The sequence below is a fragment of the Pseudomonas sp. B1(2018) genome (genome assembly GCF_003097365.1).
Classification (GTDB): domain Bacteria; phylum Pseudomonadota; class Gammaproteobacteria; order Pseudomonadales; family Pseudomonadaceae; genus Aquipseudomonas; species Aquipseudomonas laurylsulfatiphila.
In genome coordinates this window covers 1-358,052 of sequence record NZ_PYUK01000006.1, presented here as the reverse complement: position 1 = coordinate 358,052, position 358,052 = coordinate 1, and the positions used below count along the sequence as shown (strand labels likewise).

Below are 358,052 nucleotides of genomic sequence, written 5' to 3'. Positions count from 1 at the left end.
GCGGCTACTCATCGAGGGCCGAGCGTTGTTACAGCAACGCTCACAACGAGCCCGAATACATTAGCGCAAGCCAGCTTTACCGAAAACAGCCAAAGAGGTTGCAGGAGATGGGCTGACCATACATTTTGTGGGTGCGATTCGGAGGATGTGAGGCGCAGCTAGCATTATTCCAGCTGAAAAGGCTTCAAACGGCCAGAATAATGGTACTTACGCGTTCAATCGATCCCTTCCAACTTTCGCGTATCCCAACGTTGCGCTTTTATCGCTTGGTAAAGCATTTCGATAGTCAGTGGAACCTTGTCGCCACGCCCCTTCGCCCGTCGCTTGAGAAACACATCAAAGCCTTCAGGCTGGAAGTAGCGATAGGCATCGTAGTCGACGAAGTCGATGGCGAACTGTTCTTCCAGTGCTTCCATCAGGTGCCGGGCATCAGCGCCTTCGCAGCCCAGATCAAAGTTGATCGAGGTGTTGAGGCTAATGGTTTTGCGTTCGGGCAGACCGATTTCTTCGTGCAGCAACTGCATGAGCAGTTGCATGGCGTGGTCGTCCGGGAAGTTGGGGGCGAGGTTCATTGCGGGGTGTCCGGTTGGGCTTGGGCGGATCTTATGGGTTGCCGATCGCGAGAGGAAGGAGCGACTGACTTGATCGTTCCTGGGCGCAATGTTTTCAGGTCGCGGGGAAGGCTGACGTTCATCCCGCAGGATCTCGTTCATCTGTTGCACGCTTTCCATTAGCTCATTAAAAAATTTGCTCATGGTTATTTCCTGCGCTCGATGACGGCTTTCCATCCGTTTTGTCCATTGGATCAGATTTTGTTGTTTTGATCGTTCCCATGCAGAACATGGGAACTGATCTTCACGCAACGTCAGACCGGGGCTTTCCAGTTGAGCATTCGTTGCTGGGCGACTTTGAGCAGGTCGCAGCCGTCCTGGGTCAGCAGGTAGAGCGCATGGGTGATGTGGGGGATGTCTTCGAGGTCGCCGTGTTTGAAGCATTGGCAGTGCAGGGTTTGCAGCAGCTCGCTGGAGGCCCGGATGCGTTGGAGGGCGGCTTCGAGGATGTCTTGGGGGTTGGCCTCTGTATCGATGATCAGGGGCTGGGAATCGGTGAGATTGGTGTGGAGTGGGAGATAGCGTTCGTTGGTGAACGGGTTCCATTTGTTCATTTTATGTATTCTCAAATGCTTTGGATGAAACCACCGCCATCGTGACCAAGCGATGGGAGGCGGACTGTGTTCGGGTTGGTCAACCGGGAGAACACACAAAACCGGCACGCTCGAAGGCGTCCCAAACACAGCCACCATAAAGCGTGCAGACACTTGAGTGCCGGCAGCATACAACGGACGCGTTTATGTGTTCCATTCGGGTGACCAAGCCCGAGTCGCTGATTTGGCAGCGACACTCTGGACTATAGGATTGAGTGACTGGTCATCGAAAGCCGACAAGGTGTCTTGTTTTGTAGGACCTTGCCGAAGCTTTTATAGGTTGTTGCTGACGGCGTTATCCACAGTGGACCGCGTTATCGTTTTTCGCGAGCAAGCCCGCTCCCACAGGGAGTTGTGGTGGGACTGGCAACGTGTTTCGGCAAGCGCTGGCGGGCGATGTCGAGCAGGTCGTTGCCGTCCTGGGTCAGCAGGTACAGGGCGCTGACGATATTGGGGATGTCGCTCGCTTCGGCCTGTTTGAAGCAGGTGCAATAAAGGGTTTCGAGCAGGTCGCTGGCGGCGCGGATGCGTTGTCGGGCGGCGTCGAGGATCTCGTAGGGGTCGGCCTCGGTATCGATGACCAGCACCGGGGTTTCGCTGTAGCGGGTCTTGAGCGGGTGGTAGCGGGCTGTCAGTGAGTCGGGGTTTTTCATTGAGTGCGTCCTGTGCGAAATCGGCAAGTGTTCCCGGCAGGCCGAGACACTGTTTTCAGCCGCGCTGGAAACTATAGGAGGGTATGGCGTTGGGGGACAAGACGGCTGAGATCGACAGGCTTTGTAAGGGTTTTGTCATATTTGGAGGACGGGGACTACAGGTTGTTGGTGGGTTTTCAACGTGAAATGGCGAGAGGTAAAAATGCCTACAGCATTCTCAGTCGTTTCGCCATAAATCTCGGTAGAGGGGGCCTCGGACGATGTCGGGTGTTTCGAGTTTTGCGGTGGCTGCGCTGGCTCTTCGTTGGAGCGCCGTCCGGAGCAAGCCCGCTCCCACAAGGGGCCTGAGCCGTGTGGGTGGTTCAGACTGGCGAGGTTGTCTCGCCGCTGCCGAGCGACCCATACAGACTTACTCGATCATGACCTCTGGCGCTTGGTGCGAGGCCGCTTCCAGATCCATCAAGCCTCTACCGTACGCTTCACTGTTGGCATAGAGGCCAGTCCGGTTCGCCGTCGCCAGCAGATGCTCGCGCACTTGCTGCACAGTGAGCTCGGGGTAACGACTTTGCAGTGCCGCCAATGCTCCGCTGACCAGCGCGGCAGCAGGCGAGGTGCCAGCCGTCTGGGTGTAGGTGCCATCCTTGTTGGTGGTCAGCAGGCCTTGCCCTGCACCGGAGTCGCCACCCGGTACAGCAATGCACCAGGCTGCCGCCACGCCACAATAGTTGGATTTGGCATTGATGGCGCTGCCGTCGTTTTTCAACGCAACCACCGCGATCCAGCCTTTTTCAAGTTCGGGCAGGGCGACAGGTAAGCCGGGTTCAGCCAAGGGTTCTCGTTTCAGTTCATTGCCGGTAGGGAAAACAAAGACGGCGCCGTCCTCCACCAGTTTGCGCGCGGTCACCAGTGATTGCGGCATGACTTGCTTGTAGCGCGCCTCGTTGATTTCGGTCGCAGGAATGGCGTTGGCCCACGAGTTGTTGAGAATGCGCGCGCCCTTGTCGAAACCTGCTTGCCAGGACTGAGCGATTTCATCGTCGAAGAAAAAGGGTTCGTTATCGTCGCCGAAGCGATAGGGGATCAGCTGTGCGTTGAACGCGACGCCGTGCATGCCCTGATCATCCTTGTTGGCTGCGAGGATGCCGGCCATCTGGGTGCCGTGGCCGACCCGATCAAAAGTGCCGACCTGATTCTCGACATGGTCAAAACCTGGATCACGGAGCCTTCCTCGAAACGCCGGCAGGCTGCTGTTCAGACCCGAATCGATCAGTGCGACAGCCACACCCTGGCCGGTGCCGCCGCGGGCATAAAGACTTGATGCGTTGACAATCGCCAGACCTTTTTGGGCCTGATACTCCGGCGTTTCAAATGCTGCCGTGTCCAGGGAAGGCTGTTGCGGGACAGTCAGGCATCCGTTCAAAAGAAGGGGGAGTGCGAGCGTGCAGGCAAGCGGAATAAAGTGTCTTTGGGACATGGTCGTTCCTTGATAAAGATCCGCGTATCTCAGGCTTCCTGCATGATGGACACCTGGCGGAAGTTGATGGCGGTAAACCATACCTGTTGACCGAAGGCCGAGATCAGTGGGCAAAGTGCCTCCTGTGTTTCAACCTATGGCCAGGGATCGGTGGGTTGGGACGCTGTATCATCCCGTATCGTTTTCGCCCCCGACCTTTTCTCGACTCGCTGCGATCGCCGGCTAGGCTTTTGATTCCGCAGCGGTCAATGGAGTGACAGCTTATGCACAACACCCTGGAACAGGTTTTCGGTTATCCACAGTTTCGACCCGGTCAGGAGGCGGCCGTCAGTGCCGTGTTGGCCGGGCGTTCGGCGGCGGCGATATTTCCCACCGGTTCCGGCAAGTCCCTTTGTTACCAATTGCCGGCGCTGTTGCTGCCGCACCTGACGCTGGTGGTCTCGCCGTTGCTGGCGTTGATGCAGGATCAACTGGCATTCCTGCAACGCCACGGCATCTCGGCGGGCAGTATCGATTCGGCCCAGAGCCGCGAAGACGCCAGCGACGTCATGGCTCGGGCAAAATCCGGCGAACTGAAAATTCTGATGATCTCGGTGGAACGCCTGAAGAACGAACGCTTCCGGCATTTTCTGCAACAAGTACCGATCTCGCTGCTGGTGGTGGACGAGGCGCATTGCATTTCCGAATGGGGGCATAACTTTCGCCCGGACTACCTCAAGCTTCCCGACTATCAACGGCAGTTCAATATCCCTCAGGTGCTGCTGCTGACCGCAACGGCGACGCCCAGGGTCATCGCCGACATGCAGGCGAAATTCGCCATCGCCGCCGACGATGTGGTGACCACCGGTTTCTATCGCCCGAACCTCAATTTGCTGGTGGAGCCGGTTCGTGGAGTGGACAAGCGCCGACGCCTCGTCGAGTGGATGAGCCAGCGTGCGGACCAGCCCAGCATCGTCTACGTCACCCTGCAGAAAACGGCGGAACACATCGCCGAACACCTGAACCGCAACGGCATTCAAGCCGAGGCCTATCACGCCGGCTTGCCCCATGAACAACGGGAAGCGATCCAGCGTCGCTTCATGGGCGGGCAGTCCAATTGCATCGTCGCCACCATCGCTTTCGGCATGGGCATCGACAAAAGCGACATCCGCAATGTGGTGCATTTCGACCTGCCCAAATCCATCGAAAACTACAGCCAGGAAATCGGTCGCGCCGGGCGTGACGGGCAGCCGTCGGACTGCCTGGTGTTGGCCAACCGCGACAGCCTCAACGTGCTGGAAAACTTCGTCTACGGCGACACCCCCGAGCTCGATGGCATCCGTTGCGTGCTGGACGAGATGCTGGCCGCAGCACTCGAAGGGCAGTGGGAGTTTCTGCTGGGGCCGTTGGCGGATCAGAGCAATATTCGACAATTGCCGCTCAAGACCTTGCTGGTGCAACTTGAATTGCGCGGGTTGATCGCCCCGCGTTACGCCTACTACGCCGAGTATCGCTTAAAGTATCTGGAGGAGCCCGAGGCGCTGTTGGCGCGTTTTGAAGGCGAGCGCAGGGATTTTGTCGCTGCGATCATCCAGACCTCCAGCCGCGCCCGGACCTGGGCCACGGTGAATTTCGAGACGTTGCACGAGCAGCATCAGGCCGAGCGCAGTCGGGTGGTCAAGGCGCTGGACTACTTCCAGGAGAAGGGTTGGGTGGAGCTCGAAAGCAAGCAGATGACCGAGGTCTACAGCGTGCTGCAAAGCGGCTTCGACAGCGCCGCGTTGAGCGAAGAGCTGCACCGTTATTTCACTCGGCATGAACACACCGAGATCGCGCGGATTCACGCGATGCTGGATCTGTTCGCCACCGACCGTTGCCTGGGCTATCGCCTGGCCGAGTATTTCGGCGACCACAATGCTCCGCAGCAATGTGGCCATTGTTCGGTGTGTCATGGGCAGATCGCGCGGCTACCGGCACCACCGGAATTGCCGGCGCTTGTGGATAAAAATTTCGAGGCGTTGTGTGGCGATTTTATCCACAGGCACGAGCAGCACAGGGGCAACGTGCCTTCGGCTGAACGCGTGACGCGGTTTCTGTGTGGGATCAGCGTGCCGCTGTTCACCAAACTCAAGGTGCGGACGATTCCCGGATTTGCGGTGCTGGAAGATTATCCGTATGCCGAGGTACGCAGTTGGGCCGAGCGGCATCTGGCAGGCTGAACCACAACCCTTGTGGGAGCGAGCTTGCTCGCGATGAGGCCGGCACATTCAACAGTGATGGTGACTGACAAATCGCCATCGTCGGAACGCCGCCCGGAGCAAGCTCGCTCCCACAGTGATTTGCGGTGTTATCAGGGGCTCATCCATCCGCTGAATGTTGCTCATCACAGGAATAAATTTCAAAAAAACGCGGTGGCTGACTATGGTGATGGCTGTCTTCGGATCGCCAACAAGAGAACAAAACATGAGCCAGACACCGTCGAATATTCAGCGCGCCGCCGTCATCGGCGCGGGCACCATGGGCCGTGGCATTGTCATGTGCCTGGCCAACGCCGGGGTGGCCGTGCAGTGGGTCGACAACAATCCGCAAATGCTGGAACAGGCCATGGCAACCGTAGCGGATACCTATGCCCACAGTGTGCGTCAGGGCCGCATTGTTCAGGCAGAAGCCGACGTCCGTATCGCGCGGGTAACGGCGGCCGATGGTTATGTGGCCATCCGCGATGTCGACCTGGTCATCGAAGCGGTGTACGAAAACCTTGAGCTCAAGCAGAAAATCTTCCGTGAACTCGATGGCCTGCTCAAGCCTGAGGCGATTCTGGCGAGCAATACTTCGGCGCTGGATATCGACGCTATCGCGGCAGCCACACGCCGGCCACAGCAAGTGCTGGGCCTGCATTTCTTCAGCCCGGCGCACATCATGAAGCTGCTGGAAATCGTCCGTGGCGCGCAGACTGCTCCGGCAGTCCTCGACGCGGCGCTGGCGCTGGGCCAGCGCATGGGCAAGGTCAGTGTAGTGGCAGGCAATTGTGACGGTTTCATCGGCAACCGCATGCTCAATACTTATGTGCTCGAGGCGCGAAAAATGCTGCTGGAAGGGGCTTATCCCTACCAGGTGGACGCAGCGCTGCAAGGGTTCGGTTTCGCCATGGGGCCGTTCCGCATGTTCGACGTGGTGGGCGTTGACCTGCAGTGGCGCGCGCGGCAACTGGCCGGTGTCGGGCAGGACGCGCCTGAAGTTCAGGTGGATAACCGACTGTGCGAGATGGAACGTTTCGGCCAAAAGAGTGGCAACGGTTTTTACCATTATGAACCGGGCAGCCGGCAGGCCGAGCACGATCCGCAGGTCGATGCACTGGTGCTTCAAGTCAGTGAAGAACTGGGGTTTCAGCGTCGCGAGATCGGCCCGGAGGAGATTCTCGAGCGCTGCTTGCTGGCACTGGTCAACGAAGGCGCGAAGATCCTGCAGGAAGGCATTGCCGGATCGGCTCGGGATATCGATCTGGTCTACCTCAATGGTTACGGTTTCCCGGCGGACAAGGGCGGGCCTATGGCCTGGGCTGATCAGCAAGGGCTGGCGGATATCCATCGGCGTCTGATTGACCTTGAGACGCGTCAGGGCGATCACTGGAACCCGGCGCGGTTGATTGGAGAGCTGACGGTGGTTGGTAAGGGTTTCGCTGACAAGTGACGGATGTGGCACCCGTCAGGGCGCCTTCGCGAGCAAGCCCGCTCCCACATTTGATCTTCAGCGAGCACAGATTGTGTGTACGACCGATATCCAGTGTGGGAGCGGGCTTGCTCGCGAAGAACGATAACGCGGTTTTCACCTTAGACTTGGTGAACCCATTCCAGGATGCAAAGCCAATGCCCCAACGCACCGACTACCCCCACTTCCAGCCCATCACCACCCGCTGGCACGACAACGACGCCTACGGTCACGTCAACAACGTCACCTATTACAGCTTCTTCGATACAGCGGTGAACACTTACCTGATCGAAGTCGGCGGCCTGGATATCCATGATGGCGAGGTGGTGGGGTTCGTGGTGAGCTCCTCCTGTGATTACTTTGCCTCCATCGCGTTCCCGGACCGTATCGAGATCGGTCTACGTGTGGGCAAGTTGGGCAACAGTTCGGTGCAGTATGAACTGGCCGTGTTCAAGCAAGGCGAGGATGAAGCCTGTGCGGCAGGGCGCTTCGTGCATGTGTTTGTCGATCGTGCGTCGAATCAACCCGTGGCGATTCCTGTCGGGTTACGCGGGGCGCTGGAGCGTCTGGTGGTTCAGTAAGGCAAAAAAATCGCAGCCCTTGGGCTGCGATTTTTATTGTACTGATCAGCGAGGCGCTCAAGGCCTTAGTCGCGGTAGTACTTGTGGTGGTGCTTGCGATGGCCATAGGCATGACCGCGACCTGGATGGCCATCACGGTAGTAGCGACGATCACCATGGCCGCGATACGAACGACGATCGTCGTCGTCATCATTATCGTACTCTTTGCCCATGTAGTTACCCAGCGCGCCACCGGCACCGCCGCCTGCTGCGGCGCCGATCAGGCTGCCAGTGGTGCCGCCCACGCTGCGGCCGACCACGTTACCGCCCGCTGCACCCAACGCACCGCCAATGGCCGCTTCGCCACGGCTGTGTTTGTTTGCGCCAACGGCACTACCACCCGCGCCACCCAGGGCCGCGCCGATGGTGGAACCTGTGCTGCCGCCTAACGACTGACCGACGACCGAGCCTAGAACCCCGCCCAATGCGCCGCCTACACCGGCTTCGGTGGTGCCGCCAGCAGACGCGAAACCGCTGACCAGGCCAAGGGACAACAAGAGAATCGAGGAGAACTTCATGGAGGAACCTCAAGGGGATGACGGCGCGATCCTGAGGCTCTGGAATGGGCGTGACAATCGAAATCCGACGAATAACACGACATGTATACAATATTGCAAGTTACTGTTTTTTGGGCGGAACTTAACGTTTTTTTGCCGGTCTTTTACTACTTCGCAAAGGCCGTTTTCATGAGAGAACGGCCTTTTTTGTGGGTGAAAGGAAAGTGCAGAATTCGGAAAGTTTGTTGTTTGATCTACCGTATTCGTCGGAACGCCGCCCGGAGCAAGCCCGCTCCCACATTGAATCTCTGCCGTTCACAAAATTTGTGTTCGCTGAAGATCCAATATGGGAGCGGGCTTGCTCGCGAAGAGGCCGGTTCAGGCGAAGCGTTAAGCAGACCTGGCCATGATCAACCCGGTCTCGCTCGCCGCTTCCAACCGGATTGCCACGAACTTCGATGTCGGGGTATGGCTGCCATCGCCGGTGCTTTCCAGCGGCACCAGCGGATTCACTTCCGGGTAGTACGCCGCCGCTTGCCCGGCCGGGATGTCGAATGCCAGCAGTGTGAAGCCTTTCACCCGACGTTCGACACCATCGTCCCAGAGCGAAACGATGTCAGCCTTCTGCCCCGGTTTGAAGCCCAGGCGAATGATGTCGGCCTCGTTGACGAACAACACGTCGCGTTGTCCCTTCACCCCGCGATAGCGGTCATTCAGGCCGTAGATCGTGGTGTTGTACTGATCGTGGGAGCGCATCGATTGCATGATCAGGTCCGGCAGCACACCGGTGGCGCGGGTGCGTTCGTGCACCAAGTCTTTGGGCAGTGCGTTCGGGCGGAAATTGGCCCGGCCCGAGGCGGTGTTCCACTTGCGTGCGCCAGCACTGTTGCCCAGGTAGAAACCGCCGGGATTCTTGACCTTCTCGTTGAAGTCTGTGAAACCGGGAATGGTCTCGGCAATGAGGTCGCGGATGCGGCTGTAGTCGGCCACCAGCCAGTTCCAGTCCACCGGGTGGCTGCCCAGGGTCGCGGCAGCGATGCCGGCCAGGATCGCCGGTTCCGAGCGCATCTGGTTTGACAGCGGCTGCAACTGGCCATTGGAGGCGTGGACCATACTGAACGAGTCTTCGACGGTGATCGCTTGTGGGCCTTCGTTCTGGATATCGATGTCGGTGCGGCCCAGGCACGGCAGGATCAACGCGTCCTTGCCATGGGTCAAATGGCTGCGGTTGAGCTTGGTGCTGATCTGCACGGTCAGATCACAGCTTTGCAACGCCTGGAACGTGCGCGGGCTGTCTGGCGTGGCCTGGGCGAAGTTGCCGCCCAGGCCGATGAAGACTTTCGCCCGGCCTTCGGCCATGGCATGAATCGCCTCGACCACGTTGTGGCCGTTGTGGCGTGGCACCTTGAACTGGAAGCGGCGCTCCAGGGCATCGAGAAAGGCTGCCGGCGGACGTTCGTTGATGCCCATGGTCCGGTCGCCCTGCACGTTGCTGTGACCCCGCACCGGGCACAGGCCGGCGCCCGGGCGGCCAACGTTGCCGCGCAGCAGCATCAGGTTGGCGATCTCCTGGATGGTCGCCACCGAATGGCGATGCTGGGTGATACCCATGGCCCAGCACATGATGACGTTCTTGCCCTTGGCGTACATGCGCGCCGCCTGCTCGATCTCGACCAGGGTCAGGCCGGACTGCTCGACGATCTGCTCCCACGGGGTGTCGTCGATGACCGCCAGGTACTCCAGCACATTGGCGCTGTGCTCATTGAGGAAGGCATGGTCGAACACCGCGGGTGCACCGGTTTTCTGTGCGTCGCGTTCCCACAGCAAGAGAAATTTCGCCATGCCGCGCATGATCGCCATGTCACCACCCAGGGCCGGGCGGAAGAACGCGGTGTTGGTCGGCTTGTCGCCGTTGGTGAGCATTTCGATCGGGTGCTGCGGGTGCTGGAAACGTTCCAGGCCGCGTTCCTTGAGCGGGTTGATGCACACCACTTGCGCACCGCGTTTCACCGCTTCACGCAGCGGTTCGAGCATGCGTGGGTGGTTGGTGCCGGGGTTTTGGCCCCAGACGAAAATCGCATCGGCGTGTTCGAAGTCGTCGAACGTCACGGTGCCTTTGCCGACGCCGACACTTTGCGACAGCGCCACACCGCTGGCCTCATGGCACATGTTCGAACAGTCAGGGAAGTTGTTGGTGCCGTAGGCGCGCACGAACAGCTGGTACAAATAGGCCGCTTCGTTGCTGGCACGGCCCGAGGTGTAGAACTCGGCCTGGTCCGGGCTCGACAAGCCGTTCAGGTGTTTGGCGATCAGCGCGAAGGCGTCGTCCCAACTGATCGGTTTATAGCGGTCCGTTTCGGCGTCGTAGCTCATCGGCTCGGTCAGGCGACCCTGGTATTCGAGCCAGTAGTCGCTCTGCTCCAGCAATGCAGTGACGCTGTGTCTGGCGAAGAATTTGGCGTCGACACGGCGCTTGGTCGCTTCCCAGTTCACTGCCTTGGCGCCGTTCTCGCAGAACATCACCATGCCCTTTTCCGGAGAATCGCCCCAGGCGCAACCCGGGCAGTCGAAGCCGCCGTTCTGGTTGGTCTTGAGCATGATGCGCAGGTTTTTCAGTGCGTTGTCGCTGGTCAGCCAGGCCTGGGCCACACTGATCAGAGCACCCCAGCCACCGGCAGGACCTTTGTAGGGCTTGTAGCGAGGGACGGGGGTCTGGTCGGCTTGACGGTGTTGACTCACGCTTGATTCTCCAACGTTGGGCTGTACACCCGCGGCGCATTCTTCTGTGGCAAATGGATGAGGTTGAGGTTGTGGCGCCGAGCCCATTGCACGGCAAGGCCCGTGGGCGACGACAGGCTGACCAGGGTCTGGATGCCGGCGCGCAGGACTTTCTGGATCAATTCGAGACTGCAGCGGCTGGTGACAATCGCCAGCCCGCCGGCGGTCGGGATGTTCTGGCGGACAAGGGCGCCGATCAGCTTGTCGAGGGCGTTGTGTCGGCCTATGTCTTCGCGGCCCATCAGCAACTCGCCCTGATCGTTCATGAACACCGCTGCGTGCACCGCACCGCAATGCTGGCCCAACGGCTGGAAGGCGCCGATGCGCTGGCGCAGGCCATCGAGCCATTCAACGGGTGGCAGCGGGGCGCCGGGCAATACCTGAAGGTCCGGCAAGGCCTGCTCGACCGCTTCCACGCCGCACAGCCCGCAACCGCTGGTGCCGGCCAGTTGCCGACGCTGCTGCTTGAGGTTCCAGAAGGCGCGATTGGCGATGGTCACTTGCGCGTATTGCGCCGAGCCCGAGCCGGTCAGTTGCAGGTCGTAGATGTCCGTGGCGTCCTGGATGATGCCGCTGCCCAGGCTGAAGCCGACAATGAAGTCTTCCAGATCCGTCGGCGTTACCAGCATGACCGCCTGGCTGATGCCGTTATAGGCAATTGCCAACGCGACTTCCTCGGCCAGCGCGGTGCTGTCCGATTCGACGCTTTCCGTTTCGGTGGGGCGGAAGTTGCTGTAGCTGTAGGTCTGGCTGGCGGCGGGCGCGGGCGTTTCGAGGGCAGGCGCCGCGCAGGCAGGGCGCTTGGTGTTCATGGCATCACCCACGGTTTGATCAGCTTTAAGACTAGGCGCGGCAAACTGTCGCGTCTAATCGCTAATACTGATCTACCGATAGATGCCGTCGATCAAGCGCTCGCCAGTGATTGCTGATAGATCGCGAAACAGGCTTCCGCCAGGGCTGAACGTGGCGCGCTGCGACGCATGATCAGCCCCAGGCGGCCAAGGGTCTGGGCGTTCTCGATCGGTTGCAGGCGCAAGTGCTCGGTCAGCCCTTCGAGGCCGCCGTCCAAGGGCATCACGGCGCAACACAGGCCGCCGTGCACGGCTTGAAGCAGTTGATGGACGGCGTCGGTCTGCAGCAAGGGTTGCGGGGTGAGGCCGCGGCTATGGAAGTTATGGTCGATGGACTGGCGAAAGTGCATGCCGCTGGTGAGCATGCCCAGTGGCAGCTCGATCAATGATTCCCAGCTCAGCGGCGCCTCGCCAAAGGTGAAGAAGCGTTGGTCGTAGAGCAGGCCCATGCGGGTTTCGCTGAAGGCCAGGGAGTCGAAATGTTCGGCGTCCAGGCGTTCCAGATAGGAAACACCGAGATCCAGGCGATTGTTCGCCAGTTGTTCGAGGATCTGTTCCGAACTCAACGCTGAAAGCTCGAAGCGCAGGTTCGGGTGTTCGGCGTGCAGGCGTTGCAGCAGCGGCAGCGGGTCGAAGCTCGACAACGGCACCATGCCCAGGCGCAACGTGCCGACCAGATTGCCGCGACAGGCGGCGGCCTCGGCATACAAGCCGTCATAGGCCGCCAACACCGTGCGCGCCCAGGCCAGCACCCGCTCGCCCGGCGCGGTGAAGCCTTCGAAGCGCTGGCCGCGATTGACCAGCGGCAGGTCGAGTTCTTCTTCGAGGCTGCGCAGGCGCATGGACAGGGTCGGCTGGGTGATGTGGCAGCGTGCGGCGGCCTGGCCGAAATGGCGGGTTTCGTCGAGCGCGATGAGGAATTTCAGCTGCTTGATGTCCATCTTCGCTCCTGGGCGCGGGAAGGTGCGGATTCTATCGCAAGCGGGGTCATTGGTCGGGTTGGATTCGCAAGTGGCGGCCGTGGTCTAGGCTTTTGCGTCTGGAACCCCAAACCCAAGGAGAGTGCACCATGAGTCTTTTGAGCTTTGTGAAGGAAGCAGGCGAAAAACTGCTGGATCTGCTGACGCCAGGCAACGCCAATGCCAGTGAGCAGTTGAAGGAGCACATCAGCAAGGTCGGCCTGGGCAACCCGAATGTGCAAGCGACGGTCGATGGGGACAAGGTGACCGTGACCGGTGAGGTGGCAAGCCAGGAAGAAAAGGAAAAAATTCTGTTGGCGGTGGGCAATATTGCCGGGGTTGGCAGTGTAGATGATCAGATTACCGTGACCGGGCCGGTGGTGAAGGCCGCGGTGTTTGTCACCGTCGTGAAGGGCGACACCCTCAGCGCGATTTCCAAGCGCGTGTACGGCGATGCCAACAAGTACAACAAGATTTTCGAAGCCAACAAACCGATGCTGTCGCACCCGGACAAGATCTACCCGGGTCAGTCGTTGCGGATTCCCGAGTAACACGAGGCCCGTAGGAGCTGCCGCAGGCTGCGATCTTTTGATCCTGGCGGTATTGAATCAAACGAAGATCAAGATCAAAAGATCGCAGCCTTCGGCAGCTCCTACAGGAAATCAGAGGCCGTTAATAAGCTCCCGATAATCCCCGACCGCCGCAAACTCCGCCGTGTCCTTCGGCCCCTTGCGACTATCCGGTTCACGCACTGCCAGCAAATGCGCCACACCAAAATCCCGCGCACTGCGCAGGATCGGCAAGGTGTCGTCGATGAACAGGCTGCGTGCCGGATCGAAATCGATATCGGCTTGCAGAGCATCCCAGAACTGCGGGTTTTCCTTGGGGAAACCGTAGTCATGGGAACTGATCAGGCGCTCGAAGTAGGGCGCCAGTTCGATTTTTTCCAGCTTCAACGACAGCGCATCCCGATGGGCATTGGTGATCAGCACCACGCGTTTTCCGGCCCGTTTGATGGCCGCCAGAAAGGTGTCGGCATCCGGGCGCAGGGCGATCAGGTGCGCGGTTTCCAGTTTCAGGTCGCGCACCGACAGCTTCAGTTCTGCACTCCAGAAGTCCAGGCAATACCACTGCAACTGGCCGGCATTGCGCTCGAACAACGGCTGCAATTCCATCTCGGCCATGGCCCGGCTGACCCCGTGCAATTCGGCGTAACGCTGGGGCAGGTGCTCCATCCAGAAGTGGTTGTCGAAATGCAGGTCCAGCAACGTGCCGTCCATGTCCAGCAGAACGGTATCGATGTCGGACCAGGGTAATGAAGGCATGGCAACGTCTCGGGCAGTAGAAAGATTTCTGGCGTAAACAAACGGGAAAGCCGCGTTATAGTAGCGCGTTCACGCCAAGGAGCTTTGCATGCGCCAGAAACCCACCATACTCGCCCGCGAAATTGTCGCCACCAGTCGATTGTTCTGCGTGGAGGAGCTGAAGCTGCGCTTTTCCAATGGCGTGGAGCGTACGTATGAGCGCCTGGTTGGCAAAGGGGCCGGGTACGGCGCGGTCATGATCGTGGCGATGCTCGATGCCGAGCATGCGGTGCTGGTCGAGGAGTATTGCGGCGGCACCGATGAATACGAAATGTCTTTGCCCAAGGGTTTGATCGAGCCCGGTGAAGACGTGTTGGCGGCGGCCGAGCGTGAACTCAAGGAAGAGGCCGGGTTCGGCGCGCGACAGCTGGAGCACCTGACCGAGCTGTCGCTGTCCCCCGGTTACATGAGCCAGAAGATTCAGGTGGTGCTGGCCACCGACCTGTACGAAGCGCGCCTGGAAGGCGACGAACCCGAGCCGATGCGGGTGGACAAGGTCAATCTGCGTGAACTCTCGGCGCTGGCGCAAAACCCGCAATTTACCGAAGGCCGTGCCTTGGCGGCGCTGTACCTGGCCCGAGACCTGTTGACTCAGCGCGGAGCGTTCCAGTCATGAATTTCCCGCATCCGTTGATGGCTCCGGTCATTGAGCTGGCTTTGCAGGCCGGCGAAGCGATCCTGCCGTTCTGGCGTACAGGCACGGCCGTCACGGCGAAGGCTGATGATTCGCCGGTGACCGCTGCCGACCTGGCCGCCCACCACTTGATTCTGGCCGGGCTGACGGCGCTGGATCCGGGCATCCCGGTGCTCTCCGAAGAGGACGCCAACATTGCGCAAAGCGTGCGGGCCGGATGGCAGCGCTGGTGGCTGGTCGATCCGCTGGACGGTACCAAGGAATTCATCAGCGGCAGCGAAGAGTTCACCGTCAACATCGCCCTGATCGAAAACGGTCGGGTGGTGTTCGGCGTCGTGTCGATGCCGACCAACGGGCGTTTTTACGTTGGTGGTGCGGGGCTCGGCGCGTGGCGTGGCGATAAAGGTGGCACGCCCGTAGCGATCAAGGTGCGTGATGCGCTAGCGCCCGGCGAGTCGTTCACCGTGGTGGCCAGCCGTCGCCATTCGAGCCCGGAGCAGGAGCGTTTGCTGGCCGGGTTGAGCGCCAGTCTTGGCGAGCTGCAACTGACCAACATCGGCAGTTCGCTAAAATTCTGTTTGCTGGCTGAAGGGGCCGCGGATTGCTATCCGCGCCTGGCACCGACTTCGCAGTGGGACACGGCGGCCGCTCAAGGCGTACTGGAAGGTGCGGGCGGTGAAGTGCTGGAGTTGAGTGGTGAGCCGTTCAGCTATCCGGCGCGGGAGTCGCTGTTGAATGCGTTCTTTCTGGCGCTGCCGGCGAAGGCGGCTTGGCGGGAGAAGCTGCTGGAACTGGCCCGCTCCTGAGATTCACACGGTTCTGTGGCGAGGGAGCTTGCTCCCGTCGGGTCGCGAAGCGGCCCCCATGCTTTGTTGAGGCTACTGCGTAGCCTAGCGGGAGCAAGCTCCCTCGCCACAGGGTTTCTACTGATCTGAAGTTCAGCGGTGCAGCACGTACTGCCCGACAAACCTCACCGCATCCTCATCACGGCCTTCATTGACGACCCGCGTATGCAGCGTCAACCGCGCTCGGCTGTACCGCTGGAACGTGGTCAGAAATTTCTTCCAGATCACCGGATCCGGCGCCTGGCAAATGGCGTTGGCATCGCCCGTAACCGGCAGCGGATAGCTGATCTGCCCTTCCTGAATCACGATGTGCCCGTCCGTGATGCCTTCTTCCTTGAGGCGCAGATGCAACCAGCCCCAACCGGCCAGGACTGCGCCGCAATACAGGCTGCCGCCGAACATGGTGCTCTTGTGGTTGACGTTGGCGTCCAGCGGCAAGTGCAGGCGCAGTTGCTGGTCATGCCAGTCGAGCACTTTGAGGCCCATGTCCCGGGTGAGGGGAATGTCGTGATGGAGGACTGATTCCAGTTGTCGACTGTCGCGGCTCATTCAGGGGCCTCTTGTTTGAATTGGATAATTGGACGGTAGCTCAGTCGAGGTCGTCGGGGTGGGCCGAAGCGCCACTGTCCGAGAAGCTCAAACCGTGCTTGCGCAGTTTGTCGTGCAGGGTCTTGCGCGGAATGCCGAGGGCTTCGGCGACGCTGCGCACGGAGCTGTGCGAGCGCGCCAGTTCGGCAGCGATGAGGGTTTTTTCGAAGTTCTCCACTTGCTCGCTCAAACCGCCGCTGACCACTTCAATGCTATTGCCAGCGCCGCCTTCCGGCGTGCTGTTGTCGAGGGCCAGTTCCAGCCCGAGGGCAAAACGCTCGGCCGCATTTTGCAGTTCGCGCACGTTGCCAGGCCAGGTGTGGCGCAACAGCAAAGCACGTTGTCCCGGTTGCAGTTCATGGGGCGGTAAACCGTGGCGGGCACTGGCTTCATCGGCGAAATGCTGGAACAGCATCAGCGCGTCTTCGCCCCGTTCGCGCAGGGGTGGAATCCGCAGCGGTGCGACGTTCAGGCGGTAATACAAGTCGGCACGGAAGCGCCCTTGGTCCGCTGCCTGGCGCAGGTCTTCCTTGGTCGCGGCGATGATGCGGATGTCCAGCGGGATCAGTTGATTGCCGCCCAGGCGTTCGACCACGCGCTCCTGCAGCAAGCGCAGCAATTTGACCTGCACATCCAGGCTCATGCTTTCGATTTCATCGAGGAACAAGGTGCCGCCATTGGCGAATTCGAACTTGCCGATGCGGCGTTTCTGCGCGCCGGTGAAGGCGCCGGGTTCGTGGCCGAACAGCTCGCTTTCGACCACTGATTCGGCCAGGGCACCGGCATTGATCGCCACGAACGGACCGTTGCGACGGCCCGATAGATCGTGCAGTGCCCGGGCCACGACTTCTTTGCCGGCGCCGGTTTCGCCGAGGATCAACACGTCGGCCCTGGTCGCGGCCAAGGCGCCAATCTGCTCGCGCAGGCGCAACATCGAAGGTGAGTGGCCCACCAGGCGGGCGCTCAGCTCATTGCGGTCGCTCAAGGCCAACCGCAGGCTGCGGTTGTCCAGCACCAAGCGGCGCAGGGCCAACGCGCGGCGCACGCTGTCGAGCAGGGCGTCGCTGGCGAACGGCTTCTCGAGAAAGTCATAGGCCCCGGCGCGCATGGCCTGCACCGCCAGCGGCACATCGCCGTGGCCGGTGATCAGCAGTACCGGCAATTCAGGGTCCTGGGCGTGCAGTTCGGTCAGCAGTTCCAGACCGTCCATGCCGGGCATGCGGATGTCGCTGACCACCACACCCGGCCAGTCGCGCTCCAGTTGCGCGGCCAGGCCCTTGGCTTCGGCCAACGGCAGGATCTTCAGGCCAGCCAGATCCAGCGTCTGACTCAAGGCCTGGCGCAAGTGGGGATCGTCGTCGATCAACACGACCTGAATGCGGTTGTCGATGGTCATGCACTTCGGTCCTCGGAAGGTTGCAGGCTCACGCCTGGTGCGCCTGCGCGCAGCTTCAGGGTAATCAGGGCGCCGCCTTCCTTGTGGTTGGCGAACGACAGTTCACCACCGAAGGCGCGCATCAGCGTTTCACAAATCGCCAGCCCCAAGCCCAGGCCCTGGGTTCGGGTCTTGGTGGTGTAGAACGGCTCGCTGGCGCGCCCGAGGGCCTCCATGCAAAAGCCCGGGCCGTTGTCGCGAATGTACAGGTTGACGCCATCGGCCGTGGATTGGGCACTCAGCCAGAGTTTACGTGGCGGGCCTTTTTCCGTCAGGGCATCCAGGGCGTTGGCCAGCAGGTTGCCGAGTACCTGGCGCAGGCGGGTTTCCCCGGCCTCGACCCACAGGGTGGCGGCAGGCAGATCACGGATCAGCTCGACGTCCATGCTGCGTCGGCGCTTGGCCAACAAGGCCAGGGCATCATCCAGCGCCGGTTGCAGGGCCACGCTTTCCGGGGCATGCCGGTCGCGCCGGGCAAAGGCGCGCAGGTGGGCGATGATCGAGGCCATGCGACCGGTCAGTTCGCTGATCAGCTTGAGATTGCCGCGGGCGTCGTCGGTGCGCTGGTGGTCGAGCAATATCTCGGCGTTTTCCGCATAACTGCGAATGGCTGCCAGCGGCTGATTGAGTTCATGGCTGATGCTCGCGGACATGGTGCCCAGTGCCGACAGTTTGCCGGCCTGCACCAGATCGTCCTGGGCGCGGACCAGCTCCTGCTGAGCCTGCTCGCGCTCCAGCACTTCCTGTTTGAGGCGTCGGTTCAGGCCTTCGAGATCGCTGGTGCGCTCGGCGACCCGGCCTTCCAGTTCGCGGCGGGCCTTGGCTTCGAAAGCAATGCGTTCCAGGTAATGGCGGCGGCGCTGCATCATCAGGCCAAGCAACAGCATCAACACCAGCAGCGTTGCACCGCCGATGGCCACCACCGTGCGCACCGGGCGGTCGATCAGGGTGCGCGGGGCGAGGATGCTGACATTCCAGCCGGTTTCGGCGATCTGCTGGGTCTGGGTCAGCCAGGCATTGGGGTTGAGCTCCAGCGGTTTGGGCTCGCGGGTTGGATAGGGCTGGATCGCGGTGATGGCCTTGCTTTCTTCCTCGCTCAACGGACGGGTCGAGCGGAATCGCCACTCTGGTCGCGAGGTGAGAATGACCACGCCATTGTGGTCGGTCAGCAGCAGTTGTTCCGGGGTTTTGCCCCACAGGCTTTCGGTGTGGTCAAGGTCGACCTTGACCACCAGCACACCGACGATTTTTTCGCCGTCGCGCACGCCGGCGGCGAAGAAGTAGCCGCGCTTGGCAGAGGTGGTGCCCAAACCAAAGAAGCGCCCGAGCCGCCCGGCCATGGCTTCGCTGAAATACGGCCGGAAGGAAAAATTGCGCCCGACGAAACTGTCGTGCTTGTCCCAGTTGGAGGCGGCCAGCGTCTTGCCCGTGGCGTCCATCAGGTACATGACTTCGGCACCGGTCTGGGTGGCGATGTTTTTCAGCAGGCGGTTGGCATTGCCCTGGGTGACGCCATCGTCCGGTGCACCGACAACGGCGCGCAGGGCCGGCAGGTCACCCAGTATTTGCGGCAACACTTCATAGCGGTGCAGGGTGCCCAGCAGGTTGGCGACATAGAGGTCGAGGGTCTGCCGATTCTGACTGGCCAGTTCGCTGCGGTAATAGCGCTCGGCCAGGTGCTCCAGCGGCCACAGCAACGGCGCCAGGCACAGTGCCAGCAGAGCCAGGCTGCGCCAACGGGGTCTGGGGGGAAGAGTCGGTTTCATGAGCAGCATGCGCCTGTGGGTACAGGCGCATTATGCCTAGGCTTGCCCACCTTGGGTCAGCGGCATCTTGTGAGTCGAGCTTGCGCCGGCCTTTCAGGCAAAGACGTCGGCGTCCTTGAAAAACACGCCGGCCTGATCTTTGGCCGACAGTTGCGGCGTGCCTTCGAGTTGCCAGTCGATGGCCAGGTCCGGGTCGTCCCAGCGAATGCTGCGTTCGGCCGATGGCGTGTAGTAGTCGGTGGTTTTGTACAGGAACTCGGCAAATTCGCTCAGTACGACGAACCCGTGGGCAAAACCTTCCGGGACCCAGAGCTGCCGATGATTGGCGGCGGACAGCCGCACGGCGACCCATTTGCCGAAGTACGGCGAGCTGCGACGGATGTCCACGGCGACGTCCAGCACTTCGCCGACCGTGACGCGAACCAGTTTTCCCTGGGTATTTTCCAGTTGGTAATGCAAACCGCGCAGCACACCCTTCTGCGAACGGGAGTGATTGTCTTGAACGAATTCGGTGTCCAGCCCGGTGGCCTCTTTGAAGGCCCTGGCGTTGAAACTCTCGTAGAAGAAACCACGCTCGTCACCAAAGACCTTGGGTTCGAGGATCAGAACACCGGGCAGGTCGGTGGTCACTACGTTCATGGAGGCTCTCCAGTTGCATGCGTTTAATGGCCGCCATTCTTGCGCAAAGTGCGATTCGAGGCGAGTGCCAGAACCAAAACCTGTGGGAGCGGGCTTGCTCGCGAAGAGGGCGTGTCAGTCACATTCAGGCTGCCTGTCACCCCGCCTTCGTCGGAACGCCGCCCGGAGCAAGCCCGCTCCCACAATTGCCCTCATACCGGCTTGCGGGGGGTTGCGTATCGCCCGAAGCAGTGGCGATATAGGCGCCTAATAAAATTTCAGGGGTTGTTGTATGCCGCTCGCCACGTTGATTCATCGCGCCAGTTTGCCCAGCCCGCAGGTGTCTGCGGAGCAAGCGCTAGAGCTGCTGGAAGAACATTACGGGTTCAGCGGCAGACTGCAGCCCCTCGGCAGCCAGCAAGACCTGAACTACCGCGTCGACAGCGAGCGGGGACGTTTCGTCCTGAAAATCTGCCGTGGCGACTACTCGGTCGTTGAGCTTCAGGCACAGCATGCCGGGCTCAAGCACCTGGGCGCGCACCCCGATGTCCATGTACCGCGTGTTATCGCGGCGAAAAACGGTGCAGACCTGCTGTCTCTGGACGTGGGCGGCCAGGCAGTGCACGTTCGCCTGCTCGACTACATCGAAGGCCAGCCGCTGACGAGCCTTGGCCATTTCAACCCGACGGTGGTGTCCGGCTTTGGTCGCCTGTGCGGTGAAATGGACCTGGCCCTGGCGGATTTCGACCATCCTGGCCTGGTGCGAACCCTGCAATGGGACGCCCGCCACGCTCACGCCCTGATCGCGCACTTGCTGCCGGTGATCAAGGATGAAGCCCAGCGCAAACTCATCGTCGACGCGTCGGCACAAGCCGAGCGGCATTTGCAGCCGCTGGAAGCCAAGCTGCCGGTGCAGGCCATTCATATGGACATCACCGACGACAACGTGGTGTGGCAGCGCGATGCGCAACGCCATTGGCAACTGCAAGGCGTGATCGATTTCGGTGACCTGGTGCGTACCTGGCGCATTACCGATCTGTCGGTCACCTGCGCCGCGCTGCTGCATCATGGCGAGGGCGATCCGTTCTGCATTTTGCCGGCAATCCAGGCTTACCACGCGGTCAACCCCTTGCAACACGAAGAGCTGCTGGCGCTGTGGCCGCTGATCGTCGCTCGTGCGGCGGTGCTGGTGCTCAGTGGCGAACAGCAGGTCAGCATCGATCCGGGCAATGCCTACAGTCGCGATAACCTGGTCCATGAATGGGAAATCTTCCGGGTGGCCACGTCGGTGCCGCTGGCATTGATGGAAGCGGCGATCCTCACTGCCGTCGGGCAGAACCTGCCCACCATCGGCAGTGAAGGCTTTGCACCGCTGTTGCCAAGCCTGGTGGGGCGTGAGTTCGCCTTGATCGACCTGGGGGTGCTCAGCCCGCATTTCGAGGCCGGGAACTGGGAGCAGGAGGGTGTCGATCAGCGCCTGCTGGATGAAGCGGCTGCGGCTCATGGCCTGGCGGCCAGTCGCTATGGACAATATCGCCTGTCCCACACCCGCCCGGACAGTGCCACTGAGCCGGACACTTGCCCCTTGCACGTTGAACTGCGTGTACCTCAGGGCACGACGGTCGAAGCACCGTTTGCCGGTGTGGTGCACCATCCGTCGGCGGGCGTGCTGCAACTGGACGGCCCGCAATTGAGTGTGCGGCTTTGGGGTGTCATGCCGTCGCTGCACAGTGGCGCGGCGCTGGTCAAAGGCCAGGTGCTGGGTTCGGTCAGCGGGCCGTTGATCGTGCAGTTGAGCCGTGGCGCGTCGATCGATGCGCCGTTGTTCTGCACGCCATCGCGCGCTGCTGCCTGGCAGGCACTGTGCCCATCTCCTGCGGCATTGCTGGGGCTGGCCTGTGATGCCGAAGCAGAGCTCGACGGTGCGACCTTGCTGGCCCGGCGTGACGCCAGTTTCGCCCGTACGCAAAAACATTATTACGTCGACCCGCCGCGCATCGAGCGTGGCTGGCGCAACCATTTGATCGACATGCAGGGGCGCTCCTACCTCGACATGCTCAACAACGTCGCGGTATTGGGCCACGGTCATCCGCGCATGGCGGCGGTCGCCAGTCGCCAGTGGTCGTTGCTCAACACCAACTCGCGTTTCAACTACGCGGCCGTGGCCGAGTTCTCCGAACGCTTGCTGAAACTGTCCCCTGATGGCATGGACCGCGTGTTCCTGGTCAACAGCGGCAGCGAGGCCAACGACCTGGCGATTCGCCTGGCGTGGGCCTACAGCGGCGGCCGCGACATGCTCAGCGTGCTGGAGGCCTATCACGGCTGGACGGTGGGTGCCGACTCGGTCTCGACCTCGATCGCCGACAACCCCAAGGCCTTGAGCAGCCGCCCGGACTGGGTACACCCGGTGACCGCGCCAAACACCTATCGCGGTGAGTTCCGCGGCCCCGACAGTGCGCCGGATTATGTGCGCAGCGTCGAGCACAACCTGGCGAAAATCGCCGAGCAGAAACGCCAACTGGCGGGCTTCATCTGCGAACCGGTGTATGGCAATGCCGGTGGTATCTCGCTGCCGCCCGGCTATTTGCAACAAGTCTATGGCATGGTCCGGGCCCAGGGCGGCGTGTGCATCGCCGACGAAGTGCAGGTCGGCTACGGACGCATGGGCGATTTCTTCTGGGGCTTCGAAGAGCAAGGCGTGGTGCCGGATATCATCACCATGGCCAAAGGCATGGGCAACGGCCAGCCACTGGGCGCGGTCATCACCCGCCGGGAAATCGCCGAGGCGCTGGAGGCCGAGGGTTACTTCTTCTCCTCCGCCGGTGGCAGCCCGGTCAGTTGCCAGGTCGGCATGGCCGTTCTGGATGTGATGGAAGAGGAAAAACTCTGGGAGAACGCCCAGGTCGTTGGTGGCCACTTCAAGCAACGCCTCGAAGCCTTGATCGATATTCATCCGTTAGTGGGCGCGGTGCACGGTTCCGGGTTCTACCTGGGCGTCGAGTTGATCCGCAACCGCGAAACCCTGGAGCCGGCCACCGAGGAAACCACCGCGCTGTGTGATCGCTTGCGTGAGCTGGGGATCTTCATGCAGCCGACCGGCGATTACCTGAACATCCTCAAGATCAAGCCGCCGATGGTCACTTCGCGCCAGAGCGTGGATTTCTTCGTGGACATGCTGTCGAAGGTGCTGGCGGAAGGCTTGTAAACACAATCCCCCTGTGGGAGCGAGCTTGCTCGCGATAGCGGTCTTTCAGTCGAAAAGTCTGTGACTGGAATGGCCTCATCGCGAGCAAGCTCGCTCCCACAGGGAGGCTTATGCTAGTTCGATTGATATCGGCTTTCTGTCGGTTATTTTTGTAACTTTGGATTGACGGTGCTTTAAAAGCCGATATTTATCGGATATAAAGTGACCAGTCCACGGCGTGTACCCATGCGCTTTCTTTTCTGTCAGGCATCAACGCCACTCCGGAGTCCTGAGTCATGACCACGTTGAACAGCACCCCTCGCGCCGACGGCTTCTACATGCCAGCCGAATGGGCACCCCAAACCCAGACCTGGATGATCTGGCCCGAGCGCCCGGACAACTGGCGCCTGGGTGGCAAGCCGGCACAAGCCGCCCACGTGGCCGTGGCCAAGGCCATCGCCCGTTTCGAGCCGGTCACCGTGGCGGTCTCCGCCGGCCAGTACGAAAACGCCCGTGCCCGTCTGGACGTGCCGAATATTCGCGTCGTGGAAATGTCCAGTGACGACGCCTGGGTTCGCGACTCGGGCCCGACTTTCGTCATCAATAACAGTGGCGAAGTCCGTGGCGTGAACTGGGACTTCAATGCCTGGGGCGGTTTTGACGGCGGCCTGTATTCGCCGTGGAACCGTGACTCGCAGGTCGGCGGCAAGATCCTCGAAATCGAACGCAGCCCGCGTTACCGCACCGAAGGCTTCGTACTTGAAGGCGGTTCGATTCACGTCGACGGCGAAGGCACGCTGATCACCACCGAAGAATGCCTGCTCAACCGCAATCGCAACCCGCACCTGAACCGCGAAGAAATCGAAGCGGTCCTGAGTGCGAACCTGGCTGTGGATAAAATCATCTGGCTGCCGGATGGCTTGTTCAACGACGAAACCGACGGCCATGTGGATAACTTCTGCTGCTACGTGCGTCCGGGTGAAGTGCTGCTGGCCTGGACCGATGATCCGCAGGACCCGAACTACCCGCGCTGCCAGGCGGCGATGAACGTGCTGCAAAGCAGCACCGACGCCAAGGGTCGCCCGTTCACGGTGCACAAAATGCCGATTCCGGGCCCGCTGTTTGCGACCGAGGAAGAATGTGCCGGCGTCGATCCGGTGGACGGTACTCAGGAACGTAACCCGACTGTGCGTCTGGCCGGTTCCTATGTGAACTTCCTGATCGTCAACGGCGGGATCATCGCGCCCTGCTTTGATGACCCGCAGGATGGCCCGGCAAAGGAAATCCTGCAGAACCTGTTCCCGCAGCATGAAGTGGTGATGGTGCCTGGTCGCGAACTGTTACTGGGGGGCGGCAATATTCACTGCCTTACCCAGCAGCAACCCGCGCCGCACAAGGAGTGAGTGAGGTTGTAACATCTTGAGTTGATTGCGAAATTTCTCAAGCTGTAAATCAGCTTCCCGCCATGCGCAGAGCCCGCAGCCCTTCAGGGTTGCGGGCTTTTTTGTATCTGCAGGGCCACACTTCAGACACCTTGGCACAGCTCTTGTATCTCTGCGGTTGTAACTCGGGGAGGGGGAGGACTTCGATGTTCTGTCATAAACCTTGGATAAGTTAGCCGCTCACAAACCGGGAGAGAGCGCTGAAATGAACGCCGAAGTGAACGTAGTGAGCGACAAGGCGTTGCATCCCCTGGCCGTAAACAGCGAATCGCTCCAGATTCTGGCGCACTGGTTCAAGTCCAATGGAATGCGTCAGATCAGCGAAACTGATCCGCGCCGGACGATGATCGAGCGTTACCCTGCTGGTTTATTCAGCGAGGCGGAACTGGATGCGTTGTGGGATGTAATGGAAGGATAAGAAGAACAACAACGGATTGATCAAGAAAAAGCGCTGCCGGGATGGCAGCGCTTTTTTTTTCAACACGCTGAACCCTGTGGGAGCGGGCTTGCTCGCGAAAGCGGTGTGTCAGCAACGTTGTCATCGGCTGAAACGACGCCTTCGCGAGCAAGCCCGCTCCCACAGTTTTTGTGGTGTCTAGAAGCTGTAGGTGCCCGTCACCACCAGGCTACGCGGTGCCCCCGGCTGAATCTGGAATGCACTGGTCGCCGACGAGTAATACGTCTTGTCGCTGATGTTGTTCAGCGCCGCGCGCAAATCCCAATCTTTCTGACGGAAGCCCGCCAAGGCGTCCCAGCGGCCATAACCCGGCAACACGACGGTGTTGAGGTTGTCGGCATAGCGGTCGCCAACCAGGGTCAGGCCGGTTTCGGCGTACCAGCCCATTTCCGGTTTCCAGGTCAGGAACAGGCTGCCGTTGTGCTTGGCCACGTTGTTGATGCGCTTGCCTTCCAGGCCGTTGTTGTCCTTTTCGATGGTTGCGTCCTGCATACCCACGCCACCGCGCACGTACCAGTTGCCGGTAATCCTGCCGGCAGCGGTCAGCTCGATCCCGCGTGAACGTTGCAGCCCGGAGAGCAGGGTAATGGTCGGGTTGTTCGGATCGCTGGTGCGGCGGTTGTAGAGCTCCAGCTCGTAGATGGCCAGCGTGGTGCTCAGGCGGTCATCGAGCCAGTCACTCTTGACCCCGATTTCCTTCTGTTTGGTCAGCTCCGGGCTCAGGTCATTGCTGTTGCCCGCAGCGCCCGGAGTGATGCCGATCAAGCCACCACCGACCGGCGAGAACGTCTTGCTCCAGGACGCGTAGAAGGAGTGATTTTGCAGCGGCGTCCAGACCACGCCAACGCGAGGGCTGGTGCTATGGCTGTCGCGGTCTTCGGAAATGTTGCGCACCTTGTTGGTCGACTCGATATCGAACGTGTCGTAACGCAGGCCGGCGAGCAACTGCCATTGATCGTTCAGGCGCAGTTGATCCTGCACATACACCGCCCGGCTTTCGACCTCGGTGTGGGTGTTGCTCGACACCACCATGCGCCCGGTATGACGCAAATTGCGGTCGGGGGCGTACAGGTCCAGCGCCGGCACCGGGGAGCTGCCCGGCCCGGAAGTGGCGGCGGTGTACAGCAGCGGGTCGCGGCGCTGGCTGCCGATCTCGATGCCGGTGAGCAAGCGGTGCTCCAGGCCGAAAGTATCGAAGCCACCTTCCAGCTCGACGTTGTTGTAGACATTGCGGGTATTCAGGTCCTGCTGCCAGTGCTGGCGCGTGACCTTGTTGGTGGCCGGGACATAGCCGCTCAAGTAAGTATTGTCGAAATCGCTGTCGAGCTTGAACACACCCAGGATCTGGCGCAGCTGCCAGTTGTCGCTCAGTTCATAGGTGAGTTTCGAGCGCAGGGATTGCGCCTTGTCGTCGATGAAATCGTTTTCACTGCCGTAGGTGGTATCTCGTCCTACGTCGGCCGGGCGGCCATTTACGCCGGGGACGCCACGATCCGGCGTGCGGTTGTAACGGCTGTATTCGTACTGCACCAACCAGTTCAGGTCGGGTGTCAGCTGCCAGCTCATCGAGGGTGCGAACAGCTGGCGATTGCCACTCACGCCATCGCGAAAGCTGTTCTCGTCCATGTTGCCCATGTTCAGGCGCAGGCTGATGTTTTCGGAAGGATCGGTACTGAGGTCTGCATACAGGCTGCGCAAGTCCTCGCTACCGCCCTGGGCTTCAAGGGTCGAGCGGCGACCGAACTCGGGCAGTTTGCTCACCCGGTTGACGATCCCGCCCTGGCTGCCACGGCCATACAACACGGCGGCAGGGCCTTTCAGGACGTCGATGCGTTCGATGTTGTGCAAGTCTCGCACGTACTGGCTGTCGTCGCGGATGCCATCGAGATAGAAATCGTTACTGGCGTCGAAACCGCGGATGCGCAGGCTGTCGAAGCGTGTGTCGGCGCCGCTGCTGACGTTGGGGATGCCACTGAGCGCCGTGCCCAGATCGTTGGTGCCGTAATCCATCACGTTCGAGGTTTTGATCGAGTCGATGGCTTGTGGCACGTAGCGTACCGGCGTGGCGGTCCGGGTCGCCGTGTTGGTTTCTGTCACGCGCGGGTCGTCGGCTTCAGCTTCGGCGCTGATCGATGTCGCAGGCAGGGTGGTCGGTGCAGCGTAGGAAAAACCGGCAGACAACAAGGCAGAGAGCCCAAGGCTGTAGGGCGCAAGGCGAAAAGGGGCAGGCATTGAAGAGCGCATCCGTAGGAGTTTCAGGTTGAAACAGGTGAGGGCGCGAATAGTAATGCTTGTCATTTACCGCTGTTAGTTGTTATTGAGAACTTGTCTCATTTGATTGTTTCGAATTATTTCTGAGTTGATACATACGCAGTCATTCGACCGATTCAAGCAACAGATTGAAAACAGATCCGGCGTTTTTCCGGGGCTGCGGCGGCACTAATCTGCTGACATCGAATTTTCCTGAATTTCTGTCGGAGCTTTCCCATGATCCTGCATTACATCTACGACCCGTTGTGCGGTTGGTGCTACGGCGCCAAACCGCTGGTGCAAGCCGCCCAGGCTGTGCTGCCCGTGCTTGCCCACGGTGGCGGTATGATGACGGGGGCCAATCGGCAAAGGGTTTCGCCACAACTGCGCAGTTACGTCATGCCCCATGACCGGCGCATTGCCGAATACAGCGGGCAGCCGTTCGGTGAAGCCTATTTCGAAGGTTTGCTGCGAGATCACAGCGCCGTGTTCGACTCGGCTCCACCCATCGCTGCGGTGCTGGCTGCCGAGCAAATGGCAGGTCGCGGGCTGGAGTTGTTGGGGCGTTTGCAAAGTGCTCACTACGTGGAAGGGCGCCGCATCGCCGACGAGTCGGTACTGTTTGAACTGGCCAATGATATGGGGTTGGAGCCTCAAGCCTTCGAAAGAGCCTTCGGGGCAGCCGACACCGAAGGCCATATCAAGGACAGCCGGGCTTTGCTGGCCAAGGTGGGCGGCCAGGGGTTTCCGACCCTGGCGCTTGAACACAATGGCCAATTCACCCTGATCGATATCGGGCCCTGGCTGGGCAAACCCCAGGCATTTGCGCAGTGGCTGGGACAGTCGCTGCCGGAGCAGCCCTCATCCCATTCCGTAGCAGCCTGTGGTCTCGAAGGTTGCGCCGATTGAATATTCCTGCCGCGTAAAGCAGTTTCTTAGACGTTTTTCGCCTATTTCTAGAAGATTCATGAAATTGACACCTCGTTAAGGGCGCCGCTACGATTCGGCCCAACGCCTGTGGCCGACCGCCACGACTCAAAAACAATAAAAGGCCCGCCGCGAGAAATCGTGGGCGGGCCTTTTTGTTTTCGCCTCGAAATAAGAGCGCAATAGCGCCGTTTCGGCCGTTCGACACAGCGCGTATCAACCGCATCAAGGAAAAAACAAAATGTTGAACAAGCGAATCAGCCTGATCGCTCTGGGGATGTTGAGCGCTACACAGGCCATGGCGAACGACCAGGCCGAATCCAAGGGTTTCGTTGAAGACAGCAGCCTCAAAGTGCTGCTGCGCAACGCCTACATCAACCGTGACTACAAAGACGGCAACCCGGATAAGTCCGAGTGGGGCCAGGCGGCCATCGGCACGTTCTCGTCCGGCTTCACCCAAGGCACCGTGGGTGTGGGTGTGGACGCTTTCGGCCTGTACGCATTGAACCTGGAGCGCAGCGAAGACCGAAGCGGCGCGCAAGGCATCGATTTCTTCAAAAAGGGCGACAGCGGCCAGCCGGCGGACGACCTGTCCAAGGGCGGCGCAGCGATCAAGTTCCGCCTGTCCAGCACCACCCTGACCTACGGCGACCAGATGCCGGCCCTGCCGGTGCTGAGCTACGACAACTCGCGCCTTCTGCCAGAAAGCTACACCGGCACCTTGATCACCTCCAGGGAGATCAAAGGCCTGCAACTGGACGCCGGTCGCTTCACCGCCGAATCGCGTAAAAGCGCTGAAGGCCGTGACAGTGGTGGCTTGAAGTCGATCAACGTATTGGGCGGTAGCTACCAGTTCACCGAACAATTCAAGGCCGCGCTGTACGCCTCCGACGTCGAGGACGTGCTGAAGAAGCAATACGTGAACGCCAACTACGTGTTCCCGATCGACCAGGATCAGTCCCTGACCCTGGACTTCAACGGCTACCGCACCAAGCTGGACGACTCCTACGTCCGCGAAAACGCTATCACCGGCGACGACAACAAAATCTGGAGCCTGGCGGCCACCTTCATCACCGGCCCGCACTCGTTCACCCTCGCGCACCAGCGCAGCACCGGTGACAGCAACCTGGGCTACGCCTATGGCGGCTACCAGAAAGACCAGGGTCGCATCGGCGACGGTGGCAACACCATCTACCTGGCGAACTCCTACTGGTCCGACTTCAACGCCGAAGATGAACGCAGCTGGCAGCTGGGCTACGGCCTGGACTTCAGCACCTTCGGTGTACCGGGCCTGAGCTACAACTTCGCCTACGTACGCGGTGACAACATCACCACCTCCACCAGCGAAGGCGGCACCGAGCGCGAGATCTTCAACCAGATCAAATACGTCGTCCAAAGCGGCCCTGCCAAAGACCTCAGCGTGAAACTGCGCAGCTCGGTCCTGCGTGTGTCGCAGAAGTCGAGCGAGTACAACGTGAGCGGCAACGAAGTGCGTGTGTTCGTGGATTACCCGATCAATGTCTTCTGATGATTGGTTGCGGTATCGAAGCCTGATCAGAGGCTGAGAAAGAAAAGGCCCCGACTGGTTCGGGGCTTTTTTGTGGGCATAAAAAAGCAACCGATAAGGCTGCTTTTTAAAAGAGGTCTCACCCGGGCGCTGATTTTCAGGTCATCAACGGGGTTCCTAACGCCGACTATCGCCACATGATGGCAGTCGGTTTCGCGCTCTTGGTTCGATTCTCTGACAGCAGTGGCGCTTACGTCAATCCGTATGGCAACCCACTTGTTATGTGTGGACTGCCAGCGTTTAGACTTTTTTCGCTTTGTGTTTGGAGTTCCCTAAGCTTGATCGAAAAACAAAAAGGCCCCGCTGATTCGTAACGCTGTTCACTTAAGCGCGGTGCTTCAGGCACACCTACTTTTGTGGCGAGGGAGCTTGCTCCCGCTGGGCTGCGTAGCGGCCCCAAAAATGTGACAACAATGCCATTTTTTGTGAGTGCTACGCACTCAAGCGGGAGCAAGCTCCCTCGCCACGGGGTCAGTGTCGGCCGTAAATGAACAGCATTAACGCTGAATCGGGGCTTTTTTAAGCTTGCAGCTCAGATCATGGCGCGACATTGCTGACTCGGTTGTTGCATGGCGCATCAAGCACCTTCACAACATCATCGATGATCGCCTTACTCATATCCTGCAAAAAATGCGACGCCCAAGCGTGCCGATCAGTATCGCGAACCATGGCCGCGTCTGTTGCGAGCAACTTGGCAACGTGGAGTAGATCGGAAGCATGGTAGAGAGCCTGGATAACCGGAACGCCTGCATTGACGCGAAACAGCGGTTCGTTGGCGTGGAAGGAGAAGTGGGTGAGGCCGATGGTTTTCAGATCTTGGGGGTTGGTCATTGAACACCTCCGCTGGTTGGGAGGAGTTGAGTATTTGCATGCCTTCGAAGAAGGGCCGGCGTGGTTACAAAGAACGTGAAAACACAGATTTTGGACGAATCAATTTTATACATGGTCTAGCTCCTATCGTTGAGGAACTGCCACGAACCGTCGCCAAACGATTATGGGTGGCAGCTGTGCGCAGGTTGGCGAACCGGGACAATAGGAACCCGGCAGACCCGAAGGTCTCCCGCGCACAGCCGCCATAACGGAAAAATACGAGCGAAAAAAAACGCCAGCAATCGTTATGGTGGCGCCTGTGCGCCTATTGTTTGGGTCGGGTCGCCAAACCCGGTCGCTGATTTTGCAGCGATGTGGGCAGCCTAGCGTGGGGCAGGGCGATTCGCAACCTACGATCCTGGCCAACGGGGCTTATTCATTAATTACACTGGGTAACGAATGAAGTTCCCGCCCCCACCTTTATCCCCTCCCGCCAACCCCATACATTCACCTCCAACGCCTCTCCCATCATCCCGACGGGAAGGTCACTGGAGTTACCCTCATGCCTTTCGTAACCGTACGCATCACTCGCGATGGCGTTACCACTGAGCAGAAAGCTCAGGTGATCGCCGAAATCACTGAAACACTGGAACGCGTCCTCAACAAGCGCCCTGACCTGACCCACATCGTGATCGAGGAAGTCGACACCGATAACTGGGGTTACGCCGGTATCACCACCACCCAGTACCGCAAGCAACTGGCTGAGGCGGAGGGCAAGTCATGACGTCCTCCGTCACCATCGATTTCATCTCCGATGTGGTGTGCCCCTGGTGCGCGCTGGGGGCGACGGCGCTGGAGCAGGCGATCGAGAACGTGGCCGGGGAAGTCTCGGTCGAGCTGACCTACAAGCCGTTCGAATTGAACCCGAACATGCCGGCCGAAGGTGAGCCAGCGGTCGAGCACTTGATGCGCAAATACGGGCGCACTGCTGAAGACGTCGCTGCCGGCAAGGCCATGCAGATCGCTCGCGGCGAGGCCATCGGCTTCAAATTCGATCTGGAGAAGCGCACGCACTTCTACAACACCTTCGATGCACACCGCTTGTTGCTGTGGGCGTTGCAGGAAGGGCGGCAAGTCGAGCTGAAGAAGGTGCTGCTGCGGGGCTATTTCAGTGAGGGCCAGAACCCGAGCGATCACCAGGCACTGGTGAGCCTGGCGACTGAAGCGGGGCTGGATGGGGCAGCTGCACAAGAGGTGCTGGCGTCCGGTGCGTTCGCCGCTGAGGTGCGGGAGCTTGAAGCGTACTACCAGCAGCGCGGCATCAACTCGGTGCCGGCCATGGTGCTGAACGGTCGCCACTTGGTATCCGGCTCGCAATCGGTCGAGTACTACGAACAGATGTTGAGAGAAATGGCCAAGGCACATGCCGACGCCTGATTACAGATTTTCTACCCACTTTTAATTAGAGGTCTTCATCATGAGCATTTCGAAAAAAGTCATCGTAATCACCGGCGCATCCCAAGGTCTCGGCGACGGTATGGTCAAAGCCTTTCGTGAACTCGGTTATAGGATCGTCGCCACTTCGCGTTCGATCAAACCGTCCACCGATCCGGACATTCTCACCGTGGCCGGCGACATCGGCGAGCCGGAAACCGCCCGGCGCGTCATCCGTGAAGCGATGTCCCGTTTCGGTCGCATCGATACCCTGGTCAACAACGCCGGGATCTTCATCGCCAAGCCGTTCACCGCGTACACCGCAGAAGACTATGCCAATGTGCTGTCGGTGAACGTCAATGGCTTCTTCTACATCACCCAACTCGCCATCGCCGAAATGGAAAAGCAGGGCAGCGGCCACGTCGTCAACATCACCACCAGCCTGGTGGACCACGCCATCGACGGCGTGCCATCGGTATTGGCTTCGCTGACCAAGGGCGGCCTCAACGCGGCCACCAAATCCCTGGCCATCGAGTACGCCAAGCGCGGGATTCGGGTGAACGCGGTCAGCCCGGGCATCATCAAGACCCCGATGCACGGCGCAGAAACTCATGAAGCACTGGGCAATCTGCACCCGGTCGGGCACATGGGCGAGATAGACGATATTGCGCAGGCGGTCGTATATCTGGACGGCGCCAAGTTTGTTACTGGAGAAATCCTGCATGTGGATGGCGGGCAGAGTGCAGGTCACTGAAACCTGATTTCCAGGAGTACAGAAACAACAAAGCCCTCGTATTTCTGCGAGGGCTTTGTTTTGTAGGGTGCCGGCACCAGGAATCGCCCTCTGGAACTAGTGAATACAAGCGGCTTGTCCCGGCGTTTTTCCATGATTCACAGCACGATGAATCAATTCGCCATTCTCCAGGAGGAGCGCTTCACCGGACCGTACATCTAGATTATGATCGCGCTGCCGCCTGACCGTAATCCTCTATAACTACGGGCCATTCCCCCGATCGCTACCCGATTCTACCTCGTTTGGCAGCAAATGCCGCGTTGGGCCTCCCGCACTGGCACCAATTATCCCAAGCGTATTGCGAATACTGGAAAAGATGATCTTTATAAAAAATAATAAGCTTTTCTCCTGTTTATACTTGCTGGCAGTCGTCATAACCATCGGCGTGGTGTACTCACTGGGCTTCCGGGAAGCGGCAAGCCAGATAGCGATGGCGCCCGAGCGCCTGAGAAACTTCACGTTCCCCATCTGGGAGCAACACGCTTTTTCGCAGCACGGTTTCCTCGTCTTCTATTCGATGGAGGACTACGCAAAAAAGATCGCGTATTCCAACCACTCCACGGCTTATCTGTTCTACATGTACGCACTCTATAAAGTGGAAATGTATGTGTCGGCATTACCGATGAGAGTGACAGGGGCTTTCCTGAACATTATTTCGCTGGCAGGCGTTACGTTCTTTTTTCTGTCCCGTCTGGTGGAAAAGCGCCTGGCATTCGGTCAGGGACTGCTGATTCTGTTATCGGTCGTATTCATGGTGTCGATGCCGGGATTCTGGATTACTTCGGCCAGATTCAACGTCGACAATACGTTCCCATTGATATTTGCGTTTCAGGCGCTGGCTGCGTTCTTGATCTGGAAAAATCCGGAACGGTCCGCAGCGGTCATGACAGTGATCGTGTTGTTTGCCGTGTTTTCTCCGATCTCGGCAGCGTTGCTGGGCCTCGCCTTGATGGTTTGGGCATGCCGCAGCGACGGTCTCGACAGGCGGATGTGTCGTCTGGCATTGGTGGCCATCGTGGCGGCCGTTGCCTTCTATCTGCCGTCCCCACTGATATCGAAGGCACTGGGTTTCACCTCGTCCAACAGCGGCTGGCTGTTTCGCGCGGGCCTGGATGGCGACACCACTTATTTCACCAACATCCTGAAGTCGGTACTTGTTCCGCAGTTCCCGCGGCCATTTGCGACCATTGCCGTGCCGATCCTGTTCCTGGTAGCCCAGTTGGCCTGTTTGCGCATGATCAAACGGCGTGAACCTGCCGGCGTTGCGGCACCGACGGGGACCTCCCCGTTGGCCGGCATCGGCATGTTCTACTTCCTGCTTTTTTCGCAATACGTGATGACCAGCCTGCTGTGGCCGCAGGCCGTTGCCATTCATCCGTACCTGTATGACTACCTGCTGATGGCACCGGTTTTCGTCGCGATTGTTCTGAATTTTGCGTTCAAACCTTCACCAGCTGCGTTGCATTTCTGGGCGCTGGCGCTGTTGTTCTGCATTTCCTTCCATTTCCAGCAGGTCGCGCAGGCAAAATGCCAGGGGTGTTACTTCCCGGGCGCCTGGGACGCGAGCGTCAAGCAGCCATGAAGACCGTCGCTATTCTTCAGTCGAACTACATACCCTGGAAGGGCTATTTCGACATGATCGCTGCGGTCGATGAGTTCATCCTCTACGACGACATGCAGTTCACCAAGAACGACTGGCGCAATCGCAACCAGATCAAGACGCCGCAAGGCGTCCAGTGGCTCAGCGTGCCTGTCGGGCAAGGCATCAGCCGCCGCATTCGCGATGTCGAGCTGGCCCCTGCCTGGCAGGTCAAGCACTGGAAAACGCTGCAGAGCAACTATCGGCGCGCGCCTTTCTTCGATGAAGTCGCCCAGTGGCTCGAGCCGCTCTATCTGGTGGAGACCCACACGGGGCTGTCGTCGATGAACCGCAAGTTCATGGAAGCGATTTGCCGATACATCGGTATTGAAACCCGCATTACGAATTGCTGGGACTATATGTCTGCCGGCGACAAAACCCGGACCGCCCGCCTGGTGGACCTTTGTCAGCAGGCCGGTGCGACGCAATACCTGTCGGGGCCGGCGGCAAAGGACTACATCGAGGCGCCACTGTTCGACGACGCCGGCATTGCGCTGCAATGGTTCGATTACGCCGGCTTCCCCGAGTATCCGCAACTCTGGGGGGAATTCACCCATGGCGTCACCGTCCTGGATCTGCTGTTCAATTGCGGCAAGGACGCGCGCCGTTACATGAGGCATGTCAAAGCATGAAGCTGTCCATCGTCGCCACGCTTTACCGCTCGGCCAAGTTCATCGAGGAGTTCCATCTCCGTGCAAGCCAGGCGGCACAACAATTGGTCGGAGACGATTACGAGATCGTACTGGTCAACGACGGCTCGCCCGATTCAAGCCTGGAACTGGCTGTCCAGTTGAGCGAAGCCGATCACCACGTGGTGGTCGTCGACCTCTCGCGCAACTTCGGCCATCACAAGGCCATGATGACGGGCCTGCGACATGCCCGCGGTGAACGCGTCTTCCTGCTCGATAGCGACCTGGAGGAAGATCCGGCATGGTTGCTCTCGTTCAGCGAACAGATGGAGCGCGAAAAGGCCGATGTGGTCTACGGTGTCCAGCAGCAGCGAAAAGGCAAGCACTTCGAGCGTTGGACCGGGCAGGTGTTCTACAAGCTCTTCCGTTTCCTCAGCGGGTTGGATATGCCCGACAATATCGTCGTCGCCAGGCTGATGTCGCGCCGCTATGTGGACGCGCTGATTCAGCACGACGAACGCGAGTTGTTCATGGCGGGCCTGTGGGTCATCACCGGCTTCGATCAGCGTGCGCAGACCATCGACAAGCGCAGTCGTGACGAGACGACCTACACGCTGGGAAAGAAAGTGGCGCAACTGGTCAATTCGATTACTGCCTTCAGCAGTGCACCGCTGGTGGGAATCTTCGTGGTGGGCTGCGCGATCTTCCTGCTGTCGGCCGCCTACACGAGCTATCTCGTCGTCAACTGGCTGCTCCTGGCAAACCCACCCAGCGGCTATACGTCGCTGATGGCTTCGATCTGGCTGCTCGGCGGCCTGATCATCGCATTCGTCGGCGTGGTCGGGATATATCTCGCCAAGATCTATTCCGAAGTCAAACAGAGACCCTACACTATCGTCCGGAACGTCTACCGTCAGGCTGAGACGCGGAGCATCGAATGAAAAAACTCATTATTTTTGGTCTCACCGACGCCGCCGAGCTCGCACTCTATTATTTTTCCAACGACTCCGACTATCAGGTCGAGGCGTTTGCCGTCGATCCCGACTACATGCCGGACGACAAGAGCTTCATGGGATTTCCGGTGGTGGCATTCGATGAAGTCACCCAGATCTACCCGCCAGACCGGTATGTCTTTTTCGTCGCGCTCGGCTATTCCAGGCTCAACCAGATCCGCAAGGAAAAATATCTGGCAGTGAAGGCGCTGGGCTACGAAATGGTCAGCTACATCAGTTCGCGAGCCTCGGTGCTGACACAGGACATCGGCGAGAACTGCTTCATCCTGGAAGACAATACCATTCAGCCCTTCGTGCGCATCGGCAACAACGTTACCCTGTGGAGCGGCAACCACGTCGGACATCATTCGCGTATCGAGGACCACTGTTTCCTGGCCTCGCACATCGTCGTATCCGGCCGTGTGACGATCGGGGAAAGCTGTTTTCTCGGCGTCAACGCGACCCTTCGCGATCATGTCACCATCGGCGAGAAATGCATCATCGGCGCCGGTGCCCTGATTCTTGGAGATGCCGCTGCCGAAGGCGTGTACGTCGGACAAGCCACCGAACGGTCGCGCGTGCCGAGTACCCGCGTCAGGAACATCTGAAGAACCTCATCATTGGCGTGAAGACATCTCATGTGGAAAAAACTAGGCAAGATATTCTGCGCAGAAGGGCAGAGCGATTGGTTGTATTCTCACGCGATGATTCCCATTGCTGAGCAGGTGAACGGCGACCTGTATCGCATCTATTTCTCATCGCGTGACAAGCATAATCGCGGACACGGCGGCTTCCTCGAGATCGACATGCAGGACCCGACCAAGGTCTTGCGCGTCCATCCGGATCCAGTCCTCGAACCGGGCGACCTCGGATGTTTCGACGACAGTGGCGCCTTGCCCAATTCGATCGTCAACGTCGGTGGCCGCAAGCTGCTGTACTACACCGGGATCAACCTGGGCGTAACGGTGAAGATCCGCAACTCCATCGGCCTGGCCGAATGGAACGAGGCCACCCAGCGCTTCGAGAGGCTGTTCCGCGGCCCCGTCATCGACCGCACCCGCGATCTTCCTCACTTCGTCGCCACCCCCGAGGTGCAGTTCGAGGCCGGACGATTCAGGGCCTGGTTCACCTCCTGTGTGCGATGGGAGCAAGGTCCTTCGGAAGCGAAGCACTTCTATCATCTCGAGTATGCCGAGTCCGCCGACGGGATCGAGTGGGAGCGCGACGGTACGGTTGCCATCGAGTTCCGTGACGAACACGAGTACGCCCTGGGTGTGCCGCGCGTGCTCAAGGATGCGGACATGTACCGGATGTGGTTCTGCTCCCGGGCCACGCAGGACTGCCCCACCTACCGGATCCGCTACGCGACCTCGTCCGATGGCGTGCAATGGACGCGACACGATGAGCAGGTGGGAATCGACGTATCGGAATCGGGTTGGGATTCGGAGATGATCTGTTACCCGTTCGTCTTCGATCATGCCGGTCGACGCTACATGCTTTATAACGGCAACGGCTATGGCAAGACGGGTTTCGGGATTGCCGTCTGGGGAGATGAGTGATTCTGATGCAGCGCTGGCGGCCCATGATCAGGCCCATTCTCCGTTACGCAGTCGTCGGCGTCGCCTGCAATGCCATCGGTTATGCGGCCTACCTGGCATTGACGTGGCTGGGCATCCCCTTCAAGCTGGCCATGAGCTTCCTGTACGTGCTTGGCATCTGCATCAGCTTCCTGGGCAACCGCAACTGGGCGTTCGAACATCGCGGCAACGTCGTAGGGACGGCCTGGCGCTTCGGCCTGGCGCACGCAGCCGGGTATGTGCTCAACCTGGCCTTGCTGACGGTGTTCGTCGACAAGCTGGGATATCCTCATCAGTGGGTCCAGGCCGCTGCCATTTTCGTTGTAGGAGGTTTCTTGTTCGTCGTCTTCAAGTTATTCGTCTTTCGTCATGACCAACCGGATGGGAATCAGGCGTGAAGATCTGTTCTGAATGCGAGACGCCGTACGCCTCGGAGCAATGGACTTGCGTCCAGTGTGGACATCAGGTGGCTCGAAAGAACGGTTTTGCCGCGTTTGCGCCAGAGCTCGAGGACAAGCAGGAAGGCTTCAAGGCCGACTTCTACGAGACCTACGCGCATCTTGAAAGCGACCATTTCTGGTTCCGCGCGCGTGGCAGGTTGATTACATGGGCGCTGACGAAATATGCGCCGCGCATGCGTTCATTTCTGGAAATCGGGTGCGGTACCGGCTTCATCCTGAGTCGGGTCGCCGTGGCGCTTCCGAAGGCCAGGTTGCTTGGCAGCGAGATGTTCTCGACCGGGCTGAAGTTTGCCTCCTCTCGCTTGCCCGGTGCCGAGTTCGTGCAGATGGATGCGCGCGATATCCCTTATATCGACGAGTTCGAAGCGATTGGCGCGTTCGATGTCATCGAGCACATCGAGGCGGATACCGTGGTGCTCCAGCAGATGCACCGGGCCCTGAAGCCCGGTGGAATCATGCTGTTGACCGTGCCCCAGCATCAGTGGCTGTGGAGCCAGGTGGATGAATATTCCTGCCACGTGCGGCGCTACGATGCCGCCGACCTGCATCGCAAGGTGGAAGAGGCGGGGTTTTCCGTCGTGCGCAGCACATCGTTCGTCTCGTTACTGCTGCCGGCGATGATGATTTCACGCGGCGCCAAGAAGCAACAGCGGGGCGATACGAGCGAGACCGCCGAATTGGCGGTACCCAAGGCGCTCAATGTGCTGTTTGGCTTCGTGATGTGGCTGGAGTGTTTGCTCATCAAGGTGGGAGTGAGTTTTCCGGTCGGTGCTTCCAGGCTGCTTGTCGCCCGGAAAAAGAGTGGATCTCCCCACTTGGCATAACGACGTGATGTCTAGTTCGACCCGACTAAAATTTGCGTGCGAAGGCTCAAATGGTGGAAGACAAAAAGATCCAGTTCAATCGCCCCTACATGACGGGGAAAGAACTTTATTACATCGCTGAAGCCAAGTTCGGCAATATCCTCGCCGGCGATGGCCCGTTTACCAAGCGGTGCCATGAGTGGTTGACCGAACGTACCGGTTCGAGCAAGGCCTTGCTGACCCACTCGTGCACGGCAGCGCTGGAAATGTCCGCGTTGTTGTTGGACATCGAGCCGGGCGACGAGGTCATCATGCCCTCGTTCACGTTCGTCTCCACGGCCAATGCCTTCGTGTTGCGCGGCGGCGTTCCCGTGTTCGTCGATATCCGTCCGGATACCTTGAACCTGGATGAGACGCTGATCGAGGCGGCCATCACGCCGCGAACCAAGGCAATCGTGCCGGTTCATTATGCGGGCGTAAGTTGCGAGATGGATACGATCATGGAGATCGCCCGGCGTCACAACCTGAAGGTGGTCGAGGATGCGGCGCAGGGGGTCATGGCTGCTTACAAGGGCCGGCCTCTGGGCAGTATCGGGGACTTCGGCGCCTTCAGCTTCCATGAGACCAAGAACGTCATTTCGGGCGAGGGCGGCGCATTGCTGGTCAATGATCCTGCCTATGTGTTGCGCGCAGAAATCATTCGCGAAAAAGGCACTGACCGTAGCCGTTTCTTCCGCGGCGAGGTCGACAAATACACTTGGCAGGAAGTCGGTTCGTCATTCCTTCCAGGGGACGTGACTGCCGCGTTTCTCTGGGCGCAGTTGGAAGAGGCCGAACACATCACACAGTCGCGGCTTGCCATCTGGCAGCGGTATCACGAATTGCTGGCGCCGCTGGAAACCAGCGGGGCACTGCGCCGTCCTATCGTGCCTGCCGACTGCCAGCACAACGCGCACATGTACTACGTGCTGCTGCCCGCAGACGTGCCGCGACAACCGGTGCTCGATGGCCTCAAGCGAGAGGGAATCAATTCGGTCTTCCATTACGTGCCCCTACACTCCTCGCCGGCTGGCCAGCGTTACGGCCGTGTCCATGGCGCCATGGACAACACGGTAAGCCTCTCGGAACGCTTGCTGCGACTGCCGCTATGGGTAGGCATGTCGGACGAGCAGCAGGAACGCGTGGTGGACGTCTTGCGGGACGAACTGTGTCGCTGAGTCGACAAGCACTCTTGCCGGAACTCGGCACGATCCCGAGCCCGAGTTTTATCGCAGCAGCTTTCGGCTCGGCGCGTTCTTTGTAGCTCAGGAAGGCCAAGTACTCCGCCAGTGTGCGTGGTCTGAAGCGAGTTTCGGCTTCGTGGCGCTATCTGGGGAGTCCTTTCGACGTAAAACCAGCGCGGGAGCCCTCCCGACAGTGCAGCGAGGTGCCAGTCAAAAAGGCTGCTGGCAGCTCCAATCAACTGAGAAGCTATGACCCAATCGGGTATGAAACCCCAGAAACGAAAAAGGCCCACCGTAAGGTGAGCCTAAGTCGTTGTTCTATATGGTGCGGCACCAGACGAACGGTATGTTTCGGGGAGGCTAGGTTTTTCGGGCGTCTGGAGTTCGGTGGAAATTTTTACGTACCCCAACTAGTAACTATAAATAAATCAGCTATTTATGGTCGTCAGTGGAATCGAATCCGGGATTCATAAGGCGTTAGCACGTTATCGGCCTGCACATAAATTATCCAGAGCAGCGTATGGCCCGGTAAACCTGCTGAGGTTGAACGTCGCCGACTATTACCGCCATGCTCAGAATCAGTCAGCGGCGAAGTCGTCGACTCAAACTGAGTCCGCTAGCTCGGACTGGAGGTACTTAAACGGTGCAAACTGCGTGCTGGAGGTCACTGTAGAGACCACTCTAGACGATCAAAACTGGACTCCGAAATTCCATTTAAGAGTGATATCCGGTGTGGTTACCTTGTTTCGCAGCAATTGCATCGCTGAATCAGCAGCTTTAAAGCAATCATCAGGCAGGCAGATGGCTGTGACGGGCTGGTGCATCAGCACATTTCGTACACGATCTCGGAGATCATCTATAGCTCCATATTGAGCAGAGGTAATGATACTGTCTTTTTCTAGGTCAATCAGTATTTCATACATTGTAGGTTTTTTGGTGTTCTTACCTTTTGCTTTTAGTAGCCATAGTTCTTTAGCTACAGACTCGATCACAAACCAAAGCATTGTAAACGAACCTCTAAAATCGTGATTCTGATATGCAGATTTAGCCCTGGCAATGAATGCAAGACGTTTAATCAATACAGGATCATCAACGGCTGTTTCAAATTGTTGTAGGGCAGTGCTTATGGTAGCTTTTTTAACCTTGGTAAAATTCGACCATGTTCCAATGTCGTGATGGGCCACGCGAGCCCCATCCATTACTAAAGATGTACATCTTGCTGCCATTAGAGATATGTTGTTTGAATGGCTTTTTCGCACAGGCATGCCTCCCCTAAAGCTAACTCGACAAGTGTTTGCAATTGAGACCGCGGAAAAAGAAATTTCACCGGAGTCCAGGCATTTTATAGACTCTGACTCTATAAATAACTGCATTACATTTGCATAATCCATATGCTCGTCCCACCACTGAACGGCCTGATTTATTTGGTCTGGATCACTCATTGGTGGTCTTGTTTTGGCAAGTTCCGTCATTCGAAGGAGCATCATTCCATCAATACATACAGCCGCAGCGAATTTTTCCGCGTGATGCCAGATGACAGGTTCCGGAATTATACCTCTAAGTTTTTTACGCTCGACTTGGTCATCAAAATCAATCCATTCCTCAACCCAAAAGCCTTTCTCGTCGTAGAATCCAATAAAATCTTCAATCCCATCGTTAATTGATTCTAAGTTCAAAATTAACATCCTTAAAAATTTACGGGTGAAAAATGGGGGTAGACCACGATTTTCGTTCTTGAATTGAAAGCGTGGTCTGACCCCTTATTCCGCATGGATTCTCCACGCAGATAACGCGTGTTCAGAGTCTTTGAGTGATCAGCGATTCAGAACCTTGCTGATGTCGACCAGCTTTTTTCCGTTACTTTTGGTGAGGTTGTACATTTCGGTAATCAACGTATCGATTTCGTCAATCAAGTCTGCTCGCTCTGCCTTGGTTGTACTATTGCGCAGGGTGTTAAGACGATTGGTAATGATCCGCTTCTTACCTAGCAAGCTGTAGTCCTTCACATTTCCGTAGATTTCCCAGTAGTCGTAACTTGGGTACTTCAGTGCGATTTCTGAGATGTTTACGCCACTTTCCAGCAGTTGATTCATTTCTTTCAGTTCGTGTTGCGCAATGCTCATCAGCGTTTACTCGTCCTTGTGACAGCGGGCGGGGCGCTCGCCAAAACGGATAGAGAATAACCAGCCAAGATAGAGAATTGCCACCTTTTTGATATCACTGATAAAGAAACTTTGTGAGTGCTCAGGAAGGTATTGTTACGAATTCATTTGCACCAGCAGATTTAGATAGCAGGAGAGGCCGATCATGCAGAGAGTGTCGGCAGTTTCGAGAGGGAGTGTCAGGCTTGGGGGGGCGCGTGGTCTGATGTCTAAGTCGTCAAATTTATAACGGGGTATTTGATCAGGGGGCGGTGTCGCGGACAGGAGCAGCCATTCAATGTGTCTATTAAGTCAGGGGCGATTCAATACTTTCTCTCAGGTTCTCGCTAGCGTAGGAGTTCGCTGACGGAAGGAGGCTGCAGACGGGAAGCCGTCTGCTTAGGCGAAGGGTTAGAACCTTCTGGCGTTAGGATAATAAGCCGAGCATCAATGCCGCGGACCGTAGTTTCGATTCGATCCATCTCACTAGGGACGTCAGGTAAGTACAACAAAATGCCGTTTTTAATCCCACTGATGAGTAGGTAATGCTCAATTTGCGCGATGACGTTCTGGTAATTATTTCGCATGAGGCGCCGCTTGAGTTCGATAATCACGCGCTCGTCACCGCGTTCAATCAGCAGATCTGCACGAAACGGCTTATCGGCGTCCAATCGCGCTTCGGTTTGCACCGATAACTCGGGAGCGGCGGAGGAAAGGAACCCGTGAAGAGCGCCAACAACTTGGGATTCACTTACCCTACTAAAGGATGTGGTAACAGAAGGCATGTACATGGCGCAGAACTGTGATATGAGTTCCGTCACCCGGACCAAAAGGTCGGCGTTAACCGTTGCCGCCAAATTAGCCGCTAATGCACCCTTTTGAGCTTCAGCTTCCGCCTGTGACCGCATGTAGGCAAGCCGCTCAGCGATTTGATCTAGAAGCAAACATGAAAAAGCTGAGACAGATACTATGGCAAGGAATGCCTCACTTTCATCAAAGTCTAATTTGTAGTCATGCGTTGAAGGATTGCGCCACTCGGTTCTATAGTTCGTCAGTTGACTAAGGACTCTAGTCCGGAATATGTTATTTTCTTCAAGATAGTTCTCTATGTCGTACGGACGCTTCTTTGCCGGATCCTGACCTGCGAGAACTCGGTAGGCCTCTTTTATACTTCCTTCGAACGCTTGATTAGTTCGATAAATAGAGTCGGTAAATGCAGTGTCGTCTTCACTGTCTTGGCCGCGAGATAAGTGTCTGAATGCTGTTTCTATGTGCAACAGCACAGCCTTTAGCCCTGGGACATAATCGCCCTCATCAAGGACGTCGATCTTCTTTCGCAATGTATCAACTAAGTCCATGTCTTCTTGATCTTATGGTCTAACGTTTAAGCCAACGAGCAGCCAAAAGTGTAGCCTTTGGCTGCTCAGCGGACAAAGTGATCGACAGTTGAACGCCAATTATTCGAAAAAAGAGCGGCACGATTCGAGGTCCATATATTTTTCTGCTCGTGTTGTAGGTAGCACCTTACGGAATCACGTGCCTAGTGTCCATGGTCCACTTCCGGTCGATTGTGTTGAAAAAGTTTAGCATAGTTTCGGCAGCAGAAAAGTATGCGCCTGAGATTGAAATTTTTACTTTCGGTATCGGTTACCGGACTCGATTTCACGTGGCAGCGTCCTAACAAGGCGCTTTCATCGTTCGATCTTCTGGTCGTTTCAGAAAATCGACTGTTTTCAACAGAGTCGGCCAGAAGCTGCCATTCGTGATGTTCAATCGTCAGCGAAGTCCGAAGAGCTGATACCGGCCACTTGATTAGGGGCTCAATAGAACCCCCCACAGGAGATGCTCACGGATAGCCATAATTTCACGCAGGACATTCCTAACGTACTTCAGAGCGCAGCGGGCTCGAAGCCATGCCACTTAGCTGAGTTTAGATAACGGGCATGACCCGCGATGGGAACTCCTAACCGTGTCCTAAGCTTGTCCAGTTCTTGTTTGTTGACTAACTGAGTTTTAGAGTCTGAAGATGTGCTTATTTCTGCGAGGTGTTTTAAAGCCTCTTCAACACCCTGAGACATAACTGGCTTATAGATTTCAAGATAACGGAAGGTTGCATGCTTATGCTCATCATGACCGTAAGGTCCTTCGTGGATAACTCTAACAAGAGAGTATTTTGCTTCAATTAATGGCTTTGCAATGTGCTGGGGGATTCCAGACTCTGCAAATTCCTCCCTCAACTCTCGGTGAAGTGCATCTACTTGTTCACGCCCTGTTCTAGACTTAAACCAAGTCATGAAGGTTCCAAAGTAGCGGGATTTTAAATACCCACGAAGGTCGTAAATTAAGTCTTTATCAGTTGAGGATTTTTGTTCAGACTGAAACTCAATATTATCAAGCACCGTCCTAGCGTCTTCATGGAATTTTATTACACCTCCGAAAGGTGCAATATATTCCTGCCGATGACGATTCCTTACTAGAATAATCTTCCCCTCAAATTCATATCGTACCAAACAAGCCATCGAGATGCGAATGTCCTTCCTGAACAAATACACATAGCTTTTGACTAGAGGGGCTAGATGGTCATTGTGTTTAAAACAGGCCTTGATCAAAGCCAGAATGGCTCCTGTAGGTGTTGGAACGTCCATATTTTTAAACTCATCTGTTGGATTGAGCAGCTAAAATAATGCTAAGGGCGCGTACGGCTCACTTCATACGCTTCCTTCAATCGCACAAGGGCTAAACTTGAAGAAAAAAAGGTTTCTGAAGAGATCATTTTCCGTGTTTGAGTCAAGCCTTGACCGGACTAGCGTCGCTGACTTTTCTCATGAACGAGACGGAATAGTTCGGCCTGATATTTGGCGTCGTTCAAAGCGTCATGATCCCCTTGAAGGGAAGGGAGTACGTTCTTATCGATGGAGCTCGATTTGGTGTCGTACCAACTGCATCCTGTGGCTCCCATAAACAGAGCTTTGATATCCAGTGCAGTGAATCCAAATGGGTTCTCTCCGTGGTATTTCAAGAAATAGTAATTCACGAAAGACCAATCGAAGGGAGCATTGAGACCCACGAAGACCGGCGAGCAATTTTCTGGGACGTTCTCCGCAATCCAGTCTGCAAATTTTGCCATGGCCTCCGCAGGTGGTAGCCCATCTTTTTCGGCCTGTTCCAGGGTCAAACCTGAAACATCCAAGGCCGCCTTAAGTGCTCGGTCGGTAATCGGCTTAAGCATTACAGTAAACTCAATCTCGGGCTGATATGCCAGACATGCCCCTACAGTAAGCATGCTGTGCTCACTGACGACGGGACCAGCGGTCTCGATGTCCACCGAAATAAAGACTTCTCGTTTTTGGCTCATTTTTTTACTCCGGTCAGCGGTAGTTGAGTCATCCTGCCATTACTGGCGAAGGCTGGATATCACGAGCGGCCTGATGAAAATGCTCCACCTTCAGCGGCGAGTCGGGAAACGCTAGCGACACTGCAGCTGGATAGAGGCGGGTGCGGATATCAGAATATGTCCACGCAGGCTTACCGTCTTTGGCGGCGGTAGCGTTTACAAGCTTGCTCACTTCGCCTGCGGAAATATCCATATCGGAAAGATCCTTGGTGAACAACTCATGGCGCTCAGCATCTGAGGGACGTAGAAATTCCTCAACTATCGACGCACGCCGTAGCACAGCCGCATCCAGTGCGCTTAGCCGGTTCGTGCAAAGGATGGCGAATATTCGCCCTCCATGGTCGCGAAGATTATCAATGGCCTGGATCAGCGTGTTGACGCCAACTTTGTCCTCATGATGGCTATGCTCCTGGCTGCGCGAAGCGCCAAGGGAGTCACCTTCGTCAATGATCAGAAACGCGCGGCCATTCCCCTTTCCGATTGACTTAGAAATTTCGTCGAACGCCTGCGATATCAAGGTACCCATCTCACCGACTTTGCCGGTGCCGCGGACCTTGTTGCTAAGCTTAAAGAGTATGGCATCTTCAATTTTTGCGTCACGTGCCAAGCGGTTTGCGATTGCTTCGGCGTTTGCGGTCTTTCCGGTACCAACATCGCCATGGAAGATTGCCAGCGGATATTGATCAGCAAGCAGACCGACGACCGTTAGTACCTGCTTGTGATGTTTTTTGCTCCATTTTTCGAGTTCATCTGCTTGCAGTAAAAGTTGCAACTTTTTCTGAACTCGCAAGTACCGAGCTTCGAAGCCAAGAAGCTTGCTAGCTAGCGTGTCTAATTGCTTGTCCGGAAGGTCTTTCCTTACCTCGAATACAGCTGAATTACTCATACAAAATCATTCCTGTTTACGCCAAACCCATTGCTGCTGTACCCGCGCTCACCTGAGATTGAAAGGTTGGTGTGGCTGGTGTCCGCAGATGTTGAACCCCACGATATCTTCAGAGGCATTTTGGCTACCTGCTCGATCTCTGCCCAATAACTATCGGTGGGGGAAAGCACTATGCGAATCTTGCCATCTGGGGTTGCAGGCCACAGGACCCCACCGGGTCTTCTGGTACCAGACGCTCCCTCGTTTTGAAACTGATATTTGACAGCCACGATTTCCTTTTCCGCAGCGGACATCAGAGTGACATCAACTTTATTCAGATAGTTTTTCTTAGCAAGCAACTCGATGTCATAGGCATAATTTTTCGCCACGTCTTCGGTCATCGCTTTTGTGCTACCGGCAATCATCATCAGGTCTGCCTTAATGCTACTAACGACCTTTTCTACATCAGCGACCGTGTAGGTAGTGGTCTCAGTACTCGAGTAAGACGCGGTCATCTTTAATCCCTTATCTTGAAGCGGTTGCCGAAAATCTCTTTCCAGGTTGCTTCGTCTTGTTGAGTAGATGCGTAATGCGCAGTTTCCCAAGCGTCATAGGCGGCCAGGGAAATCTTCACCTTCTCGTCTTCTGTGATTCGCGAAGCGACATTGTTTTCGTGGTTGGCCGGATCAACAATCACCACAGGATCTGAAAACGTCTTTTTCGTCTTACCGTTGTTTTCCGGAAAATCGATTCGCTCACCCAGCTTCGTCTGAGCGATGTAACCTAGAAATTCGCGAAAGCGCAGTTCGATGCTCTGAGCCGGCCCATCACGATCCAGCAAGTAAGCCAGGATTAGCTCAATGTGGAACGATTTCAGCCCAGGTGGATTCGCAAAATTTTTCCAGCGCTTAGCCATTCGAACCAAGGTGCGGTAGTGCTTATCCGTTTTCTTCCTATCGCTGACAAATTGAATGTGGCAAGGCGCACAGGTCAGGTTCTTTTCCTTCGTGTCCTTGTCGAACTGCCAACCATGGTCAAGGTTGGTCTCGTCCTGAATGACAGGTACCACGTCGACGCTTAGACCACTTTTCACAAATGTCACAGTTGCCGCGCGCCGTTGGATCTCGAAATCTTCAACGTCTTTGGTGGGATATATCTTCAACAGCAAAGAGTGGATCAGGTCGTTCAGGCTGTCGCTCGTCGCTTTATCGAGACTCTGGCCGCTGATGTAGAACACTACGTCGACGTCGATAGGGTCTTCTGTGGTCTTGGTCAAGATGGTGTATTTCGCAAACGAACCCGCCTTGACCACTCTCGTAATCTTTAAGTCGGACTGGGCTATGACGTGCTTGCGCAGTTCGCTAATGAGATTATCGACCTGTCCGTGGTATTCCGTCCGCTTTGCAGCCGAAAGCCGCAACACGTTGCTGTCGTAGTACTGGAGGTTTGAGTTTGTCAGCGACATTTGTTCTCCCAGTTTTTATTGGTCAATGACGCGGTTAGTTTTGGCATTAAGAATTCAGCGACAGACCACAGGCGATGTAGTCAACAGTGACTGCAGCGGCGGCCTGTGAAGCCCAGTGATGGAACCGACTGTCTTTCTTCGAGTCTCCGAAGTCGCTGATGCCGCGAATCATCAACACCGGCTTGTTATGTGCTTCGCAAGCCGCGAAGACCCCGGCGCCCTCCATTTCGGCCACTTCAATTTTTCCGTGCAATTCGCGCAACTGAAGAAATTTTTCAGGGTCACGAATTAGCCACTCCCCGCTTGCGACGGTTGCCGCCTTAGGGACGACGCCTTGCGCCACTTTAGTGCCCTTGGTACTCGCAGGAAGGACAATATCCATACGCTCGTATATGGGAGTAAGACGCGCCGTCAATCCGGCAGGATTGGATAGGTAACTCGCGAGATCTTGGCGAACCCGGAACGCCAACTTTGTCATTTCAGGTCGGGGCTCAATCACGCCATTAGCCAACACGGCCTGCCCGCCATAGGCGACGATGCGCTCTGCTATTACCACTTCCCCTAGAGCACACTTTTTGCGAATGCCGGCCGCAATCCCCATCATCACCACATTATCGGGCCTAAATTCAGTGAGCAGCGTCGCAGTCACCACGGCTGCATCGACGTTGCCAGCATTTGCAAAGCACGCAACCATGCAGCTAGCTACTCCACCATCTCGGCGAATAACCGGCGCCTTCCAGGTGTGAAGGCCTGAGGTTGTGGTAATAGCGACCGCATCTTCAGCAATGCCAAGGGCCTGCTTCGCAGCTGCAAGCTCGATCGGTAAAGCTGTCAACACAAGTACGTCTGGCGGCAGCGCCGAAATTCTCGCCTGCTCCTCCTCAAAAAAAATGTTAACAATCCGCTTGGCGATATCGGAAATTGGCAGCACCGGTTCTTGAAGAGAAAGTGAAGGAAGCCTTTTTACAACTGTGTTTCCAGAGAACGGCATGTAGTTCAGAGGTGTGGTTCGAAAAGACCTCAGTACGCTAAGAGCGCCTTCACCGTCCTCACTGTTTGCACCCAGTTCCAAGTCTAGTGGTAGAACGGGAGCTGACTTTTTTATCATCTTCCGAGCTCTATCCACTACCCCCTTACCTCCACCCAAGACGACCATCAGCGTGGCATGAGCCACCTGCTCATCGCCCACATTGCCGCCGGTCACGATTTCCTCGTCCATTGGAACTAGCTCTGCTACTCCTCGAGCAATCATCCCGTTCAAGAGGTCGCGTTGCTCTCGGCTGGCTTTCGTTTTCAGCCTTTCATGAGAGGCCACAACCTTTAGTCGCGGCTTTTCGTGCTCACCCGGGAAGACCTGATTGATGGCCTGAGCGACCGTCCAATCAAAGAGAAGAGGCTTGTTGTCGGCATTGACTGGTTCGGCGGCGAAATACGCTACGAAACCTCCTCCACCCGCGAGGGCTTCTTTGACGAAGGCATCGACAAATTCATGCGCCTTGTCGATCTGCGTGTTATCGGTGGCAGTTGAAATACTGCCTGCGAGAAGAATCCAGCTATTGGCAAGTGCAAGGGGGGCGTTCATCAGCGGTACCGTTTGAATTTTGACTGCTCTCCAGCGCGTTTTAGAGAAGCACGCAGCTGATCCTTTGTCTTTTTTTGCGCAGCCGAATGCTCAGGCCTTCCACAAATTTTATGACGCGTGAATGTGCTCAGTAAGCGAGATTTGGCGTTGGGTGAATAAAAGGAGTGGAAGGGTTTCAGATCAGAGCTGCGGCATTTATTTGATTGCAGCGCATCGCTATCGCGCATGTACCTGCCATCACGCAAATCGTGAATGGATACGGCTTGATGATGAATCTTAGGGATAGTTCGCAAATACGGGGCTAAACGCTCTGCTGTGAGAGCCCGTCTTCTTATGGCTCTGCATGTCGTGGCCATCATGTTTAATTCCTTCCCTGGTGTCATCTGAGCCCATGCTTAATAAATGGGGTGGCTAAAGGCCATTTTCAATGGCTGTGTGGAAATTTGATATGGCACCAGGCTTTAGCGGTTTAGCACGGTTCGTTCATTCAGTCTGGCACTCAAGATGCCGAGGTGAGGAGGAGTCCATTCCATTGCTTCTGGCCGTTTTCTGACCTTAATTTAGCGGTTGAACTGCCAGGATTTTCCTAGGCGATAAATGAGTAATTGCGTGGTCAGCAAATAGTAATAGCGCGTCGATTCAGCGTGCTGGTTTAGGTGGTGGTTCAAAAACCACGCAAGGTGTTTTCTCTGCCAAGTCCATGGATTCTCGCGTTGCCAGCGATCAGCAATGGCTGCTTGGATAGTGTTTGCCTGACGAAGGTGGCGTTGTCGTGTTGCAGGTGATCCTGCCAGCACGCCCGTTAGAAACAGCTCCATATCGAATGGTTTGCTCATGGTCGGCCGCCGATGTACGCCGAAACTACGTCGATACGACCGTGCCCCAGCTCATAGCTCATTTGTGCGCGTGCCTCCTGATCGAGGCGCCGGTCGAGCTGGCAGCACCTGCCAATGTTGATGGGGGCGAGATGCTGGGTGATTTGCTCGTAGCGTTCGCACGCATAGGCTGCCCGCAATTCGTGGAAGCCTTTGAGGTTGTGCGTATGGAGGACCTCCCGTGCGGGGCGGACGATTCCCTGTTGGAAATTAAGGTAGCTTTCGTTCGGTGCTAATAGGTTGCGGCTGCCAAGCGGTAAGACCTGCTCGGCATATCTGAGTGCTTCGCGAACATGGTTATCCACCATTATCCAGCGAGGTGCTGTTGCTCCGCCGCGGCCACCTTTGGTGCCGTCCTGGATGTTGATCCTCCCGAGTTGCTCGGCTTCCCGTTGCAGTCGAGGAAGGTCGGCCAAAATCGCCTCACGCAAACGCATACCGGTGGCTCGCGCTAACTGAGCGATGGCCGCGACGCGCGTCTGCTGGTTTTCGCAAAGTACCTCTACGATCCGCTTCACCTGTTCGCGGTCTTGGCCTTGCGGCACTGAACGACGAACAGTGGTGCGCCGCATTCCCAGCGCCTTACTCGGGCTCGGCACTTTCACATACTGATCACCGCGAAGCGCGGCCATGGTCCGATTCACACTGGACAACCGGTTTTGCGCAGTGGCGATGGCCAGCTCACCCTGTTCAACTTGTTGGCGCAGATGTCGGGCGTAGTCCAGCAAGGTCTGCCAATTAATCTGCCGCGCATCGTTAAACCCCGGCCCTTCCTCCGACCGACACCAGCGTACAAACGCCTGCCAGCGATCACTGTGCGCCTTGACCGTGCCGTAATGCCCGCCGCCAAACAGATCGCGCAACGCCTGTGGCCCGGCATAACTCAATTGCCGGCCATAGCCAAAATTCCGCCCATCCCGTCTGCCTACCAATGCCATAATCAAACGCCTCTTGAAGCCAAACTTTTAAAACCATCCCCACGTCATCCCGCCAAGAATGCTGAGTGTTATCAGGGATCAAGGCCCCTGCGACCTGTGAGGGTTGTCCACTAACGCGGGACTGGCGGCTCTTTACGACCGGGAGCTTGGGCATCTCATGATCTGGCCTCCTGAGCACTTCCGAGGAAGTGGGCGGGTGGAGGCTGCATTGGCTGACGAGACCAGCGCCGCGAGATCCTGAGTCAGGTGAAGGCATTAATGCGATGACAGGGGCATGCCTGACTGTCAGTCAGGTGCAGTCCATTCCGTAGGCTGCGGCACCATCATCTGCATCGCTGTTGCTGGTGATTTCGGTGTTTGTCACGCCGATTGTCACGAGGGGGAATGCCGCAAAGCCTTGTACGAGTTGGGCTGCAGCAGTGGTAGGAGCGCCCGTCTCTTTCCGGGAGAAAGAGACGGGCGCAGGTTGGCGCAGTGAAATGGCCAAGCGGATAGCTTGCTGCTGGGCTGCTGGGCTGCTGGGCTGCTGGGTAGCGGGGATGTATTTGCCGCAATGGCAATGATCTAAAGTAGGCATCCATCACTCGGCGAGTGACCGTGCGAGCCGCCGGACGCTTATCGCACTTTGGGTGAACCACCACGGTGTGGCGTAGCCTTAGAGGTTCTGGCTACCTGGGTTGCTGTCAGCGACAGCGCTTTGCCTGATCTTTTCTACGCCTGTGGATAATTCAGGTCAAGGCTCGAGTTTTTGGGAGCTCTGCGGCTGTGGATGAAATTATCCACCGGTGGAAATCTGTGGTTTTCCACAGACAGTTGCGCGGGCTTTAGATTTTTTAAGTGAGGTCCATCCAAGCAGGGCGGCTTTGCAGCCCTGCTTGGATGGACCCGCGTGGAAGGGCGGACTGCGGTGATCTCATTGGCTTACCCACGTTTGGATGCACCACGGCTATTTTGTAGGGCAGTGATGTTGTCGCCGACTGGGTGAGCGAACTCGTGGGGAGTCACATGCCCATGGCGGTTGGCGTCGATGTAGTTGCTCCACCACGCCATGATCAGCCGGCGCTGTTCGAGGAATTCGGCCTTGTGGATATACGCGGCGCGCACGCGGTTGCGTTCCTTATGGCTCATTTGTCTTTCGATGGCTGCGTCGGTCCATAACCCGGACTCCAGTAGGGCGCTACAGGCCATGGTCCTGAAGCCGTGGCCGCACACCTCCTTGCTGGTGTCATAGCCGACGTTGTGGAGCATGGTGTTCACCGTGTTCTCGGACATGGGCTTCCAGTACTTGTGGTCGCCCGGTAGCACCAACTCTGAAAAGCGACTGAGGCTGCGCAGGCGCTCCAGTATTTCGATGGCCTGCGGCGATAGCGGAACCATTTGAATGTCGCCGTTCATCTTCGTCCCACGTGTGGAGTTGCGTACCCCTTCAATCGGTGCGCGTGTATCGGGGATTTCCCACATGGCGCGTTGGAAGTCGAACTCACTCCATCGAGCGAAGCGCAGCTCGCTGGAGCGGACGAACACATGCAGAGTCAGCAGCACGGCAAGGCGCGTCAGCTCGCGGCCGTTGTAGTTGTCGATACGGTGTAGCAGTTCGGGTAGGCGGTTGAGGGATAGGGCCGGGCGATGGACTGTGCGCGGCGCGTGAATCGAGCCTGCCAGATCCAGTGCAGGATTCATGGTGATCTGCCGGGCTCTTTTGGCCCCGCGCATGATGGTGGATAAGTAGTTCTGTACCCTTAACGCCACATCCATGGTGCCGCGTTCCTTGATGCGCTGGGTGATTTCTAGCAGATCGTGGGTATCGAGTTCAGCGATGGGGCGTTGGCCGATCAGCGGGAAAACGTGGGTGCGCAATCGGCTCATTACGGTTTTTGCGTGGCCTTCGGTCCAGCGGCGGGACATATCAGCGTGCCACTCCAGAGCAACGGTTTCGAAAAGCAGTGCCGCCCGTTGGGCTACGATCTTGGCCTTTTTCTTTTCTTCCATTGGATCGAGGTTGTCGAGCAGCAACGCCTTGGCTTCGTCTCGCTTACGTCGTGCGACGGAAAGGGTAACGATGGGGTAATTGCCGATGATGAGCGTGCCTTCCTTGCCGCTGGCCTTGGTGTACTTCAAGCGCCAGGTCTTCACGCCATTGGGTTTGACGAAAAGGTACATGCCGCCGCCGTCGAACAGTTTGTAGGCGCGTTCGCGGGTTTTGGCCGTGCGGCATTGCAGGTCGCTGAGGGGGATCGCTAGACGTGGCATGGGGGTACGCGCTCCTGACCGGGAAATCGCAGTACCCCTAACATACCCTCGGGGAAGGGGGATTTTGTTGGATCCCGACAGAGGGTCCTGGAACGAAAAAACCCGCCAAAAGGCGGGTTTTCGGGGCTTCCAGAGCATTCGGTGGAATGCAATGGAGCCTAATGTGGTGCCGGCACCAGGAATCGAACCCGGGACCTACTGATTACAAGTCAGTTGCTCTACCATCTGAGCTATACCGGCGTGTCAGGGCGACGATTATAGCGATTGGATAGGTTCTGTAAACCCCTGAATTCTGACTATTTTTACGCGGGCTTCGGGTCAGGCGCGCAGCAGGGTTTTCTTGAGTTTCTGAATGGCTTTCCAGGTTCGACTGTTTTGCATTGAGCGCAGCTGTGCTTCGGCCTGTTCGGCGCGGTGCAGGGCGGCGGCGAGCTGGTTTTCGGTGTCGCTGACGGGGTGGCTGAAGTTGTGGCCTTTGCAGAACTGGAACTCGTCCAGGTTGCACGGCGGGATGTCGAAGGCGGGTTTGAGGTTTAGGTGTTCTTCGGCGAGGTAGTAGGTGTTGATGCCGTCGAACAGGATGGACTGATAGCCGGCGTCGGTGACGAGGGTTTCCCAGGTCTGGTCGCGCTCCCACGGGGTTTCGATGAGGATGACCCACGGCCGCCACTGGGTGAAGTCCATGCCGCGCAGGACGGTCTCTTCGTGGCCTTCGACATCGATTTTCAGGAAGTGGATAGCGCGGCCCTGGGCGTGTTCTTCGCAGATGGATGTCAGGGTGCGCGATTGGACGGTTTGGCTGCGCACGTCCATGCCGGCGTCTTTGTGCATCTGCGCCATGGCAGGGTCGACGGTCGAGAGGCCGGTGCCGGCGATGCCGTAGAAGGTCAGGGTGTCGGCGCTTTCGCCGGCCACGCATTGCAGGTTGGTGTCCTTGGGGCGTTGCTGGCACAAGGCTTCGTAGTAGTTGGGCATCGGCTCGACGTTGATACCGGTCCAGCCGTTGTCGTAGAACGCCTTGGTGACCGAGTCATGGGTGGGATCGTTTGCCCCGACGTCGATGTAGAAACCGTTCTCGACGGTCTTGAGGGCGCGCCACAGGCGTATGTCTTCGAAATTCTGTGCGTAAGAAATGAACGTCACGGGCGCATCCTGTCGAAAGAATTTTCTTGTTCGTGGCCGCGCTACGGGCTGCCTTGCGTGTGTGTATATCAAGAGAAGGGAAAGGGTGCAATTTCCCCTGTCTGCGGTCCGGGATTAGGCATTTATGTCGTTTTGGTTAAATGCTTATGCACAATGGCATTGGCAGCGCACCGGGTTTAGGCCGAATTTGTGGATCCGTTCTCATTTGTCCGCAAATACCTGTTTTTTCGATTTTTTATGCAGGTGTACAAAAAATGAACAGAAGGTTTCAGCCCTAAAACAGGCGTGGATATTGGATCCACGATTATTTCATCAACAGAGTTATCCACAGGCTGGCTGTGTTTAAGCGTGTTCGGCCAGGAGCAGGAAATTACGCGGCGTGAGCGGTGTTTCGCAGAACGTACCGACGCGGACGCTGTAGCCCTGTTCGGCGAGGAAAAGTGCCCGGTCGAGAACCAGCCAAAGCTCCAGCGGGCGTCGGAAAAGTCCGCGTAGCAGCTCAAGGTTGCGCACCTCGGCCAGACGCTGCCAACCGGCAACTTCAAGCGCTGGCCAATCTTGCGGGCCGACTGTGGATAACTCTTTGAGTGCGGCCAGGTGATGGCAGTAATCGGCGAAGGGTTTGTCCAGCCAGGCGCTGGGCAGGGAAGGGGTCGGCAGATACTCGTCAATGCCCCGCAGTTGCCGTTGCAGCAAGTCGAAACCCAGGCGCCGGGCCATGGAGGTGTCCCGTTGACGGCGCACGCGGGCGCCAGCGGTAACGGTTTCGCTCATGGGCAGCGCGAGGTCGTCGAGGGAAAGCTGCAGGCCGGAGCCTTGGGCGGCCGAGGAAATCGGCGAGTATTGGGCAAGACTGATCCGGTTGTAGCAGCACGGCGCGATGGCGAGCTGTTTGCAGGCTGTGGCGCTGGCGAGTCGAATCAACCGCACATGCAAATCACCGCAGGCGTGAAGCGCGACGGGCGTGTGGTGCGCACTTAGTAAAGTAGCGGCGTCTGCCGCGAGCACATCCTGTTCAATATGCAGCGCATGCAGGTGATGGCGCTGGCTGAGTGTCTGGCCGCTGGATACCAGTGCCGGGTCATATTCCAGGCAAGTCAGTTGTTGCCCCGGTTGCAGCAGGCGGCGCCCCAAGTGTCCCTTGCCCGAGCACCAGTCCAGCCAATGCTTCGGTGTTTCGGAAAACTGCAATCGACTGGCGAAGGCTTCGATCTGCTGCCATTTGCGTCCCGGTACATCGACGTTCAGTCGATGGCCGGCCGCATCGAGTGTGTGCGCAGGCAATTCATCCACAGCACTCAATGCAACGGACATCGATGCCAAGGAAGCAAAGGGTTCCGGCGCATTCAGGAGGGCAGGTTGATTGTGGGCGTTTTCCGCGTCTTCCAGTGACCGTTCGCGTAGCCATGCGGCCAACGCTGGGTAGGACGCTTCCCAGGGAAGCTGCAGATGAGTAAACGGCCGGGGTTTCCACAGTGCCTGGTGCTCTGTCAGAAACGCATCCAGTGCGGTGAAGCGGGCGAGCAAGGCATCGCCCGTCAACACGTCCGTATCAACGCCCTTGGCAGGCATCGACGCGCAACCAGCGCTCCAGCAGCTTGAAGCCGCGCACCAGCACGTAAGCCATCACCAGGTAGAACATGCCCGCGGCGAAGAAGATCTCCACCGGCAGGTAGGTCCGGGCAATGATGGTGCGGGCCATGCCGGTCAGTTCCAGCAAGGTCACGGTGCTGGCCAGGGCGCTGGCCTTGAGCATCAGGATCACTTCGTTGCTGTAGGCCGGCAGGCCGATGCGCGCGGCGCGCGGCAGCATGATGAAGAACAGCGCTTTTGGCCTGGACATGCCCAGTGCCCGTGCCGCTTCGATCTCGCCCGGTGGAATCGCCTGAATGGCGCCGCGCAGGATTTCCGCGATGTAGGCGGCCGTGTGCAGGGTCATGGTCGCCGTGGCGCACCAGAACGGATCGCGCAGATAGGGCCACATCGAACTGTTACGGATAACGTCGAACTGCGCCAGGCCGTAATAGACCAGGAACAGTTGAACCAGCAGCGGCGTGCCCCGGAAAAAGAAGATGTAGCCGTAGGGAAAGGCCCGCACCCACCACAGGCGCGACGAGCGGGCGATGCCCAGCGGAATGGCCAGCAGCAAACCGGCGATCACGGCGATAGCCACCAGTTCCAGGGTCAGGGTCGCGCCCTGGGCCAGTTTCGGCAGCCACTTGATGATGACTTCCCAGTTCATTGGGTGCTCCTCGCGAAGCCGCGGGCGGCGCGTTTTTCCAGGAAGTGCATGCCGGTCATCGCCAGCACCGTCAGGCCCAGGTACATGAACGCGGCGACCATATAGAAGGTGAACGGCTGTTTGGATACGGTCACGCCGATTTGCGCGTGACGCATGATTTCTTCCAGGCCGATCACCGACACCAGCGCAGTGTCTTTCATCAGGATCATGAACAGGTTGCCCAGGCCGGGCAGGGCGATGCGCCACATCTGCGGCATGATCAGTTTGGTGAAGATGCGCCACTTCGACAGGCCCAGGGCCACGCCGGCTTCACGATGGCCTTTGGGGATGGCGAGGATCGCGCCGCGAAACACTTCTGTGGCGTAGGCGCCGAAGCACAGGCCCAGCGCAATCACGCCAGCGGCGAAGGCGTTGAGCTCGAGGTCGGGGTTGCCGAAGAACTCGCCCAGGGCACGCATCAGGTTGACCGTGCCGAAGTAGATCAACAGTACCCAGAGCAATTCCGGGATGCCGCGAACCAGGGTCGAATAAGTACCGCCAAGCCATTGCAGCGGCTTGTACGGGGAAGTCTTGGCCAAGGCGCCGAGCAGACCGAGCACCAGCCCCAGGCACAGGGCCGAGAGTGCCAGTTTCACAGTCATCAGTGCGCCAGCGGCGAGCGCCGGGCCGAATCCGTAGAGGTCGATAATCATGGATTTCTTTTCAAATCGCGGCAGGCAAGGCCGAGAACCGGCGCCATCAGGCGCCGGTCAGGCAGGTCAGAATCAATAGATGCTGAACGGGAAGTACTTGTCGTTGATCTTCTTGTAGGTGCCGTCAGCGACGATTTCTTTCAGCGCGGTGTTCAGCTTCGCGCGGATCGGATCGTTTTTACGCACGGCAATACCGATCTTGTCGCTTTCTTCCACCGGGTCGCCCTTGAACTCGTAGGCACGGCCAGCGTCGCTTTTCAGCCACTCGTAGTTGACGTACTTGTCGGCCAGGATGCCGTCCAGGCGGCCGGAAGTCAGGTCGAGGTAAGCGTTTTCCTGGGTGTCGTAGAGCTTGATGGTGATGTCGTCACCATAGTTGTCTTCCAGGAAGGTACCGGCCAGGGTCGCGCGCTGGGCGCCGATGATCTTGCCTTTGACCGAGGCCTTGTCGGTCTTGAAGTCGACGTCTTTCTTGGCGATGAACTGCAGCTTGTTGGAGTAGTACGGGTCGGTGAAGTCCACCGCTTGCTTGCGCTCGTCGGTGATCGACATCGAGGAGATCAGGAAGTCGAACTTCTTGGCGTTCAGGGCCGGGATGATGCCGTCCCAGTCGGAGGTCACGACGGTGCACTCGACTTTCATCTTGGCGCACAGGGCATCGCCGATCTCTTTGTCGAAGCCGACGACATTGCCACTGGCATCTTTATTGTTGAACGGCGGGTAGGCCGCTTCGATGCCCATCTTCAGGGTCTCGGCCATGGCACCGGCGCTGAACGCCAGGGTGACGGCGGCAGCCAGGAAGACCTTTTTGTAGTTCTGCATGTGGGTAGCTCCGTTAGCGGTTGCTGGACATGAATTGTTTGCAGCGCGCCGAAAGCGGGTTTTCGAACACCTGCTGTGGCGATCCTTGCTCTTCTACCAGGCCCTGGTGGAGGAACACCACTTCACTGGAGACCTGACGGGCGAAGCCCATTTCATGGGTCACGAGCAGCATGGTGCGGCCTTCTTCGGCCAGTGCGCGGATGACATTAAGTACTTCCTGGACCATTTCCGGGTCAAGCGCGGAGGTGGGCTCGTCGAACAGGATGACCTTGGGCTGCATGGCCAGGGTGCGGGCGATGGCCGCGCGTTGTTGCTGTCCGCCGGACAATTGCGCCGGGTAGGCGTGGCGCTTGTCGGCGATGCCGACCTTTGCCAGCAGGGCTTCGGCGACTTCGATGGCTTCGGCCTTGCTCTGGCCGAGCACACGGCGCGGGGCTTCGATGATGTTGTCGAGCACGCTCATGTGCGGCCACAGGTTAAAGTTTTGAAACACAAAACCGATTTCGCTGCGCAGGCGATTGATCTGTTTGCCGTCGGCGGCCACCAGTTCGCCGTTCTTCGCAGCCTTGAGCTTGAGTTCCTCGCCGGCGACCAGGATCTGGCCCTGGTGCGGGTTTTCCAGCAGGTTGATGCAGCGCAGGAACGTGGACTTGCCGGAGCCGGAGGAACCCAGGATCGAGATCACATCGCCGTCGCGGGCGGTCAGCGAGATGCCTTTGAGCACCTCCAGCGAACCGTAGCGTTTGTGCAAGTTGCGGATTTCAAGCGCGGGCGTGGCCTCAGCCATGTGCGTTCCTCATATATGTTGCGCTCCTGCTGTTGGCGGCCTTCCTGGCGAGGCGGCCAACCTAGCATAGCGTTTCAATGGCAGCCAACAGCGCTACGGACAGTAAACGGCTGGCGTGTGGCAGGTTGTCGCATCGGCGCAGCAGACTGTCGCCCCATCAACAACCGAACAGCTGTTTGAACATTGCCTGTCGGTAAAAAGCGCGGTGGCTGTCGCAAAAAAAGGCGCGATGTTGCCAGCTTTGACGGGGTGTTGGAAGCGCTATCCGGCCAAATGCAGCGGTTGTGCACTTTTAATGTGCGCCGGGCCATTTTCAGGTGTGTTTCCGGTGCGCGAATTTGCCCCGCAAAGTGGGTCGCAGGGTAACGTTCTGGCAAAGTGCCATTAAATTCAATGGGTTGCGATGACCGTCCGGTCGAAGTGAGATCACCGGGCTAGAGGCATTTGAAACATTTTGGCGCAATTATTGCGTGCAGAATCCAGAACGCCCCGTTGGCTTCTTTTTACGAGAAGGATCGCCGAACGGGATGCACGCATTCGCTTTTCCTTACAAAGGTAGTTTCAATGAGCAGTACCCAAAGCTCTAACGGCCTCGAACAGGGGCTCAAACCGCGTCATGTGACCATGCTGTCGATTGCCGGGGTTATCGGCGCCGGCTTGTTCGTCGGCTCGGGTCACGCCATCGCCGCTGCAGGTCCGGCTGTTCTGTTGGCTTACGCCGCCGCCGGCATGTTGGTGGTGTTGGTGATGCGCATGCTCGGCGAAATGGCCGTTGCCTCGCCGGACACCGGTTCGTTCTCGACTTACGCCGACCGCGCGATCGGTCACTGGGCCGGCTTCACCATCGGCTGGTTGTACTGGTGGTTCTGGGTTCTGGTGATCCCGTTGGAAGCCAACGCTGCCGCGACCATCCTGCACGCATGGTTCCCAGGCGTGGACATCTGGGCCTTCGCCCTGGTCATCACGATGCTGTTGACCGTGACCAACCTGTTCAGCGTGAAGAACTACGGTGAATTCGAGTTCTGGTTCGCCCTGATCAAAGTGTTGGCCATCATCGGTTTCATCATTCTCGGCGTAGCGGCGATCTTCGGCTTCCTGCCGAACAGCCAGGTCAGCGGCGTTTCGCATCTGTTCGACACTCAGGGCTTCCTGCCAAACGGCATGGGCGCGGTACTGGGCGCGATCCTGACCACCATGTTCTCCTTCATGGGCACCGAGATCGTGACCATCGCGGCCGCGGAATCGAAGAACCCTGGCAAGCAAATCTCCAAGGCCACCAACTCGGTGATCTGGCGGATCGGTTTGTTCTACCTCGTGTCGATCTTCATCGTTGTGGCCCTGGTGCCTTGGAACGACCCGGTACTGGCAAGCCTGGGCTCCTACCAGACCGTGCTTGAGCGCATGGGCATCCCGAACGCCAAGATGATTGTCGACATCGTGGTACTGGTTGCTGTGACCAGCTGCCTGAACTCGGCGCTCTACACCTCGTCGCGGATGCTGTTCTCCCTGGGCAAGCGCGGTGATGCACCGGCCATGTCCACGCGCACCAACAAAAGTGGTACGCCTTACTGGGCGGTGATGTTGTCCACTGGTGCTGCCTTCCTGGCCACATTCGCCAACTACGTGGCCCCGGCTGCCGTGTTCGAATTCCTGCTGGCCAGCTCCGGCGCCATCGCGCTGCTGGTGTACCTGGTGATCGCGATTTCGCAACTGCGCATGCGCAAGCAGCGTATGGCCCGTGGTGAGAAAATCGTCTTCAGCATGTGGCTGTTCCCGGGCCTGACCTACGCGGTGATCGTCTTCATCGTTGCGGCCCTGACCATCATGCTGTTCCAGGATGCCCATCGCGTGGAAATCCTCGCGACCGGCTTGCTCAGCGCCCTGGTAGTAGCGGCCGGCTTGCTGGTGGCTCGCCGTCGCAAACTGGAAAAGCGTGGCGCGGTAGTGCTGAACTGATCCATATCGCGTAACGCAAAACGGCCGCTGTCAGTGATGACAAGCGGCCGTTTTTGTTTCTGGCGATTGCTCTGTGCTCATTCGACATGAACCCAGTCTTCCACGCGTAACCCCGGAACGCGCTCAAACTCCCGCAGATTGTTGGTGACCACGATAAATCCGCGTGAGCGTGCGTGCCCGGCAATCATTTGGTCGTACGGGCCTATGGGGGTGCCGGCCTTTGCCAGTTCGGATCGAATCATTCCGGTGTGCGCTGCTGCTTCGTTGTCGAAGGGCAGGACTTCAAGTCGGGCAGCGAAGCCCTCGATGACCGCCAGGTTTTTTTCGGGTGCTGCTGACTTTTCCGCTCCGTAGATCAGTTCCATCAGCGTTATCGCACTGATGCACAGTTGGCCGTGATGACGGTTGAACGCCTCCCGTACCGCCTGTGGTTTGTTCTTGATGGTGAAGATGCAGATGTTGGTATCGAGCATGTACTTGATCATCAGAACGACTCACGCTCCTGCTCGGCAGGTTGCTCGCGATCGGTCATGAAGTCTGCAGTGACGCTTTCGCCATCGAACCAACTGTCCCAGGTTTCACCCGCGGGCGTGATGATGCGGCTTCTGCCGACGGCGACGACGTCGACCCGTTTCACGTCGCTTGGCATGGCCACGGCTTTTGGCAGGCGAACGGCCTGGCTTCGATTGCTCATGAAAAGGGTTGTCTGTTCCATTTGGACCTCCTGCACCGTTGCTGGCGCTTTGAGTCAAAAGGATAGGTTTTGTGTTGGATATGTCAATGGGATATACGTGGTGCCTGACGGAAGGAAAGTGCCCAATTCGGAGCAAAAAAGGCCGCTGTCAGTGATGACAAGCGGCCGTTTGTGTTTGCGCCGTAACTCTTACTCTGCTGTTTCTTCCGGCGTTTCCTGCGACTCGCGGTAGGCGTCCAACGCGGTGCCGAAGTCAGTAATGAACTGCGGCTCGCTCAGCCATGCCTGGGCGGCGTCGCGGTCCATGCCGTCGGCCCACATGCGGTAGTCGATCAGCATGTCGGCGGCCAGGTGGGTGGCGGCCATGCCTTCGTCGTCGGCGTTTTCCATGTCCAGCAGTTCTGGGTGGTCGACGATGATAAAGGCGAGATTCGTCAGCAGGACCGAGAGCATTTCGCTGCGGCTGACGGCTTCGGCGTCGCGCATTTTGCTGAACATCGCCAGGGTGTATTCCGGGATCGGCTCGGGGAAATCGGGCAGGTCCTGATCCACGATGGATTTTCTGCCGACCATGCGGATCTGCTTGGCTTTGGCTTTTGCACGCTTGGCGCGTTTCTGTTGCTTGTTCAGGGAGGCCATGGGAACTCAGTTCGGTTTCTGTTGGGTTTGCGCGGCAATGGCGTCGGACGCCGCCACATAGTCGGCCTGGAAGGCCGGAGATTCGATCCACGCCAGGGCGCCGGCTTCGTCTGTTTCGGCCGACCATTGGCGATATTCGATCAGCGCGGCGAGGATGAAGTCCATCGCGCCTTCTTCGCCTTCCTGTTCGTACACCAGTTCCAGCAACGGGTCTTCGAGGAAGGCCGTGCACATGGCTTGCTGGCTGATCTTTTCGGCGTCGATCATCTTCTTGAACAGTTCGGTCAGGTCCACCGATTCGAAGTCGATGCGATCGTCGTTCGGGTCCAGTTCGACCGGCGCGGCGGCCCGCTGGGTGCGGTTCTGCTTGGCCTTGGCCTTGGCGCGGGAGGCGCGTTTTTGCTGCTTGTTGGCGGAGGCCATGGGCGTCGTTCCGTATTCGTTGAAAGGGCAACTGACTTAGCTGCGCGGCACTCGCCGCCCGGGGGTGTCGGGGGCCAGTTCGCCGTTTTGCAGCCAGGCCAATGCAATGGGCCATAGTGTGGCTTGGTATGGGCTGCGAAAAAAGGCGAAATGTCCGACTTCTTCTTCGCCGATGTCTTCGGGATGGATACGCAGGTGGAAGTTTATGCTGCCGGTGAAGTAGTCGAGCAGGCGTTCGATGGCCGGGACCGTGCCGTAGGGATCGTCGCTGATGCTGATGGCCAGGGTTTGTGCGGTGACATCGGCAAAGGGCAGTTGCCCGCTTGTTGTGCTGATCGCGCGGCCGCTGGAGCGTTTTTCGTAACGGGCAGTGGACAGGCTCCAGTCACGGACCACGCCGGCGGGTGTGTCCTCGAGCCATCCGAGGCGTTTGCCCGGAAAGTAGCCGTAGATCATCGTCACCAGTGGCATCAGCACATGCCACTTGGCAAACATCCGCCAGCGATGGGCGGGCGCATAGTCGCGCCAGTAGGCGAATTGCGCTCCGACCGTCACCAGACGCCGGATCAGGTGCCCGGAGGCCCCCAGGCCCGCTGCACAGCCGCCAAAGCTGTGGCCGACCACATCGACAGGCTGTCCGGGGAACTCACGCTGTGCGCGCTTGAGCATCGCCTCGAAATCCAGCGCTCCCCAATCGGTCCATGAAGCCTTCAGGCCTTTGAGCGATGCCGGCCGCGACTCGCCGATGCCACGGTAGTCATAGGTGATGACATCGAAGCCATGATCGGACAGATAGTCGGCGAAGCGCGAGTAATGACGACAACGAACCGAGGTGGCGGCGTTGATGATCACGATCGGACGAGCGGCATCCCGAGAGGGGTGTCGCCAGGTGAAGCCACCGAGGACAAAGCCGTCTGCAGCGGTTTCCTTGAATGGTTCGCCGGACGCGGCGCATTGCAATGGCAACTCGATTTGAGTTGGAGCGAGTGAAGGCGTGTCCTGCAAATTCATCGGCGTCGGACCTTTGCGGGTAGCTGCCAACGATAGTCTTGATGGCGTTGATGAACAATCCATTGGCCTCAACGCAGTGATTGATCGAGCAGTCGTTCTTCAAGAGCCACCCGTTCCCGATCCAGTTCGTTACGGAGTTCCTCTTCACTCGGCAGGACGAGCTTGTACTTGCTGGCGAACAGTTGTTCGTTTCCTTCAAGCACCGAGTAACGCACCACGGATTCATCCTTTTGCGCACAGAGAATGATGCCGACAGTGGGGCCGTCTTCCACGCCGCGTTTCAGGTCGTCGTACATGCGCACGTACATGTCCATCTGCCCCACATCCTGATGGGTCAGTTCACCGCGCTTGATATCGAAGATGACGAAGCACTTGAGCAAGTAGTTGTAGAACACCAGGTCGATGTAGAAGTCTTTGCTGTCGGTACTGATGCGTTGCTGGCGGGCAATGAACGCGAAGCCCTTGCCCAGCTCCAGCAAGAAGCCTTGCAGTTGTTCAATCAACGCTTGTTCGATCTCGCTTTCCTGAAGCTTGCCGGCATTGGGTAAACCCAGAAACTCCAGGACCACCGGATCACGGATGAAATCCCGAGGGCTGGCCTTCATGTTTTGAATGTTGGTGGCGGCCTCCTGCTTGACACTGCCGCGATCGCGGCTCGCCAGCAGGCGTTCGTAGTACAGCGTATTGATCTGGCGTTCCAGGGCACGGCTTGACCAGTTTTGGGTGGCCGATTCGTTCATGTACCAGAGACGGGCGCTGTCGTTGTCGACCCGAAGCAGGCGGCGGTAGTGGGTCCAGCTCAATTCGGAACGCACTGCGTTCCAAATTGGAAAAGTTTGATAAAAATCCCGCATATAACGCAGATTGCGTTCGTCAAAACCTTTGCCGAAGTCGGCACTGAGCACTTTTGCCAAAGTGGCCAGTAAGCGTTTGCCATACCTCGCCCGCCGAGCCCCTTCCTGCTCGAACTCGACAATATGTCGCCCGATCTGCCAACAGGTTTGCACTTGAACGGTGTCGACCGCCCGAAGCACCTTCTGACGTGCCTGATGGATCAATTTGCCAAGGTTACCCAGCAGTGAAGCCAGATAGGGGTCGTGAGTGTCGTTGGGTGTGAGGGCCGTCATGAGGTCTTCCGCAGCAGATGGGACAGCGAAAGAGAATGACAAGTGAGCACCCTTCGAAGCTGCCGGGAGTGACTGAAAAACAGGCAGGAAAAACCGGATTCACTGGCAGGACGTGTCGGAGGGCAGGCGAGGGCTGAGGAGCAAATGGCGTAGTACGTTTCGTACTCAGGCCAAATCAATCTAAAACACCTCCCTGCGACTGGAAATCCAAAGAGTGTAACGATTGGGTTCGGCAGAACCCGGGAGTCGTCATCATGAAGTACCTCCATTCACTCCTGTTACCACTCACCGCCGTCGGCGTGCTGATGTTTCCATCGATATCACCCGCCGCCAGCCTTGATCCAGTCGACAGCACTGGCGTGCAAGTGCAGCGCCAGGAGCAAAACGGCATCGCCTACCTGTCCGGCGGTATCGGCGAGGATGAGTCCAGGGCCATCCAGCAGACCACCGGCTATAACCTGCACATGACGTTCTCTGTCGGGGCGGGAAATGAATACATTCCTGACGTGAGCGTGGTCATCCAGAAAGCCCCGGGGCAAACCGTGCTGACGCTCAATGACGCCGGTCCGCTGGTTTACGTGAAGCTGCCTGCCGGTAAATACACGGTCATTGCGACGCGCAAGGGCGAAACCCGGCAGGACGTTGCCGATGTTGGCAGTGGTGCAGCCCGTAACCTGGTTTTTCACTGGAATGATGCGAGTTAGCGAGAGGCTCTAGGCCCTGAGTCCTGCGACTCAGGGTTTTTCGTTATTAACGCCCGCGTACGCTTGGAGGAGAGCAACGCGCAAAGGGTTGGTTTCTACGCTCAGCAGCTTGATGGCCAAGGCGCAGCAGACCACGATCAACATGGGTTTGATCAGCCGTGGTCCGACCCGAACAGCGGCCCGTGCACCCAATTGAGCGCCGATGAAGGCCGCCAAAGCCATGGCTATGGCTACCGGCCAGATAATCACACCTTTGGTGATAAAGACCGACAGAGAGCCGAGATTGCAAGAGGCGTTGGCAAGCTTGGTAAAACTCATGGCCCGCATCATGCCCAGGCCGCAGAGCAGTACAAATCCGACAATGAAGAAAGAGCCCACGCCGGGGCCAAATACACCGTCGTAAAAGCCCAGGATCGGCGCCACGGTAAAGGAAAAGAGCAGAACACCAATTCTCTTGCGTCGATCTTCGTTGGCCAGCTTTGGAGAAAACGCAAAATAGATGGCTACCAGAATCAGCATGATAGGCACGCAAACTTCCAGGTAGTGTTTATCAATAGAGCTGACCAGCAAGGCACCACTGGCGCCACCAATAAATCCGCAAATAACCAGAAAACGGCCTTCGCGCCACTCGATCATTCCTTTGCGAGCGAAGGTCACCGTTGCCGAAACAGTGGCCGAAGCTGCCTGGAACTTGTTCGTTGCAATTGCACTGATCGGATCTACACCTGCCAGAAACAATGCAGGCAGGGTGATCAAACCGCCCCCACCGGCAATCGCATCAAAAAAGCCGGCGCAAAAAGCGACAAGCGCCAACATGCCAATTACATCCAAGGACATTGCATTCTCTCTTTATGGTTATTGGCCAGTCATCACATGACTGGTCGTTCAACAGCCTGATCACATAAGGAATCAGCCCTGCAGCACTAACGGGTCCTCTGAAACAACGATGGGGGTAGAAAATTTTGAAAGTCCGAAAATACGAACCAAGACCCGTCTGTTGTCTCTGTTGTCTCTGTTGTCTCTGATGACATCGCGACAGTGCAGTGCCCGGATGTTATTGATGATCATGGCCGATTCCTGGGTCAGCGTATGTCATCCGTTTCCGTTACAGCATACGGAGCGTTCCGACAGACCCAAGAGACTGCCAGGAATGGCCGATCACAAACACCTGACACATGTGGACCTCAACCCCGGCAAGCGTTACAGGCGCTTGCTGGCATGGCGATAGGGCGATAGGGCGGAGGGGGAATTGATGCTTCGCCCGGCGTTTCGATGGTATCTGGAGCGGTGCCTCATCAAATCCCGGGCATAAAAAACCCTGAATCCAGCGATTCAGGGTTTTCAGTATTGGGTGCCGGTGTTATGCCGGTACAACCACTCTCTATCAGGCAATCAGATCGGCAGTTTGCAGGTTGCTTACCCCCAGCAACTGGATTTCGAACTCCGCGGCGGTGTCGGCGTCGGTGCTGCCGTAGAGAATGCCGCCGGCGAACCGTACCTGCCCCGTGGCATTGCTGCTGAACGCGCTGGAGCCGATGAAGCTGAACGCATCGTTGGCCGCCGTCGCCAGGTTGGCGTCCAGGGTCGACAGGTCGATCTTGTCGCCTTCGCTGGTCTTGAAGTCGCCAATGACATCGCGCAGGGCGGCGCCCAGGCCCATTTCACTCAGGGCATTGAAGTCGAACGTGTCGGCCCCTGCACCGCCATAAAGCTTGTCCAGGCCCGTGCCGCCGATCAACAGATCGTTGCCGGCTCCACCGGTGAGCGTGTCGTTGCCGGCACCGCCGGTGAGGGTATTGGCAAGCGCATTGCCGGTCAGCGTGTCGTGATAGGCGCTGCCCGTGAGATTTTCGAAGTTCAGCAGTGTGTCTGTACCAGAACCGCCGGTAGCTTGTGCAGTGGTCAGCCCCAGGTTGGCCGTGACCGCCGCCGTGGCGTAGGCATAGGACAAGGTATCGATGCCGGCGCCACCATTGAGGACGTTGTTGCCGACCCCGGCGTCGATGATGTTGTTCAGGCTGTTGCCGGTGCCGCTGGCATTGCCGGTCGCCAGCAGGCGCAGGTTCTCGACATTGTCGGTCAGGGTGTAGGCGCCGAGGAAACTGTAGACGCTATCGGTGCCGCCGGTGCTGGCCGTGGCGTTGGTCTCGCTGACGATATCGCCGGCATTGTCGACGTAGTAGCGGTCCGAGCCATCGCCACCGACCATGCGGTCGGCACCGGCAACGCCATTGAGAATGTCGTTGCCGGCACCACCCGTGAGGGTGTTGGCAAGCGCATTACCGGTCAGGGTGTCGTGATAGGCGCTGCCCGTGAGGTTTTCGAAGTTCAACAGGGTGTCTGTGCCGGAGCCACCGGTGGCTTGCGCGGTGGTCAGGCTCAGGCTGGCCGTTACCGCCGCCGTGGCATAGGCATAGGACGCGGTATCGATACCGGCGCCGCCATTGAGGATGTTGTTGCCGGCCCCGGCGTCGATGACATTGTCGAGGCTGTTACCGGTGCCGTTGGCATTGCCGGTCGCCAGCAGGCGCAGGTTCTCGACGTTGTCGCCCAAGGTGTAGGCGCCGAGGAAGCTGTAGACGCTATCGGTGCCGCCGGTGCTTGCCGTGGCATTGGCTTCGCTGACGATGTCGCCGGCATTGTCGACGTAGTAGCGGTCCGAGCCATCGCCGCCGATCAGGCGGTCGGCGCCGGCGCCGCCATCGAGCGAGTCATTGCCTGCACCGCCGTTCAGATGGTCGTTGGCGCGGCCACCTGTAAGCGTGTCATTGCCCGCGCCGCTGTCGATGATCACGCTGCCGACCCCGGTCCAGGTCAGGGTGTTGGCCAAGGCATCGCCTGTCAGGCTGGAAACCTTGTTGCCGTTCGCGTCAAAGCGCTGGGTATAAACGTCAACTTGCCCGCTCGCCTTCGAGGACTCCCAGGCAACCACGTAGCCGCCATCGGCCAATGCGGTCACCTGGGAGAACAATTGATTGTCGGTGATCGTGGTGTTGATGCGGGTTTCTGTGCCCACCTTGACGCCGCTGGCATTGAAGCGCTGGCAGAAGATGCCATTGACATCACCGGTGCCCTGGCCTGCCCAGGTCACCAGATAACCGCCATCCGTCATGGCGGTGACATTAGGCTCTTCCTGATTGCCTGCGGTGGTGGTGTTCACCCGGGTTTCTGCGCCCACTTTTACCCCGGCGGCATTGAAAAGCTGCGCGTAGATATCGGCCGGTGCATCGGTTTCGTCGTTGCCATCGCCATCATCGGGGGCCGATTGCCAGGTGACGACGTAGTTACCGTTACTCAGGACCTTCACGACAGGGTCTGTCTGCTCGTCGGCAACCCTGGTACTGATGCGGACTTCTGCGCCCGACTTACTGCCGTCGGCCTTGAATCGCTGGCCGAAGATGCCGTATGCATCGTCTTTTCCGTTGCCTTCCCAAACCACCATGATGCCGCCATCGGCAAAGTCGGTGACAGTAGGGCCATCCTGGTCGGACAGAGTGGTGGTAGCGACGCGAGTCTCCACCCCGACCTTCGCCCCGCTGGCGTCATAGCGCTGCAAGTAACCGCCCCAACCGCTGCCGTCCTGGCCGAACGAAGCCCAGGTCACCACGAAACCGCCGTCCTTCAGCGAGGTGATCTCCGGGCTGTCCTGCGTGCCGATTCTGGTTGTGTTGACGATGAACTCGCTTCCAACCTTGACGCCATTGGCGTTGTAGACCTGGGCGGCAATGTCGGCCATGTCGTCGAAGGTATCCGACTTCCAGGCGACCACGTAGCCGCCGTTGGCCAATGCGGTGATGGTGGGATCTTCCTGTGCGCTGTTGGTGACTTTGTTGACCAGGGCTGGCCCGCCGACCTTCACGCCGCTGGCGTTATAGCGCTGGGTATAGATGTAATCGGTAAAGCTTGTTCCCTGATCGCTCCACGCCACGATGTAACCACCGTCCTTCAGAGCCGTGAGGGAGGGCTCGGAGTTTTTGCCAGTCGCAGTGTTGACGCGGATTTCGCCCAGGGTTGGCATTGCAAATTCCTTTTATGCAAAGAAAACGGAAGTGGCTGGCAGTTTACAGCGCAAAGCGATGGCGTCAAATTGCCATCATTCGTCGGGCGTATCGGGTTGGGGGAGTTAAGGCGGGGGTGGAGAGTGACTTGGTCTGAAGGTGGTCCGGCGACCATCAAATCGCAGGCAATAAAAAACCCCAAGGAATCACTTCGCTTGGGGTTTTTCGGTATTTTGGTGCCCAGAGACGGAATCGAACCGCCGACACGGGGATTTTCAATCCCCTGCTCTACCGACTGAGCTATCTGGGCAACGGGGCGCATTAAACGGGTTTTTCAGGGGGTCGTCAAGCAAGTTTTCAAAAAAATTTTAATTATTACCGTCGCTTACGTTCCGACCCCCGATAAATCGGGGTTATTCCGACGGCGGTACGTAGCCTTCGGCCTTGGCGTAATCCTCGCCGGAGAAGTACTTGTCCATCTCGCCCTGAAGATATTTGCGATCTTCGGCGTTCATCATGTTCAGGCGTTTTTCATTGATCAGCAGGGTCTGGTGTTTTTGCCAGTCGGCCCAGGCCTTGGCCGAGACGTGGTCAAAAATGTCCTGGCCTTTGGCGCCCGGGAAGGGAGCGCGCTCCAGGCCTGGCAATTCTTCTTTGTACTTGCGGCACATGATGGTGCGGGTCATGACGACTCTCCTGCGTTCAATACGGCGGCCGCGCGTTCGAGCAAGGTCTTGACCGGGGCGGCAAGGCCCAGGCGCGGCGGGGTGGCGAGGTTATACCAGAGCCAGTCGGCCTCGGCCACGTGATGGCCGGTCTCCTGGACCTGAACCAGCCAGGGTTCGATGGATAACTGAAAATGGCTGAAGGTGTGCACCAGGCTCGGCAATGCCTGTTGGGTGCCCAGTTCCAGCGAGTGCTGCGCGGCCAGGTGTGACAGGTCGTCGAGGTCGTCGAGTTCCGGCAAGCTCCACAAGCCGCCCCAGAGGCCCGTAGAGGGGCGACGGTAAAGCAGGATGGCACCTTCGGCGTTGGCCAGCATCGGCATCAGCGTACGCTTCTGTGGGATGGCCTTGCGCGGCTTGGGGATCGGGTAACGGGTTTCCAGGCCGAGCATGTGCGCCTCGCAGCCTTTTTCCAGCGGGCACAGCAGGCAGCTCGGTTTGCTGCGAGTGCAGAGCGTGGCTCCAAGGTCCATCATCGCCTGGGTGTAGGCGTTGACCCGGTCGTGGGGCGTAAAGCGCTCAGCGTTGGCCCAGAGCTGCTTGGCGACCTTCGGCTCGCCCGGGTAGCCCTCTTGCGCGGTAAAGCGCGCCAGGACGCGCTTGACGTTGCCGTCGAGGATCGGCGCGCGCAGGCCCATGCTGATGCTGGCAATGGCACCGGCGGTGGACAGGCCGATCCCCGGCAGGTCCGTGAGCTTTTCCACGTCCCGGGGAAATTCGCCGCCGTACTGCTCGACGACGATCTTCGCGGTCTTCTGCAAATTGCGCGCGCGGGTGTAGTAACCCAGGCCGGTCCACAGGTGCAACACTTCGTCTTCAGGTGCCGCGGCCAGGGCTTCGACTGTTGGCAACGAGGCCATGAAGCGGTCGAAGTAGTTCAGCACGGTGCTGACCTGGGTCTGCTGCAGCATGATTTCCGAGACCCATACCCGATACGGGTTGATGTCCTGCTGCCAGGGTAAATCGTGACGGCCGTGGCGGTCGAACCAGTCCAGCACCGCCGTTGAAAACTGCTCGGCTCTCATCGCTTGAACAGCCCCTTGAGCGCGTCTTTCAGTTTCGGGTCGACTTTGTCGCCCCATTTTTCATCGATTTTTTCGCTGATCCTGTCGCCAGCCAACTTGGTCGCGACCTGGCTCATGCGTTCGTTATCCACACGGCATGCCTTGGCACCCAGCTCCAGCGGGCCACGGCAGCGCAGTGGCCACTCGATGCCGACAAACTTGTCGCCGACCTGACAGGCCGGGTCCGGCATGGCGCTGGTATCGCCTTCGACGATGATGCCGACGCGGTAGTCCATGCTCAGCACGCGCAGATCGATGTCACCGTCACCTTTGACGGTCATGCCCGGGATGCGCACTTTCAGGTCCGGGTTGCTGGCTACGCCGTTACGCAAGGTCAGGTTGCCCTTGAGCTCCTGGAACGGAGTGTCCTTGCCGCGCGGCTCGCCGCTGAGGGTTTTGCGGTTGAGCGTAGCGATGCCTTTGCACAGCTGTTGCTCAAGGTTGGCGTTGAACAGCACGCCATTGTTGATGACGAAACTGGCGTTGCCGTTGAGGGTTTCGATCAGCGCCTTCTGGCTGTTGCCGTTGCCGGTCAGGTTACTGTTGAGCGTGACCAGGCCCTTGACCGGTGGGTTCTTGCCCTGGCTTTCGAGGATTTTTTCCGCCGGTACCCGGCTGATCTTCGTCTGCAGATTCAGCGCCGGCACTGGCTGGCGCACATCCAGCGTGCCAGTGGTTTCGAAGTTGCCCTCGTACAGGTCGCCGCGCAGGTTGGCCAGCGTCAGCAGGCCGCCCTGGCCGGTGGCCTTGAGCGCAGCGTTATGGATCGGCAGTTTTTGCAGGGTCAACTGGCCGAAGGTCAGGTCGGCGTCCACATCGAGCTTGCTCAAGCGTTCCACTGGCAACAGGCGCTCGCTGCTCCACGCGTCCTTGGTCGGCGCGGGTGGCAACGGCGTACTGCCGGCGCCGGCCATGGCATCGGCTTCGGTGCTGGCGACTTCGGCCTGACGCACTTGTGTCGCGCTATTGGCCTCGGCGGATTTCGGCGGCAGGTAACGGTCGACGTTGAAGGTGTCGGCCTTGAGCACGGCGCGCAGCGATTGCTTGGCGAAGTCTTCGACGGCGATGCGGCCGCTGAAGGTGCTGTCGTCGACTTTCAGGTTGAGGTCGTCGAGCGCCAGGCTGGTCGGTGTCGCGGCCAATCGGCTGACCAGCTCGACTTTGCTCAGGCTGCCTTCGGCCATGGCCGGGAGTTTCTGGCCGATGCTGTCGACAAACTTAGCCAGGTCGAACTGGGCAATCGAGATGCCGCCGCTGACCTGTGGGGTCTTGTCCAGATCGTTGACCTTCAGTTCACCCAGTGCCCGCAACTGGTTGGCAGAGACCTTGATGCCGGTCCACTCGGCAACGTTGGCGGCCTTGTCCAGCACCAACTGGCCCTGGGCGGAGAACGTCACGGCCTTGCCTTGCAAGGGGTCGCCGGTCACTTCACCCGACAGCCTCATGTCTTCGAACTGATAGCGCTGCAGTGCACGTGCGATGCGCAACTCACCGTTGAGCTCGGTACGCACCCGCAGTGCCGGCTGGTTGGCTGACAGGAAAGCCGTGAGCTTGAGCGGAATGTTGACGGAGTCGTGGACCGCGCCGGTGCTCAACTGAATGCTTTCGGCACTGAAGCTCTTGCCGGTTCGTTCGTCGGTGTATTCGACCCGTGCGTTGTTCACGGTCAGGCTGTCGATGTCCAGGCGGATCGGCTGAGGCGGTTTTTCCGCCGCGCCGCCGGTTTCGGGCGCAGGTTCGGTAGCGGCTGGCGGGGTGCCGGTCGCGTCGGTGCCGGCCGTTGCAGGCAGCTTGCCAATATCCTCCCAGTTGCCATGACCCTCCTTGTCGCGGGTCAGGCGCAGGTTCAGGCCTTCGACGCGTACGTCGCTCATCTGCACTTCACGGCGCAGTAGCGGCAGTACGCGCACCGACAGGCCGAGCATCTGCAAGTCGGCGTACGGTTCGGTCGGTTTGACCATGGTCGCGACACTGGCGTCGTGCAGCTCCAGGCCCAGCCACGGGAACAGGCTCCAGCCGATATCGCCATTGAGCGTCAGCTCGATGTGGGCTTTGTCGCGGGCAATCTGGCGAATCTCGTCTTTGTAGTCGTTGGGATCGAAGAGGTGGGTCAGGGCAAAGCCCAGCGCCACAATGATCAGCAACAGCCCGAGAAGTACCAGACCCAGGATTTTGCCGAACGCTTTCATGGGCGAGTCCTTGTAATTAGTCGAATTCAAAATTTAGCCGGGGAGTATAGCGCCCCGGAACGGACGACCGGTCAGCGATCACTCCGGCAGCACATCCAGCGGCAGTTTCAGCTTGGCGGCCAGCGCCTGCGCCTCCAGGTGCCCGGCGGGCGCCAGCAGGCGTAGCGTCATGCTCGATAGAGCGGCCATTTTTTGCGCTTCGGCCACCAGTCGCTCGGCAACACCACGGCGACGGGTAATTTTTCGCACACATATTTGTGACAAATGCCAGGCGTCTTGGTGCCTTTGCAAGCGGGCCGCGCCCAGCAGGCGATCGTTGAAGCGTCCGGCGATCAGTGTGCCGTCGCGCAAGCAGTCCTCGATCAGCTGCGCTTCGCCGGAAAACGGGGCGAACAACCAGTCTGGAGCGTCGCGGTAGATCTTCTGCAGATCCTGCCGATCCTGGGACGTGGCTTGGTTGAGCGGCTCGACAATGATCGGCATGGTGATTCCTGTGGGGTCATGAAGCTATGGAGATCAGACGACGTACAAAAGGTGATGTCAGTTTGGTTTTTCTGTCACTGTCAGATGGTAACCTTTGCCCGTTCGTCCGTCCTTCTGCGACCTGTTGTCGCACAACAAGGCACTCCAGCAAAAAACGGTCATGTCTGCGTGCATAAAGGCCGGGAGTGAACCGTGGCTGGCGAACCCTACTAATAATTGGGGGAAATACAATGACCACGAGCATCACGGCGGAGGGCCTCGGCGCCGACCAGCCCGCGTTCCTGTCCAAGGAGCGGATCATCGCCAAGCCCGGCTTCAACCGTTGGCTGGTGCCACCGGCGGCGCTGGCCATTCACTTGTGCATCGGCATGGCCTACGGCTTTTCGGTGTTCTGGTTGCCGCTGTCCAAGGCGCTGGGCATCACGGCGCCAGTGGTCTGCGCAGCGGATATGGGTTTTATCGCACAGGTCTTTTCGTCCCAGTGTGACTGGCCGATCTCGATGCTCGGCTGGATCTACACCCTGTTCTTCATCTTCCTGGGTTGCTCGGCCGCCATCTGGGGTGGCTGGCTGGAACATGCCGGGCCACGCAAGGCAGGGGTTGTATCGGCGCTGTGCTGGTGCGGTGGTCTGCTGATTTCGGCGCTGGGCGTGTATACCCACCAGATCTGGCTGATGTGGATCGGCTCCGGGGTCATTGGCGGTATCGGCCTGGGCCTGGGCTACATCTCGCCGGTGTCGACCCTGATCAAGTGGTTCCCGGACAAGCGCGGCATGGCCACCGGCATGGCGATCATGGGCTTCGGCGGTGGTGCGATGGTCGGTGCTCCGCTGGCGGCAGCGTTGATGGGGCATTTCGCTTCGCCCACCAGCGTCGGCGTGTGGCAGAGCTTCCTGGTCATGGCGGCGATCTACTTCGTGTTCATGATCGGTGGCGCATTGTCGTACCGCGTCCCGCCAACCGGCTGGAAGCCTGAAGGCTGGACCGCCCCGGCGAAAAAAGCCTCGAACGCGATGATTACTCATCGTCATGTCCACGTGAATGTGGCCTGGAAGACCCCGCAGTTCCGTCTGGTGTGGCTGGTGCTGTGCCTGAACGTATCGGCCGGTATCGGCATCCTCGGCATGGCGTCGCCGCTGCTGCAAGAGGTGTTCGGTGGCAAGTTGCTGGGCAATGACCTGGCGTTCGGCCAACTCGACGCTTCGCAACTGGCTTCGATCGCCGCCATCGCGGCCGGTTTCACCGGTTTGCTGAGCCTGTTCAACATCGGCGGACGTTTCTTCTGGGCTTCGTTCTCGGATTACCTGGGTCGCAAAAACACCTACTTCGTGTTTTTCGCCTTGGGCTTTGCCCTGTACGGGCTGATTCCGAACCTCGGTCATCTGGGCAGCATCGCGCTGTTCGTGGCGGCGTTCTGCGTCATCCTGTCGATGTACGGCGGTGGTTTCGCGACTGTTCCTGCGTATCTGGCGGACCTGTTCGGTACGCAAATGGTCGGTGCGATTCACGGTCGTCTGCTGACGGCGTGGGCGGCTGCCGGCGTGCTCGGTCCCGTGCTGGTGAACTACCTGCGTGAGTATCAGTTGAGCATCGGCGTCGAGCGTGCTGCAGCGTACGACATCACGCTGTACATCCTCGCCGGCCTGCTGGTGCTGGGTTTCCTGTGCAATCTGCTGGTGCGCCCGGTGGCGGACAAGTACTTCATGACCGACGCCGAACTGGCCGCCGAACAGGCGCTTGGCCATGACAAAGGCGCTGACAGCAGCACCGTGCTGGAGTGGAAAGCTGCGCCTGGCACCAAGCCGCTGGCAGTGGCGGCATGGCTGGTGGTGGGTATTCCGTTGGCGTGGGGTGTGTGGGTGACCTTGCAGAAAACGGCGGTGCTGTTCCACTAAGAGTATTGGCTCTTGCCATAAAAGATCGCAGCCTTCGGCAGCTCCTACAGGGATACGTGTACACCCGTAGGAGCTGTCGGAGGCTGCGATCTTTTGCTTGTCATGACAGGTACACCCCCGGCTGCATTGGATTCACTCCGTCAGCCATATCACCTCTGATGTTTCTGTTTGGCGCCCGCACGCCTATAATGGCTGCCTTTTTCGCCCAATGATTTTGCGGAGCTGGTGATGGCCGAACGTAAGGCGTCTGTCGAGCGCGACACTCTGGAAACCCAGATCAAAGCCTCGATCAACCTCGATGGCACCGGAAAGGCCCGATTCGATATCGGTGTACCTTTTCTTGAGCACATGCTGGACCAGATCGCCCGTCACGGGCTGATCGACCTGGATATTGTCAGCAAGGGCGACCTGCATATCGATGACCACCACACGGTGGAAGACGTCGGTATCACCCTCGGCCAGGCCTTCACCAAAGCCATCGGCGACAAGAAAGGCATCCGTCGCTACGGTCACGCCTACGTGCCGCTCGATGAAGCGCTGTCGCGCGTGGTGATCGATTTCTCCGGCCGTCCAGGCCTGCAGATGCATGTTCCCTACACCCGTGCCACCGTCGGTGGCTTCGACGTTGACCTGTTCCAGGAATTCTTCCAGGGCTTCGTCAACCACGCCAACGTCACCTTGCACATCGACAATCTGCGTGGGCACAACACCCACCACCAGATCGAAACCGTGTTCAAGGCTTTCGGTCGCGCCCTGCGCATGGCCGTCGAACTCGATGACCGCATGGCCGGGCAAATGCCTTCGACCAAGGGCGTCCTGTAATGCAGACAGTCGCGGTTATCGATTACGGCATGGGCAACCTGCACTCGGTGGCCAAGGCCCTCGAGCACGTCGGTGCCGGCAAGGTGCTGATCACCAGCGATGCCAGCGTGATTCGCGAAGCCGACCGGGTGGTTTTTCCCGGCGTTGGCGCGATTCGCGATTGCATGGCGGAGATCCGTCGCCTCGGCTTCGATTCGCTGGTGCGTGAAGTCAGCCAGGACCGTCCGTTCCTCGGCATCTGTGTCGGCATGCAAGCCTTGCTCGACACCAGCGAAGAGAACGACGGCGTCGACTGCATCGGCCTGTTCCCGGGCGCGGTGAAGTTCTTCGGCAAGGATCTGGTCGAAGACGGCGAACACCTGAAAGTCCCGCACATGGGCTGGAACGAAGTGAAGCAGAAGGTCAGTCACCCGCTGTGGCACGACATTCCGGACCTGGCGCGTTTCTACTTCGTGCACAGCTACTACATAGCCGCCGCCAACGCGCGGCAGGTGGTGGGTGGCGGTCACTACGGTGTCGATTTCGCCGCGGCGCTGGCCGAAGGCTCGCGTTTCGCCGTGCAGTTCCACCCGGAGAAAAGCCATACCCATGGCCTGCAGTTGCTGCAGAACTTCGCTGCGTGGGACGGTCGCTGGTAAATGGCCGTCAAGAAGAAACCGCCGATTCTGACCCTCACTCCCGAGCAGGAGAGCGAGGCCAATCGCAAGATCAAGCGTTTCATGGAAGACCGCTTCGAACTCGACCTCGGCTCGTTCGAGGCAGCGGAGATTCTTGAGCTGTTTACCCGTGAAATTGCTCCGCACTATTACAACAGGGCGATTTTCGATGTGCAGGCGCACCTCAAAGAGAGGTTCGAAAGCATCGAAAGCGACCTGTGGGCGCTCGAAAAGAGCAGCTGAAAGCTACAAGCTTCAAGCTGCAAGAATTAGTACGCGTGCCTGCTTGCAGCTTATAGCTTGCAGCTTGCAGCTCTTTTGACGAAGGAAAAAGCATGCTCATTATTCCCGCTATCGATCTTAAAGACGGTGCCTGTGTTCGTCTGCGCCAGGGCCGCATGGAAGATTCCACAGTGTTCTCCGATGACCCGGTGAGCATGGCTGCCAAGTGGGTGGAGGGCGGTTGCCGCCGTCTGCATCTGGTCGACCTGAACGGCGCCTTCGAAGGCCAGCCGGTCAACGGCGAAGTGGTCACCGCCATCGCCAAGCGTTATCCGAACCTGCCGATCCAGATCGGCGGCGGTATCCGCTCCCTGGAAACCATCGAGCACTACGTAAAAGCGGGCGTCAGCTACGTGATCATCGGCACCAAGGCCGTGAAAGATCCGGCCTTCGTTGCCGAAGCCTGCCGTGCGTTCCCGGGCAAGGTGATTGTCGGTCTGGACGCCAAGGACGGTTTCGTCGCCACCGACGGCTGGGCTGAAATCAGCACCATCCAGGTGATCGACCTGGCCAAGCAATTCGAAGCCGATGGCGTGTCCGCGATCGTTTATACCGACATCGCCAAAGACGGCATGATGCAGGGTTGCAACGTACCGTTCACCGCGGCACTGGCTGCTGCAACGAAGATCCCGGTGATCGCTTCCGGCGGTATCCACAACCTGGGCGACATCAAGACCCTGCTCGATGCCAAGGCGCCGGGCATCATCGGCGCAATCACCGGCCGTGCGATTTACGAAGGCACCCTCGATGTCGCCGAAGCGCAAGCTTTCTGCGATTCGTACAAAGGCTGAGGACTGATCATGGCGCTGGCCAAACGCATCATCCCTTGCCTGGACGTGGATAACGGCCGGGTGGTCAAGGGTGTGAAATTCGAAAACATCCGCGACGCCGGCGACCCGGTGGAAATCGCCCGTCGCTATGACGAGCAGGGCGCCGACGAGATTACCTTTCTCGACATCACTGCCAGCGTCGATGGCCGCGACACCACGCTGCACACCGTCGAGCGCATGGCCAGCCAGGTGTTCATCCCGCTGACCGTGGGCGGTGGCGTGCGCACCGTGCAGGACATCCGCAACCTGCTCAATGCCGGCGCGGACAAGGTTTCGATCAACACCGCTGCGGTGTTCAACCCTGAGTTCGTCGGCGAAGCCGCGCAGCATTTCGGTTCGCAATGCATCGTGGTTGCGATTGACGCGAAGAAGGTTTCCGGGCCGGGCGAAACCCCGCGCTGGGAAATCTTCACCCATGGCGGGCGCAAGCCAACCGGCCTCGACGCCGTTGAGTGGGCAAAGAAAATGGAAGGCCTGGGTGCCGGTGAGATCCTGCTGACCAGCATGGACCAGGACGGCATGAAAAACGGTTTCGACCTGGGCGTCACCCGCGCCATCAGCGATGCGCTGGGTATTCCGGTGATTGCTTCCGGTGGCGTCGGCAACCTGCAACACCTGGCCGACGGCATTATCGAAGGTCACGCCAGCGCGGTTCTGGCGGCGAGTATTTTCCACTTCGGCGAATACACCGTGCAGGAAGCCAAGGCTTATATGGCCCATCGCGGAATTGTGATGCGCTGAATAAACCAATGCAGGCCAGTGGACATCATGGCGTGCCCAAGGCACTCTTGGGTACGCCATGGATTTCGGTAGCCAGACATGCTTAAACGCTTTCTTCTCGTCCTTGCCAGCGCTTCTCTGTTGTTCATCAACGGAGCACACGCAAAAGACAGCCCCGATACCGACATGGTGTTGCTGACTGAAAACTTCCCGCCCTACAACATGGCGAAGAATGGCAAGAACTTCGCTCAGGACGAGAACATCGATGGCATCGCCACCGATATCGTCCGCGAGATATTCAAGCGCGCCAACATTACCTACAGCCTGACCCTGCGTTTCCCTTGGGAGCGAATCTACAAACTCACCCTGGAAAAACCCGGCTATGGCGTGTTCGTCATGGCGCGGTTGCCGGATCGCGAGAAGCTGTTCAAATGGGTCGGCCCAATCGGCCCGGACGACTGGATCATGCTGGCCAAGGCTGACAGCAAGATCACCCTCGAAACCTTGAATGATGCGCGCAAGTACAAGATCGGCGCCTACAAGGGCGACGCGATTGCCGAGACGCTGGCCAAGCAGGGGCTCAATCCGATTGTTGTACTGCGCGATCAGGACAACGCGAAAAAACTGGTCAACGGGCAGATCGATCTGTGGGCCACCGGTGACCCGGCCGGGCGCTATCTGGCGCGTCAGGAAGGGGTCAACGGGTTGAAAACCGTACTGCGTTTCAACAGTGCCGAACTGTACCTGGCACTGAACAAGGACGTGCCGGACGAGACGGTGGCCAAGCTCCAGGCGGCGCTTGACCAGATGCGCAAGGAAGGCAAGGTCGACGAGATCATGGCGCGGTATTTGTAGGGTAAATCAAAAGATCGCAGCCTGCGGCAGCTCCTACAGGGGGACGCATTCCATGTAGGAGCTGCCGCAGGCTGCGATCTTTTCAGCGGTACACCCCATCCTTCCCATGCGCCGCAGTCGCCCGATTCCCGCGCACACTGATCATCTGCCGGATATCAATCCACTCAATGCCCTGAGCCTTCAGCTTCGGCAACTCCCGCTCCAGCACCGCGAGCGTCTGTGGATACGGATGCCCGATCATCACCGCCGAACCTTGCTTGCGCGCGAGGCTGATCGCTGACTGCAACTGGCTGAAGATCGCTGCTTCGGTGCGTTCATCGTCGAGAAACACATCCCGCGAAACGCTGGCCAGGCCGATCTTCTGCGCTTCGGCCGCGGCTACGGTCTGGGCGCTGGTGCGGCTGTCGACGAAGAATTTGTGCCGTTGTTGCAAGTCTGCCATCAACCAGGCCATGGCCGCGGGTTGTGCGGTCATGCGGCTGCCCATGTGATTGTTGATACCGCTGGTGTACGGGACCCTTTTGAAGGCGGCGTTCAGGCGCTTTTCCAGCTCTTCGACAGGCAATTCGGGATGCCAGGCGAACGGTCCGGTGGCCGGGTCCATGGGCATGTGCAGAATGACGATCTTGCCGGCACGATGGGCTTCGCGGGCGAATTCGGTGGCGTGAGGCGTGTCGGGCATGATCGCCGTGGTCACCGGGCCGGGCAGGGCCAACACGCGGCGATCCCGGGGCAGGTTCTGCCCCAGGTCATCGATGATCAGGGTCAGGTAGGCTTTTTGCGGCGTGGTCGAGGCGGGCGTTGCGTGAACAACACCCGCCAGACAGCAAAGCAGACCGAGAATGTACCGCAGGCGCATCCTCAACGGCCGGACGTGATGCTCAGCCCTTTGAGCAGGCTCAGGGCCTGGGCCAGTTGGTAATCATCGTCCTGTGGCATCGGCTTGGCCTTGCTGGAGCCGGACGGTTTGTCCGCACCACCGTTGCCGTTGCCCAGGTGACCCTGCAAGTCGGCTTCCTTGAAGTAGTCGTTGTCCTGCTCGCTGGTGATCTTGGCCTTGCGCACTTCGATGTCCGGGACGATGCCCTGGGCCTGGATGGAGCGGCCGTTCGGCGTGTAATACAGCGCCGTGGTGATCTTCAATGCGCGGTCATTGTTCAGCGGCAGCACGGTTTGCACCGAGCCCTTGCCGAAACTGGTGGTGCCCATCACCACGGCGCGTTTCTGGTCCTGCAGGGCGCCGGCGACAATTTCCGATGCCGAGGCGCTGCCGCCGTTGATCAGCACGACCATTGGCACGGCTTCGCTTTCGTCCTTGCCGGTGGCAGAGAAACGCAGCTCGGAGTTGGCGATGCGGCCCTTGGTGTAGACGATCAGGCCCTTGGTGATGAAGTGGTCGACCACCTCCACCGCCGCCTGCAACACACCGCCCGGGTTGTTGCGCAGGTCGAGGATGATGCCCTTGAGCTTCTTGCCGTTCTCCTTGCGCAGCTTGGCCAGCGCCTTGGAAACCTCTTCACCGGTCTTGACCTGGAACTGGGTGATGCGGATGTAGCCGTAGCCCGATTCCAGCAGCTGGCTCTTCACGCTCTTGACCTGGATGACGGCGCGGGACAGGGTCACGTCGAATGGCGTGCCGCCGTCGCGCACCAGGGTCAGGGTAATTTTCTGGCCGATCTTGCCGCGCATCTTGTCGACGGCTTCGGTCATGCTCTGGCCGCGGGTGGGCTGGCCGTTGATCTTGACGATGAAGTCGCCGGCCTGAATACCAGCCTTGGAAGCCGGCGTGTCGTCAATCGGCGACACCACCTTGATGAAGCCGTCTTCGGCGCCGACTTCGATGCCCAGTCCGCCGAATTCGCCGCTGGTGCTTTCCTGCAACTCGGCGAAATCTTCAGGGCCGAGGTAAGCCGAATGCGGGTCGAGGTTGCTGAGCATGCCCTTGATGGCGTTTTCCAGCAGGGTCTTGTCGTCCACCGGTTCGACATAAGCGGCCTTGATCCGGTCCATCACCTCGGCAAAGGTGCGCAACTCATCCAGCGGCAGTGGCGCCTTGGTGGTCGCAGCAGTGCCCGCAGGCGCAACCGCCGGGGCCGGTTGAGCGGCAAACGCCAGAGGCGCGCCGATCACCAGGGCGATCGTCAGGGCCAGCGAGGTAAGGCGGGACAAATGCAGCATGTCTAACAAACTCCTGAATTAGGTAACGCGCTTATCCTTGCGCGCGGCACCATTGCGCCGGATCACTCGGGTGACCCTGCTGACGAATAGCAAAATACAGCGCTGGCGTGTCCTGCCCGCCACTGTTGCCGACAGTGGAGATGGACTCGCCGGCTTTAACCACATCACCCGCAGACTTGAGCAGCGTCTGGTTGTGACCATAAAGACTCAAAAAACCGTTGCCGTGGTCGAGGATCACCAGCAACCCGGCGCCTCGCAGCCAGTCGGCAAACACTACGCGACCACCATGCACCGCATGCACCGTGCTGCCGGCAGACGCGCCGATCATCACGCCATCCCACTTGGTCCGGGCATCGTCGCCACGGCTTTCACCGTAGCGCGCCAGCAGTCGACCATCGACAGGCCATGGAAGTTTGCCGCGGGTTGACGCAAATGGACCACCAAAGGTCTCGCCGGAACTGGAAACCAGTGCGCCAGGTGTCGATCTGACCGGTTTGCGTGGGGCGTCGTCGCTGGCATCTGCCTGCGCCTGGGCCTCACGTAAACGCTTTTTTTCGGCTTCCTGCTGGGCAATCAGCGCTTTCTGTCGCGCTTCTTCTGCCTCACGGGCCTGGCGGGCCAGGGTTTCTTCAATGGTTTTAAGGACTTTAGACAGGTCTGCCTGATCCTGCTCGCGCGCCGCCAGTTTCTGATCGCGAGCCTTTACGTCGTCATTGAGCTTGGCCAGGACTTGCTGGCGCTCCTTGCGGACTTTCTCGAGCTCGTCACGCTGGGTGTCGAGGCTGCTTTGCTGCACCAGCAGTTGCGCCTGCTGCATGGCGATGTCTTTCTCGACATTGGACAGTTGGCGCAAGGTTTCGTTGAAATTCTTCAACTGCTCCAGGCGAGCCTGGCTCAGGTAGTCGTAATAGGTGAGGGTGCGGGCGAATTTTTCCGGATTCTGCTGGTTGAGCAGCAGCTTGAGGTATTCCTGGCGACCGTTCTGGTAGGCCGCCCGGGCCTGAATGGCGATCAGTCGTTGCTGTTCAATGCGCGCGCTCTGGAGTTTTTTTTTCTCCGCATCGAGTCGCTGCAGCTCGGCTTCGCTTTTCTTCAGCTCTTTTTGCAGGGCTTCGACCTGCTTCTCGAGCTTGCCCATTTCGGTTTCGGTGCCCTTGAGCTCTTTCTGCACGCCGGATTTTTCTTCCTGCAGCTTGCCCAGCAGCTTCTTCAGCTCGGCAATGTCCTGACGCGTGGCGTCCAGCTGTTGTTGGGTGTCTGCGCGCTCGTCAGCAAAGGCCGGTTGGAGCAGGCAAGTCAGAGCTAGGGCTATCAGGACGCGAAGCATAGGGGCGGGCGGCACCAGGGAAAGGGACGGCCTAGTATGCCCGCCATGGGCAGCAAAAAAAATGCCCATTTCTGACTGTGTGATGACTGGAGCAAGCGACAGACTGAATTCCATTTCAAAAACTCCAAAAACCACTGTGGGAGCGAGCTTGCTCGCGATGGCGTCCGATCATTCAACATAGATGTTGGCTGTCAGATTGCTATCGCGAGCAAGCTCGCTCCCACAGATTTTGTTGCGTTTTTGAAATCCGATCAGACCAGAATCGAAGTCCCGGTCATTTCCGTCGGTTGCTCAAGGCCCAGCAGCTTCAGCATGGTCGGTGCCACGTCCGCCAGCACGCCGCCTTCACGGACCTTCAGGTCGCGCTTGCCGACATAGATGAACGGCACCGGCTCGGTGGTGTGTGCAGTGTGCGCCTGGCCAGTGGTTTCATCGGACATTTGTTCGACGTTGCCATGGTCGGCGGTGATCAAGGCTTCGCCGCCGACTTTTTCCAGGGCATCGACGATGCGACCCACGCATTGGTCAAGGCATTCGACGGCCTTGACCGCCGCTTCGAACACGCCGCTGTGGCCGACCATGTCGCCGTTGGCGTAGTTGACCACGATCACGTCGTAACGCTGGTTTTCGATGGCGTCGACGATGCGGTCGGTGACTTCCGGCGCACTCATTTCCGGCTGCAAGTCATAGGTGGCGACTTTCGGCGACGGAATCAGGATGCGTTCTTCGCCCGGGAACGGTTCTTCGCGACCGCCGGAGAAGAAGAAGGTCACGTGGGCGTATTTTTCGGTTTCGGCGATGCGCAGCTGGGTCTTGCCGTTTTTCGCCAGGTAGTCGCCCAGCACGTTTTCCAGGCTGCCGGCAGCGAAGGCCGATGGAGCAGGGATGCTCGCGGCGTATTGGGTCAGCATGACGAAACCGGCCAGTTTCGGCTGGCGGGCACGCTCGAACTCACTGAAGTTGTCTTCGACGAACACACGAGTCAGCTCGCGGGCGCGGTCGGCGCGGAAGTTCATGAACACCACGGCATCGCCGTCTTCGACTTTTACCGGCTCACCGATGGAGGTGGCTTTGACGAATTCGTCGCTCTCGCCGCGCTCGTAGGCTGCTTGCAGGCCTTCCTGGGCGGTGGCGGCGTTGAATTCGCCCTGGCCATCGACAATCAGGTTGTAGGCCTGGGAGACACGGTCCCAACGGTTGTCGCGGTCCATGGCGTAGTAACGGCCGATCAGGCTGGCGATCCGGCCTTTGCCCAGGGCCTGGAAGGTCGCGTCGAGCAGTTCGATGGAGGACTCAGCGCTTTTCGGCGGAGTGTCGCGGCCGTCGAGGAAGGCGTGCAGGTAGATGTTTTGAGCGCCGCGCTTGTAGGCCAGTTCGGCCATGGCGACCAGGTGATCCTGGTGGCTATGCACGCCGCCGTCGGATAGCAGGCCCATGAAATGCACGGCTTTGCCGGCGGCGACGGCTTTGTCCACGGCGGCGCAGATGGTTGGGTTCTCGAAGAACTCGCCGTCGCGGATCGATTTGGTGACGCGAGTGAAGTCCTGATACACCACGCGACCGGCGCCGAGGTTCATGTGACCGACTTCGGAGTTGCCCATCTGGCCATCCGGAAGGCCGACGTCCATGCCGCTGCCCGAGATCAGGCCGTTCGGCACGGTGGCCCACAGGCGGTCCAGTACAGGCTTCTTCGCCGCGAAGATGGCGTTGGATTCGGGGTTGTCGCTGTGACCGAAGCCGTCGAGAATCATCAGGACCAAAGGTTTAGGCGTGGTAGTCATGGAATTCGCTCTGGCTCAAGTAAAAAGGGGCGATGGAAAAGGGAGTCGCAGTTTAAAGCGAAGTTCCGGCCACGTCACCGCCGGACGGGGTTTGGCCCACCATAGTGGCTGTGTATACTGGCCGACATTTTAACGCCCTGGAACCTCCTTCGATGGTTGCTCACCTGATTGAATTCGCCACTAACCACTACATTCTCGTCGGTATCTTCGTCGTACTGCTGGCGTTGCTGATTGCCTATCAAATGCAGGGCGGCGGCCGTAGCCTGAGCACTGGCGAACTGACCGGCCTGGTCAACAAGGACGCAGGCGTGGTGATCGATATTCGTCCAACCAAGGATTTCGCCGCCGGTCACATTGTCGGCGCGCTGAACATTCCCCAGGACAAACTGATCGCCCGCGTTGGCGAGCTGGAAAAGCACAAGGCCAAGACCATCATCCTGGTCGATGCCATGGGCCAGACCGCAGGCACTCACGCCCGCGAATTGATGAAATCCGGCTTCACCGCCGCCAAGCTGTCCGGCGGTATCTCCAGCTGGAAAGCCGACAATCTGCCGCTGGTGAAGTGATATGAGCAACGTCGTCGTCTATTCCAGCGATTACTGCCCTTACTGCTCGCGAGCCAAATACCTGCTCGAGAACAAAGGCGTGGCCTTCGAAGAGATCAAGGTCGATGGCAAGCCGCAGGTGCGCGCCGCGATGGCCCAGAAGGCCGGACGTACGTCCGTGCCGCAAATCTGGATCGGCAGCACCCACGTGGGCGGTTGTGATGATTTGTTCGCCCTGGAGCGCGCCGGCAAGCTCGACGCGCTGCTCAGGGCCTGACGGCAATACCCCAAACAAGCAAACCTAAAAGAACCCTGGATCAAGAAGGATCTGCGATGACTGACCAACAGAACACTGCTGCGAACGAAGAAGAAACTGCACCGCAATTCTCCTTGCAGCGCATTTATGTGCGTGACCTGTCCTTCGAAGCTCCGAAAAGCCCGGCGATCTTCCGCCAGCAGTGGGAGCCGAGCGTCGCCCTGGATCTGAACACCCGTCAAAAGACACTGGAGTCGGACTTCCACGAAGTCGTGCTGACCCTGTCGGTTACCGTGAAAAACGGTGACGAAGTGGCGTTCATCGCTGAAGTGCAGCAGGCCGGTATCTTCCTGATCAAGAACCTGGACGATGCTTCGATGAGCCACACCCTGGGTGCGTTCTGCCCGAATATCCTGTTCCCGTACGCTCGCGAAACTCTGGACAGCCTGGTGACCCGCGGTTCGTTCCCGGCACTGATGCTGGCCCCGGTGAACTTCGATGCGCTGTACGCACAAGAGCTGCAACGCATGCAGGCTGCCGGCGAGACGCCGACCGTTCAGTAAAAGCTTCGTTTGCTCCATGAAAAAAGCGCCTTCAAAGGCGCTTTTTTCATGGAGCAAACGAAACCGCTGGATGCACTGCCCCCTGTAGGAGCTGCCGAAGGCTGCGATCTTTTGACTTTGATTTTTTAAGATCAAAAGATCGCAGCCTTCGGCAGCTCCTACATTGATTCGTGGTGTTATTTGAAGTCGTTCTGGCGCCAGGCTTCGTACACGGCCACCGCCACGGTGTTCGACAGGTTCAGGCTGCGGCAGCCTTCGCGCATCGGCAGGCGCAGGCGTTGCTCAGGGGGCAGGGCGTCCAGGACCTCGGCGGGCAAACCCCGGCTTTCCGGGCCGAACAGGAACGCATCGCCTGGGGCGAAGCTGGCATCGTGGAATGGCCGCGAGCCCTTGGTGGTGAAGGCGAACAGCCGTGGATGACCGAGGCTTTCCAGGCAGCTGGCGAGGTCGGCGTGACGTTGCAGGGTGGCATACTCGTGGTAGTCGAGGCCGGCGCGGCGCAGGCGCTTGTCGTCCATCTCGAAGCCCAGCGGCTCGATCAAATGCAGGTGGCAGCCACTGTTGGCGCACAGCCTGATAACGTTGCCGGTATTCGGCGGAATTTCTGGTTGGAAAAGGATGACGTGAAACATGCACGGCTCCGAAGGTAAAGATGACGCGCATTCTACGCCGCAAGCAGGCGTGCGTTCGAAACTATTCCTGCAGGTGATGGGCTCGCTGGCGATTGTCGGGATGATGATCGGCCTGATGATCGGTCGCCTGACCACGCCAGACCCGAGTCAGTTGCAGCAGGTTGAGGTGACGGGCGACGGGCTGGTGGTGTGGTTCAACAACGAACCCAAGGTCCATGGCGAAATCATCGACGGCAGTGTCGCGCTGCTGTTTGGCGCCGAGGGCCAAGCGCAGAAAGGCCAGCTCAAGCTTGGCGGCAAGGATGTGAACTGGCGGGTACGTTTGAGCGATGGAGGGTTGCTGCTGACGCTGGTGGCGGCCCGGCCACTGCAGGGCGAGTGGGCCGGTAGCGAGGTCGATGACCGCTGGCGGCTGGAGATCCATCTCCGGGAGCAATAAAAGAGGGAATCCCCGGCCTGCCTGTACCAAGGTTCCCGAAACGGGAGGCTCGTCGCGAGTGCGGTGTGAGCCTGGTGTAAAGAAGGAACCCCTGACCTGCCTGTATCAAGGGCCCCAAAACGGCTGGGCTCGTCGCGGCTGCGCTGTGAGCCCGGTGTAAAGAGGGGAATCCCCGGCCTGCCTGTACCAAGGTCCCCGAAACCGGGTCGGTGATCTGAATCACCTGAAAGGGTTATTGCAGGGGGCGTGCCAGGTTTTAACAAGCTGAAACAGAAACCCGCGTATAAGCGTCGAAAGCCCCGTAGAACGGGGCTTTCGTGTTTTTTCGATAGGGGTTCGATAGTGAACGTTGGCGGGATTCGGAATCGGTCGCCGTGCGCGATTGCGGTTCACGGTGCATCCAGTCGGTGCACGCCGGGCAAAAAAGATCGCAGCCTCCGGCAGCTCCTACAGGGTCTTGCGTACGCCTGTAGGAGCTGCCGAAGGCTGCGATCTTTTCGCCGACGACTAAATACCGAAGCCGAACTTAACCTTCATCCCCCTCATCATCATCCCCACCATCCACCTTCATCCCCAATTCCTTGATCTTGCGTGTCAGGGTATTACGCCCCCAACCCAGCAAGACGGCGGCATCGCGGCGGCGACCGGCGGTGTGTTTGAGGGCGGTCTCGATCATGATCCGCTCGAAGGCCGGCACAGCGCTGTCGAGCAGACTCGATTGACCACGGGCCAGCGCCTGGTCGGCCCATTGACGCAGGGCTTGCTCCCAGTTGGTGACCGGTGCCGAATCCTGCGGCAGGCTCAGCAGCTCCGGCGGCAGGTCGCCGATGTGCACTTCGCGACCCGAAGCCATCACCGTGATCCAGCGGCAGGTGTTCTCCAGTTGGCGCACGTTGCCGGGCCACGGCAGGTTCTTCAGGTATTCCTCGGTTTCGCTTTTCAGCAGCTTGGGCTCGACTGCCAGCTCCTGGGCTGCGCGGCTGAGGAAGTGCTTGGCCAGGGTCGGGATGTCTTCGCGACGATCCGACAGGCGCGGGATATGAATGCGGATCACGTTGAGGCGATGGAACAAATCCTCGCGGAATTTCCCGGCATGCACCAGGGTTTCCAGGTTCTGGTGAGTCGCGGCGATGATGCGCACATCGACCTTCACTGGCACATGGCCGCCGACGCGGTAGAACTCGCCATCGGCCAGCACCCGCAGCAAACGGGTCTGGGTATCGGCGGGCATGTCGCCGATTTCATCGAGGAACAGCGTGCCACCGTCCGCCTGTTCAAAGCGCCCGCGACGCAGGTTGGCCGCGCCGGTGAACGCGCCTTTTTCGTGGCCGAACAGTTCGGATTCCATCAGGTCCTTGGGGATCGCCGCCATGTTCAGCGCGATGAACGGCGAAGCGGCGCGCGGGCTGTGACGGTGCAGGGCGTGGGCCACCAGCTCTTTACCGGTACCGGACTCGCCGTTGATCAGCACGGTGATGTTGGAGTGGCTCAGGCGGCCGATGGCGCGAAACACCTCCTGCATCGCCGGCGCCTCGCCGATGATTTCCGGGGTGCGGGTCAGCGTCGGGGCGACTTCCAGGCCCTGCTGCTCCTGGGCGTGCTGGTTGGCGCGCTTGACCAGGGAAACCGCTTCGTCGACATCGAACGGCTTGGGCAGGTATTCGAAGGCGCCGCCCTGATAGGACGCGACAGCGCTGTCCAGATCGGAGTGAGCGGTCATGATGATGACCGGCAGCCGTGGATGCTGCTCGCGAATCCGCGCCAGAAGGTCCAGGCCGCTGGCGCCGGGCATGCGGATGTCGGAAATGATCACGTCCGGTTGCTGGCGCGCCAGGCGGCTCATCACGCCATCGGCGCTGTCGAAGCTTTGCGTGGTCATGCCTTCCTGTTGCAAGGCTTTTTCCAGGACCCAACGGATAGAACGGTCGTCATCGACGATCCACACGGTTTCACTACGGCTCATGTCGATGGGGCTCCTTGTTCCAGTGGCAGAAAGATCGAGAAGGTGGTGTGGCCGGGGTGGCTGTCACATTCGATCAGGCCCTGGTGCTGGCTGATGATGTTCTGGGTAATGGCCAGGCCGAGCCCGGTACCGTCCGGGCGACCGCTGACCATGGGAAAGAAGATGGTTTCCTGAAGTTCCGCAGGGATGCCCGGACCGTTGTCGATGATCTCGATCTTGGTCACCAGGCGATGGCGCACATGGCCGATGGTGAACTGGCGCATGGTACGGCTGCGCAGGCTGATTCGGCCAAGGCGCAGCTCGTTCTGGCTGCTGATGGCCTGCATCGCGTTGCGCACGATGTTCAGTACGGCCTGAATCATCTGTTCGCGGTCGATCAATACGTCGGGAATGCTTGGGTCGTAGTCGCGCACCAGCGTGATGCAACCCTGGCTTTCGGCTTCCACCAGTTGGCAGACGCGCTCCAGCACTTCGTGGACATTGCACAGGGCCAGTGACGGCAGCTTGTTGGAGCCTAGCATGCGATCGACCAGGTTACGCAGGCGGTCGGCTTCTTCGATGATGACGTTGGTGTAGTCGCGCAGGCTTTCTTCCGGCAGTTCCCGGGCCAGCAATTGCGCCGCGCCACGAATCCCGCCCAAGGGGTTCTTGATTTCATGGGCGAGCCCGCGCACCAGCATCTTGCTGGTCTCCTGCTTGGAAAGCTGTGCTTCTTCCTTGGTGATCCGTAGCAAGCGGTCGCGAGGGTGGACTTCAAGCAGCAGCATCGTGTCGCCATTGCTCAGAATCGGCGTTACCGCGTAGTCGACGGTCAGGGTCTGGCCGGTGAGGGCGGTGAGCATGGCTTCGCGCTTGGTGAACGGGTGGGCCTGTTCGACAGCCTGGCGCAAGGAGTTCAGCGCTTCGGTCGATTCGGTAAACAGTTCACTGATGAACTGCCCATGGCTGCGCTGGCCGCTGATGGCCAGCAGCATCTCCGCCGCCGGGTTCATGTACTCGAGGCGCAGTTCGGCATCGAGCAGAATGGTGGCGGTGGTGAGGTTGTCGAGTAGCAAACGGTGGAGTGCGTCGCTAATGGTCATCGGGACCTCTTTTGGGGCGGAGCATGCGCAAGAAACAAGCGTTGATACGGGGAAAATGCAAAAACCAAACCAAGGCTCCGAAAAGAAGCGCCAATGGCCTGAAACGGGCGTATGAAGCTCGCTTGCGTGGCGTTCTGCCGGCGTTCACGGGTAATTTCGAACCAAAATGGGTTGGAATGTGAGTACGGTGCAAGCTGTTGCACCAATATAGTGCGCAAACCTGAATGAGGTTAGAAAAGTCGCAGGAATGGGGTTTTTCGTGCCGACATGAGCAGTGCAATGAAGCCGGCAATCAACAGCCAGGCCTTCAGCGCGTGTGCACTCGTTGCAAGGTGAAGGTTGCGGTGTGGCTCTGCTGCACAACGTTTTCGCCATCGATCACTTGCACGGCGAGGCGATGCTCGCCGCGATCGATGTTCACCAGTTGCAGGATGGGCACGTTGACTGGCTGGCCGTAGGGTTGATCGTCCAGCAGCAGGCGCAGCAGGTGGGGGGCTTGCAGGCGCGGCTTGATCAGTACGTTTATCGTGAAGGTGCCATTGTTGGCGCGCAGAGCTTCGGTATTGGGCAGGCCGGCAAGCTCCAGCACTTCATAGGGCTTTTGGGGCTGCTCATTCGGGGCGGTTTCAGCAGCAGGCGCGGCTTCACCGGGAGGCTGGCGCTCAATGCTGTTGAGGGGCGGCAAGTGGACCGGTTGGGCGCTGGTGCCGTCAGGCGGTTGATTGCTGTACGCAGTGGCGCCGTTGGCGTCTGTGTATTTGTAGATCTGCGCCATGGCGGGCAGGGCGATCAGCAGCAGGATGAACAGAAAACCACGACCCATGGAATCGACCGGAAGCGAAAGCGTTGGGTTGCAGCATAGGTCAGGCGGTATGTTTGAACCAAGCCGCTAAACATCTGGGTATGGTTTGCGAGATATTCCAAGGCGCTACAAATCCCGGTGGGAGCGGGCTTGCTCGCGAAAGCGGTCTGTCTGATAAGCAGATGTTGAGTGCACTGACGCCTTCGCGGGCAAGCTCGCTCCCACAGGGATGTGCGTCAGCCGTTGAATCGCTGGCAATAAAAAAGGCCTCCCGAAGGAGGCCTCTTTTGTCACGCCGCGTGCAGCAGCGCTACCGGATCAGCAGCTGTAGTACAGCTCGTATTCCAGTGGGTGTACGAAGGTACGTACCTTGATTTCTTCTTCGCTTTTCAGGGCGATGTAAGCGTCGATGAAGTCATCGCTGAAAACGCCGCCTTTGGTCAGGAACGCACGACCTTTGTCCAGCTCTTCCAGGGCTTCCTTCAGGCTGCCGCAAACTTGTGGAATCTCTTTCGCCTCTTCAGGCGGCAGGTCGTACAGGTTTTTGTCAGCGGCGTCGCCAGGGTGGATCTTGTTCTGGATGCCGTCCAGGCCAGCCATCAACAGTGCGGCGAAGCACAGGTACGGGTTGGCAGCCGGATCCGGGAAGCGTGCTTCGATACGGCGGGCTTTCGGGCTCGACACGTAAGGAATGCGGATCGAAGCGGAGCGGTTGCGAGCCGAGTAGGCCAGCATTACTGGTGCTTCGAAGCCTGGAACCAGACGCTTGTAGGAGTTGGTCGCCGGGTTGGTGAAGCCGTTCAGGGCCTTACCGTGTTTGATGATGCCGCCGATGAAGTACAGGGCGGTGTCCGACAGGCCGGCATAGCCTTCGCCTGCGAAGGTGTTCTTGCCATCTTTCCAGATGGACATGTGCACGTGCATACCCGAGCCGTTGTCGCCGTACAGTGGCTTAGGCATGAAGGTCGCGGTGCGGCCGTAGGCATCGGCAACGTTGTGCACGACGTACTTCAGGGTTTGGGTTTCGTCGGCTTTCTTCACCAGGGTGTTGAACTTGACGCCGATTTCGTTCTGGCCAGCAGTCGCCACTTCGTGGTGGTGAACTTCGACGGTCAGGCCCATTTCTTCCAGTGCGTTGCACATGGAGGTACGGATTTCGTGGTCGTGGTCGAACGGTGGAACCGGGAAGTAGCCGCCTTTGACGCCTGGACGGTGGCCCTTGTTGCCGCCTTCGATGTCCTGGTCGGACATCCAGGAACCTTGTTCGGAGTAGATCTTGAACATGGAGCCGGAAATGTCGGACTTGAACTTCACCTGGTCAAAGATGAAGAACTCTGGCTCTGGACCTGCGAATACGGTGTCACCGATACCGGTGGCTTTCAGGTGCTCTTCGGCGCGCTTGGCGATCGCACGTGGGTCGCGGTCGTAGCCTTGCATGCTCGAAGGCTCGATGATGTCGCAGACCAGGATCAGGGTCGGTTCTTCGGTGAACGGATCGAGAACGGCGGTGGAGTCGTCTGGCATCAGGATCATGTCGGAGGCTTCGATGCCTTTCCAGCCAGCGATGGAGGAACCGTCGAACATTTTGCCGACTTCGAAGAAGTCGTCATCCAGCGCATCGCGAGCCGGCATGGTCACGTGGTGCTGAGTGCCTTTGGTGTCCGTGAAGCGCAGATCAATCCATTTGACGTCATGATCTTTGATGAGTTGAACCGACTTCGACATAGTGTCCTCCGGGTGGCTTCGGGCTAGTAGTGGATGCCCTTAAATGTGGGTGATGCCGGCGCGAATACTCTGCCAAGGCAACCTGCCTCACAAGGGAGCAAATTGCATGCCAGTGCCCCAGCATGGGTTTTTTGCCCCAATTTCACGCCTGTCAGGCGGAAAAGCACCATAAAGCTAAAAATACCGCCCTACAATGTGGCGTTCATTTCAATAAATGACCCGTTTTGGTGCGTGCAAAACCTTCTGCACATTAACTGGTTAAACCTTGAGCAATTTCCGCTATAATCCGCGCCCCCCTTTTTCGGCAGGCCCTGCGCGCGCTGTTTCCATGAAATTAATCGTAAAAGTCTTCCCTGAGATCACCATCAAGAGCCGCCCGGTACGGATGCGTTTCATCCGCCAATTGGCCAAGAACATCCGTGCCGTGCTCCGCGATCTGGACCCGGCTGTGGTGGTGAACGGCGTGTGGGACAACCTCGAGCTGGAAACCCGCGTCAGCGACCCCAAGGCCCTGAAGGAGATGGGCGAGCGCCTGAGCTGCATGCCGGGCATCGCGCACTTCCTGCAGATCGACGAGTACCCGCTGGGCGATTTCGACGACATCGTTGAGAAGTGCAAGCAGCACTACGGCGATGCACTGGCCGGCAAGATCTTCTCGGTGCGCTGCAAGCGTGCCGGCAAGCACCCGTTCAGCTCGATCGATATCGAGAAATATGTCGGCAGCCAGTTGCGCCGTCAGTGTGGTGCCGCCGGGATCGACCTGAAAAAGCCTGAAATCGAAGTCCGCATCGAAGTTCGCGACCAACGGTTGTTCGTGATCCACAGCCAGCACAACGGCATCGGCGGATATCCGCTGGGCGCGCTGGAGCAGACGCTGGTGCTGATGTCCGGTGGCTTCGATTCCACCGTGGCGGCCTACCAGATCATGCGCCGCGGCTTGATGGCGCATTTCTGCTTCTTCAACCTGGGCGGACGTGCCCACGAACTGGGCGTCATGGAAGTCGCGCATTTCATCTGGAAGAAGTACGGCAGCTCGCAACGCGTGCTATTTGTCAGTGTGCCGTTCGAGGAAGTGCTGGGCGAAATTCTCGGCAAAGTCGATAACAGTCATATGGGCGTAGTATTGAAGCGTATGATGTTGCGCGCTTCGTCCCAAATTGCCGATCGACTGCACATCGAGGCCCTCGTCACCGGTGAGGCGATCTCCCAGGTGTCGAGCCAGACGCTGCCAAACCTGTCGGTGATCGATTGCGTGACCGACAAGCTGGTCTTGCGTCCACTGATCGTCGCGCACAAGCAGGACATCATCGACACGGCCAACGAGATCGGCACCGCCGATTTCGCCCGGCACATGCCGGAGTATTGCGGGGTCATTTCGGTCAATCCGAAGACCGCCGCCAAGCGCTACCGTGTCGAGCACGAAGAGAAAGAATTCGATATGGCGGTGCTCGAGCGTGCGCTCGAAAACGCCAAGCTGGTGCCGATCGATCGCGTGATCGACGAATTGGGCCAGGACTTGCAGATTGAAGAAGTCAGCGAAGCGCTGGCCGGTCAGATCGTCATCGACATTCGTCACCCGGATGCCGCTGAAGACGACCCGCTGGAGCTTGCTGGCATCGAGGTACAAACGATGCCGTTTTATGCAGTGAACGCTCGTTTCAAGGAACTGGACCCTACTCGCCAGTACCTGCTGTATTGCGACAAAGGCGTGATGAGTCGCCTGCATGCCCACCATTTGCTCAGTGAGGGGCATGCCAATGTGCGCGTTTATCGACCGAGCTAAGTGCCCGGGGCTGTTTGCCTGTGGCCTGCGTCACCGGCCCCCCGACGCCACCGTCAAGCTGTAACGGCTTTCACGGACGCTACTGTTAATCGCTGCCAAGACTTGTCAGCACACCGAATCCTCTGATCGAGATACACAAGTGATCGAAAATCTACGCAACATCGCCATCATTGCCCACGTTGACCATGGTAAAACCACCCTGGTAGACAAACTCCTGCGTCAATCCGGCACCCTGGAGCGCAACGAGCTCAACGACGAGCGCGTGATGGACTCCAACGACCAGGAAAAAGAGCGCGGTATTACCATTCTGGCGAAAAACACCGCCATCAACTGGAACGGCTACCACATCAACATCGTGGACACCCCGGGCCACGCCGACTTCGGCGGCGAAGTTGAACGCGTAATGTCGATGGTCGACTCCGTTCTGCTGCTGGTTGACGCTCAAGACGGCCCTATGCCGCAAACCCGTTTCGTGACCAAGAAGGCTTTCGAAGCCGGCCTGCGTCCAATCGTGTGCATCAACAAGGTTGACCGTCCAGGCGCGCGTCCGGACTGGGTTCTGGACCAGATCTTCGACCTGTTCGACAACCTGGGTGCCACCGAAGAACAGCTGGACTTCAAAGTCGTCTACGCCTCGGCCCTGAACGGTATTGCCGGTCTGGACCACACCGAAATGGCTGAAGACATGACCCCGCTGTACCAGTCGATCGTCGACAACGTACCTGCGCCGAAAGTCGACCGTGACGGTCCGTTCCAGATGCAGATCTCCGCACTGGACTACAACAGCTTCCTGGGTGTTATCGGCGTTGGCCGTATCGCTCGCGGTCGCGTCAAGCCGAACACCCCGGTTGTGGCTATCGGCGCCGACGGCAAGAAGCGTAACGGTCGTATCCTGAAGCTGATGGGTCACCACGGTCTGCACCGTGTAGACGTTGAAGAAGCAGCTGCAGGCGACATCGTGTGCATCAGCGGTATGGACTCGCTGTTCATCTCCGACACCCTGTGCCACCCGGACACCGTTGAAGCGATGAAGCCGTTGACCGTCGACGAGCCAACCGTTTCCATGACCTTCCAGGTAAACGACTCGCCATTCTGCGGTAAAGAAGGCAAGTTCGTGACTTCCCGTAACATCAAGGAACGTCTGGACAAAGAGCTGCTGTACAACGTTGCACTGCGCGTTGAAGAAGGCGACTCGGCTGACAAGTTCAAGGTTTCCGGCCGTGGCGAACTGCACCTCTCGGTATTGATCGAAACCATGCGTCGCGAAGGCTTCGAAATGGCTGTAGGCCGTCCGGAAGTGATCATCCGTCTGGTTGACGGCGTGAAACACGAACCGTTCGAAAACGTCACCATCGACCTGCCGGAAGAATCCCAGGGCAAGGTGATGGAAGAGATGGGCCTGCGTAAGGGCGACCTGACCAACATGGTGCCGGATGGCAAGGGCCGTGTACGTCTGGAATACAACATCCCTGCTCGTGGTCTGATCGGTTTCCGTAACCAGTTCCTGACCCTGACCAACGGCGCTGGCATCCTGACCTCGATCTTCGACCGTTACGACGTGATGAAGTCCGGCGACATGTCCGGCCGTCAGAACGGCGTTCTGGTTTCGGTTGAAACCGGCAAGGCGCTGACCTACTCCCTGGAAACCCTGCAGGCGCGTGGCAAGCTGTTCGTAGAACACGGTCAGGAAATCTACAACGGTCAGATCGTTGGTCTGAACAGCCGTGACAACGACCTGGGCGTCAACCCTACCAAGGGCAAGAAGCTCGACAACATGCGTGCTTCGGGTAAAGACGAAACCATCGCTCTGGTTCCACCTGTTCGCTTCACCCTGGAACAGGCTCTGGAATTCATCCAGGACGACGAGCTGTGCGAAGTGACGCCTAAGTCCATCCGTCTTCGCAAGAAGATCCTGGACGAAAGCGAGCGTACCCGCGCTGCCAAGAAAGCCAAGGCATAAGATTTAGCCCTGGCTGAACGAAAACGCCCCCGGTCGAAAGGCCGGGGGCGTTTTTGTTTGTGTGCGGTTTGTGCGGTGTTTGTGCCGGCCTCATCGCGAGCAAGCTCGCTCCCACAGGGGTTCTGTGGTGTTCACACAATTTGTGGTTCACCTCGAACACTGTGGGAGCGAGCTTGCTCGCGATGGCGGCCGATCAGCCGCCACTGGTTTCAGGCAATATCAGAACCGCTCGATACTGCGCGAATTCCGCTCGCGCTCCACTTCCTTCGGCTTGTACGCGCAATACCCCGGCCGCGGGCCGATTTTCGGGTGATTGCGGCAAGTATCCGGGCGCTTATCATAAATAGTGCACAGACGGCTCTTACGATCCAGATACAGGCAATCGTTGTTGCTCATGCGCTGGAGGGTAAAGATTCCCGACTTCTGGTTGAAACGCTCGACCAGACCTTCCTTTTGCAGGCGCTTGGCGATGTTCTTCGGTGGATCGCCCAGCTCGAACTCGTCGACCACGCCGATGCGGATCAGGTCCTTGATCTTGACCTCGACGGGCAGGGTGCAGCAGCTGGACATGCACGAGCCGCACATCGGGGCAGAGTACTTGGCCCAGGTATCGAGGCGGTCGATCTCTGCGGCAGCGATCAGGTTCGGCTTCATCATCGTTTGTTACCAGCGTGTGCATCAGGGCGCGCGATCATACCGGGACTGGTGGATTTTTGAACAACGTTTCGCCAGATTTTTTCACTGCCGGCCAATAAACCGCTAATCCGGCACGGCCCCTGCATTGAATCAGGTACTCGACAATGTATTGCCGACCCGATTCGCACTTACAGGAAAAACTGCCGAACCAGAGCCTCTACCGCCTGTCAGACCGTCTAGGCTCAGACAACTCCAAGCTCGCTCGAGGTCCTATCGATGACTCAAGAACCACTTGTTCGCGAAGCAGAGGTGGCCGCATTCCGCGACGCCGTCTTGACCAAGCTCACTTATGCAGTGGGTAAAGACCCGGATCACGCCTTCGACCATGACTGGTTCGAAGCCATCGCCCTGGCCGCGCGGGATCACATGGTCGAGCACTGGATGGACCACACGCGGCAGATCTACCGCAAAGGCCAGAAGCGCGTTTATTACCTTTCCCTCGAATTCCTCATCGGCCGGCTGCTGTTCGACAGCCTGAGCAACCTCGGCCTGCTCGACGTGGCGCGCGAAGCCCTGACCGAACTCGGCGTCGACCTTGAGCGCATCCGACTTCTGGAGCCTGACGCGGCCCTGGGCAACGGCGGCCTCGGGCGTCTGGCGGCGTGTTTCCTGGAAAGCATGTCGACCCTCGGCATCGCCGGTCATGGTTACGGCATTCGCTATGAGCACGGGTTGTTCCGCCAGGCGATTGTCGACGGCTGGCAGCAGGAGCAGACCGAACACTGGCTGGATTTCGGTAACCCCTGGGAGTTCGAGCGGCCGGAAGTGGTCTACACCATCGGTTTCGGCGGCAGTGTCGAGACCCTGACCGACGACACCGGCAAATCCCGACAAGTCTGGTCCCCGGCGGAAACCGTGCGGGCGATTGCCTACGACACGCCGGTGGTCGGCTGGCGCGGGGCGAGCGTCAACACGCTGCGCCTGTGGCGCGCCCGGGCCATGGAAGATCTGCACCTGGAGCGTTTCAACGCCGGTGACCACCTGGGCGCCGTGGCCGAAGTGGCCCGGGCCGAGAGTATCTCCCGGGTGCTGTACCCGGCGGACAGCACCGAGGCCGGCCAGGAGTTGCGCCTGCGCCAGGAGTATTTCTTCGTCGCCGCCTCGTTGCAGGATCTGTTGCGCCGCCATCGCAACATGCACACCTCGGTGCTGACCCTGGGCGATCACGCCTCGATCCAGCTCAACGACACCCACCCCTCGATTGCCGTGGCTGAACTGATGCGGCAACTGGTCGACGTCTATGACGTGGCATGGGATGCGGCGTGGCAAGTCACCGTCGATACGCTGTCCTACACCAACCACACCTTGTTGCCCGAAGCGCTGGAAACCTGGCCGGTCGGCTTGATGGAGCGCATGTTGCCGCGGCACATGCAGATCATTTACCTGATCAACGCCCACCACATCGACTCCCTGCGGGCCAAAGGCATCCACGACTTCGATGTGCTGCGCGCGGTGTCGCTGATCGAGGAAGACAACGGTCGTCGGGTGCGCATGGGCAACCTGGCGTTTCTCGGCTCCCACAGCGTCAACGGCGTGTCCGGTTTGCACACGCAACTGATGCGCAAGACGGTGTTCTCCGAACTGCACAAGCTGTACCCGGAGCGAATCAACAACAAGACCAATGGCATTACCTTCCGCCGCTGGCTGTACCAGGCCAACCCCGAGCTGACCTCGATGCTGGTCGATGCCTTGGGCCCCGAGGTGCTGGACAACCCGGAAGAGCGTTTGCTCGCCCTCGAGCCGTTCGCCGAGAAAAGCGCGTTCCGCAAGGCGTTCGCCGAGCAACGCCTGCACAGCAAGAAAGCCCTGGCGTACCTGATTCATGAGCGCTTGGGTGTAGCGGTCAATCCGGCGGCGATGTTCGACGTGCAGGTCAAGCGTATCCACGAATACAAACGCCAGTTGCTTAACCTGATGCACACCGTGGCGTTGTACCAGGCGATCCGCGCCGAACCTGAAATCGACTGGGTGCCACGGGTGAAAATCTTCGCCGGCAAGGCAGCCGCGAGTTATCACCAGGCCAAACTGATCATCAAGCTGACCAACGACATCGCCCGGGTGGTGAACAACGACCCGACCGTGCGCGGCTTGCTCAAAGTGGTGTTCCTGCCCAACTACAACGTCAGCCTGGCGGAGAGCATCATTCCGGCGGCGGATTTGTCCGAGCAGATCTCCACCGCCGGTTTCGAAGCGTCAGGCACCAGCAACATGAAGTTCGGCCTGAACGGCGCGCTGACCATCGGCACCCTGGACGGGGCCAACGTGGAAATGTGCGACCGCATCGGTGCCGAGCACATGTTCATCTTCGGCCTCAGCGCGCAGCAGGTGGAGGCGCGCAAGCAGAACCATGAGTTCAGCGCCGTACCGGACATCGCCGCGTCCCATCGCCTGAGCGATGTGCTGCAAGCGATTCGTGGCGGGGTGTTCTCGCCGGATGACCCGTCCCGTTACACTGGGTTGATCGATTCGCTGGTGGATTACGACCGCTTCCTGGTCTGTGCCGACTTTGATTCCTACTGGCACGCGCAGATGCGCGTCGAAGCCCATTGGCACGATTCGAAGGAGTGGTGGCGTTCAGCGGTGTTGAACACGGCGCGGATGGGCTGGTTCTCGTCGGACCGGACCATTCGCGAGTACGCCACGGAAATCTGGAAGGCGCTGGAGTAAGTCTTCAGGCGGGTGGATATACTGGCGCGCCGGAAAAGATCGCAGCCTTCGGCAGCTCCTACATGGTCGCGGCATTACGTGATTCTGTAGGAGATGCCGAAGGCTGCGATCTTTATGGATACGGCTGAGCTAATCTTTCCGGATTGGCCAATGCGCTCAGGGATATCGACCATGCAATGGATGTTCATGCTGATAGGGCTGGTGCTCGGCTGGATACTCGACGAGTCATTCAGCGATGCGCTGCTGGGCGCGTTACTCGGACTGGGTATCGGCCAGGCCCTTCGCTTGGCCCGCATGGACTCTCAGGCTGTGGAGCAGCAGCGTTTGCTGGCTCAGGCGCAAGCAGCCCTGCAAGCGGTCGAGCAAAGGCTGGCGCTGCTCGAAGCATCGGGCGTCAAGGCGCCGGAAACCCGCGAGCCGCTTGTCTCACCTGAAACCGTCCTTGATGAAGCCCCTGCCGCAGCCACGGAATTGGTCTGGGAACTGCCGCCCGAACTCGAGCCAATCCAGGCCGCGGCCAGCGAAATCGGTCGTCCGGCCGCCGATGCCTGGAAGCCCAAGCCTACCGTTCGCGAAGCACAAACGCCGGCCTCCCCCCGTGGCCCGAATCTCATCGAGCGCGCCATCAGTCGTGCCCGCGCCTGGTTGTTCGGTGGCAATACCGTGTTGCGCGTCGGCGTGGTGTTGCTGTTCCTCGGTCTGGCCTTTCTGCTGCGTTACGCCACCGAAGGCGTGGTGGTGCCGGTTGAGTTGCGCTACGCGGGTGTTGCGGCGGCTGCACTGGGGTTGCTCGGGCTGGGTTGGTGGTTGAGGGCCCGCAACAGCAGTTACGCATTGATCCTGCAGGGTGCCGGGATCGCCGTGTTGTACCTGACGGTGTTTGCCGCGATGCGCCTGCATCCGCTGCTCGATCCCTCGGCGGGGTTTGGCCTGCTGGTGGCGGTGACAGTCTGTTCGGCGATTCTCGCCATTGCCCAGGATTCCCTGGGGCTGGCCGCCGCGGCCGCACTGGGCGGATTCGCCGCGCCCATCCTGGCCTCCACCGGCGCCGGCAGCCATGTCGCACTGTTCAGCTACTTTACCCTGCTCAACGCCGGCATCTTCGCCATCGCCTGGTTCAAGGCCTGGCGGTTGTTGAATGTCATCGGCTTCACCGGCACTTTCGGCATCGGGTTTGCCTGGGGCCTGCGCTCCTACTCGCCGGAGCTGTTGTGGAGCACCGAGCCGTTTCTGATTTTGTTTTTCCTGATGTACCTGGCCATTGGTCTGCTGTTCGCCCGGCGCCGATTGATGGAGATGGGCGATACACCCGCAGACGGCAGTCGCGAAGCACTGCTGCGCTGGTCGGCGCGCAAGGGGGACTACGTCGACGGCACGCTGTTGTTCGGTCCGCCACTGGCGGGTTTCGGCTTGCAGTTCGCGCTGGTGCAGCATCTGGAATTCGCTGCAGCATTCAGTGCCTTGGCAATGGGCATGATTTACATGGGGCTTGCCCGTTGGCTGATGGCCGGGCGCACGCTGTTGTTGGGAGAAACCTGCCTGGCCCTGGGCGTGATCTTCGCCAGCCTGGCGATACCGCTGGGGCTCGATGCACGCTGGACGACGGCGGCATGGGCGGTGGAAGGCGCGGGGATCTTCTGGCTCGGTCTGCGCCAACAAAGGCCCCTGGGCCGGGCCTTTGCCTTGCTGCTGCAATTGGGGGCGGCGCTGGCGTTTCTCAGCGAACTGCACGACAGCGAAAGCAGCCTGCTCGGCGGTGTACCGCTAGGTGCACTGTTACTGGGCGTCGCCTTGCTGTTCAGCTTCTACCAATTGCGTAAAGCCTTGCCGGAGCAGATCAGGCCATGGGAGCTCAAAGGCCTGCCGGTATTGGCTTGTCTCGGGCTGGCGTTTCTCTATTTGCTGGCACCCTTGTTTTTCTTCAGCCACGGCACGGTGATCAGTTGGGCCTTGGCCGGGGCGCTCACGCTGTTTGTTGGCTTGCACCTGCAATCGCGCACGTTCGTGTTCACCGCGCTCGCTGTGCAATTGTTGGGTGGCGCGCTGTTCCTGACGACTGGGCCGCAGTTCAGTGACGGTCTGCAGCCCCTGGCCCATGGCGGTTTCTGGGCGCCGCTGGTGCTGGGGCTGGCCGCGATGGTCGGGGCCTGGCGTTTGCAGATCGGTCATGCGTTCACCGCGTTCGTAGGGCTGAGTCTGTTGCGCTTGTCCCAGGCATTGCTGGTATGGGGCGCAGGCTGGTGGGCGCTGGCCTGGGTCATCGAAGTACTGCATTTTGCGCCGCAGTCGATGCAGGCGACTTTGTTGTTGGGCATCACTGCCGTGAGTGTTGCGCTGTGGACGGTATTGGCGCTGCGCCTGAAATGGCCGTCACTGGCGGGGCTCGGCACGGTGTTGATTCCCGCTGCGGCACTGGTGCTGCTCGCGGCCTGGCACTCGCGTTATCACCCAGCGGCCAACTTCGGCTGGCTGGCATGGGCCGCCGTGTTCGTCGTGCATTTCATGTCCCTGCGACGCCTGGCGCCCATGCTGCCAGCGCCCGTGCTGAGCGTCGCCCATGTGCTCGGTTGCTGGCTGTTGATGGGCGTGCTGGCGCTGGAACTGCGTTACGCCTTGCTGGTGTTGTCCGAGCAATACAACGCCTGGCGCTGGTTGGGCTGGGCGATTCTGCCAAGCCTGTATCTGGTATTGATGGCAGCACCTCGCGCATGGCCTTGGCCGGTGTCGGCCTATTCTCGGGAATACCGCGTGTACGCCGCTGCGCCGCTGGCCTTGCTGATGCTCGGCTGGTTCTGGCTGGCGAATATCGCCAGTGAGGGCAACGCCGAGCCACTGCCTTACGTGCCATTGATCAACCCGCTGGAGCTGGGCCTGTTGTTTGCGTTGTTCGGCGTCTATGTCTGGTCCCGCAGCGCCATGCCCCAACTGGCTGTCCGCAAGGATTACGCCGCCATCGCCACGCAAGGGCTCGCAGGTGCCTCGCTGTTCGCATTCTTTACGGCCTTGGTGATGCGCACGACGCACCATTGGAGCGGAGTGCCGTTCGAGCTGGATCCGTTGCTGGAGTCGATGCGGGTGCAAGCCGGCCTGTCCATTGTCTGGACCTTGATGGCCCTGAGCCTGATGATTGGCGGCCATTTGCGTCGCCGTCGCGAAGTCTGGCTGATCGGTGCGGCCTTGATTGGCGTGGTCGTGGCCAAGCTGTTTTTTGTCGAGTTGAGCAATCGCGGCGGGCTGGCGCGGATCGTTTCGTTTATCGGTGTCGGCCTGCTGTTGCTGGTAGTGGGGTATTTCGCTCCGCTACCGCCCAAGCGCGCCGAAGCTGTGCCGGATACCGGCAAACCAGTCCCGGAATCACAAGGAGTGTCGTCTTGAGTCAGAAGCTGAACCTGGGTTGGCTGGGTATTGTTGCCATGGGTGTGGTGTTGTCGGCGGTCGCCCAGGAAAAACCGGCGGACTTCACCACCCAAGTGCCTTTGTCGGTCGCGGGCGAAGGCCCTTGGTATCGCCTTGAACTGCCGTTGAGCGTGCAACTGAGTGCGCGCCAGGCCGACCTGAGCGACCTGCGGGTGTTCAATGCCGTCGGTGATGTTCAGGCGTACGCCCTGGCCCGGGAGTCTGCGCAGAGCAGTGAAACGCGCACCCTGACCGAGGTGAAGCGGTTTGCGCTGTACAACTCGGAGGACGCCACTGAAACCGCACCAAGCGTGCGGGTGCAATCGAGCGCCAATGGCACCTTGGTCGAGGTGCAGCCCTCCAGTCAGCTGGAGCCGGGTGAGGAGGAGCTGCGCGGCTGGTTGCTCGACGCTTCCTCGATCAAGGCGCCATTGCAGCAATTGATTCTCGACTGGACCAGCGAACGCGACGGCTTCCAGCGTTTCACCGTTGAAGCCAGCGATGATCTGCAGCATTGGCAGTCCTGGGGCGAAGGGCAGGTGGCGCGCCTGACCTTTTCCGACGAGCGGGTCGAACAGCATGAGGTCAACCTGCCGGGACAGTCGGCGCGCTATCTGCGGTTGCTGTGGATCACCCCGCATTCGGCGCCGACACTGACTTCGGCGCAACTGCAAAGCGCCAATACCCGCAACCTGCCGCTGCCGTTGGTCTGGTCCCAGGCGTTGACCGGCAGCACCGAGAAGGCGGGTGTATACACCTGGCAGTTGCCGATGGGGCTGAATGTCGAGCGGGTTCAGGTCGGGTTGAGCCAGCCCAACAGCCTGGCGCCGGTGAGTCTGGCCGGTCGGCGCGACAGCAGCCTGCCATGGCAGCCGTTGGGCAGTGGTTTGCTCTATCGCCTGACGCAGAATGGTCAGGAGGTGGTGCAAAACCAATTGCAGTTGTCCGGGCAAATCGTCCAGCAATTGAAACTGACCGTGGACGAACGCGGCGGCGGCCTGGGTGATCAGGCGCCGACGCTGAAGTTTGCCATGCGCGCCACGCAACTGGTGTTTCTGGCACGTGGGCCGGGGCCTTACACGCTGGCGGTGGGGAGCTCGACGGCGAAGGCGGCGAACTTGCCGCTGTCGACGCTGATTCCGGATTACAGCCCGCAAAAGCTGGCGACCTTGGGCCGGGCCATGGTGGATGTCGGGGCGGCGGCTAGGCAGCCGCCGACAGTCACCACGTCGGCGCCGATCGACACCGGCTGGAAGAAATTCGGGTTGTGGGCGGTGTTGCTGCTCTGCGTGGTGTTTCTGGCGGCGATGGCGTTCAGTTTGCTGCGCAAGCCTACTGCCAAACCTTGATTGTGGGTGCTGCGCACCCAATCGCGAGCAAGCTCGCTCCCACAGGTATTGCGCTGTCCCTGTGGGAGCGAGCTTGCTCGCGATAGCGGTATATCAGTCAATAAAAATGCTGAGATGAGCGCTACTTTCCAGCTCACACCCCGCCCATTTCCATCTACGCTCAACCCCGCGCATGAACTCTCTTCGGCGGATCACGTCTGATAGGAGGAAATGCGCCCCGACTCGCGTTAAACTGCGCGGGTTTTTAGCCCCCCCATTCCACCGGAGCCTTCCATGTCCCGCGTTACCTTGAGTCGCTATTTGATTGAGCAGACCCGCAGCAACAACACTCCTGCCGATCTGCGCTTCCTGATCGAAGTGGTGGCGCGTGCCTGCAAGGAGATCAACCACGCCGTGTCCAAAGGCGCCCTGGGTGGTGTACTGGGCAGCATGGGCACTGAAAACGTCCAGGGCGAAGTGCAAAAGAAGCTCGACGTGATCTCCAACGAGATCCTGCTCGAAGCCAACGAATGGGGCGGTCACCTGGCCGGCATGGCGTCCGAAGAAATGGACAACGCCTACCAGATCCCGGGCAAATACCCGAAAGGCGCGTACCTGCTGGTATTCGACCCGCTGGACGGTTCGTCGAACATCGACATCAACGCCCCGGTCGGCACCATCTTCTCGGTACTGCGTTGCCCGAACGAATACCTGAGCCAGAACGAACCTTTGAATGAAAAGGCCTTCCTGCAGCCAGGCACCCAGCAAGTGGCCGCCGGTTACGCGATCTACGGTCCACAGACCATGCTGATCCTGACCCTGGGCGACGGCGTGAAAGGCTTCACCCTGGACCGTGAAATGGGCAGCTTCGTGCTGACCCACGAGAACATCACCATTCCTGAAGCCACCCAGGAATTTGCCATCAACGCGTCCAACCAGCGTCACTGGGAAGCACCGGTACAGCGCTACGTCAGCGAATTGCTGGCCGGCGATGAAGGCCCGCTGAAAAAGAACTACAACATGCGCTGGGTCGCCGCGATGGTAGCCGACGTGCACCGCATCCTGACCCGCGGCGGTCTGTTCATGTACCCACGTGACAGCCGCGAGCCGTCCAAGCCGGGCAAGCTGCGCCTGATGTACGAAGCCAACCCGATGTCGTTCCTGGTGGAGCAGGCGGGCGGCGCGTCCACCGACGGCCACCAGCGCATCCTCGACATCCAGCCGGAAGGCCTGCACCAGCGCGTGGCGGTGTTCCTCGGTTCGAAAGAAGAAGTGGCCCGCGTCACGGCTTACCACAAGGAATAAACCATGACCGCGCCCTGGCAGCCGTTGCTTGATTGGTGGTTCGGAAGTTCCGGATCGGCAAGCGAAGTGGCGGCGCAGAAGGGCAGGTTATGGTTCGGCAAGCGCGACAGCCAGGACCTCGAAGCGCGTGAGCGTTTCGGGGACTGGGTCGAGCAGGCACTGGCCGGCGGATTGACCGAGTGGATGCAACGTCCCGAAGGTTGGCTGGTCCTGGTGCTGTTGCTCGATCAACTTCCGCGAATGATCTTTCGCGATTCTCCCAAGGCTTTTTCCGGTGACATCAGGGCTCAGGCACTGGTGGCGCAAGGCATTGCCGCGGATTTCGACCGGCAGTTGCAGCCGATTCAGCGGGTGTTCATCTACCTGGTGTTCGAGCACAGCGAGAACCTGGCGGTGCAGAACGAAGGCGTCTCGCGCTATATCGAATTGGTGGCGCAGCAGCCGGAGAGCGATCGGGCACTGTTCAGCGATTATCTGGACTATGCCGAGCGGCATCAGCAAGTGATTGCGCAGTTTGGGCGGTTTCCGCATCGCAATGCGGTGTTGGGAAGGGCGTCTACGGCTGAGGAGCTGGCGTTTCTGTCGAAGCCTGGGTCACGGTTCTAGTGCCGCTGAAAAGATCGCAGCCTTCGGCAGCTCCTACAGGAGAACTCATTTCCATGTAGGAGCTGCCGAAGGCTGCGATCTTTTGATTTTCAGATGCGGAAGCTTCCCACCAACTGCTTCAATCGCGCCGCCTGCTGCTCAAGATCGGCACACGCACGCAAGGTCGCCTGCAGGTTCTCCACGCCTTCCTGGTTCAACGTGTTGATTTCGGTGATGTCGACGTTGATCGACTCCACCACGGCGGTCTGCTCTTCGGTCGCTGTTGCCACGGACTGGTTCATGCCGTCGATCTCGCCAATACGCTGGGTCACGCTGCCCAGGCGTTCGCCGGCCTGGTTGGCGATGCCGACGCTGCTTTCGCTCTGGCGCTGGCTGTCGGTCATGATGCCCACCGCTGCGCGGGCGCCGACCTGCAGCTCTTCGATCATCGTCTGCACTTGCTGCGCTGAGTCCTGGGTGCGGTGAGCGAGGTTGCGTACCTCATCGGCCACCACGGCAAAACCGCGACCGGCCTCACCGGCGCGGGCCGCTTCGATGGCGGCGTTGAGCGCCAGCAGGTTGGTCTGCTGGGAGATGCTGGTGATCACTTCCAGGATCTGCCCGATGTTGACCGTGTTGCTGTTGAGGGTTTCGATGTTGCCGCACGAGTCGCTGATCTTCGCCGACAACTGCTGCATCGCCGCGATGGTTTTATCCACCACCTGCTGGCCGTCTTCGGCCAGGCTGCGGGCGTCGCTGGAGTGCTGCGAGGCGAGGGCGGCGTTCTGCGCGATTTCCTGGGCGGCGGCGCCGAGCTGGTTGATCGCCGCAGCCACGCTGCTGGTACGCGAGGCTTGCTGGTCGGAGTTGTACATCGACGAGTTCGACGCGGCCACTACCCGTAGCGCTACTTCGTTGACCTGCCCGGTGGCCGAGGCCACTTCGATGATCGAAGTGTGAATGCGTTCGACGAAGCGGTTGAACGACAGCCCCAGCGCGCCGAATTCGTCGTGACCGTGAATGGTCAGGCGTTTGGTCAGGTCACCTTCGCCTTCGGCGATGTCGTGCATGGCGCGCCCCATGGTCAACAGCGGTTGCATCAGCAGGCTGATCAGCATGCCGAGCAGGGCGATGATGATGACTACGGCGATCACCATGGCGATGATCGCCGAGGTGCGGAATTCGCTGAGCATCGAGAACGCCGTTTCCTGGTCGAGCACCAGTGCCACGTACCAGTCCGCCGATGGCACGCCGTTGACGTGGGTGAAGGAGATGAACTGGCGCTTGCCGTCGATCTCGACTTCTTTCAGGCCCGGGCTGACTTTCGGCGTGTCGCTCGGATAGGCCTCGGCCAGGCTCTTGAGAACCAGCTTGCTGTCCGGGTGAATCAGGATCTTGCCGTCGGCGCCGACGATGAACGCATGACCGTGGCCACCGAAGTTCAGCGAGTTGATGATCGCGCTGACACTGGACAGATCGATATCGGCGCCGGCGACGCCAATCATCTGGCCCTGGTGCTTTACCGGGGTGGCCACGGTGATCACCAGCTTGCCGGAGGACGCAGCGATATACGGTTCGGTGACGATGGTCTGTTGTGCGTTATTGGCCGCCTTGTACCAGCCACGGGCACGTGGGTCGTAGTCCGCCGCGCGGTTGCCGGCCGGGACCGAGAACATCACGCCGTCGGCGCCACCGAAGTAGCTCAGCTGGAAGTTGCCGGTGTAGGCGGGCAGGTCGATGATCCGTTTCAGGCCGGCGGGGGCATTGCCATCGGCGCTGACCTGTTGGGCCATCGATTGCAGCAACTGCATGCGGCTTTCCAGCCAGGTCTGGATGTTGCTGGTGGTCAGGCTGCCGAGTTCCTGCATCGAGGCTTCGGTACTGTTGCGCAGGGTTTCGCGCTGGCGATAGTCGTTGAACAGGATGAAACAAGCGAATGCGACGGCCACCACGAGGGCGGCAGCCAGCAAGATCTTGTGGCTGAACTTCATGTTTCTGGTCATGGGATGAGCTACCGCAGAGGGGCTGTTCTACAAAATGGGGGAGCAAATGCCACCGACGCGGCATTGCGTTGCATTTATGTCGACTGAGCGGCGCCAAAGATTAGGCGGATTTTGCTGAAAAACGATGAAATGTCCGGTGAACGAGGAAAGTGGTTGATTTTCCGCAAAAGGCAGACGAGTGGCCCGATAAATAGCCTGCCGGGCACGGAACCTCACAGGGGTTTTCTCTTCTAAGCTTCAGCTTGGCAGCCATGCCAATCCCCTACGCCCCCCGGAGTTTCACCATGTCGCTGCGTTCCATCGCCCTGCTTTCGTTCTGCGTATTGCTCGCTGCCTGCAGCAAGGTCAATCAGGAAAACTACTCGAAGCTCTCGGCCGGCATGGCCAAGGCCGATGTGGAAACCCTGTTGGGCAAACCCGCCGATTGTTCAGGCGCGCTCGGCATGTCCAGTTGCACCTGGGGCGACAAGAACAGCTTTATCAGCGTGCAGTTCGCCGGTGACAAAGTGCTGATGTTTTCCGGCCAAGGCCTGAAGTAAACCGGGGCGATCGCCCACGGGAGAAAAATAATGAAGCGGTTATTGATCATCCTTTTTGCCGGCCTGGTGTTGGCTGGCTGTGCCACGTCTGGCCAGGACCCTTTGGCGCCCAAGACGGCCAACAGCGTCAACCTCAAGCGCTACCAGGGCACCTGGTACGAGTTGGCCCGTCTGCCGATGTACTTCCAGCGCGACTGCGCGCAATCCGAAGCCCATTACACGCTAAAACCCGATGGCAACGTCGCGGTATTGAACCGCTGCCTGACAGCGCAGTGGCAATGGGAAGAGGTCAAGGGCACGGCTTATCCGGAGGTGCCCGGCAAGAACGACAAGCTGAAGGTCGAGTTCGATACCTGGTTTTCCAGGCTGATCCCGGGTACGGCGAAGGGCGAGTACTGGGTGCTGTATGTCAGCGATGACTACAAGACCGCCATCGTCGGTGATCCGAGCCGGAAATATTTGTGGCTGTTGTCGCGCACGCCGACCGTGAACGGAGTGGTGCGTGAGGAGTTGCTGAGCAAGGCGCGTCAGCAGGGTTATGACACCACCCGGTTGATCTGGCGGGCGTCGGAACAGCAGATGGCCAAGACCTCGAACTGAAAAAAAGATCGCAGCCTGCGGCAGCTCCTACAGGAGATTGATGTTCACCCTGTAGGAGCTGCCGAAGGCTGCGATCTTTGCTTTTAACCGAGCAATTCGCGCAGGACTTGGGTGAAGGCGCGGCTACTTTCCTCTTCGCCGGCATGGCGCCCGTCACGCACCACCCACTGGCCATTGACCAGCACATCCCGCACCTGACGATCGCCACCGGCAAACAGCCAACGGTTGAGAATCCCGTCGCCGCTGGCCGTGGCCAGGTACGGATCGTTGCCGTCGAGCACCAGCCAGTCGGCGCGCTTGCCGACTTCCAGCGCGCCAATCGGCTGGCCCAGTGCCTGAGCGCCGCCATCCAGCGCGGCATCAAACAGCGTGCGGCCGACCATCGGCTGCTCCGCGCCATACAAACGATTACGCCGTTGGTCACGCAGTCGCTGGCCGTATTCCAGCCAGCGTAATTCTTCCACCACGCTCAACGACACATGGCTGTCGGAACCGATGCCCATGCGGCCGCCCTGGGCAAGGAAGTCCACCGCCGGGAAGATCCCGTCGCCGAGGTTGGCTTCGGTGGTCAGGCACAGGCCGGCGATGGCGCGACTCTTGGCCATCGACGTGACTTCTTCCGGGTTGGCGTGGGTCGCGTGGACCAGGCACCAGCGTTGATCGACGTCGACGTTCTCGTACAGCCATTGCAGCGGACGACGACCACTCCAGGTCAGGCAGTCGTCGACTTCCTTCTGCTGCTCGGCGATGTGGATGTGCACCGGGCGCTGCTTGTCGCTGGCTGCCAGCACTTCGCTGATCTGCTGCGGTGTGACCGCGCGCAGCGAGTGGAAACACAGGCCCAGGGCTTGCGCCGGTTGCTGCGCAAGGACCGGTTGCAGGCGTGACTGCAACTTGAGGTAGTTTTCGGTGCTGTTGATGAAGCGGCGCTGGCCTTCGTTCGGGGTCTGGCCACCGAAACCGGAGTGGCTGTAGAGCACCGGCAGCAGGGTCAAACCGATACCCGCAGAACCTGCGGCCTGGCTGATGCGCAGGGCCAGTTCAGCCGGGTCGGCATAAGGTTGGCCGCTGATGTCATGGTGTACGTAATGAAATTCCGCCACCGATGTGTAACCGGCCTTGAGCATTTCGATGTACAGCTGACGGGCGATGACGCCGAGTTGCTCCGGGCTGATTTTTCCGACGAGGCGGTACATCAGATCGCGCCAGGTCCAGAAACTGTCGTTCGGATTGCCCGCTACTTCCGCCAGCCCGGCCATGGCACGCTGGAAGGCGTGGGAGTGCAGATTCGGCATGCCAGGCAGCAGCGGACCACTCAACCGCTCGGCGCCATCTGCATGAGAATCGGCCTGGATATGGGTCAATACGCCATCGGCGCTGACCTCAAGACGTACATTGTTGGCCCATCCACTAGGCAGCAGCGCGCGTTCGGCAAAGAAGGCGGACATGGTTCAGCACCCCATCGTGTGTTATTTGTATATACATATACAGACGTTTGCCTGCCCGGTAAACTCCGGCAAGCTAGCGACATCAACTAAACGACCAAGGATTAACCGTGCCGACTCCGCCTCCAGTCTCTCCGTTGGCCGCGAACATGGGCGACAGTCCGGCGCCCTTGTACGCCCGCGTCAAACAAATGATCACCCAGCAAATCGACAGTGGAAACTGGCCGCCGCACTACCGCGTTCCGTCGGAAAGCGAGCTGGTCAACCAGTTGGGCTTCAGCCGCATGACCATCAACCGCGCACTGCGCGAGATGACTGCCGACGGTCTGCTGGTGCGCATGCAAGGCGTCGGCACCTTCGTCGCCGAGCCGAAAAGCCAGTCCGCGCTGTTCGAAGTGCACAACATCGCCGACGAAATCGCTTCCCGCGGTCATCGCCACACCTGCAAGGTCATCACCCTTGAAGAAGAGGCCGCCGGCTCCGAGCGCGCCCTGGCCCTGGACATGCGCGAAGGGCAGAAGGTGTTCCATTCGCTGATCGTGCATTTCGAAAACGATATTCCGGTGCAGATCGAAGACCGTTTCGTCAACGCGCTGGTGGCGCCGGATTACCTCAAGCAGGACTTCACCCTGCAAACGCCCTACGCCTACCTGAACCAGGTCGCGCCGCTGACCGAAGGCGAGCACGTGGTCGAGGCGATCCTGGCCGAGCCGTCCGAATGCAAATTGCTACAGATTGAAAAAGGCGAGCCGTGCCTGCTGATCCGTCGCCGCACCTGGTCCGGCCGCCAGCCGGTGACCGCCGCTCGCTTGATCCATCCCGGTTCCCGTCATCGCCTGGAAGGTCGGTTTCATAAATAGAGAGCCATAAATGAGTAACGCAAAGGTTTTACGCGCCAAGGATTACCCGCGCATGCCGTGGAAAAACGGCGGCGGCAGCACCGAAGAAATCACCCGCGATGCGGGCACCGGCCTGGATGGCTTCGGCTGGCGCCTGTCGATTGCCGATATCGGTGAGTCGGGCGGGTTTTCCACTTTTGCTGGTTACGAGCGGATCATCACCGTGCTGCAGGGCGACGGCATGACCCTGACGGTGGAGGGTCAGAACACACGGCCACTGTTACCGCTGGACCCGTTTGCCTTCAGTGGTGAAAGCAAGGTGTCCTGCACATTGCTCGGTGGTCCGATCCGCGATTTCAACCTGATTTACGCGCCGCAGCGTTATAGCGCGCGGTTGCAGTGGTTGTCGGGCGAGCAGCGGTTTTTCAGTTCGGCGGGCACGGTGTTGGTGTTCAGCATCAGCGAAACACTGGAAGTGAAAGTCGGTAACAGCGCTTCCCGGCTTGGCCGGCATGATTGTCTGCAATTCGACGGTAACACTGGCCTGCTGGAAATCTCCGCCAACGGCCCATGCTGTGTGATTGAGCTGGCCGCACACTGATTCCGGGTTTTCAAAAGATCGCAGCCTGCGGCAGCTCCTACAGAGTGCACACCATCCCCTGTAGGAGCTGCCGCAGGCTGCGATCTTTTGCTTTTCAGCGTTCCCGAAAGCGCACCATGTTGTTACCGAACGCCCCAGCGTGGCGCAAAACCCCGCTCAAGTAACAAAGTCCCCTCGCCACAAAAACTCCCCGAAAAATATTTCATCTTCCCCAGAACCCTTGTTCCAAGGGCTCTCCAGCCGTTTCAGAATTTTTCTTGAATGCTCATCCAACAAGTTGGCCGCTTGATTGCATATGCTTGTATGTACAAGTAAAGACGTATGCGTATGAGTCACGAGGACTCAACCATCGTCCACTGATTCGCCGGTGTGCACTGATGCCCATTGGCTTGCTCGCCCACTGCCTGGGTTGGTTTTGGATTGATTGCTGAGGAGTTCTTTTCGTGACTAAATTTCGTGACGTTGAAATCCGCGCTGCCCGCGGTAACAAGCTGACCGCCAAGAGCTGGCTGACCGAAGCGCCGCTGCGCATGCTGATGAACAACCTCGACCCGGAAGTTGCCGAGAACCCTAAGGAACTGGTGGTTTACGGTGGTATCGGTCGCGCTGCCCGTAACTGGGAATGCTACGACAAGATCGTCGAAAGCCTGACCAACCTCAACGACGACGAGACCCTGCTGGTGCAATCCGGCAAGCCGGTTGGCGTGTTCAAGACCCACACCAACGCGCCGCGCGTGCTGATCGCCAACTCCAACCTGGTTCCGCACTGGGCGAGCTGGGAACACTTCAACGAACTCGACGCCAAAGGCCTGGCCATGTACGGCCAGATGACCGCCGGCAGCTGGATCTACATCGGCAGCCAGGGCATCGTCCAGGGCACCTACGAAACCTTCGTCGAAGCCGGTCGCCAGCACTACAACGACAACCTCAAGGGCAAGTGGGTCCTGACCGCTGGTCTGGGCGGCATGGGCGGTGCCCAGCCTCTGGCGGCAACCCTGGCCGGTGCCTGCTCGCTGAATATCGAATGCCAGCAGGTCAGCATCGATTTCCGTCTGAAAAGCCGCTATGTCGATGAGCAAGCCAAAGACCTCGACGACGCGCTGGCGCGTATCGACAAGTACACCAAAGAAGGCAAGGCGATCTCCATCGCGCTGCTGGGTAACGCTGCTGAAATCCTGCCGGAACTGGTCAAGCGCGGTGTGCGTCCGGACATGGTCACCGACCAGACCAGCGCCCACGACCCGCTCAACGGTTACCTGCCTGCCGGCTGGACCTGGGACCAGTACCGCGCTCGCGCCAAGACTGAACCTGCCGCTGTGATCAAGGCCGCCAAGCAATCGATGGCCGTGCACGTCAAAGCGATGCTGGACTTCCAGAAAATGGGCGTGCCGACCTTTGACTACGGCAACAACATCCGTCAGATGGCCCAGGAAGAAGGCGTGGAAAACGCATTCGACTTCCCAGGCTTCGTACCGGCCTACATCCGTCCGCTGTTCTGCCGCGGTATCGGCCCGTTCCGTTGGGCTGCGCTGTCGGGCAACGCTGAAGACATCTACAAGACCGACGCTAAAGTCAAAGAGCTGATCCCGGACGACGCCCACCTGCACAACTGGCTGGACATGGCGCGCGAGCGCATCAGCTTCCAGGGCCTGCCGGCACGTATCTGCTGGGTTGGCCTGGGCCTGCGCGCCAAGCTGGGCCTGGCGTTCAACGAAATGGTGCGCAGCGGTGAGCTGTCGGCGCCGATCGTGATCGGTCGTGACCACCTGGACTCCGGCTCGGTATCGAGCCCGAACCGCGAAACCGAATCGATGCAAGACGGTTCCGACGCCGTGTCCGACTGGCCGCTGCTCAACGCCCTGCTCAACACCGCGAGCGGCGCGACCTGGGTGTCTCTGCACCACGGCGGCGGCGTCGGCATGGGCTTCTCCCAGCACTCGGGCATGGTGATCGTCTGCGACGGTACTGACGAAGCGGCCGAGCGTATCGCTCGCGTGCTGCACAACGACCCGGCCACTGGCGTTATGCGTCACGCCGATGCCGGTTACCAGATCGCCATCGACTGCGCCAAGGAACAAGGGCTGAACCTGCCGATGATTACCGGCAAGTAATGCTTGCCCTGTAGGAGCTGCCGCAGGCTGCGATCTTTTGGCGTCATTGCTGACGCCGAAGATCAAAAGATCGCAGCCTGCGGCAGCTCCTACAGGGGGATGACCAACATCGAATAACAATCCATAGAGGTTGAACCATGGCTGTCAACAGCGAACGTGCAGGCAGTAAACCGTTGATCGAGAAACGCTCGATCGACTACATCCCGGAAGCGGAAAGACACGGTCGTCTGTTTAGCCAGTTCACCCTGTGGATGGGTGCCAACCTGCAAATCACCGCGATTGTCACCGGGGCGCTCGCCGTGGTGCTGGGCGGTGATGTGTTCTGGTCGCTGATCGGCCTGCTGATCGGGCAATTGCTCGGTGGCGGCGTGATGGCGTTGCATGCGGCGCAGGGTCCCAAGCTTGGCCTGCCGCAGATGATTTCCAGCCGGGTACAGTTCGGCGTGTACGGCGCGGCCATCCCGATCGTGCTGGTCTGCTTGATGTACCTGGGCTTCACCGCTACGGGAACCGTGTTATCCGGCCAGGCGCTGGGCCAGTTGTTTGGCGTCAGCGACACCGTCGGTATCCTTCTTTTCGCCAGTGTCATCGTGCTGGTCACGGTGCTCGGTTATCGGGTGATCCATTGGATCGGCCGTGTGGCCAGCGTCATTGGCGTGATTGCCTTTGTTTATCTGTTCAGCCGTCTGATGAGCCAGGTTGACGTTGGCGCTCTGTTGCAAATCCGCCACTTCAGCTGGAGCAGCTTCTTGCTCGCGGTGTCGCTCGCGGCGTCCTGGCAGATCGCCTTCGGCCCTTATGTGGCTGACTATTCTCGCTACCTGCCGAGCAAGATTTCCTCGGTGAAAACCTTTTTCGCCGCAGGTGCAGGTTCGGTCATTGGTGCACAGGTGGCGATGGTCCTCGGCGTGTTCGCTGCCGCTTCGGCCAACGGGCAATTCGCCGGCCACGAAGTGGCCTACATCGTGGGTCTGGGTGGTACCGGTGCCACTGCTGCGCTGCTGTACTTCAGCATCGCGTTCGGCAAGGTCACCATTTCCACACTGAACTCCTACGGCAGCTTCATGTGCATCGCGACCATCATCAGCGGTTTCCGTGGCGACCTGAAGGTCACGCGCTTGCAGCGTCTGGTCTTCGTGCTGGTCATCGTCGGTGCTGCGACCCTGATGGCATTGCTCGGCCAGCACTCGTTCCTCGGTGCGTTCAAGTCCTTCATCCTGTTCCTGCTGGCATTCTTCACGCCATGGAGTGCGATCAACCTGGTGGACTACTACTGCATCACTCGCGAGCGCTATGACGTGCCGGCGCTGGCCGATCCGAACGGTCGCTACGGTCGTTGGAACCTTCTCGGTATCAGCGTCTATGTGTTCGGTGTGCTGGTGCAGCTGCCGTTTATCTCCACCAAGTTCTATACCGGTCCGCTGGTGGCGGCCCTGGGTGATGTGGATATTTCCTGGATCATCGGTCTGGTGATTCCCGCAGCCCTGTATTACCTGTGTGCGAAAAAATGGCACGGCACAGTGCCTGATCGTTTGATCCTGCCGGTCGAGCAGGATGCGGTCACCGAACAAAAGCAGAATGTCGGTCGCGCTGCGGCGCAGGCCTGATTGGACGTGGACAGGGCTGGATGCCTCTTGACTGCCGTAAGCCAATTCATGATTAGGAGCGTCACAACAATGAAATCGAACAAGACCCTGCTGACCACATTGCTTTCCATGGGCCTGCTGGCCAGCGCTGGCGCCACTCAGGCGGCGGGTTGGTGCGAGTCGGGCAAGCCGGTGAAATTCGCCGGTTTGAACTGGGAAAGCGCCATGCTGCTGACCGACGTGATGCAAGTCGTGTTGGAGAAAGGCTACGACTGCAAGACCGACAGCCTGCCGGGCAACTCCATCACCATGGAAAACGCCCTGAGCAGTAACGATATTCAAGTGTTTGCCGAAGAATGGGTCGGCCGCAGCGAAGTCTGGAACAAGGCTGAGAAGGCCGGCAAGGTCGTCGGTGTCGGCGCGCCGGTGGTGGGTGCGATCGAAGGCTGGTACGTGCCGCGCTACGTGATCGAAGGCGACGCCAAGCGCAAGCTGGAAGCCAAGGCGCCGGACCTGAAGAACATTGCTGACCTGGGCAAATACTCGGCGATCTTCAAGGACGCCGAAGAGCCATCCAAGGGCCGTTTCTACAACTGCCCGGCCGGCTGGACCTGTGAACTCGACAACAGCGAAATGCTGAAGAGCTACGGCCTGGAAAGCACCTACACCAACTTCCGCCCAGGCACCGGCCCGGCGCTGGATGCCGCCGTGCTGTCGAGCTACAAGCGTGGCGAGCCGATCCTGTTCTACTACTGGTCGCCAACCCCGCTGATGGGCCAGGTCGACGTGGTGAAACTCGAAGAAAAACCAGGCGTGAACAAGACTGTGACCATCAAGGTCGGCCTGTCCAAGACTTTCCACGACGAAGCGCCGGAACTGGTGTCCGTACTGGAAAAGGTCAACGTGCCGATCGACCTGCTGAACCAGAACCTGGGACGCATGACCAAAGAGCGGATCGAGTCGCCAAAACTGGCCAAGATCTTCTTGAAGGAACATCCTGAAGTCTGGCACGCGTGGGTGAGCGAAGACGCAGCCAAGAAAATCGACGCGGCCTTGTAGGTTGAGCTTCTCCGGCTGCCGGCAACGGCAGTCGGACGCTTGATCGCAACCCCTTGATTGAGAGTCTCTTATGTTTCCCGAAAGCTTTACCTTTTCCATCGCCGACTGGGTCAACGGTTGGGTCGATTCGCTGGTCACCAACTACGGCGACGTGTTCCGGCACATCTCCGATACGCTGTTGTGGGCCATCGTCAATCTTGAAAGCCTGCTGCGTGCGGCGCCCTGGTGGCTGATGCTGGCGATCGTGGCGGGCGTGGCCTGGCACGCGACCCGTAAAGTCGTGACCACGTCAGTGATCGTCGGCCTGCTGTTCCTGGTGGGTGCGGTCGGCCTCTGGGACAAGCTGATGCAGACCCTGGCGCTGATGATGGTGGCGACGATCATTTCGGTGTTGATCGGCATTCCGCTGGGCATTCTCTCGGCACGCAGCAATCGCCTGCGTTCGGTGCTGATGCCGTTGCTGGACATCATGCAGACCATGCCGAGCTTCGTGTACCTGATCCCGGTGCTGATGCTGTTTGGCCTGGGTAAGGTCCCGGCGATTTTCGCCACCGTGATCTACGCCGCGCCACCGCTGATTCGTCTGACCGATCTGGGCATTCGCCAGGTCGACGGCGAAGTGATGGAAGCGATCAACGCTTTCGGTGCCAACCGCTGGCAGCAACTGTTCGGCGTGCAACTGCCGCTGGCCCTGCCGAGCATCATGGCGGGCATCAACCAGACCACCATGATGGCCCTGTCGATGGTCGTGATCGCCTCGATGATCGGTGCCCGTGGCCTGGGTGAAGACGTGCTGGTGGGGATTCAGACCCTGAACGTCGGACGTGGCCTCGAAGCCGGTCTGGCGATCGTGATTCTGGCTGTGGTGATCGACCGCATTACACAGGCGTACGGTCGTGCACGGCATGAGGTGAGCAAATGAACAACGCAACCGTGAGCAAGATCGAAGTCAAAAACGTCTTCAAGATTTTCGGCAACCGTGCCAAGGATGCGCTGGCCATGGTCGGCCAGGGCAAGACCAAGGATCAGGTGCTGGCCGAAACCGGCTGCGTGGTCGGCGTGAACGACCTGTCGCTGAGCATTGGCAGCGGCGAGATTTTCGTGATCATGGGCCTGTCGGGCTCCGGCAAGTCGACCCTGGTACGCCACTTCAACCGCCTGATCGATCCGACCAGCGGCGCGATCCTGGTGGACGGCGTGGACATCCTGCAATACGACATGGAAGCCCTGCGCGAATTTCGCCGGCGCAAGATCAGCATGGTGTTCCAGAGCTTCGGCCTGTTGCCGCACAAGAGCGTGCTGGACAACGTCGCCTACGGCCTGAAAATCCGTGGCGAAAGCAAAGCCATGTGTGCCGAGCGTGCGCTGCACTGGATCAACACCGTGGGCCTCAAGGGTTACGAAAACAAATACCCGCATCAGCTTTCCGGCGGCATGCGCCAGCGTGTGGGCTTGGCCCGCGCCCTGGCGGCGGACACCGACATCATCCTGATGGACGAAGCGTTCAGTGCCCTTGATCCGCTGATTCGTGCGGAGATGCAGGACCAGTTGCTGGAGCTGCAAAAGACCCTGCACAAGACCATCGTCTTCATCACCCACGACCTCGACGAGGCCGTGCGCATCGGCAACCGCATCGCGATCCTCAAGGACGGCCGCCTGATCCAGGTCGGCACGCCGAGGGAGATCCTGCACTCGCCGGCGGATGAGTATGTCGACCGCTTTGTGCAGCGTCGGGCGGCGGTGGTTTAAGAGGTTTGTGCCGGCTGTGCTGGCCTCATCGCGAGCAAGCTCGCTCCCACAGGGATTTTGTGAACACCGGAGATCCATTGTGGGAGCGAGCTTGCTCGCGATGAGGCCGGTGAAGCTGCATCAATATTCAGGTTGTAAGCACGAGGTTGAAGATGTCCCAGGCTGAAAAAATCGTTATCACCCAAGCGCAGGTCACCTGGCAGGATGTGGTCGCCGTCGCTCGTCATGGCGCGCAGCTTGAGCTGTCGGCGCCGATCTGGGCACGCATCGAAAACGCCCAGGCCATCGTCCAGCGCATCGTCACCAGCGGCGAACGTGCCTACGGCATCAACACCGGCCTGGGCGCGCTGTGCAACGTCTCGCTGCAGGACGAACAACTCAGCCAATTGTCGCGCAATACCTTGCTCAGCCACGCCTGCGGTGTTGGTGCACCCCTGGCCGACGAGCAGACCCGTTCGATCATGTGTGCCGCCATCGTCAACTACAGCCACGGCAAATCCGGCCTGCACCGTCAGGTCGTCGAAGCGCTGCTGGCGCTGCTCAACCGTGGCATCACCCCGCAGGTGCCGTCCCAGGGTTCCGTGGGCTACCTGACCCACATGGCCCACATTGGCATCGCGTTGCTGGGCGTGGGTAATGTCAGCTATCGCGGGCAGATCGTTTCCGCGCAGCAAGCGCTGGCCGAAGAAGGCCTGCAACCGGTCAAGCTAGGGGCGAAAGATGGTTTGTGCCTGGTCAACGGCACACCGTGCATGACCGGTCTGAGCTGCCTGGCCATTGCCGACGCTACGCGCCTGCTGGAATGGGCCGACGTGATCGGCGCCATGAGCTTCGAAGCCCAGCGCGGGCAGATCGACGCGTTCGATGCCGAGATCATCGCGCTCAAGCCGCACCCTGGCATGCAACAGGTCGGGATCAACCTGCGTGCCTTGCTCGACGGCAGCGAAGTGATTGCCCAGAGCAAAGGCATTCGCACGCAAGACGCCCTGAGCATTCGCTCGATCCCGCAAGTCCACGGCGCTGCGCGCGATCAACTGGTACACGCGACCAAACAGATCGAAACCGAACTCAACGGCGCCACCGACAACCCGCTGGTGCTGGGCACTGCGGACAACTATCGCGTGGTATCCCAGGCCAACCCCCACGGCCAGTCCGTGGCCATGGCCGCGGACCTGCTGGCGATTGCCATGGCGGAAATCGGCTCCATTGCCGAACGTCGCCTGGACCGCTTGATCAACCCGCACGTCAGCGGCTTGCCGGCGTTCCTGGTGGCCAACCCGGGGGTGAACTCCGGGATGATGATCGTGCAATACGTGGCCGCGTCCCTGTGTGCGGAAAACCGTCAGCTGGCACAACCGGCGGTGCTGGATAACTACGTGACGTCGGGCTTGCAGGAAGACCACCTGAGCCTGGGCACCAACGCTGCGCTGAAGCTGCATCGCGCCTTGGAAAACTGCACGCAGATCCTCGCCATCGAGTACCTGTTGGCGGCCCAAGCGTTCGAATTCTTGAAAGAGCAACGCTTCGGCGCGGGCACCGATGCCGCTTGGCGTCTGCTGCGTGAGCACGTTCCTGCCTATGACCAGGATCGCTGGCTGGCGCCGGACATCGCTGCTGCTGCCGGCGTTCTGAAAGACCCTGCTTTGCTGCAAAAAACCTTACCGAACTTGAACTGATTTCCAAACAAGACCAGCGTGCCAAGGCGCCAGCCCCCTCAAGAAGGGGGAAGCGACGGACAACGGATATTTCCGGAGCGTCTGGTAGTTAACAACAAACTCTCAAAAGGAGAATGAACATGACTGCGCTTAATTTGATTCCCGGCCAACTGAGCCTTGCCCAACTGCGTGATGTCTATCAGCAACCGGTCAAAATCACCCTCGATCACAGCGCTGCAGCGCAGATCGAAGCCAGCGTGGCCTGCGTGGAGCAGATCCTCGCCGAGAACCGCACCGCCTACGGCATCAACACCGGTTTCGGCCTGCTGGCCTCGACCCGTATCGCCAGCGAAGACCTGGAAAACCTGCAGCGCTCGCTGGTTCTGTCCCACGCCGCCGGTGTCGGCCAGCCGATCAGCGATGAGCTGGTGCGCCTGATCATGGTGCTCAAGGTCAACAGCCTGAGCCGTGGTTTCTCCGGCATCCGCCGCGTGGTGATCGACGCGCTGATCGCCCTGATCAACGCCGAGGTGTACCCGCACATTCCACTGAAAGGTTCGGTCGGTGCTTCCGGTGACCTCGCGCCTCTGGCCCACATGTCGCTGGTGCTGCTGGGCGAAGGCAAGGCGCGCTACAAGGGCGAGTGGATGGAAGCCACCGAAGCGCTGAAAGTCGCTGGCCTGACGCCACTGACCCTGGCCGCGAAAGAAGGCCTGGCGCTGCTCAATGGCACTCAGGTGTCCACCGCGTTTGCCCTGCGTGGCCTGTTCGAAGGTGAAGACCTGTTCGCCGGCGCCCTGGCACTGGGCGGCCTGACCGTGGAAGCGGTACTGGGCTCTCGCTCGCCGTTCGACGCCCGCATCCACGCGGCCCGTGGCCAGAAAGGCCAGATCGACGCGGCCGCCGCTTATCGCGATTTGCTGGGCGAGCGCAGCGAAGTCTCCGACTCCCACGAGAACTGCGAGAAGGTCCAGGACCCGTACTCCCTGCGTTGCCAGCCACAAGTCATGGGCGCCTGCCTGACCCAGTTCCGTCAGGCCGCCGAAGTGCTGGCGATCGAGGCCAACGCCGTCTCCGACAACCCGCTGGTGTTCGCTGCCGAAGGTGACGTGATCTCCGGTGGCAACTTCCACGCCGAGCCGGTGGCCATGGCCGCCGACAACATGGCCCTGGCCATCGCCGAAATCGGCTCCCTGAGCGAGCGCCGCATCTCGCTGATGATGGACAAGCACATGTCGCAACTGCCGCCGTTCCTGGTGGCCAACGGCGGCGTGAACTCCGGCTTCATGATCGCCCAGGTGACCGCCGCGGCACTGGCCAGCGAAAACAAGGCGCTGTCCCATCCGCATTCGGTAGACAGCCTGCCGACCTCCGCCAACCAGGAAGACCACGTGTCGATGGCGCCGGCGGCTGGCAAGCGTCTGTGGGAAATGGCCGAGAACACCCGCGGGATTCTCGCCGTGGAATGGCTGGCCGCGGCTCAGGGCCTTGACCTGCGCAACGGCCTGAAGACTTCGCCGAAGCTGGAAAAGGCCCGCGCCATCCTGCGCAACGAAGTACCGTTCTATGAAAAGGACCGCTTCTTCGCGCCGGACATCAACGCCGCGACCGAGCTGTTGGCTTCGCGTTGCCTGAACGAGCTGGCTTCGGCGAAGTTGCTGCCGAGCCTGTAAGGGCTCCAATGTAGGAGCTGCCTCAGGCTGCGATCTTTTGATCCTGCTTTTTAAAAGATCGCAGCCTCGTTGCACTCGACAGCTCCTACAGGGGGGCTGCGGTCTTCTCTGTAGGAGCTGCCGCAGGCTGCGATCTTTTGATCTTGCTTTTTAAAAGATCGCAGCCTCGTTGCACTCGACAGCTCCTACAGGGGGGCTGCGGTCTTCTCTGTAGGAGCTGCCGCAGGCTGCGATCTTTTGATCCTGCTTTTTAAAAGATCGCAGCCTCGTTTCACTCGACAGCTCCTACAGGAGGCGATTCGATTTTGCGTCGAATAACAACAATTAAGGACGAGCAATGCAACAGCCAGCAAAGGGTTTGAAACGCGGGCTCTCTGCCCGACATATTCGCTTCATGGCGCTGGGGTCGGCAATCGGCACCGGGCTGTTTTACGGTTCTGCCTCGGCCATTCAAATGGCCGGGCCTGCGGTGCTGCTCGCGTACCTGATTGGTGGCGCGGCGGTGTTCATGGTCATGCGCGCCCTCGGTGAGATGGCGGTGCACAATCCCGTGGCCGGCTCTTTCGGCCAGTACGCCAGCACCTATCTCGGGCCAATGGCGGGCTTCATCCTCGGTTGGACCTACGCATTCGAAATGGTCATCGTCGGCATGGCCGACGTCACTGCATTCGGTATCTACATGGGCTTCTGGTTCCCGGAGGTTTCCCGCTGGATCTGGGTGCTGGGCATCGTCTCGGTGGTAGGCGGCCTGAACCTGTGCAACGTCAAAGTCTTCGGTGAGATGGAGTTCTGGCTGTCGCTGCTCAAGGTCGGGGCCATTGTCGCGATGATCCTGGGTGGCTTCGGCATCATGTTGTTCGGCATCAGCACGGCGCCCGGCGCCCAGGCGACCGACATCAGCAATCTCTGGAACCATGGCGGCTTCATGCCCAATGGCGTGGGCGGTCTGATCGCTTCGTTCGCGGTGGTGATGTTCGCGTTCGGCGGGATTGAAATCATCGGTGTGACCGCCGGTGAAGCCAAAGACCCGCAGCATGTGCTGCCCCGGGCGATCAATGCCGTGCCGTTGCGCATCCTGTTGTTCTACGTCCTGACGATGCTGGTGCTGATGTCGATCTTTCCATGGCAGCAGATCGGCAGCCAGGGCAGCCCGTTCGTGCAGATTTTCGACAATCTGGGCATCGGCTCGGCGGCGACCATCCTCAATATCGTGGTGATCTCGGCGGCGATCTCGGCCATCAACAGTGACATCTTCGGTGCTGGCCGCATGATGTACGGCCTGGCTCAGCAGGGCCACGCACCCAAGGGCTTCGCGCGGTTGTCGCGCAACGGCGTGCCATGGATGACCGTTGTGGTGATGAGCGCCGCGCTGTTGCTGGGCGTGTTGCTGAACTATCTGATCCCGGAAAACGTGTTTCTGCTGATCGCCTCCATCGCGACCTTTGCCACGGTTTGGGTCTGGCTGATGATTCTGTTTACCCAGGTGGCCATGCGTCGTTCCATGAGCGCCGAGCAGGTCGCACAATTGAAATTCCCGGTACCGTTCTGGCCTTATGCACCGATAGCGGCAATTGTCTTCATGCTGTTCGTCTTCGGCGTGTTGGGCTACTTCCCGGACACCCAGGCAGCCTTGATAGTCGGCGTGGTGTGGATCGTGCTGCTGGTGCTGGCCTACCTGACCTGGGTGAAACCGGCGGCAGGCCAGGCTGCCCTGGTGACGCCGGACCCGACTTTTTCTCATCGATAACCTAACGGAGGCCAAGGATGAAAACGCTCTGGCAACACTGTCACGTCGCAACCATGGCGCAAGGCGTCTACTCGATCATCGAGGATGCGGCCATCGTGACGTCAGGCGCGCTCATTGAGTGGATCGGCCCGCGCGCTGAACTGCCGGCGGGGGATTACCCGGTCGTCAACGATCTTGAAGGCGCCTGGGTCACCCCGGGACTGATCGACTGCCACACCCACACGGTGTTCGGCGGTAACCGCAGCGGTGAATTCGAAAAGCGCCTGCAAGGCGTCAGCTACGCGGAAATCGCCGCCAGCGGTGGTGGCATCGCCAGCACCGTGCGCGCCACCCGCGCGGCCAGCGAAGACGAACTGTTCGTCAGTGCCGCCAAGCGCTTGAAAAGCCTGATGCGCGATGGCGTCACCAGCATCGAAATCAAGTCCGGCTACGGCCTGGACCTGGCCAACGAGCGCAAGATGCTGCGTGTGGCCCGTCGCCTCGGCGCCGAACTGCCCGTCAGCGTGCGCAGCACCTGTCTGGCCGCTCACGCCTTGCCGCCTGAATACACCGATCGCGCCGACGACTACATCGATCACATCTGCGCTGACATGCTCCCGGCCCTGGCGGCCGAAGGGCTGGTCGACGCGGTGGATGCATTCTGTGAATACCTGGCGTTCTCGCCGGCGCAGGTCGAGCGCGTATTCATCACCGCCCGGGAACTGGGTTTGCCGGTGAAGCTGCACGCCGAACAATTGTCGTCGCTGCACGGCTCGAGCCTGGCGGCGCGTTACCACGCGTTGTCCGCCGATCACCTGGAGTTCATGACCGAAGACGACGCCATCGCCATGGCCGAGTCCGGTACCGTCGCGGTGTTGTTGCCCGGGGCCTTTTACTTCCTGCGCGAAACCCAATTGCCGCCGATGGATGCCCTGCGCAAGCACGGCGTGAAAATCGCCATCGCCAGCGACCTCAACCCGGGCACCTCACCGGGACTGTCGTTGCGCCTGATGCTGAACATGGCCTGCACCTGCTTCCGCATGACCCCGGAAGAAGCCTTGGCGGGTGCCACGATTCACGCCGCTACCGCGCTGGGCATGGCCGATACCCACGGCTCGCTGGAGGCCGGCAAGGTCGCGGATTTCGTCGCCTGGCAAATCGATCGTCCGGCCGACCTGTCGTACTGGCTGGGCGGCGACCTGGAAAAACGCGTCGTGCGCCACGGCGTCGAGACAATTCTGTAGGAGAGCCGTTGTGGATAAGGTACTTAACTTCAAACAAGGCCGCGTACCGCTGCTGATCAGCATGCCCCACGCTGGTGTACGTCTGACGCCTGCGGTCGAGGCTGGATTGATCCCCGACGCGAAAAGCCTACCGGACACCGACTGGCACATCCCTCAACTCTATGACTTCGCCAGCGAACTGGGCGCCAGCACCCTGGCGGCCGAATACTCGCGGTTCGTCATCGACCTGAACCGTCCGTCCGACGACAAACCTTTGTACGTCGGCGCCACCACGGGCCTGTACCCGGCGACGCTGTTCGACGGTATCCCGTTATTCCGTGAAGGGCTGGAACCTTCGAAAGAGGAGCGTGCGACTTATCTGGAGCAGATCTGGACGCCGTACCACAGCACCCTGCAGCAGGAACTGGCGCGACTGAAGGCCGAGTTCGGCTACGCGCTGCTGTTCGACGCACACTCGATCCGCTCGATCATCCCGCACCTGTTCGACGGCAAGCTGCCGGACTTCAACCTCGGCACCTTCAATGGCGCCAGTTGCGATCCTCAGCTGGCGACCCGACTGGAAGCGATCTGCGCGCGCCACGACAACTACACCCATGTGTTGAACGGACGCTTCAAGGGCGGCCACATCACCCGTCATTACGGCAACCCGGGCGAGAACATCCACGCTGTGCAACTGGAACTCGGGCAGTGCACGTACATGGAAGAGTTCGAGCCGTTCCGTTATCGCGCCGATCTGGCGGAGCCGACGCGGGTGGTGCTCAAGGAGTTGTTGCAAGGTTTGCTCGCGTGGGGGCAGCAGCGCTACGGCGCTTGAGATCAAAAGATCGCAGCCTGCGGCAGCTCCTACATGGGATTCGCGTTTACCTGTAGGAGCTGCCGAAGGCTGCGATCTTTTTTGTCGCCACCGTGCAAAACACGGTCGCCACAGGTCGCTTTTACCGCTCGTCTGCTGCGTATTGTTCTGGCCACGGTGCACAAAGACACCGGCCCGACAATAATCCGCTGCCGCACGAGAATACTCTCTATGACAAGCCCCAAAGGTCTGTTCGCCCGCTGTCTCTCAATCCTCTGCGGTACCGCTTTCCTGAGCACCTGCGTCCTGGCCGCGGACGATCCCTCCTGCAAGACCGTGCGCATGGGCGTGGTCAACTGGACCGACGTGATTGCCACCAGCGGCATGGCCGATGTGCTGCTCAATGGTCTGGGCTACGAAAGCAAGCAAACCAGCGCCGTGCAGCAAATCATCTTTGCCGGCATCCGTGACAAGCGCCTCGACATCTTCCTCGGTTACTGGAAACCGGCGATGGATAAGAACATCGCGCCGTTCGTGGCGGCCAATCAGGTCAAGGTCATGGACAAACCGAGCCTGGCCGATGCCCAGGCCACCCTCGCGGTCCCTGACTATGTGGCAGCGGCGGGCCTGAAAACCTTCGCCGACATTGCCAGGTTCAAAGACCAGCTCGGCGGCAAGATCTACGGCATCGAGCCGGGCAGCGGTGCCAACACCACGATCAAGACGATGATCGAGACCAATCACTTCGGCCTCAAGGACTTCAAACTGATTGAGTCCGGTGAGGCCGGGATGCTGGCGGCCGTGCAGCGGGCGGTGAATCGCAAGGAGTTCGTGGTATTCGTCGGCTGGACCCCGCACCCGATGAACATCAACATGAAGATCGCCTACCTGACCGGCAGCGAAGACGTCTACGGGCCGAACGAAGGTGCGGCGACCGTATCCACCGTCACCGCCCCGGATTACGCCGAGCGCTGCCCGAACGTCAATCGGTTGCTGGAGAACCTGACGTTCACCGCTGCTCAGGAAAGTCAGCTGATGGTGCCGATCATGGAGCGCCAGACGGCTCAGGATGTGGCCAGAAAATGGCTGCGCGAGCATCCCGAAGACCTGCAGCGCTGGCTGGCGGGTGTCAGCAGTTTCGATGGCAAGGACGGCGTGGCCACGGTTCAGGCCAGCCTGAAGAACTGACGTGCGCCATATTTGGGCGGGATGCTTTCTGTGGCGAGGGAGCTTGCTCCCGCTCGGCGGCGCAGCCGTCGCAAACCCCGGCGGGTCAGAAATGTCTGATGAAACGCGGTTGAATAGTTTGGGGGCTGCTTCGCACCCCAGCGGGAGCAAGCTCCCTCGCCACGAAGTCGGGTTCTAATCTGAAATCGCTGAATGGACTGGCAGCAAAACTATGGCTTCTTACCCGCTTTCCAGACAGATGACGGCATTCGTCGAGAAAACCGTCAGTTTCAACAGCACCGACAGCAGCCTCGCCGGATTGCGCCTGGCCTACAGCGAGATGTGCCGGGCGTTTACTCCGGCACGTCCCGCCGGGTTGTATGTGGTCGACTTCGTGTTGTCCGGCGTTGCTGTCCGCTCCTATCAGCCACCGGCCAGCAGTACGTCATGCATCGTTTACCTGCATGGCGGTGGCTGGGTGGTGGGGGACCTGGATTCCCACGATTTCATCTGCGCCGAACTGGCCTCGACCCTCGGTGTGCTGGTGATCGCCGTCGATTATCGCCGGGCACCGGAGCATCCGTTTCCCGCTGCGTTCGATGATTGCCTGAAGGTCTGGCGAGCGTTGCGCACCGGACCGTTTCAACTCGATCCGGAGCGCATGCTGGTGGCCGGTGACAGTGCCGGTGGCAATCTCGCAGCAGCGTTGTGCCTGGCACTGCGTGATGCCGGCGAGCCGTTGCCGTGCGCGCAGGTTCTGATCTATCCGGGGTTGGGCGGCGATCACCGGCTGCCCTCGCGCAGTGAGTGCGTCGACGCCCCGTTACTCAGCAGCAGTGACGTCGATTGCTATCACGCCCTTTACCTGCGGGGCACCCGCCAGCCGAGCGCCTACGCCATGCCATTGCTCGCCACGGATTTCAGGGGATTGCCACCGGCCTGGATCGCCGTGGCGCAGTTCGACCCGTTGCGTGATGACGGCGTGCGGTATGCCGAGCGACTGAACGCTGCGGGCGGGGCTGCCACGCTGTATGTCGGCGAGGGCCTGGTGCATGGCTGTTTGCGGGGCCGCGGGCAGGTGGCCGAGGTCGACGGGCTGTACCAGACCCTGTTCGGATACCTGGCGGCAAAACTCTGACTCTGCAGGGGGCATGCTCATTGACGTAATTCGGGTTTATGATGCCGGACGGCAGAATAATAGAAGTCCCCCCAGGGATGACCTCGACCCCTTACGGAGTGCGCAATGCAGACTTTGTACCCGCAGATCAAACCCTACGCCCGGCACGATCTGGCCGTCGACGAGACCCACACGCTGTATGTCGACGAAAGCGGTTCACCGGAAGGTTTGCCGGTGGTGTTCATCCACGGCGGGCCCGGTGCCGGATGTGATGCCCAGAGTCGTTGCTTCTTCGATCCCAATCTGTATCGCATTGTTACCTTCGACCAGCGCGGCTGTGGTCGCTCCACTCCCCACGCCAGCCTGGAAAACAACACCACCTGGGATCTGGTCGCCGACCTGGAGCGGATTCGCCAGCACCTGGGCATCGACAAATGGGTGCTGTTTGGCGGCTCCTGGGGTTCGACCCTGGCGCTGGCCTATGCGCAAACCCATCCTGAGCGCGTACACGGTCTGATCCTGCGCGGGATTTTTCTGTGCCGCCCGCAGGAAATCGAATGGTTCTACCAGGCCGGCGCCAGCCGTCTGTTCCCCGATTACTGGCAGGACTACATCGCGCCGATCCCGCTGGACGAGCGCGGCGATTTGCTCACCGCGTTCCACAAGCGTCTGGTCGGCAACGACCAGATTGCCCAGATGCACGCGGCCAAGGCCTGGTCCACCTGGGAGGGCCGTACTGCGACCCTGCGTCCGAACCCGCTGGTGGTCGATCGCTTCTCCGAGCCACAGCGTGCATTGTCGATTGCCCGCATCGAATGCCACTACTTCAGCAACCATGCGTTCCTGGAACCGAACCAGTTGATCCGCGACATGGGCAAGATCGCCCATTTGCCTGGCGTGATCATCCATGGCCGCTATGACGTGATCTGCCCGCTGGATAACGCCTGGGAATTGCATCAAGCCTGGCCGAACAGCGAACTGCAGGTCATCCGCGATGCCGGTCATGCCGCTTCCGAACCGGGCATCACCGACGCGCTGGTCCGTGCCGCCGATCAGATGGCCCGGCGTCTGCTCGACCTGGCGCCTGACGAGGCATGAAGGGCCTGCTGCAACGGGTGCGTGGCGCACGAGTCGAGGTTGCCGGCGAAATCGTGGGTGCCGTTGATCAGGGACTGCTGGTCCTGGTGGCCGTTGAGCCAGACGATACGCGGGCCAACGCCGACAAACTTCTTAATAAGCTGCTTAACTATCGGGTGTTCAGTGACGCTGAGGGCAAGATGAACCTGTCCTTGGCGGATGTGGGCGGCGGGTTGCTGCTGGTCTCTCAGTTCACCCTGGCTGCCGATACCCGAAGCGGGCTGCGTCCGGGTTTCTCGACTGCGGCCCCTCCGGCGTTGGGAGAGGAATTGTTCGACTATCTATTAAGCAAGGCGAAACAGGTGCATGGCACTGTGGCATCAGGTAGATTCGGCGCGGATATGCAGGTGCATCTGGTCAATGATGGCCCGGTAACCTTCCTGTTACAGACCTGAAAGCGCTTGAAACAAGTTTTTAAGCTCATTTCGACTGAAAACAGGGCTTTATCGCGATAAATACTTTGTTACCCCTGATGCGTTGTAACGCGGCCTACTAGATAATCGCGCGCTACGGGGATCAGCGTTCGTTGGTCCATTTTGACTTAGGTAGAGACTTGTCTGGATCCGATTGGGGAATCATTTCGCCCCAGCGGAGTCGGAACAATGCTCGCCAACTTGGCAAGAGTGGTTTGCAAGGGCGGTTTTTTCATACCGTACACCGTGCAGACCCTTTAACTGGCCGTTGGTTTTTTGATCTGTTTTCGGCGAGGGTTGCTCGTGATTGTTAGTCCCTGTAACGCACCAAAATTGTCTGCCAAACGGTTACGCAGCGCCCTGGTAGCGGGCTCTGCACTGCTCTGCCTGCTCAGCGCCGGCCAGCTTTGGGCATTCAGTCTGGACGATGTATCGGCCAAGGCAAAAGAGCTGGCCGCGCAGAAATACGAAGCGCCGCGCAGTAACCTGCCGAACGAGTTCCGTGACATGAAGTTCGCGGACTATCAGAAAATTCGTTTTCTGACGGAAAAAGCCGAATGGGCTGATCAGAAGACGCCGTTCAAGCTGTCCTTCTATCACCAGGGCATGCATTTCGATACGCCGGTGAAAATCAACGAAATCACCGCGAACACCGTCGAAGAGATCAAATACGACCCGAGTCGTTTCGACTTCGGCGACATGCAGTTCGATCCGAAGGCCACCGAACAGCTGGGTTATGCCGGTTTCCGTGTGCTGTACCCGATCAACAAGGCCGACAAGCAAGACGAAATCATGACCATGCTCGGCGCGAGCTACTTCCGCGTCGTCGGCAAGGGGCACGTCTATGGCTTGTCCGCTCGCGGCATGGCCATTGATACCGCCTTGCCGTCCGGTGAAGAATTCCCGCGTTTTCGCGAGTTCTGGATTCAACAGCCCAAGCCTGGCGACAAGCACCTGGTGATCTTCGCCCTGCTGGACTCGCCGCGTGCCACGGGTGCCTATCGCCTGACCCTGCGTCCGGGCAGCGACACCATCGTCGACGTCAAGGCGCAGATGTTCCTGCGCGACAAGGTTGGCAAACTGGGTATCGCCCCGTTGACCAGCATGTACCTGTTCGGCGCCAACCAGCCGTCGAAAGTGCTGAACTATCGTCGCGAATTGCACGATTCCAGCGGCCTGGCGATCCATGCCGGCAACGGCGAGTGGATCTGGCGTCCGCTGAACAACCCGAAACACCTGGCGGTGAGCAACTTCAGCGTGGAAAACCCGCGCGGCTTCGGTCTGCTGCAACGCGGCCGCGACTTCAGCCACTACGAAGACCTCGACGACCGCTACGACAAGCGTCCAAGCGCCTGGATCGAGCCGAAGGGTGACTGGGGCAAGGGTACCGTCGACCTGGTCGAGATTCCGACCGCCGACGAAACAAACGACAACATCGTGGCCTTCTGGAACCCGGAAAAATTGCCGGAACCTGGCCAGCCGCTCGATGTCGCTTATCGTATGCACTGGACCATGGACGAAGCGGCGATTCACGCGCCGGACAGCGCCTGGGTCAAGCAGACCCTGCGTTCGACCGGTGACGTCAAGCAATCCAACCTGATTCGTCAGCCCGATGGCAGCGTTGCCTACCTGGTGGACTTCGAAGGCCCGTCCCTGGCGGCATTGCCGGTCGATGCCGAGGTTCGCAGCCAGGTCAGCGTCGGCGACAACGCCGAGCTGGTGGAAAACAGCGTTCGCTACAACCCCGAAACCAAGGGCTGGCGCCTGACCCTGCGGATGAAGATCAAGGATCCGGGCAAGGCTACCGAGATGCGTGCCGCGCTGGTGCAGAACATCGTGCCGGCGGACCTGGCCAAGACGTCGATCCCGTCGTCCAACTCGTCGGTTGCCAAGGCCGACAAGGTGGCCGCCAAGCAACAAGAGAAAGCGGACAAGGAAGCCAAGCAAGCGGAGGCCAAGCAGGCTGAAGCCAAGCCTGTTGCAGATGCCAAGGACAAGGCCAATAAAGACGCCAAGCAGCCTGTTGCTGCCGACGCGGCCCCAGCCACACCGGAATCGGCGCCGACTGAAGAAGTCCTGACCGAGACCTGGAGCTATCAGTTGCCTGCCGATGAGTAACTCTCAAGTACGGCCAGAAACTCTTTCCGAGTATCTGGCGCATCTGCCGATGACCGACGAGCAGCGCGCGGAACTCGCGGGCTGCCAGTCTTTCAGCGAATTGCACGAACGCCTGTCGTCTTCGACGTTCGACGCCCCGACCGAAGCCGCCCAGGCTTCGGTCGGCAAACGCCTGACCCTGAGTACTGCCGAAGAGCTGCAGGACGCGGAAATGCTGGTGCTCGACGCCAACGGCCGGGTCTGCCTCAAGGCGACCCCGCCGATCCGGCGGACCAAGGTCGTGCCGGAGCCGTGGCGCACCAACATTCTGGTGCGTGGCTGGCGGCGGATGACCGGTCGTACCAACCCGCCGAAGCCGCCGAAGGACGAGCGTGTGCTGCCGGCTGCGCGCTGGCGGACCGTCGGTTCGATCCGTCGCTACATTCTGTTGCTGCTGATGCTCGGTCAGACCATCGTCGCCGGCTGGTACATGAAAGGCATCATGCCGTACCAGGGCTGGTCGTTCGTCGACCTCAACGAAGTGCTGCACCAACCGCTGCTGCAAACCGCCACGCAAGTGCTGCCGTACGCCTTGCAGACCAGCATCCTGATCCTGTTCGGGATTCTGTTCTGCTGGGTATCGGCCGGTTTCTGGACCGCGCTGATGGGCTTCCTCGAATTGCTGACCGGCCACGATAAATACCGTATCTCCGGTAAAAGTGCCGGTAACGAGCCGATTCCAAAGGATGCGCGCACCGCACTGGTGATGCCGATCTGCAACGAAGACGTGCCTCGGGTATTCGCCGGTCTGCGGGCGACCTTCGAGTCGGTTGCGGCCACGGGTGACCTGGACCGCTTCGATTTCTTCGTCCTCAGCGACAGTAACGACGCCGATATCTGTGTGGCCGAGCAACAGGCCTGGCTGGACGTCTGCCGCGAAGCCGGTGGCTTCGGCAAGATCTTCTATCGCCGCCGTCGTCGTCGCGTAAAACGCAAGAGCGGCAACCTCGACGACTTCTGCCGTCGCTGGGGCGGTGACTACAAGTACATGGTCGTACTCGACGCCGACTCCGTGATGAGCGGTGAGTGCCTGACCAGTCTGGTACGCCTGATGGAAGCCACGCCGGATGCCGGGATCATCCAGACCGCGCCACGGGCGTCGGGCATGGACACCCTGTATGCGCGCATGCAGCAGTTCGCCACTCGCGTGTATGGCCCGCTGTTCACCGCCGGCCTGCACTTCTGGCAACTGGGCGAGTCGCACTACTGGGGCCACAACGCGATCATCCGCATGAAGCCGTTCATCGACCACTGCGCCCTGGCGCCGTTGCCCGGTAAAGGCGCGTTCTCCGGCTCGATCCTGTCCCACGACTTCGTTGAAGCCGCGCTGATGCGCCGTGCCGGTTGGGGCGTGTGGATTGCCTACGACTTGCCGGGCAGCTATGAAGAACTGCCGCCGAACCTGCTGGACGAACTCAAGCGTGACCGTCGCTGGTGTCACGGCAACCTGATGAACTTCCGCCTGTTCCTGGTAAAAGGCATGCACCCGGTGCATCGCGCGGTGTTCCTGACCGGCGTGATGTCCTACCTGTCGGCGCCGTTGTGGTTCTTCTTCCTGGTGCTGTCGACCGCGCTGCTGGCGGTCAACACGCTGATGGAGCCGCAGTACTTCCTCGAACCGCGCCAACTCTATCCGCTGTGGCCACAATGGCACCCGGACAAGGCGATTGCGCTGTTCTCGACCACCATCGTGCTGCTGTTCCTGCCGAAGTTGCTGAGCATCATCCTGATCTGGGCCAAGGGCGCGAAAGAGTTCGGTGGCAAGTTCAAGGTGACCCTGTCGATGCTGCTGGAGATGCTGTTCTCCATGCTGCTGGCACCGGTGCGGATGATCTTCCACACCCGTTTCGTCCTCGCCGCGTTCCTCGGCTGGGCCGCGACCTGGAACTCGCCGCAGCGTGACGACGACTCCACTCCGTGGAGCGAAGCGATCAAGCGCCATGGTCCGCAAACCCTGCTGGGCTTCTTCTGGGCCATGCTGGTGATCTGGCTGAACCCGAGCTTCCTGTGGTGGCTGGTGCCGATCGTCGGTTCGTTGATGCTGTCGATTCCGGTGTCGGTGATCTCCAGTCGCGTCGGCCTGGGCCTGAAGTCCCGCGACGAGAGCCTGTTCCTGATCCCTGAGGAATACAATCCGCCGCAGGCCTTGCTGGCCACTGACCAGTACACCCATGAAAACCGCTGGCACGCGCTGAACGACGGCTTCGTCCGTTCGGTGGTCGATCCACAGCAGAACGCCCTGGCGTGCTCGCTGGCGACCTCGCGGCACAATCAGGCTGAGCCGATCGAGTGGTTGCGGATCGAGCGGGTGCGGCACGCGATGAAAGTGGGTCCTGAAGGCCTGACCAACAACGAGCGAGTGCAGTTGTTGAGCGACCCGGTAGCCTTGGCCCGCTTGCACGAGCAGGTCTGGAGCGAAGGGCATGCCGAGTGGCTGGGCGCATGGCGCAAGTCGGTCCAGGCCGACCCCCATGCACCGTTGCTGCCGCTCAAGCCGATGAGCGAACAGCCTCAGTTGGCATGATAAAAAAAACCCGCGAAAGCGGGTTTTTTTATGGCTTGAAGTTGGTTCTTGAGCTTGCAGCAGATTCTGTAACAGCAGTGTCTGGTCAATCGCTTTCGCGGACAAGCCCGCTCCCACAGGGGTTCAAGGTGAGGCACACATTGTGTGAACACCGAAAATACCTGTGGGAGCGGGCTTGCCCGCGAAGGCATCACCTCGGTCCTGAGTGAGCCGAGGTATGCAGATCACCTCAAACCCTGAACTTGCCCACCAGCATCTGCAAATGCGTCCCCAGTCGTGCCAGCTCAACGCTGGAGGCTGCGGTCTCTTCACTGGCTGCCGAGGTCTGATCCGACACATCCCGCACGTTCAGCACGCTGCGGTTGATCTCTTCGGCCACGGCGCTTTGCTGTTCGGCGGCAGCGGCGATCTGCTGGTTCATCGCCTGAATTGCCGAGACGGTGCGGGTGATGCTTTCCAATGAGCCACCGGCGCGACGGGTCAGTTCGACACTGCTGTCGGTCAGGGTGCGGCTGTTGTCCATGATGGTCGCCACTTGCTGCGTGCCGCTTTGCAGGCCGACGATCAGCTCTTCGATTTCTTCGGTGGATTTCTGGGTGCGCTGGGCCAGGCTGCGAACTTCATCTGCGACCACGGCAAACCCACGACCGGCTTCACCGGCTCGGGCGGCTTCAATCGCGGCGTTGAGCGCCAGCAGGTTGGTTTGCTGGGCCACGGACTTGATCACATCGAGCACGCTGCCGATCTTGTCGCTTTCGCGCTTGAGCTCGCCCATGGCCTCGGTGGAGTGGCCGACTTCCGCGGCCAGGCGCTCGATCTGGGCGATGGCTTCAGCCACCACTTTGTCGCCCTCACGGGCCTGCTGGTCGGCGGCGACGGCCGCTTCGGAGGCCTCTTCGGCGTTGCGCGCCACTTCCTGCACGGTGGCGGCCATTTCATTCATGGCGGTGGCGACCTGATCGGTCTCGACTTTCTGGCTGTTGACCCCGGCGCTGGTCTGCTCGGTGACCGCGGACAGCTCTTCAGCGGCGCTGGCGATCTGTGTGACGCCATCGCTGATGCCGCCGATCAGTTCGCGCAGGCCTTGGGTCATGCTCTGCATGGCGCGTTGCAACTGGCCGAGTTCGTCGCGACGCTGGGACGTCAGGTTGTGGGTCAGGTCGCCGCTGGCAACGCGTTCAGCGACGGCCAGGGTCTGGTTCAACGGAATGATGATTTGTCGGGTGATGGCCCAGGCGGCCAGCAGGCCGAAGGCGATGGCCAGAACGGTGGCGAGGGTCAGCATGTTCTTGGCGTGGGCGGCATCGTTGTCACGCACGACGGTTTGCGAGACGGTGAGTTTCTGGCTCATGTCCAACAGGATTTCACCCTGGCTAGACATGCGCACCAGAGCCTTGGCGCTGGCCACCTGGGAGTCGCGGAACTGGCTGACGGCGGCGCGGTAGGCCTTCAGTGAGTCAGTCGCCTGTTGCAGGTTGGCGATGTGTTCTTCAGGCAGTTTGGCCGGCAGGCTCTCGAGATTCTTCAGGGCGTTGTCGATCGCGTCGAGGGCTGGCTGTTCGGCTTCGCTCTTGCCGCTGTAGGTGTAGCCGCGAACCTGGAAGCGCGCCTGCTGAATCAGTTTGCTCAGGTCGATCACGCTATTGAATGCTGCGACGCTGTCACCTTGCAGCATGGATTTTTCCACTTCGGCGACGCGGGCCACGGCGTTGTCGGCGGTGGCGCCGAGTTTGCTGCGGGCATCTTCACGCTGGGCACCCGCCTGGGTCATGTCGTTGAAGGCACGACGGTATTCGGCGACAGCGGCCAGTTGTTGATCGACCATGGCCGTGTCTGCCGGTTGTTCGATCAGGCCGCGGGCGGTCTGCAGGCCGCTTTCGAGTTTGCCCAGCAGATCGTTGACGGTGCCGGGGCCTTGTTCCCCGCGACGCATTTCGTAATCCAGGCGTGCAATGCGCAGGTCCTTGGTCAGGTCGTTGAGACTGGCGATGAACCCCAGCTTATCGCCACGGCTGGTAACGCCACTCAGGCCGCTCCAGCCGGTGAAGGTGATCAGCAGGGTCAGTAACAGCACCAGACCGAAACCGATCCCCAGTTTGCGTTTGACGCTGACGTTTCCCAGATTCTCGGCTAGCCATTGGTACATGCTGAATCTCCCCGGACCACAATTTGGTTTTATGGGGGCTGTATCGGCGGCGCGCAGAGATTCTGTAGGAGCTGCCGAAGGCTGCGATCTTTTGATCTTGCTTTTTAAAACAAAATCAAAAGATCGCAGCCTTCGGCAGCTCCTACAGGGGGGCAGTGTTAGAACAGGCGGGCCAGCAGCGCGGTCACGGCGGTTTCAACGCGCAGGATGCGCTCGCCCAGTTGCACCGGTTGCAGGCCGGATTTGCCCAGCAGGTCGATTTCGTAGGGAATCCAGCCACCCTCGGGGCCGATGGCCAGGGTCACCGGTTCGCTGAGTGCGCGAGGGCAGGGCGGGTAATTGCCGGGATGCCCCACCAGGCCGAGGGTGCCGTCGGTGATCGCCGGCAAACGGTCCTCGACGAACGGCTTGAAGCGCTTCTCGATGACCACTTCCGGCAGCACGCTGTCCCGGGCCTGTTCGAGGCCGAGGATCAATTGCTCGCGAATGGCCTCGGGCTCCAGAAACGGGGTCTGCCAGAAGCTCTTCTCGACGCGATAGCTGTTGACCAGCACGATACGTGGCACACCCATGGCCGCCACGGTCTGGAACACCCTGCGCAGCATCTTGGGGCGTGGCAGGGCCAATACCAGGGTCAAGGGCAGCTTGGCTGGTGGCGGCTGGTCGAGGGTGACGCGCAATTCCGCTTCGTCGGCGTCCAGGCGCAGCACTTCGGCCGAACCCATCAGTCCGCCGATCCGCCCGACGCGCATGCTGTCACCCACTTCACAGCGGTGGACTTCCTGCATGTGGGTCAGCCGGCGATCACGCAGGATCGCCCGGTCGGCCGCAATGAAGTCGGCCTCTTCCAGGAGCAGCAGGTTCACGCTTGGGTCGCTGGCGGCTGGTCGTTGTGATCGTCAGCCGGTTGGTCTTCCGGATGGTCGCCACGCTTGCTGATCAGGCTGCCGAACAGGATGCCGATTTCAAACAACAGCCACATCGGCACGGCTAGCAAGGTCTGCGAGAAGATGTCCGGCGGCGTCAGGATCATGCCGACCACGAAGCAGCCGATGATCACGTACGGGCGGATCTTCTTCAGGTATTTGACGTCGACCACGCCGATCCACACCAGCAGCACCACGGCCACCGGAATTTCGAACGCTACGCCAAAGGCGAAGAACAGCGTCATGACGAAATCGAGGTAGCTGGTGATGTCGGTCATCATTTCCACGCCGGCCGGGGTGGCGGCGGCGAAGAACTTGAAGATCAGCGGGAACACAAGGAAGTAGGCGAAGGCCATGCCGGCGTAGAACAGAAAGATGCTGGAGACCAGCAAGGGCACGGCAATACGCTTTTCATGCTTGTACAGGCCGGGGGCGATGAAGCCCCAGATCTGGTGCAGGATCACCGGAATCGCCAGGAACAGCGAGACCATCATCGTCAGCTTCAGCGGCGTCAGGAATGGCGACGACACGTCGGTGGCAATCATCGTCGCGCCGGCGGGCAGGTACGCGCGCAGCGGAGTCGAGACGAAGGTGTAGATCTGCTGGGTAAAGGCGAACAGGCCGGCGAAGATGATGAAAATCGCCGCTACGCAGCGCAGCAGTCGGGTACGCAACTCGGTGAGGTGCGAAACCAGCGGCATGTGCTGGTCGTTTTCTGGGAGATCGCTCATGGGGCTCGCGGCGGCAATGTTGGGTCATGAGGGGCTGGCGCAACAGGCGCAGCGGGTTCAACCGGAGCGGCTGCAACAACGGGCGCAGGTTCGACAGGTGCTACAACGGGAGCAGGTGTCGAGTCGACAGTAGCGGCAGGCGCTTGAATCGTCTGCGCACCCACATGCTCGACCGGCGTCGGCTCCTGCTGGGTCGGCGTGAAGATTTTCCGCGCCTCCTGCTCAAGCGACAGGATGTGCTCGTTGTGCAGTTGCCGACGAATCTCGTCGGCACCGATTTCACGTTCAACTTCCTGTTTGATCGCGTTGAAGCTGCGCTTCAGGCGCCCGACCCACAGGCCAGCGGTGCGCGCAGCGCCCGGCAAGCGCTCGGGACCCAGCACCAGCAGGGCAACGAGGCCGACGAGCAGCAGTTCAGAGAAGCTGATACCAAACATTAGTCTGCGCTCACACGTCTTTGCGGATCGGCTCTTCGACTTTCTGTGCCTGCACGTCGATGGTGTGCGGCTGGTTCACAGTGGTCTGTGGCTGGACCGGTGGAACCGGTTGGGCCGGGGTCGCATTCGGGTCGGCCGGTTTTTCGTCGTCGTTCATGGCTTTCTTGAAGCCCTTGATCGATTCGCCGACGTCAGTGCCGAGGTTTTTCAGTTTCTTGGTGCCGAATACCAGTACCACGACAACCAGGATGACGATCCAGTGTTTCCAGTCAAAAATGCCCATGCTGCTGCTCCTCTCTAATAGTTATTCAGGCGGACGGGCGCGAGGCTTTCTCGGCGTGTCCGGAGAGACCGAAACGACGGTCCAGTTCATCGAGTACAGCCTGTGGATGCTGCCCCAATTGGGCGAGCATGACCATGCTGTGGAACCACAAATCGGCGGTTTCGTAGATCACATCGCTGCAGTCGCCGCTGACGGCGGCGTCCTTGGCGGCAATGATGGTTTCGACCGACTCTTCGCCGACTTTTTCCAGAATCTTGTTCAAGCCCTTGTGGTACAGACTGGCGACATACGAGCTGTCGGCGGCGGCGCCTTTGCGCTCTTCCAGTACGGCGGCCAGACGGGTCAGAGTGTCACTCATGTTTGTGTCCTGCGGAATAGATGGCATGCGGATCTTTCAGGACCGGGTCGACCGTTGTCCAGTCGCCGTTCTCGTAGACGCGGTAGAAGCAGCTCTGGCGGCCGGTATGGCAAGCGATGTCGCCGATCTGCTCGACCATCAGGATGATGACGTCGGCGTCGCAGTCCAGGCGCATCTCGTGCAGGGTTTGCACGTGGCCGGACTCTTCGCCCTTGCGCCACAGCTTGCCACGCGAGCGCGACCAGTAAATGGCGCGGTTCTCGGCAGCGGTCAGTTCCAGTGCTTCACGGTTCATCCAGGCCATCATCAGGACGCGCCCGGTCTTGTGATCCTGGGCAATCGCCGGCACGAGGCCATCGGCGTCCCACTTGATCTCGTCCAGCCAGTTTTTCATCTTCAGTTCCTGAAGCAGCCCCAAGCCTTAAGCTTCAAGCCGCAAGTAAAAGCCAGTGCGCTTCGATCCTTCGTATTGTGCAACGCATATCTACAGGCGTGAATTAAACATGATTGCTACGAACATCGCTTGAAGCTTGAAGCTTATAACTTGCAGCTGATACATGCTATCGACGCACGACCAGATACAAACCGACCGCCATCATGATGCCAGCTGGCCAATAGTCCAACTGATTCAATGGCCCGCCAGCGGCAAGGATGGCGCCACCGGCCAGATGGGCCGTACCGAGCAGGCGCAGGAACCAGTCGTCCCGGCGTCGATGCCAGGGTGGCGGCGGATCGTAGGCGTGGGGCTGGGACATGCGTTCGAGCAGGTCGCGGGCCATGTTCGCCAGGTGCGGGATCTGTTCGAACTGGCTCTGCACGTTGCCGAGCAGGGCTTTGGGGCTGACCCGCTCGCGCATCCAGCGTTCGAGGAACGGCTGCGCGGTGTTCCACAGGTCGAGGTCCGGGTACAGCTGGCGGCCCAGGCCTTCGATGTTCAACAAGGTTTTTTGCAGCAAAACCAACTGCGGTTGAACCTCCATGTTGAAGCGCCGAGCGGTCTGGAACAGGCGCATCAGCACCTGACCGAAGGAAATATCTTTTAACGGTTTTTCGAAGATCGGCTCGCACACGGTACGGATCGCCGCTTCGAATTCGTTGAGCTTGGTTTCCGCCGGCACCCAGCCCGAATCGATGTGCAACTGCGCCACGCGACGGTAATCGCGCTTGAAGAAGGCGAACAGGTTACGCGCCAGGTAATCCTGGTCTTCCGGGGTCAGGCTGCCGACGATGCCGCAGTCGATCGCAATGTACTGCGGGCTCCACGGATTCACGGTGCTGACGAAGATGTTGCCGGGGTGCATGTCGGCATGGAAGAAGCTGTCGCGGAACACCTGGGTGAAGAAAATCTCCACGCCACGCTCGGCGAGCATTTTCATGTCGGTGCGCTGGTCGGCCAGGGTCGCCAGATCGGTGACCTGGATCCCGTAGATGCGCTCCATCACCAGTACCTTCGGCCGGCACCAGTCCCAATAGACTTGCGGCACGTACAGCAGCGGCGAGCCATCGAAGTTGCGCTTCAACTGGCTGGCATTGGCTGCCTCGCGCAGCAGGTCGAGTTCGTCGTAGATGGTTTTTTCGTAATCGCTGACCACGTCCACCGGGTGCAGCAGGCGCGCATCGGCAGAGAGTTTTTCGGCGGCGCGGGCGAGGATGAACAGCCATGCCAGGTCCTGGGCGATCACCGGTTTGAGGCCGGGGCGGATCACCTTGACCACTACTTCTTCGCCGGTTTTCAGTTGCGCGGCATGCACTTGCGCCACCGAAGCCGAGGCCAGCGGCTCGACATCGAAACGGCTGAACACGTCGCTGATTTTCTTGCCCAGCTGTTCTTCGATCAGCTTGACCGACACTTGCGAGTCGAACGGCGGCACGCGGTCCTGCAGTTTCATCAGCTCATCGGCGATGTCTTCTGGCAGCAGGTCGCGGCGTGTGGACAGGATCTGCCCGAACTTGATGAAAATCGGCCCCAGGTCCTGCAACGCCAGGCGCAGGCGCGCGCCACGGCTCAGATCGAGGGTCTTGCGCGGGAACCAGCGCCACGGCAACGCGTAGCGCAGCGCCCGCAGAAACCACGGCAACGGCAGGGCGAACAGCAGGTCATCGAGGCGGTAGCGGATCACGACGCGCTGGATGCGCAACAAACGGCGGACGGCAAGCAGCTTCATGCGTTATCGCTTGGGTCGAGGGATCGGGAAAGGCGCTCGAAACGCGCCTCGAGACGTTCCAGATCGAGCTTGATCTGGTCCAGTTCACTGAATCGGGCTTCGGCTTCGCGCTGACCGACAAGGGTGCGCGATTCTTCGGCCAGGTATTCGCCCAGGTTCTGGCCCAGGCTGGCAAAGCCTTGCTGGTACCAGCGGGCGCGACTGCGCAGGTGGCCGCCGACCAGTTGTGTGGCGACCGGGCCGAGCCAGCGCGAGAGCTCGTACTCCCAGTCCAGCTCCAGGTCCTGGAGGATCGCCGCCAGTTCCAGCAGCACGCCGCTGTCGCCGTCGAGTTCGACTTCAGGGGCGTGCAGGACGGAAGTCTTGTCCTTGCTCATGGCCAGTCTCAACAGGCTCGAAGCCGGTGCACGCAAGGTGCAGTCAGCGCCGGTTTCCCACTGGGAGGCGAGCATCAGGCCTTCGTCGCTGGGCAGGATGAACAGGTGCAGCGCCGGGCTGCGGCAATCGACGGCAATCACTTTGCCGGTCAGATGCGCCAGCCGCGGCAGCGCCGTGCTGTCGAGGCGCAGCACCCGGTTCAGGCCGAGTTCAACGCTGGCGAGCAGGCCGGCGAGCAGCATCAGGGCTTGATGCCGCGGTGCAGGGCCACGATGCCTGCGGTCATGTTGTGATAGGTCACGCGGTCGAAACCGGCCTCGACCATCATCGACTTCAGGGTTTCCTGGTTCGGGTGCATGCGGATCGATTCGGCCAGGTAGCGATAGCTTTCCGAGTCGTTGGTGATCAGCTTGCCCATCAGCGGCATGAAGGCGAACGAGTAGGCGTCGTAGGCCTTGGACATCAGCGCGTTGGTCGGCTTGGAGAACTCCAGCACCAGCAAACGGCCCCCCGGCTTGAGCACGCGCAGCATCGAGCGCAGGGCGTCTTCCTTGTGGGTCACGTTGCGCAGGCCGAAGGCGATGGTCACGCAGTCGAAATGGTTGTCCGGGAACGGCAGTTTTTCCGCATCGGCCTGGACGAATTCGACGTTGCCGGCCACACCCAGGTCCAGCAGGCGGTCACGGCCGACCTTGAGCATGGACTCGTTGATGTCGGCCAGTACGACCTGACCGGTCGGGCCTACCAGGTGCGAGAACTTCCTGGTCAGGTCGCCGGTGCCACCGGCGATGTCGAGCACGCGATTGCCGGTACGAACGCCCGACAGTTCGATCGCGAAACGCTTCCACAGACGGTGCATGCCGCCCGACAGAAGGTCGTTCATCAGGTCGTACTTGGCGGCTACCGAATGGAAAACCTCAGCGACTTTTTCCGCTTTCTGGCTTTCCGGAACGTTTTTGAAGCCGAAGTGAGTGGTGGGTTCGGCATCGCTGCCTTTGCGCTGATCAGTCATATCGCTGTCACCAAAAGAGAATGCGCGACATTCTAATCCCCAAGGCATGCTTTGTCTTGGCAAGGCTGAAGGTAAGATGGGCAACCATCGGGACGTTTTGACGCAGCAGAGGTCAAGATGCCCCGGGAAAGCATCCATAAAGCAGGAGTCATTCGATGGCCCGTATTAGTGTTGAACGTGCCCACGGCCTGGGTAAGGAAGCGGCTCGCGAGAAGGCCGACAAGCTGGCGCAGAAACTTTCCGATCAATATGGCCTGGAGCCGCAGTGGTCCGGCGACACCCTGAACCTCAAGCGTTCGGGCGTGAAGGGTGCGGTGCATGTCAGTGAAGATTCGATCCGCGTCGACGTGGAGCTCGGCCTGATGATGTCGGCCATGAGCGGCATGATCAAAGCGGAAATCGAGAAGGCGCTGGATAAAGCCCTCGTGTGATCCCCAAAAGATCGCAGCCTTCGGCAGCTCCTACACAGGCTCGCGTTTACCTGTAGGAGCTGCCGAAGGCTGCGATCTTTTCCAGAAGGCACCACCGATTTATGTCATTTGTTAGGGTGCCGTTTCTAATTTTTCTCCCTACTTTGTGCCAGAGCCCGACACTTATCCGGGCAGTTCCTCAAACCTTCTGCGCGTGAGGTGCACCATGGCCAAAGTTATTCTGAAGAAAAAAATCGACGCATCGACCAGCACGCTGGGCGACGTCAAATCCTATGCCCGCAAGATCTGGCTGGCTGGCCTGGGCGCCTACGCCAAGGTCGGCCAAGAGGGCAGCGAATACTTTCAAGAGCTGATCAAAGCTGGTCAGGTTGTTGAAAAGAAAGGCAAAAAGGTAGTCGCTGAGAAACTTGAAGCGGCCAATGCCGAGATCGATGAAGTCAAGAGTGAAGTCAGCACTTTCAAAGGCCGTGTCGAAGTTCAACTCGACAAGGTCGAGAAGGCGTTCGACACGCGTGTCGCAAGTGCCTTGAATCGTATCGGCATTCCGTCTAAACATGACGTTGAGACACTCTCTGCTAAGCTCGATGAGCTGACGGCATTGCTCGAACGTGTCGCGCGTAAATCTTAAGGAGAACGGGATGGCTGTTAAAAAGAAAACCGAAAAAGAAGGCAGCTCGTGGATCGGGAAGGTTGAAGATTACTCCCGAAAAATCTGGCTGGCTGGTTTAGGCGTGTACTCGAAGATCGACACTGACGGCAGCAAACTCTTCGATGCATTGGTTAAGGACGGCGAGAAAGCCGAGAAGCTCACCAAGAGCGCTGTTGGCAAGACAGTCGACGCCGCCAAGGACTCCGCTTCTTCGGCCAAATCGCGCATCAGCGGCGTGAAAGATCGTGCACTGGGCAAGTGGGATGAGCTGGAAGGTGCTTTCGACAAGCGTCTGAACAGTGCCATCTCGCGTCTGGGCGTACCGAGCCGCAACGAAGTCAAGGCACTGCACAGCAAGGTCGAGACCCTGACCAAGCAAATCGAAAAACTGACCGGTGCCAAGGTTGCGCCTGTTGCGGCGAAATCCGCGGCGGCCAAGCCTGCTGCCAAGACTGCCGCCGCCAAGCCAGCCGCGAAAACCGCCGCCAAGCCTCTGGCAAAAGCAGCGGCTAAACCTGCTGCCAAGCCTGCCGCAAAAACTGCAGCCGCCAAACCTGCAGCGGCCAAACCGGCTGCGGCGAAAGCTGTCGCCAAACCGGCTGCCAAGCCAACAGCGGCCAAGCCTGCGGCTAAAACGGCTGCAGCAAAACCCGCCGCCGCCAAGCCGGCAGCCAAACCTGCTGCTGCGAAAAAGCCTGCAGTGAAGAAGCCGGCAGCTCCAAAAGCCGCCGCGCCAAAACCAGCAGTAGCAGCTGCCAAGCCGGCAACCCCGGCAACCCCGGCAGCCACTCCGGTCAGCGCCTCGAACTCCGCGACCGCGCCAACCCCTGCTGTCACCCCGACTGCCGCGCCAGCTCCATCGACGCCAACCAGTCAGTCCTGATTTTCAGGACTCAAGAAAACGCCCGGCCTGCCAAGGTCGGGCGTTTTTGTTTGTGCGCGGATTTCTGAGCGACACAAGCCCACTGTGGGAGCGAGCTTGCTCGCGATAGCGGTGTATCAGTCGACATCCATGTTGGCTGAACAGACGCCATCGCGAGCAAGCTCGCTCCCACAGGGTTGGCGGGTGTCAGGCTTACTCGTGTGCATCCAGGTACTGCATCGCCATTTGCTCCGTCGCCGCTTTGATCGGTGGCAACAGATGCGGCGCCACCAGCATCATGATCTGGTAAACCACCAACCGCACCTCGCCTTCACGATCGAGAATCCGCTGGTAATCCAGTGAAAACAGCAGGGTCATGGTGATCTGTTCCACCAGTTGCCCTAACGCCTGGGTGTCGCTGACCAATTGCCCTTGAGCCTTCAATCGTGCGAGCAACGACGCCAGTGTGCGCTTGAGTGCATTGAGCAGGTTGCGAATGCCCTTGGCCAGTTTCGGCAGGCGTCCGGCGAGGTTCGACAGGTCCTGGAACAGAAACCGGTAGTGGGACAGGCGCTCGACGATCAGATGCAGGAACAACCAGTAATCTTCGGGGCCCAATTCGACGTCGGACGGTGGGTCGAGCAGCGGTTGCAGTTCACATTGAAAGCGCTCGAACAGCCCGAGTATCAGCGGTTCCTTGCCGTGAAAGTGGTAGTAGAGGTTACCCGGGCTGATGCCCATTTCATTGGCAACTTCCATGGTGGAGACATTCGGTTCGCCCTTCTGATTGAACAACTGCAGGGCACATTCGAGGATCCGGTCGCGGGTTTTCATCCAGTCTTCTTAATGATCGGGTCTTGCCACGGCCGGCAGCGGCCGTGGCGCGTTGAACGTCAGCGCACGCGCACGTAAGTACCGGGTGCTGCCTCCATCGGTGGGTAGTTCTGGTTGCCGAGCGCCATGTGGGTTTCCTTCTGCGCGCCGGAGCGTTCCTGAATCCAGCCCAGCCATTGGGTCCACCAGCTGCCGTCGACATGTTTGGCGTCGTAATACCAGGCGCGGGGGTCGCTGCTCAGTTTGCCGTTCTCGACGTAGTTGGCTTTCGGGTTGCTCGGCGGGTTGAGGATGCTCTGCACATGGCCGCTGTTGGACAGCACGAAGCGCCGTTCGCCACCGAGCAACAGTGTCGAGCGATACACCGCGTCCCACGGTGTGATGTGATCGTTGATGCCGGCGACGCTGAAGCTGTCGACGGTGACCTTCTGCAAATCGATCGGCGTGCCACACACTTCCAGTCCGCCCGGGTGGGTCAGCGGGTTGTGCTTGAAGAAGTCCAGCAGGTCGCCATGCAGGGCGGCCGGCAGGCGCGTGTTGTCGTTGTTCCAGTAGAGGATATCGAACGCCGGTGGCTCCTTGCCCAACAGGTAGTTGTTGACGAAGTAGCTCCAGATCAAATCGTTGGGGCGCATCCAGGCGAAGACCTTGGCCATGTCACGGCCGTCCAGCACACCTTTCTGATAGGAGCGGCGCTTGGCAGCCTCCAGCGTCTGCTCGTCGGCGAACAGCGTAGCGGGGCTGTCCAGCTGACTGTCGAGCAGGCTCACCAGATACGTCGCGCTGGACACTCTGCGCAGCTGCCGTTTGGCCTGCAGATGACCTTGCAGCGCGGCAATGGTCAGCCCGCCGGCGCAGGCGCCCATCAGATTGACTTCGCGCGCGCCGGTGATCGCCCGGCAGACATTCATCGCTTCTTCCACGGCTTCGACGTAGGTCGAGAGCCCCCATTCGCGGTGACGCACATCCGGGTTGCGCCAGCTGATCATGAAGGTTTGCAGGCCGTTTTTCAGGGCGTACTGGACGAAGCTGTTGTGCGGGCTCAGGTCGAAAATGTAGTACTTGTTGATTTGTGGCGGCACCACCAGCAGGGGCTTGGAATACTGCTTTTCGCTCATCGGCTTGTACTGGATCAACTCCAGCAGCTCGTTGCGAAACACCACGGCACCGGTGGTAGTGGCGACCGTCCTGCCGACCTCGAACGCTTGCTTGGTGACTTGCCGGGGCAGGCCGTCGTTATGCAGCAGATCGTCCACCAGATGGCTGATGCCCCGCACTAGGCTGTTACCGCCGGAATTGAACAGCTCCTTGATCGCCAGTGGGTTGAGCAGGGAGTTGGAGGGCGATACGGCGTCGTTGAGCAAGGTGAAGGCGAAGTGGGCGCGGGCGCGGTCGTCCGGGCTCATGTTGCTTTCGTCGATCCAGCTTTTGACCTGCTTCTGCCAGCTCAGGTAGGCCTGCAGGCTACGGCGATAAAACGGGTTGAGGCTCCATGCCGGGTCGGCGAAGCGAGCGTCCTGCGGGTTGGTCGGGTGCAGGGTCTCGCCCAGCAGCACACGGCCAAGCTGACCGCCGAGTTTGAGGGCATGCCGGGCGCTGTGCAGTGGGTTGCGCAAGCCATGGGCGGCCACACTGCGCAGGGTCGACAGCAGATCCCGGCCGCGCAGGCCGGTAATCGCACTCTGTGCATTGATGAACGCGGCGGGAGTCGCCAAGGACTCCCTCGCTGGTTTCTCGCGCATGATTCAACACTCCTTCGTCTTCAGGCCAAAAACAAACACACTGAACCAGAACACCATAGACGCTGTAACGGGTTGTTGCGCGGCGTGGCGTCCTGCCGACCGCTGAGGCAGCGCTTTAACTGCCCAGTGGCGCCGGACGCGGATGCATCACCGCACGCTGGCGCTCCTCCTCGAGAAATTTCATGATGATCGGGGCCACCGCTTCGGCCCGGGTAATCAGGAACAGATGTCCGTCATCGATGATGTGCAACTGGGCGTTGGGAATCCGCCAGGCCAGCAAGCGCATGTTGACCAACGGGATCAACGGGTCATCGTCGCCGGCCAGCACCAGGGTTGGCTGACGGATCTTGTGCAACCAGTGGATGCTGGTCCAGCCGAGGCCGGCGAACAGTTGCCAGTAGTAACCGAGCTTGCCCGCCGAGCGCACCTTGGCCGCATGGCTGGCGGCCAGCGTCGGGTCGCGACGGAACGCGCCACCGTAGATCATCGGCGCAATGCGGATCACGTGGGACGGCTGGATGTAACGTCGCGGGCTGGCCATCATCCACAACACTTTCGGCTTGCCCGGCACCATCACCGCACCCGCCGCCGTGGCGGCCAGCACGAGTTTCTTGCAGCGCTCCGGATAGTCGTAGGCGAACTGTTGGGCCAGGGCGCCACCCCAGGACACGCCGATGACATTGACCTGGCCGTAGTCGAGATAGTCGAGCATCCGCGCCGTGAGCTTGGCCAACCCCGGAAAACGATACGGCCGGTTTGGCGTCGACGAACCGCCGACACCAGGCACGTCGAAGGCGATGACTTCCAGGTCCGGGTCCAGCGCCGCAATGAACGGGAACACCAGCTCCAGGTTGGCGCCGATGCCATTGAAAATCAGCAGGGGCGTCAAGTGAGGCTTGCCGGGGCGTACCGCCGTGCGGAGCGTCTGGCCATCCAGGTCGACGGTACGGAATATGAAGGGTTGCGGCATGCTTCAGGCCCTGTGGGTCGCTTTTTCCAGTTCATCCCCGCCCCCTGTGGGAGCGAGCTTGCTCGCGATAGCGGAGTGTCAGTCAGCGCATATGCCAAACCTGCCACCGTCATCGCGAGCAAGCTCGCTCCCACAGGGAAGTCGAGGTGTGTCAGTTACCGCTCATGTACATAAGTGCCCGGTGCAGCTTCGCCCGCCGGGTATGCCTTGTTGCCCAGTTTCAGCGGAGCTTTTTTCAGGTTGCCCGAGCGCTGTGCCTGCCAGGCCTGCCAATGCAGCCACCACGAATCGGCGTGCTTGGTCGACTCTTCCTGCCAGTCATCGGCATTGGCGGGCATTTCAGTGCTGGTCATGTAGCGCGATTTCGGATTGCCCGGCGGGTTCAGGATGCTCTGGATATGCCCGCTGCTGGACAGTACGAATTCAACATTGCCGCCGAACAGTTGCGCCGACTTGTAGCAGGAGCGCCACGGGGTGATGTGGTCGCTGGTCCCGGCCAGGGAAAAGATATCGGCGGTGACCTGCTTCAGGTCGATCGGTGTGCCGCACACTTCCAGTGCATTCGGACGAATCAATGGATTGCTTTTGAACATTTCGATCAGGTCGCCGTGGAACGCAGCCGGTAACCGGGTGGTGTCGTTGTTCCAGAACAGGATGTCGAACACCGGTGGTTCGTTGCCCAGCAGGTAGTTGTTGACCCAGTAGTTCCAGATCAGGTCGTTGGGGCGCATCCAGGCAAAGACTTTCGCCATGTCGCGGCCTTCCAGCACGCCGGCCTGATAGGAGTGGCGCTTGGCGCTTTCGAGGGTTTGTTCATCGACGAACAGCGCCACATCGCTGTCCAGGGTGGTGTCGAGCACGCTGACCAGCAGGGTGAGGGCGTTGACCTTGTTCTCGCCAATCGCTGCGTAATGGCCCAGCAGCGCGGTGCAGGTGATGCCGCCGGAGCAGGCGCCGAGCATGTTCACGTCCTTGCTGCCGGTGATCGCGGTGACCACGTCGACCGCTTCCTTGAGCGCCTCGATGTAAGTCGACAGGCCCCACTCACGCTGCTCCTTGGTCGGATTGCGCCAGCTGACGATGAAGGTCTGCACGTTGCTGCGCAGGCAGAACCGCGCCAGGCTTTTCTCCGGGCTGAGGTCGAAAACGTAGAATTTGTTGATTTGCGGTGGCACCACCAGCAGAGGGCGCTCGTGCACCTGTTCGGTGGTGGGCTTGTACTGGATCAGCTCCAGTACGTCGTTGCGAAACACCACTGCACCTTCGGTCACGGCCAGTGTCTTGCCGACCTCGAATGCCCCCATGTTGACCTGGCTCGGCATGCCGCCGTTGTGTACCAGGTCCTTGGCCAGATGCGAGAGGCCGTCGAGCAGGCTTTTACCGCCGGTCTCGAAGAAACGCTTGACCGCCGCCGGGTTGGCCGCCGTGTTGGTCGGGGCCAAGGCCTCGGTCATGAGGTTGATCACGAAGTGCCCGCGGCTGACATCCTTGGCCGGCAGGTTGCTGTCATCGATCCAGTCGTGGAGTTCCTTGCGCCACGCCAGGTAGGTTTGCAAATAACGTTTGTAGAGCGGGTTCTGGCTCCAGGCCGGATCGGCGAAGCGACGGTCATCGCCATTCGGAAGAAGCTCGGATTTGCCTAGCAGTACGTTCTTGAGTTCAAGACCGAAATGAGCGACATGCTTGGCGCTGTGAATCGGTTGTTTGATGGCCTGCCTGAGCACCATGCGAGCAGAAGCCAGTAGATCTTTTCCACGCAATCCAACGACAGGATTCAGCCCCAAGGTGTTTTCGGAGGCTTGCTGCTTCAAGTCATCGTTATTCTTGTTACTCATCTACGACGCTCCAATGTCCTGAGACGAGTACCCGGGGCCTGCTGTGCAGTCACACAACCAATTCCAGGTACTGCTGCTCGGGTGACCGTTAATACTGCATCGCTGCTTTTGTTCGCAGTGAGCACTGCAGGGAACTTGCCAGTTCCATTGGTTACCCGAGTTTAATTTTTTTCGCAAGCAGGCCAATCGACGGCCCTGGAGCGGAGCATTCAAACAGATGAAATTAGAAAATGCCCTCTAAAGAGCAAGAGGCTCGAATTAGAGCATCAGCTTGACGACGGATTCGTTCGGGTCGCGGGTTTTTCCGGCCGCTTTGAGTTCGGCCAGATAATCTTCCCACAGTGCGTCATAACGTCGCGCCAGTTCGTAGAGGTATTCCCAGGTGAACAGGCCGCTGTCGTGACCGTCATCGAAGGTCAGTTTCAGTGCGTACTGACCGGCCGGTTCTACCTTGGTCAGGCCGACGTTGATCTTGCCAAATTGCAGGATGGGTTTGCCGTGGCCCTGGACCTCGGCGGAAGGAGAGTGCACGCGCAGGAACTCGGCGGGCAGGGTGTATTCCTCGCCGGACGCGTATTTCAGCGACAGGGTTTTCGAGGCTTTGTGCAGCTTGATGTCGGTGGGGAGTTGGGTCATGACAGTCATCCGTATGCGTGAAATGCCCTGTAGGAGCTGCCGAAGGCTGCGATCTTTTGATGTTGCTTTTCAGGATCAAAAGATCGCAGCCTTCGGCAGCTCCTACAGGTGTAGCGTTTCACAGGGGAACAGTTGACCTACAGGATATAACGGGACAGGTCTTCGTTCTGCGCCAATTCGCCCAGGTGGCTGTTGACGTAGTCGGCGTCGATCTGGATTACCTTGCCGTCATGGGTGCTGGCCAGGTCGCCGGCGCTGAACGACACCTCTTCGAGCAGGCGCTCGAGCAGGGTGTGCAGGCGACGGGCACCGATGTTTTCGGTTTTTTCGTTGACCTGCCAGGCGATCTCCGCGATGCGTTTGATGCCGCTCGGCTGGAACTCGATGCCCAGGCCTTCGGTTTTCAGCAGCGCGCAGTATTGCTCGGTGAGCGAAGCGTGCGGTTCGCTGAGGATGCGTTCGAAGTCTTCCGGGCTCAGAGCCTTGAGTTCGACACGGATCGGCAGACGGCCTTGCAGCTCGGGCACCAGATCGCTTGGCTTGCTCAGGTGGAACGCACCGGAAGCAATGAACAGGATGTGGTCGGTCTTGACCATGCCCAGCTTGGTGTTGACGGTGCAGCCTTCGATCAGCGGCAGCAAGTCGCGCTGCACGCCTTCGCGGGATACATCGACGCCACCGGAATTGCCACGCTTGGCGACCTTGTCGATTTCGTCGATGAACACGATGCCGTGCTGCTCGACGGCTTCCAGGGCCTTGGCCTTCAACTCTTCATCGTTGACCAGGCGGCTGGCTTCTTCATCGCGCACCATCTTCAGCGCTTCTTTGACCTTGAGCTTGCGGGCTTTTTTCTTGCCCTTGCCCATGTTGGCAAAGAGGCTTTGCAGCTGGTTGGTCATTTCTTCCATGCCCGGTGGCGCGGAGATGTCGACGCCGGCCATTTCGGCGACTTCGATTTCGATCTCCTTGTCGTCCAGCTGACCTTCGCGCAGGCGCTTGCGGAACAGCTGACGGGTGTTGGAATCGGCAGTCGGGGCATCATCGTTGCTGAAGCCCATGCGCGCCGGTGGCAGCAGGGCGTCGAGGATGCGCTCTTCGGCGGCGTCTTCGGCGCGGTGGCGAACCTTGACGATTTCCTGCTCGCGCAGCAGCTTGATCGCGGCATCGGCCAGGTCACGAATGATCGATTCGACGTCGCGGCCGACATAGCCGACTTCGGTGAACTTGGTCGCTTCGACCTTGATGAACGGTGCATTGGCCAGTTTCGCCAGGCGACGGGCGATCTCGGTTTTACCGACGCCGGTCGGGCCGATCATCAGGATGTTCTTTGGTGTGACTTCAACACGCAGCTCTTCAGGCAGCTGCATGCGGCGCCAGCGGTTGCGCAGGGCAATGGCGACGGCGCGCTTGGCATCGTCCTGGCCGATGATGTGGCGGTTGAGTTCGTGGACGATTTCACGGGGAGTCATGGACATAATATTCAGTGGACCTCAAGCAAGAATGAGCCGTGGTGCGATGGCTGCACGGGCTTACTCGGCGCAGTCCTGCTCCTCAATGGTCTGGGTGTGGTTGGTGAATACGCAGATGTCGCCGGCGATGCCGAGGGCGGTTTCGACGATTTCCCGGGCTGACAGGTCGGTCTTTTTCAGCAGCGCGCTGGCCGCGGCCTGGGCGTAGGCGCCACCGGAACCCATGGCGATCAGGCCGTCTTCGGGTTCGACCACGTCACCGTTGCCGGTAATGATCAGGGAAGCGTCTTTGTTGGCGACCGCGAGCATGGCTTCAAGGCGGCTCAGGGAGCGGTCGGTGCGCCATTCTTTGGCGAGTTCGACGGCGGCGCGTACCAGGTGGCCCTGGTGTTTTTCAAGCTGGCCTTCGAAACGTTCGAAGAGGGTAAAGGCGTCGGCGGTGGCACCGGCAAAACCGGCAATGACCTGGCCGTGGTACAGGCGGCGAACTTTTTTCGCGTTGCCTTTCATCACGGTATTACCAAGGGAAACCTGGCCGTCGCCGCCCATGACGACTTTGCCGTGGCGGCGAACTGAAACGATGGTGGTCAAGGGAAGAGTCTCCACGCAGCGGGGCGAAAATGCCTTATGCCCATTCATATGGGGGTGCTGGAGTGGATTTCAACTGTAGGACGGGAGAGGGGACGAGTGGTGCGAGGCGCGTAGGAGCTGCCGCAGGCTGCGATCTTTTGATTTTGTTTTTTCAAGATCAAAAGATCGCAGCCTGCGGCAGCTCCTACAGGGGCGGTGACTCCCGGGCAGACAGGTAATCAGCGGCTCTGGCGTTGTTGTAACAACAGATTGCTGAAGCCGGCGCCGGCCAGTTGTTTCTGGGCAGTCGTCAGTTGTTCGCGGTTGCTGAACGGTCCGACCAACACCCGATACCAGGTTTCGTCCTTCACCGTCCCGGACTCAACCGCCACGGCCTGGCCCAGCAGAATGATCTGCGCCCGAACCTTGTCCGCATCGGTCTCTTTGCGGAACGAACCCGCCTGCAGGAAAAACTTCGTCACAGGCGCCGCCTTGACCGGTGGCGCTGGCGGCGGCGTGATCCCGGCCAATGCAGCCTGGGCGCGAGCCGTGTCGATCTTCGCCGCTTCGGCCGGGGTGACCGGCGTAGTCGGTATGGCCGGCACTTGCGGCGTCGGCAGGGTTTTTTCCGGCACGGCATCCGGCGGCACGATGACTTCCGATTCCGGCAGCAAGGTGTAGAAGTCGTACTTCGGCTTCACCGGTTGCGTCGGGCTCGGCGGGGTCTTGTTGGCCTCGGCGATCTTGCTGGCTTTCTGCTGTTGCTGTTGCTCGACCTTTTCACGCTTGACCGTGTCGCTGCCCTTGCCCGGTTCCAGCTTCATCAGGAACACGATGAACGCGCCGACCGTCAGGCCGATGGCCATCCACAGCCAGCCCGGGATCGGTTGCTTTGCAGGAGCTTGGTAACGGCTGGCGCCACGCTTGGGTGCAGGTTTTTTCTTGGCAGCCAACTTACATACGCTCCAGAGTTTCCAGGCCCAGGAGTTCCAGGCCTTGCTTGAGGGTGCGTCCGGTCAGCGCGGCGAGGCGCAGGCGGCTCTGCATTTGTGCCGGGGTGTCGGCGGCGAGGATCGGGCAGTTCTCGTAGAAGCTGGAGAACAGGCCGGCGACGTCGTACAGGTAGGTGCAGAGGATGTGCGGGGTGCCTTTTTCGGACACGTTGTTCAGGATCTCGCCAAACTGCGCGAGCTTCGCTGCCAGTTCGTGTTCGTGCGTCGCCTCGAGGACGATTTGGCCGTCGACTTCGCTGAAGTCCTTGCCGAGTTTGCGGAACACGCCGGCCACGCGGGTGTAGGCGTACAGCAGGTAGGGCGCGGTGTTGCCTTCGAAGTTGAGCATCAGGTCGAAGTTGAAGCTGTAGTCGCTGGTGCGGTGCTTGGACAGGTCGGCATATTTCACTGCGCCGATGCCCACGACCTTGGCGATGTTGCGCAACTCGGCCTCGGCCAGCTCCGGGTTCTTGTCCTTGACCAGGGTGTAGGCGCGTTCCTGGGCTTCGGTCAGCAGGTCGATCAGCTTAACGGTGCCGCCGTCACGGGTCTTGAACGGACGGCCGTCAGCACCGTTCATGGTGCCGAAGCCCATGTGTTCCATTTCCATCGGATGGGTCACGAAACCGGCCTTGCGCGCCACGGCGAACACTTGCTGGAAGTGCAGGGCCTGACGCTGGTCGACGAAGTACAGCGCGCGATCGGCCTTGAGCTTGCCACTGCGGTAGCGCACGGCCGCCAGGTCGGTGGTGGCGTAGAGGTAACCGCCGTCCGCCTTGACGATGATCACCGGCAGCGGGTCGCCGTCGGCGTTCTTGAACTCGTCGAGGAACACGCACTGGGCGCCGTTGCTCTCGACCAGCATGCCAGCGGCCTTCAAATCGTTGACCACGTTGATCAGGTCGTCGTTGTAGGCGCTTTCGCCCATCACGTCGGCCATGGTCAGTTTGACGTTGAGCAGTTCGTAGATCTTCTGGCAGTGGGACAGGGAGATGTCCTTGAACTTGGTCCACAGGGCCAGACAGTCGGCATCGCCGGCCTGCAGCTTGACCACCAGGCCACGTGCGCGGTCGGCGAACTCTTCGGATTCGTCGAAGCGCTGCTTGGCGGCGCGGTAGAAGTTCTCCAGGTCCGACAGCTCGTCGCTGGTGATCGGGTTTTCCTGCAGGTACGCCATCAGCATGCCGAACTGGGTGCCCCAGTCGCCGACGTGGTTCTGACGGATCACGGTGTCGCCGAGGAATTCGAGAACGCGGGCCACGCCGTCGCCGATGATGGTCGAGCGCAGGTGGCCGACGTGCATCTCCTTGGCCAGGTTCGGTGCCGACAGGTCGACCACGGTGCGCTGTACCGGGCCGGCCTTGCGCACGCCGATGTGGTCATCGGCCAGGGCGGCGTCCAGGCGGGTCGCCAGGGCGTCGGTGTTCTGGAAGAAGTTCAGGAAGCCGGGACCTGCGATTTCGGTCTTGGAAACGTTTTCGTCAGCCGGCAGCGCGGCGATGATTTTTTCCGCCAGATCGCGGGGCTTCATGCCAGCCGGTTTGGCCAGCATCATGGCGATGTTGCTGGCGAAGTCGCCGTTCTTCTTGTCGCGGGAGTTTTCCACCTGGATCGCCGGCGACAGGCCTTCAGGCAACACACCTTCGTTGACGAGTTGGGTGATGGCTTGTTGGATCAGCTGGCGAATGGTGTCTTTCATGGTCTTCTCTTTCGACCGCAGGCGCGGCGGCGCATCATGCGCTGGTGGAAAAACTGGGCATTATCCGTTGCGAAGACGGGCTTGCCAACCTTAGCAGGCAGGTTGTGGATGTGTGGTGACAAAAGAAGCAAAGATCGCAGCCTTCGGCAGCTCCTACATGGTTGGTGGTGAACGCCGAGCCCTCTGTAGGAGCTGCCGAAGGCTGCGATCTTTTGATCTCAATACAAATCGACAGGATCGACATCCAAAGACCAGCGCACCGCCCGCCCACTCGGCATCTGCTCCAGCACCAACAACCAGCTTGCCAGCAACCGATGCAACGGCGCCCGCGCCGTAGCCTGCAACAACAACTGCGCACGATAACGCCCGGCCCGTCGCTCCATTGGCGCCGGCACCGGCCCCAGCAGCTCAATCCCGGTCAGACCCTGTTCCGCCAGCAAGCGCTCGGCCTCGCTGCACGCCTCATCGAGAAAACCTTCGGCCTGGCCCGGTTTATGCGCTTCGGCCCGCAACAACGCCAAATGCGCAAACGGCGGCAAGCCAGCCGCGCGGCGTTCGCTCAGGGCCTGTTCGGCGAAGGCGAAATAGCCCTGCTCGGTCAGTTGCACCAGCAGCGGGTGGTCGGCCAGGTGCGTCTGGATAATCACTTTGCCCGGCTCTTCGGCCCGGCCTGCACGGCCGGCGACCTGGACGATCAATTGCGCCATGCGTTCGCTGGCGCGGAAGTCGCCGGAGAACAGGCCGCCGTCGGCGTCGAGGATCGACACCAGTGTTACTCGTGGGAAGTGGTGGCCTTTGGCGAGCATTTGCGTACCGATCAGGATGCACGGCTGGCCTTTCTGAATAGTCGCGAACAGCTGGTTCATCGCATCCTTGCGCGATGTGCTGTCGCGGTCGACCCGCAGCACCGGAAAGTCCGGGAACAGAATCGCCAGGCGCTCCTCGGCCCGCTCGGTGCCGGCGCCGACGGGGCGCAGATCGACCTTGTTGCACTTCGGGCACTGGCGCGGCACGCGTTCGACGTAGCCGCAATGGTGACAGCGCAACTCGCCGTAACGCTGATGCACGGTCATTCGCGCATCGCAGCGCTGACACTCGGACATCCAGCCGCAATCGTGACACAGCAGGGTCGGGGCGAAGCCGCGGCGGTTGAGGAACACCAGTACCTGCTGCCCGGCAGCCAGGGTCTGACCAATGGCTTGCTGCATCGGCCCGGAAATGCCGCTGTCCAGCGGGCGGCTTTTCACGTCCAGGCGCAGGAAGCGCGGCTGCTTGGCCCCGCCGGCGCGCTCATTCAGGCGCAGCAGCCCGTAGCGGCCGGTGTAGGCGTTGTGCAGGCTTTCCAGCGAAGGGGTGGCGGAGCCGAGGACGATCGGGATGTTTTCCTGTCGCGCCCGCACCAGCGCCAGATCGCGGGCGTGGTAGCGCAAGCCTTCCTGCTGTTTATAGGAGCCGTCGTGCTCTTCGTCGATGATGATCAGGCCGGGGTTCTTCATCGGCGTGAACAGGGCCGAACGGGTGCCGATAATGATGTCGGCCTCACCGTCCCGGGCGGCCAGCCAGGCATCGAGGCGTTCGCGGTCATTGACCGCCGAATGGATCAGCGCGATGCGGGCATTGAAGCGCTGTTCGAAGCGCGCCAGGGTCTGCGGGCCGAGGTTGATTTCCGGGATCAGCACCAGTGCCTGCTTGCCGGCCTGCAGAGTTTCGCGGATCAACTGCAGATAGACTTCGGTCTTGCCGCTGCCGGTGACGCCGGCCAGCAGGAACGCGTGGTAACTGTCGAAGCCGGCGCGAATGGCCTCATAGGCGGCGCGCTGCTCCGGGTTCAGCGGCAGCTCCGGTTGCGCCAGCCAGTGTTCGTGGCGTGCGCCGGGGGCGTGGCGGCGGATCTCGACCTGCACCAGTTCCTTGGCCAGCAGCAAGTCCAGGCTGTCCTTGCTCAGCATCAGTTTGCTCAACAACTGATGGGCGACGCCGTGGGGATGCTGGGCCAGCGTGGCCAGGGCTTCGCGCTGGCGCGGAGCGCGGGCGATGCGTGGGTCATCGAGGCTGGCGCCTGGCGCGGCAGACCAGAAGCGTTCCTGGCGCGCTTCGGCCAGCTCACCCTGGCGCAGCAGCACCGGCAACGCCCAGCTCAAGGTGTCGCCGAGGCTGTGCTGATAGTACTGAGAGGTCCACAGGCACAGCTTGAACAGCGCGGGCGGCAGCGGTGGCGTCGCGTCGAGCAGGGCCAGGGCCGGCTTGAGTTTCTCGGCCGGTACTTCACTGGTGTCGGTGACTTCCACCAGAATCCCGATCATCTCGCGCCGGCCGAACGGTACCCGCAGGCGCATGCCGGGGTGCAGTTGGGCACGCAGGACACCGGCCGGAGCGCGGTAGTCGAACAGGCGGCGCAGCGGCGAAGGCAGGGCGAGGCGCAGAATGGCGTCGGGCACGCGGGGGATTCTCTTTGCGGGCAGTAAATGAAAGGCTGGACCCATAACCTGTGGGAGCGAGCTTGCTCGCGATGAGGCCCTGTCAGTCAGCATTTATGTTGCCTGACACGACGCTATCGCGAGCAAGCTCGCTCCCACAGGGGAATGTGCTTTGGGCCGGGAGCCTAGCAGACGACTGGTTTGAGCGACAGCTTGCGTGAACGGGATTGTCTGGTAGAATCCGCGGCCTAATTACGTGCGGTATTCAACAATAGTGTTGGGTGGCGGCACGCTAGCCCGAGGAAAACACCATGAAAGCTGATATCCATCCAGAATACCCGGCAGTTGCTGTTACCTGCAGCTGCGGCAACAAGTTCGAAACCCGTTCGACCTTCGGCAAAGCCCTGGCGATCGACGTTTGCAACGAATGCCACCCGTTCTACACCGGTAAGCAGAAGACTCTGGACACCGGTGGTCGCGTACAGAAGTTCGCCGACCGTTTCGGTGCTTTCGGCGCGAAAAAGGCCTAAGGCCGATCAACTTGGGAAGCCGCTACGGTTTTTCCATGCTGATGAAAAAGGCGTCCCTCGCGGGCGCCTTTTTTGTGTCCGCGATTTGGCTGTCTGGCGCGCAGGCCTTTTGTCCGACGCCAGGCGGCCTGACACCCGTCGCGGTGCAGCGGGTGGTGGATGGCGACACCCTGCGCCTGAGCGATGGCCGCAATGTACGCATGATCGGCTTGAACACGCCGGAGCTGGGCAAGCAGGGCCGTTCCGACGAACCCTTCGCCGTGGCTGCGCGCAAGCGCCTTGAAGCATTGGTGGCGGCCAGTGACGGACGGGTCGGGTTGGTGCCTGGCAAAGAAAGCAAGGACCATTACGGCCGCACGCTGGCCCATGTCTATGGTGCAGATGGCGCCAACCTCGAAGCGCAGATGCTCGCCGAAGGCCTGGGTTTCCAGGTGGCCGTGGCGCCGAACGTCGACCTGGTCGCCTGTCAGCAAGCCGCAGAGCGCAACGCTCGACAGGCCGGGCTTGGTGTGTGGCGCCAGTCGCCTGTACTGAAAGCGGAGCAGATCAGCACTTCCGGCTTTGCCGTGCTCAGCGGTCGTGTGAGCAAGGTGCAGCGCAATCGGGGTGGGGTTTGGGTCGAGTTGCAGGACTCGGTTGTATTGCGCGTTGCACCCAATCTCCTGGCGCGTTTCGATGTGGATTCGCTGGAAAGCCTCAAGGGCAAGCAGATCGAGGCGCGCGGCTGGGTGCTGGATCGTTCGCGACGTGGCGGACTGAAGGAAGGGCAGGCGCGCTGGATGTTGCCCTTGACCGACCCGGCGATGCTTCAAGCGGTACAGTGATAAAAAATTGTAGACATTTTTTCCGTCGATTGTGAACAGTCTAAGCCTTGTGTGCCGTGGCTCTTGGCCCAAAGTCGTAGGGGCGGGCGCTTGACAGGGGTGACCAGTCAGTCTTGTGGGGACTTTGCGAGGCGCGTATCCTCGCTGACCAGTCTGTCCAACAGTAAAAAGCGGAATGCCAAAATGTCTGATCTGAAAACTGCCGCTCTCGAATATCACGCCAATCCTCGTCCAGGGAAGCTGAGTGTCGAGCTCACCAAGGCCACTGCTACCGCTCGCGACCTGTCGCTGGCCTACAGCCCGGGCGTAGCCGAGCCAGTACGCGAGATCGCCCGCGATCCCGAGCTGGCCTACAAGTACACCGGCAAAGGCAACCTGGTTGCAGTCATTTCCGATGGCACCGCGATTCTCGGCCTGGGTAACCTCGGCCCATTGGCTTCCAAGCCAGTGATGGAAGGTAAAGGCGTACTGTTCAAGCGCTTCGCCGGCATCGACGTTTTCGACATCGAAGTCGACTCCGAAAGCCCGCAGGCCTTCATCGACACCGTCAAGCGCATCTCCATCACCTTCGGTGGCATCAACCTGGAAGACATCAAGGCACCCGAGTGCTTTGAAATCGAACGCGCTCTGATCGAGCAGTGCGATATTCCGGTATTCCACGATGACCAGCACGGCACCGCTATCGTGACCGCGGCCGGCATGATCAACGCCCTGGAAATCGCTGGCAAAACCCTGCCGGAAGCCAAGATCGTCTGCCTGGGTGCCGGTGCCGCCGCCATCTCCTGCATGAAGTTGCTGGTGAGCATGGGCGCCAACATCGAAAACATCTACATGGTCGACCGTACCGGCGTGATCCACTCCGGCCGTGACGACCTGAACCAGTACAAGGCTGTGTTCGCTCACGCGACCGACAAGCGCACCCTGGCTGACGCCCTGCAAGGCGCTGACGTGTTCGTAGGCCTGTCCGGCCCGAACCTGCTGAGCCCTGAAGGCCTGCTGTCCATGGCGGCCAACCCGATCGTGTTCGCGTGCTCCAACCCTGATCCGGAAATCTCCCCGGAGCTGGCACACGCCACCCGTAGCGACGTGATCATGGCCACCGGTCGTTCCGACTACCCGAACCAGGTCAACAACGTACTGGGCTTCCCGTTCATCTTCCGTGGTGCCCTGGACGTTCGCGCCAAGCGCATCAACGAAGAGATGAAAGTAGCCGCGGCCAACGCCCTGCGTGAACTGGCCAAGCTGCCAGTGCCTCAGGAAGTGTGCGACGCCTACGGCGGCATCAAGCTGGAATTCGGCCGTGAGTACATCATTCCGAAGCCAATGGATGCCCGTCTGATCACCCTGATCTCCGATGCCGTGGCCAAAGCCGCCATCGAGACCGGCGTGGCGACCCTGCCGTATCCGAAGAACTACCCGCTGAAAAGCGTGGATGATGTGTTCAACGGCTAAGCCGTTGTAGCGCTTCAGCCGATAGCCCTGGCTCATTTGAGTCGGGGCTTTTTATTGCCTGCTGCTTATGTGTTGTCTGTGCAGGCCTCTTCGCGGGCAAGCCCGCTCCCACAGGATTTTGTGTTGTTCGCAGACCTTGTGCACGCCAACGATCCACTGTGGGAGCGGGCTTGCCCGCGAAGGGGGCGGACCAGGCAACATCAAAACCGGCAGGCATAAAAAGCCCCGCTCTTCTTTCGAAGGCGGGGCTTTTCATCATTGCTGCAATCAGAACAAATCGATTGGCGCAGCTTCATCCGCTGGCAACGGACTGCCTGGCGCATTGCCATTACCGAGCTCGTTGCCCGACGGCGGCGTATCTTCGGCCTTGAACAGCTCGAAGTAGGCGCCTGGCGTGCCCGGGCTGGCCGCGCGGCCGCTGACCGGATCGACTCGCAGGCTGAGGAGGCCTTCCGGCTCCGGCTGCGTATGCGGCGGCTTGCCTTTGAGTGCGGCGCCCATGTAGTTCATCCAGATCGGCAGCGCGACGGTGCCGCCGAATTCCTTGCGGCCCAGGCTTTCCGGCTGGTCGAAGCCGGTCCATACGGTGGTCACGTAATCGGCGTTGTAGCCGGAGAACCAGGCGTCCTTGGATTCGTTGGTCGTACCGGTCTTGCCGGCAATGTCAGGGCGGCCAAGGGCCAGTGCGCGGCGACCAGTGCCGAGCTTGATCACGTCCTCAAGCATGCTGTTGAGGATGTACGTGGTGCGCCCGTCAACGATGCGTTCGGCCACGGCGGGTGCTTGTGGCGTCGGCGCAGCAGCGCCAGGGACTTCGCCCGGCGTTGCATTGACCGTGAAGGCTTGAGGGGCGGGTGCGGCAATGCCATCGCTGGCAGCGCCGCCCTGAGGCACGCTGGGCGGGTTGGCGACGAACAGCGTGTCGCCGTTGCGGCTTTCAATCCTGTCGATGATGTACGGGGTGATCTTGTAGCCGCCGTTGGCGAAGGTGCTCCAGCCGGTGGCGATCTCCATTGGCGTCAGGGTCGCGGTGCCCAGCGCCAGGGACAGGTTGGGTGGCAGGTCCTGTTTGTTGAAGCCGAAGCGAGCGATGTAGTCGATGGTCTTGCCAACGCCCATCGCTTGCAGCAAGCGGATCGACACCAGGTTGCGCGACTTGTACAGCGCTTCACGCAGGCGGATCGGGCCGAGGAACGTGTTGGTGTCGTTTTTCGGCCGCCAGACCTTGTCCAGGTACTCGTCGACGAACACGATCGGGGCATCGTTCACCAGGCTGGAGGCGGTGTAGCCGTTATCCAGTGCTGCGGCGTAGACGAACGGTTTGAAGCTCGAACCCGGCTGGCGTTTGGCCTGCAGTGCGCGGTTGTAGTTGCTCTGTTCAAAGGCGAAGCCACCAACCAGGGCGCGAATGGCACCGTTCTGTGGGTCCAGGGACACCAGCGCGCCCTGGGCCAGCGGGATCTGGCTGAACTTCAGCGAGTTGTCCGGCTGACGCTGCACGCGAATCAGGTCACCGACCTGGGCCACGTCCGAAGGCTGCTTCGGGTTGGCGCCCATGCTGTTGGTGTTCAGGAATGGACGGGCCCACTTCATGGTGTCCCAGTTGACGTGTTCCTGGCCGGTGCGGGTCAGCACCTGCAGGCCGCTCTTGTCGACCTGGGTCACGATCGCCGGTTCCAGGCCGCTGATGGTGCGTTGCTTGGTCAGCTCGGTTACCCAGGCTTCACGCGTCTTGCCCGGGAGCCGCGACTCGGGGCCGCGATAGCCGTGGCGCTGATCGTAGGTCATCAGGCCTTCGTGGACTGCGGTGTTGGCCAGTTCCTGGAGGTCGCTCGGCACCGTGGTGGTGACGCGGAAGCCTTCGGTATACGCGTCGCTGCCATAACGCCCGACCATTTCGGCGCGGGCCATTTCGGCGATGTACGGCGCGTTCACTTCCGGAGTCGGTACGTGATAGCTGGCGTTCAGCGGCTCGTTGATCGCGGCGGTGTAGTCGGCCTCGGTGATTTTGCCGAGTTTGTACATGCGCCCCAGGATCCAGTCGCGACGCTCCTTGCTGCGCGCCGGGTTGGCCAGCGGGTTGAAGCGCGACGGCGCCTTGGGCAGGCCGGCAATCATTGCCATCTGCGCCAGGCTGACATCGCGGATCGATTTGCCGTAATAGACCTGCGCCGCCGCTTCGATGCCGTAGGCACGGTTACCCAGATAGATCTTGTTGACGTACAGCTCGAGGATCTCGTCCTTGGTCAGCTGACGTTCGATCTGCAGGGCCAGCAGGATCTCGGTGGTCTTGCGCGAAAAGCTGCGTTCGCTGGTCAGGAAGAAGTTCTTCGCCACCTGCATGGTGATCGTGCTGCCACCGGACTGGATGTGTCCGCTTTTGACCAGTTGGGTCGCGGCACGCATCAGGCTGCTGGGATCGACGCCGTAGTGGTTGGCGAAATTGTCGTCTTCAGCACTTAGTAACGCATTAATGAAATTGGGGGGAATGTCGGCGAAACGGATCGGTGTACGGCGCATTTCGCCGAATTCTGCGATCAACTTGTTATCGCTGCTGTAGACCCGCAAAGGAATCTGCAACTGGATGCTTCTCAGCGCCTCCACGGACGGCAGCCCGGGACTAAGGTAGAGGTACGCCCCGCTCAGACCCAGAAGGAGTCCGCAGAAAACCGCGACGATGGACCAACCGAAAAATTTCAGCAGACGAATCAAGGCTTTTGGATATCCAGGGCAAAAATGAATTGGGCAACAGGGTTCAGGCTAAATGAGAACGACCCGCGCTTGAGCAAATGCGGAAAAAAAACGCTGGGCATTATAAGCATTTTTCTGATCGGGAGCGCGGTTGGCGCTGCTGTCAAGACGGGCGGATTGAACGCAATGGACATTGCAGAGTCCGTAACTCACGGAAAGTCATAGGGAATTGGTAGTGCCAGGACTCTTCAACAAAAAATCCAGTACGCTCCTCGGAATCGATATCAGCTCTACCTCGGTAAAGCTTCTGGAATTGAGCCGTCAGGGCGAACGCTACCGGGTCGAGGCTTATGCGGTCGAGCCGTTGCCGGTCGGCGCGGTGATCGAAAAGAACATCGCTGACCTCGAAGGCGTGGGGCTGGCCCTCGCGCGCGCGCTGACCAGGGCCAGAACCGGCCTCAAGGGTGTGGCCGTGGCTGTGGCAGGCTCGGCGGTGATCACCAAGATCATCGAGATGGATGCCGGCCTTTCTGAAGACGAAATGGAAAGCCAGCTGAAGATCGAGGCGGATCAATACATTCCTTATCCCCTGGATGAAGTCGCGATCGACTTTGAAGTCCAGGGCTCCTCCGCGCGCAACCCGGAGCGCGTCAACGTGCTGCTCGCGGCTTGCCGCAAGGAAAACCTCGAGGTCCGCGAGGCCGCCCTGGCCCTGGCGGGGCTGACCGCTCGCGTAGTCGATGTCGAGGCCTATGCACTGGAGCGCTCCTTCGCGTTGCTGGCCAGTCGGCTTGCGGCTTCCGATGAGTCGTTGACGGTCGCAGTGGTGGATATCGGCGCCACCATGACCACCCTGAGCGTGCTGCACGGCGGGCGGATTATCTACACCCGCGAGCAACTGTTCGGCGGTCGGCAGTTGACCGGGGAAATCCAGCGTCGCTATGGCCTGACGCTGGAGCAGGCGAGTCTGGCGCAAAGGAAGGGCGGCCTGCCGGATGACTATGCCGGTGAGGTCTTGCAGCCCTTTCAACAGGCACTGGTGCAGCAGGTGTCGCGCTCGTTGCAATTCTTCTTTGCCGCCGGCCAGTACAGCGCCGTCGACCATATCCTGCTGGCCGGCGGTACCGCGTCGGTCCCGGGGCTGGACCGTTTTGTCGAGCAGCAATTGGGCACGCCGACCCTGATCGCGAACCCTTTTTCCGCAATGACGCTGGGCAGCAAGGTCAACGGTGCTGCCCTGGCGAGTGATGCCCCGGCGTTGATGATCGCCTGTGGTCTGGCCCTCAGGAGCTTCGACTGATGGCGCGGATCAACCTTTTACCCTGGCGCGAGGAGCGGCGTGAAGCCCGCCGCAAACGTTTTCTGCTGGTCCTGGTGGCCGCTATGGTGGGCACGATGGGTGCGGTGCTGGTTGCCAACCAGGCCATCAGCCGTGCCATCGACCGGCAAATCGCCCGTAACGATTACATCGGCAGGCAAATCGCCGTGGTCGATGAGCGGATCACACAGATCAATGATCTCAAGGAGCGCCGCCAGCAACTGGTCGAGCGCATGCGCATCATCCATGGCCTGCAAGACAACCGCCAAATCAGCGGGCGAATATTTGACCAGTTGGCGCGAGCACTGCCTGACGGCGTGTATTTCACCGACGTGAGAATGGCCGCAAAGACCTTGTCCATCACCGGTGCCGCGCAATCCAATAGCCGTGTTTCAGACTTGATGCGCAACCTCGAAGCATCAGACTGGTTCGATGCGCCGAGCCTGACTGAAGTCAAGGCCGCGGCTGCCGGTCAGGTGGCGCAGGCCAACATCTTCCAGTTGACCGTTCGCCAGACTCAACCCGCAGCACCGGAGGGCGGCAAATGAGGCTGTCCGAATGGTTCGAAGGGTTGCGCAAGATCGACTTCAACGATCTGGACACCGGAAACATGGGGGCCTGGCCACCGGCGATCAAGTGTCTGGTGGCCGGTTTGCTCATGCTTGTGGTGCTGACCTTGGGTTACAACTTTTCCACTCGCGACCTCGAGAGCCAGCTCGATCTGAAGCGTGAGGAAGAGTCGGCGCTCAAGGAACAGTTCGCCGGCAAAGCCCGCATGGCGGCGAATCTCGATCTCTACACCCAGCAGTTGAAAGAGATGGAGAACGCTTTCGGCGTGCTGTTGCGGCAACTGCCTGGTGACACCGAAGTGCCCGGCTTGCTGGAAGACATCACGCGTACAGGTCTGGGCAGTGGCCTGGAGTTCGAAGAGATCAAGCTGCTGCCGGAAGTCGCCCAGCCGTTCTACATCGAGTTGCCGATCCAGATCACGGTCACCGGCGGTTACCACGACCTGGCCACCTTCGTCAGTGGTGTGGCCGGGTTGCCGCGAATCGTCACCTTGCACGATTTCGACCTTGCCCCCGTCAGTCCCCAGGGTGCTCCGAAACTGCGCTTGAGCATCCTCGCCAAGACCTACCGCTACAGCGAAACGGGGCGACATCAATGACCCCGGCGCGTTGTTTTTCGATGGTGCTGTTGCTGTCTGTTCTGTCCGGCTGTGGCGCTGGCGATGACTACAGCGATCTGGACGCCTACCTGAGCGAAATACGCCTGCGCGGCCCGGGCAGTATTGAACCAACGCCGGTATTCCGGTCTTACCCGACATTCATCTACGACGCAGCGAACCTGCGCAGTCCGTTTTCACCACAGCTCAGCACTGATCTGGCGGCCCATCGGCGGGGGTCGCGCAATGTCAAACCCGACCCTGACCGGGTCAGGCAATACCTCGAAGGTTTCAACATCGAGCAGTTTGAAATGGTCGGCACCCTTTCCAATGCAACGGGCTCTTTTGCCCTGTTGCGCGGGGCGGGTGGCGTGCACCGCCTGAAGGTCGGTGATTACCTGGGGCGTAACGACGGACGAATCGTTGCGATCAGTGGTTCGCAAGTCGATGTGGTTGAAATTGTCCCTGATGGTCAGGGTGCGTGGCTGGAGCGTCCCCGGACCATCCCTTTGAAAGAACACTCATAGTGGAACCCGAATAATGAACAGGATTTTCTCCGCCTTCGGCCTTTCGCTATGGATAGCGATGTTGTCGCCGATGGTACAAGCGGCCAATCTCAAGGCGCTGGATGTCGCTGCGCTGCCGGGAGACCGGGTCGAGTTGAGGTTGTCGTTCGATGCACCGCCCCCGTTGCCTCAGGGTTACATGACGGAGTCGCCGGCCCGGATTGCGCTGGATTTGCCGGGTGTCGCCAGTCAACTGGCCAGCAAGACTCGCGATCTCGGCAGTGGAAATGCCCGCAGTGCAACGGTGGTGGAGGCCGGGGACCGTACGCGATTGATCATCAACCTGGCTCAGTCGGCCCCGTACGACTCGCGAATCGAAGGCAACAATTTGCTGGTGGTAGTCGGGCAGGGGGTCAAGCCGTCGACACCCAGGCCGGCGGCTCCGGCAATGCCGGTTCCGGCGCGAGCCGCTACGACGCCGGGCAAGGCCATTCGGGGTGTGGATTTTCAGCGAGGCACACAGGGCGAGGGCAACGTGGTGATCGACTTGTCGGATCCATCGATTGCTCCCGACATACAGCAGCGCGAGGGCAAGATTATTGTCGGGTTTGCCAAAACCCGATTGCCCGAGCCGCTGCGCGTGCGTCTGGATGTGAAGGATTTCGCCACGCCTGTGCAGTTCGTCAATGCCAGCGCAAGCGGCGATCGAGCAATCATCAGCATCGAGCCCGGTGGTGCATTCGACTACTCGACCTATCAGACCGACAGCAAGCTCACGGTCAGCGTTCGCCCGGCGACGGTCGACGACCTGCAAAAGCGCAATGCCGGGCTACAGGCTTACAGCGGCGAGAAGCTTTCGCTGAATTTCCAGGACATCGATGTGCGTTCGGTGCTGCAATTGATCGCCGATTTCACCAACCTCAATCTGGTGGCCAGCGACACGGTGCAGGGTGGCATCACGTTGCGCCTGCAGAACGTGCCGTGGGATCAGGCGCTGGATCTGGTGCTGAAAACCAAGGGGCTGGACAAGCGCAAGGTCGGTAATGTCCTGCTTGTTGCGCCGGCCGATGAAATTGCTGCCCGTGAGCGTCAGGAACTGGAATCACAAAAGCAGATTGCCGATCTGGCGCCGTTGCGCCGGGAACTGTTGCAGGTGAATTACGCCAAGGCGGCGGACATCGCCAAGCTCTTCCAGTCGGTGACCAGTGCCGAAGCGAAACCCGACGAACGGGGGTCGATCACCGTCGACGAGCGCACCAACAACATCATTGCCTACCAGACTCAGGACCGGCTTGATGAGCTGCGCAGGATCGTCACGCAGTTGGATATCCCTGTGCGTCAGGTCATGATCGAGGCGCGGATTGTCGAAGCCAACGTCGACTATGACAAAAGCCTCGGGGTGCGTTGGGGCGGATCGGTACAGAACAGGGGCAACTGGAACACCTCCGGTGTGAGCAATGGGCTCAATGGGTCATCGACCATCGGCACGCCCGGCAGTACCAGCACCAATTCACCGTTCGTCGACATGGGCGTAGCCAACAACACCTCGGGAATCGGCATCGCGTTCATCACCGATAACGTCTTGCTGGACCTGGAGCTGACGGCCATGGAGAAAACCGGCAACGGGGAAATCGTCTCGCAACCCAAGGTGGTCACGTCCGACAAGGAAACCGCCAAGATCCTCAAGGGCACCGAGATTCCCTATCAGGAGGCCAGTTCCAGTGGCGCGACTTCGGTGTCGTTCAAGGAGGCTTCGCTGTCGTTGGAGGTGACGCCGCAGATCACGCCCGACAACCGGATCATCATGGAAGTGAAGGTGACCAAGGACGAGCCGGACTACCTGAACAAGGTCCAGGATGTACCACCCATCAAGAAAAACGAAGTCAACGCCAAGGTCCTGGTCAACGATGGCGAGACCATCGTCATTGGCGGTGTTTTCTCAAATACTCAGAGCAAGGTCGTAGATAAGGTGCCATTTCTTGGCGATGTGCCGTATCTTGGCCGCCTTTTCCGGCGTGATGTGGTTTCGGAGAAAAAATCCGAGCTGTTGGTATTCCTCACTCCGCGTATCATGAATAATCAGGCGATTGCTGTGAGTCATTGATTCTGTGCGAAATTTGATTCTTGTAGGACCGATGGGTGCTGGAAAAAGCACCATCGGCCGGTTGCTGGCCAAAGAGCTGCGCCTGCCATTCAAAGATTCCGATAAGGAAATTGAATTGCGCACGGGCGCCAATATCCCTTGGATCTTCGATAAAGAAGGCGAACCGGGCTTTCGTGATCGCGAGCAGGCAATGATTGCCGAACTGTGCGATTACGACGGTGTGGTGCTGGCGACAGGTGGGGGCGCGGTCATGCGCGAAGCCAATCGTCGGGCACTGCATGCCGGTGGGCGGGTGGTTTATCTGCATGCCTCGGTCGAGCAGCAGGTTGGCCGCACGGCCCGTGACCGCAATCGGCCATTGTTGCGTACCGCCGATCCGGCCAAGACCCTGCGGGACCTGTTGGCGATCCGCGATCCGCTTTACCGGGAAATTGCCGACCTGGTGGTCGAAACCGATGAGCGCCCGCCGCGAATGGTCGTACTCGACATTCTAGAGCGCCTGCAGCAGTTGCCACCCCGTTAAAGCGCCGCGCGAAATGCGCTATCCTCGGCGTCTCGCCATGACCGCTCAAGGTTGTGGCGGATGGCTACCGAACGGCGTCACACCAGCAGACACCGTGGATATTCGTTAACTCAAGGCAGGACGCCTGATTCATCTTCACTGTGGGGACACATGCAGACACTCAAGGTCGATCTAGGCGAGCGCAGCTACCCGATTCATATTGGCGAAGGTTTGTTGGATCAGCCTGAGCTGCTGGCCCCGCACATTCGCGGACGGCAAGTGGCGATCATCTCCAACGAGACTGTTGCACCGCTCTATCTCGAGCGTCTGACCCGCAGCCTGGCGCAGTACTCGGTGATTTCCGTGGTACTGCCCGACGGTGAAGCCTTCAAGACCTGGGAAACCCTGCAACTGATTTTCGACGGTCTGCTGACCGCGCGGCATGATCGCCGTACCACGGTGATCGCCCTCGGTGGCGGTGTGATCGGTGACATGGCCGGCTTTGCCGCCGCCTGCTACCAGCGCGGCGTCGATTTCATCCAGGTCCCGACCACGCTGCTGTCGCAGGTCGACTCCTCGGTGGGCGGCAAGACCGGAATCAACCATCCGCTGGGCAAGAACATGGTCGGCGCCTTCTATCAGCCGAACGTGGTGCTGATCGATACCGCCAGCCTCAATACCCTGCCGGCGCGCGAACTGTCCGCCGGTCTGGCGGAAGTCATCAAGTACGGGCTGATCTGTGATGAGCCGTTCCTGACCTGGCTCGAAGACAACGTCGACCGTCTGCGCAACCTGGACCAGCAAGCCCTGACCTATGCCATCGAGCGCTCCTGCGCGGCCAAGGCCGCGGTGGTCGGTGCCGATGAGAAAGAGACGGGCGTTCGTGCCACGTTGAACCTGGGCCACACGTTTGGCCACGCCATCGAAACCCACATGGGCTATGGTGTCTGGCTACATGGAGAAGCGGTGGCTGCTGGCACTGTGATGGCGCTGGAAATGTCCGCGCGACTGGGCTGGATCAGCGAGCAGGAGCGTGATCGCGGCATTCGTCTGTTCCAGCGAGCAGGGCTGCCGGTCATTCCGCCAGAAGAGATGACAGAAGCCGATTTCCTCGAACATATGTCCATTGATAAAAAAGTGATCGACGGTCGTTTGCGCCTGGTGCTGCTGCGCCACATGGGTGAAGCGGTGGTGACCGACGATTATCCGAAAGAGGTTCTACAGGCCACGCTGGGGGCAGACTACCGCGCCCTGGCTCAGCTTAAAGGTTAATAAGAACACGATGACTAGTTTGCATGCCGACGAGGCTTTCCTCGGCCATTACCAGTTGAGTCACGACCCTTTTGCTCCACGGGTGCCTGGCTTCAAATTTTTCCCGGCCCAGCGCAAACCCGTGCTGGGACAGTTGCATCACCTGGCCCGCTACAGTCAGTTGCTGCTGGTCGTCACCGGTCCCGAGGGCAGCGGCAAGACCCTGTTGCGTCAGGCCCTGGTCGCCAGCACCAACAAGCAGTCGGTACAAAGCGTGGTGGTGTCCGCCCGTGGCGCCGGCGATGCGGCCGGTGTGCTGCGTCAGGTGGCCCAGGCGCTGAATGTCGCCCAGGCGGATGCCGACGCTATCCTCGCCCAGGTGGTGCAGCTTGCGCTCACCGGCCAGGAAGTCTATTTGCTGGTCGATGACGCCGAACAGCTCGATGAGTCCGCCCTTGAGGTTCTGATGGTCCTGGCGGCCGGCGCACCTGAAGGTCGCCCGCATGTGTTCCTGTTCGGTGAAACCTCGCTGATCGCTCAGCTTGAGGCTTTGCATCTCGAGGAGGAGCGATTCCACGTCATCGAACTGCAGCCCTATACCGAGGACGAAACCCGCGAGTATCTGGAGCAGCGGCTCGAGGGCGCTGGCCGCGGCATCGAACTTTTCACCGCGAATCAGATCTCTGATATTCACGAAAGCTCCGAAGGCTGGCCTGGCAGCATCAATCAGGTCGCTCGCGATGCAATGATCGAAGCCATGATCGCCAGCCGCTCTGCGGTCAAGCGTCCAAAAATGGGGTTCAATATGCCGAAGAAACACGTATTGGCGATTTCCGCCGTTGTCGTGGTTGCGGTAGCTGCCGCCTGGATGATGCCGGGTCGCAACAAGGCACCGACCACCGGTGCGCCCGCCAATGAACAGGCGCAACTGCCGCTTGGCCAGGGCCAGCCAACCGCGAATGGCGGTGCTCCGGCCGTGGAATTCGCCGGCAACACGCAGCCGATGCCGTTGCCGTTGGTCGGTAACTCGCAACCGGTCATGCGCGCCCCGCTGGCTGAAGCCGCAGGCGGCATCACCGAAGGCGACGACGGCGTTCCGGTTGAAGGCTCCAGCGCCACACCACCGACGGTGACCACCACCGCGCCGCCTGTGGGCGTTCCTGCCGGCCCTGCGCCGACACCAGTGGCCAAGCCGGCACCTGCGCCGACTCAGGTCGCCACGGCCAAGCCAGCACCTGCCCCAGTGGCCAAGCCTGCTCCAGCGCCAGCCAAGCCAGCCGTTGCTGCGGCGGCCAAGCCAGCCGAGAAACCGGCTCCGGCAGCCAAGGCGGCGGGTGGCACCTGGTACGCCGGTCAGGCACCGGGCAACTACGTGGTGCAAATCCTCGGCACCAGCTCCGAAACTGCCGCACAAAGCTTCGTCAAGGAGCAGGGCGGCGAGTACCGCTATTTCAAGAAAGTCCTCAATGGCAAGCCGCTCTACGTGATCACCTACGGCAACTTCGCCAATCGTGATGCAGCCGTTTCCGCTATCAAGGCCTTGCCAGCGAAGGTTCAGGCTGGTAAACCTTGGCCTCGCACTGTCGCCAGCGTCCAACAGGAACTGGCAACAACTCGCTGAAGATTCGGCGGCCTTACCCAGGCCGCCTCTCCAAGCACCTCAAAATTTCTACAAGTGCGCGCCGCCTTCCGGGCTGCGTGCCTTGTGGTGTCTGCGTCACAGTAGTCTTTGAGTCGTTGCGGTCAAAATTAAAAAAGTTTTGACTAGCACAGCATATCGCTTTAAACCTTTCACAAATGCGACATGGATTTGCGACATTTCGTCGTCAAATTTGTGAGGCCAAGTGTCGGTGTGTACAATGACCTCCCTTTTGTCCCCGCAAAGCTGGCGTACGTTCGGCGCGGATGGCAAGTGGTTGAATTGAAAAGAAATTTGCCTCGTACAGAGGCAGCCTGGTGAGAAAGTGTCTATGAAAGCAGGTCTGTACCAACCAGATGAATTCAAGGATAACTGTGGTTTCGGCCTGATAGCCCATATGCAGGGCGAGCCCAGTCATACCCTTTTGCAAACGGCCATCGAGGCCCTGACCTGCATGACCCACCGCGGTGGGATTAATGCCGACGGCAAGACCGGTGACGGTTGCGGTCTGCTGATTCAAAAGCCGGACGTGTTCCTGCGAGCCATCGCCCAGGAAACCTTCGGCGTCGAAATGCCCAAGCAATATGCGGTGGGCATGGTCTTCTTCAACCAGGACCCGGTCAAAGCCGAAGCCGCTCGCGAGAACATGAACCGCGAGATCCTGGCCGCTGGCCTGCAACTGGTCGGCTGGCGCAAAGTGCCGATCGACACCAGCGTCCTCGGCCGTCTGGCCCTTGAGCGCCTGCCGCAGATCGAGCAAGTGTTCATCGGTGGTGAAGGCCTGAGCGACCAGGACATGGCCGTCAAGCTGTTCACCTCCCGTCGTCGCTCGTCCGTGGCCAACGCCGCCGACACCGACCACTACGTCTGCAGCTTTTCGCACAAGACCATCATTTACAAAGGCCTGATGATGCCGGCGGACTTGACCGCCTTCTATCCGGACCTGAGCGATGAGCGCCTGCAAACGTCGATTTGCGTGTTCCACCAGCGCTTCTCCACCAACACCCTGCCGAAATGGCCGCTGGCTCAACCGTTCCGCTTCCTGGCGCACAACGGCGAGATCAACACCATCACCGGCAACCGCAACTGGGCCGTGGCCCGTCGCACCAAGTTCACCAACGACCTGATGGATCTGGAAGAACTCGGCCCGCTGGTCAACCGCGTGGGTTCCGACTCCTCGAGCATGGACAACATGCTGGAGCTGATGGTCACCGGCGGCATCGACCTGTTCCGTGGCGTGCGGATGATCATTCCGCCAGCGTGGCAGAACGTCGAGACCATGGACCCGGATCTGCGCGCGTTCTACGAATACAACTCGATGCACATGGAACCGTGGGACGGCCCGGCCGGCGTGGTAATGACCGACGGTCGCTACGCGGTGTGCCTGCTCGACCGTAACGGTCTGCGTCCGGCGCGTTGGGTCACCACCAAGAACGGCTTCATCACCCTGGCCTCGGAAATCGGTGTCTGGAACTACCAGCCTGAAGACGTGATCGCCAAGGGCCGCGTAGGCCCGGGCCAGATCTTTGCCGTGGACACCGAGACCGGTCAGATCCTCGACACCGATGCCATCGACAACCGCTTGAAGTCGCGTCATCCGTACAAGCAATGGCTGCGCAAGAATGCCCTGCGCATCCAGGCGACCATGGAAGACAACGACCACGGTTCGGCGTTCTACGACGTCGATCAGCTCAAGCAATACATGAAGATGTACCAGGTCACGTTCGAAGAGCGCGACCAGGTGCTGCGTCCGCTCGGTGAACAGGGCTACGAAGCCGTGGGCTCGATGGGCGACGATACGCCGATGGCCGTGCTGTCCCAGCGCGTGCGCACGCCGTACGACTATTTCCGCCAGCAGTTCGCGCAGGTCACCAACCCGCCGATCGACCCGCTGCGTGAAGCCATCGTCATGTCGCTGGAAATCTGCCTCGGTGCCGAGCGCAACATTTTCCAGGAGTCGCCGGAACACGCCTCGCGCGTGATCCTCAGCTCGCCGGTCATTTCCCCGGCCAAATGGCGCTCGCTGATGAACCTCGATCGTCCGGGCTTCGAGCGCGCGATCATCGATCTGAACTACGACGAAAGCGTCGGCCTCGAAGCGGCCATCCGCAACGTCGCCGATCAGGCTGAAGAAGCCGTGCGCGCCGGTCGTACCCAGGTCGTACTGAGTGACCGTCACATTGCCCCGGGCAAGTTGCCGATCCACGCGTCCCTGGCTACCGGCGCGGTGCACCACCGCCTGACCGAAAAAGGCCTGCGTTGCGACTCCAACATCCTGGTGGAAACCGCAACCGCCCGCGATCCGCATCACTTTGCCGTGTTGATCGGTTTCGGTGCCTCTGCCGTTTATCCGTTCCTGGCTTATGAAGTGCTGGGCGACCTGATCCGTACCGGTGAAGTACTGGGCGACCTCTATGAGGTGTTCAAGAACTACCGTAAAGGCATCACCAAGGGCCTGCTGAAGATCCTGTCGAAGATGGGTATCTCGACCATCACTTCGTACCGTGGTGCGCAGTTGTTCGAGGCCATCGGCCTGTCCGAGGAAGTCTGCAACCTGAGCTTCCGTGGCGTGCCAAGCCGCATCAAGGGTGCGCGTTTCGTCGACATCGAAGCCGAGCAGAAAGCCCTGGCGACCGAAGCCTGGAGCCCGCGCAAGCCGATCCAGCAAGGCGGCCTGCTGAAGTTCGTCCACGGTGGCGAATATCACGCGTACAACCCGGACGTGGTCAACACCCTGCAGGCCGCTGTGCAGCAGGGCGACTACAGCAAGTTCAAGGAATACACCTCGCTGGTGGATAACCGCCCGGTGTCGATGATCCGCGACCTGCTGAAAGTCAAAACCCTCGACACTCCGTTGGATATCAGCGAGATCGAACCGCTGGAATCGGTGCTCAAGCGCTTCGACTCCGCCGGTATCTCCCTGGGCGCCCTGTCGCCGGAAGCTCACGAAGCCCTGGCCGAAGCCATGAACCGCCTCGGTGCGCGTTCCAACTCCGGCGAAGGCGGCGAAGACCCGGCACGCTACGGCACCATCAAGAGCTCGAAAATCAAGCAGGTTGCCACCGGCCGCTTCGGTGTAACCCCGGAATACCTGGTCAACGCCGAAGTGCTGCAGATCAAGGTCGCCCAGGGCGCCAAGCCGGGCGAGGGCGGTCAACTGCCGGGCGGTAAAGTGAACGGTCTGATCGCCAAACTGCGTTACGCAGTGCCCGGCGTGACGCTGATTTCGCCACCGCCGCACCACGACATCTACTCGATCGAAGACTTGTCGCAGCTGATTTTCGACCTGAAACAAGTCAACCCGAAGGCGCTGGTTTCGGTGAAGCTGGTAGCGGAAGCCGGCGTCGGCACCATTGCCGCCGGTGTGGCCAAGGCCTACGCGGACTTGATCACCATCTCCGGCTACGACGGCGGCACCGGTGCATCGCCGCTGACCTCGATCAAGTACGCGGGCGCTCCGTGGGAACTCGGCCTGGCCGAAACCCACCAGACTCTGCGCGGCAACGACCTGCGCGGCAAAGTCCGGGTACAGACCGACGGCGGCCTGAAAACCGGCCTCGACGTGATCAAGGCGGCCATCCTCGGCGCTGAAAGCTTTGGCTTCGGCACCGCGCCGATGATCGCCCTGGGCTGCAAATACCTGCGCATCTGCCACCTGAACAACTGCGCCACCGGCGTTGCGACCCAGAACGAGAAGCTGCGCAAGGACCACTACATCGGTACCGTCGACATGGTGGTGAACTTCTTCACCTACGTCGCCGAAGAAACCCGTGAGTGGCTGGCCAAGCTGGGCGTGCGTTCCCTCGAGGAACTGATCGGCCGTACCGATCTGCTGGAGGTCCTCGAAGGCCAGACCGCCAAGCAGCATCACCTGGACCTGACTCCGTTGCTGGGCAGCGACCACGTGCCGGCGGACAAGCCGCAGTTCTGTGGCGTAGACCGCAACCCGCCGTTCGACAAAGGCCTGCTGGCCGAGAAGATGGTCGACATGGCCACCTCGGCGATCAACGACCTGAGCGGCGCTGAATTCGCCCTGGATATCTGCAACTGCGACCGTTCCATCGGTGCACGGATCTCCGGTGAAATTGCGCGCAAGCACGGCAACCAGGGCATGGCCAACGCGCCGATCACCTTCCGCTTCAAGGGCACTGCGGGCCAGAGCTTCGGCGTGTGGAACGCCGGCGGCCTGAACATGTACCTGGAAGGCGATGCCAACGATTACGTCGGCAAGGGCATGACTGGCGGCAAGCTGGTGATCGTTCCGCCGAAGGGCAGCGTCTACCGCACCCAGGACAGTGCCATCATCGGCAACACCTGCCTGTACGGCGCCACGGGCGGCAAGCTGTTCGCCGCCGGCACCGCGGGCGAGCGTTTCGCCGTGCGTAACTCCGGTGCCCACACCGTGGTGGAAGGCACTGGCGATCACTGCTGCGAGTACATGACCGGTGGTTTCGTCTGCGTATTGGGCAAGACCGGTTACAACTTCGGCTCTGGCATGACCGGCGGTTTCGCCTATGTGCTCGACCAGGACAACACCTTCGTTGACCGGGTCAACCACGAACTGGTGGAAATCCAGCGGATCAGCGGCGAGGCGATGGAAGCCTACCGTAGCCACCTGCAACGCGTGCTGAACGAGTACGTCGAGGAAACCGACAGCGAGTGGGGTCGTGAACTCGCCGAGAACCTCGATGATTACGTGCGCCGTTTCTGGCTGGTCAAGCCCAAGGCTGCCAACCTGAAATCGTTGCTTTCCAGCACCCGTGCCAACCCGCAGTGATATGCGCCTGAAGAGTTTGATGAGGTTTTAAAATGGCTGAACGTCTGAATAATGACTTCCAGTTCATCGAGGTCGGGCGCAAGGATCCGAAGAAGAAACTGTTGCGTCAACGCAAGAAAGAGTTCGTGGAAATCTACGAACCCTTCAAACCCCAGCAGTCGGCCGACCAGGCCCACCGCTGCCTGGGTTGCGGTAACCCGTATTGCGAATGGAAGTGCCCGGTGCACAACTTCATTCCCAACTGGCTGAAGCTGGTGGCCGAGGGCAACATCCTCCAGGCCGCCGAGTTGTCGCACCAGACCAACACCCTGCCGGAAGTCTGCGGCCGGGTGTGCCCGCAAGACCGTCTGTGCGAGGGTGCCTGCACCCTCAACGACGGCTTCGGCGCGGTGACCATCGGTTCGGTGGAGAAGTACATCACCGACACCGCGTTCGCCATGGGCTGGCGCCCGGACATGTCCAAGGTCAAGCCGACCGGCAAACGTGTCGCGATCATCGGTGCCGGGCCTGCGGGCCTGGGTTGCGCCGACGTGCTGGTGCGCGGCGGCGTGACCCCGGTGGTGTTCGACAAGAACCCGGAAATCGGTGGCCTGCTGACCTTCGGCATCCCCGAGTTCAAGCTGGAAAAGACCGTGCTCAGCAATCGTCGCGAAGTCTTCACCGGCATGGGCATCGAGTTCCGCCTCAACACTGAGGTGGGCAAGGACGTGACCATGGAGCAACTGCTCGAAGAATACGATGCGGTGTTCATGGGCATGGGCACCTACACCTACATGAAGGGCGGTTTTGCCGGCGAGGACCTGCCGGGCGTGTACGACGCGCTGGACTTCCTGATCGCCAACGTCAACCGCAACCTGGGCTTTGAAAAGTCGCCGGAAGATTTCGTCGACATGAAAGGCAAGAAGGTCGTGGTCCTGGGCGGTGGCGACACGGCGATGGACTGCAACCGTACGTCGATCCGCCAGGGCGCCAAGTCGGTGACCTGCGCCTATCGTCGTGACGAAGCGAACATGCCGGGCTCGCGCAAAGAGGTGAAGAACGCCAAGGAAGAAGGCGTGAAATTCCTCTACAACCGCCAGCCGATCGCCATTGTCGGCGAAGACAAGGTCGAAGGCGTGAAGGTGGTCGAGACCCGTCTCGGCGAGCCGGACGCCCGTGGCCGTCGCAGCCCCGAGCCGATCCCGGGTTCCGAAGAGATCATCCCGGCCGACGCCGTGGTCATCGCGTTCGGTTTCCGTCCAAGCCCGGCGCCGTGGTTCGAGCAGTTCGAGATCCAGACCGACAGCCAGGGCCGCGTTGTGGCACCGGAACAAGGCCAGTACAAGCACCAGACCAGCAACCCGAAAATCTTCGCCGGTGGCGACATGGTGCGCGGTTCGGACCTGGTGGTGACGGCGATCTTCGAAGGCCGTAATGCGGCTGAAGGGATCCTGGATTACCTGGGCGTCTAACCCCCCAACCCAGAGCCAAATGCAGTACCCCCTGTGGGAGCGAGCTTGCTCGCGATAGCGGTGGATCAGTCGACAGAAATGTTGAATGTGATGCCGCCATCGCGAGCAAGCTCGCTCCCACAGTTGTTTCGCGGTGTTGCTAAACTCTGTATTTCATTGCGACAAATTGACCCGATAGACAAAAGCCTCCGCTCTTGCCGTGCCTTTTGCGTCCGGCTCTGAGAAAATGCCCTCACTTTTTTTCCGGATGCCGACATGACTGCCCTGAAGAACGACCGTTTCCTGCGCGCCCTGCTCAAGCAACCCGTAGACGTCACTCCCGTGTGGATGATGCGTCAGGCCGGTCGCTACCTGCCTGAATACCGCGCCAGCCGCGCCAAGGCCGGCGATTTCATGAGCCTGTGCATGAACCCGGCGTTCGCTTGCGAAGTCACGATGCAACCGCTCGACCGTTATCCACAACTGGACGCGGCGATCCTCTTTTCCGACATCCTGACCATCCCCGATGCCATGGGCCAGGGCCTGTACTTCGAAACCGGCGAAGGCCCGCGCTTCAAGAAAGTCGTCAGCACCCTGGCCGACATCGAAGCCCTGCCGATTCCCGACCCGCAGAAAGACCTGGGCTACGTGATGGACGCGGTCAGCACCATCCGCCGCGAACTGAACGGCCGTGTGCCGTTGATCGGCTTCTCCGGCAGCCCATGGACCCTGGCGACCTACATGGTCGAAGGCGGCTCGTCGAAAGACTTCCGCAAGACCAAGGCCATGCTCTACGACAACCCGCAAGCCATGCACCTGTTGCTGGACAAGCTTGCGCAGTCGGTCACCAGCTACCTCAACGGCCAGATCATGGCCGGTGCGCAAGCGGTGCAGATCTTCGACACCTGGGGCGGCAACCTGTCGGCAGCGGCGTACCAGGAGTTCTCCCTGGCCTACATGCGCAAAATCGTCAGCGGCCTGATCCGCGAGCACGAAGGCCGCAAGGTGCCGGTCATCCTGTTCACCAAAAACGGCGGCCTGTGGCTGGAAAGCATCGCCGATGCCGGTGCTGATGCATTGGGCCTGGACTGGACCTGCGACATCGGCAACGCCCGTGCCCGTGTGGGCGACAAGGTCGCGCTGCAAGGCAACATGGACCCGACCGTGCTCTACGCCAAGCCGGAAGCCATTCGCGCTGAAGTCGGGCGCATTCTCGCCAGCTACGGCAAAGGCAGCGGTCACGTGTTCAACCTCGGTCATGGCATTACGCCGGAGGTCGATCCGGAACACGCCGGTGCATTCCTGCGCGCCGTGCATGAATTGTCGGCGCAGTATCACGAATAACGGCCAGCGCCGTTTTCCAGAAGCCTGTCCCGCCTCGTGCCGGACAGGTTTTTTTATGGTTGTTCACGCCATGCCGGGGAACACCGATAACTGTTTGGTGGTACACGTGTTCCCCTGTAGGAGCTGCCGAAGGCTGCGATCTTTTGATCTTGATTTTGCGATCTGGAGATAGCTGAAGATCAAAAGATCGCAGCCTTCGGCAGCTCCTACAGATATTTCGTTATCTGTGTTCCTCCCGGGATTCCGTGAAGAACCTTTTTTATGCCCTGCAGAAATACTCTCCGGATGTAGCGTTTCTGTCGGCAGGGTATTTTCTTTCCTGAGTGAAATTCGAATGAGCAGACCATTCCTGCCCGGCTCGATGATTACTCCTACATAGAGTTCCTCGTCATCCCCGTAAGGTTCCAGACCCCTGTTCAGCACAACGCTGAACGGTAACGAAGCAAACATCGCCGCCTGCAAGGCGCCTTGTTTTCGATAAGCAGTCTGGAACACATCATGAAAATTACATTTGATAAAAGAAGTGCATTAACGGCCTGCACCTCTTCGATGATCCTGTTATCGGCAATGCTGGCCTCTCAAACCGTTTCTGCCCATGGCTATCTGGATGTGCCGCCGTCACGCGCACTGGCCTGCCAGAAAGGTTTGAACACCAATTGTGGCGGCGCGCAGTACGAGCCGCAGAGCGTCGGTGAAACCTTCAAGGGCTTTCCGGCAGGTGTCGGCGGTGCCCCCTTGCAGGGGCCGGTCGATGGCAAGATCGCCAGCGGCGGTCACGCGCTGTTCTCCGCACTGGACGCACAGTCCGCCACCCGCTGGCACCTGACGGAAATCAAGGATCGCAACATCGATTTCCAATGGCGTTACACCGCCGTCCACCCGGCCACCAAGCACGAGTATTTCATCTCCAGCGACGGTTGGAACCCGAACGAGTCGCTCAAGCGCGCCACCTTCGAAAGCACGCCGTTCTGCACCATCGATGGCGGCAACCAGTTGCCTGTGTCGGGTGCCAGGCACAGCTGCACCCTCCCGTCTGACAAATCCGGCCACCACGTCATCCTGGCCATCTGGACCGTCGGTGACACCGACGCCGCGTTTTACAACGTCGCAGACGTGAACATCCTTGCCGAACCCGACTTGCCGGGCGGCTGGTCGCCGGTAGGCAGCATTGCATCATCGACCCCGTTGCTGGTGGGTGACAAGGTCAAGGCCCGCGCGTTTACCGCCAAGGGCGAGAGTGCGCAATACAGCGTGGAAATCAGCATCGATGACGCTGAAGAAGGCACACCGCAAAACTGGTCGTACAAGCTGGCGGAAAAAATCAACCAGACCCACACCCTGGTTCGCGCCGGTATCCGTGACGAGAGCGGCAATGTTGCCCCGGTCAAAGGCACCAATCGCCTCTACGTGCAAAAAGAAAGCGGCGTAGTCCGCTATGAAGTGCAGTTGGCCATGAAGGAAGACGCCGCTGCGCACATGGCGGTGACCTCTCAGCAAGCCGAATACGTTCTGGATAAAGGCCGGGCCAAAGTCGAATTCAGCATGACTGCGAACCGCGCGATGGACGTCGAAGCGACCTTGTTCGATCAGAACAACAAACCGGTCGGCACCACATCGGCACAAGTGGCCACCGGCTCCACCTCGTTGTCCCTGGATGTGCGTAGCAATCCTGGTGCGCACACGCTGACCCTGGTCGGCACCACCCTGGATGGCCGCACCACCCGTCAGGACACCAAGACCACCCAACTGACCGGTGAAGGCGCGGTCATCGAATACGACTTCGTATTCCCTGAAGGCCTCAGCGACTACACCGCCGGCACCAAGGTGCTGCAACCGAAGACCGACGAAGTCTTCGAGTGCAAGCCGTTCCCTGCGTCGGGTTATTGCAAGCAGTACACCCCTACCGCCAACGGCTTCGAGCCAGGTGTCGGTGCTCACTCGCACATGGCGTGGGACAAGTTGTAAGTCCCCGCAACTGGCTTCAGGCGACCTCAAAAAAGGTCGCCTGAAGCCAGGCACTTCTGCTGAGTACCGAGTTGAAAATGAAGGTTTCGAATTTTTCCGGACAACGCTTTCGGGCATGCCTGAGCAGCATTTGTTGGCTCGCGTTGCCAGTGGGCGCTGCGGTGTTTCTGGCGTGGCAGGAACGGGCGTTTCGCGAGCACCTGGCTTCACCGTCACCCGACATCGCAACGCTGGAGACGGTGCCTGTACGTGAACCGCTCGAAACAACATCGATTGCCATGGTGTTCGGCCTGACGACGGAGGCCACACCGCGGCCCAGCGCCGAACCGCTGACCCTGCAAGCGAGCTTTGTCAGCAGCGGACTATCCAAGGCACTGCTGGCCAATACTCAAGGCTCCCGTCTCTATCAGGTGGGCGAGCGTTTGCCCGGCGGCAGTGTCCTGCGTCGTGTCGAGCCCCACCAGGTTGTGCTGTGGAACAAGGGCCGGGAAGAGCTGCTAACGCTCGTCCCCTCTGGCGCACGGTTCCTGACGGGACTCGAATCATCCGTCGATGCTCAACCGGTCACCACCACGCATTTTTTACGCCCGCTCTCCGGGCAGCCAGAGTGATGAATTTCATGAACAGCTTCGTCGGCGCGCATTGGTTGCGTTCCATGCTTTTGCTTTCCGTTCTGGCGGCTGCAGCCTTCCCGGACACGCTTCGAGGCGCCGAAGAAAAATGGCAACTGGCGATGAACAACGCAGAGCTGCGCGACATCGTCGAAGAGATCTCCAGCATTCTCGGGACCACGGTAGTCCTGGACCCCAAGGTCTCCGGTCGTATCACCGTCATGTCCCGGCAGGCCCTCGATCGTGAAGGGGTGCGCCGGTTGTTCTATTCAGTGCTCGACGCCCACAATTTTACGGTGATCGATGAGGGCGACCGGATTCTCATCACCCCGGTTGCCGAGGCCAGGACCCGGGCCGGTCAGGGCACGGTAAAAACCACCACGGCGTCGCAGTTCGTGACTGAAGTCATCGGGTTGAACACCGGTAGCGCCACCGATATCGCCGGGCTGGTGCGGCCGTTGGTTTCTGCCAACGGTTATGTCGGCCCCTCGGTGTCGGCCAACGCGTTGGTGCTGACCGATACGGCCGCCAATGTGAAGCGCATCGCCCGGGTGATCCGTGAACTGGACTCGGGGCAGAACAACCTGCACGCGGTGCTTCAGCTCCAGCATGCCCAGGCGGGCGATGTTGTGCCGGTGATCGAGGCTTCCATGGGCAAACGCAATGCCGAGTCGGCGATACAGGTACTGGCAGACACCCGGACCAATCGCCTGATTTTCATTGGCCCGCCGGTCGTTCGCCAGCGTTTGATCGAACTGGCCCGTGGGCTCGATACGCCGGCCACCACGACCCTCGACAACGCCCGGGTGATTCGCCTGCGTCACAGCGATGCCAAGCAGTTGGCCGAGATTCTGGAATCGATGGGGCAGGGCAGAAAACAGGCGTCCGCCACCGGCAACGCCAAGGACATGTCGGGCGGCGCAGCCTTCATGATCAAGGCCGACGAAAGCCAGAACGCGCTGGTGCTGATTGCCGAGCCGGCACAGGTGCGGACCATCGAAAGCATCGTGCGCCAGCTGGACCAGCCGCGGGCCCAGGTGTTGATCCATGCCGCCATCGTCGAAATCTCCGGCGACATCGCTGAGGCCGTCGGTGTGCAGTGGAACCTCAACACCGGCGACGCCAAGGGCTTCATCAACTTTCCCGGTACCGACATTCCGATTGTCGGCGGGCTGAGGTTCGACGAGAAACGATCGGCGCCGGAAGGGGCGATCCTGCAACTGGGCAGCGACCGCTTCGGTGCGCTGATTTCGGCCTTGGCCAGCAACACCCACAGCAACCTGCTGTCCACCCCGAGCCTGTTGACCCTGGACAATCAGGAAGCGGAAATCATCGTCGGCCAGAACGTGCCGTTCAAGACCGGCTCCTACGCCACCAACAGCAACGGCGCGGAGAATCCGTTCACCACCGTCGAGCGCAAGGACGTCGGCATCAGCCTGAAGATCAAGCCTTACATCAACGAAGGCTCGACGTTGCGCCTGGAGGTCGAGCAGGAGGTGTCGGACATCGCCCCCTCGGTGTCGGGCATCGACTCCTCGGACCTGATCACCAACAAGCGCGCGCTCAAAAGCACCATCCTCGCCGACGATGGCGAAATCATCGTGATCGGCGGCCTGATCCGCGACAGCGTGCGCACCCAGAAAAGCGGCGTGCCGCTGCTGCGTGACATTCCCTACCTCGGCGCGTTGTTCCGCTGGAGCCGCGACACCCAGACCAAAAGCAATCTGATGGTGTTCTTGCGCCCGACCATCGTGCGCAGCAAGGAGGACCTGTCCCAGGTCAGCCAGCAGCGTTACAACGCGCTGCGTGACCTGAGCAAGTCAGGAGCGGGGGAAAACAACTCGTTGTTGCTGCCATCCGAGGCACGCGGGTTGTTTGAACCGGCCAGCGACGCGCCAGTGTTCGACTTGCGCGGCAAGGCGCAGTAATCCATGGGCGAATTCAGTGAGCAGTTGCCCTTCGGCTTCGCCCGGCGTTTTGGTGTGTTGCTGGAGCGTGACGGCGACGCTCTGCGCCTTGCCCTGCGCAGCGATGCACCGCTCAGCGCACTGTCAGAGGCACGCCGGGTGTGCGGGTCGACGCTGCCGTTCGTCATCGTCGACGCCGAAGAATACGCCTCACGCCTGGCGGCAGCCTATCGCGAGGGACAAAGCGCGATGGAGCAGGTAGCCCAAGGGCTGGACGAAGAACTGGACTTGCTCAGCCTGGTCGATCAGGTGCCGCAGACCGCCGACCTGCTGGAGCAACAGGGCGATGCGCCGATCATTCGCCTGATCAACGCACTGCTCGGTGAGGCCGTGCGCGAGCACGCCTCGGACGTGCACCTGGAAACCTTCGAGCAGTACCTGTCGGTGCGCATGCGGGTGGATGGCCAACTGCGTGAAATGCTCAGGCCCAAACGCGAACTGGCGACGCTGCTGGTGTCGCGGATCAAGGTCATGGCGCGCCTGGACATCGCGGAAAAACGCGTGCCCCAGGATGGGCGAATGGCCTTGCGTCTGGCCGGGCATGAAGTCGATGTGCGGGTCTCGACGCTGCCTTCGGCCCACGGTGAGCGGGTGGTGCTGCGCCTGCTCGACAAGCAGGCCGGGCGCCTGGACCTGCATCGGCTGGGCATGCCGGACGATACCCTCGCGGCCCTGCGCCAGTTATTGGGCAAACCCCACGGCATCCTGCTGGTGACCGGGCCGACCGGCTCCGGCAAGACCACCAGCCTGTACGCCGCGTTGAGCAGCCTGAATGACCAGACCCGCAACATCCTCACGGTCGAAGACCCGATCGAGTATCACCTGCCGGGTGTGGGCCAGATGCCGGTCAACCCGAAAGTCGACATGACCTTTGCCCGCGGCCTGCGGGCGATTCTGCGCCAGGACCCGGACGTGGTGATGGTCGGCGAAATCCGCGACCGCGAAACCGCCGAGATCGCCGTGCAAGCGTCTTTGACCGGGCATTTGGTGCTGTCGACCTTGCACACCAACAGTGCGGTCGGCGCCGTCACGCGGCTGGTCGACATGGGTGTCGATGCCTACCTGTTGGCGTCCTCGCTGGTGGGCATTCTGGCCCAGCGGCTGCTGCGCACCCTGTGCCCCCATTGCAAGGTTTCGTACACCGCCGACGCGGCGGCCTGTGAACGCCTGGGGCTCGACACGGCCACGTCGCACACCTTGTGCAAAGCCTCGGGCTGCGCGCAGTGCCAGCACGGCTATCGCGGGCGCATCGGCATCTACGAACTGATCAGCGTGACGCCCGCCGTCTCGGTGCTGATCCATCAGGGCGCCAGTGAGCAAATCCTCGTCGACGCAACGCGCAAGGTCTCGCGCAGCCTGTTCCAGGACGGGCGTCAGCGGGTGCTGGAAGGCTTGACCAGCCTCGATGAGTTGTTGCGCGTGACCCAGGAGCACTGACGGATGCCGACCTTCGACTACCGCGCCCTTGATGCCCAAGGCCGATCCTGCAAGGGACGCCTGGAGGCCGATGGACCCCGTCATGCGCGACAGCTGTTGCGCGAGCGTGGCGTGTGGCCGCGTGTGTTGATCGAGGTCCGGGTCGGCAGCGATACAGGCAGGCAAACTCGCGGCGCAGGCCTGAGCGCGGCTGATCTGGCGTTGTTGACCTTGCAGCTGGCAACGCTGGTTCAGGCCGGGCTGCCTCTGGAAGAAGCACTCGAGGCGGTGGCGAAACAGAGCTCGAAGCGCAAGGTCGCAGGCCTGCTATCGGCGGTCAGGAGCCGGGTGATGGAAGGCCACGCCCTGGCCTCGGCCCTGGGACAGTTTCCCAGGGCCTTCCCCGAGTTGTTCCGCGCCACCGTGGCCGCCGGCGAGCGCTCGGGGCATCTGGGCCATGTGCTGGAGCAACTGGCGGCCTACACGCAGGCCCGCCAGGCCTCGCGGCAAAAAATCCAGATGGCCCTGGTGTACCCCTTGATCCTGATGTTGGCCAGCGCGGCAATCGTCGGTTTTCTGCTCGGCTACGTGGTGCCGGATGTGGTGAAGATCTTCGTCGACAGCGGCCAGCCGTTGCCCTGGCTGACCCAGGCACTGATCGGCGTGAGCAATGGCCTGCGCAACCATTTCCTGTTGTTGATTGGCGTACTGGTGACGCTGTTCGGCCTGTGGCGCTGGAGCTGGCAGCCGCCGCAGTGGCGTCTGCGCTGGCATCGTTGGCTGCTGAGTGCGCCCGTCATCGGTGAAGTACTGCGGGCCATGGAAGCCGCGCGGTTTGCCAGCACCCTGGCGATCCTCGGCAAAAGTGCCGTGCCCTTGGTGGACGCATTGGAGATTGCCGCCGCGGTCATCGGCAACCTGAGCATTCGCGCGCGGATGGTCGATGTCGCCCGTTCCGTGCGCGAAGGCGGAACGCTCACCCGTGGCCTGGAACTGAGCGGCGACATCCCGCCGATGATGCTGCACATGATTGCCAGCGGTGAACGTGCCGGCGAACTCGACCGCATGCTGGCCCGGGCCGCCGAACAACAGGAAAGCAGCCTCGCCGCGCGCATTGCGCTGGTGGTGAGCCTGTTCGAGCCGGCCATGCTGGTGCTGATGGGCGGCGTTGTGCTGCTGATCGTCATGGCCATCCTGCTCCCGATTCTCAGCCTCAACCAATTGGTGAATTGATCCATGCAACCTGCCCGCAAAAGCCTTTCCCGCGTGCAACGCGGTTTTACCCTGATCGAAATCATGGTGGTGGTAGTCATCATCGGCGTGCTGGGGGCCATTGTGGTGCCGCAGTTCATGAGCCGCCCCGACCAAGCCAAGGTCACCGCCGCCAGAATCGATATCCAGGCCATCGCCACCGCCCTGGAAATGTATCGCCTCGACAACGCCCATTACCCCTCGACCCAGCAAGGCCTGGAAGCCTTGGTCAAACGTCCCTCGGGCCTGCCCGCACCGCGCGGCTGGAACCCTCAGGGCTACCTCAAGAGCATGCCGGTCGACCCGTGGAACACGCCTTATCAGTACCTCAATCCGGGTGTGAGATCGACGGATGGCACGTACGACCTGTATTCCCTGGGGGCCGATGGCGTAGCCGGCGGTGAAGGGTTTGCAGCGGAAATCGGCAATTGGGGTCATTGAGCCGTGGGCTACCGTTGCCGGGGATTTACGTTGTTGGAGTTGATGATCGTGATTGTCATGGTCGGCTTTTTGCTGGGTATGGTGAGCCTTGCCGGCGGGGGCAATCCCGCGCGCGAGGTCAGGCAGGAGGCTGAGGCGATGGTGCAGGCGATCCATCAATTGCGCGAGCGAGCGGTATTCGAGGGGCAGGACTATGGCTTGCGGCTGAGTACCGATGGCCACCGGCCGATGCGCCAGGGTGTTCACGGATGGGAATCGGTGGCGGAGCTTACTGATTGGCCCCTGAGCGTGCGGGTGCATTTTCGGCAAGACGGCTATGCGGTAGACCTGGACGCTGATGAAGGACCGCCGCAGTTGTTGATATTCAGCAACGATGAGACCAGCGTCTTCACCCTGACATTCGAGTCCGGCAACCGGACCTGGCTGAGTCTGTCCGGCGATGGCCTTGGCGAGGTGGCGATCGATGGCTAGCTCGCGATCCCGATCCGCCATTGGCGGTTTCACACTGCTGGAAATCATGGTGGCCCTGGCGGTCTTCGCGACACTGGCGGCTGCCGTGCTGTCGGCCAGTCAATACGTGGTCAAACAGCGTGGCGCCGTTGAGGCGCGACTGTTCGCGGCGTGGCTGGCGGACAACCGGTTGAACGAATTGCGCCTGCAACCCGGGTTGGCGGTTGGGCAGCAACAACAGGTGGTGTCCATGGATCAGCGTGACTGGGTGTTGCAGCAACACATCAGCGCCACCGGTGATCCGCGTTTGCTTCAGGTCGACATTCAAGTCAGCCCCGCAAACAGTACGCACGCCTTGCATCGTGCCAGCGGCTGGATACTCGCGGTTGATGAATAAGCAGCGCGGATTCACCTTGTTGGAGCTGGTCATCGCCCTGGCGATCTTCGCCGTGCTGGGGCTGGCCAGTTGGGGCTTGTTCGATCGTGTGGTGAGGGTGCAACAGGGCGTGACGACTCACGAGCGAGAACTCAGGAGCCTGCAGCGCGCGGTGGCGGTGATCGAGCGGGATCTGCTGCATGTCACTGCGCAGCCGATAGTGCTCGCACCGGCGCTTTTGCAGTTCCAGCGCAGTCACTGGCGCAATCCTCTGGACCAGCCGCGCAGTGAACTTCAGACGCTGAGCTATCGACTCGACGACGGCGTGCTGTGGCGCGAAAGCCAGGGCGAAGGCACAGAACTCGTGCAGCGGCAAAAACTGCTGGATGACGTTCGGGAGTTGAACTGGCGTCTGTTCGACAGCCAGTCCGGCTGGGTCGCTCTTGGGCCGTCCGGGCAGGACGCGAAGGCGCCGCTGGCGCTGGAGGTGCAAGTCTCGGTTGGTCGCTTCGAATCGATTCGTCGGGTGTTGCCGATGCCGGGTGCATTGCCATGAACGGGCATCAACGCGGCGTGGCGTTGATCAGTGTTTTGCTGGTCCTGAGCCTGGCCCTGCTGATCACCGGTGGCTTGTTGCGCAGCCATCACTTGTCGCTGCAAAGCAGCGGGCAGCAGTTGCAGCAGATACACCTGCGCCAACTCGCATCGGGCGGGGAAAGCTGGGCGTTGCTGCTGATGCGCGACGCGCTACAGGACAGGGAAAAACCCGTCGAGCGGATTCAGGGCTGGAGGGCCATGGCGCCGGGTTTCGAGGTTGAGGATGCGCAGATCCGCATCGATATCGATGACCTCGCCGGGCGCTTCAATCTCAACGCTTTGTTACGCCAGGGCCAGGTGGATCAGGTCACCCTCAACCGTTGGGCGCGCCTGCTCGAGCTGCTCGAGCTTCCTCCTGTGCAACTGAACCAGGTCGGGCCGCTGCGGGAACTGAGCCAGTTGCGCTTGCTTCCCGGCATTGATGCTCGCCTGCTGCAACGACTGGAGCCCTGGGTGGCACTGCTGCCCACCGACGTCACCCTGAACATCAACACCGCACCAGCGCTGGTGTTGAGAACGCTCGGCGAGGTGGACGCCTCGACCGCCGATGCGCTGGCGCTTCAGGCCGCCACAACGCCCTGGGCGAGTGTCCAGGCGTTTACGCAGGACCCCTTGCTCTCCGGGCAGGGCTTGAGCAGCCACGGCCTTGGCACCCATAGCCGCTGGTATCGGATCGGCGTGCAGGTGACCCGGGACGGGCGCCAATTGCATCTGGCCACGGATGTCGGGTACGACCCCAAGACTCAACAGCTGACGGTGCTGCAACGACGTTTTCTTCCCATCAGTAGCCACGAGAGACCGCGATGAACACTTGGCTTTACCTGACCGCCGAGGGCCGGGATGCGCCATCCGCACTCTGGCCCTGCATGCTGTGGTCCCCCACCGGCCAACGCCAGCCGATGCCACTGAGTCAGGCGGCCTCGGCATTGCGGGGAAAATCGGTCGATGTGCTGCTGCCCATGGAAATGTGCAGTTGGGTACGCAGCGAGCCATGGCCGGCGCGACGAAAACCCGAGGCCCAGGCCATAGCCTTCGCCGTGGAAGATCAACTGAGCGAGGCGCTGGACGTTGTGCATTTGGGTGTTGGCGCTCGTGATCGCGACGGCTGCTACCCGGCCATGGTCATCGGCCGGGAACGCTTGGCCGCCGTGCTCGCCCTGCTGCGCGAGGCGGGTATCGCGGTGCGTGGGGTGTTCGTCGATGCCGATGTGTTGTCCGGCGCTCAACCGTGCGGTGCGTGGTGGTTCGGTCGCTGGCTGTTGGGTGCAGGCCTCTCGGCACGCATGGCGTTGTCGCAAGACCATCTGGCGCAGCTCACCCCTTTATTGCCCAAAGACATGCAATGGCTGGACGAACGAGAGGACCCCGCAGTCATCGACCAATGCCTGACCCACCGCCCGGTCCGGGCCATCAACCTGTTGCAAGGCGCATTCGCCCCGCGCGGCAAGCGTCTGCCCTGGCGTGCCGGCGGGTGGGTGATGGTGATGCTGGCGCTGTTGATCTGGGGGGCCAGCGAGACGCGGATTCGCTTCATCGACGGCGAAGCCCGCCGCCTCGCCAGCCAAAATGAACGGCGATTCAAGACGCTTTACCCGGAACAAGGGCGCATCGTTGACATGGCAGCGCAGCTCAAGGCCCTGCAAAACCAGCCTGTCGAATCGCAAGACACCCGCATTGCGGGGCTGGTCCGATTGATTGAGCAGGTGATCGGCGCTAGCCCGGTCGAGGTCCGGCGCATCGAATTCAGGGCCGGGGAAGGCTGGAAAATCCAGCTGACCGCCAGCGGCTTTGCCGAGCTGGAGCAATTGCGTGAGCGCGGACGCCAACAAGGCATGCCCATCCGGCTCGATAGTGCGAACAAAGCCGCAGACCGGGTGCACGCCACCCTCACCGTGGAGGACGAGGCATGATCCAGGCATGGCGGCGCCTTTCTGTGCGCGAACAAGGGCTGTTGCAGGTGTTGGGGGCTTTTTTGTTGGCGGTCGTGGTTTTCAGCCTGATCTGGCAACCGAACCGGCAGCGCCTGGAAACTGTCGAGCGACAGTATCAACAGCAGGCGAGTCTGGCCGCGCAACTGCAGCGGGCGTCACCGCGCAACCATGTCCCCGCCGACACCGGTCAACCGCTATCGCTGCGCATCAGTGAGAGCGCAGCGGCAGCGGGGCTGGAAATCCGTCAGATGGAGAGCGACAGCGACCTGCTGCGCCTGACCCTCAATGGCAACGCGCAGCCGTTGATACAGTGGCTCGATGCTATGGAGCGCAACGGTGTCGCGTTGCAGTCGCTGACCCTGGAAAAACGTGACGATGTTTTGGAGGCGCAGTTGGTGCTCAGGTAGCCGAGGTGTGTTGTGGCAACAGCGGCAACTTCGCCAGCTTCAACGCGATCAGCAGCGCAATCACCAGCAGTGTGCCGATGAACAGCCCGATCCCGTTCCAGCCACCCAGATGCCAGAACACGCCACCCGCCGTGCCGGCAATGCTCGACCCGGCGTAATAGCTGAACAGGTAGAGCGACGACGCCTGGCCCTTGGCCTTGGTGGCTCGGCGGCCGATCCAGCTGCTGGCCACCGAGTGGGCACCGAAGAAACCGAAGGTGAACACCAGCATGCCGATGATCACCAGCGGCAGCGGTGTGAACATCGTCAGCGCCAGGCCGGCGATCATCAGCGCAATGGTGCTCCAGAGCATTTTGCGTCGACCGAGCTTGTCGGCCAGGGCACCGATTTTCGCCGAGCTGTAGATACCCGACAGGTACACCACCGAAAGCATCCCGACGAACGCCTGTTCCATGTGATACGGCTCGGCCAGCAGGCGATAGCCGATGTAGTTGAACAGCGTGACGAACGCCCCCATCAGCACAAAGGCTTCGAGGAACAGCAGCGGCAAGCCGGCGTCGCGAAAGTGCATGGTGAAGCCGTCGAGCAAGCTGCGCGGGTGCAGCGAGCGCGAACGGAAGTTGCGTGATTCGGGGAGGATTTTCCAGAACACCGCCGCCGCAATCAGGGCCAGGCCACCGATCACCAGCATTGCCGTGTGCCAACTGACGAAGTCGATCAGTACCCCGGTGATCAAGCGCCCGCTCATCCCGCCAATCGCGTTGCCGCCGATATACAGGCCCATCGCCAGGCCGATGTGCTGCGGATGGATCTCTTCGCTCAGATAGGTCATGGCGACCGCCGCCAGCCCGCTCAAAGACAGGCCCACCAGCGCCCGCATCGCCAGCACCGCGTGCCAGCTCGGCAGCATCGCGCTGGCAAGGGTGCACAGGGCGGCGGCGAACAGCGCGGCAACCATCACCGGTTTGCGCCCGACGCGGTCGGAGATGGGGCCGGTGATCAGCAGGCCGAAAGCGAGCATGCCGGTGGCGACAGAGAGGATCAGGCTGCTTTGCGCCGCGTTGATGGAGTATTCGTGGGACAGCAGCGGCATCATCGGTTGCACGCAATACAGCAGGGCGAAGGTCGCGAAGCCGCCGCAGAACAGTGCCAGCACCGTGCGCATGAACGCTGGCGTGCCTTTTTCGATGTAGATCTCCGCCAGCTCAACGGCGATATCGTCCTTTGCGGCGGGAGGAACTTCATGGGCGAGTGGGGCGACAGCAGTTTTCACGGGGGACCTCGGAGGACGCAGCCGGTCAGGCAATGAAAAAAGCATATAGCTGGCTAATGATTCAATCCAATATATTGTTCGACCTGTTTGATAGCTTTTACGACCTAATGGGGTTTCCATGGAATTGCGTCATCTGCGCTACTTCATCGCCGTCGCCGAAGAACTGCACTTCGGCCGCGCCGCACAGGTGCTGGGCATCTCCCAGCCGCCGCTGAGCCAGCAAATCCAGGCACTGGAACAGGAAGTCGGCGCGCGGCTGTTCGAGCGTACCAATCGTCGGGTCGAGCTGAGCGAGGCTGGTCGGCTGTTCCTGGAAGAGGCGCGGCTGGTGCTGGCGCAGGTCGACAAAGCGGCGGATGTCGCGCGACGGGCGCAACTGGGTGAGTTGGGTGAATTGAAGATTGGCTTCACCTCGTCGGCCCCGTTCAACTCGACCATTCCCCAGGCGATTTTCTCTTTTCGCCAGCGCTTCCCGGCGGTGCATCTGAACCTGCGGGAAATGAGTAGCACCCAGGTGGCCGATGCTTTGGTGGACGAGTCGATTGAGGTCGGCATCATGCGCCCGCTCGGGCTGCCGGACTGCCTCAGCGTGGTCGAACTGATGCGTGAGCCGCTGGTCGCGGTGCTCAGTTCCAAGCACCCGTTGGTAGAGGGGAGCGAAGAGGGCCTGTTTCTGTCAGCCCTGGCGCTTGAGCCCTTTGTGTTTTTTCCACGCAGCTATGGCAGTGGCCTGTATGCACAACTGCTCAGCCTGGCCCGGGATTCCGGTTTCAGCCCGCACTTCGCCCAGGAGGCCGGCGAGGCAATGACCATCATCGGGCTGGTGGCGGCGGGGCTCGGTGTGTCGGTGCTGCCGGCGTCTTATCAGCGGATGCGTATTGATGGTGTGGTCTACCGGCCGTTGCTTGATCCGGCGGCTGTTTCGGCGGTGTGGCTGGTACAGCGCAAGGATCAGAAGTCGGCGATGGCCAAGGCGTTTGTTGAGCTGCTGACGAGGAAGGTTGAGCCACTGAAGCCGTGACGGCTGTGCCGTCCATTCGCGAGCAAGCCCGCTCCCACAAGGTCCAGCGCAATCCCTGTGGGAGCGGGCTTGCCCGCGAAGGCGTCCGCAAGAACACCAACAGTATCCCAAGCCAGCAGGAAGCTTCACCACCGGCCGTGGGACATTTCCGAAATCCCTCGGACAGGCTACAGCGCCTTGCGGCGCTGCCTACAACTACTCCAGAATCCGCCGGCTTGTGCGCTTTGAGGGCCATCGGTAGCTTGATTCGTGTCACTGATGGTCAGTGATCGGGTTTAGCAGCCCGTAGCAAACCTAAGCGCATTTGCGCTCCTGATAGGCAGGTATGTCCATACCTGCCCTTGACGGTGGCTGTGCGCAGGGCGCCTTCGGGCGCGCCGGTTTTCGGTTTGTCCGGTCTGCTAACCTGCGTACAGCTGCCACCCTTATGATCAGCAACGATTCGGTGTGGCCGCCCACTTTCAGGACGCTGAATCATGACCAGTACAATCTTCCTCATCGCCCCCGACATCGACAACCGCACCCTGCTGGAATACGCCTGCGTGTCGCTGGCCTCGGCAAGCGTCATGGCGAGTGACTTCGCCAGAGACCTGAAGGGATCGCAGGGCCATACCCTGCTGGGCATTCAGCAGTCGATCATGTTGGGGGAAATGGCGGTGAATCGGGTACTGGATAACCTCGACCCACCGTGATCGTCCGGGGAGGCGAGAACCCTTGTGGGAGCGAGCCTGCTCGCGAAAAACGTCCAGACAACGCGGTCATTCAGGCACCGCGCGTTATCGTTGACGTCCATCGCGAGCAGGCTCGCTCCCACAGGGAAAATATTCTAGGTTACGACCAGCGCTTGAAAATCAGCGAAGTATTCACCCCGCCAAACGCAAAGTTGTTGTTCATCACGTACCGATTGCTCATCTGCCGAAACTCGCCGCGCAGGTAGTCGAGCTTGCCGCAATGCGGGTCGACTTCGTCGAGGTTGAAGGTGTGGGCGTAGAGGTCGTGGTTCATCATTTCGATGCTGAACCAGGATTCCAGTGCACCGCAGGCGCCGAGGGTGTGGCCGAGGAAGCTCTTCTGCGAGCTGATCGGCATGTGTTCGCCGAACAGGCTGCTGGTGGCCAGGGTTTCGGCGATGTCGCCCTGTTCGGTGGCGGTGCCGTGGCCGTTGACGTAGCCGATGTCCGAAGGTGTCAGCCCGGCGTCTTCCAGGGCCAGTTCCATGGCCCGGCGCATGGTGACTTGCTCCGGACGGGTGGTGTGCTGGCCGTCGGCGTTGCTGCCGAAACCGACGATCTCGGCGTGGATGCGGGCGCCACGGGCCAGGGCGTGTTCCAGTTCTTCGAGCACCAGCATGCCGCCGCCTTCGCCGATCACCAGGCCGTCGCGAGCGGTGTCGTAAGGGCGCGGGCTGCGTTGTGGGGTGTCGTTTTTCAGGCTGGTGGCGTAGAGCGCATCGAAGACCATGGCTTCGGTCGGGCACAGTTCCTCGGCACCGCCGGCGAGCATCAGCGGCAGGCGGCCGAACTTGATCGCTTCGTAGGCATAGCCGATGCCCTGGCTGCCGCTGGTGCAGGCGCTGGAGGTGGGAATCAGGCGGCCGGTGAGGCCGAAGAAGATGCTGATGTTCGCCGCGGTGGTGTGCGGCATCATCCGCACGTAGGAATTGGCGTTCAGGCCTTCGGCCACCGAGTTGAGCAGCATGTTGCCGAACGCCTTGATCTCGTCGGTACTGCCGGTCGAGGAACCGCAGGCGACGCCCATGCGCCCGTCCTTGATCGATTCGTCGCCCAACAGGCCGGCATCGGCCAGCGCCATCTCCGCCGCGCCCACCGCCAGCCGTGAGACCCGGCCCATGCTGCGCAGTTGCTTGCGGGTCCAGTGGCTTGGCACTGTGAAGTCATCGATGGGGGCTGCCAGGCGTGTGTTGAGTTCGGTAAATCGATCCCACTCGTCCATCCGGCGGATGCCGCTGCGGTTGGCCGCGAAGTTGCCGGCGATGGTGTCCCAGTCGCTGCCCAGTGAGGTGATGCCGGCCATGCCGGTGACGACGACGCGCTTCATCAGCACAGGCCTCCGTTGACGGCCAGAACCTGCCGGGTGATGTACGAGGCTTCCGCCGACATCAGGAAATTCACCGCGCCGGCCACCTCTTCAGGGGTGCCCATGCGTTGTGCGGGGATCATTTTCATCAGTTCTTCCACCGGCACGTTTTCATCGAGCATGGCCGTGTCGATCAGGCCGGGTGCGACACAGTTAACGGTGATTTTGCGCTTGCCCAGCTCGATCGCCAATGCCTTGGCTGCACCGATCAGCCCGGCCTTGGAAGCGCTGTAGTTGACCTGGCCACGGTTGCCGATCAGCCCGGACACCGAGGTGATGCAGACAATCCGCCCGGCGGCGCGACGCCGGATCATCGGCATCATCACCGGGTGCAGCACGTTGTAGAAACCGTCGAGGTTGGTGCGCATCACCACATCCCAATCGTCCTCGCTCAGGGCCGGAAAGGCGCCGTCACGGGTCAGGCCGGCGTTGAGCACCACGCCGTAATAGGCGCCGTGGGTTTCCACGTCGGCTTCGAGAATTTCCTTGCAACGGGCGCGGTCGGCCACGTCGAACTGCAGGATGCGCGCACGACGGCCCATGGCCTCGACTTCGGCCTTGACGGCTTCGGCGTCGGTCAGGCCGCTACGGCAATGCAGCACGATGTCGTGCCCGGCCCGGGCCAGGCGCAAGGCGATGGCGCGGCCGATGCCACGGCTGGAACCGGTGACCAGTACGGATTCAGTCATGACTGGACTCCTTCGGGTTCATGGAGATATTGGGCGGCCTGGGGTGGGCGGTACACGTTCAGACGAGCGGTGGCGTGAATGCCGGGGCCGTTGATGTGGCACTCGAACACGCCCATGCCGTTGTCGTCCTCCAGGGAGCGAATCCCGTGGAGGGTCAGCTCGGTGCCGGCCGGGAAGCTTTCCACGTTGCATTCGAATTTGCGGCTGCCGAGCAGAAAGCCCAATTCCACCGCATCGCCGCGCTGACGCGCATGGCAACCGGCAAAGGCGGCAACACTTTGCGCCATCAGTTCGATGCCGACCCAGGCCGGCAGGCTGCCGTCGGGGAGGTTGAACAGGCCATAGGGCTTGACGGTCAGGCGAGTGTGAATCTGCTCTTCATCGAACGCCAGGACCTGATCGATCAGGATCATGTCGCCGGCGTGGGGCAGCAGTTCGGCGAGCGGCCAGTCAATCATGGGGCGTCTCCGATAATCAGGCTGACGTTGTTGCCACCGAAGGCAAAGGAATTGCTCATCAGGTAACGGGGTGCAATGGACGTCAGGCGAGTGGCCGGGGTCACCCATTGCAGCGGCGGCAATTCGGGATCGGGCTGTCCGTCCCAGACGTGCGGCGGCAGGGCATGCTCGTGATTGTCGGCGCTCAGGCTCAACCAGCAGAACGCCGCTTCCAGCGCCCCGGCTGCACCGAGGGTGTGGCCGGTCATGGGTTTGCTCGACGAGCAGGGCACGCCGGCCGGGAACAGCGTTGCCACGGCCAGGCTTTCCATGGCGTCGTTGTGCTGGGTGGCGGTACCGTGCAGGTTCAGGTAAGCGATCTGCTCCGGTTGCAGGTTGGCGCGGCCCAAGGCTTTGCGCATGGCCTGCAGAGCGCCTCGACCCGTCGGCTCGGGGGCGGAAATGTGATGTGCATCGGAGCTGGCGCCGCTGCCGAGCAAGGCAATCGGCTGGCTGTCGCCTGCGTGTCTGGTCATCAGGAACAGCACCGCCGCTTCGCCAATGTTGATGCCGTTGCGGTTCAGCGAAAACGGATTGCAACGCTGTTCCGAGACCGCTTCCAGCGCCGAGAAACCATTGAGGGTCAGCTTGCACAGGGTATCGACACCGCCACACAGCACCGCGTCGCAGACGCCCAGGTCCAACAGGCGCTGGGCGCTCATCAGGGCTCGGGCACTGGAGGTGCAAGCCGTGGAAATGACATAGGTCGGCCCGCTCAATTGCAGCCACTCGGCGAGGAAGTTTGCCGGCGCACCCAGCTCCTGTTGCTGGTAGTCGTACTCGGGCGGGAACTGCTTTTCGCGCAGGTAGTGCGCCAGGCCCTGGCTGGCCTCATCGATGCCCGAAGTACTGGTGCCGAGCACGACACCGATGCGATCGCGGCCGTAGGTCTGGATGGCGCTGTCGATGTCCGGGCGGATTTGCAGCGTGGCTTCCAGCAACAGCTGATTGTTGCGACTGTGATGGCGCGACATGTCGGCTGGAAGGGTTGCCAGGTTGCCCTGGACTGCGCCGACCGGCAGCGTGCGTTGCGGCACCCACCCGGCTTGTTCGCGCATGCCGCTGCAGTCGCCGGCAAACAGGTGGCGGGCAACCTCCTGCTTGTCGCGGCCCAGCGCGCAGACCAATCCGAGGGCATTGAGGTAAGCCGTCATGGTGTTTCACCGCTCAGGGGCGTGACTTGATAGGTCGCACCTTTCGTAATCATCAATTCAAAATTCTGCGGTTGTGTGTAGCGGATGTCCCAGCGCTCGGGCAGGGACCGTTGTCTGCCGTGCTGCCAGGCGCCGGGATAGTTGGCCGCCAGTTCATCATCCGGCGTCAGCGCAAACAGCAGCGCTGCGAACAGTTCCCGGGCTTGCGGGTTGGGTGGCAACAAGCCGTCGGCGTGCCAGGTTTTATCGTTCAATAGCTGGCGGGCCTGGGGAATGCCCAGCAGGTCCATCATTGACCAGCGAATGCCCGCTTCTTCGCGCTGGATCACCACTACCCAGTCCAGGCGGTCGTCGGGCTTCAATAGCTGGATATGCAATTGCAGTGGCAGCGGCAGCTCCGGATTTTTCTCGGGCAATGGCGCCCGGCTGGTGCAGGCGCTTAGCAGCAGGGTCGCGGCAAATAGCAGAAATCGCAACACACCGACTACCCCTGTGGGAGCGAGCTTGCTCGCGATGGCGGCGATACATTCAGCATTGATATTGGCTGACCCACCGCTATCGCGAGCAAGCTCGCTCCCACTGGTTGGGTATTCCAAGCGGTTGGCAATGAACATCACACAGTTCCTTCAAAAGGTTTGCGCGCCACCACATTGACCAGGGTTTCTTCCCGTTGGCCAAAGGGTTTTGGCTTGCACACACCCAGGTATTCGAGCAGGCCGAAATCCCTGGCGCGACTCCACCACAGGTACGGATAAGACACGTTTTGCGCGGTAAATTCGAAACCCTGTTGTCGGATCATTTGCAGGTACTGCGCTGCACTTTTCTGCACGTGCATGGGGTGGCGGAACAACCAGCGGATCACCCAGGTATCAATGTAGGCCTCGGTGGACTCGGCGAACAGCAGATAACCGCCCGGCTTGAGCACGCGGTAAAACTCGGCCAGGGCCTGTTCCTGCTGCACCAGGTGATGGAACGTCTGGTGACAGAACAGCAGGTCGATACTGGCGTCCGCCAGCTTGAGGTTCGCGCAGTCGCTGCCGATCAGCTCCACGTCCATGCCCTGGCGCGCCGCTTCTTCGGCGCTCTGGGTGAGGCTTTGCGGGTCGGCATCGATACCGATCAGGCGAGCGGGCGCAAAGGCCTGGCGCAGCAGCGCGAATGACTTGCCCTGACCACAGCCGGCATCCAGCAGTACCGGGTCGGCAGGCGGCGCTTCGCTGAACAGGCCGCGCAAATCGTTGACCGCCAGCCGCAGCACATAGTGTTGCCAGATCCGGCTGCGCAGGAACCACAAACCGAAACGGGTTTCTTCGACGTAGTGGTCGCTCAAGTGGTTCATGACGCATCCCTCGCACAGAACTCCGATATCACCTTCAATCGGCGCCGGGCTTCGCTGACGAACGGGTTGCGTGGGTCCCAGGCATACCCTGCAAGGATGGAGCTGATCATTCCGCGAATTTCCGGCGAGCTGCTCTCATGGAAAATCACATCCTGGAAGGTTCCGGCGTACCAGCCTTCGACGTAGCAACGGAAGGTGTCGACGCCGCGCTTGAGCGGCTCGGCGAATTCGGTTTGCCAGTCGACGGCTTCGCCCTGCAACTGGCGGTGCAACACCCCGGCCGCCATGCTCGCCGAACGCATGGCGATGGTCACCCCGGAGGAAAACACCGGGTCGAGGAATTCCGCGGCATTGCCCAGCAGCGCGAAGCCCGGACCGTGCAAGGTTTTGACGTTGGCCGAGTAACCGCCGATGGTGCGGGCCGGGGTGTCCCAGCGCGCGTTGGTCAACACGCTGGCCAGGCTTGGCGTCTCGCCGATAAAGCCGCGCAGGCACTCGTCCAGATTGTCGCTGCGGCCGGCGAAACGTTCCTCGGCGGCGACCACGCCGACCGAGCAGCGTCCGTTGCTGAACGGAATGGTCCAGAACCAAAGGTCTCGCTGGGTCGGATGAGTGGTCACGAGGATCTTGCTGCGGTCGAAGGTCGGGTGGTCGATACGGTCTTCGACATGGGTGAACACGGCCCGGCGCACCGGGAAGTTCGACGGCGCCTCGAGGTCGAGCAAGCGCGGCAGCACGCGGCCGTAGCCACTGGCATCGAGCAGGAAACCGGCCTCGATGCGGTATTCGCTGCCGTCCTCGCGGCGCACGCCGAGCTGCGGTTTTTCCGGGTCGATGTCGACGCTGACGATGGTTTCGCCATAGCGGATCTCCACGCCTTGCAGCGTGGCCTGATCGGCCAGCAGCTTGTCGAAATCGGCGCGCTGTACCTGAAATGTCGTTGATTTGCCGTGGCTGAACGTCTCGCCGAAATCGAACGCGCTGTAACGCTCACCCCACGCAAAGGCAGCGCCGGTTTTCACCTGGAAGCCGGCCGCGTTGACGGCGTCGAGCATGCCCGCCTCTTCGACGAAATCCAGGCAATGGGCCAACAGGCTTTCACCGATGGAAAAGCGTGGAAAATGCTGACGCTCGATCACCAGCACATCGTGTCCCTTGCGCTTGAGCAACGCGGCGGCGATGGCCCCCGAAGGGCCGGCACCGATGACCACGACCTGGCGGCATTCCATTTCAACGGTTGGCATGAGGGCTCCTTGCCGGGACAGCGGTTTTCAGGGGAATTCGGTGCATACCGGTCAGGGCTGGCAGCAGTGTAGCGATCAGGCCCATCAGCATCAGCGCAAAGTACAGCGGCGGGCTGATGAGTTGCTGTTGCAGCAACAGGTTGAGAAAGACGATCTCGCTCAAGCCGCGGATGTTCAGCAGCACACTTTCCCGCCAGCGGCTGGCGCCCTTGAACGAGGCCCCGGCCCAGCCGAGGCCGAGCCAGTTGCCCAGCAGTTTGCTCAGCATCGGCAACAGCAGCAGGGCGACCAGTTGCACCCAGCCGAGGCTGTCCATCGCGCTGTGCACGTTGATCTGCACGATGCCGAACGTGAGGATCAACGGGATGGCGATGTACGTCTGCAAACGACTCATCCAGATGGCCGGCAGCGGCAGCACCAGCGGCGCTTTCAACGCAGCCATGATCAACACATAGCCAATGCCGAAAATCAGCGCATTGAGCTTGTAGTGCTCGGCGACGACCAGCAGGGCGAAAAAACCCAGGCTGTAGAGCCACGTCTGGCGCAAGCCAAGCAGCCGCAGCAGTACCGGCAGGCAGGCGCCGGCCAGTGGCAGCAACAGGCTGCTCAGGTGCAGGCTGCCCTGGGCGAGGCCGAACACAGTCCAGCAGGCGAGGTCGATGAGGATCGCGGTTTGCACCAGACGCCGGGTGGCAGCGGGCGGGTAATCGATGTGTCGCAGGTACAGGTACAGCACCGGAATCGCGGTGATGGCGAACAACAGGCCGACGGCCAGCGAGCTGATCCAGGGTTGCGCCGGCAACAGCCAGATCGCCGTGGCCAGGCCACAGGCAAACGGAATGCAAAAGCTCGGCAGGGCGATTTTCAGGCTCTGGCGATCCAGTTGCAGGTCGATCACATCGCTGAGGATGTAGCCCAGCAACAGGGCAAAACTCAGGCTGTAGAGGTTCTTCAGCCAGCCCGGCGACACCAGCTGCGCACCGCTCAGCTGCCATTGCGGCTCGATCCAGAAATACATCAGCAGCGGCAAACCGAGGGTTGCCAGCAACAACTGGCTGACGATGGGAATCAGGCCAAAATGCCGGCCGACACGGGTCGCCAGTGCGAACAACGCCAGGGCCATCGCCCAGAACAGAACGATCATCACGTTGCATGCTCCGCGGCTGTGGGCTCGTGCACCTGTCGACCGGCCCAGGGTGCCAGCAGGAAGCTGAAGACCAGGCCGAGGCTCACCGACAATCCGAAGTTGCTCACCGCCGGGGTGCTCGACACCGCCAGCAGACCGAACGACAACCAGGTGGTCAACGCTGCCAGCAGGGTGCCCAACAGGCTCACGGCCGCACCGCCGACCTGTTCGCGCATGAGGATCGCGTAATCGACGCTGATCGCCGTCACCAGCAGCAGGCCGAACAGGCTGAACAGGGTCAACGGCTGCCCCAGCCAACCGAGGCTAGCCAGGCTGCACAACGCCGCCAGCAGCGGCAGGGAGACGATGCGCAACGCACCGCCGAGACCGAACGGCAAGATCAGCACCAGCACGATCAGCACGCAGGAGGCGAGTTTCAGTTCAGCGGCGCTGATTTGGGTGGCGGCGAAGACCGTGTTCAATTCACCCAGTCGATCCACCAGTGTCACGCCGGGCAAGTCCTCGCCCTGGAGCCGCAGCAGGGCCGGGTTGTTGATGCCTTGCAGGCTGACCATCGCCGCCACGCCGTCTTCGGTCGGCCCTAGCCACAGGGGGCGGTAGGGTTCTGCCAGCGGGCCACTGAGCGCTGCGTCGATGTCCACGGCCGGCAATGCCTGTAGCTTCGTCAGCTCGGCTTGCAGCGCCTCGGCCGGTACACCGATGTCTAGCAACGGCTGCCAGAACGCCGGCAGCTTGCTCAACGCTTCGCGCACCTGCTGCTGTGCGTTCGGCGGGCTGACCAGTTGATTGAGCGACAGATACCCCTGGAGTTTTTCCAGGCCAATCAATTGATCCAGTCGTTCGCTCAGGGCGGTCTGGCGTTCAAGCAGTTGCTGCTGATTGGCGGCGCGTATCAGGAAAAACTGGCTGGTGGGTTGATAGCCGGTGATCCGTGCAATGGTCCGGGCTTCGTCGGTCAGATTTTGTGGTGCGCTGATCCACTGGCGGATGTCGTTTTTGCTGCTCAGCTGCAACAGCCCGCCCACGCAAAAGGCGATCAGCAGCGCCAGCAGGACTGGCGTTTTTACCTGATTGAGCAGTGCTTCACGGCAGCCCAGCAAATGCTCGCAAACGCGCAATGGCCACTGCGCCGGACGCAGCTCCACGCCCTTGAGCAAGGCTGGCAGCAGACCCACGGCGGACAAATAGGCGCCGAGCAAACCGGCGGCAGAGAACACGGCAATCTGGGTCAGCGCCGGGAAGGGTGTCCAGGCCAGGGCCAGGTAGCCGATACCGCTGGTGATCAGGCTCAGGGTCAACCCTGGCAGGGTCAGGCGCAGGGCAGGCCAGCTGTGCCAGGGTTTCAGGCTCCAGCTTTTGGACAGGTAGTGCAGCGGGTAGTCGACCGCCACACCGATCAGACTCGAACCCAGTACCAGGGTCATCACATGCATATGGCCGAACAGCGCCACGCAGGCCACCGCTCCGAAGAGCATGCCCACCAGCACCGGCACGAACGCCAGCAACACGCGCCAGCGCCGGAAGGCCAACAGCAACAGCAACAGAATCCCGACGGTGGCACCGCCACCGACCCAGGTCATTTCCCGGGCGGCCTGCTGTTGCCCGTGGGCCGCATACAGCAAGCCGCTGGCGGCGAGCAGTTGCACGTCGTGCTGCGCAGCCTCTTCGCGGCTGTGCTTGAGCAGGTCGGCCACTTGCAGCGGCAGGTTCATGTCGAAGGCGTTGCCGGTGGTGCGCGCGCGCAGCAGCACCCAGCTTTTGCCATCGGCATCGGCGACCAGGGCACCACTGCTGATGTCCAGTTGCACCGAACCGCGTTGCGGCTGGCTGTTCTGGATACGCCCGGTCAGCCCCAGCCAGTCATCCTGGCTCGGCACCAGGCTGTAACCGTTGAACGGATCGAACAAGGCTTGCACGCGTTGCTGGATAAAGGTGTCGGGGTGCTCGATCAGCAGCTGTCGGTCCACCGCCGAGAGCATCGCCAGGCGACCTTGCAGCAATTGCGTGCGCAGCGCCGGCAAGTCGGCCTGCAGGGTCCACTGGACCTTTTCGAACAGTCCGCTGGCCTGCCATTGCTCGCCGAGGGTTTGCGCCATGGCGACGGCTTGCTGGCGATCGGCGTGGCCGACCAGCACCAGCATTTCGCGGTTCAGCGGTTCTTGCATGCGTTGTTCGGCGCGCAGTTCCAGGGCGTCGGGCGCCGTGCCGGGCACCAGTTCCATCAGGTTCGCCGACAGTGGCGCGCCGTCACGCCATTGCCAACCCGCGAGCGCCAGTACTGCCAGCAGCAGGATCAGAAACAGCCGTGGCAACCACCGTTCACTCGGCAAAGTCATGTTGCTCCGCGTCGCTCAACGGTTGGGCGCTGGTGCTGTCCTGCATGCGCAACAACGTACTGTCGCCCTGGGTTTCGAGCAGTTCGATGCTCTGCACCAGTGCTGCGCCGGTAATGTTGATCTGGTTGAAGACCTGCTTGAGCAGCATCGAGCGCGGCACCAGTGTGAGCTTCCAGTTCTGTGCGTCGCCGCTCAGGGACAATTCGAAATCCCGCTGCAGTCCGCTGCTGTCGCCTTGCAGCACGGCGAGGAACAATCGGTTCTGCTCGGCACCGGCGCTTTTGCCCGGCAGCATTTGCCAAACAATGCCGTCACGCCGGGCAATGCCTTTGGCAGTGATGCGATAGTCCTGCTGCAACGGTGTTTTCAGCAGCCACAGCAAGCCATGGTTTTTTGCCAGCACGAACGAGCCCTTGCTGGTCAGCGGCTGGGGCAGGGCGCGCAGGTGTTTCTCCTGGATGAAGTTGCCGTGGATCACCTCGGGTTTGGCCAGTTGCTCGCTGAGTTGTTGCAGGTCGAAGGCGTTGGCCAGCCCTGGAATGCCCAGTAACACGCAGAACACTGTAGGAGCGAGCTTGCTCGCGAAAAGCCTGAGAGCACCGCGGGGTGTCAGGTTCCCAGCATCATCGTTAACGACCATCGCGGGCAAGCCCGCTCCCACAGGGGAACGTGGGTGGCAGAACATCATGGCAGGGCCCTCTCTACCGCGTCGGTGAACACCTTCGGCGAGGCCAGTTGCATCTCGCGGCTGGCGAGGTCGACGGCGACCTGTACCGTCATGGCCCGGGTCAGGCGCTCACCGGTCTGCAGATCGCTGATCAGGTAGTTGATCTTCAAGCGGTTCTCCCACTCCACCAGGTTGGCGCGCACGTTCAGTTTCTGGCCGAACACCGCGCCGCGCACGTAGCGCAATTGCAGGTCGATCACCGGCCACGCGTAGCCGGATTCATTCATCGCCGTGTAGTTGTGGCCGATCTGGTCCAGCAGCGCGCAGCGAGCGACTTCCAGGTATTTGACGTAATGGCCATGCCAGACCACGTGCATGCTGTCGACGTCAAAGAAGGGCACGACGATTTCCGTGTCGGTGTGCAGAAGTCCCTTGCTACGCATGCAGCCTCCAGTGTTGTTCGGCGATGCGCTGCAGGCACAGGCGCAACTCGCCTTCCAGCGCGCGGTCTTCGATGACCGGTGGGAAGTCCCCGGCCAAGGCTTCGTGCATGGCGGCCAGTGCGGGTGGTAGCGGTCGCGCATCTTCGGCCTGGCCGCGCAGCCAGACGCCCTGATTGGCCGCCAACAGGGTGGCGGCGGCCACTTGTTCGGTGAGTTCCAATACGCGGATCGCATCCCGGGCGGCGATAGTGCCCATGCTGACTTTGTCCTGGTTGTGGCATTCGGTGGAGCGCGAGAAGACGCTGGCCGGCATGGTGTTTTTCAGTGCTTCGGCGGTCCAGGCGCTGGTGCCGATCTGCACGGCCTTGAAGCCGTGGTTGAGCATGGCGCGGTCCGCCGTGGCGCCGGACAGGTTGCTCGGCAAACCATGGTTGTAGCGCTCGTCCACCAGCAGCGCGAGTTGCCGATCCAGCAGGTCGGCGACGTTGGCCACAAGGTTTTTCAGGCTGTCCATGGCGAACGCGATGTGCCCGCCGTAGAAGTGCCCGCCGTGCAGCACGCGCTCGGCTTCGGCGTCGATGATCGGGTTGTCGTTGGCGCTGTTGAGTTCAATCTCGATGAACGAACGCAGCCAGTTCAGGCTGTCGGCCAGCACGCCCAGCACATGGGGCGCGCAGCGCAGGGAATAGCGGTCTTGCAGGCGATGCAAGGGGGCGGTCGGCGCGTCGATGGCCAGGTCCTTGCGCAACCACGCGGCGACCTGCATCTGTCCCGGATGTGGCTTGGCGGCGAACAGGCGCTCGTCGAAGTGCTCCGGGTTGCCCTGCAGGGCGACCACGTTCAGCGCGGTGATGCGGGTGGCCAGTTGCAGCAGGTAATCGGCGCGGGCGAAGGCCAGGCAGGCGAGGCCGGTCATTACGGCAGTGCCGTTCATCAGCGCCAGGGCTTCTTTCGGACGCAACACCAGTGGCTGCCAGCCGAGTTCGCGGTGCACATCGGCAGCCTGCTGGCGTTCGCCGCGGAACATCACTTCGCGTTCACCGGACAGCGTGGCGGCAACGTACGAAAGCGGCGTCAGGTCACCGCTGGCGCCGACCGAACCTTCCTCCGGAATCAACGGCAGGATGTCGTGTTCAAGGAACGCCTGCAGGCGTTCCAGCAGCTCCACGCGTACCCCGGAAACACCGTGGCACAGCGACTGCAGACGTGCCGCCAGTACCGCGCGGGTGGCCTGGGCGTCGAGCAGTTTGCCCAGCCCGCAGCCGTGGAAGGTGTACAGATGCTGCGGCAGCGCTTCGACGTGATGCAGCGGCACCGCTACCACGCAGGAATCGCCATAACCGGTGGTCACGCCGTAGATCACGCCTTCCTTGTCCAGCAGCGAGTCGAGAAAACGCGCGCCCTTGGCAATGCGCTCGCGGTAGGCGGGATCGCTTTGCAACTGCGTCGGCACCTTGCGGTTGGCCAGTGCCAGCACATCTTCAATGCGCAGAGGGCGTTCGCCGAAGGTTACCGGCTCAAGCGTTGGCGTCGTCATCGGTCTTCCAGAAAGGGTAAAAGTTGAACCATTGTTGGGGCGCTTCGAGGCAATAGTGACTCAGGCGCTCGGCGTAGCGGGACGCCCACTGATGAATGACCTGTTCACGGTCGCTGCGCATCCAGGTGATTGCGTCAGCGAAGGGTTCAATGGTCAGTCGATAGTCGCCGTCGGGCTTTTTCAGGCACAGCAGCAGATTGATCGGGCATTTCAGCAGACCGGCCAACAGCCACGGGCCTTGAGGGAATCTGGCCGGATGGCCGAGAAAATCCACGGTCACGCTGCGTCCGCCATGCAGCGGCACGCGGTCGCCGGCAATCGCCAGCCATTCGCCACGCTCCAGGCGCTCGCTCAATTGCAGCATGATCCCGGGGTCCAGTTCGCTGACCTGAATCAGGCGCAAGTTGGTCGCCCCGGCTTCGCCCAGCAAACGGTTGAACTGTTCGGCGTGCTTGGTGTGCACCAGCACGTTCATCGTGACCTTTTCGCCGATTTCCGCCAGTGCGCGGCAGACTTCCAAATTGCCCAGGTGTGCGCCCACCAGCATCTGGCCGCGGGCAGCGCGTAACTGGTCGCGCAGCAGCGCCGGGTCGATGATTTCGATTTGTTCGATGCTCAGCCTGCCGTTCCAGACGTCGAGTTTGTCGAGCATGGAGTCGGCGAACGCCATGAACTGGCCGAATACCCGCCAATGGCTCGGGCGCAGTTCGTTGCGACCGCTCCAGTCGGCCAGGCGTTGCTGGTATTGCCAGGCACTGTGTCGGGCACTGCGCCCGAACAGAAAGAAGTACAGGACGATGCCGTACAACACCGGACTCAGTACTCGACGGCCCAGCACTTTGGCGCCGAAGGCGGTGAGCTTCATCAGCCAGAAACTGCCGCGCTCCTCGCGGTCGGCCCAGTGTTGTTTGTCGGCACTCATGACCGCCACCGTCGCCAGAGGATCATGGGTGAGCGCAGCAACATGCCGAAGAACAGCCGCGTGTGCATGCTGGAAATCAGCACGTTGTCGTGGAACATCCGAAAATGCGAAACGCCGTCCAGCGGGTAACGGACTTTGGTTTGCAGCCATGACATCGGCTGATTGCGCCAGGCCAGGCGCACCAGGATGTCCGAGTCGAAGTCCATGCGCTTGCCGATTTTCGCCGACTCGATCAACGCCAGTACCGGTGGCAACGGGTAGACCCGGAAACCGCACATGGAGTCGCGAATCTGCAACGACAGGGTGTTGATCCAGACCATGACGTGGGTGAGGTAGCGCGCATACAAACGGCCTTTCGGTACGCTGGCGTCATATTGCGGATAACCGCAGATCACCGCCCGTGGGTGGCGGCGTGATTGTTCAATGAAGCGTTTGACGTCCTGCAGGTCGTGCTGGCCATCGGCATCCACCTGCAGGGCATGGCTGAAACCCAGGCGTGAAGCTTCGCGCAAGCCGGTCATGACCGCGCCGCCCTTGCCCTGGTTTTCGGCGAGGCGGATCAGGTAAACCATTTCACGTTGGGCCAGGCGGTCCAGTACCCGGGCGCAGCGCGGGCTGCTGGCATCGTCCACCAGGATGCACGGCAGATGGCTGGCGATCAGCGCATCGACCACTGTGGTGATGGCGCCTTCGTGGTTGTACACCGGGACAATGGCGCAGGGGCTATGCATGTTGGTGTACACCTGAAAGACCGAGGAGTCTGCTTCGCGAGCAGGCTCGCTCCCACATGGGGTCCACGGCGTTCACAAATCCAGTGTGGGAGCGAGCCTGCTCGCGAATGAGTGCGCAGCACTCACCAAACTTACACATGCGCCGCCTCCAGCAAGATCCGCCCGCTGGAGCAGGTGGCAGTTTCGTTGCGATAAGCGAAATACAGTTTGCCGCGCGCCGGGTCGAAGCGCAGGTGCAGCTGGATTTCATCGCCCGGGCGCACCAGTTGCTGGAACTTCAAGACTTCCATGCCGGCGAATTTCTCCGGCAGGTTCATCAGTTGCCGGCCCAGGCTCAGCGCCCAGTCCACCTGCACCACGCCAGGCAATACCGGCGCCTTGGGGAAATGACCGCTGAAATAGGCCAGGTCCGGTGGCACGGCCAGTTGCAGGCTCCACTCGCCATCGCTTTCGACTTGCTCCAGCACCTCCGGGGTTTTGGGACGCGGCGCCAACAGCAGGGCGTCGACGTCGGCCTGGGGCAGTTTGCCCTGAGCGTTCAGCGGCAGTTGTCGCAGCAGGCGCCAGCGTCTCGGCAGGGCCAGGGTTTCGCAGTGTTGGCTCAGGTGTTGGCGCAATTGCTCGGTGAGGCTGCGTCGGCCCAGATTACGCAGAGCATGCAAACCGGCTTCGCTCGGGACCAACAACGCCCCCAGGGAAGCGCGGTTTTCCCGAACCACGCCGAGCCGCGCTTCGCTGACCCAGTCATGGGCCATCAGCGCCTGTTCCAGCATCGGCAGCGAGATGCGTTTTTCTTCCAGTTTGACGATCCGGTCCAGTCGCCCGAGCAATTCGAAGCGACCATCGACGGCGATGCGTGCTGAATCGGCAGTCTGTTCGACATGACCGTCAGGCAAGTAGGGCGAAGCGATCAGCAGCGCCCCTTCACTGTCTTGAGTCAGCGTGACATCGGCAAATGGCTGCCAGAGTTCAGCGCCCTGACGCCAGGCGATGCCGCCGGTTTCCGAGCTGCCGAAAATTTCCGTTGGCCATTGCCCGAGACGCTCATGCAGGCTCTGTGCGGCCTCGACCGGTAATGCGCCGCCGGAGGAAAACACCCGGCGTACGCAGCTCAAGGCCGGCCAGTCGAGGTTGTCGCCCATGCGCTTGAGCAGCGCCGGGCTGGCCACCCAGGCGAAGGCCGGGTGCTCGCGGCTGGCACGTTGCAGATCTTCCGGGAACGCCAATTGCCGACGTACGAACGGACGCCCGGCGCACAACGGCCACAGTACCCGAAACAACAGACCGTAGATGTGCTGGGTGGCGACGCTGCCAATGATGTACGCCGGGCCCAGGCCAGGCCCCCATAGCTGTTCCAGGGCTTCGACTTCATTGGCCAGTTGTCGCAGGTTTTTTTCGATGCGCTTGGGTTCGCCACTGGAACCGGATGTGCACAGGCTGAGTCGGCAGTTATCCAGGTCCAGCGCGGCGGCGCTGAGCGGTGGCTGTTGGAAATCGCCAGGGTGCGTGTCGTCGGGCAGATCGGTCAGCCACAGATCAACTTCGCCTGACCAGCGTTGGCGGGTCTGCGGTTGCAGGTCGGACGGCAGCAGCACACTGACCCCGGCACGCCAGGCGCCGAGCAGGGCAATCGCCAGGTCTGCGGCATCCTCAAGGTGCACGGCCATCTGCCGTACACCCCGGGCTTGCAGGCCGGCGGCCAGGCTCAGCGCCCGTTCGCACAGTCGGGCGTGATCCAGTGCCGGACCGGTCGTGATGGCGCGGTCCGGCTGAGCCTTGAGCAACAGGTGCTCAAGTTTTATCCAATTCATGGGTGGCCTCGTACCCTTAGTCGTATCAGCCATTCAATGGCAAACATCAGGCCTATCAATCCGTAGGAGATCAGGCCGGTGTACAGCGTCCACCAGCTCAGCGGCGCCCAAAGGGTCAGGGCGGCGGCGCACACACCGTTGCATAGAAAAAAGACGCTCCAGGCGACGGTCACCTGACGGGTATAGCGAATGCCCTCGGCCGGTAATTGCGGCTCGCGCACCCGGGCCAGGCGTTCGACGATCGGTGGGCCGAATGTCAGGCTCGAGCCGAACAGCACCAACATGAAGACGCTGATCAACACCGGATACCAGCGCAACAGCGTCGGGCTGTCGAACAGTGCCAGCAACAGGCAGAACCCAATGGCCACCGTCGCCATCCACAGGCTGCCGGGCCGACGTTTGCCGGTCAGCGCCCGGGCCAGCCACAGTCCGCCCAGCAGCAGGCCGAACTGCCAGGGGGCGAAGTGCTCCATGCCGAAATACACCGCAAAGGGATACAAAAGGCCTGCCAGCAGCAGGCCGAGGCCAATCAGACGACTCATGCGGCCGGTTGAACCAGACGGTAGACCGCCTCGACCACGTCACTGACGGTACGCACCGATTTGAATTCTTCGGCGGCGATTTTCTTGCCCGTCTGGCGTTTGATGTGATCGATCAGGTCGACCGCGTCGATGCTGTCGATTTCCAGGTCCTGATACAGGTTGGATTCCAGGCTCACACGCCCGGGGTCCAGTTCGAAGAGCTCGACCAGGGCATCGCGCAGGGTGTTGAAAATGTCGTCACGAGTTTGCATGGTCCGGTCTCAAGCTGCCTGTTTTGCAGTGACGAACGCCGCAAGGCTCGCCACGTTACTGAAGTGATTACGAGTGTCTTTGGCGTCGGCATCAATTTTGATGCCGTACTTTTTCTGGATGGCCAGGCCCAGTTCCAGGGCGTCCACCGAGTCCAGGCCCAGGCCTTCGCCGAACAGCGTCTGCTCGTTGCCGATGTCGTCGGCGCTGATGTCCTCGAGGCCCAGGGCGTCGATGATCAGCTCTTTGATTTCCAGCACCAGGCTAGGGGTGTTCCGATCGCTCATCTTCGGCGAGCTCCTTGATGAAGTAAGAATGCAAATAATCGTTGAGCTTGCGCGAGGCTTGCGGAGCCGGCCCCAGCGAAGCGAAGGCCTGTGGGTCTATATCGGCCCCGACCCGGAAACTGAAGTGCACGCGCCGCTTGGGGATGCGATACCAGGGCTCGGCCTTGGTCAATGTGGTCGGGCTGACCTTGATAATGACCGGGGTGAGGATTTTCGCACCCCGCACGGCGATTGCCGCACCGCCCCGATGAAAGGCCGGGGCCTGGCCGGGCCGGGTGCGCGTGCCTTCGGGGAAAATGATCAGGGTCTGGCCGTCTTTCAGCGCATCGGCAGCCGCGTCGAGCATGTCCATGCTGCCGTCGTTGCTGATGTAATCGGTGCAGCGCAGTGGTCCGCGGGTGAAAGGGTTTTCCCAGAGGCTTTGCTTGACCACGCAATTGGCGTGACGCACCAGGCCGATCAGAAACACCACGTCGATCAGCGAGGGGTGATTGGCAAGGATCATTTGCCCGGGGCGACCGAGTTTTTCCGCGCCTTCAATGTCGTAGGTCAGCACCCCGGTACGGGCCATGAAACGCACAAAAATCCAGAAACAGCGGCTGACGGTTCGCCGGGCCCGCAGCCGATGGGTCCGGGCGTCGCCGGGCAGGCAGTTCAGCACTGGGAAAATCACCAGGCGCAGGCACAGGCCGCCCAACCCGAACAGGGCAAAGCTCGCGGCGGTGGCCAGCAAGCGCCAGTAATAGGCGTCGCGGTTTTTCTCGGTCACGGGTTGCGTTGCCAGGTCCATACACGATTTTTCCAGGCATGTTGGCAGGTGGTTTGCTGGCCGAGCAGCATACGCAACAGATTCAGCGCGTGTGGCCAGCGGGACTTGGACAACGCATCCGACGGGCTGTTCAGGGACAACTGCCAGTCGGTACCGGGAGTAACCAGCAGGCCGACGGCATAAGGGAACGGCACGTCGTCGATCCAGGTCGAGTAGGCCTCGGGCGGCCGCTCTTCGGTGACCACCAGCAGTACCGCGCCAGCGCCTTCGGCCAGCAGCGCGGCAGCTTCGAGCATGCCGTGCTCGAGGCCATCGCCTGCGGCGGCCAGGGCCGTCATTTCGCTGGTTTCACCGCGCATGATCGACCACAAGCCAATAATCGCGTTATGCACAGACAAGCTGAACCGGGTCGGCGACAGCGGCTGATCGGCGGCCAGATCACTGAGAATGTCGACGGTGTGCGGGGTTTCGCCGTGACGGGAAACAAAGACCAATGGCAGATCCTGCCGGCCTTCGGCCAATGGCCAGCCGACACTGAATGCCATCCGTGCCAGGCGGCTGAGCCTGCGGCGCTGCATGGCCGGTAGAAAGGAAACGTCGGGAGCGGCATCGCTGTCCGGCAGCACGACGGGTTGCCGGCTCCAGGCCTGCCAATCGTTCACGCTCTCAAGCCCCGGGGCCCAGGCGCGCCATTGGGCGATGTTGAAGTTGATCACAGACATTCATCCCGCCCTCTCGGGCTTACTTGACGCGGGGAGTGGCCGAGAGCCGAGACTCACCCTGCGCGGCGTTTGCCGCCGAGTGGCGCGCATTATCCCGGTGCCGGGAACGTGTAGCAAATGCTGGTTACATTTTGCTCAACAAGATGCGGCGACTGGCTCGCAAAAACTGAGCGATTGGTAATTATTCACACAATCACTGCTCCGTCTGTCGGTTCCTGCGTCAAACCAACGGGCCGTTCACGGCTTTTCAAGCAGGAGAAGGCAACTGACTGTGTAGTCCCTGTGCCGACAAGGTAGCGAAGCAACGCCGTGCACCACTACACTCGGTCATTCTTTGATACACGGGGGTTTTGACATGCGGCGCGTGGTGTTCAATCAGAAGGGTGGTGTTGGCAAGTCCAGCATTGCCTGCAATCTGGCGGCGGTCAGTGCCAACGAGGGATTTCGCACCTTGCTGGTGGACCTCGATGCCCAGGCCAACTCCACTCAGTACCTGACGGGGCTCACGGGTAGCGACATCCCGATGGGCATCGCCGATTTCTTCAAGCAGACGCTGTCTTCCGGGCCGTTCTCCAAAAAGAATCAGGTCGACATCTACGAAACCCCCTTCGATAACCTCCATGTCATTACCGCCACCGCCGAACTGGCGGACTTGCAGCCAAAGCTTGAAGCCAAGCACAAGATCAACAAGCTGCGTAAGTTGCTTGAGGAACTGAGCGAAGACTACGACCGGATTTACCTCGATACCCCGCCAGCGCTGAATTTCTATGCGGTTTCTGCATTGATTGCCGCCGATCGTGTGTTGATTCCCTTCGATTGCGACAGTTTTTCACGCCAGGCACTGTACGGCCTGATGGCGGAAATCGAAGAGTTGAAGGACGACCATAACGAAGGCCTGGAAGTCGAAGGCATCGTCGTCAACCAGTTCCAGGCCCGCGCCAGCCTGCCCCAGCAAATCCTCGACGAACTGATCGCCGAAGGCCTGCCGGTACTGCCGGTGTACCTGGCCAGCTCGGTACGCATGCGCGAATCCCACCAGGCCAACACGCCGCTGATCCATCTCGACCCGCGGCACAAGCTGACCCAGCAGTTTGTCGAATTGCACAGCTTGCTGGAAAACGCGTGATCTTCCAGGCGAAACAAAACACTGTGGGAGCGAGCTTGCTCGCGATAGCGGACTGACAGTCAACATTATCTTCGACTGACACATCGTCATCGCGAGCAAGCTCGCTCCCACAGGGGCTGTGTTGCTTCAGATACCCTGGCTACGCAGCCAGGCCATCAACTGCGGTAACGGAAAAGCCCCGCTCTGCCGGGCGATCTCCCGGCCGTTCTTGAACAGGATCAGGCTCGGGATCGAGCGAATCCCCAACTGCGCCGACAACTGCTGGTTCGCCTCGCTGTCCAGCTTGGCCAACCGGCACTTGCCCGCCAGTTGCCCGGCCGCCTGCTCGAACACCGGTGCAAACGACTTGCAAGGCCCGCACCAGTCCGCCCACACGTCCACCAGCAGCGGCAGATCGCCCTTGATCTGGCTGGCGTAATCGCCTTGTTTCAATTCAAACGGCTTGTTCAGCAGGACTTCGGCCTTGCAGCGTCCGCATTTCGGGTGGTCGTTGAGACGCTCGGCGGGGATGCGGTTGAGGCCGTTGCAGTGGGGGCAGGGAATGAGGAGTGGGTCGGTCATGAGCAAGATCCAATGGGGAGCTGATAACACCTAGTTGGAGACGTTTGCTCATGTTTTCAATCGTGCAGTGTCCGGCGATAAAACTAGGCTGAGTCGTGCTGAGCCAGACCGCTGGTCTGCCTGGGATTATCGCAACTTGCGATATTTTCGATCTGAGATTAACTTTCCATAGCAAAATGCGATAAGGATGTTGCATGCATGTTCTCACCGAAAAAAGAGTACGTGAAGCCAAGGCGAAATGGCCAATGGCAGCCAACGCGCTGGATCATTGGTATCAATTAGCCAAAGGAAGCAAGCCGTCGGATTTTGCGGCGATGAGAACCACCTTTCCTGCAGTCGACAAGGTGGGCGAGTTTCATGTTTTCGATATCGGTGGCAACAAATTGCGGCTGATCGCTTTTGTCAGGTATCGATCGCAAAAGCTTTATATCAAGCATGTGCTGGACCACCGCGAATATGACCGCGGCAAATGGAAGGAGGAAAGAGCATGAGTGTCCTGATCGAAAGAGCTGCCGAGCATTGGGAGTTCGTCTCTCCGTTGCTTCGAAAACCGAAAAGCGAAGACGACTATGACCTGTTGGCGCAGGCGCTGGACGAGTTGCTCGAGATGACCGGCGACGATGAGTCTCACCCGTTGATGAGTCTGGTAGACATCATCGGTGACTGGATTGAGGAATGGGATCACAAGCATCACCCGATGCCGAAGCCCAGCGGAGTCGAGGTTCTTGGCTACTTGATGCGCGAGCACGGCTTGAGCCAGAGCGACCTGCCTGGCGTCGGCCCTCAGTCGGTCGTTTCCGAGATCCTGAGCGGCAAACGCCAGCTCAACCTGCGGCAGATCCGCTGGTTGGCCGAACGTTTCGGTGTGTCTGTAGAAACCTTTATCTGACCCTCCTCACGACGAACAACTGATCTCCAGGTGCTTGCCCCATTCCGGTGGCCTCTCGGCGTAGCTTTCCATCCCTGGTTGTTCCTCGAACGGATTGCTCAGCACCGCGTGCAGTCGGCGAACTTCTGAATAGTCGCCGCTCTCTGCCGCATCGATGGCCTTTTGCGCCAGATAATTGCGCAGGATGTACAGCGGGTTGACCGCGTGCATCCGCCGGCGGCGCTGCTCCTGATCAAGCGTGCCTTCACGGCTGACTCGGGCGACGTAGAGTTCGCCCCAGGCATCAAAGCCCCTGAGGTCGACGAAGTCGTCGCGCAAGCGGGTGATGGCCTGTTCCGGTGCTTCATCACCCAAACGGCGGAAGAACAGGCTGTAGTCGACGCCGCTGTTCTGCATCAGTTGCAGCAGGTTCTCCAGCAGTTTCTGGTCGTCATCCTCCGCCGTGGTCAGGCCGAGACGGCGGCGCATCAGGTCCAGGTAATGGGCCTGGAACAGCGGCAGGTAGAGGCCGAGGGTTTCGCGCAGGGCTTCGACGCTGATGAACGGCGTCAGGGCCTGCGCCAACGCGCTGAGGTTCCACTGGCCAATCGGCACCTGGTTGCTGAAGGAGTAACGGCCCTGGTCGTCGGAGTGGTTGCAGATGAAGTTGGCGTCGAAGTCGTCGAGGAAGGCGAACGGGCCGAAATCGAAGGTGATACCCAGGATCGACATGTTGTCGGTATTCATCACCCCGTGGCAGAAGCCATAGGCCTGCCATTTGGCGATCAGTTCGGCGTTGCGCTCGACCACTTCGCGGAACATCGCCAGGTACGGTTCCGGTTGTTCCAGGCACTCTGGGAAGTGCATGGCCAGCACGTGGTCACCCAGCACTTTCTGCTGCTCGGGCCGTTTGGTGTAGTAGAAATATTCGAAGTGACCGAAGCGCACATGGCTTGGCGCCAGGCGCAGGACCATGGCCGCGCGCTCCTGCTTTTCACGCCACACCGGGGTGTCGGAGCCGATCACGCACAGGGCGCGGGTGGTCGGGATATTCAGGGCATTCAGGGCTTCGGAAGCGAGGAACTCGCGGATCGACGAACGCAGTACCGCCCGGCCATCGCCCATGCGTGAAAACGGCGTCTGGCCGGCGCCCTTGAGGTGCAGGTCCCAATGTTCGCCGGCCTCGTTGTACACCTCGCCGAGCAACAGGCCGCGACCGTCGCCCAGTTGTGGGTTGTAGGAGCCGAACTGATGCCCGGAATAGACCATCGCCCTCGGAATCGCATCGGCCCAGAGCTTGTGGCCGCTGAACAGTTCGGCGAACTCCGGGGTTTCGGCCTCGGCCGGGTCGAGGTCCAGCAGGGCCATGGCGGCGGGGCTGGCCACGACCAGGCGCGGATTGTCGATGGGCTCGGGCAGCACATGGGCGGAAAACGCGTCGCCCAGGCGGTCGAAGCGATTATCGAAGGTGAGTTCGTCGAGGGCTTTCAAGGGCCGGCTCCAGCAGAATGTCCGAGCATTCTGCTGGGGAAAGGCCGGTTAGTCGAGTTTGGCGGCGGGCGGTTCTTGCGCCGGCTTGCCATCGACGATCGGCACGATGGTTTTCGCTTCCGGCTCGATCGGCACCATCTTGTATTCCTGGCCGTGCAGGTTCTTGAGGTAGACCTCCATCTGCCGGAACGAGATGTTGATGTGCTGCTTCTTGAACTCGCGGTTGATGAAGCGGTTGACCTCGTCGAGCACCGGGTTGCGGTCGCCGAGGTCGCGCACATGCATGCGCAACTCGTGGTCGAGGGTGCTTTCGCCGAAATTCAGGAAGTACACATGCGGCTCCGGGTCTTTCAGGACGCGCGGGTTGTCCCGTGCAGCCTTGAGCAGCAGTTCTTTCACCAGGTCCAGGTCCGAGCCGTAGTCGACGCCGAGCTTGAGGGTCACCCGGGTGATGGTGTCGGTCAGCGACCAGTTGATCAGTTGCCCGGTAATGAACGTCTTGTTCGGGACGATGATGTCCTTGCGGTCGAAGTCGGTGATGGTCGTGGCACGGATGCGGATCTTGCTCACCGTACCCGACAGGTTGCCGATGGTGATGGTGTCACCGATCCGCACCGGACGTTCGAACAGGATCATGATGCCGGAAATGAAGTTGGCGAAGATTTCCTGCATGCCGAAACCGAGGCCGACCGACAGCGCCGCCACCAGCCATTGCAACTTGTCCCAGCTCACGCCCAGGGTCGACAGGGTCGAGACGAAGCCGACGCCGGCGATCACGTACGAGAGCAGCGTGGTGGTCGCGTAGGCGCTGCCCTGGGCCAGGTTGAGCTTGGACAGCACGAAGACTTCCAGCAGGCCGGGCAAGTTGCGCGCCAGGGCGAAGGTGATGCCGATGATGATCAGCGCACCGAGCATGTCGCCGATGCTGATCGGCACCATGCTCATGTTGGCGCCGGTGCCGCTGGTGTATTCGTAGAGGGTGATGTTGTCCAGGTACGAGAACACGGTGATCAGGTCGGCCCAGACCCAGTACAGCGCCGCCATGAAGCCGCCGAGCAGCGCCAGGCGGATCAGGCGCAGGGACTGTTCGTTGACCTTCTCGATGTCCATGGTCGGTTCTTCGATCACCGCTTCGCCGTCGCCGGCCTCTTTGGCGGCCAGGCGCTTGGCCAGGGCGCGCTGGTAGGCCAGCCGCCGGGCCGCCACGCTGAGGCCGCGCACGAAGGTGGCTTCGATCACCAGCCAGAACATCAGCAGGTACAGGGTGTTGATCAAGCGGTCGCTGAGCTTCAGTGCGGTGTAGTAGTAGCCGAAGCACACCGCCACGAACAGCGCGACGGGCAGGGCGGTGAACAGGATCCCCACCAGTTTGCGGAACAGCGAGGCGTTCTCGTGGGTCGGGCTGCTGATGAGCAAGCGGCTGAGCAGCAAGGTCATCAAGGCGTAGCAGATCAGCACCACCGGCATGCCGAGCACGTCATCGGCCAGTGCCGCCGGTTGCAGTTCGGCAACGGCCACTACGGTCACCAGGGCCATGACCACGATGCCGAGGCGGCGGATCCATCTGCGAAGGAATTCCACCTGGGGCTTTTCCCAGCGGAAATGCAGTTCTGCCACGCCGCCCGGTGCGAGGATCCGGTAGGCGGTGTAGAACACCAGCCAGGCCCCGGCCATTTGCAGCAGCGCCGCGCCCATATTGGCGTTCTGCCCGCGGGCGTCGATTTGCAGGGCCAGCCCGCACAAGGCGAGGCCCAGGGAAACCGGCATCGCCAGCAGGACGTTGATCAGAATTGCCTGCGGGGTGTGCCACTGGCTATCGCGCTTGAAGTGACCGATGTCCTGGTGAACCTTGTTCAGTCGTGCGTACAGACTCTTGCGCCGCCAGAGCAGTGCACCGATCAGCAGGGCCAATGGCAGGAACAGCAGCGGGCGCTGGGTCAGGCCATCGGTCAGTTCGCTCAGGCTTGACAGTACCGGCAGCGAATCGAGCTGACGCTGCAGGCGATCCGGCACGCTGTGAATCCACTCCAGGTCCAGCGGCTTGTTGCTCGGAATCCAGAACATCTGTTCATCGAGCGTCGCCCGCAGGCTTTGCGCGGTGCTGAGCAGTTGCTTCTGGTTCAGTTGCAGGGTGATGGATTCATTGAGCACCGCGCTCAGTTCACGATTGAGCCGCTCCAGCAGGTCGGCGCGGGTGGTGGCCAGTTCCATCAGGCTTTTGCGCAACTGCGGCGTGACTTGCTCGGGGGGCTGGGTCGACAGCAGGTTTTCAACGTAGGTGGTCGGGTTGCTCAGCAGTTCCCGTTGCTGGCTGACTTCGAACTGATACAGGCGAATGTCAGCGATCTGGTCGGCCAGGTTGCGGTCGAGCCGCAGACGCGGCAAGGCCTGTTTCTGCTTGTAGAGAATCTTCGAGAGCAGCAGGCTGCCTTTGAGTACGTTGATTTGCTCGTCCAGCGCCGAATCGCTCTGGGTCAGGCTGTCCAGTTGTTGCTTGGTCTGCAGGTTCTGCTGGGTGACTTCGTTGAGGCGGTCGGTGCTTTTGAGCAGGTAGTCCGAGAGCTTCAGGTTGGCCGCGCTTTCGGTGGCCAGCAGGCTGCTGCCGCCGGCCTTCTGCGCTTCGATGGACTGCTGGGTGACCGTTTCCTGGGACAACGCCAGGCGCTTCTGGTTGATCAGGGTTTGCAGCTCCTGGATTTCCTTGTCCAGGCGGTCGGATCGCTCCGACAACAGGTCATGCTGGCTGTTGCCGAGGTCTTGCAATTGGGTGTTGCCGGCCAGTTCCTGGCGGCGCAGCGGGATCAGGGCGTTCAGTGCCGCCAGTTCGGCATTGAGCTGGTCGCGCTGCTCGGCGCTCAGGGTCTTGCCGGCGTCCTTGCCGTTCTTGAGGATATTGTTGATCTGCTGAATGCGCGTCTGGCTGCTGGATATCTCCGCCTGGGCGCGCTCGGGGCGGGTCTGGGCAGTGATGATCAGGCTGTTGGCATCGCCCAAGGCCTTTTGCAGGTCGCTTTGCTGGGTGGAGCGCTCAGTGAGCATTTGCTCCAGCTGCTGGATCGTTTCTTTGGCGAAACGCTGCGCCACCGGCACCACGGCGCTGGCCTTGAGGCGGGTCAGTTCACGCTGGTTTTCCACCGTCTGCTTGGGTGCCGAACTCAACGTTTGCTTGAGCTCGGCCAGCTTCTGCTCGTAGTCACGCTTGTTGTTGAGCTGGTTCAGCGTGTTTTGCAGGACGGTTTGCAGGGCCTTCTGATCGGCTTCCGGCAGTTTGCGGTCGGCGATCTTGTCCAGGCTCGCTTGCACGGCTTCGCTGGAGGGCGGTTCGGCCGCTTGCGCCGCTTGTGAAAAACCAAGGGGGCCGACAGAGAGACTCAAGCCCAACAGGGCAATGGCGAAAAAGGAGCGCAGGTTAGGCATAAAGACCGGTCAAGCAAGTGAGAGTGGAAGCAGTTTAGAGGAAGAGTCCGGGACCCGGGCGACTTCCTTCGGGGAATCTGACGCCCACTTTGCCGATCTTGTTCCCGTCCATGACCGCCACGGTCCAGATGGTGTTGTTCCATTCCACCTGGTCACCTACCACCGGAGCGCCGCCGACTTTCTGGGCAATGAAGCGGCCCAGGGACATGTCCGGATCGATGCCTTCGAACTTCAGCCCATAGAGGGCCGCAACCGCGGCCAGCTGGGCGTCTCCTTCGAGTACGAAGTCGCCGAAGAAGCGCAGATCGAGGCCTCGTTGTGGCGCCTGGCTGAAGAGTTTTCCGAGGGCCGGCAGGTTGTGTTCATGGCCGATAACACACAGCAAATCATCGACTTCCAGCACAGTACTACCCGACGGATGGAGCAATTGTTGACCACGAAACAGGGCGGCAATACGGGTGCCTTCGGGCATTTTCAGCTCACGCAGGGGTGAACCGATGCACCATTTTTCCGCGCCGAGGCGATAAACGAATAGCTCCCACTCGCTGGTGACATGCACTTCCAGGGCCGAGCGCGAAATGGGTGCAGGCTCCGGAGGTACCGTCACCTTCAGCAGCTTGGCGACCCACGGCAGGCTCGTGCCCTGAACCAGCAGCGACACCAGCACGATAAAGAAGGCGAGATTGAAGTACAGCTGGGCGTTGGGCAGGCCAGCCATCAGCGGGAACACCGCGAGAATGATCGGGACCGCGCCGCGCAAACCGACCCAGGAAATGAACGCTTTCTCGCGACCGTGGAATGCCTTGAACGGCAGCAGGCCGACCACCACCGACAATGGCCGGGCAAACAAAATCATCCACAGGGCCAGCGCCAGTGCCGGCAAGGCGATTGGCAGCAGGTCGTGAGGTGTGACCAACAGCCCCAGCACCAGGAACATGCCGATCTGCGCCAGCCAGGCCATGCCGTCGAGCATGTGCAAAATGCCGTGGCGGCTGCGCACCGGACGGTTGCCGATCACCAGGCCGCACAGGTACACGGCAAGGAAGCCGCTGCCGTGCAGGGCGTTGGTCAGGGCAAACACCACCAGGCCACCGGCAATGACCAGGATCGGGTAAAGACCGGTGGCCAGGTTGATGCGGTTGACCAGTTGCAACATGAGCCAGCCACCGCCCAGGCCGATGACGCCACCGATGCCGAATTCGCGCAGCAGGTGGGTCAGCAGGCTCCAGTGCAGGCCGGTCTGGCCGCTGGCGAGCATGTCGATCAGGGTGACGGTGAGGAACACCGCCATCGGGTCGTTGCTGCCGGATTCGATTTCCAGGCTGGCGGTTACCCGTTCGTTCAGGCCCTTGCCACCCAATAGCGAGAACACCGCCGCGGCGTCGGTGGAGCCGACAATGGCGCCGATCAGCAGGCCCTGGATCAGGTTCAGGTCGAACAGCCAGGCGGCCGCCATGCCGGTCAGGCCGGTGGTAATCAGCACCCCGACCGTGGCCAATGAGAGCGCCGGCCATAACGCCACGCGGAAGCTCGAGACCCGGGTACGCAAGCCGCCGTCGAGCAGGATCACCGCCAGTGCGAGGTTGCCGACCAGGTAAGCCGTGGGGTAGTTGTCGAAGATAATGCCGCCGCCATCGACGCCGGCCGCCATGCCGACGGCCAGGATGATCACCAGAATCGGGATGCCGAGGCGCGATGAGAGGGAGCTCACCAGAATGCTCGCACCTACCAGCAACGCGCCGATCAAGAACAGGCTGTTGATGGTCGTCGCATTCAAAGGCAGTACTCCAGAAAGCTGAAAGGCGGGCACAAACTGACCATGCAGTCTGCGTGCCAGCGATTCTAACCTGTTGAAATGTGATGCTGTCAAAAAGCTTTTGCAGAGCAAAAGATCGCAGCCTGCGGCAGCTCCTACACAGACCCGCTTTACATGTAGGAGCTGCCGCAGGCTGCGATCTTTTCGGCATCAGAGCAAAGGACTCGGCGACGAAGTGCAGGAACCAGATCGGCCTGCCGCAGTCTTTAAAACTCGCGAGGAAGGTCGCCCGTCAGCAAAATCAAGGCTTTGCGCCTGTATAACCCTGGCATCCACAGTGACTTTTCTTTATCGTACGCGCCCTTTGAAAAAGCCCGGAAAATCAAAATGTTGGAAGCATCCCTAAGCCAATTGGAACAACTGGTCAGCGACCTGGTGCAACAGAACCAGACCCTGCTCGGCACCAACCAGACCCTGACTGCAGAACTGGCCCAGGCCAAGGATGAAAACGAAAGCCTGCAACTGAGCCTGATGGAGCAGGAAGAGAAACAAGGCGCCACGGCGGCTCGCATCCAGGCCCTGGTTGAGCGCGTCAGCGCAGGCCCTGTCAGCGCATGAGTTACAACGCCGCAGGGGTAAAAGTCGTCTCGATCCTGGGGGAGGACTATTCGATCAAGGCACCGGCCGGGGAAGAACAAACCCTGCTGGACGCCGCGATGATGTTGAAGGCAGCCCTGGCCGAAACCAAGAGAAAGTACCCGACGCTGATCGGTGACCGACTGCTGGTGCTGGCGGCGATGAATCTGTGCTCCCAGCAGATTGAAATGCAGAAACAGCACAAGCTCGAACTCGACCGTTACCAAGAGCAAGTCAGCGCCACGGTTGAAGTGATCTCCAAGACGATCAATCAGGCCTGATCGGCTTTGCGCACAACCAAAGAATAGATTGTCGGTTGGTTTGTATACAATCGGCACGGCTGTTGCAGTGTTTCAGCCTCTTATTCTTTGGGGGTGCTCCATGCAGTTCTGGCGACGCAGTATTCAATGGCAGTTGATCCTGAGCATGGGCACCGCCCTTCTGGTCAGTATCCTGATCGTGGTTGGCATTTATACCCTCGTGGTCAACCGTCTTGCCCAGAGCTATCTGGTCGAGCAAGCCTTGCCGTCGAGCATCGAGGCGATGCGCAACGACATCGAGCGGATCCTCGTCCAGCCCCTCACCGCCGCCAAGGACATCGCCAGCAACAGCATGGTGCGCGACTGGTTGGCCGGGGGTGAAGACAGTGCCCGGACCAACACCTTTGCCACCTATCTGGAAGGCATCCGCGCCGAACACAAAGCCTTTACCGCGCTGATTGTCGGCACCGCGTCCAATCACTACATCACCGAAAAGGGCCTGGACCGCACCCTCAGCCGATCCAATCCGAAAGATGCCTGGTTCTACGCGTTCCTCGACAGCAATCAGCCGCGCACCCTCAATATCGATAACGACACAGCCACCGGAGAATTGGCGCTGTTCATCGACCTCAAGGTCGAACAGGCCGGTAAAGTCGTGGGCGTTGCGGGGCTTGGCCTGAGCATGAAGGAGCTGTCGGAGCTGATCCACAATTTCAGCTTCGGGGAGCGCGGCAAGGTCTATCTCGTGCGTTCCGACGGTTTGATCCAGGTCCATCCCGAGGCGCAATTCAGCGGCAAACGCACCTTGACCGAGCAGATCGGCGCTACAGCGGCGCAAGCCCTGATGAGTCAAAAAGCCGCCACCAGTAGCGGCTTCCAGCGCGACGGCGAAGACTTCCTCGCCTTGAGCTTGCCGCTGCGCGATCTCGGCTGGACCCTGGTGGCCGAAGTGCCGCAATCGCAGATCTACGCCGAAGCCCGCCGCGCCATGTGGATGAGCAGCGGCATCGGCCTGGCGGTTGCACTGGTGTGCCTGTTGCTGGTGGTATTGCTGGCCCGTGGGCTGGTGCGGCCGATTCGCCAGGTAACAGCGGCGCTGGTGGCCATCGGTAGCGGTGGTGGAGATTTGACCCAGCGGCTGGATGCCAGCCGCGCCGATGAGCTGGGTGATTTGGCGCGTGGCTTCAATCGATTCCTGGATAGCCAGCGCGACATGATCGGTGAAGTACTGACCACCAGCGAGCGCCTGCGCACCGCTGTCGGCCAGGTGGCGCGTGTGGTGGACAACACGGCTGAACGCTCTGGTCGTCAGCAGGAAATGACCGACATGGTCGCCACCGCTGTTCACGAAATGGGCCTGACCGTGCAGGACATTGCGCAGAATGCCGGCAACGCGGCGTTCGCCTCGCAAACCGCCCGTGATGAAGCGCTGCAGGCGCGGGAAGTGGTGGGCGGTTCTATCCGTCATATTGAAAGCATGTCCCGGGAAATCGGTGTAGCGGCCACGGCGGTGGCCGAGCTGGCTCATCAAGTGGCATCCATCGATCAGGTGCTGGCGGTGATTCGCGGGATTTCCGAGCAGACCAACCTGCTGGCGCTCAACGCGGCTATCGAAGCGGCGCGCGCTGGCGACATGGGGCGTGGGTTCGCCGTGGTGGCCGATGAAGTGCGCACCCTGGCGCGGCGTACGCAATCGTCCACCGATGAAATCCAGCAGATGATCGGCAGCCTCAAGCAAGGCGCAGAGAACGCGGTGTCGTCGATGCATTCCGGGCAAGCCGCGACGGGCACGGGGGTCGAGTCGAGCCAGCGTACCGGCACCTCGTTGACGGCGATCACCGGGCAAGTGGAGCGCATCAGCGACATGAACCATCAGGTGGCGACGGCGACGGAAGAGCAGTCGGCAGTCACCGAGGAAATCAATCGCAACGTGCAGGGCATTTCCGATCTGGCGCGGGCGACGGCGGGGGAGGTCAGGGCTTGTCGTGAGGATTGCCAGACATTGCAGCGGTTGGCGGATGATCTGGCGCGGCAGATGGGTGGGTTCAAGCTGAGCTGATCAAGATCAAAAAATCGCAGCCTTCGGCAGCTCCTACAGGGAAACGCATTCCCATGTAGGAGCTGCCGAAGGCTGCGATCTTTTTTGTGGTCAGAACCACTCATCCTGCATGCCCAGGCAAACATCATCCCGTGCCTCAAGAATCGCCAGCTCATGGTGGCACCCTGGCACTTCCCACGTCAGGAAGTAGCGGGCCGCCTGCAACTTGCCTTTATAGAAGCTCACATCCGCGCCATTCCCTTTGGCCAACCCTTCCTCAGCACGAATCGCCTGTTCCAGCCAGCGCCAGCCAATGACGGTGTGCCCGAACACCTTCAGGTACAGCGCCGAATTCGCCAGGCTGCTATTGACCTTGCCTTGCCCTAAATCCGTCAGCAAACCAATGGTCACGGCTTGCAGGCGTGCCACCAGTTTCTCCAGCGGCTCGCGCAGCGGCGTCAGCGACTCGAACGCCTGGGCACGTTCGGCGGTGTCGGCGATCAGGCGGATCAGTTGCTTGAGCCCCGCGCCACCGTTCTGTGCCAGTTTGCGGCCCAGCAGGTCCAGCGATTGAATGCCGTGGGTGCCTTCGTGGATCGGGTTCAGGCGGTTGTCGCGATAGTACTGCTCCACCGGGTATTCACGGGTGTAGCCATGGCCACCGAGGATCTGGATCGCCAGTTCATTAGCCTTCAGGCAGAACTCCGAGGGCCAGGATTTGACGATCGGCGTCAGCAGGTCCAGCAGTTCGTGGGCCTGCTTGCGCTCGGCTTCGGTCTCCAGCGTCGTGGTGTCGTCGAACAGTCGCGCCGCGTACAGGCCGAGGTCGAACGAGCCTTCAACGTAGGCCTTTTGTGTCAGCAGCATGCGTTTGACGTCGGCGTGCTGAATGATCGCCACCGGCGCGGTATTCGGGTCCTTGCTGTCCGGCACGCGGCCTTGCGGACGTTCACGGGCGTATTCCAGCGAATACAGGTAGCCGGCGTAGCCGAGCATCACCGCGCCCATGCCGACGCCGATCCGCGCCTCGTTCATCATCTGGAACATGTAGCTCAAGCCCTGGTGCGGCTTGCCCACCAGATAGCCGACACAATCGCCGTTATCGCCGAAGTTCAGCGCGGTGGAGGTGGTGCCACGCCAGCCCATCTTGTGGAACAGCCCGGCCAGCAGCACGTCGTTGCGCCGGCCGAGGCTGCCGTCGTCGTTGACCAGGAACTTGGGCACGATGAACAGCGAAATGCCTTTCACACCGGCCGGTGCGTCCGGCAGCTTGGCCAGCACCATGTGCACGATGTTTTCCGACAGCGGATGATCGCCGCCGGAGATGAAGATCTTGTTGCCCTTGAGGCGATAAGTGCCGTCGGACGCAGGCTCGGCGCGGGTACGAATATCTGACAGCGACGAGCCCGCGTGGGGTTCGGTCAGGGCCATGGTGCCGAAGAAGCGGCCGTCGATCATCGGTTGCAGGAAGCGGCGCTTCTGCTCCTCGGTACCGAAGCTTTCGATCAGGTTGGCCGCGCCCATGGTCAGGAACGGATAAGAGGTCGAGGCGGCGTTGGCCGACTGGAAGTGCGAAAAGCAGGCCTGGGACAGCAGCGTAGGAAGTTGCATGCCGCCGGCGTCGAAACTGCGCGCGGCGTTGAGGAAGCCGGCTTCGAGGAAAGCATCCACCGCCGGTTTCACTTCCGGAATCAGGATTGCCTGACCGTTCTCGTAGCGCGGCTCGTTCTCGTCGCCCTTGCGGTTGTGCGGGGCGAAGAACTTCTCGGCGATGCTGCGGGCGGTGCCAATGGCCGCATCGAAGGTTTCGCGATTGTGCTCGGCGAAACGCTCACGCTGGGTCAGGCCCTCGGCATCGAGGACTTCATACAGCTCGAAAGCCAGATTGCGGGAACTGAGCAACGTCTCGGACATGGCGGCCTACCTTTTATTGGGATGGGCCGAGTCTAGGCGGGGGAATAGAGGCTGAACAGGATGATTGATCCTGGTGATGGAGAAGCAAAAGATCGCAGCCTTCGGCAGCTCCTACAGGAAAACGCATTCCAAATGTAGGAGCTGCCGAAGGCTGCGATCTTTTGATCTTGCTTTAAAGCTCGGGCAGCCGCAGCTGCCCGGTCCTGTTACTGCTTAGCCAATCGTCATCAAGCTCGCATTACCACCCGCCGCAGCCGTGTTGACGCTCAACGCCCGCTCGATCACCAAACGCTCCAGCGCAATGTTGGTCTCGCCCTGCGACAGGCCCTGAACCCCGACAATCGCACCGGCACGCTTGGCAACCTGCTGGCAAACCGCACGCAACTGATCGGAGTGGCCGTGATGCACAACCGCGTCAATCACCACTTCGTCCTTGTTCCAGTCGGAAACCAGCTTGATGCGCGCCTGAATCTCCTTCGGCAGGCGTGCGAACAGCGCCTTGGTCAGTTCACCTTCCGGCCACACCGCCGATCCGCCGACTGCCAGAACTGCCGCCAGTTGAGTCAACAGGTCGCCTTCGACTTCCGCCAGGCACAGCACGTGTTCCCGTGGCAGGATCGCGTAGCTGTTGCGCTCGCCGGTTGGGCCGGCCAGAACGCGGGTGATCCCGCTTTGCGATTGTGCGGCGAACTGCACGCACAGGGTGCTCAGGTCGGCAAACTTGTGGCTGTCGGCCCAGGCTTTCAGGGCGGTCAGCGGCTTGCTCATGGCGTCGCGCAGACGAACGTCCGGTGCTGCGGCGGCATCGCCACGAGCGAAGGATTGTTCGATCGCATCCGCGGGGCGGGTCGACAGCAGGCGGTACAGGTACAGCGGGCCACCGGCTTTCGGGCCGGTACCCGACAGGCCTTCGCCGCCGAACGGCTGCACGCCGACCACGGCACCGACGATGTTGCGGTTGACGTAGACGTTACCGGCATTGACGTTGTCGATCACCTTGGCGATGGTCTCGTCGATACGGGTGTGCACGCCCAGGGTCAAGCCGTAGCCGGAAGCGTTGATCTGGCCGATCAGTTGATCGATGTCCTTGCGCTTGTAGCGCACCACGTGCAGCACAGGGCCGAAGATCTCCCGCTGCAGTTCGTCGAAGCTTTCCAGTTCGATCAGGGTCGGCATCACGAAGGTGCCGCGTTTGACTTCTTCGGCGTCGGCGATGGCCACCTGGTACACGCTGCGACCTTTGTCGCGCATGGCCTGGATGTGCTTCTCGATGCCTGCCTTGGCTTCGGCGTCGATCACCGGGCCGATGTCCACGGACAGACGCTCAGGGTTGCCGAGACGGCTTTCGGCCATCGCGCCCTTGAGCATTTCGATGACGCGATCAGCGGAATCTTCCTGCAGGCACAGGACGCGCAGGGCCGAGCAACGCTGGCCGGCACTGTCGAATGCCGACGAAACCACGTCGATCACCACTTGTTCGGTCAGTGCCGAAGAGTCGACGATCATCGCGTTCTGGCCACCGGTTTCGGCGATCAGCGGGATCGGACGGCCCTGGCTGTCCAGGCGGCCGGCGATGTTGCGTTGCAGCAAGCGCGCGACTTCGGTGGAACCGGTGAACATCACGCCTTTGACGCGATCGTCGCCGACCAGACCGGCACCCACGGTTTCACCGCGACCCGGCAGCAGTTGCAGCACGCCCTCGGGAATGCCGGCTTCGAGCAGCAGGCGCACGGCTTGAGCGGCGACCAGCGGCGTCTGTTCCGCAGGCTTGGCCAATACCGGGTTACCGGCGGCCAGGGCAGCAGCCACCTGGCCACTGAAGATCGCCAGCGGGAAGTTCCACGGGCTGATGCATACCACTGGACCCAGCGGGCGGTGAGCGTCGTTGGTGAAGTCGTTGCGTGCCTGCACCGCGTAGTAACGCAGGAAGTCCACGGCTTCACGCACTTCAGCGATGGCGTTGGCAAAGGTCTTGCCGGCTTCGCGGGCCAGCAGGCCCATCAGCGGCTGGATCTCGGCTTCCATCAGGTCGGCGGCACGTTCCAGGATCGCGGCGCGTTCGGCGGGCGGGGTGGCCTGCCAGATCGGCGCAGCGTTGAGGGCGCACTGGATCGCGTTGTCGACGTCTTCGACGGTGGCTTCCTGCACATGGCCGACCACGTCACGCAGATCGGACGGGTTCAAAACCTGCGCCGGGGCTTCGTTGCTGGATGCGCAGCCGAGTATCGGAGCGGCTTTCCAGTGGTTGTGCGCGGTAGCGAGAAGTGCGCAGGACAGCGACGCCAAACGATGTTCGTTGGCCATGTCGATGCCGCTGGAGTTGGCGCGCTCGGCGCCATACAGGTCACGCGGCAGCGGAATGCGCGGGTGCGGCAGGCCGAAACCACCTTCCACGGTCGCCATCTGCTCGATGCTGGCCACCGGATCGGCCACCAGTTCCTGAATCGAAATCGACTGGTCGGCGATACGGTTGACGAACGAGGTGTTCGCGCCGTTTTCCAGCAGGCGACGCACCAGGTAAGCCAGCAGGGTTTCGTGGGTACCGACCGGTGCGTACACGCGGCACGGACGGTTCAGCTTGCCTTCGGAGACTTTACCTACAACCTGTTCGTACAGCGGTTCACCCATGCCGTGCAGGCATTGGAACTCGTACTGGCCCGGGTAATAGTTCTGACCGGCGATGTGGTAAATGGCCGACAGGGTATGGGCGTTGTGCGTGGCGAACTGCGGGTAGATGACTTCCGGCACCGACAGCAATTTGCGTGCGCAAGCGATGTAGGACACGTCGGTGTACACCTTGCGGGTATAGACCGGGTAGCCTTCCAGGCCTTCGACCTGGGCGCGCTTGATTTCGCTGTCCCAGTACGCGCCTTTTACCAGGCGGATCATCAGGCGATGACGGCTGCGACGAGCCAGGTCGATCACGTAGTCGATCACGTACGGGCAACGCTTCTGATAAGCCTGGATCACGAAACCGATGCCGTTCCAGCCGGTCAGTTGCGGCTCGAAGCACAGGCGCTCGAGCAGATCCAGCGACAGCTCGAGGCGGTCGGCTTCTTCGGCGTCGATGTTCAGGCCGATGTCGTATTGCTTGGCCAACAGGGTCAGCGACAGCAGGCGCGGGTACAGCTCATCCATCACGCGCTCGTACTGGGCGCGGCTGTAGCGAGGGTGCAGGGCCGACAGCTTGATGGAAATGCCCGGGCCTTCATAAATCCCGCGACCGTGGGACGCCTTGCCGATCGAGTGGATGGCTTGTTCGTACGAGGCCAGGTACTTCTGGGCGTCGTGCTCGGTGAGTGCGGCTTCACCCAGCATGTCGTAGGAGTAACGGAAGCCCTTGGCTTCGAACTTGCTGGCGTTGGCCAGGGCTTCGGCGATGGTTTCGCCGGTCACGAACTGCTCGCCCATCAGGCGCATGGCCATGTCGACGCCCTTGCGGATCATCGGCTCGCCGCTCTTGCCGATGATGCGGCTCAGGGACGAAGTCAGGCCGGCTTCGTTGTGGGTCGACACCAGCTTGCCGGTCAGCAGCAGGCCCCAGGTGGCGGCGTTGACGAACAGCGACGGGCTGTTGCCCAGGTGCGGCTGCCAGTTGCCGGTGCTGATCTTGTCGCGGATCAGGGCGTCACGGGTGCCTTTGTCCGGGATGCGCAGCAGCGCTTCGGCCAGGCACATCAGCGCCACGCCTTCCTGGGACGACAGGGAGAATTCCTGCAGCAGGCCTTGAACGATGCCGGCACGGCCGCCAGCGCTCTTCTGATTGCGCAGTTTTTCAGCAATCGAGGCGGCAAGCTTGTTGGTGGCTTCGGCCATCGGTGCCGGCAGGCGAGCCTGCTCGATCAGCATCGGCACGACTTCCGGCTCAGGGCGGCGGTAGGCGGCGGTGATCGAGGCGCGCAGTACCGATTGCGGCAGGATGCTTTCGGCGAATTCGAGGAAACACTGGTGGGCGTGATCCAGAGGCGCGTCGACGCTGTCGTCGGAGTCCTTGGTCAAACCGCTCAGCTCGGTCAGGGTTGCACCACCCTCGAGTTTTTCCAGGTAATTGAAGATTGCCTGCTTGATCAACCAGTGCGGCGTGCGATCAATCGAGGTCGCGGCGGCCTTGAGGCGTTCGCGGGTCGGGTCGTCAAGTTTGACCCCAAGGGTGGTGGTAGCCATGTTTTTATCCTCATGTTTGCCACGACTGCGTGGCATCAGCTGGCGGCAAGATTAGCCGTGCGACTGTTGAGGTGCAACCGGGTGCAACCCTTTTTTTGTCGGAATATTAAGCAGCTCGTCAGGAAATAAATTCTGGTACGGGTGTGCCGTATCTGCTTGGTGCTTTTTAACGCGGTTGGCTCTATTTCTTGCTCCGAAAAGGAGCAAAAACCGGCGTTTGCTATTTATTTCCGACTAGGTGCAACTTATTCTCGCGAAACTGGTTGCACCTTATTTACTTTGTTGAATAGCATTCGCGCCCAAGGTGCAACCCGGAAAAGTCCGGGTGCTCCGGCTGATGGCTTTCCTGGGGAAACATCAGTCATAAATGCGCGGGAATCCGGATCGTCTGTCAAACGTATGCGTTTGCGAGCGGTTCACCAGCCGCCGCTACATAAAAACAAAGCCAGGGCGTAACTTAATGAGCGTAAGCAATCCAACCCTGATCACGTTCGTGATCTACATCGCAGCAATGGTGCTGATCGGCTTGATGGCCTATCGCTCCACCAACAACCTTTCCGACTACATCCTGGGCGGTCGCAGCCTGGGCAGCGTCGTGACTGCACTGTCCGCCGGTGCCTCCGACATGAGCGGCTGGTTGTTGATGGGCTTGCCCGGCGCAATCTACATGTCCGGTCTTTCCGAAAGCTGGATCGCCATCGGCCTGATCGTCGGCGCCTACCTGAACTGGCTGTTCGTCGCCGGCCGTCTGCGTGTACAGACCGAGCACAACGGTGATGCACTGACCCTGCCGGACTACTTCGCCAGCCGCTTCGAAGACAAGAGCGGCCTGCTGCGGATCATCTCTGCGGTCGTGATCCTGGTGTTCTTCACCATCTACTGCGCTTCCGGCATTGTGGCCGGTGCCCGTCTGTTCGAAAGCACCTTCGGCATGTCCTACGAGACGGCGCTGTGGGCCGGTGCTGCGGCGACGATTGCCTACACCTTTATCGGCGGATTCCTGGCGGTGAGCTGGACCGATACCGTACAAGCCACCCTGATGATCTTCGCGTTGATCCTGACGCCAGTCATCGTGCTGCTGGCCACTGGCGGCGTCGACACCACCTTCCTGGCCATCGAAGCGCAAGATCCAAGTAACTTCGACATGCTCAAGGGCACCACTTTCATCGGCATCATCTCGCTGATGGGCTGGGGTCTGGGCTACTTCGGTCAGCCGCACATCCTCGCGCGTTTCATGGCGGCTGATTCGGTGAAATCGATTGCCAAGGCCCGACGCATCTCCATGACCTGGATGATCCTGTGCCTGGGCGGCACCGTGGCTGTGGGCTTCTTCGGTATCGCCTACTTCTCGGCGCACCCGGACGTGGCTGGCGCGGTCTCCGAGAACCACGAACGTGTGTTCATCGAACTGGCCAAGATCCTGTTCAACCCATGGATCGCCGGTGTCCTGCTGTCGGCCATTCTGGCTGCCGTCATGAGCACCCTGAGCTGCCAGTTGCTGGTGTGCTCGAGCGCCCTGACCGAAGACTTCTACAAGACCTTCCTGCGTAAATCCGCTTCGCAGCTGGAACTGGTCTGGGTCGGTCGTGCCATGGTCCTGTTGGTCGCCCTGATTGCTATCGCACTGGCAGCCAACCCGGAAAACCGTGTACTGGGCCTGGTGAGCTATGCCTGGGCCGGCTTCGGCGCCGCATTCGGTCCGGTCGTACTGATCTCCGTGATCTGGAAAGACATGACCCGCAACGGCGCACTGGCCGGCATCCTGGTCGGCGCGATCACCGTGATCGTCTGGAAGCACTTCGAACTGCTGGGCCTGTACGAAATCATCCCGGGCTTCATCTTCGCTAGCCTGGCGATCTACATCGTCAGCAAAATGGGCACGCCGACTGCCGGCATGTTCCAGCGTTTTGCGGCTGCAGAGAATGATTATCGTCTGAACAAGTGATGAGTGATGGGGGGAACGCTTCCCGTCCCTGATAAAAAAACGGCTCGCAGCTTTTGGTGCGGGCCGTTTTTTATTGGGGATCAGTCAAGATCGGCATCAGGCTGATTCAGAAAGATCAGCACGCCCAGTATTGCCATGTAGAACCTGAAGGCTGCGTCCTGACCATTCCAAATATCGGATTGCCACATCAGAAACCACTCACCTCCAACAACCATGAAGCCGAAAAACCACACGAAAAACCCGGTCGTCAAACCCGCTACGGCCCACTTCCTGGCCTGTCTGAACTCATGCCCACCGGCTGACCGCGAGCGCCAGAGCTTTAGTGCGCCGTAGCCAAGAAGTCCACAGGTAATGGCTTCGCCAAGGATGATCAGCCAGTAAGCCCCATGCCACACCCAAGGCAGATCAATTGCGCGATACCGGGCGGCGTTGTCAGGGAAGGTGGTATCCATGCTCAGCACATGCCGGACGAAGTTGAAGTTGGAAGCGTAGTCGGTGATGTTGTTGAACACGGTCATGAAGGCGAATGCGGCGAGCGCCAGGGTCATTGCAATCTTTGCGTAGCGAATGGTCATTTGTGCGTCCTTTGCCTTTTTCGACAAAGAACGCTATCACACCGGTTTGCAGGTTCGGGAGTCTTCCTGTTGTGAGGCGTTTGTGAATTTGTCGAGTGATGGTGCGTGCTTGTCGCCGCTATGAATGCTTGAAGTGTCCGCTCAGTCGCCAACCCCTGACTTGCCGGCCGGTAAAAGGTAAACTTCCCGGCCTTCGCAGGAGCAACCATGAATTATCGTCACGCCTTCCATGCCGGCAATCACGCCGATGTGTTCAAACACCTGACCTTGACCCGCCTCATCGCCCTGATGTCGCGCAAGGAGCAGCCGTTTGCCTATCTCGACACTCACGCCGGCATCGGTCTGTATGACCTTCAGGGTGACCAGGCCAGCCGTACCGGCGAGTACCTGGAAGGCATTGCGCGTTTGTGGGGGCAGCCGGATCTGCCGATCCTGACCGCCGATTACATGCAGGTGCTGCACGAGATGAACCCGGATGGCCAGTTGCGCTATTACCCGGGGTCGCCGGAGCTGGCGCGACGTTTGACCCGCCCGCAGGACCGCGTGTTGCTCAACGAGAAGCACCCGGAAGATGGCGTTTTACTCAAGGACAACATGGCCGGTGATCGTCGGGTCAAGGTGCACCTGGGCGAAGGCTGGCATGTGTCGCGGGCCTTGTTGCCGGTGCCGGAGAAGCGGGCGGTGATATTGATCGATCCGCCGTTCGAGAAGCTCGACGAGATGCAGCGTTGTGCCGCGTCGCTCAAGGAAGCGATTGGCCGGATGCGCCAGACTGTGGCGGCGATCTGGTACCCGGTGAAGGATCAGCGCGCGCTGCGTCGTTTCTACCAGGACCTGGCCGGTACCGGTGCGCCTAAGTTGTTGCGGGTGGAGTTGCTGGTGCATCCGCTGGATACGCCGAACAGCCTGAACGGCTCCGGGCTGGCGATTGCCAATCCGCCGTGGGGGCTGGAGGAGGAGTTGCGTGAGCTGCTGCCGTGGTTGTCCGAGAAGCTTGGGCAGACCCAGGGTGGGTGGCGGATGGATTGGTTGATTGCCGAGTAACAAGCGGCATGGTCAAAAGATCGCAGCCTGCGGCAGCTCCTACAGGGTTATTCGTACACCTGTAGGAGCTGCCGAAGGCTGCGATCTTTTGCTTTAGCGATCAGATCGGGCAGGTCACGCCTGTACCGCCGATCCCGCAGTAGCCTTCCGGATTCTTGGCCAGGTACTGCTGGTGATAGGTCTCTGCAAAGTAGACGGTCGGGGCCTGGTCGATTTCGGTGCTGATTTCACCGAGGCCGGCCTTGGACAGCTCAGCCTGGTACGCTTCTTTACTCTTGAGCGCGGCGTCCAGTTGTTCAGGCGAGGTGGCGTAGATCACCGAGCGGTACTGGGTGCCGATGTCGTTGCCCTGACGCATGCCCTGAGTCGGGTTGTGCAGTTCCCAGAACATCGCCAGCAGTTCCTGGTAGCTGACCTTGGCCTTGTCATACACCACCAGTACCACTTCGGCGTGGCCGGTCAGGCCCGAGCAGACTTCTTCGTAGGTCGGGTTCGGCGTGAAGCCGCCGGCGTAACCCACAACAGTGCTGACCACGCCGTCGCGCTGCCAGAAGCGGCGTTCCGCACCCCAGAAACAGCCCAGGCCAAAGATCGCGAAGTCGACATCTTCGAAGAACGGGCCAAGCAAGGGGGTGTCTTTAAACACAAAGTGCTTTTCAGGCAGGGTCATCGCGGTTTCGCGGCCAGGCAGAGCTTGTTCTTTAGTAGGGAGCACGTTTTTGTTCACCAGAATTTCCGAGCGCAGAACCATGATCAGTCCTCTCAGTCAGGATGGGTTGTAAATAAGCAGACCGTCAGTGTGCCCAATGCCGGCCAGATACGCACTACCCTTGTGGGAGCGAGCTTGCTCGCGATGAGGGCATAACTTTCAGCATCAATGTCGACTGATCCACCGCTATCGCGAGCAAGCTCGCTCCCACAGGTTTTGTGTCTGTCAGGCGATTGGGCCACGCGGGTAGCGTTTGAGCTTTTCGATCAGCTCATTGCCCGGGATCGGACGGTCGAACAGGTAGCCCTGGCCGACGTCGCAGCGGTGACGGCGCAGGAACGACAACTGATCGGCGGTTTCGATGCCTTCAGCCACGACCTTGAGCTTCAGGTTGTGGGCCATGGCGATCACCGCGGAGGTGATTTCCATGTCGTCCTGGTTGTCCGGGATTTCGTGGATGAAGCTTCGATCGATCTTGATGATGTCGATGGGGAATTTTTTCAAGTAGCTGAGCGACGAGTAACCGGTGCCAAAGTCGTCCATGGCCAGGGTCAGGCCCAGGCGCTTGAGCTGGTCGAGCTGCAAGTGGGTGTCTTCGGTGGCCTCCAGCAGCAGGCCCTCCGTTAACTCAAGCTCCAGCAAATGCGCGGGCAGGGCTTCTTCCTTGAGGATGGTGGCGATGGAGGCCACCAGGTCCGGGTCGGAGAATTGCTTGGGCGACAGGTTGATCGCCACTTGCAGGTTGCCCAGGCCGGCGGCGGTCAGCGCTTTGCTCATGCGGCAAGCCTGGCGGGCGATCCATTTACCGATCGGGATGATCAGCCCGGTTTCTTCGGCGACGCTGATGAACTGATCCGGGCGGATCATGCCCTTTTCCGGATGATCCCAGCGCAGCAGTGCTTCCATGCCCAGCAAGCGACCGCTGCGCAGGCACAGCTTGGGCTGGTAGAACACGTCGAGTTCATTCTGGGTCAGGGCGCGGCGCAAGTTGTTTTCGACGAACAGCTTGTAGCTGGCCTCGGCGTTCAATGCTTCGGTGAACACTTGCACCTGATGTTTGCCGTTGGCCTTGGCCTTGTGCAGCGCGAGCCCGGCGTTGCGCATCAGGGTTTGCGGGTCGCGCCCGTGCAGTGGCGCGCATGCCAGGCCCACGGAGCCGGTGACGCTGATCAACTGGTTGTCAACGAACATCGGTTTGTCGAGGGTCGCCAGCAACTGATTGGCCACTTGCTGACCCATCGTGAGGTCACTGTTGTCCAGCAACACGGCGAATTCGTTACTGGCGAATCGCGCCAGGCTGCCGCTCGGGATCAGGCTGTTGCGCAGGCGTCGGGCCAGACTGATCAGCAATTTGTCGCCAGTCTGGTGGCCGAGGCTGTCGTTGATCCGCTTGAAGTTGTCGATGTCCACCAGCAACAGGCTGATCGGCGCGTCGCTGTCGCGGGCGAAGCGTTCATCGAGGTTGCGGATGAACGCCGGGCGGTTGCCGAGATTGGTCAGATTGTCGGTGTAGGCCAGGCGCTCGATGCGCTGCTGAGCGAGCTTGGTCTGGGTGATGTCTTCGTAGATGCCGATGTAGTGGGTCAGCTCGCGGTTGTCGCCGTACACCTTGGAGATCGACAACTGGCCCCAGTAGGGTTCGAGGTTTTTCCGGCGGCTCTTGAATTCGCCCTGCCAACTGTTGCTCTTGGCCAGTGCCGAAGGCGCGTCGAACAGCAGTTCGCTGAGGTTCTCCAGGGCCGGCAGTTCCGACAGGCGCTGACCGTGCACTTCTTCGGTGGAGTACTGGGTGATGGCGGTGAAGCTCGGGTTGACGTACTCCACCACGCCATCGCAGTTGACCAGCAGAAAGGCGTTGGCACTTTGCTCGACCGCACGCTGGAACAGGTGCAGGGCGCTGGTTGCGGTGCGCCGGTTGTGGTTGCTGATGACCTGGGCGAACTGGTCGGCCAGTTCTCCGGCGAAGGCGATTTCATCGGACTGCCAGGCACGGGTCGCACCGATTTGTTCCAGGCACAAAACGCCAACCACCTGGCCATCGACACGGATACTGGCGTCGAGCATCGCGTTGACGTCGCGCGGGCGCAGGCTTTCGGCCATCTCCCGGGTGCGCGGGTCGTGCATGGCGTTATGGGCGTCGATGGCGCGGCCTGTGTGCAGGGCGTCGAGGTAGTCGGGGAACACGCTGACGTCGATCGGCTGCGGCAGCAGGTATTCCTGATTCGTGCGGTGATAGGCCGAGATCGGCACCAGCATCGAGCCTTCGAGGCTCCACAGGCTGGCGCAGTCGATTTGGTAAATGTCGCAGGCGCTGCGGGTGATCAACTCCGCGGCTTCGCGCAAGGAGTTGTTGCTGCTGTAGCGCTGACGGGTAAGCAGCAGGATCAGGTCCTGCTGGGCGCGCACCCGGTCCAGATGCAGCAGTTGCTCCTGTTGGGCGCGCTGATTGAGCTCCAGGGCGATTTGCAGGCGCGAGTTCTGGGTTTCCAGGTCCAGGGCCGGTTGCAGCGGGTCATCCTCGAACAGGCCGTCAATGACCAACAGGTAGCCGCGCAACAGGTGGCGATTGTGTTGTTTGTAGGCTTCGCCCAATTCCAGCAGATTCAGGGAGCCGGAGGCTGTATGCAGGGTGTAGCGGATCAGGTAATGCGTGCTTTGGGTCAGCTGTTGCTGGACCGCGTCATGAAGTTGATAGCGCGCTTCCGGCTCCATCAGGCTGGCGTAGGGCGAACCTACCAGTGCACACAGCTCCACGGCGGGCAGGCCGAACTGGCGCTCGCAATTGGGATCGAGAAACAGGAGCGCCCAGCTGGGTTCATTAAGCCGTTCGAAACGCAGCATGCCGAGCCGCGAGGGCACAGGCAACTGCGTCACTACCTCGGCCACCATACGGCTGGCGGCATCGGGTTGGCTTTTCATGGAGGGAAACTCGCTTCGAATATGCTGAACGCGCTGGGCTCACGCCCTCTTTACTGTTGCCTGCGGCAAGGTTGCATCATTGCGACACCGACTGACAAGAGAGATGAAGGCTAAGTGCTATAAGAATATGTCGGCAGGCTCGAAGATTTCTGCAGTTTCCGGAAAAAGTATGGCTATTGATCAGATCACGGGCTTGGAGGACGCCTCGAAGACCGTGATTTTTCTCCATCAGCGCAAATGAATGCCTGTCGATTGCAGCCACTTGCCATCTCGATCGTGGTAATTCACCTGAATGCGTTCTGCATCGATGACCAGGTGCGCGAAGTTATCCTGGCTGATGACTTTACCGGTCAATTCCTGGCGATATTCGCCAGCAGCGTTCCGTGCCAGCGGCCGGTCGAGGATAAAGCTGGATTGACTGGCATAGGGCAGCAGTTTGGTATTGCACAAAGGTGACGACACAATGGTGTGCACTTCGAAGTCCGGGTCTTCGCTGTGGGTCAGTCGACTGGTCAAGGAGGCGTGGACGTCACCGGACACGAAAATGACATTCTTCAGTCGGTGCGAACGAATGGTCTCCAGCAACCGCAGCCGTTGCCCGGGGAAACCGGCCCAGGCGTCATTCCCATCCTGTTTGGCGTCGGGAAAGAACATCACGCTGGTAACCACCAGCTTGACCCGGGCAGGGCTGTGGATCAGCCATCGGCACAAGGCATGTTCCTGTTCGACATCAAGCATGCGTCGATCCTCGGCGGACAAGTTGCGCCGGGTGCGACTGTCGGTGACGAACCATTCGATATCGCCATCGGCGAACTGATACCAGTAGTGATTCGGAATCCGGCCGATCCGGCCATCGTCAAGTAGTTCAAATACCGGGCTGTGGCTGGCTTGATATAACTCATATGCAGTGATGGCGTTTTTGTATAGCGCCTCATCGGTCGATTTTTTCTTGTTCGGCCAGTTATCTTCAATTTCATGATCGTCGAGGATCATGTAAGTCGATATGTTGGCCATTAACCTGGAAATATGCGGCTGGGAGAAAGCGGCACGGTACTTTGCGAGTATTTGCTGATATTCGCGATCAGGTGCAAAAAAATTCAAGTCGTCGACATAGATCTGGTCGCCCGTCATCAGCATGGCGCTGACCGGTGGGTTGGCTTGCCTTGCCAGTTGAGCCATCGAGGCAAATATCCGGTCACCCTGTTGGGGTGCCGACGGGATGCCGGCGGTCATCCGCAGGTAACGGCATGAACCGACAAAATAGGCTCGTGGGGTACTGGCCGCGCCGGACCGGGTGCGCAAGCGATAGAGCTCTTGCGGCCATTGCAGCGGCAGTTCCCGCAGCGAATCCGCGGTGTGTTCGGCACTCCGGGTGCTGAACCAGCCGGCCTGGTATTCGTACTCGGTATCGGCTGCCAGGTTTTTGAGAACGATGACATCGGACATGTCATACAGGTTTGTCAGCCTTGCAAAGACACGGTCAAGCCATTGTTCTTGCCCGGACTGCCGATAACGAATGCCGGCAAATACGGGGGCATTGTTTTGCGCTTCGCCGCGCACGAAAATACGCGCGTGATCAGTTGTTGTATGGCCAATAATCGGGCCGACAGTGGGTTTGAGCATGTTTGAGTCCATTCGCTGCCAGTTAATCAGGAAGTTGCTTGTTTCGGATCTAATAGGTATTCAGCCAAGACTAATTATTTGGCCTGAATAAATACCTGGCAGAAATGGATTCAAGTTGTGGGCGATATCAGCCACAAATGTAGGAAGGTGTTTAAACAAGAACTTCAGGCAAAAAAAGATACTTCACGGAACATCTGTAGGAGCTGCCGAAGGCTGCGATCTTTTGATCTTGCTTTTGCGATCTGCAGATTGCTGAAGATCAAAAGATCGCAGCCTACGGCAGCTCCTACAGGGGAACGCGTGCACTACCAAACAACGAGGTCGAGCGTCGACCGGCAGCTCCTGCAGTTTCCCGGAATGATGTGATGAGCCAAAAAAAAGCCCCGCCAAATTGGCGGGGTTGAGGTACGAGCGTGGCGCTCGGAAACGTGGAACGCGATCGGCCCTCCGGTGAAGGAGGGCCGGTCGGTATTACAGGAGCATGGTGCGGATGTCGCCCAGCAGGTCGCTCAGACGCTTGGTGAAGCGTGCAGCAGCGGCGCCGTTGATCACACGGTGATCGTAGGACAACGACAGTGGCAGCATCAGTTTCGGCTGGAAGGCTTTGCCATCCCAGACTGGCTGGATGGTGGCCTTGGAAACACCGAGGATCGCCACTTCCGGCGCGTTGACGATCGGCGTGAAGCCGGTGCCGCCAATGTGGCCGAGGCTGGAAATGGTGAAGCAGGCGCCTTGCATCTCGTCCGACGAGAGCTTCTTGGTCCGGGCTTTTTCAGCCAGGGAAGCGGCTTCGGCGGCCAGTTGCAGCAGGCTCTTCTGGTCGACGTTCTTGATGACCGGTACCAGCAGGCCATCCGGGGTGTCGACGGCGAAGCCGATGTTCACATATTTCTTGCGGATGATCGCTTTGCCGCTTGGCGCCAGCGAGCTGTTGAAATCCGGCAGTTCCTTGAGCAGGTGTGCGCAGGACTTGAGCAGCAACGGCAGGACGGTCAGCTTGACGCCGGCCTTCTCTGCAACGGCTTTCTGGGCAACACGGAACGCTTCGAGTTCGGTGATATCCGCCGAATCGAATTGCGTCACGTGCGGCACGTTCAGCCAGCTGCGGTGCAGGTTGGCAGCACCGACCTGCATCAGGCGGGTCATCGGCACTTCTTCGATTTCACCGAAGCGGCTGAAGTCCACGACCGGAATCGGCGGGATGCCCGCGCCACCGGTTGCGCCGGCAGCAGCGGCCGGTGCTTCCTTGGCCTTCTGCATCATGGCCTTGACGTAAACCTGCACGTCTTCTTTCAGGATGCGACCGTGCGGACCGCTGGCGCCGACGGCGCTCAGCTCGACGCCGAACTCGCGGGCCAGTTGACGCACGGCAGGGCCGGCGTGAACTTTTGCGCCCGGCTTGGCTGGAGCGGCAACCGGGGCAGCAGGTGCGGCGGCCGGTGCAGCAGCGGCTGGAGCCGAAGCAGGAGCGCTCGGAGCAGCAGCGGCAGGTGCCGGTGCAGCGCCTTTGACTTTCAACTTGAGGATCAGGTCGCCGGTACCGACTTCGTCATCGAGCTTGATGGAAACGCTTTCCACCACGCCAGCGGCTGGCGATGGAATTTCCATGCTGGCCTTGTCGGATTCCAGGGTGATCAGCGACTGGTCGGCCTCAACGGTGTCGCCGGCCTTGACCAGGACTTCGATGATCTTGGCCTTGCCCGCCGAACCGATGTCCGGAACGTGGATGTCCTGGACGCTGTCGGCAACCGGTGCAGGCGGAGCTGCTGCAGGTGCAGGTGCAGCGGCAGCAGCTGGAGCGGCAGCCTGGGCCGGGGCGGCAGCCGGTGCCGCAGCACCTGCCACTTCCAGATCCAGGATCAGGTCGCCGGTGCCGACTTCGTCGTTGAGCTTGACGCTGATGGCCTTGACCACGCCAGCGGCAGGCGACGGGATTTCCATGCTCGCCTTGTCGGATTCCAGGGTGATCAGCGACTGATCAGCCGCGACGGTGTCGCCGACCTTGACCTGAATCTCGATGATCTGGGCCTTGCCCGACGAACCGATGTCCGGCACGTGCACTTGCTGAACGCTGGCGGCAGCCGGCGCAGCAGCAGGAGCGGCGGCAGGGGCAGCAGCCGGTTTGGCTTCAGCCTTGGCCGCCGGCGCAGCGGCAGCCGCAGGGGCTGGCGCAGCGGCACCTTCGACTTCCAGCTCCAGCAGTTCGTCGCCTTCTTTCAGACGATCGCCCAGTTTCACTTTCAGGCTCTTGATGATACCGGCCTTCGGCGCAGGCACTTCCATGCTCGCCTTGTCCGACTCAAGTGTCAGGATGCTCTGGTCGGCTTCGATACGGTCGCCGACCTTCACAAACAGTTCAATTACTTCACCTTCACCGCTGCCGATGTCAGGTACGCGAATGAGTTCGCTCACAGAATCTCTCCTCAGCAGTCCAGTGGGTTGCGTTTTTCCGGGTTGATACCGAACTTGGCGATGGCCTCGGCCACAACCTTAGGTTCGATGTCACCACGGTCAGCCAGTGCTTCCAGGGCTGCCAACACCACGAATTGACGGTCGACTTCGAAGAAATGACGCAGTTTCTTGCGGCTGTCGCTGCGGCCGAAACCATCGGTGCCCAGGACTTTGAATTCCTTGGACGGTACCCACTGACGGATCTGCTCGGCGAACAGTTTCATGTAGTCGGTAGAAGCAATGACCGGACCCTTACGGCCGTTCAGGCACTCTTCGACATAGCTCAGCTTAGGCTTTTGGCCAGGGTGCAGACGGTTGCTGCGCTCAACGGCCAGGCCGTCGCGACGCAGTTCGTTGAAGCTGGTAACGCTCCACACGTCGGCGCCGACGTTGAACTCTTCACGCAGGATCTTCGCGGCTTCACGGACTTCACGCAGGATGGTGCCGGAGCCCATCAGCTGAACGTGGTGCGCCGCTTCGCGGTTGTCTTCCTCGAGCAGGTACATGCCTTTCTTGATGCCTTCTTCGGCACCGGCCGGCATGGCTGGCTGCTGGTACGACTCGTTCATCACGGTGATGTAGTAGAAGACGTCCTGTTGCTCTTCGGTCATCTTCTTCATGCCGTCCTGAATGATCACCGCCAGCTCGTAGCCGTAGGTTGGATCGTAGGTGCGGCAGTTCGGGATGGTGGCAGCCAGCAGGTGGCTGTGACCGTCTTCGTGTTGCAGGCCTTCACCGTTCAGGGTGGTACGGCCGGCGGTGCCGCCGATCAGGAAGCCACGGGTGCGGCTGTCGCCAGCGGCCCAGGCCAGGTCACCAATACGCTGGAAGCCGAACATCGAGTAGAAGATGTAGAACGGCAGCATCGGCTGGTTGTGGCTGGAGTACGAAGTACCGGCAGCGATGAAGGAGCTCATGGCGCCTGCTTCGTTGATGCCTTCTTCGAGGATCTGGCCCTTCTGGTCTTCCTTGTAGAACATCACCTGGTCTTTATCGACTGGCTCGTAGAGCTGGCCGACGGAAGAGTAGATGCCCAACTGACGGAACATGCCTTCCATACCGAAGGTACGGGCTTCGTCCGGGATGATCGGCACGATGCGCGGACCGATTTCCTTGTCCTTGACCAGTTGCGCGAGGATCCGCACGAAGGCCATGGTGGTGGAGATTTCACGGTCGCCCGAGCCGTCCAGGATCGCCTTGAGGGTGTCCAGCGGCGGAGTCGGGATGTTGAAGCTGTGAGCGCGACGCTGTGGCACGAAACCGCCCAGTGCGGTACGGCGCTCGCTCAGGTAACGGGCTTCGGCGCTACCTTCCTCCGGTTTGAAGAACGGCAGGTTTTCCAGCTCGTCGTCCTTGACCGGAATGTCGAAGCGATCGCGGAACAACTTCAGGCTTTCGACGTCGACTTTCTTGGTGTTGTGCGCGGTGTTCTTCGCTTCGCCGGCACCGGTGCCATAACCCTTGATGGTCTTGGCCAGGATGACGGTCGGTTGTTCCTTGTGGTTGACCGCTTCGTGGTACGCCGCGTAGACCTTGTACGGGTCGTGGCCGCCACGGTTGAGTTTCCAGATCTCGTCGTCGGACAGGTCTTCAACCATCGCCTTGAGTTCCGGCGTGTTGAAGAAGTGTTCACGCACGAACGCGCCGTCTTTGGCTTTGTAGTTCTGGTACTCGCCGTCGATGACTTCGTCCATGCGGCGTTGCAGGATGCCGTCGACGTCCTTGGCCAGCAGTGGGTCCCAGAAACGGCCCCAGATGACTTTGGTCACGTTCCACTGAGCACCGCGGAACACGCCTTCGAGTTCCTGGATGATCTTGCCGTTGCCGCGAACCGGGCCGTCGAGGCGCTGCAGGTTGCAGTTGATGACGAAGATCAGGTTGTCCAGCTTCTCGCGGCCGGCCAGGGAGATTGCGCCCAGGGACTCCGGCTCGTCGCACTCGCCGTCGCCCAGGAAGCACCAGACTTTCTGCTTGCCTGGCTGGATGAAGCCACGGTGTTCCAGGTACTTCATGAAGCGAGCCTGGTAGATCGCCTGGATCGGACCCAGACCCATGGATACGGTCGGGAACTGCCAGAAGTCAGGCATCAGCCAAGGGTGCGGGTAGGATGACAGGCCCTGACCGTCGACTTCCTGGCGGAAGTTGTTCATCTGGTCTTCGGTGATGCGGCCTTCCATGAATGCACGGGCGTAAACGCCTGGCGAGGTGTGGCCCTGGAAGTAGATCAGGTCGCCGCCGTGTTCGTCGGTCGGGGCCTGGAAGAAGTAGTTGAAGCCGATGTCATACAGGGTCGCACTGGAAGCGAAGCTGGAGATGTGACCGCCGAGGTCAGAATCCTTCAGGTTCGTACGCATCACCATGGCCATCGCGTTCCAGCGTACCAGCGAGCGAATGCGGCGTTCCATGAACAGGTCGCCAGGCATGCGTGCTTCGTGGGTAACGGGGATCGTGTTGCGGTAAGGCGTGGTGATGGCGTAAGGCAACTGCGAACCGCTGCGGGTCGCCAGTTCACCCATACGGGTCATCAGATAGTGAGCACGGTCTTCGCCTTCTTTGTCGAGAACCGATTCCAGGGCGTCCAGCCATTCCTGGGTTTCGACGGGATCGAGGTCTTGCATGGCTTGCTCCAGGGCGGAAAGGCTACCAGAATCGGTTGCCTGAGTTAGCGACTGGCCTTGTGGGCAGACGTTATGAATTCTTGGATTGCCGACAGGTTGTTCCGGCGGCGTGTAGTTTTACTACAAATCTTCCGGCATTTCAGCCCGTCTAATGTATATACGAGTAGTAAAACTACAGATGAGCGGCTTGTGGCCCCCGGCTGCGTTGTGAGAATAATCGTTAAGGTTGGTCTTTTTCCAACTACAAAAGGTAAAAGCTTGATGCTGGCTGCCAAAATAAAAGAAATTTCAGCTATTTCTAACTTTTGTTCGACACTCCCTCAGGTAGTGGGTTTTCGAAAACCACTACATGCAGTCCGTTGTACGCCGATCAAGGATAGACCATGAGCCTCCCTTCGCTTGCCGAACTGCCCGCCATTCTCCAGCCGTTTGTCACCCGTGCCGAGCAGTCGTTCCGGGCTGCCGTCGCCACTCTGGACGATGATCACGGGTTGTCTGCCTGGTCGCCAGAGCGCTGGGCGCAATTTGCCCGCGTCACCGCCGCCAGCGATTTCGTGATTGAACAGTCTGTTCGTGACCCGCTGATGTTGCTGCAGCTGGTGCAGTCCGGTGAGCTGGACCGCAGCTACGCGCCCGGTGAATTGTGCGCGCAGATCGCAGCCGCCGTGAGCACGGCCGAGACCGACGATCTGCTTGGCCGTGCCCTGCGCCGCCAGCGCGCGCGCCATCAGGTGCGGATCATCTGGCGCGACCTGACCCGCCAGGCCGATTTGATCCAGACCTGCCGCGACCTCTCGGACATGGCCGATGCCAGCATCGATCAGGCCTATCAATGGTTGTACGTGCGGCATTGCCAGCAATTCGGCGTGCCAACCGGGCGGCGCAGCGGCGAGCCGCAGCAGATGGTTATCCTCGGCATGGGCAAGCTCGGTGCCGTGGAGTTGAACCTGTCGTCGGACATCGACCTGATTTTCGCCTATCCCGAGGGCGGCGAAACCGTCGGTGTGAAGCGCGCGCTGGATAACCAGGAATTCTTCATTCGCCTGGGCCAGCGGCTGATCAAGGCTCTGGACCCGATGACCGTCGACGGCTTTGTATTCCGCGTCGACATGCGCTTGCGCCCCTACGGTTCGGCGGGCGCGCTGGTGCTGAGCTTCAATGCGCTGGAGCAGTATTACCAGGACCAGGGTCGCGACTGGGAACGCTACGCGATGATCAAGTCGCGGGTGGTGGCCGGCGACCAGGTGGCTGGCGCGCAACTGCAAGAGATGCTGCGGCCGTTCGTTTACCGGCGTTACCTGGACTTCTCGGCCATCGAAGCGCTGCGCACCATGAAGCAGTTGATCCAGCAGGAAGTGCGGCGCAAGGGCATGGCCGACAACATCAAGCTCGGCTCTGGCGGCATTCGTGAAGTCGAGTTCATTGCCCAGGCGTTCCAGCTGATCCACGGCGGTCGCGACCTGAGCTTGCAGCAGCGCCCGCTATTAAAGGTGCTGAGCACCCTGGAAGGTCAGGGTTATCTGCCGCCGGCCGTGATCAGTGAGCTGCGCGAAGGCTACGAATTCCTGCGTTACACCGAACACGCGATTCAGGCGATCGCTGACCGTCAGACGCAAATGTTGCCCGATGGCGAGCAGGATCAGGCGCGCATTGCCTTTATGCTGGGCTTCGCCAACTGGACGGCGTTCCATGAACAACTGATGTACTGGCGTGGCCGGGTAGCCTGGCACTTCGGGCAGGTGATCGCCGATCCCGACGAAGAGCTGGGCGCCGAAAGCGAAGTGGTGGTCGGCGGCGAGTGGTTGCCGCTGTGGGAAGAGGCTCAGGACGATGAGGCCGCTTGCCGCCAGTTGGAACAGGGTGGTTTCAAGGATGCCCCCAAGGCCTTGAAAGCCTTGGCCGGTCTGCGCAGCAGTCCGCAATTGAGGGCGATGCAGCGTCTGGGGCGCGAACGTCTCGATGCGTTTATTCCGCGTTTGCTGGCGCAGGCCGTGGAGCATGCCAATCCGGATCTGGTGCTGGAACGCGTGTTGCCGCTGGTTGAAGCCGTGGCCCGTCGCTCCGCGTACCTGGTGCTGCTGACCGAGAACCCTGGCGCCTTGCGGCGTTTGCTGACGCTGTGCGCCGCGAGCCCGTGGATCGCCGAGCAAATCACCCGTTTCCCGCTGCTGCTCGACGAATTGCTCAACGAAGGCCGACTGTTCAAGCCGCCACTGGCGCCAGAACTGGCAGCCGAGTTGCGTGAGCGCCTGACGCGGATTCCCGAGGACGACCTCGAACAGCAAATGGAAGCGCTGCGTCACTTCAAGTTGGCGCACCGCTTGCGGGTGGCTGCGTCGGAAATCGCCGGCAGCCTGCCCCTGATGAAAGTCAGCGACTACCTGACCTGGCTCGCCGAAGCGATTCTTGAACAGGTGCTCGCACTGGCCTGGCGCCAGACCGTGGCCAAGTACGGTACGCCCCTGCGCACCGATGGCACCTTGTGCGATCCCGGCTTCATCATTGTCGGTTATGGGAAAGTCGGCGGCCTGGAACTCGGGCATGGTTCGGACCTGGACCTGGTGTTCATCCACGACGGTGATCCGCAAGCTGAAACCGATGGGCCCAAACCCATCGACGGCGCGCAATTTTTCACCCGCCTGGGGCAACGGATCATTCACCTGCTGACGGCGCAGACCAACTCCGGGCAGTTGTATGAAGTGGACATGCGCCTGCGGCCGTCCGGTGCGTCGGGGTTGCTGGTGAGTTCTTTGGGGGCGTTTGCCCGTTATCAGGAGAACGAAGCCTGGACCTGGGAGCATCAGGCACTGGTGCGGGCGCGCGTGCTGGTGGGCAGTCAGGATGTCGGCCAGGCCTTCGAGAAAGTCCGCGCCGCGATATTGGGCAAGGCGCGTGATTTGCCGACCCTGCGCCAGGAGGTCAGTGAGATGCGCGCCAAGATGCGCGATAACCTCGGCAGCAAGAGCACGGCGGCCGGCACCGGGGCAAATGCCTTCGAAGCCACGGCGCCGTTCGATATCAAGCAGGATGCCGGAGGTATCGTCGATATTGAATTTATGGTGCAATACGCGGCCCTGGCGTGGTCCGAAACACACCCGCCATTGCTGCGCTGGACCGATAACATCCGCATTCTGGAAGAGCTGGAGCACGAAGGGCTGGTGCCCGTCGAAGATGCCAGCCTGTTGCGTGAAGCGTATAAAGCGTACCGTTCCGCCGCCCACCGACAGGCTCTGCAGAAGAACCCGGGGGTGATACCGGCCGACCAGTTCGCGGACGAACGGCAGCAGGTCATGCGGATCTGGCGGGAGCTGGGGCTAAACTGACACGATTTTTGATACGCCCGATACCCCTGTGGGAGCGAGCTTGCTCGCGATAGCGGAGGCACAGTCACCATTGATGTTCGGATGTGACGCCCTCATCGCGGGCAAGCCCGCTCCCATAGTAGATCTGCAGTGTCATGCCGATCGAAGTACACCAATACCCAATGTGGGAGCGAGCCTGCTCGCGATAGCGGAGTGACAGTCGACAGCAATGTTGAAGGTGATGACCCATCGCAAGCCAGCATGCTCCCGCAGAGATTCTCGAGGCGGGGAGGCGTAGGCCTCCCCGGTTCGTTTATGGAAACCACATGAAAATTCTGATCGTTGGGCCCAGTTGGGTCGGTGACATGGTGATGGCGCAGACACTTTTCCAGTGTCTCAAACAACGCCACCCGCAGTGCGAAATCGACGTGCTGGCCCCCGAGTGGAGCCGGCCGATTCTTGAGCGCATGCCCGAAGTTCGCCAGGCCTTGAGCTTTCCGCTCGGTCATGGCGTGCTGGAGTTGGCGACGCGCCGGCGCATCGGCAAATCCCTGGCCGGCCAGTACGACCAGGCGATCCTGTTGCCCAATTCCCTGAAGTCGGCGCTGGTGCCGTTCTTTGCCGGCATCCCGAAACGCACCGGCTGGCGTGGCGAATTCCGCTATGGCCTGCTCAATGACGTGCGCACGCTGGATAAGGATCGTTATCCGCTGATGATCGAGCGCTTCATGGCCCTGGCCTTCGAGTCGGGCGTCGAGTTGCCGAAACCCTATCCGCGTCCGACGCTGCAGATCGACCCGGTCACCCGCGAGGCGGCGCTGGCCAAGTTCGGCCTGACCCTCGATCGTCCGGTGTTGGCCCTGTGCCCCGGCGCCGAGTTTGGCGAATCCAAGCGCTGGCCGTCCGAGCATTACGCCAAGGTCGCCGAAACGAAGATTCGTGAAGGCTGGCAAGTCTGGCTGTTCGGTTCGAAAAACGACCACGCGGTGGGCGAAGACATTCGCGCGCGGCTGATTCCCGGCCTGCGCGAAGAATCGGTCAATCTCAGCGGCGGCACCTCGCTGGCCGAAGCCATCGACCTGCTGTCCTGTGCCGACTCGGTGGTGTCCAACGATTCCGGTCTGATGCACGTCGCTGCCGCGCTGAACCGCCCGCTGGTTGCGGTCTACGGCTCGACGTCGCCGGGTTTCACGCCACCGTTGGCCGAGCACGTGGAAATCGTACGCATGGGCATCGAGTGCAGCCCGTGCTTCGATCGCACCTGCCGTTTCGGCCATTACAACTGCTTGCGCCAGCTCATGCCGCAAGCCGTGAACGAAGCCTTGCAGCGGTTGCAAGGCACTGTGGTCGAGGTCAAATAGCTTGCGGGTTCTGTTGATCAAGACATCTTCGCTGGGCGACGTCATTCATGCGTTGCCGGCGTTGACCGACGCGGCGCGGGCGATTCCCGGCATCAAATTCGACTGGGTGGTGGAAGAAGGCTTTGCCGAAATCCCGACCTGGCATCCGGCGGTGGGCAAGGTGATTCCGGTGGCCATCCGTCGCTGGCGCAAAAACATCTGGCAGACCATCAAGAGCGGTGAGTGGAAGCGCTTCAAGCAAAGCGTGCGCGCCACGAAATACGACTTGGTGATCGACGCCCAGGGCTTGCTTAAAAGCGCCTGGCTGACCCGCTACGTCAAGGCACCGGTGGCCGGCCTCGATAAAAGCTCGGCGCGCGAGCCCATCGCTGCGCGTTTTTACAATCGGCGTCTGGCCGTTGCCCGTGGGCAGCACGCGGTGGAGCGAGTGCGTCAGTTGTTCGCCATCGCCTTGGGCTATGACTTGCCAAAAGGCATGGGCGACTACGGTCTGAATGTCGAGCGCCTGGTGGAGTTGCCGCGCAAGAACCCGTACGTGGTGTTTCTGCATGGCACGACCTGGGACACCAAGCACTGGCCTGAAGCTTACTGGCGCGAGCTGACCGAACGGGTCGGCTATCTGGGCGTCGGGGTCAAGTTGCCTTGGGGCAATGCGCAGGAGAAAGCCCGCGCCGAGCGCATCGCCGCCGGTTTCAAGCACGCCGAAGTGTTGCCCAAATTGAACCTGGCCGGTGTAGGCAAGGTATTGGCCGGCGCGCAAGCCTGCGTGGCGGTGGATACCGGCCTGGGCCACCTGGCCGCCGCGCTGGATGTGCCGACGCTGTCGCTGTTCGGCCCGACCAATCCGGGCCTGACCGGCGCCTACGGCAAGGTGCAGATTCACCTGGCCAGCGACTTCCCGTGTGCGCCGTGCCTGCAAAAGAAATGCACCTATCAACCGACGGCCGAAGATGCCCGTCAGTTTGACCTGAAACGCGAGTGGCCCCTGTGCTTCACGCGTCTGAACCCCGAGCGTGTCGCCAGCCGACTGAGCACGTTGTTAATGGCTGAGGAGCTGCGCTGATGCAATTGGCATTTGTCCTGTACAAATATTTTCCGTTCGGTGGCTTGCAGCGCGATTTCATGCGCATTGCCCTGGAGTGCCAGAAGCGCGGCCATCAGATTCGCGTCTACACGCTGATCTGGGAGGGCGACGTACCGCCGGGCTTCGAAGTGCTGGTGGCGCCGGTCAAGGCGTTCTTCAACCATCGACGCAACGAAAAACTCAGCGAATGGATGGAAGCCGACCTGGCCAAGCGCCCGGTGGACCGCCTGATCGGCTTCAACAAGATGCCGGGCCTGGACGTCTATTACGCCGCCGACGGCTGCTTCGAAGACAAGGCGCAGAACCTGCGCAATTCGCTGTATCGCCGCTGGGGTCGCTATCGCCACTTCGCCGAATATGAGCGCGCGGTGTTCGCCAAGGATGCGAAGACCGAAGTGCTGATGATTTCCGAAGTCCAGCAGCCGCTGTTCATCAAGCATTACGACACGCCGCTGGAGCGTTTCCATCTGCTGCCACCGGGTATCGCCCAGGACCGTCGCCGGCCGGCCGATGCCGATGACATTCGTGCAGGGTTCCGCGCTGAATTCGACCTCAAGCACGACGAACTGCTGCTGGTGCAGATCGGCTCCGGGTTCAAGACCAAGGGTGTGGACCGCAGCCTCAAGGCACTGGCGGCATTGCCTGCCGAGCTGAGGAAGCGTACCCGGCTGTTTGTAATTGGCCAGGATGACCCCAAGTTATTCCAGATGCAGAGCGCGACATTGGGGTTGGGCGACAACGTCACGTTCCTCAAGGGGCGCAGCGATATCCCGCGTTTCCTGTTGGGTGCCGATCTGTTGATCCACCCGGCGTACAACGAAAATACCGGCACCGTGCTGCTCGAAGCCCTGGTGGCCGGCTTGCCGGTGTTGGTGAGCGCGGTGTGCGGTTACGCCCATTACATCGCCGAGGCCGATGCGGGCCTGGTGTTGGATGAGCCCTTCGATCAGGCGCAGCTGACGCAATACCTGACCGGCATGTTGAACGACGCTCAAGCAAGGGCGGCCTGGAGCCGCAATGGTCTGGCCTTCGCCGAAACGGCCGACCTCTACAGCATGCCGCAACACGCGGCCGATGTGATTCTGGCGGAGCACGCTAAATGAAGTTGATGCTGGCTGAACCGTTCAAGAGCCTCTGGGCCGGACGCGACCCGTTCGCCGAAGTCGAGGGGCTCAAGGGCGAGGTTTACCGCGAGCTGGAAGCACGCCGGACATTGCGCACGGAAGTCGACGGCAACGGGTTTTTCGTGAAAATCCACCGTGGCATCGGCTGGGGCGAAATCTTCAAGAACCTGCTCACCGCCAAGCTCCCGGTACTGGGTGCCGGCCAGGAGTGGAAGGCCATTCAGCGCCTGCAGGAAGCCGGCGTGCCGACCATGACCGCCGTCGCGTATGGCGAGAAGGGCAGTAATCCGGCCGACCAGCACTCGTTCATCGTTACCGAAGAGTTGGCGCCCACCGTCAGCCTCGAAGACTTCAGCGTCAACTGGGTCAAGCAGCCGCCCGAGCCAAAACTCAAGCGCGCGCTGATCGCCGAAGTCGCACGTATGACCGGCATGATGCACCGCGCCGGGGTCAATCACCGCGACTGCTACATCTGTCATTTCCTGCTGCACACCGATAAACCGGTGACCTTTGATGACTTCAAGCTTTCGGTGATCGACCTGCACCGCGCCCAGACCCGTCCGGCGATCACCTCGCGCTGGCGCAACAAGGATCTGGCCGCCCTGTACTTTTCCGCCCTGGACATCGGCCTGACCCGCCGCGACAAATTGCGTTTTCTCAAAGGCTATTTCCAGCAGCCGCTGCGGCAGATCCTGAGCGAAGAAGCCGGGCTGCTGAGCTGGCTTGATGGCAAGGCCAACAAGCTCTACGAGCGTAAACAGCGATACGGGGATGCGCTCTGATGTCGGGTTGGAAACTGGAGCCGGCCTACAGCGATCTGGCAGAGGACTTCGGCAGCCTGGAGGCGGTGTTTGCACTTCAGGGCGAGCAGTTGACCAAGGACCTGCTCTCCGAGGTCATTCGCGTTCAGCGCAATGGCGTCAACTATTACGTCAAACGCTACGTGGGTGCCGGCAAAGGCTTGCGGCGTTACCTCGGCAAGCCTCGGGTGAAGATGGAGTGGCAGAACCTCAAGCGCTTCGCCAAGTGGGGCATTCCCACGGCCGAAGTGGTGGCCTGGGGGCTGGAGCGGCGCGGTGCGGCCTACGCTCGCGGCGCGATGATTACCCGGGAGCTGCCGCGTACCGAAGACTTGTCGGCACTGGCCGAGCGACGCGATCCGAAACTGTCGGACCGCGCCTGGGTCGATGCCGTCAGTCGTCAGTTGGCCCAGTACACCCGGACCATGCACGACCACCGCTTCACCCATAATGATCTGAAGTGGCGCAACCTGCTGATCGACGACGAGGCTCGACTGTTTCTGATCGATTGCCCCAACGGCGATTTCTGGCGCGGTTTCTGGCTCAAGTACCGCATCACCAAGGATCTGGCGTGCCTGGACAAGGTTGCCAAGTATCAACTGTCGGCTACCCAGCGCCTGCGCTTTTACCTGCAATACCGCAACCGGACCCGGCTCAACGCTGCGGACAAGAAACGTATCCGGCACGTGGTGAGATTTTTCGAGGGACGCGAATGACTGATTTTCTGGCCGCTGAAGACCGTGCGCTACTTGAGCGCCATGGTCTCGGCACGTTCGAGGCACTCTGGGCCAAACAGCTCGATGCGGTGGACGAACCCAACACCGGTCGCGGCGGCTGGAGCAGTGTGTTTCGGCTGGATCTCGAAGGTCATGGCTACTACCTCAAGCGCCAAAGCAACTACCTGACCCGCACCTTGCGCGCGCCGTTCGGCGAGCCGAGTTTCGCCCGCGAGTTTCGCAACATCTCCCGTTACCGGAAGATGGGCATTCCGGCGCTGGAAGCGGTGTTCTACGGGCAGCGCAAGGTCAATGGCGAAGTCCGCGCGATCCTGCTGACCCGCGCCTTGGACGGTTGGGACGACCTCGACTCGCTGTTGCAGCGCTGGGCTCAATTGAGCCCTGAGCAGCACTCGGAGATCCTCAAGGCCAGTGGCGAGCTGGCCCGGCAACTGCACGCTGCACGCCAGGTGCACGGGTGTTTCTATCCCAAGCATATTTTCATGCGTGCCACCGGCCACGGCTACCAGGCTCAATTGATCGACCTGGAAAAGACCCGGCCGCTGCTGTACGGGCAGCGTGACCGCATCAAGGACCTGGAACCGCTGACGCGCCGCGCGCCCGAGTGGGGCGAATCGCAGCTGCGGCAATTGCTGGCGGCCTATCTGGATCAGCCGCAGGACAGCTCGCTGATCGACAGCTGGCTGCAGCGCTTGACCGCACGGCGCAGCCAAAAGGGGCCACGTTGATGCGTTTGTCCGACTTGAAATCCGCTGGCCGCCATCCGGCTTTGCCGCTGAGCGTTTCGTTGGCCGATGCCGCCGGCCCCGCCGATTTGCAACTGTTGAGCCTGTTGCGGGTATTGCCGGGGCAGCGTTATGTCGGTGCCGGTGTCTGGCGTGGCCGGCCGGTGTTGGCCAAGTTGCTGGTCGGCAGCAAGGCCGCACGGCATTTTCAGCGTGAACTGGACGGCGTGCGCCTGCTTTCTGATCAGGGCCTGACCACACCGCAGTTGTTGGCCGATGGCCTGAAAGACGGCGAGGGTGGCTGGCTGCTGTTTGATTTCCTTGAGCATGCCGAAAGCCTGGGTGACACCTGGAAGCAGGTTGAGCAGCAGCCCGTACTGTCCGATGGACAAGGGGCGGTGCTGGCCGAGGCGCTGGGTGCGATCGGTCAGATGCATCGCAAGGGCCTGTGGCAGGAAGACCTGCACCTGGACAATCTACTGCGCCAGGGCGGCCGCCTGTACCTGATCGATGGTGCCGGTATCTGCAGCGAGACACCTGGCCAGCCGCTGTCGCGGCAGAAAGTCCTGGAAAACCTCGGGGTGTTCTTCGCCCAGTTGCCGAAGTCGATCGAGCCCTTCATTGAAGAGTTGCTGGTGTATTACCTGCTCAGCAACGGCGAGCACGCCTTGCCCATGGAGGCGCTGCAGAAGCAGATCGACAAGGTCCGCAACTGGCGCCTCAAGGACTACCTGATCAAGGTCGGCCGCGAGTGCACGCTGTTCAGCGTCCAGCGCGGGGCCTTCGGACTGCGGGCGATTCGCCGCGAGGAAGAGGCGTCGATGGTGCCGGTGCTGGAGCAGGCCGATGCCTTGCTCGATCAGGGGCATCTGTACAAGACCGGCGGCGCGGCGAGTGTTGGCAAGGTCGAAGTGGATGGCCGCACGCTGGTGATCAAGCGCTACAACATCAAGGGTTTTGCCCACTGGCTCAAGCGTTTCTGGCGCCCGAGCCGGGCCTGGCATTCATGGCGCGAAGGCAATCGCCTGGCGTTCCTCGGGATTGCCACGCCCAAGCCGCTGGCGTTGCTGGAGAAGCGTTTCCTGTGGCTGCGCAGCCGGGCGTACCTGATCACCGAGTATCTGCCGGGGCCGGACATCATCGAGCGTTTTGCGCCCTACGTTGAAAGCGGTGATGCACCCCAGGTCGAACTGGCGGCGCTGGATCATCTGTTTGCCGAGCTGATTCGTTTGCGTATCAGTCATGGCGACTTCAAGGGCCATAACCTGTTCTGGCAGCAGGATCGCTGGGCGTTGATCGACCTCGACTCGATGTGCCAGCACGGCTCGCTTGGCAGTTATGCACCGGCATATGCGCGGGATCGGGCGCGGTTCATGCGTAATTGGCCTGAAGGCAGTGCCCTTTATCAGGTCATCGATCAGCGTCTTCCCAAAGATATCTCCAGCGCGGCCTGAATCGGACCTTCGGTCCTTTCGCGGGCAAGCCCGCTCCCACAGGGATTTCTGAGTGACCGGAACCTCTGTGGGAGCGGGCTTGCTCGCGAAGGGGCCGTAACAGCCAACCGAGAAAGCAGACAGGGTCTTGTGAACCGTCCTACGCGATCTTGGGAAGCCATGAACTGTGGCCGAAATTGCCCCGATGCTAGTTTGCCTGACGTTCTCGGAGGGCAGGCTGTGTCGATCAAAATGGCAGTTTCATCAGGTGTTTTATCCGTCTCGCTAATGGGCTGCGGGACCGCCGCTACGGTCCTGCAAGATGAAGCCGACGCAGCGCACGGGCTGCGCAGGCAAAAAACCTATTGTCAGTCCATTCCCCGGGTCTATAGCGGCCTCGCTTATGACTTCTGCGTACTGAACGCACCGCCCGATCCCACGGGGATCCTCGTACCGCTCATTTTGCTCGACCTGGCCCTGTCCGGCGCACTGGACACCGCTGCCTTGCCCTACACGATTTACCGGCAAAGCGTGGACGGCAATATCGTCGTCTACTGGCGGCCTTCGAGCGGCTGAAAATGCCGTGAGGTCCCCGCTGCAGTTGCTCGCCGCTTGCGGCTAGAGGCTAGCCGCCGCTTTTACGCTATAATCCCGCCCTTTAGCTGTCTCTCGCCCCTTGCGAGGGCACATTAATTTTTGAGGCGCTTGCGCCTGCATGCAGACTAAAGAGGCTAGACCCCTGTGGCATTGACGATTCTTGGCCTGTCCGGCGCCCTTAGCCATGATCCTTCCGCAGCCCTGTACATCGACGGCAAGCTGGTCGCGGCGGCTGAAGAGGAACGCTTCGTACGCGATAAACATGCAAAGAACCGCATGCCCTACGAATCGGCGAAATTCTGCCTGGAACAGGCCGGCATCAAGCCGTCCGACGTTGACGTGGTAGCGATCCCGTTCGCCCCGATCAGCCTGTTCGGCAAGGCCCGCTGGCAGTACGCCAAGCGTTACTGGTACGCCCCGGACCGTGCACTCGACGCGATCCTGATGGGTAACCGTCGCTACAAGCGCTATCGCAACAAGATCGTCTGGTGCCTGGAGCAACTGGGCTTTGATCCGAAGAAGATCAAGATCGAGCCGGTCGAACACCACCTGGCCCACGCCTCCAGCGCCTACCACTGCTCCGGTTTCAAAGAGAAAACCGCGATCCTGGGCATCGACGGCAAGGGCGAGTACGCCACGACCTTCTTCGGTTATGGCGAAAACGGCAAGATCCACAAGATCAAGGAATTCTTCGATCCGGACTCCCTCGGCGGCCTGTACGGCGCAATCACCGAGTTCCTCGGTTTCGACATGCTCGACGGTGAGTTCAAGGTCATGGGCATGGCGCCGTACGGCGACGCCAGCAAATACGATTTCTCGCGCCTGGCTTCGTTCGAAAACGGCGAGCTGGTGATCAACACCGACTACGCCAACGTCATCGGTCTGCGTCGCTATAAAGAGAAGGGCAAGGGTTATTACTTCTCGCCGAAGCTGATCGAGTGGCTGGGTCCCAAGCGCGAAGGCGACATCGCCGACGAGCCTTACATCCACTACGCCGCCAGCATTCAAGCGTTGTTCGAAAAGATTGCACTGCAGATGATCGACTACTACCTGGGCGACGTGCTCAAGGAAACCGGCAAGCTGGCTTACGCCGGTGGCTGTGCGTTGAACGTCAAGCTCAACCAGAAAATCATCGCTCGCGACGACGTCAAGGAGCTGTTCGTACAGCCGGCGTCCGGTGACGCCGGTACTGCAGTGGGCGCGGCAGCCTATGTGTCCCACGCCCGTGGCGTACCGGTCGAGAAGATGGAACACGTCTACCTCGGCCCGTCGTACAGCAACGAAGACGTGATCGCGGCCTGCGCCCGTCACGCCAACAAGCCGACGTGGCGCAAGCTCGACAACATGCCGGAGCAGATCGCCAAAATCATGGTCGACGGTAACCCGGTGGCCTGGTTCCAGGGCCGCATGGAGTTCGGTCCGCGTGCACTGGGCGGTCGTTCGATCATCGGTTGCCCGAGCGTGCCCGGCGTGGCTGATCGCATCAACCACCAGATCAAGTTCCGCGAGCGCTGGAGGCCTTTCTGCCCGTCGATGCTCGACACCGTGGCGCCGCAGATGATCAAGATCGATCACCCGGCTCCGTTCATGACCTTCACCTTCGAAGTGGCGGAAGAGTGGAAGACCCGCGTGCCGGAAGTCGTCCACGAAGACGGCACCTCCCGCGCCCAGGTGCTCAAGCGCGAATACAACCCGCGCTACTACGACATGATGAAAGCGCTGGAAGTGCTCACCGGCAACGGCGTGTCGCTCAACACCTCGCTCAACCGTCGCGGTGAACCGATGATCTGCTCGCCGACTGACGCGCTGAACATGTTCTTCGGTTCGGATCTACAGTATCTGATCATGGAAGACATCCTGGTGGTCAAAGAGGGCGCAAACGCCTATGACACGTTCGGCTGAACGTCATGTGCTGCAGTTCTGCCACGGCTATGACGGGCCGTTCCTGGACTGCGCACGGCAGTACGCCAGCCTGTTCGCGGGGACTGGCTATCGCGTGACCACGGTGTTTCTCACCGGGGTTGCCGATGCCGAAGTCGCCGCGGGCTGCGCCTCCGACGAGGTGCTGTTCATGGAGTACAGTTCCAAGGCCATTCGTGGCCTGAAGCTGGGCGCCATCGGCGATCTGCGCAAGATCGCCGCGTCGCGCAACTTCAGTTTCTGCATCGCTCATCGCTTCAAGCCTATCTATATCGCCCTGCTCGGTACGTCGTTGCCGGTCATTGGCGTGCACCACGGGTTTGAAGACTACAAGCGTGGCAGTCGCAAACTGTTCGTCCATATATTCCGCAAGCGTTTGAGCCTGCTCGGTGTGTCCGACGCGGTGCGCGACGACATGCGCAGTTGCCTGCCAAAGTGGCCGGCTTCGCGAATTCAGACGTTGTACAACCGCATCGACGTCGATGCCTTGCAAGCCACGCAGGTGTCGGCTCGCGAGGCCCGGGAAACCCTCGGACTGGCGGCGGATGCATGGATTGTCGGCAACGTCGGACGCCTGCATCCGGACAAGGACCAGGCCACGCTGCTCGATGGTTTCGCCGAGGCATTGCCGCAGTTGCCGGCCAACAGCCAGTTGGTGATTCTCGGCAAGGGGCGCCTGGAGGAAGACCTCAAGGCTCAGGCCCGCGAGCTGGGTATCGGCGACCGGGTGCTGTTCCTCGGTCAGGTGCCGGATGCGCGCAACTATTTCCGGGCCTTCGATGTGTTCGCCCTGAGTTCCGATCACGAACCGTTCGGCATGGTGCTGCTGGAGGCCATGGCCGCCGGCGTACCCTTGCTCGCCACGGCATGCGGCGGCGCGAAGGAAGTGGTCGAAGGCGTGGGCATCCTGTTCCCCTTGGGGGATGCCGGACATCTGGCCCAGGGCCTGCAACACCTGGCTGCCATGGATGATCAGCAACGCCGGCAGTGTGCCGAGATGATGCTCGAGCGCTTGCGCGAACGCTTTTCCGACCGCGCAGTGCGCGATGCTTTCTGGCACTTGCCGCACGTTACCGAACTGGCACAGAGGGGCTGATGCTCAACCGATTTCAAGGCTGGCGCGAGCGTGGCTGGGCGGTAGTCGACGCCTCGACTTACGCCGAAACCTGGCAGCGCTATGGCGGCAGCGTCGCGACTCATCCCATGGTGGTCGAGCGCCTGGCGCAACTGGCAGACATCCCGGTGCGTTACCTGGCCTGGATGCAGGGTGATGAGGTCAAGGCGGCGATCCCGACCTGGGGGCGCGACCTGGCCTTGTCCAAGGACGTGCTCAAGCGTCGCGGCAAGAAAGGCCTGTTCGACCTGGGCAACGCCGAGATCATCCTGCCGGCCGCGGCCGATGCCCAGGCGCCTTTGCGTCATCGCGCGCGCTATCTGTCGGCGTTGAACGAGGGGCGGTTCACCGGCATCAGGTTGCAGGCCGAACAATTGGCGATGGCCCGCACACCGGAAGAACTATCGAAAAAGTTTCGCTACAACCAGCGCCGTGAATTGCGTCTGCTGGAAGAGGCGGGCGGCGTGGTGCGGCCGGTGTCCGAATTTTCCAGCGCTGAGCTGTCGGCGATTTATTGCGACCTGTTCCAGCGCCGCTGGGGTTTCCCGGCGACGGGTGCCGAACGCATGGCCGAGGTCATCGAGTTGCTGCGCGAGTTGCTGATCGGTTCGGTGATTTTTCTCAACGCTGCGCCGATTGCGATTCAATTGGTGTACCGCGTCGAAACTTCGCAGTGGATCAGCGTCGAGTACATCAACGGCGGAGTCGATCCCGAGACTCGCGAGTTCAGCCCCGGCAGTGTGCTGAGTTTCCTCAATACGCAAAGCGCTTGGGAACATGCCCGGGCGCAGGACAAACCGTTGCGTTTTTCTTTCGGTCGCGCCGACCGTGAATACAAGGATCGCTGGTGCAACCCTGTGCCGGTCTTCACCGTATGAGCCAAGCCATGAGCCGCAAACAGCAACTGCTCAAGCGCCATCGGCGCACTAAACGTATCGGCCTGTTGATTGCGCTGGTGCTGTTGATCGTCATCGGTGTGCTGGTGGCCTGGTGGTTGCCGCTGGTGCTGGCGGTACTGGGCTGGATGGCCCACGAAGCCTGGTTTGCCGACCATCTGTTCTACTCGCCGAAAGACGATTACCAGTACAGCTTTCCTCCGTACACGCCACAGCCCAAGGTGCACCTGAGCGGTGAACATTTGCGGCTGGACGAGGGCGTGATGCTGGTCGACGACGCGACGCTGGTGCTGGCCCTGCGGGTAAAAAGCACCTGGTTGGGTCGTTTTTTCGATCCGGTGGTCGAGTTGGCGGGGGGCGAAAACCCCGACCGACAAACCTTCGAGCGGGGCGTAAACGGCCTGCGTTACCTCAATCTCAGTGGTCAGGCTCAGGCGCTGTCCCGTGGTGACCTGCGCTTGCGCGGGCGTTTCTGTCGGGTGTTCGGTGAGCCGGTGCTGTGGGCACTGGAACATCCGGATTACCGGCGTCAGCGGGTGATGGTCATCGCGCCCCACGCCGATGACGCCGAGCTGGCGGCCTACGGGTTGTACAGCCAGGCCGACGAAACCTGGATCGTCACGCTGACAGCGGGCGAAATCGAAGCCGAACACTACCGGCAGATGGGCCTGAACAAGGTCGATGCGGCCCGCTTGAAAGGCCGCCTGCGCACCTGGGACAGCATTGCCGTACCGCGTTGGGCCGGTGTGCCCGAGGCTCGCTGTGTACAGCTGGGTTATTTCTGCCTGCAACTGGCGAGCATGCAGGCCGCGCCTGGCGTGCCGGCGGGATCGCGGGAGGCCGACCTGAGTGATACCCGCCTATTTCGCCAGCTGAATCCGTTCGCGCTGCCAGGCGATGCCGATGGCGCACCGACCTGGAACAACTTGCTGGCCGATCTGCGCGAATTGCTGCTGCGGGCCCGGCCCGAGGTCATCGTGCTGCCGCATCCGACCCTGGATCCGCATCCCGACCATATCTGCGCCCAGGCGGCAGTCCTCGAGGCTTTGCAAGGCCTGGACTGGCAACCGACCACGCTGTTGGGCTACGCCAACCACTTGCACGACAACGACCGTTGGCCGATGGGCGATAGCGGTGACGGCATCGCCTTGCCGCCGGCCTTCGATTCCGTCCAGCCGATGCAGCCCTATTGCCTGCCGATGCCGCTGGAGCAACAGCGGGACAAGGCCATGGCGTTGGGCATGATGCACGACCTGCAGCCGCCGATGCCGTTCAAGCGCCGCCTGCGTCGCGTGATCCAGCGGTTGTTGGCCGGCCGGGTGCCGCCCACCTACGGCGAGAACGAATTCTTTCGCAAGGCCGTCCGGCGCCACGAGCTTTTGTGGTCGATCAAGCACACACCAGGCAATGTTTCTCAGCGGGGAGAGTTATGAGTCAGCGGTCAAAGGTCCTGCAACTGCAGCCTGACTACAACGTCAAAGCCCATGATTTCGCCGACCTCGCGGAGCAAATCGTCAAGGCCCTGCCCACCGATCGATATGAAGTGACCGCCGCGTTTCTGCGGGGCAAACCCGGGCCGGGCGAAGCGGTGAGCCGGGCCGATCGTTCGGTGTACTTCGAGTTTTCCGACAAGTCCCTCAAGGGCATGCGCCTGCGGGCGATGTGGCAGCTGTACAAGTTCTGCCGCCGGGAAAAATTCGATGTGGTGATCTGCAACCGCTTCAAGCCGGTGAACATGATGCTGGCGCTCAACCGCTGGTTGAAAGTGCCGCTGTGCATCGGCATTTCCCATGGCTTTGGCGAGTACGACCGTTTTTACCGGCGCCGCCAGACCCAGCGCCTGATCGATCGTCACTGGCGTTTCGTCGGCGTGTCGCCAGCGGTCAAGCAGTATCTGCTGGACTGCGACTGTGGCTTCACCGACCAGAATACCTATGCCATCACCAACGCCATCGACATCGAGCAGGCCGAGGCTTTGCAGCACAGCCGCGAGAAAGCCCGTGAAATGCTCGGCATCGATCCGTCGGTACGGCTGATCGGTGCACTGGGGCGACTGGTGCCGGTCAAGGGGCATGTCTATTTGCTGCAGGCCTTTGCCGCGCTCAAGGACAAATACCCGAATACCCAGCTGGCGATCATCGGTGCCGGCCGCGAAGAGTCGCGCCTGGCCGCGGAAATCGACCGCCTCGGCCTCGGCGGTCGCGCCCATTTGCTGGGGTTCAAGGAAATTGCCCTGCAGTACATTCGCGCTTTCGACATCTGGACCATGCCGTCCCTGGCCGAGGGCCTCGGGTTGGCGCTGCTGGAAGGCATGAGCGGGCATTTGCCGGTGATTGCCTCGAACGTGCCGGCCATGTTGCCGCTCATCGAGGGGGCCGGTGGCCTGGCGATTACACCCAAGGATGTGCCGACGCTGCAGGCTGCGCTGGACACTTACCTCGGGCTGTCGGATGACGAACTCAAGGCCAAGGGCGAGCAGGCTTTCCGTTATCTGCAACAACACCATGACATCGAGGAGTTCCGTCGTGAATACCTCAATCTGATCGACTCCGGCCTGGAACAGGCCCGCAAGGAACAGCCATGAACGACGCGCAACCCATCGTCACGGTCATTATCGCGTCGTACAACCACGGCCCCTACATCGAGCAGAGCATTCTCAGCGTCCTCAACCAGACCTATCGAAACATTGAGTTGCTGGTGGTCGACGATGGGTCGAAGGATGACAGCGTCGAGCGGATCAAGGCGTTGCAGGCCACCCATGGTTTCGACTTTCGGGTCCAGGAAAACCAAGGGCTGACCAACACCCTCAATGGTGCGATTGCCCGGGCAAAGGGCAGCCTGATCGTGCCGTTCGGTTCGGATGACATCATGTTGCCGGAGCGAATCGCCATCCAGGTCGCGCATATGGACGGCAAGCCCGAGGTCGGCATTTGCGCCGGCAACATCGAGCTGATCGATGCCGACGGCAACCTCTACCCGGAGAAGCGCCAGCGCCGGGATGTGCCGTTCCGTCGCCTGGACTTCGATGACATGTTCCTGGAGCGCAAGCCCTATCCTCCGGCACCCACCCTGATGATCCGGCGCGAAGCGCTGGAGAAGGTGGGCGGTTTCGACCCGACCATTCGCCTGGAAGATTTGCTGATCGAGTTGAAGGTGACCCATGCCGGTTACTTCATCGATGGTCTGAACGTATTGATGGCGCGCTATCGCAAGCACGCCACCAACTCCTACAAGAATCACCGCTTCATGATCGACAGCATCCTGCGCACCTACGCGCTCTTCAGCGATCACCCGCTGTATGACGAGGTGCGCTACAAGTTTCTCAATTCCATGTTCCTCAAGACCGCCAACCGTGATCGCAAGCTGGCGCGGGAGTTGCTGGCGCAGATTCCCTTCAAGGCCTGGAACAAGAAAACCTGGCGTGGGTTGGGGCGGATGTATTTCTCACGGCTGGAGAAAGGCTGAGGCAGGGGGGAAGGGGGGAATACTCAGCGTTGTTGAGCCGTCTTCTCCAGTTCTTCCCCGGCCTTCCTGTTCTGGCGCAACCAGTGCAGGGTTTTCTTGCCGGCATTGATACCGGGCTTTTCGATGTACTGGTAAGTCAGGCTGCTGATGATGATCAGCAGGCAACTGCACACGGCCAGCAACGGCAGGAAGACCCAGGCTTGCCGGGCGTCAAGATGCAACAACGGCGGCAGTCGCTGCAGCAGAATCCAGAGCACGAAACCGTGCAGCAAATACGTGCTGTAGCTGATCTCCCCCAGCCAGCGAATGCTGCGTGGCTTCAGGGAGCCGAAGAGAGTATTGCCGGATGCCACGATCACAAAAAACAGTGACAGCAGCAGTAGCGCCCCCAGGTTGAATGCACGGCTGAACACAGTAAAGGCGATGGCCAGGGCGAGCAGGGCGATGACGCCCGCCAGTGGAGTCAGGCTCCAGGCGACCCATTGTGGTCGGCGAATCCAGTACGCCGCTGCGATGCCACCGAGGAAGCTGGCCAGGAAGTGCTTCTTCAGCGAGTGTTCCCAGCCGAGCACCTGGTACAGGGCGTAGATGCCGATCAGGCACAGCACCGTCTGCATCCAGCCACCGCGATAAATGAACACCATGGCGGCCAGTGGCAGGGCCAGGTAGAAAAAAACCTCGTACCCCAGCGTCCAGGTGACATTGGAGATCAGCATGCCCGTCTGGTGGTATTGGTTGACGTCTGGCCGGTCGAAGGTCAGCCAGGCAAGGGTCTGGCCGATAAGCTGGATACCAGAGTCCTTGAGTTCCCAGTCCTGCAGATAGAACACGCAGACAAACACGGTCAACATCAGCGGCAGATAGAGCGGGTAGAGGCGAAACAGCCGCGATACCGCAAATGCCAGCCAGTCGTGTTGCCTCCCGTGGGTGAGCAAGCGGTCCCAGAACAGAAATCCGGTGATCATGAAGAACAGGGCAACGCTGCCCTGGCCGAGCTGCGAGTAGAAATTGCTCGGCGGAAAATCGATCACGCCGGTGCGCAGAAAGATCCAGGTAATGACCGAGTGGTGCACGAACACGCCGAAAGCCAGGTACCCGCGCAAGCCGTCAATGCTGGCAAAGCGGCTTTCACCACCATGCTCCAGCTGTCGGGATAATCCTGGCACCGTGCGCAGTACAAGCGCAGCGGTCGCGATGGCAAGCAGGTAGCCCGTCATCGCGATAAGCGGGTTGGTTTCTGTCATCAGTGAGCCCGGGCCGGAGGACTCCCCGCCAGCACTTGCCTGTGCAAATTATCCACGTCGGCTTTCGAGGCCGCCGCGGCGTATCCCTGCAGCAGCGCTTCGAAGTGGTCTTCGAACAGCCAACGTCGATCTTCTGCGTAGCGCTGCATATGGCGCAGATTACGCCGACGCAGGGAGGGGCTCAATGATGAAGGGTAGATTCGCAAGTCGGCCAGGTCGATCAGGCCGAACTCGCCGTCCTCCAGTACCAGCACATTGCCCAGGTGCAGGGAGCGGAAGTAGACCCCTTTGTGATGCAGTTGAGCCATGAATTTGCCGAAGCGCTCCACCAGTGCCTGACGCACCGCCGGGGCGGTGATGCCTTGCAGAATCTGGCGCAGCGTGTTGCCCGGCAACGGCGAGTAGTGCACCGCAGTGCTGCCGTCTTCGAGCCGGTAGAGATCGAGGATCTGCGGGGTCGGGATACCCATGCCGCGCAGCTGCACGCTGTTGACGGCAAAACGATCGGAATAGGGCGTGAAACTGCCCGAGGTATACCAGCGACGACGGCGGAACAGCTTGAGAAAGCTGCCATCGGTCAGGCGCAGGACTTTGGGGCCCAAACCGTCTTCTTCGATGACCCTGGCATCGGCAATCAGCTGCTGCAGGGCGCTCGGCGTCACGACCTTGATCGGTGTGTCCAACAGGCGTCTGGCGCGCTGATTGATGCTCAATGCGGCAACCAGCGCCAGGGGGATCCACAGCAGGAACCAGTGCTCTTTGGGGCGCGAGATAATCCCGCCACCTTCAGTCAGGCCCGCGCCGATGCCGAAGGCCAGCCAGGCCGAGGCGATGATGAACAGCGGTTGCACGCGATGACGCCAGCTTCTGATGAGGCCCCACGCGTGGAAAAACAGCCATGGCAGCAGACCGATAATGCCGACGTAGTAAAGCACGCCGAGGGCAAAGCTATGGGGCTCCTCAAGGGTGTAGCCGACGCCTGGGTCCAGGGCCAGCTCGGCGTTGTAGCCATGTCCGATCCACGGATGTTCAGCGATCCTGCCCAGGGTCATTTGCCAGAGTTCGATACGGAAGGAGCTGCCTCGTTCAATGATTTTGTCCGCAAACAGCGCGAACGTCGCCGTTCCGGCAATGAACATGGAGCCAAGCAGAACGACCGAGCGTCGGCTCCAGGAGATGAGGCACAGCCATAGCGCCGCCAGCGTCAATGCAACCAATGGGGTCCTGGAGCCGGTGGCCAGCACGGCGGCGAACATGATCGCCATCGCCGGTATGCTCAACCAGAGTACCTGGCGTCGCTTGCAGGTCATGCTCAGGCTCAGCCAATAGGTACAGAAAAAGCCGAAGACGTGGGAGCTGAGCAGTGGATTGTCGAACGCGCCGACACCGATCATGCGCATTTCCGGCTGGTAGATCAGGCCGAACCGGTACAGGTTGTAGACAGATGTGATCAGCGCCACCGTTGCGGCGCAGAACAGCAGCGGCTGGATGATTTCGCTGCGATAGCGCACCAGCAGGTAGCAGCCAACGAACAGCATCAGGGTATGCAATGGCGGTTTGAACTGACCGAAGTCGATTTCGTCGCCCGGGCCCCAGCCCAGGCTGAGCATCGCCCAAGCGACAAACAGCAGGACTGCGATGACGATCGGTTCGTGCAGCAGTTCCTTGGCGAGCCGCGGACGCAAGCACAGCGCAATCAGTGCCGGAATGCTGAACAGGCCATAGTAGAGCTTGTGGAGCACGCTGCGCCCGGGCAGGAAAAACAGGGCGCAAAGCAGCAATAAGTAACCGAGTGGAAGGATCCACAAACAAATGAAATCGAAGGTTCTATTGGACGTGCTGTTCAAAGCGTTTAATTGCATGCTGAGTAACTTATTCCTGAATTGAGCGACCGTACCCAGGCAGGGACAGCGGGTGGCTATTTGACGCGCCACAATACACAGACTGTATGCGATTGCCAGAACCCTGGGGAAGCTGTGCTAAAGTCAGCGTCCTTTTCATCGACATTCGCGTGATATGACCGACTCCAGTCTCTCCGCAAGCCCATCGAGCTTGAAAATCTACTTCCGTTTGCTCGGCTATGTCCGACCGTATATCAGCCTGTTCCTGATCAGCATCGTCGGTTTTCTGATTTTCGCTTCGACACAGCCAATGCTGGGCTACATCCTCAAGTACTTCGTCGACGGTTTATCCAATCCTGAAGCGGCGCTGTTTCCAACAGTGCCCTACCTGCGCGACCTGCAACTGCTGCAGGCGGTGCCGTTGCTGATCATCCTGATCGCCGCATGGCAGGGGCTGGGGTCGTACCTGGGCAACTACTTCCTGGCCAAGGTTTCCCTGGGCCTGGTCCATGACTTGCGGGTCCAGCTGTTCAACAACCTGCTGGTGTTGCCAAACCGGTATTTCGACAAGCATAACTCGGGGCACCTGATTTCACGTATCACCTTCAACGTGACCATGGTCACGGGGGCGGCAACAGATGCGATCAAGGTCGTAATTCGTGAAGGCATGACGGTGGTCTTCCTGTTTGCCTCGCTGTTGTTTATGAATTGGCGCCTGACGCTGGTGATGGTCGCCATCCTGCCGCTGATTGCCATCATGGTGCGCACGGCCAGCAAGAAATTCCGCAAGCAGAGCAAGAAAATCCAGCTGGCCATGGGAGACGTGACGCACGTGGCGTCCGAAACGATCCAGGGCTATCGCGTGGTGCGCAGCTTCGGCGGTGAAAAGTACGAAGAGAAACGCTTCTTCGACGCCAGCCAGGGCAATACCGACAAGCAATTGCGCATGACCCGCACCGGCGCCATCTATACGCCGCTGCTGCAACTGGTGATCTACACCGCCATGGCCGTGCTGATGTTCCTGGTGCTGTTCCTGCGTGGCGATGCGTCCGCCGGCGACATGGTGGCCTACATCACCCTGGCCGGCCTGCTGCCCAAGCCGATTCGCCAGCTGTCCGAAGTGAGCTCGACCATCCAGAAAGGTGTGGCCGGTGCTGAAAGTATCTTCGAGCAACTGGATGTCGAGCCTGAAGTCGATACCGGCACCGTCGAGCGTGATGTCGTCAACGGCCGCCTGGACGTGCGCAACCTCAGCTTTACCTACCCTGACACCGAGCGTCAGGTGCTCAATGACATCAGCTTCTCGGTCGAGCCCGGGCAAATGGTGGCGCTGGTGGGGCGTTCGGGCAGCGGCAAGTCGACCCTGGCCAACCTGATTCCACGTTTCTATCACCACGACAAGGGCGAAATCCTCATCGATGGCGTCGAAGTGGAACAGTACAAGCTGTTGAACCTGCGTCGGCATATCGCCCAGGTGACTCAGCACGTGACTCTGTTCAGCGACACGGTGGCCAACAACATCGCCTATGGCGACCTGGCCGGGGCGCCCCGTGAAGACATCGAAAAAGCGGCGAAAGATGCCTACGCGATGGACTTCATTGCTCAACTGCCCGAAGGCCTGGATACCCAGGTCGGGGAAAACGGCGTGCTGTTGTCCGGTGGCCAGCGTCAGCGCCTGGCGATTGCCCGGGCGCTGTTGAAGAATGCCCCGCTGCTGATTCTCGACGAGGCGACTTCGGCACTCGACACCGAGTCCGAGCGGCATATCCAGGCTGCCCTGGATCAGGTCATGAAAGGTCGCACCACGCTGGTGATCGCTCACCGCTTGTCGACCATCGAGAAGGCCGACCTGATCCTGGTCATGGATCAGGGGAAAATCGTCGAGCGCGGCACCCACGAGCAACTGCTGGCGCAAAACGGCTACTACTCGCGCCTCAACGCGATGGGCCTCGACGCCCCGGCCGAAGACATCGCCTGACCCCGAAAGGGCGAGCCTGGCTCGCCCTTTCGCGCGGGTGTCGTTGCCTGACGGGTGTTTTTGCTCAAAAAATGAGCAAAAACACCCGGCAAATCATCCCGTTGCAGCCACCGCACAAGCCGACGCCAACCCTGTGTTAATATCGCGCCCCTGTTCATTCTGTATGTGGGTTGCACCATGAAGTTGTCCATGCCGCGATTCGATCAAGCCCCCGTCTTGGTGGTCGGCGATGTCATGCTCGACCGTTACTGGCATGGTGGTACCTCACGGATTTCCCCTGAGGCGCCGGTGCCGGTGGTCAAGGTCGATCACATCGAGGACCGTCCGGGTGGCGCTGCCAACGTTGCCTTGAACATTGCCGCCCTGGGGGCTCCGGCTTCGCTGGTCGGTGTAACCGGCGACGATGAAGCTGCAAATAGCCTGGTCAACAGCCTCAAGGGCGCTGGCGTGCGCGCCATCTTCCAGCGCATTGCGCACCAGCCGACCATCGTCAAGCTGCGGGTCATGAGTCGTCACCAGCAACTGCTGCGGATCGACTTCGAAGAACCCTTCGCCACCGACGCGCTGGCGCTGGCCGCGCAGGTCGACGAGTTGCTCGAAGGCATCAAGGTGCTGGTGCTGTCCGACTACGGCAAAGGCGCACTGAAAAATCACCAGGCGCTGATCCAGGCCGCCCGGGCCCGTGGCATTCCGGTGCTGGCCGATCCAAAGGGCAAGGACTTTTCGATCTACCGTGGCGCCAGCCTGATCACGCCGAACCTCAGCGAATTCGAAACCATCGTCGGTGGTTGCGCCGATGAACACGAGCTGGTCAACAAGGGCGCGCAGTTGATGCACGACCTGGACCTCGGTGCCTTGCTGGTGACCCGTGGCGAACACGGCATGACTTTGCTGCGTCCGGATCATCCGGCGCTGCACTTGCCGGCCCGTGCCCGTGAAGTGTTCGACGTGACCGGTGCCGGCGATACAGTGATTTCCACCCTGGCCGCGGCGATTGCCGCCGGTGAAGAGCTGCCTCATGCCGTGGCCCTGGCCAACCTGGCGGCCGGTATCGTGGTCGGCAAGCTCGGTACGGCGGCCATCAGTGCGCCGGAACTGCGTCGCGCGATTCAACGCGCGGAGGGTTCCGAACGCGGTGTGCTGGGTCTTGAGCAGCTGTTGCTGGCGGTCGATGATGCCCGCGCGCATAACGAACGGATTGTCTTCACCAACGGTTGCTTCGACATCCTGCATGCCGGCCACGTGACCTATCTGGAACAGGCGCGGGCCCAGGGCGATCGCCTGATCGTCGCGATCAACGACGACGCATCGGTCAGCCGCCTGAAAGGGCCGGGCCGTCCGATCAACAGTGTCGACCGGCGCATGGCGGTGCTGGCCGGGTTGGGCGCGGTGGACTGGGTCATCAGTTTCCCGGAAGGCACCCCGGAAAACCTGCTGAGCGCGATCAAGCCGGACGTGCTGGTCAAGGGTGGCGACTACGGAATCGACCAGGTGGTTGGCGCGGACATCGTGACGGCCTACGGCGGTACCGTGAAAGTGTTGGGGCTGGTGGAAAACAGCTCGACCACGGCGATTGTGGAGAAGATCCGCAAGTCCGAATGAAGCCGTAAAAGATCGCAGCCTGCGGCAGCTCCTACACAGGTATACACATAACCCTGTAGGAGCTGCCGCAGGCTGCGATCTTTTGCTTTTAAGAGCTGACCTTCTTGCGCGGTACAATCTTCTTCAGCAGCAGCTTGGCCTTCCCGCGCAACCGCGCCAAACCCGAATCCTTCCCCGGCGGGGTCAACCCCTGCTGCCTCACCCAGTCCTTCCAGCGGATTCGTTCATCGCGCACCAGCCAGCCTTCCTGTCGGGCAAAGCTTTCGGCCAGGTACAGGCCGCGGGTGCTGGCCGGGTGCAGTTGATCCTTTTTCAGGGTGTAGAGCTCAGCCATCGGGTGGCCGTCCTGCAAGGGCATCAAGTACAGGTCAGGGCGCTTGCGGTCGAGACGGGCGACGAGTTGATCGCCTTCGAGCCTTTCATCGACATGGAACAGACTCAGGGATTTGGCTTCCTTGGGAACGTCCAGGCGTAGGTCGTAAATCAGTTGCAGCGACGCCGTCGGCAAATGCACGTAAGCCCGCGGACGCTCCATCAGCGTCAGGTTGGCGCAACGCACCGGCCGAGCCGAGCCGGACAATGGCGACAAGCGAAACGGCAGGGCTTCGCGGTAATGCAGGGCGGCCGAGTAGGGCGCCGGCAGCCAGGTGTCATTGAACCGGCCACCGAGCCAGCCTTCCGGGGTTTCCAGCAGGCATTCTTCGGCAATCTCCTGGATCGCCGTGTGCAGGGGGAGGTTCAGTTCGTGGGCCGGCACGTAACCGGAAATCAGCTTGAGCACCACGTCGCCACGGTCCTGCCGACGCTGACGCACCAGCACCCAGTAGTCGCGATTCTGCCAATGCAGGGTCAGGCGCACCGAGACCCCGAGATTGGCCAGTTCCAGGGCAAATCGTTCGCTGTCGCCGACCGTGACCGGCCGACGACGTTGCAGTGTCTGGGAGAAATTCAGCGGCCTGCCGACGCTCTGGTAGCTCAGGCCTTCAGGAGTCGCTTCGACGAATAACGGCAGGGTCTTGAAGTTGCTCGGGTTCTTTCTGATGAGCGTGCGCGACATGTCGGCTCCTGCTTAAGGCCGCGTGAGCGGCGTCAGTGGCTACGTAGGACCTGGGCAACGGTCGCGACATTGTGGGCGAGGTGCAGCGGATTGATGGTCCCGACAATAGCACTGGCAACGCCCGGATGTTCAAACAGCAACTCGAAACTGGCGCGCACCGGGTCCACGCCAGGACTCAGGCATACGTGACCGCTGGCGAGGGCTTTCTTGACCAGAATGGCTTTGCCGTGTGCAGCAGCATAGTCAATGACGGCCTTCTCGTTTTGTTCGTTCAGATTGTAGGTGACCATCGCGCAGTCGCCTTGCTCCAGCGCTTTCAATCCGCCTTCGACGGTCTTGCCGGAAAACCCGAAGCCGCCAATCTTGCCTTCGGCCTTGAGTTCGGCGAGGGTTTCGTAGACTTCGCAGTCATTGAGGATCGCCAGGTCGTTGCCATCAGAGTGCACCAGCACCAGATCGATGAAGTCCGTTTCCAGGCGTTGCAGGCTGCGTTCTACCGACATGCGCGTGTGTGCCGCGCTGAAATCGTGACGGGACTGGCCGTCGGCAAATTCTTCACCCACCTTGCTGACAATCACCCAATCCTGACGCTGACCGCGCAGCAGCGGGCCGAGGCGTTCTTCGCTGCGGCCATAGGCCGGGGCCGTGTCGATCAGGTTGATGCCCAGGTCGCGGGCAAGCTTGAGCAGCATGCGCGCTTCATCGTCATCGGGTATCCGGAAGCCGCTGGGGTATTTCACGCCCTGGTCGCGGCCCAGTTTCACCGTGCCCAGGCCCAGAGGTGAAACCAGCAGGCCGCTGCTGCCCAGGGGGCGATGCAAGTCATGCAGGGTCGGTTGGCTCATGGCAACAGTTGCTCCCAGGCCGGTACGCCCATCGGTGGCTTCGGCAGTACAGGCAGCGCTGCCGGGTGGCCTGGCTGGATACCGTCGCGGGTCAGGCTGGCGATCACGCGGTCAGCGAAGTCCGGCGCCAGGGCGAGTTTGGTTGGCCAGCCCACCAGCAGCCGGCCTTCTTCTGCGAGAAACGCATTGTCGGGGCGGGTCAGGCCCGATTGCAGGGGTTCGGCGCGATCAACGCGCAGGGTGGCCCACTGCACCGTGCTCAAGTCGATCCACGGCAGCAACTGGCCGAGTTCTTTCTGTGCGGTGGCGATTTGCTCCGCAGGCTCACGGAGCACGCCTTCGCTTTCGGCGATGTCGCCACCCATGTACCAGACCCATTGACCGTCGGCGGCCGGGTGGGTGGTGACGGTAATGCGCGGTTTGGTGCCGCCGCCCAGGCAATGGGCGTACAGCGGTTTGAGGCTCGGCCCCTTGGCGATGATCATGTGCAGCGGTCGACGCTGCATCGCCGGCTCGCTGAGGCCCAATGCTTCGAGCAGCTGCGCCGTGCCCGCGCCGGCGCTCAAGACGATGCGCTGGGCGCGGATCTCGCGCTCATCGACGATCAGGCCGACCAGCTTGCCACCCTCCAGCAGCGGTTCGATCTTCTGCCCGGCGAGCAAGCCGTCACCGGCGAGGTCGGCCAGGCGCTGGATCAGGCTCGGCACATCGATCACCAGTTCCGCCAGGCGATAGACCTTGCCCTTGAAGCGCTTGTCCTGCAACGCGGGCGGCAACTGGTCGCCCTTGACCTGATCGACGCGACCGCGCACGGCCTTGCTGGCGAAGAAGCTGGTCAGGTTGCCGGCGAGGGTGCCAGGGGACCACAGGTAATGGGCTTCGGAGAGCAGGCGCACACCAGACAGGTCCAGCTCGCCGTCACCGGCCAGGGCTTCACGCCAGCGGCGCGGCATATCGGCGATGGCTTCCGAAGCGCCGGTCAGGGCGCCGTGCAATGCGTACTTGGCACCACCGTGGATAATGCCCTGGGACTTCACGGTCTGCCCGCCGCCGAGGCTGGCGCTTTCCACCAGCACGGTCGAAAAACCCTGGCGGCGCAGGCGCGCGTTCAGCCAGAGGCCGGCGACACCAGCGCCGACAATCAGAACGTCGGTGGAAATAACGGATGGCATGCAGCGACCTCTGTGTTCAAGACGAGGGCGCAGTATACAGAGCTGAGACGGGAAAAAAGATCGCAGCCTTCGGCAGCTCCTACAGGCGCACGCATTCCCCTGTAGGAGCTGCCGAAGGCTGCGATCTTTTCTTTCAATGACCCGCGGTTTTGGAAAAGAGTTGAATCACCACAACCCCGAGCACAATCAACGCCATCCCCAGCATCGCCGGCACATCCAGCTTCTGCCCGTAGATAAACAGCGCCGCGACGCTGACCATCACGATCCCCATGCCGGCCCACACGGCATACGCCACACCCACGGGAACGCTGCGCACCACCAGGGTCAGCATCCAGAAGGCAATGCCGTAGCCGAGGATGACCAGCACCAGTGGCAGCGGGGTGCTGAGGCCTTTGACGGCTTTCATCGAAACAGTGGCAATCACTTCGGCGCAGATGGCAATGGCCAGGTAGTAGTAAGCGGTCATGGGTCAATCCTCGTGTGAAGTGTTGCTCTCTGAGGTCGGCATTCTAGTGATTCGCCAGATGCGGTAAAGTCATTACCTATCTGTTTTGAAGATGGGTTGAGCCATGAGCATGCAATGGAATCTGGAGCAGTTGCGGTTGTTTGTCAGCGTAGCGGAGCAGCGATCGTTTTCTGCCGTGGCGCGGGATCAGCGCAAGGCGCAGTCGGCGGTCAGCAGTGCGATAGCGTTGCTGGAGGATGACCTTGGCGTCAGCCTGTTCGACCGCAGCAGCGGCCGTCAGCCGAAGCTCACTGAAGCCGGTACGGCTTTGCTGGACGAAGCACGGGAAGTGTTGCGTCAGTGTGAACGGCTCAATGGTCGGGCATTGGCGATGATGCGTGGCCAGGAGGCCCGACTGCGCGTGGCCCAGGATGAGGCGATGCCTTATCAGCCGATCATCGAAAGCTTCGAGGCCCTGGCGGAAAAATTCCCCAGCCTTGAAGTGCAACTGACCAGTGCCGCCCAGGGGGATGTCGCGCGCAAGCTGGTGGAGCGGCGCGCCGATCTGGGGTTGCTGTTCTTTCACGATCAGATTCCCGAGGCGCTTGAGCGTCGTGTGCTGGGCAGCGTGGAAATGGTCACGGTGTGCGGCAAGGATCATCCGTTGGCGGGCAAAGGCACGGTCGACGGCCAGCAATTGGCGCAGCATCGGCAGTTGCTGATGTCCACGGAGTCGAGCATTTATCCCGGCAGTGATCCCGCCAGCCCGCAAGTCTGGCGCGCCGACAGTTTCTATGTGATGGCCGAATGGCTGGTGCGGGGCCTCGGCTGGGCGTGGTTGCCGCGCCACGTGGTGCAATACCCGACCTATCAGAACCAGATGGTCGAACTGGTCAGCGAATGGACCCCGCCGGCCCTGGTGGTGGAGCTGGTTTGGCGCCGGGACGAGCCGCTCGGGCCGGCCGCGCGCTGGCTCGCCGAACGTTTTGCCGTGCACTTGCAGACGATTGGCGAAAAAAGCCGATAAACTCCGCCGCCATGAATAGAACTCTCTACACCGCGCTGTTTTATCTGGGGCTGCCATTGGTAGCGATTCGGCTTTGGCTGCGCGCGCGCAAGGCGCCGGCGTATGCCAGGCGCATCGGCGAGCGCTTCTCCTGCGGGATGCCGGCGATGAAACCGGGTGGCATCTGGGTGCATGCCGTGTCGGTGGGCGAAAGCATTGCTGCCGCGCCGATGATCCGCGCCCTGCTGGCGCGTTATCCGACTCTGCCGATCACCGTGACCTGCATGACGCCGACCGGCTCGGAACGCATCCTGGCCCTGTTTGCCAATGAGCCGCGCATCCAGCACTGCTATCTGCCTTACGATTTGCCGTGCGCCGCCCGGCGCTTCCTCGATCGGGTCCGGCCAAAACTGGCGGTGATCATGGAAACCGAGCTGTGGCCCAACCATATCCATCAATGTGCCAAACGCGGGATTCCCGTAGCGCTGGCCAATGCACGACTGTCCGAGCGTTCGGCCAGGGGCTATGGCCGCTTCCGTAAATTGACCCAACCGATGCTGGCCGAGATGAGCCTGTTCGCGGTGCAGACCGAGGCCGAAGCCCAGCGCTTCCGTGATCTGGGTGCGCGACCGGAAACCGTCGAGGTCACCGGTTCGATCAAGTTCGACCTGACCATCGACCCGCAACTGCTTGAGCGCGCCAGTCAGTTGCGCGGGCAATGGCAGGCGCTGGAGCGACCGGTGTGGATCGCGGCCAGTACCCATGACGGCGAAGACGAGGTCGTACTGGCGGCTCATCGTCAGTTGCTGGCCAGTCACCCCGATGCGTTGCTGATTCTGGTGCCGCGTCATCCGGAACGCTTCAATTCGGTGTACGGGTTGTGCCAGCAACAAGGGTTTGCCACCGTCCGGCGCTCCAGTGGCGACGCGGTCAGTGGCGATACTTCAGTGCTGCTGGGCGACACCATGGGCGAGTTGCTGTTTCTCTACGCCCTGGCTGACAGTGCTTTCGTCGGCGGCAGCCTGGTGCCGAATGGCGGGCATAACCTGCTGGAGCCGGCGGCCCTCGCCAAACCGGTGCTGAGCGGGCCGCATCTTTTCAACTTCCTCGAAATCGCTGCGCAGTTGCGCAGTGCCGGGGCGTTGCAGGAAGTGGAGGATGCCGAAGGGTTGGCGGTGGCGGTGCAGCGGCTGTTCGAACTGCCGCGTGATGCACAGCGCATGGCAGAGGCCGGGTTGAAGGTGATGCGCGCCAACCAGGGGGCGTTGCAGCGCTTGCTGGACGGGTTGGGGCGGTTGATCGAGCGGTAGACCGAGTCGTCTGGCAGAAAAAGATCGCAGCCTGCGGCAGCTCCTACAGCAGGCTGCGATCTTTTGCTTTATTGCTCCGGTCGCGCCTTCAACTGCTCCGCTGCCGCCTTGGCCAGATCCGGTGGCAGGAAATCCTTGTCCGGGTTGTAGTTGGGATTGAGCCAGCGTGCGAGGTTTTGCAGGTCCCCCGGATTCAACGTGCCGGCCTGTTGCTTCAGGCGCAGGTTGTCGAGGATGTAGTCGTAGCGGGTGTTGTTGTAGTCGCGCACCGAGTTGTAGAGCGAGCGCTGCGCATCCAGCACGTCGACGATGTTTCGCGTACCCACCTGATAGCCGATTTCAGTCGCTTCCACCGCACTCTGGTTGGAGATGATCGATTGCTTGCGCGCCTGTACCTGCTCGACATCGGTGTTCACCGCGCGGTGCAGGTCGCGGGTGTTTTCCACGATGCTGCGGCGCAGGGCTTCGCGTTGCTGCTCGGTCTGGTCCAGTTGTGCATACGACTGGCGCACCTGGGAGTTGATCAGGCCACCGCTGTAGATCGGGATGTTCAGTTGCAGGCCGACGGTGGTTTGATCGACGTCGCCACCGTACGCCTGGGGCAGGTTGTTCGGGTTGCTGAAGCCCAGTGCATCGTTGTCGCCTTTCTCGTACTTGGCGATCGCGTCAACCGTTGGCAAGTGCCCGGACTTGCGTTGCTTGAGGGTTTGCTCGGCGGCGCTGACGGCATAGTTGCTGGCCAACAGGTTGAGGTTTTGCCTGCCCGCGGTTTCGACCCAGGCCTTGGCGTCGTTCGGCACTGGCGGCAGGATCGGCAGGTTATGGCTGATGCCCCAGATCGAGTTGTACTGACGGTTGGTCAGGGTGATCAATGCTTCAAAGGCGTCGTCCACCTGGCGCTGCGCAACGATGCGGTTGGCGCGTGCGGTGTCGTAGCTGGCCTGTGAGTTCAACACGTCGGTCTTGTCCGAGAGGCCGACATCGAAACGCTCATTGGATTGATCGAGCTGGCGCTTGAACGCCGCTTCTTCGGCCTTGGTCGAGGCCAGGTTGTCCTGGGTGCGCAGCACGTTGAAATAGCTGTCGGCGGTTTGCAGGATCAGGTTCTGCTCGGTCGCCGAGAGTTGCAGGGCGGCCTGTTCGTTGACTTCCTTGGCGGCCTGGAACTGGAACCAGCGGTCGGCCCGGAACAGCGGCTGCGCCAAAGTGGCCTGGTAGGAATGAGCATCCCGGTTGGTCGTGCCCGAAGGTTGATCGAGCGAGGTACGCACCTCGGAAACATTCGCGCCGCCCGAGAGGTTCGGCAACAGCCCGGCGCGGGCCTGGGGCACGACTTCCTTCTGCGCGCCGTACTGGGCGATGGCGGCCGCCAGATCGGCGTTGTTGTTGACGGCTTCCTGATAAACGCTGACAAGGTCCGTCTTGTTCGATAAGGGCGCATCTGCTGCCCAGACCAATCCGTTGGACGCACAAGACACGGCAAGGGCCAGTGAGAGTTTGCGCAGCATAGACGATCCCTAGAATTGATATTACAAAGGTAATTTGAGCGCCAAGGCTAAGGCCCTGCTTCGACAGCGTCAATGCGCGGCTCAGCGTAGCGAGTGTAGTTGCGCATTGGGGTGGCAACAATCCTGATACTGCGTGTTAATACGCCATTCATCATGGTATTTGCCGGGGGGTTGGCGTTCTTTGTCAGTTGTGTCTAGACTGGCCGGGTTCTTGTCGGGGTGCCTTGCTATGAGGCTGAGATCGAATAATTTCGGATCCCGTTGAACCTGATCAGGTTAGCGCCTGCGTAGGGAACAAGATTTCTCGTCACCCGGCGAGTCCTCTTGTGCTTCGTCCGGGAAATTGTTCGACAATCGAACGCTCCCCGTGTGACGACGCACAGCACCAGTCCTGGTGCGTCCGTGCCTTTCAGGTTCTGCTCCGACAATCCACTGCCTGGATGCTGTCTGGAGAGCCCGTGATGACCATAAAAGCAAAAAACGCGATCAACCTCAGTGAGTCGGCCAAGGTCGATGAGCAGTCGGTTCAACCCTTTACCCGTTCGCAAAAAATCTACGTCCAGGGCTCTCGTCCGGACATCCGCGTGCCAATGCGCGAAATCACCCTGGACGTGACGCCGACTGACTTCGGTGGCGAAATCAACGCCCCGGTGACTGTCTACGATACCTCGGGTCCCTACACCGATCCCAACGTGGTGATTGACGTGCGTAAAGGCCTGGGCGACGTGCGTTCGGCGTGGATCGACGACCGTGGTGACACCGAACGCCTGAGTGGCCTGAGCTCGAACTTCGGTCAGGAGCGCCTTGCCGATCCTGAGCTGACCAAACTGCGCTTTGCCCACGTGAACAACCCGCGCCGCGCCAAGGCCGGGGCCAACGTCAGCCAGATGCACTACGCGCGCAAAGGCATCATCACCGCCGAGATGGAATACGTCGCCATCCGCGAAAACATGAAGCTGCAAGAGGCCCGCGCCGCCGGCCTGTTGAAGCAACAGCACGCCGGCCACAGCTTCGGCGCGAGCATCCCGAAAGAAATCACCCCTGAATTCGTCCGCGAAGAAATCGCCCGCGGCCGCGCGATCATCCCGGCCAACATCAACCACACCGAACTGGAACCGATGATCATCGGCCGTAACTTCCTGGTGAAGATCAACGGCAACATCGGCAACAGCGCCCTGGGTTCGTCCATCGAAGAAGAAGTGGCGAAACTGACCTGGGGCATTCGCTGGGGTTCGGACACGGTCATGGACCTGTCCACCGGCAAGCACATCCACGAAACCCGTGAGTGGATCATCCGCAACTCGCCGGTGCCGATCGGTACAGTGCCGATCTACCAGGCGCTGGAGAAGGTCAACGGTGTGGCCGAAGACCTGACCTGGGAGCTGTTCCGCGACACGCTGATCGAACAGGCCGAGCAGGGCGTCGACTACTTCACCATCCACGCCGGCGTGTTGCTGCGCTACGTGCCGATGACCGCCAAGCGCGTGACCGGCATCGTGTCCCGTGGCGGTTCGATCATGGCCAAGTGGTGCCTGGCGCACCACAAAGAGAACTTCCTCTACACCCATTTCGACGAAATCTGCGAAATCATGAAGGCCTACGACGTCAGCTTCTCGCTGGGCGACGGCCTGCGTCCGGGCTCGATTGCCGACGCCAACGACGAAGCGCAGTTCGGCGAACTGGAAACCCTCGGCGAGCTGACCAAGATTGCCTGGAAACACGACGTGCAGTGCATGATCGAAGGTCCGGGCCACGTGCCGATGCAGTTGATCAAGGAGAACATGGACAAGCAGCTGGAGTGCTGCGACGAGGCGCCGTTCTACACCCTCGGTCCGTTGACCACCGACATCGCGCCGGGCTACGACCACATCACCTCGGGCATCGGCGCGGCAATGATCGGCTGGTTCGGTTGCGCCATGCTCTGCTATGTGACGCCGAAGGAGCACCTGGGGCTGCCGAACAAGGATGACGTGAAGACCGGGATCATCACCTACAAGATCGCCGCGCACGCCGCCGATCTGGCGAAGGGGCACCCGGGCGCACAGATCCGCGACAATGCCTTGAGCAAGGCGCGTTTCGAGTTCCGCTGGGAAGACCAGTTCAACCTGGGCCTCGATCCGGACACCGCGCGTTCGTATCATGACGAAACCCTGCCGAAGGATTCGGCCAAGGTCGCGCACTTCTGCTCGATGTGCGGGCCGAAGTTCTGCTCGATGAAAATCACCCAGGAAGTCCGCGAGTATGCGGCCAACCAACGGATCGAAGCGGTCGACGTGGACGTCGCCCAGGGCATGGCCGAACAGGCCGAGCGCTTCAAGCAGGAAGGCAGTCAGCTGTACAAGAAAGTTTGATCTGACCTGGGATTGACGGTGCCTTTGGTGCCGTCTTCGCGAGCAAGCCCGCTCCCACATTTGACCTGTGTACGCAGGACCAATGTGGGAGCGGGCTTGCTCGCGAAAGCGCCAGTTCAGACACCGAAACTCCCAAAAACAAAATGTGTCCCTCTGAGATAACACCCTTGAGCATTCAACCCAGCACTTACTCCCCCGACATCGCGGTGCCAACCGACAAACGTGTGTTCGGCGGTCGCGATCTGTTTTCCCTGTGGTTCTCCCTCGGCATCGGCCTGATGGTGTTGCAGACCGGCGCGTTGCTCGCGCCGGGCCTGGGCCTGTCTGGTTCGTTGCTGGCGATTTTCCTCGGCACCCTGGTCGGCGTTCTGCTGTTGGCGGCGGTCGGGGTGATTGGCAGTGACACCGGCCTGTCGTCGATGGCCGCGCTCAAACTCAGCCTCGGTGCCAAGGGGGCGAGCCTGCCGGCGGTGCTGAACCTGCTGCAACTGATCGGTTGGGGTTCGTTCGAAATCATTGTCATGCGCGATGCCGCCAGCCTGTTGGGCGCGAAGGCCTTCAGCGAAGGCAGCCTGCTGTCGAATCCGCTGCTCTGGACCCTGTTCTTCGGCGCCCTGGCGACCCTGTTGGCGGTCAGTGGCCCGCTGACGTTCGTCCGGCAGATCCTGCGCAAGTGGGGCATCTGGCTGCTGCTGGCCGCGTGCATCTGGCTGACCTGGAACCTGTTCGCCAAGGCTGACCTGGCAGCATTGTGGGCCCAGGCCGGTGATGGTTCGATGCCGTTTGCCGTGGGTTTCGACATCGCCATTGCCATGCCGCTTTCCTGGCTGCCGCTGATCGCCGACTACTCGCGGTTCGGCAAACGGGCGAAAAACGTCTTCGGTGGCACGGCCATCGGATTCTTCATCGGTAACTTCTGGCTGATGAGCCTGGGCGTGGCCTACACCCTGGCATTCGCGCCGAGCGGTGAAGTCAATGCCTTGCTGCTGGCGCTGGCCGGGGCCGGCCTGGGGATTCCGCTGCTGCTGATTCTTCTGGATGAGTCGGAAAACGCCTTTGCCGATATTCACTCGGCGGCGGTGTCCAGCGGGATTCTGTTGCGTGCCAAAGTCGAGCATCTGGCCCTGGCCATCGGCGTTATCTGCACGCTGATTGCCCTGCTGGCGCCATTGGCCCAGTACCAGAACTTCCTGCTGCTGATCGGCTCGGTGTTTGCGCCATTGTTCGGCGTGGTACTGGTGGACCACTTCATCCTGCGCAAGCGCAGTGGCCAGGTGGCTTCAGCCGCTTTGCGCTGGCCTGCGCTGCTGGCCTGGCTGGGTGGGATCAGCACTTACCATCTGCTCGCCAACCTGTATCCGGACGTGGGTGCAACCCTGCCGGCGCTGGTCCTGGCAGGGTTGCTGCAGCTGGTGCTGGGCCGGGCCTTCAGTTACGGCCGGGAAACAGCTCGGGCTTGATGATGCCGTTCAGGCGAGGGTAGGGGATCTTCAGTTCGACATGGCCCAGCGCGTAAGGCGCAATGGTGCTGGTTTCGTACTTGAGGATCACCCCGCCGTAGGTCAGCGCCACGTTCTGGGTTTTCTGGAACGGCCAGCTCTTCACGAACTCCGGTTCCTGATCGAGCTTGGTGCTGATCAGCCAGCTGTTGTGCGCCACTTGCGCGGCTTTCCAGAACGCGTCTTCCTGCCCCGGCACCAACATGTCGGACAACGTCAACACTTTATGCTGCTGGCGCGAGTAGTTGATGAAACCCCGCCCCGGCGTGCCATGGGCTCCGCCGGTGTCCAGGTAGCTGGATAATTCGATGATCACCAAGCCGTCATGCTGCTCACGTACCTTTGCTTGCAGATAGCTGCTGTTGCGCGGGCCGGCGGTGCGCAGGAACTCTTCGCGATAGGCCGCGAGGGTCGGTGCCACCGGCGCGTCGGGTGAGGTGCGGGTCATCTGCAGCAGGCGCTTTTCGATGATGCCGTCCAGTGCAGGCTCGTCCGGAAAGTGCAGGGTGTCGATGTTGACCAGCGGGCAATCCGGGTTGCTGCAACCGGGCTTGAGTTGCTCGGAAGCGTCGCGGGTGGTTTCCAGCGGCGTCCGGTAATTGGGCTGGAACAGGCTCGCGCAAGCGCCCAGGGTCAGGGCGATGGCGGCCACGGAGGCGATTTTGAAAAGCGACATGGGCGTCCTTTCTGAAACAGGGGAAGGCAAAAAGTTACCGGCTTCGACTCTCAACAAAGCAATCAGTTCGCCACTAAGCTAATTAGAGAGGGTTTCGCCTTCACCGTCCATCCCACTGACGGGAAAGGGGCTGCATCAAACATCGCGGGCGCGTTAGGATGGCGCGAAGTCGAGGCCCAGGAAGAAGGAGCCTCGTTCAGGATTCGCAGTCACGAGGATTGTCATGACGGATTTTGCCAACGCCATTCCGACCGCCGTTGATATCGTGCGGCGCGAAAAATGCTACGAGGGCTTCTACAAGCTCGAACGCGTGCACTTGCGCCACGAATTGTTCGCCGGGGGCATGAGCCGTGAGATCAATCGTGAAGTGTTCGTTCGCCATGATGCGGTCTGCATGTTGCCTTACGATCCGCAGCGCGATGAAGTGGTGCTGATCGAGCAGTTTCGCGTCGGCGCCATGGGCAAGGCCGACAACCCGTGGCTGATCGAACTGGTCGCTGGTCTGATCGACAAGGATGAAGTGCCGGAAGCAGTTGCTCACCGCGAAGCGCAGGAGGAAGCTGGGCTGGAAATCGGGGCGCTCTGGCCGATGCTCAAATATTTTCCATCGCCGGGCGGCAGTAACGAGTTCGTGCATTTGTACCTGGGGCGTTGTGACACTACCGGGGTTGGCGGCCTGCATGGGCTGGAGGAAGAGGCAGAAGACATCCGCGTCACGGTCTGGGCTTTCGAAGATGCCCTGCAAGCCGTGCGCGACGGGCGTATTGCCAACGCGGCGAGCATCATTGCCTTGCAATGGCTGGCTTTGAACCGCGTTGAAGTGAGGGGGTTATGGTCGTAAACAAGCTGCGCGATCGCTATCGGGTAGATCTGGTGGGGCTGCAAGCGTCCTGCGAGGCGAACTACGCGCGCTTGATGCGACTGCTGCCGGACATGCGCAGCGAGCCTGCCGCGCGGCGCATCGCCGTGACCCATGGCGACCAGATGCTCGGCGTGCTGGCCCTGGAGGTATTGCTGACCTGTCCTTACACCACGACCCTGCAAGTACGGCAGGAGCACAGCCTGCCGTGGCTGCCGGTGCCGCAACTGGAAGTGCAGGTCTATCACGACGCGCGCATGGCCGAAGTGGTCAGCGCCGAACATGCACGACGCTTTCGCGGCATCTATCCTTACCCGAACGCCTCGATGCACCAGCCGGACGAAAAAGCCCAGCTGAACATGTTTCTGGGCGAATGGCTGAGCCATTGCCTGGCGCTGGGGCATGAGTACGAAGTCGTACGTTAACCGTGAAGCGCAGTTGTGAACTGCGTCAGGTTCACGGATTTCCCCTTTCGATCGTCCCCCAGCATAATTGCGGCACTTACCCATCCCCGTGATCACGCCCTGGGAGAACGCCTTGCCGAGCGTATCCACATTGACCACCGCCGATCCGGCGTTGCTGGTGCAACTCTCCGACAGCCATCTGTTTGCCGAAGCGGACGGTGCGTTGCTGGGCATGAATACCTGCGACAGCCTGCAAAAGGTCATCGAACTGGTGCGCACGCAACAGCCGCAGATCGATTTGATCCTGGCCACGGGTGATCTGTCCCAGGACGGGACGCTGGCGTCCTACCGACAATTTCGTGAGATGACGCGCCAGCTCGATGCGCCGGCACGCTGGATTCCCGGCAATCACGACGAGCCGCAGATCATGGCCGAGGCGGCGGTGCAGAGCGCTTTGCTCGAGCCGGTGGTGGATATCGGCAACTGGCGGGTCACGATGCTCGATTCGGCGGTGCCGGGCTCGGTGCCGGGATATTTGCAGGATGAACAGCTGCAGTTGCTCGCCCGCTCGCTGAGCGAAGCACCGGAACGCCATCATCTGGTGTGCTTCCACCATCACCCGGTGTCCATCGGTTGTGCCTGGATGGAACCGATTGGCTTGCGCAATCCCGAGGCGCTGTTCGCCGTGCTGGACCGTTTCGAACAGGTGCGCGCGGTGTTGTGGGGGCATGTGCACCAGGAAATCGATCAGAAGCGCAATGGCGTGCGATTGATCGCCTCGCCCTCGACCTGCATCCAGTTCGAGCCGGGCAGCGAGGATTTCAAGGTCGGGGAACAGGCACCGGGGTATCGCTGGTTGCGACTGCTGCCCGATGGGGGGCTGGAAACCGGTGTGGAGCGTGTCACCGGGTTTGATTTCACTGTGGATTACGGTTCCAACGGCTACTGATAAATCCCTTGTAGGAGCTGTCGAGTGCAACGAGGCTGCGATCTCTTGATCTTAAAAAATCAAAATCAAAAGATCGCAGCCTGCGGCAGCTCCTACAGGGATCGCATTTCATCGGCACCCAACGCGCCCGAGTCCCTGTAAACTCCGACTCTTTAGCCGACGCACAGGGAACTCAAATGTCCGGTTCGATCCTTTATATCCACGGCTTCAACAGCTCGCCGTTGTCGAAGAAGGCCTGCCAGTTGGTCGAGGTGATGGAACGTCTGGGCCTGAGCGAACAGCTGCGCGTTCCGGCATTGCACCACCACCCGCGCCAGGCTATCGAGCAGCTGGAGCAGGCGATCGCCGAACTGGGGCGGCCACTGCTGGTCGGCAGCTCCCTCGGCGGCTACTATGCCACTCACCTGGCCGAGCGCCATGGCTTGAAAGCCCTGTTGATCAACCCTGCCGTCAGCCCGCACCGGATGTTCGACGGCTATCTGGGGACGCAGAAAAACCTGTATACCGAAGAGGCCTGGGAATTGACCCACGACCACGTGACGGCCCTGGCCGAGCTGGAAGTGCCGGCACCCCGGGATCCGCAGCGTTATCAGGTATGGTTGCAGACAGCTGACGAAACGTTGGACTATCGTCTCGCCCAGCAGTATTACCGGGCATGCGCCTTGCGTATCCAGGCCGGTGGCGACCACAGTTTCCAGGGTTTTGCCACGCGACTGCCGGCCATGTTGAGTTTTGCCGGCATCGGCGCCGATTTGTATCAGGCAATCGATTTCAGCGCATTGTGAGCGATAGCCCCATGAATTCTTTTTTCACCGAACACTGACGACGAGACCCCATGGCCACTCCCAGCGCTAGCTCTTATAACGCCGACGCCATCGAAGTCCTCTCGGGCCTCGACCCGGTGCGCAAACGCCCCGGCATGTACACCGACACCAGTCGGCCGAACCACCTTGCCCAGGAAGTCATCGACAACAGTGTCGACGAAGCCCTGGCCGGGCATGCCTCATCGGTACAGGTGATCCTGCATGCCGACCATTCCCTGGAAGTCAGCGATGACGGCCGTGGCATGCCGGTGGACATTCACCCTGAGGAAGGCGTTTCGGGCGTCGAGTTGATCCTCACCAAGCTTCATGCTGGTGGCAAGTTTTCCAACAAGAACTACCAGTTCTCCGGCGGTTTGCACGGGGTGGGTATTTCCGTGGTCAACGCCTTGTCCACCGAAGTGCGGGTGCGGGTCAAGCGTGACGGCAACGAGTACCAGATGACCTTCAAGGATGGCTACAAGGCTACCGAACTGGAGATCGTCGGCACTGTCGGCAAACGCAACACCGGCACCAGTGTGTTCTTCGCACCGGATCCGAAATACTTCGACTCCCCGAAATTCTCCATCAGCCGCCTCAAGCACGTGCTCAAGGCCAAGGCCGTGTTGTGCCCGGGGCTGCTGGTCAGCTTTGAAGACAAGGCCACCGGCGAAAAAGTCGAATGGCATTACGAAGACGGCCTGCGTTCCTATCTGGTGGACGCGGTCAGCGAATTCGAGCGCCTCCCGGACGAGCCGTTCTGCGGCAGCCTGGCCGGTAATAAGGAAGCGGTGGATTGGGCGCTGCTGTGGCTGCCCGAAGGTGGCGACGCGGTACAGGAAAGCTACGTCAACCTGATCCCGACCGCCCAGGGCGGTACCCACGTCAATGGCCTGCGCCAAGGCCTGCTCGACGCCATGCGCGAGTTCTGCGAATTCCGCAGCCTGTTGCCGCGCGGTGTGAAGCTGGCGCCGGAAGACGTCTGGGAACGCATTGCCTTCGTACTGTCGATGAAAATGCAGGAGCCGCAATTCTCCGGCCAGACCAAGGAGCGCCTGTCGTCCCGTGAAGCGGCGGCGTTCGTCTCCGGTGTGGTCAAGGATGCGTTCAGCCTGTGGCTCAACGCTCACCCGGAAACCGGCATGCTGCTGGCGGAACTGGCGATCAACAACGCCGGCCGTCGCCTCAAGGCCAGCAAGAAGGTCGAGCGTAAACGCATTACCCAGGGCCCGGCGCTGCCGGGCAAGCTGGCCGACTGCGCCGGGCAGGACCCGATGCGTTCCGAGCTGTTCCTGGTGGAAGGTGATTCCGCCGGCGGCTCGGCCAAGCAGGCGCGGGACAAAGAATTCCAGGCGATCCTGCCGTTGCGCGGCAAGATCCTCAACACCTGGGAAGTCGACGGCAGCGAAGTTCTGGCCAGTCAGGAAGTGCACAACATCGCCGTGGCGATCGGTGTCGATCCGGGCGCTGCCGACATGAGCCAGCTGCGCTACGGCAAGATCTGCATCCTCGCCGACGCCGACTCCGACGGTCTGCACATCGCGACCTTGCTGTGCGCCTTGTTCGTCCAGCACTTCCGCCCGCTGGTGGATGCCGGTCACGTCTATGTGGCCATGCCACCGCTGTACCGCATCGACCTGGGCAAGGAAATCTACTACGCCCTGGATGAAGCCGAACGCGACGGCATCCTCGATCGTCTGGTGGCCGAGAAGAAACGCGGCAAACCACAGGTCACCCGATTCAAGGGGCTGGGTGAAATGAACCCGCCGCAGCTACGTGAAACCACCATGGACCCGAACACTCGGCGTCTGGTGCAGTTGACCCTGGAAGATTTCGAGGCGACCTCGGAAATGATGGACATGCTGCTGGCGAAGAAACGCGCCGGTGATCGCAAGACCTGGCTGGAGTCCAAGGGCAACCTGGCCGAGGTTCTGGGCTGATGCGTCTGGGCTTTGCCCTGGCCTGTGCGTTGCTGCTGACGTCGATTACGGCATCTGCCGAGCCGGCGCCACAGCTGCGCCTGTTGTCCGGGCATGTCGTCGACAGTATGCGCGGCGGCAACCTGTCCGGGCTGGCGCAGTGCGGCAATGACCTGTGGGCAGTTTCCGACCGCGACGATGACCAGATCTATCGCCTCGATACCCGCGGACCTGCCTGGCAGGCCGAAGCGGTGCACATTGACGTGCCGCCGGTGCCCGACAGCGGCTTGCCCTGGGGGTTGAAGTCTAGTGTCTGGGGGGCTTCGTTCGTGCGTGGCGGCGATCTGGACTTCGAAGGCATCACCTGCGACAGCGCCGGCAATCGCTACATCGTCAGCGAAGGGCATGCCGCTGTCTTGCAAGTGCCGCCAACGGGGCCTGCTACCTGGTTGAAAATTTCGCCGATGATGGTTCGCGAGGCGCGGGCCAGAGGTCTGCTGCTGCAATTCAATGCGCTGTTCGAAGGGCTGGCGATCAATCCGGCGGGCGATCAGATGTGGCTCGCCGCCGAGCGTCAAGGTCGCGGGCTGCTGATGGTCAAGCGCAAACAGACGTTGTGGGATTGCGACGGTGGCTGCGTGCTGCTGAGCGAGGCGGGCATGGAAATGCAACCCGAGCAGTTTCCCCACGCCAAAGCTGTCTCGCAGGATTTCTCTGACCTGTCGCTGTTCAACGGCAAGCTGTTCACCCTTGAACGCAACGCCTATCAGATTTGTCGCCGGGATCCGCAGACGGCCAGGGTCGAGCGCTGCTGGTCGTACGCCGCCGAGTTATTGCAGGAAAACCGTCGTTATCCACAGAACTACGGGTTGGAAGAGGCGTTGATCGTGGATGCCGATGGCGCCTGGATTGGCGTTGACAACAATTTTGGCGCACGTGTCGATGGCGAAGTGCGTCCGGTGGTCTGGCGTTTCGCTGCGCCGGAAGGTGGCTGGAGTGCCAAGCCATGAGCCGACAAACGCCGGGGCAGCGCATCGGTCGGGTGTTCATGGTGCTGGCCTGGTGCGCAGCGCTGTTTCTGGCGACGCGTTTTTTCGGCCAGTGGGAAGCACGACAGCAAAATCCGAACGTGGTGGTCAGCTCGGAGCAGGGCGAAGGTTTCATCGAGGTGAAACTGGTCAGCAATGTGCAGGGGCATTTCGTTGCCAGCGGTCAGATCAACGGCCAGCCGGTGGACTTCATGCTCGATACCGGGGCGACCGATGTGTCGATTCCGGCGGACCTGGCCAAGCGTTTGAAGCTCGAAGAAGGATTCGGCGTGACCCTGAGTACGGCCAATGGCCTGAGCCAGGGCTATCGCACCCGTATTGAACGCCTCCAACTGGGCGACATCGTGCTGCGGGATGTGCGCGCACTGGTGGCTCCGGGGCTGCACGGCGATCAGGTGCTGCTCGGCATGAGCGCACTGAACAAACTTGAATTTACCCAGCGCGGTGGCACCATGCTGCTGCGCCAGACAACGAACCGATGAGGCCCGCATGAGCGACTCCCTTGATCTCAGCCTGGACGGTGTAGAACGCCGGTCATTGGCTGACTTCACCGAAAATGCCTACCTCAACTACTCCATGTACGTGATCATGGACCGTGCCCTGCCGCATATCGGCGACGGTCTGAAACCGGTACAGCGGCGTATCGTCTACGCCATGAGCGAGCTGGGGCTGGACGCCGATTCCAAGCACAAGAAATCGGCGCGTACCGTCGGTGACGTGCTCGGTAAATTCCACCCCCACGGCGACTCGGCCTGCTACGAAGCCATGGTCCTGATGGCCCAGCCGTTCAGCTATCGCTACACGCTGGTCGACGGCCAGGGCAACTGGGGTGCGCCGGATGATCCCAAGTCCTTCGCCGCCATGCGTTACACCGAAGCGCGGCTGTCGCGTTATTCCGAAGTGCTACTCAGTGAGCTGGGCCAGGGCACGGCGGACTGGGGGCCGAACTTCGACGGCACGCTGGACGAGCCGCTGGTCCTGCCGGCCCGTTTGCCGAACATCCTGCTCAACGGCACCACCGGCATCGCCGTGGGCATGGCCACCGACGTGCCGCCGCACAACCTGCGCGAAGTCGCCACGGCGTGCGTGCGTTTGCTCGATGAGCCCAAGGCTACGGTCGAACAGCTCTGCGAACATATCCAGGGCCCGGATTACCCGACCGAAGCGGAAATCATCACCCCGCGCGCCGACCTGCTGAAAATCTACGAAACCGGTCGCGGCTCGGTGCGCATGCGCGCCGTGTATCACATCGAAGACGGCGACATCATCGTCACCGCGTTGCCGCATCAGGTCTCGGGCGCCAAGGTGCTGGAGCAGATCGCTGCGATGATGCAGGCCAAACCGTCCAAGGCCCCGCAAATCGCCGACCTGCGCGACGAATCCGACCATGAAAACCCGTGCCGGATCGTGATCATTCCGGGGGCGCGCAAGAACTTCGACCACGATGCGCTGATGCAGCACCTGTTCGCCAGCACCGAGCTGGAGTCGAGCTACCGGGTCAACATCAACATCATCGGCCTGGACGGCAAGCCGCAGCTGAAAAACCTGCGCGCGTTGCTGGTCGAATGGCTGGAGTTCCGGGTGCAGACCGTGCGTCGTCGCCTGCAATTCCGCCTCGACAAGGTCGAGCGTCGCCTGCACCTGTTGGACGGTTTGCTGATTGCCTACCTCAATCTGGATGAAGTGATCCACATCATCCGTACCGAGGAGCATCCACGGGCCAAACTGATCGAACGCTTCGCCCTGAGCGAGATCCAGGCCGACTACATCCTCGATACCCGTTTGCGTCAGTTGGCGCGACTGGAAGAAATGAAACTGCGTGCCGAGCAGGATGAACTGCTCAAGGAACAAGCCAAGCTGCAAGCCCTGCTGAGCAGCGAAGCCAAGTTGAAGAAACTGGTGCGCACCGAGCTGATCAAGGACGCCGAAACCTACGGTGACGACCGCCGGTCGCCTATCGTCGAGCGCGCCGAAGCCAAGGCCCTGACCGAGCACGATCTGCTGCCGAACGAGAAAGTGACGGTCGTACTGTCGGAAAAAGGCTGGATTCGTTCCGCCAAAGGCCACGAGATCGATGCCACCGGGCTTTCCTACAAGGCCGGGGACGGTTTCAAGGCGCTCGCCGCCGGGCGCTCCAACCAGTTTGCCGTGTTAATCGACTCCACCGGCCGCAGTTACTCGGTGGCCGCCCACACCTTGCCGTCGGCCCGTGGCCAGGGCGAACCGCTGACCGGCCGCCTGACGCCGCCGCCAGGTGCGAGTTTCGAATGCGTGCTGATGCCCGAAGACGACGCGTTGTACGTGATTGCCTCCGACGCCGGCTACGGTTTCGTGGTCAAGGGCGAGGACCTGCAAGCCAAGAACAAGGCGGGCAAGGCCCTGTTGAGCCTGCCGAACAACGCCAAGGTCATGCTGCCGCGCCCTGTGGCCGATCGTGAGCAGAACTGGCTGGCATCGGTGACGACCGAAGGTCGCCTGTTGATCTTCAAGATCAGCGACCTGCCACAATTAGGGAAAGGCAAAGGCAACAAGATCATCGGGATTCCCGGTGAGCGAGTGGCCAGTCGCGAAGAGTATGTGACGGACATCGCCGTATTGCCGGACGGTGCAACACTGGTGTTGCAGGCCGGGAAACGTACCTTGTCACTGAAAGCGGACGACCTCGAACACTACAAGGGTGAACGTGGCCGTCGCGGCAACAAGCTGCCGCGTGGCTTCCAGCGGGTAGATGCGCTGCTCGTCGAAAACCTCAATTAGGCGACTTAGAAGCGCCGAACTACGAATTAACCCGTAGTTCGGCGCTTTGCGCTGGAGTCGGAACGAATATTCACGGATGATATGGCCTTTCAAGCGCCGGCACTGCCGCGCGTTCTTCATATTTGTTGAGTATTTTCACTGTGATCAGCCTTTTAGCGATCACCTGGATGGGACGATGACTGCTCTGCGCCTTCCTTTTATTCTTATGCTCGCCGGCATTCTTGGCCTGGCGGGTTGCAGCGTTCACCAACCGGTGTCGTTGTATCAGCTGGACGCTGGAACCCCGGTTCAGCCTGCACAGAACGCGGGCATGGCGGTATTGTTGGGCCCGGTTACCGTGGCCGACTACCTGCAGCGCGAAACCCTGTTGCAGCGTCAGCCGGATGGCAGCTTGCAAGCATCGACCGACGGTCGTTGGGCCGGTAGCCTTTCGTCGGATATCGATCAGTTGCTGCTGCGTCAGGTCGCAGGTCACCTGGACAGCCAGCGCGTCGTGCTGGCCCCGGCAACATTGGGCTTCACCCCGGACGTTCAGGTGCTGCTGACCATCACGCGCCTGGATTCGGGTGCAAAGCAACCGGCGATCCTCGATGCCCAATGGCGCCTGATCGACCGTCGCGGGCAGGTCCGCGACAACCGCATCATCCATTTGCAGGAACAGCATGCCGGTAGTACGGCGGCTCAGGTACAGGCGCAGGGCGTGTTGCTGCAACGCCTGGCCGAGCAATTGTCGGTGGCGCTCAAGCCGCTGGCCAATCAGCCGCCGATCGCCGAAGCCCCGCGTAAAGCGCCAGCCAAGGCGCCAGCACCTGCGGTAGAACAGGAAAAGCAGCCGAAGATCCCGATGGCTGCGCCTATTCGTACGGATATGGAAGTGTTTCGCTTCTAAGCTTCGACTCAAGCTGTTCCCCCAATAAAGCCCGCCTTGTGCGGGCTTTATTGTTTCTGCCGGCTGGGGATATCTGGCGTCAGTTCCGGCCTCTTCGCTGGCAAGCCAGCTCCCACAGTGTCCGCGTCGTACACAAATTATGTGAACACCCCTGAACCTGTGGGAGCGGGCTTGCCCGCGAAGGCGTCAGCACAGACAACAAAAAAGCCCGCAGACGATCACTCATCTGCGGGCTTCATTGTGGCCGGGCCTAAGGTTTACGCCCGGCGTTCGTGCATTCGCGCCAGTTGCCGTTCAAGCATCGATGGATACGGCTCCATCAACCGCTCCACGCAGCACGCACCTTCAGGGCTGGCAATCGGGCGGATCCGTGCGCGCTGGCGGATCAAGGCGTCGTCGCTGATCTTGCGCTCCACCAGCAGCAGGTTGCGGCTGTGCTGCGACAGGGCCAGGGCATCCTGGGCTGGGTCGGTCAGCAACAGGTCGATCTGGCTCAGGCCGAACAGTTCGTCGCCCAGGGTCAGGCCCAACTGCAATTGCAGGGTGATGCCGCTGTCCGCGACTTCGATCTGCAGCTGGTGGCCAAGGGCCCGCAGCAGCTCACCACAGCAAATGGCGTTGGTCAGGTAATCGTCGCCGCTGTCTTCGGTGTGGAACAGCATCAGCGTGCTGCCATCGTTCAAGGTCTCCACTTCGCCTTGATACAGCGATGCGGCCTGGTCGAGGCAATCGCGATAGCGCTCCAGCAGTTCTTCAAGACGCGCCCGCGGCAGGCGTCGCAGTTGCTCCTGGGAACCCAGTTGCACCGCCAGTACCGCGCTGTGTTGCGGCACGCTCGGCGTGGCCTTGCGAATCACCGGCCGTGGGGTGCTGTCCAGCGACTCGTCGCGCAGATCGGCGAACGGGTCTTCGTCATCGTCGTCTTCGACGGTGCTGACGATCTGCCGTGGCGCCGGCTTGAGCGCCGCTAACGGGCGGCTCTCGTCGAAACTCGGATCGCGCAGGTTGCGGACTTCGAAGGCCGGGTCGGCCTCGTCATCGGCGTCGTCGAATTCCGGCTCCGGTTCCGACACAGGGGCGGGCTCCGGGGCGAAGTTGGCATGCAACTGACGCGCCAGGTCGCCGATTTCGTCCTGGCGGTCGGTGGCCGGGGTGTATTCATCGATATTGCGCAGCCACACCCGCAATTGCAGCAGGGGCGTCGAGAGATAACGCCCCATGCGCAGGCTCAGGGCCAGGGACAGGGCCAACAGGATGGCGCTGAGGATGCCCATGCTTTGCAGGCTGATGGTCATCGGCTGCTGGAACTGGTCCATGTCCAGGCTGATGCGCAATTGCCCGGCGGTCACGTCCTGGAAGGTGATCTTGCTCTGGTACATGCCTTCGGCCTCGCCCAGCAGGCCATGCTTGGGACGCTGGCCGGATTCGGCGAGGATGCGGTTGTCCGGACTGTAGATGGCGGCGTGGGCCACCAGCTTGTTCTTGGTCAGGTTATTGAGCAGCACATTGAGGCTGAGGATGTCGTTGGACACCAACAGCTCCGTGGCCGAAGTGGCCGTCTGCGTCGTCAGGCTTTCGCCCAGCGCATCCGCCTGCTCGTGCATGGCCTGCTTGAACTGCAGGCCCATCACACCGGCATAGATGACCAGGGCCAGGGCGACCAGGATCACGTTATGGCTGGCGATGCGCAATGCAATCGGTACACGGCGGTGGCGCAGTGCCCGGAAGATCAGCAGGAAGAAGTTATCGGTTTTTACTGGCGTGGGCCGGTTCACTTGAGCTCGGCTCTTTTGTCCGTGAAGTTGACGCGCAGTATAGCGACAGGCCCTAGACCGTCAAAGCGCTCACGGTGCCCGATGGTCACTGAAAGTGGGTAGAATGCGGTTTTTTTCCACCTGCGGGGGTGCGCCTTGCGCGAAATCGTCCTGATAAACATCACGGGAGTCGACCGTCCGGGTCTGACTGCGGCCATTACCGGCGTTCTGGCCCAGGGTGGTGTGAACATTCTCGACATCGGTCAGGCGGTGATCCACGACACCTTGTCGTTCGGCATCCTGGTTGAAATTCCCGATACCGAACAAGGCAAGTCCGTGCTCAAGGACATCCTGTTCAAGGGCTACGAGCTCGATCAACAGGTGCGTTTCACGCCGGTGTCCGAACAGGATTACCAGCAGTGGGTCGGCAACCAGGGCAAAAAGCGCCACATCGTGACCCTGTTGACCCGCAAGGTGACAGCCGGGCAGTTGCAGGCCGTGAGTTCGATCACCGCCAAGTATGGCCTGAACATTGACCACATCGATCGTCTGTCCGGGCGCATGCCACTGGACACCCCGGCCGACAAGGGCAAGGGCTGCATCGAGTTTTCCGTGCGTGGCGAGGCGGCTGATCCGCAGGCGCTGCGGGCCGAATTTCTCAGCGTCGCCCAGGAACTGAACGTCGACATCGCCTTCCAGGAAGACTCGCTGTTCCGTCGCAACCGTCGCCTGGCGGTGTTCGACATGGACTCGACCCTGATCGAAGCCGAAGTGATCGACGAACTGGCCAAGGCGGCTGGCGTGGGTGACAAGGTTTCGGAAATCACCGAGCGGGCAATGGCCGGTGAACTGGACTTTCGCGCCAGCTTCAAGGAACGCCTGGCCTTGCTCAAAGGTCTGGACGTTGGCGTGCTGGACTCCATCGGTGCCTCGTTGCGCCTGACCGAAGGGGCCGAAACCCTGTTCGCCGAACTCAAGCGCCTGGGTTACAAGACCGCGATCCTGTCGGGCGGCTTCACCTACTTCGCCAAGCAATTGCAGGCCAAGCTGGGTATCGACTATGTGTTTGCCAACGAACTGGAAGTGGTCGACGGCAAAGTCACCGGCGTGGCGATCGAGCCAATTGTCGATGCGCAGCGCAAGGCGGATTTGCTGAGGGAACTGGCACACAGGGAAGGCTTGCGCCTGGAGCAGACCATTGCGGTCGGTGACGGTGCCAATGACTTGCCGATGCTGGCGATTGCCGGGTTGGGCGTGGCGTTCCGCGCCAAGCCGCTGGTCAAGCAGTCGGCCAAGCAGGCCATTTCGACGCTGGGTCTGGATGGCGTGCTGTACCTGCTGGGCTTCCGCGATCGCGACGGACAGCTCTGATACATGTAGGAGCTGCCGCAGGCTGCGATCTTTTGATCTTGACTTCTTAAGTTCAAAAGATCGCAGCCTGCGGCAGCTCCTACATTATTTGGATCAGCGTATGGATCAGGCTTTTGGTGAACCCATGCCCTGACCCATCTGCACCGCTGTACCGGCAGTCATTTCCTCGGCCCACTTCACCTGATCCGGTCCGAACAGCACGACGGCGGTCGAACCCAGCTTGAAGCGACCCAGTTCCGCACCTTTTTCCAGGTGGATCGGTGCGCGAGCGGCTTCGTCGTAGCGGAAGGTTTTCAGCTCGCGCTTCGGCGGCGTGACCAGGCCGGCCCAGACGGTTTCAATCGAGGCCACGATCATCGCGCCCACCAGCACCACGGCCATCGGGCCGCGCTCGGTGTCGAAAATGCACGCCACGCGCTCGTTGCGGGCGAACAGTTCCGGAACGTTTTCAGCGGTGGTCTGATTGACCGAGAACAGACGACCCGGGATGTAGACCATCTCGCGCAGGGTGCCGGCCAGCGGCATGTGTACACGGTGGTAGTCCTTCGGCGACAGGTAGATGGTCGCGAAGTCACCGCCCATGAACGGCGCAGCATTCGCCGCATCGCCCCCCAACAGTTCCAGCACGCTGAAGCTGTGGCCCTTGGCCTGGAAAATACGACCGTGCTCGATCGGGCCGAGCTGGCTGATCGCGCCGTCGGCGGGGCTGAGGATCGCGCCCGGAGTCTCGTCCAGCGGGCGGGCGCCATCTTTCAGTGCGCGGGTGAAGAACGCGTTGAAGTGCTCGTAGGCAGTCAGGTCTTCGACCAGCGCCTGGGACATGTCCACCTGATAGCGCTTGGCGAACCAGGCGGTAAAGGCATTCTTGAACCAGCGCACGCGGCATTCGGCGATGCAGCCGGCCAATCGCGATAGCAAGTTGTGGGGCAGCAGGTACTGGCCGAGGAGAAACAGACGCTTGTTCATTAACAGTCCTTAAAAATCTTGAATTTCTACCGGGGTATCGGGATGGTTGCCCCATTCGCCCCAGGAGCCGGCGTAGCCCTTGACCCGCGGATAACCGAGAGCCTTGGCCACCAGATAGGTGAAGCCAGAACGGTGGTGGGTCTGGCAGTGGGTAATCACTTCTTTGTCTTTGCTGATCCCGAGTTGTTCGAGAATCTGCGGCATGTCGGTGCGGATGCGCAGCTGGCGCGACTGATCCATGCCGGCGGTCCATTCGAAATTGACCGCACCGGGAATGTGCCCGCCCTTGGCTGCCAGGACTTTCTCGCCGGAATACTCCAGCGGTCCGCGTGCGTCCCAGATCGCCAGGTCGGCGGCACCGAGGCGGCTTTGCAGGTACTCACGGGTGGCGGTGGGTTCGTCGTGCAAGGTCAGTGAAACCGGGCCGCCCACGGCTGGCGGGATCTGGATCGACATGGGCAAGCCTTCCGCCAGCCAGGCCGTCAGGCCGCCGTCGACGTAGTGGTACTTGCTGTGGCCGATGACATCCAGCAGCCAGATGAAGCGCCCGGCCCAACCGCCGCCTTCATCGTCATACACGACATAGACCGCATCGGGATTGTGTCCCAGCTCGCCAAACAGCGTTTCGAGCGCTGCCTGCGGAGGCATCAGTCCCGGGGCGGGTGCCTGCCCCAGTTGCGTGCGTTTCGGATCGACAAAGCGCGCGCCGGGAATGTGTCCCTCGGCGTAGCGGGCGGCACTGGTCAAGTCCACCAGAATCAGTTCGCGAGCGTCGAGGCGAGGGAGCAAGTCGCTCGGCTCGATCACCAGCGGCAAGCCAGAGAAGTCAGACATGTGAGGTCTCCAGAGCACAAAAGGGAGGATTGTAGCGCAGCCTTATTGGCCACGGTGGCTAAAGCTGTGCAGGGCTTTCTCGATGCACTGCGCGGTTTTACCGAAGGCCTGTACGGAAATTTCCGAAAACGGCCCGCCGCCCTGATCCGCTACGACGATCATGATCACCCGGCCATTGTTGACCAGTGAGCGCAGCAGCAGGTGTTCGCCGCTGAACTGTGAGCGCAGGCTGTTGGGCAACAGGGCCGAGAATTGCGCGTTGTTGGCCGGCGTCAGGCGGACCTGGGCCTGTTGCGCGAGCAGGCGTTGCAAGACGTTGCTCTGGCTGACCACGAAGTTCAGCCCGGCTGCTTCCTTCGCCAGGCCGGCCGTCTGGTGCACACGCAGGTTGGCGTGGGTACGGTCGGCCATCAGGATCATCACCCGACGCATGCCGCAGGCCACCAGAGCATCACGGGCGGCAATGGTCAGGTGCATGGCGTTGGTGAACCGACTCGGCTCGACCAGCAATTCGGCGCATTGCTTGCGCCATTTCGCCAGATCTTCGGCGGTGGGTGCCGCGGCCGGTAGCAAACCTGAGTGGACACGGTTCATACCCCACGGCCAGATCAGCGATTCGGCGGGGTGCCAGAGGTCGGGCATGGCGTGATGGCGTGCGCTGTTGGCGGCTTGCTGGTGCAGTTGTTGTTGCACCTCATCCATCGGCATTTGCAGGTAAAGGCTGGTCAGGTACTGCCAGCGTTCACTGTGCGGGCTGTCCCAGGCGTGTTGTGCCGACAGCGCCAGCCCGTTGGCCAGCAGCACGGTATTGGCCGGTTGATTGAGCCAGCGGCGCAGGGTCGGATCGTCATCGAGGCGGTTCTGCTGGCGCAACGGGTGCTCGCTGTCACGGGCGATGCGCAGGACTTTCACCAGCTCCCGCTGCTCGGTGAGCAACAGTCGATAGCCCTGTTGCACCCAGATCGGCAAGCGCCAGACTTCCACCAGTGCCTGGCCGATGTCCAGCAGGCGTACGCCAAACAGTTGCATTTCGACTGTACGTGCCGACTCACCTTTATGGATGACCCGCAGTTCCCAGTCTTCGAGCAGTTTTGGATGGGTCAGCGCCAAAGGCCACAGGGGCGAAAGAAACAGCAGGCTGCCCCAGTGGATGTCCTGCCACAGGCGCGCCAGGCGACTGGCAAAAAAACCATTGGCCTGTTGCGTGGCGTGCTGGCTGATCATCTGCAGCTGACGCAAGGCTTTGGGGATCTCGGACTGGGGTTTGGCGGGCAGGCGCGTGAGCAATTCTTCGGTGCGTTTGAGGCCGAGGCGATTGATCGCAACCTCAAGGTTTTCCGCCGGCTCGGTCATGCCGCCGTGGGTGTGCCGGTTGGCTTCGCGAATCACGCTCAAGGCCAGGGCGGGGCTGCCTTGCGTGAGGTCGGCGATATCGCGCAACGAGCTGCGATTGTCGCGGATGGCCTTGCAGACCCGGTCGTGGCTGGCTTGCGGAACCGGTAGGCGTACGCCATCGAGCAGCTTGACCCAGCCTTCGAGCGTCGTTGGTTTTGGTGTTGGAACGTTCGTTTCGTTAACCATGGTGGGAGGCGATCATCGTCAACAATACCTGTGCCCGGAAGGGGTCAAATTAGCTTTTCGCCTGAACTGGCTATAGTCTGGCGCAGTTTTGCCGATAAGTAGAAGAAGAGATTTTTTAACTTCCGAATATGACCTTGAACCCGACTCAGTAAGTGCTCTCCTAACCTATGGCTAAAATTATCGGCATCATCGTCGTATTCGCGAGCGTGCTCGGCGGATACGTGCTTTCCCACGGCAAGATTGCCGCCCTGATCCAGCCTTTCGAGGTCATGATTATTGGCGGTGCAGCCCTCGGCGCATTCTTGCAGGCCAACCCCGGCTACATGACGATGCACGTGCTCAAGAAATCCCTGGGCATGTTCAGTTCGCGTTTCAACCACGCCTTTTACCTTGAGGTGTTGGGCCTGATCTACGAGATCCTCAACAAGAGCCGCCGCGAAGGCATGATGGCCATCGAAGGCGACATCGAAGATGCCGCCGCGAGCCCGATCTTCGCCAAGTACCCGACGGTCCTCAAGGACGAGCGCATGACCGCGTTCATCTGTGATTACCTGCGCATCATGTCCTCCGGCAACATGGCCCCGCACGAGCTGGAAGGCCTGTTCGACATGGAGCTGTTCAGCCTCAAGGAAGACCTGGAACACCCCTCCCACGCAGTCAACGGCATCGCCGACGCCATGCCCGGTTTCGGTATCGTCGCGGCGGTACTGGGTATCGTGGTGACCATGGCTTCGCTGGGTGAGGGCGACCAGAAGTCCATCGGCCTGCACGTCGGTGCGGCACTGGTCGGTACCTTCTTCGGTATTCTCGCCGCCTACGGCTTCTTCGGCCCGCTGGCCCATTCCCTGGCCCACGATGCCAAGGAAGAGCTGAACGTCTACGAAGCCATCAAGGCCTCGCTGGTGGCTTCGGCTTCCGGCATGCCGCCATCGCTGGCCGTCGAGTTCGGGCGCAAGGTTCTGTACCCGGCGCACCGTCCAAGCTTCGCCGAGCTGGAACAAGCGGTTCGTGGTCGTTAAGAAATGGAAAATAACCAGCCGATAATCATCAAGCGCGTCAAGCGCTACGCCGGCGGGCATCACGGGGGCGCCTGGAAAATCGCCTTCGCCGACTTCGCCACGGCGATGATGGCGTTCTTCCTGGTGTTGTGGCTGCTGTCCACCGCCACGCCGGAACAGAAGATCGCCATCGCCGGTTACTTCAAGGACCCGATCGGCTTTTCCGAAAGCGGCACGCCGTACATCATCGATCTGGGCGGCACGCCGACCCTGGCGCCGGAAAACACCCTCAACCCCGAGGTCAAGTCCCAGCCGCAGCCGGACAAGGTCACTGTGGATACCGACCAGGTCGAAGGCATGGCCGAGCAGGTCGAAAAGGAGCGCCTCGAACTGTTGCTGCAGGAACTGCAGAACAAGGTTGATGAGAACCCGCAGCTGCAGAAGTTCAAGGACCAGATCCTGTTCGAAATCACCCCGGACGGCCTGCGTATCCAGATCATGGACGCGGAAAACCGCCCGATGTTCGATTCAGGCTCAGCTCGCTTGAAGCCGTATTTCGAAGACATCCTGCTGGCCATGGCCGACACCATCAAGGCGGTGCCGAACAAGATCAGCATCAGCGGCCACACCGATGCCAAGCCGTACACCGGCACCGGTGATTTCGGTAACTGGGAGCTCTCGGCCAACCGTGCCAACGCCGCACGGCGTGCGCTGGTGGCGGGCAGCTATCCGGATGCACAGGTGGCGCGCGTGGTCGGTTATGCCTCGTCGGCGTTGTTCGATCGTGAGCATCCGTTCAACCCGGTCAACCGTCGTATTGACATCGTGGTGCTGACCAAGAAAGCCCAGCGGGCGATCGAAGGCTCGCAAGGCGCGGAGCCTGCTCCCGATGCGCCGCAAGGTTCGGCTGCACCAGGCGCAGCACCGACCGCGCCGGTCGACCCGAACGCATTGCCGGCGGACAAGGAACCGTTGCCGGCCCATGAACTGCGCGAGCGTTTGAATCTGTTTGATGATCCGGCACCGAAAACGGGTGAGCCAGCCAAACCGGCTGAAACGCCCAAACAGTGACCGACAAAAAAAGCCGACAGTGATGTCGGCTTTTTTGTCTCTGTTGCTGCCCACTTAAGAGAAGGAGCAAACAATAATCAACCTGTGGCGAGGGAGCTTGTCGGATCGCCGCACCGTCCCGTTGGACTGCGCAGCAGTCGTATTTTTAGGGCCGCTTCGCGCCCCAGCGGGAGCAAGCTCCCTCGCCACAGATACAGTGTTAGTCCTTTTCCTTTAGTGAACAGCATTACGATAGTCGCGGCTTTTTTATGTGTGCGACACGACCGGAATGAATGCTGCCGATCATTTTCGTGGTGTCACGAAAATGATCGATAGGCCGCAAGGCGAGTACCAAAAGCCGCGACATCACGGTTTTTTTTGCCTTTACTGCAGTTTCAGAACCCACGAATGATCCGCGTCTTGAGCTCGGCGTGAAAGCGATCCGCATTGGACTTGTTCACGCTGCGCACCGACTCGCTGCCGGTCACCGATTCCAGCGACATCGAGCGTTTGAGCGTCGCTTCGTTGCGATAGGCATCGATAAAGAATTCGATGTCCCGGTCGCTGGTCAGCTTCGGCCATTTGTCCAGGTACAGTGGCAGCTCGGTCGGACCGGTCTTGAACGAGCAGATGCGTCGGTGGGTGATGGTCGCCTCGCCGATTTCGAACGGCACCCACCAGGACAGTGCGGTTTTCTCCGAGACCACCGCCAGCAGGTGCGTGCATTCGCTGATGTTGCGGGTAATCACCCCGGTGATGTCGTCGGTGGTCTGGGATTCGGCATCCAGCACATCGAGGTAGGTCTTGATGTTGGCCTGGATCAGGCGCGCGTTGATCTTGACCGCGTGGGCGCGGTCCATGTGGCGGTAGCTGATAAACACTGGCATCAGAAATGTCCCTTGATCGCGAGTTCGCGGTAATAGGCGCCGAGGGCGGTGAGGCGGCAGCCGGTGGAGTGGATGGCGGCGTAGTACATATGCTCGGCGTCCACCGGTTCGACCAGGCTGTGGCGGTTGCACTTTTGCAATTGGGCGAAGACGTCGCCGTGCTCCGGGTTGAATTCAGGCTCGGTGGGCTCAAAGCTGGGGGCGAGGGGGTACACCGACTCCGCTTCGGCAAACCATTCGGGGAGTTTGCGCAGGATTTCCTTGGGGATCAGCGGCGACACTTCGCGCAGGGAAATGAACTGCGAGACGTTGGTCTTGAACACCGGGCGCTGTTCCCAGGCATCGAGGGCGTTGTCGACAAACGAATAGAGGCTGCCAGGTGTGATCTTGCCCAGGATGTTTGCTGCTCCGCCGTGCAGGGCCTGGAGCAATAGTCCGGTGAATACGCCGTGTTGCGTGCCCTCCATCGCCGGCTCTTCCTTTTTGCAGGCGGTCAGGATGGTCATGCCTTCGCCGACCACGCTGCCCTCGCTGCGCAAGGCGCGCAGTTCGCCGGCCGAGCCGCTCTGACAGCAATCGAGGATGATCACTTTGTTTTTGATCTTCGTGGCCTTGCTCGCCCAGTTGAGAATGTCGCTGAGGCGAATCCCGTCCTTGGCGCTCTTGTAATCCTGCGGGATCAACATGCCTTCGTCGGTGTCGGTGTCGAAGCTGCCGTGGCCGGCGAAATACAGCAGCGCGACATTGCAGTCCCCGGAAAACAGCTCACGGATCTGGTCTTCGAGCTTTTCCCTGCTCAGGTAGTCCTCGGCGGAGGTCAGCACGATATTCTTGAAGTTCGGATCGCCATTGGCGTCGGTCTTGAGCACGGAAGCCATGGCCATGGCGTCATTGCTGCAACCGCTGAGCCGCGAAACGTGGGTGTAGTCGTTGATGCCGATAAACAGTCCCTTGCGCATGGTTACACCGCCGTATGCTGGCGAATTGCGCTGATGATGCTGTTGGTGTTCCAGGCACACTCGGCATGTGCCGCCTCACGTACCACCGTGGAAATCCGCTCGGCGCCGAACGGTTTGATCGCAATGATCACTTTGCCCATGCGCTTGGCGATCTCGATTTCCTTGTTGATCCACTTGCTGTAGGTTGAATACATCCCGGCCATGATCAGTACCGCCGAGCACGGACGGATTTTGTTTTCGATGGCCTCCTCGAGTTGTTTGTCGGTTTTCGCGCCGACAATCGGGTTGTCCGGCGGCACCGAAAAATTCTTGTAGGTGAAACCAGGCTTGGCGTTGAGCAGGCGCACGAGATTGTCGTGGGCGTCGGAGTAGTTCCACGAGTGGCTGATGAACAGATGGTAGGTTTGCATGGGTGTCCCTCGGTGTCGCTGGAGTGCGAAGAGGGTTTGAAACTAGGCGATTACAGGGCGGCTACAAGAGGTCGGCGCGGAAAGAGAAATGCCCTACAAGCGAGCGTGCGCACGTCTTACAGAAAGGTCTGATGTTTAAGCGGGGGGAAGATCCAGCCGCCGACCACCCCGCGTAAAGCCGGGCGGTCGGCACCTCTGTTTAGTAGCCGTTTTCCGGCAGGCTGGCGATGATCGAGCGGTAGCTGTTCATCCGTTGCTGCTGCACGCGGCCATCTTCAAGGGCCTTGAGCAGGGCGCAACCGGGTTCGCGGTCATGCTTGCAGTCACGGAAGCGGCAGGTGCCCAGCAGGTCGTTGAACTCGATGAAGCCGGCTTCGACGTCGGCACGGCTGACGTGGCCCAGGCCGAATTCGCGGATACCCGGGGAGTCGATCAACTCACCGCCGCCGGGGAAGTGGAACAACCGCGCGGTGGTGGTGGTGTGGGTGCCCTGGCCGGACAGCTCGGACAGCGGGCCGACGCGGGTTTCGACATCCGGCAGCAAGCTGTTGACCAGCGACGACTTGCCGACACCGGACTGGCCGACGAACACGCTGATGCGTCCGTCCAGTTGCGTCTGCAACTGCTCCATCCCGTTACCGTGATGCGCCGACACTTCCAGCACCGGGTAACCGAGGGTGCGGTATACGGCGAGCAAGGCATTCAGCGCAGGGGCGTTGTTTTCGTCGATCAGGTCGAATTTGTTCAACAGCAGCAGCGGCTTGATGCCCGCATGCTCGGCCGCCACCAGGTAGCGGTCGATCAGGTTGGCGTGGGGCTCGGGCAGCGGTGCAAACACGATGACGATCATGTCGACGTTGGCCGCCACCGGCTTGAGCTGACCACGGCTGTCCGGGCGGCACAGTTCGGTGTTGCGCGGCAGTTGCGCCACGATCACACCGATGCCCTGGTTGCCGGCGCGCCACACCACCTGATCACCGGTCACCAGCGCCGGCAGGTTCGCGCGCAGGTGGCAACGGAACACCTGACCGGCCAGTTCGCCGTCGCGGGCCTCGACCTCAACCTGCACACCGAAGTGCGCGATCACCAGACCGTGCTGTTCCGGGCCCAGATCGCCGCCCTCAAGTGCCTCGACAGCCGAGGACTCGCGTTTGGCGGCGCGGGCAGCGCGTTCGCCCTGAATCTTTTCGATGCGCCAGTTTTGGCGGCGATTGAGTTGGCGTTTGGCCATGGGTGTTCCGTATAAAGAATGCAGCGATTAGGTAAAACGGCCGCGAGTTTAGCACGCCCGGCCACCGGCCTAGGCTAAACTGCGCAGCATTGCTTAGGAGCCGAACATGCAAAATCCGCAGAACCTGATCTGGATCGACCTGGAAATGACCGGTCTGAACCCTGATACCGACGTCATTATCGAAATGGCCACCATCGTCACCGACAGTGACCTGAACACCCTGGCCGAAGGCCCGGTGATCGCCATTCACCACAGCGACGAAATCCTCGCCGGCATGGACGAGTGGAACACCCGTCAGCATGGCGGTTCCGGGCTGACCCAGCGGGTTCGCGACAGCCGTATCAGCATGGCCGAAGCCGAAGCCGAAACCATCGCCTTCCTGGAAAAGTGGGTGCCGAAGGGCAAATCGCCGATCTGCGGCAACAGCATCTGCCAGGACCGTCGCTTCCTTTATACCCACATGAAATCCCTGGAAAGCTATTTCCACTACCGCAACCTCGACGTGTCCACGCTCAAAGAGCTGGCGGCGCGCTGGGCACCGGACGTGCGTGACAGCTTCAAGAAGGGCAGCACTCACCTGGCGCTGGACGACATCCGCGAATCCATCGCCGAGTTGCAGCACTACCGCAAGCATTTCATCAAGTCCTGACCGGACTCCCCTGTAGGAGCTGCCGCAGGCTGCGATCTCTTGATCTTGAATGCCAAAGTCAAAAGATCGCAGCCTGCGGCAGCTCCTACAGGGGGGTTGTGGGCTTTGGTGAAGTGGGTAGACTGCGCGCCTTTTCGCAAGGACCGCCACCATGTTGCTGATGCTCTACCTGATCGCCATCACCGCCGAAGCCATGACCGGCGCCCTGTCTGCCGGGCGTCGTGGCATGGACTGGTTTGGCGTGGTGCTGATCGCTTGCGTCACGGCGCTGGGGGGCGGTTCGGTGCGCGATGTGCTGCTCGGGCATTACCCGCTGACGTGGGTCAAACACCCGGAATACCTGGTGCTGACCACGGCTGCGGCGATGATTACCGTGTTCACGGCGCGCTGGATGCGGCATTTGCGCTCACTGTTTCTGGTGCTCGATGCCATGGGGCTGGTGGCCTTCACCCTGATCGGCTGCATCACCGCCCTGGAAATGGGCCATGGCATGTTGGTCGCCTCGGTCAGCGGCGTGATCACCGGAGTATTTGGCGGCATCCTGCGGGACATTTTCTGCAACGATATTCCGCTGATCTTCCGGCGTGAGCTGTATGCCAGCGTCTCGTTTGCGGCAGCGTGGTGCTACATGCTCTGTCTATACCTGAACTTGCCAGGGGAACAGGCGATTCTGATCACCCTGTTCGGCGGTTTCCTGTTGCGCTTGCTGGCGATTCGTTTTCACTGGGAAATGCCCAAGTTCGTCTACAACGACGAGGCCTGACACCGCGATCCCCTGTAGGAGCTGCCGCAGGCTGCGATCTTTTGATCTTAAAGATCGAGATCAAAAGATCGCAGCCTGCGGCAGCTCCTACGCGAGGCCGTGTTGTTTCAGGGCCCATTCGACGTGTTCGCGGACCAGTTCGGACGGATGCTCGCGCCGCGCCTTCAGCGCCTCCAGCACCGGAATCGTCGAAGGCGCATTGCCCAGGCCTACCGCCAGGTTGCGCAACCAGTTTTCGTAACCGGTCCGACGAAGCGGCGAGCCTTCGGTGCTGCGCAGGAATGTCTCCTCATCCCACATGAACAGTTCCGCCAGTTCGGCGTTGTCCAGGTTGTGCCGCGGCTTGAAATCGCCTTCACCGGACGGGCGGGCGAAGCGGTTCCAGGGGCAGACAATCTGGCAATCATCGCAACCGAACACCCGATTGCCGATCAGCGGCCGCAGGTCTTGCGGGATCGCGCCTTTGAGTTCGATGGTCAGGTAGGAAATGCAGCGCCGGGCATCCAGCACGTAAGGGCCGACGAAAGCATTGGTCGGACAGATGTCGAGGCAGGCGCTGCAGCGACCGCAGTGTTCGGTGGCGTGGGGCGGGTCTACCGGCAGCGGCAAGTCAACGAACAGCTCGGCGAGGAAGAAATAACTGCCTGCCTTGCGATTCAACACCAGGGTGTTTTTGCCAATCCAGCCCAGGCCGGCCTGTTCGGCGATGGCTTTTTCCAGCACCGGTGCACTGTCGACAAAGGCACGGAACCCAAACGGGCCGATTTCTGCCTGAATCTTGTCTGCCAGTTGTTGCACGCGTTTGCGGATCAATTTGTGGTAATCGCGCCCCAGGGCATAACGCGAGACGTAGGCTTTTTCCGGCTGGGCGAGCATTTTCGCCATGTGGGTGTCGCCCGCCAGGTAGTCCATGCGCAGCGAAACCACGCGCAAAGTGCCGGGCACCAGCTCCTCCGGGTGTGAGCGTTTGCTGCCATGGGCGCCCATGTAGTCCATTTCGCCGTGGTAGCCGGCGGCGAGCCAGCGCTCCAGGTGTTGCTCGTGCTCGCCCAGGTCGAGGCCGCTGATGCCGACTTGCTGAAAGCCCAGCTCGCGGCCCCAGTCCTTGATGGATTGGGCGAGGGCAGGCAGGTCTGTGGTAATAGCAGGCATGAGGCGAGAGAAACCGGAGCTGAGGTGCGTATAATTCTGCCAGACATCGGAGCCCGAAGACGCATGCCGCACACTAAAGATGAATTACCCGACGCGCTGTACAGTGCCGCGCAAGTGCGAGCACTCGACGCGAGCCTGATCGCCGCCGGCACACCGGGCTTCGAATTGATGCAGCGCGCGGCGCGGGCGACGTGGCGGGCGCTGGTGCGGCATTGGCCGACAGCGAACGAACTGACGGTACTCACCGGCCATGGCAACAACGCCGGGGACGGGTATCTGGTGGCCGTGTTGGCCCAGCGTGCAGGATGGTCCGTCCGGGTGTTGGCGGTGGCAGATCCGCAGCGCCTGCAGGGGGACGCGGCTTTGGCCCATGCCGAGGCGGTGTCTGAAAACGTGCTCATCGAGCCCTGGACGGCACAATTCGGATTGCGCGGCGTCGTCCTGGATGCTTTGCTCGGCACTGGCCTGAGCGGCGAAGTGCGTGAGCCGTATGCCAGCGCCATCACCGCGATCAACCTGAGCGGGCTGCCGGTCGCGGCGGTGGATATTCCTTCAGGACTGTGCGCCGATACCGGTCGTATCCTCGGCGTGGCGGTGCAGGCCGACCTGACAGTGACCTTCATCGGCTTGAAATTGGGGTTATTCACCGGCGAGGCGGCGGATGTGGTCGGCGAACTGCTGTTCAACGACTTGCATGCAGACCCCCGGTTGATAGAAAGCGCTGCTTTCACCGCCCGTCGCCTGACTGCGGCTAACCTGCCGCGTCCAGCGGCGCGGGCACCGGCTTCCCACAAAGGCAGGTTCGGCCATGTGTTGCTGATTGGCGGCGACCGCGGGTTGGGTGGCGCCATCCTGCTGAGCGCGCAAAGTGCGCTGCGCAGCGGGGCGGGCATGGTGTCGGTGGCGACCCGCAGCGAACATGTCGCGGCCGCGCTGGCGCGGATCCCCGAAGCGATGGTGCTGGGTACTTCCTCGGCCAATCAGCTGATGGATTTGCTGCAAAAGGTTTCCGTGTTGGTGGTCGGTCCGGGGCTGGGGCAAGCGGGTTGGGGGCGCAGCTTGTTGTCGGCCGCCGCTAACGCAGCGCTGCCGCAAGTCTGGGACGCCGATGCGCTGAACCTGTTGGCCGAGGAGCGTGTGAGTTTGCCCAGGGGGTGCGTGATCACCCCGCACCCGGGCGAAGCGGCGCGTTTGCTCGGAATGAGTACGGCGCAGGTTCAAGCCGACCGACCGGCCGCGGCCCATGCATTGAGCAAGAAATACTCGGCGGTCGTGGTGCTCAAGGGGGCCGGGAGCCTGGTTGCCTGTCCGGACGGGCGGCTGGCCGTCTGTCATCAGGGCCACCCGGCGATGGCTACTGCCGGTTTGGGCGACGTACTGGCCGGTGTGCTCGGGGCATTGTTGGCCCAGGGCATGGAACCCTTCGATGCGGCCTGCCTGGCGGTCTGGCTGCACGCCAATGCCGGCGAGCAACAAGGAAAATTCGGCCGTGGGCTGGCGGCCAGTGATCTGATTCCAGTCATTCGTCAGTTGTTGGAGGAGCAAGCACCGTGTCTGAAGTAACCCTGTACCTGGCCGATGAGCAGGCCATGAGCGACTTTGGCGCACGCATTGCCCGAATCACCCAAGGCCATGGCCTGATCTTCCTCGAGGGCAACCTGGGGATGGGCAAAACCACCTTGTCCCGAGGCATCATCCGCGGCCTGGGGCATGTCGGGGCGGTAAAAAGTCCGACCTTCACCCTGGTTGAGCCCTACGAGATTGGCGACATTCGCGCCTTCCATTTCGATTTGTACCGTCTGGTCGATCCGGAGGAGCTGGAGTTCCTCGGTATCCGCGACTATTTCGAAGACGATGCCCTGTGTCTGATCGAATGGCCCGACAAAGGTGCAGGCTTTTTGCCAAAGCCGGACCTGACCATTACCATTAGCCCGCAAGACAGCGGGCGTTCGCTGAAAATTTTATCCCAGGGCTCGCGTGGCGAGGCCTGGTGTGCCGCTTTGGCATTGGAATCCAAATAAATGATGGGGTTAGGTATGCGCTTTCGCGCGTTGGTTGCTGCCGTAGGGGTGTTGTTTCTGGCGGTGACCGTCGACGCTGTGGCCGATACGAAGGTCAACAGTGTTCGTCTGTGGCGGGCACCGGACAACACACGTCTGGTGTTTGACCTGACCGGCCCGGTGCAACACAGCGTCTTTACCCTGACCGCGCCGGATCGCCTGGTCATCGACATCAATGGTGCGACCCTCGGTGCGCCACTCAACGTCAACACGTCGAATACCCCGATTACCGCCATGCGCTCGGCTCAACGCACGCCGACCGACCTGCGGGTGGTCATCGACCTGAAAAAGGCGGTGACACCAAAAAGCTTCTCCCTGGCGCCGAACGCCCAGTACGGCAACCGCTTGGTGGTCGATCTGTTCGATAACGCTGCGGATGCCGCGCCTCCCCCAGCGCCGACACCGTCGGTCGCCACGATGCCCGCCGTGCCAGTCACGCCTGTGGAGCCTGCGATCAAGCTGCCGCCGGCCCCGGCCGGCAAGCGCGACATCATTGTGGTGATCGACGCCGGACACGGTGGCGAAGACCCGGGCGCATCGGGTTCTCGCGGTCAGCGTGAGAAAGACGTGGTGTTGCAGATCGCCCGTGAATTGCAGCGCCAGATCAACGGCATGAAAGGTTTCCGCGCCGAACTGACCCGAACCGGCGATTACTTCATTCCGTTGCGCGGCCGTACCGAAATTGCCCGCAAGAAAGGCGCCGACCTGTTCGTCTCGATCCACGCCGACGCCGCGCCTTCTGCCGCCGCTTTCGGTGCCTCGGTATTTGCCCTGTCCGATCGCGGTGCGACCTCGGAGACGGCCCGCTGGCTGGCTGACAGCGAAAACCGTTCCGACCTGATCGGGGGGGCCGGCAACGTCAGCCTCGATGACAAGGACCGCATGCTCGCCGGCGTGCTGCTCGATCTGTCGATGACGGCATCCCTGACGTCCAGCCTGAACGTTGGCCAGAAGGTGCTGAGCAACATTGGCCGGGTCACGCCTCTGCACAAGCAGCGGGTCGAACAGGCCGGGTTCATGGTGCTGAAGTCGCCGGATATTCCGTCGATCCTGGTGGAAACCGGGTTCATCTCCAACGCCAACGAAGCCTCGAAACTCGCGGCATCGAACCACCAGCAGGCACTGGCGCGTTCGATCAGCAGCGGCGTGCGCCAGTTCTTCCAGCAAAACCCGCCGCCAGGCACTTACATTGCCTGGCTGCGCGACTCCGGCAAGATTGTGCAGGGGCCACGTGACCACCGCGTCAACCCGGGCGAGACCCTGGCGATGATTGCCGTGCGCTATCAGGTGTCGCCCGCGACCCTGCGCAGTGCCAACAACCTGTCGAGCGATGAGCTCAAGATCGGTCAGCACCTGACCATTCCGGGCACTGAACTGGCGGCCAAAGAATGAATCAGGTCGTGAACAGCGGCGCTCGTATCGAGCTGCTCAGCCCGCGACTGGCGAACCAGATTGCCGCCGGTGAGGTGGTTGAGCGCCCGGCTTCGGTGATCAAGGAGCTGCTGGAAAACAGCCTCGACTCCGGTGCCAAACGCATCGACGTCGATGTGGAGCAGGGCGGCGTCAAGTTGCTACGGGTGCGCGACGACGGTAGCGGCATTTCCGCCGATGACCTGCCGCTGGCGCTGGCCCGCCACGCCACCAGCAAGATCCGCAACCTGGAAGACCTCGAACAGGTCATGAGCCTGGGCTTTCGCGGTGAGGCCCTGGCATCGATCAGCTCCGTCGCGCGCTTGACCCTGACCTCCCGCACCCGCGACGCCGATCAGGCCTGGCAGGTCGAGACCGAAGGCCGTGACATGGCGCCGCGCGTGCAGCCGGCGGCGCATCCGGTGGGCACTTCGGTTGAAGTGCGCGACCTGTTTTTCAACACGCCGGCGCGACGCAAGTTTCTCAAGACCGAAAAAACCGAATTCGATCACCTGCAGGAAGTGATCAGGCGACTGGCCCTGGCACGCTTCGATGTGGCGTTCCATCTGCGCCACAACGGCAAGACCATCCTCAGCCTGCACGAGGCCCATGACGATGCGGCCCGTGCCCGGCGCGTGGCGGCGATTTGCGGGCCGGGCTTCCTGGAGCAGGCCCTGCCAATCGAAATCGAGCGCAACGGCCTGCACCTATGGGGCTGGGTCGGCCTGCCGACCTTCAACCGCAGCCAGGCCGATTTGCAGTATTTCTTCGTCAATGGCCGTGCCGTGCGCGACAAGCTGGTGGCCCACGCGGTACGCCAGGCCTATCGCGACGTGCTGTTCAACGGTCGGCACCCGACCTTCGTACTGTTTTTCGAAGTCGATCCGACCGGGGTCGACGTCAACGTGCACCCGACCAAACACGAAGTGCGCTTCCGCGAAGGACGCATGGTCCACGATTTCCTCTACGGCACCTTGCACCGTGCCTTGGGCGATGTGCGACCGGACGATCATCTGGCGGCACCGGTTGCCACGGCCATCGTCCGGCCTACCGGCCTCGAAGCCGGTGAATTCGGACCCCAGGGCGAAATGCGCCTGGCCGCCAATGCGCTGCTGGAACAGCCTCAGGCCCAGCCGTCGTTCAATGCGCCGGCAGGCTCGGGTGCTGGCGCGGGTTATCAGTATCAATACACGCCGCGCCCGCAGTCCGGTGTGCCTGTCGCCGAAGCGCAGGCCGCCTACCGCGAGTTTTTTGCGCCGCTGCCCGAGGCCAATGCCGTCGCGCTGCCGGCCGGGCAGGACGACATCCCGCCGCTGGGTTATGCGCTGGCACAACTCAAGGGCATCTACATCCTTTCGGAAAACGCCCAGGGCCTGGTGCTGGTGGACATGCACGCCGCCCACGAGCGGATCATGTATGAGCGCCTGAAGGTGGCGATGGCCAGCGAGGGCCTGAGTGGCCAGCCGTTGCTGGTGCCGGAGTCCCTGGCCGTCAGCCAGCGTGAAGCCGATTGCGCCGAGGAACATGTCGCCTGGTTCCAGCGCCTGGGCTTCGAGTTGCAGCGCCTGGGCCCGGAAACCCTGGCCATCCGACAGATCCCGGCGCTGCTCAAACAGGCCGAAGCCAACCGGCTGGTGGCGGACGTCCTGGCGGATCTGATGGAATTCGGCACCAGCGACCGCATTCAGGCGCACCTGAACGAGTTGCTCGGGACCATGGCCTGCCACGGTGCGGTTCGGGCGAACCGGCGTCTGGCCCTGCCGGAAATGAATGCCCTGCTGCGTGACATGGAAAACACCGAGCGCAGCGGTCAATGCAACCATGGCCGACCGACCTGGACCCAACTGGGCCTGGACGATCTGGACAAACTGTTCTTGCGCGGTCGTTGATGAGCCAGCTCCCACCTGCGATTTTCCTGATGGGCCCGACCGCCGCCGGCAAGACCGACCTGGCCATCGAACTCACCAAAGTCCTGCCTTGCGAGTTGATCAGCGTCGATTCGGCACTGGTCTACCGTGGCATGGATATCGGCACCGCCAAGCCTTCCAAAGAGCTGCTGGCGCAATATCCGCACCGTCTGATCGATATTCTCGACCCGGCCGAGAGCTATTCGGCTGCGGATTTCCGCCGTGACGCCCTGCAAGCCATGGCCGAGATCACCGCGCGCGGAAAAATTCCGCTGCTGGTAGGCGGCACGATGCTCTATTACAAGGCTTTGCTTGAAGGCCTGGCGGAGATGCCGGCCGCCGACCCGCAAGTGCGTGCACAGATCGAAGAAGAGGCTGCACGCCTTGGCTGGCAAGCCCTGCACGACCAGTTGGCAGTGATCGACCCGGTTTCTGCCGCGCGTATTCATCCGAACGATCCGCAGCGTCTGAGTCGAGCGCTGGAAGTTTATCGGGTAAGCGGTCAGAGCATGACTGCGCTACGCTTGCAACAATCTGTGCAAAGTACCGAAGCAGCCGCTTCGGGACAGCAACAATTGCCCTATACTGTCGCGAACTTGGCTATTGCCCCGGCAAATCGCCAGGTACTGCACGAGCGAATTAAACAAAGATTCACTTTAATGTTGGAACAGGGATTCATTGACGAGGTCGTAGCCCTGCGTAATAGAGGTGACCTGCATGCCGGGATGCCGTCTATACGTGCAGTAGGCTATCGCCAAGTCTGGGACTACCTGGATGGCAAGCTGACGTCAGCCGAGATGCAGGAGCGTGGAATCATTGCCACGCGCCAATTGGCGAAACGCCAGTTCACCTGGCTGCGCAGTTGGACTGACCTGCATTGGCTGGACAGTCTGGATTGCGACAATCTGCCGCGCGCCTTGAAATACCTTGGGACCATCTCCATATTGAGCTGAGTCCTTGCAATTGCCGTCTATCCTTGGGGGTGTGGCGGCTAAAGCCATCTGTTTACCTATTTTTTATATTGAATCCTTAAAGGAGTGCGGCACATGTCAAAAGGGCATTCGCTACAAGACCCTTACTTGAATACTTTACGTAAAGAGAAAGTTGGGGTGTCCATCTACCTGGTCAACGGTATCAAACTGCAAGGAACGATCGAGTCGTTCGACCAGTTCGTCATCCTGCTGAAAAACACCGTAAGCCAGATGGTCTACAAGCACGCTATCTCTACAGTGGTACCGGTTCGTCCAATTCGTCTGCCTAGCGCAACCGAATCCGATGCAGGTGACGCTGAGCCAGGTAACGCCTGATAGGAGTCTCCTTTGTTCTTTGAGCGCCACGGTGGTGGTGAGCGAGTGATCCTCGTTCACTTGGATGGACAGGACCCTGAGGCGCGCGAAGATCCGCAGGAGTTTCAGGAATTGGCTAATTCGGCCGGCGCCGAGACCGTTGCGTTTTTTAACGTGCCGCGTCATCGGCCAACCGCCAAATTTCTGATTGGCAGCGGCAAGGTCGAGGAGCTACGCGATCTGGTCCATGCCGAAGAAGCAGACCTGGTCATCTTCAATCACGTCCTCACACCCAGTCAGGAACGTAACCTCGAACGTGTCTTCGAGTGTCGCGTGATCGACCGCACCGGTCTGATTCTCGATATTTTCGCCCAACGCGCCCGTACCCATGAAGGCAAGCTCCAGGTAGAACTGGCCCAGCTTGACCACATGAGCACCCGGCTGGTTCGTGGCTGGACCCACCTTGAGCGTCAGGCTGGCGGTATCGGCATGCGTGGCCCGGGTGAAACCCAGCTGGAAACCGACCGTCGTCTGCTCCGGGTTCGCCTGCGGCAGATCAAGGGCCGCCTGGAAAAAGTGCGCAGTCAGCGCGAACAGTCGCGACGCGGCCGTTCCCGTGCCGATATTCCTACCGTGTCCCTGGTGGGCTATACCAACGCCGGCAAATCCACGCTCTTCAATAACGTGACGAAATCCGACGTGTACGCGGCTGACCAGTTGTTTGCCACGCTGGACCCGACCTTGCGCCGTCTGGAACTGGACGACCTGGGGCCGATTGTCCTGGCTGACACTGTGGGTTTCATTCGCCACTTGCCCCATAAGCTGGTCGAGGCATTTCGGTCTACGCTCGAAGAGTCGAGCAACTCCGACCTGCTGTTGCACGTGATCGATGCGGCTGAACCGGATCGCATGTTGCAGATCGAGCAGGTGATGGTGGTGCTGGGCGAGATTGGTGCCCAGGACTTGCCGATCCTCGAGGTCTATAACAAACTCGATTTGCTTGAAGGCGTTGAGCCACAAATCCAGCGCGACGAAAACGGCAGGCCCCAACGGGTCTGGCTCTCGGCACGTGATGGCACAGGTCTGGAATTGCTTGAGCAAGCCATTGCCGAGTTGCTGGGCAGTGAATTGTTTGTCGGTACCTTGCGCTTGCCTCAGCGTTTTGCGCGTCTGCGTGCACAGTTTTTCGAGCTGGGCGCGGTACAGAAAGAAGAATACGACGAAGAAGGTGTCAGCTTGCTGGCCGTTCGATTGCCGCGCTCGGAGCTCAATCGACTGGTCAGCCGTGAAGGCGTTGTGCCGACGGAGTTTATCGAGCAACACACTTTGCAATAAAAGCCTGAGAAAGCGGTTGTGCCGTGGTGACAGGCATTCTGTAGCATTGGTCGGCGCGCCGTGGGTGCGTCTTTGCTTTATCAGATGGAGAGCGCTATGGCTTGGAATGAGCCGGGTGGCAACTCGAATAATCAGGATCCTTGGGGTGGCAAGCGTCGTAACAACGGCGACCGCAAGGGGCCACCGGATCTCGACGAGGCCTTCCGAAAGCTGCAGGAAAGCCTGAACGGTTTGTTCGGTGGTGGTAAGAAACGTGGTGGCGACGACGGCGGTGGTCCGGGCAAGAGTGGCGGCTTTGGCGGCCTGCTCGGCATCGGCCTGGTCGTGTTGGCCGCCGTTTGGCTGTACAGCGCGGTTTATGTCGTCGACGAGCAGGAGCAAGCCGTGGTGCTGCGCTTCGGCAAGTACTACGAAACCGTGGGTCCGGGCCTGAATATCTATTTCCCGCCGATCGACAAGAAGTACATGGAAAACGTCACGCGTGAGCGTGCCTACACCAAGCAGGGCCAGATGCTGACCGAAGATGAGAATATCGTCGAAGTGCCGCTGACCGTGCAGTACAAGATCAGCAACCTGCAGGACTTCGTGCTGAGCGTCGATCAGCCGGAAATCAGCCTGCAGCACGCGACCGACAGCGCCTTGCGCCATGTGGTGGGTTCCACCGCCATGGACCAGGTACTGACCGAAGGTCGTGAGTTGATGGCCAGCGAGATCAAGGAGCGTCTGCAACGCTTCATGGACACCTATCGCACCGGTATCACCGTTACCCAGGTCAACGTTCAGAGCGCAGCGGCACCGCGCGAAGTCCAGGAAGCCTTCGATGACGTGATCCGTGCCCGGGAAGACGAACAGCGTTCGCGCAACCAGGCCGAAACCTATGCCAACGGCGTCGTGCCGGAAGCCCGTGGTCAGGCCCAGCGCATCCTCGAGGATGCCAATGGTTACCGTGACGAGACCGTCTCGCGCGCCAAGGGTGAGGCCGATCGCTTCACCAAGCTGGTCGCCGAGTACCGCAAGGCGCCTGAAGTCACCCGCCAGCGTCTGTACCTGGACACCATGCAGGAAGTCTTCAGCAACACCAGCAAGGTGCTCGTGACCGGCAACAAGAACGGCCAGAGCAACCTGTTGTACCTGCCGCTGGACAAGATGGTCGAAAGTGGTCGCAACACCAGCACTCCGGTGACCAGTGCGGCAGCCACCAGCAATGAAGCGAATGCGCGTGCGGCAGCTGATCTGCAGCAACAGCAAGCACGTACCAGGGAGAGTCGCTGATGAGCAATAAATCGCTGATCGCCCTTATTGTCGGCGTCGTCGTGGCGATCGCTGCCTGGAACTGCTTCTACATCGTGGCTCAGACCGAGCGTGCGGTGTTGCTGCAGTTCGGTCGCGTGGTCCAGACCGATGTTCAGCCAGGCCTGCATGTGAAAGTGCCTTACGTTAACCAGGTGCGTAAATTCGACGCACGCCTGATGACGCTGGATGCACCGACACAACGCTTCCTGACGCTGGAAAAGAAAGCCGTGATGGTCGATGCCTACGCCAAGTGGCGCGTGAAGGACGCAGAGCGTTACTACACCGCGACTTCCGGCCTCAAGCAGATCGCCGACGAGCGTCTGTCCCGTCGTCTGGAATCGGGCCTGCGTGACCAGTTCGGTAAGCGCACCTTGCACGAAGTGGTCTCCGGTGAGCGCGATGCGTTGATGGCGGACATTACGGCTTCGCTGAACAAGATGGCTGAAAAAGAACTGGGCATCGAAGTGGTCGATGTCCGGGTCAAGACCATCGACCTGCCGAAAGAAGTGAACCGCAGCGTGTTCGAGCGTATGAGCACCGAGCGTGAGCGTGAAGCTCGCGAGCACCGCGCCAAGGGTAACGAGCTGGCCGAAGGCATCCGTGCCGACGCCGATCGTCAACGCCGCGTGTTGCTGGCTGAAGCCTATCGTGAATCCGAAGAGGTTCGCGGTGACGGCGATGCCCAGGCCGCTGCGATCTACTCCAAGGCCTACGGTCAGGATCAGGAGTTCTACGCGTTCTACCGTAGCCTGCGTGCCTACCGTGAAAGCTTCGCGAACAAATCCGACGTCATGGTCCTCGACCCAAGCAGCGACTTCTTCCACTACCTGGAAAAAGCCAAGCCTTGATACGGCGTTGACCTGATTTATCCCCCCGCCGGGCGGCTAAAACCTCTGGCGGGGTGATCCTTTGGGAAAACGTGTGTATGATGCGGCAGCCGGGAAATTCCCGGCTTTTTTGCGTCTGCATGTTTGATTGCTGTTTTAAAGCAGATGCCGGGCCGATTGGCTCGACAGTTTTTCGAGGAAAGTGGTTGGCGAAGCCGGTAGAAGGGCTTTTCGCTCCGTCGCTCATGCGCGTGGTTTGTGCGCAAGCCGATCATTTTCTGCTTCACTCAAGGCTCGCCGACAGGCTGGTCGCCCGGAGATAGGGGAAGGCGTAATGGCAACGGTAGACCGCTGGCTTCTGCCAGATGGCATCGAAGAAGTACTGCCACCGGAAGCTGCGCGTATTGAAGTCGCGCGTCGTCAGGTGTTGGATCTGTTCCAGAGCTGGGGTTACGAGTTTGTCGTGACTCCCCATATCGAGTACCTGGAATCCCTGCTGACCGGCGCGGGCCAGGACCTGGATCTGCGCACCTTCAAGGTCATCGACCCGCAATCGGGCCGCCAGATGGGTTTCCGTGCCGACATCACGCCACAAGTGGCGCGCATCGATGCGCATACCCTGCGTCGTGAAGGCCCGAGCCGCCTGTGCTATGCCGGCAGCGTGCTGCATGCTCAGCCGCGTGCCTTGTCGTCCTCGCGCAGCCCGATTCAGCTGGGTGCCGAGTTGTATGGCGACGGCAGCCCGAGCAGCGACGTCGAAGTCATCAGCCTGATGCTGGCCATGCTGCAACTGGCCGATGTGCCGGATGTGCACATGGACCTCGGTCATGTCGGCATCTATCGCGGCCTGGCCCGCGCGGCCGGTTTGTCCGGTGAAGTCGAGCAGCAGTTGTTCGATGCCTTGCAACGCAAGGCCATCGACGAGGTCATTACCTTGACCGAAGGCTTGCCTGCCGATCTGTCGGGCATGCTGCGGGCGTTGGTCGACCTGTGTGGCGGCCGAGAAGTGCTGGCTGCGGCCCGCGAGCGTCTGGCCAAGGCGCCTGCCCCGGTTCTAGCGGCGCTGGACGACCTGCTGGCAATTGCCGAGCGGCTGTCCGTGCGTTTCCCTGAGCTGCCGCTGTATTTCGACCTGGGCGAGCTGCGTGGCTACCACTACCACACCGGTGTGGTGTTCGCCGTGTTCGTGCCGGGTGTTGGCCAGTCCATTGCCCAGGGCGGTCGTTACGACGACATCGGCGCCGACTTCGGTCGTGCCCGTCCGGCGACCGGCTTTTCCACCGATTTGAAAACCCTGGTGACCCTGGGGCGTGCTGAGATCGAGCTACCGTCTGGCGGTATCTGGATGCCTGACAGTACGGATGCGGCACTCTGGCAGCAGGTTTGCCAGTTGCGCAGTGAGGGTCAGCGTGTCGTTCAGGCTTTGCCTGGACAACCTTTGGCCGCCGCCCGTGAAGCGGACTGCGACCGGCAATTGATTCAGCAGAACGGGCTTTGGCAAGTATCGCCACTGGCTTCTTGAGTTTTCCCGCCGGCTGCCGCCGGCACCAAGTTTGCGCGAATGAGGACAAGTGTTATGGGTAAGAATGTCGTAGTCCTGGGCACCCAGTGGGGTGATGAGGGCAAAGGCAAGATCGTTGATCTGCTGACCGAACATGCTGCCGCCGTAGTGCGCTACCAGGGTGGCCACAACGCGGGTCACACTCTGGTGATCGATGGCGAAAAAACCGTCTTGCACCTGATCCCGTCGGGCGTGCTGCGCGAAGGCGTGCAGTGCCTGATCGGCAACGGCGTGGTGGTTGCACCTGACGCCCTGCTGCGCGAGATCACCAAGCTGGAAGAAAAAGGTGTGCCGGTGCGCGAGCGCCTGCGTATCAGCCCGTCCTGCCCGCTGATCCTGTCCTTCCACGTTGCGCTGGACCAGGCCCGTGAAAAGGCCCGTGGCGAGCTGAAGATCGGTACCACCGGTCGCGGCATCGGCCCGGCCTACGAAGACAAGGTTGCACGTCGTGGCCTGCGTGTGGGCGACCTGCTCAACATGCCGCGCTTTGAAGACAAGCTGCGTGAACTGGTGGATTACCACAACTTCATGCTGGTGGGTTACTACAAAGAGCCGGCCATCGACTTCGACAAGACCCTGGCCGAGTGCAAGGAATACGCTGAGCTGCTCAAGCCGCTGATGCTGGACGTGACGGCCGAGCTGCACGACCTGCGTCGCGCCGGCAAAGACATCATGTTCGAAGGCGCCCAAGGCTCCCTGCTGGACATCGACCACGGTACCTACCCGTACGTGACCAGCTCCAACACCACCGCTGGCGGCGTTGCTACCGGTTCGGGTGTCGGCCCTATGTTCCTGGACTACATCCTGGGCATCACCAAGGCTTACACCACGCGTGTGGGTTCGGGTCCATTCCCGACGGAGCTGTTCGACGAAGTCGGTGCGCACCTGGCCAAACAAGGTCACGAGTTCGGCGCGACTACCGGCCGTGCTCGTCGTTGTGGCTGGTTCGACGCTGTTATCCTGCGTCGCGCTATCGATGTGAACAGCATCTCGGGCATCTGCCTGACCAAGCTGGACGTGCTCGACGGTCTGGAAACCATCAACATCTGCGTCGGCTACAAAGACGCAGAAGGCAAGGCCGTTGCCCCGACTGATGCCGACAGCTACGTGGGCCTGCAGCCTGTGTACGAAGAAGTGCCGGGCTGGACCGAGTCGACCGTGGGTGCCAAGACCCTGGAAGAGCTGCCAGCTAACGCCCGTGCCTACATCAAGCGCGTTGAAGAGCTGATCGGCGCACCGATCGACATTATTTCGACGGGCCCGGACCGCAACGAAACCATCGTTCTGCGTCATCCGTTTGCTTGATAAGTCGTTTATGTAAAACACAAAGGCTCCTTAATCGGGGCCTTTGTCGTATTTGCCTGCAGGACGGCATGACCTTTGCTGTAAATATCTTCAAAAAGAATGCCATCAAATTAATGGCGTCCAAGTAGAGGGATTCACAGTGTCGGCCGTTCTCTCACTGTTACAAAGCCGTTTGTTGCGGCCTGTGTTCGTTACCCTGGGTATCGCCCTTTTGGTGCAGGTGCTGGTGGCTGTTGCTCTGACCCGGAGCACGGTGACTGCGCTCGAAGCCGATCTGGGCACGCGCCTGGGTGCGGACAGTCAAAAACTTTCCGCCGAGCTCGAGCAGGCCGGGCGTGAAGTCACGTCCAGTCTGGACAGCCTTTCTACCAGTACACGTCAGCGCCTCACGGCCGGTTTGTCCTCGCGTCTTGAGGAAGAGCAGGCGCAACTGCGTTCGACCCTGGAAAAGGACCTGAAGGACTCCGCCAACGATATGGCGCAGCTTCTGGCTTCGGTCGCGCCCCGCGCCATGTGGGACAACGACGTTCCGACGCTGTCCGAATTCGCCCGCCGGGCCCAGCGCAATCCCAATGTGCTGTTCGTGGTGTATGACGACGCTACCGGTCAGCACCTGACGCGCTACCTCAACCGGGAAAACCCGATCAACAAGGCGCTGCTGGAAAAAGGCCAGGGTGAGCGGGCGCTCGACAAGGTGCTGGATGCAGCGAAGAACGATCCTTCGGTCTTCTACATCGAGGCCTCGATCAACCCCAATGGCGTGGAAATCGGCAAGGTCCTGATGGGGGTCTCGACTGCGTCGGTGGAGACGGATCTCGCAGCCCTCGACAAGCGCTTCTCGGCCTTGATCGCCAGCAGCGATCAACTGGTCGGCGACAGCCTCAAAGGCGCGGCTGCCGACAGCGCAACGGCGATGCGCGCGCGTCTGCAGTCGGCGCAGTCCACAGCGGCTGAAATGAAAGCCAACACCACCAGCACCGTACAGGAAGCCGCTGCAACACTGCGTTGGCGTATCGGCGTGTGTCTGGCAGTCGTGGGTTTTGGTGTCCTGCTGTTGCTGGCGGTGGTGCTCGGTCGTCGAGTGGTCAATCGCCTGAAAATGCTGATCGTTGCCATGGATGACCTGGCAGCGGGCGAGGGCGACCTGACCAAGCGTGTGCAGATCAACAGCAAGGACGAAATCGGCGACATGGCCTCGGCGGTCAATCGCTTTGTGGATAAGTTGCAGCCGATCGTGCGCGAGGCGGGCGATGTGGCTCAGCGGACCGGCGTCGAGATTGGTGCCATGACCCTGCGCAACGCGGGTGCGGACGCAGCGGCTGGCATGCAGCGCGACGAAGTGGCGGAGAGTTTGCGTGCCCTGTCGCAAATGGCGGATGAGGCGCAGTCGGAAAGCCACGCCATGCAGGCGGCGCTCAAGCAGGTCGTGGAGATTCGTCAGGCCACCGATGAAAACACCCGGACCTCGGCGAAAGTCGGCAGCCTGATCGAGGAGCTGGCGGGGCAGGTCAATACCGGCGCTCAGGTGATTGAGCGTCTGGCGCAGCAAAGCGAACAGATTGAAGTGGTGCTGACGGTGATTCACGGCATCGCCGAGCAGACCAACCTGCTGGCGCTGAACGCGGCGATTGAGGCGGCGCGTGCCGGCGAGACCGGGCGCGGGTTTGCGGTGGTGGCAGATGAGGTGCGGGCACTGGCGAGCAAGACGCAGAGCTCCACCGGCGATATCCAGGCGCACATCGTGGCGTTGCAGCAGGGCGCGCGCGAGGCGGTCGCGGCAATCGGTCAGGCCGGACGCCAGGCCAACGAAGGTTTGGTGGTGTTGCGTGACAGTGCGCGATTGCAGCAGTCGGTGCAGGCGTCGGTCGAGCAGGTGCATGCGGCGATTGGACTGGCGACCCAGGCTGCGGCGCATCAGGCTCAAGGCGCGCAGGCTGTGCGAGGGCGGGTCCAGACCATTCATGCCCAGGCCGAGAAAGCGGCTCAGGCGGTGGTGGAGACCACGGCCAGCGGCAAGGTGCTGGATGGGTTGGCGGCGCAGTTGAAGGCGAGCCTGGGGCAGTTCAGGGCTTAAGATCAAAAGATCGCAGCCTGCGGCAGCTCCTACATGGAAATACGCGTTTCCCTGTAGGAGCTGCCGCAGGCTGCGATCTTTTGCTTTGTCAGCGGCTCAAATACATCCGCGTCGTCAGTAGATAAACCGGCAACCCCGACACCACGATCAACAACGCGGCATAAGGCGCCGCCGCGGCAAATTCCACATTCGCGGTATGCGCCCAGACTTCCGTTGCCAATGTATTAAGCCCCGTCGGACTCAACAGCAAGGTCGCCGTCAGCTCCTTCATCGCATCCAGGAACACCAGCGCAAACGCTGCGCCCAGTGCTGGGAAAATGATCGGCAGTGTCACTCGACAGAACGCACTGAAAGACGAGGCGCCCAGGGTGCGTGCCGCTTCTTCAAGCTGCGGTGCCGCCTTGTTCAGGGCGGTGCGAATCGGCGCCTGGGCCAGCGGCAGAAACAGCAGGGCGTACGCGATCAGCAGCAATGCCGAAGTCTGGTAAAGCATCGGTACGTAGTGCAGGGCGAAATACACCAGGGTCAGGGCAATGACCAGTCCCGGCAGGGCGTGCAGCAGATATGGCAAGCGCTCGGCCCAGATCGCCAGTTGGCCCTTGTAGCGCACGACCAGCAGGCCGACCGGCACCGCCAGCACCAGGCACACCGCAGCGCCAGCCAAGGACAGTGCGAGGGATGACAGCAATGCTTCGCCGATGGCTGCCATTGGAAAGGCCGCCGATGATCCGACTGCCAGCCAGTAAGCCAGCATGCCCAGCGGAATCCCGCTGCCGACGATTGCCAGCAGCAGGCAATAAAGCTGTCCTGCCACAGCCCAGGGTCCCAGGTGAACCTGTTCCGCGCGTCGCGCCGCACCCTGGCCAGTGCGCACGTGTCGACCCTTGCCCCGAACGCGCAGCTCCAGCCACAGCAGCGCCAGGCACAGCATCAGCAGTACGGCGGAGAGCATCGCTGCGTTGGCATTGCTGAACTCCAGCTCGAACTGCTGGTAGATCGCCGTGGTGAAGGTTTGCAGGCCGATGATCGACAGCGCGCCGAATTCCACCAGCATGTGCAGGGCAATCAGCAAGGAACCGGCGAGCAGCGACGGCCAGAGCAGGGGCAGGGTGACCTTGAAGAACACGCCCCAGCGGTTCTGTCCCAGCGTGCGCGCCGACTCTTCCAGTGATGGGTCGAGGTTGCGCAGGGTCGCCGCCACCGGCAGGAAAATCAGCGGGTATTTAGAGAGCGTCATCACCAGAATCGCCCCGCCGAGTCCCTCGAAATGAGCGCTCAATGAAACCCAGGTGAAACTGCTGACAAACGCCGGTACGGCAAAGGGCAGGCACAGGATCACGCCCCACAGGCGTCGCCCCGGCAGGCTGCTGCGCTCCAGCAGCCACGCCAGCGAAAGGCCGATCACGCCGCAGGCCAGCGTCACGCCGATCATCAGCGCCAGGGTATTGCGCAGCAGTCCGAACACATAGGGGCGCCACAGCAAATGCAGCGCCTCGGCCCAGCCTGCTTGCCAGGCCTTGAGTCCGACATAGGCCAGCGGCAGCAGGCTGAGCACCACCAGTAGCAAAACCGGCAGGACCAGCCAGATCGACGGCCGCTTGCGCCGTGGCATGTACCCGCCATGCGCGGAAAGCGATGCGCTCATCAGTTCAGGCCAACATCACGTTCCAGATCCAGGGCTTCTTCGGCGTTGCCCAGGTCGGCTGGCGTGACTTTCGGTGCTTGCAGCTCGCTGAATGGCTTGAGCCCGCGATCAGATTCCATGCCTTTGTGCAGCGGGTATTCGGCGGTGGTCTGGGTGATCACGCGCTGGCCTTCCTCGCTGGCCATGTAGGCGAGCAATTGTTGTGCTTCTTTGGGGTGTTTGCTGGATTTCAGGACGGCTGCGCTGGACACGGTGATCAGCCCGCCGACGTCGCCGCCGGTGAAGTAGTGCAGTTTCGAATCGAGCTGGCCTTTTTCACGCTGCAAGGCGAACCAGTAGTAGTTGTTGACCAGCACGGTGGCCACTTCGCCATTTTCCACGGCCTTGAGCGCGACCATGTTGTTGCTGTAGGTCTTGCCGAATGCGCGCAGCCCGGTCAGCCATTCTTCGGCGGCGTCCATGCCGTGCACTTTGATGATGGCGACGGCTTGTTCCTGGAAGGCGCCGCTGGTGGGCACGAAGCCGACCTTGCCTTGCCATTTTGGATCGGAGAAGTCCATCACCGAGGTCGGCAGGTCTTTTTCATCAATCAGCTTAGGGTTGTAGGCGACGACGCGCACCCGGGCAGTCACGCCAATCCAGGTGCCATTGCTGGCGACGTATTCCTTGGGCAGAACCGCCAGCGTGGCGTCATCCGCCTTGGCCAGCAGACCTTGTTCGCCAAGTTTGTTCAGTGGCGGCGATTCTTCGGTGTAGATCACGTCGGCAGGGGAGCGATCGCCTTCTTCGACGACCTGGCTGGCGAGCTGGTTGCTACTGCCTTTACGTACATTGACGTGGATCCCGGTCTTGGCTTCGAAGGCTTTGGCGACCGCATCGCCGACTTCTTTGTGTTGGCCGTTGTAGAGCGTCAGGGAAACCGGGTCGGCGGCTTGGGTGAGGGGAGTGGCGAGAGCCAGACCGAGCAGGGTAATGGTCAAGCCGCGGCGCAGGGTATTTCGAAACATCATTCGCAGGGTTCCTCACTGTCGCATTGCAAAAACTTGCAACAATGATAAACGATATTGTTTCTCAAATGCGCCCTCGGGTTTGCCGGAGCGACACACTACCCTGTAGGAGCTGCCGAAGGCTGCGATCTTTTGCTTTTGATTTTAAAGACCAAGATCAAAAGATCGCAGCCTTCGGCAGCTCCTACACGGGTCATGCGGATATTTTCAGATGCCGGAAACGCAAAAGCCCGCTTTCGCGGGTTTTTGTGAAATTCAAGGCCGTAACCTTGAATTTGAATTGGTGCCCAGAAGAAGACTCGAACTTCCACGACCGTAAGGTCACCAGCACCTGAAGCTGGCGTGTCTACCAATTTCACCATCTGGGCATTCATCTTCAGCGTTGCCGCTGTTGATGTGGCGCACTATACGGAGCGTATTTTGATCTGTAAACCCCTGATTTTAAAAATTAATAAACCAGTGGTCCAGAATGCAAAAACCCGCTTTCGCGGGTTTTTGTGTGAGCCTTGAAATTGATCTAATCTCAAGCTCGAAATTGGTGCCCAGAAGAAGACTCGAACTTCCACGACCTTGCGGTCACCAGCACCTGAAGCTGGCGTGTCTACCAATTTCACCATCTGGGCAGTATCGGCAACGTCTCCGTCGTCGATGGCGCGCACTATACGGAGCGTCTTTTTAACTGTAAACCCCCGGAATCAAAAAAACCTGGGAAATTTCGCCAGCGGTCTTCAAAACAGCTTTGCGGTGTCGATACAGGGCTTTAGATGGGTCGTCTTAGCCTGAAATTTCCCGTTTCATTACGCCTATGCCAAACTAACCCGCATATAGACAAGGTGAAAACTCTCTAATGGCCGATTGGCAGTCCCTCGATCCCGAGGCCGCTCGTGAAGCGGAAAAATATGAAAACCCTATTCCTAGCCGCGAACTGATCCTTCAGCACCTTGCTGATCGGGGTTCGCCTGCTAACCGCGAGCAACTGGTCGAAGAGTTTGGTCTGACCACAGAAGACCAGATCGAAGCCCTGCGCCGCCGCCTGCGCGCCATGGAGCGCGATGCTCAACTCATCTATACCCGTCGCGGCACTTATGCCCCGGTGGACAAGCTTGACCTGATACTGGGCCGCATCAGCGGTCACCGCGATGGTTTCGGCTTCCTGGTGCCGGACGACGGCAGTGACGATCTGTTCATGAGCCCGGCGCAGATGCGTCTGGTGTTCGACGGTGACCGTGCCCTGGCGCGTGTTTCCGGCCTGGATCGTCGTGGTCGCCGCGAAGGCATGATCGTCGAAGTGGTGTCCCGTGCTCACGAAAGCATCGTCGGTCGCTACTTCGAAGAGGGCGGTATCGGTTTCGTCGTCGCGGATAACCCGAAGATCCAGCAGGAAGTGCTGGTGACGCCGGGCCGTAATGCCAACGCGCAGATTGGTCAGTTTGTCGAAGTGAAGATCACTCACTGGCCGACGCCACGCTTCCAGCCGCAAGGCGACGTGGTTGAAGTCGTGGGCAACTACATGGCGCCGGGCATGGAAATCGACGTCGCCCTGCGTACCTATGACATTCCTCACGTCTGGCCTGACGCCGTGCTCAAGGAAGCCGGCAAGCTCAAGCCGGAAGTCGAAGAGAAAGACAAAGAGAAGCGCATCGACCTGCGTCATCTGCCGTTCGTCACCATTGACGGCGAAGATGCCCGCGACTTCGACGATGCGGTCTATTGCGAAGCCCGTCCGGGCAAGCTGCGTCTGTTTTCGGGCGGCTGGAAGCTGTACGTGGCGATTGCCGACGTATCCAGCTACGTGAAGCTTGGTTCGGCGCTGGATGCCGAAGCCCAGGTTCGCGGCAACTCGGTGTACTTTCCCGAGCGCGTGATCCCGATGCTGCCCGAGCAGCTGTCCAACGGTTTGTGCTCGCTGAACCCGCAAGTCGATCGTCTGGCCATGGTTTGCGAGATGACCATCTCCAAATCCGGCGAAATGACCGACTACTGCTTCTACGAAGCGGTGATCCACTCCCATGCGCGCCTGACCTACAACAAAGTCAGCGCCATGCTCGAAACGCCGAAGGCCACCGAGGCGCGCAAGCTGCGCGGCGAATACACCGACGTCGTGCCGCACCTCAAGCAGCTGTACTCGCTTTACAAGGTGTTGCTGGCGGCCCGTCACGTTCGTGGCGCGATCGATTTCGAGACCCAGGAAACCCGGATCATCTTCGGTTCCGAGCGCAAGATCGCCGAAATCCGTCCGACCGTGCGCAACGATGCACACAAGCTGATCGAGGAATGCATGCTGGCGGCCAACGTGGCCACTGCCGAATTCCTGAAAAAGCACGAAATTCCTGCGCTGTACCGCGTTCACGATGGTCCGCCGCCGGAGCGTCTGGAAAAGCTGCGTGCCTTCCTCGGCGAGCTCGGCCTGTCCCTGCACAAAGGCAAGGACGGTCCGTCGCCAAAGGATTACCAGGCATTGCTGGCCGGTATCAAGGATCGTCCGGATTTCCACCTGATCCAGACCGTCATGCTGCGCTCGTTGAGCCAGGCGGTGTACAGCGCCGATAACCAGGGCCACTTCGGCCTGAATTACGAAGCCTATACCCACTTCACCTCGCCGATCCGCCGCTACCCGGATTTGCTCACGCACCGCGCAATCCGCAGCGTGATCCACTCCAAGCAAGACACCCCGCACGTTCGCCGTGCCGGTGCGATGACCATTCCGAAGGCGCGCATCTATCCGTACGACGAAGCGGCCCTGGAGCAACTCGGCGAGCAGTGCTCGATGAGCGAGCGCCGTGCCGACGAAGCGACCCGCGACGTGGTGAACTGGCTCAAGTGCGAGTTCATGAAAGACCGCGTGGGCGAATCGTTCCCGGGTGTGATCACCGCCGTGACCGGTTTTGGTCTGTTCGTCGAGCTGACCGACATCTATGTCGAAGGCCTGGTGCACGTCACCGCGCTGCCGGGCGATTACTACCACTTCGACCCTGTGCACCACCGCCTGGCCGGTGAGCGCACCGGTCGCAGCTTCCGCCTGGGCGACACCGTGGAAGTGCGGGTCATGCGCGTCGACCTCGACGAGCGCAAGATCGACTTCGAGATGGCCGAAAAAACCATCAGCGCACCGATTGGCCGTAAAAAGCGCGGTACCGAAAGTGCAGCGCCAGCAGCGAAAGTTGAAGCTGAAGCTGCCCCGGCGAAAACCGGCCGTCGTCCTGCGAAGGAAAAGGCTGTCGAGGCCTATCGCCCGAGCGATGCAGCGGCGAAAAACGCCGAAGTGCGCAAAAGTCGTGAAATGAAACAGGCGTTGCTGGCTGGTGCGAAAAGCGGCGGTAAAGCGGCGTCTGGGGGAAAGACCAGTCGGTCGGCGCCTGACAAGGCCGTCGGCGGCAAGCCAGCCAAACCGAGCAAACATCGTAAAGGCCCGCCAAAAGCGGGCTCGGCTCCAGCCAAGAGTGGCGGGGCGCGTAAACCTAAGGCCAAGCCATGAGTCAGTTGGAAAAGATCTACGGCGTTCATGCTGTAGAAGCGTTGTTGCGTCACCACCCGAAACGCGTCAAGCAGATCTGGCTGGCCGAAGGCCGCAATGATCCTCGGGTCCAGACGCTGATTGAGCTGGCCAACGAAAACCGGGTCCAGGTCGGCCAGGCCGAGCGCCGCGAAATGGACGCCTGGGTTGAGGGCGTGCACCAGGGCGTGGTCGCGGACGTGAGTCCGAGCCAGGTCTGGGGCGAGGCAATGCTTGACGAACTGCTCGATCGCACCGACGGCGCGCCGTTGTTGCTGGTGCTCGACGGCGTGACCGATCCGCACAACCTCGGTGCCTGCCTGCGTTCCGCAGATGCGGCGGGCGCGCTGGCAGTGATCGTACCGAAGGACAAGTCGGCGACCCTGACCCCGGTCGTACGGAAAATCGCCTGCGGCGCGGCGGAAGTGATTCCGCTGGTTGCCGTGACCAACCTGGCGCGCACCCTGGAAAAACTCCAGCAGCGTGGCTTGTGGGTTGTCGGTACGGCTGGCGAGGCTGAGGTCAGTCTGTATGACCAGGATCTCACTGGTCCGACCATCCTGATCATGGGCGCCGAAGGCAAGGGCATGCGTCGCCTGACCCGTGAGCATTGCGACTATCTGGTGAACCTGCCGATGGCCGGTAGCGTCAGCAGTCTCAACGTTTCCGTGGCCACCGGCGTCTGCCTGTTCGAAGCGCAGCGCCAGCGCAGCGTCAAAGCCAAGGCCGCCGCCAAGAAATCCTGATCCACACAGGCCTCCTGTAGGAGCTGCCGAAGGCTGCGATCTTTTGACTTTGTTTTTTTCAAGATCAAAAGATCGCAGCCTTCGGCAGCTCCTACAGGTTTTCGGTGTCGGTGGTTGTTCAAATAATCACCAATTACCTTGCGCCTCTCTCGCCCCTTCTCTACAATTGCGCCCCTTGCTGTGATGGCAGGCACCAACGTGTCTAGCGTCCGCAAGTCCATAAGTGTCATTCACTCCTTGTCTGACCGCTTTTGAGCGGCAGGCTACAACCCGTAAGGAGCATTCATGCGTCATTACGAAATCATCTTTTTGGTCCACCCGGATCAAAGCGAGCAAGTCGGCGGCATGGTTGAGCGTTACACCAAGCTGATCGAAGAAGACGGCGGCAAAATCCACCGTCTGGAAGATTGGGGCCGTCGTCAACTGGCCTACGCAATCAACAATGTTCACAAGGCTCACTACGTGATGCTGAACGTTGAGTGCACTGGCAAGGCCCTGGCCGAGCTGGAAGACAACTTCCGCTACAACGATGCAGTGATCCGTAACCTGGTCATCCGTCGCGACGAAGCCGTTACCGGCCAGTCCGAGATGCTCAAGGCTGAAGAAAACCGCAGTGAGCGCCGTGAGCGTCGCGACCGTCCTGAGCACGAAGGCGTTGAAAGCGCTGACAGTGATGACAGCGACAACAGCGATAACGCTGACGAGTAATCCACGGACCTTTTAAGGAGCCTATCAAATGGCACGTTTCTTCCGTCGTCGTAAATTCTGCCGCTTCACCGCTGAAGACGTGAAAGAGATCGATTACAAAGATCTCAACACTCTGAAAGCCTACGTATCCGAGACCGGCAAAATTGTTCCAAGCCGCATCACCGGTACCAAAGCTCGTTATCAGCGTCAGCTGGCCACCGCTATCAAGCGCGCCCGCTTCCTGGCCCTGCTGGCCTACACCGACAGCCACGGCCGCTGAGACCGGGCAGTCGACACGTAGCAAAGGATTGAATGCATGCGGGCCATAGCTGAGTTCATCATGCGCGGCCGTATGCAGGCCACTCTGGTAGTGGCTGGATGCGCGGCATTGCCGTTGTTGTATTGGTTGGGTGCTGCCGCCGGATGCCTTGTGCTCCTGCGGCGCGGATTGAGGGACGCCCTGGGCGTTCTTGCTCTGGGACTGCTGCCGGCATTGGCCTGGTGGCTGTACTCCGACGATCCACGGGCACTTCTGGTGCTGCTGGGGTCTGCGAGCCTTGCGTTGGTTTTGCGCGCAAGCGAGTCCTGGAACCGCGTGCTGCTGGTCAGCATAGCGATGGGAGTGGTGTTTTCAGTGGTGTTGGGGACAGCTTTTGCTCCCCAGATCGAGATGCTGGCGCAGGCTTTGATCAAAGTCATGCCGTCGCTACTCGGCGATGTCTACCAGAAGTTGTCGGTAGACGAACAAGCGCGTTTCGCGTCCCTGATTGCACCGGTCCTGACCGGCCTGATTGCGGCATTGTTGCAAATCGTCAGCTTGCTGAGCCTGCTTGTCGGGCGCTACTGGCAGGCGTTGTTGTACAACCCGGGCGGTTTTGGTCGCGAGTTTCGCGCCATCCGCTTCCCGCTGTTGCCGGCGATGTTGCTGCTGGCGTGCATGCTTCTGGGGCCGAATCTCGGTTCACAGATGGCCATGTTGACGCCGTTGTGCAGTGTACCGCTGGTGTTCGCCGGGCTGGCCCTGATTCACGGGCTGGTGGCGCAGAAGCGACTGGCCAGGTTCTGGCTGGTGGGGTTGTACGTGACGCTGTTGCTGTTCATGCAACTGATCTATCCGTTGCTGGTGGTCCTGGCCATCGTCGACAGCCTGATTGATTTTCGCGGTCGTTCGGCGCCGAAAGATGCCGATAACGCGAACGGTGAAGGTTAAAAGTTAAGAGGATTTTCACATGCAACTGATCCTTCTGGAAAAAGTCACCAACCTGGGCAACCTGGGTGACAAAGTGAACGTTAAGGCTGGTTACGGTCGTAACTACCTGCTGCCTTACGGCAAAGCTACCGCTGCGACCCCAGCCAACCTGGCTGCGTTCGAAGAGCGTCGTGCTGAGCTGGAAAAAGCTGCAGCAGATCGCAAAGCATCGGCTGAAAGCCGCGCTGCCCAACTGGCCGAGCTGGAAGTGACCATCACTGCCACCGCTGGCGACGAAGGCAAGCTGTTCGGTTCGATCGGTACTCACGACATCGCTGACGCACTGACCGCCTCCGGCGTTGAAGTGCAGAAGAGCGAAGTTCGTCTGCCGAACGGCACCATCCGCAACGTAGGTGAATTCGACGTAGCCGTGCACCTGCACGCCGAAGTTGAAGCCACCGTACGCGTTGTCGTGGTAGCAGCTTAAGCAGCACTTGTCGGCTGGCACCCTCGGGTGCTTGCCGGTAACATCGGGCACGATCCTGTTTACAGGTCGTGCCCTTTGTCTTTCTGGCATCCCAGTTTTTACATTCCTGCTTTCCAAAAAAAAACCAAGTGGCCATGAACGAAATCTTAGCTCCCGAGCAATACGACCTGCAAACCGCCGCGCTGAAGGTGCCGCCGCATTCCATCGAGGCCGAACAGGCCGTGCTCGGTGGTCTGATGCTGGACAACAACGCCTGGGAGCGCGTGCTCGATCAAGTCTCCGACGGCGATTTCTATCGACATGACCACCGCCTGATTTTCCGTGCGATCGCCAAACTGGCCGATCAGAACTCGCCGATCGACGTCGTGACCCTTGCCGAGCAATTGGACAAGGAAGGTCAGACCTCGCAAGTCGGTGGTCTCGGATACCTCGGCGAGCTGGCGAAAAACACGCCGTCCGTCGCCAACATCAAGGCCTATGCGCAGATCGTTCGCCAGCGCGCGACCCTGCGTCAATTAATCGGCATCAGCACCGAAATCGCCGATAGCGCCTTCAACCCTGAAGGGCGCACGGCAGAAGAAATCCTCGATGAAGCTGAACGGCAGATCTTCCAGATCGCCGAGGCCCGGCCAAAAACCGGTGGCCCGGTGGGTGTGAACGAGTTGCTGACCAAGGCCATCGACCGCATCGACACCCTGTTCAACACCGACAACGCCATCACCGGCCTGTCCACCGGCTACACCGACCTCGACGAGAAAACCAGCGGCCTGCAACCGGCCGACCTGATCATCGTCGCCGGCCGTCCGTCCATGGGTAAAACCACCTTTGCGATGAACCTGGTGGAAAACGCCGTGCTGCGCAGCGAGAAGGCCGTCCTGGTGTACTCCCTCGAGATGCCAGGCGAATCGCTGATCATGCGTATGCTGTCTTCCCTCGGCCGCATCGATCAGACCAAGGTGCGTTCCGGTCAGCTGGAAGACGACGACTGGCCGCGCCTGACCTCGGCGGTCAACCTGCTCAACGACCGCAAGCTGTTCATCGACGATACCGCGGGCATCAGCCCGTCGGAAATGCGCGCCCGGACCCGCCGTCTGGTGCGCGAACACGGCGATGTCGGCCTGATCATGATCGACTACCTGCAGCTGATGCAGATCCCGGGTTCCAGCGGTGACAACCGGACCAACGAGATTTCCGAGATCTCCCGATCCCTGAAAGCCCTGGCCAAGGAATTCAACTGCCCAGTGGTGGCGCTCTCGCAGCTCAACCGTTCCCTGGAACAACGGCCGAACAAGCGCCCGGTGAACTCCGACTTGCGGGAATCCGGAGCGATCGAGCAGGACGCCGACGTGATCATGTTCGTGTATCGCGACGAGGTGTATCACCCGGAAACCGAGCACAAGGGCATCGCCGAAATCATCATCGGCAAGCAGCGGAACGGGCCGATCGGCTTTATCCGCCTGGCCTTTATCGGTAAGTACACCCGATTCGAGAACCTCGCGCCGGGTAGCTATAACTTCGACGACGACGAATAATTTTCGTTGTCTCAGCGGGCCCCATCGCGGGCAAGCCCGCTCCCACAGTGATTTATGGTGTACCTGCTATTTTTGGTATCACCCAGAATCCTGTGGGAGCGGGCTTGCCCGCGATGGGGTCGTCGCAATTTCCGACCACAGCCGTCGGAATTGGTCAAAATTTGTGCTATATTCCGCGCCCGCGAAATTCAATGAAAGCCAACACCGGTTATCGACATGCAAGCAGCCAAGCCGTTATTTGACTATCCCAAGTACTGGGCCGAATGTTTCGGGCCAGCGCCGTTCCTGCCCATGAGCAGGGAGGAGATGGATCAGCTCGGCTGGGATTCCTGCGACATCATCATCGTCACCGGTGATGCCTATGTCGATCACCCGTCGTTCGGCATGGCGATCATCGGCCGGCTGCTGGAGTCCCAGGGCTTCCGCGTCGGGATCATTGCCCAGCCGAACTGGCAGTCCAAAGACGACTTCATGAAGCTCGGCGAGCCGAACCTGTTCTTCGGTGTCGCGGCCGGCAACATGGACTCGATGATCAACCGCTACACCGCGGACAAGAAAATCCGCTCCGACGATGCCTACACGCCGGGTGGCCTGGCGGGCAAGCGTCCGGACCGCGCGAGCCTGGTCTACAGCCAGCGCTGCAAGGAAGCCTACAAGCACGTGCCGATCGTGCTCGGCGGCATCGAAGCGTCGCTGCGCCGCATCGCGCATTACGATTACTGGCAGGACCGCGTGCGCAACTCGATCCTGATCGACGCCAGCGCCGACATCCTGCTCTACGGCAACGCCGAGCGCGCGATCGTCGAGGTCGCCCAGCGTCTGTCCTACGGTCACAAGATCGAAGACATCACCGACGTGCGCGGGACCGCGTTCATCCGTCGTGATACGCCGCAAGGCTGGTACGAAGTCGATTCCACGCGCATCGACCGTCCGGGCAAGATCGACAAGATCATCAACCCGTACGTGAACACCCAGGACACCCAGGCCTGCGCCATCGAGCAGGAAAAAGGTCCGGTTGAGGATCCGCAAGAAGCTAAAGTCGTGCAGATCCTCGCCAGCCCGCGCATGACCCGCGACAAGACTGTGATCCGTCTGCCGTCGGTTGAAAAGGTCCGCAACGACGCGGTGCTCTACGCCCACGCCAACCGTGTGTTGCACCTGGAAACCAACCCGGGCAACGCCCGCGCCTTGGTCCAGAAGCACGGCGAAGTGGATGTCTGGTTCAACCCGCCGCCGATTCCGATGACCACCGAAGAAATGGACTACGTGTTCGGCATGCCTTACGCCCGTGTTCCGCACCCGGCGTATGGCAAGGAGAAAATCCCGGCCTACGACATGATCCGTTTCTCGGTGAACATCATGCGTGGCTGCTTCGGCGGCTGCACCTTCTGCTCGATCACCGAGCACGAAGGGCGGATCATCCAGAACCGTTCCCACGAGTCGATCATTCGCGAAATCGAAGAAATTCGCGACAAGGTTCCCGGTTTTACCGGCGTGATTTCCGACCTCGGCGGCCCGACCGCGAACATGTACCGCATCGCCTGCAAGAGCCCGGAAATCGAATCCGCGTGCCGCAAGCCGTCCTGCGTGTTCCCGGGTATCTGCCCGAACCTGAACACCGACCACTCGGCGCTGATCCAGCTGTACCGCAGTGCCCGTGAATTGCCGGGTGTGAAGAAGATCCTGATCGCTTCCGGCCTGCGTTATGACCTCGCGGTCGAGTCGCCGGAATACGTTAAAGAGCTGGTGACCCACCACGTTGGTGGTTACCTGAAGATCGCCCCGGAACACACCGAGGAAGGTCCGCTCAACCAGATGATGAAACCGGGCATCGGCAGCTATGACAAGTTCAAGCGCATGTTCGAGAAGTACTCCAAGGAAGCGGGCAAGGAGCAGTACCTGATTCCGTACTTCATCGCCGCCCACCCGGGCACCACCGATGAAGACATGATGAACCTGGCCCTGTGGCTCAAGGGCAACGGTTTCCGTGCCGACCAGGTGCAGGCGTTCTACCCGTCGCCGATGGCCACCGCCACCGCGATGTACCACTCGGGCAAGAACCCGCTGCGCAAGGTCACCTACAAGAGTGATGCGGTGACCATCGTCAAGAGCGAAGAGCAGCGTCGTCTGCACAAGGCGTTCTTGCGTTATCACGACCCGAAAGGCTGGCCGATGCTGCGTGAAGCACTGACCCGCATGGGCCGCGCCGACCTGATCGGGCCGGGCAAGAACCAGTTGATTCCTTTGCACCAGCCGTCGACCGACAGCTACCAGAGCGCCCGTCGCAAGAACTCGACGCCAGCTGGTAGCCATAAAGTGGCCAAGGAAAAGACCACCAAGATCCTCACCCAGCACACAGGTCTGCCACCGCGTGCCAGCGATGGCGGCAACCCGTGGGACAAGCGCGAACAGGCCAAGGCGGCGGCGTTCGCCCGCAACCAGCAGGCGGCCAAGGAACGCAAGGACGCGGCCAAGGGCAAGGGGCCGAAGCCGGCTCGCAAGCCCGTCGTACCGCGCTAAGCCGCGCCTGCGCTGAACAGAACGCCAACCTTCGGGTTGGCGTTTTGCATTCCGGGCTTGAAAGGTATGCGAGGGCTGCTGGCCTCTTCGTCGGAACGCCGCCCGGAGCAAGCCCGCTCCCACAGGTTTAGAGGCGTTCGCAAAATTTGTGTTCGACTCGGACACTGTGGGAGCGGGCTTGCCCGCGAAGAGGCCGGTTTTGACGGCGACTATGCAATTGAACGCCACAAATACGTGCAACTCTTGCAATCCGATTCTCCGCCTCGCGCGGTTTTGGTGCTGTACTGCCTCAGGCAACCGAAGAAAGCGCCAGCAATGCGGGATGGCATAAGTCTTGCGCGCTTTCCAATACGCTCAAGGCTCGCAGGAGGCACGCCGTGTCGATTCATGTCGCATTGCACCATGTCACGCATTACCGCTATGACCGCGCTGTCGAGCTCGGCCCGCAGATTGTTCGCCTGCGTCCCGCCGCCCATAGCCGCACGCGGATTCTGTCTTATGCGCTGAAAGTCTCGCCCGAGCAGCACTTCATCAACTGGCAGCAGGACCCTCAGGGCAATTACCTGGCGCGGCTGGTGTTCCCGGAGAAAACCGATGAGCTGCGGATCGAGGTCGATCTGCTGGCAGAAATGGCGATCTTCAATCCGTTCGACTTCTTCCTCGAACCCTATGCGGAAAAGATCCCCTTCACCTATGCCGCAGATGAGCGCAAGGAACTGGCGCCGTACCTGGAAACCCTGCCGCTGACGCCGAAATTCAAGGCCTATCTGGACGGCATCGACCGCACACCGTTGCCTGCCGTGGACTTCCTCGTCGCACTCAACCAGCGCCTGAGCGAAGACATCGACTACCTGATTCGCATGGAACCCGGCGTGCAGACGCCGGAACACACCCTCGAACACGCCTCCGGTTCCTGCCGCGACTCGGCATGGTTGTTGGTGCAACTGCTGCGCAACCTCGGACTGGCGGCGCGCTTTGTGTCGGGTTACCTGATCCAGCTCACCGCCGACGTGAAAAGTCTCGACGGCCCGTCGGGCACCGAAGTGGATTTCACCGACCTGCACGCCTGGTGCGAGGTGTACTTGCCCGGTGCCGGCTGGATCGGCCTGGACGCTACCTCCGGGCTGTTTGCCGGTGAAGGACATATTCCGTTGGCCTGTAGTCCCGATCCGTCTTCTGCGGCGCCGATCAGTGGCCTGGTGGAACCCTGCGCGTGCGAATTCAGCCACGAAATGTCCGTGGAGCGGATTTGGGAAGCGCCGCGGGTCACCAAGCCCTACACCGACGACCAGTGGCTGGCGATTCAAGCCCTGGGCCGACAGATCGATGCCGACTTGCTGGAAGGCGATGTGCGCCTGACCATGGGCGGCGAGCCGACCTTTGTGTCCATCGATGACCCCGACGGCGCCGAGTGGAATACTGCGGCACTGGGGCCGGATAAGCGGCGGTTGTCCGCCGAATTGTTCCAGCGCATGCGTAAACACTACGCGCCCAATGGACTGGTGCATTTCGGGCAGGGCAAGTGGTACCCCGGCGAGCAACTGCCGCGCTGGTCGCTCAATTGTTATTGGCGCCGCGACGGTGTGCCGATCTGGCGCAACAGCGCGCTGATTGCCGACGAACAACAAGACTACGGTGCCGATGGTGCGCTGGCCGGCCGTTTTCTGGCGAGTGTCGCCGAACGCCTGAACATTCCGACACGCTTCGTTTTTCCAGCCTACGAAGACAACTTCTATTACCTCTGGCGCGAAGGGATGCTGCCGCAAAACGTCAGCGCCGAAGATTCGCGTCTGGAGGAACCGCTGGAGCGGGCGCGTCTGCGCAAGGTATTCAGCCAGGGCTTAGACAAGGTAATTGGTCAGGTCCTTCCGCTGGCGCGCACCGCCAAGGGCGATCAGTGGCAGAGCGGTCGCTGGTATCTGCGCGACGAGCACTGCCGGCTGGTGCCGGGGGACTCGCCGCTGGGCTATCGCTTGCCGCTGGGGTCGCAACCCTGGGTGAAAGCGGCGGAATATCCATTCATTCATGCGCAAGACCCGAATCAGGATTTCCCGCCGCTGCCTGACACCGGCCAGCTTCAAGGTCAGGGCGCAGCAGTCGCAGAAGACCGCGTGCCAAAAATCGACGAGTCCGCCGACTGGCTGACCCGTACAGCCTTCTGTGCCGAGGCGCGGGAAGGCCGGTTGTACCTGTTCATGCCGCCGCTGGAGCGGGTCGAGGATTACCTCGAACTGGTCGCGGCCATCGAAGCCACCGCTGAAGAGCTGATGTGCCCGGTATTGCTGGAGGGCTATGAGCCGCCGAGCGATCCACGCCTGAGCAACTTCCGCATCACCCCGGACCCGGGGGTGATCGAGGTCAACGTGCAGCCATCCGCGACCTGGGATGAATTGGTCGAGCGCACCGAGTTCCTCTACGAAGAAGCGCGCCAGACCCGCCTGACCACCGAGAAATTCATGATCGACGGCCGTCACACCGGTACGGGCGGCGGTAACCATTTCGTGCTGGGCGGTGCGACCCCGGGGGACTCGCCGTTTCTGCGTCGCCCGGATCTGCTACGCAGCCTGATCAGCTACTGGCACAACCATCCATCCCTGTCCTACCTGTTTTCCGGGCTGTTCATCGGCCCGACGTCCCAGGCGCCCCGCGTCGACGAAGCGCGCAACGATGCCTTGTACGAACTGGAAATCGCTTTTGCGCAAATGCCCTCACCGGGTGAGGAGTGTCCGTCATGGTTGGTGGATCGGCTGCTGCGCAACCTGCTGATCGATGTCACCGGCAACACCCATCGCGCCGAGTTCTGCATCGACAAACTCTATTCGCCGGACGGTGCCACCGGCCGCCTCGGATTGCTGGAGCTGCGTGCGTTCGAGATGCCGCCCCATGCCCGCATGAGCCTGGCGCAACAATTGTTGCTGCGGGCGCTGGTGGCACGGTTCTGGCGCGAGCCCTATGCACCGCCAAAACTCGCGCGCTGGGGCACGGAGCTGCACGATCGCTTCCTGTTGCCGCACTTTATCGAGCAGGATTTTGCCGATGTCATCGTCGACCTCAACGCCGCCGGCTATCCGGTGCGGGCCGAATGGTTCGCCGCGCATCTGGAGTTTCGTTTTCCCAAGGTGGGCGATTACGCCGTCAGTGGTATTGCCCTGGAACTGCGCCAGGCGCTCGAGCCCTGGCACGTGCTGGGTGAAGAGGGCGCCATGGGCGGCACGGTGCGTTACGTGGATTCGTCGCTGGAGCGTTTGCAGGTCAAGCTCAGCGGCTTGCCGCCCCAGCGTTACCTGCTGACCTGCAACGGTATTCCTGTTCCATTGCAGCCCACCGGGCGTGTAGGTGAATTCGTCGCGGGTGTGCGTTTTCGTGCCTGGCAACCGGCCAACTGCCTGCAGCCGACCATCCCGGTCCACGCGCCGCTGGTATTTGACCTGCTCGATACCTGGATGCAGCGTTCGCTGGGTGGCTGCCAGTACCACGTCGCCCATCCGGGCGGGCGCAATTACGACAGCTTGCCGGTCAATGCCAACGAGGCCGAGAGCCGGCGGATGGCGCGCTTCTTCCGCATCGGACACACGCCGGGGAAACTGCCTGTACCCCAGCTGGACATTAACGATGAGCTACCGATGACGCTCGATTTGCGACGTTTCTAAACCGTCCGCGACGCTCGGATTTTTCGTATATCCGGGCGTCACGAGCCTGCGCTAGTCTGACCGATCATTGCTGTCTGCCGAGCTTTCCATGCCTGACCTGCTAGACCGCTACCCGCTGACGGCGGGCACTTATCACGAACTGCTCGACGACAGTGGCGCCGTGCGCCCGCACTGGCGCCGGCTGTTCGAGCAGTTGCAACGCAGCACGCCGGCACAACTGGTGCAGCGTCAGGCCCTGCTGACCCGGCAAATCCAGGAAAACGGCGTTACCTATAACGTCTATGCCGACCCCAAGGGCGCTGACCGGCCGTGGGAGCTGGACCTGCTGCCCCACGTCATTGCGGCTGATGAGTGGCAGCACTTGTCGGCCGGCATCGCTCAGCGGGCGCGTTTGCTCAATGCCGTGCTGGCTGACCTTTACGGTCCGCAACGGCTGATTGCCGAAGGACTGCTGCCCGCCGAGCTGGTGTTCGGTCACAACAATTTCCTTTGGCCCTGTCAGGGCATCAGCCCGCCTGACGGAGCCTTTCTGCATCTGTATGCCGTGGATCTGGCGCGCACACCCGATGGCCGCTGGTGGGTCACGGCGGACCGTACCCAGGCGCCTTCGGGTGCCGGGTATGCGCTGGAAAACCGCACGATCGTGTCCCGGGCCTTCCCCGAGTTGTACCGTGATTTGAAGGTGCAACACCTGGCCGGGTTCTTCCGTACCTTGCAGGAAACACTGGCTTGTCAGGCTCCGAGTGACGAGGACGCACCCTTGGTGGTGCTGCTGACACCCGGGCGTTTCAACGAAAGCTATTTCGAACATCTGTACCTGGCCCGCCAGCTCGGTTATCCACTGGTGGAGGGCGGCGACCTGACGGTGCGCGATGCCACGGTCTACCTGAAGACCCTGAGTGGACTGCGGCGGGTGCACGCGATCATGCGTCGGCTCGACGATGACTTCTGCGACCCTCTGGAACTGCGCACCGATTCGGCCCTCGGCGTGCCGGGCCTGCTGGAAGCGGTGCGGCAGGGACGTGTGCTGGTGGCCAACGCGCTCGGCAGTGGTGTGCTGGAATCGCCGGGCTTGTTGGGTTTCCTGCCGAAGATCAATCAGTTCCTGTTCGGCGAAGAGCTGATCCTGCCGTCCATCGCCACCTGGTGGTGCGGCGAAGCGCCGGTATTGGCCCAGGCCCTGGAAAAACTGCCGGAGCTGCTGATCAAACCGGCGTTTCCGTCCCAGAGCTTTGCACCGGTATTTGGCCGCGACTTGAGTGAAAAACAGCACCAGGAGCTCGCCGAGCGCATGCAGGCACGGCCATACGCTTATGTCGCGCAAGAACTTGCGCAACTGTCCCAGGCGCCGATCTGGCAAGCCGAAGACGGTCAACTGCAACCCCGGGCCATCGGCATGCGCGTGTATGCAGTGGCCAGCCGCGAGGGCTATCGGGTGTTGCCCGGTGGCTTGACCCGGGTCGCCGCACAAGCCGATGCCGAAGTGGTGTCGATGCAGCGTGGCGGCGCCAGCAAGGACACCTGGGTACTGGGCGATCGTGCGCCCAGCGGCGAGCAATGGAAGGCCCAGCGCAACATCGGCGTGCATGATCTGGTGCGGCGCGACCCGTATCTGCCATCGCGGGTGGTGGAAAACCTGTTCTGGTTTGGTCGTTACTGCGAACGTTGCGACGACAGTGCCCGTTTGCTGCGCATCATGCTCGCGCGCTATGTCGACGGCGACGACCCGCAAGCCTTGCAGGCCGCAGTCGATCTCGGCGAACGGTTGATGCTGCTGCCCGATGAGGGCGAATTACCCGAACGCCTGTTGGCGGCATTGCTCGGTGACGACTGGCCGTTCAGCCTGCGGTCCAACTTGCAACGCTTGCAGTGGGCCGCTTCGCAAGTGCGCGGCAAGCTCTCGCGGGAAAACTGGCAGGCGCTGGTGGAGTTGCAGCGCGAAGCCATGGAGCTGGAAACCGAAGAGCCGGATTTCGGCGAGTTGCTGGATTTTCTCAACCGTCTGGTGATGTCCCTGGCGGCGCTGTCCGGCTTTGCCCTGGACGACATGACCCGGGACGAAGGCTGGCGTTTCCTGATGATTGGCCGGCGGATCGAACGCCTGCAATTTCTCAGCGGCAGCCTGGCGGCGTTCCTGCGGGGCGCCGGGGTCTTCGATCAGGCCGGGCTGGAATGGTTGCTGGAACTGGGCAACAGCAGCATCACCTACCGCTCGCGCTATCTGGCGGTCGCGCAACTGATCCCGGTGCTCGACCTGTTGTTGCTCGACGAGCAGAACCCTCACGCCGTGTTGTTCCAGTTGAAACTGGTGACACGCACCCTCAAGCGTCTCAACGACGACTTTGGCGTACCGCGTGAAACTGTTCTGCCGCAATTGGTCGAGCGTCTGGCGCGATTCGATCTGGGGTGCCTGGAAAACCCGCTGTTCGGCGACGCCAGTGTTCGCGCCGCCATCGAAGGGCTGGCCGCACTGTTGCAGGAGATCGCCGATGCCAGCGGGCAAGTCTCCGATCGCCTGGCGCTGCGGCATTTCGCCCATGTCGACGATGTCAGCCAGCGCACGGTGTCCGTCTGATGAGCGCCCACTACCAGATTTTCCACGACACTCATTATCACTACGACAGCCCGGTGTCCCTGGCCCAGCAACTGGCACATTTGTGGCCGCGGCCTTGTGCCTGGCAGCGCTGCACCGACCGGCAATTGCAGATCAGTCCGCAGCCGACCTCGCGTCGCGATGAGCTGGATGTATTCGGCAATCCGCTGACCCGGCTGGCATTCGAGCGTCCCCACGATGAGTTGCTGGTCAACGCCAGCCTCACCATCGAAGTGTTGCCCCGACCTGTGCCGGACTTCAGTGGGTCTGCGGCGTGGGAACACACACGAAACGCGCTGACCTACAGCAGCCAACCGTTGTCGCCGGAATTGCTCGAAGCCTGCCGATACCGGTTCGAATCGCCGTATGTGCATTTGAAGAAAAACTTCGTCGAGTTCTCGCAAAGCTGTTTTCCACCCGGTCGACCGTTGTTGCTCGGCGTGCAGGCGCTGATGGAGAAAATCTTCAGTGAATTCACTTTCGATGCCGAAGCCACCCAGGTGGCGACGCCGCTGGTGGAAGTGCTGGAGCGCCGACGCGGGGTCTGTCAGGACTTTGCTCACCTGATGCTCGCTTGCGTGCGTTCCCGTGGATTGGCCGCGCGCTACATCAGCGGCTACCTGCTGACCCAGCCACCGCCGGGCCAGCCACGGCTGATCGGTGCCGATGCGTCCCACGCCTGGATATCGGTGTTTTGCCCGGTGTCGGGGTGGGTGGATTTCGATCCGACCAACAATGTGCAGCCGGCGCTGGAGCACATCACCCTGGCCTGGGGCCGGGATTTTTCCGATGTGTCGCCGTTGCGGGGGGTAATCCTGGGAGGAGGTAACCACGACCCGGAAGTTCGGGTCACCGTGATGCCACTGGAATAACTACGATCAAAATGTGGGAGCGGGCTTGCTCGCGAAGACGGAGTATCAGGCAACATCATTTTTGGATGTGAAACCGCTTTCGCGAGCAAGCCCGCTCCCACAGGGAACTGCATTTTGATTCGAGAGTGGTGAGTCATACGATCGGCCTGTGAGGATCGGCAGCCAAGCTGCCAACCCATTACACAGATCCGGTGGGCCAGATCAGATCAACCGGCCCGGAGGTTCTCAGGCGTCGGGCGCCGAGTCTTTCGGTGCATCAACATCGTCTTCTGCCGCCACTTCACCCTCAGGGTTCAGTGCCGCTTCTTCAGCTGTAGCTTTCTTGCGCTGAAGCTTTTCCTCTTTCTTCTGCTCCTTGGCCAAGTCTCTCTGACGTTTGGCGAAGGAATAATTAGGTTTAGCCATGGGCGATCCTCTGGGGTCGAAGGTGAGGTTGAGCGGCGCATATTCTGCCCTGTATCGGTGCCGAGCCGTTAGCTGGGTTTTTGCTCGGCCCACTTTGGCGCTACGGACGGTTGCCAGGCATCCAGCGCATCGAGCAGGTTTTGCGGTGATTCGCTCACCTGCAGCATGTCACGGTGCTGCCCGCGAACGAAGCCTTCGCCGACGATGTGATCAAGAAAAGACGTCAATTTGCTGTAGAAACCGTTCACTTCCAGCAATCCCAGCGGTTTCCCGTGGTAGCCGAGCTGGCCCCAGGTCCAGACTTCGAACAGTTCCTCGAGGGTGCCAAGGCCACCGGGCAGCGCGATAAAGGCATCGCTGAGTTCGGCCATCCGGGCCTTGCGTGCGTGCATGCCATCGACAACTTCCAGGCGGGTCAGGCCGCTGTGGCCGATTTCCTTGTCCTTGAGGCTTTGCGGGATGATGCCGATTACTTCACCGCCGGCTGCCAAGGCCGCATCGGCGACGATGCCCATCAGCCCGACGGCGCCACCGCCATACACCAGGGTCAGCTTGCGTTCGGCCAGGGCCCGGCCAAGGGCCACGGCGGCTTCGCGGTAAGCCGGGTGGGTGCCGGTGCTGGCGCCACAAAATACACAAACGGATGTTAAAGACATGCCTTGCTCCATGGTCGATCAGGGCCACAGAGTAAAGGCAGGCGCGCGTCACTCCAAGGACTAGACTTGGTGTTTTGGCGTTTCGTACGTACCGCTGGCGCCGCAGGCGTAGGCGGCCAGCAAACTGCACAACAGGCTGTTGATCGACATGACAGGCATTCCATTTGAAGGGGGACGACCTGATGATAGGCCCGGGCCAGACACTTGGCCGGTAGATATTTCGTATCGGTGCCATAGCGCGAAAGTTGTATACAATTTTTGATTCAAGTCATATGAACTTGCGAAGTTTTCAGGCAGTCTTCTGTTTATTCGCGATTTCGTTAACCCTGCCTTGGAGATTCACCATGTTTGCCAAACTTGTTGCGGTATCCCTGTTGACACTGGCCAGCAGCCAACTGATGGCTGCAGAGTGCAAAGTCACTGTCGACTCCACCGACCAGATGTCTTTCGACACGAAGGCCATTGAAATCGACAAGAGCTGCAAGACGTTTACCGTGGAACTCAAGCACTCCGGCAGCTTGCCGAAGAACGTCATGGGCCATAACTGGGTGCTGAGTAAAGAAGCCGACATGCAGCCGATCGCCACCGACGGCCTGAGCGCCGGCATCGACAAGAACTACCTGAAAGAAGGCGACGCCCGTGTGATTGCCCACACCAAGATCATCGGCGCCAACGAAACCGATTCGGTGACCTTCGACGTTTCCAAGCTCGCGGCCGGTGAAAAGTACGGGTTCTTCTGCTCGTTCCCGGGCCACATCTCGATGATGAAAGGCACCGTGACCCTGAAGTAATCAGGTACACCGCGTCATCGTTCTTCGCGAGCAAGCCCGCTCCCACAGGTACCGCTTAACCGTCAGACGGCGCGGTCAAAATGTGGGAGCGGGCTTGCCCGCGAATGGGCCAGAAGCATCGGCGCATGTTTTGGCCCAAGAAAAAGCCCGCTGAAGCTCAACACTTCAGCGGGCTTTTTTCATTCACTCACGCCTCAAGGCGCAAACGGCATCACCCGCTTGTGATGGGTCTTGTTGTAGGTGTCGCAAATGATCTTGAACGCTTCCTCCCGCACCGGATGGCCGTGCAGGAACGCGTCGATCTCGGCATAGGTCACGCCGTGGGAGGCTTCGTCCGGTTTGCCGGGCGACAGGTCTTCCAGGTCCGCCGTCGGGACTTTTTCCACCAGCGATTCCGGCGCGCCAAAGCTGCGGGCGATGGCGCGGACCTGGTTTTTCACCAGGCCGCTCAGTGGCGCCAGGTCGCAGGCGCCATCACCGAACTTGGTGAAGAACCCCATCACCGCTTCCGCCGCGTGATCAGTGCCGATCACCAGGCCATGGGCCGCACCGGCGATGGTGTACTGGGCGACCATGCGCATGCGCGCCTTGGTGTTGCCGAGCACGAAGTCCACCGACACCGCATGTTTGCCTTCGAAGGCTGCGACTTCATTGGCCAGGGATTTGACCGCCGGGCCGATGTTCACGGTGTGGCGCTCGTCCGGCTTGATGAAATCCACCGAAGCCTGGGCGTCGTGTTCATCGAACTGGGTTTCGTAGGGCAGGCGCACGGCAATGAATTTGTACGCGGCATCACCGCTGCGCTGGCGCAGTTCACGCACGGCCCGTTGGGCCAGCAGGCCAGCGGTCAGGGAGTCGACACCGCCACTGATGCCCAGGACCAGGGTCTTGAGCCCGGAGTTGACCAGGCAGTCCTGAATGAAGGTCACTCGCCGGGCGACTTCGGCCTCAAGGGCGGCTTCGTCGGCGAATGGCGGCTGGACCTTGAGCTGTTCAGCAATCTCACGCTGTACGGCTTGCATGAATTCACTCCTTGCTTGATGGACTTGAAAGGGCGGCAGGTACTTGGAAAACGTGTCGCAAGTACGCGACGAAATTCGGGTCTTTGCAGTGCGTCTTGCCGGGCTCGTCGGAGATCTTCGCCACTGGCTGGCCGTTGCAGGCGGCCATTTTAAGCACGATGCTCATCGGTTCGACACCCGGAATGTCACAGGTCAGGTTGGTGCCGATGCCGAAACTCACATTGATCCGACCGCGCAGCGCCCGGAATATCTCCAGGGCCCTGGGCAGGGTCAGGCTGTCGGAGAAGGTCAGGGTCTTGCTCATCGGGTCGATGCCGAGCTTGTGATAGTGGGCGATGGCTTTTTCCGCCCAGACCACCGGATCGCCCGAGTCGTGGCGCAAACCGTCGAAAAGCTTGGCGAAAAACAGATCGAAATCGCCGAGGAAGGCATCCATGGTGATGCAGTCGGTCAGGGCAATTCCCAGCAGGCCACGGTATTCGCGGACCCAGCAATCGAGTGCGGCGATCTGGCTGTCGATCAGCCGCGGGCCGAGCTGCTGGTGGGCCATGATCCATTCGTGGGCCATGGTGCCCAGCGGTTTCATGTCCAGCTCCCTGGACAGGTGCACGTTGCTGGTGCCGACAAAGCGTCCGGGGAAGTCATGCTTGAGCACATTCACCACTTCTTCCTGCACGCGATACGAGAAGCGGCGGCGCGTGCCGAAATCGGCCACCTGCAACTCGGACAATTCATCGCTGCTGGCGTTGGCGCTCAGCCAGTCGAACTTGCGGTAGAGCTGCTCGCGGGCCTGCTCCAGCACGACTTCGCGGTAGCGATAGCGATTGCGTACCTCGCTGACCAGCGCCAGCAGCGGCACTTCGAACAGGATCACATGCAGCCAGGGACCGCGCAGGCGGATGACCAGCTCGCCGTTTTCGATACCGGTGTGGAGGTAGCGCAGGTTGAAGCGAAACAAGCCGAGAAAGCGCAGGAAATCCGGCTTCAGGAAGCTGATGCGTTCCAGAAAGCTCAATTGATCGGCGCTCAGGCTCAGTTCGGCCAGGCGTTCGATCTGGAAACGGATTTCCGCCAGGTACGGGCGCAGATCCTCGCCGTTACGGCAGCGAAACTCCCATTCGACTTCGACGTTGGGGTAGTTGTGCAGCACCGCCTGCATCATCGTCAGTTTGTAGAAGTCGGTGTCGAGCAGGTTCTGCACGATGCGATCGGCAAACACACTCTCGCTCATAACGGGAATCTCCAGCGTTGCAGCGGTATTGATCAATGGCGCTAGTGGCGCATATCGGTGGCTCGGATTGCCAGCATTTTTTACCTGGCGCCCGGATTTGCTTTTTGTAGGAGCTGCCGAAGGCTGCGATCTTTTGATCTTGAAAAACCAAATCAAAAGATCGCAGCCTTCGGCAGCTCCTACACGGGCAATCAAGCGGTGGTTGCGGGACTATCAACCTGCTCCAGCATCCACTTCACAAAGTCCCGCACCTTGGGCACTTCCGCCGAGTGCTCCGGGTATGCAAGGTAATAGGCATCGCTGCTGGGCATTGCATGCTGCCAGGGAATGACCAGCTTGCCGTCGGCCAGTTCCTCTTCCACCAGAAAGCGCGGTAGCAGCGCCACGCCGCAGCCAACCTGGGCGGCGCGGATGCACATATAAAAGGTTTCGAAACGCGGGCCGTGGTAGCTGTGCTCGGTGTGGTAGCCCTGGTGGTCGAACCAGTCATGCCAGGCCTGGGGGCGGGAGGCGTTTTGCAGCAGGACCAGGTCGGTCAGTTGGGTCGGGTCGGTGAACGGCGTGTCCGGCAGGCTACCCGGGGCGCACACTGGCACCAGCTCTTCGCCGAACAGCTTCAGGCATTCGGTGCCGGGCCGCGAGCCCTGGCCGAAGTAGAACGCCAGGTCACTGCGACCTTGTAGCAGGTCGTCGGCTTCCTGTTCGCTGCACAGGTCCAGATGGATCGACGGGTGTCGCAGACGCCAGCCTTTCAGGCGCGGTACCAGCCAGCGCGCGCCGAAGGTGGGCGGCGTTGAAACCCGCAGGACTTCGGTTTCGCCACCGTAGGAACGCAAGTAGTGGGTCGACATCTCGACCTGAGTGAGGATCTTTCGCACCTCGACCAGGTACAGATCGCCGGCCGGCGTCATCTGCAGGCGGCGGCGCACCCGGCGGAACAGCAGGTGCTGCAACAGCTCCTCGAGTTGCGCGACCTGTTTGCTCACGGCGCTCTGGGTCAGGTTCAGCTCTTCGGCAGCCCGGGTGAAGCTCAAGTGCCGGGTGACGGCTTCGAAGCACTGCAACGCAGCGATCGATGGCAGGTAGCGTTTATTCAGCATGGGCGGTCCTTGGTTCTTGTTTCTTATTGCCAGCAATGCACAGCATGAATAAACGGAATGATATCTCTCTTAAAGGTCGTTTGTTGAGTAACCTCCGGGCAGCTAAAACTACAGGTCTGATCAGCCGTGATTTTCCGGCTGCACGTGTTCTGTCTTTTGCTTGAGGAGTGACCCATGGTTGCCGCATTGCTTGATCGTCTAGGTGTGAACCCGGCCCTGTACCAGAACGGCAAAGTGCCGGTGCATTCGCCGGTCGATGGCAGCAGGATCGCCGCCGTGAACTGGGAAGGCGCGGCTGAGGTCGAGCAGCACATCAGTCGCGCAGATCATGCGTTCGAACTGTGGCGCAAGGTTCCGGCACCGCGCCGTGGTGAGTTGGTGCGTCAATTCGGTGAAGTGCTGCGCGAATACAAGGCCGACCTCGGCGAGCTGGTGTCCTGGGAAGCCGGCAAGATCACTCAGGAAGGCCTGGGTGAAGTTCAGGAAATGATCGACATCTGCGACTTCGCCGTCGGCCTGTCCCGTCAACTGTACGGTTTGACCATCGCTTCCGAGCGTCCTGGCCACCATATGCGTGAAACCTGGCACCCGCTGGGCGTTGTCGGGGTGATCAGTGCGTTCAACTTCCCGGTCGCGGTCTGGGCCTGGAACACCACGCTGGCACTGGTGTGCGGCAACCCTGTGGTGTGGAAACCGTCGGAAAAGACCCCGCTCACAGCGCTGGCCTGCCAGGCGCTGTTCGACCGCGTCGTGAAGAACTTCAGCGATGCGCCTGCGAATTTGTGCCAGGTAGTGATCGGCGGCCGCGATGCCGGCGAAGCCTTGGTGGACGACCCGCGTGTAGCGCTGATCAGCGCCACCGGCAGCACCCGCATGGGCCGCGAAGTGGCACCGAAAGTGGCCGCGCGCTTTGCCCGCAGCATTCTCGAACTGGGCGGTAACAACGCCATGATCCTCGGCCCGAGCGCCGACCTGGACATGGCCGTTCGCGCGATCCTGTTCAGCGCCGTCGGCACCGCCGGTCAGCGCTGCACCACCCTGCGTCGACTGATCGCGCATGAATCGGTGAAAGAAGAAATCGTCACCCGCCTGAAAGCCGCTTACTCGAAAGTGCGTATCGGCCATCCGCTGGAAGGCAACCTGGTCGGCCCGCTGATCGACAAGCAAAGCTTCGACAACATGCAGGATTCGCTGGAGCAGGCGTTGAGCGAAGGCGGCAAAGTCTTTGGCGGCAAGCGTCAGCTGGAAGACCAGTTCCCGAACGCTTACTACGTTTCGCCGGCCATCGTCGAAATGCCGGAGCAGAGTGATGTGGTCTGCCACGAAACCTTCGCCCCGATCCTGTACGTGGTCGGCTACACCGACTTCCAGGAAGCGCTGCGCCTGAACAACGCCGTGCCACAAGGCCTGTCCTCGTGCATCTTCACCACCGACGTGCGTGAAGCCGAGCAGTTCATGTCGGCGGTGGGCAGCGACTGCGGCATCGCCAACGTCAACATCGGCCCGAGCGGCGCGGAAATCGGTGGCGCGTTTGGCGGCGAGAAAGAAACCGGCGGCGGTCGCGAGTCCGGCTCCGATGCATGGCGCGGCTACATGCGCCGCCAGACCAACACCGTGAACTATTCGCTGGAGTTGCCGTTGGCTCAAGGGATCACCTTCGACTGATCCGGTAGATGATCCCCTGTAGGAGCTGCCGAAGGCTGCGATCTTTTTGAAACAAAATCAAAAGATCGCAGCCTTCGACAGCTCCTACAGGGGAATGATGTGTTTGTTGGGTTTCTGTTGGAGTCTGGCAATGCCGTTACGCGAAGAGTGTCTGTGGGAAAAACTGACGCCGCAGAGGCCGGACAATTCGGCCCTCAAGGGTGAGGTCACGGTGGATGTCTGCGTCATCGGCGCCGGGTTTACCGGTTTGTCGGCGGCGGTGCATCTGCTGGAGCAAGGCAAGACCGTTTGTGTGCTGGAGGCCCATCGTGCCGGCCATGGTGGTTCGGGGCGCAATGTCGGGCTGGTCAATGCCGGGATGTGGATTCCCCCGGACGAGATCGAAGCCGGGTTCGGCACTGAGGTCGGCAGCCAGCTCAACCAAATGCTGGGGGCGGCGCCATCCCTGGTGTTCAGCCTTGTGGACAAGTACAACATCGATTGCCAGTTGCGCCGCGAAGGCACGCTGCACATGGCGCACAACGCCCGTGGCGAAGCCGACTTGCGCAGCCGTGAAGAACAATGGAAGCGCCGTGGGGCGCCGGTAGAGCTGCTCACCGGTCAGGCCTGCGAGCAAGCCACCGGCACCAAAAAAATCGCCGCTGCGCTGCTTGATCGCCGCGCTGGCACGCTCAACCCGATGGCCTACACCACGGGGTTGGCCAAGGCGGCCATCGGCCTGGGCGGTCAATTGTTCGATCATTCCCCGGTCACCCGGCTCGAACGCCAAGGCCAGCGCTGGTCGGTGCAAACCGCCCAGGGTTCGGTGATGGCCGAGAAAGTGGTGATTGCTTCCAATGCCTACACCGAAGGCGACTGGACGGAGCTGCGGCGTAATTTCTTCCCCGGTTATTACTATCAGGTGGCCTCGGTGCCGCTGACCGAAGAAGCCGCCCGGCAAATTCTGCCCGGTGGCCAGGGTTCCTGGGACACCCGACAGGTGCTCAGCAGTATCCGTCGGGATAAAGACGGTCGCCTGTTGCTTGGCAGCCTGGGTAATGGCAATCAGAAGCCGACCTGGTTCCTCAAGGCCTGGGCCGACCGGGTGCAGCAGCACTATTTCCCGTACCTCAAGCCGGTGGAATGGGAGTGCACCTGGACCGGTCGCATCGCCTTCACCCCCGATCATTTGATGCGCCTGTTCGAGCCAGCGCCCGGTTTGGTGGCAGTCACCGGTTACAACGGGCGGGGCGTGACCACGGGAACGGTGGTCGGCAAGGCCTTTGCCGATTACCTGTGTAACGGAAATCCTCAAGCGCTACCGATTCCTTTCGCGCCCATGCAGCCATTGGCCGGGGTGGGGTTGCGCAGCTGTCTGTATGAGGCGGGATTCTCGCTGTATCACGCAGGCCAGTGCCTGCGGATCGTGATCTGAATGTTGATTTTTGCAGTGGGGAAGCGGCGCTTTTTCGATCTGCAGCTAGCCTGTAGTGGTGCGGGTTGTAGCAGTCTCGCACCAGCAGTGTGCACTTCGGTGACGCACGTTGTTACAGGCTGGTTGCACGTCGTTTAAAGCCGCGGTTGCAATGATGGCGCAGGCGGGTTGCGCCTCAAAAAAATAATGGTTTTACCTTCCGCGGTTTAGACGGTTGCACGCCCAATGAAAATGGGATCGAAACAGTCGAAATAACAAGAAAGCAGCGACTTTTTTAAGAATAAAAAACCGATGGCACGGCCCTTGCTCTGAGCATTCAGTGAAGTCGCAGTGCCAATTAAAAAAAACCATGGAGCACCACCTCATGTCCCAGACGTTTTACAAGAAAGGCTTTCTGGCCCTCGCAGTGGCAACTGCGCTGGGTGTTTCTGCGTTTGCTCAGGCTGACATCAAGATCGGCGTAGCGGGACCAATGACAGGCGCCAACGCGGCATTTGGCGAACAGTACATGAAGGGTGCACAAGCGGCGGCCGATGCGGTCAACGCGTCGGGCGGGGTCAACGGGGAAAAAATCGTCCTGGTCAAGGGCGATGACGCCTGCGAACCGAAACAGGCTGTGACGGTCGCCAAGGACCTGACCAACCAGAAAGTCGCCGGCGTGGTCGGTCACTTCTGCTCCTCGTCGACCATCCCGGCCTCCGAGATCTACGACGAAGCAGGCATCATCGCCATCACTCCTGGCTCCACCAACCCGGCTGTGACCGAGCGCGGCCTGAGCGCCATGTTCCGTATGTGCGGGCGTGACGACCAGCAAGGTATCGTGGCCGGCGACTACATCGTCGACGTGCTCAAGGGCAAGAAAGTGGTCGTGCTGCACGACAAGGACACCTACGGTCAGGGCCTGGCGGATGCCACCAAGGCTCAGCTTGAGAAGCGTGGCGTGAAGCCTGTGCTGTATGAAGGCCTGACCCGTGGCGAGAAAGACTTCAGCACCATCGTGACCAAGATCCGCGGCGCTGGCGCTGACGTCGTCTACTTCGGTGGCCTGCACCCGGAAGCTGGTCCTCTGGTGCGTCAACTGCGTGAACAAGGCCTGAAAGACGTCAAGTTCATGTCCGACGACGGCATCGTGACCGACGAACTGGTGACCACCGCAGGCGGTCCGCAATTCGTTGACGGCGTGCTGATGACCTTCGGCGCCGACCCACGCCTGCTGCCAGACAGCAAGACCGTGGTAGACGCCTTCCGCAAGGCCGGTACCGAGCCTGAAGGCTACACCCTGTACGCCTACGCTTCGGTCCAGGCCCTGGCGGCAGCCTTCAACGGCGCCAAGTCCAACAAGGGCGAAGAAGCGGCCGCATGGCTGAAGAAGAACCCGGTCAAGACCGTCATGGGCGAGAAGACCTGGGACAGCAAGGGCGACCTGAAAGTCTCCGACTACGTGGTTTACCAGTGGGACAAGGACGGCAAATACCACCAGCTGGAAAAACAGAAGTAAGGGCTGACTCGATCACCTGAACCCCACTGATTCCCTGCAGGAGCGAGCACGCTCGCGAAAAACGTCAACGATAACGCGTGCTTGCTGGTTCAACGCGTTGTCCTCAGGTTCTTCGCGAGCAAGCTCGCTCCTACAGGGGGCGGTGGTGGCCAGCCTGATCGTGGGTGTCATTGCTCCGACGTATATCTGTATTTTCCTTAGAAGAACCGCACAGCCACATGTGCAGGTTCTCATTGCGTGAGATTGCGTTATGGATGGTATTTTCCTGCAGCAACTGGTCAACGGCCTGACCCTCGGGTCGGTCTATGGCCTGATCGCCATCGGCTACACAATGGTCTATGGCATCATCGGCATGATCAACTTCGCCCACGGCGAGGTTTACATGATTTCCGCTTACCTCGCGGCAATCAGTCTGGCTCTGCTGGCTTACTTCGGTATCGAATCCTTTCCGCTGCTGATGCTTGGCACACTGATCTTCACCATCGTCGTTACGGCGGTGTATGGCTGGGTCATCGAGCGTGTCGCCTACAAACCCCTGCGCAACTCCACTCGACTCGCACCGCTGATCAGTGCGATCGGTATTTCCCTGATCCTGCAAAACTACGCACAGATCTCCCAGGGCGCGAAGCAACAAGGCGTTCCGACTTTGCTCACGGGTGCCTGGCGCGTTGATATCGGTACCGGTTTCGTTCAGTTGACCTACACCAAGGTCTTCATTCTGGTCGCAGCGTTCGTCGGGATGGGCCTGCTGACCTACGTCATCAAGTACACCAAGCTCGGCCGCATGTGCCGTGCAACCCAGCAAGACCGCAAGATGGCTTCGATCCTGGGGATCAACACCGACCGGGTGATTTCCTACGTGTTCATTATTGGTGCAGCGATGGCGGCCCTGGCCGGCGTGCTGATCACCATGAACTACGGCACATTCGACTTCTATGCCGGCTTCATCATCGGGATCAAGGCGTTCACCGCCGCGGTGCTCGGCGGGATTGGCTCACTGCCAGGCGCGATGCTCGGCGGGATCATTCTCGGGATTTCCGAGTCGCTGTTTTCCGGTCTGGTGAACTCGGACTACAAAGACGTTTTCAGCTTCTCGCTGTTGGTCCTCGTTCTGGTCTTTCGGCCTCAAGGCCTGCTCGGCCGTCCTCTTGTGTCGAAGGTGTAAGCGATGTCTTCAACCACTAAAAAAACCATTGATATCAAAAAAAGTCTGGTTGACGCGATTCTTGCCGGCCTCATTGCCCTGATTGTGTTCGGGCCGATTGTCGGCGTCGTTCTCGATGGCTATGGCTTCAACCTTGAAACCACCCGGGTGGCGTGGATCGTGGCGATCGTCATGGCCGGACGTTTTGCCCTGAGCCTGTTCCTGCAGACAGCCAAGGGCCTGAAAATCCTCGAAGGCTTTGAAACGACAGGCTCCGGGGTGCATGTGCTGGCGCCGGACTACAAGTCGCGGCTGCGCTGGATCATCCCGCTGATGATCGTCATCGCCGTGGCACTGCCGTTTTTCTCCAACTCCTACCTGCTGGGCGTGGTCATCCTCGGGCTGATCTACGTACTGCTGGGGCTGGGGCTGAACATCGTGGTCGGCCTGGCCGGCCTGCTCGACCTCGGTTACGTGGCGTTCTACGCCATCGGCGCCTACGGCCTGGCACTCGGCTACCAATACCTCGGGCTGGGCTTCTGGACGGTGTTGCCGCTGGCGGCGATCACCGCCGGCCTGGCCGGTTGCATCCTCGGTTTTCCGGTGCTGCGCCTGCACGGCGACTACCTGGCGATCGTGACCCTGGGCTTCGGTGAAATCATCCGCCTGATCCTCAACAACTGGTTGTCGCTCACTGGCGGCCCGAACGGCATGCCGGCACCGCTGCCGACTTTCTTCGGCCTGGAGTTCGGCAAGCGAGCCAAGGACGGCGGCGTGCCGTTCCATGAGTTCTTCGGCATCGCCTACAACCCAGACGTGAAGTACTACTTCATCTACGCGGTGCTGTTCCTGGTGGTGCTGGCTGTGCTGTACATCAAGCATCGCCTGACCCGCATGCCGGTCGGCCGCGCCTGGGAAGCCCTGCGCGAAGACGAAATCGCCTGCCGCTCCATGGGCCTGAACCACGTACTGGTCAAGCTCTCGGCATTCACCATCGGTGCCTCGACGGCCGGTCTGGCCGGGGTGTTCTTCGCCACCTACCAGGGCTTCGTCAACCCGACCTCGTTCACCTTCTTCGAATCGGCGTTGATCCTCGCCATCGTGGTACTGGGCGGCATGGGTTCGACCATCGGCGTGGTGATTGCAGCCTTCGTGCTGACCGTCGCGCCGGAACTGCTGCGTGGCTTCGCCGAGTATCGCGTGCTGCTGTTCGGCATCCTGATGGTGTTGATGATGATCTGGCGACCGCGCGGCCTGATTCGGATCAGCCGTACCGGTGTGACGCCGCGTAAAGGAGTAGCGCCATGAGCGAAGTCGTACTCTCCGTAGAGAAGCTGATGATGCACTTCGGCGGCATCAAGGCATTGAATGATGTGAGCCTGAAGGTCAAGCGCAACTCGATCTTCGCCCTGATCGGCCCCAACGGCGCCGGCAAGACCACGGTGTTCAACTGCCTGACCGGGTTCTACAAGGCCTCCGGCGGCAAGATCGAACTGAACGTGCGCGGGCAAAAGACCAACGTCATCCAGTTGCTGGGCGAATCGTTCAAGCCGACCGATTTCGTTTCGCCAAAAAGCTTCATCACCCGGCTGCGCTACAAGATGTTCGGCGGCACCCACCTGGTAAACCGTGCCGGCCTGGCGCGGACGTTCCAGAACATTCGCCTGTTCAAGGAAATGTCGGTGCTGGAAAACCTGCTGGTGGCCCAGCACATGTGGGTCAACCGCAACATGCTGGCCGGCATCCTCAACACCAAGGGCTATCGCAAGGCCGAAAGCGATGCACTGGACCATGCCTTCTACTGGCTGGAAGTGGTGGACCTGGTGGACTGCGCCAACCGCCTGGCCGGTGAACTGTCCTACGGCCAGCAGCGCCGCCTGGAAATCGCCCGCGCCATGTGCACCCGTCCGCAGATCATCTGCCTCGACGAACCGGCCGCCGGCCTCAACCCTCAGGAAACCGAAGCGCTGAGCGCGATGATCCGGCTGCTGCGCGATGAGCACGATCTGACCGTGGTGCTGATCGAACACGACATGGGCATGGTAATGAGTATTTCCGACCACATCGTGGTGCTGGACCACGGCATCGTCATCGCCGAGGGTGGTCCCGACGACATCCGCAACGACCCGAAAGTGATTGCCGCGTACCTGGGCGCCGACGAAGAGGAGGTGGTATGAGCAAACCCATCCTCGAACTCAAGGACCTGGACGTGTTCTACGGCCCGATCCAGGCCCTCAAAGGTGTCTCGCTGCACATCAACGAAGGGGAGACCGTCAGCCTCATCGGCTCCAACGGCGCCGGCAAGTCGACCCTGCTGATGTCGATCTTCGGCCAGCCACGGGCCGCCGACGGGCAGATCCTTTATCAGGGCGTGGACATTACCCACAAGTCGTCCCACTACATCGCCTCCAACGGCATCGCGCAGTCGCCGGAAGGGCGGCGGGTGTTCCCTGACATGACAGTCGAGGAAAACCTGCTGATGGGCACCATCCCTATCGGTGACAAGTACGCCAAGGAAGACATGCAACGCATGTTCGAGCTGTTCCCGCGGCTGGAAGAGCGGCGTACCCAACGGGCGATGACCATGTCCGGTGGCGAGCAGCAGATGCTGGCCATCGCCCGCGCCCTGATGAGCCGGCCCAAGTTGTTGCTGCTGGATGAGCCGAGCCTTGGCCTGGCGCCGATCGTGGTGAAACAGATCTTCGCGACCCTGCGAGAACTGGCCAAGACCGGCATGACCATCTTCCTGGTGGAACAGAACGCCAACCACGCCCTGCGGTTGTCGGACCGGGCGTACGTGATGGTCAACGGCGAAATCCGCATGACCGGTACCGGCAAGGAGCTGCTGGTCAACGAGGATGTGCGTAACGCTTATCTCGGCGGGCACTGACCCTCAACGTTCAAAAAAACGCCCTGACGCTCTCAACGTCAGGGCGTTTTTTTATGCGCGCTGTAGGAGCTGCCGCAGGCTGCGATCTTTTGATCTTGTTTCCACGTTTCAGGATCAAAAGATCGCAGCCTGCGGCAGCTCCTACAAGAGCGGCGGTGTGAGGTAAAGGAAATTGTGGAAAACAATATTCAAGAGCTCCCGAAGCGCGACATAAAGCCGCTGCAAATAGTTGTTTTGTCACGGTTTTGACTTGTCCCCGTTTGCTGTGGAGCCGGCTGTGAATAACGTGGGAGTAGCTGGCTGCAGGCCTTTTAAACCGTGGCCTGCAGAGGTGTGTTCAGTTTTTGATCAAGTGTTTTTGCGCAACTTGAAGAGCACTTTGTCAACCTTTTTGTTCGAGATGAAAGCGGGTGGAATCAGCGTGGACAAGCCTGTGGATAAGTCTGTGATTAAACTCTGGAAAGACCCGGCTGAAGGCCGTGGTTACTGGCTTGGCGCCATCGCTGGTTTGACCCGTCAGTCATGAAAATCCCCAGGGGCTACACGGCAGGCTATTGAGGGTCAAGCAAAAAAGTTTCAAGAAACCGCGCAAAGCCTTGTGGACAGCGGCTTGCAGCTTTTCCACTTGCCCCCAAAGACTGTGGACCGGCCTGTGGATAACGTGCGCGCACATGGCTGCAAGCCAGGCTGGCCAAGGGATTGCGAGGGTTGATCGTTTTTTGTACAGAAAGTGCGGTTGCCGCTATGGGCAAGGCCGGGCATTCTGCCTGCTGATTTACCATTCCAATGGCTGGCGATCAGCCGAAGCAAGGAGAACACGATGTCCAACACCCTGTTTATTACCGGCGCGACCTCCGGTTTTGGTGAAGCCTGTGCCCGTCGTTTTGCCGACGCTGGCTGGAAATTGGTGCTGACAGGCCGTCGTGAAGAGCGCCTCAATGCGCTGTGCGCCGAGCTGTCGAAGCAGACCGAAGTCCATGGCCTGGTGCTCGATGTGCGTGATCGCAAGGCCATGGAGGAGGCGATTGCCAATCTGCCGCCATCCTTTGCCAAGCTGCGTGGGTTGATCAACAACGCCGGGCTGGCCCTGGGCGTCGATCCGGCACCCAAGTGCGACCTGGACGATTGGGACACCATGGTCGATACCAACGTCAAAGGCCTGATGTACAGCACCCGTCTGCTGTTGCCGCGCCTGATCGCCCACGGTCGTGGCGCCGGTATCGTCAACCTGGGGTCCATCGCCGGCAACTACCCGTACCCGGGCAGCCACGTGTATGGCGCGACCAAGGCGTTCGTCAAACAGTTCTCCCTGAACCTGCGCTGCGACCTGCAGGGCACAGGCGTGCGGGTCAGCAACATCGAGCCGGGCCTGTGCGAGAGCGAGTTCTCGCTGGTGCGTTTTGCCGGTGACCAGGAGCGCTACAACGCCACCTACGCCGGCGCCGAGCCGATCCAGCCGCAAGACATCGCCGAGACCATTTTCTGGGTGCTCAATGCGCCTGCGCATATCAACATCAACAGCCTGGAGCTGATGCCGGTGAGCCAGACCTGGGCTGGGTTTGCTATTGATCGCAGTGGTGGCAAGGCTTAATACCGAGTCATCGTTCTTCGCGAGCAAGCCCGCTCCCACAGGTTTCATGTGATCCCTGTGGGAGATTCTATGGTTGAGGGGAAGCCCTCAACCGGCTTTGGGTTGATATTCGCTCTGTCCTTTCAGCAGGGCGAATACGACCCGAGCAAGCTTGCGAGCCAGTATCACCAGCGCCTGAGTGGT

Annotated in this window: 304 protein-coding genes, 4 tRNA genes, 7 pseudogenes and 1 riboswitch; of the genes and pseudogenes, 170 read left to right on the top strand and 145 right to left on the bottom strand. The window is 60.5% G+C overall.

Annotation, left to right across the window (positions count from 1 at the left end):
• Positions 1 to 215: 215 nt before the first annotated feature.
• The 4 genes from C9422_RS12550 to C9422_RS12535 form a co-directional block, all read right to left on the bottom strand.
• Positions 216 to 572 (bottom strand): DUF1493 family protein, encoded by a 357-nt coding sequence (locus tag C9422_RS12550; protein WP_116580877.1) that lies wholly within the window; start codon positions 570 to 572, stop codon positions 216 to 218.
• A 293-nt stretch (positions 573 to 865) separates the two neighbouring features.
• Positions 866 to 1,165, bottom strand: coding sequence for a hypothetical protein (locus tag C9422_RS12545; RefSeq protein WP_116580876.1), 300 nt, complete (start codon positions 1,163 to 1,165; stop codon positions 866 to 868).
• Positions 1,166 to 1,518: 353 nt separating this feature from the next.
• Positions 1,519 to 1,857 carry a hypothetical protein gene (locus tag C9422_RS12540; RefSeq protein WP_015093028.1) on the bottom strand — a complete coding sequence of 113 codons (339 nt, stop codon included), beginning with the start codon at positions 1,855 to 1,857 and terminating at the stop codon, positions 1,519 to 1,521.
• 409 nt (positions 1,858 to 2,266) lie between these two features.
• On the bottom strand, positions 2,267 to 3,331 hold the full coding sequence (locus C9422_RS12535) for a S8 family peptidase (protein WP_116580875.1): 1,065 nt from the start codon (positions 3,329 to 3,331) through the stop codon (positions 2,267 to 2,269).
• Positions 3,332 to 3,594: 263 nt separating this feature from the next.
• On the opposite strand from C9422_RS12535, the gene C9422_RS12530 reads away from it, so the two are divergent.
• The 3 genes from C9422_RS12530 (at position 3,595) to C9422_RS12520 (ending at position 7,599) form a co-directional block, all read left to right on the top strand.
• Positions 3,595 to 5,529 carry an ATP-dependent DNA helicase RecQ gene (locus tag C9422_RS12530; RefSeq protein WP_116580874.1) on the top strand — a complete coding sequence of 645 codons (1,935 nt, stop codon included), beginning with the start codon at positions 3,595 to 3,597 and terminating at the stop codon, positions 5,527 to 5,529.
• A 244-nt stretch (positions 5,530 to 5,773) separates the two neighbouring features.
• Entirely contained in the window at positions 5,774 to 7,000 is a 1,227-nt protein-coding gene (locus C9422_RS12525) for a 3-hydroxyacyl-CoA dehydrogenase (protein ID WP_116580873.1), read from the top strand.
• 176 nt (positions 7,001 to 7,176) lie between these two features.
• On the top strand, positions 7,177 to 7,599 hold the full coding sequence (locus tag C9422_RS12520; RefSeq protein ID WP_116580872.1) for a thioesterase family protein: 423 nt from the start codon (positions 7,177 to 7,179) through the stop codon (positions 7,597 to 7,599).
• Positions 7,600 to 7,664: 65 nt separating this feature from the next.
• Here the strand turns inward: C9422_RS12520 and C9422_RS12515 are convergent, their stop codons facing one another.
• The 4 genes from C9422_RS12515 to C9422_RS12500 form a co-directional block, all read right to left on the bottom strand.
• Entirely contained in the window at positions 7,665 to 8,156 is a 492-nt protein-coding gene (locus C9422_RS12515; protein WP_116580871.1) for a glycine zipper domain-containing protein, read from the bottom strand.
• 369 nt (positions 8,157 to 8,525) lie between these two features.
• Positions 8,526 to 10,874, bottom strand: coding sequence for an FdhF/YdeP family oxidoreductase (locus C9422_RS12510; RefSeq protein ID WP_116580870.1), 2,349 nt, complete (start codon positions 10,872 to 10,874; stop codon positions 8,526 to 8,528).
• On the bottom strand, positions 10,871 to 11,725 hold the full coding sequence (gene fdhD / locus C9422_RS12505) for a formate dehydrogenase accessory sulfurtransferase FdhD (RefSeq protein WP_116580869.1): 855 nt from the start codon (positions 11,723 to 11,725) through the stop codon (positions 10,871 to 10,873). Before fdhD ends, C9422_RS12510 begins: the two co-directional genes overlap by 4 nt.
• A 92-nt stretch (positions 11,726 to 11,817) precedes the next feature.
• Entirely contained in the window at positions 11,818 to 12,705 is an 888-nt protein-coding gene (locus tag C9422_RS12500; RefSeq protein WP_116580868.1) for a LysR family transcriptional regulator, read from the bottom strand.
• A gap of 128 nt (positions 12,706 to 12,833) precedes the next feature.
• Between C9422_RS12500 and lysM the strand changes: the two genes are divergently transcribed.
• On the top strand, positions 12,834 to 13,274 hold the full coding sequence (gene lysM / locus C9422_RS12495; protein WP_007972838.1) for a peptidoglycan-binding protein LysM: 441 nt from the start codon (positions 12,834 to 12,836) through the stop codon (positions 13,272 to 13,274).
• A gap of 111 nt (positions 13,275 to 13,385) precedes the next feature.
• Here the strand turns inward: lysM and yrfG are convergent, their stop codons facing one another.
• On the bottom strand, positions 13,386 to 14,048 hold the full coding sequence (gene yrfG / locus C9422_RS12490) for a GMP/IMP nucleotidase (RefSeq protein ID WP_116580867.1): 663 nt from the start codon (positions 14,046 to 14,048) through the stop codon (positions 13,386 to 13,388).
• Between the two features lie 88 nt (positions 14,049 to 14,136).
• Here yrfG and nudE point away from each other — a divergent pair, with 88 nt between their 5' ends.
• Together nudE and cysQ are read left to right on the top strand one after the other, a co-directional pair.
• Positions 14,137 to 14,703: an ADP compounds hydrolase NudE gene (gene nudE / locus C9422_RS12485; protein WP_007972833.1), complete on the top strand. Its 567-nt coding sequence runs from the start codon at positions 14,137 to 14,139 to the stop codon at positions 14,701 to 14,703.
• Positions 14,700 to 15,527, top strand: coding sequence for a 3'(2'),5'-bisphosphate nucleotidase CysQ (cysQ, locus tag C9422_RS12480; protein WP_116580866.1), 828 nt, complete (start codon positions 14,700 to 14,702; stop codon positions 15,525 to 15,527). The genes nudE and cysQ overlap by 4 nt, the downstream gene beginning before the upstream one ends.
• Positions 15,528 to 15,659: 132 nt before the next feature.
• Here the strand turns inward: cysQ and C9422_RS12475 are convergent, their stop codons facing one another.
• The 4 genes from C9422_RS12475 to rfbC form a co-directional block, all read right to left on the bottom strand.
• Entirely contained in the window at positions 15,660 to 16,115 is a 456-nt protein-coding gene (locus tag C9422_RS12475; protein WP_095964528.1) for a YiiD C-terminal domain-containing protein, read from the bottom strand.
• A gap of 40 nt (positions 16,116 to 16,155) precedes the next feature.
• Complete coding sequence (locus tag C9422_RS12470; protein WP_116580865.1) at positions 16,156 to 17,550, bottom strand: sigma-54 dependent transcriptional regulator; 1,395 nt, start codon at positions 17,548 to 17,550, stop codon at positions 16,156 to 16,158.
• Positions 17,547 to 19,355: an ATP-binding protein gene (locus C9422_RS12465; RefSeq protein ID WP_116580884.1), complete on the bottom strand. Its 1,809-nt coding sequence runs from the start codon at positions 19,353 to 19,355 to the stop codon at positions 17,547 to 17,549. Before C9422_RS12465 ends, C9422_RS12470 begins: the two co-directional genes overlap by 4 nt.
• Before the next feature lie 93 nt (positions 19,356 to 19,448).
• Positions 19,449 to 19,994 (bottom strand): dTDP-4-dehydrorhamnose 3,5-epimerase, encoded by a 546-nt coding sequence (rfbC, locus tag C9422_RS12460; protein ID WP_116580864.1) that lies wholly within the window; start codon positions 19,992 to 19,994, stop codon positions 19,449 to 19,451.
• A gap of 271 nt (positions 19,995 to 20,265) precedes the next feature.
• Here rfbC and C9422_RS12455 point away from each other — a divergent pair, with 271 nt between their 5' ends.
• The 3 genes from C9422_RS12455 to C9422_RS12445 all read left to right on the top strand — a co-directional run bounded on the left by C9422_RS12455 (position 20,266) and on the right by C9422_RS12445 (position 25,017).
• Complete coding sequence (locus C9422_RS12455; protein WP_116580863.1) at positions 20,266 to 23,178, top strand: aminotransferase; 2,913 nt, start codon at positions 20,266 to 20,268, stop codon at positions 23,176 to 23,178.
• Positions 23,179 to 23,453: 275 nt separating this feature from the next.
• Positions 23,454 to 24,560, top strand: coding sequence for an agmatine deiminase (aguA, locus tag C9422_RS12450; protein WP_116580862.1), 1,107 nt, complete (start codon positions 23,454 to 23,456; stop codon positions 24,558 to 24,560).
• Positions 24,561 to 24,804: 244 nt separating this feature from the next.
• Positions 24,805 to 25,017 carry a hypothetical protein gene (locus tag C9422_RS12445; RefSeq protein WP_007972820.1) on the top strand — a complete coding sequence of 71 codons (213 nt, stop codon included), beginning with the start codon at positions 24,805 to 24,807 and terminating at the stop codon, positions 25,015 to 25,017.
• Between the two features lie 177 nt (positions 25,018 to 25,194).
• Here C9422_RS12445 and C9422_RS12440 read toward each other — a convergent pair whose 3' ends face one another.
• The gene (locus C9422_RS12440; RefSeq protein WP_116580861.1) at positions 25,195 to 27,288 is read right to left on the bottom strand and encodes a TonB-dependent siderophore receptor; all 2,094 of its coding nucleotides are present in this window, start codon (positions 27,286 to 27,288) and stop codon (positions 25,195 to 25,197) included.
• A gap of 255 nt (positions 27,289 to 27,543) precedes the next feature.
• Here C9422_RS12440 and C9422_RS12435 point away from each other — a divergent pair, with 255 nt between their 5' ends.
• Positions 27,544 to 28,215 (top strand): DsbA family protein, encoded by a 672-nt coding sequence (locus tag C9422_RS12435; protein WP_116580860.1) that lies wholly within the window; start codon positions 27,544 to 27,546, stop codon positions 28,213 to 28,215.
• A gap of 259 nt (positions 28,216 to 28,474) precedes the next feature.
• Positions 28,475 to 29,761, top strand: coding sequence for an OprD family porin (locus C9422_RS12430; protein WP_116580859.1), 1,287 nt, complete (start codon positions 28,475 to 28,477; stop codon positions 29,759 to 29,761).
• A gap of 576 nt (positions 29,762 to 30,337) precedes the next feature.
• On the opposite strand, the gene C9422_RS12425 is transcribed toward C9422_RS12430, so the two are convergent.
• On the bottom strand, positions 30,338 to 30,631 hold the full coding sequence (locus C9422_RS12425) for a DUF3077 domain-containing protein (protein WP_104451190.1): 294 nt from the start codon (positions 30,629 to 30,631) through the stop codon (positions 30,338 to 30,340).
• Between the two features lie 541 nt (positions 30,632 to 31,172).
• Here C9422_RS12425 and C9422_RS12415 point away from each other — a divergent pair.
• The 11 genes from C9422_RS12415 (at position 31,173) to rffA (ending at position 40,155) form a co-directional block, all read left to right on the top strand.
• Positions 31,173 to 31,394 (top strand): 4-oxalocrotonate tautomerase family protein, encoded by a 222-nt coding sequence (locus C9422_RS12415; protein WP_007972813.1) that lies wholly within the window; start codon positions 31,173 to 31,175, stop codon positions 31,392 to 31,394.
• On the top strand, positions 31,391 to 32,047 hold the full coding sequence (locus tag C9422_RS12410) for a DsbA family oxidoreductase (protein ID WP_116580858.1): 657 nt from the start codon (positions 31,391 to 31,393) through the stop codon (positions 32,045 to 32,047). The genes C9422_RS12415 and C9422_RS12410 overlap by 4 nt, the downstream gene beginning before the upstream one ends.
• Positions 32,048 to 32,087: 40 nt before the next feature.
• Positions 32,088 to 32,798 carry an SDR family NAD(P)-dependent oxidoreductase gene (locus C9422_RS12405; protein ID WP_102700247.1) on the top strand — a complete coding sequence of 237 codons (711 nt, stop codon included), beginning with the start codon at positions 32,088 to 32,090 and terminating at the stop codon, positions 32,796 to 32,798.
• Between the two features lie 397 nt (positions 32,799 to 33,195).
• Entirely contained in the window at positions 33,196 to 34,419 is a 1,224-nt protein-coding gene (locus tag C9422_RS12400; RefSeq protein WP_133249014.1) for a hypothetical protein, read from the top strand.
• Complete coding sequence (locus C9422_RS12395; RefSeq protein WP_116580856.1) at positions 34,416 to 35,108, top strand: WbqC family protein; 693 nt, start codon at positions 34,416 to 34,418, stop codon at positions 35,106 to 35,108. The genes C9422_RS12400 and C9422_RS12395 overlap by 4 nt, the downstream gene beginning before the upstream one ends.
• Positions 35,105 to 36,046, top strand: a complete 942-nt coding sequence (locus C9422_RS12390) for a glycosyltransferase family 2 protein (protein ID WP_116580855.1) — start codon at positions 35,105 to 35,107, stop codon at positions 36,044 to 36,046. Before C9422_RS12395 ends, C9422_RS12390 begins: the two co-directional genes overlap by 4 nt.
• Positions 36,043 to 36,705, top strand: coding sequence for an acetyltransferase (locus C9422_RS12385; protein ID WP_116580854.1), 663 nt, complete (start codon positions 36,043 to 36,045; stop codon positions 36,703 to 36,705). Before C9422_RS12390 ends, C9422_RS12385 begins: the two co-directional genes overlap by 4 nt.
• A gap of 30 nt (positions 36,706 to 36,735) precedes the next feature.
• A complete protein-coding gene (locus C9422_RS12380) occupies positions 36,736 to 37,656 on the top strand; it encodes a hypothetical protein (RefSeq protein ID WP_116580853.1) in 921 nt (306 codons plus the stop codon).
• Between the two features lie 23 nt (positions 37,657 to 37,679).
• Positions 37,680 to 38,072, top strand: coding sequence for a GtrA family protein (locus C9422_RS12375; protein WP_256589949.1), 393 nt, complete (start codon positions 37,680 to 37,682; stop codon positions 38,070 to 38,072).
• 68 nt (positions 38,073 to 38,140) lie between these two features.
• On the top strand, positions 38,141 to 38,959 hold the full coding sequence (locus C9422_RS12370) for a bifunctional 2-polyprenyl-6-hydroxyphenol methylase/3-demethylubiquinol 3-O-methyltransferase UbiG (protein WP_256589948.1): 819 nt from the start codon (positions 38,141 to 38,143) through the stop codon (positions 38,957 to 38,959).
• 50 nt (positions 38,960 to 39,009) lie between these two features.
• Positions 39,010 to 40,155 carry a dTDP-4-amino-4,6-dideoxygalactose transaminase gene (rffA, locus tag C9422_RS12365; RefSeq protein WP_116580850.1) on the top strand — a complete coding sequence of 382 codons (1,146 nt, stop codon included), beginning with the start codon at positions 39,010 to 39,012 and terminating at the stop codon, positions 40,153 to 40,155.
• Positions 40,156 to 40,850: 695 nt separating this feature from the next.
• On the opposite strand, the gene C9422_RS12360 is transcribed toward rffA, so the two are convergent.
• The 19 genes from C9422_RS12360 to C9422_RS12265 all read right to left on the bottom strand — a co-directional run bounded on the left by C9422_RS12360 (position 40,851) and on the right by C9422_RS12265 (position 59,357).
• Positions 40,851 to 41,837 carry a hypothetical protein gene (locus C9422_RS12360; RefSeq protein WP_116580849.1) on the bottom strand — a complete coding sequence of 329 codons (987 nt, stop codon included), beginning with the start codon at positions 41,835 to 41,837 and terminating at the stop codon, positions 40,851 to 40,853.
• 138 nt (positions 41,838 to 41,975) lie between these two features.
• Entirely contained in the window at positions 41,976 to 42,284 is a 309-nt protein-coding gene (locus C9422_RS12355; RefSeq protein ID WP_116580848.1) for a hypothetical protein, read from the bottom strand.
• 365 nt (positions 42,285 to 42,649) lie between these two features.
• Positions 42,650 to 43,660: a hypothetical protein gene (locus tag C9422_RS12350; protein ID WP_116580847.1), complete on the bottom strand. Its 1,011-nt coding sequence runs from the start codon at positions 43,658 to 43,660 to the stop codon at positions 42,650 to 42,652.
• Between the two features lie 531 nt (positions 43,661 to 44,191).
• The gene (locus tag C9422_RS12345; RefSeq protein ID WP_133249013.1) at positions 44,192 to 44,947 is read right to left on the bottom strand and encodes a hypothetical protein; all 756 of its coding nucleotides are present in this window, start codon (positions 44,945 to 44,947) and stop codon (positions 44,192 to 44,194) included.
• 158 nt (positions 44,948 to 45,105) lie between these two features.
• Positions 45,106 to 45,657, bottom strand: a complete 552-nt coding sequence (locus C9422_RS12340) for a 3'-5' exonuclease (protein WP_116580845.1) — start codon at positions 45,655 to 45,657, stop codon at positions 45,106 to 45,108.
• Positions 45,658 to 45,685: 28 nt separating this feature from the next.
• Entirely contained in the window at positions 45,686 to 46,582 is an 897-nt protein-coding gene (locus C9422_RS12335; protein WP_116580844.1) for an ATP-binding protein, read from the bottom strand.
• On the bottom strand, positions 46,579 to 47,076 hold the full coding sequence (locus C9422_RS12330; protein WP_116580843.1) for a hypothetical protein: 498 nt from the start codon (positions 47,074 to 47,076) through the stop codon (positions 46,579 to 46,581). Before C9422_RS12330 ends, C9422_RS12335 begins: the two co-directional genes overlap by 4 nt.
• Before the next feature lie 2 nt (positions 47,077 to 47,078).
• Complete coding sequence (locus C9422_RS12325; RefSeq protein WP_116580842.1) at positions 47,079 to 48,026, bottom strand: CBASS oligonucleotide cyclase; 948 nt, start codon at positions 48,024 to 48,026, stop codon at positions 47,079 to 47,081.
• Between the two features lie 46 nt (positions 48,027 to 48,072).
• The gene (locus C9422_RS12320; RefSeq protein WP_116580841.1) at positions 48,073 to 49,608 is read right to left on the bottom strand and encodes a phosphorylase; all 1,536 of its coding nucleotides are present in this window, start codon (positions 49,606 to 49,608) and stop codon (positions 48,073 to 48,075) included.
• A gap of 560 nt (positions 49,609 to 50,168) precedes the next feature.
• Positions 50,169 to 50,444 (bottom strand): hypothetical protein, encoded by a 276-nt coding sequence (locus C9422_RS12315; RefSeq protein ID WP_116580840.1) that lies wholly within the window; start codon positions 50,442 to 50,444, stop codon positions 50,169 to 50,171.
• The gene (locus C9422_RS12310) at positions 50,441 to 51,421 is read right to left on the bottom strand and encodes an integrase domain-containing protein (RefSeq protein ID WP_116580839.1); all 981 of its coding nucleotides are present in this window, start codon (positions 51,419 to 51,421) and stop codon (positions 50,441 to 50,443) included. The genes C9422_RS12315 and C9422_RS12310 overlap by 4 nt, the downstream gene beginning before the upstream one ends.
• Positions 51,422 to 52,342: 921 nt before the next feature.
• On the bottom strand, positions 52,343 to 53,671 hold the full coding sequence (locus C9422_RS12300) for an integrase arm-type DNA-binding domain-containing protein (protein ID WP_116580838.1): 1,329 nt from the start codon (positions 53,669 to 53,671) through the stop codon (positions 52,343 to 52,345).
• Positions 53,672 to 53,835: 164 nt separating this feature from the next.
• Positions 53,836 to 53,911: transfer RNA gene (locus C9422_RS12295), tRNA-Thr, on the bottom strand.
• Between the two features lie 78 nt (positions 53,912 to 53,989).
• Entirely contained in the window at positions 53,990 to 54,814 is an 825-nt protein-coding gene (locus C9422_RS12290; RefSeq protein ID WP_116580837.1) for an FkbM family methyltransferase, read from the bottom strand.
• 342 nt (positions 54,815 to 55,156) lie between these two features.
• On the bottom strand, positions 55,157 to 56,386 hold the full coding sequence (locus C9422_RS12285) for a methyltransferase (protein WP_116580836.1): 1,230 nt from the start codon (positions 56,384 to 56,386) through the stop codon (positions 55,157 to 55,159).
• Positions 56,367 to 57,056 carry an ABC transporter permease gene (locus C9422_RS12280; protein WP_007972788.1) on the bottom strand — a complete coding sequence of 230 codons (690 nt, stop codon included), beginning with the start codon at positions 57,054 to 57,056 and terminating at the stop codon, positions 56,367 to 56,369. The genes C9422_RS12285 and C9422_RS12280 overlap by 20 nt, the downstream gene beginning before the upstream one ends.
• Positions 57,053 to 57,748 (bottom strand): ABC transporter permease, encoded by a 696-nt coding sequence (locus C9422_RS12275; protein WP_007972786.1) that lies wholly within the window; start codon positions 57,746 to 57,748, stop codon positions 57,053 to 57,055. Before C9422_RS12275 ends, C9422_RS12280 begins: the two co-directional genes overlap by 4 nt.
• Positions 57,749 to 57,820: 72 nt before the next feature.
• On the bottom strand, positions 57,821 to 58,570 hold the full coding sequence (locus C9422_RS12270) for an ABC transporter substrate-binding protein (protein WP_007972785.1): 750 nt from the start codon (positions 58,568 to 58,570) through the stop codon (positions 57,821 to 57,823).
• A 13-nt stretch (positions 58,571 to 58,583) separates the two neighbouring features.
• Entirely contained in the window at positions 58,584 to 59,357 is a 774-nt protein-coding gene (locus C9422_RS12265) for an ABC transporter ATP-binding protein (protein WP_007972784.1), read from the bottom strand.
• Positions 59,358 to 59,921: 564 nt separating this feature from the next.
• Between C9422_RS12265 and gabP the strand changes: the two genes are divergently transcribed.
• Positions 59,922 to 61,313, top strand: coding sequence for a GABA permease (gabP, locus tag C9422_RS12260; RefSeq protein WP_015093062.1), 1,392 nt, complete (start codon positions 59,922 to 59,924; stop codon positions 61,311 to 61,313).
• A 77-nt stretch (positions 61,314 to 61,390) separates the two neighbouring features.
• Here gabP and vapC read toward each other — a convergent pair whose 3' ends face one another.
• The 6 genes from vapC to C9422_RS12230 form a co-directional block, all read right to left on the bottom strand.
• Positions 61,391 to 61,798 carry a tRNA(fMet)-specific endonuclease VapC gene (gene vapC / locus C9422_RS12255; RefSeq protein ID WP_007983250.1) on the bottom strand — a complete coding sequence of 136 codons (408 nt, stop codon included), beginning with the start codon at positions 61,796 to 61,798 and terminating at the stop codon, positions 61,391 to 61,393.
• A complete protein-coding gene (gene vapB, locus C9422_RS12250; RefSeq protein ID WP_116580835.1) occupies positions 61,798 to 62,028 on the bottom strand; it encodes a type II toxin-antitoxin system VapB family antitoxin in 231 nt (76 codons plus the stop codon). The genes vapC and vapB overlap by 1 nt, the downstream gene beginning before the upstream one ends.
• Before the next feature lie 168 nt (positions 62,029 to 62,196).
• On the bottom strand, positions 62,197 to 62,646 hold the full coding sequence (locus C9422_RS12245) for a hypothetical protein (RefSeq protein WP_116580834.1): 450 nt from the start codon (positions 62,644 to 62,646) through the stop codon (positions 62,197 to 62,199).
• 6 nt (positions 62,647 to 62,652) lie between these two features.
• On the bottom strand, positions 62,653 to 63,069 hold the full coding sequence (locus tag C9422_RS12240; RefSeq protein WP_007995339.1) for a hypothetical protein: 417 nt from the start codon (positions 63,067 to 63,069) through the stop codon (positions 62,653 to 62,655).
• A 36-nt stretch (positions 63,070 to 63,105) separates the two neighbouring features.
• Positions 63,106 to 64,080 carry an alpha/beta fold hydrolase gene (locus tag C9422_RS12235; RefSeq protein WP_116580833.1) on the bottom strand — a complete coding sequence of 325 codons (975 nt, stop codon included), beginning with the start codon at positions 64,078 to 64,080 and terminating at the stop codon, positions 63,106 to 63,108.
• A 68-nt stretch (positions 64,081 to 64,148) separates the two neighbouring features.
• Positions 64,149 to 65,207, bottom strand: coding sequence for a YhcG family protein (locus tag C9422_RS12230; protein WP_116580832.1), 1,059 nt, complete (start codon positions 65,205 to 65,207; stop codon positions 64,149 to 64,151).
• A gap of 254 nt (positions 65,208 to 65,461) precedes the next feature.
• Here C9422_RS12230 and C9422_RS12225 point away from each other — a divergent pair, with 254 nt between their 5' ends.
• A complete protein-coding gene (locus tag C9422_RS12225) occupies positions 65,462 to 65,911 on the top strand; it encodes a carboxypeptidase regulatory-like domain-containing protein (protein ID WP_116580831.1) in 450 nt (149 codons plus the stop codon).
• Positions 65,912 to 65,941: 30 nt separating this feature from the next.
• On the opposite strand, the gene C9422_RS12220 is transcribed toward C9422_RS12225, so the two are convergent.
• The 9 genes and pseudogenes from C9422_RS12220 to C9422_RS12185 all read right to left on the bottom strand — a co-directional run bounded on the left by C9422_RS12220 (position 65,942) and on the right by C9422_RS12185 (position 74,370).
• Complete coding sequence (locus tag C9422_RS12220) at positions 65,942 to 66,748, bottom strand: TSUP family transporter (protein WP_116580830.1); 807 nt, start codon at positions 66,746 to 66,748, stop codon at positions 65,942 to 65,944.
• A gap of 72 nt (positions 66,749 to 66,820) precedes the next feature.
• Positions 66,821 to 67,003, bottom strand: a pseudogene (locus C9422_RS32895) (hypothetical protein); the annotation flags it as partial.
• Between the two features lie 292 nt (positions 67,004 to 67,295).
• Positions 67,296 to 68,198: pseudogene (locus C9422_RS32890) on the bottom strand (type I secretion C-terminal target domain-containing protein); the annotation flags it as partial.
• Positions 68,199 to 68,564: 366 nt separating this feature from the next.
• Positions 68,565 to 69,023: pseudogene (locus C9422_RS32885) on the bottom strand (calcium-binding protein); the annotation flags it as partial.
• 1,120 nt (positions 69,024 to 70,143) lie between these two features.
• Positions 70,144 to 70,219 (bottom strand) — tRNA-Phe (locus tag C9422_RS12205).
• Positions 70,220 to 70,322: 103 nt separating this feature from the next.
• Entirely contained in the window at positions 70,323 to 70,595 is a 273-nt protein-coding gene (locus C9422_RS12200; protein WP_007972770.1) for an oxidative damage protection protein, read from the bottom strand.
• Entirely contained in the window at positions 70,592 to 71,659 is a 1,068-nt protein-coding gene (gene mutY / locus C9422_RS12195; RefSeq protein ID WP_116580828.1) for an A/G-specific adenine glycosylase, read from the bottom strand. The genes C9422_RS12200 and mutY overlap by 4 nt, the downstream gene beginning before the upstream one ends.
• Complete coding sequence (locus tag C9422_RS12190; protein ID WP_116580827.1) at positions 71,656 to 73,887, bottom strand: AsmA family protein; 2,232 nt, start codon at positions 73,885 to 73,887, stop codon at positions 71,656 to 71,658. Before C9422_RS12190 ends, mutY begins: the two co-directional genes overlap by 4 nt.
• Positions 73,888 to 73,965: 78 nt before the next feature.
• Positions 73,966 to 74,370, bottom strand: coding sequence for an acetyl-CoA sensor PanZ family protein (locus tag C9422_RS12185; RefSeq protein ID WP_116580826.1), 405 nt, complete (start codon positions 74,368 to 74,370; stop codon positions 73,966 to 73,968).
• A 230-nt stretch (positions 74,371 to 74,600) separates the two neighbouring features.
• Here C9422_RS12185 and C9422_RS12180 point away from each other — a divergent pair, with 230 nt between their 5' ends.
• From C9422_RS12180 to C9422_RS12150, 7 genes are all read left to right on the top strand, one after another.
• Positions 74,601 to 76,265, top strand: a complete 1,665-nt coding sequence (locus C9422_RS12180) for an OFA family MFS transporter (protein ID WP_116580825.1) — start codon at positions 74,601 to 74,603, stop codon at positions 76,263 to 76,265.
• Between the two features lie 228 nt (positions 76,266 to 76,493).
• Positions 76,494 to 77,087, top strand: coding sequence for an imidazoleglycerol-phosphate dehydratase HisB (gene hisB, locus C9422_RS12175; protein ID WP_003186751.1), 594 nt, complete (start codon positions 76,494 to 76,496; stop codon positions 77,085 to 77,087).
• A complete protein-coding gene (gene hisH, locus C9422_RS12170; protein WP_116580824.1) occupies positions 77,087 to 77,725 on the top strand; it encodes an imidazole glycerol phosphate synthase subunit HisH in 639 nt (212 codons plus the stop codon). Before hisB ends, hisH begins: the two co-directional genes overlap by 1 nt.
• The gene (locus C9422_RS12165; protein ID WP_095964564.1) at positions 77,726 to 77,986 is read left to right on the top strand and encodes a DUF2164 domain-containing protein; all 261 of its coding nucleotides are present in this window, start codon (positions 77,726 to 77,728) and stop codon (positions 77,984 to 77,986) included.
• A gap of 92 nt (positions 77,987 to 78,078) precedes the next feature.
• A complete protein-coding gene (gene hisA / locus C9422_RS12160; RefSeq protein ID WP_007972753.1) occupies positions 78,079 to 78,816 on the top strand; it encodes a 1-(5-phosphoribosyl)-5-[(5-phosphoribosylamino)methylideneamino]imidazole-4-carboxamide isomerase in 738 nt (245 codons plus the stop codon).
• A 9-nt stretch (positions 78,817 to 78,825) separates the two neighbouring features.
• Entirely contained in the window at positions 78,826 to 79,596 is a 771-nt protein-coding gene (gene hisF / locus C9422_RS12155; protein WP_007972752.1) for an imidazole glycerol phosphate synthase subunit HisF, read from the top strand.
• Positions 79,597 to 79,674: 78 nt separating this feature from the next.
• Positions 79,675 to 80,430 carry an ABC transporter substrate-binding protein gene (locus C9422_RS12150; RefSeq protein ID WP_015093077.1) on the top strand — a complete coding sequence of 252 codons (756 nt, stop codon included), beginning with the start codon at positions 79,675 to 79,677 and terminating at the stop codon, positions 80,428 to 80,430.
• A gap of 82 nt (positions 80,431 to 80,512) precedes the next feature.
• Here C9422_RS12150 and C9422_RS12145 read toward each other — a convergent pair whose 3' ends face one another.
• The 4 genes from C9422_RS12145 to gpmI all read right to left on the bottom strand — a co-directional run bounded on the left by C9422_RS12145 (position 80,513) and on the right by gpmI (position 85,716).
• A complete protein-coding gene (locus C9422_RS12145; RefSeq protein WP_116580823.1) occupies positions 80,513 to 81,289 on the bottom strand; it encodes a divergent polysaccharide deacetylase family protein in 777 nt (258 codons plus the stop codon).
• Between the two features lie 2 nt (positions 81,290 to 81,291).
• Positions 81,292 to 82,608 (bottom strand): S41 family peptidase, encoded by a 1,317-nt coding sequence (locus C9422_RS12140; protein ID WP_116580822.1) that lies wholly within the window; start codon positions 82,606 to 82,608, stop codon positions 81,292 to 81,294.
• 31 nt (positions 82,609 to 82,639) lie between these two features.
• Positions 82,640 to 83,935, bottom strand: coding sequence for a murein hydrolase activator EnvC (locus C9422_RS12135; RefSeq protein WP_116580821.1), 1,296 nt, complete (start codon positions 83,933 to 83,935; stop codon positions 82,640 to 82,642).
• A gap of 251 nt (positions 83,936 to 84,186) precedes the next feature.
• The gene (gpmI, locus tag C9422_RS12130; protein ID WP_116580820.1) at positions 84,187 to 85,716 is read right to left on the bottom strand and encodes a 2,3-bisphosphoglycerate-independent phosphoglycerate mutase; all 1,530 of its coding nucleotides are present in this window, start codon (positions 85,714 to 85,716) and stop codon (positions 84,187 to 84,189) included.
• A 152-nt stretch (positions 85,717 to 85,868) separates the two neighbouring features.
• Here gpmI and C9422_RS12125 point away from each other — a divergent pair, with 152 nt between their 5' ends.
• Genes C9422_RS12125 through secB form a run of 3 tightly spaced genes read left to right on the top strand, consistent with a single transcriptional unit; the run spans position 85,869 to position 87,080 of the window.
• Positions 85,869 to 86,282, top strand: a complete 414-nt coding sequence (locus C9422_RS12125; RefSeq protein ID WP_007972742.1) for a rhodanese-like domain-containing protein — start codon at positions 85,869 to 85,871, stop codon at positions 86,280 to 86,282.
• Between the two features lies 1 nt (position 86,283).
• A complete protein-coding gene (gene grxC / locus C9422_RS12120; protein ID WP_007972741.1) occupies positions 86,284 to 86,538 on the top strand; it encodes a glutaredoxin 3 in 255 nt (84 codons plus the stop codon).
• 56 nt (positions 86,539 to 86,594) lie between these two features.
• Complete coding sequence (gene secB / locus C9422_RS12115; protein ID WP_007972740.1) at positions 86,595 to 87,080, top strand: protein-export chaperone SecB; 486 nt, start codon at positions 86,595 to 86,597, stop codon at positions 87,078 to 87,080.
• Between the two features lie 176 nt (positions 87,081 to 87,256).
• On the opposite strand, the gene C9422_RS12110 is transcribed toward secB, so the two are convergent.
• Entirely contained in the window at positions 87,257 to 87,712 is a 456-nt protein-coding gene (locus C9422_RS12110; protein WP_015093085.1) for a tRNA (cytidine(34)-2'-O)-methyltransferase, read from the bottom strand.
• Here C9422_RS12110 and C9422_RS12105 point away from each other — a divergent pair.
• Positions 87,711 to 88,151 (top strand): hypothetical protein, encoded by a 441-nt coding sequence (locus tag C9422_RS12105; protein WP_116580819.1) that lies wholly within the window; start codon positions 87,711 to 87,713, stop codon positions 88,149 to 88,151. The two genes, C9422_RS12110 and C9422_RS12105, sit on opposite strands and share 2 nt — an antisense overlap.
• 526 nt (positions 88,152 to 88,677) lie before the next feature.
• Here C9422_RS12105 and ntrC read toward each other — a convergent pair.
• The 4 genes from ntrC to glnA form a co-directional block, all read right to left on the bottom strand.
• Positions 88,678 to 90,114 carry a nitrogen regulation protein NR(I) gene (gene ntrC, locus C9422_RS12095; protein WP_056852210.1) on the bottom strand — a complete coding sequence of 479 codons (1,437 nt, stop codon included), beginning with the start codon at positions 90,112 to 90,114 and terminating at the stop codon, positions 88,678 to 88,680.
• Positions 90,111 to 91,196, bottom strand: a complete 1,086-nt coding sequence (gene glnL / locus C9422_RS12090; RefSeq protein ID WP_116580818.1) for a nitrogen regulation protein NR(II) — start codon at positions 91,194 to 91,196, stop codon at positions 90,111 to 90,113. The genes ntrC and glnL overlap by 4 nt, the downstream gene beginning before the upstream one ends.
• A gap of 307 nt (positions 91,197 to 91,503) precedes the next feature.
• Entirely contained in the window at positions 91,504 to 92,019 is a 516-nt protein-coding gene (locus C9422_RS12085) for a DUF4124 domain-containing protein (protein WP_116580817.1), read from the bottom strand.
• Positions 92,020 to 92,316: 297 nt separating this feature from the next.
• A complete protein-coding gene (glnA, locus tag C9422_RS12080; RefSeq protein ID WP_007970634.1) occupies positions 92,317 to 93,723 on the bottom strand; it encodes a glutamate--ammonia ligase in 1,407 nt (468 codons plus the stop codon).
• Positions 93,724 to 94,051: 328 nt separating this feature from the next.
• Here glnA and thiI point away from each other — a divergent pair, with 328 nt between their 5' ends.
• On the top strand, positions 94,052 to 95,506 hold the full coding sequence (gene thiI / locus C9422_RS12070) for a tRNA uracil 4-sulfurtransferase ThiI (RefSeq protein WP_116580815.1): 1,455 nt from the start codon (positions 94,052 to 94,054) through the stop codon (positions 95,504 to 95,506).
• Positions 95,507 to 95,645: 139 nt separating this feature from the next.
• A complete protein-coding gene (gene typA / locus C9422_RS12065) occupies positions 95,646 to 97,466 on the top strand; it encodes a translational GTPase TypA (RefSeq protein WP_007970631.1) in 1,821 nt (606 codons plus the stop codon).
• A 219-nt stretch (positions 97,467 to 97,685) separates the two neighbouring features.
• On the opposite strand, the gene C9422_RS12060 is transcribed toward typA, so the two are convergent.
• On the bottom strand, positions 97,686 to 98,123 hold the full coding sequence (locus tag C9422_RS12060; RefSeq protein WP_007970630.1) for a YkgJ family cysteine cluster protein: 438 nt from the start codon (positions 98,121 to 98,123) through the stop codon (positions 97,686 to 97,688).
• 255 nt (positions 98,124 to 98,378) lie between these two features.
• On the opposite strand from C9422_RS12060, the gene C9422_RS12055 reads away from it, so the two are divergent.
• From C9422_RS12055 to C9422_RS12035, 5 genes are all read left to right on the top strand, one after another.
• Complete coding sequence (locus C9422_RS12055) at positions 98,379 to 100,829, top strand: glycogen/starch/alpha-glucan phosphorylase (protein WP_116580814.1); 2,451 nt, start codon at positions 98,379 to 98,381, stop codon at positions 100,827 to 100,829.
• A gap of 171 nt (positions 100,830 to 101,000) precedes the next feature.
• Positions 101,001 to 104,204, top strand: a complete 3,204-nt coding sequence (locus tag C9422_RS12050) for a DUF2339 domain-containing protein (RefSeq protein ID WP_116580813.1) — start codon at positions 101,001 to 101,003, stop codon at positions 104,202 to 104,204.
• The gene (locus tag C9422_RS12045) at positions 104,201 to 105,574 is read left to right on the top strand and encodes a DUF3999 domain-containing protein (protein ID WP_116580812.1); all 1,374 of its coding nucleotides are present in this window, start codon (positions 104,201 to 104,203) and stop codon (positions 105,572 to 105,574) included. Before C9422_RS12050 ends, C9422_RS12045 begins: the two co-directional genes overlap by 4 nt.
• 273 nt (positions 105,575 to 105,847) lie before the next feature.
• A complete protein-coding gene (locus C9422_RS12040) occupies positions 105,848 to 106,858 on the top strand; it encodes a class 1 fructose-bisphosphatase (protein ID WP_007975526.1) in 1,011 nt (336 codons plus the stop codon).
• A gap of 3 nt (positions 106,859 to 106,861) precedes the next feature.
• Complete coding sequence (locus C9422_RS12035; RefSeq protein WP_116580811.1) at positions 106,862 to 107,464, top strand: DUF924 family protein; 603 nt, start codon at positions 106,862 to 106,864, stop codon at positions 107,462 to 107,464.
• A gap of 89 nt (positions 107,465 to 107,553) precedes the next feature.
• Here C9422_RS12035 and C9422_RS32880 read toward each other — a convergent pair whose 3' ends face one another.
• Together C9422_RS32880 and C9422_RS32875 are read right to left on the bottom strand one after the other, a co-directional pair.
• A complete protein-coding gene (locus C9422_RS32880) occupies positions 107,554 to 108,318 on the bottom strand; it encodes a methyl-accepting chemotaxis protein (RefSeq protein WP_371317842.1) in 765 nt (254 codons plus the stop codon).
• A 93-nt stretch (positions 108,319 to 108,411) separates the two neighbouring features.
• Positions 108,412 to 109,434 (bottom strand): annotated as a pseudogene (locus C9422_RS32875) (cache domain-containing protein); the annotation flags it as partial.
• Between the two features lie 296 nt (positions 109,435 to 109,730).
• On the opposite strand from C9422_RS32875, the gene C9422_RS12025 reads away from it, so the two are divergent.
• Positions 109,731 to 109,985, top strand: a complete 255-nt coding sequence (locus C9422_RS12025) for a hypothetical protein (protein WP_007975531.1) — start codon at positions 109,731 to 109,733, stop codon at positions 109,983 to 109,985.
• Positions 109,986 to 110,015: 30 nt separating this feature from the next.
• Complete coding sequence (locus C9422_RS12020; RefSeq protein ID WP_116580809.1) at positions 110,016 to 110,585, top strand: lipocalin family protein; 570 nt, start codon at positions 110,016 to 110,018, stop codon at positions 110,583 to 110,585.
• 83 nt (positions 110,586 to 110,668) lie between these two features.
• Here C9422_RS12020 and C9422_RS12015 read toward each other — a convergent pair whose 3' ends face one another.
• Positions 110,669 to 112,033 carry a formimidoylglutamate deiminase gene (locus C9422_RS12015; RefSeq protein ID WP_116580808.1) on the bottom strand — a complete coding sequence of 455 codons (1,365 nt, stop codon included), beginning with the start codon at positions 112,031 to 112,033 and terminating at the stop codon, positions 110,669 to 110,671.
• A gap of 146 nt (positions 112,034 to 112,179) precedes the next feature.
• Here C9422_RS12015 and hutC point away from each other — a divergent pair, with 146 nt between their 5' ends.
• From hutC to mdoH, 18 genes are all read left to right on the top strand, one after another.
• Positions 112,180 to 112,890: a histidine utilization repressor gene (gene hutC, locus C9422_RS12010; RefSeq protein WP_161793960.1), complete on the top strand. Its 711-nt coding sequence runs from the start codon at positions 112,180 to 112,182 to the stop codon at positions 112,888 to 112,890.
• Positions 112,891 to 112,900: 10 nt separating this feature from the next.
• Complete coding sequence (locus tag C9422_RS12005) at positions 112,901 to 113,470, top strand: HutD family protein (protein WP_116580807.1); 570 nt, start codon at positions 112,901 to 112,903, stop codon at positions 113,468 to 113,470.
• A gap of 443 nt (positions 113,471 to 113,913) precedes the next feature.
• Positions 113,914 to 115,581 carry a urocanate hydratase gene (gene hutU / locus C9422_RS12000; protein WP_102698542.1) on the top strand — a complete coding sequence of 556 codons (1,668 nt, stop codon included), beginning with the start codon at positions 113,914 to 113,916 and terminating at the stop codon, positions 115,579 to 115,581.
• 137 nt (positions 115,582 to 115,718) lie between these two features.
• Positions 115,719 to 117,188 carry a cytosine permease gene (locus tag C9422_RS11995; protein WP_116580806.1) on the top strand — a complete coding sequence of 490 codons (1,470 nt, stop codon included), beginning with the start codon at positions 115,719 to 115,721 and terminating at the stop codon, positions 117,186 to 117,188.
• A 69-nt stretch (positions 117,189 to 117,257) separates the two neighbouring features.
• Entirely contained in the window at positions 117,258 to 118,226 is a 969-nt protein-coding gene (locus tag C9422_RS11990; protein ID WP_007975540.1) for an ABC transporter substrate-binding protein, read from the top strand.
• A 70-nt stretch (positions 118,227 to 118,296) separates the two neighbouring features.
• Entirely contained in the window at positions 118,297 to 119,148 is an 852-nt protein-coding gene (locus C9422_RS11985) for a proline/glycine betaine ABC transporter permease (protein WP_007975541.1), read from the top strand.
• The gene (locus C9422_RS11980; RefSeq protein WP_007975542.1) at positions 119,145 to 119,975 is read left to right on the top strand and encodes a glycine betaine/L-proline ABC transporter ATP-binding protein; all 831 of its coding nucleotides are present in this window, start codon (positions 119,145 to 119,147) and stop codon (positions 119,973 to 119,975) included. The genes C9422_RS11985 and C9422_RS11980 overlap by 4 nt, the downstream gene beginning before the upstream one ends.
• 152 nt (positions 119,976 to 120,127) lie before the next feature.
• A complete protein-coding gene (hutH, locus tag C9422_RS11975) occupies positions 120,128 to 121,651 on the top strand; it encodes a histidine ammonia-lyase (RefSeq protein ID WP_116580805.1) in 1,524 nt (507 codons plus the stop codon).
• A 119-nt stretch (positions 121,652 to 121,770) separates the two neighbouring features.
• Complete coding sequence (gene hutH / locus C9422_RS11970) at positions 121,771 to 123,303, top strand: histidine ammonia-lyase (protein WP_116580804.1); 1,533 nt, start codon at positions 121,771 to 121,773, stop codon at positions 123,301 to 123,303.
• Between the two features lie 337 nt (positions 123,304 to 123,640).
• Positions 123,641 to 125,050, top strand: coding sequence for an amino acid permease (locus tag C9422_RS11965; RefSeq protein WP_116580803.1), 1,410 nt, complete (start codon positions 123,641 to 123,643; stop codon positions 125,048 to 125,050).
• Between the two features lie 17 nt (positions 125,051 to 125,067).
• Positions 125,068 to 126,273 (top strand): imidazolonepropionase, encoded by a 1,206-nt coding sequence (gene hutI / locus C9422_RS11960; protein WP_116580802.1) that lies wholly within the window; start codon positions 125,068 to 125,070, stop codon positions 126,271 to 126,273.
• 10 nt (positions 126,274 to 126,283) lie between these two features.
• Positions 126,284 to 127,087: an N-formylglutamate deformylase gene (gene hutG, locus C9422_RS11955; protein WP_116580801.1), complete on the top strand. Its 804-nt coding sequence runs from the start codon at positions 126,284 to 126,286 to the stop codon at positions 127,085 to 127,087.
• Between the two features lie 210 nt (positions 127,088 to 127,297).
• The gene (locus C9422_RS11950) at positions 127,298 to 128,254 is read left to right on the top strand and encodes a choline ABC transporter substrate-binding protein (RefSeq protein WP_116580800.1); all 957 of its coding nucleotides are present in this window, start codon (positions 127,298 to 127,300) and stop codon (positions 128,252 to 128,254) included.
• A 211-nt stretch (positions 128,255 to 128,465) separates the two neighbouring features.
• Positions 128,466 to 129,371: an alpha/beta hydrolase gene (locus C9422_RS11945; RefSeq protein ID WP_116580799.1), complete on the top strand. Its 906-nt coding sequence runs from the start codon at positions 128,466 to 128,468 to the stop codon at positions 129,369 to 129,371.
• 105 nt (positions 129,372 to 129,476) lie between these two features.
• Positions 129,477 to 130,448 carry a prolyl aminopeptidase gene (gene pip, locus C9422_RS11940; RefSeq protein ID WP_095964593.1) on the top strand — a complete coding sequence of 324 codons (972 nt, stop codon included), beginning with the start codon at positions 129,477 to 129,479 and terminating at the stop codon, positions 130,446 to 130,448.
• Positions 130,445 to 130,882, top strand: a complete 438-nt coding sequence (gene dtd / locus C9422_RS11935; RefSeq protein WP_116580798.1) for a D-aminoacyl-tRNA deacylase — start codon at positions 130,445 to 130,447, stop codon at positions 130,880 to 130,882. The genes pip and dtd overlap by 4 nt, the downstream gene beginning before the upstream one ends.
• A gap of 321 nt (positions 130,883 to 131,203) precedes the next feature.
• Positions 131,204 to 133,018 (top strand): glucan biosynthesis protein G, encoded by a 1,815-nt coding sequence (locus C9422_RS11930; protein WP_007975556.1) that lies wholly within the window; start codon positions 131,204 to 131,206, stop codon positions 133,016 to 133,018.
• Entirely contained in the window at positions 133,011 to 135,581 is a 2,571-nt protein-coding gene (gene mdoH, locus C9422_RS11925) for a glucans biosynthesis glucosyltransferase MdoH (protein WP_104451122.1), read from the top strand. The genes C9422_RS11930 and mdoH overlap by 8 nt, the downstream gene beginning before the upstream one ends.
• 229 nt (positions 135,582 to 135,810) lie before the next feature.
• Here mdoH and C9422_RS32870 read toward each other — a convergent pair whose 3' ends face one another.
• The 11 genes and pseudogenes from C9422_RS32870 to ubiE form a co-directional block, all read right to left on the bottom strand.
• The gene (locus C9422_RS32870; RefSeq protein WP_371321757.1) at positions 135,811 to 136,524 is read right to left on the bottom strand and encodes a methyl-accepting chemotaxis protein; all 714 of its coding nucleotides are present in this window, start codon (positions 136,522 to 136,524) and stop codon (positions 135,811 to 135,813) included.
• A 141-nt stretch (positions 136,525 to 136,665) separates the two neighbouring features.
• Positions 136,666 to 137,727 (bottom strand): annotated as a pseudogene (locus tag C9422_RS32865) (methyl-accepting chemotaxis protein); the annotation flags it as partial.
• Positions 137,728 to 137,885: 158 nt separating this feature from the next.
• On the bottom strand, positions 137,886 to 138,593 hold the full coding sequence (locus C9422_RS11915) for a 16S rRNA (uracil(1498)-N(3))-methyltransferase (protein ID WP_015093117.1): 708 nt from the start codon (positions 138,591 to 138,593) through the stop codon (positions 137,886 to 137,888).
• On the bottom strand, positions 138,590 to 139,384 hold the full coding sequence (tatC, locus tag C9422_RS11910) for a twin-arginine translocase subunit TatC (protein ID WP_057712372.1): 795 nt from the start codon (positions 139,382 to 139,384) through the stop codon (positions 138,590 to 138,592). The genes C9422_RS11915 and tatC overlap by 4 nt, the downstream gene beginning before the upstream one ends.
• A complete protein-coding gene (gene tatB, locus C9422_RS11905) occupies positions 139,381 to 139,821 on the bottom strand; it encodes a Sec-independent protein translocase protein TatB (RefSeq protein WP_007975561.1) in 441 nt (146 codons plus the stop codon). Before tatB ends, tatC begins: the two co-directional genes overlap by 4 nt.
• A gap of 10 nt (positions 139,822 to 139,831) precedes the next feature.
• On the bottom strand, positions 139,832 to 140,104 hold the full coding sequence (locus tag C9422_RS11900; RefSeq protein WP_102698555.1) for a twin-arginine translocase TatA/TatE family subunit: 273 nt from the start codon (positions 140,102 to 140,104) through the stop codon (positions 139,832 to 139,834).
• Positions 140,105 to 140,129: 25 nt separating this feature from the next.
• The gene (locus tag C9422_RS11895; protein ID WP_090328169.1) at positions 140,130 to 140,462 is read right to left on the bottom strand and encodes a phosphoribosyl-ATP diphosphatase; all 333 of its coding nucleotides are present in this window, start codon (positions 140,460 to 140,462) and stop codon (positions 140,130 to 140,132) included.
• Positions 140,455 to 140,856, bottom strand: coding sequence for a phosphoribosyl-AMP cyclohydrolase (gene hisI, locus C9422_RS11890; protein WP_007989281.1), 402 nt, complete (start codon positions 140,854 to 140,856; stop codon positions 140,455 to 140,457). Before hisI ends, C9422_RS11895 begins: the two co-directional genes overlap by 8 nt.
• 166 nt (positions 140,857 to 141,022) lie before the next feature.
• Positions 141,023 to 142,627, bottom strand: a complete 1,605-nt coding sequence (gene ubiB / locus C9422_RS11885; protein WP_102673225.1) for a ubiquinone biosynthesis regulatory protein kinase UbiB — start codon at positions 142,625 to 142,627, stop codon at positions 141,023 to 141,025.
• Positions 142,624 to 143,247: an SCP2 domain-containing protein gene (locus tag C9422_RS11880; protein ID WP_116580796.1), complete on the bottom strand. Its 624-nt coding sequence runs from the start codon at positions 143,245 to 143,247 to the stop codon at positions 142,624 to 142,626. Before C9422_RS11880 ends, ubiB begins: the two co-directional genes overlap by 4 nt.
• The gene (gene ubiE, locus C9422_RS11875) at positions 143,247 to 144,017 is read right to left on the bottom strand and encodes a bifunctional demethylmenaquinone methyltransferase/2-methoxy-6-polyprenyl-1,4-benzoquinol methylase UbiE (RefSeq protein WP_007989286.1); all 771 of its coding nucleotides are present in this window, start codon (positions 144,015 to 144,017) and stop codon (positions 143,247 to 143,249) included. Before ubiE ends, C9422_RS11880 begins: the two co-directional genes overlap by 1 nt.
• Before the next feature lie 155 nt (positions 144,018 to 144,172).
• On the opposite strand from ubiE, the gene C9422_RS11870 reads away from it, so the two are divergent.
• From C9422_RS11870 to C9422_RS11860, 3 genes are all read left to right on the top strand, one after another.
• Positions 144,173 to 144,448: a polyhydroxyalkanoic acid system family protein gene (locus C9422_RS11870; protein WP_008047826.1), complete on the top strand. Its 276-nt coding sequence runs from the start codon at positions 144,173 to 144,175 to the stop codon at positions 144,446 to 144,448.
• Between the two features lie 205 nt (positions 144,449 to 144,653).
• Complete coding sequence (locus tag C9422_RS11865) at positions 144,654 to 145,076, top strand: phasin family protein (RefSeq protein ID WP_104451116.1); 423 nt, start codon at positions 144,654 to 144,656, stop codon at positions 145,074 to 145,076.
• A 10-nt stretch (positions 145,077 to 145,086) separates the two neighbouring features.
• Positions 145,087 to 145,980, top strand: coding sequence for a phasin family protein (locus tag C9422_RS11860; protein WP_116580795.1), 894 nt, complete (start codon positions 145,087 to 145,089; stop codon positions 145,978 to 145,980).
• Positions 145,981 to 146,172: 192 nt separating this feature from the next.
• Here the strand turns inward: C9422_RS11860 and C9422_RS11850 are convergent, their stop codons facing one another.
• From C9422_RS11850 to C9422_RS11805, 10 genes are all read right to left on the bottom strand, one after another.
• Entirely contained in the window at positions 146,173 to 146,793 is a 621-nt protein-coding gene (locus C9422_RS11850; protein ID WP_116580794.1) for a TetR/AcrR family transcriptional regulator, read from the bottom strand.
• A gap of 59 nt (positions 146,794 to 146,852) precedes the next feature.
• Entirely contained in the window at positions 146,853 to 148,535 is a 1,683-nt protein-coding gene (gene phaC / locus C9422_RS11845; RefSeq protein WP_116580793.1) for a class II poly(R)-hydroxyalkanoic acid synthase, read from the bottom strand.
• 115 nt (positions 148,536 to 148,650) lie between these two features.
• Positions 148,651 to 149,505 (bottom strand): poly(3-hydroxyalkanoate) depolymerase, encoded by an 855-nt coding sequence (phaZ, locus tag C9422_RS11840; protein ID WP_007975576.1) that lies wholly within the window; start codon positions 149,503 to 149,505, stop codon positions 148,651 to 148,653.
• 155 nt (positions 149,506 to 149,660) lie between these two features.
• Positions 149,661 to 151,340, bottom strand: a complete 1,680-nt coding sequence (gene phaC, locus C9422_RS11835) for a class II poly(R)-hydroxyalkanoic acid synthase (RefSeq protein WP_007975578.1) — start codon at positions 151,338 to 151,340, stop codon at positions 149,661 to 149,663.
• A 258-nt stretch (positions 151,341 to 151,598) separates the two neighbouring features.
• Entirely contained in the window at positions 151,599 to 151,976 is a 378-nt protein-coding gene (locus C9422_RS11830) for a gamma-butyrobetaine hydroxylase-like domain-containing protein (RefSeq protein WP_007999201.1), read from the bottom strand.
• A gap of 137 nt (positions 151,977 to 152,113) precedes the next feature.
• Positions 152,114 to 153,451 (bottom strand): HslU--HslV peptidase ATPase subunit, encoded by a 1,338-nt coding sequence (gene hslU / locus C9422_RS11825; protein WP_007975581.1) that lies wholly within the window; start codon positions 153,449 to 153,451, stop codon positions 152,114 to 152,116.
• Positions 153,452 to 153,505: 54 nt separating this feature from the next.
• Complete coding sequence (gene hslV / locus C9422_RS11820; RefSeq protein WP_007975582.1) at positions 153,506 to 154,036, bottom strand: ATP-dependent protease subunit HslV; 531 nt, start codon at positions 154,034 to 154,036, stop codon at positions 153,506 to 153,508.
• Between the two features lie 218 nt (positions 154,037 to 154,254).
• Positions 154,255 to 154,968, bottom strand: coding sequence for an SPOR domain-containing protein (locus C9422_RS11815; RefSeq protein ID WP_007975583.1), 714 nt, complete (start codon positions 154,966 to 154,968; stop codon positions 154,255 to 154,257).
• Between the two features lies 1 nt (position 154,969).
• Complete coding sequence (gene argS / locus C9422_RS11810; protein ID WP_095964610.1) at positions 154,970 to 156,706, bottom strand: arginine--tRNA ligase; 1,737 nt, start codon at positions 156,704 to 156,706, stop codon at positions 154,970 to 154,972.
• A 218-nt stretch (positions 156,707 to 156,924) separates the two neighbouring features.
• The gene (locus C9422_RS11805; protein ID WP_116580792.1) at positions 156,925 to 159,144 is read right to left on the bottom strand and encodes a primosomal protein N'; all 2,220 of its coding nucleotides are present in this window, start codon (positions 159,142 to 159,144) and stop codon (positions 156,925 to 156,927) included.
• 290 nt (positions 159,145 to 159,434) lie between these two features.
• On the opposite strand from C9422_RS11805, the gene rpmE reads away from it, so the two are divergent.
• The 3 genes from rpmE to C9422_RS11790 all read left to right on the top strand — a co-directional run bounded on the left by rpmE (position 159,435) and on the right by C9422_RS11790 (position 161,929).
• Positions 159,435 to 159,653: a 50S ribosomal protein L31 gene (gene rpmE / locus C9422_RS11800; protein WP_007975586.1), complete on the top strand. Its 219-nt coding sequence runs from the start codon at positions 159,435 to 159,437 to the stop codon at positions 159,651 to 159,653.
• A 35-nt stretch (positions 159,654 to 159,688) separates the two neighbouring features.
• The gene (locus C9422_RS11795) at positions 159,689 to 160,477 is read left to right on the top strand and encodes a thermonuclease family protein (protein ID WP_116580791.1); all 789 of its coding nucleotides are present in this window, start codon (positions 159,689 to 159,691) and stop codon (positions 160,475 to 160,477) included.
• A gap of 183 nt (positions 160,478 to 160,660) precedes the next feature.
• Positions 160,661 to 161,929: a malic enzyme-like NAD(P)-binding protein gene (locus tag C9422_RS11790; RefSeq protein WP_007989306.1), complete on the top strand. Its 1,269-nt coding sequence runs from the start codon at positions 160,661 to 160,663 to the stop codon at positions 161,927 to 161,929.
• 267 nt (positions 161,930 to 162,196) lie between these two features.
• On the opposite strand, the gene C9422_RS11785 is transcribed toward C9422_RS11790, so the two are convergent.
• Complete coding sequence (locus C9422_RS11785) at positions 162,197 to 164,638, bottom strand: penicillin-binding protein 1A (protein WP_371924736.1); 2,442 nt, start codon at positions 164,636 to 164,638, stop codon at positions 162,197 to 162,199.
• A gap of 217 nt (positions 164,639 to 164,855) precedes the next feature.
• On the opposite strand from C9422_RS11785, the gene C9422_RS11780 reads away from it, so the two are divergent.
• From C9422_RS11780 to hemE, 11 genes are all read left to right on the top strand, one after another.
• Positions 164,856 to 165,920: a pilus assembly protein PilM gene (locus tag C9422_RS11780; protein WP_116580789.1), complete on the top strand. Its 1,065-nt coding sequence runs from the start codon at positions 164,856 to 164,858 to the stop codon at positions 165,918 to 165,920.
• A complete protein-coding gene (locus tag C9422_RS11775) occupies positions 165,920 to 166,486 on the top strand; it encodes a PilN domain-containing protein (protein WP_116580788.1) in 567 nt (188 codons plus the stop codon). Before C9422_RS11780 ends, C9422_RS11775 begins: the two co-directional genes overlap by 1 nt.
• On the top strand, positions 166,483 to 167,106 hold the full coding sequence (locus C9422_RS11770) for a type 4a pilus biogenesis protein PilO (RefSeq protein WP_116580787.1): 624 nt from the start codon (positions 166,483 to 166,485) through the stop codon (positions 167,104 to 167,106). Before C9422_RS11775 ends, C9422_RS11770 begins: the two co-directional genes overlap by 4 nt.
• The gene (locus C9422_RS11765; protein WP_116580786.1) at positions 167,103 to 167,630 is read left to right on the top strand and encodes a pilus assembly protein PilP; all 528 of its coding nucleotides are present in this window, start codon (positions 167,103 to 167,105) and stop codon (positions 167,628 to 167,630) included. The genes C9422_RS11770 and C9422_RS11765 overlap by 4 nt, the downstream gene beginning before the upstream one ends.
• Before the next feature lie 13 nt (positions 167,631 to 167,643).
• Positions 167,644 to 169,713: a type IV pilus secretin PilQ gene (gene pilQ / locus C9422_RS11760; protein ID WP_116580785.1), complete on the top strand. Its 2,070-nt coding sequence runs from the start codon at positions 167,644 to 167,646 to the stop codon at positions 169,711 to 169,713.
• A gap of 4 nt (positions 169,714 to 169,717) precedes the next feature.
• The gene (gene aroK, locus C9422_RS11755) at positions 169,718 to 170,236 is read left to right on the top strand and encodes a shikimate kinase AroK (RefSeq protein ID WP_015093141.1); all 519 of its coding nucleotides are present in this window, start codon (positions 169,718 to 169,720) and stop codon (positions 170,234 to 170,236) included.
• 150 nt (positions 170,237 to 170,386) lie between these two features.
• The gene (gene aroB / locus C9422_RS11750) at positions 170,387 to 171,487 is read left to right on the top strand and encodes a 3-dehydroquinate synthase (protein ID WP_116580784.1); all 1,101 of its coding nucleotides are present in this window, start codon (positions 170,387 to 170,389) and stop codon (positions 171,485 to 171,487) included.
• Between the two features lie 10 nt (positions 171,488 to 171,497).
• Entirely contained in the window at positions 171,498 to 173,087 is a 1,590-nt protein-coding gene (locus C9422_RS11745) for an AAA family ATPase (RefSeq protein WP_116580783.1), read from the top strand.
• 349 nt (positions 173,088 to 173,436) lie between these two features.
• The gene (gltB, locus tag C9422_RS11735) at positions 173,437 to 177,882 is read left to right on the top strand and encodes a glutamate synthase large subunit (RefSeq protein ID WP_116580782.1); all 4,446 of its coding nucleotides are present in this window, start codon (positions 173,437 to 173,439) and stop codon (positions 177,880 to 177,882) included.
• A 32-nt stretch (positions 177,883 to 177,914) separates the two neighbouring features.
• Positions 177,915 to 179,333 (top strand): FAD-dependent oxidoreductase, encoded by a 1,419-nt coding sequence (locus C9422_RS11730; protein ID WP_007975602.1) that lies wholly within the window; start codon positions 177,915 to 177,917, stop codon positions 179,331 to 179,333.
• A 255-nt stretch (positions 179,334 to 179,588) separates the two neighbouring features.
• The gene (hemE, locus tag C9422_RS11720; protein WP_095964623.1) at positions 179,589 to 180,656 is read left to right on the top strand and encodes a uroporphyrinogen decarboxylase; all 1,068 of its coding nucleotides are present in this window, start codon (positions 179,589 to 179,591) and stop codon (positions 180,654 to 180,656) included.
• 63 nt (positions 180,657 to 180,719) lie between these two features.
• On the opposite strand, the gene C9422_RS32020 is transcribed toward hemE, so the two are convergent.
• Positions 180,720 to 181,151 (bottom strand): hypothetical protein, encoded by a 432-nt coding sequence (locus tag C9422_RS32020; RefSeq protein ID WP_133249012.1) that lies wholly within the window; start codon positions 181,149 to 181,151, stop codon positions 180,720 to 180,722.
• Positions 181,152 to 181,154: 3 nt separating this feature from the next.
• Between C9422_RS32020 and gbpA the strand changes: the two genes are divergently transcribed.
• From gbpA to gspM, 12 genes are all read left to right on the top strand, one after another.
• Complete coding sequence (gbpA, locus tag C9422_RS11715) at positions 181,155 to 182,621, top strand: N-acetylglucosamine-binding protein GbpA (protein WP_007975604.1); 1,467 nt, start codon at positions 181,155 to 181,157, stop codon at positions 182,619 to 182,621.
• 77 nt (positions 182,622 to 182,698) lie between these two features.
• A complete protein-coding gene (locus C9422_RS11710) occupies positions 182,699 to 183,232 on the top strand; it encodes a type II secretion system protein N (RefSeq protein ID WP_116580780.1) in 534 nt (177 codons plus the stop codon).
• A gap of 8 nt (positions 183,233 to 183,240) precedes the next feature.
• Positions 183,241 to 185,160 (top strand): type II secretion system secretin GspD, encoded by a 1,920-nt coding sequence (gspD, locus tag C9422_RS11705; protein ID WP_116580882.1) that lies wholly within the window; start codon positions 183,241 to 183,243, stop codon positions 185,158 to 185,160.
• Positions 185,161 to 185,163: 3 nt separating this feature from the next.
• Positions 185,164 to 186,636, top strand: a complete 1,473-nt coding sequence (gspE, locus tag C9422_RS11700) for a type II secretion system ATPase GspE (protein ID WP_116580779.1) — start codon at positions 185,164 to 185,166, stop codon at positions 186,634 to 186,636.
• A gap of 3 nt (positions 186,637 to 186,639) precedes the next feature.
• Positions 186,640 to 187,848, top strand: coding sequence for a type II secretion system inner membrane protein GspF (gene gspF / locus C9422_RS11695; RefSeq protein ID WP_116580778.1), 1,209 nt, complete (start codon positions 186,640 to 186,642; stop codon positions 187,846 to 187,848).
• Positions 187,849 to 187,851: 3 nt separating this feature from the next.
• Positions 187,852 to 188,307, top strand: a complete 456-nt coding sequence (gene gspG / locus C9422_RS11690; RefSeq protein ID WP_007975609.1) for a type II secretion system major pseudopilin GspG — start codon at positions 187,852 to 187,854, stop codon at positions 188,305 to 188,307.
• A 3-nt stretch (positions 188,308 to 188,310) separates the two neighbouring features.
• Positions 188,311 to 188,778, top strand: coding sequence for a type II secretion system minor pseudopilin GspH (gene gspH / locus C9422_RS11685; RefSeq protein ID WP_116580777.1), 468 nt, complete (start codon positions 188,311 to 188,313; stop codon positions 188,776 to 188,778).
• Positions 188,771 to 189,154 carry a type II secretion system minor pseudopilin GspI gene (gene gspI, locus C9422_RS11680; RefSeq protein ID WP_116580776.1) on the top strand — a complete coding sequence of 128 codons (384 nt, stop codon included), beginning with the start codon at positions 188,771 to 188,773 and terminating at the stop codon, positions 189,152 to 189,154. Before gspH ends, gspI begins: the two co-directional genes overlap by 8 nt.
• Positions 189,147 to 189,689: a type II secretion system protein GspJ gene (locus tag C9422_RS11675; protein WP_116580775.1), complete on the top strand. Its 543-nt coding sequence runs from the start codon at positions 189,147 to 189,149 to the stop codon at positions 189,687 to 189,689. The genes gspI and C9422_RS11675 overlap by 8 nt, the downstream gene beginning before the upstream one ends.
• Positions 189,686 to 190,537: a type II secretion system protein GspK gene (locus C9422_RS11670; protein ID WP_116580774.1), complete on the top strand. Its 852-nt coding sequence runs from the start codon at positions 189,686 to 189,688 to the stop codon at positions 190,535 to 190,537. The genes C9422_RS11675 and C9422_RS11670 overlap by 4 nt, the downstream gene beginning before the upstream one ends.
• Positions 190,534 to 191,640 (top strand): type II secretion system protein GspL, encoded by a 1,107-nt coding sequence (gspL, locus tag C9422_RS11665; protein ID WP_116580773.1) that lies wholly within the window; start codon positions 190,534 to 190,536, stop codon positions 191,638 to 191,640. The genes C9422_RS11670 and gspL overlap by 4 nt, the downstream gene beginning before the upstream one ends.
• Complete coding sequence (gene gspM / locus C9422_RS11660; RefSeq protein ID WP_116580772.1) at positions 191,637 to 192,068, top strand: type II secretion system protein GspM; 432 nt, start codon at positions 191,637 to 191,639, stop codon at positions 192,066 to 192,068. Before gspL ends, gspM begins: the two co-directional genes overlap by 4 nt.
• Here the strand turns inward: gspM and C9422_RS11655 are convergent.
• A complete protein-coding gene (locus tag C9422_RS11655) occupies positions 192,061 to 193,341 on the bottom strand; it encodes an MFS transporter (protein ID WP_116580771.1) in 1,281 nt (426 codons plus the stop codon). The genes gspM and C9422_RS11655 overlap by 8 nt on opposite strands.
• 118 nt (positions 193,342 to 193,459) lie before the next feature.
• Between C9422_RS11655 and C9422_RS11650 the strand changes: the two genes are divergently transcribed.
• Both C9422_RS11650 and C9422_RS11645 read left to right on the top strand, forming a co-directional pair.
• Entirely contained in the window at positions 193,460 to 194,362 is a 903-nt protein-coding gene (locus tag C9422_RS11650; RefSeq protein WP_015093147.1) for a LysR family transcriptional regulator, read from the top strand.
• A gap of 476 nt (positions 194,363 to 194,838) precedes the next feature.
• Positions 194,839 to 195,054, top strand: a complete 216-nt coding sequence (locus C9422_RS11645; RefSeq protein WP_015093148.1) for a DUF6124 family protein — start codon at positions 194,839 to 194,841, stop codon at positions 195,052 to 195,054.
• 139 nt (positions 195,055 to 195,193) lie between these two features.
• On the opposite strand, the gene C9422_RS11635 is transcribed toward C9422_RS11645, so the two are convergent.
• The 20 genes from C9422_RS11635 to C9422_RS11540 form a co-directional block, all read right to left on the bottom strand.
• The gene (locus C9422_RS11635) at positions 195,194 to 196,420 is read right to left on the bottom strand and encodes a beta-ketoacyl-ACP synthase (RefSeq protein ID WP_116580769.1); all 1,227 of its coding nucleotides are present in this window, start codon (positions 196,418 to 196,420) and stop codon (positions 195,194 to 195,196) included.
• Complete coding sequence (gene fabG / locus C9422_RS11630; protein WP_116580768.1) at positions 196,420 to 197,148, bottom strand: 3-oxoacyl-ACP reductase FabG; 729 nt, start codon at positions 197,146 to 197,148, stop codon at positions 196,420 to 196,422. Before fabG ends, C9422_RS11635 begins: the two co-directional genes overlap by 1 nt.
• Positions 197,145 to 197,606, bottom strand: a complete 462-nt coding sequence (locus tag C9422_RS11625; protein WP_116580767.1) for a hotdog family protein — start codon at positions 197,604 to 197,606, stop codon at positions 197,145 to 197,147. Before C9422_RS11625 ends, fabG begins: the two co-directional genes overlap by 4 nt.
• Positions 197,603 to 198,799 carry a beta-ketoacyl-[acyl-carrier-protein] synthase family protein gene (locus tag C9422_RS11620; RefSeq protein WP_116580766.1) on the bottom strand — a complete coding sequence of 399 codons (1,197 nt, stop codon included), beginning with the start codon at positions 198,797 to 198,799 and terminating at the stop codon, positions 197,603 to 197,605. Before C9422_RS11620 ends, C9422_RS11625 begins: the two co-directional genes overlap by 4 nt.
• Positions 198,796 to 199,413, bottom strand: a complete 618-nt coding sequence (locus C9422_RS11615) for a DUF3261 domain-containing protein (RefSeq protein WP_165824772.1) — start codon at positions 199,411 to 199,413, stop codon at positions 198,796 to 198,798. Before C9422_RS11615 ends, C9422_RS11620 begins: the two co-directional genes overlap by 4 nt.
• Positions 199,413 to 200,138 carry a class I SAM-dependent methyltransferase gene (locus C9422_RS11610; RefSeq protein WP_116580765.1) on the bottom strand — a complete coding sequence of 242 codons (726 nt, stop codon included), beginning with the start codon at positions 200,136 to 200,138 and terminating at the stop codon, positions 199,413 to 199,415. Before C9422_RS11610 ends, C9422_RS11615 begins: the two co-directional genes overlap by 1 nt.
• Positions 200,135 to 201,382 (bottom strand): NAD(P)/FAD-dependent oxidoreductase, encoded by a 1,248-nt coding sequence (locus C9422_RS11605; protein ID WP_116580764.1) that lies wholly within the window; start codon positions 201,380 to 201,382, stop codon positions 200,135 to 200,137. The genes C9422_RS11610 and C9422_RS11605 overlap by 4 nt, the downstream gene beginning before the upstream one ends.
• Entirely contained in the window at positions 201,369 to 202,526 is a 1,158-nt protein-coding gene (locus C9422_RS11600; RefSeq protein ID WP_116580763.1) for a sodium:proton antiporter, read from the bottom strand. The genes C9422_RS11605 and C9422_RS11600 overlap by 14 nt, the downstream gene beginning before the upstream one ends.
• Positions 202,526 to 204,865: an MMPL family transporter gene (locus tag C9422_RS11595; RefSeq protein WP_116580762.1), complete on the bottom strand. Its 2,340-nt coding sequence runs from the start codon at positions 204,863 to 204,865 to the stop codon at positions 202,526 to 202,528. Before C9422_RS11595 ends, C9422_RS11600 begins: the two co-directional genes overlap by 1 nt.
• Positions 204,849 to 205,553: an outer membrane lipoprotein carrier protein LolA gene (locus C9422_RS11590; RefSeq protein WP_116580761.1), complete on the bottom strand. Its 705-nt coding sequence runs from the start codon at positions 205,551 to 205,553 to the stop codon at positions 204,849 to 204,851. Before C9422_RS11590 ends, C9422_RS11595 begins: the two co-directional genes overlap by 17 nt.
• Positions 205,550 to 205,975 (bottom strand): thioesterase family protein, encoded by a 426-nt coding sequence (locus tag C9422_RS11585; RefSeq protein WP_015093159.1) that lies wholly within the window; start codon positions 205,973 to 205,975, stop codon positions 205,550 to 205,552. The genes C9422_RS11590 and C9422_RS11585 overlap by 4 nt, the downstream gene beginning before the upstream one ends.
• Complete coding sequence (gene hutH, locus C9422_RS11580; protein ID WP_116580760.1) at positions 205,968 to 207,512, bottom strand: histidine ammonia-lyase; 1,545 nt, start codon at positions 207,510 to 207,512, stop codon at positions 205,968 to 205,970. The genes C9422_RS11585 and hutH (C9422_RS11580) overlap by 8 nt, the downstream gene beginning before the upstream one ends.
• Positions 207,493 to 208,434, bottom strand: a complete 942-nt coding sequence (locus tag C9422_RS11575) for a glycosyl transferase (RefSeq protein WP_116580759.1) — start codon at positions 208,432 to 208,434, stop codon at positions 207,493 to 207,495. Before C9422_RS11575 ends, hutH (C9422_RS11580) begins: the two co-directional genes overlap by 20 nt.
• The gene (locus C9422_RS11570; RefSeq protein ID WP_116580758.1) at positions 208,431 to 209,165 is read right to left on the bottom strand and encodes a glycosyltransferase family 2 protein; all 735 of its coding nucleotides are present in this window, start codon (positions 209,163 to 209,165) and stop codon (positions 208,431 to 208,433) included. The genes C9422_RS11575 and C9422_RS11570 overlap by 4 nt, the downstream gene beginning before the upstream one ends.
• A gap of 131 nt (positions 209,166 to 209,296) precedes the next feature.
• Positions 209,297 to 210,976, bottom strand: a complete 1,680-nt coding sequence (locus C9422_RS11565; RefSeq protein WP_116580757.1) for an acyl-CoA synthetase family protein — start codon at positions 210,974 to 210,976, stop codon at positions 209,297 to 209,299.
• Entirely contained in the window at positions 210,973 to 211,518 is a 546-nt protein-coding gene (locus C9422_RS11560) for a hypothetical protein (protein WP_116580756.1), read from the bottom strand. Before C9422_RS11560 ends, C9422_RS11565 begins: the two co-directional genes overlap by 4 nt.
• Positions 211,515 to 211,769, bottom strand: coding sequence for an acyl carrier protein (locus C9422_RS11555; protein ID WP_007972204.1), 255 nt, complete (start codon positions 211,767 to 211,769; stop codon positions 211,515 to 211,517). Before C9422_RS11555 ends, C9422_RS11560 begins: the two co-directional genes overlap by 4 nt.
• Positions 211,770 to 211,778: 9 nt before the next feature.
• Positions 211,779 to 212,054, bottom strand: coding sequence for a phosphopantetheine-binding protein (locus C9422_RS11550; RefSeq protein WP_116580755.1), 276 nt, complete (start codon positions 212,052 to 212,054; stop codon positions 211,779 to 211,781).
• Complete coding sequence (locus C9422_RS11545) at positions 212,032 to 212,844, bottom strand: 1-acyl-sn-glycerol-3-phosphate acyltransferase (RefSeq protein ID WP_116580754.1); 813 nt, start codon at positions 212,842 to 212,844, stop codon at positions 212,032 to 212,034. The genes C9422_RS11550 and C9422_RS11545 overlap by 23 nt, the downstream gene beginning before the upstream one ends.
• Positions 212,820 to 213,545 carry a beta-ketoacyl synthase chain length factor gene (locus tag C9422_RS11540; protein WP_116580753.1) on the bottom strand — a complete coding sequence of 242 codons (726 nt, stop codon included), beginning with the start codon at positions 213,543 to 213,545 and terminating at the stop codon, positions 212,820 to 212,822. Before C9422_RS11540 ends, C9422_RS11545 begins: the two co-directional genes overlap by 25 nt.
• Before the next feature lie 355 nt (positions 213,546 to 213,900).
• Here C9422_RS11540 and C9422_RS11535 point away from each other — a divergent pair, with 355 nt between their 5' ends.
• Positions 213,901 to 214,671 (top strand): ParA family protein, encoded by a 771-nt coding sequence (locus C9422_RS11535; RefSeq protein WP_102698604.1) that lies wholly within the window; start codon positions 213,901 to 213,903, stop codon positions 214,669 to 214,671.
• Positions 214,672 to 214,797: 126 nt separating this feature from the next.
• Here the strand turns inward: C9422_RS11535 and trxC are convergent, their stop codons facing one another.
• Positions 214,798 to 215,232: a thioredoxin TrxC gene (trxC, locus tag C9422_RS11525; RefSeq protein WP_116262929.1), complete on the bottom strand. Its 435-nt coding sequence runs from the start codon at positions 215,230 to 215,232 to the stop codon at positions 214,798 to 214,800.
• A gap of 194 nt (positions 215,233 to 215,426) precedes the next feature.
• On the opposite strand from trxC, the gene C9422_RS11520 reads away from it, so the two are divergent.
• On the top strand, positions 215,427 to 215,723 hold the full coding sequence (locus tag C9422_RS11520) for a type II toxin-antitoxin system HigB family toxin (protein ID WP_102698606.1): 297 nt from the start codon (positions 215,427 to 215,429) through the stop codon (positions 215,721 to 215,723).
• Positions 215,720 to 216,121: a type II toxin-antitoxin system HigA family antitoxin gene (locus C9422_RS11515; RefSeq protein WP_102698607.1), complete on the top strand. Its 402-nt coding sequence runs from the start codon at positions 215,720 to 215,722 to the stop codon at positions 216,119 to 216,121. The genes C9422_RS11520 and C9422_RS11515 overlap by 4 nt, the downstream gene beginning before the upstream one ends.
• A gap of 6 nt (positions 216,122 to 216,127) precedes the next feature.
• Here C9422_RS11515 and selO read toward each other — a convergent pair whose 3' ends face one another.
• From selO to C9422_RS11500, 3 genes are read right to left on the bottom strand one after another with little or no spacing between them, the layout of a single operon-like run.
• A complete protein-coding gene (selO, locus tag C9422_RS11510; protein WP_116580752.1) occupies positions 216,128 to 217,591 on the bottom strand; it encodes a protein adenylyltransferase SelO in 1,464 nt (487 codons plus the stop codon).
• A gap of 48 nt (positions 217,592 to 217,639) precedes the next feature.
• Positions 217,640 to 221,008: a mechanosensitive channel MscK gene (mscK, locus tag C9422_RS11505; protein ID WP_116580751.1), complete on the bottom strand. Its 3,369-nt coding sequence runs from the start codon at positions 221,006 to 221,008 to the stop codon at positions 217,640 to 217,642.
• A 34-nt stretch (positions 221,009 to 221,042) separates the two neighbouring features.
• On the bottom strand, positions 221,043 to 222,785 hold the full coding sequence (locus C9422_RS11500; RefSeq protein WP_116580750.1) for a potassium/proton antiporter: 1,743 nt from the start codon (positions 222,783 to 222,785) through the stop codon (positions 221,043 to 221,045).
• Between the two features lie 366 nt (positions 222,786 to 223,151).
• On the opposite strand from C9422_RS11500, the gene C9422_RS11495 reads away from it, so the two are divergent.
• The 4 genes and pseudogenes from C9422_RS11495 (at position 223,152) to C9422_RS32855 (ending at position 225,719) form a co-directional block, all read left to right on the top strand.
• Positions 223,152 to 223,382 (top strand): hypothetical protein, encoded by a 231-nt coding sequence (locus C9422_RS11495; RefSeq protein ID WP_007971835.1) that lies wholly within the window; start codon positions 223,152 to 223,154, stop codon positions 223,380 to 223,382.
• Positions 223,379 to 223,681, top strand: a complete 303-nt coding sequence (locus C9422_RS11490; protein ID WP_007981180.1) for a cell division protein ZapA — start codon at positions 223,379 to 223,381, stop codon at positions 223,679 to 223,681. Before C9422_RS11495 ends, C9422_RS11490 begins: the two co-directional genes overlap by 4 nt.
• Positions 223,682 to 223,781: 100 nt before the next feature.
• Positions 223,782 to 224,855: pseudogene (locus C9422_RS32860) on the top strand (cache domain-containing protein); the annotation flags it as partial.
• Positions 224,856 to 224,873: 18 nt separating this feature from the next.
• The gene (locus C9422_RS32855; protein WP_371924734.1) at positions 224,874 to 225,719 is read left to right on the top strand and encodes a methyl-accepting chemotaxis protein; all 846 of its coding nucleotides are present in this window, start codon (positions 224,874 to 224,876) and stop codon (positions 225,717 to 225,719) included.
• 90 nt (positions 225,720 to 225,809) lie between these two features.
• Here the strand turns inward: C9422_RS32855 and C9422_RS11480 are convergent, their stop codons facing one another.
• Both C9422_RS11480 and putA read right to left on the bottom strand, forming a co-directional pair.
• Positions 225,810 to 227,612, bottom strand: coding sequence for an acyl-CoA dehydrogenase (locus tag C9422_RS11480; RefSeq protein WP_116580748.1), 1,803 nt, complete (start codon positions 227,610 to 227,612; stop codon positions 225,810 to 225,812).
• A gap of 213 nt (positions 227,613 to 227,825) precedes the next feature.
• Entirely contained in the window at positions 227,826 to 231,776 is a 3,951-nt protein-coding gene (putA, locus tag C9422_RS11475) for a trifunctional transcriptional regulator/proline dehydrogenase/L-glutamate gamma-semialdehyde dehydrogenase (RefSeq protein WP_116580747.1), read from the bottom strand.
• Between the two features lie 460 nt (positions 231,777 to 232,236).
• On the opposite strand from putA, the gene putP reads away from it, so the two are divergent.
• Entirely contained in the window at positions 232,237 to 233,721 is a 1,485-nt protein-coding gene (gene putP, locus C9422_RS11470) for a sodium/proline symporter PutP (RefSeq protein WP_116580746.1), read from the top strand.
• An 80-nt stretch (positions 233,722 to 233,801) separates the two neighbouring features.
• Here the strand turns inward: putP and C9422_RS11465 are convergent, their stop codons facing one another.
• Positions 233,802 to 234,296, bottom strand: a complete 495-nt coding sequence (locus tag C9422_RS11465) for a DUF2165 family protein (RefSeq protein ID WP_116580745.1) — start codon at positions 234,294 to 234,296, stop codon at positions 233,802 to 233,804.
• A gap of 207 nt (positions 234,297 to 234,503) precedes the next feature.
• On the opposite strand from C9422_RS11465, the gene C9422_RS11460 reads away from it, so the two are divergent.
• A complete protein-coding gene (locus tag C9422_RS11460) occupies positions 234,504 to 235,340 on the top strand; it encodes a 23S rRNA (adenine(2030)-N(6))-methyltransferase RlmJ (protein WP_116580744.1) in 837 nt (278 codons plus the stop codon).
• A gap of 100 nt (positions 235,341 to 235,440) precedes the next feature.
• On the opposite strand, the gene msrA is transcribed toward C9422_RS11460, so the two are convergent.
• The 5 genes from msrA to aceE form a co-directional block, all read right to left on the bottom strand.
• Positions 235,441 to 236,091, bottom strand: coding sequence for a peptide-methionine (S)-S-oxide reductase MsrA (gene msrA / locus C9422_RS11455; protein ID WP_007971822.1), 651 nt, complete (start codon positions 236,089 to 236,091; stop codon positions 235,441 to 235,443).
• 183 nt (positions 236,092 to 236,274) lie between these two features.
• A complete protein-coding gene (locus C9422_RS11450) occupies positions 236,275 to 238,968 on the bottom strand; it encodes a bifunctional diguanylate cyclase/phosphodiesterase (protein ID WP_007971820.1) in 2,694 nt (897 codons plus the stop codon).
• A 228-nt stretch (positions 238,969 to 239,196) separates the two neighbouring features.
• Positions 239,197 to 240,591 (bottom strand): alkaline phosphatase D family protein, encoded by a 1,395-nt coding sequence (locus C9422_RS11445; RefSeq protein ID WP_116580743.1) that lies wholly within the window; start codon positions 240,589 to 240,591, stop codon positions 239,197 to 239,199.
• Between the two features lie 471 nt (positions 240,592 to 241,062).
• Entirely contained in the window at positions 241,063 to 243,003 is a 1,941-nt protein-coding gene (gene aceF, locus C9422_RS11440; RefSeq protein ID WP_116580742.1) for a dihydrolipoyllysine-residue acetyltransferase, read from the bottom strand.
• An 11-nt stretch (positions 243,004 to 243,014) separates the two neighbouring features.
• Entirely contained in the window at positions 243,015 to 245,660 is a 2,646-nt protein-coding gene (gene aceE, locus C9422_RS11435; RefSeq protein WP_116580741.1) for a pyruvate dehydrogenase (acetyl-transferring), homodimeric type, read from the bottom strand.
• 383 nt (positions 245,661 to 246,043) lie between these two features.
• Between aceE and glnE the strand changes: the two genes are divergently transcribed.
• From glnE to C9422_RS11360, 15 genes are all read left to right on the top strand, one after another.
• Positions 246,044 to 248,983 carry a bifunctional [glutamate--ammonia ligase]-adenylyl-L-tyrosine phosphorylase/[glutamate--ammonia-ligase] adenylyltransferase gene (gene glnE, locus C9422_RS11430; protein WP_116580740.1) on the top strand — a complete coding sequence of 980 codons (2,940 nt, stop codon included), beginning with the start codon at positions 246,044 to 246,046 and terminating at the stop codon, positions 248,981 to 248,983.
• A gap of 305 nt (positions 248,984 to 249,288) precedes the next feature.
• Positions 249,289 to 250,323, top strand: a complete 1,035-nt coding sequence (gene waaF / locus C9422_RS11425; protein WP_116580739.1) for a lipopolysaccharide heptosyltransferase II — start codon at positions 249,289 to 249,291, stop codon at positions 250,321 to 250,323.
• A 1-nt stretch (position 250,324) separates the two neighbouring features.
• The gene (waaC, locus tag C9422_RS11420) at positions 250,325 to 251,386 is read left to right on the top strand and encodes a lipopolysaccharide heptosyltransferase I (protein ID WP_007971808.1); all 1,062 of its coding nucleotides are present in this window, start codon (positions 250,325 to 250,327) and stop codon (positions 251,384 to 251,386) included.
• Entirely contained in the window at positions 251,386 to 252,510 is a 1,125-nt protein-coding gene (locus C9422_RS11415; protein ID WP_116580738.1) for a glycosyltransferase family 4 protein, read from the top strand. Before waaC ends, C9422_RS11415 begins: the two co-directional genes overlap by 1 nt.
• Complete coding sequence (gene rfaP, locus C9422_RS11410) at positions 252,507 to 253,313, top strand: lipopolysaccharide core heptose(I) kinase RfaP (RefSeq protein WP_116580737.1); 807 nt, start codon at positions 252,507 to 252,509, stop codon at positions 253,311 to 253,313. Before C9422_RS11415 ends, rfaP begins: the two co-directional genes overlap by 4 nt.
• Positions 253,313 to 254,047: a lipopolysaccharide kinase InaA family protein gene (locus C9422_RS11405; protein WP_116580736.1), complete on the top strand. Its 735-nt coding sequence runs from the start codon at positions 253,313 to 253,315 to the stop codon at positions 254,045 to 254,047. Before rfaP ends, C9422_RS11405 begins: the two co-directional genes overlap by 1 nt.
• A complete protein-coding gene (locus tag C9422_RS11400; protein WP_015093189.1) occupies positions 254,044 to 254,796 on the top strand; it encodes a lipopolysaccharide kinase InaA family protein in 753 nt (250 codons plus the stop codon). Before C9422_RS11405 ends, C9422_RS11400 begins: the two co-directional genes overlap by 4 nt.
• Positions 254,796 to 256,247, top strand: coding sequence for a lipopolysaccharide kinase InaA family protein (locus C9422_RS11395; RefSeq protein WP_116580735.1), 1,452 nt, complete (start codon positions 254,796 to 254,798; stop codon positions 256,245 to 256,247). Before C9422_RS11400 ends, C9422_RS11395 begins: the two co-directional genes overlap by 1 nt.
• Before the next feature lie 219 nt (positions 256,248 to 256,466).
• On the top strand, positions 256,467 to 256,802 hold the full coding sequence (locus C9422_RS11390; RefSeq protein ID WP_116580880.1) for a YceK/YidQ family lipoprotein: 336 nt from the start codon (positions 256,467 to 256,469) through the stop codon (positions 256,800 to 256,802).
• Positions 256,803 to 256,967: 165 nt separating this feature from the next.
• The gene (locus C9422_RS11385; RefSeq protein ID WP_116580734.1) at positions 256,968 to 258,725 is read left to right on the top strand and encodes a carbamoyltransferase; all 1,758 of its coding nucleotides are present in this window, start codon (positions 256,968 to 256,970) and stop codon (positions 258,723 to 258,725) included.
• Entirely contained in the window at positions 258,709 to 259,839 is a 1,131-nt protein-coding gene (locus C9422_RS11380) for a glycosyltransferase (RefSeq protein WP_116580733.1), read from the top strand. Before C9422_RS11385 ends, C9422_RS11380 begins: the two co-directional genes overlap by 17 nt.
• Positions 259,839 to 260,735, top strand: a complete 897-nt coding sequence (locus tag C9422_RS11375) for an antimicrobial resistance protein Mig-14 (RefSeq protein ID WP_116580732.1) — start codon at positions 259,839 to 259,841, stop codon at positions 260,733 to 260,735. Before C9422_RS11380 ends, C9422_RS11375 begins: the two co-directional genes overlap by 1 nt.
• 8 nt (positions 260,736 to 260,743) lie before the next feature.
• A complete protein-coding gene (locus C9422_RS11370; protein ID WP_116580879.1) occupies positions 260,744 to 262,186 on the top strand; it encodes a PIG-L deacetylase family protein in 1,443 nt (480 codons plus the stop codon).
• Entirely contained in the window at positions 262,183 to 263,337 is a 1,155-nt protein-coding gene (locus C9422_RS11365) for a glycosyltransferase family 4 protein (protein WP_116580731.1), read from the top strand. Before C9422_RS11370 ends, C9422_RS11365 begins: the two co-directional genes overlap by 4 nt.
• A complete protein-coding gene (locus tag C9422_RS11360) occupies positions 263,334 to 264,218 on the top strand; it encodes a glycosyltransferase (RefSeq protein WP_116580730.1) in 885 nt (294 codons plus the stop codon). Before C9422_RS11365 ends, C9422_RS11360 begins: the two co-directional genes overlap by 4 nt.
• 23 nt (positions 264,219 to 264,241) lie before the next feature.
• Here C9422_RS11360 and C9422_RS11355 read toward each other — a convergent pair whose 3' ends face one another.
• Positions 264,242 to 265,462: an acyltransferase gene (locus C9422_RS11355; protein WP_116580729.1), complete on the bottom strand. Its 1,221-nt coding sequence runs from the start codon at positions 265,460 to 265,462 to the stop codon at positions 264,242 to 264,244.
• Positions 265,462 to 267,324, bottom strand: coding sequence for a bifunctional O-antigen ligase/aminoglycoside phosphotransferase family protein (locus C9422_RS11350; protein ID WP_116580728.1), 1,863 nt, complete (start codon positions 267,322 to 267,324; stop codon positions 265,462 to 265,464). Before C9422_RS11350 ends, C9422_RS11355 begins: the two co-directional genes overlap by 1 nt.
• Before the next feature lie 154 nt (positions 267,325 to 267,478).
• Between C9422_RS11350 and msbA the strand changes: the two genes are divergently transcribed.
• On the top strand, positions 267,479 to 269,281 hold the full coding sequence (msbA, locus tag C9422_RS11345) for a lipid A export permease/ATP-binding protein MsbA (protein WP_116580727.1): 1,803 nt from the start codon (positions 267,479 to 267,481) through the stop codon (positions 269,279 to 269,281).
• 177 nt (positions 269,282 to 269,458) lie between these two features.
• On the top strand, positions 269,459 to 270,883 hold the full coding sequence (gene hldE / locus C9422_RS11335) for a bifunctional D-glycero-beta-D-manno-heptose-7-phosphate kinase/D-glycero-beta-D-manno-heptose 1-phosphate adenylyltransferase HldE (RefSeq protein ID WP_116580725.1): 1,425 nt from the start codon (positions 269,459 to 269,461) through the stop codon (positions 270,881 to 270,883).
• A gap of 88 nt (positions 270,884 to 270,971) precedes the next feature.
• Here the strand turns inward: hldE and C9422_RS11330 are convergent, their stop codons facing one another.
• The 4 genes from C9422_RS11330 to C9422_RS11315 form a co-directional block, all read right to left on the bottom strand.
• Complete coding sequence (locus C9422_RS11330; RefSeq protein WP_007977441.1) at positions 270,972 to 271,940, bottom strand: hypothetical protein; 969 nt, start codon at positions 271,938 to 271,940, stop codon at positions 270,972 to 270,974.
• 32 nt (positions 271,941 to 271,972) lie between these two features.
• The gene (locus tag C9422_RS11325; protein WP_007977442.1) at positions 271,973 to 272,785 is read right to left on the bottom strand and encodes an aldo/keto reductase; all 813 of its coding nucleotides are present in this window, start codon (positions 272,783 to 272,785) and stop codon (positions 271,973 to 271,975) included.
• On the bottom strand, positions 272,782 to 273,957 hold the full coding sequence (locus C9422_RS11320) for an FAD-binding oxidoreductase (protein WP_116580724.1): 1,176 nt from the start codon (positions 273,955 to 273,957) through the stop codon (positions 272,782 to 272,784). The genes C9422_RS11325 and C9422_RS11320 overlap by 4 nt, the downstream gene beginning before the upstream one ends.
• A 133-nt stretch (positions 273,958 to 274,090) precedes the next feature.
• Entirely contained in the window at positions 274,091 to 274,423 is a 333-nt protein-coding gene (locus C9422_RS11315) for a multidrug efflux SMR transporter (RefSeq protein ID WP_007977444.1), read from the bottom strand.
• Positions 274,424 to 274,526: 103 nt separating this feature from the next.
• On the opposite strand from C9422_RS11315, the gene C9422_RS11310 reads away from it, so the two are divergent.
• Both C9422_RS11310 and waaA read left to right on the top strand, forming a co-directional pair.
• Entirely contained in the window at positions 274,527 to 275,429 is a 903-nt protein-coding gene (locus tag C9422_RS11310; protein ID WP_015093203.1) for a LysR family transcriptional regulator, read from the top strand.
• An 11-nt stretch (positions 275,430 to 275,440) separates the two neighbouring features.
• Positions 275,441 to 276,718 (top strand): lipid IV(A) 3-deoxy-D-manno-octulosonic acid transferase, encoded by a 1,278-nt coding sequence (gene waaA, locus C9422_RS11305; protein ID WP_116580723.1) that lies wholly within the window; start codon positions 275,441 to 275,443, stop codon positions 276,716 to 276,718.
• Positions 276,719 to 276,786: 68 nt separating this feature from the next.
• On the opposite strand, the gene C9422_RS11300 is transcribed toward waaA, so the two are convergent.
• Complete coding sequence (locus tag C9422_RS11300) at positions 276,787 to 278,226, bottom strand: TolC family outer membrane protein (protein ID WP_116580722.1); 1,440 nt, start codon at positions 278,224 to 278,226, stop codon at positions 276,787 to 276,789.
• 205 nt (positions 278,227 to 278,431) lie between these two features.
• A riboswitch (TPP riboswitch) is annotated at positions 278,432 to 278,537 on the top strand.
• A 150-nt stretch (positions 278,538 to 278,687) separates the two neighbouring features.
• Here C9422_RS11300 and thiC point away from each other — a divergent pair.
• Positions 278,688 to 280,577 (top strand): phosphomethylpyrimidine synthase ThiC, encoded by a 1,890-nt coding sequence (gene thiC / locus C9422_RS11295; RefSeq protein WP_015093206.1) that lies wholly within the window; start codon positions 278,688 to 278,690, stop codon positions 280,575 to 280,577.
• Between the two features lie 167 nt (positions 280,578 to 280,744).
• Entirely contained in the window at positions 280,745 to 282,037 is a 1,293-nt protein-coding gene (gene cytX / locus C9422_RS11285) for a putative hydroxymethylpyrimidine transporter CytX (protein ID WP_007977456.1), read from the top strand.
• Here the strand turns inward: cytX and C9422_RS11280 are convergent.
• Positions 282,006 to 282,752, bottom strand: a complete 747-nt coding sequence (locus tag C9422_RS11280; RefSeq protein ID WP_116580721.1) for an RsiV family protein — start codon at positions 282,750 to 282,752, stop codon at positions 282,006 to 282,008. The genes cytX and C9422_RS11280 overlap by 32 nt on opposite strands.
• A 223-nt stretch (positions 282,753 to 282,975) precedes the next feature.
• Between C9422_RS11280 and C9422_RS11275 the strand changes: the two genes are divergently transcribed.
• From C9422_RS11275 to C9422_RS11235, 9 genes are all read left to right on the top strand, one after another.
• The gene (locus C9422_RS11275; RefSeq protein ID WP_007977460.1) at positions 282,976 to 283,593 is read left to right on the top strand and encodes an NUDIX domain-containing protein; all 618 of its coding nucleotides are present in this window, start codon (positions 282,976 to 282,978) and stop codon (positions 283,591 to 283,593) included.
• On the top strand, positions 283,584 to 284,036 hold the full coding sequence (locus C9422_RS11270; protein WP_007977461.1) for a DUF1249 domain-containing protein: 453 nt from the start codon (positions 283,584 to 283,586) through the stop codon (positions 284,034 to 284,036). Before C9422_RS11275 ends, C9422_RS11270 begins: the two co-directional genes overlap by 10 nt.
• A gap of 112 nt (positions 284,037 to 284,148) precedes the next feature.
• A complete protein-coding gene (gene cpdA / locus C9422_RS11265) occupies positions 284,149 to 284,964 on the top strand; it encodes a 3',5'-cyclic-AMP phosphodiesterase (protein WP_116580720.1) in 816 nt (271 codons plus the stop codon).
• Positions 284,965 to 285,140: 176 nt separating this feature from the next.
• Positions 285,141 to 285,749 carry a YqiA/YcfP family alpha/beta fold hydrolase gene (locus tag C9422_RS11260; protein ID WP_007977463.1) on the top strand — a complete coding sequence of 203 codons (609 nt, stop codon included), beginning with the start codon at positions 285,141 to 285,143 and terminating at the stop codon, positions 285,747 to 285,749.
• 50 nt (positions 285,750 to 285,799) lie between these two features.
• The gene (gene parE / locus C9422_RS11255; protein ID WP_007977465.1) at positions 285,800 to 287,704 is read left to right on the top strand and encodes a DNA topoisomerase IV subunit B; all 1,905 of its coding nucleotides are present in this window, start codon (positions 285,800 to 285,802) and stop codon (positions 287,702 to 287,704) included.
• Positions 287,704 to 288,693, top strand: a complete 990-nt coding sequence (locus tag C9422_RS11250) for an esterase-like activity of phytase family protein (RefSeq protein ID WP_116580719.1) — start codon at positions 287,704 to 287,706, stop codon at positions 288,691 to 288,693. The genes parE and C9422_RS11250 overlap by 1 nt, the downstream gene beginning before the upstream one ends.
• Positions 288,690 to 289,214, top strand: a complete 525-nt coding sequence (locus tag C9422_RS11245) for a TIGR02281 family clan AA aspartic protease (RefSeq protein ID WP_007977469.1) — start codon at positions 288,690 to 288,692, stop codon at positions 289,212 to 289,214. Before C9422_RS11250 ends, C9422_RS11245 begins: the two co-directional genes overlap by 4 nt.
• 7 nt (positions 289,215 to 289,221) lie before the next feature.
• A complete protein-coding gene (gene parC / locus C9422_RS11240) occupies positions 289,222 to 291,489 on the top strand; it encodes a DNA topoisomerase IV subunit A (RefSeq protein ID WP_116580718.1) in 2,268 nt (755 codons plus the stop codon).
• 175 nt (positions 291,490 to 291,664) lie between these two features.
• Positions 291,665 to 292,378, top strand: coding sequence for a membrane integrity-associated transporter subunit PqiC (locus C9422_RS11235; protein WP_116580717.1), 714 nt, complete (start codon positions 291,665 to 291,667; stop codon positions 292,376 to 292,378).
• 257 nt (positions 292,379 to 292,635) lie between these two features.
• Here C9422_RS11235 and C9422_RS11230 read toward each other — a convergent pair whose 3' ends face one another.
• Complete coding sequence (locus tag C9422_RS11230) at positions 292,636 to 294,153, bottom strand: AhpA/YtjB family protein (RefSeq protein ID WP_116580716.1); 1,518 nt, start codon at positions 294,151 to 294,153, stop codon at positions 292,636 to 292,638.
• Between the two features lie 135 nt (positions 294,154 to 294,288).
• Between C9422_RS11230 and serB the strand changes: the two genes are divergently transcribed.
• The gene (gene serB, locus C9422_RS11225) at positions 294,289 to 295,503 is read left to right on the top strand and encodes a phosphoserine phosphatase SerB (RefSeq protein ID WP_116580715.1); all 1,215 of its coding nucleotides are present in this window, start codon (positions 294,289 to 294,291) and stop codon (positions 295,501 to 295,503) included.
• Positions 295,504 to 295,608: 105 nt separating this feature from the next.
• On the opposite strand, the gene asd is transcribed toward serB, so the two are convergent.
• From asd to C9422_RS11210, 3 genes are read right to left on the bottom strand one after another with little or no spacing between them, the layout of a single operon-like run.
• On the bottom strand, positions 295,609 to 296,469 hold the full coding sequence (asd, locus tag C9422_RS11220; protein WP_104451570.1) for an archaetidylserine decarboxylase: 861 nt from the start codon (positions 296,467 to 296,469) through the stop codon (positions 295,609 to 295,611).
• Positions 296,470 to 296,478: 9 nt separating this feature from the next.
• On the bottom strand, positions 296,479 to 297,303 hold the full coding sequence (locus C9422_RS11215; RefSeq protein WP_116580714.1) for a rhodanese-like domain-containing protein: 825 nt from the start codon (positions 297,301 to 297,303) through the stop codon (positions 296,479 to 296,481).
• 42 nt (positions 297,304 to 297,345) lie between these two features.
• Positions 297,346 to 298,884: an HDOD domain-containing protein gene (locus C9422_RS11210; RefSeq protein ID WP_116580713.1), complete on the bottom strand. Its 1,539-nt coding sequence runs from the start codon at positions 298,882 to 298,884 to the stop codon at positions 297,346 to 297,348.
• Between the two features lie 167 nt (positions 298,885 to 299,051).
• On the opposite strand from C9422_RS11210, the gene motA reads away from it, so the two are divergent.
• Together motA and motB are read left to right on the top strand one after the other, a co-directional pair.
• Positions 299,052 to 299,903 carry a flagellar motor stator protein MotA gene (motA, locus tag C9422_RS11205; RefSeq protein ID WP_046039800.1) on the top strand — a complete coding sequence of 284 codons (852 nt, stop codon included), beginning with the start codon at positions 299,052 to 299,054 and terminating at the stop codon, positions 299,901 to 299,903.
• Between the two features lie 3 nt (positions 299,904 to 299,906).
• On the top strand, positions 299,907 to 300,953 hold the full coding sequence (gene motB / locus C9422_RS11200; protein WP_116580712.1) for a flagellar motor protein MotB: 1,047 nt from the start codon (positions 299,907 to 299,909) through the stop codon (positions 300,951 to 300,953).
• 374 nt (positions 300,954 to 301,327) lie between these two features.
• On the opposite strand, the gene C9422_RS11195 is transcribed toward motB, so the two are convergent.
• The 4 genes from C9422_RS11195 to rsgA form a co-directional block, all read right to left on the bottom strand.
• Positions 301,328 to 301,819, bottom strand: coding sequence for a toll/interleukin-1 receptor domain-containing protein (locus C9422_RS11195; protein WP_116580711.1), 492 nt, complete (start codon positions 301,817 to 301,819; stop codon positions 301,328 to 301,330).
• Positions 301,819 to 302,778, bottom strand: coding sequence for a caspase family protein (locus C9422_RS11190; RefSeq protein ID WP_116580710.1), 960 nt, complete (start codon positions 302,776 to 302,778; stop codon positions 301,819 to 301,821). The genes C9422_RS11195 and C9422_RS11190 overlap by 1 nt, the downstream gene beginning before the upstream one ends.
• 2 nt (positions 302,779 to 302,780) lie before the next feature.
• On the bottom strand, positions 302,781 to 303,188 hold the full coding sequence (locus tag C9422_RS11185) for a TIR domain-containing protein (RefSeq protein WP_007978807.1): 408 nt from the start codon (positions 303,186 to 303,188) through the stop codon (positions 302,781 to 302,783).
• Positions 303,189 to 303,387: 199 nt separating this feature from the next.
• Entirely contained in the window at positions 303,388 to 304,419 is a 1,032-nt protein-coding gene (gene rsgA, locus C9422_RS11180) for a small ribosomal subunit biogenesis GTPase RsgA (protein WP_007978809.1), read from the bottom strand.
• 106 nt (positions 304,420 to 304,525) lie between these two features.
• Here rsgA and orn point away from each other — a divergent pair, with 106 nt between their 5' ends.
• The gene (gene orn / locus C9422_RS11175; RefSeq protein WP_116580709.1) at positions 304,526 to 305,068 is read left to right on the top strand and encodes an oligoribonuclease; all 543 of its coding nucleotides are present in this window, start codon (positions 304,526 to 304,528) and stop codon (positions 305,066 to 305,068) included.
• A gap of 151 nt (positions 305,069 to 305,219) precedes the next feature.
• Positions 305,220 to 305,831 (top strand): trimeric intracellular cation channel family protein, encoded by a 612-nt coding sequence (locus C9422_RS11170; protein WP_007973246.1) that lies wholly within the window; start codon positions 305,220 to 305,222, stop codon positions 305,829 to 305,831.
• An 87-nt stretch (positions 305,832 to 305,918) separates the two neighbouring features.
• Here the strand turns inward: C9422_RS11170 and queG are convergent, their stop codons facing one another.
• On the bottom strand, positions 305,919 to 306,983 hold the full coding sequence (gene queG / locus C9422_RS11165; RefSeq protein WP_116580708.1) for a tRNA epoxyqueuosine(34) reductase QueG: 1,065 nt from the start codon (positions 306,981 to 306,983) through the stop codon (positions 305,919 to 305,921).
• 63 nt (positions 306,984 to 307,046) lie between these two features.
• Between queG and C9422_RS11160 the strand changes: the two genes are divergently transcribed.
• The 12 genes from C9422_RS11160 (at position 307,047) to C9422_RS11105 (ending at position 322,041) form a co-directional block, all read left to right on the top strand.
• Positions 307,047 to 308,546, top strand: coding sequence for an NAD(P)H-hydrate dehydratase (locus tag C9422_RS11160; protein ID WP_116580707.1), 1,500 nt, complete (start codon positions 307,047 to 307,049; stop codon positions 308,544 to 308,546).
• Positions 308,534 to 309,004, top strand: coding sequence for a tRNA (adenosine(37)-N6)-threonylcarbamoyltransferase complex ATPase subunit type 1 TsaE (gene tsaE, locus C9422_RS11155; RefSeq protein WP_007973252.1), 471 nt, complete (start codon positions 308,534 to 308,536; stop codon positions 309,002 to 309,004). The genes C9422_RS11160 and tsaE overlap by 13 nt, the downstream gene beginning before the upstream one ends.
• Positions 309,005 to 310,435, top strand: coding sequence for an N-acetylmuramoyl-L-alanine amidase (locus tag C9422_RS11150; protein ID WP_116580706.1), 1,431 nt, complete (start codon positions 309,005 to 309,007; stop codon positions 310,433 to 310,435).
• Entirely contained in the window at positions 310,432 to 312,342 is a 1,911-nt protein-coding gene (gene mutL, locus C9422_RS11145; RefSeq protein ID WP_116580705.1) for a DNA mismatch repair endonuclease MutL, read from the top strand. The genes C9422_RS11150 and mutL overlap by 4 nt, the downstream gene beginning before the upstream one ends.
• Complete coding sequence (miaA, locus tag C9422_RS11140) at positions 312,342 to 313,313, top strand: tRNA (adenosine(37)-N6)-dimethylallyltransferase MiaA (RefSeq protein ID WP_007973257.1); 972 nt, start codon at positions 312,342 to 312,344, stop codon at positions 313,311 to 313,313. The genes mutL and miaA overlap by 1 nt, the downstream gene beginning before the upstream one ends.
• A gap of 93 nt (positions 313,314 to 313,406) precedes the next feature.
• Entirely contained in the window at positions 313,407 to 313,667 is a 261-nt protein-coding gene (gene hfq / locus C9422_RS11135; protein WP_003221112.1) for an RNA chaperone Hfq, read from the top strand.
• A 12-nt stretch (positions 313,668 to 313,679) separates the two neighbouring features.
• Positions 313,680 to 314,981 (top strand): ribosome rescue GTPase HflX, encoded by a 1,302-nt coding sequence (gene hflX, locus C9422_RS11130; RefSeq protein ID WP_095964699.1) that lies wholly within the window; start codon positions 313,680 to 313,682, stop codon positions 314,979 to 314,981.
• Between the two features lie 96 nt (positions 314,982 to 315,077).
• On the top strand, positions 315,078 to 316,253 hold the full coding sequence (gene hflK / locus C9422_RS11125; RefSeq protein WP_102698659.1) for an FtsH protease activity modulator HflK: 1,176 nt from the start codon (positions 315,078 to 315,080) through the stop codon (positions 316,251 to 316,253).
• Positions 316,253 to 317,122, top strand: coding sequence for a protease modulator HflC (gene hflC, locus C9422_RS11120; protein ID WP_007973264.1), 870 nt, complete (start codon positions 316,253 to 316,255; stop codon positions 317,120 to 317,122). Before hflK ends, hflC begins: the two co-directional genes overlap by 1 nt.
• Positions 317,123 to 317,435: 313 nt before the next feature.
• Positions 317,436 to 318,623, top strand: a complete 1,188-nt coding sequence (locus tag C9422_RS11115; protein ID WP_007973265.1) for an ATP phosphoribosyltransferase regulatory subunit — start codon at positions 317,436 to 317,438, stop codon at positions 318,621 to 318,623.
• A 54-nt stretch (positions 318,624 to 318,677) separates the two neighbouring features.
• Positions 318,678 to 319,967, top strand: a complete 1,290-nt coding sequence (locus C9422_RS11110) for an adenylosuccinate synthase (RefSeq protein WP_007973267.1) — start codon at positions 318,678 to 318,680, stop codon at positions 319,965 to 319,967.
• A gap of 139 nt (positions 319,968 to 320,106) precedes the next feature.
• Complete coding sequence (locus C9422_RS11105; RefSeq protein WP_116580704.1) at positions 320,107 to 322,041, top strand: methyl-accepting chemotaxis protein; 1,935 nt, start codon at positions 320,107 to 320,109, stop codon at positions 322,039 to 322,041.
• A gap of 88 nt (positions 322,042 to 322,129) precedes the next feature.
• On the opposite strand, the gene C9422_RS11100 is transcribed toward C9422_RS11105, so the two are convergent.
• The 4 genes from C9422_RS11100 to C9422_RS11080 all read right to left on the bottom strand — a co-directional run bounded on the left by C9422_RS11100 (position 322,130) and on the right by C9422_RS11080 (position 325,316).
• Positions 322,130 to 323,686 carry an iron ABC transporter permease gene (locus C9422_RS11100; protein ID WP_116580703.1) on the bottom strand — a complete coding sequence of 519 codons (1,557 nt, stop codon included), beginning with the start codon at positions 323,684 to 323,686 and terminating at the stop codon, positions 322,130 to 322,132.
• Positions 323,686 to 324,696, bottom strand: coding sequence for an iron ABC transporter substrate-binding protein (locus C9422_RS11095; RefSeq protein WP_116580702.1), 1,011 nt, complete (start codon positions 324,694 to 324,696; stop codon positions 323,686 to 323,688). The genes C9422_RS11100 and C9422_RS11095 overlap by 1 nt, the downstream gene beginning before the upstream one ends.
• Before the next feature lie 278 nt (positions 324,697 to 324,974).
• A tRNA-Leu gene (locus tag C9422_RS11085) sits at positions 324,975 to 325,061 on the bottom strand.
• A gap of 168 nt (positions 325,062 to 325,229) precedes the next feature.
• Positions 325,230 to 325,316, bottom strand: a tRNA-Leu gene (locus C9422_RS11080).
• A 224-nt stretch (positions 325,317 to 325,540) separates the two neighbouring features.
• Here C9422_RS11080 and rnr point away from each other — a divergent pair.
• The 11 genes from rnr (at position 325,541) to C9422_RS11020 (ending at position 342,462) form a co-directional block, all read left to right on the top strand.
• Entirely contained in the window at positions 325,541 to 328,168 is a 2,628-nt protein-coding gene (gene rnr, locus C9422_RS11075) for a ribonuclease R (protein ID WP_116580701.1), read from the top strand.
• Positions 328,165 to 328,932: a 23S rRNA (guanosine(2251)-2'-O)-methyltransferase RlmB gene (rlmB, locus tag C9422_RS11070; protein WP_007973273.1), complete on the top strand. Its 768-nt coding sequence runs from the start codon at positions 328,165 to 328,167 to the stop codon at positions 328,930 to 328,932. The genes rnr and rlmB overlap by 4 nt, the downstream gene beginning before the upstream one ends.
• 285 nt (positions 328,933 to 329,217) lie before the next feature.
• The gene (gene rpsF, locus C9422_RS11065) at positions 329,218 to 329,640 is read left to right on the top strand and encodes a 30S ribosomal protein S6 (protein WP_007973274.1); all 423 of its coding nucleotides are present in this window, start codon (positions 329,218 to 329,220) and stop codon (positions 329,638 to 329,640) included.
• 28 nt (positions 329,641 to 329,668) lie between these two features.
• Entirely contained in the window at positions 329,669 to 329,899 is a 231-nt protein-coding gene (rpsR, locus tag C9422_RS11060; RefSeq protein WP_002551829.1) for a 30S ribosomal protein S18, read from the top strand.
• Between the two features lie 36 nt (positions 329,900 to 329,935).
• On the top strand, positions 329,936 to 330,829 hold the full coding sequence (locus C9422_RS11055) for a hypothetical protein (protein ID WP_046039838.1): 894 nt from the start codon (positions 329,936 to 329,938) through the stop codon (positions 330,827 to 330,829).
• 19 nt (positions 330,830 to 330,848) lie between these two features.
• Positions 330,849 to 331,295, top strand: a complete 447-nt coding sequence (rplI, locus tag C9422_RS11050; protein ID WP_007973276.1) for a 50S ribosomal protein L9 — start codon at positions 330,849 to 330,851, stop codon at positions 331,293 to 331,295.
• A gap of 134 nt (positions 331,296 to 331,429) precedes the next feature.
• Positions 331,430 to 332,827 (top strand): replicative DNA helicase, encoded by a 1,398-nt coding sequence (gene dnaB, locus C9422_RS11045; RefSeq protein ID WP_007973277.1) that lies wholly within the window; start codon positions 331,430 to 331,432, stop codon positions 332,825 to 332,827.
• A 216-nt stretch (positions 332,828 to 333,043) separates the two neighbouring features.
• Positions 333,044 to 335,347, top strand: coding sequence for a YgiQ family radical SAM protein (locus C9422_RS11035; RefSeq protein WP_116580699.1), 2,304 nt, complete (start codon positions 333,044 to 333,046; stop codon positions 335,345 to 335,347).
• Positions 335,348 to 335,724: 377 nt separating this feature from the next.
• Positions 335,725 to 338,997 (top strand): DUF2126 domain-containing protein, encoded by a 3,273-nt coding sequence (locus C9422_RS11030; RefSeq protein WP_116580698.1) that lies wholly within the window; start codon positions 335,725 to 335,727, stop codon positions 338,995 to 338,997.
• 88 nt (positions 338,998 to 339,085) lie between these two features.
• Positions 339,086 to 341,572, top strand: a complete 2,487-nt coding sequence (locus C9422_RS11025; protein ID WP_116580697.1) for a circularly permuted type 2 ATP-grasp protein — start codon at positions 339,086 to 339,088, stop codon at positions 341,570 to 341,572.
• On the top strand, positions 341,572 to 342,462 hold the full coding sequence (locus tag C9422_RS11020) for a transglutaminase family protein (RefSeq protein WP_116580696.1): 891 nt from the start codon (positions 341,572 to 341,574) through the stop codon (positions 342,460 to 342,462). Before C9422_RS11025 ends, C9422_RS11020 begins: the two co-directional genes overlap by 1 nt.
• Positions 342,463 to 342,687: 225 nt before the next feature.
• Here C9422_RS11020 and C9422_RS11015 read toward each other — a convergent pair whose 3' ends face one another.
• Both C9422_RS11015 and C9422_RS11010 read right to left on the bottom strand, forming a co-directional pair.
• Entirely contained in the window at positions 342,688 to 342,867 is a 180-nt protein-coding gene (locus C9422_RS11015) for a hypothetical protein (protein WP_007973286.1), read from the bottom strand.
• A 68-nt stretch (positions 342,868 to 342,935) separates the two neighbouring features.
• Positions 342,936 to 343,523: a TIGR00730 family Rossman fold protein gene (locus C9422_RS11010; RefSeq protein WP_007973290.1), complete on the bottom strand. Its 588-nt coding sequence runs from the start codon at positions 343,521 to 343,523 to the stop codon at positions 342,936 to 342,938.
• 344 nt (positions 343,524 to 343,867) lie between these two features.
• Between C9422_RS11010 and azu the strand changes: the two genes are divergently transcribed.
• Positions 343,868 to 344,314 (top strand): azurin, encoded by a 447-nt coding sequence (gene azu / locus C9422_RS11005; RefSeq protein WP_007973294.1) that lies wholly within the window; start codon positions 343,868 to 343,870, stop codon positions 344,312 to 344,314.
• Positions 344,315 to 344,508: 194 nt separating this feature from the next.
• Here the strand turns inward: azu and nadE are convergent, their stop codons facing one another.
• The 3 genes from nadE to C9422_RS10985 form a co-directional block, all read right to left on the bottom strand.
• A complete protein-coding gene (gene nadE, locus C9422_RS11000; protein WP_015093241.1) occupies positions 344,509 to 345,336 on the bottom strand; it encodes an ammonia-dependent NAD(+) synthetase in 828 nt (275 codons plus the stop codon).
• Between the two features lie 4 nt (positions 345,337 to 345,340).
• Positions 345,341 to 346,567, bottom strand: coding sequence for a nicotinate phosphoribosyltransferase (gene pncB / locus C9422_RS10995; protein WP_007973300.1), 1,227 nt, complete (start codon positions 346,565 to 346,567; stop codon positions 345,341 to 345,343).
• Positions 346,568 to 346,758: 191 nt separating this feature from the next.
• Positions 346,759 to 347,667 carry a LysR family transcriptional regulator gene (locus C9422_RS10985; RefSeq protein WP_116580694.1) on the bottom strand — a complete coding sequence of 303 codons (909 nt, stop codon included), beginning with the start codon at positions 347,665 to 347,667 and terminating at the stop codon, positions 346,759 to 346,761.
• A 174-nt stretch (positions 347,668 to 347,841) separates the two neighbouring features.
• Between C9422_RS10985 and C9422_RS10980 the strand changes: the two genes are divergently transcribed.
• From C9422_RS10980 to C9422_RS10940, 9 genes are all read left to right on the top strand, one after another.
• Complete coding sequence (locus C9422_RS10980) at positions 347,842 to 349,332, top strand: aldehyde dehydrogenase family protein (RefSeq protein WP_102698672.1); 1,491 nt, start codon at positions 347,842 to 347,844, stop codon at positions 349,330 to 349,332.
• 130 nt (positions 349,333 to 349,462) lie between these two features.
• Positions 349,463 to 350,746, top strand: coding sequence for an FAD-binding oxidoreductase (locus tag C9422_RS10975; RefSeq protein ID WP_116580693.1), 1,284 nt, complete (start codon positions 349,463 to 349,465; stop codon positions 350,744 to 350,746).
• Positions 350,747 to 351,110: 364 nt separating this feature from the next.
• Positions 351,111 to 352,244 (top strand): ABC transporter substrate-binding protein, encoded by a 1,134-nt coding sequence (locus C9422_RS10970; RefSeq protein ID WP_007979707.1) that lies wholly within the window; start codon positions 351,111 to 351,113, stop codon positions 352,242 to 352,244.
• Between the two features lie 250 nt (positions 352,245 to 352,494).
• Positions 352,495 to 353,409: a branched-chain amino acid ABC transporter permease LivH gene (locus C9422_RS10965; protein ID WP_104451545.1), complete on the top strand. Its 915-nt coding sequence runs from the start codon at positions 352,495 to 352,497 to the stop codon at positions 353,407 to 353,409.
• A 3-nt stretch (positions 353,410 to 353,412) separates the two neighbouring features.
• Positions 353,413 to 354,696 (top strand): high-affinity branched-chain amino acid ABC transporter permease LivM, encoded by a 1,284-nt coding sequence (gene livM, locus C9422_RS10960; RefSeq protein ID WP_116580692.1) that lies wholly within the window; start codon positions 353,413 to 353,415, stop codon positions 354,694 to 354,696.
• A complete protein-coding gene (locus C9422_RS10955) occupies positions 354,693 to 355,565 on the top strand; it encodes an ABC transporter ATP-binding protein (protein WP_007979702.1) in 873 nt (290 codons plus the stop codon). The genes livM and C9422_RS10955 overlap by 4 nt, the downstream gene beginning before the upstream one ends.
• The gene (locus C9422_RS10950) at positions 355,562 to 356,278 is read left to right on the top strand and encodes an ABC transporter ATP-binding protein (protein WP_007979701.1); all 717 of its coding nucleotides are present in this window, start codon (positions 355,562 to 355,564) and stop codon (positions 356,276 to 356,278) included. The genes C9422_RS10955 and C9422_RS10950 overlap by 4 nt, the downstream gene beginning before the upstream one ends.
• 277 nt (positions 356,279 to 356,555) lie before the next feature.
• Positions 356,556 to 356,804, top strand: a complete 249-nt coding sequence (locus C9422_RS10945; protein ID WP_165824771.1) for a hypothetical protein — start codon at positions 356,556 to 356,558, stop codon at positions 356,802 to 356,804.
• Positions 356,805 to 357,098: 294 nt separating this feature from the next.
• Positions 357,099 to 357,869, top strand: a complete 771-nt coding sequence (locus C9422_RS10940; RefSeq protein WP_095964716.1) for an SDR family oxidoreductase — start codon at positions 357,099 to 357,101, stop codon at positions 357,867 to 357,869.
• A gap of 87 nt (positions 357,870 to 357,956) precedes the next feature.
• Here C9422_RS10940 and C9422_RS32535 read toward each other — a convergent pair.
• Positions 357,957 to 358,052: pseudogene (locus tag C9422_RS32535) on the bottom strand (IS110 family transposase); the annotation flags it as partial.

What these genes read in the sequence shown, in the direction of transcription:
- C9422_RS12125 (WP_007972742.1), top strand. Translation starts at nt 85,869, where the DNA reads ATGGTTGCTCACCTGATTGAATTCGCCACTAACCACTACATTCTCGTC.
- C9422_RS12330 (WP_116580843.1), bottom strand. Translation starts at nt 47,076, where the DNA reads ATGACCGCGTCTTACTCGAGTACTGAGACCACTACCTACACGGTCGCT.
- rpsF (WP_007973274.1), top strand. Translation starts at nt 329,218, where the DNA reads ATGCGTCATTACGAAATCATCTTTTTGGTCCACCCGGATCAAAGCGAG.
- C9422_RS11415 (WP_116580738.1), top strand. Translation starts at nt 251,386, where the DNA reads ATGCAATTGGCATTTGTCCTGTACAAATATTTTCCGTTCGGTGGCTTG.
- C9422_RS11575 (WP_116580759.1), bottom strand. Translation starts at nt 208,434, where the DNA reads ATGAGTGCCGACAAACAACACTGGGCCGACCGCGAGGAGCGCGGCAGT.
- hemE (WP_095964623.1), top strand. Translation starts at nt 179,589, where the DNA reads ATGACTGCCCTGAAGAACGACCGTTTCCTGCGCGCCCTGCTCAAGCAA.
- asd (WP_104451570.1), bottom strand. Translation starts at nt 296,469, where the DNA reads ATGAACAAGCGTCTGTTTCTCCTCGGCCAGTACCTGCTGCCCCACAAC.
- C9422_RS11395 (WP_116580735.1), top strand. Translation starts at nt 254,796, where the DNA reads ATGCGTTTGTCCGACTTGAAATCCGCTGGCCGCCATCCGGCTTTGCCG.
- fdhD (WP_116580869.1), bottom strand. Translation starts at nt 11,725, where the DNA reads ATGAACACCAAGCGCCCTGCCTGCGCGGCGCCTGCCCTCGAAACGCCC.
- C9422_RS11675 (WP_116580775.1), top strand. Translation starts at nt 189,147, where the DNA reads ATGAATAAGCAGCGCGGATTCACCTTGTTGGAGCTGGTCATCGCCCTG.
- C9422_RS11100 (WP_116580703.1), bottom strand. Translation starts at nt 323,686, where the DNA reads ATGAGCGCATCGCTTTCCGCGCATGGCGGGTACATGCCACGGCGCAAG.
- hutH (WP_116580805.1), top strand. Translation starts at nt 120,128, where the DNA reads ATGTCCCAGGCTGAAAAAATCGTTATCACCCAAGCGCAGGTCACCTGG.
- C9422_RS12180 (WP_116580825.1), top strand. Translation starts at nt 74,601, where the DNA reads ATGACCACGAGCATCACGGCGGAGGGCCTCGGCGCCGACCAGCCCGCG.
- C9422_RS12375 (WP_256589949.1), top strand. Translation starts at nt 37,680, where the DNA reads ATGATCAGGCCCATTCTCCGTTACGCAGTCGTCGGCGTCGCCTGCAAT.
- C9422_RS12405 (WP_102700247.1), top strand. Translation starts at nt 32,088, where the DNA reads ATGAGCATTTCGAAAAAAGTCATCGTAATCACCGGCGCATCCCAAGGT.
- C9422_RS12235 (WP_116580833.1), bottom strand. Translation starts at nt 64,080, where the DNA reads ATGAATTTGCAGGACACGCCTTCACTCGCTCCAACTCAAATCGAGTTG.
- C9422_RS12275 (WP_007972786.1), bottom strand. Translation starts at nt 57,748, where the DNA reads ATGATTATCGACCTCTACGGATTCGGCCCGGCGCTCGCCGCTGGCGCA.
- C9422_RS12410 (WP_116580858.1), top strand. Translation starts at nt 31,391, where the DNA reads ATGACGTCCTCCGTCACCATCGATTTCATCTCCGATGTGGTGTGCCCC.
- C9422_RS12145 (WP_116580823.1), bottom strand. Translation starts at nt 81,289, where the DNA reads ATGCGCCTGCGGTACATTCTCGGTCTGCTTTGCTGTCTGGCGGGTGTT.
- ubiE (WP_007989286.1), bottom strand. Translation starts at nt 144,017, where the DNA reads ATGACTGATCAGCGCAAAGGCAGCGATGCCGAACCCACCACTCACTTC.
- C9422_RS12320 (WP_116580841.1), bottom strand. Translation starts at nt 49,608, where the DNA reads ATGAACGCCCCCCTTGCACTTGCCAATAGCTGGATTCTTCTCGCAGGC.
- C9422_RS12430 (WP_116580859.1), top strand. Translation starts at nt 28,475, where the DNA reads ATGTTGAACAAGCGAATCAGCCTGATCGCTCTGGGGATGTTGAGCGCT.
- C9422_RS32870 (WP_371321757.1), bottom strand. Translation starts at nt 136,524, where the DNA reads ATGAATGAAATGGCCGCCACCGTGCAGGAAGTGGCGCGCAACGCCGAA.
- thiI (WP_116580815.1), top strand. Translation starts at nt 94,052, where the DNA reads ATGAAATTAATCGTAAAAGTCTTCCCTGAGATCACCATCAAGAGCCGC.
- C9422_RS12315 (WP_116580840.1), bottom strand. Translation starts at nt 50,444, where the DNA reads ATGAGCAAACCATTCGATATGGAGCTGTTTCTAACGGGCGTGCTGGCA.
- C9422_RS11185 (WP_007978807.1), bottom strand. Translation starts at nt 303,188, where the DNA reads ATGCAAACCTACCATCTGTTCATCAGCCACTCGTGGAACTACTCCGAC.
- C9422_RS11400 (WP_015093189.1), top strand. Translation starts at nt 254,044, where the DNA reads ATGACTGATTTTCTGGCCGCTGAAGACCGTGCGCTACTTGAGCGCCAT.
- C9422_RS12525 (WP_116580873.1), top strand. Translation starts at nt 5,774, where the DNA reads ATGAGCCAGACACCGTCGAATATTCAGCGCGCCGCCGTCATCGGCGCG.
- C9422_RS11990 (WP_007975540.1), top strand. Translation starts at nt 117,258, where the DNA reads ATGAAATCGAACAAGACCCTGCTGACCACATTGCTTTCCATGGGCCTG.
- C9422_RS12540 (WP_015093028.1), bottom strand. Translation starts at nt 1,857, where the DNA reads ATGAAAAACCCCGACTCACTGACAGCCCGCTACCACCCGCTCAAGACC.
- C9422_RS10975 (WP_116580693.1), top strand. Translation starts at nt 349,463, where the DNA reads ATGCCGTTACGCGAAGAGTGTCTGTGGGAAAAACTGACGCCGCAGAGG.
- C9422_RS12515 (WP_116580871.1), bottom strand. Translation starts at nt 8,156, where the DNA reads ATGAAGTTCTCCTCGATTCTCTTGTTGTCCCTTGGCCTGGTCAGCGGT.
- C9422_RS11670 (WP_116580774.1), top strand. Translation starts at nt 189,686, where the DNA reads ATGAACGGGCATCAACGCGGCGTGGCGTTGATCAGTGTTTTGCTGGTC.
- secB (WP_007972740.1), top strand. Translation starts at nt 86,595, where the DNA reads ATGACTGACCAACAGAACACTGCTGCGAACGAAGAAGAAACTGCACCG.
- hldE (WP_116580725.1), top strand. Translation starts at nt 269,459, where the DNA reads ATGAAGTTGTCCATGCCGCGATTCGATCAAGCCCCCGTCTTGGTGGTC.
- C9422_RS11035 (WP_116580699.1), top strand. Translation starts at nt 333,044, where the DNA reads ATGCAAGCAGCCAAGCCGTTATTTGACTATCCCAAGTACTGGGCCGAA.
- C9422_RS11595 (WP_116580762.1), bottom strand. Translation starts at nt 204,865, where the DNA reads ATGACTTTGCCGAGTGAACGGTGGTTGCCACGGCTGTTTCTGATCCTG.
- C9422_RS11900 (WP_102698555.1), bottom strand. Translation starts at nt 140,104, where the DNA reads ATGGGCATTTTTGACTGGAAACACTGGATCGTCATCCTGGTTGTCGTG.
- C9422_RS12165 (WP_095964564.1), top strand. Translation starts at nt 77,726, where the DNA reads ATGGCCGTCAAGAAGAAACCGCCGATTCTGACCCTCACTCCCGAGCAG.
- C9422_RS11150 (WP_116580706.1), top strand. Translation starts at nt 309,005, where the DNA reads ATGATGGGGTTAGGTATGCGCTTTCGCGCGTTGGTTGCTGCCGTAGGG.
- C9422_RS11380 (WP_116580733.1), top strand. Translation starts at nt 258,709, where the DNA reads ATGACACGTTCGGCTGAACGTCATGTGCTGCAGTTCTGCCACGGCTAT.
- C9422_RS12060 (WP_007970630.1), bottom strand. Translation starts at nt 98,123, where the DNA reads ATGATGAAGCCGAACCTGATCGCTGCCGCAGAGATCGACCGCCTCGAT.
- C9422_RS12240 (WP_007995339.1), bottom strand. Translation starts at nt 63,069, where the DNA reads ATGGCCTCCGCCAACAAGCAGCAAAAACGCGCCTCCCGCGCCAAGGCC.
- C9422_RS11850 (WP_116580794.1), bottom strand. Translation starts at nt 146,793, where the DNA reads ATGAAAACCCGCGACCGGATCCTCGAATGTGCCCTGCAGTTGTTCAAT.
- dnaB (WP_007973277.1), top strand. Translation starts at nt 331,430, where the DNA reads ATGAACGAAATCTTAGCTCCCGAGCAATACGACCTGCAAACCGCCGCG.
- C9422_RS11025 (WP_116580697.1), top strand. Translation starts at nt 339,086, where the DNA reads ATGCCTGACCTGCTAGACCGCTACCCGCTGACGGCGGGCACTTATCAC.
- hflK (WP_102698659.1), top strand. Translation starts at nt 315,078, where the DNA reads ATGGCTTGGAATGAGCCGGGTGGCAACTCGAATAATCAGGATCCTTGG.
- C9422_RS11765 (WP_116580786.1), top strand. Translation starts at nt 167,103, where the DNA reads ATGACCCCGGCGCGTTGTTTTTCGATGGTGCTGTTGCTGTCTGTTCTG.
- C9422_RS11880 (WP_116580796.1), bottom strand. Translation starts at nt 143,247, where the DNA reads ATGCTGCTCGCCGGCCTGCTCGCCAGCGTTGAACTCGGCCTGAACCGG.
- C9422_RS11210 (WP_116580713.1), bottom strand. Translation starts at nt 298,884, where the DNA reads ATGGTTAACGAAACGAACGTTCCAACACCAAAACCAACGACGCTCGAA.
- C9422_RS11710 (WP_116580780.1), top strand. Translation starts at nt 182,699, where the DNA reads ATGAAGGTTTCGAATTTTTCCGGACAACGCTTTCGGGCATGCCTGAGC.
- C9422_RS11310 (WP_015093203.1), top strand. Translation starts at nt 274,527, where the DNA reads ATGAGCATGCAATGGAATCTGGAGCAGTTGCGGTTGTTTGTCAGCGTA.
- C9422_RS11170 (WP_007973246.1), top strand. Translation starts at nt 305,220, where the DNA reads ATGTTGCTGATGCTCTACCTGATCGCCATCACCGCCGAAGCCATGACC.
- phaC (WP_116580793.1), bottom strand. Translation starts at nt 148,535, where the DNA reads ATGCGCGAGAAACCAGCGAGGGAGTCCTTGGCGACTCCCGCCGCGTTC.
- C9422_RS11555 (WP_007972204.1), bottom strand. Translation starts at nt 211,769, where the DNA reads ATGCAAACTCGTGACGACATTTTCAACACCCTGCGCGATGCCCTGGTC.
- C9422_RS11620 (WP_116580766.1), bottom strand. Translation starts at nt 198,799, where the DNA reads ATGACGGCTTACCTCAATGCCCTCGGATTGGTCTGCGCGCTGGGCCGC.
- C9422_RS11315 (WP_007977444.1), bottom strand. Translation starts at nt 274,423, where the DNA reads ATGACCGCTTACTACTACCTGGCCATTGCCATCTGCGCCGAAGTGATT.
- waaF (WP_116580739.1), top strand. Translation starts at nt 249,289, where the DNA reads ATGAAAATTCTGATCGTTGGGCCCAGTTGGGTCGGTGACATGGTGATG.
- gspF (WP_116580778.1), top strand. Translation starts at nt 186,640, where the DNA reads ATGCCGACCTTCGACTACCGCGCCCTTGATGCCCAAGGCCGATCCTGC.
- C9422_RS11570 (WP_116580758.1), bottom strand. Translation starts at nt 209,165, where the DNA reads ATGCATAGCCCCTGCGCCATTGTCCCGGTGTACAACCACGAAGGCGCC.
- rlmB (WP_007973273.1), top strand. Translation starts at nt 328,165, where the DNA reads ATGAGTCAGTTGGAAAAGATCTACGGCGTTCATGCTGTAGAAGCGTTG.
- ubiB (WP_102673225.1), bottom strand. Translation starts at nt 142,627, where the DNA reads ATGAAGCTGCTTGCCGTCCGCCGTTTGTTGCGCATCCAGCGCGTCGTG.
- C9422_RS11950 (WP_116580800.1), top strand. Translation starts at nt 127,298, where the DNA reads ATGACAAGCCCCAAAGGTCTGTTCGCCCGCTGTCTCTCAATCCTCTGC.
- C9422_RS12465 (WP_116580884.1), bottom strand. Translation starts at nt 19,355, where the DNA reads ATGAAACCGACTCTTCCCCCCAGACCCCGTTGGCGCAGCCTGGCTCTG.
- C9422_RS12435 (WP_116580860.1), top strand. Translation starts at nt 27,544, where the DNA reads ATGATCCTGCATTACATCTACGACCCGTTGTGCGGTTGGTGCTACGGC.
- rsgA (WP_007978809.1), bottom strand. Translation starts at nt 304,419, where the DNA reads ATGGCCAAACGCCAACTCAATCGCCGCCAAAACTGGCGCATCGAAAAG.
- C9422_RS12105 (WP_116580819.1), top strand. Translation starts at nt 87,711, where the DNA reads ATGCACGGCTCCGAAGGTAAAGATGACGCGCATTCTACGCCGCAAGCA.
- C9422_RS11215 (WP_116580714.1), bottom strand. Translation starts at nt 297,303, where the DNA reads ATGTCTGACTTCTCTGGCTTGCCGCTGGTGATCGAGCCGAGCGACTTG.
- rplI (WP_007973276.1), top strand. Translation starts at nt 330,849, where the DNA reads ATGCAACTGATCCTTCTGGAAAAAGTCACCAACCTGGGCAACCTGGGT.
- C9422_RS12475 (WP_095964528.1), bottom strand. Translation starts at nt 16,115, where the DNA reads ATGAGCCGCGACAGTCGACAACTGGAATCAGTCCTCCATCACGACATT.
- hisH (WP_116580824.1), top strand. Translation starts at nt 77,087, where the DNA reads ATGCAGACAGTCGCGGTTATCGATTACGGCATGGGCAACCTGCACTCG.
- C9422_RS11350 (WP_116580728.1), bottom strand. Translation starts at nt 267,324, where the DNA reads ATGCAATTAAACGCTTTGAACAGCACGTCCAATAGAACCTTCGATTTC.
- C9422_RS11115 (WP_007973265.1), top strand. Translation starts at nt 317,436, where the DNA reads ATGGCAACGGTAGACCGCTGGCTTCTGCCAGATGGCATCGAAGAAGTA.
- hutI (WP_116580802.1), top strand. Translation starts at nt 125,068, where the DNA reads ATGAAAACGCTCTGGCAACACTGTCACGTCGCAACCATGGCGCAAGGC.
- C9422_RS12055 (WP_116580814.1), top strand. Translation starts at nt 98,379, where the DNA reads ATGACTCAAGAACCACTTGTTCGCGAAGCAGAGGTGGCCGCATTCCGC.
- C9422_RS12445 (WP_007972820.1), top strand. Translation starts at nt 24,805, where the DNA reads ATGAACGCCGAAGTGAACGTAGTGAGCGACAAGGCGTTGCATCCCCTG.
- C9422_RS12455 (WP_116580863.1), top strand. Translation starts at nt 20,266, where the DNA reads ATGCCGCTCGCCACGTTGATTCATCGCGCCAGTTTGCCCAGCCCGCAG.
- C9422_RS10980 (WP_102698672.1), top strand. Translation starts at nt 347,842, where the DNA reads ATGGTTGCCGCATTGCTTGATCGTCTAGGTGTGAACCCGGCCCTGTAC.
- C9422_RS12440 (WP_116580861.1), bottom strand. Translation starts at nt 27,288, where the DNA reads ATGCCTGCCCCTTTTCGCCTTGCGCCCTACAGCCTTGGGCTCTCTGCC.
- trxC (WP_116262929.1), bottom strand. Translation starts at nt 215,232, where the DNA reads ATGACCGACCCACTCCTCATTCCCTGCCCCCACTGCAACGGCCTCAAC.
- tatB (WP_007975561.1), bottom strand. Translation starts at nt 139,821, where the DNA reads ATGTTTGGTATCAGCTTCTCTGAACTGCTGCTCGTCGGCCTCGTTGCC.
- C9422_RS11020 (WP_116580696.1), top strand. Translation starts at nt 341,572, where the DNA reads ATGAGCGCCCACTACCAGATTTTCCACGACACTCATTATCACTACGAC.
- putA (WP_116580747.1), bottom strand. Translation starts at nt 231,776, where the DNA reads ATGGCTACCACCACCCTTGGGGTCAAACTTGACGACCCGACCCGCGAA.
- C9422_RS10940 (WP_095964716.1), top strand. Translation starts at nt 357,099, where the DNA reads ATGTCCAACACCCTGTTTATTACCGGCGCGACCTCCGGTTTTGGTGAA.
- C9422_RS11010 (WP_007973290.1), bottom strand. Translation starts at nt 343,523, where the DNA reads ATGTCTTTAACATCCGTTTGTGTATTTTGTGGCGCCAGCACCGGCACC.
- C9422_RS11605 (WP_116580764.1), bottom strand. Translation starts at nt 201,382, where the DNA reads ATGCCAACCGTTGAAATGGAATGCCGCCAGGTCGTGGTCATCGGTGCC.
- hutC (WP_161793960.1), top strand. Translation starts at nt 112,180, where the DNA reads ATGGGCGACAGTCCGGCGCCCTTGTACGCCCGCGTCAAACAAATGATC.
- gspL (WP_116580773.1), top strand. Translation starts at nt 190,534, where the DNA reads ATGAACACTTGGCTTTACCTGACCGCCGAGGGCCGGGATGCGCCATCC.
- C9422_RS11360 (WP_116580730.1), top strand. Translation starts at nt 263,334, where the DNA reads ATGAACGACGCGCAACCCATCGTCACGGTCATTATCGCGTCGTACAAC.
- C9422_RS12280 (WP_007972788.1), bottom strand. Translation starts at nt 57,056, where the DNA reads ATGAACTGGGAAGTCATCATCAAGTGGCTGCCGAAACTGGCCCAGGGC.
- C9422_RS12190 (WP_116580827.1), bottom strand. Translation starts at nt 73,887, where the DNA reads ATGAAAGCGTTCGGCAAAATCCTGGGTCTGGTACTTCTCGGGCTGTTG.
- aceE (WP_116580741.1), bottom strand. Translation starts at nt 245,660, where the DNA reads ATGCAAGACCTCGATCCCGTCGAAACCCAGGAATGGCTGGACGCCCTG.
- C9422_RS11235 (WP_116580717.1), top strand. Translation starts at nt 291,665, where the DNA reads ATGACTGCTCTGCGCCTTCCTTTTATTCTTATGCTCGCCGGCATTCTT.
- gspE (WP_116580779.1), top strand. Translation starts at nt 185,164, where the DNA reads ATGGGCGAATTCAGTGAGCAGTTGCCCTTCGGCTTCGCCCGGCGTTTT.
- C9422_RS12135 (WP_116580821.1), bottom strand. Translation starts at nt 83,935, where the DNA reads ATGCTTCGCGTCCTGATAGCCCTAGCTCTGACTTGCCTGCTCCAACCG.
- C9422_RS12185 (WP_116580826.1), bottom strand. Translation starts at nt 74,370, where the DNA reads ATGCCGATCATTGTCGAGCCGCTCAACCAAGCCACGTCCCAGGATCGG.
- phaZ (WP_007975576.1), bottom strand. Translation starts at nt 149,505, where the DNA reads ATGCCGCAACCCTTCATATTCCGTACCGTCGACCTGGATGGCCAGACG.
- azu (WP_007973294.1), top strand. Translation starts at nt 343,868, where the DNA reads ATGTTTGCCAAACTTGTTGCGGTATCCCTGTTGACACTGGCCAGCAGC.
- C9422_RS11490 (WP_007981180.1), top strand. Translation starts at nt 223,379, where the DNA reads ATGAGTTACAACGCCGCAGGGGTAAAAGTCGTCTCGATCCTGGGGGAG.
- C9422_RS12415 (WP_007972813.1), top strand. Translation starts at nt 31,173, where the DNA reads ATGCCTTTCGTAACCGTACGCATCACTCGCGATGGCGTTACCACTGAG.
- C9422_RS32880 (WP_371317842.1), bottom strand. Translation starts at nt 108,318, where the DNA reads ATGTACAACTCCGACCAGCAAGCCTCGCGTACCAGCAGCGTGGCTGCG.
- motA (WP_046039800.1), top strand. Translation starts at nt 299,052, where the DNA reads ATGGCTAAAATTATCGGCATCATCGTCGTATTCGCGAGCGTGCTCGGC.
- yrfG (WP_116580867.1), bottom strand. Translation starts at nt 14,048, where the DNA reads ATGCCTTCATTACCCTGGTCCGACATCGATACCGTTCTGCTGGACATG.
- parC (WP_116580718.1), top strand. Translation starts at nt 289,222, where the DNA reads ATGAGCGACTCCCTTGATCTCAGCCTGGACGGTGTAGAACGCCGGTCA.
- C9422_RS12545 (WP_116580876.1), bottom strand. Translation starts at nt 1,165, where the DNA reads ATGAACAAATGGAACCCGTTCACCAACGAACGCTATCTCCCACTCCAC.
- C9422_RS10955 (WP_007979702.1), top strand. Translation starts at nt 354,693, where the DNA reads ATGAGCGAAGTCGTACTCTCCGTAGAGAAGCTGATGATGCACTTCGGC.
- C9422_RS12310 (WP_116580839.1), bottom strand. Translation starts at nt 51,421, where the DNA reads ATGGCATTGGTAGGCAGACGGGATGGGCGGAATTTTGGCTATGGCCGG.
- mscK (WP_116580751.1), bottom strand. Translation starts at nt 221,008, where the DNA reads ATGCCTAACCTGCGCTCCTTTTTCGCCATTGCCCTGTTGGGCTTGAGT.
- C9422_RS11600 (WP_116580763.1), bottom strand. Translation starts at nt 202,526, where the DNA reads ATGATCGTTCTGTTCTGGGCGATGGCCCTGGCGTTGTTCGCACTGGCG.
- C9422_RS12245 (WP_116580834.1), bottom strand. Translation starts at nt 62,646, where the DNA reads ATGGCCTCCCTGAACAAGCAACAGAAACGCGCCAAGCGTGCAAAAGCC.
- hisF (WP_007972752.1), top strand. Translation starts at nt 78,826, where the DNA reads ATGGCGCTGGCCAAACGCATCATCCCTTGCCTGGACGTGGATAACGGC.
- phaC (WP_007975578.1), bottom strand. Translation starts at nt 151,340, where the DNA reads ATGAGTAACAAGAATAACGATGACTTGAAGCAGCAAGCCTCCGAAAAC.
- C9422_RS12500 (WP_116580868.1), bottom strand. Translation starts at nt 12,705, where the DNA reads ATGGACATCAAGCAGCTGAAATTCCTCATCGCGCTCGACGAAACCCGC.
- C9422_RS11775 (WP_116580788.1), top strand. Translation starts at nt 165,920, where the DNA reads ATGGCGCGGATCAACCTTTTACCCTGGCGCGAGGAGCGGCGTGAAGCC.
- C9422_RS11610 (WP_116580765.1), bottom strand. Translation starts at nt 200,138, where the DNA reads ATGAACCACTTGAGCGACCACTACGTCGAAGAAACCCGTTTCGGTTTG.
- C9422_RS12380 (WP_116580853.1), top strand. Translation starts at nt 36,736, where the DNA reads ATGTGGAAAAAACTAGGCAAGATATTCTGCGCAGAAGGGCAGAGCGAT.
- C9422_RS12340 (WP_116580845.1), bottom strand. Translation starts at nt 45,657, where the DNA reads ATGAGCCAAAAACGAGAAGTCTTTATTTCGGTGGACATCGAGACCGCT.
- C9422_RS11770 (WP_116580787.1), top strand. Translation starts at nt 166,483, where the DNA reads ATGAGGCTGTCCGAATGGTTCGAAGGGTTGCGCAAGATCGACTTCAAC.
- fabG (WP_116580768.1), bottom strand. Translation starts at nt 197,148, where the DNA reads ATGACTGAATCCGTACTGGTCACCGGTTCCAGCCGTGGCATCGGCCGC.
- C9422_RS12225 (WP_116580831.1), top strand. Translation starts at nt 65,462, where the DNA reads ATGAAGTACCTCCATTCACTCCTGTTACCACTCACCGCCGTCGGCGTG.
- C9422_RS12470 (WP_116580865.1), bottom strand. Translation starts at nt 17,550, where the DNA reads ATGACCATCGACAACCGCATTCAGGTCGTGTTGATCGACGACGATCCC.
- C9422_RS12025 (WP_007975531.1), top strand. Translation starts at nt 109,731, where the DNA reads ATGTCGCTGCGTTCCATCGCCCTGCTTTCGTTCTGCGTATTGCTCGCT.
- hutH (WP_116580760.1), bottom strand. Translation starts at nt 207,512, where the DNA reads ATGACGACGCCAACGCTTGAGCCGGTAACCTTCGGCGAACGCCCTCTG.
- C9422_RS12325 (WP_116580842.1), bottom strand. Translation starts at nt 48,026, where the DNA reads ATGTCGCTGACAAACTCAAACCTCCAGTACTACGACAGCAACGTGTTG.
- C9422_RS11095 (WP_116580702.1), bottom strand. Translation starts at nt 324,696, where the DNA reads ATGATGTTTCGAAATACCCTGCGCCGCGGCTTGACCATTACCCTGCTC.
- C9422_RS12425 (WP_104451190.1), bottom strand. Translation starts at nt 30,631, where the DNA reads ATGACCAACCCCCAAGATCTGAAAACCATCGGCCTCACCCACTTCTCC.
- glnA (WP_007970634.1), bottom strand. Translation starts at nt 93,723, where the DNA reads ATGTCGAAGTCGGTTCAACTCATCAAAGATCATGACGTCAAATGGATT.
- gspI (WP_116580776.1), top strand. Translation starts at nt 188,771, where the DNA reads ATGGCTAGCTCGCGATCCCGATCCGCCATTGGCGGTTTCACACTGCTG.
- C9422_RS11195 (WP_116580711.1), bottom strand. Translation starts at nt 301,819, where the DNA reads ATGCCAGTGTTTATCAGCTACCGCCACATGGACCGCGCCCACGCGGTC.
- C9422_RS12385 (WP_116580854.1), top strand. Translation starts at nt 36,043, where the DNA reads ATGAAAAAACTCATTATTTTTGGTCTCACCGACGCCGCCGAGCTCGCA.
- nadE (WP_015093241.1), bottom strand. Translation starts at nt 345,336, where the DNA reads ATGCAAGCCGTACAGCGTGAGATTGCTGAACAGCTCAAGGTCCAGCCG.
- C9422_RS11545 (WP_116580754.1), bottom strand. Translation starts at nt 212,844, where the DNA reads ATGGACCTGGCAACGCAACCCGTGACCGAGAAAAACCGCGACGCCTAT.
- C9422_RS12110 (WP_015093085.1), bottom strand. Translation starts at nt 87,712, where the DNA reads ATGTTTCACGTCATCCTTTTCCAACCAGAAATTCCGCCGAATACCGGC.
- hisA (WP_007972753.1), top strand. Translation starts at nt 78,079, where the DNA reads ATGCTCATTATTCCCGCTATCGATCTTAAAGACGGTGCCTGTGTTCGT.
- C9422_RS11270 (WP_007977461.1), top strand. Translation starts at nt 283,584, where the DNA reads ATGGTCGTAAACAAGCTGCGCGATCGCTATCGGGTAGATCTGGTGGGG.
- mutY (WP_116580828.1), bottom strand. Translation starts at nt 71,659, where the DNA reads ATGAGAGCCGAGCAGTTTTCAACGGCGGTGCTGGACTGGTTCGACCGC.
- nudE (WP_007972833.1), top strand. Translation starts at nt 14,137, where the DNA reads ATGCGCCAGAAACCCACCATACTCGCCCGCGAAATTGTCGCCACCAGT.
- C9422_RS11980 (WP_007975542.1), top strand. Translation starts at nt 119,145, where the DNA reads ATGAACAACGCAACCGTGAGCAAGATCGAAGTCAAAAACGTCTTCAAG.
- motB (WP_116580712.1), top strand. Translation starts at nt 299,907, where the DNA reads ATGGAAAATAACCAGCCGATAATCATCAAGCGCGTCAAGCGCTACGCC.
- miaA (WP_007973257.1), top strand. Translation starts at nt 312,342, where the DNA reads ATGAGCCAGCTCCCACCTGCGATTTTCCTGATGGGCCCGACCGCCGCC.
- C9422_RS11460 (WP_116580744.1), top strand. Translation starts at nt 234,504, where the DNA reads ATGAATTATCGTCACGCCTTCCATGCCGGCAATCACGCCGATGTGTTC.
- C9422_RS12530 (WP_116580874.1), top strand. Translation starts at nt 3,595, where the DNA reads ATGCACAACACCCTGGAACAGGTTTTCGGTTATCCACAGTTTCGACCC.
- C9422_RS11995 (WP_116580806.1), top strand. Translation starts at nt 115,719, where the DNA reads ATGGCTGTCAACAGCGAACGTGCAGGCAGTAAACCGTTGATCGAGAAA.
- C9422_RS11365 (WP_116580731.1), top strand. Translation starts at nt 262,183, where the DNA reads ATGAGTCAGCGGTCAAAGGTCCTGCAACTGCAGCCTGACTACAACGTC.
- C9422_RS12345 (WP_133249013.1), bottom strand. Translation starts at nt 44,947, where the DNA reads ATGGACGTTCCAACACCTACAGGAGCCATTCTGGCTTTGATCAAGGCC.
- C9422_RS11635 (WP_116580769.1), bottom strand. Translation starts at nt 196,420, where the DNA reads ATGAAGCGCGTCGTCGTCACCGGCATGGCCGGCATCACCTCACTGGGC.
- C9422_RS12285 (WP_116580836.1), bottom strand. Translation starts at nt 56,386, where the DNA reads ATGCCTGCCAAGGGCGTTGATACGGACGTGTTGACGGGCGATGCCTTG.
- C9422_RS11565 (WP_116580757.1), bottom strand. Translation starts at nt 210,976, where the DNA reads ATGAATTGGATAAAACTTGAGCACCTGTTGCTCAAGGCTCAGCCGGAC.
- glnL (WP_116580818.1), bottom strand. Translation starts at nt 91,196, where the DNA reads ATGACCATTAGCGACGCACTCCACCGTTTGCTACTCGACAACCTCACC.
- C9422_RS11190 (WP_116580710.1), bottom strand. Translation starts at nt 302,778, where the DNA reads ATGCGCAAGGGACTGTTTATCGGCATCAACGACTACACCCACGTTTCG.
- aroB (WP_116580784.1), top strand. Translation starts at nt 170,387, where the DNA reads ATGCAGACACTCAAGGTCGATCTAGGCGAGCGCAGCTACCCGATTCAT.
- C9422_RS12040 (WP_007975526.1), top strand. Translation starts at nt 105,848, where the DNA reads ATGTCCCGCGTTACCTTGAGTCGCTATTTGATTGAGCAGACCCGCAGC.
- hslU (WP_007975581.1), bottom strand. Translation starts at nt 153,451, where the DNA reads ATGTCCATGACTCCCCGTGAAATCGTCCACGAACTCAACCGCCACATC.
- C9422_RS12150 (WP_015093077.1), top strand. Translation starts at nt 79,675, where the DNA reads ATGCTTAAACGCTTTCTTCTCGTCCTTGCCAGCGCTTCTCTGTTGTTC.
- msrA (WP_007971822.1), bottom strand. Translation starts at nt 236,091, where the DNA reads ATGGTTCTGCGCTCGGAAATTCTGGTGAACAAAAACGTGCTCCCTACT.
- C9422_RS11450 (WP_007971820.1), bottom strand. Translation starts at nt 238,968, where the DNA reads ATGAAAAGCCAACCCGATGCCGCCAGCCGTATGGTGGCCGAGGTAGTG.
- mdoH (WP_104451122.1), top strand. Translation starts at nt 133,011, where the DNA reads ATGAGTAACTCTCAAGTACGGCCAGAAACTCTTTCCGAGTATCTGGCG.
- C9422_RS11645 (WP_015093148.1), top strand. Translation starts at nt 194,839, where the DNA reads ATGACCAGTACAATCTTCCTCATCGCCCCCGACATCGACAACCGCACC.
- C9422_RS11865 (WP_104451116.1), top strand. Translation starts at nt 144,654, where the DNA reads ATGGCCAAAGTTATTCTGAAGAAAAAAATCGACGCATCGACCAGCACG.
- C9422_RS12035 (WP_116580811.1), top strand. Translation starts at nt 106,862, where the DNA reads ATGACCGCGCCCTGGCAGCCGTTGCTTGATTGGTGGTTCGGAAGTTCC.
- C9422_RS11515 (WP_102698607.1), top strand. Translation starts at nt 215,720, where the DNA reads ATGAGTGTCCTGATCGAAAGAGCTGCCGAGCATTGGGAGTTCGTCTCT.
- C9422_RS11160 (WP_116580707.1), top strand. Translation starts at nt 307,047, where the DNA reads ATGCCGCACACTAAAGATGAATTACCCGACGCGCTGTACAGTGCCGCG.
- C9422_RS10950 (WP_007979701.1), top strand. Translation starts at nt 355,562, where the DNA reads ATGAGCAAACCCATCCTCGAACTCAAGGACCTGGACGTGTTCTACGGC.
- gabP (WP_015093062.1), top strand. Translation starts at nt 59,922, where the DNA reads ATGAGCAGTACCCAAAGCTCTAACGGCCTCGAACAGGGGCTCAAACCG.
- C9422_RS11465 (WP_116580745.1), bottom strand. Translation starts at nt 234,296, where the DNA reads ATGACCATTCGCTACGCAAAGATTGCAATGACCCTGGCGCTCGCCGCA.
- C9422_RS11245 (WP_007977469.1), top strand. Translation starts at nt 288,690, where the DNA reads ATGAGCCGACAAACGCCGGGGCAGCGCATCGGTCGGGTGTTCATGGTG.
- rffA (WP_116580850.1), top strand. Translation starts at nt 39,010, where the DNA reads ATGGTGGAAGACAAAAAGATCCAGTTCAATCGCCCCTACATGACGGGG.
- C9422_RS11055 (WP_046039838.1), top strand. Translation starts at nt 329,936, where the DNA reads ATGCGGGCCATAGCTGAGTTCATCATGCGCGGCCGTATGCAGGCCACT.
- C9422_RS11250 (WP_116580719.1), top strand. Translation starts at nt 287,704, where the DNA reads ATGCGTCTGGGCTTTGCCCTGGCCTGTGCGTTGCTGCTGACGTCGATT.
- C9422_RS11370 (WP_116580879.1), top strand. Translation starts at nt 260,744, where the DNA reads ATGAGCCGCAAACAGCAACTGCTCAAGCGCCATCGGCGCACTAAACGT.
- C9422_RS11895 (WP_090328169.1), bottom strand. Translation starts at nt 140,462, where the DNA reads ATGAGTGACACTCTGACCCGTCTGGCCGCCGTACTGGAAGAGCGCAAA.
- grxC (WP_007972741.1), top strand. Translation starts at nt 86,284, where the DNA reads ATGAGCAACGTCGTCGTCTATTCCAGCGATTACTGCCCTTACTGCTCG.
- hisI (WP_007989281.1), bottom strand. Translation starts at nt 140,856, where the DNA reads ATGAAAAACTGGCTGGACGAGATCAAGTGGGACGCCGATGGCCTCGTG.
- C9422_RS12085 (WP_116580817.1), bottom strand. Translation starts at nt 92,019, where the DNA reads ATGGGTCGTGGTTTTCTGTTCATCCTGCTGCTGATCGCCCTGCCCGCC.
- cysQ (WP_116580866.1), top strand. Translation starts at nt 14,700, where the DNA reads ATGAATTTCCCGCATCCGTTGATGGCTCCGGTCATTGAGCTGGCTTTG.
- C9422_RS11495 (WP_007971835.1), top strand. Translation starts at nt 223,152, where the DNA reads ATGTTGGAAGCATCCCTAAGCCAATTGGAACAACTGGTCAGCGACCTG.
- C9422_RS11860 (WP_116580795.1), top strand. Translation starts at nt 145,087, where the DNA reads ATGGCTGTTAAAAAGAAAACCGAAAAAGAAGGCAGCTCGTGGATCGGG.
- aguA (WP_116580862.1), top strand. Translation starts at nt 23,454, where the DNA reads ATGACCACGTTGAACAGCACCCCTCGCGCCGACGGCTTCTACATGCCA.
- C9422_RS11275 (WP_007977460.1), top strand. Translation starts at nt 282,976, where the DNA reads ATGACGGATTTTGCCAACGCCATTCCGACCGCCGTTGATATCGTGCGG.
- C9422_RS11375 (WP_116580732.1), top strand. Translation starts at nt 259,839, where the DNA reads ATGCTCAACCGATTTCAAGGCTGGCGCGAGCGTGGCTGGGCGGTAGTC.
- C9422_RS11585 (WP_015093159.1), bottom strand. Translation starts at nt 205,975, where the DNA reads ATGCGTAGCAAGGGACTTCTGCACACCGACACGGAAATCGTCGTGCCC.
- lysM (WP_007972838.1), top strand. Translation starts at nt 12,834, where the DNA reads ATGAGTCTTTTGAGCTTTGTGAAGGAAGCAGGCGAAAAACTGCTGGAT.
- livM (WP_116580692.1), top strand. Translation starts at nt 353,413, where the DNA reads ATGTCTTCAACCACTAAAAAAACCATTGATATCAAAAAAAGTCTGGTT.
- C9422_RS11480 (WP_116580748.1), bottom strand. Translation starts at nt 227,612, where the DNA reads ATGTCCGAGACGTTGCTCAGTTCCCGCAATCTGGCTTTCGAGCTGTAT.
- C9422_RS11550 (WP_116580755.1), bottom strand. Translation starts at nt 212,054, where the DNA reads ATGAGCGATCGGAACACCCCTAGCCTGGTGCTGGAAATCAAAGAGCTG.
- C9422_RS11795 (WP_116580791.1), top strand. Translation starts at nt 159,689, where the DNA reads ATGCTGATGAAAAAGGCGTCCCTCGCGGGCGCCTTTTTTGTGTCCGCG.
- C9422_RS11945 (WP_116580799.1), top strand. Translation starts at nt 128,466, where the DNA reads ATGGCTTCTTACCCGCTTTCCAGACAGATGACGGCATTCGTCGAGAAA.
- vapC (WP_007983250.1), bottom strand. Translation starts at nt 61,798, where the DNA reads ATGATCAAGTACATGCTCGATACCAACATCTGCATCTTCACCATCAAG.
- C9422_RS11790 (WP_007989306.1), top strand. Translation starts at nt 160,661, where the DNA reads ATGTCTGATCTGAAAACTGCCGCTCTCGAATATCACGCCAATCCTCGT.
- C9422_RS12220 (WP_116580830.1), bottom strand. Translation starts at nt 66,748, where the DNA reads ATGTCCTTGGATGTAATTGGCATGTTGGCGCTTGTCGCTTTTTGCGCC.
- queG (WP_116580708.1), bottom strand. Translation starts at nt 306,983, where the DNA reads ATGCCTGCTATTACCACAGACCTGCCTGCCCTCGCCCAATCCATCAAG.
- C9422_RS11355 (WP_116580729.1), bottom strand. Translation starts at nt 265,462, where the DNA reads ATGACAGAAACCAACCCGCTTATCGCGATGACGGGCTACCTGCTTGCC.
- gspM (WP_116580772.1), top strand. Translation starts at nt 191,637, where the DNA reads ATGATCCAGGCATGGCGGCGCCTTTCTGTGCGCGAACAAGGGCTGTTG.
- C9422_RS12200 (WP_007972770.1), bottom strand. Translation starts at nt 70,595, where the DNA reads ATGACCCGCACCATCATGTGCCGCAAGTACAAAGAAGAATTGCCAGGC.
- C9422_RS12390 (WP_116580855.1), top strand. Translation starts at nt 35,105, where the DNA reads ATGAAGCTGTCCATCGTCGCCACGCTTTACCGCTCGGCCAAGTTCATC.
- C9422_RS10970 (WP_007979707.1), top strand. Translation starts at nt 351,111, where the DNA reads ATGTCCCAGACGTTTTACAAGAAAGGCTTTCTGGCCCTCGCAGTGGCA.
- parE (WP_007977465.1), top strand. Translation starts at nt 285,800, where the DNA reads ATGGCCACTCCCAGCGCTAGCTCTTATAACGCCGACGCCATCGAAGTC.
- hutH (WP_116580804.1), top strand. Translation starts at nt 121,771, where the DNA reads ATGACTGCGCTTAATTTGATTCCCGGCCAACTGAGCCTTGCCCAACTG.
- C9422_RS11300 (WP_116580722.1), bottom strand. Translation starts at nt 278,226, where the DNA reads ATGCTGCGCAAACTCTCACTGGCCCTTGCCGTGTCTTGTGCGTCCAAC.
- thiC (WP_015093206.1), top strand. Translation starts at nt 278,688, where the DNA reads ATGACCATAAAAGCAAAAAACGCGATCAACCTCAGTGAGTCGGCCAAG.
- C9422_RS11520 (WP_102698606.1), top strand. Translation starts at nt 215,427, where the DNA reads ATGCATGTTCTCACCGAAAAAAGAGTACGTGAAGCCAAGGCGAAATGG.
- C9422_RS11535 (WP_102698604.1), top strand. Translation starts at nt 213,901, where the DNA reads ATGCGGCGCGTGGTGTTCAATCAGAAGGGTGGTGTTGGCAAGTCCAGC.
- hisB (WP_003186751.1), top strand. Translation starts at nt 76,494, where the DNA reads ATGGCCGAACGTAAGGCGTCTGTCGAGCGCGACACTCTGGAAACCCAG.
- C9422_RS10985 (WP_116580694.1), bottom strand. Translation starts at nt 347,667, where the DNA reads ATGCTGAATAAACGCTACCTGCCATCGATCGCTGCGTTGCAGTGCTTC.
- gspG (WP_007975609.1), top strand. Translation starts at nt 187,852, where the DNA reads ATGCAACCTGCCCGCAAAAGCCTTTCCCGCGTGCAACGCGGTTTTACC.
- gpmI (WP_116580820.1), bottom strand. Translation starts at nt 85,716, where the DNA reads ATGACTACCACGCCTAAACCTTTGGTCCTGATGATTCTCGACGGCTTC.
- C9422_RS12140 (WP_116580822.1), bottom strand. Translation starts at nt 82,608, where the DNA reads ATGCTGCATTTGTCCCGCCTTACCTCGCTGGCCCTGACGATCGCCCTG.
- C9422_RS11330 (WP_007977441.1), bottom strand. Translation starts at nt 271,940, where the DNA reads ATGTCGCGCACGCTCATCAGAAAGAACCCGAGCAACTTCAAGACCCTG.
- C9422_RS12050 (WP_116580813.1), top strand. Translation starts at nt 101,001, where the DNA reads ATGCAATGGATGTTCATGCTGATAGGGCTGGTGCTCGGCTGGATACTC.
- tatC (WP_057712372.1), bottom strand. Translation starts at nt 139,384, where the DNA reads ATGAGCGATCTCCCAGAAAACGACCAGCACATGCCGCTGGTTTCGCAC.
- C9422_RS11590 (WP_116580761.1), bottom strand. Translation starts at nt 205,553, where the DNA reads ATGATGTTCTGCCACCCACGTTCCCCTGTGGGAGCGGGCTTGCCCGCG.
- putP (WP_116580746.1), top strand. Translation starts at nt 232,237, where the DNA reads ATGAGCGTAAGCAATCCAACCCTGATCACGTTCGTGATCTACATCGCA.
- C9422_RS12300 (WP_116580838.1), bottom strand. Translation starts at nt 53,671, where the DNA reads ATGCCACGTCTAGCGATCCCCCTCAGCGACCTGCAATGCCGCACGGCC.
- C9422_RS12270 (WP_007972785.1), bottom strand. Translation starts at nt 58,570, where the DNA reads ATGCAGAACTACAAAAAGGTCTTCCTGGCTGCCGCCGTCACCCTGGCG.
- C9422_RS11985 (WP_007975541.1), top strand. Translation starts at nt 118,297, where the DNA reads ATGTTTCCCGAAAGCTTTACCTTTTCCATCGCCGACTGGGTCAACGGT.
- msbA (WP_116580727.1), top strand. Translation starts at nt 267,479, where the DNA reads ATGACCGACTCCAGTCTCTCCGCAAGCCCATCGAGCTTGAAAATCTAC.
- C9422_RS12395 (WP_116580856.1), top strand. Translation starts at nt 34,416, where the DNA reads ATGAAGACCGTCGCTATTCTTCAGTCGAACTACATACCCTGGAAGGGC.
- glnE (WP_116580740.1), top strand. Translation starts at nt 246,044, where the DNA reads ATGAGCCTCCCTTCGCTTGCCGAACTGCCCGCCATTCTCCAGCCGTTT.
- C9422_RS12550 (WP_116580877.1), bottom strand. Translation starts at nt 572, where the DNA reads ATGAACCTCGCCCCCAACTTCCCGGACGACCACGCCATGCAACTGCTC.
- rfbC (WP_116580864.1), bottom strand. Translation starts at nt 19,994, where the DNA reads ATGAACGTAGTGACCACCGACCTGCCCGGTGTTCTGATCCTCGAACCC.
- C9422_RS12015 (WP_116580808.1), bottom strand. Translation starts at nt 112,033, where the DNA reads ATGTCCGCCTTCTTTGCCGAACGCGCGCTGCTGCCTAGTGGATGGGCC.
- C9422_RS10965 (WP_104451545.1), top strand. Translation starts at nt 352,495, where the DNA reads ATGGATGGTATTTTCCTGCAGCAACTGGTCAACGGCCTGACCCTCGGG.
- C9422_RS12335 (WP_116580844.1), bottom strand. Translation starts at nt 46,582, where the DNA reads ATGAGTAATTCAGCTGTATTCGAGGTAAGGAAAGACCTTCCGGACAAG.
- hflC (WP_007973264.1), top strand. Translation starts at nt 316,253, where the DNA reads ATGAGCAATAAATCGCTGATCGCCCTTATTGTCGGCGTCGTCGTGGCG.
- C9422_RS11560 (WP_116580756.1), bottom strand. Translation starts at nt 211,518, where the DNA reads ATGAGTCGTCTGATTGGCCTCGGCCTGCTGCTGGCAGGCCTTTTGTAT.
- C9422_RS12520 (WP_116580872.1), top strand. Translation starts at nt 7,177, where the DNA reads ATGCCCCAACGCACCGACTACCCCCACTTCCAGCCCATCACCACCCGC.
- C9422_RS12350 (WP_116580847.1), bottom strand. Translation starts at nt 43,660, where the DNA reads ATGGACTTAGTTGATACATTGCGAAAGAAGATCGACGTCCTTGATGAG.
- C9422_RS11650 (WP_015093147.1), top strand. Translation starts at nt 193,460, where the DNA reads ATGGAATTGCGTCATCTGCGCTACTTCATCGCCGTCGCCGAAGAACTG.
- C9422_RS12005 (WP_116580807.1), top strand. Translation starts at nt 112,901, where the DNA reads ATGAGTAACGCAAAGGTTTTACGCGCCAAGGATTACCCGCGCATGCCG.
- C9422_RS11405 (WP_116580736.1), top strand. Translation starts at nt 253,313, where the DNA reads ATGTCGGGTTGGAAACTGGAGCCGGCCTACAGCGATCTGGCAGAGGAC.
- C9422_RS11615 (WP_165824772.1), bottom strand. Translation starts at nt 199,413, where the DNA reads ATGTTCATTGCCAACCGCTTGGAATACCCAACCAGTGGGAGCGAGCTT.
- C9422_RS11280 (WP_116580721.1), bottom strand. Translation starts at nt 282,752, where the DNA reads ATGTCGCTTTTCAAAATCGCCTCCGTGGCCGCCATCGCCCTGACCCTG.
- C9422_RS11325 (WP_007977442.1), bottom strand. Translation starts at nt 272,785, where the DNA reads ATGAGCCAACCGACCCTGCATGACTTGCATCGCCCCCTGGGCAGCAGC.
- pncB (WP_007973300.1), bottom strand. Translation starts at nt 346,567, where the DNA reads ATGAGCGAGAGTGTGTTTGCCGATCGCATCGTGCAGAACCTGCTCGAC.
- C9422_RS11965 (WP_116580803.1), top strand. Translation starts at nt 123,641, where the DNA reads ATGCAACAGCCAGCAAAGGGTTTGAAACGCGGGCTCTCTGCCCGACAT.
- C9422_RS32855 (WP_371924734.1), top strand. Translation starts at nt 224,874, where the DNA reads ATGATCGGTGAAGTACTGACCACCAGCGAGCGCCTGCGCACCGCTGTC.
- waaA (WP_116580723.1), top strand. Translation starts at nt 275,441, where the DNA reads ATGAATAGAACTCTCTACACCGCGCTGTTTTATCTGGGGCTGCCATTG.
- argS (WP_095964610.1), bottom strand. Translation starts at nt 156,706, where the DNA reads ATGAAAGACACCATTCGCCAGCTGATCCAACAAGCCATCACCCAACTC.
- hfq (WP_003221112.1), top strand. Translation starts at nt 313,407, where the DNA reads ATGTCAAAAGGGCATTCGCTACAAGACCCTTACTTGAATACTTTACGT.
- gltB (WP_116580782.1), top strand. Translation starts at nt 173,437, where the DNA reads ATGAAAGCAGGTCTGTACCAACCAGATGAATTCAAGGATAACTGTGGT.
- C9422_RS11870 (WP_008047826.1), top strand. Translation starts at nt 144,173, where the DNA reads ATGGCCCGTATTAGTGTTGAACGTGCCCACGGCCTGGGTAAGGAAGCG.
- C9422_RS12265 (WP_007972784.1), bottom strand. Translation starts at nt 59,357, where the DNA reads ATGGCTGAGGCCACGCCCGCGCTTGAAATCCGCAACTTGCACAAACGC.
- C9422_RS11015 (WP_007973286.1), bottom strand. Translation starts at nt 342,867, where the DNA reads ATGGCTAAACCTAATTATTCCTTCGCCAAACGTCAGAGAGACTTGGCC.
- rpsR (WP_002551829.1), top strand. Translation starts at nt 329,669, where the DNA reads ATGGCACGTTTCTTCCGTCGTCGTAAATTCTGCCGCTTCACCGCTGAA.
- C9422_RS11540 (WP_116580753.1), bottom strand. Translation starts at nt 213,545, where the DNA reads ATGTCTGTGATCAACTTCAACATCGCCCAATGGCGCGCCTGGGCCCCG.
- orn (WP_116580709.1), top strand. Translation starts at nt 304,526, where the DNA reads ATGCAAAATCCGCAGAACCTGATCTGGATCGACCTGGAAATGACCGGT.
- dtd (WP_116580798.1), top strand. Translation starts at nt 130,445, where the DNA reads ATGAAGGGCCTGCTGCAACGGGTGCGTGGCGCACGAGTCGAGGTTGCC.
- pilQ (WP_116580785.1), top strand. Translation starts at nt 167,644, where the DNA reads ATGAACAGGATTTTCTCCGCCTTCGGCCTTTCGCTATGGATAGCGATG.
- vapB (WP_116580835.1), bottom strand. Translation starts at nt 62,028, where the DNA reads ATGGAACAGACAACCCTTTTCATGAGCAATCGAAGCCAGGCCGTTCGC.
- C9422_RS12020 (WP_116580809.1), top strand. Translation starts at nt 110,016, where the DNA reads ATGAAGCGGTTATTGATCATCCTTTTTGCCGGCCTGGTGTTGGCTGGC.
- C9422_RS11830 (WP_007999201.1), bottom strand. Translation starts at nt 151,976, where the DNA reads ATGACCCAACTCCCCACCGACATCAAGCTGCACAAAGCCTCGAAAACC.
- C9422_RS11110 (WP_007973267.1), top strand. Translation starts at nt 318,678, where the DNA reads ATGGGTAAGAATGTCGTAGTCCTGGGCACCCAGTGGGGTGATGAGGGC.
- ntrC (WP_056852210.1), bottom strand. Translation starts at nt 90,114, where the DNA reads ATGAGCCGTAGTGAAACCGTGTGGATCGTCGATGACGACCGTTCTATC.
- C9422_RS12230 (WP_116580832.1), bottom strand. Translation starts at nt 65,207, where the DNA reads ATGACGGCCCTCACACCCAACGACACTCACGACCCCTATCTGGCTTCA.
- C9422_RS11260 (WP_007977463.1), top strand. Translation starts at nt 285,141, where the DNA reads ATGTCCGGTTCGATCCTTTATATCCACGGCTTCAACAGCTCGCCGTTG.
- C9422_RS11745 (WP_116580783.1), top strand. Translation starts at nt 171,498, where the DNA reads ATGACTAGTTTGCATGCCGACGAGGCTTTCCTCGGCCATTACCAGTTG.
- C9422_RS12355 (WP_116580848.1), bottom strand. Translation starts at nt 42,284, where the DNA reads ATGAGCATTGCGCAACACGAACTGAAAGAAATGAATCAACTGCTGGAA.
- rpmE (WP_007975586.1), top strand. Translation starts at nt 159,435, where the DNA reads ATGAAAGCTGATATCCATCCAGAATACCCGGCAGTTGCTGTTACCTGC.
- mutL (WP_116580705.1), top strand. Translation starts at nt 310,432, where the DNA reads ATGAATCAGGTCGTGAACAGCGGCGCTCGTATCGAGCTGCTCAGCCCG.
- gspD (WP_116580882.1), top strand. Translation starts at nt 183,241, where the DNA reads ATGAACAGCTTCGTCGGCGCGCATTGGTTGCGTTCCATGCTTTTGCTT.
- gbpA (WP_007975604.1), top strand. Translation starts at nt 181,155, where the DNA reads ATGAAAATTACATTTGATAAAAGAAGTGCATTAACGGCCTGCACCTCT.
- C9422_RS12535 (WP_116580875.1), bottom strand. Translation starts at nt 3,331, where the DNA reads ATGTCCCAAAGACACTTTATTCCGCTTGCCTGCACGCTCGCACTCCCC.
- rfaP (WP_116580737.1), top strand. Translation starts at nt 252,507, where the DNA reads ATGAAGTTGATGCTGGCTGAACCGTTCAAGAGCCTCTGGGCCGGACGC.
- C9422_RS11445 (WP_116580743.1), bottom strand. Translation starts at nt 240,591, where the DNA reads ATGCTCAAACCCACTGTCGGCCCGATTATTGGCCATACAACAACTGAT.
- rnr (WP_116580701.1), top strand. Translation starts at nt 325,541, where the DNA reads ATGGCCGATTGGCAGTCCCTCGATCCCGAGGCCGCTCGTGAAGCGGAA.
- C9422_RS11730 (WP_007975602.1), top strand. Translation starts at nt 177,915, where the DNA reads ATGGCTGAACGTCTGAATAATGACTTCCAGTTCATCGAGGTCGGGCGC.
- C9422_RS11625 (WP_116580767.1), bottom strand. Translation starts at nt 197,606, where the DNA reads ATGATTGACTGGCCGCTCGCCGAACTGCTGCCCCACGCCGGCGACATG.
- C9422_RS11320 (WP_116580724.1), bottom strand. Translation starts at nt 273,957, where the DNA reads ATGCCATCCGTTATTTCCACCGACGTTCTGATTGTCGGCGCTGGTGTC.
- pip (WP_095964593.1), top strand. Translation starts at nt 129,477, where the DNA reads ATGCAGACTTTGTACCCGCAGATCAAACCCTACGCCCGGCACGATCTG.